Annotated in this window: 413 protein-coding genes, 7 tRNA genes and 23 pseudogenes (2 of these 443 only partly in view); 249 read left to right on the plus strand and 194 right to left on the minus strand. The window is 61.5% G+C overall.

Features of this window, described 5'->3' with window-relative positions; genetic code table 11:
- The 4 genes in view from ACMHLQ_RS18680 to ACMHLQ_RS18695 are tightly spaced (at most 42 nt apart) and all read left to right on the plus strand, a layout consistent with a single transcriptional unit that may run on beyond the window.
- Positions 1 to 1,453, plus strand: the 3' portion of a protein-coding gene (locus ACMHLQ_RS18680; protein WP_415402196.1) for a putative baseplate assembly protein. 1,244 nt of this gene lie to the left of the window's left edge; the window shows 1,453 of its 2,697 coding nt (coding positions 1,245–2,697); the start codon falls outside the window, past its left edge; it ends in the stop codon at positions 1,451 to 1,453.
- Positions 1,450 to 3,534, plus strand: a complete 2,085-nt coding sequence (locus ACMHLQ_RS18685) for a hypothetical protein (protein WP_415402197.1) — start codon at positions 1,450 to 1,452, stop codon at positions 3,532 to 3,534. Before ACMHLQ_RS18680 ends, ACMHLQ_RS18685 begins: the two co-directional genes overlap by 4 nt.
- A gap of 42 nt (positions 3,535 to 3,576) precedes the next feature.
- Positions 3,577 to 6,918, plus strand: coding sequence for a DUF6519 domain-containing protein (locus tag ACMHLQ_RS18690; RefSeq protein ID WP_415402198.1), 3,342 nt, complete (start codon positions 3,577 to 3,579; stop codon positions 6,916 to 6,918).
- Between the two features lie 19 nt (positions 6,919 to 6,937).
- Complete coding sequence (locus ACMHLQ_RS18695; RefSeq protein ID WP_415402199.1) at positions 6,938 to 7,327, plus strand: hypothetical protein; 390 nt, start codon at positions 6,938 to 6,940, stop codon at positions 7,325 to 7,327.
- A gap of 4 nt (positions 7,328 to 7,331) precedes the next feature.
- Here ACMHLQ_RS18695 and ACMHLQ_RS18700 read toward each other — a convergent pair whose 3' ends face one another.
- The gene (locus ACMHLQ_RS18700) at positions 7,332 to 8,297 is read right to left on the minus strand and encodes a LacI family DNA-binding transcriptional regulator (RefSeq protein WP_415402200.1); all 966 of its coding nucleotides are present in this window, start codon (positions 8,295 to 8,297) and stop codon (positions 7,332 to 7,334) included.
- A gap of 183 nt (positions 8,298 to 8,480) precedes the next feature.
- On the opposite strand from ACMHLQ_RS18700, the gene ACMHLQ_RS18705 reads away from it, so the two are divergent.
- From ACMHLQ_RS18705 to ACMHLQ_RS18715, 3 genes are read left to right on the plus strand one after another with little or no spacing between them, the layout of a single operon-like run.
- A complete protein-coding gene (locus ACMHLQ_RS18705) occupies positions 8,481 to 10,007 on the plus strand; it encodes a sugar ABC transporter ATP-binding protein (RefSeq protein ID WP_415402201.1) in 1,527 nt (508 codons plus the stop codon).
- Positions 9,994 to 11,016 (plus strand): ABC transporter permease, encoded by a 1,023-nt coding sequence (locus ACMHLQ_RS18710; RefSeq protein ID WP_415402202.1) that lies wholly within the window; start codon positions 9,994 to 9,996, stop codon positions 11,014 to 11,016. The genes ACMHLQ_RS18705 and ACMHLQ_RS18710 overlap by 14 nt, the downstream gene beginning before the upstream one ends.
- Positions 11,017 to 11,044: 28 nt before the next feature.
- Positions 11,045 to 12,088: a substrate-binding domain-containing protein gene (locus ACMHLQ_RS18715; RefSeq protein WP_415402203.1), complete on the plus strand. Its 1,044-nt coding sequence runs from the start codon at positions 11,045 to 11,047 to the stop codon at positions 12,086 to 12,088.
- Positions 12,089 to 12,147: 59 nt separating this feature from the next.
- Here the strand turns inward: ACMHLQ_RS18715 and ACMHLQ_RS18720 are convergent.
- The 19 genes and pseudogenes from ACMHLQ_RS18720 to ACMHLQ_RS18810 all read right to left on the minus strand — a co-directional run bounded on the left by ACMHLQ_RS18720 (position 12,148) and on the right by ACMHLQ_RS18810 (position 32,835).
- Positions 12,148 to 13,271, minus strand: a pseudogene (locus tag ACMHLQ_RS18720) (Gfo/Idh/MocA family protein).
- A 1-nt stretch (position 13,272) separates the two neighbouring features.
- The gene (locus ACMHLQ_RS18725) at positions 13,273 to 14,328 is read right to left on the minus strand and encodes a sugar phosphate isomerase/epimerase family protein (protein WP_415402204.1); all 1,056 of its coding nucleotides are present in this window, start codon (positions 14,326 to 14,328) and stop codon (positions 13,273 to 13,275) included.
- 27 nt (positions 14,329 to 14,355) lie between these two features.
- Positions 14,356 to 15,264 (minus strand): substrate-binding domain-containing protein, encoded by a 909-nt coding sequence (locus ACMHLQ_RS18730; RefSeq protein ID WP_415405318.1) that lies wholly within the window; start codon positions 15,262 to 15,264, stop codon positions 14,356 to 14,358.
- 36 nt (positions 15,265 to 15,300) lie between these two features.
- A pseudogene (locus tag ACMHLQ_RS18735) lies at positions 15,301 to 15,372 on the minus strand (LacI family DNA-binding transcriptional regulator); the annotation flags it as partial.
- A gap of 52 nt (positions 15,373 to 15,424) precedes the next feature.
- Positions 15,425 to 17,050, minus strand: a complete 1,626-nt coding sequence (locus ACMHLQ_RS18740; protein ID WP_415402205.1) for a dihydroxyacetone kinase subunit DhaK — start codon at positions 17,048 to 17,050, stop codon at positions 15,425 to 15,427.
- 13 nt (positions 17,051 to 17,063) lie between these two features.
- Positions 17,064 to 18,059: an ABC transporter ATP-binding protein gene (locus tag ACMHLQ_RS18745; RefSeq protein ID WP_415402206.1), complete on the minus strand. Its 996-nt coding sequence runs from the start codon at positions 18,057 to 18,059 to the stop codon at positions 17,064 to 17,066.
- Positions 18,052 to 19,149: an ABC transporter ATP-binding protein gene (locus ACMHLQ_RS18750; RefSeq protein ID WP_415402207.1), complete on the minus strand. Its 1,098-nt coding sequence runs from the start codon at positions 19,147 to 19,149 to the stop codon at positions 18,052 to 18,054. Before ACMHLQ_RS18750 ends, ACMHLQ_RS18745 begins: the two co-directional genes overlap by 8 nt.
- A 2-nt stretch (positions 19,150 to 19,151) precedes the next feature.
- Positions 19,152 to 19,340, minus strand: coding sequence for a hypothetical protein (locus tag ACMHLQ_RS18755; RefSeq protein WP_415402208.1), 189 nt, complete (start codon positions 19,338 to 19,340; stop codon positions 19,152 to 19,154).
- Positions 19,337 to 20,274 (minus strand): annotated as a pseudogene (locus tag ACMHLQ_RS18760) (carbohydrate ABC transporter permease). Before ACMHLQ_RS18760 ends, ACMHLQ_RS18755 begins: the two are co-directional and overlap by 4 nt.
- The gene (locus tag ACMHLQ_RS18765) at positions 20,271 to 21,215 is read right to left on the minus strand and encodes a carbohydrate ABC transporter permease (protein ID WP_415402209.1); all 945 of its coding nucleotides are present in this window, start codon (positions 21,213 to 21,215) and stop codon (positions 20,271 to 20,273) included. Before ACMHLQ_RS18765 ends, ACMHLQ_RS18760 begins: the two are co-directional and overlap by 4 nt.
- A 96-nt stretch (positions 21,216 to 21,311) precedes the next feature.
- Complete coding sequence (locus tag ACMHLQ_RS18770; protein ID WP_415402210.1) at positions 21,312 to 22,631, minus strand: ABC transporter substrate-binding protein; 1,320 nt, start codon at positions 22,629 to 22,631, stop codon at positions 21,312 to 21,314.
- A gap of 184 nt (positions 22,632 to 22,815) precedes the next feature.
- Positions 22,816 to 24,402, minus strand: a complete 1,587-nt coding sequence (locus ACMHLQ_RS18775; RefSeq protein WP_415402211.1) for a glycoside hydrolase family 43 protein — start codon at positions 24,400 to 24,402, stop codon at positions 22,816 to 22,818.
- Positions 24,399 to 25,523: a Gfo/Idh/MocA family protein gene (locus ACMHLQ_RS18780; protein WP_415402212.1), complete on the minus strand. Its 1,125-nt coding sequence runs from the start codon at positions 25,521 to 25,523 to the stop codon at positions 24,399 to 24,401. The genes ACMHLQ_RS18775 and ACMHLQ_RS18780 overlap by 4 nt, the downstream gene beginning before the upstream one ends.
- A gap of 13 nt (positions 25,524 to 25,536) precedes the next feature.
- Entirely contained in the window at positions 25,537 to 26,292 is a 756-nt protein-coding gene (locus ACMHLQ_RS18785) for a sugar phosphate isomerase/epimerase family protein (RefSeq protein WP_415402213.1), read from the minus strand.
- Positions 26,289 to 28,685, minus strand: coding sequence for a glycosyl hydrolase 2 galactose-binding domain-containing protein (locus tag ACMHLQ_RS18790; protein WP_415402214.1), 2,397 nt, complete (start codon positions 28,683 to 28,685; stop codon positions 26,289 to 26,291). The genes ACMHLQ_RS18785 and ACMHLQ_RS18790 overlap by 4 nt, the downstream gene beginning before the upstream one ends.
- Before the next feature lie 4 nt (positions 28,686 to 28,689).
- Complete coding sequence (locus tag ACMHLQ_RS18795; RefSeq protein WP_415402215.1) at positions 28,690 to 29,763, minus strand: ABC transporter ATP-binding protein; 1,074 nt, start codon at positions 29,761 to 29,763, stop codon at positions 28,690 to 28,692.
- Between the two features lie 3 nt (positions 29,764 to 29,766).
- Positions 29,767 to 30,657, minus strand: coding sequence for a carbohydrate ABC transporter permease (locus tag ACMHLQ_RS18800; RefSeq protein ID WP_415402216.1), 891 nt, complete (start codon positions 30,655 to 30,657; stop codon positions 29,767 to 29,769).
- On the minus strand, positions 30,650 to 31,552 hold the full coding sequence (locus ACMHLQ_RS18805) for a carbohydrate ABC transporter permease (RefSeq protein ID WP_415402217.1): 903 nt from the start codon (positions 31,550 to 31,552) through the stop codon (positions 30,650 to 30,652). The genes ACMHLQ_RS18800 and ACMHLQ_RS18805 overlap by 8 nt, the downstream gene beginning before the upstream one ends.
- A gap of 53 nt (positions 31,553 to 31,605) precedes the next feature.
- On the minus strand, positions 31,606 to 32,835 hold the full coding sequence (locus ACMHLQ_RS18810; protein WP_415402218.1) for an ABC transporter substrate-binding protein: 1,230 nt from the start codon (positions 32,833 to 32,835) through the stop codon (positions 31,606 to 31,608).
- 188 nt (positions 32,836 to 33,023) lie between these two features.
- Here ACMHLQ_RS18810 and ACMHLQ_RS18815 point away from each other — a divergent pair, with 188 nt between their 5' ends.
- The gene (locus ACMHLQ_RS18815; protein ID WP_415402219.1) at positions 33,024 to 34,070 is read left to right on the plus strand and encodes a LacI family transcriptional regulator; all 1,047 of its coding nucleotides are present in this window, start codon (positions 33,024 to 33,026) and stop codon (positions 34,068 to 34,070) included.
- A 3-nt stretch (positions 34,071 to 34,073) separates the two neighbouring features.
- Here ACMHLQ_RS18815 and ACMHLQ_RS18820 read toward each other — a convergent pair.
- The 7 genes and pseudogenes from ACMHLQ_RS18820 to ACMHLQ_RS18850 form a co-directional block, all read right to left on the minus strand.
- Positions 34,074 to 35,551 (minus strand): annotated as a pseudogene (locus ACMHLQ_RS18820) (mannitol dehydrogenase family protein).
- Positions 35,552 to 35,580: 29 nt separating this feature from the next.
- Positions 35,581 to 36,353, minus strand: a pseudogene (locus tag ACMHLQ_RS18825) (L-iditol 2-dehydrogenase).
- The gene (locus ACMHLQ_RS18830) at positions 36,350 to 37,354 is read right to left on the minus strand and encodes an ABC transporter ATP-binding protein (protein WP_415402220.1); all 1,005 of its coding nucleotides are present in this window, start codon (positions 37,352 to 37,354) and stop codon (positions 36,350 to 36,352) included. The pseudogene ACMHLQ_RS18825 and the gene ACMHLQ_RS18830 overlap by 4 nt, the downstream one beginning before the upstream one ends.
- Before the next feature lie 11 nt (positions 37,355 to 37,365).
- Positions 37,366 to 38,196: a carbohydrate ABC transporter permease gene (locus ACMHLQ_RS18835; RefSeq protein WP_415402221.1), complete on the minus strand. Its 831-nt coding sequence runs from the start codon at positions 38,194 to 38,196 to the stop codon at positions 37,366 to 37,368.
- Positions 38,197 to 38,208: 12 nt separating this feature from the next.
- Positions 38,209 to 39,114 (minus strand): carbohydrate ABC transporter permease, encoded by a 906-nt coding sequence (locus ACMHLQ_RS18840; RefSeq protein WP_415402222.1) that lies wholly within the window; start codon positions 39,112 to 39,114, stop codon positions 38,209 to 38,211.
- Between the two features lie 120 nt (positions 39,115 to 39,234).
- Positions 39,235 to 40,551 (minus strand): ABC transporter substrate-binding protein, encoded by a 1,317-nt coding sequence (locus ACMHLQ_RS18845; RefSeq protein ID WP_415402223.1) that lies wholly within the window; start codon positions 40,549 to 40,551, stop codon positions 39,235 to 39,237.
- A 116-nt stretch (positions 40,552 to 40,667) separates the two neighbouring features.
- Positions 40,668 to 41,699 (minus strand): LacI family DNA-binding transcriptional regulator, encoded by a 1,032-nt coding sequence (locus ACMHLQ_RS18850; RefSeq protein WP_415402224.1) that lies wholly within the window; start codon positions 41,697 to 41,699, stop codon positions 40,668 to 40,670.
- Positions 41,700 to 41,931: 232 nt separating this feature from the next.
- On the opposite strand from ACMHLQ_RS18850, the gene ACMHLQ_RS18855 reads away from it, so the two are divergent.
- Both ACMHLQ_RS18855 and ACMHLQ_RS18860 read left to right on the plus strand, forming a co-directional pair.
- Complete coding sequence (locus ACMHLQ_RS18855) at positions 41,932 to 43,419, plus strand: aldehyde dehydrogenase family protein (RefSeq protein WP_415402225.1); 1,488 nt, start codon at positions 41,932 to 41,934, stop codon at positions 43,417 to 43,419.
- Positions 43,416 to 44,657: a Tm-1-like ATP-binding domain-containing protein gene (locus ACMHLQ_RS18860; RefSeq protein WP_415402226.1), complete on the plus strand. Its 1,242-nt coding sequence runs from the start codon at positions 43,416 to 43,418 to the stop codon at positions 44,655 to 44,657. Before ACMHLQ_RS18855 ends, ACMHLQ_RS18860 begins: the two co-directional genes overlap by 4 nt.
- Here the strand turns inward: ACMHLQ_RS18860 and ACMHLQ_RS18865 are convergent.
- Positions 44,641 to 46,266, minus strand: a complete 1,626-nt coding sequence (locus ACMHLQ_RS18865) for an alkaline phosphatase family protein (protein WP_415402227.1) — start codon at positions 46,264 to 46,266, stop codon at positions 44,641 to 44,643. The two genes, ACMHLQ_RS18860 and ACMHLQ_RS18865, sit on opposite strands and share 17 nt — an antisense overlap.
- A 344-nt stretch (positions 46,267 to 46,610) precedes the next feature.
- Between ACMHLQ_RS18865 and ACMHLQ_RS18870 the strand changes: the two genes are divergently transcribed.
- The 8 genes from ACMHLQ_RS18870 (at position 46,611) to ACMHLQ_RS18905 (ending at position 52,507) form a co-directional block, all read left to right on the plus strand.
- A complete protein-coding gene (locus ACMHLQ_RS18870) occupies positions 46,611 to 47,549 on the plus strand; it encodes a sugar ABC transporter substrate-binding protein (protein WP_415402228.1) in 939 nt (312 codons plus the stop codon).
- A gap of 92 nt (positions 47,550 to 47,641) precedes the next feature.
- Complete coding sequence (locus ACMHLQ_RS18875; protein WP_415402229.1) at positions 47,642 to 48,715, plus strand: ABC transporter permease; 1,074 nt, start codon at positions 47,642 to 47,644, stop codon at positions 48,713 to 48,715.
- Between the two features lie 10 nt (positions 48,716 to 48,725).
- Positions 48,726 to 49,499, plus strand: coding sequence for an ATP-binding cassette domain-containing protein (locus ACMHLQ_RS18880; protein ID WP_415402230.1), 774 nt, complete (start codon positions 48,726 to 48,728; stop codon positions 49,497 to 49,499).
- A 6-nt stretch (positions 49,500 to 49,505) separates the two neighbouring features.
- On the plus strand, positions 49,506 to 49,709 hold the full coding sequence (locus tag ACMHLQ_RS18885) for a hypothetical protein (protein ID WP_415402231.1): 204 nt from the start codon (positions 49,506 to 49,508) through the stop codon (positions 49,707 to 49,709).
- A gap of 3 nt (positions 49,710 to 49,712) precedes the next feature.
- A complete protein-coding gene (locus ACMHLQ_RS18890) occupies positions 49,713 to 50,714 on the plus strand; it encodes a LacI family DNA-binding transcriptional regulator (protein WP_415402232.1) in 1,002 nt (333 codons plus the stop codon).
- 151 nt (positions 50,715 to 50,865) lie between these two features.
- Positions 50,866 to 51,768, plus strand: coding sequence for a LysR family transcriptional regulator (locus ACMHLQ_RS18895; protein ID WP_415402233.1), 903 nt, complete (start codon positions 50,866 to 50,868; stop codon positions 51,766 to 51,768).
- Positions 51,765 to 52,301: a sulfite exporter TauE/SafE family protein gene (locus ACMHLQ_RS18900; RefSeq protein ID WP_415402234.1), complete on the plus strand. Its 537-nt coding sequence runs from the start codon at positions 51,765 to 51,767 to the stop codon at positions 52,299 to 52,301. The genes ACMHLQ_RS18895 and ACMHLQ_RS18900 overlap by 4 nt, the downstream gene beginning before the upstream one ends.
- On the plus strand, positions 52,295 to 52,507 hold the full coding sequence (locus ACMHLQ_RS18905; protein WP_415402235.1) for a hypothetical protein: 213 nt from the start codon (positions 52,295 to 52,297) through the stop codon (positions 52,505 to 52,507). The genes ACMHLQ_RS18900 and ACMHLQ_RS18905 overlap by 7 nt, the downstream gene beginning before the upstream one ends.
- A gap of 7 nt (positions 52,508 to 52,514) precedes the next feature.
- Here ACMHLQ_RS18905 and ACMHLQ_RS18910 read toward each other — a convergent pair whose 3' ends face one another.
- The 8 genes and pseudogenes from ACMHLQ_RS18910 to ACMHLQ_RS18945 form a co-directional block, all read right to left on the minus strand.
- Positions 52,515 to 53,261 (minus strand): sulfite exporter TauE/SafE family protein, encoded by a 747-nt coding sequence (locus ACMHLQ_RS18910; RefSeq protein WP_415402236.1) that lies wholly within the window; start codon positions 53,259 to 53,261, stop codon positions 52,515 to 52,517.
- A 7-nt stretch (positions 53,262 to 53,268) separates the two neighbouring features.
- The gene (locus ACMHLQ_RS18915) at positions 53,269 to 53,934 is read right to left on the minus strand and encodes a fumarate hydratase C-terminal domain-containing protein (RefSeq protein ID WP_415402237.1); all 666 of its coding nucleotides are present in this window, start codon (positions 53,932 to 53,934) and stop codon (positions 53,269 to 53,271) included.
- Positions 53,931 to 54,886 (minus strand): annotated as a pseudogene (locus ACMHLQ_RS18920) (fumarate hydratase). The gene ACMHLQ_RS18915 and the pseudogene ACMHLQ_RS18920 overlap by 4 nt, the downstream one beginning before the upstream one ends.
- Positions 54,887 to 54,889: 3 nt before the next feature.
- A complete protein-coding gene (locus tag ACMHLQ_RS18925; RefSeq protein WP_415402238.1) occupies positions 54,890 to 55,396 on the minus strand; it encodes a hypothetical protein in 507 nt (168 codons plus the stop codon).
- Positions 55,397 to 55,400: 4 nt separating this feature from the next.
- The gene (locus ACMHLQ_RS18930) at positions 55,401 to 57,158 is read right to left on the minus strand and encodes an L-aspartate oxidase (RefSeq protein WP_415402239.1); all 1,758 of its coding nucleotides are present in this window, start codon (positions 57,156 to 57,158) and stop codon (positions 55,401 to 55,403) included.
- A 2-nt stretch (positions 57,159 to 57,160) separates the two neighbouring features.
- Entirely contained in the window at positions 57,161 to 57,514 is a 354-nt protein-coding gene (sdhC, locus tag ACMHLQ_RS18935) for a succinate dehydrogenase, cytochrome b556 subunit (RefSeq protein ID WP_415402240.1), read from the minus strand.
- Positions 57,511 to 57,843 carry a succinate dehydrogenase gene (locus ACMHLQ_RS18940; RefSeq protein ID WP_415402241.1) on the minus strand — a complete coding sequence of 111 codons (333 nt, stop codon included), beginning with the start codon at positions 57,841 to 57,843 and terminating at the stop codon, positions 57,511 to 57,513. Before ACMHLQ_RS18940 ends, sdhC begins: the two co-directional genes overlap by 4 nt.
- On the minus strand, positions 57,843 to 58,556 hold the full coding sequence (locus ACMHLQ_RS18945; protein WP_415402242.1) for a succinate dehydrogenase/fumarate reductase iron-sulfur subunit: 714 nt from the start codon (positions 58,554 to 58,556) through the stop codon (positions 57,843 to 57,845). The genes ACMHLQ_RS18940 and ACMHLQ_RS18945 overlap by 1 nt, the downstream gene beginning before the upstream one ends.
- Positions 58,557 to 58,689: 133 nt before the next feature.
- Between ACMHLQ_RS18945 and ACMHLQ_RS18950 the strand changes: the two genes are divergently transcribed.
- Positions 58,690 to 59,532 (plus strand): nitroreductase family protein, encoded by an 843-nt coding sequence (locus ACMHLQ_RS18950; protein ID WP_415402243.1) that lies wholly within the window; start codon positions 58,690 to 58,692, stop codon positions 59,530 to 59,532.
- A gap of 27 nt (positions 59,533 to 59,559) precedes the next feature.
- On the opposite strand, the gene ACMHLQ_RS18955 is transcribed toward ACMHLQ_RS18950, so the two are convergent.
- From ACMHLQ_RS18955 to ACMHLQ_RS18990, 8 genes are all read right to left on the minus strand, one after another.
- Positions 59,560 to 60,855 carry a sulfatase-like hydrolase/transferase gene (locus tag ACMHLQ_RS18955; protein WP_415402244.1) on the minus strand — a complete coding sequence of 432 codons (1,296 nt, stop codon included), beginning with the start codon at positions 60,853 to 60,855 and terminating at the stop codon, positions 59,560 to 59,562.
- Positions 60,761 to 61,495 (minus strand): DedA family protein, encoded by a 735-nt coding sequence (locus ACMHLQ_RS18960; protein WP_415402245.1) that lies wholly within the window; start codon positions 61,493 to 61,495, stop codon positions 60,761 to 60,763. The genes ACMHLQ_RS18955 and ACMHLQ_RS18960 overlap by 95 nt, the downstream gene beginning before the upstream one ends.
- Complete coding sequence (locus ACMHLQ_RS18965) at positions 61,492 to 61,845, minus strand: hypothetical protein (RefSeq protein WP_415402246.1); 354 nt, start codon at positions 61,843 to 61,845, stop codon at positions 61,492 to 61,494. The genes ACMHLQ_RS18960 and ACMHLQ_RS18965 overlap by 4 nt, the downstream gene beginning before the upstream one ends.
- Positions 61,838 to 62,362 carry a ricin-type beta-trefoil lectin domain protein gene (locus tag ACMHLQ_RS18970; RefSeq protein WP_415402247.1) on the minus strand — a complete coding sequence of 175 codons (525 nt, stop codon included), beginning with the start codon at positions 62,360 to 62,362 and terminating at the stop codon, positions 61,838 to 61,840. The genes ACMHLQ_RS18965 and ACMHLQ_RS18970 overlap by 8 nt, the downstream gene beginning before the upstream one ends.
- Before the next feature lie 123 nt (positions 62,363 to 62,485).
- Positions 62,486 to 62,689, minus strand: coding sequence for a hypothetical protein (locus ACMHLQ_RS18975; protein ID WP_415402248.1), 204 nt, complete (start codon positions 62,687 to 62,689; stop codon positions 62,486 to 62,488).
- A 123-nt stretch (positions 62,690 to 62,812) separates the two neighbouring features.
- Entirely contained in the window at positions 62,813 to 63,967 is a 1,155-nt protein-coding gene (locus tag ACMHLQ_RS18980; RefSeq protein WP_415402249.1) for a Gfo/Idh/MocA family protein, read from the minus strand.
- A 4-nt stretch (positions 63,968 to 63,971) separates the two neighbouring features.
- Complete coding sequence (locus ACMHLQ_RS18985; RefSeq protein ID WP_415402250.1) at positions 63,972 to 64,868, minus strand: TIM barrel protein; 897 nt, start codon at positions 64,866 to 64,868, stop codon at positions 63,972 to 63,974.
- Between the two features lie 12 nt (positions 64,869 to 64,880).
- Positions 64,881 to 65,984, minus strand: coding sequence for a Gfo/Idh/MocA family protein (locus tag ACMHLQ_RS18990; RefSeq protein WP_415402251.1), 1,104 nt, complete (start codon positions 65,982 to 65,984; stop codon positions 64,881 to 64,883).
- A 119-nt stretch (positions 65,985 to 66,103) separates the two neighbouring features.
- Between ACMHLQ_RS18990 and iolD the strand changes: the two genes are divergently transcribed.
- From iolD to iolG, 6 genes are read left to right on the plus strand one after another with little or no spacing between them, the layout of a single operon-like run.
- Entirely contained in the window at positions 66,104 to 67,972 is a 1,869-nt protein-coding gene (iolD, locus tag ACMHLQ_RS18995) for a 3D-(3,5/4)-trihydroxycyclohexane-1,2-dione acylhydrolase (decyclizing) (protein WP_415402252.1), read from the plus strand.
- A gap of 3 nt (positions 67,973 to 67,975) precedes the next feature.
- A complete protein-coding gene (locus tag ACMHLQ_RS19000; RefSeq protein WP_415402253.1) occupies positions 67,976 to 68,821 on the plus strand; it encodes a phytanoyl-CoA dioxygenase family protein in 846 nt (281 codons plus the stop codon).
- A complete protein-coding gene (iolC, locus tag ACMHLQ_RS19005) occupies positions 68,818 to 69,798 on the plus strand; it encodes a 5-dehydro-2-deoxygluconokinase (protein WP_415402254.1) in 981 nt (326 codons plus the stop codon). The genes ACMHLQ_RS19000 and iolC overlap by 4 nt, the downstream gene beginning before the upstream one ends.
- Positions 69,799 to 69,813: 15 nt before the next feature.
- Positions 69,814 to 70,656 (plus strand): 5-deoxy-glucuronate isomerase, encoded by an 843-nt coding sequence (locus ACMHLQ_RS19010; protein WP_415402255.1) that lies wholly within the window; start codon positions 69,814 to 69,816, stop codon positions 70,654 to 70,656.
- Positions 70,653 to 71,480: a class II fructose-bisphosphate aldolase gene (locus ACMHLQ_RS19015; protein ID WP_415402256.1), complete on the plus strand. Its 828-nt coding sequence runs from the start codon at positions 70,653 to 70,655 to the stop codon at positions 71,478 to 71,480. Before ACMHLQ_RS19010 ends, ACMHLQ_RS19015 begins: the two co-directional genes overlap by 4 nt.
- Positions 71,481 to 71,484: 4 nt before the next feature.
- Entirely contained in the window at positions 71,485 to 72,480 is a 996-nt protein-coding gene (iolG, locus tag ACMHLQ_RS19020; protein WP_415402257.1) for an inositol 2-dehydrogenase, read from the plus strand.
- A gap of 3 nt (positions 72,481 to 72,483) precedes the next feature.
- On the opposite strand, the pseudogene ACMHLQ_RS19025 reads toward iolG, so the two are convergent.
- Positions 72,484 to 73,731, minus strand: a pseudogene (locus ACMHLQ_RS19025) (radical SAM protein); the annotation flags it as partial.
- A gap of 163 nt (positions 73,732 to 73,894) precedes the next feature.
- Between ACMHLQ_RS19025 and fnrL the strand changes: the two are divergent.
- From fnrL to ACMHLQ_RS19110, 17 genes are all read left to right on the plus strand, one after another.
- Positions 73,895 to 74,635: a transcriptional regulator FnrL gene (gene fnrL / locus ACMHLQ_RS19030; RefSeq protein WP_415402258.1), complete on the plus strand. Its 741-nt coding sequence runs from the start codon at positions 73,895 to 73,897 to the stop codon at positions 74,633 to 74,635.
- A gap of 84 nt (positions 74,636 to 74,719) precedes the next feature.
- Positions 74,720 to 75,127 (plus strand): universal stress protein, encoded by a 408-nt coding sequence (locus tag ACMHLQ_RS19035; RefSeq protein WP_415402259.1) that lies wholly within the window; start codon positions 74,720 to 74,722, stop codon positions 75,125 to 75,127.
- A 111-nt stretch (positions 75,128 to 75,238) separates the two neighbouring features.
- Positions 75,239 to 76,864 (plus strand): cytochrome-c oxidase, cbb3-type subunit I, encoded by a 1,626-nt coding sequence (gene ccoN, locus ACMHLQ_RS19040; RefSeq protein ID WP_415402260.1) that lies wholly within the window; start codon positions 75,239 to 75,241, stop codon positions 76,862 to 76,864.
- A gap of 13 nt (positions 76,865 to 76,877) precedes the next feature.
- On the plus strand, positions 76,878 to 77,609 hold the full coding sequence (gene ccoO, locus ACMHLQ_RS19045; protein WP_415402261.1) for a cytochrome-c oxidase, cbb3-type subunit II: 732 nt from the start codon (positions 76,878 to 76,880) through the stop codon (positions 77,607 to 77,609).
- A gap of 13 nt (positions 77,610 to 77,622) precedes the next feature.
- Positions 77,623 to 77,814: a cbb3-type cytochrome c oxidase subunit 3 gene (locus ACMHLQ_RS19050; protein WP_415402262.1), complete on the plus strand. Its 192-nt coding sequence runs from the start codon at positions 77,623 to 77,625 to the stop codon at positions 77,812 to 77,814.
- Positions 77,814 to 78,680 carry a cytochrome-c oxidase, cbb3-type subunit III gene (gene ccoP / locus ACMHLQ_RS19055; protein WP_415402263.1) on the plus strand — a complete coding sequence of 289 codons (867 nt, stop codon included), beginning with the start codon at positions 77,814 to 77,816 and terminating at the stop codon, positions 78,678 to 78,680. The genes ACMHLQ_RS19050 and ccoP overlap by 1 nt, the downstream gene beginning before the upstream one ends.
- Before the next feature lie 186 nt (positions 78,681 to 78,866).
- Positions 78,867 to 80,300 (plus strand): cytochrome c oxidase accessory protein CcoG, encoded by a 1,434-nt coding sequence (ccoG, locus tag ACMHLQ_RS19060; protein ID WP_415402264.1) that lies wholly within the window; start codon positions 78,867 to 78,869, stop codon positions 80,298 to 80,300.
- Positions 80,301 to 80,302: 2 nt separating this feature from the next.
- The gene (locus ACMHLQ_RS19065) at positions 80,303 to 80,761 is read left to right on the plus strand and encodes a FixH family protein (RefSeq protein ID WP_415402265.1); all 459 of its coding nucleotides are present in this window, start codon (positions 80,303 to 80,305) and stop codon (positions 80,759 to 80,761) included.
- A complete protein-coding gene (locus ACMHLQ_RS19070) occupies positions 80,758 to 82,881 on the plus strand; it encodes a heavy metal translocating P-type ATPase (protein WP_415402266.1) in 2,124 nt (707 codons plus the stop codon). The genes ACMHLQ_RS19065 and ACMHLQ_RS19070 overlap by 4 nt, the downstream gene beginning before the upstream one ends.
- A 4-nt stretch (positions 82,882 to 82,885) precedes the next feature.
- Positions 82,886 to 83,041, plus strand: coding sequence for a cbb3-type cytochrome oxidase assembly protein CcoS (ccoS, locus tag ACMHLQ_RS19075; protein ID WP_415402267.1), 156 nt, complete (start codon positions 82,886 to 82,888; stop codon positions 83,039 to 83,041).
- Positions 83,042 to 83,173: 132 nt separating this feature from the next.
- Complete coding sequence (locus tag ACMHLQ_RS19080) at positions 83,174 to 83,554, plus strand: VOC family protein (RefSeq protein WP_415402268.1); 381 nt, start codon at positions 83,174 to 83,176, stop codon at positions 83,552 to 83,554.
- 194 nt (positions 83,555 to 83,748) lie between these two features.
- The gene (locus ACMHLQ_RS19085) at positions 83,749 to 84,708 is read left to right on the plus strand and encodes an extracellular solute-binding protein (RefSeq protein WP_415405319.1); all 960 of its coding nucleotides are present in this window, start codon (positions 83,749 to 83,751) and stop codon (positions 84,706 to 84,708) included.
- Positions 84,709 to 84,807: 99 nt separating this feature from the next.
- Positions 84,808 to 84,881, plus strand: a tRNA-Gly gene (locus ACMHLQ_RS19090).
- A 96-nt stretch (positions 84,882 to 84,977) separates the two neighbouring features.
- Complete coding sequence (locus ACMHLQ_RS19095) at positions 84,978 to 86,789, plus strand: ABC transporter transmembrane domain-containing protein (RefSeq protein ID WP_415402269.1); 1,812 nt, start codon at positions 84,978 to 84,980, stop codon at positions 86,787 to 86,789.
- A 68-nt stretch (positions 86,790 to 86,857) separates the two neighbouring features.
- Positions 86,858 to 87,286, plus strand: coding sequence for a peptidoglycan-binding protein LysM (gene lysM, locus ACMHLQ_RS19100; RefSeq protein ID WP_415402270.1), 429 nt, complete (start codon positions 86,858 to 86,860; stop codon positions 87,284 to 87,286).
- 194 nt (positions 87,287 to 87,480) lie between these two features.
- Positions 87,481 to 89,379, plus strand: coding sequence for an acyl-CoA synthetase (locus ACMHLQ_RS19105; RefSeq protein ID WP_415402271.1), 1,899 nt, complete (start codon positions 87,481 to 87,483; stop codon positions 89,377 to 89,379).
- A gap of 320 nt (positions 89,380 to 89,699) precedes the next feature.
- Entirely contained in the window at positions 89,700 to 90,173 is a 474-nt protein-coding gene (locus ACMHLQ_RS19110) for a twin-arginine translocation signal domain-containing protein (RefSeq protein ID WP_415402272.1), read from the plus strand.
- A gap of 18 nt (positions 90,174 to 90,191) precedes the next feature.
- Here ACMHLQ_RS19110 and ACMHLQ_RS19115 read toward each other — a convergent pair whose 3' ends face one another.
- The 8 genes and pseudogenes from ACMHLQ_RS19115 to ACMHLQ_RS19150 all read right to left on the minus strand — a co-directional run bounded on the left by ACMHLQ_RS19115 (position 90,192) and on the right by ACMHLQ_RS19150 (position 99,333).
- Entirely contained in the window at positions 90,192 to 90,479 is a 288-nt protein-coding gene (locus ACMHLQ_RS19115) for a hypothetical protein (RefSeq protein WP_415402273.1), read from the minus strand.
- 114 nt (positions 90,480 to 90,593) lie between these two features.
- Entirely contained in the window at positions 90,594 to 92,228 is a 1,635-nt protein-coding gene (locus tag ACMHLQ_RS19120; RefSeq protein WP_415402274.1) for an ABC transporter ATP-binding protein, read from the minus strand.
- Between the two features lie 69 nt (positions 92,229 to 92,297).
- Positions 92,298 to 93,115 (minus strand): annotated as a pseudogene (locus tag ACMHLQ_RS19125) (ABC transporter permease).
- A gap of 19 nt (positions 93,116 to 93,134) precedes the next feature.
- The gene (locus ACMHLQ_RS19130) at positions 93,135 to 93,554 is read right to left on the minus strand and encodes a hypothetical protein (protein ID WP_415402275.1); all 420 of its coding nucleotides are present in this window, start codon (positions 93,552 to 93,554) and stop codon (positions 93,135 to 93,137) included.
- Positions 93,551 to 94,507, minus strand: a complete 957-nt coding sequence (locus ACMHLQ_RS19135) for an ABC transporter permease (RefSeq protein WP_415402276.1) — start codon at positions 94,505 to 94,507, stop codon at positions 93,551 to 93,553. The genes ACMHLQ_RS19130 and ACMHLQ_RS19135 overlap by 4 nt, the downstream gene beginning before the upstream one ends.
- A gap of 9 nt (positions 94,508 to 94,516) precedes the next feature.
- On the minus strand, positions 94,517 to 96,109 hold the full coding sequence (locus ACMHLQ_RS19140) for an ABC transporter substrate-binding protein (protein ID WP_415402277.1): 1,593 nt from the start codon (positions 96,107 to 96,109) through the stop codon (positions 94,517 to 94,519).
- 126 nt (positions 96,110 to 96,235) lie between these two features.
- Positions 96,236 to 98,188, minus strand: a complete 1,953-nt coding sequence (locus tag ACMHLQ_RS19145) for a CocE/NonD family hydrolase (protein ID WP_415402278.1) — start codon at positions 98,186 to 98,188, stop codon at positions 96,236 to 96,238.
- A gap of 44 nt (positions 98,189 to 98,232) precedes the next feature.
- Entirely contained in the window at positions 98,233 to 99,333 is a 1,101-nt protein-coding gene (locus ACMHLQ_RS19150; RefSeq protein ID WP_415402279.1) for a DUF4147 domain-containing protein, read from the minus strand.
- A 224-nt stretch (positions 99,334 to 99,557) separates the two neighbouring features.
- On the opposite strand from ACMHLQ_RS19150, the gene ACMHLQ_RS19155 reads away from it, so the two are divergent.
- The 5 genes from ACMHLQ_RS19155 to ACMHLQ_RS19175 all read left to right on the plus strand — a co-directional run bounded on the left by ACMHLQ_RS19155 (position 99,558) and on the right by ACMHLQ_RS19175 (position 108,501).
- Positions 99,558 to 100,457, plus strand: coding sequence for a BapA prefix-like domain-containing protein (locus ACMHLQ_RS19155; protein ID WP_415402280.1), 900 nt, complete (start codon positions 99,558 to 99,560; stop codon positions 100,455 to 100,457).
- Complete coding sequence (locus tag ACMHLQ_RS19160; RefSeq protein WP_415405320.1) at positions 100,373 to 103,606, plus strand: beta strand repeat-containing protein; 3,234 nt, start codon at positions 100,373 to 100,375, stop codon at positions 103,604 to 103,606. Before ACMHLQ_RS19155 ends, ACMHLQ_RS19160 begins: the two co-directional genes overlap by 85 nt.
- 124 nt (positions 103,607 to 103,730) lie before the next feature.
- Positions 103,731 to 105,083: a TolC family protein gene (locus ACMHLQ_RS19165; protein ID WP_415402281.1), complete on the plus strand. Its 1,353-nt coding sequence runs from the start codon at positions 103,731 to 103,733 to the stop codon at positions 105,081 to 105,083.
- The gene (locus ACMHLQ_RS19170) at positions 105,080 to 107,323 is read left to right on the plus strand and encodes an ATP-binding cassette domain-containing protein (protein WP_415402282.1); all 2,244 of its coding nucleotides are present in this window, start codon (positions 105,080 to 105,082) and stop codon (positions 107,321 to 107,323) included. The genes ACMHLQ_RS19165 and ACMHLQ_RS19170 overlap by 4 nt, the downstream gene beginning before the upstream one ends.
- Positions 107,320 to 108,501, plus strand: coding sequence for an HlyD family type I secretion periplasmic adaptor subunit (locus tag ACMHLQ_RS19175; protein ID WP_415402283.1), 1,182 nt, complete (start codon positions 107,320 to 107,322; stop codon positions 108,499 to 108,501). Before ACMHLQ_RS19170 ends, ACMHLQ_RS19175 begins: the two co-directional genes overlap by 4 nt.
- A 73-nt stretch (positions 108,502 to 108,574) precedes the next feature.
- On the opposite strand, the gene dtd is transcribed toward ACMHLQ_RS19175, so the two are convergent.
- The 8 genes from dtd to ACMHLQ_RS19215 all read right to left on the minus strand — a co-directional run bounded on the left by dtd (position 108,575) and on the right by ACMHLQ_RS19215 (position 115,941).
- Positions 108,575 to 109,021: a D-aminoacyl-tRNA deacylase gene (dtd, locus tag ACMHLQ_RS19180; RefSeq protein ID WP_415402284.1), complete on the minus strand. Its 447-nt coding sequence runs from the start codon at positions 109,019 to 109,021 to the stop codon at positions 108,575 to 108,577.
- A complete protein-coding gene (locus ACMHLQ_RS19185) occupies positions 109,018 to 109,692 on the minus strand; it encodes a nitroreductase (RefSeq protein WP_415402285.1) in 675 nt (224 codons plus the stop codon). The genes dtd and ACMHLQ_RS19185 overlap by 4 nt, the downstream gene beginning before the upstream one ends.
- A complete protein-coding gene (locus ACMHLQ_RS19190; protein WP_415402286.1) occupies positions 109,689 to 110,810 on the minus strand; it encodes a primosomal protein N' (replication factor Y) - superfamily II helicase in 1,122 nt (373 codons plus the stop codon). Before ACMHLQ_RS19190 ends, ACMHLQ_RS19185 begins: the two co-directional genes overlap by 4 nt.
- A complete protein-coding gene (locus ACMHLQ_RS19195; RefSeq protein WP_415402287.1) occupies positions 110,807 to 111,226 on the minus strand; it encodes a hypothetical protein in 420 nt (139 codons plus the stop codon). The genes ACMHLQ_RS19190 and ACMHLQ_RS19195 overlap by 4 nt, the downstream gene beginning before the upstream one ends.
- A 9-nt stretch (positions 111,227 to 111,235) precedes the next feature.
- Entirely contained in the window at positions 111,236 to 111,763 is a 528-nt protein-coding gene (locus ACMHLQ_RS19200) for a cytochrome b/b6 domain-containing protein (protein WP_415402288.1), read from the minus strand.
- Between the two features lie 132 nt (positions 111,764 to 111,895).
- On the minus strand, positions 111,896 to 113,884 hold the full coding sequence (locus ACMHLQ_RS19205; protein WP_415402289.1) for an ABC transporter permease: 1,989 nt from the start codon (positions 113,882 to 113,884) through the stop codon (positions 111,896 to 111,898).
- Positions 113,884 to 114,900 (minus strand): quaternary amine ABC transporter ATP-binding protein, encoded by a 1,017-nt coding sequence (locus ACMHLQ_RS19210; RefSeq protein WP_415402290.1) that lies wholly within the window; start codon positions 114,898 to 114,900, stop codon positions 113,884 to 113,886. Before ACMHLQ_RS19210 ends, ACMHLQ_RS19205 begins: the two co-directional genes overlap by 1 nt.
- A 99-nt stretch (positions 114,901 to 114,999) precedes the next feature.
- Positions 115,000 to 115,941, minus strand: coding sequence for an ABC transporter substrate-binding protein (locus ACMHLQ_RS19215; protein WP_415402291.1), 942 nt, complete (start codon positions 115,939 to 115,941; stop codon positions 115,000 to 115,002).
- A 285-nt stretch (positions 115,942 to 116,226) separates the two neighbouring features.
- Between ACMHLQ_RS19215 and ACMHLQ_RS19220 the strand changes: the two genes are divergently transcribed.
- Genes ACMHLQ_RS19220 through ACMHLQ_RS19235 form a run of 4 tightly spaced genes read left to right on the plus strand, consistent with a single transcriptional unit; the run spans position 116,227 to position 121,307 of the window.
- Entirely contained in the window at positions 116,227 to 117,477 is a 1,251-nt protein-coding gene (locus tag ACMHLQ_RS19220) for a sarcosine oxidase subunit beta family protein (protein ID WP_415402292.1), read from the plus strand.
- A 60-nt stretch (positions 117,478 to 117,537) separates the two neighbouring features.
- Positions 117,538 to 117,840, plus strand: a complete 303-nt coding sequence (locus ACMHLQ_RS19225; protein ID WP_415402293.1) for a sarcosine oxidase subunit delta — start codon at positions 117,538 to 117,540, stop codon at positions 117,838 to 117,840.
- Positions 117,803 to 120,748 (plus strand): sarcosine oxidase subunit alpha family protein, encoded by a 2,946-nt coding sequence (locus ACMHLQ_RS19230; RefSeq protein ID WP_415402294.1) that lies wholly within the window; start codon positions 117,803 to 117,805, stop codon positions 120,746 to 120,748. Before ACMHLQ_RS19225 ends, ACMHLQ_RS19230 begins: the two co-directional genes overlap by 38 nt.
- A complete protein-coding gene (locus ACMHLQ_RS19235; RefSeq protein WP_415402295.1) occupies positions 120,741 to 121,307 on the plus strand; it encodes a sarcosine oxidase subunit gamma in 567 nt (188 codons plus the stop codon). The genes ACMHLQ_RS19230 and ACMHLQ_RS19235 overlap by 8 nt, the downstream gene beginning before the upstream one ends.
- Here the strand turns inward: ACMHLQ_RS19235 and ACMHLQ_RS19240 are convergent.
- On the minus strand, positions 121,304 to 122,284 hold the full coding sequence (locus ACMHLQ_RS19240) for a GlxA family transcriptional regulator (protein WP_415402296.1): 981 nt from the start codon (positions 122,282 to 122,284) through the stop codon (positions 121,304 to 121,306). The genes ACMHLQ_RS19235 and ACMHLQ_RS19240 overlap by 4 nt on opposite strands.
- 144 nt (positions 122,285 to 122,428) lie before the next feature.
- Here ACMHLQ_RS19240 and ACMHLQ_RS19245 point away from each other — a divergent pair, with 144 nt between their 5' ends.
- On the plus strand, positions 122,429 to 123,058 hold the full coding sequence (locus ACMHLQ_RS19245; protein WP_415402297.1) for a helix-turn-helix domain-containing protein: 630 nt from the start codon (positions 122,429 to 122,431) through the stop codon (positions 123,056 to 123,058).
- Positions 123,059 to 123,061: 3 nt separating this feature from the next.
- Here ACMHLQ_RS19245 and ACMHLQ_RS19250 read toward each other — a convergent pair whose 3' ends face one another.
- The 6 genes from ACMHLQ_RS19250 to ACMHLQ_RS19275 form a co-directional block, all read right to left on the minus strand.
- On the minus strand, positions 123,062 to 124,129 hold the full coding sequence (locus tag ACMHLQ_RS19250) for a heme-dependent oxidative N-demethylase family protein (protein ID WP_415402298.1): 1,068 nt from the start codon (positions 124,127 to 124,129) through the stop codon (positions 123,062 to 123,064).
- Positions 124,126 to 125,109 (minus strand): PDR/VanB family oxidoreductase, encoded by a 984-nt coding sequence (locus ACMHLQ_RS19255; RefSeq protein WP_415402299.1) that lies wholly within the window; start codon positions 125,107 to 125,109, stop codon positions 124,126 to 124,128. Before ACMHLQ_RS19255 ends, ACMHLQ_RS19250 begins: the two co-directional genes overlap by 4 nt.
- Complete coding sequence (dmmA, locus tag ACMHLQ_RS19260) at positions 125,106 to 125,702, minus strand: dimethylamine monooxygenase subunit DmmA (RefSeq protein WP_415402300.1); 597 nt, start codon at positions 125,700 to 125,702, stop codon at positions 125,106 to 125,108. The genes ACMHLQ_RS19255 and dmmA overlap by 4 nt, the downstream gene beginning before the upstream one ends.
- 57 nt (positions 125,703 to 125,759) lie before the next feature.
- Positions 125,760 to 126,911 (minus strand): aminomethyltransferase family protein, encoded by a 1,152-nt coding sequence (locus tag ACMHLQ_RS19265; RefSeq protein WP_415402301.1) that lies wholly within the window; start codon positions 126,909 to 126,911, stop codon positions 125,760 to 125,762.
- A gap of 155 nt (positions 126,912 to 127,066) precedes the next feature.
- Positions 127,067 to 127,240 carry a hypothetical protein gene (locus ACMHLQ_RS19270; RefSeq protein WP_415402302.1) on the minus strand — a complete coding sequence of 58 codons (174 nt, stop codon included), beginning with the start codon at positions 127,238 to 127,240 and terminating at the stop codon, positions 127,067 to 127,069.
- A gap of 21 nt (positions 127,241 to 127,261) precedes the next feature.
- Entirely contained in the window at positions 127,262 to 128,554 is a 1,293-nt protein-coding gene (locus ACMHLQ_RS19275; RefSeq protein ID WP_415402303.1) for an ammonium transporter, read from the minus strand.
- On the opposite strand from ACMHLQ_RS19275, the gene ACMHLQ_RS19280 reads away from it, so the two are divergent.
- The 5 genes from ACMHLQ_RS19280 to glnT all read left to right on the plus strand — a co-directional run bounded on the left by ACMHLQ_RS19280 (position 128,540) and on the right by glnT (position 133,262).
- The gene (locus tag ACMHLQ_RS19280; protein WP_415402304.1) at positions 128,540 to 128,815 is read left to right on the plus strand and encodes a hypothetical protein; all 276 of its coding nucleotides are present in this window, start codon (positions 128,540 to 128,542) and stop codon (positions 128,813 to 128,815) included. The genes ACMHLQ_RS19275 and ACMHLQ_RS19280 overlap by 15 nt on opposite strands.
- Positions 128,816 to 128,868: 53 nt before the next feature.
- On the plus strand, positions 128,869 to 129,798 hold the full coding sequence (locus ACMHLQ_RS19285; protein WP_415402305.1) for a class II glutamine amidotransferase: 930 nt from the start codon (positions 128,869 to 128,871) through the stop codon (positions 129,796 to 129,798).
- Complete coding sequence (locus ACMHLQ_RS19290) at positions 129,799 to 130,476, plus strand: protein GlxC (RefSeq protein ID WP_415402306.1); 678 nt, start codon at positions 129,799 to 129,801, stop codon at positions 130,474 to 130,476.
- 10 nt (positions 130,477 to 130,486) lie between these two features.
- A complete protein-coding gene (locus ACMHLQ_RS19295; RefSeq protein WP_415402307.1) occupies positions 130,487 to 131,857 on the plus strand; it encodes an FMN-binding glutamate synthase family protein in 1,371 nt (456 codons plus the stop codon).
- A 70-nt stretch (positions 131,858 to 131,927) separates the two neighbouring features.
- Positions 131,928 to 133,262, plus strand: coding sequence for a type III glutamate--ammonia ligase (gene glnT, locus ACMHLQ_RS19300; RefSeq protein WP_415402308.1), 1,335 nt, complete (start codon positions 131,928 to 131,930; stop codon positions 133,260 to 133,262).
- 161 nt (positions 133,263 to 133,423) lie between these two features.
- On the opposite strand, the gene ACMHLQ_RS19305 is transcribed toward glnT, so the two are convergent.
- Positions 133,424 to 133,816, minus strand: coding sequence for a hypothetical protein (locus ACMHLQ_RS19305; protein WP_415402309.1), 393 nt, complete (start codon positions 133,814 to 133,816; stop codon positions 133,424 to 133,426).
- A gap of 238 nt (positions 133,817 to 134,054) precedes the next feature.
- Here ACMHLQ_RS19305 and ACMHLQ_RS19310 point away from each other — a divergent pair, with 238 nt between their 5' ends.
- Positions 134,055 to 135,278 (plus strand): MFS transporter, encoded by a 1,224-nt coding sequence (locus tag ACMHLQ_RS19310; protein ID WP_415402310.1) that lies wholly within the window; start codon positions 134,055 to 134,057, stop codon positions 135,276 to 135,278.
- 234 nt (positions 135,279 to 135,512) lie between these two features.
- Complete coding sequence (locus ACMHLQ_RS19315; RefSeq protein ID WP_415402311.1) at positions 135,513 to 136,847, plus strand: NAD(P)-binding domain-containing protein; 1,335 nt, start codon at positions 135,513 to 135,515, stop codon at positions 136,845 to 136,847.
- On the opposite strand, the gene ACMHLQ_RS19320 is transcribed toward ACMHLQ_RS19315, so the two are convergent.
- Genes ACMHLQ_RS19320 through ACMHLQ_RS19330 form a run of 3 tightly spaced genes read right to left on the minus strand, consistent with a single transcriptional unit; the run spans position 136,844 to position 139,991 of the window.
- Entirely contained in the window at positions 136,844 to 137,251 is a 408-nt protein-coding gene (locus tag ACMHLQ_RS19320; RefSeq protein WP_415402312.1) for a hypothetical protein, read from the minus strand. The two genes, ACMHLQ_RS19315 and ACMHLQ_RS19320, sit on opposite strands and share 4 nt — an antisense overlap.
- Complete coding sequence (locus tag ACMHLQ_RS19325; protein ID WP_415402313.1) at positions 137,248 to 137,625, minus strand: hypothetical protein; 378 nt, start codon at positions 137,623 to 137,625, stop codon at positions 137,248 to 137,250. The genes ACMHLQ_RS19320 and ACMHLQ_RS19325 overlap by 4 nt, the downstream gene beginning before the upstream one ends.
- The gene (locus tag ACMHLQ_RS19330; RefSeq protein ID WP_415402314.1) at positions 137,622 to 139,991 is read right to left on the minus strand and encodes a DUF1989 domain-containing protein; all 2,370 of its coding nucleotides are present in this window, start codon (positions 139,989 to 139,991) and stop codon (positions 137,622 to 137,624) included. Before ACMHLQ_RS19330 ends, ACMHLQ_RS19325 begins: the two co-directional genes overlap by 4 nt.
- Before the next feature lie 136 nt (positions 139,992 to 140,127).
- On the opposite strand from ACMHLQ_RS19330, the gene ACMHLQ_RS19335 reads away from it, so the two are divergent.
- The gene (locus ACMHLQ_RS19335; RefSeq protein WP_415402315.1) at positions 140,128 to 140,967 is read left to right on the plus strand and encodes an EamA family transporter; all 840 of its coding nucleotides are present in this window, start codon (positions 140,128 to 140,130) and stop codon (positions 140,965 to 140,967) included.
- On the opposite strand, the gene ACMHLQ_RS19340 is transcribed toward ACMHLQ_RS19335, so the two are convergent.
- Positions 140,964 to 141,980, minus strand: a complete 1,017-nt coding sequence (locus tag ACMHLQ_RS19340) for a GlxA family transcriptional regulator (protein ID WP_415402316.1) — start codon at positions 141,978 to 141,980, stop codon at positions 140,964 to 140,966. The two genes, ACMHLQ_RS19335 and ACMHLQ_RS19340, sit on opposite strands and share 4 nt — an antisense overlap.
- Before the next feature lie 274 nt (positions 141,981 to 142,254).
- Here ACMHLQ_RS19340 and ACMHLQ_RS19345 point away from each other — a divergent pair, with 274 nt between their 5' ends.
- Positions 142,255 to 143,625, plus strand: coding sequence for a GntP family permease (locus ACMHLQ_RS19345; protein WP_415402317.1), 1,371 nt, complete (start codon positions 142,255 to 142,257; stop codon positions 143,623 to 143,625).
- Positions 143,626 to 143,676: 51 nt separating this feature from the next.
- Here the strand turns inward: ACMHLQ_RS19345 and ACMHLQ_RS19350 are convergent.
- Positions 143,677 to 143,750: transfer RNA gene (locus ACMHLQ_RS19350), tRNA-Cys, on the minus strand.
- Between the two features lie 154 nt (positions 143,751 to 143,904).
- Here ACMHLQ_RS19350 and ACMHLQ_RS19355 point away from each other — a divergent pair.
- The 4 genes from ACMHLQ_RS19355 to ACMHLQ_RS19370 all read left to right on the plus strand — a co-directional run bounded on the left by ACMHLQ_RS19355 (position 143,905) and on the right by ACMHLQ_RS19370 (position 147,684).
- Positions 143,905 to 144,558 carry a protein-L-isoaspartate O-methyltransferase family protein gene (locus ACMHLQ_RS19355; RefSeq protein WP_415402318.1) on the plus strand — a complete coding sequence of 218 codons (654 nt, stop codon included), beginning with the start codon at positions 143,905 to 143,907 and terminating at the stop codon, positions 144,556 to 144,558.
- Between the two features lie 53 nt (positions 144,559 to 144,611).
- Complete coding sequence (locus ACMHLQ_RS19360; protein WP_415402319.1) at positions 144,612 to 146,036, plus strand: TolC family outer membrane protein; 1,425 nt, start codon at positions 144,612 to 144,614, stop codon at positions 146,034 to 146,036.
- 74 nt (positions 146,037 to 146,110) lie between these two features.
- Complete coding sequence (locus ACMHLQ_RS19365) at positions 146,111 to 147,064, plus strand: hypothetical protein (RefSeq protein ID WP_415402320.1); 954 nt, start codon at positions 146,111 to 146,113, stop codon at positions 147,062 to 147,064.
- A 41-nt stretch (positions 147,065 to 147,105) separates the two neighbouring features.
- Positions 147,106 to 147,684 (plus strand): cobalamin biosynthesis protein CobQ, encoded by a 579-nt coding sequence (locus tag ACMHLQ_RS19370; protein ID WP_415402321.1) that lies wholly within the window; start codon positions 147,106 to 147,108, stop codon positions 147,682 to 147,684.
- A 60-nt stretch (positions 147,685 to 147,744) separates the two neighbouring features.
- On the opposite strand, the gene ACMHLQ_RS19375 is transcribed toward ACMHLQ_RS19370, so the two are convergent.
- The gene (locus ACMHLQ_RS19375) at positions 147,745 to 148,065 is read right to left on the minus strand and encodes a DUF6280 family protein (RefSeq protein ID WP_089420757.1); all 321 of its coding nucleotides are present in this window, start codon (positions 148,063 to 148,065) and stop codon (positions 147,745 to 147,747) included.
- 220 nt (positions 148,066 to 148,285) lie between these two features.
- Between ACMHLQ_RS19375 and efp the strand changes: the two are divergent.
- Positions 148,286 to 148,848: pseudogene (gene efp, locus ACMHLQ_RS19380) on the plus strand (elongation factor P).
- A 24-nt stretch (positions 148,849 to 148,872) separates the two neighbouring features.
- Here efp and ACMHLQ_RS19385 read toward each other — a convergent pair.
- Positions 148,873 to 149,619, minus strand: coding sequence for a YgfZ/GcvT domain-containing protein (locus ACMHLQ_RS19385; protein WP_415402322.1), 747 nt, complete (start codon positions 149,617 to 149,619; stop codon positions 148,873 to 148,875).
- A gap of 68 nt (positions 149,620 to 149,687) precedes the next feature.
- Between ACMHLQ_RS19385 and ACMHLQ_RS19390 the strand changes: the two are divergent.
- Positions 149,688 to 150,354, plus strand: a pseudogene (locus ACMHLQ_RS19390) (TIGR04283 family arsenosugar biosynthesis glycosyltransferase).
- A 14-nt stretch (positions 150,355 to 150,368) separates the two neighbouring features.
- On the opposite strand, the gene ACMHLQ_RS19395 reads toward ACMHLQ_RS19390, so the two are convergent.
- On the minus strand, positions 150,369 to 152,213 hold the full coding sequence (locus ACMHLQ_RS19395) for an ABC transporter ATP-binding protein (RefSeq protein ID WP_415402323.1): 1,845 nt from the start codon (positions 152,211 to 152,213) through the stop codon (positions 150,369 to 150,371).
- A gap of 208 nt (positions 152,214 to 152,421) precedes the next feature.
- Between ACMHLQ_RS19395 and ACMHLQ_RS19400 the strand changes: the two genes are divergently transcribed.
- Positions 152,422 to 153,630: a pyridoxal-phosphate-dependent aminotransferase family protein gene (locus tag ACMHLQ_RS19400; RefSeq protein WP_415402324.1), complete on the plus strand. Its 1,209-nt coding sequence runs from the start codon at positions 152,422 to 152,424 to the stop codon at positions 153,628 to 153,630.
- Here ACMHLQ_RS19400 and ACMHLQ_RS19405 read toward each other — a convergent pair.
- Positions 153,627 to 153,845, minus strand: a complete 219-nt coding sequence (locus ACMHLQ_RS19405) for a hypothetical protein (RefSeq protein WP_415402325.1) — start codon at positions 153,843 to 153,845, stop codon at positions 153,627 to 153,629. The genes ACMHLQ_RS19400 and ACMHLQ_RS19405 overlap by 4 nt on opposite strands.
- Positions 153,846 to 153,900: 55 nt before the next feature.
- Positions 153,901 to 155,005 (minus strand): annotated as a pseudogene (locus tag ACMHLQ_RS19410) (pyridoxal phosphate-dependent aminotransferase).
- Positions 155,006 to 155,103: 98 nt separating this feature from the next.
- Here ACMHLQ_RS19410 and ACMHLQ_RS19415 point away from each other — a divergent pair.
- Positions 155,104 to 155,271 (plus strand): Tat pathway signal protein, encoded by a 168-nt coding sequence (locus ACMHLQ_RS19415; RefSeq protein ID WP_415402326.1) that lies wholly within the window; start codon positions 155,104 to 155,106, stop codon positions 155,269 to 155,271.
- Between the two features lie 60 nt (positions 155,272 to 155,331).
- Positions 155,332 to 156,129 (plus strand): crotonase/enoyl-CoA hydratase family protein, encoded by a 798-nt coding sequence (locus tag ACMHLQ_RS19420; RefSeq protein WP_415402327.1) that lies wholly within the window; start codon positions 155,332 to 155,334, stop codon positions 156,127 to 156,129.
- Between the two features lie 98 nt (positions 156,130 to 156,227).
- Here ACMHLQ_RS19420 and ACMHLQ_RS19425 read toward each other — a convergent pair whose 3' ends face one another.
- Both ACMHLQ_RS19425 and ACMHLQ_RS19430 read right to left on the minus strand, forming a co-directional pair.
- Positions 156,228 to 158,789 (minus strand): valine--tRNA ligase, encoded by a 2,562-nt coding sequence (locus tag ACMHLQ_RS19425; protein ID WP_415402328.1) that lies wholly within the window; start codon positions 158,787 to 158,789, stop codon positions 156,228 to 156,230.
- On the minus strand, positions 158,771 to 159,304 hold the full coding sequence (locus ACMHLQ_RS19430; protein ID WP_415402329.1) for a class I tRNA ligase family protein: 534 nt from the start codon (positions 159,302 to 159,304) through the stop codon (positions 158,771 to 158,773). The genes ACMHLQ_RS19425 and ACMHLQ_RS19430 overlap by 19 nt, the downstream gene beginning before the upstream one ends.
- A gap of 101 nt (positions 159,305 to 159,405) precedes the next feature.
- Between ACMHLQ_RS19430 and ACMHLQ_RS19435 the strand changes: the two genes are divergently transcribed.
- The 3 genes from ACMHLQ_RS19435 to ACMHLQ_RS19445 all read left to right on the plus strand — a co-directional run bounded on the left by ACMHLQ_RS19435 (position 159,406) and on the right by ACMHLQ_RS19445 (position 163,623).
- The gene (locus ACMHLQ_RS19435; protein ID WP_415402330.1) at positions 159,406 to 160,176 is read left to right on the plus strand and encodes a DUF3592 domain-containing protein; all 771 of its coding nucleotides are present in this window, start codon (positions 159,406 to 159,408) and stop codon (positions 160,174 to 160,176) included.
- An 80-nt stretch (positions 160,177 to 160,256) separates the two neighbouring features.
- A complete protein-coding gene (locus ACMHLQ_RS19440) occupies positions 160,257 to 162,554 on the plus strand; it encodes a xanthine dehydrogenase family protein molybdopterin-binding subunit (RefSeq protein WP_415402331.1) in 2,298 nt (765 codons plus the stop codon).
- On the plus strand, positions 162,532 to 163,623 hold the full coding sequence (locus ACMHLQ_RS19445) for a DUF2235 domain-containing protein (protein WP_415402332.1): 1,092 nt from the start codon (positions 162,532 to 162,534) through the stop codon (positions 163,621 to 163,623). Before ACMHLQ_RS19440 ends, ACMHLQ_RS19445 begins: the two co-directional genes overlap by 23 nt.
- Before the next feature lie 6 nt (positions 163,624 to 163,629).
- On the opposite strand, the gene ACMHLQ_RS19450 is transcribed toward ACMHLQ_RS19445, so the two are convergent.
- Positions 163,630 to 164,112 (minus strand): PaaI family thioesterase, encoded by a 483-nt coding sequence (locus ACMHLQ_RS19450; RefSeq protein WP_415402333.1) that lies wholly within the window; start codon positions 164,110 to 164,112, stop codon positions 163,630 to 163,632.
- Between the two features lie 65 nt (positions 164,113 to 164,177).
- Positions 164,178 to 165,035, minus strand: a complete 858-nt coding sequence (locus ACMHLQ_RS19455; RefSeq protein ID WP_415402334.1) for a methylenetetrahydrofolate reductase — start codon at positions 165,033 to 165,035, stop codon at positions 164,178 to 164,180.
- A 90-nt stretch (positions 165,036 to 165,125) separates the two neighbouring features.
- Between ACMHLQ_RS19455 and ACMHLQ_RS19460 the strand changes: the two genes are divergently transcribed.
- On the plus strand, positions 165,126 to 166,031 hold the full coding sequence (locus ACMHLQ_RS19460; protein ID WP_415402335.1) for a LysR family transcriptional regulator: 906 nt from the start codon (positions 165,126 to 165,128) through the stop codon (positions 166,029 to 166,031).
- A 56-nt stretch (positions 166,032 to 166,087) separates the two neighbouring features.
- Here the strand turns inward: ACMHLQ_RS19460 and ACMHLQ_RS19465 are convergent, their stop codons facing one another.
- Positions 166,088 to 167,125 carry an NADP-dependent oxidoreductase gene (locus ACMHLQ_RS19465; RefSeq protein WP_415402336.1) on the minus strand — a complete coding sequence of 346 codons (1,038 nt, stop codon included), beginning with the start codon at positions 167,123 to 167,125 and terminating at the stop codon, positions 166,088 to 166,090.
- Positions 167,126 to 167,226: 101 nt separating this feature from the next.
- Here ACMHLQ_RS19465 and ACMHLQ_RS19470 point away from each other — a divergent pair, with 101 nt between their 5' ends.
- Positions 167,227 to 168,012 carry an inositol monophosphatase family protein gene (locus tag ACMHLQ_RS19470; RefSeq protein ID WP_415402337.1) on the plus strand — a complete coding sequence of 262 codons (786 nt, stop codon included), beginning with the start codon at positions 167,227 to 167,229 and terminating at the stop codon, positions 168,010 to 168,012.
- Here the strand turns inward: ACMHLQ_RS19470 and ACMHLQ_RS19475 are convergent.
- The 3 genes from ACMHLQ_RS19475 to putA all read right to left on the minus strand — a co-directional run bounded on the left by ACMHLQ_RS19475 (position 168,009) and on the right by putA (position 172,658).
- Positions 168,009 to 168,371, minus strand: a complete 363-nt coding sequence (locus ACMHLQ_RS19475; protein WP_415402338.1) for a GFA family protein — start codon at positions 168,369 to 168,371, stop codon at positions 168,009 to 168,011. The two genes, ACMHLQ_RS19470 and ACMHLQ_RS19475, sit on opposite strands and share 4 nt — an antisense overlap.
- A complete protein-coding gene (locus ACMHLQ_RS19480; RefSeq protein ID WP_415402339.1) occupies positions 168,368 to 169,102 on the minus strand; it encodes a rhomboid family intramembrane serine protease in 735 nt (244 codons plus the stop codon). Before ACMHLQ_RS19480 ends, ACMHLQ_RS19475 begins: the two co-directional genes overlap by 4 nt.
- A gap of 145 nt (positions 169,103 to 169,247) precedes the next feature.
- Positions 169,248 to 172,658, minus strand: coding sequence for a bifunctional proline dehydrogenase/L-glutamate gamma-semialdehyde dehydrogenase PutA (gene putA / locus ACMHLQ_RS19485; RefSeq protein WP_415402340.1), 3,411 nt, complete (start codon positions 172,656 to 172,658; stop codon positions 169,248 to 169,250).
- Positions 172,659 to 172,740: 82 nt separating this feature from the next.
- On the opposite strand from putA, the gene ACMHLQ_RS19490 reads away from it, so the two are divergent.
- The 4 genes from ACMHLQ_RS19490 to ACMHLQ_RS19505 all read left to right on the plus strand — a co-directional run bounded on the left by ACMHLQ_RS19490 (position 172,741) and on the right by ACMHLQ_RS19505 (position 176,727).
- Positions 172,741 to 173,241, plus strand: coding sequence for an Lrp/AsnC family transcriptional regulator (locus ACMHLQ_RS19490; RefSeq protein WP_415402341.1), 501 nt, complete (start codon positions 172,741 to 172,743; stop codon positions 173,239 to 173,241).
- A 57-nt stretch (positions 173,242 to 173,298) separates the two neighbouring features.
- Positions 173,299 to 173,853 (plus strand): tetratricopeptide repeat protein, encoded by a 555-nt coding sequence (locus ACMHLQ_RS19495; protein WP_415402342.1) that lies wholly within the window; start codon positions 173,299 to 173,301, stop codon positions 173,851 to 173,853.
- 45 nt (positions 173,854 to 173,898) lie between these two features.
- Positions 173,899 to 173,984, plus strand: a tRNA-Leu gene (locus ACMHLQ_RS19500).
- Positions 173,985 to 174,153: 169 nt separating this feature from the next.
- Positions 174,154 to 176,727 (plus strand): methyl-accepting chemotaxis protein, encoded by a 2,574-nt coding sequence (locus ACMHLQ_RS19505; protein ID WP_415402343.1) that lies wholly within the window; start codon positions 174,154 to 174,156, stop codon positions 176,725 to 176,727.
- A gap of 85 nt (positions 176,728 to 176,812) precedes the next feature.
- Here the strand turns inward: ACMHLQ_RS19505 and metG are convergent, their stop codons facing one another.
- From metG to ACMHLQ_RS19525, 4 genes and pseudogenes are all read right to left on the minus strand, one after another.
- Entirely contained in the window at positions 176,813 to 178,525 is a 1,713-nt protein-coding gene (metG, locus tag ACMHLQ_RS19510; RefSeq protein WP_415402344.1) for a methionine--tRNA ligase, read from the minus strand.
- A gap of 73 nt (positions 178,526 to 178,598) precedes the next feature.
- Positions 178,599 to 179,823, minus strand: a pseudogene (locus ACMHLQ_RS19515) (MFS transporter).
- A gap of 66 nt (positions 179,824 to 179,889) precedes the next feature.
- Positions 179,890 to 180,489, minus strand: a complete 600-nt coding sequence (locus ACMHLQ_RS19520; RefSeq protein WP_415402345.1) for a YceI family protein — start codon at positions 180,487 to 180,489, stop codon at positions 179,890 to 179,892.
- A 75-nt stretch (positions 180,490 to 180,564) separates the two neighbouring features.
- Positions 180,565 to 181,221 carry an ImuA family protein gene (locus ACMHLQ_RS19525; RefSeq protein WP_415402346.1) on the minus strand — a complete coding sequence of 219 codons (657 nt, stop codon included), beginning with the start codon at positions 181,219 to 181,221 and terminating at the stop codon, positions 180,565 to 180,567.
- Positions 181,222 to 181,331: 110 nt separating this feature from the next.
- On the opposite strand from ACMHLQ_RS19525, the gene ACMHLQ_RS19530 reads away from it, so the two are divergent.
- Entirely contained in the window at positions 181,332 to 182,375 is a 1,044-nt protein-coding gene (locus ACMHLQ_RS19530) for an aldo/keto reductase (RefSeq protein WP_415402347.1), read from the plus strand.
- A gap of 154 nt (positions 182,376 to 182,529) precedes the next feature.
- Here ACMHLQ_RS19530 and ACMHLQ_RS19535 read toward each other — a convergent pair whose 3' ends face one another.
- Positions 182,530 to 183,471, minus strand: coding sequence for a GlxA family transcriptional regulator (locus tag ACMHLQ_RS19535; RefSeq protein ID WP_415402348.1), 942 nt, complete (start codon positions 183,469 to 183,471; stop codon positions 182,530 to 182,532).
- A gap of 70 nt (positions 183,472 to 183,541) precedes the next feature.
- On the opposite strand from ACMHLQ_RS19535, the gene ACMHLQ_RS19540 reads away from it, so the two are divergent.
- Genes ACMHLQ_RS19540 through ACMHLQ_RS19555 form a run of 4 tightly spaced genes read left to right on the plus strand, consistent with a single transcriptional unit; the run spans position 183,542 to position 187,189 of the window.
- Positions 183,542 to 184,456 carry a 3-keto-5-aminohexanoate cleavage protein gene (locus ACMHLQ_RS19540; RefSeq protein WP_415402349.1) on the plus strand — a complete coding sequence of 305 codons (915 nt, stop codon included), beginning with the start codon at positions 183,542 to 183,544 and terminating at the stop codon, positions 184,454 to 184,456.
- A 23-nt stretch (positions 184,457 to 184,479) separates the two neighbouring features.
- Positions 184,480 to 184,980, plus strand: coding sequence for a hypothetical protein (locus ACMHLQ_RS19545; protein WP_415402350.1), 501 nt, complete (start codon positions 184,480 to 184,482; stop codon positions 184,978 to 184,980).
- Positions 184,977 to 186,446 (plus strand): carnitine 3-dehydrogenase, encoded by a 1,470-nt coding sequence (locus tag ACMHLQ_RS19550; RefSeq protein WP_415402351.1) that lies wholly within the window; start codon positions 184,977 to 184,979, stop codon positions 186,444 to 186,446. The genes ACMHLQ_RS19545 and ACMHLQ_RS19550 overlap by 4 nt, the downstream gene beginning before the upstream one ends.
- On the plus strand, positions 186,443 to 187,189 hold the full coding sequence (locus ACMHLQ_RS19555; protein ID WP_415402352.1) for an SDR family oxidoreductase: 747 nt from the start codon (positions 186,443 to 186,445) through the stop codon (positions 187,187 to 187,189). The genes ACMHLQ_RS19550 and ACMHLQ_RS19555 overlap by 4 nt, the downstream gene beginning before the upstream one ends.
- A gap of 58 nt (positions 187,190 to 187,247) precedes the next feature.
- Here ACMHLQ_RS19555 and ACMHLQ_RS19560 read toward each other — a convergent pair whose 3' ends face one another.
- Positions 187,248 to 188,108: a helix-turn-helix domain-containing protein gene (locus ACMHLQ_RS19560; protein ID WP_415402353.1), complete on the minus strand. Its 861-nt coding sequence runs from the start codon at positions 188,106 to 188,108 to the stop codon at positions 187,248 to 187,250.
- A gap of 113 nt (positions 188,109 to 188,221) precedes the next feature.
- On the opposite strand from ACMHLQ_RS19560, the gene ACMHLQ_RS19565 reads away from it, so the two are divergent.
- Together ACMHLQ_RS19565 and ACMHLQ_RS19570 are read left to right on the plus strand one after the other, a co-directional pair.
- A complete protein-coding gene (locus ACMHLQ_RS19565; RefSeq protein WP_415402354.1) occupies positions 188,222 to 189,151 on the plus strand; it encodes a fatty acid desaturase in 930 nt (309 codons plus the stop codon).
- Between the two features lie 16 nt (positions 189,152 to 189,167).
- Positions 189,168 to 190,070, plus strand: a complete 903-nt coding sequence (locus tag ACMHLQ_RS19570) for an EamA family transporter (protein ID WP_415402355.1) — start codon at positions 189,168 to 189,170, stop codon at positions 190,068 to 190,070.
- Here ACMHLQ_RS19570 and ACMHLQ_RS19575 read toward each other — a convergent pair.
- Positions 190,067 to 190,762, minus strand: coding sequence for an NUDIX hydrolase (locus ACMHLQ_RS19575; protein WP_415402356.1), 696 nt, complete (start codon positions 190,760 to 190,762; stop codon positions 190,067 to 190,069). The two genes, ACMHLQ_RS19570 and ACMHLQ_RS19575, sit on opposite strands and share 4 nt — an antisense overlap.
- Positions 190,763 to 190,811: 49 nt before the next feature.
- Positions 190,812 to 191,207, minus strand: a complete 396-nt coding sequence (locus ACMHLQ_RS19580) for a DUF983 domain-containing protein (protein WP_415402357.1) — start codon at positions 191,205 to 191,207, stop codon at positions 190,812 to 190,814.
- 198 nt (positions 191,208 to 191,405) lie between these two features.
- Between ACMHLQ_RS19580 and ACMHLQ_RS19585 the strand changes: the two genes are divergently transcribed.
- The 5 genes from ACMHLQ_RS19585 to ACMHLQ_RS19605 are packed head-to-tail and all read left to right on the plus strand — an operon-like array spanning position 191,406 to position 193,394.
- Positions 191,406 to 191,858, plus strand: a complete 453-nt coding sequence (locus tag ACMHLQ_RS19585) for an EF-hand domain-containing protein (protein ID WP_415402358.1) — start codon at positions 191,406 to 191,408, stop codon at positions 191,856 to 191,858.
- A gap of 57 nt (positions 191,859 to 191,915) precedes the next feature.
- On the plus strand, positions 191,916 to 192,503 hold the full coding sequence (locus tag ACMHLQ_RS19590; protein WP_415402359.1) for an RNA polymerase sigma factor: 588 nt from the start codon (positions 191,916 to 191,918) through the stop codon (positions 192,501 to 192,503).
- Between the two features lie 5 nt (positions 192,504 to 192,508).
- Positions 192,509 to 192,664: a hypothetical protein gene (locus tag ACMHLQ_RS19595; RefSeq protein ID WP_415402360.1), complete on the plus strand. Its 156-nt coding sequence runs from the start codon at positions 192,509 to 192,511 to the stop codon at positions 192,662 to 192,664.
- An 11-nt stretch (positions 192,665 to 192,675) separates the two neighbouring features.
- Entirely contained in the window at positions 192,676 to 192,882 is a 207-nt protein-coding gene (locus ACMHLQ_RS19600) for a hypothetical protein (protein ID WP_415402361.1), read from the plus strand.
- Between the two features lie 2 nt (positions 192,883 to 192,884).
- The gene (locus ACMHLQ_RS19605) at positions 192,885 to 193,394 is read left to right on the plus strand and encodes a periplasmic heavy metal sensor (protein ID WP_415402362.1); all 510 of its coding nucleotides are present in this window, start codon (positions 192,885 to 192,887) and stop codon (positions 193,392 to 193,394) included.
- Here the strand turns inward: ACMHLQ_RS19605 and ACMHLQ_RS19610 are convergent.
- A complete protein-coding gene (locus tag ACMHLQ_RS19610) occupies positions 193,391 to 194,788 on the minus strand; it encodes a diguanylate cyclase (RefSeq protein WP_415402363.1) in 1,398 nt (465 codons plus the stop codon). The two genes, ACMHLQ_RS19605 and ACMHLQ_RS19610, sit on opposite strands and share 4 nt — an antisense overlap.
- A gap of 95 nt (positions 194,789 to 194,883) precedes the next feature.
- On the opposite strand from ACMHLQ_RS19610, the gene ACMHLQ_RS19615 reads away from it, so the two are divergent.
- The 11 genes from ACMHLQ_RS19615 to ACMHLQ_RS19665 all read left to right on the plus strand — a co-directional run bounded on the left by ACMHLQ_RS19615 (position 194,884) and on the right by ACMHLQ_RS19665 (position 206,225).
- Positions 194,884 to 195,168: a DUF3572 domain-containing protein gene (locus tag ACMHLQ_RS19615; protein WP_415402364.1), complete on the plus strand. Its 285-nt coding sequence runs from the start codon at positions 194,884 to 194,886 to the stop codon at positions 195,166 to 195,168.
- Positions 195,165 to 195,884, plus strand: a complete 720-nt coding sequence (locus ACMHLQ_RS19620; RefSeq protein WP_415405321.1) for an HAD family hydrolase — start codon at positions 195,165 to 195,167, stop codon at positions 195,882 to 195,884. The genes ACMHLQ_RS19615 and ACMHLQ_RS19620 overlap by 4 nt, the downstream gene beginning before the upstream one ends.
- Positions 195,885 to 195,990: 106 nt before the next feature.
- Complete coding sequence (locus tag ACMHLQ_RS19625) at positions 195,991 to 197,553, plus strand: trimethylamine methyltransferase family protein (protein WP_415402365.1); 1,563 nt, start codon at positions 195,991 to 195,993, stop codon at positions 197,551 to 197,553.
- Positions 197,554 to 197,650: 97 nt separating this feature from the next.
- Positions 197,651 to 198,238: a heme NO-binding domain-containing protein gene (locus ACMHLQ_RS19630; protein ID WP_415402366.1), complete on the plus strand. Its 588-nt coding sequence runs from the start codon at positions 197,651 to 197,653 to the stop codon at positions 198,236 to 198,238.
- Positions 198,239 to 198,252: 14 nt separating this feature from the next.
- Positions 198,253 to 199,272: a diguanylate cyclase domain-containing protein gene (locus ACMHLQ_RS19635; protein ID WP_415402367.1), complete on the plus strand. Its 1,020-nt coding sequence runs from the start codon at positions 198,253 to 198,255 to the stop codon at positions 199,270 to 199,272.
- A gap of 398 nt (positions 199,273 to 199,670) precedes the next feature.
- Positions 199,671 to 199,832 carry a light-harvesting antenna LH1, beta subunit gene (gene pufB, locus ACMHLQ_RS19640; protein WP_415402368.1) on the plus strand — a complete coding sequence of 54 codons (162 nt, stop codon included), beginning with the start codon at positions 199,671 to 199,673 and terminating at the stop codon, positions 199,830 to 199,832.
- Positions 199,833 to 199,844: 12 nt separating this feature from the next.
- Positions 199,845 to 200,195 (plus strand): light-harvesting protein, encoded by a 351-nt coding sequence (locus ACMHLQ_RS19645; protein ID WP_415402369.1) that lies wholly within the window; start codon positions 199,845 to 199,847, stop codon positions 200,193 to 200,195.
- 100 nt (positions 200,196 to 200,295) lie between these two features.
- The gene (locus ACMHLQ_RS19650) at positions 200,296 to 201,720 is read left to right on the plus strand and encodes a PucC family protein (RefSeq protein WP_415402370.1); all 1,425 of its coding nucleotides are present in this window, start codon (positions 200,296 to 200,298) and stop codon (positions 201,718 to 201,720) included.
- A 268-nt stretch (positions 201,721 to 201,988) separates the two neighbouring features.
- Positions 201,989 to 204,028: a hypothetical protein gene (locus ACMHLQ_RS19655; RefSeq protein ID WP_415402371.1), complete on the plus strand. Its 2,040-nt coding sequence runs from the start codon at positions 201,989 to 201,991 to the stop codon at positions 204,026 to 204,028.
- Entirely contained in the window at positions 204,025 to 205,101 is a 1,077-nt protein-coding gene (locus tag ACMHLQ_RS19660) for a hypothetical protein (protein WP_415402372.1), read from the plus strand. Before ACMHLQ_RS19655 ends, ACMHLQ_RS19660 begins: the two co-directional genes overlap by 4 nt.
- A gap of 182 nt (positions 205,102 to 205,283) precedes the next feature.
- Entirely contained in the window at positions 205,284 to 206,225 is a 942-nt protein-coding gene (locus tag ACMHLQ_RS19665) for a metallophosphoesterase (protein WP_415402373.1), read from the plus strand.
- A 64-nt stretch (positions 206,226 to 206,289) separates the two neighbouring features.
- Here ACMHLQ_RS19665 and ACMHLQ_RS19670 read toward each other — a convergent pair.
- The 5 genes from ACMHLQ_RS19670 to ACMHLQ_RS19690 all read right to left on the minus strand — a co-directional run bounded on the left by ACMHLQ_RS19670 (position 206,290) and on the right by ACMHLQ_RS19690 (position 210,957).
- Positions 206,290 to 206,364: transfer RNA gene (locus tag ACMHLQ_RS19670), tRNA-Glu, on the minus strand.
- A gap of 80 nt (positions 206,365 to 206,444) precedes the next feature.
- The gene (gene recJ / locus ACMHLQ_RS19675) at positions 206,445 to 208,184 is read right to left on the minus strand and encodes a single-stranded-DNA-specific exonuclease RecJ (RefSeq protein WP_415402374.1); all 1,740 of its coding nucleotides are present in this window, start codon (positions 208,182 to 208,184) and stop codon (positions 206,445 to 206,447) included.
- A 107-nt stretch (positions 208,185 to 208,291) separates the two neighbouring features.
- The gene (gene glpX, locus ACMHLQ_RS19680; protein WP_415402375.1) at positions 208,292 to 209,260 is read right to left on the minus strand and encodes a class II fructose-bisphosphatase; all 969 of its coding nucleotides are present in this window, start codon (positions 209,258 to 209,260) and stop codon (positions 208,292 to 208,294) included.
- Positions 209,261 to 209,294: 34 nt separating this feature from the next.
- Positions 209,295 to 210,581: a homoserine dehydrogenase gene (locus ACMHLQ_RS19685; protein ID WP_415402376.1), complete on the minus strand. Its 1,287-nt coding sequence runs from the start codon at positions 210,579 to 210,581 to the stop codon at positions 209,295 to 209,297.
- Between the two features lie 127 nt (positions 210,582 to 210,708).
- On the minus strand, positions 210,709 to 210,957 hold the full coding sequence (locus tag ACMHLQ_RS19690; RefSeq protein ID WP_415402377.1) for a hypothetical protein: 249 nt from the start codon (positions 210,955 to 210,957) through the stop codon (positions 210,709 to 210,711).
- Between the two features lie 144 nt (positions 210,958 to 211,101).
- Between ACMHLQ_RS19690 and ACMHLQ_RS19695 the strand changes: the two genes are divergently transcribed.
- On the plus strand, positions 211,102 to 211,701 hold the full coding sequence (locus ACMHLQ_RS19695; RefSeq protein ID WP_415402378.1) for a TetR/AcrR family transcriptional regulator: 600 nt from the start codon (positions 211,102 to 211,104) through the stop codon (positions 211,699 to 211,701).
- A 36-nt stretch (positions 211,702 to 211,737) separates the two neighbouring features.
- On the opposite strand, the gene ACMHLQ_RS19700 is transcribed toward ACMHLQ_RS19695, so the two are convergent.
- The 7 genes from ACMHLQ_RS19700 to ACMHLQ_RS19730 all read right to left on the minus strand — a co-directional run bounded on the left by ACMHLQ_RS19700 (position 211,738) and on the right by ACMHLQ_RS19730 (position 216,901).
- On the minus strand, positions 211,738 to 212,649 hold the full coding sequence (locus ACMHLQ_RS19700; RefSeq protein ID WP_415402379.1) for a pirin family protein: 912 nt from the start codon (positions 212,647 to 212,649) through the stop codon (positions 211,738 to 211,740).
- Between the two features lie 542 nt (positions 212,650 to 213,191).
- Positions 213,192 to 213,620, minus strand: coding sequence for a hypothetical protein (locus ACMHLQ_RS19705; RefSeq protein WP_415402380.1), 429 nt, complete (start codon positions 213,618 to 213,620; stop codon positions 213,192 to 213,194).
- Positions 213,620 to 214,039 carry an SRPBCC family protein gene (locus ACMHLQ_RS19710; protein WP_415402381.1) on the minus strand — a complete coding sequence of 140 codons (420 nt, stop codon included), beginning with the start codon at positions 214,037 to 214,039 and terminating at the stop codon, positions 213,620 to 213,622. Before ACMHLQ_RS19710 ends, ACMHLQ_RS19705 begins: the two co-directional genes overlap by 1 nt.
- On the minus strand, positions 214,036 to 214,356 hold the full coding sequence (locus tag ACMHLQ_RS19715) for an ArsR/SmtB family transcription factor (RefSeq protein ID WP_415402382.1): 321 nt from the start codon (positions 214,354 to 214,356) through the stop codon (positions 214,036 to 214,038). The genes ACMHLQ_RS19710 and ACMHLQ_RS19715 overlap by 4 nt, the downstream gene beginning before the upstream one ends.
- Complete coding sequence (locus tag ACMHLQ_RS19720) at positions 214,353 to 214,763, minus strand: cupin domain-containing protein (protein WP_415402383.1); 411 nt, start codon at positions 214,761 to 214,763, stop codon at positions 214,353 to 214,355. The genes ACMHLQ_RS19715 and ACMHLQ_RS19720 overlap by 4 nt, the downstream gene beginning before the upstream one ends.
- A 102-nt stretch (positions 214,764 to 214,865) precedes the next feature.
- Positions 214,866 to 215,621: a hypothetical protein gene (locus tag ACMHLQ_RS19725; protein ID WP_415402384.1), complete on the minus strand. Its 756-nt coding sequence runs from the start codon at positions 215,619 to 215,621 to the stop codon at positions 214,866 to 214,868.
- Positions 215,618 to 216,901, minus strand: coding sequence for a hypothetical protein (locus ACMHLQ_RS19730; RefSeq protein WP_415402385.1), 1,284 nt, complete (start codon positions 216,899 to 216,901; stop codon positions 215,618 to 215,620). Before ACMHLQ_RS19730 ends, ACMHLQ_RS19725 begins: the two co-directional genes overlap by 4 nt.
- Before the next feature lie 104 nt (positions 216,902 to 217,005).
- On the opposite strand from ACMHLQ_RS19730, the gene ACMHLQ_RS19735 reads away from it, so the two are divergent.
- Positions 217,006 to 217,464, plus strand: a complete 459-nt coding sequence (locus ACMHLQ_RS19735) for an MmcB family DNA repair protein (protein WP_415402386.1) — start codon at positions 217,006 to 217,008, stop codon at positions 217,462 to 217,464.
- Positions 217,465 to 217,486: 22 nt separating this feature from the next.
- On the opposite strand, the gene ACMHLQ_RS19740 is transcribed toward ACMHLQ_RS19735, so the two are convergent.
- On the minus strand, positions 217,487 to 217,675 hold the full coding sequence (locus tag ACMHLQ_RS19740) for a DUF6324 family protein (RefSeq protein WP_415402387.1): 189 nt from the start codon (positions 217,673 to 217,675) through the stop codon (positions 217,487 to 217,489).
- Between the two features lie 81 nt (positions 217,676 to 217,756).
- Here ACMHLQ_RS19740 and ACMHLQ_RS19745 point away from each other — a divergent pair, with 81 nt between their 5' ends.
- Together ACMHLQ_RS19745 and ACMHLQ_RS19750 are read left to right on the plus strand one after the other, a co-directional pair.
- The gene (locus ACMHLQ_RS19745) at positions 217,757 to 218,239 is read left to right on the plus strand and encodes a GNAT family N-acetyltransferase (RefSeq protein ID WP_415402388.1); all 483 of its coding nucleotides are present in this window, start codon (positions 217,757 to 217,759) and stop codon (positions 218,237 to 218,239) included.
- Positions 218,240 to 218,283: 44 nt separating this feature from the next.
- Positions 218,284 to 218,360 (plus strand) — tRNA-His (locus tag ACMHLQ_RS19750).
- A gap of 85 nt (positions 218,361 to 218,445) precedes the next feature.
- On the opposite strand, the gene ACMHLQ_RS19755 is transcribed toward ACMHLQ_RS19750, so the two are convergent.
- Positions 218,446 to 218,763 carry a DUF6476 family protein gene (locus ACMHLQ_RS19755; RefSeq protein WP_415402389.1) on the minus strand — a complete coding sequence of 106 codons (318 nt, stop codon included), beginning with the start codon at positions 218,761 to 218,763 and terminating at the stop codon, positions 218,446 to 218,448.
- On the opposite strand from ACMHLQ_RS19755, the gene ACMHLQ_RS19760 reads away from it, so the two are divergent.
- From ACMHLQ_RS19760 to ACMHLQ_RS19775, 4 genes are all read left to right on the plus strand, one after another.
- Entirely contained in the window at positions 218,735 to 219,757 is a 1,023-nt protein-coding gene (locus ACMHLQ_RS19760; RefSeq protein WP_415402390.1) for an RluA family pseudouridine synthase, read from the plus strand. The genes ACMHLQ_RS19755 and ACMHLQ_RS19760 overlap by 29 nt on opposite strands.
- 222 nt (positions 219,758 to 219,979) lie before the next feature.
- Positions 219,980 to 220,876 carry an RNA polymerase sigma factor RpoH gene (rpoH, locus tag ACMHLQ_RS19765; protein ID WP_415402391.1) on the plus strand — a complete coding sequence of 299 codons (897 nt, stop codon included), beginning with the start codon at positions 219,980 to 219,982 and terminating at the stop codon, positions 220,874 to 220,876.
- 204 nt (positions 220,877 to 221,080) lie between these two features.
- The gene (locus ACMHLQ_RS19770) at positions 221,081 to 222,076 is read left to right on the plus strand and encodes a Gfo/Idh/MocA family protein (RefSeq protein WP_415402392.1); all 996 of its coding nucleotides are present in this window, start codon (positions 221,081 to 221,083) and stop codon (positions 222,074 to 222,076) included.
- A gap of 6 nt (positions 222,077 to 222,082) precedes the next feature.
- The gene (locus tag ACMHLQ_RS19775; RefSeq protein WP_415402393.1) at positions 222,083 to 222,352 is read left to right on the plus strand and encodes a DksA/TraR family C4-type zinc finger protein; all 270 of its coding nucleotides are present in this window, start codon (positions 222,083 to 222,085) and stop codon (positions 222,350 to 222,352) included.
- 34 nt (positions 222,353 to 222,386) lie between these two features.
- On the opposite strand, the gene ACMHLQ_RS19780 is transcribed toward ACMHLQ_RS19775, so the two are convergent.
- Complete coding sequence (locus tag ACMHLQ_RS19780) at positions 222,387 to 222,824, minus strand: winged helix-turn-helix transcriptional regulator (protein WP_415402394.1); 438 nt, start codon at positions 222,822 to 222,824, stop codon at positions 222,387 to 222,389.
- Positions 222,825 to 222,916: 92 nt separating this feature from the next.
- On the opposite strand from ACMHLQ_RS19780, the gene ACMHLQ_RS19785 reads away from it, so the two are divergent.
- Positions 222,917 to 223,267: a VOC family protein gene (locus ACMHLQ_RS19785; RefSeq protein ID WP_415402395.1), complete on the plus strand. Its 351-nt coding sequence runs from the start codon at positions 222,917 to 222,919 to the stop codon at positions 223,265 to 223,267.
- Positions 223,268 to 223,275: 8 nt separating this feature from the next.
- Positions 223,276 to 223,671 carry a hypothetical protein gene (locus ACMHLQ_RS19790; RefSeq protein WP_415402396.1) on the plus strand — a complete coding sequence of 132 codons (396 nt, stop codon included), beginning with the start codon at positions 223,276 to 223,278 and terminating at the stop codon, positions 223,669 to 223,671.
- A 64-nt stretch (positions 223,672 to 223,735) separates the two neighbouring features.
- Here ACMHLQ_RS19790 and ACMHLQ_RS19795 read toward each other — a convergent pair whose 3' ends face one another.
- From ACMHLQ_RS19795 to ACMHLQ_RS19820, 6 genes are all read right to left on the minus strand, one after another.
- Positions 223,736 to 225,556 carry a M3 family oligoendopeptidase gene (locus ACMHLQ_RS19795; RefSeq protein WP_415402397.1) on the minus strand — a complete coding sequence of 607 codons (1,821 nt, stop codon included), beginning with the start codon at positions 225,554 to 225,556 and terminating at the stop codon, positions 223,736 to 223,738.
- 151 nt (positions 225,557 to 225,707) lie between these two features.
- Positions 225,708 to 226,517, minus strand: coding sequence for an amidohydrolase family protein (locus ACMHLQ_RS19800; protein WP_415405322.1), 810 nt, complete (start codon positions 226,515 to 226,517; stop codon positions 225,708 to 225,710).
- Between the two features lie 39 nt (positions 226,518 to 226,556).
- Positions 226,557 to 228,149, minus strand: coding sequence for an ATP-dependent DNA ligase (locus ACMHLQ_RS19805; RefSeq protein WP_415402398.1), 1,593 nt, complete (start codon positions 228,147 to 228,149; stop codon positions 226,557 to 226,559).
- Positions 228,146 to 229,144 (minus strand): ligase-associated DNA damage response exonuclease, encoded by a 999-nt coding sequence (locus tag ACMHLQ_RS19810; protein ID WP_415402399.1) that lies wholly within the window; start codon positions 229,142 to 229,144, stop codon positions 228,146 to 228,148. The genes ACMHLQ_RS19805 and ACMHLQ_RS19810 overlap by 4 nt, the downstream gene beginning before the upstream one ends.
- 50 nt (positions 229,145 to 229,194) lie before the next feature.
- The gene (locus ACMHLQ_RS19815) at positions 229,195 to 230,136 is read right to left on the minus strand and encodes an alpha/beta fold hydrolase (RefSeq protein ID WP_415402400.1); all 942 of its coding nucleotides are present in this window, start codon (positions 230,134 to 230,136) and stop codon (positions 229,195 to 229,197) included.
- Complete coding sequence (locus ACMHLQ_RS19820) at positions 230,136 to 230,426, minus strand: SCP2 sterol-binding domain-containing protein (RefSeq protein WP_415402401.1); 291 nt, start codon at positions 230,424 to 230,426, stop codon at positions 230,136 to 230,138. The genes ACMHLQ_RS19815 and ACMHLQ_RS19820 overlap by 1 nt, the downstream gene beginning before the upstream one ends.
- 74 nt (positions 230,427 to 230,500) lie before the next feature.
- Here ACMHLQ_RS19820 and ACMHLQ_RS19825 point away from each other — a divergent pair, with 74 nt between their 5' ends.
- The 5 genes and pseudogenes from ACMHLQ_RS19825 (at position 230,501) to ACMHLQ_RS19845 (ending at position 235,570) form a co-directional block, all read left to right on the plus strand.
- Positions 230,501 to 231,058 carry a tetratricopeptide repeat protein gene (locus tag ACMHLQ_RS19825; RefSeq protein ID WP_415402402.1) on the plus strand — a complete coding sequence of 186 codons (558 nt, stop codon included), beginning with the start codon at positions 230,501 to 230,503 and terminating at the stop codon, positions 231,056 to 231,058.
- Between the two features lie 19 nt (positions 231,059 to 231,077).
- Positions 231,078 to 233,981 (plus strand): annotated as a pseudogene (locus ACMHLQ_RS19830) (helicase-related protein).
- Complete coding sequence (locus ACMHLQ_RS19835) at positions 233,982 to 234,368, plus strand: RNA-binding S4 domain-containing protein (protein WP_415402403.1); 387 nt, start codon at positions 233,982 to 233,984, stop codon at positions 234,366 to 234,368.
- Between the two features lie 52 nt (positions 234,369 to 234,420).
- Positions 234,421 to 234,756 (plus strand): ferredoxin FdxA, encoded by a 336-nt coding sequence (fdxA, locus tag ACMHLQ_RS19840; protein ID WP_339952852.1) that lies wholly within the window; start codon positions 234,421 to 234,423, stop codon positions 234,754 to 234,756.
- A 301-nt stretch (positions 234,757 to 235,057) separates the two neighbouring features.
- Entirely contained in the window at positions 235,058 to 235,570 is a 513-nt protein-coding gene (locus tag ACMHLQ_RS19845) for a CarD family transcriptional regulator (RefSeq protein WP_415402404.1), read from the plus strand.
- Between the two features lie 54 nt (positions 235,571 to 235,624).
- Here the strand turns inward: ACMHLQ_RS19845 and ACMHLQ_RS19850 are convergent, their stop codons facing one another.
- Together ACMHLQ_RS19850 and ACMHLQ_RS19855 are read right to left on the minus strand one after the other, a co-directional pair.
- Positions 235,625 to 235,798 (minus strand): adenosylcobinamide-GDP ribazoletransferase, encoded by a 174-nt coding sequence (locus ACMHLQ_RS19850; protein WP_415402405.1) that lies wholly within the window; start codon positions 235,796 to 235,798, stop codon positions 235,625 to 235,627.
- A gap of 17 nt (positions 235,799 to 235,815) precedes the next feature.
- Positions 235,816 to 236,385 (minus strand): adenosylcobinamide-GDP ribazoletransferase, encoded by a 570-nt coding sequence (locus ACMHLQ_RS19855; RefSeq protein WP_415402406.1) that lies wholly within the window; start codon positions 236,383 to 236,385, stop codon positions 235,816 to 235,818.
- A gap of 70 nt (positions 236,386 to 236,455) precedes the next feature.
- On the opposite strand from ACMHLQ_RS19855, the gene cobT (ACMHLQ_RS19860) reads away from it, so the two are divergent.
- Entirely contained in the window at positions 236,456 to 237,463 is a 1,008-nt protein-coding gene (gene cobT / locus ACMHLQ_RS19860; RefSeq protein WP_415402407.1) for a nicotinate-nucleotide--dimethylbenzimidazole phosphoribosyltransferase, read from the plus strand.
- Between the two features lie 69 nt (positions 237,464 to 237,532).
- On the opposite strand, the gene ACMHLQ_RS19865 is transcribed toward cobT (ACMHLQ_RS19860), so the two are convergent.
- Both ACMHLQ_RS19865 and ACMHLQ_RS19870 read right to left on the minus strand, forming a co-directional pair.
- On the minus strand, positions 237,533 to 239,413 hold the full coding sequence (locus ACMHLQ_RS19865) for a cation:proton antiporter (protein WP_415402408.1): 1,881 nt from the start codon (positions 239,411 to 239,413) through the stop codon (positions 237,533 to 237,535).
- A gap of 102 nt (positions 239,414 to 239,515) precedes the next feature.
- A complete protein-coding gene (locus ACMHLQ_RS19870) occupies positions 239,516 to 239,971 on the minus strand; it encodes an Lrp/AsnC family transcriptional regulator (protein ID WP_415402409.1) in 456 nt (151 codons plus the stop codon).
- 136 nt (positions 239,972 to 240,107) lie between these two features.
- Here ACMHLQ_RS19870 and hppD point away from each other — a divergent pair, with 136 nt between their 5' ends.
- On the plus strand, positions 240,108 to 241,202 hold the full coding sequence (gene hppD, locus ACMHLQ_RS19875; protein ID WP_415402410.1) for a 4-hydroxyphenylpyruvate dioxygenase: 1,095 nt from the start codon (positions 240,108 to 240,110) through the stop codon (positions 241,200 to 241,202).
- A 50-nt stretch (positions 241,203 to 241,252) separates the two neighbouring features.
- On the opposite strand, the gene ACMHLQ_RS19880 is transcribed toward hppD, so the two are convergent.
- Positions 241,253 to 243,766, minus strand: a complete 2,514-nt coding sequence (locus tag ACMHLQ_RS19880; protein ID WP_415402411.1) for a hypothetical protein — start codon at positions 243,764 to 243,766, stop codon at positions 241,253 to 241,255.
- A 241-nt stretch (positions 243,767 to 244,007) separates the two neighbouring features.
- On the opposite strand from ACMHLQ_RS19880, the gene ACMHLQ_RS19885 reads away from it, so the two are divergent.
- Positions 244,008 to 244,685, plus strand: a complete 678-nt coding sequence (locus ACMHLQ_RS19885; protein ID WP_415402412.1) for an SIMPL domain-containing protein — start codon at positions 244,008 to 244,010, stop codon at positions 244,683 to 244,685.
- Positions 244,686 to 244,728: 43 nt separating this feature from the next.
- On the opposite strand, the gene ACMHLQ_RS19890 is transcribed toward ACMHLQ_RS19885, so the two are convergent.
- Entirely contained in the window at positions 244,729 to 246,021 is a 1,293-nt protein-coding gene (locus ACMHLQ_RS19890) for an O-acetylhomoserine aminocarboxypropyltransferase/cysteine synthase family protein (protein WP_415402413.1), read from the minus strand.
- Positions 246,022 to 246,188: 167 nt separating this feature from the next.
- Here ACMHLQ_RS19890 and ACMHLQ_RS19895 point away from each other — a divergent pair, with 167 nt between their 5' ends.
- On the plus strand, positions 246,189 to 246,779 hold the full coding sequence (locus ACMHLQ_RS19895; RefSeq protein WP_415402414.1) for a hypothetical protein: 591 nt from the start codon (positions 246,189 to 246,191) through the stop codon (positions 246,777 to 246,779).
- A 25-nt stretch (positions 246,780 to 246,804) separates the two neighbouring features.
- Here ACMHLQ_RS19895 and ACMHLQ_RS19900 read toward each other — a convergent pair whose 3' ends face one another.
- The 6 genes from ACMHLQ_RS19900 to ACMHLQ_RS19925 form a co-directional block, all read right to left on the minus strand.
- Complete coding sequence (locus ACMHLQ_RS19900; protein WP_415402415.1) at positions 246,805 to 247,233, minus strand: hypothetical protein; 429 nt, start codon at positions 247,231 to 247,233, stop codon at positions 246,805 to 246,807.
- A 126-nt stretch (positions 247,234 to 247,359) separates the two neighbouring features.
- Positions 247,360 to 248,370, minus strand: a complete 1,011-nt coding sequence (locus ACMHLQ_RS19905) for a hypothetical protein (RefSeq protein WP_415402416.1) — start codon at positions 248,368 to 248,370, stop codon at positions 247,360 to 247,362.
- A 79-nt stretch (positions 248,371 to 248,449) separates the two neighbouring features.
- Positions 248,450 to 248,713, minus strand: coding sequence for a hypothetical protein (locus ACMHLQ_RS19910; RefSeq protein WP_415402417.1), 264 nt, complete (start codon positions 248,711 to 248,713; stop codon positions 248,450 to 248,452).
- Positions 248,710 to 249,465 carry a hypothetical protein gene (locus ACMHLQ_RS19915; protein WP_415402418.1) on the minus strand — a complete coding sequence of 252 codons (756 nt, stop codon included), beginning with the start codon at positions 249,463 to 249,465 and terminating at the stop codon, positions 248,710 to 248,712. Before ACMHLQ_RS19915 ends, ACMHLQ_RS19910 begins: the two co-directional genes overlap by 4 nt.
- A complete protein-coding gene (locus ACMHLQ_RS19920; protein WP_415402419.1) occupies positions 249,462 to 250,541 on the minus strand; it encodes a Rieske 2Fe-2S domain-containing protein in 1,080 nt (359 codons plus the stop codon). The genes ACMHLQ_RS19915 and ACMHLQ_RS19920 overlap by 4 nt, the downstream gene beginning before the upstream one ends.
- Positions 250,538 to 250,909, minus strand: coding sequence for a hypothetical protein (locus tag ACMHLQ_RS19925; protein WP_415402420.1), 372 nt, complete (start codon positions 250,907 to 250,909; stop codon positions 250,538 to 250,540). Before ACMHLQ_RS19925 ends, ACMHLQ_RS19920 begins: the two co-directional genes overlap by 4 nt.
- 246 nt (positions 250,910 to 251,155) lie before the next feature.
- Between ACMHLQ_RS19925 and ACMHLQ_RS19930 the strand changes: the two genes are divergently transcribed.
- The 6 genes from ACMHLQ_RS19930 (at position 251,156) to ACMHLQ_RS19955 (ending at position 258,636) form a co-directional block, all read left to right on the plus strand.
- Complete coding sequence (locus tag ACMHLQ_RS19930) at positions 251,156 to 252,121, plus strand: glycine betaine ABC transporter substrate-binding protein (protein WP_415402421.1); 966 nt, start codon at positions 251,156 to 251,158, stop codon at positions 252,119 to 252,121.
- A gap of 83 nt (positions 252,122 to 252,204) precedes the next feature.
- Complete coding sequence (locus tag ACMHLQ_RS19935; protein WP_415402422.1) at positions 252,205 to 253,236, plus strand: ABC transporter permease; 1,032 nt, start codon at positions 252,205 to 252,207, stop codon at positions 253,234 to 253,236.
- A gap of 11 nt (positions 253,237 to 253,247) precedes the next feature.
- Positions 253,248 to 254,288 (plus strand): betaine/proline/choline family ABC transporter ATP-binding protein, encoded by a 1,041-nt coding sequence (locus ACMHLQ_RS19940; RefSeq protein WP_415402423.1) that lies wholly within the window; start codon positions 253,248 to 253,250, stop codon positions 254,286 to 254,288.
- Between the two features lie 361 nt (positions 254,289 to 254,649).
- Positions 254,650 to 254,946, plus strand: coding sequence for a hypothetical protein (locus ACMHLQ_RS19945; protein ID WP_415402424.1), 297 nt, complete (start codon positions 254,650 to 254,652; stop codon positions 254,944 to 254,946).
- Positions 254,943 to 257,753: an AAA family ATPase gene (locus ACMHLQ_RS19950; protein WP_415402425.1), complete on the plus strand. Its 2,811-nt coding sequence runs from the start codon at positions 254,943 to 254,945 to the stop codon at positions 257,751 to 257,753. The genes ACMHLQ_RS19945 and ACMHLQ_RS19950 overlap by 4 nt, the downstream gene beginning before the upstream one ends.
- A gap of 136 nt (positions 257,754 to 257,889) precedes the next feature.
- Positions 257,890 to 258,636 (plus strand): hypothetical protein, encoded by a 747-nt coding sequence (locus ACMHLQ_RS19955; protein ID WP_415402426.1) that lies wholly within the window; start codon positions 257,890 to 257,892, stop codon positions 258,634 to 258,636.
- A gap of 5 nt (positions 258,637 to 258,641) precedes the next feature.
- Here ACMHLQ_RS19955 and ACMHLQ_RS19960 read toward each other — a convergent pair whose 3' ends face one another.
- Positions 258,642 to 258,989 carry a hypothetical protein gene (locus ACMHLQ_RS19960; protein ID WP_415402427.1) on the minus strand — a complete coding sequence of 116 codons (348 nt, stop codon included), beginning with the start codon at positions 258,987 to 258,989 and terminating at the stop codon, positions 258,642 to 258,644.
- Between the two features lie 152 nt (positions 258,990 to 259,141).
- Here ACMHLQ_RS19960 and ACMHLQ_RS19965 point away from each other — a divergent pair, with 152 nt between their 5' ends.
- The 3 genes from ACMHLQ_RS19965 to ACMHLQ_RS19975 all read left to right on the plus strand — a co-directional run bounded on the left by ACMHLQ_RS19965 (position 259,142) and on the right by ACMHLQ_RS19975 (position 263,703).
- Positions 259,142 to 259,744, plus strand: coding sequence for a recombinase family protein (locus tag ACMHLQ_RS19965; RefSeq protein WP_415402428.1), 603 nt, complete (start codon positions 259,142 to 259,144; stop codon positions 259,742 to 259,744).
- A 449-nt stretch (positions 259,745 to 260,193) separates the two neighbouring features.
- On the plus strand, positions 260,194 to 263,193 hold the full coding sequence (locus ACMHLQ_RS19970; protein ID WP_415402429.1) for an ATP-binding protein: 3,000 nt from the start codon (positions 260,194 to 260,196) through the stop codon (positions 263,191 to 263,193).
- 87 nt (positions 263,194 to 263,280) lie between these two features.
- On the plus strand, positions 263,281 to 263,703 hold the full coding sequence (locus ACMHLQ_RS19975) for a hypothetical protein (protein WP_415402430.1): 423 nt from the start codon (positions 263,281 to 263,283) through the stop codon (positions 263,701 to 263,703).
- A gap of 248 nt (positions 263,704 to 263,951) precedes the next feature.
- On the opposite strand, the gene ACMHLQ_RS19980 is transcribed toward ACMHLQ_RS19975, so the two are convergent.
- Entirely contained in the window at positions 263,952 to 264,566 is a 615-nt protein-coding gene (locus ACMHLQ_RS19980; protein WP_415402431.1) for a hypothetical protein, read from the minus strand.
- A gap of 18 nt (positions 264,567 to 264,584) precedes the next feature.
- Positions 264,585 to 265,022: a hypothetical protein gene (locus ACMHLQ_RS19985; RefSeq protein ID WP_415402432.1), complete on the minus strand. Its 438-nt coding sequence runs from the start codon at positions 265,020 to 265,022 to the stop codon at positions 264,585 to 264,587.
- Between the two features lie 77 nt (positions 265,023 to 265,099).
- On the opposite strand from ACMHLQ_RS19985, the gene ACMHLQ_RS19990 reads away from it, so the two are divergent.
- Positions 265,100 to 265,366 (plus strand): hypothetical protein, encoded by a 267-nt coding sequence (locus tag ACMHLQ_RS19990; protein ID WP_415402433.1) that lies wholly within the window; start codon positions 265,100 to 265,102, stop codon positions 265,364 to 265,366.
- An 8-nt stretch (positions 265,367 to 265,374) separates the two neighbouring features.
- Here the strand turns inward: ACMHLQ_RS19990 and ACMHLQ_RS19995 are convergent, their stop codons facing one another.
- The 7 genes from ACMHLQ_RS19995 to ACMHLQ_RS20025 form a co-directional block, all read right to left on the minus strand.
- Complete coding sequence (locus tag ACMHLQ_RS19995; RefSeq protein ID WP_415402434.1) at positions 265,375 to 265,617, minus strand: hypothetical protein; 243 nt, start codon at positions 265,615 to 265,617, stop codon at positions 265,375 to 265,377.
- Positions 265,614 to 266,900 (minus strand): type IV secretory system conjugative DNA transfer family protein, encoded by a 1,287-nt coding sequence (locus ACMHLQ_RS20000; RefSeq protein WP_415402435.1) that lies wholly within the window; start codon positions 266,898 to 266,900, stop codon positions 265,614 to 265,616. The genes ACMHLQ_RS19995 and ACMHLQ_RS20000 overlap by 4 nt, the downstream gene beginning before the upstream one ends.
- A 119-nt stretch (positions 266,901 to 267,019) precedes the next feature.
- A complete protein-coding gene (locus ACMHLQ_RS20005; RefSeq protein ID WP_415402436.1) occupies positions 267,020 to 267,325 on the minus strand; it encodes a hypothetical protein in 306 nt (101 codons plus the stop codon).
- Between the two features lie 108 nt (positions 267,326 to 267,433).
- Positions 267,434 to 268,711 carry a hypothetical protein gene (locus ACMHLQ_RS20010; protein WP_415402437.1) on the minus strand — a complete coding sequence of 426 codons (1,278 nt, stop codon included), beginning with the start codon at positions 268,709 to 268,711 and terminating at the stop codon, positions 267,434 to 267,436.
- Between the two features lie 17 nt (positions 268,712 to 268,728).
- Positions 268,729 to 269,757 (minus strand): hypothetical protein, encoded by a 1,029-nt coding sequence (locus tag ACMHLQ_RS20015; RefSeq protein WP_415402438.1) that lies wholly within the window; start codon positions 269,755 to 269,757, stop codon positions 268,729 to 268,731.
- 108 nt (positions 269,758 to 269,865) lie between these two features.
- Positions 269,866 to 270,306 carry a hypothetical protein gene (locus ACMHLQ_RS20020; RefSeq protein WP_415402439.1) on the minus strand — a complete coding sequence of 147 codons (441 nt, stop codon included), beginning with the start codon at positions 270,304 to 270,306 and terminating at the stop codon, positions 269,866 to 269,868.
- On the minus strand, positions 270,303 to 270,758 hold the full coding sequence (locus ACMHLQ_RS20025) for a hypothetical protein (protein ID WP_415402440.1): 456 nt from the start codon (positions 270,756 to 270,758) through the stop codon (positions 270,303 to 270,305). The genes ACMHLQ_RS20020 and ACMHLQ_RS20025 overlap by 4 nt, the downstream gene beginning before the upstream one ends.
- Before the next feature lie 499 nt (positions 270,759 to 271,257).
- On the opposite strand from ACMHLQ_RS20025, the gene ACMHLQ_RS20030 reads away from it, so the two are divergent.
- The 5 genes and pseudogenes from ACMHLQ_RS20030 to ACMHLQ_RS20050 all read left to right on the plus strand — a co-directional run bounded on the left by ACMHLQ_RS20030 (position 271,258) and on the right by ACMHLQ_RS20050 (position 278,291).
- Entirely contained in the window at positions 271,258 to 271,503 is a 246-nt protein-coding gene (locus ACMHLQ_RS20030) for a hypothetical protein (protein ID WP_415402441.1), read from the plus strand.
- 42 nt (positions 271,504 to 271,545) lie between these two features.
- The gene (locus tag ACMHLQ_RS20035) at positions 271,546 to 274,386 is read left to right on the plus strand and encodes a tetratricopeptide repeat protein (protein ID WP_415402442.1); all 2,841 of its coding nucleotides are present in this window, start codon (positions 271,546 to 271,548) and stop codon (positions 274,384 to 274,386) included.
- A 375-nt stretch (positions 274,387 to 274,761) separates the two neighbouring features.
- A pseudogene (locus tag ACMHLQ_RS20040) lies at positions 274,762 to 275,888 on the plus strand (IS3 family transposase).
- 289 nt (positions 275,889 to 276,177) lie between these two features.
- A complete protein-coding gene (locus ACMHLQ_RS20045; protein ID WP_415402443.1) occupies positions 276,178 to 277,362 on the plus strand; it encodes an esterase/lipase family protein in 1,185 nt (394 codons plus the stop codon).
- Positions 277,363 to 277,364: 2 nt separating this feature from the next.
- Complete coding sequence (locus tag ACMHLQ_RS20050; protein WP_415402444.1) at positions 277,365 to 278,291, plus strand: hypothetical protein; 927 nt, start codon at positions 277,365 to 277,367, stop codon at positions 278,289 to 278,291.
- 1,400 nt (positions 278,292 to 279,691) lie between these two features.
- Here ACMHLQ_RS20050 and ACMHLQ_RS20055 read toward each other — a convergent pair.
- From ACMHLQ_RS20055 to ACMHLQ_RS20065, 3 genes are all read right to left on the minus strand, one after another.
- Positions 279,692 to 280,426, minus strand: a complete 735-nt coding sequence (locus ACMHLQ_RS20055; RefSeq protein WP_415402445.1) for a hypothetical protein — start codon at positions 280,424 to 280,426, stop codon at positions 279,692 to 279,694.
- A 456-nt stretch (positions 280,427 to 280,882) separates the two neighbouring features.
- Positions 280,883 to 282,058, minus strand: coding sequence for a hypothetical protein (locus ACMHLQ_RS20060; protein WP_415402446.1), 1,176 nt, complete (start codon positions 282,056 to 282,058; stop codon positions 280,883 to 280,885).
- Positions 282,055 to 283,059 (minus strand): hypothetical protein, encoded by a 1,005-nt coding sequence (locus tag ACMHLQ_RS20065; RefSeq protein WP_415402447.1) that lies wholly within the window; start codon positions 283,057 to 283,059, stop codon positions 282,055 to 282,057. The genes ACMHLQ_RS20060 and ACMHLQ_RS20065 overlap by 4 nt, the downstream gene beginning before the upstream one ends.
- Positions 283,060 to 283,504: 445 nt before the next feature.
- On the opposite strand from ACMHLQ_RS20065, the pseudogene ACMHLQ_RS20070 reads away from it, so the two are divergent.
- A pseudogene (locus ACMHLQ_RS20070) lies at positions 283,505 to 284,523 on the plus strand (IS110 family transposase).
- A gap of 991 nt (positions 284,524 to 285,514) precedes the next feature.
- Here the strand turns inward: ACMHLQ_RS20070 and ACMHLQ_RS20075 are convergent.
- Both ACMHLQ_RS20075 and ACMHLQ_RS20080 read right to left on the minus strand, forming a co-directional pair.
- Positions 285,515 to 287,380, minus strand: a complete 1,866-nt coding sequence (locus ACMHLQ_RS20075; protein ID WP_415402448.1) for a cell wall hydrolase — start codon at positions 287,378 to 287,380, stop codon at positions 285,515 to 285,517.
- Positions 287,381 to 287,392: 12 nt separating this feature from the next.
- Positions 287,393 to 288,613, minus strand: a complete 1,221-nt coding sequence (locus ACMHLQ_RS20080; protein WP_415402449.1) for a hypothetical protein — start codon at positions 288,611 to 288,613, stop codon at positions 287,393 to 287,395.
- 630 nt (positions 288,614 to 289,243) lie between these two features.
- Between ACMHLQ_RS20080 and ACMHLQ_RS20085 the strand changes: the two are divergent.
- Both ACMHLQ_RS20085 and ACMHLQ_RS20090 read left to right on the plus strand, forming a co-directional pair.
- Positions 289,244 to 290,217 (plus strand): annotated as a pseudogene (locus ACMHLQ_RS20085) (hypothetical protein).
- Positions 290,218 to 290,333: 116 nt separating this feature from the next.
- Entirely contained in the window at positions 290,334 to 291,167 is an 834-nt protein-coding gene (locus ACMHLQ_RS20090) for a ComEC/Rec2 family competence protein (RefSeq protein ID WP_415402450.1), read from the plus strand.
- Positions 291,168 to 291,187: 20 nt separating this feature from the next.
- On the opposite strand, the gene ACMHLQ_RS20095 is transcribed toward ACMHLQ_RS20090, so the two are convergent.
- Entirely contained in the window at positions 291,188 to 292,405 is a 1,218-nt protein-coding gene (locus ACMHLQ_RS20095) for a patatin-like phospholipase family protein (RefSeq protein ID WP_415402451.1), read from the minus strand.
- Positions 292,406 to 292,602: 197 nt separating this feature from the next.
- Here ACMHLQ_RS20095 and ACMHLQ_RS20100 point away from each other — a divergent pair, with 197 nt between their 5' ends.
- Positions 292,603 to 292,863 carry a hypothetical protein gene (locus ACMHLQ_RS20100; RefSeq protein WP_415402452.1) on the plus strand — a complete coding sequence of 87 codons (261 nt, stop codon included), beginning with the start codon at positions 292,603 to 292,605 and terminating at the stop codon, positions 292,861 to 292,863.
- A 60-nt stretch (positions 292,864 to 292,923) separates the two neighbouring features.
- Here the strand turns inward: ACMHLQ_RS20100 and ACMHLQ_RS20105 are convergent, their stop codons facing one another.
- Positions 292,924 to 293,244, minus strand: a complete 321-nt coding sequence (locus tag ACMHLQ_RS20105) for an H-NS family nucleoid-associated regulatory protein (protein WP_415402453.1) — start codon at positions 293,242 to 293,244, stop codon at positions 292,924 to 292,926.
- A 445-nt stretch (positions 293,245 to 293,689) separates the two neighbouring features.
- Between ACMHLQ_RS20105 and ACMHLQ_RS20110 the strand changes: the two genes are divergently transcribed.
- The 3 genes and pseudogenes from ACMHLQ_RS20110 to ACMHLQ_RS20120 form a co-directional block, all read left to right on the plus strand.
- On the plus strand, positions 293,690 to 294,196 hold the full coding sequence (locus ACMHLQ_RS20110) for an antirestriction protein ArdA (protein WP_415402454.1): 507 nt from the start codon (positions 293,690 to 293,692) through the stop codon (positions 294,194 to 294,196).
- A gap of 80 nt (positions 294,197 to 294,276) precedes the next feature.
- On the plus strand, positions 294,277 to 295,986 hold the full coding sequence (locus ACMHLQ_RS20115; protein ID WP_415402455.1) for a ParB/RepB/Spo0J family partition protein: 1,710 nt from the start codon (positions 294,277 to 294,279) through the stop codon (positions 295,984 to 295,986).
- Between the two features lie 563 nt (positions 295,987 to 296,549).
- Positions 296,550 to 297,530: pseudogene (locus ACMHLQ_RS20120) on the plus strand (recombinase family protein); the annotation flags it as partial.
- A gap of 541 nt (positions 297,531 to 298,071) precedes the next feature.
- On the opposite strand, the gene ACMHLQ_RS20125 reads toward ACMHLQ_RS20120, so the two are convergent.
- A tRNA-Tyr gene (locus ACMHLQ_RS20125) sits at positions 298,072 to 298,155 on the minus strand.
- Between the two features lie 118 nt (positions 298,156 to 298,273).
- On the opposite strand from ACMHLQ_RS20125, the gene rlmB reads away from it, so the two are divergent.
- The 3 genes from rlmB to ACMHLQ_RS20140 all read left to right on the plus strand — a co-directional run bounded on the left by rlmB (position 298,274) and on the right by ACMHLQ_RS20140 (position 300,058).
- Positions 298,274 to 299,050 carry a 23S rRNA (guanosine(2251)-2'-O)-methyltransferase RlmB gene (gene rlmB, locus ACMHLQ_RS20130; RefSeq protein WP_415402456.1) on the plus strand — a complete coding sequence of 259 codons (777 nt, stop codon included), beginning with the start codon at positions 298,274 to 298,276 and terminating at the stop codon, positions 299,048 to 299,050.
- Positions 299,028 to 299,351, plus strand: a complete 324-nt coding sequence (locus ACMHLQ_RS20135; protein WP_415402457.1) for a hypothetical protein — start codon at positions 299,028 to 299,030, stop codon at positions 299,349 to 299,351. The genes rlmB and ACMHLQ_RS20135 overlap by 23 nt, the downstream gene beginning before the upstream one ends.
- A 233-nt stretch (positions 299,352 to 299,584) precedes the next feature.
- Positions 299,585 to 300,058 (plus strand): CoA-binding protein, encoded by a 474-nt coding sequence (locus ACMHLQ_RS20140; RefSeq protein WP_415402458.1) that lies wholly within the window; start codon positions 299,585 to 299,587, stop codon positions 300,056 to 300,058.
- Here ACMHLQ_RS20140 and ACMHLQ_RS20145 read toward each other — a convergent pair.
- Together ACMHLQ_RS20145 and ACMHLQ_RS20150 are read right to left on the minus strand one after the other, a co-directional pair.
- Entirely contained in the window at positions 300,055 to 300,486 is a 432-nt protein-coding gene (locus tag ACMHLQ_RS20145; protein WP_415402459.1) for a DUF2147 domain-containing protein, read from the minus strand. The genes ACMHLQ_RS20140 and ACMHLQ_RS20145 overlap by 4 nt on opposite strands.
- Positions 300,487 to 300,653: 167 nt before the next feature.
- Positions 300,654 to 301,031 (minus strand): DUF2147 domain-containing protein, encoded by a 378-nt coding sequence (locus ACMHLQ_RS20150; RefSeq protein ID WP_415402460.1) that lies wholly within the window; start codon positions 301,029 to 301,031, stop codon positions 300,654 to 300,656.
- A 133-nt stretch (positions 301,032 to 301,164) separates the two neighbouring features.
- Here ACMHLQ_RS20150 and hisA point away from each other — a divergent pair, with 133 nt between their 5' ends.
- Positions 301,165 to 301,884 carry a 1-(5-phosphoribosyl)-5-[(5-phosphoribosylamino)methylideneamino]imidazole-4-carboxamide isomerase gene (gene hisA, locus ACMHLQ_RS20155; RefSeq protein WP_415402461.1) on the plus strand — a complete coding sequence of 240 codons (720 nt, stop codon included), beginning with the start codon at positions 301,165 to 301,167 and terminating at the stop codon, positions 301,882 to 301,884.
- Between the two features lie 32 nt (positions 301,885 to 301,916).
- Here the strand turns inward: hisA and ACMHLQ_RS20160 are convergent, their stop codons facing one another.
- Positions 301,917 to 302,369 (minus strand): DUF302 domain-containing protein, encoded by a 453-nt coding sequence (locus tag ACMHLQ_RS20160; RefSeq protein ID WP_415402462.1) that lies wholly within the window; start codon positions 302,367 to 302,369, stop codon positions 301,917 to 301,919.
- Positions 302,370 to 302,556: 187 nt separating this feature from the next.
- On the opposite strand from ACMHLQ_RS20160, the gene hisF reads away from it, so the two are divergent.
- Both hisF and ACMHLQ_RS20170 read left to right on the plus strand, forming a co-directional pair.
- Positions 302,557 to 303,318 carry an imidazole glycerol phosphate synthase subunit HisF gene (gene hisF / locus ACMHLQ_RS20165; protein ID WP_415402463.1) on the plus strand — a complete coding sequence of 254 codons (762 nt, stop codon included), beginning with the start codon at positions 302,557 to 302,559 and terminating at the stop codon, positions 303,316 to 303,318.
- Positions 303,315 to 303,623 (plus strand): phosphoribosyl-ATP diphosphatase, encoded by a 309-nt coding sequence (locus tag ACMHLQ_RS20170; RefSeq protein ID WP_415402464.1) that lies wholly within the window; start codon positions 303,315 to 303,317, stop codon positions 303,621 to 303,623. The genes hisF and ACMHLQ_RS20170 overlap by 4 nt, the downstream gene beginning before the upstream one ends.
- A 163-nt stretch (positions 303,624 to 303,786) precedes the next feature.
- Here the strand turns inward: ACMHLQ_RS20170 and hisH are convergent, their stop codons facing one another.
- Positions 303,787 to 304,428 carry an imidazole glycerol phosphate synthase subunit HisH gene (hisH, locus tag ACMHLQ_RS20175; RefSeq protein ID WP_415402465.1) on the minus strand — a complete coding sequence of 214 codons (642 nt, stop codon included), beginning with the start codon at positions 304,426 to 304,428 and terminating at the stop codon, positions 303,787 to 303,789.
- On the minus strand, positions 304,425 to 305,012 hold the full coding sequence (gene hisB, locus ACMHLQ_RS20180; RefSeq protein ID WP_415402466.1) for an imidazoleglycerol-phosphate dehydratase HisB: 588 nt from the start codon (positions 305,010 to 305,012) through the stop codon (positions 304,425 to 304,427). The genes hisH and hisB overlap by 4 nt, the downstream gene beginning before the upstream one ends.
- Positions 305,013 to 305,153: 141 nt before the next feature.
- On the opposite strand from hisB, the gene ACMHLQ_RS20185 reads away from it, so the two are divergent.
- Positions 305,154 to 305,393: an Lrp/AsnC ligand binding domain-containing protein gene (locus tag ACMHLQ_RS20185; RefSeq protein WP_415402467.1), complete on the plus strand. Its 240-nt coding sequence runs from the start codon at positions 305,154 to 305,156 to the stop codon at positions 305,391 to 305,393.
- A gap of 57 nt (positions 305,394 to 305,450) precedes the next feature.
- On the opposite strand, the gene ACMHLQ_RS20190 is transcribed toward ACMHLQ_RS20185, so the two are convergent.
- Complete coding sequence (locus tag ACMHLQ_RS20190; RefSeq protein ID WP_415402468.1) at positions 305,451 to 306,176, minus strand: porin; 726 nt, start codon at positions 306,174 to 306,176, stop codon at positions 305,451 to 305,453.
- A gap of 223 nt (positions 306,177 to 306,399) precedes the next feature.
- Positions 306,400 to 306,474 (minus strand) — tRNA-Gly (locus ACMHLQ_RS20195).
- 244 nt (positions 306,475 to 306,718) lie between these two features.
- On the opposite strand from ACMHLQ_RS20195, the gene ACMHLQ_RS20200 reads away from it, so the two are divergent.
- Both ACMHLQ_RS20200 and ACMHLQ_RS20205 read left to right on the plus strand, forming a co-directional pair.
- The gene (locus tag ACMHLQ_RS20200; RefSeq protein WP_415402469.1) at positions 306,719 to 307,024 is read left to right on the plus strand and encodes a hypothetical protein; all 306 of its coding nucleotides are present in this window, start codon (positions 306,719 to 306,721) and stop codon (positions 307,022 to 307,024) included.
- On the plus strand, positions 307,021 to 307,911 hold the full coding sequence (locus tag ACMHLQ_RS20205) for a YHYH protein (protein WP_415402470.1): 891 nt from the start codon (positions 307,021 to 307,023) through the stop codon (positions 307,909 to 307,911). Before ACMHLQ_RS20200 ends, ACMHLQ_RS20205 begins: the two co-directional genes overlap by 4 nt.
- On the opposite strand, the gene ACMHLQ_RS20210 is transcribed toward ACMHLQ_RS20205, so the two are convergent.
- The 6 genes from ACMHLQ_RS20210 to ACMHLQ_RS20235 all read right to left on the minus strand — a co-directional run bounded on the left by ACMHLQ_RS20210 (position 307,908) and on the right by ACMHLQ_RS20235 (position 315,063).
- Complete coding sequence (locus ACMHLQ_RS20210) at positions 307,908 to 308,288, minus strand: VOC family protein (RefSeq protein WP_415402471.1); 381 nt, start codon at positions 308,286 to 308,288, stop codon at positions 307,908 to 307,910. The genes ACMHLQ_RS20205 and ACMHLQ_RS20210 overlap by 4 nt on opposite strands.
- Before the next feature lie 31 nt (positions 308,289 to 308,319).
- Positions 308,320 to 308,847: an MFS transporter gene (locus tag ACMHLQ_RS20215; RefSeq protein WP_415402472.1), complete on the minus strand. Its 528-nt coding sequence runs from the start codon at positions 308,845 to 308,847 to the stop codon at positions 308,320 to 308,322.
- A 5-nt stretch (positions 308,848 to 308,852) separates the two neighbouring features.
- Positions 308,853 to 309,467: an MFS transporter gene (locus ACMHLQ_RS20220; RefSeq protein ID WP_415402473.1), complete on the minus strand. Its 615-nt coding sequence runs from the start codon at positions 309,465 to 309,467 to the stop codon at positions 308,853 to 308,855.
- 110 nt (positions 309,468 to 309,577) lie between these two features.
- The gene (locus ACMHLQ_RS20225) at positions 309,578 to 310,261 is read right to left on the minus strand and encodes a phosphotransferase (protein ID WP_415402474.1); all 684 of its coding nucleotides are present in this window, start codon (positions 310,259 to 310,261) and stop codon (positions 309,578 to 309,580) included.
- A complete protein-coding gene (locus ACMHLQ_RS20230) occupies positions 310,258 to 313,704 on the minus strand; it encodes a pyruvate carboxylase (protein WP_415402475.1) in 3,447 nt (1,148 codons plus the stop codon). Before ACMHLQ_RS20230 ends, ACMHLQ_RS20225 begins: the two co-directional genes overlap by 4 nt.
- Before the next feature lie 219 nt (positions 313,705 to 313,923).
- Entirely contained in the window at positions 313,924 to 315,063 is a 1,140-nt protein-coding gene (locus ACMHLQ_RS20235) for an alpha-hydroxy acid oxidase (RefSeq protein WP_415402476.1), read from the minus strand.
- Positions 315,064 to 315,207: 144 nt separating this feature from the next.
- On the opposite strand from ACMHLQ_RS20235, the gene ACMHLQ_RS20240 reads away from it, so the two are divergent.
- From ACMHLQ_RS20240 to ACMHLQ_RS20250, 3 genes are all read left to right on the plus strand, one after another.
- Positions 315,208 to 315,693, plus strand: coding sequence for a hypothetical protein (locus tag ACMHLQ_RS20240; protein WP_415402477.1), 486 nt, complete (start codon positions 315,208 to 315,210; stop codon positions 315,691 to 315,693).
- Between the two features lie 87 nt (positions 315,694 to 315,780).
- Complete coding sequence (locus ACMHLQ_RS20245) at positions 315,781 to 318,204, plus strand: ATP-dependent helicase (protein ID WP_415402478.1); 2,424 nt, start codon at positions 315,781 to 315,783, stop codon at positions 318,202 to 318,204.
- Between the two features lie 17 nt (positions 318,205 to 318,221).
- Complete coding sequence (locus tag ACMHLQ_RS20250; RefSeq protein ID WP_415402479.1) at positions 318,222 to 318,521, plus strand: hypothetical protein; 300 nt, start codon at positions 318,222 to 318,224, stop codon at positions 318,519 to 318,521.
- A gap of 610 nt (positions 318,522 to 319,131) precedes the next feature.
- On the opposite strand, the gene ACMHLQ_RS20255 is transcribed toward ACMHLQ_RS20250, so the two are convergent.
- Positions 319,132 to 319,464 (minus strand): DUF1127 domain-containing protein, encoded by a 333-nt coding sequence (locus tag ACMHLQ_RS20255; protein WP_415402480.1) that lies wholly within the window; start codon positions 319,462 to 319,464, stop codon positions 319,132 to 319,134.
- A 127-nt stretch (positions 319,465 to 319,591) separates the two neighbouring features.
- Between ACMHLQ_RS20255 and ACMHLQ_RS20260 the strand changes: the two are divergent.
- A pseudogene (locus ACMHLQ_RS20260) lies at positions 319,592 to 320,663 on the plus strand (P-loop NTPase).
- Here the strand turns inward: ACMHLQ_RS20260 and ACMHLQ_RS20265 are convergent.
- Entirely contained in the window at positions 320,660 to 321,421 is a 762-nt protein-coding gene (locus tag ACMHLQ_RS20265; RefSeq protein ID WP_415402481.1) for a hypothetical protein, read from the minus strand. The pseudogene ACMHLQ_RS20260 and the gene ACMHLQ_RS20265 sit on opposite strands and share 4 nt — an antisense overlap.
- A 724-nt stretch (positions 321,422 to 322,145) precedes the next feature.
- Between ACMHLQ_RS20265 and mraZ the strand changes: the two genes are divergently transcribed.
- The 8 genes and pseudogenes from mraZ (at position 322,146) to murD (ending at position 331,256) form a co-directional block, all read left to right on the plus strand.
- The gene (mraZ, locus tag ACMHLQ_RS20270) at positions 322,146 to 322,637 is read left to right on the plus strand and encodes a division/cell wall cluster transcriptional repressor MraZ (protein ID WP_415402482.1); all 492 of its coding nucleotides are present in this window, start codon (positions 322,146 to 322,148) and stop codon (positions 322,635 to 322,637) included.
- Between the two features lie 2 nt (positions 322,638 to 322,639).
- Positions 322,640 to 323,605 (plus strand): 16S rRNA (cytosine(1402)-N(4))-methyltransferase RsmH, encoded by a 966-nt coding sequence (gene rsmH, locus ACMHLQ_RS20275; protein ID WP_415402483.1) that lies wholly within the window; start codon positions 322,640 to 322,642, stop codon positions 323,603 to 323,605.
- Entirely contained in the window at positions 323,605 to 323,952 is a 348-nt protein-coding gene (locus ACMHLQ_RS20280; protein WP_415402484.1) for a cell division protein FtsL, read from the plus strand. The genes rsmH and ACMHLQ_RS20280 overlap by 1 nt, the downstream gene beginning before the upstream one ends.
- Positions 323,949 to 325,735 (plus strand): annotated as a pseudogene (locus tag ACMHLQ_RS20285) (peptidoglycan D,D-transpeptidase FtsI family protein). Before ACMHLQ_RS20280 ends, ACMHLQ_RS20285 begins: the two are co-directional and overlap by 4 nt.
- Before the next feature lie 15 nt (positions 325,736 to 325,750).
- Entirely contained in the window at positions 325,751 to 327,226 is a 1,476-nt protein-coding gene (locus ACMHLQ_RS20290) for a UDP-N-acetylmuramoyl-L-alanyl-D-glutamate--2,6-diaminopimelate ligase (protein ID WP_415402485.1), read from the plus strand.
- Entirely contained in the window at positions 327,223 to 328,671 is a 1,449-nt protein-coding gene (locus ACMHLQ_RS20295; protein WP_415402486.1) for a UDP-N-acetylmuramoyl-tripeptide--D-alanyl-D-alanine ligase, read from the plus strand. The genes ACMHLQ_RS20290 and ACMHLQ_RS20295 overlap by 4 nt, the downstream gene beginning before the upstream one ends.
- An 11-nt stretch (positions 328,672 to 328,682) precedes the next feature.
- A complete protein-coding gene (gene mraY, locus ACMHLQ_RS20300) occupies positions 328,683 to 329,765 on the plus strand; it encodes a phospho-N-acetylmuramoyl-pentapeptide-transferase (RefSeq protein WP_415402487.1) in 1,083 nt (360 codons plus the stop codon).
- Between the two features lie 97 nt (positions 329,766 to 329,862).
- Positions 329,863 to 331,256: pseudogene (murD, locus tag ACMHLQ_RS20305) on the plus strand (UDP-N-acetylmuramoyl-L-alanine--D-glutamate ligase).
- Between the two features lie 238 nt (positions 331,257 to 331,494).
- Here murD and ACMHLQ_RS20310 read toward each other — a convergent pair.
- Complete coding sequence (locus ACMHLQ_RS20310; protein WP_415402488.1) at positions 331,495 to 332,661, minus strand: NAD(P)/FAD-dependent oxidoreductase; 1,167 nt, start codon at positions 332,659 to 332,661, stop codon at positions 331,495 to 331,497.
- 104 nt (positions 332,662 to 332,765) lie between these two features.
- Here ACMHLQ_RS20310 and ACMHLQ_RS20315 point away from each other — a divergent pair, with 104 nt between their 5' ends.
- The 16 genes and pseudogenes from ACMHLQ_RS20315 to ACMHLQ_RS20390 all read left to right on the plus strand — a co-directional run bounded on the left by ACMHLQ_RS20315 (position 332,766) and on the right by ACMHLQ_RS20390 (position 349,683).
- A complete protein-coding gene (locus ACMHLQ_RS20315) occupies positions 332,766 to 333,293 on the plus strand; it encodes a redoxin domain-containing protein (RefSeq protein ID WP_415402489.1) in 528 nt (175 codons plus the stop codon).
- A 122-nt stretch (positions 333,294 to 333,415) separates the two neighbouring features.
- Entirely contained in the window at positions 333,416 to 334,582 is a 1,167-nt protein-coding gene (gene ftsW / locus ACMHLQ_RS20320; protein ID WP_415402490.1) for a putative lipid II flippase FtsW, read from the plus strand.
- The gene (locus tag ACMHLQ_RS20325; protein WP_415402491.1) at positions 334,579 to 335,676 is read left to right on the plus strand and encodes a UDP-N-acetylglucosamine--N-acetylmuramyl-(pentapeptide) pyrophosphoryl-undecaprenol N-acetylglucosamine transferase; all 1,098 of its coding nucleotides are present in this window, start codon (positions 334,579 to 334,581) and stop codon (positions 335,674 to 335,676) included. The genes ftsW and ACMHLQ_RS20325 overlap by 4 nt, the downstream gene beginning before the upstream one ends.
- Positions 335,673 to 337,070, plus strand: a pseudogene (gene murC, locus ACMHLQ_RS20330) (UDP-N-acetylmuramate--L-alanine ligase); the annotation flags it as partial. The gene ACMHLQ_RS20325 and the pseudogene murC, both read left to right, overlap by 4 nt.
- A gap of 284 nt (positions 337,071 to 337,354) precedes the next feature.
- Positions 337,355 to 337,618 carry a DUF2484 family protein gene (locus ACMHLQ_RS20335; RefSeq protein WP_415402492.1) on the plus strand — a complete coding sequence of 88 codons (264 nt, stop codon included), beginning with the start codon at positions 337,355 to 337,357 and terminating at the stop codon, positions 337,616 to 337,618.
- Positions 337,615 to 337,863, plus strand: coding sequence for a DUF2484 family protein (locus ACMHLQ_RS20340; RefSeq protein WP_415402493.1), 249 nt, complete (start codon positions 337,615 to 337,617; stop codon positions 337,861 to 337,863). The genes ACMHLQ_RS20335 and ACMHLQ_RS20340 overlap by 4 nt, the downstream gene beginning before the upstream one ends.
- A complete protein-coding gene (locus ACMHLQ_RS20345; RefSeq protein ID WP_415402494.1) occupies positions 337,863 to 338,129 on the plus strand; it encodes a hypothetical protein in 267 nt (88 codons plus the stop codon). The genes ACMHLQ_RS20340 and ACMHLQ_RS20345 overlap by 1 nt, the downstream gene beginning before the upstream one ends.
- Positions 338,130 to 338,160: 31 nt before the next feature.
- Positions 338,161 to 339,087 carry a UDP-N-acetylmuramate dehydrogenase gene (gene murB, locus ACMHLQ_RS20350; RefSeq protein ID WP_415402495.1) on the plus strand — a complete coding sequence of 309 codons (927 nt, stop codon included), beginning with the start codon at positions 338,161 to 338,163 and terminating at the stop codon, positions 339,085 to 339,087.
- Between the two features lie 95 nt (positions 339,088 to 339,182).
- Positions 339,183 to 340,105: pseudogene (locus tag ACMHLQ_RS20355) on the plus strand (D-alanine--D-alanine ligase).
- A complete protein-coding gene (locus tag ACMHLQ_RS20360) occupies positions 340,093 to 340,968 on the plus strand; it encodes a cell division protein FtsQ/DivIB (protein WP_415402496.1) in 876 nt (291 codons plus the stop codon). The pseudogene ACMHLQ_RS20355 and the gene ACMHLQ_RS20360 overlap by 13 nt, the downstream one beginning before the upstream one ends.
- 5 nt (positions 340,969 to 340,973) lie before the next feature.
- Positions 340,974 to 342,308: a cell division protein FtsA gene (gene ftsA / locus ACMHLQ_RS20365; RefSeq protein ID WP_415402497.1), complete on the plus strand. Its 1,335-nt coding sequence runs from the start codon at positions 340,974 to 340,976 to the stop codon at positions 342,306 to 342,308.
- Between the two features lie 175 nt (positions 342,309 to 342,483).
- Complete coding sequence (gene ftsZ / locus ACMHLQ_RS20370) at positions 342,484 to 344,115, plus strand: cell division protein FtsZ (protein ID WP_415402498.1); 1,632 nt, start codon at positions 342,484 to 342,486, stop codon at positions 344,113 to 344,115.
- A 197-nt stretch (positions 344,116 to 344,312) separates the two neighbouring features.
- Entirely contained in the window at positions 344,313 to 345,236 is a 924-nt protein-coding gene (gene lpxC, locus ACMHLQ_RS20375) for a UDP-3-O-acyl-N-acetylglucosamine deacetylase (protein ID WP_415402499.1), read from the plus strand.
- 101 nt (positions 345,237 to 345,337) lie between these two features.
- Complete coding sequence (locus ACMHLQ_RS20380; protein ID WP_415402500.1) at positions 345,338 to 346,204, plus strand: outer membrane protein assembly factor BamD; 867 nt, start codon at positions 345,338 to 345,340, stop codon at positions 346,202 to 346,204.
- 39 nt (positions 346,205 to 346,243) lie between these two features.
- On the plus strand, positions 346,244 to 347,893 hold the full coding sequence (recN, locus tag ACMHLQ_RS20385) for a DNA repair protein RecN (protein ID WP_415402501.1): 1,650 nt from the start codon (positions 346,244 to 346,246) through the stop codon (positions 347,891 to 347,893).
- A 101-nt stretch (positions 347,894 to 347,994) separates the two neighbouring features.
- On the plus strand, positions 347,995 to 349,683 hold the full coding sequence (locus ACMHLQ_RS20390; RefSeq protein ID WP_415402502.1) for a chloride channel protein: 1,689 nt from the start codon (positions 347,995 to 347,997) through the stop codon (positions 349,681 to 349,683).
- A gap of 57 nt (positions 349,684 to 349,740) precedes the next feature.
- Here the strand turns inward: ACMHLQ_RS20390 and ACMHLQ_RS20395 are convergent, their stop codons facing one another.
- From ACMHLQ_RS20395 to cobS, 5 genes are all read right to left on the minus strand, one after another.
- A complete protein-coding gene (locus ACMHLQ_RS20395) occupies positions 349,741 to 350,085 on the minus strand; it encodes a DUF427 domain-containing protein (protein ID WP_415402503.1) in 345 nt (114 codons plus the stop codon).
- 73 nt (positions 350,086 to 350,158) lie between these two features.
- Entirely contained in the window at positions 350,159 to 351,949 is a 1,791-nt protein-coding gene (locus ACMHLQ_RS20400) for an aminopeptidase P family protein (RefSeq protein ID WP_415402504.1), read from the minus strand.
- Between the two features lie 45 nt (positions 351,950 to 351,994).
- Positions 351,995 to 353,872: a cobaltochelatase subunit CobT gene (cobT, locus tag ACMHLQ_RS20405; protein WP_415402505.1), complete on the minus strand. Its 1,878-nt coding sequence runs from the start codon at positions 353,870 to 353,872 to the stop codon at positions 351,995 to 351,997.
- Positions 353,869 to 354,570 carry an aspartate/glutamate racemase family protein gene (locus tag ACMHLQ_RS20410; RefSeq protein ID WP_415402506.1) on the minus strand — a complete coding sequence of 234 codons (702 nt, stop codon included), beginning with the start codon at positions 354,568 to 354,570 and terminating at the stop codon, positions 353,869 to 353,871. The genes cobT (ACMHLQ_RS20405) and ACMHLQ_RS20410 overlap by 4 nt, the downstream gene beginning before the upstream one ends.
- 14 nt (positions 354,571 to 354,584) lie before the next feature.
- Positions 354,585 to 355,571: a cobaltochelatase subunit CobS gene (gene cobS / locus ACMHLQ_RS20415; protein WP_415405323.1), complete on the minus strand. Its 987-nt coding sequence runs from the start codon at positions 355,569 to 355,571 to the stop codon at positions 354,585 to 354,587.
- Positions 355,572 to 355,775: 204 nt separating this feature from the next.
- Between cobS and ACMHLQ_RS20420 the strand changes: the two genes are divergently transcribed.
- Entirely contained in the window at positions 355,776 to 356,243 is a 468-nt protein-coding gene (locus ACMHLQ_RS20420; RefSeq protein WP_415402507.1) for a hypothetical protein, read from the plus strand.
- Here ACMHLQ_RS20420 and ACMHLQ_RS20425 read toward each other — a convergent pair.
- Positions 356,236 to 356,862 carry a J domain-containing protein gene (locus ACMHLQ_RS20425; protein ID WP_415402508.1) on the minus strand — a complete coding sequence of 209 codons (627 nt, stop codon included), beginning with the start codon at positions 356,860 to 356,862 and terminating at the stop codon, positions 356,236 to 356,238. The two genes, ACMHLQ_RS20420 and ACMHLQ_RS20425, sit on opposite strands and share 8 nt — an antisense overlap.
- A gap of 75 nt (positions 356,863 to 356,937) precedes the next feature.
- Here ACMHLQ_RS20425 and ACMHLQ_RS20430 point away from each other — a divergent pair, with 75 nt between their 5' ends.
- Positions 356,938 to 357,195, plus strand: coding sequence for a BolA family protein (locus ACMHLQ_RS20430; protein WP_415402509.1), 258 nt, complete (start codon positions 356,938 to 356,940; stop codon positions 357,193 to 357,195).
- On the opposite strand, the gene ACMHLQ_RS20435 is transcribed toward ACMHLQ_RS20430, so the two are convergent.
- Together ACMHLQ_RS20435 and ACMHLQ_RS20440 are read right to left on the minus strand one after the other, a co-directional pair.
- Positions 357,192 to 357,716, minus strand: coding sequence for a DUF4177 domain-containing protein (locus ACMHLQ_RS20435; RefSeq protein ID WP_415402510.1), 525 nt, complete (start codon positions 357,714 to 357,716; stop codon positions 357,192 to 357,194). The genes ACMHLQ_RS20430 and ACMHLQ_RS20435 overlap by 4 nt on opposite strands.
- A 119-nt stretch (positions 357,717 to 357,835) precedes the next feature.
- Positions 357,836 to 358,309, minus strand: a complete 474-nt coding sequence (locus ACMHLQ_RS20440) for a thioesterase family protein (RefSeq protein ID WP_415402511.1) — start codon at positions 358,307 to 358,309, stop codon at positions 357,836 to 357,838.
- Positions 358,310 to 358,508: 199 nt separating this feature from the next.
- On the opposite strand from ACMHLQ_RS20440, the gene ACMHLQ_RS20445 reads away from it, so the two are divergent.
- Positions 358,509 to 359,633 (plus strand): class I SAM-dependent methyltransferase, encoded by a 1,125-nt coding sequence (locus tag ACMHLQ_RS20445; RefSeq protein ID WP_415402512.1) that lies wholly within the window; start codon positions 358,509 to 358,511, stop codon positions 359,631 to 359,633.
- A 12-nt stretch (positions 359,634 to 359,645) separates the two neighbouring features.
- Here the strand turns inward: ACMHLQ_RS20445 and gatB are convergent, their stop codons facing one another.
- Complete coding sequence (gene gatB, locus ACMHLQ_RS20450) at positions 359,646 to 361,169, minus strand: Asp-tRNA(Asn)/Glu-tRNA(Gln) amidotransferase subunit GatB (protein ID WP_415402513.1); 1,524 nt, start codon at positions 361,167 to 361,169, stop codon at positions 359,646 to 359,648.
- Positions 361,170 to 361,287: 118 nt separating this feature from the next.
- On the opposite strand from gatB, the gene ACMHLQ_RS20455 reads away from it, so the two are divergent.
- The 3 genes from ACMHLQ_RS20455 to ACMHLQ_RS20465 all read left to right on the plus strand — a co-directional run bounded on the left by ACMHLQ_RS20455 (position 361,288) and on the right by ACMHLQ_RS20465 (position 362,594).
- Positions 361,288 to 361,770 carry a hypothetical protein gene (locus ACMHLQ_RS20455; protein ID WP_415402514.1) on the plus strand — a complete coding sequence of 161 codons (483 nt, stop codon included), beginning with the start codon at positions 361,288 to 361,290 and terminating at the stop codon, positions 361,768 to 361,770.
- 149 nt (positions 361,771 to 361,919) lie between these two features.
- Entirely contained in the window at positions 361,920 to 362,201 is a 282-nt protein-coding gene (locus ACMHLQ_RS20460; RefSeq protein ID WP_415402515.1) for a hypothetical protein, read from the plus strand.
- Between the two features lie 144 nt (positions 362,202 to 362,345).
- A complete protein-coding gene (locus ACMHLQ_RS20465; protein ID WP_415402516.1) occupies positions 362,346 to 362,594 on the plus strand; it encodes a hypothetical protein in 249 nt (82 codons plus the stop codon).
- A gap of 7 nt (positions 362,595 to 362,601) precedes the next feature.
- On the opposite strand, the gene ACMHLQ_RS20470 is transcribed toward ACMHLQ_RS20465, so the two are convergent.
- The gene (locus tag ACMHLQ_RS20470; protein ID WP_415402517.1) at positions 362,602 to 364,164 is read right to left on the minus strand and encodes a peroxidase family protein; all 1,563 of its coding nucleotides are present in this window, start codon (positions 364,162 to 364,164) and stop codon (positions 362,602 to 362,604) included.
- A 117-nt stretch (positions 364,165 to 364,281) separates the two neighbouring features.
- Entirely contained in the window at positions 364,282 to 365,577 is a 1,296-nt protein-coding gene (locus tag ACMHLQ_RS20475; RefSeq protein ID WP_415402518.1) for a hypothetical protein, read from the minus strand.
- 233 nt (positions 365,578 to 365,810) lie between these two features.
- Here ACMHLQ_RS20475 and ACMHLQ_RS20480 point away from each other — a divergent pair, with 233 nt between their 5' ends.
- Positions 365,811 to 366,512, plus strand: a complete 702-nt coding sequence (locus tag ACMHLQ_RS20480; protein WP_415402519.1) for a transglycosylase SLT domain-containing protein — start codon at positions 365,811 to 365,813, stop codon at positions 366,510 to 366,512.
- Here the strand turns inward: ACMHLQ_RS20480 and ACMHLQ_RS20485 are convergent.
- The 5 genes from ACMHLQ_RS20485 to pepN are packed head-to-tail and all read right to left on the minus strand — an operon-like array spanning position 366,509 to position 371,674.
- Positions 366,509 to 367,396, minus strand: a complete 888-nt coding sequence (locus tag ACMHLQ_RS20485; RefSeq protein ID WP_415402520.1) for an alpha/beta fold hydrolase — start codon at positions 367,394 to 367,396, stop codon at positions 366,509 to 366,511. The two genes, ACMHLQ_RS20480 and ACMHLQ_RS20485, sit on opposite strands and share 4 nt — an antisense overlap.
- Positions 367,393 to 367,824, minus strand: a complete 432-nt coding sequence (locus ACMHLQ_RS20490) for a hypothetical protein (protein WP_415402521.1) — start codon at positions 367,822 to 367,824, stop codon at positions 367,393 to 367,395. The genes ACMHLQ_RS20485 and ACMHLQ_RS20490 overlap by 4 nt, the downstream gene beginning before the upstream one ends.
- A gap of 6 nt (positions 367,825 to 367,830) precedes the next feature.
- On the minus strand, positions 367,831 to 368,574 hold the full coding sequence (locus tag ACMHLQ_RS20495) for an SDR family oxidoreductase (RefSeq protein ID WP_415402522.1): 744 nt from the start codon (positions 368,572 to 368,574) through the stop codon (positions 367,831 to 367,833).
- A 19-nt stretch (positions 368,575 to 368,593) separates the two neighbouring features.
- Positions 368,594 to 369,109 carry a DUF1993 family protein gene (locus tag ACMHLQ_RS20500; protein ID WP_415402523.1) on the minus strand — a complete coding sequence of 172 codons (516 nt, stop codon included), beginning with the start codon at positions 369,107 to 369,109 and terminating at the stop codon, positions 368,594 to 368,596.
- A 21-nt stretch (positions 369,110 to 369,130) separates the two neighbouring features.
- Positions 369,131 to 371,674: an aminopeptidase N gene (gene pepN / locus ACMHLQ_RS20505; RefSeq protein WP_415402524.1), complete on the minus strand. Its 2,544-nt coding sequence runs from the start codon at positions 371,672 to 371,674 to the stop codon at positions 369,131 to 369,133.
- A gap of 131 nt (positions 371,675 to 371,805) precedes the next feature.
- Here pepN and ACMHLQ_RS20510 point away from each other — a divergent pair, with 131 nt between their 5' ends.
- From ACMHLQ_RS20510 to ACMHLQ_RS20540, 7 genes are all read left to right on the plus strand, one after another.
- Entirely contained in the window at positions 371,806 to 373,359 is a 1,554-nt protein-coding gene (locus ACMHLQ_RS20510) for an FAD-binding domain-containing protein (RefSeq protein WP_415402525.1), read from the plus strand.
- Positions 373,359 to 373,508 (plus strand): DUF2256 domain-containing protein, encoded by a 150-nt coding sequence (locus ACMHLQ_RS20515; RefSeq protein ID WP_415402526.1) that lies wholly within the window; start codon positions 373,359 to 373,361, stop codon positions 373,506 to 373,508. Before ACMHLQ_RS20510 ends, ACMHLQ_RS20515 begins: the two co-directional genes overlap by 1 nt.
- 73 nt (positions 373,509 to 373,581) lie before the next feature.
- Positions 373,582 to 374,457, plus strand: coding sequence for a sulfotransferase domain-containing protein (locus ACMHLQ_RS20520; RefSeq protein WP_415402527.1), 876 nt, complete (start codon positions 373,582 to 373,584; stop codon positions 374,455 to 374,457).
- Between the two features lie 123 nt (positions 374,458 to 374,580).
- Entirely contained in the window at positions 374,581 to 376,734 is a 2,154-nt protein-coding gene (locus tag ACMHLQ_RS20525) for a malate synthase G (RefSeq protein ID WP_415402528.1), read from the plus strand.
- A 113-nt stretch (positions 376,735 to 376,847) separates the two neighbouring features.
- Positions 376,848 to 377,273, plus strand: a complete 426-nt coding sequence (locus tag ACMHLQ_RS20530) for a GlcG/HbpS family heme-binding protein (RefSeq protein ID WP_415402529.1) — start codon at positions 376,848 to 376,850, stop codon at positions 377,271 to 377,273.
- Between the two features lie 109 nt (positions 377,274 to 377,382).
- A complete protein-coding gene (locus ACMHLQ_RS20535; protein WP_415402530.1) occupies positions 377,383 to 378,162 on the plus strand; it encodes a gamma-glutamyl-gamma-aminobutyrate hydrolase family protein in 780 nt (259 codons plus the stop codon).
- A 46-nt stretch (positions 378,163 to 378,208) separates the two neighbouring features.
- Positions 378,209 to 378,775 carry an REP-associated tyrosine transposase gene (locus ACMHLQ_RS20540; RefSeq protein ID WP_415402531.1) on the plus strand — a complete coding sequence of 189 codons (567 nt, stop codon included), beginning with the start codon at positions 378,209 to 378,211 and terminating at the stop codon, positions 378,773 to 378,775.
- A gap of 76 nt (positions 378,776 to 378,851) precedes the next feature.
- Here ACMHLQ_RS20540 and ACMHLQ_RS20545 read toward each other — a convergent pair whose 3' ends face one another.
- The gene (locus tag ACMHLQ_RS20545) at positions 378,852 to 379,649 is read right to left on the minus strand and encodes an SDR family NAD(P)-dependent oxidoreductase (RefSeq protein ID WP_415402532.1); all 798 of its coding nucleotides are present in this window, start codon (positions 379,647 to 379,649) and stop codon (positions 378,852 to 378,854) included.
- Between the two features lie 127 nt (positions 379,650 to 379,776).
- Between ACMHLQ_RS20545 and ACMHLQ_RS20550 the strand changes: the two genes are divergently transcribed.
- The 5 genes from ACMHLQ_RS20550 (at position 379,777) to ACMHLQ_RS20570 (ending at position 385,850) form a co-directional block, all read left to right on the plus strand.
- Positions 379,777 to 380,229: a methyltransferase family protein gene (locus tag ACMHLQ_RS20550; protein WP_415402533.1), complete on the plus strand. Its 453-nt coding sequence runs from the start codon at positions 379,777 to 379,779 to the stop codon at positions 380,227 to 380,229.
- A 145-nt stretch (positions 380,230 to 380,374) separates the two neighbouring features.
- Positions 380,375 to 381,949, plus strand: coding sequence for a Re/Si-specific NAD(P)(+) transhydrogenase subunit alpha (locus tag ACMHLQ_RS20555; protein WP_415402534.1), 1,575 nt, complete (start codon positions 380,375 to 380,377; stop codon positions 381,947 to 381,949).
- 13 nt (positions 381,950 to 381,962) lie between these two features.
- Complete coding sequence (locus ACMHLQ_RS20560) at positions 381,963 to 383,459, plus strand: NAD(P)(+) transhydrogenase (Re/Si-specific) subunit beta (RefSeq protein WP_415402535.1); 1,497 nt, start codon at positions 381,963 to 381,965, stop codon at positions 383,457 to 383,459.
- Between the two features lie 129 nt (positions 383,460 to 383,588).
- Complete coding sequence (locus tag ACMHLQ_RS20565; protein ID WP_415402536.1) at positions 383,589 to 384,455, plus strand: hypothetical protein; 867 nt, start codon at positions 383,589 to 383,591, stop codon at positions 384,453 to 384,455.
- A 111-nt stretch (positions 384,456 to 384,566) separates the two neighbouring features.
- Positions 384,567 to 385,850: a DUF3422 family protein gene (locus ACMHLQ_RS20570; RefSeq protein WP_415402537.1), complete on the plus strand. Its 1,284-nt coding sequence runs from the start codon at positions 384,567 to 384,569 to the stop codon at positions 385,848 to 385,850.
- A gap of 102 nt (positions 385,851 to 385,952) precedes the next feature.
- Here the strand turns inward: ACMHLQ_RS20570 and ACMHLQ_RS20575 are convergent, their stop codons facing one another.
- The 3 genes from ACMHLQ_RS20575 to ACMHLQ_RS20585 all read right to left on the minus strand — a co-directional run bounded on the left by ACMHLQ_RS20575 (position 385,953) and on the right by ACMHLQ_RS20585 (position 389,771).
- A complete protein-coding gene (locus tag ACMHLQ_RS20575) occupies positions 385,953 to 386,927 on the minus strand; it encodes an ABC transporter permease (RefSeq protein ID WP_415402538.1) in 975 nt (324 codons plus the stop codon).
- Positions 386,920 to 387,927: an ABC transporter permease gene (locus tag ACMHLQ_RS20580; protein WP_415402539.1), complete on the minus strand. Its 1,008-nt coding sequence runs from the start codon at positions 387,925 to 387,927 to the stop codon at positions 386,920 to 386,922. Before ACMHLQ_RS20580 ends, ACMHLQ_RS20575 begins: the two co-directional genes overlap by 8 nt.
- 140 nt (positions 387,928 to 388,067) lie before the next feature.
- Complete coding sequence (locus ACMHLQ_RS20585; protein WP_415402540.1) at positions 388,068 to 389,771, minus strand: peptide ABC transporter substrate-binding protein; 1,704 nt, start codon at positions 389,769 to 389,771, stop codon at positions 388,068 to 388,070.
- A 295-nt stretch (positions 389,772 to 390,066) separates the two neighbouring features.
- Between ACMHLQ_RS20585 and ACMHLQ_RS20590 the strand changes: the two genes are divergently transcribed.
- The 5 genes from ACMHLQ_RS20590 to ACMHLQ_RS20610 all read left to right on the plus strand — a co-directional run bounded on the left by ACMHLQ_RS20590 (position 390,067) and on the right by ACMHLQ_RS20610 (position 396,888).
- The gene (locus ACMHLQ_RS20590; RefSeq protein WP_415402541.1) at positions 390,067 to 391,899 is read left to right on the plus strand and encodes an ABC transporter ATP-binding protein; all 1,833 of its coding nucleotides are present in this window, start codon (positions 390,067 to 390,069) and stop codon (positions 391,897 to 391,899) included.
- Position 391,900: 1 nt separating this feature from the next.
- Entirely contained in the window at positions 391,901 to 393,061 is a 1,161-nt protein-coding gene (argE, locus tag ACMHLQ_RS20595) for an acetylornithine deacetylase (RefSeq protein ID WP_415402542.1), read from the plus strand.
- 81 nt (positions 393,062 to 393,142) lie between these two features.
- Positions 393,143 to 394,486 (plus strand): NAD(P)/FAD-dependent oxidoreductase, encoded by a 1,344-nt coding sequence (locus tag ACMHLQ_RS20600; protein WP_415402543.1) that lies wholly within the window; start codon positions 393,143 to 393,145, stop codon positions 394,484 to 394,486.
- A 47-nt stretch (positions 394,487 to 394,533) separates the two neighbouring features.
- The gene (locus tag ACMHLQ_RS20605; protein WP_415402544.1) at positions 394,534 to 395,700 is read left to right on the plus strand and encodes a M20 aminoacylase family protein; all 1,167 of its coding nucleotides are present in this window, start codon (positions 394,534 to 394,536) and stop codon (positions 395,698 to 395,700) included.
- A 21-nt stretch (positions 395,701 to 395,721) separates the two neighbouring features.
- Positions 395,722 to 396,888, plus strand: a complete 1,167-nt coding sequence (locus ACMHLQ_RS20610) for a M20 aminoacylase family protein (RefSeq protein ID WP_415402545.1) — start codon at positions 395,722 to 395,724, stop codon at positions 396,886 to 396,888.
- A 7-nt stretch (positions 396,889 to 396,895) separates the two neighbouring features.
- Here ACMHLQ_RS20610 and ACMHLQ_RS20615 read toward each other — a convergent pair whose 3' ends face one another.
- From ACMHLQ_RS20615 to moaA, 3 genes are read right to left on the minus strand one after another with little or no spacing between them, the layout of a single operon-like run.
- Positions 396,896 to 397,945 (minus strand): glycosyltransferase family 4 protein, encoded by a 1,050-nt coding sequence (locus tag ACMHLQ_RS20615; RefSeq protein WP_415402546.1) that lies wholly within the window; start codon positions 397,943 to 397,945, stop codon positions 396,896 to 396,898.
- Positions 397,938 to 399,233: a 3-deoxy-D-manno-octulosonic acid transferase gene (locus tag ACMHLQ_RS20620; RefSeq protein WP_415402547.1), complete on the minus strand. Its 1,296-nt coding sequence runs from the start codon at positions 399,231 to 399,233 to the stop codon at positions 397,938 to 397,940. The genes ACMHLQ_RS20615 and ACMHLQ_RS20620 overlap by 8 nt, the downstream gene beginning before the upstream one ends.
- Positions 399,234 to 399,238: 5 nt before the next feature.
- A complete protein-coding gene (gene moaA / locus ACMHLQ_RS20625; protein ID WP_415402548.1) occupies positions 399,239 to 400,246 on the minus strand; it encodes a GTP 3',8-cyclase MoaA in 1,008 nt (335 codons plus the stop codon).
- A 250-nt stretch (positions 400,247 to 400,496) separates the two neighbouring features.
- Between moaA and ACMHLQ_RS20630 the strand changes: the two genes are divergently transcribed.
- Entirely contained in the window at positions 400,497 to 400,754 is a 258-nt protein-coding gene (locus ACMHLQ_RS20630; protein WP_415402549.1) for a hypothetical protein, read from the plus strand.
- Positions 400,755 to 400,763: 9 nt separating this feature from the next.
- Here the strand turns inward: ACMHLQ_RS20630 and ACMHLQ_RS20635 are convergent, their stop codons facing one another.
- From ACMHLQ_RS20635 to glmU, 3 genes are read right to left on the minus strand one after another with little or no spacing between them, the layout of a single operon-like run.
- A complete protein-coding gene (locus ACMHLQ_RS20635) occupies positions 400,764 to 401,447 on the minus strand; it encodes a DNA alkylation repair protein (protein ID WP_415402550.1) in 684 nt (227 codons plus the stop codon).
- Positions 401,444 to 403,264: a glutamine--fructose-6-phosphate transaminase (isomerizing) gene (gene glmS / locus ACMHLQ_RS20640; protein WP_415402551.1), complete on the minus strand. Its 1,821-nt coding sequence runs from the start codon at positions 403,262 to 403,264 to the stop codon at positions 401,444 to 401,446. Before glmS ends, ACMHLQ_RS20635 begins: the two co-directional genes overlap by 4 nt.
- 2 nt (positions 403,265 to 403,266) lie before the next feature.
- Complete coding sequence (gene glmU / locus ACMHLQ_RS20645) at positions 403,267 to 404,622, minus strand: bifunctional UDP-N-acetylglucosamine diphosphorylase/glucosamine-1-phosphate N-acetyltransferase GlmU (protein ID WP_415402552.1); 1,356 nt, start codon at positions 404,620 to 404,622, stop codon at positions 403,267 to 403,269.
- A 129-nt stretch (positions 404,623 to 404,751) separates the two neighbouring features.
- Here glmU and ACMHLQ_RS20650 point away from each other — a divergent pair, with 129 nt between their 5' ends.
- The 6 genes from ACMHLQ_RS20650 (at position 404,752) to ACMHLQ_RS20675 (ending at position 410,542) form a co-directional block, all read left to right on the plus strand.
- Positions 404,752 to 405,414: an HAD-IIIA family hydrolase gene (locus ACMHLQ_RS20650; RefSeq protein WP_415402553.1), complete on the plus strand. Its 663-nt coding sequence runs from the start codon at positions 404,752 to 404,754 to the stop codon at positions 405,412 to 405,414.
- Between the two features lie 82 nt (positions 405,415 to 405,496).
- Complete coding sequence (locus ACMHLQ_RS20655) at positions 405,497 to 406,696, plus strand: DegT/DnrJ/EryC1/StrS family aminotransferase (protein WP_415402554.1); 1,200 nt, start codon at positions 405,497 to 405,499, stop codon at positions 406,694 to 406,696.
- A gap of 133 nt (positions 406,697 to 406,829) precedes the next feature.
- On the plus strand, positions 406,830 to 407,552 hold the full coding sequence (locus ACMHLQ_RS20660) for an EF-hand domain-containing protein (RefSeq protein WP_415402555.1): 723 nt from the start codon (positions 406,830 to 406,832) through the stop codon (positions 407,550 to 407,552).
- A gap of 91 nt (positions 407,553 to 407,643) precedes the next feature.
- On the plus strand, positions 407,644 to 408,807 hold the full coding sequence (locus ACMHLQ_RS20665; protein WP_415402556.1) for an isovaleryl-CoA dehydrogenase: 1,164 nt from the start codon (positions 407,644 to 407,646) through the stop codon (positions 408,805 to 408,807).
- A complete protein-coding gene (locus tag ACMHLQ_RS20670) occupies positions 408,807 to 409,079 on the plus strand; it encodes a hypothetical protein (RefSeq protein ID WP_415402557.1) in 273 nt (90 codons plus the stop codon). Before ACMHLQ_RS20665 ends, ACMHLQ_RS20670 begins: the two co-directional genes overlap by 1 nt.
- The gene (locus tag ACMHLQ_RS20675) at positions 409,076 to 410,542 is read left to right on the plus strand and encodes an AMP-binding protein (protein WP_415402558.1); all 1,467 of its coding nucleotides are present in this window, start codon (positions 409,076 to 409,078) and stop codon (positions 410,540 to 410,542) included. Before ACMHLQ_RS20670 ends, ACMHLQ_RS20675 begins: the two co-directional genes overlap by 4 nt.
- A 14-nt stretch (positions 410,543 to 410,556) precedes the next feature.
- Here ACMHLQ_RS20675 and ACMHLQ_RS20680 read toward each other — a convergent pair whose 3' ends face one another.
- Positions 410,557 to 411,162: an OmpW/AlkL family protein gene (locus ACMHLQ_RS20680; RefSeq protein ID WP_415402560.1), complete on the minus strand. Its 606-nt coding sequence runs from the start codon at positions 411,160 to 411,162 to the stop codon at positions 410,557 to 410,559.
- A gap of 137 nt (positions 411,163 to 411,299) precedes the next feature.
- Between ACMHLQ_RS20680 and ACMHLQ_RS20685 the strand changes: the two genes are divergently transcribed.
- From ACMHLQ_RS20685 to ACMHLQ_RS20705, 5 genes are read left to right on the plus strand one after another with little or no spacing between them, the layout of a single operon-like run.
- On the plus strand, positions 411,300 to 412,904 hold the full coding sequence (locus tag ACMHLQ_RS20685; RefSeq protein ID WP_415402561.1) for a carboxyl transferase domain-containing protein: 1,605 nt from the start codon (positions 411,300 to 411,302) through the stop codon (positions 412,902 to 412,904).
- 49 nt (positions 412,905 to 412,953) lie between these two features.
- The gene (locus ACMHLQ_RS20690; protein ID WP_415402562.1) at positions 412,954 to 414,888 is read left to right on the plus strand and encodes an acetyl/propionyl/methylcrotonyl-CoA carboxylase subunit alpha; all 1,935 of its coding nucleotides are present in this window, start codon (positions 412,954 to 412,956) and stop codon (positions 414,886 to 414,888) included.
- Entirely contained in the window at positions 414,885 to 415,550 is a 666-nt protein-coding gene (locus ACMHLQ_RS20695) for a glutathione S-transferase family protein (RefSeq protein ID WP_415402563.1), read from the plus strand. The genes ACMHLQ_RS20690 and ACMHLQ_RS20695 overlap by 4 nt, the downstream gene beginning before the upstream one ends.
- Positions 415,551 to 416,402: a hydroxymethylglutaryl-CoA lyase gene (locus tag ACMHLQ_RS20700; protein WP_415402564.1), complete on the plus strand. Its 852-nt coding sequence runs from the start codon at positions 415,551 to 415,553 to the stop codon at positions 416,400 to 416,402. It begins immediately after the preceding gene.
- Between the two features lie 42 nt (positions 416,403 to 416,444).
- Entirely contained in the window at positions 416,445 to 417,230 is a 786-nt protein-coding gene (locus ACMHLQ_RS20705; protein ID WP_415402565.1) for a crotonase/enoyl-CoA hydratase family protein, read from the plus strand.
- On the opposite strand, the gene ACMHLQ_RS20710 is transcribed toward ACMHLQ_RS20705, so the two are convergent.
- Positions 417,227 to 418,111: a LysR family transcriptional regulator gene (locus ACMHLQ_RS20710; protein ID WP_415402566.1), complete on the minus strand. Its 885-nt coding sequence runs from the start codon at positions 418,109 to 418,111 to the stop codon at positions 417,227 to 417,229. The genes ACMHLQ_RS20705 and ACMHLQ_RS20710 overlap by 4 nt on opposite strands.
- A gap of 110 nt (positions 418,112 to 418,221) precedes the next feature.
- Between ACMHLQ_RS20710 and ACMHLQ_RS20715 the strand changes: the two genes are divergently transcribed.
- The 33 genes and pseudogenes from ACMHLQ_RS20715 to ACMHLQ_RS20875 all read left to right on the plus strand — a co-directional run bounded on the left by ACMHLQ_RS20715 (position 418,222) and on the right by ACMHLQ_RS20875 (position 444,252).
- Positions 418,222 to 418,503 carry a DUF1330 domain-containing protein gene (locus ACMHLQ_RS20715; protein ID WP_415402567.1) on the plus strand — a complete coding sequence of 94 codons (282 nt, stop codon included), beginning with the start codon at positions 418,222 to 418,224 and terminating at the stop codon, positions 418,501 to 418,503.
- Positions 418,504 to 418,716: 213 nt separating this feature from the next.
- Positions 418,717 to 419,496 carry a GAF domain-containing protein gene (locus tag ACMHLQ_RS20720; RefSeq protein ID WP_415402568.1) on the plus strand — a complete coding sequence of 260 codons (780 nt, stop codon included), beginning with the start codon at positions 418,717 to 418,719 and terminating at the stop codon, positions 419,494 to 419,496.
- A 151-nt stretch (positions 419,497 to 419,647) separates the two neighbouring features.
- Positions 419,648 to 420,013 (plus strand): NADH-quinone oxidoreductase subunit A, encoded by a 366-nt coding sequence (locus ACMHLQ_RS20725; protein ID WP_299549776.1) that lies wholly within the window; start codon positions 419,648 to 419,650, stop codon positions 420,011 to 420,013.
- The gene (locus tag ACMHLQ_RS20730) at positions 420,004 to 420,549 is read left to right on the plus strand and encodes a NuoB/complex I 20 kDa subunit family protein (protein ID WP_415402569.1); all 546 of its coding nucleotides are present in this window, start codon (positions 420,004 to 420,006) and stop codon (positions 420,547 to 420,549) included. Before ACMHLQ_RS20725 ends, ACMHLQ_RS20730 begins: the two co-directional genes overlap by 10 nt.
- A 9-nt stretch (positions 420,550 to 420,558) precedes the next feature.
- Complete coding sequence (locus ACMHLQ_RS20735) at positions 420,559 to 421,170, plus strand: NADH-quinone oxidoreductase subunit C (protein ID WP_415402570.1); 612 nt, start codon at positions 420,559 to 420,561, stop codon at positions 421,168 to 421,170.
- 97 nt (positions 421,171 to 421,267) lie between these two features.
- On the plus strand, positions 421,268 to 421,435 hold the full coding sequence (locus tag ACMHLQ_RS20740) for a hypothetical protein (protein WP_415402571.1): 168 nt from the start codon (positions 421,268 to 421,270) through the stop codon (positions 421,433 to 421,435).
- Positions 421,436 to 421,437: 2 nt separating this feature from the next.
- The gene (locus tag ACMHLQ_RS20745; RefSeq protein ID WP_415402572.1) at positions 421,438 to 422,331 is read left to right on the plus strand and encodes a sulfotransferase; all 894 of its coding nucleotides are present in this window, start codon (positions 421,438 to 421,440) and stop codon (positions 422,329 to 422,331) included.
- The gene (locus ACMHLQ_RS20750) at positions 422,331 to 423,545 is read left to right on the plus strand and encodes an NADH-quinone oxidoreductase subunit D (protein WP_415405324.1); all 1,215 of its coding nucleotides are present in this window, start codon (positions 422,331 to 422,333) and stop codon (positions 423,543 to 423,545) included. Before ACMHLQ_RS20745 ends, ACMHLQ_RS20750 begins: the two co-directional genes overlap by 1 nt.
- 75 nt (positions 423,546 to 423,620) lie before the next feature.
- Positions 423,621 to 424,781, plus strand: a complete 1,161-nt coding sequence (locus tag ACMHLQ_RS20755) for an NADH-quinone oxidoreductase subunit E (protein ID WP_415402573.1) — start codon at positions 423,621 to 423,623, stop codon at positions 424,779 to 424,781.
- A gap of 30 nt (positions 424,782 to 424,811) precedes the next feature.
- Positions 424,812 to 425,609: an endonuclease gene (locus ACMHLQ_RS20760; protein WP_415402574.1), complete on the plus strand. Its 798-nt coding sequence runs from the start codon at positions 424,812 to 424,814 to the stop codon at positions 425,607 to 425,609.
- Positions 425,610 to 425,612: 3 nt separating this feature from the next.
- Positions 425,613 to 425,831, plus strand: a complete 219-nt coding sequence (locus ACMHLQ_RS20765) for a DUF5337 family protein (RefSeq protein WP_415402575.1) — start codon at positions 425,613 to 425,615, stop codon at positions 425,829 to 425,831.
- Positions 425,832 to 425,868: 37 nt separating this feature from the next.
- Entirely contained in the window at positions 425,869 to 427,146 is a 1,278-nt protein-coding gene (nuoF, locus tag ACMHLQ_RS20770; RefSeq protein WP_415402576.1) for an NADH-quinone oxidoreductase subunit NuoF, read from the plus strand.
- Positions 427,147 to 427,151: 5 nt separating this feature from the next.
- Entirely contained in the window at positions 427,152 to 427,580 is a 429-nt protein-coding gene (locus ACMHLQ_RS20775; protein ID WP_415402577.1) for a DUF5333 family protein, read from the plus strand.
- Positions 427,581 to 427,585: 5 nt separating this feature from the next.
- Entirely contained in the window at positions 427,586 to 428,056 is a 471-nt protein-coding gene (locus ACMHLQ_RS20780; RefSeq protein WP_415402578.1) for a DUF3291 domain-containing protein, read from the plus strand.
- The gene (locus tag ACMHLQ_RS20785) at positions 428,056 to 428,430 is read left to right on the plus strand and encodes a hypothetical protein (RefSeq protein WP_415402579.1); all 375 of its coding nucleotides are present in this window, start codon (positions 428,056 to 428,058) and stop codon (positions 428,428 to 428,430) included. The genes ACMHLQ_RS20780 and ACMHLQ_RS20785 overlap by 1 nt, the downstream gene beginning before the upstream one ends.
- Before the next feature lie 122 nt (positions 428,431 to 428,552).
- Positions 428,553 to 428,951, plus strand: coding sequence for a DUF5333 domain-containing protein (locus ACMHLQ_RS20790; RefSeq protein ID WP_415402580.1), 399 nt, complete (start codon positions 428,553 to 428,555; stop codon positions 428,949 to 428,951).
- A gap of 3 nt (positions 428,952 to 428,954) precedes the next feature.
- A complete protein-coding gene (nuoG, locus tag ACMHLQ_RS20795; RefSeq protein WP_415402581.1) occupies positions 428,955 to 430,973 on the plus strand; it encodes an NADH-quinone oxidoreductase subunit NuoG in 2,019 nt (672 codons plus the stop codon).
- Between the two features lie 23 nt (positions 430,974 to 430,996).
- Positions 430,997 to 431,350: a hypothetical protein gene (locus tag ACMHLQ_RS20800; RefSeq protein WP_415402582.1), complete on the plus strand. Its 354-nt coding sequence runs from the start codon at positions 430,997 to 430,999 to the stop codon at positions 431,348 to 431,350.
- Positions 431,351 to 431,356: 6 nt separating this feature from the next.
- Complete coding sequence (nuoH, locus tag ACMHLQ_RS20805) at positions 431,357 to 432,394, plus strand: NADH-quinone oxidoreductase subunit NuoH (RefSeq protein ID WP_415402583.1); 1,038 nt, start codon at positions 431,357 to 431,359, stop codon at positions 432,392 to 432,394.
- A 3-nt stretch (positions 432,395 to 432,397) separates the two neighbouring features.
- The gene (locus tag ACMHLQ_RS20810; protein ID WP_415402584.1) at positions 432,398 to 432,595 is read left to right on the plus strand and encodes a hypothetical protein; all 198 of its coding nucleotides are present in this window, start codon (positions 432,398 to 432,400) and stop codon (positions 432,593 to 432,595) included.
- A 2-nt stretch (positions 432,596 to 432,597) separates the two neighbouring features.
- A complete protein-coding gene (gene nuoI, locus ACMHLQ_RS20815; RefSeq protein ID WP_415402585.1) occupies positions 432,598 to 433,092 on the plus strand; it encodes an NADH-quinone oxidoreductase subunit NuoI in 495 nt (164 codons plus the stop codon).
- A complete protein-coding gene (locus ACMHLQ_RS20820; protein ID WP_415402586.1) occupies positions 433,089 to 433,475 on the plus strand; it encodes a carboxymuconolactone decarboxylase family protein in 387 nt (128 codons plus the stop codon). Before nuoI ends, ACMHLQ_RS20820 begins: the two co-directional genes overlap by 4 nt.
- Positions 433,468 to 433,869 (plus strand): carboxymuconolactone decarboxylase family protein, encoded by a 402-nt coding sequence (locus ACMHLQ_RS20825; RefSeq protein WP_415402587.1) that lies wholly within the window; start codon positions 433,468 to 433,470, stop codon positions 433,867 to 433,869. The genes ACMHLQ_RS20820 and ACMHLQ_RS20825 overlap by 8 nt, the downstream gene beginning before the upstream one ends.
- Positions 433,866 to 434,468, plus strand: coding sequence for an NADH-quinone oxidoreductase subunit J (locus ACMHLQ_RS20830; RefSeq protein WP_415402588.1), 603 nt, complete (start codon positions 433,866 to 433,868; stop codon positions 434,466 to 434,468). Before ACMHLQ_RS20825 ends, ACMHLQ_RS20830 begins: the two co-directional genes overlap by 4 nt.
- Positions 434,469 to 434,470: 2 nt before the next feature.
- Positions 434,471 to 434,953 (plus strand): hypothetical protein, encoded by a 483-nt coding sequence (locus tag ACMHLQ_RS20835; RefSeq protein WP_415402589.1) that lies wholly within the window; start codon positions 434,471 to 434,473, stop codon positions 434,951 to 434,953.
- Positions 434,950 to 435,438, plus strand: a complete 489-nt coding sequence (locus ACMHLQ_RS20840) for a hypothetical protein (RefSeq protein ID WP_415402590.1) — start codon at positions 434,950 to 434,952, stop codon at positions 435,436 to 435,438. Before ACMHLQ_RS20835 ends, ACMHLQ_RS20840 begins: the two co-directional genes overlap by 4 nt.
- Positions 435,438 to 435,743: an NADH-quinone oxidoreductase subunit NuoK gene (gene nuoK, locus ACMHLQ_RS20845; protein ID WP_008553673.1), complete on the plus strand. Its 306-nt coding sequence runs from the start codon at positions 435,438 to 435,440 to the stop codon at positions 435,741 to 435,743. The genes ACMHLQ_RS20840 and nuoK overlap by 1 nt, the downstream gene beginning before the upstream one ends.
- A gap of 121 nt (positions 435,744 to 435,864) precedes the next feature.
- Positions 435,865 to 437,964, plus strand: coding sequence for an NADH-quinone oxidoreductase subunit L (gene nuoL, locus ACMHLQ_RS20850; RefSeq protein ID WP_415402591.1), 2,100 nt, complete (start codon positions 435,865 to 435,867; stop codon positions 437,962 to 437,964).
- A complete protein-coding gene (locus ACMHLQ_RS20855) occupies positions 437,964 to 439,505 on the plus strand; it encodes an NADH-quinone oxidoreductase subunit M (RefSeq protein WP_415402592.1) in 1,542 nt (513 codons plus the stop codon). The genes nuoL and ACMHLQ_RS20855 overlap by 1 nt, the downstream gene beginning before the upstream one ends.
- Positions 439,506 to 439,553: 48 nt before the next feature.
- Entirely contained in the window at positions 439,554 to 440,990 is a 1,437-nt protein-coding gene (nuoN, locus tag ACMHLQ_RS20860; protein WP_415402593.1) for an NADH-quinone oxidoreductase subunit NuoN, read from the plus strand.
- A 53-nt stretch (positions 440,991 to 441,043) separates the two neighbouring features.
- Entirely contained in the window at positions 441,044 to 441,793 is a 750-nt protein-coding gene (locus tag ACMHLQ_RS20865; RefSeq protein ID WP_415402594.1) for a biotin--[acetyl-CoA-carboxylase] ligase, read from the plus strand.
- A gap of 12 nt (positions 441,794 to 441,805) precedes the next feature.
- A complete protein-coding gene (locus ACMHLQ_RS20870) occupies positions 441,806 to 442,579 on the plus strand; it encodes a type III pantothenate kinase (RefSeq protein WP_415402595.1) in 774 nt (257 codons plus the stop codon).
- A gap of 4 nt (positions 442,580 to 442,583) precedes the next feature.
- Positions 442,584 to 444,252 (plus strand): annotated as a pseudogene (locus ACMHLQ_RS20875) (ribonuclease J).
- A 50-nt stretch (positions 444,253 to 444,302) separates the two neighbouring features.
- Here ACMHLQ_RS20875 and ACMHLQ_RS20880 read toward each other — a convergent pair.
- The 3 genes from ACMHLQ_RS20880 to ACMHLQ_RS20890 form a co-directional block, all read right to left on the minus strand.
- Positions 444,303 to 445,739: a DEAD/DEAH box helicase gene (locus tag ACMHLQ_RS20880; protein WP_415402596.1), complete on the minus strand. Its 1,437-nt coding sequence runs from the start codon at positions 445,737 to 445,739 to the stop codon at positions 444,303 to 444,305.
- Positions 445,740 to 445,863: 124 nt separating this feature from the next.
- Complete coding sequence (locus ACMHLQ_RS20885; RefSeq protein ID WP_415402597.1) at positions 445,864 to 446,799, minus strand: glycosyltransferase family 2 protein; 936 nt, start codon at positions 446,797 to 446,799, stop codon at positions 445,864 to 445,866.
- 3 nt (positions 446,800 to 446,802) lie between these two features.
- Positions 446,803 to 447,730, minus strand: partial view of a glycosyltransferase family 2 protein gene (locus ACMHLQ_RS20890; RefSeq protein WP_415402598.1) — the 3' portion only. Its footprint extends 23 nt past the window's final position; the window shows 928 of its 951 coding nt (coding positions 24–951); its start codon lies off the right edge, out of view; it ends in the stop codon at positions 446,803 to 446,805.

Raw genomic sequence — 447,730 nt, forward strand, 5'->3', positions numbered from 1 at the left:
CGACGCGGTGGACGAGGTGTCCTTGTCCGAATTTGCGATCACTGGCAAATCGTCTCGGCTGACGCTGAATACATCCTCCGGCTTCGGCTCGTTCTCGACCCGCGGCACAACGATCTTTGCGGGGTCCGAATGGATCGACTTGCCGCGCATGCCGCGCCGCGATGCGATCCGGGCAGGCGATACGCAAATCGCGCTCGACACCTGGGCGCCGGGCCTGCAGGGCGGTCAGCAACTGTTCATGACGGGCACCTATGCAGACGGGCTGACAGCGCCGGTCACCCGGCTGGTAGAAATTGCAGAGGTCGAGCATCAACTGTTCGCAGGCGGCAGCACACGGATCACGTTGAGCGCGCAACTCGTCGATGATTTCGACCGCAATGCACTGCGCATCAATGCCAATGTGGCGCGCGCCAATCACGGTGAGACGACCGAGGAGGTGTTGGGCGGCGGTGATCCTGCGTCTGCATTCCAGACCTTCACGCTCAACCAGAAACCACTGACCCATGTCACGGCGCCCGTGGCCGGTGGTGCAAAGCCCGAACTCACCTTGCGCGTGGACGGCGTTCAATGGGCGCAGGTCGACAACTTTCTCGATCCTGAACCGGCCTTGCGTGGCTACACCCTGACATTTGATCCCGATGGGGCGGCGACGGTTGGTTTCGGCAACCCGGATTTCGCGGCCACTCCCGCGACTGGGCGCGAGAACATCTCGGTCTCCTATCGGACGGGGTTGGGTTTGCAGGGGCGGGTCAAGGCCGATCAGCTCAACATCCTGATGAGCCGCCCATTGGGGCTTGAAGCGGTGACAAACCCACTGCCTGCCGAAGGGGGCGCGGACGCCGAACCGCTTGAGGCCTTGCGCAGCAATGTGCCGCTCAGTTGCCGGACGCTGGACCGGGTTGTGTCGCTGATCGACTTTGCCGATTTCAGCCGTGCCTATGCTGGCATCGCCAAATCATCTGCTGAATGGGCCAAGTTCCCCGGTGCGGCCAAGCCAGGTGTCGTGGTGACCGTGGCGGGCGAAGCGGCGGCAGAGGTGCCCGCCGATAGCACGCTTTACAAGAACCTGCGCGATGCGCTGACAGGGAACGGGCTGCCCTTTACTCGCTTTAAACTGCGCAGCTATCGCCCGCGCTATTTCCGGATCGCTGCCAAGGTCAAACCGCATCCCGACTACATCGCCGACGACGTGATCGCAGCGGTCGAGGCCGCGCTGCGCCGCGACTACTCGTTTGAGGCGCGGGAGTTCGCAAGTTCGGTCTTTGCCTCGGAACTGATCACCACGATGCAGAATGTGGATGGTGTCGAGGCGGTGACGCTCGACCGGCTATACCGCTTTGGCTTTCCCAAACGGCGCGAGGCGCTGACGGCCGAACGGGCCAGCGCAACCCAGGGGGCCGAGTTGCTGATGCTGCACCCCGAGCCGCTGGACTATCTGGAGGTGCTGTCATGAACCAGTCGAGCCCTACTGGAACCTGGCTTTACGATAGCCTGCCCGAGGTCTACCGCGTCCGCGATGCGCGCGAAGGCTACCCGCTGCGCGACGTGTTGCACGTACTGGGTGAACAAGGCGACACGCTGTTTGAAGAGGCCGAACGGCTGTATGACAACCAGTTCATCGAAACCTGCGAAGAGTGGCTGGTGCCTTACATCGGTGCGCTGGTTGGTTACCGCCCCGTGCACGACATCGGGCCCGTCAGCCAGCGCGCACTTGTGGGGCGTTGGATCGCGCTGATCCGTTCCAAGGGAACAGCCGCCACGCTGGAAGAGGTGGCGCGCGGCGCGACCGGCTGGCCTGCAAAGGTAATCGAGTATTTCCAACTTCTGGCGCATCCTCAATTCATGAACCACATCCGCCCGGGCGTAGATGGTGCGCTGAACATGCGCAATGTTGGCCGGTTGGAGGCGCTGGGCTCGGCCTTCGAAAGCGCCCATTACACGGTCGATGTGGGTCGGATTGCCGTAGGTGAGGGACGCCACAACATCCAGAATGCGGGCCTTGCCCTGTGGCGGTTGCGCGCGGATCTGTGGCCGCGCCACACCGCGTTCGCCGTCGGCCCGCGCCGCTTTGCGATCCACACGCTGGGGCTGGACACGCAGTTGTTCAATCCGCCGGTGACTGAACTTGGCGTGGCGTCGCTGGCCGCACCCGTCAACCTGCCGATCCCTCTGGAACGCCGGTTCCTTGCCGATCGTTTGGCAGATTACTACCCGCGTGCGTTCCGCATCTGGGTGGACGGGATCGAAGTTCTGCCGGCTGAGCTGACGGTGTGCAATCTGTCGGATGACGGGCCCGGGTGGGCGCATGCGCCTGCAACGCAAGTCGCCATTGATCCGGTGCTGGGTCGGATCGCGACGCCTGCTGATCAGGACCCGCCGGAAACCGTCGAGGTGCAGTTCTACACCGCCCTCATGGCGGACATCGGGGGCGGTGCCTATGAGCGGCTCGCGGGGTTTGCCACGGCATTGGCCCCCGTCTTCACCGTCAACATCGCGGGCGATCTGCAAACCGAGATCGACAATGCGGCCACCGGCGGCGCGGTCGAGATCACGGACAGCGAAACATATTCGGGCGCCTTCAGCATTGACGCTGACCCGGATCAGCGTCTGGAACTGCGCGCGGCAAACGGGCAGCGCCCAACGCTGGACCTGAGTGCGGACATCGGGATCACGGGCGCGGCTGAAAGCGAGATCAGCCTTGATGGACTGCTGATGGGCGGAGGGGCGATTGTGGTGCCCGACACCGGCACGAACGAGCTGCGTCGCCTGACCTTGCGCCATGTCACGCTGGTGCCGGGCATCAGCGCGCAACCCGATGGCACGCCTGACCAACCCACAGCGCCGTCGCTGGTGATCGAAGCGCCGAACGTGATCGTGGATATCCAACACTCGATCCTCGGGGGCATTCGCTGCCACCCAAGCACGGTGATCGAGGTGTCGGATTCGGTGATCGACGCGACCGCGCGCAGCAACGTGGCCCTGTCTGCCTTGGACGATGCCAGTCCGGCAGCACGGGTGACGCTGACGGAAACGACAGTGATCGGCAAGATCAGTGCGCGGGTCATGACGCTGGTGTCCAACTCCATTCTGGACGCGGCCCTGGCCCCCGGCGACACGTGGGAGATCGCGGTTGCGGCGCTTGACACGCAAACGGGCTGTGCGCGGTTCAGCTACATCCCGCCCGGATCGAAAGTGCCGCGACGCTATCGCTGCCAGCCCAGTTTCGAGTTGGCGCGCGCACTGGCGGCGGCAGAAGAAGACAACCCGATGCTGTCGCCCCTGCAACGCCAAGCCATCACACGGCGGGTCACCATGCGACTGGTGCCCGGCTTTACCCAGCGGCGCTTTGGCCGCGCGGCTTACATGCAGCTGCTGACCTCGGCGCCGGTCGAAATCCGCACTGGCGCGGATGACGAAAGCGAAATGGGCGTGTGGCATCAGGTGTTTCAGCCGCAGCGCGAAAGCAACCTGCGCCTGCGGATCGACGAATTTTTACCAAGCGGCATGGAGGCCGGATTTTTCTACGAAACGTGACCACGCAGTGCGGGGGCACGCGCCTCGACGGGAGGAAAGACCATGACGATCGATATCAGCCGAAAATCATTTGATCACAGGCGCAATACGGCCTGGACCACGACCATGCAGGGCCGCGTCGCCACGGACGCCCCGATCAACGAGGACCGCCAGTTGCGCGACCGTCGGGTGCGCGCGCTGTCGGTCGATCTGATCGGGCGCTGCGGATACCCGACTGCCCTACCGACATCCTTTGAAATCACGGTCGCGGGTGGAGCGATGTTCATCGGGCCGGGGCGGTACTATGTCGATGGGCACCTGGCCGAGAACTTTGGCGTAGGCGCGCAGTTTTTTGATGATGTGCTGTCCGAGGTGCGCTTTGCCGACCCGATCCCCTTTGCCGATCAACCCTACCTGCCGGGCGATCCGCCCCCTGCGCCCGCCGATGGGCGTTACCTTGTCTATCTCGACACGTGGCAGCGCGATGTCACGTTCCTGCAGGACGAGACGATCCTGGACCCGGCCGTGCAGGTCGACACCTTTGCGCGCAGGCAATCGGTATGGCAGGTCAAGGCCTTTGGGCCGCTGTCCGATGGGGTGGATTGCGAAACGCCCGATGACGAGATCGCGGGCTGGCCCACCGTCATCGCGCCATCAGGCGGGCGGCTGACCACGCGGGCTGACCCGGCGCAAGCGCCGCTTGATCCCTGCCTGTTGCCACCGGGCGCCGATTACCGCGGGATTGACAACCGCACCTACATCTACTGCCTGCACGACTTTGCCCAGGACGGCACGCCGTTGATGAAATTCTCGCGCAGTCACGGCGTGATCGCGACCACAATCCTGTCCCAGCCGCAGGGCGATGTGCTGGATGTGGTCGAAGTGGCCAAGGACGATTTTCTGCGTTTTAACCCCGGCGACTGGGTCGAGATCACGGATGAGGCGCGCATGCTGGCCGAAACCCCCGGCGTCATGGCGCGGGTGCTGGCGGTCGATGACCCCGGCAACTCCATCACGCTCGAGGACCCGCTGCCCGCCGGTACATTGCGTCTGGATGGGCCCGGCCCGGACACGGACCAGGCCTTTCACCCCATCATCCGGCGGTGGGACCAAAGCGGGCAGATCGTGGATCACGATGGCAACCTGATTGTCGATCTGGACCTTCCGGGTGCAAACGGGCTGATCCCTGTGCCTGCCGACGGCACCTTCATCGCGTTGGAAGACGGGGTCGAGGCGGCCCTTGATACCGCGCCCAGCGGCGAGGCGCTGCGCATCAACGATTGCTGGACCTTCATCGCGCGCTATGCGGACAATTCGGTGGAGGAACTCGACTTTGCCCCGCCGCATGACACGCATCACCACACCTGCCGCCTCGCCTTGGTCGAGGCTGCGGGCGGTGTGTGGGTTGAGCCTGTTCTGTCCGATTGCCGTGACCCGATCGAGCCCGAAGCGGTCGGTTGCTGCACCGTGGTGGTGCAACCGGGCGAGGACATTCAGGCGGCCATCGACAGCTTGCCCGATGACGTTGGCGGATGTGTGTGCCTGAAACCGGGGGTGCATCAGGTCACGGATGCGCTGCGGATCGAGACGCCCAACATCGTGCTACACGGCGAATGCCGGGGTGTAACCGTGCGCCGCGCGGATGACGGACCGGTGTTGCGGGTCGTGGGTACGGCGGATGTCGATGTTCATACCATCCGTTTCGGGCACCGCGCCGCTCAAACATCAGGCGGTGGGATTGTCGAGATCCTCGGATCGACCGGAGTCTCTGTCCACGAGTGCGAAATGACGGCGGTGCGCGGCACGCTGACCTCCGGCATTCTGATTGCGGATGGCAGCAATGTCAGTTTGGGCAACAATCGGTTCGAGGAGCTGATCATCGGGATCACCATGCCGTTCCGCTGCGACAACATCAGGATCACGGGCAATACGCTCGCCCTGGGCAGCACGGATTTTGTTGGTCAGATCGGGATCACAGCGCGCGGCGCGCTTGGGCCCATCCATGTCGAAGGCAACCAGATCAACAACGCCCTGACAGGTGTCAGTCTGAACGACGACCCAACGGGCGCGTCGCGCGCGTCGCTGGCGACGGGCAGCAATGTGATCGGCAACCATATCACGATGGCCCTGCAATCCGTGGAGTCGGGCGCCCCAACCACGTTCTTCGGGATCGACAGCGCCGCAGGTGACACACAGATCAGCGGCAACAGGATCTACATGGCGGGCGGCGGGCGTGCTGCCATCCGCTACAGCGGAGTGGGCGGCAAGATCACGGAAAACCTGATCGAGGTGAACCTGAACGACGACGATGAAGGGGAAAACAGCGGCATCTTTGTGGGCAGTGACCCGAATACGACCCACCTGACCCGCCAGATCACGGTGACCGGCAACAGCATGCGCGATGTAACCGCCGGGATCATCGTGCGCGAGGCATCCGACACGCTGATCGCAGGCAACGAGGTGGATGCAGGCATTGGAGAGGCGATCCTGCCGGGCATCTTCCTTGACGGCGTGATCGCACCGCGCGTGACGGATAACAGCATCCGAGACGCAGGCGGCGGGGTCTTTGCCACGGGGGGGCGTTTGCTGCAACTGACGGGCAACGTGATCCTGGACAGCCTTTACGGTGTCGCCGTGTTTGTCGAAATCCAACCCACCGTGGCGATAAATTCGATCACGAATGTCGCGGGTTTCGGCATCATCGCGGCGCTGACCGTGGCACAGACTAGTGTTGTCGAAAATCACATCAGCAATGCGGGCTGGACGGGCAATCTGCCCTTTGCCATCGGCGCGCTTCTGGTGCTGGGCGAATGGCATGTCGAGGCCAACGAGGTGATCAACACCGGTGCCCCCATCGACGGTGCAACCAACCCGAACCCAGTTGCCGGGATCATCGGATCACTGGTGCTGGAGGCTCGGATCGATGCCAACACGGTCACCTATTCCAGCCCCGACCTTTTGCCTGATGGGCGCGAAGACCGCGCCCTGCTGATCCAGGGGCTGTTGGACCTACTGGTCATTCAAGGCAACACGTCCCGCCGCCTTGGCTTTCCCTGCCAGATCACAAACAACAAGTTTGTCGGCAAAGGATTGTCCGCCCTGGTCGAAATGCGCGAGACGCAGTTGAACGACCTGATAATCCTCCGGTTCGAACGGGTGTTCTTCAACCACAACTACTGCCTGCATGCCGGGCCAGGCATTGAATCCGGTGGCAACGCCTCTGTCATCCTCGAAGGGTTTGCGGGGGTCGTGATGGGCAATCAGATCAAGACCGACAATGGCAATATGGCCTCTGTCAACATGAGCAACATGGCGGGCACCATGGTTGGCAACATCACCACATCCGGGTTCACCCAAGACCCGAACTTCCCGGTGCCGGAATCCGATTTCAACCGGCAGATTTGAGATAGGAAAGGACGAATAGATGAGCGTTACCAAGCTGATACGCGACAGAACCGCGATCCTGAGCGAGTTGGACAAGCGGTTCAAGGACACCCCCACAGCTGCCGGGTTTCAAAAGCAGATTGATGGGGTGAACGACCAGCAAGAGGCGCGGATCGAGGCGCGGATTGCCGGGCTGGAAACCGAGAAGGCGACCGCCGTGGCGCGCTATGACGCCGCGATCAAGACGGAACGCGAGGCGCTGGCGGAGATCAAGAAGCGGCGGATCAACCCCGGTGGCAATCCCACACCCAAGGCCCCCGTCAAACCGACGCGGGGCGGCGGTGCCGTCAAGGTCGAAAAGAAGGTGACGCCGGCGAAGAAAACCCAAACCGCGCGCAAGAAACCCGGCGGCTCGGCACCGAAATCCTGATCCGCTAGCGCGCTTCGGAACGGCGCACTGTTGAGCCGGGGATCAGGCGAAACCCGATATCGCGGCACATCGGTCCCGGCTCGTCCGACAGACGCGCCAGCATCATCTCGGCTGCCGTCTGCCCCAGTTTGAGGTGCGGGACATGCATCGACGTCAAGCGTTTGGTCATGACAGATGCGATGGGCAGATCGCCCCAACCCGCAATGCCGATATCGTCGGGCACGCGCATACCCTTGGCCGTGCAATACTGCAGTCCGCCAAAGGCCATGGCGTCGTTCTGATAGAACACGCATTCCAGCGACCGCCCCGATGCCAGCAGCTGTTCAGTCCCGTAATAGCCCGGATAGTAGGTGGCCGTGTCGTTGAGGCAGAGCTGTTTGACCACATCGCCGCCACCGCCCTCAACCGCCTTGCAGAACCCATCAAGGCGCGTGGTCGCGGCATTGGCCGTGTTATGCGATGTGCCGACATAGCCGATGTGGCGATAGCCGCACCCGATCAGGTAGCGCCCCATGTCAAACCCGCTGTCGAAATGGTTGATCCCGACGCTCATGTCCAGCGGGCTCGAATTCAAATCCCACAACTCGACAATCGGGATCGCGGCCTTTTTCAGCATTTCGGTGGCGCGCTGTGAATGGTAGCGCCCGGTCAGGATCAGGCCCGCAGGTTGCCAGGACAGGACCGTGCGGATCCAATCCTCTTCGGCCTGTAACGTGTGTTGGGTCAGGCCAAGCACGGATTGATGCCCGAACGAGCCCAGCTTGCGGTCGATGCCCTCAAGCACCTGGGCAAAGACCTCATTGCCCAGATCGGGGATCGACACGCCCACAAAGGTCGAGCTTTTGTCGCCCGCAAACACGGTTGCCAGTCGATTCGGCAGATACCCCAGCGTATCGACTTTCTCCATCACGCGGGCGCGCGTGTTCTCTGAATAACCGCCTTCACCGCGCAGAACCCGGCTGGCGGTCATTTTTGACACGCCTGCGGCCCGGGCCACTTCGGTCAGGCTTACCTTGTTGTTTTTGTTTGCTTTATCGCTCAAAATTGACCAACTACGTTACGGGTAACTTAGCGCTTGACAGGCGCGCCTCTTGGGACAAGCATTAGCGTAACGTTACGGGTAACTCAATACCCGGACGAGGGAGGAAGTGCGATGCAGAACCTGCAATCAGGTCTGTTTTTCGACGGTATAGACAAGCATTTCGGCGGCACTTACGCGTTGAAAGACGTGTCATTGACCGTTGGGCGGGGTGAGATCGTCGCACTTCTGGGCGAGAACGGGGCTGGCAAGTCGACGCTGATCAAGGTTCTGGGCGGCATTCACCAGCCCGATGCGGGCCGCGTCATGATCGATGGCGACCCGTATCAGCATCGCCCCGCCGGATTTGGCGAACGGCAGAAGGTGGCGTTCATCCACCAGGACCTGGGCCTGATCGAATGGATGACAGTCGCAGAAAACATCGCACTTGCCTTGGGCTTTTCACGCAAGAACGGGTTGATCCGCTGGGGTGATGTCGAACTGTTTGCCGCGCAGGCGCTTGAGAAAGTGGATTGCGAGTTTGACCCGACGACTCGTGTGGAAAACCTGACGCGCACCGAAAAGTCTCTGGTGGCGATTGCCCGTGCCCTTGCGGTGGACAGCGAGTTTCTTGTGCTGGACGAACCCACCGCGTCGCTGCCTGCGGATGAGGTTGAACGTCTGTTCGCCGCGATCCGACCGCTGCGGGATCGGGGCGTCGGGATGATCTATGTGAGCCATCGCTTGGACGAGATTTTCCAGATCGCGGATCGCGTTGCCGTGCTGCGCGATGGTGAGATGGTCGGTATGCGCAGCATCGAACACACTACCCCCGAAGAGCTGGTGCAAAAGATCGTCGGCCGCAAAACCCGCGAGACGATCAAAAGCGGTGCAGAGCCGGGTACAGAGATTTTGCACCTGTCGAACTTTCAGGTTGGCACCGTGGGGCCTTTGGATTTCTCCCTCAAGGCGAACGAGATCGTCGGCTTTGTCGGCCTGCGTGGGGCAGGTCACGAGGTTATCTCGCGCGCGCTGTTCGGGTTGGAACCGTTCAGCGGCGCCGTGACACTTGATGGCAATACGCCTGACCTTGCTACGCCCATGCGCGCCCTGGCCGATGGCATTGGACTGGTGGCCAAGGACCGCACCGAAGAGTCGGTCGCGATGAGCCTGAGCATTCGTGAAAACACCTTCCTCAACCCCGAAGGGATCGGGCGCAAGCTGCTTAACCTTCTGTCTCCCCGCACCGAGGCCCAGCAGGCCGCGATGATCGGGGCGGAGCTGGGGCTGTCCCCGAACGACCCGAGCCTTGCCATCGAGGCCTTGTCTGGCGGCAACCAGCAAAAGGTCGTCATCGGCCGCTGGCTCGCCACCAAGCGCAAGCTGCTGTTGTGCGAGGACCCGACGGCAGGCGTGGATGTTGGGGCCAAGTCGGAAATCTACGCATTGCTGAACCGCGCGCTGGCCGAAGGTGTCGGCATCCTCATCATCTCAACCGATTTCGAAGAGATCGCCACCATCTGCCACCGTGCCATCGTGTTCAGCCAGGGCGCGATCGTGGACGAGCTGAGCGGGACACGGTTGAGCACGGAAAACCTTATTCAGTCAGCCTCGGCTGGGAATATCACCAAAGGAAAGGACGCGGCTGATGCAATCGCTTGAAAGCAGCGCGCTTGAGCCCACCAAGGCAGACCTCAAGGGCGTGCCATTCGGCAAACGGGTGATGCGGTTCTTGCCCGTCTACGGCCTTGTCATCCTGACGGTTTTTCTGATCGGACTGTTTTCGGTTTTGCTGCCAAACACCTTCCCGACCATGTTGAACCTGCGTTCAATCGTGAGTGACAAGGCCATCATTGCGCTGTTGTCGCTGGGGGCGATGATCCCCATGGCGGCGGGCCGCATCGATCTGACGGTCGGCTACGGCATCGTGTTGTGGCACATCCTGGCGATCAGTTTGCAGACCATGCTGGGGCTGCCCTGGCCGCTGGCTGTGGCGATCGTCTTGTTGTTGGGCGCGATCACCGGGTTTCTGAACGGATTGCTGGTCGAGATCGCCAAGATCGACAGCTTTATCGCGACGCTGGGCACCGGCACTGTCCTTTATGCGCTGGCGTTGTGGCACACCGGCGGGCGGCAGATGGTTGGCTTGTTGCCAGACGGGTTTTATGCGCTCAACAACACGTTCATCTTCGGCCTGCCGATCACGGGCTACTACCTGATCGCGATCACGGTCGTGATGTGGATCGTCCTCGAATACACGCCCATCGGCCGCTACCTCTACGCCATTGGTGCCAACCAGCGCGCGGCCCAGTTGAACGGCATCCCGACGCGGAAATATGTGATCGGCGCGTTCGTGGCGAGCGGCACGATGACGGCCCTCGCCGGGGTCTTGTTGGCGGCCAAGCTGCGGATCGGACAGGCCAGTGTGGGGCTTGAATTCCTGCTGCCCGCTCTCGTCGGGGCTTTCCTCGGCTCCACCACGATCAAACCGGGCCGCGTCAATGTCTGGGGCACCGTCGTGGGTGTCGCAATCCTGGCCGTGGGCATTTCCGGCATCCAGCAATTTGGCGGATCGTTCTGGGTCGAGCCGTTGTTCAACGGTGTGACCCTGCTGATCGCCATCGGCATCGCGGGCTACGCGCAACGCAGAAAAGGCGCGGAAAAGCGCTAAAAGATCAAATTTGCAATGGGAGGATACTATGCAAAAGAGAACATTCATGGGCGGATTGCTCGCCACCACGATGCTGGCCGGAATGCCGGTCTTGGCCGAAACCGCATGGGACGGACCGACAACAGGGCCAGCCGCGGCAGAGGGCAAGTCCATTGTTGTCGTCGCGGGCGATCTGAAGAATGGCGGCATTCTGGGCGTGACGAATGGCGTGGAAGAGGCCGCAGGCACCATCGGCTGGGACGTGCGTGTGCTGGATGGCGCAGGATCAATCCAGGGCCGTACGGCAGCGATTGGTCAGGCGCTGGCGCTGAAGGCTGATGGCATCATCATCAACGGCTTTGACGCTGTGGAACAGCAGGCCGCGCTTGAGGGTGTCGCATCGGCCAACATCCCGATGGTCGCTTGGCATTCCGGCCCCAAGATCGGGTGCGACGCGCCCGGCGGCATCTTTGCCAACGTGTCTACGGATGCGATGACCGTGTCCGAAGTCGCCGCAGAATGGGCGATTGAGGATGGGGGCACCGATGCAGGCGTCGTGATCTTCACCGACTCGACCTACCAGATCGCCATCGACAAGGCCGACCGGCTGAAAGAGACGGTCGAGGCCGCGGGCGGCACTGTTCTGGAATATGTTGACACGCCAATTGCGGACACGTCGACACGGATGGGGCCGCTGACCACGAGCCTGTTGCAGAAATACGGTGACAGCTGGACCCACGCGCTGGCGATCAACGATCTTTATTTCGACTTCATGGGGCCGTCGCTGGCGGCTGCCGGTCTGTCGCCCGACAAGGGGCCGCAAGCGGGCTCGGCTGGCGATGGGTCCGAGGCGGCGTTCCAGCGCATCCGTTCGGGTGGCTATCAGGCGATCACGGTGGCCGAGCCGCTGAACCTGCAAGGCTGGCAGTTGGTGGATGAGCTGAACCGCGCCATTCAGGGCGAGGCCTGTTCCGGCTACGTCACCTCGCCTGCGCTGGTGACGCCCGAAGGGCTGGCCAAGATGAGCGACAGCAACGCCTTTGATCCCGACACGCCCTACCGCGCGGCCTATTCGGCGATCTGGGGCAAGTAAGTTTCTCCCCGACAGGGGGCCTTGGCGCTTTGCCTTGGCCCTCTGTCACTTCTGCAATGCTAAAGCGTGATCCACGCCGCATTCCGCGCTGATGAGCGCACACAGGCATCCACAAATTGTACGCCGCGTACACCGTCCTCGATAGAGGGGTAGGTGACACCGTCTGGCATCGGCGCGCCAGAGCGGTGGGCTTCAATTGCGGTTGCGGCCTCGCTGTAGATATTGGCGAAGCCTTCCAGATACCCCTCGGGGTGGCCGGGGGGATCCGGCTCATCCGTGCGGCGGCATCACCTGCACCTGCACCGTTGCGGGTGATCAGGCGCTTGGGCTCACCAAAGGGCGTGTGCCAGAGGTAGTTTGGGTCCTCCTGTGCCCATTCGAGGCCGCCGGTTTCGCCATACACCCGAATGCGCAGTGCATTTTCGTTGCCCGGGGCCACTTGGCTGCACCACAGCATGCCCTTTGCCCCGCCCTTGAACCGCAGCATGACGTGGCCGTTGTCATCCACCTGACGGCCCGGGACAAAGGCGTCGAGATCCGCCGCCAGCGCCTCGACCCGCAGGCCGGTGATGAAGCAGGCGAGGTTGTGGGCATGGGTGCCGATATCGCCGGTTGACCCGCCCGCGCCGGAACGTTTCGGGTCAGTGCGCCACTCGGCCTGTTTGAAGTCCTGTTCAACCGTCAGCCAGTCTTGCGGATACTCGACCTGCACCACGCGGACCTTGCCGATATCACCATTTGCCACCATCTCGCGCGCTTGGCGCACCATGGGATAGCCGGTGTAGTTGTGGGTCAGCACGAACAGCGCGTCCGACTTTTCGACTGCCTTGGCGAGTTTTTTGGCATCGGCCAGCGTGGATGTCAGCGGCTTGTCACAGATCACGTGAATGCCGCGTTTCAGGAACTCGTTCGCGGCGGCGTAGTGCATGTGGTTGGGGGTCACGATGCTGACCGCCTCGATCCCGTCCTTGAGGCGCGCCTCGCGGATCGCCATCGCCTTGAAGTCGTCATAGATGCGCGGCAACCCCAGCGCCTCGCCCGAGGCGCGCGATTTTTCGGGGGTCGAGGACAGCGCCCCGGCGACCAGTTCGAACCGGTCGTCGATGCGCGATGCGATGCGGTGGACCCCGCCGATAAAGGCGTCATTGCCACCGCCCACCATGCCCAGTTTGATACGTGCCATATCAGTCGATCCCCAGCATTTTACGGTTGGCCGCCTCATCCGTGCCGCCATCGGCAAAGTCGTCGAAGGCGCGTTCGGTCACGCGGATGATGTGGTCGTTGACAAAGGCCGCACCCTCGCGCGCGCCGTCTTCGGGGTGCTTGAGGCAGCATTCCCATTCGACCACGGCCCAGCCATCAAAGTCATTGGCGGCCATTTTGGAAAAGATGGCCGCGAAGTCCACCTGACCATCGCCCAAGCTGCGGAAGCGACCCGCGCGATCGACCCAGGATTGGTAGCCGGAATAGACACCCTGACGGCCTGTCGGATTGAACTCGGCATCCTTGACGTGGAACATCCTGATCCGATCCTTGTAGATGTCGATATTGTCCAGATAATCAAGGCATTGCAGCACGTAGTGGCTGGGATCGTAAAGCATGTTGCAGCGCGCGTGATTGCCGGTGCGCTCGAGGAACATCTCGAATGTGACGCCGTCGTGCAGATCTTCGCCGGGGTGGATTTCGTAGCAGATATCCACGCCATTGTCCTCGGCGTGGTTCAGGATCGGCAGCCAGCGCTTTGCCAATTCGTCAAAGGCGGTTTCGACCAGCCCGGCGGGGCGTTGCGGCCAGGGGTAGATATAGGGCCAGGCCAGCGCGCCCGAGAATGTGGCATGTGCACCGATGCCCATATTGGCCGAGGCCGAGATCGCCTTTTTCACCTGATCCACGGCCCAGGCCTGCCGCGCGCTTGGGTTGCCGCGCACCTCGGGGGCCGCAAAGCCGTCAAACGCCTCGTCATAGGCGGGGTGGACGGCGACAAGCTGGCCTTGCAGGTGGGTGGAAAGCTCGGTCACCTCTACTCCGTTTTCTTCCGCCTGACCCTTGAACGTATCGCAGTAATCCTTGCTGCTTGCCGCGGCATCGAGGTCGATCAGCCGCCCATCCCAGCTGGGCACCTGCACACCCTTGTAGCCGCAATCGGCAGCCCATTTGGTGATGCTGTCCCACGAGTTGAAGGGCGCCTCGTCGCCCGCGAATTGCGCCAGAAACAGCGCCGGGCCTTTGATGGTTTTCATATCTGATCCTCCCAAGTTCAGCCGCCCCTAAGGCGGCATGTTTTCCTTTAGATATACGTCGATGCGGATGCGTTCCTGTGCGGCGTGGATCGGCATCCGGTCGCGCGTGGCGCGCATGATGCGCACGGCACTGCGCACCAGATGGCCAGTGTCCTGACTGATGACCGCATCGAACACACCATTGCTGAGCGCGCCGCGCGACAGTTGTGTCAACTCGTGCGCAACAACGATCGGGCGGGGCGTGACAGGATGTGCGGTGAAGAAACGCAACAGACCCTCGTTGCCAGCGGCCGAGGAATAGATACCAATCACGCCGGAATTGTCCGCTAGTGCACCGGGCAGCAGGCGTGCAATCAGGTCCGGGTCATCCCGACCCTCAAGAGAGGCAAGCACGTCGAGATGCGGGAAATCGCGGGCCATCACCTCGTCAAAGCCCAGACGGCGTTCGAGATGATCGCGCGCCAGCATGGAGCCGGTGAGCACGAGGATCTTGCCGCGTTGCGGTCCGATGAACTTGCCCAAAAGCTGCGCAGCGGTGCGCCCGGCTGCAATATTGTCAACGCCGACATAGTGATCGCGATCCGAACTGGGGATATCCGCGACCAGCGATACAACGGTCACCCCATGCTCTTTCAGATGGGCGATGCTGTCGCGCACGGAGGGTGTTTCCGGCCCGAAGATGGCCACGCCGTCCACCTTGCTGGCATCAATGGCGGCAATCGCCTCGGCCAGGGCGACGGGGTCGAAGGCCGCGACGCGCACGAACGACAGTTGCGTGCGTTCATGGCGGATGCTGCGCGCCAGTTGTTCGATCTGCGCCTCGATCGAGGACAGGAATTCATTGCTGTTGGACGGCAGGATAAAGACAAAGTTATAGACACGGCCACGCGCCAGATTTGCGGCAGCGGCGTCGCGGACATAGCCCAGCTCGGCGATGGCCTTGTTGACCTTTTTGACCGTCGTTTCGCGTACTCCCGGACGTGCGTTCAGAACCCGGTCAACCGTCGCAAGGCTGACTTCGGCGACACGGGCAATGTCGTTGATCGTGGGGTTCGAAAGGGGGTATGTCCTTGTTTCATCGCGTCCTTATGCGTGTTCACATCGCCTTGGCCAACCCTTCAAAGAGACGTGCGACCGCCTCTGCGCCGGGGTCGTTGTGACCGATCAGATTTTCGGATGGGACGTAGGAGGCGCGCCCGGCCTTGGCGCGGCCCATGGCGGCCGTTTCGGTGGCGCCTGCGCGTGCAGCTTGGGCCGCGTGCGCGATGCCGTCGGGAAGCGCCCTGAGTGCCGGATCAAGCGCGTCGATCATGGTGCGGTCCCCCTTGACGGCGCCGCCCACCTGGCTGATCCGGTCAAGGCCCGCGAGCAACGCCTTGGTCGTCGGCTTGCCGCTGGCGCAAGCATCCCCGGTCGCCCCGAAAAAGATCGCAAGGATGACGCCGGACGATCCGCCCATTGTCTGGCTGAGTTCGTTGCCGATCGCGCGGAAGAGTTGCGTTGGATCGGCCAGTGGCAGGGTGTCGAGCGCGCCCTTGAGCGCGCGGGCCGCGGTGGCCAGAGTGCTGCCCGTGTCGCCGTCACCGGACTTGGCATCAAGCTCGTTCAGATCATGCTCGGCCCCGATCAGCAGATCACAGCATTGCACCAGCAACGCGCGCGTCTCGGGCTTTTGCGATGGCACGGGTTTGATCGGGCTGAGGCCGTCGGGCAGGGGGGTCACTTGCACGGGCGCGATTGCCTTCATCCCCGGCCATGCCGGCAGATCGACAGGGCGCGCGAGATGCGCATTCGTCGCGTCATCCACCGGCAGGATCGAAACGGAAAAACCGTGCATGTCCAGCGACGTCATCAGCGGCGCAGGGCCAATGATGTGCTTGATGTTGCGCGCTTTTTCGGACGTGGCGAGTTCGTGGGCCAGCACGCTCATCTCCAGCGGTGTGGTCGAGCCGAGGTTGTTCAGGATCGCCACATGGGGGCCATCCCCGATCTTGGGCGCGAGTTTTTCCAGCACCAGATCCATCGCGTTCTTGGCGTCCTTGAAGGCAACTTGCTGCACGCCCGCCTCGCCGTGGATACCCAGGCCCAGTTCGGCCATACCGGTCGCGATCCGGTCCTCCTTGGCCGATCCCGGCACGGTGCAGGTGTCGAGCGACTTGCCGATCGACGCCATGTTGGTGATCGCCGTTTGCGCGGCTTGGGTCACCGTGTCTAGGTCGGCACCGTCTTCGGCCAGCGACCCTGCGATCTTGTGCACGAAAAGGGTGCCAGCGACGCCGCGCGCTTGGGGCAGGTTGGGCAGGGCAATGTCATCATCAACAACCACCATCGCGACGTTCAGTCCAAAAGCACGCGCGCGTTCTGCTGCAAGGCCGTAGTTCAGCCGGTCGCCGGTGTAGTTCTTGACGATCAGCAGGCAGCCTGCCGGGCCTGTCACGGCGAGGATACCCGCCAGGACCGCATCAACGGAGGGGGAGGCAAAGACCTCTCCGCACACTGCTGCCGTCAGCATGCCCGCGCCCACAAAACCGGCATGAGCAGGTTCGTGCCCCGACCCGCCGCCCGAGATCAGGGCAACCTTGGACTTGTCCCAGTCGGCGCGGCAAACGACCTTGATATGCGGATAGCCGTCCAGCCGCATCAACCCGCCACCGGAGGTTTCGAGCAGCCCGTCGATGGCGTCGGTGACAAGCGCCTCTTTGGTGTTGATGAATTGGGTCATGGGCGTCTCCCTTCTAGCGGATGCGGTTGCCGTGCGCGTCAAAGCAAAGCGGGTTCTTGGGGGCGATCTTGAGCATCGTGCCGGGGGCATAGTCGACTGTCGGATCGGCGATGGTGGTGATGGGGTGACCCTTGAGCGTCAGGTGCAGGCGGTTCTGATCGCCCAGATGTTCGACGCGCTGCACTTCGGCCTCTTGCCCATCGCCCTGAGTGATATGTTCGGGGCGCAGACCGATTTGGGTGGTGCCGGGGGGCATGCCGCCAAAGATGTCCGCAGGCAGCACGTTGATGCGGGGCAGACCCAGGCGGGACGCAACATAAAGGGAGTTCGGGTTCTCGTAGATCTCGCGCGGGGTGCCGAACTGGACGAGCCGCCCCTCGTTCAACACGCCCACATGGGTGGCCATGGTCATCGCCTCGATCTGGTCATGCGTGACGTAGAGAAGGGTCGCACCGAGGCTGGCGTGGATGCGTTTCAACTCGACCCGCAGGTCGGTGCGCAGCTTGGCATCGAGCGAACTAAGGGGTTCGTCCATAAGGTAAATTGACGGATCGCGGACCAGTGCGCGGCCAATGGACACCCGCTGCATCTCGCCCCCCGACAGGGCCGTGGCCTTGTTGTCGAGCTTGTGGCTGATCTGGAGCACCTCGGCCACTTCGGCGACCTTGCGGGTGATTTCGGCGGGGGGTGTGTTGAGGATCGGGGATTTCAGCGGAAACGCCAGATTGTCCCGCACCGTGAGGTGGGGGTAGAGCGAGTATTGCTGAAACACCATCGCGACATCGCGCTGGGCCGGTGTTTCCTGCGCCACGTTGCGCCCGTCAATCCAGACTTCGCCCGCATCCGCCTTTTCCAACCCTGAAATCAGGCGCAGCGTCGTCGTTTTGCCTGCCCCCGTTGGCCCCAGCAGGACGACAAAGGCGCCGTCGGGGATGGTCATCGAGATGTCTTCGACCCCGATTTCCTGACCAAAGGATTTACTCAAGTTCTTCAGAACGACTTCAGCCATGGGACAGCACCTCGTTGTTCAGTTCCGAGCGCAGGGCCTGGCCGTTGGATGTGTCAAAGAGTGTGATTTTGGGAGCCTTGAAGGACAGCCCGACCTTTTCGCCGACCTTGGCGACTTGGGTGCTGTCGATGCGCGCCTTGGCCTCGCCATTGGGGGTGTCAAGCGTGATGATCTGCGTGGTGCCAAGGTATTCGGTGGCCAGCACCTCGCCGCGATAGTCGCCCGCATCCGACAGCGATATGTGTTCGGGACGCACGCCAAAGACGAGCTCGCCCGAGGCACCCTGCATCTGGCGCGGGATGCCGTGGGATTGGCCGCCAAGGTCCACGGATGTCGCGCCTTCGCCAACTTTCCCGTTGAAATTCAGGAAGTTCATAGAGGGCGAGCCGATGAAGTCTGCCACGAACATGGTCGCGGGTTTGTCATAGATTTCCTGCGGCGTGCCGAACTGTTCGACCACGGCGTTGTTCATCACGACAATCTTGTCGCCCATCTGCATCGCCTCGAGCTGGTCGTGGGTCACATAGACGGTTGTAGCCCCCATACGGTCATGGAGCGCGCGCAGTTCCTCGGACATATGTTCGCGGAATTCGGCGTCCAAAGCCCCGAGTGGTTCGTCCATCATGAAGGCTTTGGGGTCGCGCACGATGGCGCGGCCCAGGGCGACGCGCTGGCGATCACCGCCCGACAGGCCTCCGACGGGCTTGTTCAGGATATCGGTGATGCCAAGGATGCCTGCGACCTCTTCCACCTTGGTCCTGACATCGCGCCGCGCCATGCCTTGCGAGACCAGCGGATAGCTGAGGTTCTTGCGCACGTTCATATGCGGGTAGAGGGCGAACATCTGGAAAACAAACGCAATATCACGCTCGGACGGAGGGCGCTGGCTGATCTCCTCGCCGTCAAGGTAAATCTCGCCACTCGTGGGTAATTCCAGCCCTGCGATCATGCGCAAGGTCGTGGTCTTGCCGCAGCCCGAGGGGCCGAGCAGCATGAAAAACTCGCCGTCCTCGATGGTGAAGCTGCTTTCCTTCACGGCCGTGAAGTCCCCGAATTCCTTGCGGATGTTTTTGATCTGGATCTGCGCCATGCTCAGTCCTTGAAATGCGAAACGATGATGAACATGACCGTCCCGACAAGGGTCGTGACGAAGGAGTAAGTGTAGGCCCAGAGGACAAAGGGTTGCATCAGCATGAAGACACCGAGGCCGATCAGGATGGTGGCCAGCATTTCCCAGGGGCCGCGTTTAAGCGCCAGAAGACCAGAGATGAAGTTGCTCATTTGCGCACCGCTCCGAATGTGATCCCGCGCAGCAGGTGTTTGCGCAGCAGGATGGTGAAGATCATGACCGGCAGCAGGAAGATCGTGGCACCCGCCGCGACCGCTGGCCAGTCGAGCCCGCCGACGCCGATGATGGTCGGGATGAAGGGGGTGCAGTTTGCGCTGTGCCGGAAGTCAGCAGGACGGCAAAGGCGTATTCGTTCCAGGCGAAGATCAGGCAGAAGATGGCAGTAGAGGCGATGCCGGTGGCGGCCTGTGGCAAGACCACTTTGTAAAAGGCCTGAAACCGGGTGTAGCCGTCGATCAGCGCCGCCTCTTCGTACTCGCGCGGGATTTCGTCGATGAAGCCCTTGAGCAACCACACGGCGAGCGAGATGTTCACGGCTGTATAGAGCAGGATCATCCCCAGATGCGTGTCGGACAGCCCGAGTTGCCGGTACATCAGGAAGATGGGGATGGCGACGGCGATGGGGGGCATCATCCTCGTACTGAGGATGAAGAACAGCAGGTCATCGGCCAGCGGGATCTTGAACCGACTGAAGGCATAGGCGGCGAGTGTGCCGAGTACTATGGACAGGAATGTCGAGCCAAAGCCGATGATCACCGAGTTCAGGAACCGTTCTCCGAATTTCGAGGGGCCCGCGATGACCATGTCGTATTCGCGCACGATTTCCTCGTACCAGGTCTGTGGCGGGTTCGCGGCGAGGAATTCCTCGGTCTGGCGCGTGCGGGTGGTGAACAGGTTCACGTACCCTTCCAGCGTGGGGTCAAAGATCACCTTGGGCGGATAGCTGATCGCGTCGGCGGGGGATTTGAACCCAGTCATCATGATCCACGCCAGCGGCAGCATGGTGATAAGCGCGTAGACGATGACCAACGTGCCCGCAGCCCATTTGGTGCGCTTGGTCGGTTCGGTGACGGAAAAACTGCTCATCTTTCTTTAACCTTGTTCAGGGCTTTGACGTAGATGCTGGCGAGGCCGAACACAGTGACAAAGAGGATGATCGCGTAGGCGCTGGCATAGCCTGTGCGCCACTTCTCGAAAGCCTCGCGTTTGAGGTTGATAGAGGTGAGTTCGGTTGTAGACCCCGGGCCTCCGCCAGTGAGCTGGACCACGAGATCGAACATTTTGAAGTTCTCGATCCCCCGGAACAATACGGCGAGCATCAGGAAGGGCAGGACCATGGGAATGGTGATGGTGAAGAACTGGCGTAGCTTAGAGGCGCGGTCGACCTCTGCCGCCTCGTAGATGTAGTCGGGGATTGATCGTAGCCCCGCCAGACAGATCAGCATGACGAACGGCGTCCACATCCACGTGTCCACGATGACGATGGACCAGGGGGCGAGTTGGACCGAGCCGAGCATTTCGAAGCTGGAGGGGTCCTTGCCGGTGAAGAAGGCGACGATGTAGTTGAAGAGCCCGATTTGCGGCTGGTAGAGGAATTTCCAGAAGTTTCCGACCACGGCAGGCGACAGCATCATCGGCAACACGATGATCGTGGTCCAGAGATCGTTCCCTTTGAATTTTTTGTTGATGAGGTAGGCGAGGGTAAAGCCGATCAGCACCTGGAAGAAGATCGTCCAGAACAGGAAATGCGCTGTGGCCTGCATGTTTAGCCAGATGTCGCTGTCAGTCAGGATGCGTTCGTAGTTGCGGGTGCCGATCCACTCGACCTCGCGGTTACGGTTGGCCTTGAAGTTGGTGAAGGACAGCCGGATCGTCCAGATCAGCGGAAAGATGTTGATCGCCAGCAGCAAAAAGATCGTCGGCCCGACAAAGATCCACGCGATGGCGCGGTCACTGAGGCCCTTGATCTTGCGTGCAACGCGCGGCGGGGTGGCGTTGGCGGCGCGTGTGGCGGGAGTGTCGGTCATCGGGCACATCTCTCCTGGTGGGTGGCCAAATGGCTCACCCCACGTGGTGCTTGGGCAAAGGGGGTAGGGTGGGCAATCTGCCCACCCTGATTGGGTTTAGAGCTTGCCTTCGTCTTCGAAGACTTCTGTCCAGTCCTCGACCAGTTTGTCGAGCGCTTCTTGTGCTGTGCCCTGATCGGCCACGATGTAGTCATGTAGCCGTTTTTGCATGGCCAGCAGCAGTTCGGCATAGGCCGGTTCCTGCCAGAAGTCCTGGACCGAGCCCATGGCCTCGAGGAAGTCCCCGGCGAAGGGGGCGCTGTCGACGAAACCGGGGTCGTTCAGGACCGAGTTGTGGGCCGAATAGCCGCCCAGCGACCACCATTTGGCCTGTACATCGGGGTTGGCGAACCACTTGATGTACTCAAGGGCGGCGTCCTGCTTGTCAGAATAGGCGACAACCGAGATGCCCTGACCGCCCAGCGTGGAGCCGGCCTGGTTCTGGGGCGGGTTCACGAAGAAGTCGATCTTGTCCCCGCCGGTGTTTGGGTCGGCATAGAGGCCGGGGAAGAACGCAAACCAGTTCATCGCCATGGCGACCTGACCGGATTTGAAGGCGTCCAGCGACTCACCCATGTAGGAGTTGGTGTAGCCGGGCGGTGTCGCGGTTTCATAGAACTCTTTATAGAATTCAAGTGCTTCGACCGCTTCCGCCGAGTTCACAGCGCCGTCCATGTCGTAAGAGCCGGGCGTGTTCTCGTATTTGAAACCCCATGGATAGAGCGCGGATGTCACGCCCATCGTGATCCCTTCGGACCCACGCTCGGTAAAGATCGAGGCGCCATAGACGGTCTGGCCATCAATCTCACGACCCTGGAAGAATTGTGCGATTTGCAGCATCTCGCGCTGGCTTTGCGGTTCGCGCAGGTCTTCGCCTGTGGCTTCCTTGTAAGCGGCCTGGATGTCTTCGCGGCCGAACCAGTCCTTGCGGTAGAACCAGCCGTTGGCGTCGCCCATGGCGGGCAGGGCGTAGTAGTTCGGCGTGCCCTTGGGCCACGTGGAATAGGCATAAACAGTGGCGTCCGCAAAGTCGGACATCGAGATACCTTCGGCGTCAAAGAAGTCGTTCAGCTTGACGTAGTGGCCGTTTTCAGCGCCGCCGCCGATCCATTGGCTGTCGCCGATCAACAGGTCGCAAAGCTTGCCGCCCGAGTTCAGTTCGTTCAGCATGCGGTCAGCGAAATTGGGCCACGGGATGAACTCGAAGCTCATGTTGTGGCCGGATTGTTCTTCGAATTCCTTGGAAAGTTCGACCAGTGCGTTTGCGGGGTCCCAGGCGGCCCAGCACAGGGTCAGGTCATCGGCCTGTGCGGTGCTGGCCATGGACGCGGCCACAAGGCTGAGCGCACTGACGGATGCCAGTTTAAAGGTCTTCATGGATATTCCTCCCAGTTATAAATCGGCTTTTTGCGTGTGTCGCCGAATCGTCGATCAGACATCTCAACGCTATTTGAGGTACGCACCTCACGTCCACAGATTTTTGAGGTGCGTACCTCAAAAAGCCTCTCTAATCATTGTAAGCATATGAAGTTAAACGTTTCTTTTTTCGTTGGTTGTGTATTCAAGATGGATCGGGGTGATAGGCGAATTGCGTGAATGTGGCCTCAGCAGCCTGGCCTGACGTGTCAAAGGCGACCATTCCCACAAATGCGCCGGTGAAACTGGCATGCTCTCCGCGCCCGCCTTCATCCGAGATGACAGAGGCATCGAGCGGCGGTCCGATGGAGGTCCAATCGCCTTGACCTTGCCGCCAAAAGAACTGCTGTGTGGCGCAACTGACCACAACGCGCAGATCAACTGGCCCATCCGGCAGCGCGACAGGATCGCAAGGAAAGCTGAGCGCGCCATCGGGCCAGTCACCAAGGCAGGACATGAGCGAGAGTGCGCGCCCTAGGGCAGGGTCATGCGTGACCATCAGCGCGTGGAACTTGTGCCGGTTGTAGTAGGTCGTGAGCCCTGCGGCCTGCTGGTAGGTGTCAGGAGTGAAGGTCAGCGTCGTGTCGGCTGTATAGGCAAAATCCTCTTGCCGCCGTGCCACAAGCGCCTGTTCGAACCAGCTGCCGATGCTTTCGCGCCCGATGAGGGTGAGGCCGGTAGACGTGCTGCGGAAGATGCGCGCATGGTCGGGCGTGCGTAGCCATTGGAAGTCATCTGGCAAGGTGCCTGTGGTCAGATCATAGGTGACCGATTGGCGCGGGGTGGCGACGACATCGGCGGGCACGTCAATGCGCGGCACTTGGCTGCCGCTTTCCAGCATGGGCCAGTCGTCTTGCCAGATGATCCGCTCGATCCCCGTCTCCCGGCCCATCGGGCAGAACCGATCCGGCATGGGGCGTCCCATCAGGAAGGTGTGAAAGCCCTCGCCTTCGGGCGTTTCCACATATTGGCCGTGCCCTGTGCGTTGGATCGGGTGGTCTGGCGCGCTTGTGCACGTCATCAGATGCTCGCCCGGCTGTACCGTATACGGTCCCCAGATGTCGCGCGACCGGGCGGTCGTCACGGCGTGGTCATACCCGGTGCCACCCTCGGCCGTGGTCAGGTAGTACCAGCCATTGCGTTTGAAAATATGCGGCGCTTCGGTCAGCCCGCGCGCGGTACCGTCAAAGATGTTCTTGATCGGGCCAGTCAGTCCGGCCTCGGGCGTCCATTCCTGCAACAGGATACCGTCAAACGAGGCGTGCGCGGGGTTGCCGCCCGTGCCCGTGCCCCGGTGGTTCCAGCGCATGTTCATGAAGTATTTCGTGCCGTCCTCATCATGGAACAGCGACGGGTCGAAGCCGGAAGAGTTCACGTAGATCGGATCGGACCATGGGCCGTCGATTGTGGGTGCCGTGACGATATAGTTATGCGCGTCCTTGAACGCACCATCCAGCCGTTTGACATCTGTATAAACCAGCCAAAAGAGGCCGTCGGTATGGCTGAGGCAGGGCGCCCAGATGCCGCAACTGTCTGGATTTCCACGCATATCCAGTTGCGCCGCCCGTGTCAGGGGGCGGCACGCCAGCGTCCAGTTGGCAAGGTCGCGTGAGTGGTGGATCTGGACGCCGGGGTACCATTCGAAAGTCGATGTGGCGATGTAGTAATCCGCGCCCACCCGGCAGATCGACGGGTCGGGGTTGAAGCCGGGCAGGATCGGATTGCGGATCATTTGAGCAGGTCTGCCGCCAGGTCCGCGGGCAGGGGCGCGGGACGCTCGCAAGTGGTGGAGAGCGTGATGACCTCGCCCTGTTCCCCCGCCTTGAGCACACTGGTCATCACGTCCACCGCGTGTATGGCGAGTTCGAGCGCGCAGCGATGCGGGCGTCCTTCGTTCATGGCGATGGCCATTTCGGCCAGACCGGCAGTGCGGTAATTCGCCTTGGCTTCGCCGTGATTGTCCTGATTGGGGATGCCAAGCGGGTGGCTGTCCGTGTCGAGCGTGCGCGTCTCGCCCTCTGCATTGGTGATTTCGACCGTGCCCGAAAACCAGTTGGGGTCAGGCAGAAACATGGTGCCATCTGCACCGTAAAGCTCCATATGCCCGTGGCGGTGCGCCCAGACATCCCAGGACGTCGACAGCGTGATCGTGGCCCCGGAATGGAAGTCGAGCAGGGCGTGGATGTTGGTAGGCGTCTTGACCGGGATCACCTCGCCCTTGCGCGGCTCGGACAGGATGGTGCGGGTGTCGGAGGCCATGGAGGTGAGCGCGCTGACCCGCTTCACCGGCCCCAGCAGTTGGATCAGGTTGGTCACGTAATACGGCCCGATGTCGAGCATCGGCCCCGCGCCCGGCAGGAAAAAGAAGTCGGGATTGGGGTGCCAATGCTCCATCCCGTGGGACATGACGTGGGCGGTGCCTGCGATGACCTTGCCGATTTGCCCGGCGTCAATGGCAGCGCGCGCGGCCTGATGGGCACCGCCGAGGAAGGTATCGGGGGCCGAACCGATGCGCAGGTTGTTCTCGGCCGCCAGTGCGCGCAGTTCCTCGCCCTGTTCCAGCGTCAGCACGATGGGCTTTTCCGTATAGGCGTGTTTGCCTGCCCGCAGGATGTCACGGGTGACGCTGAAATGCGCATCGGGAATGGTGAGGTTCACGATGATGTCGATGTCGTCCGCGCTCAGCAGCCCCTCGACCGTTTCGGCGCGCACGTTGAATTCCTGGGCCCGGGCCTTGGCCGATTCCGCGTTCATGTCCGCGACCGCGCGCACCTCGAGCCCCTTGAACAGCGGGGCGAGCCGGAGATAGGCGGCCGAGATGTTGCCGCAACCGATGATGCCTATGCCTTGCATGTCTTCAGTCCTTTCAGAAGGATTTGGCTGCGGCCAGCGCGCGGGACGCAAAGCGGTGGTGATCGCTGGGGTTGTCGTGTTCCATGATGAAATAGGTGGTGCCGGCGGCCTTGAGTGCCGCGAACAGCGCAGGCCAGTCCATCGTGCCATGGCCGACATCGGCCCAGCCGTCCTCATCCGTGTTTACCCCTGCGGGCGCGATGTCCTTGAGGTGCGCGCACAGGATCCGGGAGCCGTATCTGGCAATTGTCGTCATGGGGTCGACATCCGCGCGCACCGCCCATGCGACATCGAACTCGAAATCAACGCCCGCCGCGTTGTCGAGGATTACGTCCATCGGGATCGTTCCGTCGGGCAGTGCGCGGTATTCAAAGTCGTGGTTGTGATAGCCAAGGCCCAGGCCAGCCTCGGCCAGCGGTTTGGCAACCTCGGCCAGACCTGCGCCATAGGCGGCCCATCCGGCGGCGTCTGTTGGCCGGTCGTCGGGCATGATGAAGGGGACAATCGCCGTTTTCATGCCCAAACGCTTTGCAATCGTGATCACCCGGTCGGGGTCGTTCCGGCACATGTCGAGCGCGACGTGGCACGTGGGCATGGTAAGCCCGGTGCTCGCCAGGCCGGAGTCGAGCGCGTCAATCGCGTCCGGGTCGTTTAGCAATGCGCCGTAGCCTTCGACCTGTGCATAGCCAAGATCGGCCAGCATTTTCAGGGTATCGCCAAGGGGCGGGAACATGCGGGAGCTGTAGAGCTGGTAGGAGAAGGCAGTCATGGCAGGGCCTTTCGGTTGTCATAGGTGGCGGAGTGGAGATCGCGGAGGGTGAAGGCGGGCGTGATGCCCGGTGTTTTCGGTATGAATTGGAGCGTGACCGGGTGGCCCGGCAAGACTGCGATGGCGTTGGTGCTGAAGCGGCCCGGTTGGTCCGCCTCGACCGTGGCGAATAGGGCAAGGGCCTGCGCGGTGAGCGTGATGTCCCAGCCGGCTTCGGTCTGCGTTACGTTACTGGTCAAGTTGGGCGCTTGCAGATCGTAGGCCTTGTAGGGGCGCGGTGCAAAGTGGTCCTGGATCGTGGGGCCGCCCGGTGCGGTCCAGTCAAAGAGCAGGATTTCGTGCTCCTCCACAGTGACGGTCAAAACCGGCGTGGCCGCGTCTGGTGTCACGGATACGGTCTGGGTTGCCAGCGTGCGGGTGTTGCCCGCCATATCGACGGCTGTCGCCGTGACGGTCAACTGCGTTTCCTTGTCTGTGTCATTGATCGCCCGCAATTCGATCCCATCTGCAACCGGCACCGCGCTCACATGCAGCGGCGCGTAAAAAGTGCGGGCCATGTGGTGCAGTAGTTTCCAGCCCCCACCATGGTCGAGCGATGACCACGAACAGACGGGCCATGTGTCGTTGAGCTGCCAGTAAAGGGTGCCCATGCAATGGGGTTTCAGGCTGCGCCACTGGGTCACGGCCGTCTTGATGGCGAGGCCCTGTTGCACCTGCGAGAGGTAGACGAAATTCTCGAAATCCACCGGAAAGCGGAAATAGCGGAACATGGTTTCCGCGATGCGGGCATTGCCGCCTGCGTTCTTCTGGTGGCTCTCCATCACGGGGGAGGCAATGTTGAAATCGGCCGGGTCGGCAAAGCGCCGGATGACGTCCATGGATGGGTAGGATTGAAACCCGAACTCAGAGCAGAAGCGGGGCGAGACATCACGGTAATGGTCGAAATCGCGGCCCTCGTGCCAGACTGACCAGAAGTGCATGTCGCCCGCGCTGTCGTCGTGCCACGCATCGCCAAAGCTCATGGGGCCCGGCGAGGGGCTGGAGGGCCACCAGATCGCGGCAGGTGCCGTGGCCTTAAGCGCCGTTTCGATGGTGCAGTTCAGCCGGTCATAGGCGACAAGGTAGCGGTCGCGGTTGGTGCGGCTTTCCTCGTACCAGGTGAGCGCGCCCAAGAGTTCATTGTCGCCGCACCACAGCGCGATACAGGCGCGGTGGTTGAGGCGGGCGACCTGTTCGCGCACCTCTGCGTCGATGTCGGCGAGGCAGTCTTCGGTCGCGGGGTAGAGGTGGCAGGCGAACATGAAGTCTTGCCAGACCAACAGACCAAGTTCATCGCAGAGATCATAGAACCAGTCCGGCTCGTACCGCCCGCCGCCCCAGACGCGGATCATGTTCATATTGGCATCCACCGCCGATTGCAGAAGATCACGGCACAGTTCAGGTGTTATGTTGGAGGCCAGCGCGTCAGCGGGAATCCAGTTGGCCCCTTTCATGAAGGTGGCGCGCCCGTTCACATGGATAGCAAAGCCGGTGCCGACCTCGTCCTTGGTGTTGATCAGGTCGATCTGGCGCAGGCCGATCCGCCGTGTTTCCGTGGCCTCGCCAAGTGTAGCGGTGAGGGTGTGGAGCGTTTGCGCGCCGAGGCCGACAGGCCACCAAAGATCAGGGTCTTGCACGGTCAGCGTCACGCTTGCGCTGCCGTTGGTCACAGTGGCTTGCGCGCATTCCCCTGAAAGAGTGATGGTCACCGTTTCGCCATCGGGCGCACCCTCGCAATGGGCGGTGACAGTCACATCTGCGCGGCCCGGGCTGTGCATCTGGGACACAATCAGATCGGCAATGCGCGGACTGGTCTGTTCCAGCCGGATGGCACCGTAGAGCCCGAAAGGGGCCAGCGCGATGTTCCAGTCCCAACCGAAGTCGCATTCGGGTTTGCGCAGCATGTTGCCATGCGGGATGGGGCAGTTGTCAGCCTGGAACGGCACTGGGAAGGGTTGCGCGGCAGCCCGCGCCGCCGCCTCGCGCGGGGCCGAGCGGAAGTGGATCGAAATGACGTTTCGGCCCTGGCGCAAAGCTGCTGAGACATCGACGCGGTGATCACGGAACATGCTGTCGGCGTGCAGGACGGATTGCCCGTTGATCGAGATATCGGCGACCGTGTCCAGCATCGACACCACAAGGGTGAGGTCGGTCTGATCGACCTCGAATTCGCGGGTCATCAACCAGTCACGCTCGGCGATCCAGCGCAGGTCATATTCATTGCGCCCCGCATAGGGGTCGGGAATGAGATCGGCAGCCAACAGCGCACTTATCCCGTCTCCGGGCACGGAGATGGGGGCAGCAAATTGCCCCGTCTCATCTGCGAGGTGCCATTGGCCTGCGAGGTCGTACATGAGGTCAGAGCCTGAGTTCGGTGGCTTTGTCGAAAAGAGAGGCGCGCGCGGGGTCAAACCCGATCAGGATGCGGCTGCCCGATTGAACAGCGGCCTGCCCATCCATACGGATGCGCACAGGTTGCCCGGCGAGTGAGGTCCACGCCAGCGTGTCCGAGCCCATGGGCTCGACGATCTCGATCTCGACCGTTTGAGTAAAGGGCAGGCCCTGTGCCGCCTCGCCCGACAGGATGTGTTCGGGTCGGATGCCCAACCATGCCGGGCCGCTAGAGGTGTCGGATTGAAAGTCGTATCCGGCAAGCGGGAACTCGGTGTCGCCTGCGGCAAAGGTCTGCCCGTCGATCATCCCTTCGAAAAAGTTGATTTCCGGGCTGCCGATGAAACCGGCCACGTATTTGTTGCGGGGACGGTTGTAGATTTCGGTGGGCGTGTCGAGTTGCTGGATGATCCCGCCCTTCATGATCGCGATGCGGTCGGCGAGCGTCATCGCCTCGACCTGATCGTGGGTCACGTAGATCATCGTGTTCTTGAGGTTGTGGTGCAGGCGCTTGATCTCGACCCGCAGATCGGCGCGCAGCTTGGCGTCGAGGTTCGACAGCGGTTCGTCGAACAGGAACACGTCCACATCGCGCACCAGCGCGCGCCCGATGGCGACGCGCTGGCGCTGCCCGCCGGAGAGGGCGGCGGGTTTGCGGTTGAGCAGTGGCTCGATCTGAAGAACCTCGGCGGCGCGGGCGACCCGCTTGGCGATCTCGTCCTTGGCCATGCGCGCGTTCTTGAGCCCGAAGGACAGGTTTCCCGCCACCGTCATCTGCGGGTAGAGCGCGTAGGACTGGAACACCATTCCGATACCGCGTTCGGACGGTTCCGCCCATGTCACGTTCTGGTCGTTGATGTGGATTTCACCATCCGTCACATCCAAAAGACCCGCGATGCAGTTGAGCAATGTGGACTTTCCACAGCCGGACGCGCCCAGCAGCACGAGGAACTCGCCCTCGGGGATGTCGATGTTGAGGTTGTCGAGCACGGTGAGCGCGCCGAATTTGAGTGTGAGGTCTTTGACAAGTACGGAAGTCATGGATCAGCCTTTTACTGCCCCGGCGGCGATGCCGCGGACAAAGAGTTTGCCGGAAACGAAATAGATGACGAGGGGCACAAGGCCGGTGAGCAGGGTCGCGGCCATGTTGACGTTGTATTCCTTGACCCCCTGGACCGAGTTCACGATGTTGTTGAGTTGCACTGTCATCGGGTAGATTTCAGGACGGGTGTAGATCACGCCGAACAGGAAATCGTTCCAGATTCCAGTAACTTGAAGGATCATCGCCACCACGAAGATAGGCAGGGACATCGGCAGCATGATGCGGAAATAGATGCCCCAGAAGCCTGCGCCATCGACGCGGGCGGCCTTGAACAGCTCTTCGGGGATCGCGGTGAAGTAGTTGCGAAAGAGCAGCGTGAGGATGGGCATGCCGAAGACGGTGTGCACGAGGACAAGACCCCAGAGCGAGCCATAAAGCCCCATTTCCCGCAGGATGATCACGATTGGGTAGAGCATGACCTGATAGGGGATGAAGGCGCCCAGGATCAGGATGGTAAAGAACACATCCGCCCCCTTGAACCGCCAGTTGGCGAGCGCATAGCCGTTGATCGAGGCGATGATGATCGACAGGAACACGGACGGGATCAGGATCTGCACCGAGTTCCAGAAACCACGGCTCAGCCCGTCGCAGTTGATGCCAGTGCAGGCTTCGGACCAGGCCTTGACCCACGGCTGGAAGGTGATTTCGACCGGGGGCGAGAACACGTTGCCGAGCCGGATTTCCGGCATCCCCTTGAGCGAGGTGACCACCATCACGTAAAGGGGCAGGGCGTAGTAGAGCGCCACGACGATCAGCGTGCCATAGAGCATGATGTTGCCGCGGGAAAAACGGTTGCGGGGTTTGGGGCCGCGTTGGATGACAGTATCAGCCACGTTTCTTGCCTCCGAATTCGAGGTAGGCCCACGGGATCAGGATGATGATCACGCTGATCAGCATCATGGTCGAAGCGGCAAAGCCCTGGGCGAGGTTTTGGGAGGCGAACATCTTGTCATAGACGTATTTTGCGGGCACTTCGGACGCGATGCCAGGGCCGCCAGAGGTCTGGGCGACGACGAGGTCATAGACCTTGACGATGCCAGAGGCGATCAGGACCAGTGCGGTGATGAAGACGGGGCGCATCATCGGGATAATGACCACGACATAGGTTTTCCATGTGGGGATGCCGTCGACGCGGGACGCCTTCCAGATGTCCTCGTCAATGCCTCGCAGACCGGCCAGCATGATGACCATGATCAGGCCAGAGCCTTGCCAGATGCCAGCGATCAGGATGCCGAAGATGACGATTTGCGGATTGTAGAGCGGATCGAAGGTAAAGCTGGTCCAGCCCCAATCGCGCACCACTTGCTGAACGCCGAAGTCGGGGTTCAGGATCCACTGCCACACAAGGCCCGTCACGATGAAGGACAGGGCAAACGGGTAAAGCAGGATCGTGCGAAAGGTGTTTTCAAACCGCACCTTGCGGTCGAGCAGGGCGGCGAGGGTAAAGCCGATCACCAGCGTGAGGATCATGGAGCAAATACCGTACCACGCGAGGTTCTCGATCGAGACCAGCCAGCGGCGCGTGCCCCAGAGCCGATCGTATTGATCAAAACCGACGAAGTTGAGCCGGGGCAGCAGCTTGGAATCGGTAAACGAGTATACGACTGTCCAGACGGTGCAGCCGATAAAGACAACAAGTGCCGTGACGACCATCGGGATGGATGCGATTTTGGCGTTGAGATTGCGCAGCAGGCGCACGGGGCGCTTGCCCGCGGATCGAGTGTTCATGGATCTGCCTCCCAAAGATGCCAGCCCCGGAAGGTCCGGGGCTGGCTGTCGGCTTAGTCAGCCTCAGCGATGATCGCGGCATAGGCCGCTTGCGCATCTGCGGCTGAGTAGGAGGGGTCGTTCCAGAATTCGACCATCAGGTCTTCGATCTGGCCTTGGGTGTCAGCGGACAGCACTTCGTCACCGCTGACCATGACATTGCCGTCGGCGAGGATTTTGAGGCCCTTCTGCATGCAGTCATTGGCCGAGCTGAGGTCGATGTCACCGCGCACAGGCAGAGAGCCCTTCTTGAGGTTGAAGGCGACTTGCACTTCCTGGCTGATCATCAGCTTGGCCAACTCTTTTTGTGCGGCCGTGATGTCAGGGTCGTCATTCTTGGGGAAGTAAAACGCGTCGCCACCGGTCGAAATCACTTCGTTCACACCGAGGCCGGGCAGGCACTCATATTCGTTGCCGGCAGTCTGGCCGGCGATCTGGAACTCGCCCTGGGCCCAGTCACCCATGATCTGGCCACCTGCTTCGCCGGTGATGACCATGTTTGTGGCCTGGTTCCAGTCCTGAACCCGTGACTTCGACGCCATTTCGCGGGCGACCACGGCGGCTTCGAACACTTTGGCCATTTCCGGGCCTGCGGCGGCTTCGGCATCCTTGTCGACGTTGATCTTGTTCCACAGGTCTTGCCCGCCGATTGCGATGGCGATCACACCGAAGGCACCATTGGATTGCCAGGGCTGCTGACCCATGGCGAGCGGCACCTTGCCTGCCGCTTCGAGCGCGGGGGCGGCGGCCACGAATTCATCCCAGTTGGTGGGGGTGTCGACGCCTGCGTCTGCAAATGCCTTGTTCGACAGCCAGATCCACTGCCACGAGTGGATGTTGACGGGCACGCAGTAAATCTTGCCGTCCAGCGTGCAAGCATCCAGCAGCGATGTGGGGTTCACGACATTGGCCCAGTCGCCTTCGGTCGCGATGTCGGTGAGGTCAAGCATCAGGCCTGCCTCGACCAGTTCTTCGGCCTGACGTCCGTGGTTGAGCTGTGTTGCGCCCATGGGGTCACCGCCCAGGATGCGCGAGATGATGATGGGGCGCGCCGTACCGCCGGATCCGGCGATGGCGCCATCGACCCAGGTGTTGCCCGTGGCATCGAATGCCTTGGCAAATTCGGAGACGGCAGCGGCTTCGCCACCGGATGTCCACCAGTGCGTGACCTCCAGTTCGGTCGCGCTGACTGCGGTCGCGCTTAGGAACGCGGCTGTGGCCATGAGTTTGGTTGTGAGCTTCATTTTGAGTCCTCCCTGACTTCTAAATCGTTATAGAAATTGCTACAACGATTTAGATTTACCGATCAAGGTGGAATTTGATCACGTCTCGAATTAATTAGGGGGGACGATGCAACATCCTGATTCCGTTGGTGTTCTGATCCGGCCCGAATCCTGCGCGCACCGCAGCATTGAGCGTGAAAGAGGCCAGCATGACCAAATCTGAGACACCGGATTCGCCAAAACCGATGATACTCAAACCCGGTGAGCGCCCGACGCTCAAGACAATTGCGCGCCTGTCCGGGCTGGCGGTGCCGACTGTGTCGCGCGCCCTTGCGGATGCGCCGGACATTCGCAAGGGCACCAAGGAACGTATCCGCGAAATCGCTAATCAGATCGGGTATCGCCCCAACCGGGCGGGGGTGCGCCTGCGTACGGGGCGCACGAATGTCATCTCGCTCGTGATGTCGACCGAGCATGACATGATGAACCACACGGCGCGCCTTATCTCGTCCGTGACGTCAGCGCTGCGGGGCACGCCCTATCACATGATCATCACGCCCTATTTCCCGGACGAGGATCCGATGGTGCCGATCCGCTACATTGTCGAGACGGGATCGGCGGATGGTCTGATCATCAACCAGATCGAACCCGAAGACCCCCGCGTGCGCTACCTGATGGAACACAAGTTTCCCTTTGTGACGCATGGGCGGACCAACATGTGCGACCAGCACGCCTATTTCGACTATGACAATACGGCCTTTGGCACATTGGCCGTGCGGGCCTTGGCGAGGCGGGGGCGCAAGCGGATCGCGATGCTGGCCCCGCCGATCAGCCAGACCTATGCCCAAAGCATGATCGCGGGCGCAAAGGCGGCGGCGGCTGAACTTGGTGTGTCATTCACCACGATTGCGGGGGCGGATGCCCATTGCGACAACCCCGTGATCGAAGAGGCAATTGTCCCGATCTATCGCCGTCCTGAGCCGCCCGATGGATTGATTGCCACCAGCATCGGCGGCTGTGTGACGATGATCTCGGCAGTCGAGGAGTTGGGACTGACCCTTGGCCAGGACTTTGACATGGTCGCCAAGGAGGCGATCACGTTCCTGCGTCGTTTCCGGTCGGGCATCATGGTCGTCAATGAAGATATTGATCTGGCCGGTACGTTTCTGGCCCGCGCGCTCATGCACCGGATCAGCAGCCCGGATGAGCCGCCCATGCAGCAACTGGATGTGCCGAATCCCGACGCGACGCTCTAGCGCTCAACGGGGGTAGTTGCCCTTAATGTAGCCTGTAAGCGCCGCTTCGGTGCCGTCCACCCAGATCATCCCAAGCCAGGCCGTGAAGCTGGCGGTAAATGCCGCATTGTCCGACAGGTGGCTGTAATACTGGTTCTGATCCAGCCAGGCCTGGGGCGTGGTGCGCGCGGCGAGTGCAGCCGTGTTGAGGGTACCCCAGTGGGGGTCGTTGGCGGCGATGTCCGATCCATCCTCACGCGTTCCCGCACACATGCGCGCCCACAGCGCCTCGACCAGGCTAAGGCCCTGAATACTGCCACCGGCGGCCAGCGCCTCTTGCAGGATGGGCAAGACAAATCCGGTGTGGCGCGACGATCCGTCAAAGGCGACGCGCCGTGTGGTATCGCGGATGGTGGGGTTGGCAAAACGCCGTTCGATCAGATCGATATAGGCGGCGGGTGTGATACCCGGCACAGCATCGACATAGGGCGCGATTTCCTCGGTCTCCACCTTGCGGAAGAAGCCTGCGATGGTCGGGTGTGCCATACAGTCAGCGATTGTGGCGGCGCCCAGCAATTCGCCCGCATTGGCCAACACCTGGTGACCCGCGTTCAGCATGCGGATTTTCATGGCTTCAAAAGCATGCACATTGTCCGTAAACGTCGCGCCGGCCACGTCCCAGTTGGGGCGACCCGCGCAGAACGCGTCTTCGATCACCCATTGGCGATAGTTTTCATGGGTCACGGGCGCTGCGTCATTGACGCCTTGCTGCACGGCCAGTGCAATTTCGTTTGGGCCAGTGGCAGGCACGATGCAATCGACCATTGAGTTGGGGAAGGCGCCGTGGTTGTCGATCCAGTCCGCCAAGTCCGGGTCGGACAGGCGGGCCAGTGACACGACGGTCTGGCGCAGGATGGCCCCGTTGCCTTGCAGGTTGTCGCAGCTTTGCCCGGTGAAAGGCCCAATGCCAGCCGCGCGCCGCGCCTTGAGTGCTGCGACCATCGCCCCAAAGGCGGTGATCGGCGCATCCGGCGTTTGCGCATCATGCTGAATGTCGGGATGGTCGGTGTCGAGGCCGCCCGTGGTCGGGTGGATGTAGTACCCCCCTCGGTCACCGTCAGCGCCACGATGCGGATCTCGGGGCGCGACATGGCCGCGATCAAGGCACCGTTGTCCGGCTCGACCGGCAAAAAGTCGATCATGGAGCCGACGATTTCCGTGGCTGTCCCCGCGGGGTCAAGCTCGATCAGGGTGGTCAGGCAGTCCTGCGCCAACAGCTTGTCGCGCATCATCGCATCATTGGGGCGCACGCCGGCGCCGATGATGGCCCAATCCTGGGCCTGACCGGCCTGCATCAAGCGGTGCAGATACCACGCCTGATGGGCACGGTGAAAGTTGCCCACACCTATGTGGACAATGCCAGGGGTGAGCGCGCCGCGGTCATATTGCGGGCGCGCAACATTTGCAGGCATCTGCGAAAGCGTCTGATTGCTCAATTCCATTGTTGCCACCCGTTCAACACCATCTGCCATCAACTCATCCACTGTCCGCCATCCACGTTGTAACACTGGGCTACGATGTACGCGGCGTCGTCGCTTGCCAGGAACACGGCCATGCCGGTCAGATCCTCAGCCATGCCCATACGCCCATACGGCACCGCAGCGCCAACTTCTTTTTCTTCTGGCCAGGTGCCTTGCCTTCGTATTTGGCAAAGAAAGCATCGACACCGTCCCAGTGTTCTCCGTCCACCACGCCGGGCGCGATGGCGTTCACGTTGATCCCATGCTGGATCAGGTTCAGGCCCGCCGATTGGGTCAAGCTGATAATCGCGGCCTTGGAGGCGCAATAGACAGCCACCAATGGCTCTCCGCGTCGTCCCGCCTGGCTTGCCATGTTGATGATCCGGCCCTTGATGCCGCGCGCGATCATGTGCCGTGCAACGGCCTGAAGCGTGAACAGGGGGCCTGCCACGTTGATATCGAACACGCGCGCAAAATCTGCGCGCTCGATCTCGACAATCGGCGCTGCCGAAAAGATCGCGGCGTTGTTGATCAGGATGTCGATCTGGCCAAGCGCATCCACGGTCGCTGCAACAGCTGTGTCGATACTAGCCTGGTCCGTGACATCCAGTTCAATGGCGACGGCGGCCGGTCCGATATCGACGGCGGCCTTGCGGGCACGGTCGATGTCGATGTCCGCAATCGCCACGCGTGCGCCTTCACGCACGTAAGCCCGGGCAAACGCCAAACCGATGCCGCGCGCGGCACCGGTGATTAACGCTGTTTTGCCCTCAAGGCGTTTCATTCAATTCGCAGTCCCTTGTCGTCGAAGCGGTGCATGACATCGCTGCGCGGTGTGAGGAACACCTTGTCGCCATGCTTCAGGCTGACTTCTCCATCTGCACGGACAGTGATCATGTCGCCAAGGCCCGTGTCATGGATGTGCAGGAACGTGTCAGAGCCGAGATGCTCGGACACGCCGACCACACCGCTCCACGTGCCTTCTGTGGTAGAGATGTCGATATGCTCAGGGCGCACGCCGATGGTATGGGCGTTGTGCTTGGCCGCTTCGGGCCCTTCGATAAGGTTCATCTTGGGCGAGCCGATGAAACCGGCGACAAACACGTTGCGCGGGCGCTTGTAGAGCTCGAGCGGGCTGCCGACCTGTTCAATGTATCCGGCGCGCAGCACAACGATCTTGTCGGCCATTGTCATGGCTTCGACCTGGTCGTGTGTGACGTAGATCATCGTCGTGGCCAGACGTTTGTGCAACTCGCTGATCTCGAGGCGCATACCGACCCGCAGGGCGGCATCCAGGTTCGAGAGCGGCTCGTCGAACAGGAAGGCCGCAGGCTCGCGCACAATGGCGCGTCCGATGGCGACCCGCTGGCGTTGACCGCCCGACAATTGGCCGGGACGGCGATCGAGGTAGTCGGTGAGGTTCAGCGCCTTGGCCGCAGCCTCGATCCGGCGGTTCTGTTCCTCGGGGGCAATCTTGGCCATCCGCATCGGGAACGCGATGTTCTTGCGCACCGTCATGTGCGGATAGAGCGCGTAGGATTGGAACACCATCGCCAGACCGCGCTTGGCGGGGGGCAGGGCGGAGGCGTCGTTGCCATCGATGTCGATCTGACCCGACGAGATGTCCTCGAGCCCGGCGATCAGCCGCAGGAGGGTCGACTTGCCGCAGCCGGATGGGCCGACAAAAACCGTGAACTCTCCGTCTTGGATGGTGAGGTCAAGCGGTGGGATCACCTGGACGTCACCGAAGCTTTTGGTGACCTGTGAAAGTGTAATCTGTCCCATGGTCGTATTCCTTATTTCACCGCGCCGAACGTCAGGCCGCGTACAAGTTGTTTCTGGCTGAACCAGCCAAGGATCAGGATGGGTGCGATGGCCATTGTCGAGGCCGCGCTGAGCTTGGCGTAGAACAGGCCTTCGGGGCTGGAATAGCTGGCAATGAAGGCCGTCAATGGTGCCGCGTTGGCTGCTGTCAGGTTGAGGGTCCAGAACGCCTCGTTCCAGGCGAGGATCACATTCAGCAGAATGGTCGAGGCGATGCCGGGGATGGCCATGGGCGTCAGCACATAGAGGATTTCCTCTTTCAGTGTGGCGCCGTCCATCCGAGCGGCCTCGAGGATCTCGCCGGGAATTTCCTTGAAGTAGGTGTAGAGCATCCAGACGATGATCGGCAGGTTGATCAGCATCAGCACGATGGTCAGGCCCAGGCGGGTGTCCAGAATGCCGAGCTCCACGAAGATCAGGTAGATGGGGTACAGAACGCCCACCGCCGGCAACATCTTGGTCGACAACATCCACAGAAGGATGTCTTTGGTCCGCTTGGAGGGCACAAAGGCCATGGACCACGCCGCAGGCACCGCGATGATGATCCCCAGCAGCGTCGAGCCGCCCGCGATGATCACCGAGTTCCACAGGAAGCGCATGTAGTTCGAGCGCTCCTGCACGACGGCGTAGTTTTCCAAGGTCCAGTCAAAGCCCAGAAAGATAGGTGGGCTGGCGATGGCCTGGGCTTCGGTCTTGAAGCTGGTCAGGATGGTCCACAGGATCGGAAAGAAGATCAGCAGACCGATGGCCCATGCAAAAGCGGTGTTGATCGCTTTGCGTTGAGGGGTGATAGCGCGTGCCATATCGTCTCTCCCTTATGCGTCGAGGTTTTTGCCGACGATGCGCATCAGGAAGATGGCAACGATGTTGGCAAGGATGATGGCATAGACACCGCCGGCAGACCCAAGGCCCACGTTCTGGCTTTCCAGCACGCGCTGGAAGATCAGGTAGGACAGTGTCCGGGTGCCGAAGGCGCCGCCGGTGGTCACGAAGATTTCGGCGAACACGGCCAGCAAGAAGATCGTCTGGATCAGCACCACGATGGTGATGGCCCGGCTGAGATGCGGCATGATGATGAACCAGAAGCGCTTGATCAGCGGGGCGCCGTCCATTTCAGCGGCTTCGAGCTGCTCGCTGTCCAGCGATTGCACGGCCGTGAGCAGGATGAGCGTCGCAAAGGGCAGCCACTGCCAGCTGACGATCATGATGATCGAGGGCATCGAGGCCGAGGACAGCCACGATATCGGTTCCGCTCCGAAGAACTTCCACAGATGGGCGAACAGGCCGTTCACGGGGTCCATGAACATGTTCTTCCACACCAGGGCCGACACCGTCGGCATGACGAAGAAGGGGGCGATGACGAGGATACGGACAATGCCTTGGCCCCACATCGGCTGGTCCAGCAGCATGGCGAGCAAGATGCCCAGAACCACGGTGACGACCAGAACGCTGCCCACGATGATGAGGGTGGTAAGGACCGCGGGCCAGAATGCACTGGAGCTGACAAAGCGGGTGAAGTTGTCGAACCCGACCCAGTCGAGGCTGGGGAAGAAGGTGAACCAGTCCCAACCGCTTTCAATCGAGTCACCGCGCAGGGGGAGGAATTTTTTAAACGAGAAGGTCAGCGTGAGGGTCAGAGGGATCAGCATCCAGCCAAGCAGCAGAATGACTGCGGGTGCCATCATAATGCGGGCGGCGGAGCGTGAAGCTTTGGTGGCCATTGGATACACCTCTCCTGTTGATGGACGAGCGCCATCTTTGGAAAATTACGTCGTGAGTGGATAGGTCGTCTAGGGGTGGAGGGGCGACCGGGTCGACCGCCCCTCTCAAGAGCGAAGCGCTTAGCGGTAGCCAGCGGCTTCCATAGCTTCGTTCGTCAGGGCCTGGGCTTTTGCCAGTGCTTCCTCGACGGTTTGTTGGCCTGCATAGACTGCCGAGAACTCCTGGCTCACTTCTGTCGCGATACCTGCGAACTCCGGGATCGCCGCGAACTGGACACCCACGTAGGGGCTTGGTTCGACAGTGGAGTTGTTGGGATCAGCCGACAGGATCGAGTCCAGTGTCATCTGAGCGAATGGAACCTCTTGGTAGTTGGGGTTCTCATAGAGCGATGTGCGCGCGCCCGGAGGGACGTTTGCCCAACCTTCGTTCGCAGCAACCAGTTCGATGTAGTCGGTCGATGTGGCCCACTCGATGAACTCTTTTGCCGCTGCTTCTTTCTGAGTACCGGCAGGAATGCCAAGTGCCCATGCCCACAGCCAGTTGGAGCGCTTGCCCAGGCCGTTGTCGGGCGCCAGAGCAAAGCCGACGCTGTCAGCAACGGTCGAGTCGTTGGGGTTGGTCACGAAGGACGCCGCCACCGTGGCGTCGATCCACATGCCGCACTTGCCTTGCTGGAACAGCGACAGGTTTTCGTTGAAACCGTTTGTCGCGTATCCGGGAGGGCCCGATTCCGTCATCAGGTCGACGTAGAAGTTCAGGGTGTCGGCCCAAGGCTGCGTGTCGAACTGTGCGTTCCAGTCCATGTCGAACCAACGTGCACCGAACGAGTTGGACATCGCGGTGATGAATGCACCACCTTCACCCCAACCGGCCTTGCCGCGCAGGCAGATACCGTTGATTTCGTTTTCACGGTCGGTCATGGCCGCCGCGGCTTCCTTGATGAACGTCCATGTTGGCGCGGTGGGCATTTCCAGACCGGCCGCTTCCATCAGGTCCGTGCGATACATGATCATCGAAGATTCGCCGTAGAACGGTGCCGCATAGAGAGTGCCGTCATGCGACAGACCACCGGCCATGGCAGGCAGGATGTCGTCAGCGTCATAGCCTTCGGACAGGTCGTTCAGCGGAACCAGCCAGCCGTTGGCACCCCAGATGGGTGTCTCGTACATGCCGATTGTCATGATGTCGAACGCGCCACCCTTGGTGGTGATGTCCGTTGTCACACGCTGGCGCAGCACGTTTTCTTCCAGAGTGACCCACTCGACAGTGTGACCTGTCTTTTCAGTGAAATCATCTGTCAGACCCTGCATGCGGATCATGTCACCGTTGTTCACGGTGGCGATGGTGAGTGTGGTTGCGTGGCCGTCGGCCAGTGCAGCGCCTGCTGTTACCAGCGTAAGCGCGGTTGCCGCACGAAGTGCGTTTTTCAGGTACATCCGATTCCTCCCTAAGTTGGATGTTGTGCCTCTACGTTAGGCGGCAATCTGCACTTGCGTCAAATTATTTTTTACGCGCGTAAAGATTTGTAAATAGTTTAAATGAAATCAGGCTATTACGCGGAGCCACGCATGATCAATTTGCCGTCAAACAGTGTGGTGTCGCGTATTTCTGCACGTGCTTCCGATTCGATCAGGTCGAAAAGCGTCTCGGCGCTGCGCTTGGCGATGGATGTATAGTCCTGCGAAACAGTCGTAAGCGTAGGGCAGGTGAAGCGTGAAAACGGGTGGTCGTCGTGTCCGGCAATCCGCATGGCGCAATTTGCCCCCGTGCCCACCTGCACACCACGTTCGAAGGCCGCTGACAACACACCGATGGCCAGGCGGTCGTTCGAACACAGTACGGTGTTGGTCTGCAGTGTCTTCGCATCCATCATCTGGCTGGCGCCTCGAAACCCGATCTCTTCAAAATCCCAGCCGGTGCCGTCGACTTGTACGAGGTGGGGGGTATGGCCCAACCGGTCCATCACATTCAGATACGCATGGCGCCGCTTGAACGCGTTGGGGTTGGTGGGCGCTTTCATCTCGAAAAACGCGGGCGGCTCGCCTGTGCGGCACAGGTAATCTACGATCAACGCGATGCTTTGGTCGTTATTGGACCCGACAAAGGCTTCGCCGGCTGCGGAGATGTTGCTGTCGAACAGGACCGAAGGCACATCCTCGCAAAACGCCTCGATCGCATTGTGATCCGAGGCGCGCCCCAAGGGCGCGAGCAAGGCGCCCGCCGGTTTGATGGAGCGCAGGCTGTCCAGGTTGTCGATTTCCAGCTGCGGATCGCCCTGAGAGCTGAGCAGGATGGGCCGAAACCCGGCTGCGTTGATCAGGTTTTCGATGTTGCGCGCAATCTCGGCAAAGAACGGGTCAGCAAGGTAGGGCACCACGACGCCGATATTCTTGGTCAGCCGTCGGTTCTGGTTGATGGCGTAGATATTGGGGCGATAGCCGTACTGCTCAATCGCGGCTTCGATTCTGTCGCGTGTGGACTGCCGCACGCTCTTTGGATCGTTGAAGTATTTGGACACGGTCGGGCGCGAAATGCCGCTGACGGTCGCAAATTCCTCCATATTCCTGATCTTGCGTTCGCCCACTGCGCCGCTCCGAGTTGTTGACCAACGCGTGACCCGGGGCCGCAGATACGCTGCGCGGGGCATCGCTGTTTCGGGCACGTTAAGCAAAAAAGTTTGCGCGCGCAAACTTTGCGATTCCGGTGCAGATCGCGTGTACTGGGAGCCAGCGTTGACAGATCGGTGGCGCTACGCTCAGAATAATGCACCAATGGTTCACATAATGAACCGACTATAGATTTACCGAGGGATGCCCATGATTGACCAGACCCGTATCGATCAGTTGCGTATGGCCCCGGTTTTACCCGGCTCCCACATCATAGACGGCAAGGCTGTGGCCTCCGCCTCTGGCGCAACGCTGGACGTTGTGTCGCCCATTGACGGCACCGTGTTGACGCATATCGCGGCAGGCGATGCAGAGGATATCGATCGCGCCGTGCGCGCCGCACGTGCGGCATTTGAGGATGGGCGCTGGTCCGGCCTTGCACCAGTTGCGCGGGGCCGCATCCTGCAACGCATCGCCGAAGCCATCGAAGCCGAGGCAGACACGCTGGCCGTTCTCGGCGTGCGCGACAACGGCACCGAAATCTCGATGGCGATCAAGGCAGAACCGGGCAGTGCAGCAGCCACATTCCGTTACTACGGCGAGTTGTGCGGCAAAGAGTATGGGCAGGTGGCACCATCCGCCCCGGGAACGCTGGGTTTGGTGCACCACGAACCGGTCGGCGTGGTGGGCGCAATCGTGCCGTGGAATTTCCCCATGATGATCGGCGCGTGGAAGATCGCCGCGGCGCTGGCGGTAGGAAACACGGTCGTGCTGAAACCGGCCGAGGTGGCCTCGCTCGCCCTTTTGCGCCTCGTCGAGATTTGCCATGAGGCTGGACTGCCCGACGGTGTGCTTAATGTCGTGACCGGGACGGGCGCAGAGGCGGGCGCGGCGCTGGGCCGCCATATGGATGTGGATGTGCTGGCCTTTACGGGGTCGGGCGCTGTGGGCCGCAAACTGCTGGAGTACGCGGCACAGTCCAACCTCAAGCGTGTCTACCTTGAACTTGGGGGCAAGTCGCCCGCCGTGGTCTTTGCCGACGCGGGCAATCTGGACAAGGTGGCGGCCGTCATTGCCGGTGGCATCTACCGGGATAGCGGACAGGTCTGTATCGCCGCCTCGCGCCTGTTGGTCGAACGCGCGATCCACGCGGAATTCGTGGAACGGGTCATGGCTCATGCCTCCAAGATGCGCGTAGGTGACCCGCTGGACTTGCGCACAAATGCAGGTGCCATCGCGTCCGAGGCACAGATGACCAGCATCCTTGCTGCGTGTGAACAGGCCAAAGGCGATGGGGCCGACCTGCGTATGGGCGGCGCGCGCATGGCCGCCGAAACGGGCGGCTACTACATCGGCCCGACACTGTTCGACAATGCCCCGCAAACCAGCGCGCTGGTGCAAAATGAAGTCTTCGGCCCGGTGCTGTCCGTGCAACCGTTTGACAGCGAGGGTGAGGCGGTGGCGATCGCCAACGGCACCTCTTACGGGCTTGCGGCGGGCGTCTTTACCCGAGACATCAGCCGCGCGCATCGCATGGTCGCGCGTCTGCGCGCCGGGGTTGTCCATGTAAACACCTATGGTGGCGCGGATGTGTCAGTGCCCCTGGGCGGGCATGGCCAGTCGGGCAACGGGCATGATAAATCCCCCCATGCGCTCGACAAGTTCCGCAACCTCAAAACCGCGTGGATCCAGCTATGAGCCAGTCCAAGACCATCCTCGTGATCGGCACCTACGACACCAAGGACGAAGAGCTGCACTATGTCGCCAACTGCATCCGGGGGCAGGGCGGCGCGGTGCTGAGCATGGATGTGAGCGTGCTGGGCGAACCCTCGAGGCCAACTGACATCTCCAAGCACCAAGTGGCTGAGGCTGGCGGCTCCAGCATTCAGGCAGCCATCGACAGCGAGGACGAAAACACCGCCATGCAGATCATGGCGCGGGGGGCGGCGCTGCTGTGTACGCAACTGCACGCAACGGGGCAGATCGACGGAATGATCGCGCTGGGCGGCACCATGGGCACGGATCTGGCGCTGGATTGCGCACAGGCCCTGCCGATGGGCGTGCCGAAATACGTGGTGTCGACGGTGTCCTTCTCTCCGATCATCCCGACGGACCGCTTGTCGCCCGACATTCAGATGATCCTGTGGGCCGGTGGGCTCTATGGCCTGAATGCGGTCTGCAAGTCATCGCTCAGCCAGGCGGCGGGGGCCGTGCTGGGGGCTGCACGCGCAGTCGAACCGCCGCGTGCGACACGGCCCGTCATCGGCATGACAAGCCTTGGCTCGTCCTGCCTGTCCTATATGAAACGCCTGCGCGATCCGCTGCATGCGCGCGGCTTTGACGTCGCCGTGTTTCATGCCACCGGCATGGGCGGCATGGCGTTCGAGGCGCTGGCGCGGCAGGGATACTTTACCGCCGTGATGGATTTCGCCCTGCCCGAAGTCGCGAACCTGATGGTGGGGTCGGTGGTCAATTCCGGCCCCGACAGGCTGACCGGGGCAGGGGACATGGGCGTTCCACAGATCGTGGCACCGGGCTGCGCCGACCTGATCGACTTTGCCGGCTGGCAGGATGTCCCCGAAGCCTATGGCGACCGCCCCTTTCATGCGCATAACCGTCTGATCAAATCCTCGGGCCTCAGCCCGACGGAACGGCGCGCGTTGGTGCGCGACATCGCGGCGCGCCTTGATACGGCCAAGGGGCCGGTGCACGTGTTGATGCCGATGCAGGGGGTCGAGGAATGGGATCGGGAGGGCGGTGCCACCCACGACCCCGAAGGACTTGCCGCGATGTGTGACGAGATGGCCCGCGAAATCGTGCCGCGCCATGACCTCACCATGCTGGCCTGTCACATCAACGATCAGGGCTTTGCCGATGCCGCGCTGGCCGTGCTCGATGGGTGGATAGCAGACGGAACCGTCAGGGTTTCATCGTAAAGGGTTCGCCGTAGATCGCCTCGTAATCCGCCTCGTCCCAGACGCCGATCAGAATGCCGGGAGGTTCCTTTCCGGTCATGTTCTCGATCTGCCCAGGGGTCAGGGTGATGCGGCTGTGATGGCGACGAGTCCAGTCAAAAATGGCCTCGTGCATACGTATACGTACGGCGTCAAGATCTTCACCCTCTGCACCGCCCAGATCCACCAATTCCTTCGGGTCGTTTTCCAGATCGAACAACATCGGCCGAAACCCCTCGGCATGGACATATTTCCAACGTGCGTCCCGGATCATGATCAGACGCGCATCGGCCTGGTCATTGCCGATGATCTGGCGGGCTTCACGGGTGGAATAGTCGAACTCGGAAATCGCATACTCGCGCCATGCCTCGCCCGTTCCGTGCAGCAGCGGATCAAGGGTGCGTCCCTCCAGGATATGTGGCTTGGGCGCGCCACCGAAGTAGTTGAGGAAGGTGGGCGCCAGATCAATCGCCTCGACCAGCGCGTCACTGGCGGTGCCGCGTGTGGCATCCGCTTCGGGGCGCGGATCGTAGAGGATCAGTGGCACCTTGACCGAAGGGTCGTGAAACAGATCTTTCTCACCCATCCAGTGATCGCCCAGATAGTCGCCGTGGTCCGAGGTGAAGGCGATCATGGTGCTCTCCATCAGCCCGCGATCTTCGAGGAAGTCGAAGAGCACGCCCATCTGGTCATCGATCTGCTTGATCAAGCCCATGTAGGCGGGGATCACTGCCTCGCGCACCTCGTCGCGCGCAAAAGTGCGACAGATGCGGCTGTTGATGTAGGCGTTGTAGACGGGGTGATCGCTGTCTTTTTCTGCTTCGGATCGGACCGGGTCGATCACGTGTTCCGGCCCGTACATGGAGGCGTAGGGTTCGGGCACGATATAGGGCCAATGCGGCTTGATCAGGCTGAGATGGCAGAGCCATGGGGCGTCCCCCGCTTGGTCGATGAAGTCCATGGCGCGCCTTGTCATGTAAGGCGTTTCCGAATGCTCTTCGGGAATGTCGGCAGGCATGCAGGAGTACTTCAGCAACCAGCCAGAGCGGCGGTCGCCGTTTTCATCCAGCGCGGCATTGGCGCGGCTGTTCCAAGGGTTTTCGGCGTTAATGCCCTGTTCGCGCAGGTAGTCGTTGTAGCGGTTCGGCCCGCCATAGCCGCTGTCGGGGTGCAGCCCGTCGTCGCGTTCAAACGGGTCGAACCCGCATTCGGCGATGCGTACCCCGATCTCGCTGTCGGGTTGGATGCCCAGCCAGTCCATGCCGGCGGTGTCAGGCACCATATGCGTCTTGCCGACAAGGGCGGGCAACACACCGATCTCGCGCAGATGGTCGCCCAATGTCGGCTCGCCCACCCGCAAGGGAAAACCGTTCCAGGTCGCACCGTGGCTGTGGCAATACCGTCCCGTATAGGCGCTCATCCGGCTGGGGCCGCAAAACGGCGACTGCACATAAGCGTTGTCAAACCGCACCCCGCGGGCCGCCAGACGGTCCAGATTTGGTGTGTGCAGGTGGGGATGGCCGTAGCATGACAGGTAGTCCCAGCGCAGTTGGTCGGCCATGATCCACAACACGTTAAGGGGTTTTGTCATCCTTGCAATCCATGGCTTGGGGCGCCGTCTGCACAGCGCTGAGTTGCGTTTTGAACATGTAAGCAGGCGCGCGCCCGAACCGTCCAGCGCTGATTGATTTGGAACCCACCATGCGGTGCAAGCGGGCCAACGCTGCGCTGGTTTGGCCGTGGCGGCGCGACACTGCGTGGGAAAAGCCACGAAAAAGCCCGTGTGAAATTTTGAATGCAACCGGTTGCAAAAAACCGCGACTCGCATATCATCGCCCCCGATGCTGGCCGAGTCTCTGTGGTGTTCTCTCAGGATTTGGCGGGTGGCCCGGTAGAAAAAGGGCGTGGTCCGGGCACGCATTTAGGGAGGAAACCATGAAAAAGATACTTGTAGCGGGCCTGCTCGCAACTCTGATGGGCGGCACCGCCATGGCGCAGCAAATCGGCGTGTCGGTTGCACGTTTTGACGACAACGGCTTGACCGTGATGCGCAATGGCATGACCGCGCATGAGGAAACACTGGACGGCGTCAGCCTTCAGATCGAAGACGCGACAGATGATGTGGCCAAGCAGCTTGACCAGATCAACAACTTCATCGCATCCGGCGTTGATGCGATCATCGTCAATGCGGTCGACACCAACGCAACCGAAGCGATGAGCAACGCGGCCGCATCCGCAGGCGTACCGCTGGTCTATGTGAACCGTCAGCCGATCAACATGGATACGCTGCCTGATGGGCAGGCCTTCGTTGCATCCAACGAGATCGAATCCGGCACGCTGGCCGCCTTCCGCATGTGTCAGGACCTGCGCGCCCAGGGCAAATCCGGCGGTGCCAAGGCCTATATGCTGATGGGGCAGCTGTCGAACCAGGCGGCTGTGCAGCGTTCCAAGGACTTCCATGACGTGATCGGCATGGACATGTGCAACTTTATCGAGCTGATCGACGAGCAGACAGCCAACTGGTCGCGCGACGAAGCCCAAGACCTCATGACCAACTGGATTTCCTCCGGTGAGCCATTCGATGCCGTGTTCGGCAACAACGACGAAATGGCGATTGGTGCGATCCAGGCGATGAAGGCCGCGGGCATCTCGATGGACGACGTTGTTGTCGGCGGCGTTGACGCCACATCCGACGCTCTGGTCGCCATGCAGGCGGGCGAGATGGACGTGACCGTGTTCCAGGACCTCGCGGGTCAGGGTGCGGGCTCCATCGACACGGCACTGGCGCTGATCGCGGGCGAAGAAGTCGACAAGACCGTCTTCATCCCCTTCAAGCTGGTGACGCCCGAAAACATCGGCGACTTCCTGCAATAAGCGGCTGACGTCACACGATATCGTGGGGCGGCCACACGCGGTGGCCCCACATCCCTTTACACCCAAGAAAAACCCAAAGGGGGATCTGGCAGATGTCAGACACGAGCCACGGGACAGGCGGCCTGACTTTTGACAAGTCCAAACGACAATGGCCGAACGAGCTGAACGTTTTTGGCGCGCTCATCCTGATCATCGTCATCTTCGAAATTCTCGGTGCGATCTTTGTCGGGCAAAGCCTGCTGTTTGACTCGCGCGACCGCTTCGACAGTATCTTCAACGAACAGCGCCTGCGCATCATCATCATCCAGGTGGCCATCGTGGGCATCATCGCCCTTGGCGTGACGCAGGTGATCATCACGGCGGGCATCGACCTGTCCTCTGGGTCCGTCCTTGGTGCGACGGCCATGATCGCGATGAGTTTCGCGCAAGTTAGCGAAGTCAACGGCGGTCCGAACCCCAAGGCAATCTTTGGCCCTGCTTTCCTCGATCTACCGGTGATCGTGCCGGTGATGGTCGGGTTGGGATGCGGGATACTCGCAGGCGTGGTGAACGGCATACTCGTCGCCTATTCCCGCATCCCGCCCTTCATCGCGACGCTGGGCATGATGCTGTTTGCGCGCGGCGTGGCGCAGTGGTGGTCCTCGGGCAACCCGGTGTCCTTCCCGACCGAAGCCTATGCCAAGATCGGGGCTGGCATGATGCCGGTCATCATCTTCCTGTCATTGGCGGTCGTGTTCCATTTCATCATGAACTTCACCGTCTATGGCAAACACACCTATGCTATCGGTTCGAACGAGGCGGCGGCCCGGATGTCGGGCATCAACGTGCCGCGCCACCTGGTGCTAGTCTATGCCATCGCGGGCATGCTCGCGGGCCTGTCCGCGGTGATCCTGACCTCCAAGAACCTCACCGCGCAATCGGGCATGGGCCTGTCTTACGAACTCGACGCCATCGCCATGGCGGTGATCGGGGGCGTGTCGCTGTTCGGCGGGCGCGGGTCAATCATTGGCACGGTCATTGGGGCTCTGATCATCGGGGTCATCACCTCGGGTTTCACCTTCCTGCGCTTAGGCGCGTTCTATCAGGAGATGGTGCTGGGGATGATCATCGTTGGCGCGGTTGCGTTGGACCAGTGGCAACAAAAACGTGCCGCGGCGCGGGCATAAGGGGACGGACATGACGGATATCATTCTCGAAACCAAGGGTCTGACCAAACACTACGGCGGCGTGCACGCCTTGGAAGAGGCGAACTTCGTCCTCGAAAAAGGTGAGCACGTGGCGATCATGGGCGACAACGGGGCGGGCAAATCCACCTTTGTGCGCCAGATCACCGGGGTGGAACAACGCACGCGCGGCACAGTCGTCTTTGACGGGGACGAGGTCAGCTTTGGCGGGCCGCTCGAGGCGCGCGAGGCGGGCATTGAAACCGTGTTCCAGACACTCGCCTTGGCCGATGATCTGAACGTGCCTGACAACCTGTTCCTGGGGCGCGAAAAGACAGTGTGGAACTTCCTCGGGCCGTTTCGCCGCCTGAACTACAAGGCGATGCGCGAGGACACGATGGCGGGGCTGGTCAAGACCGGGGTGAAGATCCCCAACATCCGCAACACCATCGCCAACATGTCGGGCGGTCAGCGCCAATGCGTCGCCATTGCGCGCACGGCGACCTTTGCCAGCAAACTGACCATCATGGACGAACCGACGGCGGCGCTGGGCGTTCAGGAAACCGCACAGGTCGAAAACATCATCCGCACCTTGAAAGAGCAAGGCGAAAGCCTGATCCTCGTCAGTCACAACATGCGGCAGGTGTTTGACCTGGTGGACCGGATCGTGGTTTTCCGCCGGGGGCGCATTTGCGCAAACCTGAGGAAAGAGGACACAGATGGGCAAGACGTTGTGGCCTATATCACAGGGGCCAAGACCCAAGAGGGTTATGAAGACGCGGCGTGAGGTCTCATGCGTCCGCTGATCAACTTTGACCACGCGTTTTTCGCAATCCCATGGCGGCGGCATCTGACCGTCGCCATTTGCGTGCTTTGGGGCCTGTTCGAGTTGTGGACGGGCGCCGTGCTGTGGGCTGTCGTGTTCCTTGGCGTGGCGGGGTTGGCCCAGTGGCGTTTCGGCCAGATCGACTGGTCCAAATATGATGGCGGGCACTAGGCCATGGCCGTAACCCTCAAGGATGTGGCGCAGCGGGCGGGCGTATCCCGCTCTGCCGTGTCGCGCTGTTTCACGCCAGGTGCCTCGATCAGCGGCAAGACCCGCGAAAAGGTGGAAAAGGCAGCGACCGAGTTAGGCTACAGCCCCAACGCGCTCGCCTCATCCCTGACGACCGGGCGGACCAAGCTGGTGGGCGTTGTGTCCAACAACTTCCACAACCCGATCTTCCTCGAGGTCTTCGACCTTGTGACTCGCGAGTTGCAGAAACGGGGTCTGCGCCCCTTGCTGGTGAACCTGTCGGACGAGGTGGATCCGTCGCAATCCATGCGCATGTTGCAGCAGTATTCGGTTGATGCGGTGATCGTCGCCTCGTCCACACTGCCGGTCAGCTTTGCCGAGAGTTTCCACGAGGCGGGCATGCGTGTCGTGCATTCCTTTGGACGGTTGACCGACAATCCGCTGGTCAATGTGCTGGGCATCGACAACTGCGAGGCGGGGCGGATCGCGGCGCGCGAATTGCTGAAACGCGGCTATCGCCGTGTCGGGTTTCTGGCCGGCCCGCTCAGCGCGACATCGACGCGCGACCGGCACACCGGCTTTGTCGAGGAACTGGGGCGGCATCCTGATGTGTCCTTGTCCGTGTCCTATGCCAAGGCCTATTCCTTTGACGCAGGGCGGGACGAGATGACCCGCCTGCTGGCCATGGGACCGGCAGAGGCGTATTTTTGCGGCGATGACGTGCTGTCCATCGGGGCCCTGTCAGCGATCCGGGATGCGGGGCTGTCGGTGCCGGAAGATGTGGGAATCCTCGGCCTCAACAACATGGAAATGGCCGGGTGGGAGCTCATCAATCTGACCACCATTCACAACCCGATCGACGAGATCGTGCGCACATCGGTCGATCTGGTCGAGGCGATGCTGGACGGCGAAGAGACGGTCGCGCAGTCGCTGAGTTTCGATTGCCATGTGGTCGAACGGGGCACGTTGCGCGCTGTCAAAGGGTGACTCGTCAAATCATGGCTCAGTCTGTCTCGCAATCGGTGCGGTCAATTCTGACGTGGTCAAGCTGCCCAATTCTGATGTAAGTCAGGCTTAATGAAAGCAGGCTTTCAGTGCTGCTATTGACACAAAACCTTTCTGCTCGGCAAAGGGCAAAATGACCATTCGCAGGCTTCGTACATTGGTGGCAATCGCCGAAACCAAAACGTTCAGCGCGGCGGCCGAGGTTGTCCATGTCACCCATGCCGCCGTCAGCCAGCAAATGCAGACGCTCGAGGCGGACCTCGGGATCGAGTTGTTCAACCGCAGCACCAGAACACCGCAGCTTACGCCCGCTGCCCGCCGGATCGTCGAAAAGGCCCGGACCCTGATAGCGGACTATGACAACCTGGTCCCGTCGGTTGTAAATGACGAGGGATTGCGGGGTGTGATCGCCCTCGGCGTGTTGCGCACCACCCTGACCGGGCTTGCACCTCAGGCCATGGCCGCAATGAAGGCCAAGTATCCTGACATCGGCTTTCACATACGGCCGGGGCTGACGACCACACTGCTGGCCGAGGTCGAGCGCGGAAATCTGGATGCCGCGATCACGTCCAAGCCGCATCTCATGCCTGCGGGCCTTGTGTTTCGCGAACTGGCGGATGAGCCGATGCAGCTTATTGCGGCAATCGAAGAAGCAGGAGACGACCCAATCGCGCTGTTGAACACGCGCCCCTTCATCCGATTTGACCGCACCGCCGTCGTCGGTGCGTTGATTGACAACTGGATTTTGTCGAAACGTATTCGGGTGTCGGAAACGATGGAACTGGACAGCCCCGAAGCTATTGCAAGCATGGTGAATGCCAATCTCGGCGTGTCGATTGTCCCCGATCTTGCGGTCAAGCCGCAGGATGCCATCCCGGTGAAACAATTCGACCTTGGGCCCGACGCGCCCCACCGGACGCTGGGTCTGGTGCATCAGGAAAACCACATCAAACAGCAGGCCGTGGACGAGTTGTATCAGGCCCTGGCGCAGGTCATCCAAACCGCGTCCCTTGGCAAGGCACTGGCCAGCGAATGAGCGTTGAGTTTTACGTCTATCTTGCGCTCGGCGCTCTGGCGGGTGGGTTCATAAACGGTCTTTCGGGCACGGGCACCGCCCTTTTTGCCTTGGGCTTTTACCTCGTCGTTCTGGACCCGATCAGGGCGGTGGCCATCGTGGCGTTCATGTCTGTTTTGGCGGGGCTTCAGGGGCTGTGGATCGTGCGGGCAGAGATCAGGGCACAGCCCAAGCGCCTCTTTCGGTTTCTCATCCCCGGCCTCATCGGCGTGCCCGTCGGCCTTGCCCTGCTTGAAAAGATCGACTCGGGCACGCTGCGGGTCACGGTTGCGACCCTGCTGATTGTCTACGGTGGGTATTTCGGCTTTCGTGCGGCGCTGCCCGCCTTTTCACGGCCTACGCCCGTTATCGACGGGGCGGTCGGCTTTCTGGGGGGCGTGTTAGGGGGGCTGCTGGCGTGTCCGGGGCGCTGCCGTCCATGTGGCTGTCCATACGCCCATGGACCAAGTCCGAGACACGGGCGGTGCTGCAACCCTTCAACATGGTCATGCTGACGACCACCGTGACGTTGCTGTTTTTCCGGGGCGCCTATGATCAGACCGCGCTGACAGCGCTGGCCCTGACCATCCCCTGTGGTTTGTGCGCGGCTCAGGTGGGCATTGCCGTTTTTCGCAGGCTGAGCGACACGGGCTTTCGCCGTATGCTGATCTTGCTGACGCTGGCGATGGGTCTGGGTGTGCTCATCAGCGAAGTCGCATAAGCGCGCCTCACCCCAGAAGCGTCCCCAACAGCAGGTTTACTCCCAAGATCGAAAACGCGCCCAAGAAGTACTTTTTGAACTGCTCGGGGTCTGTTCGATGGCGCAAACGCTCGCCCACTGAGAACCCGACAAGGGCGGGGAGCAGCAAAAATGTTGAGAACGCCAGATCCGAGCCCGAACTGTGCCCCACGGCGATGAACATCACGAAAATGGAGACGCTGCCGGCTGTAATCAGAAACCCGAGCGCTTGCACAAAAGCGTCGCGGTGGAGGCGGAGCCCGGTCAAATACATCGCCAAGGGCGGTGCCCAGGCAGCGGTCAATCCGCCGACCAGTCCGGCGACCACGGCACTGATCCCTTCAAACAGGCGCACCCGGTGCGGCGGGATCAGGGGCACCATGTTGCGCCAGCTGAAGAAGCAGAATGCGAGTACGAAAGCGCCGAGAACAGCGCGTAGAAACTGGTCCGGTGCCGACTGGCTGAACCAAACGGTCGCGGCCACAAACAGGATCAGGATGATGGCATAGCGCCAATGCTGTTTGACGCACCCGGCCATGTCTGGTCCGCGCCAGAATTGCCAAACATTGCTGAGCAGCATCGGTATCACCACCAGCGTCACAGCGGACCGCGCATCAAGCTGGAGTGTCAGTAGGGCGATGGCGACGGTGGGCATCCCCAAGCCAATGAACCCTTTGACTGTCCCTGCCAGCAGCAGAACAGCGCTCGCGAACGCAATCAGGGACAGGTCGGGCATGGATACCTTAGATCACTTCGTCCTTGCGGTCGTCGCTTTCGCCATAGCGCTTGAGGACGGCCGGTTTCGTGCCCTCGTATACACGCGCGACGTTCTCTGCAATCTTGGCGTTTTCCCGTTCGAACAGGCAGTCGCCGTTGAGGTCGGATGCCACAATGAACGGCCCCATGCGGTTGCATTTGATAACCCACATCGCTTGCGCGAGGCCCAGTTCCTCGTTCCAGTGCACCGCCTCGACGTTTTCGACCCCCCGGCCCAGAAGGGCACCTGTGCCGTAGCCCACGGTGGACAGGTAGACCGCGCCGTTGGGCACAAAGTAATCCTTGTAATCCTTCGAGGTCATGCCCCCTTTGCCGACGATCAGTTTGGCACCCGTCTTGGCCATCCACTCCGGCAACCATTTGGCAAACCGGAACGAGGCCGTGGCGGTGACCGCGCCCATATCAAACGACCCATCCGGGTTGATCCGCGCCGCAGGAGAACAGTGGAAATTGGCCGCCGACTGGCTGGGCAGCTCCATCGGGATATTCGCCTTGTCCTCCAGTGCGCGCATGTAGACGCCCTCGCGCGCTGTGTACATCACCCCGTCAAGGTAGACGACATCGCCAAGCCGCAAGTCGGCGATGGCCTCGGGCGTGGGCGTGGTGGACAATCGGATTTCACGCGGGCTCATTCTGCGGCCTCCCGGACGGGGTCCCAGTCGATGGTTTCGCGGCGTTGGTAGTCGGTGAACCAATCCGGGTCAGTGCGATGCTCCACCCGCCCATCGGCATGGATGCGCGCCACCGCGCGGCGCGAGGACAGGCAGAAGGCGTGGACCGACATGGGCATTCCGCCGGTGTGACAATACCCGACCTCGATATTGCAATCGATTACCATGTTCTTGCCGACAAACCCCATCGCGCCCATGCCGATGGAGTTGCCCAGCTCTTTGAATTCATCCTCCATTTCGGCGATGCGCGGGTCGGAGTTGCGGCTGCCCACAATGCGCAGGGTCGAGGCGCGCTTGCCCAGTGTCATGCAGATATCCTTGGACCCGCCCAGGCCGATGCCGATGATGGCGGGCTGGCACGCCAGGCCGCGCTTGCCAAAGGCCATGAGGCTGTCGAGGTAGAACCGCTTGATCCCCTGGATGCCGTCGCTTGGGAACAGCATCCGGTAGTCGGTGCCGAACAGCCCCCCTTGTGCACGGTGATCAGGTCGATCCATGCGCCTTCCGGCTCGAACCCGTATTCGATCTCGGGCGCGCCGATACCGACATTGTTGTTGTGGTCGGTGCGCCAGAGTGGGTGCACCCGGTTGGGGCGCAAGGGCACGCCGTTGGTGGCGTTGGCCGTGGCGCGGCGCAGGGCGGCCTCGAGCGCGATCATGCCGCCTTCGACGTTTGCATCGTTGCCCATCTTCACAAACCAGCGCGGCACGCCCGTGTCGCCGCACATGGCGCGGCGGTCTTCCTTGGCGGCCTCGTAGTTGTCCAGCATGGCCTTGAGAACAAAGGAAGACAGGTCGCCATCCTCGGTTTTCGCGGCGTGTTGCAGTCCGTCGAGGTAGTCCTGCGGGATTTCGATGGCCGCCTTGTCCATGAGGACCTCGGCGGTGGATTGGATGAGGGAGATGGGGATCATTTGCTAACCTGCTGCTGCATCAATTTTGTCGAGTTCTTGAGCCCACCACTCTAAAGCATCACCATAGATGTCCCTGACATCATCACCTTCTCGAAATCCGTCCAGAGCGGGCCTGTAGATATTTTCATCCAAGAAAACAGCATCGGATATCTCCAGCGGCTCCCCGGTCACGACATTTCTAAGATTCAGCCGATATGCGATACCAACTTCGTCATTTGAGTGGAGATTGAAACGATACTCCTTTAGAATATTGTTACGCTCGGCGACAATAAACTCCCAAAAAATAGCGTGCTTTTCTCTATCAGCTTTCCAGCTCTCATACGCAGATTTTACTGCAGTTTTGTACTTGGGATTTTTTCCATCCACTTTCTCGAGAACGTGTCCGATCGTTCTGAGGAGTGCGACAGCACCAGCCCAATGGACTCTCCAGCGCTCAAGGTCTTTCTCTTCTTCAAGCAGCGTATAGGCGACTAAACAATCCTTGAGCACTTCTGAAGATGCGTAAGTCATTTACTCATTGCGCCGCTACCAGTGTTTCGGGCGCACCCTCCGGCAGGATCGTTTCGCCGGGACGGACGATGGTAAACTGCACGGGTTCGCGGGTGACGTTGACCTCTTCGCTTTCGAGGGTCGCGACTGTGAAATCGCTGTTCTCTAGCCCGCCATCGTCCGGGAAATCCTCGCGGTAATGCGCCCCGCGGGAGTTTTCGCGGGCGATACCTGCCTTGGTGATCACCTCGGAGATGTCGCAGAGCGAGCGCAGGTTCAGCCAGTCGTGCCAAGTGAGGTTGAAGGCGAGGTTGCTGTCATCCAGGCCGATATCCATCAGGGCATCGGATACCTGCGCAGTCCCGTCCAGCCCGCGTTTCATTCCCGCCTCGGTCCGCATCACGCCGACCTCTTCCCACATGAGGTCCTGTAGTTGCTTGCGCAAAGGCAGGATCAGGCCGGGTGCGCGAGTCAGCGGATGGGTGGCGCGTTCGAACTCGGCGGCCAGCGCGTCCTCGTCGGGATCACGCAGGGTCATATGCGCCACATCACGCCCCATCGTGTCGCCCGCGATGCCGCCATAGACGGTCGAGTTGGCGACCCCGTTGCCGCCCAGCCGGTTCGAGCCGTGCGCACCGCCTGCGTCCTCGCCCGCCACATAGAGCCCTTCCATTGCCGTGCGCGTATCCACATCCACGACTACCCCGCCCATGAAATAGTGGGCCGTCGGTACCACCTCGACCTTGCCCGCGGCCAGATCGAAACCGCTGTCGGCGCAGCGTTTCACCATGCCTTTAAACTTCTCGGCAACCCACTCGGGGCCGAGATGGGACATCGAGATGAACACACCCTCCTGATCCGGATTGTTGTTCTTGCGCATCTCGGCATAGATGCCGCGGCTGACCACGTCGCGGGTGGCGCGCTCGCCCTTGCCGTCATAGTCGAACATGAACCGCTGGCCCGCGTGGTTGATCAACTGCCCGCCTGCCCCGCGCAACCCTTCCTCGAGCACCGTGCCAGTCATGCGGGTGTGATCCCCGGCCAAGAGCCCGGTGGGGTGGAACTGCACCATCTCCATATCGCGCAAGGGCAATCCGGCCCGCAAAGCCATGGCGAGGCCGTCCATCGTCTTGTCACCGCTGGGCGTGTGGTACTTGTACATGGTCGGCCCGCCACCTGTGGCCATCAGCACGGTCTTGGCCCGCACGAGACGGAAGCGCCCCGAGCGCATGTCGATCATCAGAACCCCGGCCAGCGCACTGCGATCCTTCGTCGGGATCAGGCCCACGGCGCGGTGTTCCTGCAACTTCTCGACGCCGCTCGCCAGCACCTTTTCCATCAGCCGGTTGATGATCTCGATGCCAGTCAGGTCACCTTTATGAACGGTCCGGTCGGCGGTCTGGCCCGCAAACGCCTTTTGGTGCAGCGACCCGTCCGGGTTGCGGTCAAAGAAGCACCCAACTTCGTTCTCCAACTCACGGATGCGCACCACGGCCTGTTCGCACAGTCGCCACGCCATATCCTGATTGGGCAGCCACTTACCGCCCTGGATGGTGTCCATAAAGTGCCGCTCGACCGTGTCGCCACCGCCAAGCGCCACATTGTATCCTCCCTGCACCATGCGCGTGCAGCCGCATTTGCCGATCAGCCCCTTGACGGCGATGGTGATCCTTGTGCCCTCAGGTGCCGTTTGCTGGGCGTGCAAGGCGGCGAACAGGCCTGCGCCCCCGGTCCCGAGGATCAGGATGTCCGTGTCGTGGCGTTCGATATCGCTGAGTTTCATGGTCACACCGCCTGCATGAGAAAAAGCGTGGCAATCAGGAAGGACACCGCTGTCGCGGCTGCCGCGAGCGTCTTTTGCGACGGGCTCCATGGCAGCCACTCCATCGCCATAAGGCGCAGGCCCCCGAACATGTGGACGCAGAGGAGGAAGACCAGCCCGAATTCGGCCAGTTTGACGATCCCGATGTCGGTAAAGGCAAGGACGCCATCCAGCCGTTCCGGGCGGGTGAGCGCAAGCGACAGGACCCAGAAATGGACAGGCAGGAACAACGCCAGCCCAAGCCCCGAAAGCCGGTGCAGGATGTAGGAGTGCCACAGCGGGTGCGCACGCGAGGTGATGCCACGCGCCATTGTCATGCGAAGGTCACCGCCCAGACGGCCCGTGCCCCCAGGGCAAAGAGGCCAACGCCGACGGCCCACATCGCGACCTCCAGTGCTGACCCTTTCAACCCGCCCCATTCATGCGCAACAGCGCGCAGGCCGATGGCGCCGTGGATGGACACGGCCAGGACGAACAGACCGTAGAACAGGAACCACGCAATCGACCCTTGGGTGCGGCCCAGGATTTCGGCCGCACTCAGCCCGCCCTGCACCGCATAGATCATGACCGCCAGATGCCCGAGCACCAATGGCGCCATCAGCAGGGCGGTGATCCGTTGCAACATGTACAGGCGCAGGTTCAGCATCAGCGACCCCTCCGGAAAAAGGACTTGGCCGTTTCGCGTTTCAGACCGGCAATGGCGGACATCGGGTCGAGGTCATTGGGGCAATAGGTGGTGCAAGAACCCATCGAATGGCAGTTATGACAGCCACCACTTCCCGAAACGGCGTCGAGGATGGCGACGCGCCCTTCGTCCTTTGCGTCATTCAGCAGGGTCCATGCGCGTTGCAGCGCAGCCGGACCAAGGTAGTCGGAGTTGCCCGCGACGGTGCCACAGGCCGCATAGCACACCGAACAATTGATGCATTCGATCCCGGCATTGGCCTCGACCCGCGCGGGGGTAGCGTCGTCCACGGGCGCAATCGGATCATCCCGGGTCAATGCACCGTGATGCACAGCTTCGGCCGCGATCCACTTGTCAAAGAACGGGTCCATATCGACGGCCAGATCCTTGATGACGGGCAGATTGCGTAGCGGGCCGATGGATACCGCGTTGCCTTCCAGCACTTTGGAGATGTGCGTGCGGCACGTCCACCGCGGCACCCCGTTGACCATCATCGCGCAACTGCCGCACATCCCCACGCGGCAGGCAAAGCGGTAGCTCAACGTCGGGTCGGCATGCTGCTGCACCCACGACACGACATCCAGAACCGTCTGGTTTTCATAGGCCGGCACGTCGAAAACGCGCTGAGCCTCATCTGTGCGTTCGATTGTGACTTTGAGGGTCTCTTCGGTCATGACAGGTGATATCGTCCAAGGCGCCGCGCATGTTGCGTTGCACCATAGTTGATAGCGTACCTTAATGAACGCGAATAATTCTTTCGGGTTTTGTTAGCGTTACTTGCAGAATGCCCCGCGCGGAAAGGCAGACATGACCAAAGAGCCTCACTCAGACCTGCAGCGGGTTTTGGCGGCCCGCTACAGTGATGCGCCCGGACTGGACGCAACGCTGCCCGATACAGACGTCCTGCAGTCCATGGCAGCGCGCGGGTCGTGTCGCGCGTTCCTCGACAAACCCGTGCCACCTGCGTGGGTGGACATGCTTTGTGCCGTTGCGCTTGCCTCGCCCACCAAGAGTGATTTGCAACAGCGCGATATCGTTTTGCTGCGTGCGCCCGAGGTGCGGCAGGGTCTTGTCGACCTGGTTTCGGGTCAGGCCTGGGTCGCGGATGCGCCGATGATTGCAGTCTTTTGTGGCAACAACCGCCGCCAACGGATGCTGCATAAATGGCACGATGTTCCGTTTGCGAACGACCACCTTGACGCGTTTTTTAACGCAACTGGCGACGCTGCCATCGCCCTCGGTGCCTTTGTCACCGCTGCGGAGGCGCTGGGCCTCGGGTGCTGTCCAATCAGTGCGGTGCGCAATGAGGCGGCGGCCGTCTCGGAACTGTTGAACTTGCCGGACCACGTGTTTCCCTTCGCGGGTCTCGCATTTGGACTCCCGGCACAGGCCCCGGAGATATCGAAACGTCTGCCCTTGCGCACCACCTGCCACATAGATCGATTCCAGGATGATAGAGTTCAGGAAGAGGTCGAAACCTATGATGCCGGGCGCGCCGCAACGCAGCCATATAGCACACAGCGCTTCCCAGAGGTGTTCGGGCAAAGCGATGCCTATGCGTGGTCCGAAGACAAGGTAAGGCAGTACAGCCAGCCCGAGCGGGACAATTTTGGCGCCCATATCCGATCCCGTGGTTTCAACCTCGATTGATCGAAATCGTTACGGGGCGGTCACTTGCTAGTCATTGCCCGCCACAAGATCTGCGCGTTGTGACGCCAGACCTTCCGCGATGGCGAGGATCGCATCAGTGGGTTGCGTCTGCAAAAGATCCGTCAGCTCAAACGGATCATCGACCACATTGTACAGCTCTTGGGGTGCCCCATCCGGCGCGACCAACTTGTACGCCCCTTCGCGGATCGCCCAGCCATAGATGCCACCACCGCGCGTCTGGCGCTCAGTGAAGTGTTCGATATAGGCGACGTTCCGTGCGCCCGGTTCACCTGCGAGGATCGGGCTGAAGTCGATGGAGTCCGGCGTCGTCACGGACGCCCCGGCCAGTGCGGCAATCGTGGCATGAAGGTCGGTCGTGTTCACGAAATCCCGGGTGCGCGCGGCCTCGATACCCGGGCCACTGACGATCAGTGGAACGCGTGTGCCGCTGTCGTAAATCGTGCCCTTCGCACCGTGATCCGAGTAAAGCGTGCGTGTGACCTGGTTGGGTGTGCCATTGTCTCCTACGAACATCACGATGGTATTGTCGCGCTCCTGCGGGCTCATCGAGGACAAAAGCCGCCCGATCTCGGTATCCAGCGCCTCCAGCATGGCCTGATAGTAGGGCAGTGGGTTGGCATCGATAGATGCTGCATCGCCGGGCAGGTCGTCATAGCTGTGCAGGTCGTCGGGCGGCAAGTGAAACGGCGCATGCGGCGCAGTGTAGGCCAGCCAAAGGAACCAGGGTTGGTTCTGGGCGTCGATCCAGTCGATCGCCCGGTCCGTAAAGACGGTGGTGGCATAACCGTCGATCTGGACTTCGGCGCCGTCCTCTATGGCGGTCCAGTTGAAATAGTCCCGAACGCCCCCCGTATAGAGGCCGAAATAATCCGACACACCCATGTCAGCGGGGGCATCATAGCCTAGTGCCCGGCTCGACAGGTGCCATTTGCCAATGACGTTGGATGCGTAGCCCGCCGGGGTCAGCGCATCAAAGATCGTGGGCGTATCGACAGAGAGTTGATTGCTCCCTTCAGGATCGACTGGTGCACCGACACCTGTGCGAAACCCGTAAAGCCCGCTCATGATGGTTGCGCGCGTGGGCGAGCATGTGGGCGCCGCGTAAGCATTGTCAAAGACCACGCCCGTGTCGCACATGGCCTGCAGGTTGGGCATGGGGGCTTGCTGATCGCCAAGATAGTAGCAGAGTGATGCATCGATCCCCATGTCATCCGCGATGATCAGCAGGATGTTGGGTGCAGCCATTGCGGCGCATGGGGCCAAAACCAGTGCAAAGACAGACGCGATGTGGCGGAGTTTCATGGGCTTTCCTTTCAGCGCGGGCCGGAGATGCGGGTCGGACTGCCTGGGCGCGCAGGCGGCCCCAGCGGTTCCGCAGCACGATCAGGGTGCCGACAGCGACCCCAAAGGCAACAGCACTGCCGATGATATTGCTGATCAGGGTTGCGGCCTGTTCCAGTTGAGAGGCAAAAATGTATCCCGACCCGACATAGGCGCAGGTCCAGACCGCCGCGCTGGGCACGGCGACCAGCGTGAAACGGGCCCATGGCAGCCCACCGGCACCGCACAGGTAGGTGACATAAGGGCAGGTCGGGCTGAAAATCGTGTGGCTCAGGAAGACGGCGGCAGCCCCATGACGCTGCAACAATGCTTCGCTGCGCTGAATGATGGGTCCAACACGCGCAGCCCTGGACAGGCGATGCATTGGTTCGCGCCCAACGCGCCACGCGATGAGAAACGCCGCCTGATCGGCGATGATGAATGCCAACAGGACAGTGATCAGCACCATGTTCAGCGACACGTCACCGACAGCGGCAAAGCTGCCAGAGGCCAGGGTGAGAACAGAGGCTGGCACGGGCACCGCAAGACAGGCCAGTGCCACGACACAGAAGACAACAATCAGGCCGTAATCGGGGATCAGGGTGAGGATCGCGTCGGTCACGGTTGCGTCTCGCGGTAGGTTTCGGCCGCGCTGCGCACACGCGCTGTCAGTTGTTCCATGGACAGGTCCTGCCGTTCTGCGATCTGGCGCAGTCGGATGCCTCTGTCCGCGTCTGGATCGAAATCAAGAAGGCCAAACACCAGTGGACGCGGCAGATCATAAGTCATCACCACGTATCTCGGCGTCATCCACGGTTGCAGCTCGACATCCACAGGGCCGTGGTTGTCAAAGTACAGAATGTCGACGATCACCTGAAAGCCGAAGTAAGTGGCCACAGCGATGGCGCTCACAAGCACCGCGAGCGGCAGCACATTCTCTCGTGCGAAACCGATGACGCTGCGCTCAACCATCAAGGACCGTCCAGCGCCTGAGGATCGGGTCGGTGTCATCGCAAGGCGCCATCAACAACGTGCGGGACATGAAGGGCCCGGCCTGACGGCTTTGCGCCGCGACAGTCACGCATTGTGCAAGATCATCAGCGGGAGAGATCGCCTCGGTCGCAGGATCATAGCCGAAACGCTGGTGGAGGGTGTCCTGTGCGCATGTGGCAAGGGCAAAGACCGGGTAGGCTTCGGGCACATACTCCATGCAGTAACCTGCGAACGCGACAGAGCGGATCTGGCCCGTGTCCGTATCGAGAGAGAACTGCACATCGCCGCCTTGCGGCTTGCAGGAATGCGCCTGCAGGTTTTCGGCAAACCCACGGCCCTGAGTGTCGATGCACCAGCCCAGCCTGTCGACCTCATCCAGGTTGTCGCTGAGGTAGATGACGGGCGCGGGTGTTTGCAGATCAGGCGGTTCGGCCAGAACGGGCGATGCGATCAGGGCGAGGGTGGTCAGAGATAGGGTAAAGGGATGGTGTGTCATGGCTGTTGCTCCGTTTGGCGGCGACGACAACTGTAAGGGACGCCTGTGTTTCTGAGCGATATCCGTAGCGCGCGACGTCGCCAGAGGCACGGGCCTGTGTTTGCAGTCCTCGCCACTTTACCTTCACCCCACAACGCTTGGCACCACAGTCTGGAAACAGAACAGGTCCACGTTTTTGCAAGCAACCAGCCCAACCTTGTGGGACAGGAACATCAGGGGCGTTTGTCCGTCGATGGCCAGTGTTCGGGATGTCAGGATGACGGCCAGGCACGCCGCTGAAAAGACGACCAGCGCCATCGGGGGAAGCAGTCTGTTCTTGGTGAGCATGTGATCCTCCGCGCCTGACGTTCCTTATACGACTGGGCAGAGGTGTTCCGTCGCGGCGAACCTGGATTGGCTGCGCACGCGGCTCGTCATCAGGCTTGGCAGGGCCGCAGGCGGCCCCGCATTCTAGCGGAACATGGGTGGGCGCGCATCCAGCCACGCGCCATCTTGCTTGCCGCTCTCAGCCACCGCAAAGACCGCAGCCATGGACCGCAACCCGTCCTCTGCCCTGGGGTATAGGTTGGCCGCCGGGTCCATCAGCCGCCCGTCCTTGCGCGCGCTGATCGCTTCGGCGAGGTCGGTGTAGATGTTGGCAAAGGCCAGCGGCATCCCCTCGGCATGGCCGATGGTGACGCGGGTGGTACGGTCGGCCTCGGGCGACAGGTTCGCCTCGCCCCGCTCGATCACCTGCAGGCGCTCGTTCAGCGGCATGTAATAGAGCTGGTTGGGCTGTTCCTGAGACCACCGCAACCCGCCGGTTTCACCAAAGACTTGGATACCCAACCCATGCTGGCGCCCGATGGCAACAGATGAGGTCCAGAGCCGCCCAACCGCGCCCCCATCCATCCGGAAATTCACCATCGCGTCGTCTTCGAGCGTGCGCACATCAATGCACGACACGGTGTCGGCGGACAGCTTTTCAACCTCTTGGCCCGTGACAAAGGACGCCATGTGCAGCGCGTGGATACCGCAATCGGCAAACTGCGCCGACACGCCCGCCTGTGCGGGGTCATAGCGCCAGCGGACCCTCGGGTTATCCGCGTCTGTCGCGTCCGCGTGATGGCCATGCGCAAACTCTGCCACGACAAGCCGCACCTTGCCGATATCGCCGCGCGCCACCATCGCCCGCATGTGGCGCACCAGCGAATAGCCGGAATAGCCGTAGTTCACCGCGCAGATATTGCCGGTCTTCTGCGCGATCTCGACGATTTCCTGGCCTTCCTCGACCGTCATGGTCATCGGCTTTTCACACAGCACGTGAAAGCCGCCCTCAAGAAAGGCCTTGGTGATCTCAAAGTGGGTCGCGTTGGGCGTGGCGACGGTGACCAGATCAATCCGGTCGTCGCGCTTTTGCTCGCCTTCCAGCATATCCTGCCACGAGCCATAGGCGCGATCCCCCAACCCCAGGCGCTGACCATAGTCGCGCCCTTCGTCGGGGCGGTGATCCAGCGCACCGGCTGAAAACTCGAACAATCCGTCCAGACCCGCGCCAAGGCGGTGGGCTGGCCCGATCTGGCTGCCTTCACCGCCGCCGATCATTCCCCATTGCAGCTTTGCCATTGTATCAGGCCCCCTCAAAACCGATGGATTGCAGATAGGCGCGGTTCAGTTTCGCATCGTCGATGGGCGAGGTGTCGCCCGCCGGGTCGCAATCCTGCTCAACCGTGCACCAGCCCTCAAACCCGGCGTCCAGCAGCACCTGCCGCACAGCGGGGAAATCGACATCGCCATCGCCCAGATTGCAAAAGATTCCGTCGCCGCAGGCGGTGTAGAAGTCGGTGCGATTGGCCACGACCTGCGCCTTCACCTTGGGGTCGATATCCTTGAAATGCATGTAGCTGATGCGCCCGATATGGCGCTGCATGAAGGCCACGGGGTCAAAGCCCGCATAGGAATGGTGGCCCGTGTCAAAGCAGATTTTCAGGATGCTCTCATCGACCTCGTCCAGCAGACGCTCCAACTCCGGTTCGAAATCCATGAAGCCCGCGGCGTGGGCATGAATACCGACGGTCAGGCCGTATTCTTCGGCACCCATGCGCGCCACATCCGCGATGCGGTCGCGAAAGGCGGACCATTCGGCACCGTCCATCTGCTCGGCTTCCTCCGCGCGGCCAGCTGTTGGGGCGCGCCGCTCCGAGATGGAATCAATCAGCACCAGATGCTCCGCGCCATGCGCTTGCAGCGCCTTGCAGGTGCGCACGCTGGCATCCATCACCTCGTCCCACTTGGTCGCATCGTGGAAGGGGCGGAACACCACGCCGCCGACCAGCTCCTGGCCGAACTCTTCCAGCGCGTCACCCAAGCGGGCAGGGTCCTCGGGCATGAAGCCGATGGGCCCCAGCTCGATCCCCGCATATCCCGCATCCGCGTTTTCCTGCAGCACCTTGCGCCAGGCCGGGTTGCGCGGATCATCCGCAAATTCCACGCCCCAGCTACAGGGGGCATTGCCGATCTTGATCATGTCTTGAACCTTTCAGAAATCCGCCACGTTGACCCATGCCTCGGCGCGCGAGGACGCAAGGGCCGCAGCCACAACTTGATTGACGCGCAGACCTTCTTCGAACGTGGGCCAAACGGGTTCGCCCGTGTGGATCGCGGTCAGAAAGTCCTTGGCCTCGATGATGATCTGGTCCTGATATCCGGTGCCGTGCCCCGGCCCCTGGCAGAAGGGCAGGTAGTCGGGATGGGCCGGGCCGGTCAGGATCTTGCGAAACCCGCGCTCGGCCTCGGGCCCTTCGGCGGTGTAGAGCCAGAGCGCATTCTGATCCTCGCCGTCAAAGCGGATCGCGCCGCCCGTTCCGTAGATGTCATAGGCATAGCCCATCTTGCGCCCTGTCGCGACGCGGCTGATGAACAGGCTGCCGTTGATGCCCGAAGCAAAGCGGAGCGTCAGATAGGCCTGATCGTCATTCGTGACCTCAACGCCGCCGCGTTCCGCATGCACGGTTTCCACGCGTGCAAACAGTGCCTCGATCGGCCCCATGAGCGCTTGCGCGCAGTTGATGGGGTGGGGGGCCAGGTCGCCCATGCACCCGTTGGCGTCTCCTTGGGCGCGCCATGTACCCGGATCGTTCGGATCGGCAAAGAAATCCTCGGTCATCTCGCCCCGAAAGGATGTGACCTGCCCGATGCGCCCCTCGGTCACCAGCTTGCGGGCGTATTGGGTCGCCGGGGTCTTGGCATAGTTGAAGCCGACCATGTTGGCGACGCCCGCTGTCTTGGCGGCGGCGACCATCTCGCGCGCGTGATCCGGGGTTTCGGCCAGCGGTTTTTCGCACAGCACCGGCTTGCCCGCAGCGAACGCAGCCAGTGCAATGTCGCGGTGCGTGTCCTGGGGCGAGGCGATGACGATGGCCTCGACCTTGGGGTCGGCCACCAGCACCCGCCAATCATCGGTTGCGCGTGCAAATCCATAAGTTGCGCGGTAGCGTTCCGCCGACTCCTGTGTCGTTGCGCACACCATCTCGAGACGGGGCCGCAAGGCGGTATCAAAGATCGCAGCTACGCTTCCAAACGCTACCGCATGGGCCTTGCCCATATAGCCACCGCCGACAATGCCAATTCCGATTTCGGACATCGGCGACCCTCCCTGAAAAAGTATTTGCAACCGGTTGCAAGGTTGGTATCGTCATTGCAACCAGACGGTCAATACAGAATCGTCGTCAAAGCAGATTGCACGTCTTCGGGAGGAATAATATGGCGGGCTCAGACACCGTGCGCCTGACGACAGCGCAGGCCATCATACGTTATCTCTCTGCGCAGTTCATCGAAGTCGACGGACAGGAATGGCGCCTGTGCGGCGGCGGTTTCGGCATCTTCGGGCACGGCAATGTGACCTGCCTGGGCGAGGCGCTTTATGATCACAAGGACGTCCTGCCGCTTTACCGTGGGCAGAACGAACAAAGCATGGGCTTCGCCGCCGCGGGCTATGCCAAACAGTGGCTGCGCCAGCGCTTCATGTTCTGTACCGCGTCTGCCGGGCCGGGCACCGCCAACCTGCTGACGGCCTCCGCACTTGCCCATGCGAACCGTCTGCCCATGCTGATGCTGTGTGGCGACACGTTCATCACCCGTCTGCCGGATCCGGTCTTGCAACAGCTCGAACATTTCGGTGATCCAACACTCGGCGTGAATGACGCGTTCAAACCGGTAACGCGCTATTGGGATCGCATCACGCATCCCGCGCAGATCATCCAGTCGCTGCCCAACGCAATTGCCACCATGCTGGACCCGGCCGATTGCGGCCCCGCCTTTCTAGGGCTGCCTCAGGATGTGCAGGGCTGGGCCTATGATTATCCCCTCGCCATGTTCGAAAAGACGGTGCACCGCATCCGTCGCCAGACCCCGGACACGCGCGAAGTGGCCGAGGCCGCTGCAGCGCTGAGGGCAGCCAAACGCCCGATGATCATCGCCGGCGGCGGCGTGCAATATTCGGGCGCGGTGGCGGAACTGACGGCCTTTGCCGAGGCGCACGCCATCCCGGTGGTCGAAACCATCGCTGGGCGTGCCAATATGCTGGACACCCATCCGCTCAACATCGGGCCCATCGGCGTGACCGGGTCGGACAGCGCCAACGCGATAGCGGAACAGGCGGACGTGATCCTGTCAGTGGGATGCCGTTTGCAGGATTTCACCACCGGATCGTGGACAGCCTTTGCGCAGGACGCGCAGATCATTGGCCTCAACGCCGGGCGCCATGATGCGGGCAAGCATCGGTCCCTGCCCGTGGTCGGGGATGCCAAGCTGGGGCTGACCGCACTGGCGGCTGAGATGGGAAGCCATACGGCACCGTCCGCCTGGGTCGATCTGGCCAAGTCCGAACGCGCCAAGTGGAACACATACGTGGCGGACAACGTCGCACCGGGCAACCGCCCGAACTCCTACGCCCAAGCCATTGGTGCCGTGAATGCACTGTGTGATGCGCGCGACCGGGTCGTGGCGGCTGCGGGTGGTCTGCCTGCCGAGGTGACGGCCAATTGGCGCACGCTTGATATCGGGACAGTAGACGTCGAATTCGGCTTTTCCTGCATGGGCTACGAGATCGCAGGAGCGTGGGGTGCCCGCATCGCGCAATCCGAGCGTGAGCCGGAACAGGACACAATCACCTTCTGCGGCGACGGGTCTTACCTGATGCTCAACTCCGACATCTACTCCTCCGTGCTGAGCCAGAAAAAGCTGATCGTCCTCCTGCTCGACAATGGCGGCTTTGCCGTCATCAACAAGTTGCAGAACAACACCGGCAACGAGAGCTTCAACAACCTGTTGGCCGACGCACCCACCATACCGCAGGCCTTCGCCGTGGATTTCGAGGCGCATGCCGCCAGCATGGGCGCGACGGCTGAAACCGTGCAGAACCCGGCCGAACTGGGCGAAGCGTTCAAGCGCGCCAAGGCCAGCGACAAGACTTATGTGATCTGCATGAAGGTTGACGCCTACGAGGGCTGGACCACCGAAGGCCACACCTGGTGGGAGGTTGGCACGCCGCATGTCACCGACAATCCGAAAGTGGCCGAGGCGCATGCCGACTGGGAATCCACCCGACCCAAACAGCGCAAAGGGGTCTGAGCAATGCGCACGTTCACCGCCGACACCGCCGACCCCGTCACCATCTGCGACGAGTTGCTGAATGGCCTCGGCGCGGTGCGTATCACCGGGCTGTTCACACCTGACCAGATCGTGGATGCGCGGCGGATCATTATGGCCCATTCGAACGGAGAGGGTGACAAGGTCACCCATTTTCAGGGCGCGGCGATGGAAGACGGGCGGGCAAACCTGCAACGACGGGTGTGGAATCTGCTGGCCAAGGGTGATGTGTTCTCCGACATGGCCACACATCCCGTGATCATGGCCGTGCTCAGCCGCTGGCTCGGGTCCGAGTTCATCATGGGCTCGATCGCCGCCAACCGCATCCTGCCCGGCGGGCCGGGGCAAGAGCCGCATATCGACTTTCCCTATTGGGATTTCCACGCGCCGGACACGCACCCGATGGGTCTGAACGCCAGCTTTCCCATGAATGCACAGGTGACCGTGGCTCTTGACCCCTTCACCGAAGGTAGCGGGGCCACCGCCTATCTGCCGGGCACGCAAAAGGACATGCGCTATCCCACGTCCGAGGATCACGACCACTTCTACGCCAACTGCGCCCGCATGACGGGGGAACCCGGAGACACCGTGATCTTCTTTGGCGCGGCCTGGCACTGCGCGATGCCCAACAACGCCGATCACGACCGCAATGCGGTGCTGATCAACTACATCCCAAAATTCGTCAAACCGCTCGAGGATATGTCCGGTGCACTGCCGCAATCCTTCCTCGATGCGGCCAGCCCCGAGATGCGCCAGCTTCTGGGCTTCAACTACCGCTATCCGGAGGTTCTGGACGAGGCGGACGCCGTGAACGCAGAGGGCATCACATGAGCGCACTTCTGGACGGCATAAAGGCCAATGACTTTGTCATCGTGGGGCGTGCAGGGATTGATTTCTTCACCGATGTGGGCGTGCGGGCCGAGGATGCCGAGCGTCTGACAGTCGACCTTGGGGGGTCAGCGGCCAATATCGGGGCGGGCATCTGCAAACTGGGGGGCAAGGCGGCGCTGGTCACCTCCGTGTCCGATGACTCGGTTGGCAGCTACTGTACCAACCGGTTGCAGCACTACGGCGTAGACACCACTCACGTGAGCAGGGTCGGGGGCGAATACCGCAACTCGCTCGCTTTTTACGAAAGCGTGCTCGACGGGCACCGCAATGTCATCTACCGCAACGGGGCCGCGGATTTTCAGATGACGTCTCAGGATGTTGAGGCGGTGGATTACGCCAAATACGGTGCGTTGATCACTGCAGGCACGGTGTTTGCCGCCGAACCCTCGCGCAGCGCCACATTCCGCGCGTTCGAATTGGCCAAGGCGGCGGGACTGCCCATCATCTTCGATGTCGACTACCGCCCCTATTCCTGGCCCTCGCCCGAGGTTGCCGCCGATGTGCTCAGCCGCGCGGCAGAGGCCTCAGACATGATCGTCGGCAATGACGAGGAATTCGGGTTCATGGCAGGCGGCATGGACAAGGGACAGGCCAAGGCCCGCGCACTGTCCGAAACAACCGCAGACATCGTGATCTACAAGATGGGCGAAAACGGGGCCGTGACTTATGCCGGGGGGCAAGAGATCGCGACGGGCATTTACCCCGTCACAGCCGTCAAACCCAATGGGGCCGGGGATGCATTCATGGCAGGGCTGATGACCGGGCTTGCCGATGGGCACGACCTGCGCGCCGCCATCCTGCGCGGCTCGGCTTGCGCGTCCATCACCGTCTCGCAACCGGGCTGCGCGCCTGCGATGCCCACGCCCGACCTGCTGGACGATTTCCTGACAAACCATCCCGGTCCCACCAACGCATAAAGAAGGAGGCCGCACATGCATATTGCGCCTTACGACAACCAGAACAAACCGATCGTGGATGTGGATGACGCGACTGTCCCGCTCAACTACTTCAACATCGTGAAACTGAAAAAAGGGCAGGCCTTCGAATATGCCGTGCCTGGGTTTGAGACCTGCATCGTGCCAGCCACCGGCAGCGTCGATGTGAATGTCGAGGGGTTCAAGGCCGACGGGATCGGCGGACGCGGCGTCGATGTGTGGGACGGCGAGCCCGAGGGCGTCTATGTGCCCACGGCGGCCAAGGCCGAAATGGTCTGCACCTCTGACGAGGCCGAAGTATTCGTGGCCGGGGCCAAATTTGACAAGGTGCTCGACGCCTTTGCCGTACGCTCGGACGAGTTGGACCTCGTGCAATACGGATCGGACGACACGAAAACGCATCGCAAGATCAAGCACATCCTGGGCACCAAGTATCACGGCAAGGTCGGGCGCCTGCTTGTGTCTGAACTGTTCACCGTGGGGCAGGGCGGCTGGTCGGGCTTTCCCAGCCACAAGCATGACACTGACCGCCTGCCGGACGAGACGCGGCACGACGAGACCTATAATTTCCGCTTCCGCCCCAATCACGGCTCGGGCGTGCAGATGTTGCAGCGCGAGGATGGCAAGGCAGGCGATGCCTATCATATCGTCGATGGCTCCACGATCTGCCTCGACAACGGCTATCACCCCTGCGCGGTGCTGCCGGGCTACGAGATGTATTATTTCACCATCCTCGGTGGCCTCAGCCAGCGCAGCCTGGTGCAGTACTTCCAGCCTTCGCATGCCTACCAGATCGAAACGATCCCCGGCATCAAAGACATGATCGCCAAGTTCAAATGACGCTTGCAACACTGTCAGACGTTCTGATCCCGGCCAAGGCTGACGGGTATGCCGTGGCCGGTCTGGTTACGCTGGGGTGGGAAGACATGCGCGCCTATGTGGCCGCTGCCGAGGCCGAAGGCTGCCCCGTGATCCTGCAGGCCGGGCCATCCTGTCGCGCGCACACGCCGCTGCCGGTATTGGGCAAAATGTTTCGGCATCTGGCGGAAGAGGCCTCGGTGCCGGTCGTCGCGCACCTCGATCACGGGTACACGTTCGAAGAGTGCAAGGAGGCGCTGGAGAGCGGCTTTACCTCGCTCATGTTCGACGGCTCGCGCAAGCCCTTGCAGCAGAACATCGACGAAACGGCGGCGATTGCCGAGATGGCGCACAAGGCGGGCATTTCCTGCGAGGGCGAGATCGGTTTTGTCGGCTATGACAATGGCGAAGCCTCTGCCGGAACGGACCCTGAGGAGGCCGCGCAGTTCGCGCGCGAGACTGGTGTGGATGCCATGGCCATCTCGGTCGGGAACGTGCATTTGCAGACCGACCAATCGGGCGGGCTGGACGAAGACCGTATTGCTGCCATTCAGGCCGTCACCGATGTGGCGCTGGTGATCCACGGCGGGTCTGGCGTACCTGCCGCGCAACGGCGCGCGCTGGCGACGGGTACCAACATCTGCAAATTTAACATCGGGACTGAGCTGCGGCAAGCCTTTGGCCATGCCCTGCGCAGCGCGGTCAATAGCGACCCCGACCGGTTCGATCGGGTGCAGATCCTGAAAGACACCCATGATCCGGTTGTTGCGGCAACGCAGGACGTACTCAAGACAATGAGGGGCTAAGCCTATGATCAACATTGCACTTCTGGGCTGTGGTCGCATCGGGCAGGTCCATGCCCGCAGTCTGTTCGGGATCGAAGGCGCCCAAGTCGCTGCTGTCGCCGATGCGGCGCCTGCGGCCGCAGAGGCCTTGGCCAAACGCGCCGGTACAAAGGTGATGGATGTGGACACGATCCTTGCCTCACCCGACATCGACGCTGTGGTGATCGGCACGCCCACCACCACGCATTACGACCTGATCCACGCCGCTGCGCGCGCGGGCAAGGCGATCTTTTGCGAAAAGCCCATCGATTTGTCCTCTGACCGCATCCGGGACTGTCTGGCTGTTGTGGCCGAGCATGACGTGCCCTTTTTTATCGCCTTCAACCGCCGGTTCGATCCGAATTTTCGCACTCTGAAAGCGCAGATTGATGCGCAAGCGGTCGGCGCGGTCGAGATGGTGACGATCCTGTCGCGCGACCCGTCCCCGCCGCCCATCGATTACATCAAGACGTCCGGCGGGCTGTTTCGCGACATGATGATCCATGATCTGGATATGGCGCGGTTCCTGCTGGGCGAAGACCCGGTCGAGGTTTTCGCCCACGCCTCATGCCTTGTTGATCCGGCCATCGGTGCGGCGGGAGATGTGGACACGGCCATGGTGTCGCTGCGCACGAGGTTGGGCAAGTTGTGCCAGATTTCCTGCTCGCGCCGCGCGACCTATGGCTATGACCAGCGGATCGAGGTGCATGGCAGCGCGGGCATGTTGCGCGCCGACAATGTGCTGACCTCGACGGTCGAAGTGTCAAACGCCGACGGATTTTGTCGCGCGCCGACCGAGCCGTTTTTCCTGGAACGCTACGCTGCCGCCTACACGGCCGAGATGGAACATTTTGTCGAGGTGCTGACTGCAGGCACGTCGCCCAACCCAAGCGGGATCGACGGGTTCAAGGCGCAGGTGATGGCGGATGCGGCGCAGGCCTCATATGAGAGTGGATCGCCGCAAGCGCTGGTGTTTGACTAGGGCTCAGATCGCTGCGCTATAGGTCCGTTCGGCTGTGGTGGGTTCCTCGGGTGTGACCAGTTGGACGGCGATCAGCCTTACCAGCGGGTGTGCCCAGCGGTCGATGGCCAGCGTTGTGCCATCCCAGCTGACCGCCCCGTCAAACTGCGTCGCGATGCGATCAATGCTGTTTCGGATTTCTACGTCTGCCTTTTGGGCGGGTGACAGGACCGCAGCGTGATAACACATCAATTGTTCGACCAGATCGGCCTTGAGCCTGTCTTGGGCGCTGAGCTGATAGCCGCGCCAGAGTGCGGGCCGACCCTGATCCACCTGTTCGGCATACTTGCCGGTGACGGGAATGTTCTGCGCAAACCCCTGCGGATAGGTCGAGATCGCAGAGGCGCCAAGGCCCACCAGCCACGGGGCTCGGTCATCGGTGTAACCCTGGAAGGATCGCTTGAGACGCTTGTCATAGAACGCCTGTGCCAGTGCATCATCGGGCCGGGCAAAGTGATCGATCCCGATCTGGACGTACCCCTGGCCCAACAGGGTCAGGCGCGCCTGTTCGAACAGGGCGAGCCGTGCCTGCGGTTTCGGCAGGGCCTCGGTCGGGATCAGGGATTGGCGCTTGGACATCCACGGCACATGCGCATAGCCAAACAGCGCAATGCGGCCCGGGTTCATTTCGAGCGCGGCATCCAGCGTCGCAGCCAGCGTTTGCGGTGTTTGAAAGGGCAGGCCGTACAGCAGATCGAAGTTCAGCGCATCCACACCCAGCCCGCGCAGATCGTCCACGACCGATTGCGTCAGTGCCTGTGATTGTTCGCGCCCGATGGCGGCTTGCACCTGCGGGTCGAAGTCCTGAATGCCGAGGCTGGCCCGTGACAGGCCATGCTCTTTCAGAACGGCAAGGCGGGCTGGCCCGACATCCGTGGGATCAACCTCGACCGAGAATTCCTCGAGCGCATCAAGGCCCCAGATGTCGTGCAAACCACTGAGCAATCTGTCCAGCAAGTCCGGTGACAGGATCGTCGGTGTCCCCCCGCCCAGGTGTAACCGCTTGGGTGCGACACCGTTGATGAAACCGGCGCGCACATCGCGCGCCTCGGCCAAAACCCTGTCGACATAGGGCGCGAGCGGTGCGTCGCTGCGCGTTCCTTGCGTGCGGCACGCGCAGAACCAGCAGAGTCTGCGGCAAAAGGGAATGTGGACATAGAGCGAAATCTCTGCATCCTTTGGAGCAGTATATTGCCACGTACGCACGTGCTTCGCATCGACCTCCTCGCTGAACCAATTCGCGGGGGGTAGCTTGTGAAACGCGGCACCCGGGCGTCAAACAGTCCAAAGCGGGATAGGTCGGATATATGTTTCATGTCGTAAGTCTGTCCCGCGTCATGTCGGGCTGCATTGACCCAGATCAAAGGGGACGGGGATGAGGGAAAACCTTGCCGTGTCGCCGGAGTGTTCCAATTGCCCCATCCGTCACCGGGCCGTGTGCGCGCGCTGTGACGAAGACGAGTTGGCGGAACTGAACAGGATCAAGTTCTACAAGTCCTATTCCGCGGGCCAGACCATCGCGATGCGCGGCGACGCGCTGGATGTGGTGGCCTCGGTCGTGGCAGGAACGGCCACGCTCGAGCGCGCAATCGAGGATGGGCGCACGCAGATGGTGGGCCTTTTGCTGCCATCGGACTTTATTGGCCGACCCGGGCGCGGGACGTTGCAATATGATGTGACGGCTGTTTCGGATGTGACCTTGTGCTGTTTCCAGCGCAAACCGTTCGAGGCGCTGTTGATCGAGATCCCGCATATCCAGGAACGCCTGCTCGAGATGGCGCTGGACGAATTGGACGCGGCACGCGACTGGATGCTGTTGCTGGGTCGCAAGACGGCGCGTGAAAAGATCGCCAGCCTGCTGATGCTGATCGCCAAGCGGACGATGAACCCGGATGGCAAGGTCCTCGGGGATACCTCGCGTATCGAATTGCCGATCAGCCGCGAGACGATGGCCAACTTTCTGGGCCTGACCATAGAAACGGTCAGCCGCCAGTTCACCGGATTGCGCAAGGACGGTGTGATCGAACTGGATGGCAACCGCACCGTGCGCATCCCCGATCTTGAGGCTTTGCTGATGGAAACGGGCGATGACAGCGATGGCGGCCCGCTGATCTGACCGACAAGGCGTCTTGATCCAGGTCAACGCTCACCCGTGCGCGTTGGGCTATCCCCCGTAGCTGCATGCGAACGGAGGCAAGACATGTATACTAATATTTTGATCCCCATTTCTTTTGACGAAGAAAGAGACGTGGCCGGTGCCATTGAAATCGCCAAGCGCATTTCGGGCCCGGACGCCAGCATCACCCTGTTGCACGTGCTGGAACCGCTGCCGGTTTATGCGGCGGAATACGTGCCCGGCGACATGTTGCAGGCGACCCGTGAAAAGGTCCGCACGCGTCTGGAGAACGTAAGGGCGCAGGTGCCCAATGGCCGCATGGCGCTGATTGATGGACCCACCGGGCGCTCCATCACCGACTGGGCGTCCCAGAACGAGGCCGACTGTATCGTGATTGCATCCCACCGCCCTGTTTTTTCGGACATTTTGCTGGGCTCTACGGCAGCGTGGGTTGTGCGCCATGCCCAATGTTCGGTGCATGTGATCCGCTAACGTCGCGCGCTTGATCCAGATCAACGCGGCCAGGCGGCCAAGTCCCTATGACCCAAAATGCGAACAGGTGTGCCGCCCCTCGAGGCGGCGCAAAACTGCAAAGGATGCACTATGTGGGACTATATTAAACTCATCTCCTTTGGTCTGATCGCTCTCGTCGCCGCAATTGCTGCGGATTGGGGGCACGATCTGGCCTATCAGTTACATGCCGCGCTGATCATGTTGGTCGCGGCGGGCATGTTCATTTGGCAATTGCGCAACATGGATACGGCCACGGGCGAGGTGGATACCTCGGGCTATATGGACGGAGTGATCCGGGCCGGGGTCATTGCGACCGGGTTCTGGGGCGTCATCGGCTTTCTCGTCGGCGTCTTCATCGCGTTTCAGCTGGCCTTTCCGGCGCTGAATTTCGATTGGGGCCAGCCCTTTACCAATTTTGGACGCTTGCGCCCGCTGCACACCAGCGCGGTGATTTTCGCATTCGGGGGCAACGCCCTCATCATGTCGTCCTTCTACATCGTGCAACGCACCTGTGGCACCCGTCTTTGGGGCGGCAACACGGCGTGGTTCGTGTTCTGGGGCTATCAGCTGTTCATCGTGCTGGCCGCCACGGGCTATCTGCTGGGGGCCACGCAATCCAAGGAGTATGCAGAACCCGAATGGTACGTCGATATCTGGCTGACCGTCGTCTGGGTCGCGTTCCTTGCCGTCTACATGGGCACCATTTTCAAGCGGCAGGAAAAGCATATCTATGTCGCCAACTGGTTCCTGCTGAGCTTCATCATCACCGTGGCGATGCTGCACATCGTCAACAACCTGAGCATTCCCGTGTCCTTGCTGGGGTCCAAATCCGTGCAGGTCTTTTCCGGCGTGCAGGATGCGATGACCCAGTGGTGGTATGGCCACAACGCCGTGGGCTTCTTCCTCACCGCCGGGTTCCTGGGCATGATGTATTACTTTGTGCCCAAGCAGGCGGGCCGCCCCGTCTACAGCTACAAGCTGTCGATCATCCACTTCTGGGCGCTGATCTTTCTCTACATCTGGGCCGGTCCGCACCACCTGCATTACACTGCGCTGCCGGATTGGGCCTCGACCCTTGGCATGGTGTTCTCGATCATCCTGTGGATGCCGAGCTGGGGTGGCATGATCAACGGTCTGATGACGCTGCAAGGCGCCTGGGACAAGCTGCGTACCGATCCCATCATCCGGATGATGGTGATCAGCCTCGCCTTCTACGGCATGTCCACCTTTGAAGGGCCGATGATGTCGATCCGGGCGGTCAACTCGCTGTCGCACTACACCGACTGGACCATCGGGCACGTGCATTCCGGCGCGCTGGGCTGGAACGGCATGATCACCTTTGGTGCGCTCTACTTCCTGACGCCGCGCCTGTGGGGCCGCAAGCAGATGTATTCCATGTCGGCCATCGACTGGCACTTCTGGCTCGCGACCATCGGTATCGTCCTCTACGCGGCATCCATGTGGGTAACCGGCATCATGGAGGGCCTGATGTGGCGCGAAGTCGATGCCCAAGGGTTCCTCGTGAACTCGTTCGCCGACACCGTGAGCGCCAAGTTCCCGATGTACGTGGTGCGTGGTCTGGGCGGAGTTCTCTACCTGACCGGTGCCTGCATCATGGTGTGGAACATGTGGATGACCATCCGGGGCGGCTCGCCCGTCCAGGTGGCCCCACCTGCGGCACCTGTTGCTGCGGCACAACCTGCACAAGCTGCTTGAAGGAGATCGACCAATGAAAGCAGGATTTCTTCAGCGGCACCAAGTGCTGGAACGCAGCCCGACACTTTTGTTCGTGTTCTCGCTGCTCACTGTCTCCGTCGGCGGCATCGTCGAGATCGCACCGCTCTTCTACCTCGAAAACACGATCGAGGAAGTGGACGGGATGCGCCCCTACAGCCCGCTGGAGCTGGCGGGTCGCGACATCTACATCCGCGAGGGGTGCTATGTCTGTCACAGCCAGATGATCCGCCCCATGCGGGACGAGGTCGAGCGCTATGGCCACTACTCACTGGCGGCGGAGTCCAAATACGACCACCCGCACCAGTGGGGGTCCAAGCGGACGGGGCCTGACCTGGCCCGCGTCGGCGGGCGGTATTCGGATGCCTGGCATGTGGATCACCTGAACGACCCGCAATCGGTGGTGCCGGAATCGATCATGCCCAAATACGCCTTTCTCGGGCGCACGGTGATTGATGGCGAACATATCGAGGATCTGTTGCGCACGCACCGGATCGTCGGTGTGCCCTACACCGAGGACATGATCGAACAGGCGGTCTTTGACTTCCGCGCGCAGGCCGATCCGGATTCGGATTGGGACGCGACGGTCGAGCGCTATCCCGGTGCGGTCGTGTCCAACTTTGACGGACAGCCCGAACTGACCGAGATGGATGCGCTGATCGCGTATTTGCAGATGCTGGGCACGCTGGTCGATTTCTCGACCTTCACCCCAGATGCAAGCCGATAGGAGGGAACGGACAATGGAAACCTATACTTTCCTGCGCGAACTGGCCGACAGCTGGGTCCTTCTGGCGATGGTGATCTTTTACATCATCGCGTGCCTCTGGTCCTTCCGACCCGGTGCCCAAAGCGCCAATGACGAGGCCGCTGGCATTCCCTTTCGCAACGATGGCGATGCGCCTGCACAATCCCAAGAACTGGAGGCCGAGTGATGGCTGACACACCAAAAAAAGACGACGTCACAGGCATCGATACCACCGGCCACGACTGGGACGGCATCACCGAGTTGAACAACCCCCTGCCGCGGTGGTGGCTGTGGTGTTTCTACGGCACCATCGTCTGGGGGATCGCCTATACGATCGCGTTCCCGGCCTGGCCACTGATCAACTCGGCCACATCCGGGGTGCTGGGCTATTCGACCCGCGCCGAGGTGGCCGAACAGATCGCCGTGGTCGAGGCGCAGAATGCCGAAGTGTCGGCGCGTCTGGCCTCGGCTGACCTTGCGACTTTGGCGCCGGACGATCCTGCACATCGCTACGGCGTGGCTGGTGGAGCCTCCGTGTTCCTCGCGCATTGCTCACAATGCCACGGCTCGGGTGCGGCGGGAGCCGTGGGCTATCCCAACCTGCTGGATGATGACTGGCTGTGGGGCGGCGACCTCGATTCCATCGAATACACCGTGCGCCACGGCATCCGGAACGAGGCGGATCCCGATGCGCGCTGGTCCGAGATGCCTGCCTTTGGTGAGATTTTCGAGGACGAGGAGATTGCAGCGACGGTGGAATACGTCCTGTCTATCTCGGGTCAGGACCATGATGCCACCCTCGCCGAACAGGGCGCCGTGCTGTTCGAGGAACAGTGCACGGCCTGTCATGGAGATGCAGGCGAAGGCATCCGCGATCTGGGCGCGCCGCAACTGTCCGATGCGATCTGGCTCTACGGAGGGGACCGCGAGACGTTGACGCAGACCATCACCTATTCCCGCTTCGGGGTGATGCCCCCGTGGGGCCAACGGCTCGACGAAGCAGAGATCAAGGCCGTGACCTTGTATCTCCACCAGCTTGGCGGCGGCGAATAAGCCACCCGCCAGCGGCCTGCGCGTTAGAACCTTCGCGGTTCACCCGGGAGGGGGCGCGCGGCCACCCCGGCCCTTGTCCTGTTCGTACCTAGCGGGGGCCGGGGCTTTCCCATGGGCGCTTGATCCAAATCAAGGCGCCCGATCCTGACAGTCTGCATTGTCATCCCACGAACAGGACAATCGAATATGACACAACAACCGGACACCCCGCCCGCCCTTTATGTTGCGCGCGAACCGATCTTTCCCCGGCGTGTGAAGGGCACCTATCGCACGCTCAAATGGTGGATCATGGCCGTGACGCTGGCCATCTACTACCTCACGCCCTTCATCCGCTGGGATCGTGGCCCGAACCTGCCCGATCAGGCGGTGCTGATCGACCTGGCTGGCCGCCGGTTCTACTTTTTCTGGATCGAGATCTGGCCGCACGAGTTCTACTTCGTCGCCGGACTGCTGATCATGGCGGGGCTGGGCCTGTTTCTATTCACCTCTGCGCTTGGCCGCGTCTGGTGCGGCTATACCTGCCCACAAACGGTCTGGACCGACTTGTTCATACTGGTCGAACGCTGGATCGAAGGCGATCGCAACGCCCGCGTGCGCCTGTGGAATGCCGACTGGTCGCTGCACAAGCTGCGCCTCCGGGTGACCAAGTGGATCGTGTGGTTTCTGATCGCACTTGCGACAGGGGGCGCGTGGGTGTTCTACTTTGCCGATGCGCCGACGCTGGCGCGTGATCTGGCCACATTCAGTGCGCCGCTTGTCGCCTACACCACCATCCTGATCCTGACCGCGACCACCTTCATCTTTGGCGGTTTCATGCGCGAACAGGTCTGCAACTACATGTGCCCCTGGCCGCGCATCCAGGCGGCGATGATGGACAACAACACGCTGACCGTGGCCTATCGCCACTGGCGGGGCGAGCCGCGGGGCAAGCACCGCAAGGCCGAAGGGGCGGACGAGTTGGGCGACTGCATCGACTGCATGGCCTGCGTGAACGTGTGCCCGGCTGGCATCGACATCCGCGACGGCCAGCAGATGGAGTGCATCACCTGTGCGCTTTGCATTGATGCCTGCGACGATGTGATGGAACGGATCGGCAAGCCGCGCGGCCTGATCGACTATCTCGCCCTCGCCGATGAAGAACGTGAGACGGCAGGCGAACCGCCGCGCCCGATCTGGCAGCACGTTCTGCGCCCGCGCACGATCCTTTACACCGCGATGTGGTCGCTGATCGGGGTTGCGCTGGTCTACGCGCTGTTCATCCGTTCGGACATCGACCTGACGGTCGAACCGGTGCGCAATCCGCAATTCGTTACCATGTCCGACGGATCGGTGCGCAACACCTACACCGTGCGCATCCGCAACCTCACGGCAGAGGATCGCACGTTCCGCGTCATGCTGACGTCCGAAGACATCCTGCGCATCGGCGTGGAAACCGACGGGCCACATGATGGGCACGTAACGGTTCCGGCCAACGAAACCCTCGCCGCGCGCGTCTATGTCACCGCGCGACCGCAGGATCCGGCGGCCAGCAGCGAAACAACCGATCTGCGTCTGTGGGTCGAAGACGTCGAAACCGATGACCGGGCCGGAGTGGCCACAATCTTTAACGGGAAGGGATGACCATGGTTCTCAAACAACTCACTGGCTGGCACGTGCTTGGCATTTTCGGCAGCGCCTTTGCGATCATCATCAGCGTCAACCTGACATTGGCCTTCAAGGCCGTGTCGACCTTTCCCGGGCTGGAGACCCGCAATTCCTACGTGGTCAGCCAGAAATTCGATGCCGACCGCGCCGCGCAGCTGGCCCTGGGCTGGGATGTGCGGGCAGAGATCGAGGGCAGTGAACTGCACCTGTTCATCGACGATGCCATCGGCCCTGTCGTGCCGCGCATCACCTCGGCCACGCTTGGGCGCGCCACACATGTGGGTGATGACGTGACGCCGGTGTTCACACATGACGGCACCGGATTTGTCGCACAGGTGCCCGCACTCTCGCCCGGCAACTGGAACCTGCGCCTGACGGCGGATGCGGCGGATGGCACGGCCTTTCGCCAGCGGATCGTGCTGCGGGTCGCGCCATGACCATAACCAGCTGTCCGGGCTGCGTGGCGGCTGGCCCTATTGCCGAACAGACAGCGGCCCGATCCGGGCTGCCCACGCACGAGCTGATCCTGCCCACCATCCATTGTTCCAGCTGCATCCGCTCGGTCGAGCAGCTGTTGAATGCCCGCGATGACATCGCATCGGCGCGTGTGAACCTCAGCCGCAAGCGCGTCGCGATCAGTGCGGTGCCTGGCACCGATCCCGCCCCGTGGATCACGGCGCTGACCGCCATCGGCTTCGAGGCGCACGAGGCGCGGGATGCAGGCGCCACATCCGAGGATGACGGTCTGATCCTGCGCCTTGGCGTGGCCGGTTTTGCGATGATGAATGTCATGCTGCTGTCTGTCGCCGTGTGGTCCGGTGCGACGGACACGACACGCGATTTCCTGCACTGGATCGCAGCCACCATTGCCTTGCCTGCCGCCATCTACAGCGCGCAACCGTTCTTTCGCTCGGCCCTTGGCGCACTGCGTGCCCGCAGGCTGAACATGGACGTACCGATTGCGTTGGCCATTGTGCTGGCCTGTGGCCTGTCGCTCTATGAGACGATGTTGGGCGGCGAACACGCCTATTTTGATGCCGCCCTGTCGCTGACCTTCTTCCTGTTGGGCGGGCGTGTGCTGGAAACTCGGATGCGGCGCGCGGCCCGTTCTGCCGCCGCCGACCTCGCCGCGCTGGAGCCGAACCGCGTGACGCGGATCGAGGGCGATCTGCGCGTCAGTTGCCCGGTGGACGAAGTGGCCGAGGGCGACACGCTGTGGCTTGCCGCTGGCAGCCGGGTGCCCGTGGACGGCGTGTTGTGTGCAGACACAGCGCGCGTGGATCGCAGTGCGCTGACGGGGGAAAGCGACGCGATTACGGTAGAGCAGGGCGCAAACCTGACCGCGGGTGAAGTTCTGCTGACCGGTCCCGTCACCATACGTACAACGGTCGCGGCCACGGGATCGACCCTGCGCCGCCTTGTCCAACTCGCCTCGGTCGCGGAAGGGGCGCGCAGCCGATACACCAGCCTCGCCAACCGCGCGGCGGGGGTCTATGCGCCGCTGGTTCATGGCCTGTCGTTTGTGGCATTCATCGCATGGTCGGCGGCAACGGGTGACTACTATCATGCGCTGACAATCGCGATCGCGACCTTGATCATCACGTGCCCCTGTGCCCTCGGGCTGGCCGTGCCTGCGGTGGCCACAGTGGCCACGGGGCGGCTGTTCCGCATGGGGGTGTTGGTCAAATCCGAAACCGCGCTTGAAAGGCTGGCCGAGGTCGACACCGTCGTGTTCGACAAGACCGGTACGCTGACGGACAGCGCGCTGGTGCCGGGCGACGACCTGCCGCGCGACCGCCGCACTGTGCTCAAGGCGCTGGCCGAGGCGTCCAACCACCCGCTCAGCCGGAGCGTGCTGCCAAGGCTCAGCGATGTGCCCTCCGCACCGCTCAGCGATCTGCGCGAACATCGCGGCAAGGGCGTGACCGGACTGTGGGGCAACGTCCCCGTCGCGCTGGGTGATGCGGGCTGGATCGGGCAGGGCGAGGGCACCGTGCTAAAGGTCGACGATGACGTGTTCCCGCTGGACCGCCGCGAACAGGCGGTGCCAGAGGCGGGCGCGGCGGTCGAGGCACTGCGCGCAATGGGCCTTGATGTGCACATGCTGACCGGGGACAACGCGCACAATGCCGCGCGCATGGCCGAGACCCTGAAACTGGATCAGGTCCATGCCGGGGTGGGCCCCGAGGACAAACAGACCCTGATCACCGATTTGCAGGCAAACGGGCGCAAGGTGGTCATGATCGGCGATGGCCTGAACGACACGCTGGCCCTGACCCAAGCCTGGGCCTCCATCGCGCCGGGCACCGCGCTTGAGGCGAGCCAGAACGCTGCCGACGTGGTGTTGCTGGGCCAGAAGCTGTCAGGCATCCCGGCGGTGCTGCGGATCGCGCGCAGCGCCCGGCGCCGCATTCTCGAGAACTTTGGCCTTGCGGCATGCTACAATGCCGTGGCGATCCCGCTGGCCTTGATGGGCTATGCCACGCCGCTGATGGCGGCACTGGCCATGTCCACAAGTTCGATCACTGTCACCCTCAACGCGCTAAGGACCCGGTAGAGTCATGAATATCCTTGTCATTCTTGTTCCCTGTTCGCTGATCCTCGGTCTTGGCGCGCTTGTCGCCTTTGTCTGGACCTTGCGCCATGACCAGTATTCCGACCCCGAGGGCGATGCCGAACGCATCCTGCTGGATGAGGATGATGTGCCGCGCAGGTGAGCGGCCCAATTCGGCACGGATCTCAATTCTCATGGCTGCCGTGCTCTTGGGCATGTGGCGGCCTTGCATGTATTTGACGCCATGCGCGGTGCCTGTGATGATGGGCAAGGGCGCTGGACAGAAGGCAAAGATATGCAGATTCAGAAACTTGATCACGTGAACCTGCGCACGACGCAGCTGGACGCCATGATCGACTGGTACACGGATCGGCTGGGGCTGCGGGTCGGCTACCGGCCCGATTTTCCCTTTCCGGGCGCGTGGCTTTATGCGGGTGATACGGTTGTCATCCATCTGGTCGGCATCGACGGTCCCCCCGCCGTGGGTTCGGAAACCGCCCTGAAGCTTGAGCATTTTGCGATGACAGCCACAGGAGCCGCCGCGTTCGAGGACCGTTTGCGCGCGCGCGACGAAGACTTCCGCAAGTCCGAGATTGCAGCCATCGAAATGGTCGCCTTCAACATCTGGGACCCGGATGGCAATCACATCCACGTCGATTTCTCGACGCAGGAGTAAGCCCGCAAAAGGATTAGCCACCGGACCCGTATATTCAAATTGATTATCCGGCTGCGCTTGTGTCTCGCACTGAATTGGTGTCTGGCTTGCCGCAATGACCAAACAGATCAGGAGCCGTCATGTCCCGTTCTATCGCCCATCTGAGCGCCGTCGCTATCGCAACAGCAACAGCCGTGTTCGGACCCGCTGCTGTCATGGCAGAGGGCGAGTTGAACCTCTATTCCTCGCGTCACTATGATACGGACGAACGGCTTTATTCGGATTTCACCGATGCCACGGGCATCACCATCAACCGCATCGAGGGCAAGGCGGATGAGCTGATCACCCGGATGCAGGCGGAGGGGCCCAATTCACCGGCGGATGTGTTGTTGACGGTGGACACCTCCCGGCTGGCCCGCGCCAAGGATGCGAATGTCTTGCAGCCCATCGACAGCACCGTGCTCGAGGTCCGCATCCCGTCCTACCTGCAGGACAATCAGAACCAGTGGTTTGGCTTTAGCCAACGCGCGCGGATCATCTTTTATGACAAGGTGGACGTGAGCGACCCGCCGCAATCCTATTTCGATCTCGCTCATCCCGATTATGCGGGCATGATCTGTCACCGCTCGTCCACCAATGTCTATTCCCAAACGCTCCTGGCGGCGATGATCGAAAACCATGGGGAAGAGGCCGCGACCAAGTGGGCCCAAGGGGTGGTGGGCAACTTTGCCCGCGACCCGCAAGGCGGGGATACCGACCAGTTGCGCGGGCTGGTTTCGGGCGAATGCGACATCGCGATCTCCAACACCTACTATTATGCACGCGCCATCCGTCGCGACGTCGATGGCCTGTCCGAAGAGGCGCGCGAGAACATCGGCTGGGTGTTTCCCGGCCAGAACGAAGAGGGCGCGCATATGAACCTGTCAGGCGGCGGTGTCGCGGCCTTTGCGCCCAACTATGACAATGCGGTGCTGTTCCTGGAATATCTCGCCAGCGATCAGGCGCAGCAGTATTTCTCGGCCGGGAATGATGAATACCCCGCCGTTCCCGGTGTCGCGCTCAGCCCGTCTGTTGCGGCTCTGGGGATGTTCAAACCGGATGATGTGGATCTGAGCACGGTCGCGCGGAACGTGCCAAAGGCGCAGAAAATCTTTGACGACGTGGGTTGGAAATAGCCTGTTTTGCGACAGGCGCCCCTGCCCAGTTTTCGGCGACGCAACGCCGGTCGCATTCTTGACCTCGCTGCGCGCCTGCACTAAGCATCGCGGCACTGCGCGGGCGTTGTGTAGTGGTAAGACCTTAGCCTTCCAAGCTAATGACGCGGGTTCGATTCCCGCCGCCCGCTCCAAATCCTTCCGAGTTGATCGCCTGCGCGCCCCTGTCCACTTGACGTGACAGAGGGGATGCGGCCATGTGCGGTGCACGAGCACGGCCGGGAGACCGCATGACTGATCAGACGACCACCCATCTGCCACCGAATGCCGGTGCGCAAGAGCGTGAGAAATCAAAGCAATTGGGCGCCTTGCGCGCGCTTCTGCCGTTCTTGTTGCCGTATTGGAAACTGATGACAGCCGCGATTGCGGCGCTTGTGGCCACGGCCATCATCTCGTTGACCTTGCCGCTGGCCGTGCGCCGTGTGGTGGACAATTTTCGCACCGATGATGCCGCCATTCTCGACCTCTACTTCCTCGCTGCCATGGGGATTGCCGCGCTTCTCGCCATCGGCACCGGCCTGCGCTATGCGCTGGTCACCCGGCTTGGCGAGCGGGTCGTGGCCGACATCCGCAAGGCGGTGTTCAACCGCGTGATCGGCATGTCGCCCAGCTTTTACGAGAACATCATGACCGGCGAGGTCCTGAGCCGGATCACGACCGACACGACCCTGATCCTGAGCGTTGTGGGGTCGAGCGTGTCGATTGCGCTGCGCAACGTGCTAATCTTTACCGGCGGTCTGGTGCTGATGCTGCTGACCTCGGCCAAGTTGACCGGGCTTGTGCTGCTTATCGTACCGGCTGTTGTTGTCCCCATTCTCGTCCTTGGGCGCAAGCTGCGCGTGCTGAGCCGCGAGAACCAGGACTGGATCGCCGCCTCTTCGGGCCGTGCCTCTGAGCAATTGAGCGCCGTGCAGACGGTGCAGGCCTTTACCCACGAAGTGGCCAGCCGCGCGATGTTTTCCGATGTGACCGAGGCAAGCTATGGTTCGGCCAAGCGGCGCATCACCACCCGTGCGGCCATGACCGTTATCGTCATTTTCCTCGTTTTTTCGGGTATTGTGGGCGTTCTGTGGATCGGGGCCAATGATGTGCGCGCAGGCCTCATGTCGCCGGGTGCGCTGATCCAGTTTGTCATCTATGCGGTGATGGTGGCGGGGGCGGTGGCCGCCTTGTCCGAAATCATCGGTGAGTTGCAGCGCGCGGCAGGCGCGACCGAACGGCTGGTCGAATTGCTGAACACACGCGACGAAGTGCAAGACGTTGCCGCACCCCTCGCACTGCCCACGCCCGTCGAGGGGCGGATCGGGTTCGAGAACGTGCGCTTTGCCTACCCGGCGCGCCCGAATGCGAACGCGCTCGACGGTGTCACGCTCGATATCCAACCCGGTGAGACGGTCGCGTTTGTCGGCCCGTCCGGCGCGGGCAAGACGACGATCATCCAGATGCTCTTGCGCTTTTACGACCCGCAAGAGGGGGTGATCCGCCTCGATGGTGTCGATGTGGCGCAGATGGAGCGCGAAGCCTTCCGCCAGCACATTGCCTTGGTGCCGCAGGACCCGATGATCTTTGCAGCCTCGGCGGGCGAAAACATCGCCTTTGGACGCCCCGGGGCCAGCCGGGAAGATATCGAGGCCGCAGCCAAAACCGCCGCCGCGCATGACTTCATCTCGGGCCTGCCGGATGGATATGACAGCCCGCTGGGTGAGCGCGGTGTGATGCTATCGGGCGGCCAGAAGCAGCGGATTGCCATCGCGCGCGCGATCCTGCGCGATGCACCTGTGCTGTTGCTGGACGAAGCGACCAGCGCACTGGATGCCGAAAGCGAGCGCGCGGTGCAAATGGCCGTCGACAGCCTGTCCCAGGGGCGCACCACACTGATCGTCGCGCATCGCCTAGCGACCGTCAAAAAGGCGGATCGCATCGTTGTTCTGGATCAGGGCAGGGTGGTCGCCCAGGGTCCACATGATCAATTAGTAGCCGAAGGAGGGCTTTATGCCCGTTTGGCGCGCTTGCAGTTCACTGATGGCATAGCAGCCGAGTAATTCCCCTTCTGACTGTTACAATTGCGTGGTTTGACCGCCTAGCGACAGGTGATGTGTGAGGGACGATTATGGGTGTGTGGAGCTTTGTGAAACGCAAGGGCAAGACGCTGTTTGATGGCGAAGAGGCTGCGGACGTGCACAGCGATGTGTTGCGGGAAGAGGTTGCCAATCTGGGGCTGGATGCCAGCGGCCTTCAGATCAGTGTCCAAGGGGACATCGTCAAAGTGTCAGGCGCGGCGGTCAATCAGGAAACGAAGGAAAAGGTGATCCTTGCCGTGGGCAACGTTGTCGGCGTCGCCGTGGTCGAGGACGATGTGCCCAGCGACACCGACCCCGTCTTTTGCACCGTGGTGCCTGGCGATACCCTTTGGGGCATCGCGGCGTCTGCCCTGGGGGATGGCGCCCGCTGCACGGACATCTTTGAGGCGAACAAACCCATGCTGTCGCACCCCGACAAGATCTATGCCGGGCAGGTGCTGCGGATACCGCAGGATTGACCCGAAATCGTCGAAACGCAGGTGTAGGGCGGCGGGCCAGACCATTTTACCTTAGGTCACATGTACTGACGCCGCGTCCGAACTGGCCCAGCCCCTTGCCATCCTTGAACATTGCGGCAATCCACCGCATCTTGAGCGGTGAGGGACAATAGGCGCCGCGACAAGAAAACAAGGGCGCATCAGGGAGGATAGCCATGCCATTTGCAGGGATCGCAGACCGCGACGCAATTCAGGACGAAATGCCGTGGGAAGAGCGTGATGTCGCCAAGACCCTTTATGGCATGTTGAGCGATACGGCGGGGAAATTCCCCAGCCACAACGCCATCAGCTACCAGATATTCTCTGACCCCAAGGCCAAGGCCGAGACGCTGAACTGGTCCGCGCTCAAGGACCGGACAACCCAGTGCGCCAACATGTTTCGTGCCATGGGGATCGGGCCGACGGATGTTGTGGCCTATGTGCTGCCCAACGCGACCGAGACGGTGATCACCCTGCTGGGTGGCGCGGTTGCCGGTATCGTCAATCCGATCAACCCGCTGCTTGATGCCGAACAGATCGGGGCCATTCTGCGCGAAACCAATGCCAAGGTTGTGGTGACCCTGCGCGCCTTTCCCAAGACGGATGTGGCCGAGAAAACCGCCAAGGCCGTTGCCCTGGCCCCCAACGTCAAGAACGTGCTCGAGATCGATCTGCTGACGCATGTGTCGGGCCTCAAGTCCTTCATCATTCCGCTGATCCGTCCCAAGATGGAAAAGGCCCCCGGCGTCACCTATGCCGACTTCAACGCCGAGGTCGCCAAGCACCCCAAGACCCTGCAATTCGAAGATGTGCAGGAAGACCGCGTGGCCGCCTACTTCCACACGGGCGGCACCACCGGCATGCCCAAGGTCGCGCAGCACAAGTATTCCGGCATGGTCTATAACGGCTGGACCGCGCACCGCCTTCTGTACACCGAGCAGGACACGCTGATGTGCCCGCTGCCGCTGTTCCATGTCTTTGCCTGCCAACCCATCCTGATGGGCGCCATCGCGTCTGGCGCGCATGTGGTGTTCCCGACCCCGCAGGGCTATCGCGGTGACGGCGTGTTCGACAACTTCTGGAAACTGGTAGAGCGTTGGAAAGTCACGTTTATTATCACCGTGCCCACGGCGATCTCGGCCAAGATGCAGCGCCCCATTGATGCGGATGTGAGCACGGTCAAGACGGCCTTTTCGGGCTCCGCCCCGCTGCCGCAGGAACTGTTCAAGCGCTTTGAAAAGGCGACAGGCGTGACCCTGGTCGAGGGCTACGGCATGACCGAGGCGACCTGCCTTGTGTCGTGCAACCCCACGGACGGAGAGAAGAAGATCGGATCGGTCGGCATCGGTTTTCCCTATACCGACATCAAGATCTACAAGAACACACCCGACGGCGCGATCGAGGCGGGCGTGGACGAGATCGGCGAGATCTGCGTGAGCAATCCGGGCGTTTTCGCGGGCAACACCTATACCGAGGCGGACAAGAACAAGGACCTGTTCTATCACGACACGTTCCTGCGCACCGGCGATCTGGGCCGCTTTGACAGCGACGGATATCTGTGGATCACGGGCCGCGCCAAGGACCTGATCATTCGCGGTGGTCACAACATCGATCCCGCCGAGATCGAAGAGGCGCTGCTGGGCCACGAGGCTGTCGCCTTTGCCGGGGCCATTGGCCAGCCGGACGAACATGCGGGCGAGGTGCCTTGCGCCTATGTCGAACTGGTGGCGGGTGCGTCGGTGACACCGGACGAGCTGATGGCGTTCTGCAAAGAGCACGTGCACGAACGTGCGGCCCAGCCCAAGCACATGACCATCATGGACGAGTTGCCCAAGACGGCTGTGGGCAAAGTCTTCAAACCCGATCTGCGCAAAGAGGCGATCACGCGCATCTACAATGCGGCCCTGGAAAAGGCCGGGCTGGAGGCGCGCGTCGTGTCCGTCATCGACGACAAGAAGCGCGGGCTGGTGGCACAGGTGGCTGCCGGTGGCGCGAGCGAGACGGCGATCCAGACCGTGCTGGGCGATTACGTCCGGCCCTGGGAAATGGCGTCGGAGGCCATCGCGGCCGAGTGATCCTTAACCGACCGTGCGCTGTGGGTTGACAGCGACAGGCGCGCCGAAACGTACAGTTTGGCGCGCCTTTTGTACGTTTTGTCCCCAGCAAATCAGGGCCTTTTCGGCCCGTTTTGCGGATACTGCGCAGTTGGGGCCCGAAACTGTACGTTTTGGCCTGCGGGCAGGCATTAACGGTTTGTGCACATTCGGGCACGCGTTAACGATTTCCTTGCGCCCTTTACCATCCCTTAACGTTTCGGCCTGTTCCATGACGTGATCGTGAGGTGTCTGCCCCGGTTTCATCGCTAGAGTTGCGCGAAACGCAAGCGGAGACGGATATGCCCAAGTCACGAAAGAAAGCACGCGGCGCGACGCAACCCTCGGCCACGCCCGAGACCGTATCGCGCCGGTCATTTCTGGGCAAAGGGGCCGCGGCGACCGCCGTGCTGGCAGGCGGGGGTGTCTGGGCGGTCAGTTCGTTTCGCAGCTATGCCGCTGAACATGATCTGACCCGCGTGGGGCAGGGCAGCGTCACCATCGTGCAGATCCACGACCCGCAATGCCCGACCTGCACCGCCTTGCAGAAACAGACCCGCGCGGCGCTGCGCGACTTTGACGATTGCGGGCTGACCTATCTTGTGGCCGATATCAAGACGCCTGAGGGGGCAGCCTTTGCCCGCAAGTACCGGGTGCCGCATGTGACGCTGCTGCTGTTTGACGGCGCGGGTGAATTGCACCGCACCGTGCAGGGCCTGCAACAAAGCGCGCTGCTGGCCGAAGTCTTTGCCGCGCACAAGGCCGCTGTTGCCTGACGACACCGGCGGGGTGCGTCAGCGCCGGGGCGGCGCCATGGCATTGCGCAGGTCATCGTCCGTCAGGTTTGGATTGGCAGCCTTGAAGCAATTGACCATGGCGGCGCGTTCGCTCTCCGAAGGCCGCTGACCGGGCGTCGGATTTGCGGGCAGACAGCCGCGTGCCTGGTCTTCGGTGATGCCGAGATCTGAGGCCAGTTTGGCAGGGTCGGGTGGGCCACCCTGGCCCCCGCCCTGCGCGTCGGCCAGTGTGGGCAGGCATATCGCGGCCACGATTGTCAGAGATTTCAGGGACCCAAAAGCCATATCAGCCTCCATCTGTTGTGATCTGGAGGTGATACGGGGCGGCGGCATTGTTCTGTCGCCGCCCGTTTGGCTGTCGGCGGTCTGTCGCGCACCGCCCTTCGTTGTTGCGCGGGCCTAGTTCCCGGCGCTTTCCATCTTGCGGTTGGCAATGACCTCTTCCAGCCAGCCCAGCTTCATCTCGGGGACCGAGCTGAGCAGCAGGTCGGTGTAGTCGTCAAAGGGCGGTGTGAGCACTTCGGACTTGGTGCCGTAGCGCTGCACGCGGCCCTGGTACATCACCGCGATGCTGTCGGCGATGGCGCGCACCGTGGCCAGATCGTGCGTGATGAACAGGTAGGCGACATCCTCGATCTTTTGCAGGTTCAGGAGCAGCTTGAGGATACCGTCGGCCACAAGCGGGTCGAGCGCCGAGGTGACCTCGTCACAGATGATCAGTTTGGGCTTGGCCGCGAGCGCGCGTGCAATGCACACCCGTTGTTTCTGTCCGCCGGAGAGTTCCGCCGGATAGCGATCCTGAAAGCCCTTGCCCAGTTCGATTTCGTCCAGCAATTCCTGGATGCGCTTCTGCTTTTCCGCGCCCTTGAGCCCGAAGTAGAATTCGAGCGGGCGCCCGATGATCGTGCCCACGGTCTGGCGCGGGTTCATGGCGGTGTCGGCCATCTGGTAGATCATCTGCAATTCGCGCAGGTCTTCGATGCTGCGGCTGGGCTGGTCGGGCGTGAGGGTGCGGCCCGCAAATGTGATTTTCCCGTCGCGCGGCGGCAGAAGGCCGGTGATCACGCGGGCGAGGGTCGATTTGCCGGAGCCGGATTCGCCCACCACGGCCAGCGTCTGGCCCGGGCTGAGATCGACCGAGACGTCGTGCAACACGTCGAAATTGGTGCCTTTGTAGCGCGCCGTGATGTTTTCGACCCGCAGCACCGGTTCTGTAGGCTGCTTTTCCTCGTGCGTGATCGAGCGGACCGAGACGAGGGCTTGGGTGTACTCTTCCTTCGGTGCGTTGATGATCTGGTCGGTGGTGCCGTATTCGACCATCTTGCCCATCCGCAGCACCATGATGTGGTCGCTGACCTGGGCCACCACGGCGAGGTCGTGGGTGATGTAGAGCGCGGCGACACCGGTGTCGCGGATTGCGTCCTTGATCGCCTTGAGCACGTCGATCTGCGTTGTCACATCCAGCGCGGTCGTGGGTTCGTCGAACACCACGAGGTCGGGTTCGGGGCAGAGTGCGAGTGCGGTCATGCAGCGTTGCAACTGCCCGCCAGAGACCTGGTGGGGGTAGCGGCTGCCGATATTGTCCGGGTCGGGCAGGCCGAGCTTGGCGAACAACGCGCGCGCGCGTTTTTCCGCGTCCGATTTGCTGAACTTGCCTTGCAGCACGGCCGCTTCGATCACCTGCTCCATGATCCGCTTGGCCGGGTTGAAGGAGGCGGCGGCGGATTGCGAGACGTAAGTGACCTCGGCGCCGCGCAGGCGGCGGATGTCGCCGGGTTTGGATTGCAAAACGTCACGGCCATTGACCATGACGGAGCCGCCTGTCAGTTGCACGCCGCCCCGACCATAGGCCATGGAGGCGAGCCCGATGGTGGATTTGCCCGCGCCGGATTCGCCGATCAGGCCGAGGACCTTGCCTGCCTCAACGTCGAAATCCACGCCGTGCACGATTTCGATATCGTGGGGTTTCTCGCCGGGCGGATAGACGGTTGCGCCGATTTTCAGGCCGCGGACTTGGAGAAGAGGTGTGGTCATTGTGGCAATCCCCGGGGGCGCTGCCCCCGGACCCCCGGAGTTTTCTTGGCAAGATGAAGGAGGATCGGGTCATCCGCGGCCCCCTTTCAGCGAGGTGGTGCGGTTCAGGATCCAGTCGGCGATCAGGTTCACGCTGATGGCCAGCGTGGCGATGGCGACCGCCGGGTAGAGGGCGGCGCCGATGCCGAAGTTGATCCCTTCCTTGTTCTCTTTCACGATGCCGCCCCAGTCGGCCAGGGGGGCTGCACGCCGATCCCGAGGAAGGAGAGGGTCGAGATGAAGAGGACCATGAAGATGAAGCGCAGGCCCATTTCCGCCACGAGCGGCGAGAGTGCGTTGGGCAGGATTTCCCGGAAGATGATCCAGCCGAGTTTTTCACCCCTGAGCCGCGCCGCCTCGACGTAGTCCATGACGGAGATGTCCACGGCCACGGCGCGGGCGAGGCGGTAGACCCGGGTGCTGTCCAGGAGCCCCATGATCACGATCAGGGTGAGCACCGTGGCCTCGATGCTCGACAGGATGACGAGGGCGAGGATCAGTGAGGGGATGGACATGAAGAGGTCGACAAGCCGGCTCATCACCTGGTCGATCCAGCCGCCCGACACGGCGGCGATGAAGCCGAGGACCGAACCTGTGGTGAAGCTGAGGATGGTGGCGGCGGTGGCGATGAAGATGGTGGTTTGCCCGCCATAGATCATGCGGGTGAGCAGATCGCGCCCGATCTGGTCGGTGCCGAGCCAATGGGCGGCCGAGGACGGCTCCCACACATCGCCCACGGTTTCGGCCATGCCGTAGGGGGCGATGAGGCCTGCGAAGATGGCAGCGACGAAATAGGTGCCGGTGATGACGAGGCCGATGCCTGCGGAGAGGGGGATATTTTTTAGCATAGTTTTTTTCGATCAAACATCACTTGTTGCCCATTGATGGGTAGTGTTGGCTGAAGACAAGTCCGACCGTGCCGTTTACGGAGGCCCAGATCATGCGCTCCATCTTTTGGGCAACGCTGAGATACGGTGTGGACTTGCGCGCTGAGAAGATTTCGCAGGTTTTGTCGATGCAAAATGCCTTCAATGCGTCAGCGTGGGGGCCGTAAATGATAGGGGAAAGAAAGTGCCGCTGGTTGCTTGGGGTGTAAAACCAGCCGTCAGCTTTTTGGGTGGCGATCTGAAAGCCTTTGCTCTCAAGCTTGGTTAGGAGCGCGTTCGTGTCTTTGCCGGTGTATTTGGTCTCTGCATTGTTCACAGCAGAGTGGTTGTACCAAAACACGAACGCCGCAATGGGCAAAACTAGGATCGAACCAACGATGTAGCCAGCGACCCGCATCATTTTGGGTGCCTCAGTCTCGGATTGGCGAGGATCGACACCACGTCCGCCACGATGTTCAGGATGATGTAGACGGCGGCGAAGATCACGCCGCAGGCCAGCACCACGGGCACGTCGCGTTTCACGACCGCGTCCACGAGGTATTGCCCCATGCCGGGATAGGCGAACACCACCTCGACCACGACGACGCCCACGACGAGGTAGGCGAGGTTGATCATCACCACGTTCACGATGGGGGCGATGGCGTTGGGAAAGGCGTGTTTGCGGATCACGGTGAAGGTCGTGAGGCCCTTGAGTTCAGCCGTTTCGATATAGGCCGATTGCATCACGTTCAGGATGGCCGCGCGCGTCATGCGCATCATGTGGGCCAGCACCACCAGCGTCAGCACGGCCACGGGCAGCGAGATCGCGTGCAGCTGATCGAGCAGCGGCATACCCGGAGAAACGGAGGCGAAAGAGGGTGCCCAGAACAGTTTCACCGCGAAGAAGAACACGAGGATATAGGCGATCATGAATTCGGGCAGCGAGATCGAGGCGAGCGTGATGCCCGAGATCAGCTTGTCCGGCCAGCGGTTCTGATAGCGCACGGCGATCAGCCCGAGCAGGATGGCCAGCGGCACCGAGATGATGGCGGCCCAGAAGGCAAGGAACAGTGTGGCGCTCATCCGGCGGGCGATCTGTTCACCGATGGGCAGCTTGTTGGTCAGGGCATTGCCCATGTCGCCGGTCATGATGCCGCCCAGCCACTCGAAGTAGCGGGTCAGGGCAGGCCGGTCGAGGCCCATTTCCGCGCGCAGGTTGGCGAGGCTTTCGGGCGTGGCGGATTGGCCGAGAATGGCTTGGGCTGCATCGCCGGGCAGGACTTCGGTCAGGCCAAAGATGAGGGCGGAGGCAGCAAGGAGAAGGAGGGCTCCCAGCGCGAGGCGCTGGGAAACCAGTATTGCAATAGGGTGCATCTGACCGTCTTACGCTTTCCAGGTCTTCTTGAACGCGTACCAGTTCATTTGCGGGCCGTTGGGATCGCTTTCCCAGCCCTGCACCTTGGTCGACACCGCATCGACGAAATCGTTGAACATGGGCACCATCAGGCCGCCCTCTTCGTTCAGCATGCGGCCCATCTTGGAGTAGATCTCCTTGCGCTTGGCTTCGTCCAGTTCGGCGCGCGCCGCCAGCAGCATCTCGTCGAATTCCGGGCGCTTCCAGCGCGTGTCGTTCCAGTCTGCGGTGGACAGATAGGCCGTGGTGTACATCTGGTCCTGCACAGGGCGACCGCCCCAGTAGGAGCAGCAGAACGGCTGCACGTTCCAGACTTCGGACCAGTAGCCATCATTGGGCTCACGCTTGATTTCCAGCGGGATACCTGCGGCCTGGGCCGATTGCTGGAACAGGGCGGCGGCATCGACCGCGCCGGGGAAGGCACCGTCAGCCGTGCGCAGGATGATGGGCGAGCCATCATGGCCGGACTTCTTGTAGTGCTCGGCCGCTTTTTCCAGATCAAAGGTGCGCTGCGGGATCGTGTCGTCAAACAGCGGGTAGGCTGCGTTGATCGGCATGTCGTTCCCGATGGAGCCGTAGCCTTGCAGGATCTTTTCGACCATTTCCTCGCGGTTGAGGGCGTGTTTCAGGGCCAGGCGCAGCTCGTTCTCGTCAAAGGGCGCTGTGTCGATATGCATGATGAACACGTAGTGGCCGCGACCGGCGGTCGAGAGCACGTCGACGGTGGGCGCGCGGTCCAGCAGCTTGGCGATCTTGGGCTCGACCCGGTTGATCGTGTCGACCTGACCCGATTGCAGGGCCGCGGTGCGGGCTGTGGCGTCGTTCAGCACGATGACTTCGACCGTGTCGTAGTGGGCCGTGACCGTCTGGTCGCCGCCCCAGTAATCGTCACGGCGCTTGCCGACCATGCGCACGCCGGGCTCGTCGCTTTCCAGCGTGTAGGCACCCGTGCCGATCGCCGCTGCGGGGTCGTCGAAGCCGCCGTTTGGCTGGATCATCAGGTGGTAGTCGGCCATCAGATAGGGCAGGTCGGCGTTGCCGACGGCCAGCGTCACTTCGAACACGTCACCATCGGTGCGCATGCTTTCGATGCCCTGCACGATGCCGAGCGCGCCGGACTTGGACTCTTCATTCGAGTGGCGCGCCATGGTCTGCATGATGTCTTCGGTGGTGACTGGCTGGCCGTTCGAGAACGTGATGCCCTGGCGCAGCTTGAAGCGCCATGTCTTGGCATCTGCCGAGCCTTCCCAGCTTTCTGCGACCAGACCGGTGAGAGAGCCATCGGCTTCGACCTCGACCAGGCCTTCGCCCCAGAGCTGGCCACCCGCGATTGGCACATCGGAGGCCCATGTGGCGGGGTCCTGGCTGTTGGTGGATTCACCGCCCTGCACACCCATCTTGAAGGTGCCGCCCGCGACGGGTGCCGCCTTGGCTGTGCCTGCCAGCATCGAGGTGGCCACCGCTGCGGTCACGCCCAGTGCGGCGGCTTTGGTCATGAATTCACGACGTGTGAGTGTCCCGGCCGCAACGCGTGCGGACAGGTGTTCAAGTTCTTTCGACATCAGTAACTCCCGTTGGTTTCCCTGCGTCTTCGCGCAGATTTTGGCTACTTGCGCGAGGGTAAGCATTTGCTGTGAGGCCGCAAGGGTTAATGGCAGATTATGACAGGAGGGTGTGATTGGGCAGGTTCAAAGCCCGTTTCTGGCGATTCTATCGGTGATTTTGCGTGCGTGCACGGCTGTGTCGTTTTCGAAGGCTTCGATCTGTGCGCGCAGATGAAAATGCGTGGCGTCCGACCACATTTCGCAGCGTGTTTCGGTGCGCAGGCGGATATCGCCGCGCGCGATCTCGTCCGTCCAGTGGCATTCGGCGCGTGCGGACAGGGGGTCATCGGGGTGAATGGACCAGCGTTCGCGCGCGATGGAGCCGTTGATCAGGCCATGGTCCAGATCGCGCACCTTGCCAAAGTCATCCTCGATCACAAGCGAGACGATCCCGGTGGTCATGTCGGTTTCCTGGCGGCGGATGTGGGCCTCGGGGCGCAATGCCTCGGTCTGCCATGGATCGGCGGCGTCGGGCGGCGGGAAGGTCCAGCCGTCGCTGTGGCTGAGCACCTCCGCCTGCAAGGCGCCGGAATACAGCGTCAGTTCCACAGGTTCGGGCGTGGGCCAGATCAGCGGCCAATAGGCGGTCGAGATCGACACGCGCAGGCGGTGCCCGGCGGGCACGCTATAGGCGATGTGATCGAGCGCCAGCGTCACGCTTTCGCGCTGACCGGGGACAAGGGGGCGGCCCAGGCAGGTGGCAAGGTTGAGCACGCCATAGGTGATCCGCGTTGCCGCGCCATCGGGGTGGACGTGGTTCAGGCGCACCGCAATTTGCGCAACCGGCCTGTCCGCGCTGAGGTCGAGGGTGATCGTGGGTGCGCCGACAATGGCCGTCTCTTGCGCCAGCGGGGCGCTGTCGAAGGTCGCGCTGAGCGCATCATCACGGCGCTGGTCGCCCGGCAGTTCGGGGCCAAGCCATATGGCGCAATATTCGCCCGCATCCGCACCGGTCGTCTGGGGCGAGGCCACGGTGCGGTGCAGCGTGCCTAGGCTGTCCTGAAGCCCTGTATCGGTCAGATACCAGTGCTGCGGTTGCGTTTCAGGGTCGGCGAGCCAGCGCCCGGGCCGCTCGGAGTACCACGCGGCGGGGCGCACACCGTCCATCAGGTAAGGGCGGTAATCCGGGTCGTCCTCGACCCCGGTGTCGACGCCCTTGAGCCAGCGGTCCCACCAGCGCAGTGCCTCTTGCAGGAAGCCGATGCGGGGTTCGGGCACGGCGAAATGCGGGTACTTGTGCACCCATGGCCCGATGATGCCCTTTGATCCGGGGATGTTTGCAACGATCTGGGGCACCGCTTTCTTGTAGGCATCCCCCCAGCCGCCCACGGCCAGCACCTTGGCCGTGATCGTGTCATAGCTTTCGCAGACCGAGCCGTGTTGCCAGTACGCATCGCGCGTCTGGTGGCGCAGCCATGTGCTGGGCAGGAAGGGTTCGTTCTCGAGCCGGTCGAGCCACATCTCGCGCCAGTCGGGCCGCAGGGCGGGGTCGGGCGCGCGGGAGGAATAGCTCCACATCGTGGCGCCCCAGCCGAGGTTTTCGTTCAGCAGGCAGCCGCCCTTGTAGTGGATGTCATCCGCAAAGCGGTCCACGGTCGAGCAGAGCGTGATGATCGCCTTGAGCGGTTCCGGCGCCATCGCGGCCACTTGCAACGCATTAAAGCCCCCCCAACTGATCCCCATCATGCCAACATTGCCGTTGCACCAGGGCTGCGCGGCGGCCCATGTGATGACCTCGACCGCGTCGTCGAGTTCCTGCTGGGTGTATTCATCCTCCATCAGCCCATGGCTGTCGCCATTGCCGCGCATGTCGACACGCAGGCAGGCATAGCCGCGCTGGGCAAAGTAGGGATGGGTCAGCGCGTCGCGCGCGCAGGTGCCGTCGCGTTTGCGATAGGGCAGGTGTTCGAGGATCAGGGGAACGGGATCGTCGCCTGCATCCACGGGCCGCCACAGCCGCGCAGACAGCCGGGTGCCATCGGACAGGGTGATGCCAAGGTCTGGCTGCTCTTCGATCTCGCGCAAGGTGTTTTCCATGCACGCACGCTCGGTCTGCGCCGTTGCGCTGTCAAGCGGCTGCGTCAGGCTTTGTGCGCGATCAGGATGTCCATGACATTCGTGCCCGTCGGTCCGGTCTTGACCAATGCGCCTCGGGCTTCGAGCCAGGGATAGGCATCCGCGCGCAACAGGGCGTCTGCGCCGCTGTCGTCCCAGGTGCTGCCGTCGATCAGCGCACCGGCGGCGTCGGTCGGCCCGTCCGTGCCATCCGTGCCCGCAACCAGAATGCGCAGGCCGTCGGTGCCCGCAATCTCGCGCGCGAGCCCCAGGGCCAGGGCCATGTTGCGTCCGCCGCGCCCCGGAGTGTTTGGCAGGTGAACGACGGGTTCTCCGCCGAGGATGTGCAGGCCCGGTGCCGCCCTTTTGAGCATGTCGGCAATGCGCGGGGCCAGAACTTCCACATCATCATAGAGCGTTTCGCTGTTGGTCTGGACGGGGACGGGGCTGGCCGCTGCGATGGCGGCGCGGGCGATGGCGTTGCTGGCAATGATCTTTGCCGCGAAGTCAAAGTCGCGCTGGGCCGGCGCATCACCGATACCCGATCCGATTGTGGCCAGCCCGTCACCTTCCACATCCGACAGGGCGTAGGTGGTGACCCGCGCGCCCTTGAACCCGGCCAGGAGCTTGCCCCCCTTGATCCGCGACAGGGCCGTGCGATGCGCATTCATGTCGCCAATCGGCGCACCCGAGGCGAGCAGGGCGTTTGTTTCGCGCTTGAGATCGTCCAGCGTCATGTCATCGCCCAAAAGTTCAGCAAGCGATGATGCCCCACCCGACACAAGCATCAAGAGATGCGTGCCCGGATCACAGTCTGCGACGGCCTGGTGCAAGGCGCGCCCGGCCTCAAGGGATGCGGTATCGGGCACGGGATGCGCCGCCTCGATCACTTGGGCATGGGAAGGTGCGTCCGATCCGTGCCCGTATTTTGTCACCACAAGGCAGGGCACATCCGGCCATGCGGCAGCGGCTGGTGCGGCCATGGCGGCGGCGGCCTTGCCTACGGCGATGATACGGTCGGGTCTGGATATCGGCATTTTGGCGAGGGCAGACGCCACCGCACTGTCGCCCCGCACCGCATCAACCCCAGATTGCCAAAGGGTCAGTAAATCCGGCCCATGCCCCATCGCTTCACTCCTTTGCACCTGCCGAAACTGAGTCCGAATCAACACAATATCTACCCTTGAATGCAGGAAATTGTGATGTCTCACCAAAAAGACTCTAGCCCTTGATTCGGCTTTGGCGTATTAATGCCAGCACAAAGAGTTGTCAGCACGGCAAAAAAACAGTCGGCGACGGGTAAAACAAAGGGACCGCAATTAATGCGGCCTGAGGCGAGAGTGGTGGTATTATGAAGGCGATTGATTTCGTCGTCCGCGATGGTGCGGGCGCATTGCAGCGTGGGGTCATTTCACAGGATGGAAACACCTCGGTCGCGCTGACAAACGGGCAAGAAATTTCATTAAATCTGCGTCAGGCCGACATGGCCGGACAGCAACGCAGCGGCGATGATCTGATCATCACGCTGGTCGATGGGCGCACTGTGACCCTCGAGAATTACTTCAACGATGTGGGCGAGGCCAACCGGCTGTTCATCTCGGCAGATGGCTATCTGAACGAGGTTGCCTTTGTCGAAACAACCGATGGCGAATTGTTCGCGCAGTTCGGGCCGACCGAACAGTGGGGCAAGTGGAGCCCGTCGGATGACCTGATCTATCTCGGGCGTACCGAAGTTGCCAATGTGGGCGTTGTCGATGACGAAGAGGTGTCGATGCTCGGCGCCGCCCTGCTGGGCGGCAGTGGCCTGGTTGGCGGCGGTGCGGCGGCCCTGTTGGGTGGCGCGGCCCTGATCGGAACCGGTGGCGGCGGCGGTGGCGGTGGCGGCACCCCCGGCGAGCCTGGCTATACCCCCGCAACGCCGACGGTCGACAATGTCGGCACCTCGACGGATGTTGGCGGTGACGACACAAGCACGCACACTTTCACCGTGTCCGGCACGGGCGAGCCCGGCGATACGGTCGAAGTGAACGCAGGCGGCGTGATCCTGACGACCACGATTGACGAAAACGGCATCTGGTCGGTCGAGTTTGCGGGCGCAAACTTTCCCCGGACGGCACCGTCGTGCCCGAGGTTATCTTTACCCATCAGGGTGGCGGCACGACCACGATCGACGGCCCCACCTTTGTCATTGATACGGTTGGCCCCGATGTCGACTTTACCACCGGTGTGGACAGTGTCGGGCACGTTGTGAACGGCACCGAATTGTCGGGCGGCGTGACGCTGACCGGCACGGGCGAGCCTGGTGCGATGCTTGAGATCACCATTGACGGTGTCACACGCGCGACGACAGTCGATGCTTCTGGCGCGTGGTCCGCGACCTGGCAGGCCGGCACGCTGACCGAGGGCGAGTATTCGACCGGCGTGACCATCGTGGCCACGGATTCCTTTGGCAACACCACCACTGTCACCGACACGGTTGTCATCGACACCGTGGCCGAGGTGACAATCGACGCCAATATCGAAGGCGACGGCATCATCAACGCGGCCGAAGCGGCAAGCGGCGTGACCCTCACAGGCATGGCGCAACCCGGATCGAGCGTCGAGGTCACCTTCAACGGCATCACCCGCGCGGCGACCGTCGCTGCCGATGGCAGCTGGAGCGTGGATTACGCCGCCTCCGAAGTGCCGACGGGCGAGATGGAAGAGACCATCACAGCCGTTGCTACCGACGCCGCAGGCAACACCGCAACCGCGACCGGCACCGTGACAATCGACACGGTGGCCGAGGTCACCATCGAAACCAGCACTGTCGAAGGTGACGGCACGATCAACGCGGTCGAGGCCGCTGACGGCGTCACACTGACGGGCACCGCGCAGGCGGGTTCGACCGTGGACGTCACGTTCAACGGCGTCACGCGCGCCGCGACCGTGGATGCCAGTGGCAACTGGACTGTCGACTACACCGCCGCCGAAATCCCCAGCGGCGAGACCGATGTGACGGTCACCGCCGTGGCAACGGATGCAACCGGCAACAGCTCGACCGCGACGGGCACCATCCGCGTGGACACCGTGACGAACGTGTCGATCGACGATGGCAGCATCGAGGGTGACGGCACCATCAACGCCGCCGAAGCGGCTGACGGCGTGACTCTGACAGGCTCCGCACAGGCGGGATCGACCGTGGACGTCACATTCAACGGCATCACCCGCGCGGCAACCGTGGATGCCAATGGCAACTGGTCCGTGGCCTATGCTGCGTCCGAAGTGCCCACGGGCGAGACCCAGGCCGCCATCACCGCCGTTTCGACGGATGCTGCTGGCAACACGGCCACCGCCACAGGCAGCGTGGCCATCGACACCATCACCGATGTGTCCGTGGAAACCAGCACGGTTGAGGGTGACGGCACGATCAACTTTGCCGAAGCGGCAGATGGCGTGACCCTGACAGGCACGGCCCAAGCCGGATCGAGCGTCGAGGTCACGTTCAATGGCGTGACACGCAGCGCGACTGTCGATGCGGCAGGCAACTGGTCCGCAGGTTTCCTCGCCTCGGAAATCCCGAGCGGCGAAACCCAGGCCTCGGTCACGGCCGTGGCAACGGATGCTGCGGGCAACACGGCCACAGCCACAGGCACGGTCGATGTGGACACGCTGGTCAACGCGCTCAGCTATACCTCCACCGCGGGCGGTGCCGACGGCATCATCAACGCAGCCGAAGCGCAGAACGGGCTGGTCGTGACCGGCATCACCGAGCCGGGATCGACCCTTATCGTGACGCTTGGCGGTGCAACCTCGACAGCCGTGGTGGCTGCGGACGGGACGTGGACGGCGACATTCTCGAGCGGCGACATCCCGCAAGGCACCTACACCACGCAGATGACGGCCACCGCGACAGACGCGGCGGGCAACACGCGCGACGTCAGCCAGACTGTCAACGTGGACACGCAGGCGGGCATCCTGACCATCAATGGCCCCGTCGAAACCGATGACATCATCAACGAGGTCGAGGCCAGCGACGGTGTTGTCCTGTCGGGCAACGCCGATCCCGGCGCCCTTGTGAGCGTCACGATGGAGGGGGTCACCCACCAGGTCGTGGCCAACTCGGCCGGTGTCTGGCAGGCGTTCTACAGCGCGGCGGAAATCACGCCGGGCACTTATGATGCCCAGATCACGGCGACAACCACGGATGCCGCAGGCAACGTGGCCACCGTGACCGACACGGTGCATGTGGACACGCGCGTCGACAACCTGTCGGTGGCCGCGGATGCCATCGAAGGGGACAACATCATCTCGGAGGCCGAGCGGGCAGACGGCGTGGTGGTGACGGGCACAACCGAAGTGGGTTCGACCGTCATGGTCACCATGGGCGGCGTGAGTGTGCAGGCCATCGTGGATGCAAACGGCAACTGGCAGGCACCCTTCGCCGCCAGCCAGATCCCCCAGGGCGAATACACCACCGATGTCAGCGTCACGGCGACCGACCGGGCGGGCAACGTGGCAACTGTTACGGACACCGTGCGGGTGGATACGCTGGTCAACCAGCTGGACATCCAGGACACCGTGACGGCAGACGATATCATCAGCGGCCCCGAGGCGCGCGAAGGTATCTCGCTGGGTGGTCAGGTGGAACCCGGCTCGACCGTCATGGTCGATTTCAACGGCACTGTCCTTGCGGCCGTGGTGGATGCGGGCGGCAACTGGTCGCTGGACATTCCCCCCTCGGCCATCCCGGGCGGGACATATGATGCGGCCATCACCGTGATGGCAACGGATGCGGTGGGCAACACCGACACCCTGAGCGACACGCTGCGCATCGACACCGACGCCCCCGATGGCCCGGTCATTGCCAGCTATACGCGCGATGGCGACGGTATCCGCGGCATCTCGACCGAGCAGAGCGATGGCGATCTGACCGTCTCGCAAGTCAACAGCGACGGGACCGTCACCGAGGTGCTGGCCACCCAGGTCGATATCGACGTGCTGGGCGAGACGAACTTCCAGTTCCAGACCGATGTGCCGGATGGGTCGCACCTGGTGGTGAATTCGACCGATGCGGCGGGCAACACCAGCGGCACCTACGTGGTGCTGGATGATGAAAGCGCCAACTCGACTGTGAACCTCGCCAACCCGACGCTGGGCGACTACCAGATCGAGGCGGTGGACCTGCAATTCGCGGAAGAGGCCAATCTGACCATCACCGAGGCGCAGTTGCTCAACCTGTCTGACAGCACCAACTCGCTGACGATCCACGGTGGCAGCGACGACCGCGTGACCATCGGCGGGGCGACCCGGACCGGATCGACCACGATTGATGGCCAGACCTACGACGTCTACTCGCTGGGCTCCGAAGGCACTGTCATTCTGGACGATGACATCACCGTCAACACGGCGATTGGCTGATAGAAAACTGAACTTTCACTGGGCAAGACCAACAACAAAAACAAGATCGAGCACTCCAGCAAGACAAGAGGCGCGGACCGACACGTCGCAACCGCGCCCACCTCCACAACGATAAAAACCCGAAATGGGACGGACTATGGGGCAAGGTGGTATCAAGGTTGCGGCGCTGTTTGCCGCTGTCGCGCTGAGCGCGGGATGTATGAGCGACATGGGCGATGTGCCTTTCGTGTCGCGCATGAATACAAGTGACAATAGCACGGTGACGGCGCCGCAAAGCAGCGCGGCACTGCGCCAGACACCGACACAGAATGACGAGACCCTCAACGCCGACAGTGTGGTGATCCAGGGGCTGTTGGCGCGCAAATCCGTACTGCCTGCGGGCAGTGCCTATGCGCGGGTCACAACGGCTGTATTGGCCGCCAATTCGCGCGCTGCCGAAACCGAGTTGCGCGCCGCGCGCCTGCGCGCCCAGGCTGCATCGAAAAACTGGCTGCCGACGATTGGCCCCCGTATCTCTTTGAATTCGCTGGGGGATATCATCACGCAGATCGTCGTGGATCAGGTGATCTTTGACAATGGCCGCAAGAAGGGCGAGCGCGCCTTTGCCAAGGCGGATGTCGAAGTGGCCGCTGTTGCGCTGGCCGAAGACACCAATGACCGCGTGGCCACGGGCCTCGATCTGTACCTGTCGGGGGCCGAAGGGCGCGAGTCTGCCGCCCTGCACCGCGCGACCCTGCGCGAGATGGAGCATTTCGAGTACATCATGTCTGAACGCGTGCGGGGCGGTGTCTCGGACATGTCCGACCTGAACGTGATCCGCCAGAAACTGTCGGAAATCCGCGCCGCGATCACGGCAAGCGAGGAAGCATCGGCCACAGCCGTTGCCGAGTTGAACGCGATGTCGATCCAGCCTTTGAACGACGTGCGGGGATTGGAAACGCTGGCCATCAGCGCCTCTGCCGCGCAACCGCTGGCCGTGACCCGCGCCGAGGCGGAAAAGCAGCGCAGCATCGCGCAGGCCCAGATCGACCGCGCCAACCAGTTGCCCGGCATCAGCGCACAGGCGACCGTGGGCGAGAACAGCGGCGCAGGCATCACTGCGGGCGGCACGGGCATCGGGCTTGGCACCGGCGCGCGCCTGCGTTCGATCGAGGCCGCCAAGGAGGCCGCAGGCCGTGTGGTGTCGCAAGCCAACGAGGATTCAAACCGGACCTTGCGCAAGCTGGAAGGGCAGGTCGCCGCGACGGCCCGTCAGGCGGGCGAGGCGCGTGGGCTGACCGCGCAGGCCAAGGCCAACCTGGATCTGTTCCAGGAACAATACGAAGCGGGGCGCCGTCAGGTGATGGATGTCGTGGGTGTGTACGAGACGTTTGCTGCCCGGCAAGCCTCTGAAATCACGTTGAAATACGAGGCCTTGCGCTTGCAGGTCGAACTGGCCCGCGTGCAGGGCGTGTTGGCGGATGGAGAAGAGATTTGACCGAACGGCGGCCCTTTACCCTGACCATCACCAACGGCAATCGTGCGCAGATCAAGGCCGCGCCGACCAAGGAGACGCCCAAGGCCGACAACGCGAACCTGTTTGACGACCGCTTGCGCGCGCGGGCGGACCTGTCGGTCGCCTATGCGGGCATTCTGGGGGTGAATACCGCGCGCTCTGACGTGTTTGACGCGCTGCGCCTGTCGACGTCCAAGGGTGCAAGCGATGCGGTCGAGGCTGCGGCCATCGCCAAGGGGCTGGAGGCTGCGGGCCTGATCGCCCAGGTGCGCACCATCGAGGCGCTGACGAGCGATCAGTGGCCCGCGCTGGCCTACATGACCAGCGGACAGGTTGTGCTGGTGCTGGGACAGGCGCGCGGCGATCTGATCGTTTATGACAAGACATGCCCCGACAACCGCGCCCATGTGCCGGTCTCGGAATTCGCGCCCTTCTTTGCTGGCCTTGTCGTGCGTGCCGAGGCGCCGCTGGCCCGCGTGGCTGAGACCCACAAGACCGAAAGCAAACCGGCCCATTGGTTCTGGGGTGAGTTCCAGCGGTTTCGCACGTCTCTGGCCGAGATTGCGCTGGGGTCGTTCGTGGCCAACCTGCTGGCGGTGGCCGTGGCGCTGTTTTCCTTGCAGGTCTATGACCGGGTAATCCCGCATCAATCCGAGGCGACGCTGTGGGTGCTGGCGGCGGGGGCCTGTCTGGCCCTGCTGCTGGAGGCGTTCATCAAGATCGCCCGCTCGCGTCTGATGGACGGGGCCGGGCGGCAGATCGAGTTGTCGGTGCTGACCCTGCTGATGCAGCGCGTGATCGGCATGCGCAGTGATTTGCGCGGCCAGTCGCCGTCGATGACCTTTAGTGCGATGCGCGAGTTCGGGTCGGTGCGCGAGTTCTTTACCGCCTCGACCATCGGCACGATTGCCGACATCCCGTTCATCTTTGTCTTTCTGCTGCTGGTGGCGTCCATCGCCGGGCCGGTGGTCTGGGTGCTGATCCTGGGCGGTATCCTGATGGTGGTGCCCGGATTCTTCATGCAAAAGAAGATGTTGCGCCTGACACAAGAGACGCAAGGCGCTTCGGCCAAATCCTCGCGCCTGCTGCACGAGGCGATTTTCGAGCGTGACACGGTCAAGACGCAGCGCGCCGAGGACCGCGTTATGCGTCTGTGGCAAGAGCTGACCACGCTGAGCGCCATGAAGTCGTCCGAGCAGCGCCGTCTCGCCTCGGTCCTGACGTTCTGGAGCCAGGGCATGCAGCAGATGACCTATGTGGCGGCGGTGATCGCGGGCACCTATCTGGTCTTTGCCGGGCAGTTCACTGTTGGCTCGATCATCGCGGTAGGTATTCTGACGTCGCGCACGCTGGCACCGCTGACGCAACTGGCGGGCACGATGGCGCGCTGGGGCAATGTGAAGGCGGCCCTTGATGGGCTGGATGCCATTGCAGATGCACCGCAAGACACGGACGAGGCCCGTACCTATCTGCGCCGCGACGCGCTGAAGGGGCATTTCGAGCTGCGCGAGGTGCAGTTCCAATACGAGGAAGACGGCGCGCCGACGCTGGATATTCCCGGTGTGCAGATCATGCCGGGCCAGCGTGTGGCCGTGCTGGGATCGAACGGCGCGGGCAAGTCCTCACTCCTGAAAATCCTGTCGGGCCTTTATGCGCCGACCAAGGGCCGTGTGCTGATTGACGGCACCGACATGAGCCAGATCGAGCCGCGTGATTTGCGCCGCCTGATCGGCTATCTGGGGCAGGATGTACGCCTGTTTTCGGGCACGTTGCGCGACAACCTGAACCTGACGCTGCTGGAGCGCGATGATGATCGCCTTTACCAAGCGCTGGATTTTGCGGGGCTTGGGCCGTTTGTGAAAGGGCACCACAAGGGCCTTGATCTCGACATCCTCGATGGCGGGCAGGGCCTGTCCATCGGGCAGCGCCAGTCGATTGGCTGGGCGCGGCTGTGGTTGCAGGACCCGGCGGTCTGCTTGCTGGACGAACCTACTGCGGCGCTGGATCAGACGTTGGAAAGCACATTGGTCAGCCGTCTTGAGACGTGGATGGAGGATCGCACCGCGATCATCGCCACCCACCGCGTGCCGATCCTGTCGCTGACCAACCGCACGCTGATCCTGCAGAATGGCCGCATGACCGTGGACGGCCCGCGCGATCAGGTGCTGGCCCATATCGGCAAGACCGGCGCGCCCGTGCCATTGAAAGGCAAGATCGCATGAGTGTGGCCCCCACGAACCTTGGTGCGCAGCTGGAAAGCGAGATGCGCGGCCCGTCCCTTGTCATCTGGCTGTGCGGCGGGGCGGTTCTGGTCTTTGTGCTTTGGGCGGCCTTTGCCTGGGTGGACGAGATCGTGCGCGGCTCGGGCGAGATGATTTCATCCTCGCGCCCCCAGATCATTCAGAACCTCGAAGGGGGCATTCTGGCGGAGCTGGCCGTGGCCGAGGGCGATGTGGTTGAGGCCGGTGATGTGCTGGCGCGGCTGCAATCGACGCAGTTCCAGAGCCAGGCGGATGATTTGCAGGATCAGATCACTGCATTGGCGGTGCGCCAGTTGCGTCTTGAGGCGGAACTGGCGGGCCAGTTTGATTTTGCAGTGCCCGGTGGGCTTGAGACCCGGATGCCGGGCCTTGTGGCCAGTGAACGCGCGCTGTTGATGGCGCGCCAGACAGATTTCCTGAGCCGCCGTGAGGGTGCGCAGCGGGTGCTGGATCAGGCCGCCAAGGAACGGGCGCTGCTGGAGGATCTGCTGGAGCGCAAGATCGTCGCGCTGATCGAGGTGACCCGCGCGCGCAAGGCCCATGCGGATGCGCGCATCAAGCTGGACGAGATCATGACGCAGACCGAGTTGGAACGGGCGCAGGCCTATTCCGACACGCTGAAAGAGCTGGGCACGCTGCGCCAGACCTACAAATCGGCGCAGGACCAGTTGAACCGGACCGTGCTGGTCAGCCCGATGCGGGGCATCGTCAACAATCTGAGCGTGACCACTATCGGTGGCGTCGTGCGCCCGGGCGAAGAGATTTTGCAGATCATTCCGCTGGATGAAGAGCTGTTCGTGGAGGCGCGCGTTGCCCCCAAGGACATTGCGGGGGTGCGCGCGGGGCAGGATGCGTCGATCAAGCTGAGCGCTTATGACTACACGATCTATGGCTCGCTCAAGGGGGAGGTCAAACTGATCTCGGCCGACACGTTCAAGGACGAGCGCAAGCCCGATGGCGACCCGCATTACAAGGTGACCCTGAGTGTGGATCGCACGGGCCTGACGGATCGTCAGCGCAGTATCTCGATCCGGCCGGGCATGCAGGCCGAGGTCGAATTGCACACCGGGTCCAAGACCGTGCTGCAATACCTGATGAAGCCCCTTTACAAGTCGCGGGAAGCGTTCCGCGAGCCTTAGGCGTCGGCGCGCGGCTCTGTTTGCTGACGCAAAGGTTGCTGACGCAAAGGCGCCCGCCCGCCGACCCCGGCAGTCAGGGCGCGTCGGTGTCCAGCCAGATCGTGACGGGGCCGTCATTGGTCAGGCTGACGGACATGTCTGCTCCGAATTGGCCCGTTTCGGTCGGTATACCCAAATCCCGCAGATCATCGCTGAATTGCAGGTAAAGCTGTTCGGCCATGTCCGGGCTGGCGGCGCCGGAAAAGCCGGGGCGATTGCCGCGTGATGTGTCTGCGGCCAGGGTGAACTGGCTGACCACCAGCGCGCTGCCTTCGGTTTGCAAGATCGACAGGTTCATCTTGCCAGCCGCGTCCTTGAACAGGCGCAGTTTGGAAATCTTGGTGGCGAGTGCGCGGGCGGTGCCTGCATCATCGCCGGGCATGGCGCAGACGAGGATCAAGAGGCCGGGGCCGCATTGGCCCACCGTCTCACCCTCCACCGTGACTGTGGCCGTGCTCACCCGTTGCAACAGCGCCCTCATGCGTCGCGCCACTCGATGATGTCACCCGGGTCGGCGCGTTCTGTGCGGAAACTGTTGGCGGGGTGGTTGGGGTCGGCGTGCCCGAAGGAGATGGCACAGAGGATCATGCGATCCTCGGCAATGTCGAAATGCTGGCGCACGAAGGGGGCCTGTGCGGCGACCGCCGCCTGCGGGATCGTGGCAACGCCAAGGGTCTGGGCGGCTAGGCAAAAGGCGGTGACAAAGCCGCCCGTGTCCATCGCCCCGTAGGGGCCAAGGACGGAGGGTGCGGTGACAATGGCGACATGGGGTGCGCCGAACAGCCGGTAGTTTTCCATCATTTGCGCGGCAGAGGCGGTGCGATCCCCTTTCTCGACGCCCACGGCATCATAAAGCTGAAAGCCACAGGCGCGCCGCCGTTCTCCGTAGATGCCGGGGTATCCTTCGGGCCAGGGCAGGTCGGGGGCGGGGGCCGTGGTGCTGGCCGCAGCATAAAGGGCGTCGCGGAACGTATCCGTTGCCGCGCCGGTGGTGACGATCAGCTGCCAGGGTTGCGCATTGCACCAGCTTGGTGTGTGGCGGGCGGCCTGCACGATCTGTGATATCGTGTCCTTGGGCAGCGGGTCAGGCAGGAAGGCGCGGCAGGAAAAGCGGGCCTGAAGCGTGGCCAGAAGACTGTCATAGGCCGTCATGACTGTGTCGCCACCACGAAGCCGACGGCGGCGGCGATGATCAGGCCGACGATGATTGCAATCGCGATCTTGGCCGTGGACCAGGGGCGTTCGCCCTGCACACGACCGGTGCGGCCGTTGACGACAAAGCGGTAGGTCTTGCCCCGGTACTTGTAGGCAGCGAGCCACACGGGCAGCAGGACATGTTTGAAGGTGATCGCCCCCAGCTTGGTGTCGACCGAGTGGATGCGCTGGCGATCCCCGCCGATGTCGAACTTGATATCGCGGGTGATGATGCGGTCCATGTGGGCGCGCGCCTCTTCAAAGCCCTCTTCGAGCGCGACGCTGTAGCCTTCGGCACGAAACCCGGCGAGGAATTCGGGCGCATATGGCTCGAGCGCGCTGAGATCCCAGGGTTCCAGCGCGTCGGTGAACCGTTTGGGCAGGGATTTGGACGCCAGCACGAGCACATCGTCAAAGAAGCGGGCGACCTTGCCCCGCGCGCGCTGCCAGCGGACCTTGGCCACCTGCACCTGTTCGCGTTTGCCATCACGCATCACGGTGCGGGTTTCGTAATAGACGGTGCCCCGCTCGCCCGTATAGGCGCTGCGGGTGTCCGCATCGAACGTCCAGTAGGGCACATAGATGCCCTGCATGCTGCGCCCTTTGCGGGCATAGTCCTGCAGACCGTTGGGCGCGAACCAGAGCCGCCCCAGCCAGTTAGTCATCTCGGCGCGCGCCTGCGGTTCGCTGAGCGCAAAGGGCAGGACGCCGCGCGGCTTGATATGGCGGTGGGCGCCTGTGTCCGTGACGACCGGCGTGGCGCAGAACGGGCATTCGGTGGCGTGCAGATCGGCGTCGAATTCGACCTCAGCCGCGCAATTGGGGCATTTGGAAACGCGCGTTTCCTCGATTTCGGCGGCGGGCAGCTCGGCATTGAGCGCGCTGCGGTAGTCCAGTTCAGAGATCGGGGCGAGTGTCGGCCTTTCGGCGCCCTCGATGGTGCTGGTATTGCCGCAGTGATCGCAGGACAGCGTGCCCGTGCCCGGTTCGAAACGAAAATCGGCACCGCAATTGTCGCAGGGAAAGCGGTGGTCGGCCACGGTGCGTGTGCCGCTGAGGTCTGGCAGGTCTGTCATAGCATTCCATGCATCGATTTGGGCGTGATCCGACGCAGGGCCCCGTCACCCAGAGCCGTGTGCCGCCACAAATGGAAGATGCCGTGCAAAGCTGATGCAGACAACAGGTAGAAATAAAGATCGCGCAAAGGTGGTCCGGTCCATGCCCCGCCAAACTGCACCCATAGGGTCAGACCCGCAGTGCAGCCCAGGGCCAGATACATCGCACGGCTGAGCCAGGGATGCGCGCGGCGCAGGGCGCTTTCCAGCTTGGGGCCGGGTCCGTTCATCAGCTCGCCCACGAGGGCGAGGGCGCACATGAAGAGCCCGCTTACCCCGAAGGCGATGGCAAGCGCGGGCAGGGGGCCGCCCGCCATCAGCAGCACCAGCAAGACAAAGCTGAGCCAGTGAAGGGTGATGGTGGCGGTGCGGCGCATGTGGCTTTCTCAGAGGTGGCGGTGCAGACGTTTGGGGGCCATGATCCGCAAAGCGTTGTCTTTGATGATGTAATGCCTCCACAGGTGGAAGGCCACATGCAAGACCAGCACGACCAGCAGCCCATCAAAGGCGATCTCGTGCAGCCCTTCGAAAAACGACTGCAACCCCTTGGTGCCGATCCCGGGAAAGAAGGGGATGACGCCAAACAGATGGATCGCGTAAGGCGCGGCAAAGCCTGCAAGCGCGCCCGACAGCACCACGCCAGGCAGGCCCCAGGTCAACGCCTTGTGCTTGAGGCCGTGGGCATGGCGCGCCCATATGGGCAGTTTCGGACCCGCGCGGCTGGCCAGCCCCTTGCGCATGTACATGGCGAACCATGCGCCCGACAGCAGGGCCAGTATCGTGCCCATGCCTGCGTGCGTGGCCAGGGCCGCGCCGCCAAGGCGGGCCACGTCTTCCGGCTCGACCAGCCAGAACCAGAGGATAAGTGCGAAGCTGAGCCAGTGCAGCCATTTCAGTGTCGTGCGGCGTGTCATATGCATCCCTTTGTTGATGTGGGGAAGCTATGAGGGGTTGGGTGGCCGTGCCATAATCCTTCGGCCTATGGCGATGTTCCGGCTTGAAAAAATGCGCTGCTGCGCCCGCACGCGCCGGACGCGCGAACAGGATCAGTCGGGCAACCCAAGCGCCTTTTTCTGATCCGCCGCCCAGGTCATGATCGTCAGATCAAAGGTCAGCGCCATCAGCGACACGCAAATCCCAAGCACGAAATTCTTGCCCAGATCGGTGCCCGCAAGGGTGCGCTGCAATTCCTGCCCCAGGTCCTGCGTGCCGATGAAGGCCGCAATGATGACCATGAAAAAGGCGAACATGATCGCCTGGTTGAACCCCACGGCCATCGTGGGCAGGGCGAGCGGCAGTTGCACCTTGACCAGTTTTTGCATCCGCGTGGCCCCGGCCATGTCCGCCGCCTCGGTCATCTCGGGGGGTACGGTGCGCAAACCTTCGATCGTGTAGCGGGTCAGCGGCACCATCGCAAAGATCAGGATCGACATGACCACGGATGTCGCGGTGATGCCGAACAGCATGATCGCCGGGATCAGGTAGATAAAGCTGGGAAAGGTCTGGGCCGTGTCGCAGGCCAGCAGCACGCGCTGCGACCACTTTTCCGACCGCGCCGCAGCGATGCCCAGCGGCACACCGATCAACAGCGCCAGGGTGACGGCAGAGATGACGGAGTAGAGCGTGATCACCGACCGGTCCCACCACCCCGACAGCGCCACGAGCCCAAAGAAGATGGCGGCATAGATTGCAGGCCGCTTGCCGCCCAGGGCCAGCGCAAACGCCACCACCAACAGGATGAAGGCAGGCGTCGGGATCGACAGCAGGAAATCGCGGAACGGGTTCAGGATCCAGACATTCAGCACATAGCGGATGGCTTGGGTGGTGTTCTGCACCGGTTCAAGCGCGAGGAAGCCCTTGATCAGGGTGTCGATCTCCTTGCCCTGGCTGAAATTCTGCTTGCGCCCGATTTCCGAGAAAACCTCGATAAACTGGGCGGCGATGCAGAAGAACACGAACACGCCGATGCCGGACAGTAGCATGACATGCCTGCGCCACCACGCCGTGCCACGCTCGAAATGTTCGGGTTGCTTGACCACCCAGGCCTTGGACATGCGGTCCAGCGTGACGGCCAGCAAGACGATGGTGACACCGATCTCGAACGAGCGGCCAAGTTTGAAACTGCCCATCATGGCCAGCAGTTTCGCCCCCAGCCCCGGCATCCCGATGAACGCGGTCAGAACCACCATGGCCAGACAGAGCATGATGACCTGATTGACCCCCACAAGGATTTCGGTCCGGGCCGAGGGCAGGTAGACATGGCGCAACAACTGCCACTTGGTGCAGCCGCTCATATTGCCCGCCTCGACCACTTCTGACGGTACTTTTTGCAAACCCAGCGTCGTCATCAGGATCATCGGCGGAATGGCGTAGATCGTGGTGGCCACGGCGCCGGCGGTCGGCCCCACCTTGAAGAAGATCACGGCCGGCAGAAGGTAGGTAAAGAACGGCAGCGTTTGCAGCACCGACAGGATCGGTTTGATCGCGCGGTTCACGGCCGCGTATTTCCACGCAAGGATACCCAGCCCCAGACCGATGAAGAACGCCAGCGGTGCAGCAACCATCAGCACCGACATGGTTTCCATCGCGATTTTCCACTGGCCGATCAGCGCGGTCCAGATGAAGGTGCCCGCGCCCAAGAGGGCCATGCGCCAGCCGCCAAGGTAATAGCCGATCACCGCCGCAACGCCCGCCACCGCCGTCCACGGGATCGGCCCCAGGAAGGGCCAGCGCCGTTTGCCGAACATCAGGTTGGCCGTGACATCGAGCAGCCATTCCAGCCCTTCGGTCAGCGTGCGGGTCAGGGTCAGCAGGCCCAGATCGTCCTTGACGAAGTTGAAGATGACGTCGAGCCATGCAGCAAATGGCGGGATCAACCCCTCGGGAATGCGGTGCAGCGCGTCGGGCAGCAACCCGCCATAGCGCAACGCCATCAAGACCAGCGCGAGCGCCAGAATGACCCACGCCCAGCGGCCCCGCGACCATTGCGCGATGCCGGGCGTGTCGGTTTTCAGGGGGCTGGCAACATCGGCCATCAACTGGCCTCCAGCAGGATTTCCAGCGCGGCGGCGCGGTCCATGCCGCCGATCACCTTGCCATCTGTCGCAACCGGGATGACGGCACGCGTGTCATGCACCAGCATGCGGGCGAGGTCCTGTACGGAGGCTTTGGCATCGACCGGATCACCTTCCCCGGCGGTGCCTGCACGGGCCAGCACACCGGCATGGACGACGCGGGCCTTGTCGATCTCTTCGGTGAACTTGCGCACATATTCGGTGGCCGGGTTCAGCACGATCTGATCGGGCGTGTCGCATTGTTCGACAGCGCCGTCTTTCATGATCGCGATCCGGTCGGCCAGGCGCAGGGCCTCGTCAAAGTCGTGGGTGATAAAGACGATGGTTTTGCCAAGCATCCCCTGAAGGCGCAGGAATTCGTCCTGCATCTCGCGGCGGATCAGCGGGTCGAGGGCTGAGAACGGCTCGTCCAGGAACCAGATATCGGGTTCGATGGCGAGGCTGCGGGCGATGCCCACGCGCTGCTGCTGACCACCGGAGAGTTCGCGCGGGAAATACTCTTCGCGCCCCTCAAGGCCGACCAGCTTGACCACCTCAAGCGCGCGTTCGCGCCGCGTGTGCTTGTCCTGTCCGCGCATCTCGAGGGGGAAGGCCACGTTTTCCAGAACGGTGCGATGCGGCAGCAGGCCAAAGGACTGGAACACCATGCCCATCTTGTTGCGGCGCAGCTCGATCAGCTCTTTTTCGGACAGGGACATGAGGTCCTGCCCCTCGACGGTGATCGACCCGCCGGTGATGTCGTGCAGGCGCGAAAAGCAGCGCACAAGCGTGGATTTGCCCGAGCCGGACAAGCCCATGATCACCAGCATCTCGCCACGGGTGACGTCGATGGACACGTCCTTGACCCCCGCGATGTACCCATCTGCCCGGATGTCATCGAAACTGTGCCCGGCAGGCATTGATTTGAGGTATTTCTGCGGATCAGAGCCAAAGATTTTCCAGGCGTTCTTGCAGGAAATCACGGTGTCGGCAGTCATGCTGTGCTCTCTCCTCACCGAATGAGCCTTCGGTGTTTAAAACGCCCGCCCGGAGTGTAACCCCGGGCGGGCGAAAGTCTTCAACAGATTTGGACGACCTTACGAGGTCCAGCCCTGCCAGATGTCCGGGTTCGCTTCCAGCCATTCGGCGGCGGCCTCTTCGGGCTCCATCTCTTCGACATCAACCAGCCGGGCCATTTCAGCGATCTGCGGGTTGGTGAACGAGATTTTGGTCAGCACGTCATAGGCACCGGGCCATTTGTCCTTCATGCCATCCCAGGCGGCTTTCTTGAGGTAGCCGTCGGCAGGGTTGCCGCAGTCATAAAGCGCGTCCTTGTTCGGGCCCACGGCCGGGTCCTTGTCGCAGCCATCTACCCATTCGGGGAACTCGACGAACTCACCGGGCCAGACGGCTTCGGCAAAGTTGGGTGTCCAGTTAAACAAGACAACCGGTGTCTTGTTGGCCTCGGCGGCTCCGATCTCGGCCCAGAGGGCGGCGGCGGAACCGGCGTTCACGACGACAAAATCCATGCCGAGCGCTTCGACACGTTCCTGACCATGCTTGAGCCAGTCCACCGGGCCGTCCAGATAGCGGCCCTTGTCCCCGGTTTCAGCCGTCGCGAACAGGGCGGCACAGTCGTTCAGCGCCTCCCAGCTGGGCAGGCCCGGGCAGGCGTCCTTGGTCCACATCGGGTACCACCAGTCCTCGCGCGTGACGGCATCGTGGTCGCCCGCATCATGCAGACCGCCCTTTTCCAGTGCTGCGCGGAAGGATGCGCCAAACGCGCCTTCCCACACTTCCAGTTCCAGCGTCACGTCACCCAGGCGGACCGATTCATAGACGGCCTGGCTGTCGGTGGTGACGAATTCGACATTGTTGCCCATCGACTCAAAGATCTGGCCGACCACGTGGCTCATCACGATCTGCGACGACCAGTTGTGGATGGGGATCACGATCGGATCGCTGCTGTCTTCGGCCAAAAGCGTCATTGGCGCAAAGGCCAACACGCCTGCCGTCAACGCAGTTGTAAACTTGTTCATTGGTAGTCTCCCTAGAGGTTCGCGGCTGTTTCGCCGCTTGATCATCACGCATGGCTTTTGTGCAAATTCCCAAAAATCGAATCTCGGATTTGCGCCATTTCCTGGTGGTCATCAGTCTTGCATTATTTTCCTGTCAATCAAGTTTTTTTCTTTAAGAGTTCGGTTCGGGGTGTCAAACATTCCGTGATTTCGGTGCCGGATGTCCGATTTGAAAGGTTGCGCGTCGGGTCTTGATGTAAATTTCCGAACGAAAACGGGCTAAGCACGAGCAGGAGGTCCGATTCCATGCGATATTCCGGGTTCAAGGTGATAAAAGAGGCGCTGACCGGCCACAAAGGCTGGGCGCCCGCATGGCGTGATCCTGATCCCAAGCCGCATTACGACATCGTCATCATCGGCGGTGGCGGGCATGGGCTGGCCACGGCGCACTACCTCGCCTCGGTCTATGACCAGCACCGCGTGGCGGTCATCGAAAAGGGGTGGATCGGCGGCGGCAATGTCGGGCGCAACACCACGATCATCCGCTCGAACTACCTGCTCGATGGCAACGAACCTTTCTATGAATTCTCGCTGAAACTCTGGGAGGGGCTGGAGCAGGACCTGAACTACAACGCCATGGTGTCCCAGCGCGGGATCATGAACCTGATCCACTCGGATGCGCAGCGCGACGCCTTTATCCGGCGCGGCAATGCGATGATCCTGAACGGGGCGGACGCGGAATACCTCGATCTTGCACAGATCAAAAAGGAATACCCGTTCCTCAATTTCGACGACGCGCGGTTCCCCATCAAGGGCGGGCTGGCACAGCGGCGCGGCGGCACCGTGCGCCATGATGCGGTGGCCTGGGGCTATGCCCGTGCCGCAGACAGCCGGGGCGTCGACATCATCCAGAACTGCGAAGTCACCGGGTTTCGCATTGAAAACGGCACATGCCTCGGGGTCGAAACGTCCCGTGGCTTCATCGGCGCGGGCCGGGTCGGTTGCGCGGTCGCGGGCAATTCCAGCCGCCTGATGGCCAAGGCGGACATGCGCCTTCCGATCGAAAGCCACGTACTTCAGGCCTTTGTGTCCGAAGGTCTGAAACCTGTCCTGCCCGGCGTCATCACCTTCGGCGCCGGCCATTTCTATGTCTCGCAATCGGACAAGGGCGGGCTGGTCTTTGGCGGCGACATCGACGGCTACAATTCCTACGCCCAACGCGGCAACCTGCCGGTGGTCGAGGACGTGTGCGAGGGCGGCATGGCCATCATGCCGATGATCGGACGCGCGCGGCTTTTGCGCATGTGGGGCGGCATCATGGACATGAGCATGGACGGCTCGCCCATCATCGACCGCACCCATATCGACGGGCTCTATTTCAACGGCGGCTGGTGCTACGGCGGGTTCAAAGCGACGCCTGCCTCCGGCTACGCCTTTGCCCACCTGCTGGCGCGGGATGAACCGCACGAAACGGCCACCGCCTATCGCTTCGACCGCTTCCGCACCGGCCACATGATCGACGAGAAGGGGATGGGCAACCAGCCCAATCTGCACTGATCCCATGCTTCATTGTTCCAAAAATATGCACGGCGCACCGCGCGCAAAAAGGGGCCGCACATGATCATCAACCACCCCCTGCTTGGCCCCCGCGACAGCGCCGAATTCGTCTATCTGGGCGCGGCAGAACTGATGAACCGCCCCGATCCCGACACCGCGACTGCAGACGACTGGCACGACTATGCCTATCTGCGCGACAACCCCGCAGGGCCGCATCGCGAGCTGTGGTTTCACGAGGGCGGGGACCGGTCGATCCTGATCGTCACGCGCGACACCACCACGCACGAAATTTCGTCGGTGGAACTCGCGCGCGGGGAGGATCCAAATGACCCAGGCAAACCGGCTCGACGGCGGTCAGATTGATCGCAACACGACGCTCAGCTTTACCTTTGACGGCAAGTCATATGCAGGCCATCCGGGCGACACGCTCGCCTCGGCGCTGCTGGCCAACAACGTCCGCCTGATGGGACGTTCGTTCAAGTACCACCGCCCGCGCGGCCCTCTGACCGCCGGGTCAGAGGAACCCAACGCCATCGTGGAGTTGCGCAACGGCGCGCGGCAGGAGCCCAACACGCGCGCCACCACGGCAGAACTGTTTGAGGGGCTCGCGGCAAAATCGCAAAACCGCTGGCCCAGCCTCGCCTTCGACGCGATGGCGATCAATGACCGCTTCTCGAACTTTCTGACCGCAGGGTTTTACTACAAGACCTTCATGTGGCCCGCCGCGTTCTGGGAAAAGCTGTATGAGCCGATCATCCGCAAGGCCGCCGGTCTCGGCTCTCTCTCGATGCAGGCCGACCCCGATGACTATGACAAGGGGTTCCGCCACTGCGATCTGCTGATCATCGGCGCGGGGCCTGCGGGCCTGAGTGCTGCGCTGACTGCGGGTCGTGCGGGCAAGCACGTGATCCTCGCGGACGAGGATTTCCGCATGGGTGGACGGCTGAACGGCGAAACCTTCACCATCGCCGATATGGCCGGGCCCGATTGGGCCGCGCAGACAGTCGCCGAACTGAGCGCGCTGCCCAATGTCCGCCTGATGCCCCGCACCACGGTCATCGGCGCCTTCGATCACGGCATTTATGGCGCGGTCGAGCGGATCAGCGACCACCTCGCCACACCGCCCGAGGGCAAGCCCCGCCAGATCCTCTGGCGCATCTACGCCCCGCAAACCCTGCTCTGCGCGGGTGCCACAGAACGTCCCATCGCGTTCGAGAACAACGACCGCCCCGGCATCATGCTGGCGGCGTCCTTGCGCGCCTATGCCAACCGCTGGGCGGCCACGCCTGCGCAGCGTGTCGCGATCTTTACCAACAATGACGATGGCCACCGCACGGCGCAGGACCTGCACGCCAAGGGGGTCAAGATCGCCGCCGTCATCGACACCCGCCCGGACGCGCAGCGCAGCCACGACTATGAGGTTTTGCAAGGCGCGCAGGTGGCCGACACCAAGGGGCGTTTGGGTCTCACCTTTGTCGAGGTGACCCTTGCGGACGGCAGCAACCGCACCATCGAATGTGGTGCATTGGGCGTGTCGGGTGGCTGGAATCCCAACGTACATCTGACCTGCCACCAGCGGGGTCGGCCCACATGGGACGACACCCTCGCCGCCTTTGTCCCCGGAGGCGCGCTGCCCCCCGGCATGACAGTGGCGGGGGCCGCAAACGGCGCGTTCTCGACCCACGGCGCGCTGGCATCGGGCAGGGACGCGGCGCGCAAGGCGCTGGGCCTTAAGGGCCGCGCACCGGCTGTCCCCGAGGCCGAAGACGCCCCCGTCACCCAGACCCCGTTCTGGTGTGTGCAGGGCTGTTCGCGCGCCTGGCTCGACCAGCAGAACGACGTCACGGTCAAGGACGTGAAACTGAGCCATCAGGAAGGCTTCCGCTCGGTCGAGCACCTCAAGCGGTACACCACGCTGGGCATGGCCACCGATCAGGGCAAGACGTCCAACATGGGTGGCCTCGCCATCATGGCCGAACTTGCGGGCAAGTCGATCCCGGAGGTCGGCACCACCATCTTCCGCCCGCCCTATACCCCCACCGCCATCGGTGCGTTGGCAGGCCGGATGCGGGGCAAGGAGTTTCACCCGACCCGCCTGACGCCATCGCACTTCTGGGCCAAGGAACGCGGCGCGGTCTTTGTCGAGGTCGGCAACTGGCTGCGCGCGCAGTGGTTCCCGCTGCCCGGTGAAACCCACTGGCGGCAATCGGTTGACCGCGAGGTCACCGCCACCCGCGCGTCCGTCGGTGTGTGCGACTGCACCACGCTGGGCAAGATCGACGTGCAGGGCAGCGATGCGGCCATCTTCCTGAACAAGATCTACTGCAACGGTTTCGCCAAACTGGCCGTGGGCAAGACCCGCTATGGCCTGATGCTGCGCGAGGACGGGATCGCCATGGATGACGGCACCGCCGCGCGACTGGCCGAGGATCAGTTTGTCGTCACCACAACCACGGCCAATGCGGCACGCGTCTATCAGCACATGGAATTCGTGCGTCAATGCCTGATGCCTGACGCGGATGTGCAACTGATCTCGACCACCGAGGCCTGGGCGCAATACGCCGTCGCGGGGCCCAATTCGCGCCGCCTGCTGCAAAAGATCGTGGACGCTGATCACGACATCTCGAACGAAGGGTTCCCCTTCATGGCCTGCGCCAACATCACCGTGTGCGGCGGCCTGCGCGCGCGTCTCTTCCGCATCTCGTTCTCGGGTGAGTTGGCGTTCGAGATCGCCGTGCCATCCCGCTACGGCGACGCACTGATGCGCAGGTTGATGGCCGAGGGCGAAGAATTCGACGTCACGCCATACGGCACCGAGGCGCTGGGGGTCATGCGCATCGAAAAGGGGCACGCGGCGGGCAATGAGCTGAACGGCACCACAACCGCGCTGAACCTCGGGATGGGCCGCATGGTGTCCAAGGCCAAGGACAGCATCGGCGCCAAACTGTCCGAACGGCCCGGCCTGAACGCGGCGGATGCGCTGATGCAAGTCGGCCTGCGACCCGTAAACGCAGAGGACAAGATCACCGCAGGCGGGCACCTGATGGATGCCACGGGGCCGGTCGATGCCAAGCACGACCAGGGCTATGTCACCTCCGCCGCCTACTCGCTCACACTGGGCAGCATGATCGGGCTGGGGTTCCTCAAGGACGGGGGCAACCGGATGGGCGAAACCCTGCGCCTCGTCTCGCCCGTGACCGATCTGACCGTCGCGGTCGAGGTTGTTTCTGCCCATTTCGTCGACCCCGAAGGAGAACGTGTGCGTGCATGACCTGACCCCCATCACCGCCCTTGGTGGCACCAGCCCGCGCATCGACACGGTTGGGGATGTGTCCCTGACCGAAGTGCCTGATGTCGCGCTCGCCTCTGTCGCGGCGCGCAGCGGGCAAGAGGGCGCGTGCAACGCCAAACTGAAAACGCTTCTGGGCGCAGATGCGCCGGGGCCGGGCAAAGCCGCGCAGACCCATCCACTCGCCGCTGTCTGGATGGGGCCGGAGCAGTGGATGCTGCTGGCCGACGTCTCCACGCACGAGGAGATCGCGGCCGAGGTCAAATCGCATCTGGGCGATACCGCGTCCGTCACCGAACAGACGGACGCATGGGCGTGTTTCGACCTGACCGGGCCACGCACAGATGCGGTGCTGGAATTGCTGTGCAACATCAACCTGACGGCGTTCGACACCGGGGATGCCACGCGGACCTCCATCCATCACCTTGGCTGTTTCGTGATCTGCACGCAGGCCGGTCAGACGGTCCGCATCCTTGGCCCCCGCGCCTCTGCCGGTTCCCTGCATCACGCGATCACTACGGCCATGGCCGCCGCGCTTTAGGCCGGGGGCAGGGGCACGTTGCCCTGCACGCGGAACGAATTGATGCGGCGGCGGTCCTCTTGCGGGCTGACGCCAAAGGCGGCGCGATAATGGGTCATCAACGGCGTGGCAGAGGTGTAGCCGACCGCCTGCGCAATGCTCAGCACCGTGTCCTTGGAATAGAGCACCAATTGCCGCGCGGCCTTCATCCGCATGTCGCGGTAGTAATGCGTGGGGCTTTGCCCCGTCGCCTTCTTGAAGGCGCGTTCGATCTGGCGCGGTGTGACGTGCAGCGATGTGGCCACATCGGCCACTGAAATCGGGTCTTCGATATGCGCGGCAAACAGCGCGGCGGCGCGCGCCACGAGGTCCGGCAGATCAGGCGCAGCGCTGGGGCGCATGGGCACGCGCTGCTGCACCCCTTCGCCGCGCACGGTGGCATGCTGGAACCAGCAGGCGACCTCATGGGCGATGTCAGCACCCAGCCGATCCTCGATCAGGCGCAGGGCGAGGTCAAAGGCCGAGGCCGCCCCCGACACCGTATACCTGCGGCGGTCCATGGTGATGACGTCATCCGTCATCTCGATCTCGGGAAAGGCGCTGCGAAACGCGGCCTCGTAACACCAATGGACCGAACATTTGTGCCCGGCGACCACGCCGGACCGGGCGAGGGGGAACACACCGCCACTGATCGCGCCTAGGATGGCGCCATGACGATCCAGGCGGCGCAACGCGCCATTGCCCAGTTTCGGGTCTTGAAAGGTGCTGGCGGGCGCGCCCAACAGGAACAGGACGTCACAGTCCACCACATCGGCCAGGGCCATGTCCGGCTCGAAGGCGACGCGGGCGCTCGACAGGGTGCGCGCGCCGGTTTCGGACACCAGATGCCAGTCGAACACCTGCGCCTCCGCGATCTCGTTGGCGGCGCGCAGCGGTTCGATCACCGATGTCAGGCAGGCCATGGGAAAGCCCGGAAAGATCAGAAAGCCAACGTGCATGATTTCACTCGTGTTCAACTTTTGTGTTATCAAGGGAATAATTTATCCTATGGTGGAACAATGAAGCCCAAGAAGCGAATTGTCTCCGGACCCGGGGCTGCATAGAAAGCGGACATTGTGAACATAGAAAAGATAGATGCCGACGTGGCCAGCAAACTTACCCAGGATCCGCATAGAACACGCGATGGCGAGCGCGAGAAAGTGCTGGAAGTGGCCATTGGCCGGGAAGTGCGCGCCTTTCGCCGCCAGCAGGAAATCACGGTGGCCGAACTGGCCCAGATCACGGGGCTGTCCATCGGGATGCTGTCCAAGATCGAGAATGGCAATACGTCCCCGTCCCTGACCACATTGCAGCTTCTGGCCAATGCGCTGTCCGTGCCATTGACCAGCTTCTTTCGCCGGTTCGAGGAAAGCCGCCAGGCCGTGCACACCAAGTCGGGCGAGGGTGTGTCGATCGACCGCGAGGGCACGCGCGCGCATCATCAATACAACCTTCTGGGCCATATCGGTTCAAACGCCTCGGGCGTCATTGTCGAGCCATATCTGATCACCCTGACTGCCAAATCCGATGTGTTCCCGACCTTCCAGCATGGCGGTATCGAGACGATCTACATGCTTGAGGGAGAAGTGGACTATCGGCACGGGGATGACGTGTTCCCGCTCAAACCCGGCGACACGCTGTTTTTCGATGCCGACGCGCCACACGGGCCGGAAAAGCTGGTGTCGCTGCCGGCCCGCTATCTGTCGATCATCAGCTATCCGCAAAACACCTGAGGGCTATTTGGCCAGGGGCGGCTCGGTCTCTGCATCCGGGAAAACGCCAGGAGAGGTGGGCAGCCCATCGTCGAATTGCGACAGGTAGTCGAGCATCATGGGCCGGTTGTCGATGAACCCCTTGTAGGTGGCCAGTTCCACCGGCAGATCGCGCACAACGCGGTGCAGGCGGCGGCCCCATTTCGGCATCGTCATCAGGTCCTGGAAACTGCACAGGTAGCAGCGGATCGGGAACACCAGCCCATTCGAGCGGGGCAGGCGGAAGAATGTCTGCAATTCGACCCGCAGATGCTGTTTCGCGCCGATGTTCTCGGGTGTCAGCGTGGTCTTCTGGATGCCCCATTTGTGGTAGTTCTCGGGGGAGGTGTCGAGCAGCGGATTGACTGTCATTGTCCAGTTGAGCCGCCGCGCGGGCGCCCCTTGCTGGATGTTCAGCAGGAATTTCAGAGCGCGAACAAAGATGCCCTTTTCATGGGCCAGCGGCACCGGCGCGTGCCATTCGAAAAAGTTCATGCCGATGTCGAAATCAAGGCTCCAGTCGGCTTGGGTCGTCACCATGCCAGCGTCCATCCACAGGTTGTTATCCCGTTGATCCAAAACGCAGAAATCGCCCTGGGTCTGGCGCGTGATGTATTCCATCGGGCCATAGGGCAGGGTGGTGTCGTCGAGAAAGGTGAAGGTGTCGTCGATCCCCAGCGGCTTGTTGATCCAGCGCCATGTGTTGCCGTCGCGGTGCAATTCGAACAGATCCGGGTAGTCCTCGGATTTGGAGACCATGATCAGTTCCAGCAGGTCCCACCCCGCCAGCGTCATGTGCGGCAGGGACTGGCAGCGCAGCGGATCGTCCGCCAGCACCATCGCGCGGTCCCGCATTTCGCTGACATAGTGTTCGTCCACATCGAACCGCTTTTCATAGACCGACCCCTCGGGCCCGCCCCGGTGCTGTTCCATGTTGACGGCGTACATGTAGCTGTCTTCGTGGAACGGAAACGGGAACCGTTTGATCGCCCAGTCGGAGTTGTGGAACGAATAGTCGTCGCGAAAGGTCTCGTCGTTGAATTGAATGGTCATCGCTCAAGCTCCAATGTCCCGATAAAGCGGCTGACGCAGGGCATGATTTTCTTGCCTGCCGCGTGCTGATCGTCTTCCAGCCAGTGATCGCGGTGGATGAATTCTCCGTCCGCGCGCGCCACGTCCGTCTCGCATTGCCCGCACGACCCGCCCCGGCACAGGAACGGGGCCTCGACCCCGGCGCGTTCGATGGCTTCCAGCAGGCTTTCGTGTTCGCCCACGGTGATCGTCTTGTCGGATTTGCACAGGCGCACCTCGAAGGGCACGCCGGGGGCGGGGGCCAGGAATTCCTCGGAATGGACATGGGCGTCTGGCCACCCGGCGGCCGAGGCCGTGGCATGGACCCAGTTGATCATGCCCTTGGGACCACAGACATAAGCGTGCGTGCCCAGCGGTTGGCCGTCCAGCAGGTGTTCCAAATCAATCGCCTGGTTCTGATCGTCGTAATAGACATGCACCTTGTTGGGGTGCTTGTAGGTCAACTGATCCACATAGGTCCCAAGCGCTTCGGTCCGGCAGCCATAGTGCAATTCCCACGCGCCGCCCATGCGTTCAAGCTGTGCAATCATGGACATGAAGGGCGTGATGCCGATGCCCCCGGCAAAGAACAGATGTTTGCGTGCCCGCAGATCGAGCGAGAACAGGTTCACCGGATAGGTGATCGTCATCTCGTCCCCAACGGACACATTGCGGTGCATGAACAGCGACCCGCCACGCCCTTCGTCATCACGGCGCACCGAAATGGCATAGGTGGACAGGTCAGCCGGGTCCGACATCAGCGAATAGGGGTTCAGGCGGGCACGATCCCCGTCCTGCATGGTCACAACCGTATGCGCGCCGCCGGAAAACGGCGGGAACTGCACCCCGTCACGGCGCTGGAATTCGAACCGGGTGACAAGGTCGTTCAAAGGGACAACCGCCGACACGACCACGTCGATCTTCTCGGCGCCGGGCTTGGCTTTTTGCGGGGCGGCACTCATTCGTAAATCCCCTTGGGTGCGGGCACGTTGCCCGGATCCTCGGCGTCTATGCACACGCCCTGATAGGCGGCCAGACGGCGCGAATAGTGATCGCGCACAAACAGGTTCAGCCCGCAATGGCTGCACACGAACGGGTCGGTTTCCACGTCCTCGGTGATGCCCTTGCAATGCACGCATTGCATCCGGCGCGCGACCGATCCGCGATGTTCGGTCTGGATGGCGGTGTGCGGAATGCCCGCCATCATCGCCTCGTTCTGGGCTTGGCCCATCAACCCCTCGGTCCCGGTCAGGTAGACCTGCAAGCCCATATGCGCGTCCTGCAACACCCGGCGGATGCGCTGCACGGAGGCGGCATAGCTCGGCCCCTCATAGAACTGCGCGGGGTTCAGGGCGCGCAACTGGTCGGTAAAACCGGCACCACGCGGGATGTAGATGATGTGTGTCTGCGCCATCAGATCGGGCGTCGCGATCCCGAGGATCGCCTCGGCCCCTTCGGCATCCGCAATCATCAGATGCGCCTTGCCCGGACGCGCCTCAAGCGTGCCATAGACTGGCCTGCTCTTGATCGACGGGGGAAATTCGAATTTCGACATACCTGTCCTCGTCACGTGAAAAGGGCGCCGGTTTCTATCCCAGCGCCCTTTGAAAAATCAGCCCTTTGCAGTGCGGATCGACTTGTCCTTGTCATAGAACGGCATCTCTTCCGCCGTCGCGGCCAGTTCGGTGCCATCAGGCTGCACCACGGTCAGTTTCGTACCGGGGCTCGCGACTGATGGATCAAGCCGCGCGATGGCGACGGAATAGCCGTTCAGGTCCGACGACAGGCCATAGGTGATCACACCCACATCCTTGCCATCGTGGTGCACGCGGGCAAACATCTCCATCTGGTCCATGGCGTCGCCTTCCAGCTTCACGCCGTAAATCTTGAACCGCTCCTTGCCCTTCATGGCATAGTGGTTTTCCGAGCCGATGAACCCTTCCTTGCCGGGGGACACGGTGAAATCGAGGCCCAGTTCCCACAGGCTGTCACCCGCAGGCGAGCCATCCGCGAAGGGGAAGGTTTCGGAGTTGTCGCCGGGATAAAACAGCAGATACGACTCAATCCGCAGCATATCGAGGGTGCTGAACTGCGTCGGGCGCACGTCGTCGCCACCGGCTGCCAGCACGTTGTCCCAGATATGCACCGCATCCTTGGCGCGGCAGAAAATCTCGTATCCCCGCTCGCCGGTGTAGCCGGTGCGCGAGATCATCACGTCGCGACCATAAAGGCGCGTCTGTATGATGCCGAAATAGGCCAGATCGCGAATGGCTGGGATGTCCTTGGCCAGGATGTCGACGGCCTTGGGGCCTTGCAGCGACATGTCGTGCAGATCATCATCCATGATGACGGAACAGTTCTTGGCCGCAGCCACGGTGGTCAACTGCTCCATCCCGATGCCGGTGCCGTGCACCACCAGCCAGGAATTGACGGCGATATGGTAGATCACGCAGTCGTCCACGAACAGCCCGCGATCATCCAGCATACAGGCGTAAACGGCGCGGCCGGGTGCGATCTTTTCCACGTTGCGCGTGGTCACGCGGTCGATGACGTAAGCGGCGTCTTCACCTACCACATGCACCTTTTTCAGGCCCGACACATCCATCAGGCCCGCCTTGGTGCGGATCGCCTCGTAATCGGCTTTGGCGCGCTCGGGCGTGTTGTCGTAGAACCACGCGGTTCCCATGCCATTCCAGTCTTCCAGCTCACCGCCGATCTCGGCGTGGCGTCCCGCAAGGGCGGATGTTCTCCATAGAATGGCCATGTGGTGTTCCCTGTTCGTTATGAGTCTTGTTGATGGGTATTGAGCCTCAGCCCATGTTAAAAAGCAAGAATGCGGTGCAACTTTTTTTCCTGTTGGGCAAGTTTCGCATGCAAAAGGGGCGACCGCTGGCCGCCCCCTTCCGCACGTCTTGCGACTTACTTTTCGTATTGCTTGGTCTTGGCGCTTTCGGTCTTTTGTCCGAACAGCAGCACTGCCACGCAGATCACCATCGCGATCAGGGTGTAGAGGCCCGGCATGGCAGACCCCCAGCCCATGAACATTGCCCCGTCGACAACCGACCAGCTTGCTTCGTCATATGGAAAACCCATGATTTCGTCCTTTCTGTTCGATTACTCGCCCGGCGCCAGGTTGACGCCCGGTGCGGGGATGCCTTCGGGGTAGCCCTCGGCAGGGACCTTGACCATGTCCATGCCTGCGATTTCCGCCCCTTCGGGGATGCGCAACATGCCCATCATCTTGAGGACAAAGGACACCGCGTATCCGGGCACAAAGCCGAGGAGGAAGAAGACAACCGCCCCCACGATCTGACCCATCAGGCTGATCGTCGGCACCTCGCCCGCCGCGCCCTGCAAGGCGGGAAAGCCTGCGCCGAACACACCCAGCAGAACCACGCCATAAAGGCCGATCGTGCCGTGCACGGTCACCGCGCCCACCGCATCGTCGATGCCGCGCTTTTCCAGCCATGTTGCGCAAGGTTTCAGGATCACACCGGCCGAGAAGGCGATGATGAAGGCCAGCGCAGGGAAGTAGATGTCGAGGCCGGACGCGGTCGAGATGATGCCCGCAAGTGCGCCCGACATCATCCAGAACGGATCACGTGTCAGGACCCATGCGCCGATGATGCCACCCGCAACCGCCATCAGGATGTTGAAGGACAACGCCGACAACGTGATGGGTGTGCCGTAGATGGTCGAGGGCTTGTCCGCAAACCAGCTCCACGCCTCTCCGGGCACGATCACACACGCCATGAGGAAGCCCCAGAAGCCCACGATGATCAGCATCAGGCCGGTCACCGTCAGCGGCATGTTGTGCCCTGCGATGTGGTTGGCGCTGCCGTCGGCGTTGAACTTGCCAATGCGCGGTCCAAGGTTGATCAGAACGCCAAGGGCAAAGAACCCGGCCACTGCGTGGACAAGGCCCGCCGCACCAAAGTCATGCACGCCCCATTGCGTGACCAACCAGCCATCTGCGTGCCAGCCCCATGCGGCGGCCACAACCCACGCGAATGAGCCGAGGACCACAGCGAGGATGACAAAGCCGACGGTCTGGATGCGCTCGATCACGGCACCTGACATGATGGATGCGGTTGTCGCGGCAAACAGCGCAAAGGCGCCAAAGAACACGCCGGATGCCTGATCCGCGATGTTCGGGCCCATGTACTGCGCGCTTTCACCCCAACCCCATGCAATGGCGTTGGCATATTCCACACCCGAGATGCCCGCAGGCCCCGGTGCACCCGGCAGACCCGTGGGGAAGCCCCAATAGACCCACCAGCCAAAGAAGTAGAACGTGGGGATCATGAAGGCGAAGGCCAGGATGTTCTTGACCCCCGAACTCAGCACGTTCTTGAGGCGCGAGGCCCCCATCTCATAGGCCAGGAACCCCGCGTGGATGATGATCATCAGCGGGATGGTCAGGTAATAAAACGTCTCCGCAAACATGGTATTGGTCGTACCACTCTTGCTCTGCAGCGCGGCAATCTGGGCCGTCAATTCTGCGATTTGCTCTTCCACGATGAACCCCCGTGTTGGACTGTTGGCTTTGTGCGCCGTCGTATGCACTGCGCGACGCTGGCCAAAGTGAACCACGACAGATTTCCTCTGGCGACTCTTTTTTTAACTGAAGTGAAAAATAGTTTCCCATTGGTTGAGCATCTGATGTAACGATGCTAGCGTTCGAGTCGAACGACAGATCACTTTTTGGGAGGGCCTTCGCCATGTGCGGGATTGTCGGACTTTTTCTGAAAGACGCCTCACTTGAGCCGCAGCTTGGCGACATGTTGACCGACATGCTGATCACCATGACGGACCGCGGGCCCGACAGTGCGGGCATCGCGATTTATGGTGGCGAAACAACGGGTAACGCAAAGCTGACCGTGCAATCGAACACGCCCGACGCCGACTTTGACAAGCTCGACAATGACCTGCGCAAGCGGATCAAGGGCAAGGTGGCGATGGACGTCAAGGACACGCATGCGGTGCTGTCGATACAGGCCGACCAGGTGGCTGCGGCCCGCGAAATCCTCACCGAAATCCGCCCCAATCTGCGGGTGATGAGCCACGGTTCGACCCTTGAAATCTACAAGGAAGTCGGATTGCCCAAAGATGTGGCAAACCGCTTCGATATCCGGCAAATGTCCGGAACGCACGGGATCGGGCACACACGCATGGCGACTGAGTCGGCGGTGACGACCATGGGCGCACACCCGTTCAACACCGGCATCGATCAGTGCCTCGTGCACAATGGCTCGCTTTCCAACCACAACTCGCTGCGCCGCAAACTGCGCCGTCTTGGCGTGCATATCGAAACCGAGAATGACACCGAAGTGGGGGCCGCCTATCTCACCTGGAAGATGCAGACCGGATCGACTCTGGGCGAGGCGCTGACCTCAAGCCTTGATGACCTCGACGGCTTCTTTACCTTTGTCGTGGGCACCAAGGACGGGTTTGGCGTCGTGCGCGACCCCATCGCGTGCAAACCCGCCGTGATGGCCGAAACCGATCAATACGTGGCCTTTGGCTCGGAATACCGCGCGCTGGTGAACCTGCCGGGCATCGAAGGGGCCAGGGTTTGGGAACCCGAGCCCGCAACCGTCTATTTCTGGTCGCACAACGCGGCCCCAACCGCGCAAGAGAAAGCGGCGTAAATGCAAACATTCGACTTGGAAGCGCAGGGCCTCCGTGCGCTCAACTCCACCTTGCATGCGCAGGCGGACAACACCAACCAGACACATTGGGAAATCGTGAACCCCAAGGGCAGCCATGCGATTGCCGTGGGTCTCGACGCGCCGATCGAGGTGAATATCAAGGGCTCGACGGGCTATTACTGCGCCGGAATGAACAAGCAGGCGACCGTGCATGTGCACGGTTCTGTCGGGCCGGGTACGGCGGAAAACATGATGTCGGGCCTGGTCGTGGTCGAAGGGGATGCCTCGCAATATGCGGGCGCCACGGGCCATGGCGGCACGCTGGTGATCAAGGGCAATGCCTCGTCGCGCTGCGGTATCTCGATGAAGGGCATCGACATCATCGTGCACGGCAATATCGGGCACATGTCAGCCTTTATGGCGCAATCGGGCAATCTGGTGGTCTGCGGGGATGCAGGCGAGGCGCTGGGCGATTCACTTTACGAGGCGCGTCTATTTGTGCGCGGTTCGGTGAAATCGCTCGGTGCCGACTGCATCGAGAAAGAGATGCGGCCCGAACACATCGCCATTCTGGAAGAGTTGCTGGAACGCGGGCAATGCGATGCCAAGGCGTCCGAATTCAAACGCTATGGATCGGCCCGCAAACTCTATAACTTCAACATCGACAACGCGTATTGAGGGCCGGACGATGAAAGACGATTCCAACGGCGCTCCGCGCAAACCTGACGATAATGACGCTCCGCGCACGATGCCGATCCAGTCTGCCACATTCTCCAACCCGGTGAATGCGGAAATCCGGCGCGCTGCGGCCACCGGCATCTATGACATCCGGGGCGGCGGGGCCAAGCGCAAGCTGCCCCATTTCGACGACCTGTTGTTTCTGGGCGCGTCCATCTCGCGCTACCCGCTCGAAGGCTATCGCGAGAAATGCGAAACATCCGTGACGCTCGGCACCCGCTTTGCCAAAAACCCGATCCAGCTTGATATTCCCGTGACCATCGCGGGCATGTCCTTTGGCGCGCTGTCCGGCGGGGCCAAGGAGGCATTGGGGCGCGGGGCCACGATGGCGGGTACGTCAACCACCACCGGCGATGGCGGCATGACCGAGGAAGAGCGCGGCCATTCCAACAAGCTGGTCTATCAATACCTGCCCTCACGCTATGGCATGAACCCGGACGATCTGCGCCGCGCCGATGCGATTGAAATCGTGGTGGGGCAAGGGGCCAAGCCCGGTGGGGGCGGCATGCTTCTGGGGCAGAAGATTTCCGATCGCGTGGCCGAAATGCGCAACCTGCCCAAAGGGATCGACCAGCGGTCTGCCTGTCGGCACCCGGATTGGACCGGCCCCGATGACCTTGAAATCAAGATCCTCGAGCTGCGCGAGATCACCAATTGGGAAAAGCCGATCTATATCAAGGTCGGCGGCGCGCGTCCCTATTTCGACACTACCCTCGCCGTCAAGGCAGGCGCGGACGTTGTCGTGCTGGACGGGATGCAGGGCGGCACGGCGGCCACGCAGGACGTGTTCATCGAACATGTGGGCCAGCCCATCCTTGCCTGTATCCGCGAGGCGGTGCGCGCATTGCAAGACCTCGACATGCACCGCGAGGTGCAGTTGGTCGTGTCGGGCGGTATCCGCACGGGTGCGGATGTAGCCAAGGCGATGGCCCTTGGCGCGGACGCTGTTGCCATCGGTACTGCAGCACTGATCGCCTTGGGTGACAATGACCCGAAATGGGAGGCCGAGTACAACGCACTCGGCACCACCGCAGGGGCCTATGACGATTGGCACGAAGGGCAGGACCCCGCAGGGATCACCACGCAGGACCCCGAGTTGATGGCCCGTTTCGATCCCATCGAAGGGGGGCGGCGGCTCAACAACTATCTCAAGGTCATGACGCTTGAGGCGCAGACCATTGCGCGCGCCTGCGGCAAGAACCACCTGCATAATCTTGAGCCCGAAGACCTCTGCGCCCTGACGCTAGAGGCAGCGGCGATGGCCAAAATTCCGCTTGCGGGCACCGACTGGTATCCCGGCAAGCCCGGGACCTCTTATTAACCTCTCAAGACAGGGCGCGGCCATCACGGCACGCGCCCTCACCACATAAAAGACCAACAGGAACAGACAGATGACCACCGATCTTGCCAAGTTCGCCGCCGACAATGGCGTGAAATACTTCATGATTTCCTTCACCGACCTCTTTGGCGGCCAGCGGGCCAAGCTGGTGCCGGCCCAGGCCATCGCGGACATGCAGGAAGACGGCGCAGGCTTTGCCGGTTTCGCCACTTGGCTCGACATGACGCCCGCGCATCCAGACATGCTGGCGGTGCCTGATCCTTCGTCCGTGATTCAACTGCCCTGGAAGCCAGAGGTTGCGTGGGTCGCAGGCAATTGCGTGATGGAAGACGAGGATGTCGCCCAAGCGCCGCGCAACGTGCTGCGCCGCTTGATCGACGAGGCCGCCGCCGAAGGGCTGCACGTCAAGACCGGGATCGAAGCTGAATACTTCCTGATGACACCGGACGGTCAGCAGATCAGCGACGAATACGATACGGCGGCCAAGCCCTGCTATGATCAGCAGGCGGTCATGCGCCGCTATGACGTTGTGCGCGAGATTTGCGACTACATGCTCGATCTGGGCTGGGGTCCGTATCAGAACGACCACGAGGACGCGAATGGTCAATTCGAGATGAACTGGGAGTTCGATGACGCCCTGCGCACCGCCGACAAGCATTCCTTCTTCAAGTTCATGACCAAGAGTGTGGCCGAGAAACACGGCTTCCGCGCCACCTTCATGCCCAAGCCGGTTGAAGGTCTGACAGGCAACGGCTGTCACGCCCACATATCTGTCTGGGACGCGCCCGGTGCGGATGCCAAGACCAACGTCTTCGCGATGGAGCCAAATGACAGCTCGCAAACCGCAGAACTGGGCCTGTCCGAAAAGGGCCGCCATTTCCTGGGCGGGATCATGAAGCACGCGAGTGCGCTGGCAGCCATCACCAACCCGACCGTCAACAGCTACAAACGCATCAACGCGCCCCGCACGATGTCGGGGGCCACTTGGGCCCCCAACACGGTCACATGGACCGGCAACAACCGCACGCACATGGTCCGCGTCCCGGGCCCCGGTCGGTTCGAACTGCGCCTGCCCGACGGGGCGACGAACCCCTACCTGTTGCAGGCGGTCATCATTGCGGCGGGTCTGGACGGCATCCGCACCCAGGCCGATCCGGGCAAGCGGCATGACATCGACATGTACGCAGACGGGCACAAGGTGCGCGGTGCGCCCAAGCTGCCGCTGAACATGCTGGATGCCTTGCGTGAATACGACAAGGACAAGGGGCTGAAGGCGGCGATGGGCGAGGAATTCTCGGCCTCCTACATCAAGATGAAAACGCAGGAGTGGAACGACTTTACCGCGCATTTCTCGCAGTGGGAAAAGGACAATACGCTCGATATCTGAGGTGTGTCCCCGCGGGGACAGGCTGTTCGGTGAGGCAGGGAAATCTCAACCTTTTTGAGATCGCGGCGCGGGGTCAATCACTTGGCCCCGCGTTCGCACGCGAGAGGGTGCATTAACCGTATGTCGGGCACGCTGACGCAGAAGGCGGACGGGCGCGAAATCTAGCGCAGCCAGCCGACCCGCGCGGCGATTGTCGAATACCAGAACAGCGCCCCACCGACCATCAGAGCGAGGAAGGTGCTGGGGGTCAGGCCGACCACCAGAACGGTCTGGATCATGGTGAGCACAATGGCGATCAGCGACACCAGAAGAACGGGCGCCGCCATGCGTGCGCGCAGCAGCAACAGGATGCAGCCCACGGCCCCGCCGAACACCGCCACCGCAAAGGCGAGCGTTGCCCAAAGCGGACGAGTTGCGATGATCAACTGATAGAGTTCCGGCATCTGGGCCACAGCCTCGGCGTTCATCTGGGTGATGAAATTGAGGCACCCCATGAGGTTCCACACGACGCCAAGCCCCGCGATGATCCAAAAACTGAAATGTGGTTTAGTCATGATCCGTTCCTATCCCGTTTTGCAGCAATTATCTGCCCAAAACAAACATGACGATGTGAAACGACAGATAGCATTGAAAGTCAGGTCCTGAACGGGCGCGAAATCGGGGACATTGGCAAAACTGATGTTTTTGCTGATTGCGGCACATGCCGGGATCAGAGCCCGGACCCTACAAATGCCGCGGCGCGCTTCAATGTCTGCTCTGGTGATGAATACGCCTGACACCGCGCTACAATTCATGGAACCAGACCAATTCAAAGGCCCGCATTTCTTGTCCGCGAGTTCCATCCTCAAAAACCGCAATTTCGCGGGCCTGCTTCTTGCCAACACGATCCTTGGTGCGGCGTTTCCCGTTCAGTTGATCCTGGGAGGTCTTGCCGGACTGATGTTGGCGCCAAGCCCGGCGTTAGCGACATTGCCGTCATCGGTCCAGACCATGGCGGGATTGGTTGCGGCGGCACCTTTTTCGCTCTTGATGGGGCGCATGGGTCGGCGGGCAGGCTTTGCCTTTGGGGCGGTCTTGACGCTACTCGGCGCGGTCCTGGCCACCCAGGCGTTGATCTCGCAAAGCTTCGCGCTGCTCTGTGCGGCACATTTCCTGATGGGAGCAGGCTGGGCTTCGTTTCAATACTTTCGCTTCGCTGCCGGCGAGGTTGTCGAGCCGAACTGGCGACCCGTCGCCATCTCTCTGATGCTCAGCTCTCTGCTGGTTGCGGCGATTGTCGGGCCACAAGTGTTCATCATGGCGCAGAACGCTCTTGCACCCATCCCGTTCGCAGGCGCTTACGCGGCGACCGGGATGATTGCCATCCTTGGCCTCGTTTCTCTTGCGACGCTCCGGATGCCTCGACCTGAAAGAGACGCAACAATGACGCCGACGGGGAGGTTCGCCGGTCTTGCTGCGCTCCGGCGTCCAGCGATCAGACAGGCGGTCTGCATCGCTGCACTCTCACAGGGGGTCATGGTGTTCCTGATGATCCCGACGCCGATTGCGATGGTCGGCTGCGGGTTCAGCGAGGCGACTGCCAGCGATGTCGTGCGCTGGCACATCGTGGCGATGTTTGCCCCCAGCTTCTTCACCGGTTTTCTGATCAAGCGGTTTGGCGCGCAACCTATTGCCGTCACCGGACTTGTCATCGTTGGCATTGCGGCGGTTGCGGCTGCGCTTGGCCTGTCGGCCATGCACTTTTATGGATCACTTATCGTTCTCGGCGTGGGGTGGAACTTTGGTTTCATCGGGGGCACGACCATGCTGGATGCCGCTGTGTCGGAGGAAGAGAAGGCGTCTGTCCAGGGTGTCAACGACACGATCATTGCGCTTGTGTCGACGGTCTGCGCCTTTGCTGCGGGGTTTGTGGTTTCGGGCCTCGGATGGACGGTGCTGGCCATGATGTCCGGTGGAGTTGTCCTGCTGGCCCTTGTCGCAGTGATGTCTGGCCACGTCAGATTGGCAAGAAACTGAGAAGACGGCGGTTGATGTGTCCGAAAGGCTTGGTGTTCGGGTCGACACTGCGCGGCACAGCTTCTTGATGGGATGTGTGAAATCCGCCGCGTCGAGTCCGTGATGGGCGACATTTCTCTCAGCACACCTCCCAAAAAACCGCCAGATCAATTTTACTGCTGTTCAAAATAGTTGACTTACAGGGATGATGTCGCTCGAATTGAACCAACGCCACATGCTTAGGAGAGTCGCACCATGCCCAAACGTATCGCCATCATCGGGGCAGGCCCGTCGGGCCTTGCGCAGCTGCGCGCCTTTCAGTCGGCCAAGCAGAACGGAGAGGAGATTCCCGAGATCGTGTGCTTTGAAAAGCAGTCGAATTGGGGCGGGTTGTGGAACTACACCTGGCGCACGGGCGTGGATCAGTATGGCGAACCAGTGCATGGGTCGATGTACCGGTACTTGTGGTCGAACGGGCCCAAGGAAGGGTTGGAGTTCGCCGACTATTCGTTCGAGGAGCATTTCGGCAAGCAGATCGCCTCTTACCCGCCGCGTGCGGTGCTGTTTGACTACATTCAGGGCCGCGTCGAAAAGGCGGGCGTGCGCGACTGGATTCGGTTTGAAACTGCAGTGCGCCGGGTCGAGTTTGAGGGCGGCACGTTCAGCGTGACCGTCAAGGATCTGCCGAATGATCGCGAATACACGGAAGACTTTGATCACGTGATCTGCGCCTCGGGCCACTTTTCGACGCCGAATGTGCCGGAGTTTCCGGGGTTTGAGAGCTTCAAGGGCCGTGTGTTGCACGCCCATGATTTCCGCGACGCGCTGGAGTTCAAGGATCAGGACATTCTGATTGTCGGCACCAGCTATTCCGCCGAAGACATCGGTTCGCAATGCTGGAAATACGGGGCCAAATCCATCACCGTGTCACATCGCACGGCGGCGATGGGATATGACTGGCCCGACAACTGGGCGGAGGTGCCGCTGCTCACGCATGTGGACGGCAAGACGGCACATTTCAAGGATGGCACCAGCCGCGACGTGGATGCGGTGATCTTGTGCACGGGCTATCAGCACCACTTCCCCTTCATGGCCGAGGATCTGTGCCTGAAGACGGCGAACCGGTTGGCCACTGCCGACCTCTACAAGGGGGTCGCGTGGGTGCATAATCCGGCACTGTTCTATCTGGGCATGCAGGACCAGTGGTTCACCTTCAACATGTTCGACGCGCAGGCCTGGTGGGTGCGGGATGCGATCATGGGCAAGATTGCGATGCCGTCAAAGACCGAGATGGAGGCCGATGTGGTCGACCGTGTGGCGCGCGAGGATGCGGGCGCGGATGACTATGACGCGATCTGGTATCAGGGCGACTACATCAAGGAGTTGATTGCCGAGACGGACTATCCGTCCTTCGATGTGGAAGGGGCCTGCAAGGCGTTCAAGGCGTGGAAGGGCCACAAGAAGCAGGGGATCATGACCTTCCGCGACAATGGCTATGCATCCGTCATTACCGGGACCATGGCGCCCAAGCACCATACACCGTGGGTGGATGCGCTAGATGACAGCCTAGAGGTCTATTTGCAGAACTAGGGATTTGGGGCGACGCGCAGGAAGATGAATGTCTGTTGCAGCGCGCCCTTGTCCTTGATCGAAATGCTGACCTGCGCGGTATCCGTGTGGAAGGTGCGCAGGTCGTAGCTGTCGGGGTGGTTCACGCCTTGATCGGTCAGGCCGTCTGTGTTCAGGCACCCCGTCGTGGCATCAATCAACGCGGTGAACGTGTCCGTTGCTGCGGGTGCGCGGTAGTCGAAAGGCCAGCGGCAGTTGAGCGCGCGCGCACCGGTCAGATCGAGCGATGTGGTGCACATGCCGGGCGTGCCGGAGGGCAACGTGATTTCGGTCGTCGTGCCTTGGGTCAGTGCCGTCAGGTCAGCGCAGTACGTGTCTGCATGGGCGGCAGTGGCGCAGAGAGCGAGGACCAAGTAGCGGATCATGGGGCCACCAATCGTTCGCCTTCGACCAGTGTGAAGGGGGTTGGCGGGGTTTTCTTGCTGACCCAATAGAAGGTGCCCGCCCATTCCATGACGAACCATCCTTCCCAGTCGGCATCGCGCGGCCAGATGCTTTGGTATTCGTCCTTGTCGGCGTCGACGCGCCATTCGCCCCGCGTTGATCGGGCGCCGGACTGTGCGTAGATCGTGGTGCCATCGGGGTCGAAGTACTGCCGATACGCCTGACCTTCCCACTTGCCGATGGCGGTGTTGCCCGACAAAAGCGCGTCGATCTCGTGCGCCTTGAGTTTTACCGATTGGGCGTGTGCGGGCAGGGCGAGGGTCAGCAGCGCAATGAGGAAAGCGCGGCGTATCATGAGCGGGGCCGTTCCTTTTTCGGGTCGTAATGGGCGAAGGGGACGATTTCGGCTGGCAGTCGTTTCTGGTGGCCGTCGAGTTTGCCGATTTCGACTTGGGTGCCTGTGTCTGCGTGCGCCACGTCGATGCGGGCGAGCGCGATGTTCTTGTCGAGCAGCGGCGAGCGCATGGAGGACGTGACCTCGCCCACTTGGGCGCGCCCGATATGGATGCAATCGCCGTGATCGACTTGCACGTTGCTGTCGATGTCGAGGCCGACGAGTTTGCGGCTGGGATGTTCCTTGCGCCGGATCAGGGCGTCGCGGCCGATGAAGTCGTCGGGTTTGGATTTGAGCGGGACGGTGAAGCCGATCCCAGCCTCGAACGGGTCGGTCTGGTCGGAGAAATCGTAGCTTGCAAAGATCAGCCCCGCCTCGATCCGCACCATATCCAGCGCCTCAAGCCCCATGGGGCGCAACCCGTGATCCTGTCCCGCCTCCCAGATCGCGTCGAAAATCTCGGGGGCGTGTTTGGGGTGGCACATGACCTCGTAGCCCAATTCGCCCGTATAGCCGGTGCGCGAGATGACGAAGGGCGTGCCGCTTTCGGTGTTGAGGCGCGCGGGCGTGAAGCGGAACCAGCCGAGTTGGTCGAACTCGGGGTTGTGTGGGGCGGTCCAGACGATCTTGCGCAAGAGATCGCGGCTTTCCGGGCCCTGGACGGCGACGTTGTGGAGCTGGTCGGTGGAGGAGCGGACCAGCACTTTCAGCCCCAGTTTCTCCGCCTGTTCGCGCAGCCATTCGCCGCCATAGTCGTTGCCACCGATCCAGCGGAAGTTGTCCTTGCCCAGCCTGAACACGGTGCCATCGTCGATCATGCCGCCGTGTTCATAGCACATCGCGGTGTAGACAACGCCGCCCACGGCGAGCGTTTTCATGTTGCGGGTGAAGACGTATTGGCAGAGCGCCTCGGCATCTGGACCAGTGATTTCGAACTTGCGGAGCGGGGAGAGGTCCATGATCACCGCCTTTTGGCGACAGGCCCAGTATTCCTCGATCGGGCCAGCCTCGGCAAAGCAGTTGGCCAGCCAGTAGCCGTTGTATTCGACAAAGTTGCGGGTGTGCTTGGCGAATTGATCGTGGAAGGCGGTTTGTTTGGTCATTTTTGGGTCCGCATCAGGGGTGGGCCGGTAGGCAACGCTGCGTTGGAAGGTTTCGCGCCCGCTATAGGTGCGCACGTGGATGTCGGTGGGGTTCCAGCCGTTGGCCGCCGTTGTGTCGTCGGGGCAGGCGGAGGAGACGCAGACGATGTCCGTCAGCGCCCGCAGCAGCACGTAGTCGCCGGGGCGCGACCAGGGTTCGTCGGAATACATCACCCCGTGTTCGTCGAGAAAGGTGTTGAAGAAGAAGTTGATCGCCATCCAGCCGGGGCGGCCCGTGACATTGAACTCGGACAGTGCGGAGTTGAAGTTTTCCGAGCAGTTGGCGTGGCCGGGATAGCCGATGTCGTCGTAGTACTTGGCCGAGCAGGCGAGGGCAAAGGCGTCATGGCGCCCGCAGGTGTCCTGCACCACTTCGACCAGCGGCAGCATTTCCTGATCGTAGTATTTCGCGTGCAGTCCGGGCATCGGGTAGGCGTGGCCCATGAGGGTACGGGTGGTCGTCACATCCAGCGCATGCTCGATCCCCTTGTCGAGCTTGCGGGCGGAGAAGCATTCGAAATCCGTGCACTGGCGGCCATCGACATCGATGATCTGGATGTAATCGCCCGCTTTGACAAAGAACGCCTCGGCCGTTTGCGTGTGCACGCGGATGTCGGCCAGTGGATCGGCCAGCGGGTCCGGCAGTTCGAATTTGACGTGGCTTTTGATCGTGGCCCGTTTGATCATCACGGTCAGGGGCGTGACGGTATCCTGCGCCTCGGCGTCCATGGCCCCGCCGGGGGCGGCGATGATCAGCGTGCCGTCGCGGGTGACGCGCATCGCCTCTTCGGCCTTGGCGCTTGTGTCGGTGCTGAACAGGCGCACCGCACGTGCTGTGGCCAAGTCGATCTTGCGCGCGTCCAATCCCATGCAAAGACCGCGCAAGCTGTGATCGGTGCCTGCAAGCAGGGCACGCAGACCATCGGCGGTTGCATCCGCGACGCGATCCAGGATGCTGTCGGCGACGCGGCCCTGATCATCCGCGCTGACAAGCTCGCAAACCTGACCGCCCTCGTCATTGATGACCGTCACATAATCCCCGGCCTCGACGGGGATCAACACGGCACCGCCGCCCTGCACCACATAGCGTTCGGTGCCCGGCGGCATGGAGAACTGCGCAGGCTGGATGATCTGGCTGGGGCGCGGCGGGCCGGGCTTTACTTTGGGATAGGGGTCGTCAAGCATTGTCGCCTCCCACGCCGCGCGAATTTGCACTAGCGGAATAAATATTTAACTGTGAGAATACTCATGCAGCGTTGCTGCTGCAAGTAAAGGGGCATCGCCACATGAGAAAATCGTATCACACGGCGGCGGCCCCTGCATGGGCGCGCTGACGCTGGGGCTGATCGCCGCCTTTTGCTGGGGGGTGCATGACACGTTGGTGCGCTACATTTCGCAACGGGTCGGGGTGTTCCCCTCGCTGTTTCCGGTTCTGGTGACGGGCTGTGTGATGACGGCGGTGCTGGCGGTCGGCCTCGACACCGGCAGCATAACCTCAGAGGCGGGTTGGTTTGCGATCCTGTCGGGGATCGTGTTCGGGGTGACGGGCCTGTCCTTTTACAAGGCGCTGGCGATTGGGCCTGTCCGCGTGGTTGCGCCGGTTGTCGCCAGCTTTCCCATCCTGTCGGTGGGCTGGGCCGTGCTGAACGGGCAGGCGGTGACGGGCTGGCAGTGGCTGGCCGTGCTGGTGATCGTCGCGGGCTGCGGCTTTGTCGCGGTCACCTCGGCAGAGGATGAGACCACGGGGCCAAAGGCCTCGGCTATCATCTGGTCGGTGTTGGCCGCTGTCGGCTTTGCCGCGTCCTTTGCGCTGGGACAGCTGTCGATTGCCCATGGCACCGAGATGATGGCCATTGCCATGGCGCGCATCGGGGCGGTGGCTGTTGTGGCCCTTCTGGCGCTGGTGTTGCGCCAATCGGTGATCCCGGTGCGTGGCGCGTTGCCGGTGCTGATGGTCATGGGCGTGCTCGATGCAATCGCGATCGGGGCGGTGATGCTGGCGGGCAGCTTTGCCTATCCGGCCTTTGCGTCGGTCGCGGCGTCCACCTTTGGGGTGCTGACCATCATTCTGGCAGCCGTGTTCCTGCGCGAGGCGGTGGCGCGCATCCAATGGGCCGGGATCCTCGTCGTCTTTGCCGCGATTGGCTATCTCGCGCTTTAGCGGCCCGCATAGGTCAGAAGCTGCACGTTCTTGCGTTCGCGCATCTTGGACGGGGTGACGCCATATTCGCCTTTGACCGCCTTGGTCATCGTGGTGCAGGAGCCAAAGCCCGTCGCCACCGCAATGTCGATCATGGGCAGCAGCGATTCCTCGATCATCGCGCGGGCACGTTTGACGCGCAGGCGTTTGTAGAACCGTGCGGGCGTGTCGTTGAACACCTTGCGGAACACGCGTTCGAGGTGGCGGGTCGACACGCCGACGCGGGCGGTGATGTCTTCCATCGACAAGGGCTCGTTCACCGTATCTTCCATCAGGCGGATCACCTCGGTGAGGCGGGCGTCAAACAGCCCTTCGTTGTCGGCGATGCATTTGGGCTGTTCCGCATCGCTTTTGCGGATCGTTTGCAGCAGCAGGTGATTGCCCAGTTCGGCCACTTGCGGGCTGGTAAGGTGGGGCGCGATCAGCCCGACCATGAGGTCCAGCGTCGATCCTGCACCGGCGGCGGTGATGATGCCGTCGGAGTTTTCGCTGAGATGCGTGGTGAGGTGCGGATGATAGCCGGTTTCGACCAGCGGGGTCACATCGCGCCAATGGGTCGTGACGCGCCCGGGCGGTGCCTTTGTCGCCTTGATGTAGCCGGTGGCCGCATCCGACAGCAGCACCACGCTGCGCGCCTTGCGCTGCATGGCGCGGGCGCGGGGCAGCCAGGTCGTGTTGCCGGCGTTCCTGCCCCCCACAACAATCATCATGTCGGCCAGCCTGTGATCGCCAATTGACGGTTCGCCCCGCACCAGCGCGCCCTGATCCGAGGCCACGAAACCGGGGGCATCGGTGCTGAACCGCCATTTGAACGCCTCGCGCCGCAGCAGCGTGTTGGCGGTGGCCAGCACATGGGTGACGGATGTCATTTCGAGGCCGCTGAAGCCTTTGCTGACGTAGATCTCGACCGTCTGGGTGCGGCTGTGGCCGCTGACGGACGCCGCGACGTCAAATCTGTTGTCCTGTTTGCCCATCTCAGCCTGTCCGGTCTGCGGTGATGTCGCGGCGGGGTGCCGTGGTGCGCAACAGGCTTTGCCTGCCTGCGCCGGTTTGGCGGTGGGTTTGAACGCTGTTTGTCACGCTATGTCCAAGTTCGGTTCGCGGGGTCCATGCGAACGTTGCAGAGTATTTCCCTTTGTGCAACTTTTTTCACTTTCAGTGCTGGCATTGCCGGGCCTGCGCGCGGAATGCTGCGCTGCGGCAGAATGCGCGGCTCTCAACCTGTGCCGTGGCTCATATGGTTTGGCCATGATGGTCTTGCTCACACTCGTTCTGCCTTTGCTGCTGTTGATCTGGTCGGTCTATCGGGGCTGGCCGATCCTGTTGGCGGCGCCTGTCATGGCCCTGTTGGCGGCCGGTTTGTCGGCAGAGCCGTTGATGGCCACGCTGACGCAGCGGTTCATGCCTGCGGCGGGCGGATTTGTCGTTGCATTCATGCCCTTGTTCGTTCTTGGCGCGGTCTTTGGCAAGCTGATGGAGGCGTCAGGCTCGGCCATGGCAATTGCTCGCTCCATCGTCGCCCGCCTGGGGCCTGCGCAGGCCGTGCCTGCCGTCGTGGCGTCTTGTGCGGTACTGACCTATGGCGGCGTGTCGCTGTTTGTTGTGGCCTTTGCGGTCTATCCGCTGGCCACTGCGCTGTTTCGACAGGCGGGCGTGTCGCACCGGTTGATCCCTGCGGCCATCGCGCTGGGCTCCTTTACCTTCACCATGAGCGCGCTGCCCGGATCGCCCGCAATCCAGAATGCGATTCCGATGCCCTATTTTGGCACAACCGCCTTTGCCGCGCCGGGGTTGGGCGTGATCGCGGGGGCGATCATGGCGGTGGGCGGTCTGTTCTACCTTCGCGTTGCAGCACGTTCCGGGCGTGAGCCGGGGCCCGAGACGACGCCCGCAACAGTTGTCCCAGCTGCGACGCATTTGCCGCCGCTTTGGGCCACGATCCTGCCTATACTCATGGTGTTTGCGGTGAACTGGGCGCTGTCCCGCATCATCCTGCCGCGCGTCGATCTGGCCTATCTGAGCGCGCCCGCATGGGGCAGTGCGACGCCCACGCAGGTCATCGGGGTATGGGCATTGATCGGCGCGCTGGCGCTGGCCAATGTGGTGTTGCTTGGGCTGACCTGGCGCAGGCTGGACACTCCGCAAAAGGTCCTGAGCGCAGGATCCGAAGCGGCGTTGCTGCCGCTGTTCAACACTGCCGCCCTAGTGGGGTTCGGCGCCGTCATCGCCGGGTTGTCCGCCTTTGACGTGCTCAGCGCCGCGACGCAGGACATGCCCGGCGGCGTGCTGACAAGCCTTGCCGCATCCGCCACCTTGCTTGCCGGGCTGACGGGGTCGGCCTCGGGCGGCATGTCAATCGCCCTCGACACACTGGGGGCGGAATACCTGGCCGCAGCAATCGCAGAGGGAGTGGACCCGGCAGCACTGCACCGGATCGTCGCGCTCGCAACCGGAGGTCTGGATGCATTGCCCCATAACGGCGCGGTCGTGACCTTGCTGGGCATCGCCGGACTGACGCACCGAGAAGCCTACGGCCCCATTTTCGTCGTTGCCGTAGTGATCCCCTTGGCCGCCCTGCTGGCCGCATTGGTGCTGGCGACGCATTTCGGCACGTTTTGAAGTAGGGCAGGACGCGAGGCTGTGCGGCTTGAACAACGCATTGGGAAAAGGTGGAGGCGAGTACCGGAATCGAACCGGTGTACACGGATTTGCAATCCGCTGCGTCACCACTCCGCCAACTCGCCAGCCATGGTGCGAGGCAGGCGATAGACCATTCGCTGGAGGCGCGCAAGGGCAGGGGGCGTGCAAATCGGGAATAGGCGCGTGTAGCGCGTTGCTCAGGGCCGTGGGATGTGGCACATCTAGGACCAGGATTCTGAACGAACGAGTTTAGCAGTGATGACTGACTTCGCCGCCCGCCGCACAATGATGGTCGATACACAGGTTCGCCCGTCCGATGTGACCAAATTTCCGATCATCGATGCGATGCTTTCCGTCAAGCGGGAGGACTTTGTCCCGTCCGCGCAGCGCGAAGCGGCCTATATGGGCGAGAACCTCGAGCTTGGAGGCGGGCGCGTGCTGCTCGAGCCGCGTACATTGGCCAAGATCCTCGATGCGCTCAGCATTGACCAGAACGAGCTGGTGCTGGATGTGGGCGCGGCCTTGGGTTACTCGGCGGCTGTCATCGCCCATATGGCCGAGGCTGTGGTTGCACTGGAAGAAGACGAGGACATGGCCCGCGAGGCGCAGGATGCGCTTATGTCCGCGGGCATCGACAATGTGATCACCCATGTCGGTCCGTTGCATGCAGGCGCGGCCGAACACGGCCCCTATGACGTGATCGTCGTCGAAGGCGGTGTGGCGCAGGTGCCGGATGCCTTGCTGGACCAACTCAAGGATGGTGGGCGGATTGCCTGCCTCTTCATGGACGGTGCATTGGGCGAGGTCCGCATCGGGTTCAAACTGGATGGGCGCGTATCCTGGAGGCGCGCATTCAATGCGGGCGCCCCGGTTATTGCAGGGTTCGAAAAACACGACGTATTTCAATTGTGACATCACCAAGTGCCAACAGGCGACAGGCACAGAGCAGGCAGGGGGCGCAAGACATGAGCAAATCAGACTGGAGCCGCGTTTGGCGGCACACGGCAGCGGTTTCTGCCGTCGTGTCCGTTCTGGGCGCGACGCAGAGTGCAGCGGATACCTTGGCGGATGCCCTGGTCGGTGCCTACGGCCACAGTGGCATTCTGGTGCAGAACCGAGCCCTGTTGCGTGCAGCGGACGAGGATGTTGCGATTTCGCTGGCATCGCTGCGCCCGATCATTTCCTGGACCGGGGATGTGACGCGCCAGTTTGGCGATTCAACGTCCGAATCTTCCGGCACTGTCGACGTCGATGTGGGTGAGACGACGGCAAGCATCGGCCTGTCCGCCACCTTGCAGCTGTTTGATGGCGGTGCGGATGCTGCGCGTGTCGAGGCCAACAAGGAAACCGTGCTGGCCACGCGTGCCGCACTGTTGTCCATTGAACAAAGCATTCTGCTGCGTGCGGCCGTCGCCTTTTTCAACGTCGGTCGCCAGCAGGAATTCGTGACGCTGCGCCAGAACAACCTGCGCCTGTTGCAGGAAGAACTGCGCGCCGCACAGGACCGGTTTGAAGTTGGCGAAGTAACCCGCACCGATGTGGCCCTGGCCGAAGCGGCTGTGGCCGAGGCGCGCAGCAACCTTGCATCATCGCAACGTGATCTGATCCAGGCGCAGGCCGAGTATGCCAATGCCACGGGCCGGCAGCCCGGGCGTCTGTCTGGCTTGCCCAGCCTGCCCAGCACAACGACCGACATCAGGAATGCCCAAGCCGTTGCCGTGCGCAATCATCCCGATCTGGATGAAGCGCGTCACCAGATCAAGGCGAACGAGCTTTTGGCGACGGCGGCCTTCAAGGACATGATGCCGACCATTTCGCTTTCGGGTTCTCTGAACGTGACCAGGACCCACAACAGCGACGATGCAACAGATATCGGCAGTGTTGGCGTGAACCTGTCGGGCCCGATCTACCAGGGTGGTCAGTTGTCCGCCCTCGAACGACGCGCCTTGGCGGTGCGGGATGCATCGCGTGGCAACTTGCACAATGTGCGCCACAACGTGCAACAGGACGTGGTGGACGCCATTTCCGACCTTGTTGCGGCCCGGGCAAGCCTGTCCGCCTCCGAACGTCAGATCCGCGCCGCGCGGGTGGCGTTCCAGGGTGTGCGCGAAGAGGCGACGCTGGGTGCCCGGACCACATTGGACGTGCTGGATGCCGAGCAGGACCTGCTTGATGCGGAAACCAATCGCATCTCGGCGCAGGCCGATCAGTACATCGCCGCCTATTCGGTCTTGGAATCGATGGGGCTTTTGACGGCGCAGGGCCTGAAACTGCCGGTGCAGGTTTATGACCCCGCTGCCTATTACAATCTGGTCAAGGACGGCCCGGCCAAGCAATCCAGGCAGGGCCGCCAACTGGACAACGTGATCCGGGCGCTGCAGATCGATTAAGGTTTTCAGCATAGTATTGTGCGACTCTCATGCGCGGGGTAGACTGCGCAGTGAGGCTGAGAGTGGTATAAAAAATGTCTGATCCGATGACCAACACCGAGGTGGAGGATGTTTTGGCATCCATTCGCCGCTTGGTGTCCGACGACAAGCGTCCTGAATCCGAACCGGCGCAGGCGGCTGCAACCGACAGGCTGGTGCTGACTCCGTCGCTGCGTGTGATGGACGATGATGGCGATGAGGCACCCTCTGACACCGTGACGGATGAGGACCACAGCGCCGAGGCGGTGGATGCCGACGGGCCGGAGGACGCAGGTGAGGCGGTTTCCGATGACACGGACATCAGCGATGAAGCGGAGGTCGAGACCGATATCGTGCAGATGTCGATCCATGACGCGTTTGCTGCCGAGATCGAAGACGAGCAAGCCGAAGCGGAGCCTGAAAGCGCTGTAGAGGATGCGGTGATCCTTGAGGATAACGTGATTGAGCACGAAGACTCTGCGGAACTGGAAGAGTCTGTTGATTACGACGACGACGCGGATATCGAGATGTCCGAGGGCGATGATGCCGAGGATGTTGAGCACTCAAATGCGGATGAAAACGCGCATGTCGAAGAGGCCGAGGACACAGGCCCGGACAGCGCTGAGCCTGAACAAACGCTGAGCGACAAGATCGCCGCGCTCGAAACCCTGATCGGCGGGCGCGATGAGGAATTTGAACCCGACGATCCGGGCACGGATGAATATGCCGGGACTGAACCGCCGGCCATGTCGTGGGAAGATGCGGATGAGGCGCCCGCTTACGGCGCATTTGTACATGCGCAAGCCACCCCGGACGAGGACAAGGAAAGCCAGGCGCAGATATTCTCTTCAGACGAGGATGTGCTGGACGAGGATGCCTTGCGCGAACTGGTCAGCGACATCGTGCGCGAAGAGTTGCAGGGCGCCCTGGGCGAACGCATTACGCGCAATGTGCGCAAATTGGTGCGGCGTGAAATCCACCGGGCCCTGGCCGCGCAAGAGCTTGAGTAGCGGCATAGGCTGGTGGGGGAATACACCCTGACGACGGCTGCATGAACACGCCTGCACATCTGCTGATTGGTGCGGCGTGTTTCGGTCGACCGGGCCACACACACATCCTGATCGCAGCCTTTGCCGGGGCATTGCTGCCTGACCTGTCGCTTTATGTCATGGCGGGGACAGCGCTGTTTGTGTTGGGGATCTCTCCGCAGCGGGTGTTCAACGAGCTTTACTTCTCGGATGCGTGGCAGACGGTGTTTGCCATAGACAATTCGTTCCTGCTGTGGGGGCTGCTGTTTGCGCTGGCCCTGTGGCGGGCGGCCCCTTGGGCGATTGCCCTGACCGGGGCGGCGCTGCTGCATCTGTGCCTGGATTTTCCGCTGCACCATGATGACGGGCGCCCGCATTTCTGGCCGGTCTCGGCTTGGGTGTTTGAAAGCCCGTTCAGCTATTGGGATCGCGCCCATGGGGCGATGTGGATTGCACCGCTGGAAGGGGCATTGGCACTGGGGGCTGTGGTCGTCCTGTGGCTGCGCAAGGTGCCGATCTGGGCGCTGATTGCGTCGGGCTGCCTGCTGGCGGCAGAGGTGTGGATCGTGCGCCAGTGGCTGTTCTTTTTCATCGACAGTTAGCACAAAAGAAAACGCGCCCGGCAGAGGGGCGCGTTTTCCTTAGCAGCGTATGCAGAGGGATCAGGCGGCTTCGGCCTGTTGTGCCGCATTGCGGCGCTCGGATTCTTCGCGGCTGAGGGCAACAGATGTGCGCACGCCTTTTCCGACAAATTCCATCAGGCCAGACACGACCCGTTCGTTGGGGTCGATACCCGCACAGCTCAGCACTTCGCGCCCGTCGCGCGAACGTGCCCAGCGAGCGATCTGCTCGGGCCCATTGCCATACTTCTTGTCATCGGCGATTGCATCGTCGAGGGCAGCCAGTACGACGGCTGCGAATAGTTTACGTGCACGATTGCCTTGTTCGTTATTAAAGGCAGTGCCGTCAACGAAATCTTTCATTCGTCGTCCTTCCTTTTATTCTTGCTCTTGTGTTTTCGGCGTGACGCTCGTTATGGCCTATCTGCGTCGATTCGGATACCCCGTTTTTGCATAGCACTGTTGCAAATTTTGCATATCTCTCTGCGGGTGCAGCACAGGATTTGGTTGTCTTGCCGGTTGCTCATCCCCGAGATATAGGGGGCATCAACTTTTCATCAACCTTTTGCCATGGTTTTGCCACATGCCTAAAATCAACGGAAACGAAATACGCCCCGGAAATGTGCTGGAGCACAATGACGGGTTATGGGCGGCTGTGAAGGTCGATCATGTCAAACCCGGCAAGGGCGGCGCCTTTGCCCAGGTCGAGCTGCGCAACCTGCGCAACGGGTCCAAGCTGAACGAACGCTTTCGCAGCGCCGACAAGGTCGAGCGTGTGCGCCTTGAGCAGAAGGATCAGCAGTTCCTGTACGAAAACGACGGCATGCTGGTGTTCATGGACACCGACACATACGAACAGATTGAATTGCCTGCGGAAATCCTCGGCGACCGCCGCCCGTTCCTGCAGGATGGCATGACCATCGTTGTCGAGTTCTACGAGGCCGAGGCGCTGAATGCCACGCTGCCCCAGAAGGTTGTCTGCAAGATCGTGGAGACCGAGCCCGTGGTCAAAGGCCAGACGGCGGCCAACTCGTTCAAGCCTGCGATCCTCGACAACGGGATCAAGGTGATGGTCCCCCCTTCGTCGGTCAGGACGAGGATATCGTCGTGAACACCGAAACGATGGATTACTCCGAACGCGCCTGACACGTGCGGTGGCCGGACACTGTGTCAGTTTCCGGCTTGCCGCCACGTCACCTCGGCATCGCCCGCCTGCATCGGCCCGTTTGCGCGGTCAAAGCGCAGATAGGCGATGGCCGCGTCGCCTGCGCGGCTCAGCAACGTGCCAGCCGGTTTGCCATCCGCCTTGATCTCGGTGCCCGGTGCGGCATCGCCTGAAACCGCGACCTGTGCCAAACCTTTGCGCAATGTCGTCTTGTGTTTCATCCGCGCGGTCACTTCCTGCCCGACATAACAGCCCTTGCGGAAATCGACGCCGTTCAGCGCCTCGAATCCCACTTCGAGGATGAAGGTGTCGGGGGTCAGTTCCACACCCGTTTCCGGGATCATGTGTGTGACGCGCAGGGCTGTCCAATCTACATCATCCCCTGTTTGCGCAGTCTCGCGATAGGCGCGCCAGCCGAGCGCTGCGTGCCGCGGGTCAGAAAACCCGTCGGTAGGCACATCCCCCAGCCCGCGATGCATGTGCAGGCCGCTGTCTGTGAGGTCCACGTTTGCGCGCAACTTGTACATGGACAGGCGTTGGCGCAGCGCACCGGCCTGCGCGCTGTCTGCATCCAGCAGGATGTCGTCCCCATCCGCTGCCAGAAAGAAGTCGGCCAGATACTTGCCCTGGGGGGTCAGCAGCGCGGCATAGACCAGACCCGCATCAACGCGATCCACATCATTGGTCACCAGACCTTGCAGGAAACTGCGTGTATCGGGCCCCGACACACGAAAGATATGGCGTTCTGACATCCAAAGTTCCTTTTCCACTCGGCTCTTTGCATATAACACCCATTTGCACCTTCAAAAGGGGGCTTAACGTGCCTGCGCCAGTGTCCGTCATCATCCCAACGCTCAATGCGGCGTCTGCGTTGCCTGCCTGTTTGGGCGCGCTGATGGAAGGTGTGGATGCGGCCCTGATCGCCGAGCTGATCGTCAGCGACGGCGGGTCGAGCGATGAGACTTTGCGCCTTGCGGATGCGTGGGGGGCCAATGTGTTGACCGGCCCGGCATCGCGTGGGGGGCAATTGCGGCGTGGTTGCGCGGCTGCGCGGGGCGAGTGGTTCCTGATCTTGCATGCCGACACGATGCTGGAACCGGGTTGGAGTGCAGCCGTGATCCCCCATCTCTCCGAGGCGCGCGCCGGGTACTTTCGCCTGCGCTTTGACAAGGGGGGCGCCGGTGGCCGCTTGGGCCAACCTGCGTGCGCGCCTGTTCGGCCTGCCTTACGGCGATCAGGGGTTGCTGATCCGGCGCACACTCTATGACCGGGTGGGGGGCTATCCCGATATGCCGCTGATGGAGGATGTGGCCCTTGCGCGCGCCTTGCGCGGTCAGCTGACCGCATTGGATGCAGTGGCGGTCACCAGCGCGGACAAGTATCGCCGCCAAGGGTGGCTGCGCCGGGGCGCGCGCAACTTGTGGACCCTTGCGCGATACTTTGGCGGGACGGATGTGAACGTGTTGGCGCGCCAGTACCGGCGTTAGGCACGTTTGCCCGTTTAGCCCAGAAGGCGCATGCGCAGACGGCCCAACAGACCGGGCGTTTGCGGGGTATCGCCATCATCGACGCTGCCAAGGGACTGGGCCAGGGATCTGTCGATCACGGTTTTGCCGTCCTTGAATTGCAGCCGGTAGAGATCGGCATAGATGCCGCCGCGGTTCAGCAGTTCCTCGTGGGTGCCTGCATCTTTGACTTCGCCCTGATCCATCACGATGATCTGGTCTGCGTTGCGGATCGTGGACAGGCGGTGCGCAATCACGAGGGTGGTGCGCCCTGCCGAAAGACGCTCCAGCGCGTCCTGCACGACTTTCTCCGATTGCGCGTCGAGGGCCGAGGTCGCCTCGTCCAGCAGCAACACGGGTGTGTTGCGCAAAAGGGCGCGCGCGATCACGACGCGCTGGCGCTGGCCACCGGACAGGGCAGAGCCGCGCGGGCCCACGTGGCTGTCGATGCCGTCGGGCAGGGCCGCGACAAAGTCGCTGACATGGGCCGCATCCAGCACCTCTTGCAGCCGCTCTTCGCTCACATCCGTGCGCCCGAGCAGGATGTTCTCGCGCACCGTTTCATCGAACAGCAGCGCCTCCTGGGTCACGACCGAATAGAGGCTGCGCAACTGATCCAGGTCCATCTGAGTGGTTGGAACGCCGCCCACATAGACCGTGCCGCTTTGCGGGTCGAGCAGTCGGGTCAACAGGTTGAAGATGGTGGATTTGCCGGCACCGGATGCGCCGACAAGGGCGGTGGTCTGCCCGGGCTTGGCCAGCAACGACACGCCCCTGAGGACGTGGGTGTCGCCATAGGACAGGTGCACATCCTCCATCCGGATCTCGGGCAATTCGGTTGTGGCGGGGACGGGGTTGGGCGGTGATGTGAGGGCAAGCGGGGCGTCAATCAGCTCTTTCACCCGCTCGATCGAGGCGGCAGCCGTCTGCCACAGCCCGGCAATGCCGCCCAGACGGCGCATCGGATCAAAGGCAAAGCCCATCGCGGTGAAAAAGGTCATGAACTGGCCGATGGTCTTGTCGCCCGAGATGATCTCGGACCCGCCATAGAGGATGACGGCCATGAAGCCGAGGCCAGAGATGATGTCGATCATGGCCGGGATCGCGGCACCGCCGAATGCGGTCCGCAGCTCGGCCCGATTGAAGCGGCTGGTGAGCGAGCGGTATTGCGACGCCTGATAGCGCTCGAGCGCGTTCAGCTTGACCTGCACGATGCCGTGAAACACCTCGTCCAGACGGGTGGAAAGGCTCGCGCTCAGATCGCGGGAAGTGCGCGATTGCTCACGCACATAGTTTTGCGCCATCGCCGCGGGCAGGACCAGCACGGGAATGCCGATACAGGCCAGCAGGGCCCAGACGGGATCGACGCTGATGGCCACGCCCAACAGCACGAGCAACCCCAGGAAATCGCGCCCGGCGCCGGTGATGATGGCCCGCCACACGACCGCGACGGCCCCCACATCGCCTTGCACCCGCTGAATCAGAAAGCCGGGCGGGTGCACCTGGTGAAAGGCGCCGTCCTGCAACATGATCCGGTCCAGCAGGTCAAATCGCAGATCAGCCGTTGTCTTGAGCGCGACGCGGGTCAGGATCAGCTTTTGGATCACCGAGGACGTGGCGCGGACCACGAAGATGCCGATCACGAACGCGCCCACCCAGAACAGCATGTCGCCTTCGCCCGCCACGAACACACTGTCGAACATCGGCTGCATGAGATAGCTGAGCGCCCCCAGCATCGATCCTTCGATCAACATGAAGAACACGGCGACCGACATAAGCCCGGTGTGTTTCTTGAGATATCCGTGCCAAAGCCAGCGCAGAAGAGGTCCTGAGGCGGACATGGGCTGTTCAGGCGTTTCAGGAGTTGTCACGTGTGGCATCCAAGCGGCGTCTCTGCCGCGCTCCGATCAGGTCCGTTGGTCGCAACCTCTATCGCGGGCGCTCAGCCGGGGCAAGTATGGGGCGGGCCTCTGCACCGATTGACGCGGCGCTGCGGCACGCTAGAGTCGCGCCAGACGTGCATGTGCACGAGACATCCCGGAGAGCCAGATGCCCGCCACCCCGATTGCCCGAAACGGGCGCGAATACCTTGCCATTCCAGGCCCTTCGGTGATCCCTGATGCGGTGTTGCAGGCGATGCACCGCGCCGCCCCGAACATCTATGCCGGCGCGTTGGTGGATATTGCGGCCAGTCTGGTGCCGGACCTGCGGCGCGTGGCCCGCACGGACGGTGATGTGGCCATGTATATCGGCAACGGCCATGCCGCGTGGGAGGCGGCGTTGGCGAACACGATCGCGCCGGGCGACACGGTGCTGGTGCCCGCCACGGGGCGTTTTGGCCACGGCTGGGGCGATATGGCCGAGGGTCTCGGGGCAAAGGTCGATATCCTCGATTTCGGCAAGCGCGCCCCCATGGACATGGAGCGGATCGCAGAAACGTTGCGCGCCGACAAAGGCCACCGGATCAAGGCGGTGCTGGCCGTGCATGTGGATACGTCGACCTCGGTGCGCAATGACATTGCGGCCCTGCGCGCGGTGATGGACGAGGTTGGTCATCCGGCCCTGTTGATGGCCGATTGCATTGCTTCACTTGGCTGCGACGTCTTTGAAATGGATGCCTGGGGTGTCGATGTGATGGTTGCGGGCTGCCAGAAGGGGCTGATGGTGCCGCCCGGCATGGCCTTTGTCTTTTTCAACGCCAAGGCCCAAGGTGCGCGCGCCGCGATGCCCCGCGTCAGCCGCTATTGGGATTGGCAGCCGCGCGCGAACCCGGACGAGTTTTTCATGTATTGGAACGGCACCGCGCCGACGCACCATCTATATGGTCTGCGCACCGCGCTCGACATGCTGCACGGCGAGGGGATCGAGGCTGTCTGGCGCCGTCACGGGCTGTTGGCCCGCGCCATCTGGGCGGCGTGCGAGACTTGGCGGCAGACAGGACCGCTGGAGTTGAACGTGACGGACGCTGCGCATCGCAGCACTGCCGTGACCGCGCTGCGCCTCGGCGCACCCCATGGCACGGCCTTGCGCGACTGGGTGGAACAGCACCTGGGCCTGACGCTTGGCATTGGTCTGGGCATGGCGCCACCGGGCGATCCGGCCTGGCACGGGTTCTTCCGTCTGGGCCATATGGGCCATGTCAACGGGCACATGATCATGGGGCTTCTTGGCGGGATCGAGGCGGGGCTGACCGCGCTGGATATCCCGCACGGGTCCGGCGCGCTGGAGGCTGCGGCCGGTGAGATCGCAGCGGGTTAGAACGACTTGCCCCGTCGGATCGAGGCTGCCTGACGCTGGGCGGCCCAGGCCTTGCCGCGTTCGATCAGGTGGTTGACGCCAAGACCCAGCAACACGGCGGCAATCAGGCCCCAGATGGCCCAGATTGCTACCAATACCCACGTGATGTTCACGCCGAACATGACGATACAGGCGCTTGTGTAATTGGGTGCGCGACCCGTGTGGTGATCGTCCATGACATCCCCGATCTTACCGCGTCTCGGGTCGAGTATAATGCGCCGCGCGGCGCTGTCAGCCCCCTTGCGCCTCTGCCAGCGCCAGCGGCAGGGCGGCGCCAAAGGCGTCGAGATCGGCGGGCGTGCCGCAACTGACCCGGATGCAGCGGTTTTGCGGCGCAGCAAAGGGCATGCGCACAAAGATGCCGCGCGCGATCAGCCCGTCGAGCACGGCCTTGGCAAAAGCGCCGTCGCGCCCGCAGTCGATGGCCACGAAATTGGCAGCAGAGGGCAGGGCCGTCAGGCCATTCTCCGTCGCGATCCGGGCGATCCGGGCGCGGGCACCCGCGATCTGGCCGAGCACATGGGCGAGGTGGTCGTGATCGGCGAGCGCCGACAGCGCCCCGGCTTGGGCCGCGCGATTCATGCCGAAATGGTTGCGCACCTTGTTGAACGCGTCGATCAGCGGCGCCGCCCCAAGCGCATAACCCACCCGCGCACCGGCCATGCCATAGGCCTTTGAAAAGGTGCGCATGCGGATCACGCGAGGATCATCTGGCGCAATGTTAGGCGCCGTGCCTGCGGGGGCGCAGTCGATATAGGCCTCATCCAGAACCAGCAATGTGGCTTCGGGCAGATCGTCGAGCGCGCGCAGCAGTGTCACCCCGTCATGCCATGTGCCCATCGGGTTGTCGGGGTTGGAGAGGTAGACAAGTTTTGCACCCACCTCTCGCGCCTTGGCGAACAGTGCACCGGGGTCTTCGTGATCGTCGCGGTAGGGCACCTTGTGCAAGGTGCCGCCAAAGCCTGCCACGTGGTAGTTGAAGGTGGGGGTAGGCGCCGTCGGACGTCACCACGTGATCGCCGGGGCCGACAAACAGCCGCACGAGGTATCCCAGAAGTCCGTCGATCCCTTCGCCCACCATGATGTGGTCGGGCGTTGTGCCGAGATGTGTGGCGAGCGCGGCGCGCAGGTCGTGGTTTTCGGGGTCGCCGTATTTCCAGTGATCGGCCTCGGCCATGGCCTTGATCGCCTGTGGTGAGGGGCCATAGACGCTTTCATTGGCGCCGATACGGGCCTGAAAGGTTTGGCCCATCTGGGGTTCCTGCGCCTCGGGGCCGACGAAGGGCACGGTCGAGGGCAGGCTGGCGGCGAGCGGGGTCAGGCGGAAATCTGTCATGGGCGAGGGGTAGCGCGCCCTGTGCGGCGGGGCAAGGATTTGGCGTTTTGCCTGTGCGCTCCTATATTGAGAATCGTTCGCAACTAGAGGGGCGCGAGATGGCAAAGATGACGAGACGCGGGTTTCTGGCAACGGCTGCCGCCGCGGGGGCGGTGCGCGCGGTGCCGGGTGCGGCGCTGCGATCGGGTAGCGGACGACGCATCCTGACGCTTGTCTATGACAAGGGTCTCGGGATGATGCGCGCCGTCGAACGCGTGGTGCCCTGACGTTTTGCTGGCATGGCGGGGCGCGATGCGCTTGGGTGGGGCAAAGAGGAGATTTGCCCCATGTCCGACAGCCCCCGTGTCACCGTCACCTATGAAAACCACATCGCTCATGTGCGCCTGACCCGCGCCGACAAGATGAACGCCGTCGATCAGGCGATGATCGATGCGGTGATTGCGGCAGGCAATGAAGTGGCCGCGTCGGATGCGCGCGTCTGCGTGATCTCGGGCGAGGGCAAGGGATTTTGCGCGGGCATTGATGTCAGCGGCCTCAGCGCCATGATTGGCAAGGATCCGGGTGACTTGCTGATGCCGCGCACCCATGGCGAGGGCACCACCAACCAGTGGCAGGAGGTTGCGATGGTTTGGACCCGCGTGCCCGTGCCGGTGATCGTGGCCATTCATGGGGTGTGCTTCGGGGCCGGGCTGCAACTGGCGCTGGGGGGCGACATCCGTATTGCCGCGCCGGATGCGCAACTGGCGGTAATGGAGATGAAGTGGGGCATTGTGCCGGATATGGGCGGCATGGTGCTGCTGCCCCGTCTCGTGCGCAGTGACGTATTGCGCAAGCTCACCTATACCGCGACGCCCGTTTCTGCCGAGAAGGCAGAGGCTTGGGGGCTGGTGACGGAACTGGCGGAGGACCCGCTTGCCGCAGCGATGGATCTGGCAGGGGAGTTGGCTTTGAAATCGCCTTCGGCCCTGCGCGCGGCCAAGGCGTTGGTGGGCTATGCAGAGACGCATGCGCCCGACGACGTGTTGCTGGAGGAGAGCCGGGTGCAGGCGGCGTTGATCGGCAAGCCGCACCAGATGGAGGTTATCGCGGCCACGTTTCAGAAGCGGCCGCCGAATTTCGGGTGAGAGACGTCTGATCAAATAGCCGCGCTAAGGCGCGACACTTTTTGTTTGATTGGGGCGCTGCCCCAAACCCCGGAGTTTATCTGGCAAGATGAAGGGGATCAGAGCTCCTTGAGGCGGGTGAGGGCCTCTTGCAGCTTGCTTTCTTCCTCTTCGCGCAAAGCGAGGTTGGCCTTGGTTTCTTCGACCACTTCGGGCGGTGCGCTTGCGGCAAATTTGGGGTTCTTGAGCCGTCCGCGCAGGCCGCCAAGTTCCTTGGCAAGTTTACCGAGGGTCTTTTCTAGCCGCGCGATTTCTTCGCCCACGTCGATGACGTCTGCCAGCGGCAGGCCGAAGCTACCGCCCGAGACAGCGAGAGCGACGGTGCCTTTGGGGAAGTCGTCGGTTTCCGTCAGGCTTTCGAGGCGGGCAAAGCGGTGGATGAGCGCCTTGTTGCGGTCATAGGCCGCTTTGGCCTGTGCTTCGAACCCTTTGACCACGCACGGCACGTAGGCACCCGCAGGCACGTGCATCTGGGCGCGGGCGGAGCGGATGGCTTCGATCAACCTGATCACCCAGTTGAGTTCGGCGTCGGCCTCTGCATCCACCAGATCGCTGGTGTAGGTGGGCCAGTCGGCGTGGATCAGTTGCTTGGGCCTTGCTTTTTGCCCCCACAGCTCTTCGGTGATGAAGGGCATGATCGGGTGCAGCAGGATCAGGCATTGATCGAGCGCCCAGGCATAGGTGGCCCTGGTTTCCGCGATTTCGTCCTCGGTCCCTTCGTCGAAGATGGGTTTGGTGAATTCCAGGTACCAGTCGCAGAACGTGTTCCAGGTGAAGGCGTAGAGTGCGCTTGCCGCGTCGTTGAAGCGGTAGTCGGTGAGGGCCTGATCGACTGTCTCCCGCGTCTTGGCGATCTCGCCTTTGATCCAGCGGTTGAGCGGGTGTTTGGTGTCGGGGACTGTATCCTCATGGGGCAGATCGAACACGCCGCGCATGTCGCCGTAGCTGGTGGCGTTCCAAAGCTTGGTGCCGAAGTTGCGGTAGCCTGCGATGCGCTGGGTGTCGAGTTTGAGTGTGCCACCGAGCGAGGCCATGGCAGCCGAGGCAAAGCGCAGCGCGTCGGCGCCGTATTCGTCGATCAGGTCGAGCGGGTCGACGACGTTGCCGGTCGACTTGCTCATCTTCTTGCCCTTGGCGTCGCGCACGAGCCCGTGGAGGTAGACGGTGTCGAAGGGTTTTTCGCCCGTGACGGCGTATTGCATCATCATCATGCGGGCGACCCAGAAGAACAGGATGTCCTGCCCGGTGATGAGGTCGGAGGTGGGGAAGTATTTTTGCAGTTCGTCCGTGTCCGCGGGCCAGCCTAGGGTGCCTATGGGCCAGAGGCCGGAGGAGAACCATGTGTCTAGGACGTCGGGGTCGCGGTAGAGGTATACAGGATCGACTTCGACTGCTTTTTCTAAGCCCAGCCACTGGCCGATTTCATTATCTGGTTCAATCGTTGCAGTAGGGTCTTCGTAGCCTATCGCTGCGTCCCGGTTCTTAACTTCGCCAGCCACAACTAACGACGGCTTGTAACCATCATAGTATTTCTGCGCCTGCTGCCACGCTTCTTTGAAAGTCGCTCCGCAAAAGGCAATGGGCTCGTCCCAGTTTTCCCAAGGTTGGCCGTTCGTTCGTATGCTTGGTCCATACCAAACCGGGATCTGGTGGCCCCACCACAGTTGGCGCGAGATGCACCAGGGCTCGATGTTTTCGAGCCAGTGGTAATAGACCTTTTCCCCGCTCTCGGGCAGGATTTTGACGTCGCCGTTGCGCACTGCATCCAGCGCGGGGCCGACGATCTTGTCGGTGTCCACGAACCATTGGTCGGTGAGCAGGGGTTCGATGACCACTTTGGAGCGGTCGCCGAAGGGCTGCATGATGGGTTTGTTTTCGACGTAAGGGCGGGTTTCGGTGACGTCATTGCCGTCCGCGTCCGTTGTCGTCACGGTCTCCATGACCGCGTTGCCCTCGGCCGTGATGTCGGCGACGACAGCCTTGCGCGCGTCCTCACGTGTCATGCCGCGATACTCATCCGGCACAAGGTTCATCGCGGCAATCATTGCCTCGTCAAACTGCTGTTCTCCCTTGGCGATGGCTTGGGCTGCGGCGGCCTCTTCTGCGTAGGGTTTGCCGTCGGCGCGCATGTTCGCCTTTGTGTCCATCAGGTTATACATCGGGATGCCGCCGCGTTTGGCCACCTGATAGTCGTTGAAGTCGTGCGCGCCCGTGATCTTGACCGCGCCCGAGCCGAAGTCGGGGTCGGGGTATTCGTCGGTGATGATGGGGATCAGGCGACGGTGCTCTTTTGGCCCGGCGGGAATTTCGCAAAGTTTTCCGACGATTGGCGCATACCGTTCATCGGATGGGTGAACCGCAACGGCCCCATCACCCAGCATGGTTTCGGGCCGCGTCGTGGCGATGGAGATATAGTCGCGGGTTTCGCGCAGCGTTTCATTTCCGTCGGCGTCTTTCTCGACATATTCATAGGTGGCACCGCCCGCGAGCGGGTACTTGAAATGCCACATGTGTCCCGCAACTTCGGTGTTCTCGACCTCGAGATCAGAGATCGCCGTTTCGAAATGCGGGTCCCAATTGACCAGACGCTTGCCGCGATAGATCAGGCCCTGGTTGTACATCTCGACGAACACCTTGATGACGGCGTCGTGGAAGTTCCCTTCCTCCCCGCGGGCGCGCCGGGGGCGCCGGACATGGTGAACGCCTCGCGCGACCAGTCGCAGGAGGCGCCCAGCCGTTTGAGCTGGCCCTTGATCGTGCCGCCACTCTCGGCCTTCCACTCCCAGATCTTCTTGACGAACTCCTCGCGTGACATGTCGGTGCGGCGCATGTTGCTGTCTTGGGCCAGTTGGCGTTCGACCACCATTTGCGTGGCGATGCCTGCATGGTCCGTGCCGGGCTGCCAGAGCGTGTCGAACCCGCGCATGCGGTGCCAGCGCACCAGCACGTCCTGCAACGTGTTGTTGAACGCGTGGCCCATGTGCAGGACGCCGGTGACATTGGGGGGCGGGATCATGACGCTATAGGTGGCCGCGTCGGTGCGCGCGTTGGCGCCCGCGGCGAAACAGCCCTGTTCCTCCCACTTCGTGTAAATGCGGGCCTCGACCTCGGATGCGTTGAATTTACCCAGTGCCATGATGCGTGGCCCCCTTTGTGCGTTGGGGCGTGAGATAGCCGCGAGGGACGGTGAAGGGAAGGGGGTTTTGGTGGGTCGGGGGCTAGGGTAGCTTTGCAGGCATGAAAGACTTTACCGACGGGCCTGCGCCCGGCTTTTTCCGGCTGTGGTGGCGCAAGGGTGCCGCGTTTGCGCTTATCCTTGCCGTGGCCACGGGCATAAGTACTTTTGGCAGCTATCAGAGCCTGAAGCTTGGGCTGGCCTTTGATGCCCGGGGTGTTGAGGGCATTGCAACCGCAACTGACCGTCGCAAACAAACTGTGCGCCGCAATGACAGTACGGAAACCGATTACTACGTGACCTTTGACTACGACGTGCAGGGCACGGTTGTCTCTGTCGAGCGGAAGGTGAGCCGGAGCCTTTACCGCGCCCTGACGCCGGGGGCGACGCGCGCCATCCGCTATTTGCCGGAAAACCCGCGCCGGATGGAGCATACGATCGGCACGACGTGGGAAGATGGGCAGGTGATGCGCTGGCTGGCGCTTGTCTTTGGGCTTGCCTGTTTGGGCGCGTTCTGGTGGACGGCCCGTCCTGCCATCGAGGCGATCCGCGCCCGACAGTACGGCCGCGCCGAATGGGCGAAGGTCTTGTATGTGGATGAGCGCAAGCAGCGCACGAAAAAAGGCACATCCACCAGCTATGTGTTGGTTTGGCGGGACGAACGGGGTGTGCAGGGGGAAAGCCTGCCCTCTGGCTCGAACACGCGTTACTTCAGATACGGCCCGACATCTGACATCGAGGTCTATCGCGACAGCCGGGGCAAAACCTGGTGGGTCGGAGACGTCGGCCCCCGTGCCTCGACACCGACGGTGCCGTCCGTAGGTAAATCCTAGTCGTTTCCGGCTCTGGACACTGCCTCGCCATCCGCTAGGTTCGCCCTTGATCACTGCCCCTCCAGCCATAGGAGTTCCCCATGGAAAAGTTCGGAAAAAGCCAACCTGTCACACGTCGCGAGGACGTGCGGTTTTTGACTGGAGAGGGGCGCTATGTGGATGACATTGCGCCCGATGGCGCATTGCAGACATTCGTGTTCCGCTCGCCCGTGGCCCATGCCGTTATCACCGAACTGGACGTGACGGATGCGCGCGAGGCCGATGGTGTCCATGCCGTTTACACGTTGGCCGATCTGGAGGCTGCGGGCATGGCTGTCGGCATGCGCGGGGCCACGATGAAGAACCGTGACGGCTCGCAAGGCGCCGCACCCGAGCGTCCCATTCTGGCGCGGGATCGGCTGCGCTTCGTGGGCGAACCCGTGGCCGTCATCGTCGCCGACACCATGGCGCAGGCGCGCGATGCGGCCGAGATGATTGTGCTCGACTACGACGACCTGCCCGCCAAGATGGATATGGATGCGGGCGGAGAGACCCTGCACCCCGAAGCGCCCGACAATGTGGCCTATGATTGGGAGATGGGCGATGCGGCGGCCTGTGACGCCGTGTTCGACAAAGCCGCCCGGGTGGTGAGCCTGGATGTGGGCGACAACCGCATCATCGTGAACTCGATGGAGCCGCGCGGCTGTTATGCAGAGATGGAGGGCGACCGCTTTCACGTCGCCATCAACGGGCAGGGCGTGTGGGGGCCCAAAGAGCAACTGGCAGAGGCGCTGAACGTCGAAGCAGAGATGATCCGCGTGACCAACCCCGACACCGGCGGCGGCTTTGGCATGAAGGGGATGATGTACCCCGAATACTTCGTGCTGGCCCACGCGGCGCGCGATCTGAGCCGGCCCGTGCGCTGGATGTCGGAACGCACCGAGGCGATGCTGAGCGACAATGCGGGGCGCGATCTGACCTCGCTGACGGAACTTGCCTTTGACGAAGGCAACCGCATCATTGGCTACCGTGTGCTGACCAAGGCCAACATGGGGGCCTACAACTCGCAATTCGCGCAAGCGATCCAGACACAACTGTTTTCCCGTGTCTTGATGGGCGTTTACGACGTGCAGACGACCTATCTGCGCTCGATCGGCTATTACACCAACACCACGCAGGTCGATGCCTATCGCGGCGCGGGACGGCCCGAGGCGATCTATATCCTCGAACGCGCCATGGACCGTGCTGCGCGCGAGTTGGGGGTTGATCCGCTGGAGCTGCGCCGCATCAATTTTATCAAGCCGCACCAGTTCCCCTATGCCACCACCGTAGGCGAGACCTATGATGTGGGGGATTTCGACAAGGTGTTGAGCAGGGCCGAAGCCGAGGCTGATCTGGCCGGTTTTGCTGCGCGCAAGGCGGCGGATGCGGAGCGTGGCCTGCTGCGCGGTCTGGGCCTGTGTTACTATATCGAAAGCATTTTGGGCGACCCTACCGAAAGCACCAAGGTTGAGTTTACCGATGAGGGGCGCGTGAACATCTATGTCGGCACACAAAGCAACGGGCAGGGGCACGAAACCGTCTATGCCCAGTTCCTGAGCGATCAGACCGGCGTACCGGTCGACATGATCGACGTGGTGCAGGGCGACAGCGACCGTATCAAGGTAGGCGGCGGCACGGGCGGCTCGCGCTCGGTCACGGTGCAGAACAATGCGACGCTCTATACGGTCGAGGCCATGACGGAGGTGTTTACCGCATTCCTGAGCGAGGAAATGGGAGTGCCAGCCGCCGAAATCACCTTTGATGATGAGCGGTTTCGTGCAGAGGGGTCGAACATGACCCCGACCATGCTGGAAGTTGCCGAGATGGCCCGAGACAAGGGCCGGGACGATCTGATGGTGCATGAACGTCGCGTCCAGCTGGAAGCGCGCAGCTTTCCCAACGGGTGCCATGTTTCAGAAATCGTGATCGATCCTGATACCGGCGTGACGACTGTGGATCGCTACACCGTCGTGGACGATTTTGGTAATCTTATCAATCCTATGCTGGCCGAAGGTCAAGTGCACGGCGGCGTCGTTCAGGGCATCGGCCAGGCGCTGACAGAGCATGTGCAGTTCGATGAGGATGGCCAATTGCTCACGGCAACGTTCATGGACTACGCCTTGCCCCGGGCGGATGACGTTCCCATGATTGGGTTCACGTCTGAACCGGTGCCGTCTACGGCGAATATCATGGGCATGAAGGGTTGCGGCGAGGCTGGAACAGTCGGGGCGTTGGCAGCGGTGGCCAATGCGGTGCAAGATGCGTTGTGGGACCACGGCGTGCGCCAGGCGGACATGCCATTTACACCGGTGAAGGTTTGGGAATTGCTGAGGAATGATCCTATCGCGGCTGAATAAATCCATCGCGCACTGGCTGCAAAGCCGGTTCGGGAAAGGATTGCCGGAGGTTCAGCCTCCGGCCCGCGGCAGTACGATCCATGTCATCATCATCGACGGCACGATGTCGACGCTCGAGCCTGGCGAAGAGACCAATGCAGGTCTGACCGCCAAGCTGCTAGGCGAAATGGGCAGCGAAGTATCGCTTTATTACGAACCGGGCCTGCAGTGGTCCGAGTGGCGGCGGGCAGGCGACGTGATCTTTGGCCGGGGGATCAATCGCCAGATTCGGCGCGCCTATGGCTACCTTGCCTCGCGCTATCGGCCCGGCGACCGGATTTTCCTGTTTGGCTATTCGCGTGGGGCCTATGCAGTGCGCTCATTGGCGGGGATCATCGACCGGGTGGGGCTGCTCAAGGCCGAGGCCGCGACCGAGCGCAATATCCGCGATGCCTATCGCCATTACGAATGCACGCCTGACAGCGACGCCGCCACGATCTTTGCCCGCAACAACTGCCACGAGACCGTCGAGATCGAGATGATCGGGGCCTGGGACACGGTAAAATCGCTGGGGCTGAACATGCCCTATCTGTGGCGCCTGAGCGCGCCGCGCCATGCCTTTCACAACCACCACTTGGGCAAGTCGGTCAAGCGCGGCTTTCACGCGCTGGCCCGCAACGAGACGCGGGTCGCCTATGCGCCGGTGATGTGGGATTCGACGCAGGACTGGGACGGGCATTTGGTGCAGATGTGGTTTCGCGGCACCCACGGTGATGTGGGCGGACATCTGACGGGCTACACGGCGGCGCGCCCCTTGGCCAATATCCCGCTGGTCTGGATGCTGGAACAGGCAGAGGGCTGCGACCTGCCCCTTCCCGACGGGTGGGCGGACCGGTTTGAACAGGATGCCCAAGCGCCTTCGGTGGGCACGTTCCGGGGCCTGGGGCGCTGGTTCATCACCCGCAAGCCCCGTGCCGTTGGTCTTGACCCGTCCGAGCGTGTGCACCCGTCGGTCGCGCAATCCCCGGCCCCGCGCAGTTGGGGCGAATGGGTATCAGATATGCGCGGCACCGGGGCGGATGCCCACTAGCCCATGTTAGCGGATTTTCATGATGATGCAGGTGGTCGAGCCCGTGGCATAGAGCTTGCCATCTTCGACACCACGGATTTCGCCGCTGGCGACGCCCGTGCTGCGACCTGCGTGATCGATTTTGCCGGTGCAGTCGATCTCCATCCCCAGCGGGATGCCCCGGGTGATGTTGATCTTGTATTCCAGCGTTGTGTAGACCGATCCGGCGGGCACTTTTGTCATCACGGCGCATGCCATCGCGCTGTCGAGCAGGGTGCCGTACCAGCCGCCATGCACCGTGCCCATCGGGTTCGTAACATTGAATTCGGGTGCGCCGCGAAAGGTGACCAGCCCGTCCGCAACCGCGTGCAGGGTATAGCCCATGGTGCGTGCAATCGGCGGGCCGGGCAGGGTGCCGTTCAGCATCCCGGTCATGAAGTCGAGCCCGGACATGGACAACAGCGCGTCCTGATCCAGCAGGTCGGCGGGGGTTTGGGCGATGTTCGGCATGGGCGTCCTCGGGCATCAATGATACTGGGACGTTAGGGCAATTGGACTGATCGGTCTAGTGCCGTTTAGGCGACATTGCGGATCGAGGGTGTGGGCACAAGGCCAAGCGCGCGGCAGACCTTGAGGGTGAGGTCGGGGCGGTTGAGCGTGTAAAAGTGCAGCGCATCGACCCCTTCGCTGATCAGTGTATCGCACAGATCTGCGCAATGGGTGAGCGCAAAGAGGTCGCCGCGCCCGTCGCGGTTGGCCCGCTCGAAGTCGTTGGCGATAGAGGCGCGGACCGGTGTGCCGCATCTGTTGGCAAAGGATTTCGCGCGTTTCCAGTTTGATACGGGCAGGATTCCGGGCGTGATGGGGGCAGAAATCCCCGCATCGGCGCAGGCATCGCGGAAACGCAGGAAGCTGTCGGCCTCAAAGAAGAACTGCGTGATCGCCTCGGCCGCGCCTGCGTCGATCTTGGCCTTGAGCCAGTCGATATTCTGCTGAGTCGAAGCCGCGTCGGGGTGGCTGTCGGGGTAGGCGCCGACGCGGATGGTGAAGGTCCCGGTCTCGGCAAGCGCGGCGATCAGATCGACGCTGTTGGCGAACCCGTCCGGGTGGGGGGCAAAGGTGCCGCCATCGGGTGCATCGCCGCGCAGAGCAACGATATCCTTGATGCCCGCATCTGCATAAGCCCGTGCCGTTTGCAGCACGTCCGAGCGGCTTTGTCCGGTGCAGGTCAGGTGTGCGGCGACCGTGAGGCCGGAGGTCTTGCGCAGGGTCTGCGCCGCCTCTTGTGTGAGCGACTGGGTCGAGCCGCCCGCACCGTAGGTGACCGACACAAACCGCGGTGCGAGCGGCGTGAGCGCCTGCACCGTGTCCCAGAGGTGGAAGGAGGCATCGAGGGACTTGGGCGGGAAGGTCTCGAACGAGAGGGCGGTCATGTGGGGCGGCTCCTATGGGGTTGCGGGCAGTATGGCTTGCGCGGTATCTTGAGGCAAATTCATAACCTTCAAGATAAACATGAGGTGTGTATGCATATCGAGTTCCGCCACCTGCGGACCATCAAGGCCATCCACGAGGCGGGTGGGCTGGCGAAGGCGGCCGATCAGCTGCACATCACCCAGTCTGCGCTAAGCCATCAGGTGAAGGGGCTGGAGGAGCAGGCAGGGGTCGAGCTGTTCGTGCGCCGCTCCAAACCGCTGAAACTGTCGGCGGCGGGGCTGCGCCTGTTGCGGCTGGCCGAGCAGGTCTTGCCCCAGGTCGAGGCGATGCAGGCCGAGTTTACGGGTCTGCGCGACGGATCGACAGGGCGGCTGCATATCGCAATCGAGTGTCATGCCTGTTTCGAGTGGCTGTTTCCGGTACTCGAGATGTTTCGCCGCAGCTGGCCGGATGTGGATGTGGACATTCGCCCCGGTCTTGCCTTTGACGCGCTGCCCGCGCTGATGAAGGAAGAGGTCGATCTGGTCGTGTCCTCGGACCCGGAGGAGTTGCCAGGGGTCGAGTTTGTCGAACTCTTTGATTACGCGCCTGTTTTCGTTGCCGCCTCGACCCACCCGCTGGCGCAGAAGGAATACATTGATGCGTCGGATTTTCGCGGTGAGACGCTGATCACCTATCCGGTGGAGCGCGCGCGGCTGGATGTGTTTAGCCAGTTGTTGATCCCAGAAAAGGTGGAGCCCGCATCGGTGCGTCAGGCGGAGTTGACGGCGGTGATTCTGTTGCTGGTCGCCTCGAACCGGGGTGTGTCGGTGCTGCCCGATTGGGTGGTGCGCGAGGTGAAGTATTCAAGCGACTATGTCACCCGGCCCCTGACCCGGGATGGGATCACCCGCCGCCTTTATGCGGCGGTGCGCAGTGAGGATCGCGATAAGCCCTATATGGAAAAGCTGATCGAATTGGCACGCGTCGAGGCGCGCAAGTTGCAGGCGGCGTGAGGGCGGCGGGCGGCTCTGTTTGCATACGCAAAGGCGCCCGCCCACCGACCCTTGGGTCAGATCAGTTTGACCAGCTGTTTGCCCCGGTTCTTGCCTTCGAGCAGGCCCATGAAGGCAGCGGGGGCGTTTTCGAGGCCGTCTGCGATATCCTCGAGCATCTTGATCTCGCCACTTGCGACTTTGGGCGCGACTTCGCCGAGGAAGGTGGGCAGCCGATCCCAGTGGTTCGAGATGATGAACCCGTTCACGCTGAGGAAATTGACCAGGATGGGCCGCCACAGCGCTGCCGCTGACATCGGTGTGTCGGCCCCGGCACCCAGACCGCCTGCGTTGTACCACGAGATCATGCCGCAGACGGGGATGCGCCCGTGTGGGTTCATGAGTGGCATCACTGCTTCGAGCACCTTGCCGCCGACATTTTCGAAGTAGATGTCGATGCCTTTTGGCGCGGCCTCTTTCAATGCGGCGCGCAAGCTGCGTGCATCGGCATAGGCGCGGTGGTCGAGGCAGGCGTCAAAGCCGAACGTGTCGGTGGCCAGCGCGCATTTGTCAGGCCCGCCCGCGATGCCCACCGTGCGCAAGCCCAGCGATTTGGCGAGTTGCCCGACCATGGAGCCGACCGGCCCGGTGGCGGCGGCGACCACAAGTGTTTCGCCCTTTTGCGGGCGACCGTATTCCATCAGCCCGTGCCAGCCGGTGAACCCGGGCATGCCCAGCACGCCTAGGGCCGCCGTGATGGGCCCGAGCGTGGGGTCGAGTTTGCGCATCATCGCCCCGTTCTGCACCGCGTGGGTGGCCCAGCCGAACATGCCGAACGCCATGTCGCCGGGCGCAAAACTGGGGTGGTTCGAGGCGATCACCTCGCCTACGCCGCCACCTTCCATGGTGCCGCCCAGGGGCACAGGCGCGGCGTAGGATTTGGCATCATCCATGCGTCCGCGCATGTAAGGGTCCAGCGACATGTAGTGGACCCGCACCAGCACTTCGTTTTCGCCGGGCTCCGGGATGGGTGCGGTTTCAAGCGCGAAATTGTCCGGCGTCGGCGCGCCGGTGGGGCGGCTGGCGAGGGTGATGTGCTGCATTTGGTCGGGCATCGGTGGCTCCTGTCGTGGTGGTGAGAGGGTCCCCCCTTGGCAAGGGCGGGCAGGCGGCGTATAGCGCGGCTTTCGACCATCATCCCCTTCGGAGCGATCCCATGCAAGGCAGCGCAAATCTCAACATCATGATGAAGGCCGCGCGCAAGGCAGGCCGGTCGCTGGTCAAGGACTTTCGCGAGGTGGAAAACCTGCAGGTGTCGACCAAGGGGGCGGGTGATTTCGTCTCCAAGGCCGACATTGCCGCCGAAGAGATCATTCGCGACGAATTGCGCACCGCGCGCCCGACCTATGGCTGGCTGGCCGAGGAGGGCGGGGCCGCCGATGGCGAGGATCCGACCCGTCGCTGGATCGTGGACCCGCTGGATGGCACGACGAACTTTCTGCATGGCTTGCCCCACTGGGCTGTGTCCATTGCTCTTGAGCACAAGGGGCAGGTTGTGGCCGGTGTGGTGTATGATCCTGCCAAGGACGAGATGTTTTTTGCCGAGAAGGGCAATGGCGCGTTCATGAATGACCAGCGTCTGCGTGTGTCGGGCCGTCACAAGATGATCGAGGGGCTGTTTTCCACCGGTCTGCCCTTTGGAGGTCGCTCTGATCTGCCCGAGACGTTGAAAGAGCTGGCGCGTCTGATGCCCGTCTGTTCCGGTGTGCGCCGTTTTGGTGCGGCGGCACTGGATTTGGCCTATGTGGCGGCGGGCCGCTACGATGGCTACTGGGAGCGTCGTTTGAACGCCTGGGACATCGCCGCTGGCCTGCTTATCGTCCGCGAGGCGGGTGGTCTGGTCGAGCCGTTGACCCCAGGCAACGACATCCTGGAAGATGGCGAGATCATCTGCGCCAATGAGCCGATGTTCCCGCAACTGGCCAAGATCATCCGCACCTAATCGCTTCGATCGGAGGGGTGGTTGATGCCATCCGTCCACGGGATCGGTTCGTGCCGCGCGGGGTTGACCCCTTCGAGCGTGCCCATGTTGACGCCGATATCGTTGGGCGCGGCGCGCCGGTTGTGGAACATGTATATCCCGCAGATCTTGCAGAAATGGTGCCGTGCTGTGCCCGTGCCCCATTGATAGAGTGTCAGCGCGTCCGCGCCTTGGATGATTTTCACACCGTCCCTGGGTGCGCTGACTGCCGGCGCGGCGCGGCGTGCGCAGAACGAACAATCACAGCGCGAGGCGGTGTTCAGCCCGTCGGTGAGCGTCACCTCGAGCACGACGGCCCCGCAATGGCAGCTTGCTTTCATCGGCGCACCTTTGGGATGTTCGAGCGGGCATAGACCGCTTCGGGGTGGGGTGGATGCCCATCAGTGCGCCGCCAAAAGGCAGGACCGCCCAGCCGCAGCCAGAGTGGGAAGGTGAACAGGAGACCGGCGGCAAAGCCCCCGGCATGGGCCCAATAGGCGACACCGCCCGCTTGCGGGTCGCTGCCGATGCCGCCGATGAACTGCATGCCGAACCACACGGCCAGCATGATCCACGCGGGGATGGGAAAGACGCGGAAGATGATGATCAGGATCAGCAGGATGTCGACGCGCGCCTTTGGGTAGAGCAGCAGGTAGGCCCCCATCACCCCTGCGATGGCACCCGAGGCCCCGACCGTGGGCACCGGCGAGTAGGGAGCCGAGATCACGTGGATCAACCCGGCGGCAAGGCCCGTCGCAAGGTAAAAGAGCAGGTAGGGTATGTGCCCCATCTCGTCTTCGACATTGTCGCCGAAGATGTAGAGAAACAGCATGTTCCCGGCCAGATGCATCCAGCCGCCGTGCAGGAACATGGAGGTGAACAGCGTGGACAGCCCGTCGCCGGTCACGATCCGGGCAGGGATGGCGGCAAAGTCGAAGAAGAATGCGTTGAGTGCGCGATCATCCTGAAACAGGCCCACATAGCTGAGGAAGATCGCGATATTGGCCGCGATCAGCAGGTAGGTGACGTAGGGCGTGCGCCCCGAGGGGTTGTGATCGCGGATCGGAAACATGGCGCCACAGTTGGGCTAGGTTGCGGTGTGGTCAAGGGGGCGTGCGGAAACCGACACGGTTTCCGGCTGTTTTCCAGCGCGGAAAACGGCGCGCGTGGCCCGCGATGCGAGTCAAAAACACGTCGCTTTCATTTTCAAAACGGTGTCAGCTGGCGGCACCCAAGAGCGCTGCGTTGCCGCCCGAGGCGGTGGTATCGACGCAGACGTGATGTTCGACGGTTGCGTGGGCGCGGTCGGGCTGGCCGGTGACCAGTGGAATGATGGGCCCTGCGCGTTGCGATAATGCACGCTCGAATGCGCGCGCCGTCTCTGCATCGCCCCACCACAACACACCGCCATAGGCAGGCCCGTGGCGCAGGGCGTCCGCGTCAGGCAAGCCTTTGGCCTGCACCGCTTGTCCGCCCAATGCCGTGATGGCAGCGGCCTGTTCCGCCGCCGTTTGTGCCCCCGGCCCTGCGCACAGGATTGCCGGGCGTGCGGCATGGCTGAGCACGTTGGATTCGCCCGTTGGTCCGGGCAGCGGGGTTCCAGGGTTCAGCGACGTGGATGCATCGGGCAGGGCAGGCAGTGCTGCGGGTGTGGTCCATGCTTCATCGCTTTGAACCGGTGGTGCTGCGCGGAACCGCAACAGGTAGTCCGGGCCGCCCGCCTTGGGGCCGGTGCCCGACAGGCCAAGGCCCCCGAATGGTTGGCTGCCGACGATAGCCCCGATCTGGTTGCGGTTGACATAGACATTGCCCGCCTTGATCCGGTCGGAAACGTGCTGCACCCGATCATCGATGCGCGTGTGCAGGCCGAATGTCAGCCCGTAGCCTGTGGCATTGATGTCGTCGATGACCCGGTCCAGGTCCTGCGACTTGAACGTCGCGATGTGCAGAACGGGGCCAAAAATCTCGCGTTTCATATCCGCGATGCCGTCCACCCTGATCAGCGTGGGCGCAACAAATGTGCCATGCTCGGGCGTGTTCAACTGGTGCAGCACCCGGCCTGTATCGCGGGCCGCTGCGATGTGCGCGTCGATGCCTGCACGGGCCTCGGCGTCGATGACGGGGCCCACATCGGTGCACAGCGCCCAGGGTACTCCGACGCTCAGCGCGTCCATTGCACCTATCAGCATGTCGGTAAATGCAGGCGCGATATCGTGTTGGACATAGAGACAGCGCAGCGCGGAACAGCGTTGGCCTGCAGATTGGAAGGCGCTTTCGATCACGCTGCGCACGGCCTGTTCGGGCAGGGCTGTGCTGTCCACAATCATCGCGTTCAGCCCACCTGTTTCCGCGATCAGCGGTGTGCCCGGTCGGGCGTGTTCAGCGAGGCTGGCGCGGATGCGCAGGGCCGTTTCGGTCGATCCGGTGAATGCGACGCCATTCGTGCGCCCGTCTGCGGTCAAGGCCGCACCGATCTGGCCGTCACCCGGCAGCAGTTGCAGCACCTCGCGCGGCACGCCCGCCTCGTGCAGCAGTGAGACAGCGCGATGTGCGATCAGCGGGGTTTGTTCGGCGGGTTTGGCAAGCACTGCGTTGCCTGCGGCGAGGGCGGCCGCAATCTGACCCGAGAAGATGGCGAGGGGGAAGTTCCACGGCGAGATGCATACAAATGTGCCTGCGGGGGCCGCTTCGCCCGCTTGCGTGGCGTAGTAGCGCAGGAAATCGACCGCCTCGCGCAGTTCGGCGACCGCATCAAGTTGTGTCTTGCCTGCTTCGCGCGCCAACAGGGCAAAGAGTTCGCCGTAATGCGCCTCGTAAAGGTCAGCAGCGGCGGTGAGAATACGGTGCCGTTCGGATAGGCTTGCATCCCATATGCGCGCATCTGTATAGGCCTGGGTCACGCTGTCCGTCGTGGCCGGTGTGACAGTGCCGACCTGATCATCGGGGTCAGCGGGGTTCGTGATAGTTTGCGGCGCGTCAGTGATGGGCGTTACGGTCAGGGGTGCAGCGTGCCATTGATACGTGGCATAAGGTGCGCGCGCCTCTTCGATCCGGGCCAGCGTCGGTGTGTGGGTCAGGTCGAACCCGGCGGAGTTCACCCTTTCGGGAGCAAAAAGGTCGGGGCCTTGAGGGATGGTGATGCTGGTGTCTGCCAGTGTCTCGAACGGGTCGGCGGCAACAACTTCGGGCGGGACGTCTTCATCCACGATCTGGTTCACAAAACTGGAATTTGCCCCGTTTTCCAACAACCTGCGTACGAGGTAGGCCAAGAGGTCGCGATGCGCGCCGACGGGCGCATAGATGCGGCAGAGCGTGCGATACTCGCGCAGAACGATGCCATGCAAGGCCTCGCCCATGCCGTGCAGGCGTTGGAACTCGTAGGGCTGCCCATCGGCCATGTGCAGGATTGCGGCGACCGTGTGGGCGTTGTGCGTGGCGAATTGCGGATAGATGCGGTCTGTCAGCCCCAGCAGCTTGCGCGCATTGGCGATGTAGGAAACGTCGGTGGCGGATTTGCGCGTGAACACGGGGAAACCCGCGATCCCTTCGACCTGGGCGCGCTTGATCTCGGTGTCCCAATAGGCGCCCTTGACCAGCCGCACCATGATGCGCCGGTCGTGACGTGTGGCCATGTCGTAGACCGCGTCGATCACCGTGCCTGCACGCGGCCCATAGGCCTGCACGACGATGCCGAACCCATCCCATCCGGCCAGCGCATCATCGCCCAGCACGGCGTCAATAACTTCGAGCGAGAGGGAAAGCCGGTCTGCTTCCTCGGCGTCGATGTTGAGGCCCATGCCCGCGGATTTGGCCAACAGAGCCAATGAGCGCAGGCGGGGAACAAGATCGCGCAGCACCTGCACCTCTTGCGCGCGCTCATAGCGGGGATGCAGGGCGGAGAGTTTGACCGAGATACCGGGGTTTTCGCGGATATCGTCGCTGGTGCAGGCCCGTGCGATGCCCGAAATCGCGCGCGAATAGCTGAGGTGGTAGCGCCGCGCATCTGCATCCGTCAGCGCAGCCTCTCCCAGCATGTCGTAGGAATAGGTGTAGCCCTTGGCCTCCATCCCGGCCGCGCGGTCCATGGCGGCGTCAATGTCTTCGCCCAGCACGAATTGGCGGCCCATTTCCTTCATCGCCCGGCTGACGGCGGTGCGGATCACCGGCTCGCCCAACCGTTTGATCGCGCCGCGCAGGTGGCCGATGGGTCCGGGCTGATCGTCATCGAGCACCCGGCCCGTCAGCATCAGGGCCCAGGTCGAGGCATTCACGAGGCTCGAGGTCGAATGGCCCAGGTGCTTGCCCCAGTTCGATGGCGCGATCTTGTCCTCGATCAGCGCGTCGATCGTGTCGGCGTCGGGCACGCGTAAAAGCGCTTCGGCCAGGCACATCAGCGCGATGCCTTCCTCTGTAGACAGCCCGTATTCAGCGAGGAAAACCTCCATCAGCCCCGGCGCCGCCTGGGTGCGTATCGCGGTGACCAGGGCTGCGGCGCGTGTGCAGATGGCGGCGCGGTCCTCTGCGCTCAGATCGGCTGTTTTCGCCAGGGCATGCAGCACAGCCTCGGGGTCGCCATACATGCCGCTGTCGATGTGCATAGCCAGATCAGAGCCAATGTCGCGTGCCATTTCAGGTTCCCTTTGCATTTTGTTCAGTATATCAACCTTATGGCAGTGAATTTCGTTGAATTTTAAGGGTAAGGCAGGTCAAATGAGCAATATTTCGGCGCAGCAAAGATCACATCGCCTTGAAGGATTGGACCGGCTGGATCAATCGATTCTCACTGCCCTTGCCGAAGACGGGCGGATGAGTATCACGGATCTTGCGGCGCGGATCGGACTGTCGAAATCGCCCACGCAGGCACGTTTGCGACGGCTCGAGAAGTCAGGCGTGATCATGGGCTATCGTGCGCTGCTTGACCCGATCTCGCTTGGCCTCGATCACGTGGCCTTTGTCGAGGTGCGCCTGAGTGACACGCGCGAGGCCGCACTCAGGGCGTTCAACGCAGCCATCCAGCAGGTGCCGGAGATTGAACAAGCCCATATGATTGCAGGGAATTTCGACTACCTTCTCAAGATCAGAACCCGCAACATGGCGCAGTACCGCGCCTTTCTTGGCGACGTGATTTCGACATTGCCGCATGTGGCTGCAACCTCGACTTTCGTTGCGATGGAGGCGGTCAAAGAGGTGATGCTGCCGGGGGTCGACTGAGGAGTGTTGGCCCAGATGTGACTTGACCTGCGCCGCTTGTGCGACATCCTTTGTGCCATGAAACACCTTGTGCTCCTTGCCGTTCTCGCTGGCCCTGTGTGGGCGGAAACCTGTCCGACTGTATCAGACACCAGCGCGGAAATGGCTGCATTGCGCGAAGCCATCCGGGCGGCCCCGGATGAACGCAGCGCTCAGCCGATATCGGGCGAGATGTGGGAGATTTGGTTGCGCGCGCCCGATGCTGCGGCACAGGAGGTGCTGGATACCGGTCTGCGCCAGCGCAACAATTTCAACTTTGCAGGTGCTTTCGATGCGTTTGACAGGTTGATTGCATACTGTCCGGACTATGCCGAAGGGTACAATCAGCGCGCCTTTACCCACTTTCTGCGTGAGGATTTTCCCGCCGCTCTGGCCGATCTGGATATCGCGCTGCGCCTGTCACCGGACCACGTAGGCGCGCAATCGGGTCGTGCCCTGACGCTGATGAACATGGGGCGCAGGGACGCTGCGCGCGCCCAGCTTCTGGCCGCGCTCGAGAACAATCCGTGGCTGTCAGAGCGCGCGCTGCTGGCGGATGGTGCCGCATTGGGACCGCAGGGCGAGGATATCTGAACGCGGGCTTGAGATGCCCTGCGCGATTGCCTAACAAGGCCGGGTGCGGGCGTGATGGAATGGTAGACATATCGGACTTAAAATCCGAAGGGCTTACGCCCGTGTGGGTTCGAGTCCCACCGCCCGTACCACTCTCAGACAGTTAGCCCACTGCAAACGCAGCGGTTGTTTTGCGCGACGTGAACGCCTTGGCAAATCCCGGATGCCGTTAATGGAGAAGTAAGAGAGCTGCCTTAGGAGGTGTGAGAGCGCGTCGCTTGGTTCGACTTGCGACTTGTATCCATCAACAAGGGATTTCTCATGCGGTTACTCAGTGCCTTGACCTCGCCACGGCTCAGGCTCAACAGCCTTTTGATGAAGTCCGCCCTCGTCACGGCAGTGATGACGACCTTGGTACTGACAGTCCAGACCGCCTTTGATCACCGTGAAAAACGGGCGCTGATTGCGCAGCAGACCCTGACCAGATCGACGGATGTGACTGGCTGGTTGGCTGCGCAGGTGAGTGAGTTGATCGCGCAGAACGACAACGCTGCCGTGCAGAAGCTGTCAGCGGATGTCATCGCAGCGATCGAGCCTGAGGGGCGTGGGGCGTTTGTTGTTGATCGCGACATGGCGGTCTTGTTTGCCAGCGACGGGCTGGACGCCGAGTTGGTCGATATGTCGGCACTGGCCGAACGCGCCATTGTCACAGGCGATACCGCGTTTTCGGAGGATGGGCTCGCGATTGCCTCTCCTGTGATTTCAACTGCGAATGGCCCTGTCTCGGGTGCCGTTGTCACGAGGTGGAGCAATGAGGCGGTCATGGCGACCGTTCTGGCCAAGGAACGCCTGTCATACATGCTGGCGGTCATGATGTTCGTGGTAACGATGGCGTTGGTGTTGACCTATGTGTGGCTCGAATTGTCGCGGCCCACCAAGCGTTTGGGGCGGGCCATGCACAAGATGGCCCTGCACAAGTATGATATCGACATCCCCTATGTGCAGCGCAGGGATGAAATTGGGGACATCGCGCGCAAGCTGGACGAATTCCGCATTGCATTGTCCAAAGCCAAGGCGGCACAGCGAGAAAGTGCATTCAAAAGCGCCGCGTTTGAAAGCAGTGCAACCCCGATCTTGATGGTGGATGAGTCGCAAAAGGTGATTTTTGCCAACGCTGCATGCGAGGCATTGCTGGATGATTTGATGCCCGATCTGAAAGAGGTGTGGCCCGAAGCGGCACAAGGGGCCTGGGTCGGGGCCAATCTGGGCGCCTTGCCAGCCGCCGCTGATCTGCTGACCGCAACGCGCCAAGGTGGCGATGATGCGGCGGCTGCTTCCTCCTACATGCGAATCGGGCACCGTCACATCCGGCTCGAAGCGAATTTGGCGCGGGATCACAAGAACCACGTTATTGGCGCGGTCATCGAAGTCAGCGACAGAACAGTTTCGAAACGCAACGCTGCGGTTCTGCAAGGCATCGATGACACGCAGTTACGGCTGGAATTTGATTCGCAGGGCAATTGTTCCTCCATCAATCATGTCGCGGCCGGTTTGTTGGGATATGGCGATGCAACATGCTCAGGGGTTTCTCTTGCGGACCTGCTCTGCGCGGAACAATCCGATGGCTCCTTGCCGACTGAGCTTGCCCAGGCGGCGCTGTCCGGTGCGCCCGTCCACGGCAAGATCGATCTGGTGACACGGGATGGCGCGCCACTGGTTGTTGATGGCGGTTTTGTCACCATTTGCGCCAGTGACGGAACGGTCGAGCGCACCATTCTGATCGGTCTGGACGTGACAGGCGCAGAACAGAGCATACGTGCCGCGCGGGATGAGCAGAGCCGCGTGGGTGCGGAGCAGGCAGCCGTTGTCGCGGCGCTGGGGTCTGCATTGCAACGCTTGGCAGAAGGTGACCTGACATCGGAACTGTCCGGAGATTTCCCGCCCGAGTACCAGGAATTGCGCGCGAACTTCAATCATGCCGTGTCGGCCCTCAGGGACGCCATAGGCGCGGTCATCCAGAATGTGGCGTCCATCCATTCGGAGACTTCGGAGATCACCAGCGCTGCCGACGATCTGTCGCGCCGCACCGAACGGCAGGCCGCGACGCTGGAAGAAACTGCGGCGGCGCTGGACGAACTGACATCGTCGGTGCGTTCTGCGGCGGAAGGTGCGGATGCGGCAAGCAAAATGTCGGCGGATGCGCAATCAAACGCAGAACAAGGCGGGGCTGTGGCGGCCAAGGCCGTCTCGGCCATGGGCAATATCAAGACATCGTCACAAGAGATTTCGAAGATTACCTCGGTGATCGATGACATCGCATTTCAAACCAACCTTCTGGCATTGAATGCCGGCGTTGAGGCGGCGCGCGCAGGTGAGGCAGGGCGCGGCTTTGCCGTGGTGGCCACAGAAGTACGCGCCTTGGCGCAACGCTCTTCTGACGCGGCGCGCGAGATCAACACATTGATCTCGACAAGTGCCGAACAGGTTGAACAGGGCGTTGACCTGGTGGATCGCACGGGCACTGCCTTGTCTGCCATCGTTACGTCTGTGGCAGAGATTTCGGACCGTGTTGCCGAGATTGCCAGTTCGGCGCGGCAGCAATCATCCGGACTGAATGAAATCAATGTCGCGGTCAACGAACTGGATCATGTGACCCAACAAAACGCGGCCATGTTCGAGGAAACGACGGCGGCCAGCCATGCGCTGACATCCGAAGCGGATGCGCTGTCGGCTGCGGTGGCGAAGTTTCAACTGGGCAAACAGGGAGTGCCCGTTCGCAACACGGAGTCGTCAGTGCCACGCGCGGACAAACAAGCATTGGCAACCTTTGGAAATGCCGCGTTGGACATCGATATTGACACATCCACCCTTCAGACGGGATGGGAGGAGTTTTGAGCCACCCACTGAGCCGTTTGACATACCCCTGCTCGGTGCAGCGGTAAAACTATGCGACTACTGCGCCTAAAGGCTTGTGTTTCCTTCAGGTGCGGACCCCGGCGAACCGCTCTTGCCAGTCTTCGCGCGCCTCATCCGTGATCTTTGAAAACAGGTTATCAGGTACGCTAAAGGCATGGCCCGGCGCCAGTGTTGCAAGGGCAAAGGCGGCATCAACGGGCCAGTCGGCGGCGTCGAGATGCAAAGCCTGCAGCATTCGGTTTGCAGCCTCTGGAATGAAAGGGGCCGACAAAACTGCATAGAGACGGATCAGGTTGAGGCCCATGCGGATTTGCATGGCGGCCTGCGCCTCGTCCGTCTTGATTGTCGCCCATGGTGCCGCAGCTTGCAGGTATTCGTTGCCCGCCACCCAGATTGCCCGCAACTCTTGCGCGGACTTGCGCACTTCCATGGCCTCCATCATTGCAGCGTAACGTACAATCCGAGCGTCCAGATCCGCGATCAGCGCCTCTTCCTGCGGACCATAATCGGCCCCCTCCGGCACGGCCTCGCCGAACTTCGAGCGGCAGAACTTGGTCACACGGCTGACGAAATTGCCCAGCACGTCGGCGAGGTCCTTGTTCACACCTTGCTGAAACAGCTCCCATGTGAATTCGGAATCGGACGTTTCAGGGCAATTCGACAAAAGCCACCAGCGCCAATAGTCGGCGGGCAGGATCTCAAGCGCCTGGTCCATGAACACGCCGCGCCCCTGGCTGGTCGAGAATTGGCCGCCATCATAGTTCAGATAGTTGAACGACTTGAGGTGATCGACCATCTTCCAAGGCTCACCCGAGCCGAGGATCGTCGCCGGGAAACTGAGCGTGTGGAAGGGCACGTTGTCCTTGCCCATGAACTGGGTGTAGCGCACGTCGTCCGCCCCCTTGTCCGTGCGCCACCAGCGTTCCCAATCCGCACCACCATTGGCCTGTGCCCACTCGCTGGCACAGGCGATGTATTCGATGGGCGCGTCGAACCAGACGTAGAACACCTTGCACTCCATCCCCGGCCATTCGGCGTCGCCGCGTCGCACGGGAATGCCCCAGTCGAGGTCGCGCGTGATGCCACGATCTTGCAACCCGTCGCCATCATGCAGCCACTTCTTGGCAATCGAGGTGGTCAGGACGGGCCAGTCGGTCTTGCTGTCGATCCACGCGTCCAGGTCATCTTTCAATGCCGACTGACGCAGGTAGAGATGTTTGGTCTCGCGCACTTCCAGATCGCTCGAGCCGGAAATGGCGGAGCGTGGATTGATCAGGTCCACCGGATCCAACTGCTTGGTGCAGTTTTCACACTGATCGCCCCGGGCTTTTTCGTAGCCGCAATTGGGGCAGGTTCCTTCGATATAGCGGTCGGGCAGATAGCGGCCATCAGCGTTGGAATAGACCTGTTTTTCAGACACTTCGCGGATCAGCCCGGCATCAGCAAGCCGCCCGGCAAAGTGTTGCGTCAACGCGTGGTTCTGTGGCGATGAGGAGCGCCCGAAATGATCGAAGGACAGGCCGAACCCTTTGGCGATATCGGCCTGAATGCCATGCATTTCCGCGCAGTATTCGGCCACCGGTTTGCCCGCCTTGGCCGCAGCCAATTCGGCCGGCGTGCCGTGTTCGTCCGTGGCGCACAGGAACAGCACCTCGTTGCCGCGCGCGCGTTGGTAGCGGGCGTAAAGGTCGGCGGGCAACTGGCTGCCGATGAGGTTGCCAAGGTGCTTGATCCCATTGATGTAGGGAATGGCGGAGGTGATCAGGTGACGCTGCATGACGGGGGCCTTTGATGGGTGCGGCCCCTTTAGCAGCGCGGCGGCGCAGGGAAAAGGCCCGTGTGGTCCAGGTCTAGTCGCGCTCGCGGCTGCGCCCGGTCAAACGTCCGATCAGGAACGAGGTGCGCGGCGCGTAGATGTAGCGTGTGCGCTCGGTCGGGACAGCACGGGCGCGCATCCGGGCGAGGCCAAAGAGGATCAGCGCAGCGTGACCGACAGCGATCATCACGAACAGGGTGGGCGGGCCATAGGCCTCGATCAGGGCCGAGGCGGTGAAGGGCGCCGCAATGGCACCGAGGGCGAAATAGAACATGAGCGCGGCAGACAGTTCGACCCGCTCGGAGGCATCGGCAAAGTCATGGGCGTGGGCGGCGGCCACCGAGTAGATCGGGAAGGTCGTCAGCCCGAACAACCCGGCTGTCAGCATGATCCCGGCCGTGCCAAGGCCCGCAGACAGGGCCGTGATCGCACAACTGGCCATGGCTGCGACAGACAGCCAGATCAGCACCTTGCGGCGGTCGTATTTGTCGGCAAGCCAGCCCATCGGGTATTGGGCAAGCGCCCCGCCGAGGACGAAAGAGGCGAGGAACCAGGCGATTTGCTGCGTGCTCAACCCGACCTCTTGCCCGTAGATCGGGCCGACCATGCGGAAGGATGCGCTGGACAGTGCCGCCACCAGCACACCCGCTGCGGCGAGGGGCGAGCGGTCAAAGGCGAGGCGGGGGCGCAGGCGCGGTGCGGAGGGTGTTTCGGGCTGCTTGATCTTGGTCAATGTCAAGGGCAGCAGGGCGGCGCAGCACACGATGGCGAGGATGTTGTAGCTGACATAGCTGGCCGGTTCGAGCACGCTGATGACCAATTGTGCAGCCAGCGACGCGCCCATGTCCATCACCCGGTAAACGCCCATGGTGCGCCCGCGCGTTTCGTTGGTGACTTTGGCCTGCAACCAAGCCTCGATCACCGTGTAGCAGCCCGCCACGCACATGCCGGATGCAACGCGCATCACTGCCCACGCGACAGGGTCCACGATCAGCATATGTGCGAGAAGCCCGATGGCGCCTGCGGCGAGTGAAGGCGGCAAAGGCACGCGAGTGGCCGACGCTACCCATGAGGCGCGGCGCCCACCAGCAGCCGATGAAAAACCCAAGGAAGTGGGCCGAGCCGAGCATCCCGATCTCTTGCCGGGAAAAGTCGAGCGCGAGGCCCGAAAGCGCATCAAGCGGCCCGAGCGATCCAGAGCTGAGTTGCAACAGGATGACCGACAGGAAGAGGGCGGCGAAGGAAATGATCATGCGCATAGCACGGCCACACTGTCTGATCCGCGAGGTCACCCCAAGCAGTTAATCGACGATCAGGCGTCGTTTTCAGGCAGTGGCCGAGATTTCTGCGGCGATGTCGATGTCGACGCGGTTGTTGACGAGATCGCCGTAGCCGACCGCGCCGTAATCGGTGCGGTTGACCGTGCCGCGCAATGTGACGTTGAGTGTGCGAAAATCGCCTGTGTCGCTGCCTTTGCGACGGTACAGGGCGGCGTCAAAGCGCACGGGCCGGGTAACGCCGCGCAATGTCAGCTCTCCTTCGATTGCGGCACCGTCAGAGATGCGCCCGCCGGGCCCGAGGATCACCCGGGTCGATTTGAACCGGGCGAGGGGAAAGTCGGCGGCGTTGAGCACACTGGCCGATTTCAGCGCCTCGGTGGCAAAGATCAGACCGGTGCGCGCCCGGCGCACATTGGCAGTGACGTTTGCGGTGGAGGCCGCGAGATTGCCCGGGTCGATGGTCAGGTCGGCGCGGTCGATGGGCACGGTGCCTTTGACCGGCGCGCCGTTCAGTTGGAACGTGTAGGTGATAGTGGCCCCGGTCCCGCTGAGGCGGTAGGGTTGCGGTGCAGCCAGGCTGCCGGTGGAGAGGGCGGGTGTGGCCAAGGTGGCAAGGCCAAGGGCCAGGAGGTGTCGGCGGTGCATATGCGTGTCCTTGCGTCGCGGATTGATACAAGGGTAACACGCAACCCTTGAAAATCATTCAATGTCGCTGCGGGTTCACGCAGCCTTGATGGATCCGGAGATGCAGGGCAGGGGCTGGCCGGGATGGCGTTCGACCCGCCAGGCCTGTTCGGGGGCGGTGCGCGCGCGCAGCCGGGTCAGCGCCCATGCGCCGGGGGAGCCCTTGTGATCAGGTGCCAGATGCCAGCGGCTTTCGACCCCTTGTGCGCCGCCCATGCCCGGGGTCAGCAAGAGGCCCAGCGGGGCGGTGCGCTGGACCTTGCCGCCGGTTTCTGCGGCAAGGTGCATGCGCCGCACCGGGGTCAGGGCGGGCAGGCCGGGCAGGTCGGCCACGGCCAGCGCCACGGTGCCGCTGCGCAAGACTTCCTCCATGCTCCACAGCACATCCTCGGCCCGTTTGGGCTGCACGAGGATCAGGCGCGCCGGATCGACAAAGGGCATCATTCCGCAGGGGTTCAGCCGGTCCGCGCCCCAATCGGGGGCGATCCAGATCACCGGCCCCGCGGTCTGGGCCGCCAGCCACAGGGCAAAGCGGTGGCGCGCGGGCCCGCACGCCTCGTGTACCCGGCCGAGGGCCAGGCCATGGCCCAGCCCGTGCTGTCCTGCCTCTGGCAAGAGGGGCAGGCAGGGTGCGGCGCGGGCAGGTGCGCGTGGATGCAGGGTGTGCAGGGCAGGCATTGTACGACTATACATGTTCGTATTTTGTTCTCAAGCTGTGTCTTGCGGGTACAGATTGAAAATTCGCTTGTTCCCGGATGCAGTGTCGCTAGGGTTCCTGCGACTTTGAACGGGAAGGGCAGAACATGGAACGACGCAAACTGGGTCGAACGGATATCGACGTTTCGCCGCTTTGCCTTGGCTCGATGACATGGGGCACCCAGAACTCTGCCGAAGAGGGGCATGCGCAGATAGGTCGTGCGCTGGATGCGGGTATCAACTTTGTCGACACGGCCGAAATGTACCCGGTCAATCCCGTCAGCGCCGAGACCATCGGCCGAACCGAGCGGATTATCGGGCTGTGGCACGAACGGGGTGGCACACGCGCCGACATGGTGCTGGCGACCAAGCATTCGGGCGAGGGCATGGGATATGTGCGCGACGGTGCGCCGATCACAAGCGAGACCATTCCGCAGGCGATCGAGGGATCGCTGCGGCGCCTTCAGACCGACTATATCGATCTCTACCAGTTTCACTGGCCCAATCGCGGCAGCTACATGTTTCGCAAGAACTGGACCTATGATCCGACGGGATCGGACCCCGCCGACATCCGCCAGAACATGGACGATTGCCTTGGCGCCCTGCAGGCCGAGGTGGATCGCGGCACGATCCGCGCCTTTGGCCTGTCCAACGAGAGTGCGTGGGGCACGTGCCAATGGCTGGCAGCCGCCGAGCGTACGGGCGGGCCGCGCGTGGCGTCCATGCAGAACGAATATTCGCTGCTGTGCCGCATGTATGACACCGACATGTCCGAGACGAGCATTCACGAGGATGTGGGCCTGTTGGCCTTTTCCCCGCTGGCCGCGGGTCTGTTGACCGGCAAGTATCAGGGTGGCGCAGTGCCTGAAGGGTCGCGCATGTCGCTGAATTCGGACCTTGGCGGGCGCAAGACCGACCGTGCCTTTGACGCTGTGGATGCCTATATGGCGGTGGCGGGGCGGCACGGGCTGGAGCCCACGCAGATGGCATTGGCCTGGTGCATGACGCGACCCTTCATGACGTCGGTCATATTCGGGTCCACCACGATGGATCAGCTGGAGATCGCGCTGGGGGCTGCCGATCTGACCTTGAGCCAGGAGGTGCTGGACGATCTGGACGCGGTACATCGCGACCATCCGATGCCGTATTGATCTGGCCGTATTGATCTGCATGTGCGCCTGTGGCGCGCACGACTCCCGGTGACCCCCATCCTGGCCTTCCCCTCGGGGGAAGGAAGCGAGGTGGCGGGCCGACCCAGATAGATTTGTGCATTTGCTTGTTTCTGACCGGCCCTCCGGGGGCGGTTTATCTTGCGAAATGAAGCTGTCGGCGTGTTTGGGTCGGCGGGTGTCCGTACTTGAGCGTATAGGTTCGGGTGAGGTTGGCGGGGGAGGAGAAGCCGGTTGCCAGGGCGATGTCCTGCATTGACTGGTTTGTCTGTGTGATCAGCCTGTGTGCTTCGTTCAGGCGAAGGGTGAGGTAGTGGGCCTTGGCCGTGATGCCCATGGTTTTGCGGAAATGCAGTTGCAGGCTGCGCGGACTAAGGTCGAGCCGGGCCGCGATCTCGGGCAGGGGCAGAGGGGCGTCCAGATGCGCCTCCATCACCTTGTGCGCGCGGGCGGTGATGGCGCTGTGCGGTATTGCTGGCGGGTGCCGCATTTGCGGATCGGACGGGGCGGGCTGGCTGGTGTGGATGAAGCTGGCGGCCACTTGTGCGGCGAGCTTGGCGCCCTGTTGGGTCTCGATCAGGTGCAGCATCATGTCGAGGGCCGGGGCGGCGCCGCCGCTGGTCCAGCGCTGGTCTGATACGACGTAGCGGGCGTTGACCGTGTCGACTTCGGGGAATGCATCGCCGAATTTTTCCAGGTCTTCCCAGTGTGTTGTGGCGCGGTGCCCATCCAGAAGCCCCGATTGCGCCACAAGCCAGGGACCGCCGTCGATGGCCAGCACGGGACTGCCCGTTTTGGCGAGGCGCCGCAGGCTCGACATCAGGTGTGGGGTCGCTTGTGCCTGGAGCGAGAACCCGGCCACCACGATCAGCACATCGCAGGAGGCAAGGCGGTGGATGGGGGCCGCCGGTACGGTGAGGCCGCTGGTCAAGGTGACGTCACGCGTTTCGGGTGTCACGAACTCCCAGTCGAACACGGTGCGTCCGGCGTGCCGGTTGGCGGCGCGCAGCGGATCGACGGCGGCGGCGAGGGATAGGGTATTCGTTTCTTGCAGCACAAGAATTGCGGTTTTTGTCATGATCTTTCGTTTTCTGACAAGTCTTGTCCTTATTCATCGGCAAACTGCGTAAAACGCAAGGAGGATGCCCATGCCGCTGACCATGAACCGCGAGGTTTTTATCACTTGTGCCGTGACTGGATCAGGCGCGACTCAGGATCGCAGCCCCCATGTGCCGCGCAGTCCTGAAGAGATTGCAAACAGTGCAATCGCGGCTGCCAAGGCGGGGGCGGCCATCGTCCATTGCCATGTCCGCGATCCCGAAACCGGTGCGCCCAGCCGGAACCTTGCGCATTATCGGGAAGTCACGGACCGTGTACGTGACAGTGACACGGATGTTGTGCTGAACCTGACCGCCGGGATGGGTGGCGACATGGTCTTTGGCCCGGTCGAGAACCCGATGGCATTGAGCCAGGAGGGAACGGACATGATCGGAGCGTCCGAGCGCGTCGCACACGTGGCCGAGTGCCTGCCGGAAATCTGCACGCTCGATTGCGGCACGATGAACTTTGCTGAGGCCGATTACGTGATGACCAACACGCCCGGCATGCTGGTGGCGATGGGCCGGATGATGACCGAACTGGGGGTAAAGCCCGAGATCGAGGCCTTTGATACCGGGCATTTGTGGTACGCAAAACAACTGGTTAAGGATGGTGTGCTGGATGCGCCCGCGCTTGTGCAGCTGTGCATGGGTGTGCCCTGGGGCGCGCCGGATGACCTCAATACCTTCATGGCCATGGTCAATAATGTACCGGATGACTGGACCTTTTCCGCCTTCGCGCTGGGCCGTAACCAGATGGCTTATGTGGCCGCAGCGGTGTTGGCAGGTGGCAATGTGCGGGTCGGTCTTGAAGACAATCTGTGGCTGGGCAAGGGCGAGTTGGCGCAGAACTGGCAGCTCGTCGAGCGCGCGGGGTCCATCATCGAAAACATAGGCGCGCGGGTGATTGGCCCGGCCGAGGTACGTGAGAAACTGGGCCTCGTAAAGCGGGCGCCGAAAGGGTGACCCGAAGCTTGAGCGTCGGTCGCATGCTGCGTTGTCTTTTCACGCACCTCTTGTTGGCCGTGTGCTTGCTGGGGTGTGGGCAGGAGGCCGCGCTCGACGATACCCGTCTGCTGCGCAATCCAACGGTGCCCATCGGGGCGATCACACGGTTTGAGGCTGCGCGCTTTGATGGCCGCTGGAACGTGCGCCAGAGCGGCGGCGGGGCGTGGGATATGCGTGCCTTCGAGGTGGCAGGGGAAAGTACCGCGTGGCGGGAGCAGTCGGGCAGCGCTGCGCGCACGGGCACCATTGTGCAACGTGGTCCGGGCATTTTGCGCATCGTCTACGAGGGCGGCGATTTGCGCGATCTGTGGGTGGTGTGGATCGACCCGGATCATCAGACAGCGGCGCTGGGCGATCCTGAGGGTCGGTTTGGCTTTGTCGTGACCCGCGCGGGCACGGCACGGGCCGACCAGATCACGGCGGCGCGGCAGGTGCTGGATTTTAACGGATACCGGACGGAGACTTGGAGGGACGTGCCATGAAGGCAGCGATCATTGGCGGCGGTGTGATTGGCGGCGGATGGGCCGCGCGGTTCCTGCTGAACGGGTGGGATGTGCGGGTGTTTGACCTGGACCCTGACGCCGAGACCAAGCTGGCGCCGGTGCTGGCGCAGGCGCGCCGGGCCTTGCCAAGCATGACGGATGTGGCCTTGCCTGACGAGGGGCGCATCAGTTTCCACAGTGATCTGGCCGAGGTGGTCGGGGATGTGGACTGGATTCAAGAGAGCGTTCCGGAGCGGTTGGACATCAAGCACAAGGTGCTGGCCGAGGTGCAGGCGACCTGCCCGGCGGGGGCGGTGATTGGCTCGTCCACATCTGGCTTCAAACCGTCCGAGTTGCAGGAGGGCGCGGCGCGCCCTGAACAGATCTTGGTCTGCCATCCGTTCAACCCGGTCTACCTGATGCCGCTGGTCGAGGTGGTGCCGTCGCCTGCCACCGATCCGGCGCTGGTGGAGAAGGCAGAAAGCATCCTGCGCTCGCTTGGGCACTATCCGCTGCGTGTGCGCAAGGAGATTGATGCGCATATTGCGGATCGCTTCCTTGAGGCCGTCTGGCGCGAAGCACTGTGGTTGGTCAAGGATGGTGTGGCCACCACCGAAGAGATCGACGAGGCGATCCGCATGGGCTTCGGCATTCGCTGGGCGCAGATGGGATTGTTTGATACCTACCGCACGGCCGGGGGCGAGGCGGGGATGCGGCACTTCATGGCGCAGTTTGGGCCCGCGTTGCAGTGGCCCTGGACCAAGTTGATGGATGTCCCCGAATTCACGGACGAATTGGTCGATTTGATCGCGGGGCAATCGGATGCGCAGTCGGGGCATATGAGCATTGCCGAGATGTTGCGGGCCCGCGATGACAACCTTGTGGGCATGATGCGCGCGCTGAAGGCCAATGATTGGGGCGCGGGCGCGGTGATGAATGCGCATGAGGCGTCCTTGCGCGCGGGCACGGTGCTGGGGGCGCATGTGGAGGATTTTGAGGATGTCTCGGCCCCGTTGCTGACGGTGCGCCGGGCGGTACCGCTGGACTGGACAGACTACAACGGCCACATGAACGAGGCGCGGTATTTGCAGGCCTTTGGCGATGCAACGGATCGGTTCATGGAGATGATCGGTTGTGACGCAGATTACATCGCAACCGGCGGCAGCTATTTTACCGCCGAGACGCATATTCGTCATGTGGATGAGGTACGCGCAGGCGCTGTGATCGAAGTGCGGACTCAGGTGCTGGCAGGGGCAGGCAAGAAGCTGCATCTGTGGCACGAGATGGTCGAGGGCGACCGGGTGTTGGCGACGGGCGAGCATTTCCTGCTGCATGTGAGTTTGGAGACGCGGCGGCCGTCCGAGCCTGCGGAAGCTGTACTTGTTGCCTTGGCCCGGGTGGCGCAGGCGCATGGCGCCTTGCCCGTGCCCGAGGGGGCAGGGCGCAGCGTGGGTCAGCGGCCTTGAGCCGGGTTCTGATCACAGCGGGCGCGTCGGGGATCGGGTTGGCGATGGGCCAGGCCTTTGACGCGGCCGGGTACGAGGTTTGGGTGACGGATGTGGATGCCGATGCCTTGGCCGCCGTGCCGGATGGCTGGGTTGCGCGGCGCTGTGATGCGGCGGATGAAGCAGGCGTTGCCGAGGTGATGGCAGAGGCAGGCACGCTGGATGTCTTGTGCGCCAATGCCGGTATCGCGGGTCCGACGGCGCAGGTAGAAGATGTTGCGCTGGGAGATTGGCGGACATGTGTGTCGGTGAACCTCGAGGGTGCGTTTCTGGCCGTGAAACATGGCTTGCCCGCGATGAAGGCGGCGGGGCGGGGATCGGTCATATTCACGTCGTCTACGGCCGGGATTTTTGGCTATCCCAACCGCGCGCCCTACGCGGCAGCAAAGTGGGCGGTCATCGGATTGATGAAGACGGTTGCGATGGAGGCAGGACCCTTTGGGGTGCGTGCCAATGCGATTTGCCCAGGTGCCGTTGAAGGGTCGCGCATGGAGGGTGTGTTGGCGCGTGAGGCATCCGCAAAGGGGATGACGCGCGACCAGGTCTATGACGGCTACGCTGCGGGCACGTCGATGCGTTTCTTTGTTGAGGCGGCGGATATTGCGGATATGGCGGTGTTCTTGGGCTCGGACGCGGCACGGCGGGTGTCGGGGCAGGTGATTGCGGTCGATGGGCATACCGAGAACCCGGACCCAAAACTGTGAGGTCGGTGCGCGGCTCTGTTTGCTGACGCAAAGGCGCCCGCCCACCGACCCCGGCGCCCTATCGGATCAGGCGGCGCAGGCTATCCACGTGGTCGGGGATGTCGCGCGCGGTGAAGGCGGCCTGACGCACCAGATCATCGAAATGCAGACTGAGGGTTTCGATGCGTTCGCGGTCGCGGAAGGCCATGTAGTGCCCGCCTGTATAGAGCACGGCCAGCAGCGGGCCGAATATGGTGATCGGGGCGGAGTAGAGCTTGCGCTGGTCAAACAGATAGAGCCGCATGCGGGGATAGAGCTGCGTGGTCAGCGTGTGGAGCTGGTCGAGCTGTTCGCGCCGGGTGTCGGCTGGCAGCCCCTCGTAATACCCCGTGCCAGCGGCAAAGCTGTGCACCTCGAACAGCGGCATGGCGATTTCGTAATCGGATTGCGCGGCGCGCATCCAGTTTAACCGGTCACGTGAGGCGTTAATAGCTTGGGTCGTGGTGCGCCCCAGATGCGGTCCATATTCCCATTCCAGCATGCTCTGGGTCTTGAGCATATCGGGCAGGCCCGCAGGGACGTGACGGATCTTGTAGCCTGCCGCCTCCTGGTGCCAGCCAAAGATGCGCTCGTCGATCAGCGCGCGGGGCGCTTGGGTGAGGGTCAGGGCGGCGGCAGTGAGCGTTGCTGCACTTTCGGGCCGTTCGGAGAGGCCCAGCAGCCAATCGGCAGAGACGCCGAGCGCCTGGGCGCAGGCCCCCACCACCTGGGCGCCGGGCAGGCGCGCGCCGTCGCTGGCGAGCGCCTGGCTGATGGTCGATCGGTCAGTGCCGATCTGGCGGGCTAGGCCGCTTTGCGTCATGTCGCGGTCCTGCATGGCGCGCAGCAGGCGATGGCGAAACCGTTCGGCGCGCTGCCGTTTGTCGAGAATGTCACTCATATGCTAGATTTTGTCACAGATTGCTGGGTTTGTTAACTACATTCAGAATTCGCAGCGGGTGCATCGCCGCGTAGGTTGGTTGCAAATCAACAAGAAAATGGTGCGCTTTTTCAATGACATCCCCGACATCGACACGCCGCTTGCCCAAGGACCGCCCCTTTGTGATTGAATGGATCACGCTGGGCCTGTTCGTGGGTTGCATGGCGCTGTGGATCGTGGGGTTGTTCGTGCTGCCCGGCTGGTCGATGGGCGGGGCTGTGGCTGTTGTGGCCCTTGCGCTGGTCCTGCACGCCTCTTTGACCCATGAAGTGCTGCATGGCCATCCGTTCCCGTCGCGGCTGGCCAGTGAGGCGCTTGTGGTGGTCAATCCGGGGCTGTTCATCCCTTACGTGCGCTTTCGCGACACCCATCTGGCGCATCACCAGGATGCCAATCTGACCGACCCTTATGACGATCCTGAATCCAACTATCTTGACCCTGAGGTCTGGGCGCGGTTGCCGCAAGCGATGCGCGGCGTCTTGCAGGTGAACAACACGCTGGCGGGGCGGATGCTGGTTGGTCCGCTGGTGGCGCAGGTGGTGTTCATGCGCGAGGATTGGCGCGCGATCCTGACGAGCGACCGGCAAGTGTTGAAGGCCTGGGTGATCCATGTGCCCGGGGTCATGCTGGTGTTGGGGCTGGTGGCCGCTGCGCCCTTGCCTCTGTGGCTGTACCTATTGGCCTGCTACACGGCGCTTTCGGTGCTGAAAATCCGCACCTTCCTTGAGCATCAGGCACATGAGAAAGCGCGTGGCCGCACGGTAATCGTCGAGGATCGCGGCCCACTTGCTTTTCTGTTTCTGAACAATAACTTCCACGTGGTGCACCATATGCACCCAAGGGTGCCGTGGTATCGATTGCCCGCCCTTTATCGGGCCAATGCGGCGCGCTATCTCGCCTGCAATGACGGGTATCGCTACCGCTCTTACGCACAGGTCTTTGCGGCCCATTTCTGGCGTGCAAAGGATCCGGTGCCTCATCCGCTCTGGCCCTCGGATCGCTGATCGTCGATAGAGGGCCATGACCCTCTGGATCCCCATCACGCTTGCGGCCGCTTTCTTTCAGACGCTGCGGTTCATGCTGCAACGTCAATTGTCGCTCGGCACTCTGAGTGCGGGTGGCGCGACGCTGGCGCGGTTTCTCTACTCCGCACCCTTGGTGGCGGTGCTGATCGTGATCTACATGGGGGCGACGGGGCAGGGCTGGCCGCGTTTTGGTGCGTCGTTCTGGGTCTATGGCGCGTTGGGCGGTGTGGCGCAGATACTGGCCACCGTGGCCACGGTGCGCCTCTTTCAGGCCCGCAATTTCGCGGTGGGCATCACGTTCAAGAAGACGGAGGTGATGCAGGCCGTTCTGGTCGGCTGGGTTCTGTTGGGCGACAGTGTGAGCGGTTGGGGGTTTGCTGCGATCGGTCTGGGGCTGGTGGGGGTGCTGTTGTTGTCAGTGCCGCCGGAACTGGTGCGCTTTGGCTGGCGTGACATGGCGAACCGGTCTGCGGGCCTTGGACTGGCTGCGGGGCTGCTCTTTGCCGTCTCTGGGGTGAGTTATCGGGGGGCGTCCCTCAGCCTCGGTCTTGAGGATCCGTTTGCGCGCGCCGGGCTGACGCTGGCAGCGGTCACGGCGATGCAGACAGTTGCAATGCTTGTGTGGCTGCGCCTGCGCGATCCGGGGCAGGTGAGCGCGGTCTGGGGTGCGCGCCGTGTCGCCGTCTGGGTCGGGTTGATGTCGATGGCCGGGTCGTTTTGCTGGTTCACGGCCTTCACTCTGCAGAATGCGGCTTATGTGAACGCGGTCGGGCAGGTCGAGTTGATCTTTTCCGCGCTGGCCTCGGTCATCATCTTTCGCGAGAAAGTATCAGGGCGGGAATGGGTGGGCATGACCATCCTGCTGGGTTCGATCCTGATGCTGATCCTCGCGATCTAGTCCACCATCGGTGTGCCGCGCAGGCGCAGGAACAGGCTTTCTTCGTCATTGTTCTTGAAATAGGGCACGCTTGTGGGCGGCGTCCGGTCAGCGACGCGCACGGCGATTTCGCTCAGCACCACTTCGGTTATGAAGGGCATGTCGAAGGTGCGCACAGCGTCCAGTGCCACCCATTGCAAATGCGACAACTCATCCGAGGCGGCGCTGAAATCGTCCGGGTCCGAGGCGAGGTCGTCCGCATCAATCAGGAAGAACCGTGCATCAAAGCGGCGCGGGCGGCCCGGAGGGGTCAGGGCGCGGAAGACGAATTGCAGCGGTGCAGCGTGGGGCAGGTGGCCCGTGGCGGCAAAGCCGTGCCAGTCGGCGTGCGGTGCACTCCATTGTCCGGGCGTGCCGAGCACCTGGCCCGTTTCCTCGAACAATTCGCGAATGGCTGCGGCGGCGAGGGCCGGTGCGAGGCCGGGTGCGCTGTCATCCTCCAGCCGCGCATCATTCGGCGCAGACAGCGTCGTGGCCAGGGGGACGGCGTGATCGGCGGCGTCTACCGCGCCGCCGGGAAAGACGAACTTGTTGGGCATGAACACGGCCTTTGCGCCGCGCTGCCCCATCAGGATGCGCGGCGCGGTCAACCGGTCACGCAGCACGATGACTGTCGCCGCGTTGCGCACTTGTGTCTTGTCGATATCGCTCATGCCCAGCCTCGCATTGTGTCCGGATCAGCGGGGCCTGTGCGGATGGGGATCAGCCCGCCTGGGCAAACCCGCCCATGGCGCGCGCCCACTGAAACCCCACGATGGCCCCCTTGAGCCTTGGCAGAAGGTAAAGCGACAAGCCCACGCAGCCAACCGCAAAGATGGTGAACAGCACCAGCGGTTCAGGGCGCCATGTCACGAACACCACATGCAGCAGCGGCGCCATCAGGTGCCCGACCAGCAGGATGGTGAGGTAGGCCGGCCCGTCATCGGCCCGGTGATGCGAGTAGTCGAGCTTGCACACCGGGCAGGTGGCCGCGACCTTCAAATACCCTTTGAGCAGCCGGCCCTGACCACAGCGCGGGCACTTGCTGCGCCATCCGCGCCACAGGGCGGGGCGGACGGGGCGATGGGTATCGCGCGCATGTGTGGGGGTGCGGTTCATGGGCTCGGCTCTTGATCGGAATGCCACAGTCATGCGCCTGCGCCGCGTGAAACGGAATGGCGCATACTGTCCTTGCGTCGCGATGTCGCGCGTGCCACGGCAGAAAACTTTTTTCGACGGAAACGCGACGGGGGGCCGTTTGATGGACATGGAGCGCAGGAAAACAAAGCGCTCTGAGGCAAAAAACTGGAGTAACACATGCAACGTAGTACCTTTATCGCAGCAGTCGCTGCCGCCGCAATCGGTCTGACCACAGTTGCCGCAATGGCAAACAACCGTGGCCCCGACTTTTCCACATTGGATACGGATGGCAATGGCGAAGTCACCCTGAACGAATTGCAGAACGCTGGCGCCGCCCGCTTTGCAAATGCGGATACGGATGGTGACGGGTTCCTGACCGAGGCAGAACTGGTTGCCGCCGCGCAGGGCAACGCGCAGGACCGCGCCGCCCGCATGATCGAGCGCATGGACGCGGATGAAGACGGCAAGCTGTCGCAAGAAGAAGTGCAAGAGCGCCGTCGTGGCGATCCGGCCCGTTTCTTTGACCGCATGGATGCGGACAACAGCGGCGGCATCTCGGAAGAAGAGTTCGAGGAAGCGCGGGCCAACATGCGCGAACGGCACGGTGGCAAGCGCAAAGGCAAGAACTGAGCCACCCCGCGCCCTGCCTCTTGCATAAAGGGGCAGGGCAAGGATAGCCCGGACGACATGACGATGCCGCTTGATACGGATCCGCAGACGGACGACGCCGCGCTTTTGGCGCGCTATGCGCGTGGGGACGCGGCGGCGGCACGGACATTGACCGTGCGGTTGGTGCCCCGTGTGCAGGCCCAGGCCATGCGGATGTTGGGGGATGTGGCCGAGGCCGAAGATGTGGCACAAGAGGCCATGTTACGGTTGTGGCGCATTGCACCCGACTGGCGCGAGGGCGAGGCCCAGGTGACCACGTGGCTGTATCGCGTGGTCGCCAATCTGTGCACGGACCGTTTGCGCAAACGGCCCCGGTCGCGCGTGCCCCTCGAAGATGTGGCCGAGCCCGAGGACCCGACCCCGTCGGTCGAGGCGCAGATGCAGACGGATGCCCGCCGTGACGCGGTGCGCCGTGCGCTGGCCGATCTGCCCGAGCGTCAGCGCCTTGCGGTCATGATGCGCCATTTCGAAGGGGCCGCGAACCCCGAGATCGCTGCGCGTCTTGGCATCAGCACCGAAGCGGTGGAAAGCCTGACGGCGCGGGGCAAACGCGCGCTGGCACAAGCACTGAAAGGGCAGGTTGCTGCCCTTGGATACGAAGGATGACACTGATGACCCAGCCCCCGAACCGCCCCGAGCATGAAGATGCGTGGATCGAGCGTGCCCTGGATGACCTGGCCGCGACGCCGGTGCCGGACGCCTCGGGCGATCTGATGGCGCGGGTTCTGGGCGATGCCGAGGCCCTGATGCCGCCCCCGGTGGCTTAGTTGCTGCGCGCGTGCCCCTGTGGCGTCAGGTTGTGCAGGGATTGGGCGGCTGGACGGCCGTGGGTGGCCTGGTTGCTGCGGCAGCCACCGGGTTTGTCGTGGGTCTGGGCGGTTTTGATACCACGGGCACGGATGCGATCTGGTCCTTGGGATATGGTACGTTTTATCAGGGCGAAGGTGCGCTTGACGCCTTTGGTTGGGATTTCGAGGAGGGCTGAGCATGGCTGAAGACCGGAAAACGCCACGCTGTCCGCTGTGGGTCAAGATTGTGCTGGCGCTGTCGCTGGCGGTGAACCTGGCCATTGCGGGCCTTGTGGCCGGTGCTGTGTTGCGCGGTGGCCCCATGGGGGGTAACGGCCCGGCCATGGGCTATGCGATGCCGTATGTGATTGCCCTGCCACGTGAGGACCGGCGCGGGGTGTTCGACACGGTGCGCCGCGACGAGAGCCTGCCCAACAGGCGGGCGCGCCGCGCCGATTACGAAGCGATGATCGCGGCATTGCAGGCTGACCCGTTTGATGCGGCAGCCATTCAGGACATTTTGCGCCGTCAGGCCGATGGCGTCAGCCGTGTGCAGGCCGTGGCGCAAGCCGCCTGGCTGGAAACGGTAGCGGCCATGTCACCGGAAGAGCGTACAGATTACACCCTGCGCATCCAAGAGGTGTTGAAGCGTGGCGGCAAGGGGAAAGACAAAGGCAAGGGCAAGGATGGCGGCGCCCCGAAACCCTAGGCCGCAGGACGGCTGAGGGTCACCCGGTCGCGCCCTTCCGTCTTGGCCCCGTAAAGCGCCTTGTCTGCACGGTCGAGCAGTGCCTCTGGGCTCATCGCCAGCGTGGTCGATGCACCATTGGGCAGATCACAGACAGTCATCCCGATGGAAATCGTGGCCGAGATGGGGCTTGTGGCGCCGGGCACGTCGAAGGCTGTTCCCCGGATCATGCGGCACAGGCGCTGAGCGGCGTGTTTGGCGCTTTGCAGGCCGGCGCCAGGCAGGACGATCAGAAACTCTTCGCCCCCGATCCGCGCGACCAGATCAACCGCCCGCAGGTTTTCCCGCAACCGGCGCGCGGTCTCGACCAGAACTGCGTCGCCCGCTGCGTGACCATGCGTGTCGTTGATCTGCTTGAAGTGATCCATATCCGCGACCATCACGGCAAAGGGCTTGCCAGCCCGCGTGGCCCGCTCTGCGATCCGCGACAGGTGCGGGATGGCATATCGGCGGTTGTGCAGGCCAGTCAGCGGGTCGATCACCGCAGCCTCGATGCCTGAACGCACGGTGTCTCGCAGCGTGTCCGACAGCCGTTTGCGCGACAACAGCGCCTCAAGCCGCAGGGCCACCTCGGCCGGATCGCTGTCAAAGGTCATCACGTCATTGGCGCCCATATCCAGCAATTGCGCCCCGAGTTTGGGGTCGCGATCGACCTGCACCACGAGGATGGCGCTGTGCCGTGTGGCGGCATTGCTTCGGATCGTGGCGAGCAGCGCGAACATATCGCCGCTTTTGCCCGGCTCGATCACGAGGACAAAGCCGTCCGCCATGTCCCCGTCATCATCGCCGTCCACGGCCAGACCGGGTGTGCAGGGCGTCAGCGCCGCGCGGGTGCTGGAGCAGAGTTTGGGGCGCCACGCCGCCAGGATGTCGAGATCATGCGCGACAATGCGCACCTTTTGGCGGGGGCCGAACTGGGCACTTGGTTCGGCAAAGCCGAGCGCGCGCGAGGTGCCGTCGCGCAGCTTCCACTCACTGGCCGAGGCAAAGGCCCGGATCACGCTGCGTGCCCGCGCCAGAAGAAAGCTGTCGTCGACCGGTTTTTCCAGCACATCCTCGACCCCAGCGGCCAACAGGCGCATGCGGCTTTCGGCGGTGTTGGATGCGCTGAGCACGATCACGGGGATTTTCGTGTCGAGCCCGGCCTTGCGCAAGCGTGCCAGCAGACGCAGTGGCCCGCCGTCGGGCAGGCTGTCGGCACAGAGGATCAAATCCGGCACCGATTGGCCCACGGCACGCATCGCAGCCGCAATGCTGTCGGCCTGCGTCATGTCATAGTGGCTGGCTGCCAGCTTGACGCGCAAAACGATGCGGTTTGTCGCAATGGGATCAATGACCAGAATGTTGCCGTGCATTGTACCCTTCCAATTCGTCACAATTACCGTGCATTCGTTTTTTGTTTGTTTAGGTTAACAAAGCGTTTCCAAATGACCGGAAGGGTGGAGTTGTTATGAGCATGTCGCAAGAATCCGCCGAAGTGGTCGGTCTCAAAGCGCTTGGGTGGATGGCTGGCAACGAAGAGTTGCTGCCGGTGTTCCTCGGCGCGACGGGCGCGAACGAGGCGGATGTGCGTGCTGGCGCGTCCGATCCGGCCTTTCTGGGCGCGCTCCTTGACTTCATCATCATGGACGACGCGTGGGTGCAGGGGTTTTGCGATGCCGCAGGCTTGCCCTACGATCAACCGATGCAGGCCCGCATGGCGCTGCCCGGCGGGGGAGAGATGCATTGGACCTGAACGCGACCCCGGTGCGCGGCATCATCTTTGACAAGGATGGCACGCTGTTTGACTTCTCCACCACGTGGGAGGCGTGGGCCGCCGCGTTCCTGATGCGTGCGGCCGGGCAGGAGATGGCGCGCGCGGTCGAGATCGGGCACGCGATTGGCTTTGACCTTGAGCGTCGCAGCTTTGAGGCGGGCAGCGTCGTGGTTGCGGGCACCCCGGCCGAGATTGCCGAAGCCCTGGCACCTCACTTTCCCGACACGACACATGATGCGCTGCTGGACATGCTCAACAGCGAGGCCGAAACCGCCCCGCAGGCCGAGGCGGTCGCCCTGGCACCGTTTCTGGACGGGCTGCGTGCGCGGGGGATCGCGCTGGGTGTGGCCACAAATGATGCAGAGGCGCCAGCGCGGGCCCATCTGGATGCGGCTGGTGTCACCGGGCAGTTCGACTTTATCGCGGGGTTCGACAGCGGTTATGGTGGCAAGCCTGCGCCCGGCCAGCTCCTTGGGTTTTGCGCCGCCACGGGCCTGCCTGCCGAAACCGTTGTCATGGTGGGCGACAGCCTGCATGACCTCAAGGCCGGGCGCGCCGCAGGGATGCGCACCTTGGGCGTGTTGACCGGGCTGGCCGCGGCACAGGATCTTGATCCGTTTGCCGACGCCGTCTTTCCCGACATCGGCCATATCACGGCGTGGCTGGATCAGATCGCCGCTTTCGATCCGGCTTAAACGCCCCTTCGCACATGGAAAACGACACATGCCGTCGCAAACGGCAATGTTGCCGCGCGCCCGCTGCGCTGTTCTGGGCAGCACGAACAGGGCGGAGGGGTGTCCCATGGTGGAAGTAGCACAAAAACGCAGGACGCGCGGCGGCGGACGGGCCGGGGCGGCTGCGCGGCGCGGCTGCGCGGTGATCGAACAGATGCCATGGAACCCGCCGGTGATCATCGACCCTCCGGTCGAGCCGCTGCGCCCCGAAGGCGTCGAGGCCATTCACGACGGCGCCATGCGCATTCTCGAAGAGATCGGCGTGCAGTTCCTGAACGAAGAAGCGCTTGGCATTCTGCGCGAGGCCGGGTGCAGGATCGACGGCGACATCGTGCGGATGGACCGTGAATGGGTGATGGAAATGGTGGGCAAGGCCCCCGCTGAATTCACGCTGACGCCCCGCAACCCGGATCGAAAGATCACCATCGGTGGGCGGCACCTGACCTTTGGCAATGTGTCCTCGCCCCCCAACTACTGGGATATGGAGATTGGCACCAAAGTGCCGGGCACCCGGGACATGTGCGCGAACCTGCTGAAGCTGACCCAGTATTTCAACTGTATCCATTTCGCGGGTGGCTATCCGGTGGAACCTGTCGATATCCATGCCAGCATCCGCCACCTCGATGTGGTCTATGACAAGCTGACACTGACCGACAAGGTCATGCACGCCTATTCGCTGGGCAAGGAGCGGGTCGAGGACGTGATGGAGATGGTGCGCATCGCCTCGGGCCTGAGCGACGCGGAGTTCGAAGAAACGCCGCGCATGTACACCAATATCAACTCGACCTCGCCGTTGAAACACGACCATCCGATGATCGATGGCTGCCTGCGCATGGTGCGGCGGGGGCAGGCGGTGGTTGTGACGCCCTTTACACTGGCAGGGGCCATGGCGCCCGTCACGCTTGCCGGGGCCGTGGCGCAGTCCATTGCCGAAGCGCTGTGCGCGATCGCGCTGTTTCAATATGTGCGCCCTGGTGCGCCCTGCGCCATCGGCACGTTCACCTCGAATGTGGATATGAAAACGGGCGCACCTGCCTTTGGCACACCTGAGTACATGCGTGCGACCCAGATCACAGGGCAGCTCGCGCGCTACTATAAACTGCCCATGCGTTCTTCTGGGGTATGTGCGGCAAATGTACCGGATGGGCAGGCGATGTGGGAGACCTCCAACAGCCTGTGGGCAGCGGTGCAGTCGGGGACGAACATGGTCTACCACGCGGCTGGCTGGCTGGAAGGCGGGCTGATCGCGTCGCCCGAGAAGTTCATCATGGATTGCGAGATATTGCAGCAAATTCAGCGCTATATGGACCCGTCAATTACAGGCACCGGCCCCGATGAAATCGCTTTGGACGCGATCCGGGCCGTGGGGAACGAGGGACATTTCTTTGGTATTCAGCACACGCAAGATCGCTATACGACCGCGTTTTATCAGCCCTTTCTGAGCGACTGGAAAAATTACGAGGGTTGGGAGGCGGCCGGGGGCATCTGGACGCCCGAGCGCGCGCACCAGATGTTCAAGAACATCATCGCAAACTTCGAAGCACCTCCGATGGATGTGGCCGTGCGCGAAGAGCTCGCGGCATTCGTCGCGCGGCGCAAGGCCGAAGGGGGCGCTCCGACGGATTTCTGAGCCGTTTTGAGCCGTCGAAATCGCTCAAATTTGATTTGTTATCGGATTGTTTAGGGCTGCGCGTGCAAAGTCCGCCCGTGGATTTGGGATAACCGTCATGCATGGGCTGATAAACCGCGCGATACAGTGTTTTGTGACCGACAGCTACGGCTTGGACAAGTGGGTTGAGGCGACGCGCGTTGCCGATCTGTCTTTTGTCGAGTTCGAGGCGATGCTGACCTATGACGACGACATCACGCCCGCATTGCTGGATGCGGTCAGCCAGGTGTTGGGACGTCCGCGCAACGAGGTGATGGAGGATATCGGCACCTATCTGGTGTCCCATCCCAATGTCGAGGCGCTGCGCAGGCTGCTGCGCTTTGGGGGCGTAAACTTTGCCGAATTCCTGCATTCGCTGGACGATTTGCCGGATCGCGCGCGGCTGGCCGTGTCGGATTTGAACCTGCCCCGCATCGAGTTGCGTGATCATTCTCCCACCCACTTCAGCCTGATTTGCGAAAGCCCGATCGAGGGCTATGGCCATGTCATGATGGGTGTTTTGCGCGCGATGGCGGATGATTACGGGGTCTTGGCGCTGCTGGATCACACAGGCTCCGGCAAGGGGATAGAGACGATTTCCATCACCCTGATTGAAACGGAATTTGCGGAAGGCCGGGTGTTCGACCTGGGCGCGCGTGCAGGATGAGTGAGGGTGCGCATATGAACGAAGCCTTGGATGTGCTGTGCCCGATGCACGTGATTCTGTCCGAGACGGGGCATGTGCTGCATGCCGGCCCGACGGTGCAGAAACTACGCCCGGACAACCCGTTCGAGGGGCGCAGATTCCTCGAGATTTTCGATCTCAAGCGCCCGCGGGCCATTACAAACATGGACACGCTGCGTGCGACTGCCGGGACCAAGCTGCACCTGCAATTGCGCGATGCCCCGCAGACCGAGATCAAGGGCATTCTCGTGCCGGGGGCCAAGCCGGGGCAGAGCATTGTCAATCTGTCCTTTGGCATTTCGGTGGTGGATGCGGTGGCCGATTATGCGCTCACCAGCGCGGATTTCGCGGCCACCGACCTGACAATCGAGATGCTCTATCTGGTCGAGGCCAAGTCGGCGGCCATGGATGCGTCGCGCAAGCTGAACCTGCGCCTGCAGGGTGCGATGATCGCGGCCGAGGAACAGGCCTTTACCGACACGCTGACCGGCCTCAAGAATCGCCGCGCGATGGATCACGTGCTGGCGCGTCATATCGAATGGGATACGCGGTTTGGTCTGATGCAGGTCGATCTGGACTGGTTCAAGGCGGTGAATGACACGCTCGGCCACGCCGCCGGTGATCATGTCCTGCAAACCGTCGCCCGTGTCATGGTCGAGGAAACACGCGATACGGATACGGTGGCCCGGGTCGGTGGGGACGAATTTGTCATCATCCTGCCTTATGCCAACGGGACAGTCGCGTTGGAAAACATCGGTACGCGGATCATCGAACGATTGACCAAGCCGATCCCGTTCCAGGGCGAGATGTGTCACATCTCTGCCAGTATCGGCACCACGATCTTCGAACCCGGGTCCGAGCAGACCATGGCGCAGATCCTGGATGATGCCGATGTCGCGCTCTATGCCTCCAAACACGGGGGGCGTGGGCAGCAGACCATCTATTCCGAACAGTTGCGCGCGCAGGCCGATAACCTTTCACCGCCCACTGGTCGGGCAGAAGTCAACAGCGCGTAACGCTTTTTGAGCTCTCCAAACCGTGGTTTAGGCCTATGCCTCAAACCGGATCGAGTCGCCGCAACCGACTATCAATGGATAGAGACCACTCCGGACCCCGCAAAATCACCGGTTTTGAGAGGCAATGGGCCGACTTGGCTGGCGCAGTTTTGCCCCCGATGACGCGCTCTGACGGCCTCCGATGCCGCTCCTGAAAGGTGTACGTTGAGCCGTAACAATTTGTTTAGCCATCAAAAAAGCCGAAGATTAGATATGAAACAGGCAGTGTCGTTTGTTAATTACACTTGAATATGTCAGCTTTGAGTGACACAGTGAGAATTACAGTGTGCGTTTATAGACGGCTTGGCCAAGGCAAATGATGGCGCAAGCTTTCGATTCCGGCTTTGAATCACGGAGGAATGAACGTGGCGGATAGCGAAGACAAAGTTTGGCCAACCGGCCTGACACTAGAAGAGGCAGAGGAGGTGCATAGCTACCTCATCGATGGCACGCGCGTATTCGGCGCCATCGCATTGCTGGCTCACATCCTGGTCGCTGTGACGACCCCCTGGCTCGGATAAGGGAGGCACACAATGAACAACGCAAAAATGTGGTTGGTCGTAAGCCCAACAGTTGGTGTTCCCTTGTTTCTGGGTGCGGTCGCCGTCGGCTCCTTTGCCGTGCACGTCGCCGTTCTGAGCAACACGACATGGGTGTCGGATTTCCTGTCCGGCAATGAACTGGGCTCGGGCGAAGAGACGGCTGCAGCCACCATGCTGCCCGCGACCGAAGCGGATGTTGCCAAGGCATCCTATGTTCTACCCGGTGTTGACGGGTCTCGCGAGGTGACGATCACACTGTCTGATGGCACAACGGTCAAGGCGGTCCTGCAACCATCCGAGTTGCATGCGAACGCGCAAGGCCATGCGGTCATAACGCAATAACCTATTCAGCCCGCAGACTGGCATCTGCGGGCTGAATGTTTTTCAAGGTCACGATGTCCGCGCTGGCGCGGCTTTGGCCGCACTATGGTTGATCCGGAAGATGTTCGACTATCGCGCCTTCGCAACTCGGAAACTGGCCGCCCTCGGTCCGAAATACCTGCCGTTTGCCGATGTCGCCAGCCCCGAGATGCCGCTGTCGCGTCTGTTGCGGCTTTCCCTGTTTCAAGTCACCGTTGGTATGGCGCTGGTCCTGTTAGTCGGCACCCTGAACCGGGTGATGATCGTCGAATTGACTGTGCCCGCGTCGCTGGTGGCCGTCATGCTGGCCCTGCCATTGCTCTTTGCCCCGTTTCGCACGTTGATCGGTTTCAAATCCGATGTGCATGTGTCAGCACTTGGCTTGCGTCGCGTTCCCTACATCTGGAAAGGCACGCTGCTGCAATTCGGCGGCTTTGCGATCATGCCGTTCGCCCTGTTGGTCCTGTCAGGCTACGGCGAGGCGGTCGATGCGCCGCGCTGGATCGGTTACAGTTCGGCCGCGCTGTCGTTCCTGCTGGTCGGGGCGGGGGTACATATGGTGCAGACCGTGGGCCTGGCGCTGGCCACTGATCTCGTGCCGCAAGAGGACCAGCCCAAGGTCGTTGGCCTGATGTACGTGATGTTGCTGGTCGGGATGGTCGCCAGCGCACTCGTCTTTGGCGCGCTATTGGAAAACTACACGCCCGGGCGCCTGATACAGGTGATCCAGGGGGCGGCTGTTGTCACCGTGGTGCTGAACATGGCCGCAATGTGGAAACAGGAGGCACGCAGCCGTGTCCGCGCCCAAGCGATGAAAGCGGCCCCGCATGTCGCGTTTTCCGAGGCCTGGGCGTCGATGATGCAAAGCCCGGGCATCCTGCGCCTGTTGGTCGTGATCGCGCTTGGCACATTCGGGTTCGGCATGGCGGATGTGCTGCTGGAACCTTACGGCGGGCAGGCCCTGGGCCTGTCTGTGGCCAGCACGACCAAGTTGACGGCCCTTCTGGCCACGGGCACGCTGATCGGCTTTGGCATTGCGTCGCGCGGCTTGGCCCAAGGCGGCGCCCCCAATCACTACGCATTGATCGGCGCCGTGATCGGCATTCCCGGCTTCATTGCGATCATCCTGTCCGCGCAAGGCGCAGGATTGCCCTTGTTCCTGGGTGGCACGCTGGCCACGGGCCTTGGCGCGGGCCTGTTTGGACATGCCACGTTGACGGGTGTGATCCGCAGCGCGCCGGCAGACCGCATCGGCCTTGCCCTTGGGGCCTGGGGCGCGGTGCAGGCGACGGCCGCCGGGATCGGGGTGGCACTGGCGGGCATCACCCGCGATGTGATCCTTGGCTGGCAGGGACAGACGGGGACCACTGCGCAATTGCCATACGCAATCGTCTTCATGATCGAGGTTGCGTTCCTGATCCTTGCGATTGCCGTGTTGTTGCCTGCGATCAGACAGCGCGTGAAATCCAGCCGCGGTCAGAACATCTACGCCCCCGCCGAGCGATAGACGCCTGCGTTCGGTCCCGCGACGGGGTCAGGATTTGCATACCACAACGTTGCGTTGAAAATTCGCGCCAAGGGTGTTATGTTACCGTTTATTCAAATTAAAAGCAGGTTGTCGATATGACACAGATTTATACTGCGTTCGTTTTTTCAGTTCTCATGTTTGGAACTGGGTCGATGTTTCCGGCCGATCAGGTGCCGCCACATGCGGGCCCGTGCAATCCCGAGGTAAGCAAGTGCCTCTGATCCGGGGCCACGCTTAACAACCTCACATGAATACGCTGATCTACGCGGGTGTCGTCATCGCGGGTGCGGTCACGTTGTTGATTGAGGCGTACCGCAACTACAACTCGTCGCTGACGTCCATTCCTTTCAAGGAACATCCCATCCTCCAGAACGTGGAGGTGGCCAAGCTGTGTACGCCGCGTGAAAAGAACATCGGCTTCATGTTCTACTCGCTGCTGTATCTCGTCACCTACATCGTGGTTCTGTCCTCGACCGAGATTTACGAGCTGGTCGCACAAGCCGCGGCATCGAATTCCGAAATTGGCCCGACAGACGACATCATTGGTTCGTCGCAAGATCCGCTGAACCTGCTGAGCGGGCAGTATGGCAAACCGATCTTCATCTCGGCCGCCATTATTTCGATCTTCTCCATCGGGGCGCTGCGCCCAGTTGAAAGCACGATGCGCTCGCTTGCGCATCGTCTCGCCGGCGTGCCGCGCGGTGTTTACGCAGTGATCGAGGAACTGCACGCCATCCCGTTCGAAACCTTCGACGTGGAGTGCCAGGTGCCCATGTCCGACATGTTTCACAAGAACGGGGAAAAGGCGTTCGCGGCCAGTTATGACAAAAGCCAGATTCCGTCGATCCTGAGCTCTCTGCGCACGGTCGACTACCTTGCGCCCGCCATCACGGGCAAACAGCGCATCCAGCACTTTCCCTTCAGCCAGTTGTCAACGATGAGCGAACTGTCGACCCGATTGGAACTCGATGTCGAAAACCTCAAGGACCTGCTGAAAGTGCCGCTGCCGGACGATGCGGCCGAACGCAAAAAGGTGTTCGAGACGGCCAATGGCGTGGCCAATGACACCATCGCCCTTTTTGCCGTGCATTTCCTGCGCAACAACCGTGCGATCAAGAATTACGGTGAAAAAAGCGCAATCGCCAAGATCAACGAGCGGATCAAGCGGACCTACAGGGTCGAGCTGAATTCGTTCGCGATGGGTCTGTTGTTTTCCCTTCTGGCCATTCCCGCATCCTATTTCGTCATTCTGGCGTGGAACGTGTCGGCCAGCCCGATCTCTCCTGCGTCGATCCAGGCGACGGTGAAATCCAGCCTGTCGCTCAATCACGGGCAGGGCGAATACGCGCTGCGCTGTGGGATCAGCGGGCCCACAGACAAGCGTGTCTATGATCCCTATGATCCGGATCAATGGGCCGCCGACCCCAGCATCGTGGTGCCCGAGGATGTCGTGCTGACCACGACGGCCCGCTATGATCCGCGCAAAGGTCTGGAAGACGGCGCCAGCGAGGATGCACCGGAGGGCAAGCAAAGCGTCGAAGACAGCAAGCAAGCCGCGCTCGACAAGGCCGAGCGTGCCAATGCGCGCAAATGTACGCGGCTGTGGGAAAACGCGATCAAGACGGCATCGGCAGGGCGGCGGCAAGCGATCCTTGACCAGGCGTTCTGGTGGACGGCCGCGATTTTCCTGTCGACCGCTCTTGCGGCCATCACCGCCATTTTCGGGCGCGAAGTGCGCAAAGAGGATAACTCTTGGCCCGAGTGGGAGCTGCGCCGCATCCCCTTCCTGCGTCTGTTTTCCATGGCCGTCATCCCCGCGATCATGGCCGTTCTGGGGGTTGTCCTTGGCTCGTTTGTCGAATTCTGGGTCAAGACCGGGTTTGATGCGACGGAAAACCAGATCCAGTTTTTCCTCAACAGCAAGTGGGCGTTTTTCGCCATGCATGCAGGGCTTGGGTTCATCGTGGCCATTGCCGTTCTGGTGCTGACCGATCAGCATGATCATCTGCGCGCGGTCTATACGATCCCGATTGGCGCCTTGTTTGCGGTGCTGTCGCTGGGTTGGTACTATCTGACCATCGTGGCGAGTTATCCGCCCAATTTCGTGCGCGCCACGCCGACCGGGTTCCCGTTCAACTTTGAAATGCGCGAGGCGTTGGTCTACGGCGCGCATCCGTTCCTGTTCATCATATTTTTCGCCATTTTCCTTGAGGTGACCGAGGAAAGCCTGGCCGAGAAACGGCACCGCCGCCGCGTCTTTGGCCGCACGTCAAAGGCCCAGCCATGAAACAGATCCTCGCCAGTCTCGCGCTTTTGGCAGCCACATGTGGGCCCGCGGTGACCCAAGAGGCGCTGCCCTCAGCGGCTTTGGAGACGCAAGCCGCCCCGAAACTGCGGATTGGCGTACGATCCTATGCCCGTCCGTTTTCCTACAAGTCGACGAAAGTGCCGGAAAACATTTCGATTTCGACAGGTGCCGGTCCGATCCGCGCGGCGGGCTTTGACGGCTACCTCGTCTATATCTGCGACGAGGTACTCAAGCAGATGCTGATCGACCAGCAGGACGCGCCGCGTTTCGTGTCCTCTCAGATCGAGGTCAAGGATGTCGATGCGCTGATGGCAGCCAAGCGAGAGGCCTTTCCTGACACGCAGTTCGAATTCGACCGTCTGGGCCTGCTCGGCCCCGAGATCGACATCCTATGCGACCCCGCCTCGATCAGTGCAGAGCGGGTGAAACGGTTTGCCGTCTCACCGCCGCTCTTTATCGCGGGCATCGGCTATCTGACCCTCAAAGGGGCCATTCCGCCGCAAGTCGCGTGCCGCCGCGACAGCGCGTTGATCGGGTTTGTGGGGGCCACCAATGCGGCCAGCCAGGGCATCCGCACCATCGTCAATGCCGGGGAATGGCGGAATGTGAAATCCGAAATCACGGCGGCGTTGCGGGATTCCGGCTCTGGCGAAAGCAGTTGCAAACCCCCTGGCGGTATCGACGGGCAGGGCGGTATTTTCTGGGCTGGCAACAACCACGAAGAGGTCGCGCGCCGCTTTTGCAGTGGTGAGATCAGTTACTATGTCGGTGATCTCGAAATCATCACCGAACATGCAAATGCCATTCCGGGATGCGATTTCACCAGCGGCGCCAAAAGCTTTACCACGGACCGCTATGCGATCTTTTCCAAGCTGGATTACCGGGAAGACCCGGAAAAGGCCCTGTTGATCGGACGGTTTTACGAGGTGCTGAGCCGCGAGATCGCGACATCCGCTTCGCTGCTTGACCGGGCCTTTATCGCAACCTTTGGCGAGACGCGCCGCAGCCAGAAGCTGGAGCTGTTTTTCTGGTCGATGCGCGGTCAACCCTGAGGTATAGTACGAAGAGTGCAGGCCACGACAGGTAACTTCTGGCGCAGGCTCGCACCTCATTCTCCCATCGAAACTGTTGATGACAAACGATTTTGACGCCGATAGCGTTCAAAAGGACTTGGATTTGTTCAGATCGGCACGGGGGCTGAGCCAAACCAGTAACGACCCAAGGACGCCCGCATATGGCATTTGATATCATCCCGGACATTCACGGCCAGTCGGCCAAACTCGACAGCGCGCTTGCAGGCTTGGGCTGGCGGCGGGGCACGGCGGGGTGGACACATCCGGATGCGGATCGCCGCATCGTCTTTCTGGGGGATTTCATCGACCGCGGGCCGGACAACCGCGCCGTTATCAAGACGGTTCGTGAACTCGTCGATGCTGGCAAAGCCAAGGCGATCATGGGCAATCACGAACTCAACGCCCTGCATTTCCACATGATGCACCCTGATGATGGCCAGCCGCTGCGCGCGCATTCGCCCAAGAACATTCAACAACACCAGTCATTTCTGGACGAGTTCCCGCTTGGGGATCCGCAGACGCGCGACGTGTTGGACTGGATGCGCAGTTTGCCCCTGTTCCTGGAGGAGGACGAGTTTCGCGCCGTGCACGCCTGCTGGAGCGATCCGCTGATAGATCGGTTGAAGGCGCTGACCGGGAACGGCGTGTTGAGCGAGGAACAGTTGGTCGCCGCTTCCAGTCGCAATGCGCCCGGCGAGGTGTACGGCCTGGTCGAACAGATCACCAAGGGGCCAGAGCACCAACTGCCTGCGGGGTGGCGCTACACCGACAAGAACGGGACAGAGCGGGATCACGTGCGCCTGCAATGGTGGAGTGCGACAGCCCGCACCTGGCGTGACATTGCGATCTCGGTGCCGTCCGTGACGGACCTGCCGGACGAGGCTTTGCCCGAAACAGTCGCGACGCAGACCTATCCCACCACCGCGCAGCCGGTGTTCTTTGGGCACTATTGGCTTAGCGGGGACCCTGTCATTCAGGCCCGCAACGCCCTGTGCCTCGACTATTCTGCGGGCAAGGATGGGCCGCTGGTGTCATATGATTTGTCCGACCCGACAGCAGCGCTGTCGACGGACAACATCCGGGTGCATGCGGTAACACGTTGAAGCGCAGGTCGACAGCGACCTATCTCGGCGAGACGCTCAGAACACTGTGGGGGGAGAAGCCACTTGGCATCCCGTAGGGGAATCGAACCCCTCTTTCCAGGTTGAAAACCTGGCGTCCTAACCGATAGACGAACGGGACACAGAGTGTGAAGGCGGAGATAGGCAATTCCGCTGAGGCGCGCAACCCAAAAAATTCGCATTTTGCGAAGTTCTGTGGCCTTACGCAGGCGCTGCATCGTCAAGCCGCATCTGCACCGATTGACGCCCCCGGAACGTGTTGATTTCAAGCCGCCCGGCAAGGTGAAATGGCGCCCCGCCATGGTTTTCCAGCGCCGGGCCAAGGGGGCCGTCATAGGCCCCGAAGGCAATCGCGTCGAGCCGCGCACCTCCGGTTTCGCCAAAGGTCAATTTCAGGTGAGTCTCACCCACGCGGCGTGCCTGCAGGATGCGCATCGCCGAAAACGCATAGCGGGGTGCGGGCGCCCCGGCCCCGAACGGGCCAGCCGCATCAATCTGGTCCAGCAACTCGATCGTGGCGGCGGCGGGCATCAGGCTGCCGTCAAGGCGCAGGTCAGCCGGGCCCAGCGTGTCTGCGCCCTGACGGGCCAGCAACTCCCCCAGCCGCGCCATGGCGGCCTCGATCTTATCCTCGGCCACGGTGAGGCCTGCGGCCATCTTGTGCCCGCCCCCCTTGATCAACAGCCCCTCGGCGGCCAGCCGCTGGATCGGCGCGCCAAGGTCGATGCCCGAGACGGAGCGGCCAGAACCCTTGCCGATCCCGTCCTCTACCCCGATCACGATAGAGGGGCGGTTGGTCGCTTCCTTGAGCCGCGAGGCGACGATGCCGACAACGCCCGGATGCCAGCCCGGCCCGGCGGCCCAGGCCAGGGGGCCGTCTGACCCGCGCGCCTCGCTTTGCGTGATGGCTTCGGCGCGCACCGTCGCCTCGATATCGCGCCGTTCGGCGTTGAGCGTGTTCAGCCGTTCGGCAAGGGCCGCCGCCTCATGCGGATCGGTGGTGCTAAGCAGGCGCGCGCCAAGGTCGGCCTGCCCGATGCGCCCGCCCGCATTGATGCGCGGCCCCAACAGGTAGCCAAGGTGATAGGGCGTCGGGGCAGTGTCCATACCAGCCACGTCCGACAGTGCCACAAGGCCCGCGCGATCCCGCCGGGCCATCACCTTGAGGCCCTGGCGCACAAAGGCGCGATTGACACCTGTCAGCGGGGCCACGTCAGCGACGGTGGCAAGGCCCACAAGGTCCAGCATGGCCATCAGGTCCGGCCCCTGGGTGCCTGCGGCGCGCATTTGCCGCCCGGCCTCGACCAGCACCAGAAACACGACAGCAGCCGCGCAGAGATGGGCGAGCGCGCCGTCTTCATCCTGCCGGTTGGGGTTCACCACGGCGTGCGCGTCGGGCAGCGTCTCGCCCCCCAAGTGGTGGTCGAGCACGATCACATCCGCGCCCTTGGCCGCCGTGATGGGCCCGTGTGAGAGGGTGCCGCAATCCACGCAGATGATCAGGCTGTGCCGCGCTGCCAGATCGGCCATGGCCGCATCGTTGGGGCCATAGCCCTCGTCGATCCGGTCAGGCACATAGAGCGTGGCGTCATGCCCCATCTTGCGCAGCCACGTCAGCAGCAGCGCGGCAGAGCTGCCCCCATCCACGTCATAATCCGCGAAAACGGCAATCCGCTCGCGCCCTTGCAGGGCTGCGAGAATGCGTGCGGCGGCTTGCTCTGTGTCCTTGATGCTGCGCGGGTCGGGCATCAGGTCGCGCAAGGTGGGCGCAAGGTACGCCTCGGCGGCCTGCGCATCGACACCCATGCGGGCGAGGATCTGGCAGACAGGGCGGGGCAGGGCGGTTTGCTGGGCCATCGCCTCGGCCGCGCGGGCCACGTCTGCGCCGGGGCCGACCCAGCGGCGCCCGGTCAGCGACTGTTCCACATCCAGAAACGCCACGCGGTCAGTTTCCTTTCACCAAATGCGCGCGCGCCTTACGCAGGGCACGCCATTTCTGACAGTCCTCTCCCGCGCGCGATTTGGCAAGGCAGGGGCGCTGCGCGCGATCAGACGGTGTGGGAGGGTGTGCGATAGCTCATCCGGCGGACCGACCCGGTTTTGGAGCGCATCAGCAACGTCTCGCAGGTTAGCCAGCCGGGTTCGCGGTGAACGGCCTGCAACAGCGAGCCATCGGTGACGCCGGTCGCGGCAAAGATCACGTCTTGGGTCACCATGTCATCGCGCCGGTAGATGCGGTTCAGGTCCGTGATCCCGGCCTTGGCCGCGCGGCCCTTTTCGTCGTCGTTGCGGAACAGAAGGCGGCCATAGATCTGGCCACCCATGCACTTCAGCGCGGCGGCGGCCAGCACGCCCTCGGGTGCGCCCCCTTCGCCCATGTACATGTCGATGCCTGTCGAGGGGTCGGCGCAGTGCATGACACCCGCCACATCCCCGTCCGTGATCAGCCGGATCGAGGCACCCGTGGCGCGCACGGCGGCGATCATTTCTGCATGGCGGGGGCGTTCCAGGATGCAGACGGTGATGTCGGCGGTTTCGCAGCCCTTGGCAGCGGCCAGCGCGGCGACGCGCGCACCGTGATCCATGTCGAGGGTGACGGTGTCGGGCGCATAGCCCGGGCCGATGGCCAGCTTGTCCATGTAGACGTCGGGTGCGTGCAGCATCGAACCGCGCGGGCCCATGGCGATCACGGTCAATGCGTTGGGCATGTCCTTGGCCGTCAGCGTGGTCCCTTCCAGCGGGTCCAGCGCGATGTCCACGCCGGGGCCGTTGCCGGTGCCGACCTCTTCACCGATGTAGAGCATGGGCGCTTCGTCCCGCTCGCCTTCGCCGATCACCACCACGCCCGCGATGTCGAGCATGTTGAGCTGAACGCGCATGGCATTCACGGCCGCTTGGTCAGCCGCCTTTTCATCGCCGTGACCGACAAGGCGGGCAGAGGCGAGCGCGGCCGCCTCGGACACGCGGGCCAGGCCCAATGACAGCAAGCGGTCCTGGAATTGTGCGGTGTCGGTCATGGGTGAAATCCTTTTGGTTTTGAAAAACGAGGGGTCAGACGGATTCGATGCGCAACACGACCGGGTCAGAGGCGAGCACCTGCGTGGTCTGCATCGCAGTCAGCGCCGCATCGACAGCGGCGCGCGTGCATTTGTGGGTCACGATCAGAACGGGGGCCGTGGTGTCGCTGTGCCCATATTGGCGCATTCGGTCGATGCTGACGCCTGCGTCGCCCAGCACGGTTGCGATCTTGGCCAGTGCGCCGGGTTTGTCGACCAGCGCCATGCGCAGGTAGTAGGGGGCAGGCAGTTCCGATGCGGCGCGTGGTGCGATCTGCAAGCCGCTGGCGGGCTGGCCAAAGACCGGCAGGCGTGATCCGCGCGCGATGTCACAGACGTCACCCATGACGGCAGAGGCGGTGGGCCCTTCGCCCGCGCCGGGGCCGCGCAGCACGATCTGTTCGACTGAGTCGCCCTCGATGGCGACCATGTTGGTGCCGCCCTGCAATTGGCCAAGCGGAGAGCTGTCGGGCACAAGGCAGGGCATCATGCGCTGTTCCAGACCGCGGCCCGTGCGCTGTGCCACGCCCAAGAGCTTGATCTTGTAACCCATATCGGCGGCGTGGTGGATGTCGTCGATGCTGACGCGCTCGATCCCTTCCAGCTCGATCCCGTCGAAATCGACCCGAGTGCCGAAGGCGATGGAGGAGAGGATTGCGAGCTTGTGCGCGGCGTCAATCCCGCCCACGTCAAGCTGGGGGTCGGCCTCGAGGTAACCAAGGCCATCGGCCTCGGCAAAGACCTCTTCATAAGTCAGTCCGGCGCTTTCCATGCGGGTCAGGATGTAGTTGCAGGACCCGTTCATGACGCCGACGATGCGCTTGATCTCGTTGCCTGCCAGCCCTTCGGTCAGGGCCTTGATCACGGGGATGCCACCGGCCACGGCCGCTTCGTAGCGCAGGGACACGCCTGCGGCCTCGGCGGCTTCGGCTAGGGCCTGACCGTGGATGGCGAGCATCGCCTTGTTGGCGGTGATCACGTCCTTGCCTGCCGCAATGGCCGCCTCGACAGAGGCTTTGGCGGGGCCATCGGTGCCACCCATCAATTCGACGTAAACGTCCACATCATCGCGGGTGGCGAGTGCGACGGGGTCGTCCTCCCATGCATAGCTGGTGAGCGCGACGCCGCGATCCTTGTCTCGGCTGCGGGCGCTGACGGCAGTGATCTGGATGTCGCGGCCCGTGCGCGCACCGAGCAGGGCAGCGTGCTGGCGCACGATCTTGACGACGCCGACACCAACAGTGCCCAGACCTGCAATGCCGAGGCGCAAGGGAGCATTCATGTCGGTATCCTTCAACTCAAGCCGTCACCCGAACGGGTGTGTTGCAGGCGATGTAACGAGTTCCGCGCGGGGGTGCAATTGCTGGCGCGTGCCCATGCTGACGGGATGGCGGGCTGCGCCCATTCCTTCAGCGGACACCCGCGCTGAGCCGGGCGCGGGTCGCGGCATCCACGATGGGCCGCCGCTGAAGCGCACGGCCCCGGGCGCGCAGGGCGGCCACGCGCGCCTCGAGCGTTTGCGTGGTATCGGCGGGATCAGCGACAATCGGCTCGCTTTCGGCCAGCAACTGTTCGATGGGGACAAGGGGGGGATAGTCGGCATTCGCAACATCCGGGTCGACCACGCTGTCCAGCTCGGGGAACTGGCTGCATGCCATCACTGCAAGACAAAGAAGTAGTGAGGCAGCGCGCATTGCGGGCAGACTCCGCTTGGGGGTAAGTGTTGCATCGGTGATGCACCATGCCATGGGCTGGTGCAAGCAAACCTTGGTTTTGAACATGTGTTCAGTTAAATCCGGACCATGGCGCGTACGACAGGTTCCCATTCTGACATCACTGGCCCGCGGGTCCGCGACGCGGCGCTGCGCCTGTTTGCGCGCCACGGATTTGCCGCCGTATCCATGCGCCAGATCGCGACCGAGGTGGGGGTGCAGGCGGGCGCGCTTTACAATTACACGCCTGACAAACAAACGCTTTTGTTCGAGCTGATGCGCGCGCATATGGTCGAGTTGCTGGAGGCGGTGCATGATGATGTGGGTGCATCTGCCCTGGAGCGTCTGGCGCATTTCGTGCGCTTTCACATCGCCTTTCACCACGAACGCCCCGATGCCGTGTTCATCGCCTATATGGAATTGCGCAATCTGGAGCCTCAGAACTTTGCCGAGATCGAAGCGCTGCGCAGCCGGTATGAGGCCGTGCTCGAGGATATCCTGCGGGCCGGAGCGGAGAGTGGCACGTTTGATGTTGCCGACAGCAAGATTGCGACCTTGGCTGTGATTGCCATGCTGACGGGGGTGAACACGTGGTTCCGCACCGGCGGCCGGTTGAGCCTGACGGCGGTGCAGGACCAGTATTGGGACATGGTGCGCAGGATGGTCGGGGCGGCGGGTGGCTCTGTTTGACCTGACGGTCAAAGGCGCCCACCCACCGACCCTGGATCAGTGCGCAGGTTTGATGAAGGTGCCGTTTTGCAAGTCGCGCATCGCTTGCTGCAACTCGGCCTGGGTGTTCATCACGATCGGGCCGTGCCAGGCCACGGGTTCGTCGATGGGCGCGCCCGAGATCAGCAGGAAACGCACCCCCTCGGGCCCGGCCTGAACCGTGACTTCGTCACCAGTTCCGAACCGGATCAGGGTGCGGTCGCCGGAGAGGTCGCGAATGTTAAGCTCTTGTCCTGCAATCTCTTTTTCCAGCAGCACGCCCGACGGGTCGGACGCGTCGGCAAAGGCGCCTGCGCCCTCGAACACATAGGCAAAGGCGCGCCGGTAGGTGTCGATCCGGAAGGTCTTGCGGATGCCTGCGGGCACGGTGATGTCGAGATATTGCGGATCGGCGGCGATGCCGTCGACGGGGCCTTTCTTGCCCCAGAACTCACCTGTGATCACGCGCACCTTTGTGCCGTCATCATCCGTCACTTCGGGGATGTCAGACCCAGTGATGTCCTGATAGCGCGGGGCGGTCATTTTCTGGTCCGAAGGCAGGTTGCCCCAGAGCTGGAAGCCGTGCATCTGACCGCGTGCATTTCCATGCGGCATTTCCTGGTGCAGGATGCCCGACCCGGCCGTCATCCATTGCACCGAGCCTGCGCCCAGCGTGCCGGAATTGCCCAAAGAGTCGCTGTGTTCCACGGTGCCTTCCAGCACGTAAGTGATTGTTTCTATTCCGCGATGTGGGTGCCAGGGGAAGCCTTTTTCAAAGTGTTCGGGCACGTCGTTGCGGAAGTCGTCAAACAGCAGGAACGGGTCCAGTTCGGTCGGGTCCTGAAATCCGAAAGCGCGGTGCAGGTGCACGCCTGCGCCCTCCATCGTGGGCACGGCGCGGCGGGTTTCGAGTGTGGGTCTGAGGGACATGGTTGCCTCCTTATCATCCAAGTGTTGGAACAAAGATAGGCGTGCTCCAGCGCGCTGCAATCGGCAGAATTGCGCGGCATCTGTGCGCGGATGAAGGGGTGTGGCGGGAACCACCCAGACCGTGCAGTTCTCTCATTCCCGAGGACCTGTATGTACAGGTGGGTGCCAGGTAACCGGACCAGGATCCGGACAGAGCCAGCGCCCTCGGAATTGCTTAAGGCCACCGGAATGCAACCGTCCACGAGAGGGGCAGAACCCGCCACCCGGCAACATAGGGTGGCGGGGGGTGTGCCGCAAGGGACGGATGGCGCACGGTCTGTTAACGGTGGCTTTGGCGGGTGGTTTGAGCGGCGTCTGGGGCGCGTTGATCGGCAGATTGAGCAGATTGCGGGTGAAACTGTACAATTTCAGGCACGGGTTTTGGCCGGTTTTGTCCGGGATTTTGCCAATCTGTGCAGTTTCCGGGCCAAACTGTACGTTTTGCTGATCTATCCCCGAAATCGCGCAAAAAATGTGTTAACGCAGGACGTTATGCCGCAGCCTCAGGTGGTGTTGGGCTGTGCTGCGCCGCCGTTCAGGTGATCGCGCAGGCTGACCTCAAAGAAATGCTCCCAGCCGCGCCTGCAGATGTCGAAACAGGGCAAGGTGGGTGTGAGCCCCTTGTGGGTGAGGGTGACCGTGCTGCCGGTTTCGGTTTGCGCGATGTCCCAGATCAGCTGCGTGCCGACCCATTCGGCGGCATCCTCTACATCCTCCATGATCATGTGGGCGTCGGTGCAGGTCCAGATACGGTGATGGGCCGTGTCCTGCGCATCAAAGGCAAAGGTGGCGTGGCTGTTGTTGAACCGTGTGGTGAAGCCGCTGGCCGACCGCTCGATCCGGGTGGACCACCACTGTTCCAGATCGCCCGCGATGGCCTGCGCCGCCCGTTCGGGCGACGCTGACGTGGTGATGGAGGCGGAGTAGTCCATTACGCGTCCCCGTGAATGTGGGTGCGCATCTGCATGAGGTGATCGTCCCAGCCCTTGTCGAGCGAGAGTGTCAGGCCAAAGGCCTCGGCACCCTGGGGCAGGCCCTCGTGTTCCAGCGACAGTTGGGTGCCGCCGGGCACATCCTGCAACGTCCATTTGACGGTGCTGACCGCGTCGCCCATCGGGCCGACGGTGAAGGTGTATTCGAGGTAGTCGGGCGCGCGCGCCGTCTTTACCTCGCCCCAGATCAACAGATCGCCGCTGGTCGTGCCGAACATCTCGAGCTTTTCGCCTTGGGCCATGGGCACCTTTGGCGCGTGGAACCACTTGGCCAGGTGTTTGGGCTGGGTGAGGTAATCCCACACCATCTGGCGCGGTGCCTTGAGGTAGATCGTCTTGGTGATGGTCGTGTCGGTCATTGGATGTCCTTTTCAATGGCAGTCTTGAGGGCGGCGAGGCGGTCGTCCCAGAAGTGGTCGAAGACTTCGAACCAGGAGAGCACGGGGGCGAGGCCCGCGGGGTTGATCTGGTTGACCCGTTCGCGGCCGCGCGGCTCGACCGTGATGAGGCCGCCGTCGCTGAGCACGGTCAGGTGCTTTTTCACTGCTGCGCGCGTGATGTCGAAACGGTCGGCCACCTGGGCGATGGTCATTTCCTCGTGGCTGAGCATGCGCAGGATGTTGCGCCGCGTGGGGTCGGCGAGAGCGCGGAACGCGTGTTGGGTGCGATCGCTCATGGCGTCACCGGAACAAAGTCGAATGCGCCGTCCTGATAGAGCATCGTCACGCAGGGCGTGTCCGAGACGCAGGTGGAAATGTGGGGCAGGTCGGCGGGCACCTGGTAGTAGCCACCGGGCCCGATGATCGTGCCTGCGTCCTCGCCCAGGGCGGTGTGGGTCATTTCGCCTTCGATCATCACGCCGTACATCGCGGCGGATTTGACATGGGGCGGGCTGGCTGTGCCTGCGGGCAGGCGCACCATGGCGAAATAGGCCTCGCTCCAGCGGTCGCCGGACAGGGGGGCAAATGCGACCCCTTCGGCCGTGGTTTCCCAGTCGAGCGTGTCGGTGGGGGCCAATGTGATCGTGGGGTCGGCAAGCGCTGGTGTAGAGGCCAGCAGCAGGGCAAGGGCGGTGCGTGTCATGGGGTGGCTCCGATATGTGATACCGTTTGGTTTCATTAATATGTGAAACCTTATGGTATCATGTCAAGCCGTATTGTTTATGGGTGAGGTGCGCCGCGTAACCTATTCAGAAGCCGATGTAAAACCGTATTCTTCAAGTTCTTCCGGCAGCAGCACATAGATCTGATCCGGTGGCGTGGACAGTGCGTGCTGCATCACCAGCGGGTCGATTCCCATCTCGTCCAGGTAGGTCATGACCTCGCCCTGGCCGCGCTGGATATCCTCGACCGCGAAGGCGGCGGGCAGGAAGGTGTTTTCGCCGAAATAGTGTTGGTGGACGCCGACAGAGGCGTCCGGGTCGATGTCGCGGCTTGCCCCTGCCGCCAGCAGGTAGGGGCAGGCGGAATAACAGAATTCGCCCGACAACATCTGTGTGGTGATACCTTGGGCGCGGATGTGACGCCCGAGTGCGAGCGCATCCTGCACCGAACCGCCGGGCGACTGCAGGATCAGGGTTTCGGGAGCCGGGTCGGCCTGATCCATCAGGTCCGCCAACCGTTCGGCGTCGCCTGCGCGAATGCCCCCTTCGAGCCGGTAGGTGCTGGCATCTGTTTGCGTCAGGACCAGCCGGTCGGGCAATTCGCCGGGGTCGCGGGCTGGCTGCACCACGGGGCGGTCGCGGTCGGGGCGAAAGGTGCGGCGCTGATCGCCCGGGCGCACGGGTTCTGTCAGGCGCGGGGCGTCCGGGCCAAAGCTGGGCAGGCGCAGGCCTTGCATGTCGCCAAGGATCAGCAAGCCGCCGATCCCCAGTTGGAAGATCAGCACGCCCATGAGGATGCGCGCGACAGGGCCGCGACGCGGGGTCGGCGTCTCGCTCATTCAGCGGCCTGTTTGGGCGTTGGCAGCGGTTTGGGGGCGGTGAGCGCGTCATGGTCCTGCATGGCGGTTTCCACGTCCTTGACGGCGGCAAGGGCGGCGCGCAGCTCGGCCAGGGTCAACGTGTCTTCGACCGCTGCGCCTTCGCGCCCGCCCCGGATGGCCGATTGCGTGATGGCGAGGATGAAGACGAGGACGGCAGGCAGCAGATCAATCGCGATGGCGCCCGCCCAGGACGGGACAAAGTTGCGCGCATAAAGGATCACGGCATCGGCGGAGGAAATGGGCGTGTAGGTCACGTCGAGCGCCGGTTGCAGGGCCTGCACGTCTTGCGCGGCGCGTTCGAGCGTGGCGGCGCGCTGTTGCAGCACCTCGAGCACGGAGGTGATGGTGGCGGCCTGGTCGACGCGCCCGGCCTCGGTCTGGCTGTCGAGTTCCGGCAGCACGACAGAGGCGGCGAGGTCTTGTGCCGCCCGCTCGACAAGGGGGGCGACGGAGAGTTGCCGGATCTGGGTGATCAGACCGGCCAGCCGCACGGCCTGTTCGGAAAATTCGACGCTGCGCGCCTCGACCGGGCCGGGTTCGACCGTGAGCGCGCGCATGCGGCTGAGGATGGCGTTGCCCTCGGCGAACGCGGCCTCGACCAGCGGGGTCTGGGTGCTGATCTGACCCTCGAGGCCCGAGAGTTCTGCCGCCTTTTGGCGCAGCACGCGAAAGACGGCGCCGCGCCCGGCAAGGCCCGAGAGAGCGCCTGCGGCCTCTTGTTCGGAGAGATCCTCGAACGACTGGCGCACGCGGGCCACGTCGCGTTCCAGCGACTGACCCGTGAGGGCAACCTCATGCGCGCGTTCGAGGCTGTTCTGATAGTCCTGCACCGTCTTGGCAAGGTGCTGTTCGACGGCGGCCGATCCGGCCAGCGCGGCGGCGTTGAGCCAGGAGGACATCGCAACGATGGCCAGCGATCCGGCCCCCATGGCCATGATCAGCCCGATCCGCGCCTGCGCCGAGCGCACCGCCGGAAACAGGCGCATCATGTAGGACCAGAAGACAAAGATGCCGACAGACACGGCCACCGAGTACGCAATCGCGGCAAAGACAGACATCGCCCCGTTTTCATCGAGCAGGGAGGACACGCCGAGATAGGTGTAGATGCCCGACGCCGTGGCCAGAACCCCCAAGGCGGTGCCCGAAAACGTATCGAGCCAGCCCAGATGCCCCTCAAGCTCGCGGGCGTAGCGCACACCGCGGGCTTGCGCGTCGCTCAGGCGGGTGTCGTTGGTCATGTCGGTCCCCCGTTTGGATGGCGTTAACCTATGCGCGCAGGCCTATAACGCCAAGGGGCGCGGGGGGCTTGCGTTTGTTCATCTTTTGTTCATATTCTGCACTCATGCAAACCGCACCTGATCCGACCACGCTGATGCCCGGCCAATTGCTGGCGCGCGGTGTGGCGCGCCACCTCGCGAGTCTCGGCATGGTCACGGTCGAGGAACTGGTGCCGACGCGCGGGCTGCGCGTGGATGTGATGGCGCTGAGCCCGAAGGGCGAGATTTGGGTGATCGAGTGCAAGTCGAGCCGCGCGGATTTCATGTCGGACGGTAAGTGGGCGGGCTACCTTGAGTGGTGCGACCGGTTTTTCTGGGCGGTGGATGGCGATTTTCCCGTCGATCTGCTGCCCGAGGACAGCGGGTTGATCATTGCGGATGCCTATGACGCCGAGATCATCCGCATGGGCCCCGAGGACAAGCTGGCCCCGGCCCGGCGCAAGGTGATGGTGCAGACCTTTGCCACCCACGCGGCGCGCCGCTTGCATTGCTTGCGCGATCCGGGTGCCGGGCTGGGCTGGTAGGCCGAGATATCTGCGGTCTGACCTAGCGTTTCATCGCGCCTGCGGCTTTGGCGGCAGCGCGGATTTCATCGGCAATTTCCTCGGCCTCTTCGGGGTCGAAATCCATAGGGATTTCAACGCCTTTGGCTTCGATGTAGATGCGGACCATGCCCTGATCGGTGGGTCCGATCTGGAGGTTGGCTTCGATGTCGCGTTCGCTGTTGATACCCATGGGTCGCCTCCGGCTGCGTTGCGCAGTCTGCTAGCCGCTGCGGGCTTGAAAGGCAAGGCAAAGGGCTGCAAGGTGAGTGCCATGGACACTGTGAGCCTGCGCCAATTCCGCCCCGAAGACACCGATTGGCTGGTTGAACAGCACGGTGTTCAATACGCACGCGACGAAGGGTTTGACGATACGTTCGGCCCGCTGGTGCGCGATATTCTCGAGGCATTCAACGCCGATCATGATCCGGCCTGCGAGCGGGGCTGGATTGCGGAGCGGGCGGGGCAGCGGCTGGGCTCGATCTTTTGTGTTCGGCTGGACGAGAGCACGGCCAAGTTGCGCCTTTTCCTGTTGGTGCCGGAGGCGCGGGGGCAGGGTGCGGGGCGCATGCTGCTGGAGCGATGCATGGGATTTGCGCGGGATGCGGGCTATGTCGGCATGCAGCTGTGGACCCATGAAAGCCACCGCGCGGCCTGTGCCCTTTATGCGCGCACCGGTTGGACCCTGACGGCGTATGAGCCAGTGCATTCCTTTGGGCAGGATTTGGTGGAGCAGACCTGGGTTTATCGGTTCTGACGGTCTTGCAATCGGCGCACGTGGAGAGTATTTGCATCGCCAGTGCCGCCTTAGCTCAGTAGGTTAGAGCGCCTGATTGTGGATCAGGAGGTCCCCCGTTCGAGCCGGGGAGGTGGTACCACCCTTCATCATGGATGTGTTTTGGATGGCCGGCGCGTGCACTGTTTTGCGCCTGACCGGCGCAAAAGGCGCCCACCCGCCGACCCTTAGTCCAGCGTAATCGTTTGCCGCAGCGTGCCTGTGACCTGATCAAAGATCAGGATTTCGTCGTTTTCCGTGACGACACCGAACCAGTCGGACCCGATGGTAAAGGCGGTCGCCGTCGCCCCATCGGGCAGCGTGACCTGTTCGGGCAGGGGCAGCGGAGCCGGGTCCCCATTCAGGCGGATGACAAGCAGGGCGATCACCGTTAGAACGCCGAAAATCATGATGGCGGTCAACACCGTCACCAACCGGCGCAGGAACCGCAGGTTTGCCGGTTCGATAGGGGTGTCTATGTCGTCCAACCGTTTGTCCTTTGTCATTGGCGCCGCGCCGCCGTCCCGTCTTGATAAGGCGATCGCGCGGGACGTGCCAGAGGGCGCGGCGCTGTCGCGCACCCGCCTGGCCCGTCTGATTGCGGATGGTGCCGTGTCGGTGGACGGTGTTGTGGCGACCGATCCCAAGGCCAAGGTGCAGACCGGCGCGGTGATCGAGGTTGCGGTGGCCGAGGCCGAAGAGAGCCATATCCTGCCCGAAGACATCCCGCTGGACGTGGTGTTCGAGGACGCCGATCTGATCGTGGTCAACAAGCCTGCGGACATGGTGGTGCATCCCGCACCCGGATCGCCCTCGGGCACGTTGGTGAATGCGCTGATGCATCATTGCGGTGACGACCTGTCGGGTGTGGGGGGCATGAAGCGCCCCGGTATCGTGCATCGCATCGACAAGGACACCAGCGGTTTGCTGGTCGTGGCCAAGTCGGACGTCGCCCACCATGGGCTGGCCGCACAGTTTGCTGCCCACACGGTCGAGCGGTATTACCGCGCGCTGGTTTACGGCGTGCCCGATGCCAACGATCCGCGCCTGCGGGGCGTGAAGGGGACGAATTTCGAGCCGGGCAATGTGCTCAAGCTGACGACGCAGTTGGCGCGCCACAAGACCGACCGGCAGCGTCAGGCGGTGCTGTTTCACGGCGGGCGGCATGCGGTGACGCGCGCACGGGTCGTGGCGCGTTATGGCACGCCTGCGGTGTTGGCGCAGGTGGAATGCTGGCTGGAAACCGGGCGCACGCATCAGATTCGCGTGCATATGGCCCATGCGGGCCACGGGTTGGTGGGCGATCCGACCTATGGCGGGCGGCGCAAACTGGCGCGCGGTGCGCTGAGCGATGCGGCGGCTGCGGCGGTTGCAGGCTTTGATCGGCAGGCGCTTCATGCCGCCGTGTTGGGGTTTCAGCACCCTGTGACCGGCGAAAACATGCGCTTCGAGGCGCCGCTACCGGCGGATTTTGAAACACTTTTGGCTGTTTTGGGCTGATTTTCCCGGCTGCGCACGGTCGATTTGCCAATCTTTCACCGTCTCTTGAAACGAACAGCACATGCGCGTGAGTTCACAGTCTTGGGACTGCACATTCCTCGCCCCGCATGTCAAATTACACCCCGCGACGACACCAACCTCTTGAAGGAAGGCGATCGCCGTCCCATATGGAATGTTAAGCCTTTAAACATATAGAGTTTGAAGGGATCAAGGAGGGACATCATGGCCAATTACGCAAATCTGCCCGCACCCACACCGGAAGGCGGTCTGAACCGCTATATGCAGGAAATCCGCAAGTTCCCGCTGCTTGAGCCGGAACAGGAATACATGCTGGCCAAGCGCTGGGTCGAAGAGCAGGACACCGAAGCCGCGCACCAGATGGTCACCAGCCACCTGCGTCTGGCGGCCAAGATCGCCATGGGCTATCGCGGCTATGGGCTGCCCCAGGCCGAAGTGATTTCCGAGGCCAATGTGGGCCTGATGCAGGCCGTCAAACGGTTTGACCCGGAAAAGGGCTTCCGCCTCGCCACCTATGCGATGTGGTGGATTCGCGCCTCGATCCAGGAATATATCCTGCGTTCGTGGAGCCTGGTGAAACTGGGTACGACGTCCGCTCAGAAAAAGCTGTTTTTCAACCTGCGTAAGGCCAAGAACAAGATTGGTGCGCTGGAAGAGGGCGATCTGCGCCCGGAAAACGTGGCCCGTATCGCGACCGATCTGGGTGTGACCGAGGCCGAAGTCGTGTCGATGAACCGCCGCCTGTCGGGGGGCGATGCGTCGCTGAACGCGACCGTCGGGTCCGAAGGCGAAGGGACCATGCAGTGGCAAGACTGGCTTGAGGACGAGGATGCCGACCAGGCAGCAGATTACGAGGCGCGCGACGAGTTGGAAGTGCGCCGCGAGATGCTGTCGGAGGCGCTAGATGTGCTGAACGAGCGGGAAAAGGACATCCTGACCCAGCGCCGTCTAGCCGATCAGGTTGTCACGCTCGAGGATTTGTCGGCGCAATACGGTGTCAGCCGCGAGCGTATCCGCCAGATCGAGGTGCGCGCCTTTGAAAAGCTGCAAAAGAAGATGCGCGAGATTGCGAAAGCCAAGGGGCTGATGGCCACGGCCTGAGCTTGAAGCGCGAACATCACGAAAGCCCTGCTGTTTCGGCGGGGCTTTTTCATGTCCGCAAGTGACGTCAGGCGCGGTGTGGCAAAGGTGCTGACGGCAGATGACGCAGAATCTGCACCCTCTAAGTGACCGGCCGCAGACCTGCGCTTGTGGCCTGCTCAGGGCGCGCTATGGTAGCGCAAACGACAATGTGGGAGACGTGCAATGGCGGAACCGATGCGATGGGGTGTTCTGGGGGCCAGTGCATTTGCGCGGGCGGATATGGCGCCGGCCATTCATGCGGCCAAGGGCGCGGTGCTGGCAGCACTTGCCACCTCCAACCCGGCCAAGGCCGAGCCCTTTGCCGCCTTTGCGCCGGGCCTGAAGGTACATGACAGCTATGACGACCTGCTGGCCGATCCGGAGATTGACGCGGTCTATATCCCGCTGCCCAATCACCTGCATTTGGAATGGTCGCTCAAGGCCCTGGCGGCGGGCAAGCACGTGCTGTGCGAAAAGCCGATGGCGATGGCCGCAAGTGAGTATGCCCAATTGATCGAGGCGCGCACCGCCTCGGGGTGTTTCGCGACCGAAGCCTACATGATCGTCCACCACCCGCAGTGGCAACGCGCCAAGGCCCTGTATGAGGAGGGGGCAATTGGCCAACTTCTCCATGTCGAGGGATTGTTCGGCTATGACAATTCGGGCGATCCGGGCAATGTGCGCAACAAGCCGGACACGGGCGGGGGCGGCATTCCGGATATCGGGGTCTATACCTATGGCGCGACGCGCTGGCTGACGGGGCAGGAGCCTGTTGCGATCACCCATGCCGATGTCGATTTCGAAAACGGGGTTGATGTGCTGGCCCGCGTCTCGGCTTGCTTCCCGTCTTTCTCGGCGCATTGGGTCAATTCGATGCGGATGCATCCGGTGCAAGAGATGACATTTGTCGGCTCGGACGGCGTTTTGAAACTGACCGCCCCGTTCAACCCGGCGCGGTTCGCCACGGCGCGGCTTGAGTTGCACAGCAACGTGCATGGTCGCAACATGGGCGGCGCGAGTGTGACCGAAGAGCGGTTTCCCGGGGTGGATCACTATGTGTTGCAGGTCGAGGCCTTTGTCGCGCATGTGCAGGACGGCGCGCCCTATCCCTGGACGCTTGAGGATGCGCGCGGCACCCAAGAGGTGATCGACGCGGTGTTTGCAAAAGCAGCGGAGTAGCAGGCCATGGCAGGTGGATGGGCAAAGGACGGGGCGGTGTCAGACCAGATCGAGGCGTCGATTTCGGATGAACTGGCCCGGATGAAAGCACGGCGCGCGCCCGTGGGCGACAGCCTGACCCATTGCGCCGAATGCGAAGAGCCGATCCCCGAGGCCCGCCGCGCCGCCCTGCCTGGTGTCAAACTGTGTATTGACTGTGTGGAAGAGCGCGATGCCGCCTTCAAGACCCGCGGCGGGATCAATCGGCGGGGGTCCAAGGACAGTCAGTTGAAGTAAAGCCCGCTCGAACGGCGCCGGTCGCTGCGATGTGTCAGTCGACCTCGCCCAGAATACTGGCATCCACCCGGTCGATTTCAGCCTCGTACCACGCAATCGTGCCCTGCGGGTCGCGCGCGTAGGCGGCGGCAAAGGACGGTGGAGCCTCGGTCCTTTCATCATAGATCGTGGACCACACCATCATGCTGATCAGGGCGGGCAGGACATCCCGCGCCTTGCGTGTCGGGAAATAGCAGACTCTGCTGGCCTTGCGGGGATCGACCTGCCTGTCCAGCATCGCAGCAGCCTCGAGCCGCGACAAACGGTTCGCGAGGATATTCGTGGAAATCCCTTCGGGCGAGGCGAGGAAGTCGCTGTAGGTGCGTTTTCCGTGCAGCAGCACGTCTCTGAGGATCAGGAAACACCATTTGTCGCCGAACATGCCAGCGGCATAGCGGGTCGGACATCCATGCCATTCAAGGGTCTTGGTCATGCGCGAAACATAGGGTGCGGATGTTTGCCTTGCAATATGCAAGCAAAATCCGTAAGCAATATCCACTTGCAAAATAAAAGAGGAATCAGCACATGCCTTCTCCCTTCGTTTGGTTCGACAATGTCGGTGCACAGCGCTCTGCGACCACCGACTTTCTGCACAATGCTTTTGGCTGGGCGCCCCAGGACATCGGGCCGCTGACATTCCTGACGGCGGACGGGCAGGACAGGCCGTTTGCCGGGACAACCGACGCGATGGACGGTGTTGCGGGCTGGGTGCCATATCTTGAGGTCGAGGACCTGGCAGAGGCTGTTGCGAATGCGCGCGCGCATGGCGCGGACGTCATAGCGGAGAACCTGAAAGGGCCTGCTGGCGATGCCAGCTTTGTTCGTGATCCGGGCGGCGCGCCACTGGCCTTGTGGAAGCGCGCGGCTGGCATGTAGGGCCCGACATGTTGAAACGCTTGATCTCTGCGCTGTCCTACGTTGTCATCGTGTTTCCACTGGCCTTCCTGTGGCATCTCGGCCCGTTGAAGGACATGTATGCCGCATTCGGATACTTTTCCGGCGCGCCGAACATTGCCGCAGGGTTTGCATCCATCGTGATCCAGGGGGTGGCCCTTTCGGTGATCTACCCACTGTTTCACACGGGCGCGGCCGGGTTCGCCCGCGCCTTTCAGTTTGCGGGCCTCATGGGCCTGTTTTTCTGGACATCCCATGTTCTGGCGTTGGTCGCCAAGCAGAACGTGCCGGGCGCGGCTGCGTTCATCGCGCTGGAAACAGTGTACCTGGCGGTGCAGTTCGGCCTGTTCGCAGTGGCGCTGGGGCTGATCTATCGCCGCGCATAGCTGAGGCGCGCGCCTCAAGCGGTGCAGTCGCCGCTTGAGGCTGTCTTGCAAAGACAGGCGGGCCTCAGCCCTCCATCGCCTCCAGTTCGTCGATGAAGCCGGAAATCATGCTCAGCCCCTTGTCCCAGAACTTGGGATCCGAGGCATCGAGGCCGAAGGGCGCCAACAGCTCTTTGTGGTGCTTGGACCCACCGGCCTTGAGCATGTCGAAATACTTGTCCTCGAACCCGTCTGCCCCGTCGGCATAGACCGAGTAAAGCGCGTTCACGAGGCCGTCGCCAAAGGCATAGGCGTAAACGTAGAACGGCGAGTGGACGAAATGCGGGATGTAGGCCCAGAATGTCTCATATCCGTCCATGAATTCGAAGGCCGGGCCGAGGGATTCGGCCTGCACCGACATCCACAGTGCGTTGATGTCTTCGGGCGTCAGCTCTCCGCCCCGGCGCGCCTCGTGCAGTTTGCACTCAAAATCATAAAAGGCGATCTGACGCACGACCGTGTTGATCATATCCTCGACCTTGCCCGCCAGCATGACCTTGCGCTGGGCCGGGTTCTCGGCCCCGTCCAGCATCTTGCGGAAGGTCAGCATCTCGCCGAACACGGAGGCTGTTTCGGCCAGCGTGAGCGGGGTTGAGGACAGCATCTCGCCCTGACCGGCGGCCAGCAACTGGTGCACGCCGTGGCCGAGTTCGTGGGCCAGCGTCATCACATCGCGCGGTTTGCCGAGGTAGTTCAGCATCACGTATGGGTGCACGTCCGTCACCGTGGGATGGGCGAAGGCGCCCGGCGCCTTGCCCGGCTTCACGCCTGCATCGATCCAGCCGCGTTTGAAGAACGGCTGCGCCAGTTCGCCCATTCGGGGATCAAAGGCGTTGTAGGCGTCCATCACCGTCTTTTCGGCCTCGTGCCAATTGACGATACGCGGGTCTTCCATGGGCAAGGGCGCGTTGCGGTCCCAGACCTGCATCTTTTCCAGCCCCAGCCATTTGCGCTTGAGCTCGTAATAGCGGTGGCTGAGTTTGGGATAGGCGGCAACCACGGCATTGCGCAGCGCCTCGACCACCTCGGGTTCGACCTGGTTGGACAGGTGGCGTCCGGTCTGGGCCGTGGGCATGCCGCGCCAGCGGTCGATGATTTCCTTTTCCTTGCTCTGGGTGTTGTGCACACGGGCGAAGGTTTTGATGTTGCTGGAAAACACCTCGGCCAACTCGCGGGCCGCCGTCTCGCGCTTTTTCCGGTCGGGGTCGGTCAGCAGGTTCAGCGTGCCTTCGATGTTCAGCGGCTCGCCGTCGATCTGGAATTCGAGGCCTGCAATTGTCTCGTCAAACAACCGCTCCCACGCGTCGCCGACAACGCCGAGATCGTGCAGGAATTTCTCCAACTCGTCGCTCAACTGGTAGGGCTTCATCGCGCGGATGCGGTCGAACACGGGCTTGTAGCGCGCCAGATCGGCATTGGCGTCCATCGCGTTGCCAAGATGGTCATCCTCCAGCCGGTTCAGTTCGAGCGTGAAGAACACCAGCGGCGTGGTGAAGTTGGTGATCTTTTCCTGGCAATCGGACATGAACTTGGCCCGGTCCGCATCCGTGGTCAGCTGGTAATAGCGCAGCCCCGCAAAGGACATGACGCGCCCTGCGACCTGGTTGATGCGTTCCTGGCGTTGGATGCAGTCCAGCAGGCCCTTGGGGTCAAGCGTGTCCAGCTTGCCCTCGTAATCGGTCGCAAAGCTGGTGCAGGCCTGTTCCAGCCAGTCCAGATCGCGTTTGAGTTCTGGCGCGTCCTCGCCCGTGTAGAGGTCATCGAGATTCCATTCCGGCAGGTCGCCCAGTGGCTCTCCCTGGGCGGAGGCGTTGGCGTCGCGGACGGGGAAGGGCAGTTGGAACATGGATCACCTTTTGAATGCGTTGAGGCCATAGGTATGGGGCTGTGCGGGTGGGGGCAAGAGGGGCGATGCCGGTGCCCGGCGGCGATGTGTGGGAGGGCCAGCTCTCCAGACCCCACCCAGACCTCCAGCGGTATTTCCGGTCAGAAGAAGATCAGGGATCAAACAGGCGGTTGGGCGTGTCGACATGGATCTTTTGCCGTTCTTCGGGGCTGGTGAGCGATGACAGCTGGTCGGCCAGTGCGGCCGCGCGGGGCATCTGCGCGCCGTTCAGCATGATGTGCGGCCAGTCCGAGCCCCACAGGCAGTGATCGGAATTGGCATCGATCAAACCGCGCATCAGCGGCGCCACCCGAGCGATGTCGTCGCTCAGCCGGTAGGGGGCGGACAGTTTGATGTGGATATGCCCCTCTGCCAGCAGGGCGCAGAGCGTGTCGATGGCGGGCGTGTCCGTGGCAAGGTCGGTGGGCCAGCCGCAATGGTCGATCACCAGCGGCACGGGCAGGGCGCGGATATCGGCGGCAAGGCCTTCGATATGCCTGTCTGCATGCAGCAGCATCTGGATATGCATGCCGTGATCCGCGAGCGCGGGTGCCATCGCCTTGGCCCCGTCCCAAGTGAGGACACCGCCGTGCACATAGTTGAGCCGGACCGCCACGACGTTGTTGTCGGCGAAGTGTTTGACCGCCGCCGCATCGGCCCCATCGGGCAGGAGCCCGACCCCTTTGAACCCTGCCCCCATGGCCTGCACCGCCTCAAGCGTCACGGAATTGTCGGTGCCATAGAGGATCGAGTGCACGATCAGCCCCTTGCTGCACCCCAGCGCATCAAGATGCGCGCGGTAGAGCGCGAGCCAATCGTCGAAATCGTGCCCTGGCGCGGGGTTTTCCGCGCGGGTGGGCGACAGCGGGTGCTGCGGGCCGCCCAGCAGATGGACATGTGCGTCCCATGCGCCTGACGGCAGGGCCTCGGCGGGTGCAGTGGCGGGAAAGGGGGCTGGGCACTATCCATAGATCGCAAGCATCTCGTTCAAATCCTCAAGGCTGTTGGCCTCTTGCACCGGCTTGTCCTGCCGCCAGCGGGCCATCCGGGGAAAGCGCAAGGCGACCCCGGATTTGTGTCGGGGCGAGGCCTGAATGCCCTCGAACGCGATTTCGAACACGTGTTCGGGGGTCACCTGCCGCACCGGGCCAAAACGTTGCAGCGTGTTCTTTTTGACCCAGGCGGTGATCTGGCGGAATTCGGCATCCGTAAGGCCCGAATAGGCCTTGGTAAACGGCACAAGGTCATTGCCGTTCCACACCGCAAAGGTGAAGTCGGTGAACAGGTTGGCGCGTCGTCCGTGGCCGGATTGGGCATAGATCATCACGGCATCAATGGTCAGCGGGTCCAGCTTCCATTTCCACCAGCCCCCCTTCTTGCGCCCGGTGAGGTATGGGCTGGCGCGCCGTTTCAGCATCAGCCCCTCGGCCTGGCTGTCGCGGGCACCGGATCGCAGCGTGCCAAGCATGTCCCAACTGTCGAAAGGCACTGTTGGGGACAGTTTCACAGGGGCGTCTGTGGGCAGGGTTTTACAGAGTTCTTCAAGGGTTGCGCGCCGTTTCTCAAGCGGTTCTTGCCGGATATCAACCCCGTCCGATTCGAGCAGATCGTAGGCGTAAAGGATCACCGGCGCTTCGCTCAACAGCTTTTTGGGCACCGTCTTGCGCCCGATCCGCTTTTGCAGGGCGTTGAAGTTTTGCGGGGCGTCGTCGCCCCAGACCAGCAGCTCTCCGTCCAGCACCGTGCCATCGGGGATGAAGTCGCGCGCGCGGGCGAGTTCGGGAAAGCGGTCGGTCATTAACTCTTCGCCGCGCGACCAGACATAGTGCGCGCCGCCCCGGACAATCAGTTGCCCGCGGATGCCATCCCACTTCCACTCCGCTTGCCAATCCTTTGGATTATCGAGGTTTTCCGGATCTCCTTCGAGTGCGTAGGCCAGGTAGAAAGGATAGGGCCGCGCGGCGTTTGCCTCCGGATCGTCGTCTTCGATCAGCGCGGTCCAGGTGGTTGTCGCGGGGTCCCAGTCGCCCATCAGGCGGTGCGCCATCTCGGCCTCGTCCCGCCCGGTGGCGCGGGCCAGCGCGCGGGTCATCAGCTTTTGCGAGATGCCGATGCGAAACCCGCCCGTCAGCAGCTTGTTGAACAGGAAGCGCTGCGTGGGGTCGAGCGTGTTCCACGCCGCGAGCACGGCGTCCTTGCGCACGGATTCTTCCACATCAGAGAGGCCGCGCAACATGTTGATCCAATGCGACAAACCGTGATCCGATGTGCTGGCGGGCGGGGGAAGGACCAGGGCAATGGTCTCGGCCAGATCGCCGACGATCGGATAGGCTTCCTCGAACAGCCACAGGGGGATGTCGGCCAGTTCGGCGGCCCATTCACGCAGGCGCGTGGTGGTCACGGCCCGCTTGGGGCGGCGGCCCGAAAACAGGGCGATGGTCCAGATGCGGTCGGTTTCCGGGGCCGCTTCGAAATAGGCGGACAGGGCTGCGACCTTGGCCGTGGTCTTGGTCGACTGGTCGATGGCGGTGAACAGGGCGGCAAAGTCCTTCATGCCGCGTCCTCCGCCTCGTCCCCGCCAAATTCGGTTGGAACCACCTGCGCGGACCAGCCGGATTCGTTCAGGTAACGCGCAAAGATGTCCGTGTAACCATGCGTGACGTATATGTTTTCAGCGCCTGTGGCCTTGATTGCATCCAGCAGGCCGGTCCAGTCCGCGTGATCCGATATGACAAAGCCACGGTCGCCCGCACGGCGCCGCCGGATGCCGCGCACCGCCATCCAGCCGCTGGCAAAGGCGGTTTCCTGCGCCCCGAACTTGCGTGCCCAGGCGGAGCCGAGGGCGGAGGGCGGCGCCAGCACCAGCGCACCGGGGTGATCCTTGGGCACGAGGTCGGGCCCGGCCAATACCGTGTCGGGCAGCGCGATGCCTTGCGCGCGGATCACGGCATTGGTGTTCTCGACGGCGGTGTGGGTCAGGATGGGGCCAATATCGGGGTTCAGCATCGACAACAGGCGCTGCGCCTTGCCCAAGGCATAGGCCCCCAGAAACGCGGTCTTGCCCGCGGCCGCGCAGCCCGCCCACCAGGCGTTGATCTGTTCGGCCACAACGGCCTGATCCTGCCAGCGAAAGACGGGGAGACCAAAGGTGCTTTCGGTGATGAAGTGGTGGCATTTGACCGGCTCGAACGGGGTCGACAGCCCGTCATCGACCACCTTGTAGTCACCGGATGCGACCCAGACCTCGCCTGCGACCTCGACCCTGATCTGGGCCGAGCCGGGGACATGGCCCGCCGGGTGAAAGGACACGCGCGCGCCCCCGATCTGGCGGGTCTCGCCATAGGCGATGGTGTCCAGTGCAATGTCGCCCAGCCGGTGGCGGATCACGGGGGCCGCCATGTCGGTGGCGAGATACGCGCCCATGCCGGGGCGCGCGTGATCGGCGTGGCCGTGGGTGATCAGGGCGCGGGCCACAGGCCGCCAGGGGTCGATATAGAAATCGCCTGCGGGGCAATAAATGCCGGATGGGGTAAAGGTCAGCGCGCTCATGCAGGCGAACCTAGCATGCGGGCGCGATGATGCCAGAGAGTGTGTGCGCCTCAGGCGGCTGCGGCAAAGCCCTGGGCGATGGTGTCAAAGATGTCGGCGCGGGTCGTCTCGCCCTCCATCAGCACCTCATGCTCGCCGCCCTGCATCAGGTGCAGGGTGCCGTTTTGCCAGCTTTCCATGCGGCTTTCGATCCGACCGATATGCACGATGCGCTCGTTCGTGCCCAGAAACGTCTCGCACGGGACTGCGGGCGCAGGCATGCGCGCCAGGGCCAGCGTTTCGTCCAGCGCCTCGCGCAGCCAGACAAAGCTGGGGCCACCAAGCGCCAGTTCTGGATGCGCATTCAACTGCTTGCGCATCATGTCGTACATGTCGAAGTCCGAGGTCAGCAGATTGTCTTCGAACGGGGCGGTCAGCACATAGGAATCAAGGATTGTGCCGGGGGGCAGGCGGTGCCCCTGGCCGAGGGCAGGCATGACACGCCCCAAGGCCCACGCAACCGGGCGCAGATGCGGCGAGATGCGGATGCCCCACATCGGGCCGGTAAAGGCCGCCGCGGCCACATCCAGACCCTCATAGAGCGATCGCAGACCGATACAGCCGCCCATGGAATGGGCCAGCAGGTAGTAGGGCTGGGGCAGGTTCAGTTCGCGGGCGGCCTCAAGCGTGGCGGCGACATCCAGTTGATAGTCGGCAAAGATGTCCACATGGCCGATGCGCGCATCATCCAGCAGACGGTCGGCCAGCCCCTGACCGCGCCAGTCCACCACGAGGCTTGCATAGCCGCGCGCGGCCAGATCGGCCGCAGCAGGCGCATATTTCTCGATGTATTCGGTGCGCCCCGGGAACAGCAGGACCGTGCCCTTGGTGGCGCCCGGTTCGAACACGCCAAGGCGTATCCGCACGCCGTCTGAAGCGTTGGTCCAATAGGCTGCCCCGTCCAGTGAAACGGGGCTCACATCGGTAAAGAGAGGGGCAGCCGTCAGGGTCATCAGGCCAGAACGGATGCCAGTTTCATTGCCATGCCCATGTCGCCATCGACCTTGAGCTTGCCCGTCATGAAGGCCGATGTCGGGTTCGTCTCGCCCGACAGGATCGCCTTGAACGTGTCGACATCTGCCGACAGGGTCACATCCGCACCCTCATCCGCAGCGCGCGCGCCGGTGGAATCCATCATCACGGCACCTTCGCCTTCGATGTCGAATTTGGCAGTGCCGGAAAAATCAGCGCCAGCCAGCTTTTCGTTCAGCACGGCAACGGCTTCGTTCACGGTGTCACTCATCTTTGATGCCCTTTTTGGTCTGTGGCTTGGCCGAATATCTAGAATTTGCGGCTCGGCCTGTTACATTGACAAGTATGGGCACTCGTATCCGCAAACTCTACCCTGTCGTCACGGCACTTTTACTGACAGTAGGGAATTCCTTACCTGGACATGCACAATCCTCGGTCGAGGACATGTTGGGCGCATTGCGCAGCGCCGAAGCGGCAGAGGCCGCGCGTCTGACGCGCGAGATCGAGCGGCAGTGGTCGCAATCGGGCTCTACATCCCTTGATATGTTGCTGCGCCGGGGCCGCGAGGCGATGGAGCAGGAGCAGGTGGATGTCGCGATCGAGCATCTGACGGCCGTCACCGACCACGCCCCCGACTTTGCCGAAGGCTGGCATGCGCGTGCGACCGCCTATTACATGAAGGGCCTTTATGGCCCTGCGCTGGATGATTTGCAGCGCGCCCTGATTCTAAACCCCGACAATTACAACGCCATCTTTGGTCTCGGTGTCATGTTGCAGGAATTCGGCGACTTTATCCGGGCCCGCAAGGCGTTTGCGCAAGTCCTCGACTTGCATCCCAACCACGAAAACGCCACCAAGGCGCTGGAGCAGCTGAAAGCCAAGGGCATCGGCCGCGAGCTCTGAGTAATCCGGGGGATAGCCCATGTCGGGCGACGCGCGGGTGGTGGCCGTTCTCGGCCCCACCAACACAGGCAAAACCACCTACGCAATAGAACGTATGCTGGGCCACCGCACAGGGGTGATCGGCCTGCCGCTGCGCCTGCTGGCGCGCGAGGTCTATGACCGCATCGTCGCCTTGCGCGGCCCGTCGGTCGTGGCCCTTGTCACCGGCGAAGAACGGATCGTGCCGCCGCGCACGCAGTACTGGGTCTGCACGGTCGAGGCGATGCCCGAAGGCATGGGCGTCGATTTCCTAGCCGTGGACGAAATCCAGCTCTGCGCCGACCCCGAGCGGGGCCATGTGTTCACCGACCGCCTGCTGCGTGCCCGTGGCCTGCACGAAACGCTGTTTCTGGGGGCCGACACGATGCGCGGCCCTATCGGGGCGCTGGTGCCCGAGGCCACCTATATGCGCCGCGAGCGGATGTCGCAGCTGGTCTATTCGGGTCAGAAGAAGGTGTCGCGCATGCGACCCCGGTCGGCCATCGTCGGTTTTTCCGTCGACAACGTCTATGCCATTGCCGAACTGATCCGCCGACAAAAGGGCGGGGCGGCGGTGGTCATGGGCGCGCTGTCCCCACGCACCCGCAACGCGCAGGTGGACATGTACCAGAACGGCGAGGTTGATTTCCTTGTTGCGACGGATGCCATCGGCATGGGCCTGAACCTCGATATCGACCATGTCGCGTTTTCATCGCTGTCCAAGTTCGACGGGCGGCGGATGCGCCCGCTGGCCCCCAACGAACTGGCGCAGATCGCAGGGCGCGCGGGTCGGGGGCAAAAGGACGGGACCTTTGGTGTGACGGGGGACGTGCGTCCGCTGGAGGACGGTGTGGCGCAGGCGATCATGGATCACCGCTTTACCCCGCTGTCCAAGTTGCAATGGCGCAATCACGCGCTGCAATTCGGCACCATCGACGCCCTTGTGCGCAGCCTCGAGGCGCCGCCCGATCATGAGGTGCTGGTCAAGGCGCGCGAGGCGGACGACCTGCAAGCGCTCAAATCCCTCGCCGAAAGTGCCGAGGTTACGGCGCGCTGTACCAATGCGCCCTCGGTGCGCCTGCTGTGGGACGTCTGCCGCGTGCCCGATTTCCGAGGCATCAGCCATCAGGAACATTCCAGCCTTCTGGACGTTATCTTTCGATATCTGCACGAACGCGGCTCGATCCCCAACGACTGGATGGGCCGTCAGATCAAGCGGATCGACAGACAGGACGGCGATATCGACGCCATCAGCAAACGGTTGGCGTTTATCCGCACATGGACCTATGTCGCACAGCGCAAGGGCTGGGTGGATGACGAAAGCCATTGGCGCGGCGAGACCCGCCATGTAGAAGACCGCTTGTCAGACGCGTTACACGCGAAACTGACGCAAAGATTTGTAGACCGGCGCACATCCGTGTTGTTGCGCCGGCTAGGCCAGAAGGAGGCCATGGTGGCCGAAGTAAATGACGCAGGTGAAGTGACTGTCGAAGGCGAGTTCGTCGGCAAGTTGGACGGGTTCCGGTTCTCTCAGGACAAGGGGGCAGGGGCGGCCGAGGCCAAGACGATCAAGACGGCCGCGCTGCAGGCGCTCGCGCCGCATTTCCACCTGCGCGCGGATCGGTTCTATAACGCGCCTGACACCGAGATTGATTTTACCGAACAGGGGGGCCTCATGTGGGGCGCCTCTGCCGTTGGCAAGCTGGTGGCGGGGCAGGATCCGCTGAAACCGGGTGTCGATGTGTTCGTGGACGATGTGGCTGGCCCCGAGGTTGCGCAGAAAGTGCAGCGCCGCTTGCAGCATTTCATCGACCGCAAGGTCGCCGCCCTGTTCGAGCCGCTGGTCGCGATGCAGCGGGACGAGGCGCTGAGCGGTCTGGCCAAGGGCTTTGCCTTTCAGATGGTCGAGGCGATGGGCGTGCTGCCGCGCGCCTCGGTTGCTGATGATGTCAAGGCGCTGGATCAGGACGCGCGCGGTGCGCTGCGCAAGCACGGCATCCGGTTCGGCCAGTTCACCATCTTTATGCCGCTCCTGCTGAAACCCGCGCCGACACGGTTGCGCCTCGTGCTGTGGTCGCTGTCCAAAGGGTTGGCCGAATTCCCCGAATCCCCGCCCCCGGCCTCGTGACCATCCCGGCCATGACGGGTGGCCCCGATGGGGCGGACACCATGTCCGGTTACCGCAACGCAGGCGAACGGGCGATCCGCATCGACATGCTGGAACGTCTGGCCGACATGCTGCGGGCCGAGGATCTCGCGCGGCGGGTTCGAGGCCAAGGCCGATATGCTGTCGATCACGGGCATGACGCTGGAACAGTTTGCCGGGCTGATGGAAGGGCTTGGCTACAAGGCCGAAAAGGGCGAGCGCGAGAAGGTCAAGGCAACGGATGCGGTGGTGACGACGGATGCCACTGCGGATGCGACCGACACGCCCGTGATGGATGCCGCGCAGGCCGAGGTGCCGACGGCTGCAACGGAAACGCCCGCTGCGGCAGACGTTCCGGCAGGGACCGAGGACATCGCGGATGCAGGCCAGGCGCCTGTCATCGCCGAAGCGGCAGAGACGCCGGAGGTGGCCGCCGCCATCCCCGAAACCAGCGATGCCGAAACAGAAACCGGCACCGCCCCGGACGACGCCGTCGCAGGCCCGGAAACCGAAGTCTTCTACACCTTCACATGGGGGCGCAGCGCCAACACGCGGCGTCCACAGCAGGGTGGCAAACCCCGTGGCAAACAGGGCGCGCCGGGTGGCAAACCCAAGGGCAAGGGCAAAGGCCCGCGCCGTGACGGCGGCGGCGGCAACAAGTCCCAGAACTTCTCGGCCCGCCCGCCCAAGAAGGAAAAGGCCATCGACCCCGACAACCCCTTTGCTGCAGCCCTCATGGGGTTGAAGGACAGCAAATAAGTGGCGGAGGACGCGGGCAAACTGCGGCTCGACAAGTGGCTGTGGTTTGCGCGCTTTTTCAAGACACGGTCGCTTGCCGCGACACGGGTTGCGGCCGGGGATGTCCGGGTGAACGGCGAACGGGTGACCAAGCGGGCCACGACCATCAGCGCAGGTGATGTGCTGACCTTTTCACAAGGGCGTGTGGTGCGCATTGTCGAGGTGGTTGCCGTGGGCACACGGCGCGGTCCGGCCCCCGAGGCGCAGGCACTTTATACCGATATGTCCCCGCCACCGCCGCCAAAAGAAACGCCCGTTCCGGATAATCCGAAGTTTGAAGGAAAAGGACGTCCCACCAAACGAGACAGGCGGCAGGGCGATCTTTCCCGCGCCCGCCATCTTGAATGATACGTCACACTCATTTACCTAAACCGCTGAACCTGAGCACACGAGCGCCCGCATGACCTACATCGTCAACGATTCCTGCATCGCCTGCAAATACACCGACTGCGTCGAAGTCTGTCCAGTGGACTGCTTTTACGAAGGCGAAAACATGCTGGTGATCCATCCTGACGAGTGTATCGACTGCGGCGTGTGCGAACCCGAGTGCCCCGCCGATGCCATCCGCCCCGATACCGAGCCGGACATGGAAAAATGGGTGGAGTTCAATCGGAAGTATTCCGAGATGTGGCCCGTCATCATCACCAAGAAAGACCCGCTGCCCACGGCAGAGGAGATGGATGGCAAAGAGGGCAAGATGGAGCTGTTCTCGGAAGCGCCCGGCGAGGGCGGCTGAGAAGCGAATCGCTTTTTGACGCTGCAACGCGGCGTTCGGGGGGCGATAAATCGAGACGTAATGGCTTGATAATTCACGGGGATTCGAAAGTTTCCCTTAGGTCAGCTTTCGAATCCCGGTTTTTTGTGATATGTTGATGAAACAACTGACATACGGATGCTGACCCGTCCCGCCTCTGCACTTGGCGGGCACCTGAAATCTTTGACACCAACCGCAGCTAGACGTGGCATCGCGTGCCCCGCCTGATGCGGTTTTGACTGTCAAATAGGCTGGCACGCGGCGTGTCTCATGAGGATCAAGAATGACAAAATCAAAGAAACTCGACTTTCGCCCCAACGAATTTGTGGTCTACCCCGCGCATGGCGTGGGCCAGATCATCTCGATCGAGAGCCAGGAAGTGGCCGGAATTTCGCTGGAGCTGTTCGTGATCTCGTTCGAAAAGGACAAGATGACGCTGCGCGTGCCCACCAACAAGGCCACCGATATTGGCATGCGCGCCCTGTCGAGCCCCGATGTGATTGCCCATGCGATGAAGACGCTCAAGGGCAAGGCCAAGGTCAAACGCGCGATGTGGTCGCGCCGGGCGCAGGAATACGAGCAGAAGATCAACTCGGGCGACCTGATCGCCATCGCCGAAGTGGTGCGCGATCTGCACCGCACAGACGATCAGCGCGAGCAGAGCTATTCGGAGCGTCAGCTGTATGAAGCGGCCCTTGAGCGTCTGACGCGCGAAGTGGCCGCCGTATCCGGCGGTGACGAGATCGCAGCGGCCAAGGAAGTGGGCGACGTGCTGACAAGCCGCGTTGCTGCGTAAAGCTGAAAGCGTAAGCTGTTGAAATCAGACGTGTCCCTGCGGGGGCACGTTTTTTTATTGCGCGGCGACGAGTGTCAGCAGCACCGCGATTTCCGTGGTGATCTGCACCGTCCCCAGGATGTCCCCAGTCTGCCCGCCGATCTTGGCCCGGGCCAGTGCGCCCACAGCCAGTGCCATGCCAGCGGCGACAAGCACCGCGACCAGCCCCGCCCCACCCGCACACAGCACGGCGAGGATCGTCGCGATCAGCCCCCCGCCACGACGCTGCCCACCGCAGGTGCGCCGACGCTGTGGGACAGGCCGGACATGCGTGCATGGGGCAGGGCCAGCATCAGCGGTGGCATCATCGCCCGCGACACCACGGCGGCGGTGATCAATCCGGTCCACGTGACCTCGGTCAGTCCCAGCCAGCGCAGTCCCATCACCACGATCAGCGCAAGCACGCCGTAAGCGCCCATCCGGCTGTCCTTCATGATCTCGAGGCGTCGGTCCCTGTCGTGGCCGCCCCAGAGCCCGTCGGCGGTGTCGGCCAACCCGTCTTCGTGCATGGCGCCGGTGAGCAGGACCAGAGTGGCGAGGCTGAGGCCCGCAACGATCATGGCGGGCAGTCCCAGCGCTGTTGCGACGGCGGCAATCCCGCACGCGATCAGCCCAACGACCAGACCGACCAGCGGGTAGGCCCAGACCGCGCGCGCGCCATGGGCAAAGGCGTGATCGGGCAGGGCGGGCAGGGGCAGGCGTGTCAGCAGCACAAGTGCTGCGGGAACGTCCCACAGGCGGGTGCGCAGACCCATGTCGGTTTCATTCTGTCCCATGTCCGGTCCTGACTTGCGGCTGAATTCGCAATGGGTAAAGAGCGTGTAAGCAACAGGCAAGGGGAACGCTATGAGCTTTGGGACATTGGATGCGCTGCGCGCGCTTATGGCGGAGATGCCCGGCCCTGACACCGCAGCGGCAGAGGGAGCGGCGGCGCGCAACGCGCAATTGACCAAGCCGCCCGGCGCGCTGGGCCGTCTGGAAGATCTGGCGCAGTGGTATGCAAGCTGGTGCGGCGATGCGCGCCCATCTCTGGAGGCCCCGCAGGTGATTGTCTTTGCGGGCAATCACGGGGTCGCGGCGCGTGGCGTGTCGGCCTTTCCCCCCGAAGTGACTGTGCAGATGGTGGCCAATTTCGAACATGGTGGTGCGGCGATCAACCAATTGGCCAAGGCCTTTGGCGCACGCATGGATGTTGTGGCGTTGGACCTTGAGACGCCGACGGCTGATTTTACTGCGGGCCCGGCCATGACGGAGGCCGAGGTGGTTGCCGCGCTGCGCGCCGGATGGGACGCTGTGGACGATGAGGCCGATCTGCTGGTGGTCGGCGAGATGGGGATTGGCAACACCACTTCGGCGGCGGCCATTGCGGCGCGTCTGTTTGGCGGGGACGCGGCAGACTGGACCGGGCGAGGCACGGGCGTCGAGGGCGCGGCCCTTGCCCTAAAGACGGACGTTGTTGCGGAGGGGCTGGCCCGTCATGCGGATGCGGGCGACGGGCTGGACGTGTTGATGCGTCTGGGCGGGCGCGAGTTGGCGGGCATGGCCGGGGCCATTGCGCGGGCGCGGTCCTTGCGCATACCGGTGCTCATGGATGGGTTCATCTGTACGGCCGCTGCTGCCTGTCTTGAGAAGACCCGAAGCGGGGCGCTGGATCATGTTCTGGCCGGGCATCAGAGCGCGGAAGGGGCCCATGGGCGGATGCTGGAGGCCCTTGGGAAAGAGCCGCTGTTGTCCCTTGGGCTGCGTCTGGGCGAGGGGTCTGGGGCGGCGCTGGCGATTGGCGTGCTGAAAGGGGCCATTGCCTGCCATTCCGGCATGGCGACCTTTGCCGAGGCCGGGGTGGCTGACGGCTGAGTTTTGAAACTGGACCGGTGGCTGGTCTGTTTTGCGCGCTGCGCAAAAGGCGCCCACCCACCGACCCACTTACGCCCGCTTGGGTTCGTCCTGACGCGCTGAGAGCGACGCTTCGAGTTCTTTTTCCAGGGCTTTGGCGCGGGCCACATAGGCGTCATTCTTGGAGGCGGGCACGTTCGGGTCCCAGACCTCGGCCAGTTGGCGCACGGCGTCGCGGTCATGGGAGTAGAACACGCGCTCGGCCTCGGCCGCTTCGTATTCGCTGAGGCCCAGGTTTTCGAGGGCGTAGCGCCCGGCGCGCAGCGAGCTGTCGAACATCTCCCGCACGATGTCATCGGCCCCGGCCTGGTAGAGCCGGTAGGTGTGCACCCGGTCATAGGCGCGTGCGATGATGTGCAGATCGGGGCGGGTTTTTCGGGCATAGGCCACGAGCCGCGTCGCGGTTTCCGGATCATCCAGCGCGACAACCAGCACCCGGGCTGTTTCCAGCCCGGCGGCGTGCAGGATATCGGGGCGGCTGGGATCGCCCAAAAACCCCTTGAACCCAAAGCGGCGCATCAGGGCGATGGTTTCCATGTCGTGATCCAGCACCACGGTGTTGAAGCCCGAGCCCTGCAACAGCCGGTTCACGATCTGTCCGAACCGGCCAATTCCGGCAATGATCACCGGGCCTTCGTCATCGATGTCGTCGGCCTCGACCTCGCCCACGGTTTCGGTCATGCGCCGGTTGATCATCTCGTAGACGATGAACAGAAGCGGCGTGATCAGCATGGTCAGCGCGATGACCAGCAGCAGCGTTTCGGCCACGCTGGTCGGGATCACGCCCTGACCCGTCGAAAAGGCGAGAAGCACGAAGCCGAACTCGCCCGCCTGCGCGAGGCCCAGCGTGAACAGCCAGCGGTCGCGCCCCCGGATATTGAAGGCGCGCGCAAGGCCATAAAGCACCAGACCCTTGATCGCGATCAGCAGGACAGCCATCGAGATCAGGGCGGGCCAGCCCTCGAACAGCAGCGTGAAGTTGATGCCCGCGCCGACCGTGATGAAGAACAGGCCCAAAAGCAGCCCCTTGAACGGTTGCAGGTCGGATTCCAACTCGTGCCGGAATTCGGAACTGGCCAGCACCACGCCGGCAAGGAAGGCGCCAAGGGCGGGCGACAGGCCCACAAGCATCATCAGGAATGAGATCGACACCACGATCAGCAGGGCGAGGGCGGTATACATCTCGGGCAGGTGCGCGGCGTGGATAAAGCGGAAGATCGGCCGCGTCAGGAACACACCTGCAAGGATGATTGCCGCCACTGCCCCGATGGTGACGAGGGTCACGCCCCATGCGGGCAGGCCGTCCACAAGGCTCATCCCCGCATGGCCGTAATCGCCCCCGTGCCCGTCGCCCAGTGCGCGCGCGATGGAGCCGTCGGATGAGATTTGCATCGGCAGCGTGACCACCAGCAGCGGCAGGAAGGCTAGGATCGGGATCACCGCGATATCCTGCGTCAGCAGGACGGAGAAGACCGAGCGCCCGCCGCTGGTCTGCATCAGCCCCTTTTCCGTCAGGGTTTGCAGCACGATTGCGGTGGAGGACAGCGCAAGCGTGAGGCCGATGGCAAGCGCCACGCCCCAGGGCTGGCCATAGGCCATGGCCACGCCCATCAGCGCAAGGGCCGAGAGCACCACCTGCAAGCCGCCAAGGCCCAGAAGCTTGGTCCGCATGTCCCAAAGCGCGCGCGGTTCCAGTTCCAGCCCGATCAGGAACAGCATCATCACCACGCCAAATTCGGCAAAGTGCTGGAGGTCTTCGGTTTCGGCCCCGACAAAGCCCAGCACGGGCCCGATCAGGATACCGGCGGCGAGGTAGCCGAGGACGGAGCCCAGCCCCAGACGGGCCGCGATGGGCACCGCAATGACGGCGGCGGCCAGGTAAATCGACGCCTGGTAAAGGAAACTTTCCATGTCACTCTCCGCTCTTGCGCCCGTATGGACCCGGTTTAATCACCCGAATGCGTCGTTGCCGTGATGTTGGCCCATCCGGGTGGGGCCTTCAACCTGGTGCGTTCAGGTCGGCAGCGGGCCGTCCCGTTTCAACTGGTCCATGACGATCTGGCTTTGCACGCGCGCAACCGCAGGGTGGGGCAGCAGCACGTCATGGATCAAGCGGTTCAATGCGCTTAGGTCCGTGCAATACACGCGCAGCAGGTAATCCGCATCCCCTGTCATGGTCCATGCACTGGTAATTTCGGGCTGGGTGTCGAGCAGGCGGGCAAAGCTGCTGGAGTGTTCAGGCCCGTGTGTGCCCAGATGCACCTGGACAAAGCCCTGTACACTCAGCCCCAGCCGGTTGGCGTTGAGCCGTGCGACGTAACCTTCGATATAGCCGTCCGCCTCGAGCCTTTGGCGCCGCCGCCCGACCTGGCTGGCGGAGAGGTGCAACATCTCGCTCAACTCTTGTGCCGAGAGGTGGGCGTTCTTTTGCAGGGCGGCCAGCAGGCGGGTGTCGATGGAATCAAGCATGTGCGTTCAGTTGTGCATGAATTGCCTCATCTATGCGGGATTGCCGCGTGATTTGGAAGGGATGTGGCGCGTTTCGCGCGCACACCGCATGTGCATCGCCCTATTTTTGCACAAACCCCCGCACAGGAGACGTAAAATGGGCCCTTTCCCGCATGACGCCCCGAAATCGCAGATCACCGATGCCAATCCGATGGGCACGGACGGGTTCGAGTTTGTCGAATTTGCCCATCCCGACCCGCAAGAGCTGCGCGATCTGTTTGCCCGTATGGGGTATCGCCGTGTTGCGCGTCACAGGCGCATGGACATCGAGCTGTGGCAGCAGGGCGACATCACCTATGTGCTGAACGCCGAGACGGACAGTTTTGCCGCCCGTTTTGTCGAGGAACACGGGCCCTGCGCGCCGTCGATGGGCTGGCGGGTCGTGGATGCGGACCATGCGTTCCGGCGCGCGGTCGAGCTGGGCGCGAAACCCTATGAGGGGAGCGGCAAGGTGCTGGATGTGCCTGCGATCTACGGCATTGGCGGCAGCCTGATCTATTTCGTGGACCAGTATTACGACACCTCGCCCTATAACGGGGAATACGAGTGGCTGGAGCAGTCCAAGCCCCGCGGCGTGGGGTTCTTTTACCTCGATCACCTGACGCACAATGTGCACAAGGGGAACATGGACACGTGGTTCCGGTTTTACGGCGATCTGTTCAACTTCAAGGAAATCCGCTTTTTCGATATCGAGGGCAAGTTCACCGGTCTGTTGAGCCGCGCGCTGACCTCGCCCTGCGGGCGCATCCGCATTCCGATCAATGAGGATCGGGGGGAGACGGGGCAGATCGTGTCCTACCTCAAGAAGTACAAGGGCGAAGGCATCCAGCACATCGCGGTGGGGTCGGACAACCTTTATGACAGCACCGACATCATTGCCGAAAACGGGCTGAAGTTCATGCCGGGCCCGCCCGAGACCTACTATGCGCTGAGCAAGGAGCGTGTTGTGGGCCATGACGAGCCGCTGGAGCGGATGAAGAAACACGGCATCCTGATTGATGGCGAGGGCGTTGTGGACGGGGGCGAGACGAAGATCCTGTTGCAGATCTTCTCGAAAACCGTGATCGGGCCGATTTTCTTTGAGTTCATCCAGCGCAAGGGCGATGACGGCTTTGGCGAGGGGAACTTCAAGGCGCTGTTCGAAAGCATCGAGCAAGAGCAGATCAACAGCGGTGAGTTGAAGGCGGGCTGAGCGGCCTGTGACAGGCACGAAAACGTGCCGGTGACTGTGCCGGTCCCTGTCTAGCTTTTGGGCATCTTCAACACGACGTTGCGGCTGCCTTTTTGGTAGCGCAATTCGGCATCGCCGATTGCGGAGATGCGTCCGCCATCAAAACGATCCCCCACTTTGACCTTCTGGTAGCGCCCATTTGACAGGCGCACCAGCGCGCGCCGGTCAGACGGTGTGCCATAGACCCCGATCAGGTTCACGCGGCTGAGGTTGATGGCGTTGCGCACTGTTGCCTCGCGCGTGACAGAAGCCGTGGAGGGTATCGCGGGCGTGACGGTGCGCGGTGCGACAGCGGCGGTGCGCACGGTGGCCGATGGGGCGCTGTTACGCTCGGCACGGGCAACGATCCGTTTGAAGTTGCGCGGGCGGTCCTGCGGGCGCAGCGTGGTCATCGCCGCGAGCACCTGGACGGGTTCCGGCGTTTCGGCGGCTTCGTTCGTTTCGGTTTCGATCTCTTGCGGTGCTTGCGGGCGCAACCGTGGCCGCAGGGCGGCGAGTTCGATGCGCGACAGGCCCCCCAACGTTGCACGCTCGTTCTGTTCGACAAGGTCGCTGGGGCGCGGTTGCGGTCGCACGCGGGCCAGCAACGGGGGCACCACGGGTTCGTTTTCGAAGCGCACCGGTGTCGCGGGCGGGATCGCCGGGGGTTGGCCGAGGAAGACGGTGAACCCATCCGGGCTGAGCGCGCCTTCGGCTGTCGGGATGATGCGCCCCTGGGCGTCGCGCGCGAAATTCGTGCCCGGTGCCGAGGGTGAGGCCAGCGCCGCCATTTGCTTGTCCGTCTGGAACGAGGCGGCCGAGGGCAGTGCGACCGCGTCAAGCGCGGGGCTGACTGAATCGATGCCCGTGACATAGAGGTCTTCGATATCGATCAGCCCTGTGGGCTGGGGGACTTCGGGTGCCTTGGGCCAGATGCCCGTCACCGCATAGCGCGCCTCGAGCGCGGCGGCGTCCAGTTCCTCTGGCGGCGCTGGTGCGGGCATGGGGTCGCGTAGCGCATCCAGCACGGCGGCGTCCTCGGCGCTGAGCCCTTCTGTCAGGCTGTCATTGAGGGCAGCGACCGCAACACCGTTCTGTTCGGTCTCTTCGGGTGTGGTGGTGACGCCCACATCTTCGGCCAGGGCCGCCTGCGTGTCGTCGGGCAGGGTCGAGGCCAGCGTGCGCTCGCGCCCGGGAAACAGGCTCGACAGTTTGTCATCCAGAAACACCGAGGCCCATGCCGCCACACCGGCCAGGAACACCAGCAGGACCGCCATCAGGATCAGGCCCAGATAGCGGGGCTTGCCGCCGACTGTCGCCTCGCCCCGCGCGCCGAACACGGTCATGCGCTGGGATTCGACGTCCGCATTCGGGCCTTGCGCTGCGGTCCGTGCCGCCAGTTTGGCGCCCGTGCGCCCGGTGTCCTTTGCCTTGCCGGGTTTGCGCCGGGACAGAAAGCCACCGGTGCGTGCCGCCTTGGCCGCTTCGGGCACCGCCACATCGGGCAGGGTTGGCGCAGGCACAGGGCGCAGGCTGTCGGCCACGGCCTTGGGCGGTGTGTTGGGTGTGATTGCCGGGGCAGGGGCCGGGGGTTTGGGCTTCAATGCGGGTGCCGCGCCCTTGGCTGGCGGCTTGCGGGTGACGCCGCCCAACGGTGTGGGTGTCGGCGTCGATGTCGGGTCTTGCCGCCGCCGCGTTGCGAAGCCCAGCAGGGGTGGTGTCGGCTCGGCTTCTTTCTCGGGCGCGGCCTCTGCCTTGTCCTTGGCATCCGCCTCGACCTCGCCGTCCGCTGCGGCCTCACTGGCCGCCACTGGGTCCGGTTTTGCGTCGTCCTCGGCCTTGGGCTCTGGCTTTGCCTCGGGTTCGGCGTTGGCGTCCGGCTTTTCTTCCGGCTCGGTTGCGTCGTCTTTGGTGTCGGAGGCGTCCTGTGTCTCTTTGACCTCGCCTACATCCTCGGCGGGTTCTTCCTTTGCCGGTTCTGCCGTTTCGGGCGTGCTTGCCTCAGCCTCAGCCTCTGCCTCAGCATCTGGCGCGTCGGTTTTCTTCGGCTTTTCCGGCGCTGCATCTTCGGGCACGGGGTCGACGATGACGACGCGCACGCCGTCCGCCTCGACGGTGCGACCCTCGGGGATGATCATCTTGGAATGGGCCGTTGGGCCAAAGAACGGCTCGCCCAGAAACTCGGCGTCCACCGGGGCGGCGACGAAACTGACCGGGTTGAACCGATGTTCGACCGCGAAGGCCTCGGCCTCGGCCAGGGTCTCGCGCGCGACCGCGGCCACGTGGGTCGTGCTGCCATCTGGGGATATGTCAAAGGCGAGGGCATCGACCGGGTAGGGCGTCGCCCCCTCAAGCGCGACAAGCGCTGCCTTTTCGCGGGCGGCGTCATCCACATCGCCCGTCTCGATGCTGAGATAGCGGATCTGGTCGTCGGGAATGATCAGCTTGGTGCGCAGGCGCTTGGTCTTGACCTTCATGCCGGCCTTGCGCAGGCCCGTCAGATCACCTGTCAAATCCGGGCTGGTGACCGGCACTTCGCCGACCAAATGCCATCCCCCGCTGCGCGGTGCAGCAGACGGATCCCGTCAAAGGACAAGGAAAGCGCGAAATTTGGCTTCATACTGGGCCTTTAGCAATTGCGGCTCTCTGATGGAATGCCATCATCGATCGTGAGCAGGATAAAGCAGGACTTTGCCCATGCAAAGCAAAAGCCCGTCATTTGGTTGTCTTGATCGCCGGGCTCGGCGCAGATGAGCGCGAGAATTGGGAACAGATAGGACAAGACCGATGAAATCAGTTGTGATGTGTGTCGCCATCGTGATGGCGTTTGCCACCGCCAGCCTTGCGCAAGAGGCGCCGCGCACGCTGGCCGTCGTGGGCGAGGGGTCGGCGGAGGCCGCGCCGGACATGGCCGTGATCTCGCTGGGGGTGACCCATACGGATGCGTCCGCCAAGGCGGCGATGGACCGGGTCAGCGCCGATGCAAGTGCATTGCTGTCCACGCTGAGCGGTATGGGCGTCGAGCCGCGCGATGTGCAGACCGATCAGTTGAGTATTTCGCCCCTTTGGAACAACGACGAGGGCGCGCGTGACATCACCGGGTTCGTGGCCCGCAATTCGCTGTCGGTGCGCGTGCGCAACATCGGTGCCTTGGGGGCGGTGCTGGATGCGGCGCTGAGCGCGGGGTCGAATGATTTCAACGGCTTGCGCTTTCAGTTGCAGGACAGCACCGACGCCAAGGCGGAGGCGCGCGCCGCTGCGGTTGCTGATGCCATCGCCCGTGCCACGCAGTTGGCAGAGGCCGCGGGTGTTACCCTGGGCCCGATCCAGACCATCACCGAACAGGGCGACAGCGGCATGCGCCCCGAGATGTTCGCGGCCGCCCGCGCCAGTGACATGCCCGTCGCGCCGGGCGAGTTGAGCCTGTCGGCGCGGGTGTCCGTCACCTTTGATCTGATCCCGTGACGGGATCGTCTGGCGCACCTGTGCGGGTGCGCCAGTCTGTGGTCTAGCTGGTCGCCTTGGACAGCGCCTGGTCGAGGTCGGCAATCAGGTCATCCGCATCCTCGGTGCCGATGGAGACCCGCACCACTTCGGGGGCGGCCCCGGCGGCGCGTTGCTGTTCGACCGTCAACTGGCGGTGCGTGGTCGAGGCCGAGTGAATGATGAGCGAGCGGGCATCGCCCAGGTTGGCCACGTGGCTGAAGATTTCGAGTGCATTCACCAGTTTCACGCAGGCGTCATAGCCCCCCTTGACCGCGAAGGTGAACAGACCGCCCGCGCCGCGCGGACAGATCTTGGCCACGCGGTCGAAATAGGGCGAGGATTCCAACCCCGCATAGGTGACGTAATCGATGCGGTCATCCGCCTCGAGCCACTTGGCGATCTTGACCGCGTTTTCCACGTGCCGGTCCATCCGCAGCGACAGCGTTTCGGTCCCCATCAGCGTGTAGTGCGCGGCCTGTGGGTTCATCGTCATGCCCAGATCGCGCAGACCGATGGCGATGCCGTGGAAGGTAAAGGCGAGTGGGCCGAACGTCTCGTGGAACTTCAGCCCGTGATAGGCTTGTTCGGGGGCGGACAGCGACGGGAACTTGTCATTGGCGGACCAGTCGAACTTGCCCGAGTCGACCACGCAGCCGCCCGTGACGGTGCCATTGCCGGTCAGGTATTTGGTGGTCGAGTGCACCACCAGCGTTGCGCCATGTTCGATGGGGCGGCACAGATAGGGCGTGGCCGAGGTGTTGTCGACGATCAGCGGGATTTCGGCGCCATCCGCGATGGCCGCAATCGCGTCCAGATCGGTGATGTAGCCGCCCGGGTTGGCGATGGATTCACAGAAGATCGCGCGGGTGTTGTCGTCGATGGCCGCCTTCACCGCGTCCAGATCGTCGAAGTCGACAAATGTCGCCTCCCACCCGAAGCGCTTGATGGTCTGGCTGAACTGGGTGACCGTGCCGCCGTAAAGACGGGTCGAGACCACCACGTTGAGGCCCGGTGCCATCAGCGGGAACAGCGCCATGATCTGAGCCGCGTGCCCGGACGAACAGCACACACCGCCCACGCCGCCCTCGAGCGTTGCGATGCGCTCCTGCAGTACGGCCACGGTGGGATTGGTCAGGCGCGAATAGATATAGCCGACCTCTTGCAGGTTGAACAAAGCCGCCGCGTGCTCGGCATCGCGGAACACGTAGGCCGTCGATTGATAGATCGGCGTCTGGCGCGCGCCCGTGGCTGGATCAGGCCGGGCGCCCGCGTGAATTTGAAGGGTGTCAAAGCCGTATGTGGGGCCGTCGGTCATGTCATGTGTCCTTTGCCATGGGGGCGGTCAGTCAGCGCTATCGATAGGCAAAGCGGGTCGGGTGGGCAAGGCCGGGCGTCAATTATGCGCCTGCATGTTTGTCAAGTATGTTGACGGATCGCTGTAATCTGCATATATGCGCAAGTATACAGAAAGAGGAGCCAATCATGGCCGACGCAGCAGTACTGACAAAAGACAAGGCACCGGCAAAGCCGGGCAAACGGGCCGCCAAGCTGGAAAAGCTGAAGAAGGCGGAGACGTTCAACTTTGCCATCGACCCGGATGTGCGCGCCTACCTTACCGCCGCCGCGCGTGAACAGGGGCTGGACGTGTCCCACCTGATGCAGAAGATCGTCGAAGGTTACGTGATCGAAACCGCACCCAAGGATCTGGACCTCGCCCAGCGTCTTGCCGCCAAGCGCGCCGTGATCGACCTGGCGCAAAAGACGGCCACCGAGATGGACAAGGATGGCCGTTTTGACGACCACTTTATCCTGAATGTCATCAAGGGCTGCGCCGAGGATACATCATTCGTCACCGCCTATGAGACAGCGACAAAGGCTGGCGATGACAGCACCAAGGCCAAGGTCAAGGCGCGCCGCGCCCGCACCGCCCTGAACCAGCAACTGGGGCGCGTGATCAAACGCACCGTGGGTGCCAAGAGCCTGCGCAAAGAGGGCGGGGGCATTGCCCGCGGATCGGCAACCGACACGCTGATCACCACCTACACGCTGCTGACCAAAGGGGCCGCAGCCTGATACGCATACCGGTGACTGCCTGATCTCAGGCGGTCGCCATCATCGGGAAGTGATCCTGCACCTCGGGGAAGGCGCTGACGGTGTAGTCCACCATTTCGATCTTGGGAAACAGCGACATGCCGTCCTGAAACAGGACATAGCGCACCTGGCTGGTGCGCTTGCACAGGCCGAGCACGTCAAGATGGTCCCATTCCACCCAGACATTCGAATATCCCCGCGACGGCACCCCATGGGCGATGATACGGGGCGTGATCTTGAGAATGCCTGCCTTGCGCACCGCGCTGCGGTAGAGCGTCAGCCCCTCGAGCAAGGTGTCGGCACTGCCGAACACGGCCAACCCGCCATTGGAGTAAAACGGCATCGGGTAAACGAAGTTTTCGGCCACTTCGGCAAGCGGGCCATCTATAAACACGCGCGAAAGGCGCTCCAGAAATGCGGAGACGTTCTTGGACATCGGGTCCACCCATTTTGCAGTGATTGATTGACGTTTACGTAAGCCTTTACGCGCGTAAAGTAAGGGGAAAAGTCGCCGCGTTGGTGTCAAAAATGACATGTTCGACACCTGACGCTACGTCACATCCTAGCGCATCCAGAAGCCGTTGGATTTTATGCGGTTGCGTATGGCCTGTTCGCGGCGGGGCAGGTCATCCTGATCGAACAGCGCACGCACCTTTTCTCCGCGCCCCTGAAACACCATCCGCTTGATCGGATCATAGGATTTCAGCACTTTCTTGATCTTGTTGGGGGCTGCGACCTCTTCCAGCGTGTCGATCACCGCCTCGCTTTCGCGCGCATATAGGAGTGGCAACAGCCGGTAGTGGCAACTGACCGACCCATCGAGCAATCCGTGCGCCGCGCTGTCGCGCCCGCCGCCAAGTGAATGGATCACCAGCGGCAAGGCGACTTGATCCAGCCAGGGATCGAGCGACTGGCACACCAGGGCCGGTGGCGGGGTGTCGCGAATGGCGAGCGCGTATTCCAGGAACCGCGCGCCGAACACATGCGGGCAGGCCCCGAAAAAGTAACCGGCGTTGAAATAGAGGTAGCGCTGCCAATACTCGTCCGGTTCGTTCAGATCGAGGCTGGAATCGAAATCGAGGCCGAACATGTCATAAAGCGATTTCCAGATTTCGGTGTAGCCGGGGCCGTAAAGTTCGATCTGCGGCCACGTGCCCGTCCGCCGCAGTGACGCGCTGGGCCTGTCGAAATCGAACGGAACTGTTGCCAGATCGCCCGTGATCAGCGTGTCGCTGTCAAAGAACACGAACGGTTCGCCCTTGGGCAGGGCGCTCAGCATCTCGATCTTGTTGCCATAGGGGTAGGCTTCGCCAAAGTGGACGCTGTCAAAGGGCAGGATTTCGGCACCGAGGTCGGCGAGGGCTGCGCGCAGGTCTTCGGCCTCGATCCTCGGGTCCTTGCTCCATAACGGGCCGGGCTGGGGTTCGGCCACCAGAATGCTCCCTTTGAAATCGGGGCTTTTGGCGCGCAGCGAGGCCACGAACAGCAGCGCCTCATAGCCGATGCGCCCGTTCTGGCCGACCAGGGCCACGTTGAAGGATGTCGCCGCTGACGCTGAGGATTTGCGTGCCATTTTGCCTGCCATTCGCCCGAGGATGTGCTCTTTTGTTGGCACTATAGGGCGCTTGGCGGGTTGGCAAAAGGCTTGATGCTCACTCGGGTGGCGGGTTCAGCAGATCGTAGAGTTTTTGCAGCAAGGTCAGCACCAAAAATGCGCCGATTGCCCAGATCAGCAGCTCGAACGGGGCGAAATCGGTGCCCCGCAGCCATTGCCCGACCAGCCCGCCCTGCGGGCGCAGCGCCTCGATGCCGAACAAGCCACCGCGTGGCCAGAGCGAGAGATACCAGAACCGCGAGATGTAAAAGAGGATGGCCGCGACCACCGCTGCAAAGACAAGCCAGATGATGCGCTTCATGGCGTCACCTCGATTGTATCCGGGTCGATTTCCCAGACCAGCAGGTCGCCGCGTTTGGTGATCTCGCCCTCGGCCGAGATGAATTGTGCCACGTAATCATAGGCTGCGCGCGGCAGGCGGGTGCCATCGGGGCCGACGACCAGCAGGAACTCTTCGCCCAGAACCGGCTGGGAGGAGACGAAGATCGGCGGCACATCCCCAAGCAGGCACAGGTTTGCACAGGCCTTGTGGGCCAGCCCGCGCCCCGGGCGCATGGCCCCGGCAAGGCACTTGCCGTCGCAAATCTCGCCCGTCAGACGCCAGCGGCCCTGCGGCTCGGCCGCGATCTCGGGCGCTGTGCCTTCGGCGGCCTGCAATCCGTTGCGCCCACCGCGCAGCTGCATCATGTAAAGATCGCCCCGTTCCAGCACAGTGCCCGACACCTGCGCCAGTTGGCCGTTCAACGGCATCGCGCGGCTGTCCACACCGGACTTGCCGCCCGCCGTCATCAGAAAGCTGTCGCCCGGTTTGATGCGATCATTGCCTTGCGTGACGTGGATCACGGGGTAGGGCGTCATCTCGACAACGCCTGTCACCGTCTGGCGGCCATAATCAAAGCGGAAGGCGCCGGGGCCGGGATCGTCTTGCGCGGCCCCCATCAGGAACCCGGCGGTGCCAAGGCCCGCGATCAGCACAACGCAAGCCAGCAGCAGGAACCCACGCAAGGGGCCCGGTGCGGGCAGGTAGCCGACGAAAAACGGTTTCTCGCTCATGGCGTTACTCCTTCCACCGGTGCCTCTGCGGGGACGGGCCGTGCGGGCAGGGGCACGGGATCGACATAGGTGCCGGGCGGATTGGCATCCGGGTGCACCTCGACCATGTCGCCCTCGATCCGCACGCGGTAGGTCGGCACCATTTCGGTGAAGGGCGCGGGCGAGCGGCCCGAGCGCACGTCATATTGAAAGCCGTGCCAGGGGCAGGTCACGAGGCAGTCGATGATCTTGCCCTCGCCCAGGGGCCCGTTCTGGTGGGCGCAAGCATTGGCGATGGCCGACACCTGCCCCTCCATCAGGAACACGGCCACGCGGTCGCCATTGGCCAGCCGCGTGATCTTGGCAAACCCTTCGCGCATCTCGCCCACCGGTGCCACCTCGACCCAGGCGCCGTCCTTGGCTGCTGCCTCGCCCCGCTCGGCCCACCAAGCGGCCAGATGCAACGCGATGACCGCTGCCGCCCCCGCGATGAACAGGAGCGTAAAGACGTGGTTCTGCTGGTCCTGCAAGATCCCCAGCGACACATGCGCCGCGACCGCGAAATAGGCGGCGTAAATCAGGTAGTGCAGGCGTTTCCAGATCGGGGGTGTCAGGAACTTGAGCCAGAAATCATGGGACGTGGCGGCCAGGATCAGCAAGCAGATCAGCGCGAATATCCCAAAGAGTTCAAAGGGAAAGCCCGCGATCTGGCCAAAGCTGGAATTGGCATAAAGCAGACCAACCGTTTTGTCGGAACTGGAGAAAGCAAAGTACCAGTTCAGGATGTAGCCCGCATGGGTCATCGCCACAAAGGTTGTCATCACGCCGAAATGCCGCCGGTTGTACAGCAGCGGCAGGAACCGGCGATCCAGCCGGGCAAGCGGGCCGATGCACAGGATCACTGTGAGCATCATGAACGCACAGGCCCCGAACGCGCGTGCGTTATGGATTTGCGGATTGATCGCGCGTTCGTGGCTCAGCACATCCGGCGTGACATAGAGGAAGACCCAGAGAAAGGCGGCCACGCCGGCCAGCATGACCCCGTCGTAAATCCACTTGTTCCGGTTCCACTGGACCGGGGTGTATTTGACACTCATTGCGACGCCCCTTCACTCAATTGCACGGGTGCGACGTCGCCGGGCCATGTCTGGCGCACGCTCAGGCCCAGTAGAATGACGGCAACGATGCCGATCGCCATCAGGCAAACGGCCAGCCCGTACGAGGCGCGCACCGGGCGATAGCGCGCGGCCCAAGCCGCACGCTCGGTTTCGATCTGCCACCAGCGCCACAGCACAAGCGGCCAGATCAGCAAGACACCGGGGATCAGCAGCGGGCGAAAGATGTAGGCCCCACGCGTGTCTTCATCGATGCGGTCAATGCCGATGGTCAGGAAAACAGCAGCCACGAGGGCCCCGATCAGCCCCCAGACCTGCATGCCCATCACAAGCGCTTGTGCGACGTCCATTGCGCGCCTTTCTGCGTTTTCTCAATAACTTCGCCCGGACCCTAACAACGCTGTTCCACCGGACATAGGCAAAACTTTCCATTTTCGTCAGCCGGGCGAAAATGTGATCAAATCATTGGTACATTCTGCTCAAAATCCAGGGCCGCGGCGCGCGTTTCCGATTTTGGACTGTTACCTTCTTGCAATTTGGGGCTATCACACGGCGTGTTTTCTGCGAAAATTTCGCCAGAACAGGGAGTATAGAAAATGAAGAAACTCGCATTTGCCGCCACCCTCATGATGGGGACGAGCGCGGCCTCGATCGCCGCTGCCGATTGCGGTGAGGTGTCGATCACCGAAATGGATTGGGCGTCGTCTGCCGTTGTGACCTATGTCGCCAAGTTCCTGCTGGAACAGGGATATGGCTGTGCCGTGACCACTGTGCCGACGACAACCGTGCCTGCCATGGCGTCGGTTGCCGAAACGGGCGAGCCGGATATCCTGACCGAGCTGTGGACCAGCTATACCGAGGTTTACGAAGACCTGCGCGCCGAGGGCAAACTGGTCGAACTCAGCAAGGTGCTGTCGGATGGCGGTGTCGAAGCGTGGTGGATCCCCGACTATCTGGCCGCAGCGCATCCCGAACTGAAGACACTGGACGGGATCAAGGCGAACCCGACACTGGTCGGTGGCCGTTTTCACGACTGCCCGTCGGGCTGGGGCTGTGACGTGACCAACCACAACAACTTCAAGGCCGCAGGGCTGGCCGATGCGGGCGTTGAACGCTTCCAGCACGGCTCGGGCGAGACGCTGGCGACCGCCATTGCCGCCGCTTACGAGGCCAAGGAGCCCTGGTTCGGCTACTACTGGGCCCCCACATCCGTGTTGGGCAAGTACCCGATGGTACAGGTGGAAATGCCTGCCTATGACGCCGACACGCACACCTGCAACGGGCTTGAGGATTGCGCCACACCCGGTCTGTCCGCGTACCCTGTATCCAACGTCGTGACGGCGGCCACCCAGGCCTTTGTCGATCGCGAGCCAGAGGCCGCGGCCCTGATGGGCAATCTCACCTTTACCAACGCCCAGATGGGCGAGGTGCTGGCCTGGCAGGAAACCAATCAGGCGTCTTACGAAGAGGCGGCCGTCTACTTCCTGACCACCTACAAGGACACGTGGGGCGGCTGGCTGAACGACGACGCACGCGCCAAGCTGTCGGCGCTGCTTCAGTAACCTGAAACGCCCCTGCGCTGGTTTGCGGCGCGGGGGCACCATAACACAGACCCCCGAACGGGTCGCAAAGAACCGGGACGATCATGGCGCGCTACGATTCACTTTTTGACGGCCTTGGCCTGCGTGACTGGTGCGATGCCGACAAGGCGGACGCGCCCATGTCGATGGCACAGCTGTTGGCGCAGGCGGGTGGCGACGGGGCGGAAGAAGAGGGCGGGTTGCCCTTTCCGTCGCTGGACGAGTTGCACGAAAGCTGTGCCGCCATTGCCCAGACCCGCGATCTGACCGAGGGGCTGGAGGCCGGGTTCCTGTCGATCCGCTCTGAATTGAAATTCGTCCTCGACCCGATCACGCAACCGCTCAGCTGGATGCTGGACGGTGCGCTTTATGTGTTTGAATCCGCGCCGTGGTGGGTGATGATCCCTGCGTTGATCATTTTGGCCTGGGTGGTCAGCCGGTCGCGCACCGTCACCGCGTTTGTCGCCCTTGTTCTGCTGTTTTTCGGCATCATCGACCATTACGAGGTCGCGATGCAGACCCTTGCCATTGTGTTTGTCTGTACGGGGCTATCGGTTGCGCTGGGCGTGCCCATCGGCATCGGCATGTCGAAATCCGACACGGCGCAACGCAGCATCGTGCCCATCCTCGATCTGCTGCAGACCCTGCCGACATTCGTCTACCTGATCCCGTTGATCTTTCTGTTTTCGGTCACGGAATCAAAGCTCTATGGCATTGCCATCATCCTTTACGCGATCGTGCCGGTAATCCGCCTGACCGATCTGGGTATCCGGCTGGTCGACAAGGACGTGATCGAGGCGGCCAATGCCTTTGGCCTCACGGCGTGGCAGAAACTGACGCGGGTGGAACTGCCCCTGGCGCTGCCCAACATCATGGCGGGCGTGAACCAGACCATCATGATGAGCCTTGCGATGGTCGTGATCGCCTCGCTCGTCTCGGCCCCCGGCTTGGGCGTGCTGGTTCTGCGCGGTATCCGCAACCTCGAACTGGGTGTGGGCATCGTTGCGGGCCTTGGCATCGTGCTGCTTGCGGTAATGCTTGATCGTGTATCCAAGGCGGCGCTCAACCGCGTTGACACCCAGCGCAGCACGAAATGAGGGGGCAGGATATGACCGCAAAAGTCTCCATCCGTGGGCTGTACAAGATTTTCGGCCCCAACGACAAAGCGATGGTACCGCATGTTCAGGGCGGCATGGACAAGGCCACGCTGCTGGATCAGCACCAGCACGTGCTGGGCCTGCGCGACATCAATGTGGACATGCAGCCCGGCGAGATCACGGTGATCATGGGCCTGTCCGGGTCGGGCAAATCGACGTTGATCCGCCATCTCAACCGACTGATCGACCCGTCGGCGGGCGAGATCCTGGTGGACGGGCAGGACGTGATGAAGTTGGGGCAGGGCGCCTTGCGCGACTTGCGACAAAAGCAGATGTCGATGGTGTTCCAGAAATTCGCCCTGCTGCCGCACAACACGGTGCTGGAAAACGCCCAATTGCCGCTGAGCGTGCAGGGCGCGGACAAGGCCACCTGCGATGCCGAAGGGCGCAAATGGCTGGCGCGCGTGGGGCTGGAAGGGTTCGAGGATCGCTATCCCTCGCAACTGTCGGGCGGGATGCAGCAACGCGTCGGCATCGCCCGCGCATTGACCGCGAACACCGATATCATGCTGATGGACGAGGCGTTTTCCGCCCTCGACCCGCTGATCCGCACGGATATGCAGAACCTGCTGCTTGAGCTGCAGAAAGAGCTGCAAAAGACCATCATCTTCATCACCCACGATCTGGATGAGGCGCTGAAGCTGGCCGACCACCTTGTGATCCTCAAGGACGGGGCCGTGGTGCAACAGGGCGAGCCACAGAGCATCCTTCTGAACCCGTGCGACCCCTACATCGAGGACTTTGTCAGCGACATCAACCGCGCGCGTGTGCTGCGCGTCCGGTCGGTGATGCAACCGCTCGCGCCCGGCGAATTCGACGGGGATGTGGACGTGGACAGCAACCTTGAGGAGCTGATTGCGCAGTCGGACGGAGACACCGGCCACATTTGCCGTGTGATGGAAAACGGCGAGGCGGTGGGCCAGCTGGATATGAAGGATCTGGTCAAGGCGTTGGTGCCGCGTACATCAGAAACCCGCGACGCGGTGCGGTAGTTGCCGCCATGCGCCGTTGGCGCGTGGGTGTTTTGCGCTTTCCAAACGTCGGAGCAGTGACATGGGAGTAAGTGGTGGAGCATCGCGGAGCGAGTTCGAAACATTGGAATGAGTTTTTCACTGAGCTGGAGCGCTGGGAAGCACTATTGAGAACTTTGCCTGATTTTCCTGTGGATGAGGCGATGCGCGACGCTGATCCGCCCGCCTGACGCCCGCCACCGCATCCACTTTCCAACACAACCAAACCACCCGCCCTCGTTTTCGAGCGGCGGGTTTTTTCATTTTCTGACCCCGAGACGCCATGCCTTCTAAACCTGACCACCGCCTGACGATCCGGTTCACGCCGGAGGAGTATGCGCGGTTGCAGGCCAAGGCGGGTGATCAGGCTTTGAGTGCCTTTGTGCGGACGACTGCTTTGACGGATGTAGCGACGAAGCGTGCCAAGCCACTGCGCCGTCCAAAAGCAGATCAGCGTGTTTTGGCGGCAATCCTCGCGCGACTGTCGGTGCATCCTCTGGTTCAGTCGTTCAAAGACGCAGAACAGGATACTGACAAAGACACCGCCGACGCCGGAACCGCCGAGACCCTGAGCGCTTGTGCTGAGCTGCTACAGGACGTGCGCGCAATGCTGATGCAAGCGCTCAGGAAAGCGCCATGATCCTCAAAGGCAACCAGCGCGGTGGTGGCAGGGCTTTGGCGCTGCACCTGTTGAACACGCAGGACAACGACCACATCACGGTGCACCAGTTGCGCGGGTTTCTGAGCGATGATCTGGCGGGTGCATTTGCCGAGATCGACGCAATCTCCATGGGCACGCGGTGCGTGCAACCTTATTTCAGCGTGTCTGTTAATCCGCCGCCCGAGGGCAGTGCGGAGCTGACCGACAAGGATTTCCGGGCAGCTGCCCACAAAATCGAGCGCGCGCATGGCCTCACGGGCCACCCGCGCGCGATCGTCTTTCATGAGAAAGACGGGCGCAGACATGTGCATATTGTCTGGTCGCGGATCGATGCCCAGACGATGACCGCCAAAAACCTCTCCCATTACAAACGCAAGCTGATGAGCATCAGCCGCGCCCTGTTTTTGGAACATGGGTTTGAACTGCCCAAAGGTTTTGATGACCACCAACACGCTTCGCCAGACCGTGTGTCACTTGCCGAATGGCAAGCTGCCAAACGGCGGGGGCGCAATGCTATCGACCAAAAGCAGTTGATCAAGCAGTGCTGGGACTTAAGTGACAGCAGTGCTGCATTTGAAGCAGCACTGTCTGAACACGGGCTTGCACTGGCGCGCGGTGATCGGCGTAGCCACGTTGTTGTCACCGCCGATGGCCAGATCATTGCGGTGCCTCGTGCCGCGGGTCTCAAAACCAAAGAGGTGCGCTCCAAGCTCGGCGAAGCCGATGATCTGCCCGGTGTTGAGACCGCCCGCGCAAAGCTTGCTCAAAACGCGACAGCGCGGTTTGCGCAGGCTGCACGCGAGGTCCGTGCTGACCTGTCCACGCAACGGCGCGCGCTCGATACGCAGAGTGAGGCGCAAATCAAATCCCACCGCGCAGCACGCAAGGCGCTCAAGGTCGCGCAGACCAAAACCGTGGCAGAAGCCAAGGTGCAGATCATGCAAAGCCGTGGCGGTCTGGCTGGATTGTGGGATCACATCACAAAATCCGGTCAAAGACATAGAGATTTTCGGGCGCTCAAAGCCGGGCTTGACACCGTTCATACCACCGAATGGCATGACCTGCGGCGCAGCCAATTGAGCGAACGCCGCGCACTTGAAGCCAAACGCTCAGCGCTTCGACGCGAGGCTTTTGGTCTTGTGGATGCCTTTCGCGCCGAGCGTGACGCATTGGTCGCGCGGCTGACAGGTGCGGCACCGCCGCTCAAAGGCGGGTTGAAGGATCAGTTTGCAGGCACAACGCCCGCCGATCCAAGACAGACCTTTTTGGCACCTCAAGCCACAGGCCCGGTGACCGATGCCGAGATCAGAGCGGCGCCCGTCCGTCTTTTGGAGCGCCTTGGATACTTCGAGGCGGCCTTCAGCGAGCGCGACATCAGCCGCCCTCTGGCCAAGATATTTTCCGACCCAGTTTCAGCACTGACAGCCAAAAAGGCCGTCCTCTCCGCGCCCGATCTGGTGCGCATTGAAGGAAAGGAACGTCGCTATACAACACGCGATTACGTTCAGGCAGACACGCGTCTGCAATCAACCACCCGCAGCCTTTTGGCGCGCTCCAGCAAAGCGCCAAATCACCGACAAATCGCGCAGGCCCTAACCACCCAGAACCGCGTGCTGGCCCAATTTGGTGCAGCGCTCAGCGATGAACAGCGGGACGCGGTTCACGCCATGACCAATGCGGCGCGCTTGTCGATGGTTGTGGGGCGCGCAGGCACGGGCAAAAGCACAATCCTTGCCGCGGCCAATGACGCTTGGATCAACGCCGGGATTACGGTGCATGGTGCGGCACTGTCAGGCAAAGCCGCCGCAGGATTGCAAGACGCTTCTGGCATTGCCAGCAGGACACTTGCGTCCCTGGAACTCAGTTGGGCCAACGGCAACGCTCCGATCAAACCGGGTGACGTGTTGGTTGTGGATGAGGCTGGCATGGTGGGCACGCGACAACTCGACCGAATTGCCCACAAGATAGATGAGATCGGCGCAAAACTGGTATTGGTCGGTGATCCAGACCAATTGCCCGCGATTGAAGCGGGTGAGCCGTTTCGCGGCCTGATCGCGCGCCACGGTGCGGCGTGGCTGTCTGAGATTCATCGACAGAAAGAGGCATGGCAAAAAGATGCCACAAATGATCTGGCAAAGGGGCGCATTCATGAGGCGGTGGCCAGCTATGCTGCAAAAGGTTGCGTCATGCCAACGCCATCCCGCGACGGCGCCATCGCGCAGCTGACCGAAGACTATTTGGCGGATCGCGCAACAACACCGGAGACCTCGCGCCTGATCCTGGCGCATCGCCGTCGCGATGTGCACGCGCTCAATCAATCGGTACGCGAGACATTGAAGTACGCCGGAGACCTGGATGACGGTGTGTTGCTGAGCACCGACCAAGGCCCGCGTGCATTTGCGCCGCGCGACCGGATGGTTTTTACTGCCAATGATCGTGACATCGGGGTCAAGAACGGGATGATCGGCACGGTGCGCAATGCCAACGCATCCAAGATCACGGTTGATCTCGATGATGGCGGTCGCGTGTCGTTTGACCCGCTTCAATTCCGATCCTTTGATCATGGCTATGCCGTCACGATCCACAAATCCCAGGGCGTGACCGTGGATCAGGCCTATGTGTTGGCGTCGCGCAGCATGGATGATCCTCTGACTTACGTGGCTTTGACACGGCATCGCCGCGACATGCGCCTGTATGTCAGCGAAGAAGATCGTCCCACGTGGCGATCCGCACCGACGCTTCAATCCACACCCAAACAGCGGCCAGGTTTCCAGTTGGGATTGTAACCGCAAATTTGCACGAGTGACCTCATTTGCGGTATACTATTTGGTATGGAATTGAGTGTGTTACGGTATTTTGGTGAAGCTTGGTGGTTGCGGTGCCCAGACCCGCACAGCAGCGTGCGTAGAACGGCAGGTCGCCATGCGTGATTACACCGACGAAGACATCTCCAAACAACTATCTACGGCCAAACGCCAGCGCGACTTCGACGATCTGCAAAATGAGATGAGCGGCGCGGATACAGGCCGCATGCGCAAATTCCTAAGCCCCAATGATGACCGTTCGCCCGATGGCAAACGGCGCAAGGCAGAACGCGAGCGCACCCGCCGCACCCTCGAAGAGTTGATGCGCGACCCGGAATATGCAGCGCTTTACATCGCGTTTGGCGACAGGTTGCGCACTGCCGAGACCGAAGCTGATACTGCGCTTGCAATGATCGAGCGCCAGCTTGAAGCGGCACACCAAATGATTGCTGATCTGGAGACGCGTGCCGCCCGTGATCCAGATGGACGCCCCGTGTTTCAACATGCGGACGGGCGCGTCGTCTACCTAGACGGCTCTGACGTTGATCCCGCGATTGCCGAGGGCATCATATGGCCAGATGATGCGCCAAGCGCCGAAGACTACTTTGCGGCCCAAACCCAAAGAGAGGCTCTGGAAGACAAGCGCGCGGACTGGGGCACTTATCGCAACGATGTATTGGGCGACATGCGCAATCGCTACGACAATGAGGATCCGGCGATGTCTTTGGATGACCTCAGACGCGATCTGGATCGCATTCAACGGCTCAATCCCGCAAACATCTCACTTGAGCAGGACAGCGCATCCATAGATGCGCCTATTGTGGAAACGGCAGCAGCAATCTCAGTTCCGATGGTGCTCAAGTGAGTCTTTCACGGCGCAAATGACCCACATGCGCCTTCCAGAACCAGCATAATCACCGCGCTTGGATGATATTCCGCATTGCGGGCAATCACCGCGCGGATCTCCGCATCCCGCATTGCAGCCACATCCTCACTGGCAGCATACCACGTATCCAGACATTGCCCGGTTGACGGATTGACCCGCGTTGCGATCAGCGACGCCGTCGTCACGGCAATGCCGATGTAATTGTCCTGACCGTCCACGGGCCAGGTCAAAAACTCGGCCCCGGTAAATGTCTCTGCCGCAGATTTCTGTGGACAGAATGCGCTGACCACCGCCAAGCCCATTGCGCCACACCACGTCGCTATGTTGTTCATAATCCATGGTTTTTGTTCAAGTGGTGGCTATACGAGAGTCCGGTAATCCGGTAAAGAAAGAGCTAAGGAATACAAGGGCGCGCCAAACGCATGCGGCCACAGAGCCTGCTCAAAACAGCTTGATCGAAAGGGATGGTTTTCGATCACCCCGCATGCCCAAACCCCGCCGCATCGGCTATATTCGCGTCTCCACCGATAAACAGCATGTCGACCGACAGGTCATGCAGTTGGAGAACAACTGCGATCTTTTGCGCATCGAATACATCTCCGCCGTCGCAACAGAACGCCCTGTGTTCAATGCCTTGCTCGAAGAACTCTGCGCCGGAGATACCTTTGTGGTTGTCGACATTGATCGCGCCTTTCGCAGCGCCATCGACGCCATTCTGACGGCAGAACAGCTGGACGCGCGGGGCGTGCGCTTTGAGATACTGGATTTTCCGCTGAACACGGGCAGTGACGAAGGGGCCTTTGTCTACGGCATCCTCGCATTGGCCGCCCAACTGGAACGCCGGATCATCCGCAGACGTACCATGGAGGGGCTGGAAGCAGCCCGCCGACGCGGTGTCCGCCTTGGCCGTCCAGCACGTCTCACCGACACCACCGTGCGCGGGGCCCACGCGTGGATGGTTGAGGCAGATCTGCCTTGTCGATACGTCGCCGCATTGCTGGGCGTGTCCCGTCTCACGCTACAGCGCGGTTTCCACCGCTTGCAGCTCAACTACCCGATCACACCAAAAGAAAGAGAGGACCCATGAACACCAGTATCTATAGAATGACCCAAGAGGAGGTGTTTCGGTTGCTGGCCGCATATGCTGCCATACGAGACCCTGACATCAGGACAGAGTTCTTGCGAACCGTTGAGGCATGGGCGCAGGACCAGTGGCACTAGTCTGAAAACCGAAAACGGCGTTGTCAGGCTGCTCACTCAACGCACTGCGGTCCTTCATGCCATGCGCAGAGAAGGTCGGGTGAGAGCCCAACCCGGACATAGTTGTTTCATGCTGCGCATGCATGCAGCGTAAGAAATGTTAGTATCGCAACGGAGGTCGTGCAGTCATATGGATCAAAAATCTGTCGTTCATGCTCCGTGAAAGACAGCGCTGCACAAAAAAATTCTTTCCGGAACAGTGCACTTGTTGACATCATCAAGGTAGATTGGAGACAGTAAGAAACCGATTCATTGCATTGAAGACGAAGCCAGAGTTTGTACGCAAAACTATCAATTCCTGTCAAGCTCAAGGAAAAGCTACATGAAGCTGAAGAGGTAGCATTTGCAGCAAAAGGCATTGTGAAAGAATTTGAGAATTGGTTTGGTACCTTCATTCAAACTGATTTCTTCCACGGTTATACTGATCATAGTATATCGCATGTAAACCGTGTGCTCGCCAATGCCGAACTGGTAATTTCGGAAGCCTGCTGGCAGAATACTACCTCGAAAGACATCTGCTGCTTACTGGTTGCAGCACTTCTTCACGACAGTGCAATGCTCTTAAGCAAGGGCTGTTTCGTTACACTTTTAGCTAGCACTGAGCCCGTTGCTTCCAACGAAAACAGCCACGCTAATACCTGGTCTGATCTTTGGAACGACTTTACTTTTGCTTTAAAACATGACCTTTATGCTGGCGCCGATGTTCCCTCGTCATACCGTAGCAGAGTCTCCAGAGATCCAACTGCGCCGGACTTTGAGTGGACAACAGACGATACCGCTGTAGCCGCCGAATTCATACGTCAACATCATCATGAGCTAGCACTGGATTTCGCAAGGCACGGTCTCCCTGGTGAGAACGGGAGAGTGACACTTCGAAAACAAGAAGACTCACTAGTCGACCAGCTTCTAGAGAATGCTGGCATGGTAGCACTGAGTCACGGGTGCCCAATCCGAGAAACCGTTGACAAGTTAGCTTTGTATGATCGAGGTCATGAAAGTTTTGGTGTTCACTTTGCTTTTGTCTGTGCAGTTCTGCGGATCTCAGACTATATGGACATTGGTTACAAGAGAGCGCCGCTATTCTGGCAAAAGCTGAGAAAGATAGATGACCTTGAGGCGGTCGCAGAATGGCAGTTGAACCAAGCTTCAGTGCAATTTCGCCGTAGCGGCAGTGACCCCGAAACAATCGAATTTTTGTTTGCGCCCGCAAGCCCATCTCAACACTATAGATTCGAAAAATTTATTGAAAATTTCCAAAGAGAACTTGACGAAACTTGGGCTGTGCTCGGAGAAACGTATGGCTCTAAAGGGCATCTCAATCAAAGCCAGTTTGCGCTCTCGGGACTTACATTTCGCCGCGCTGTTATGTCAAGCTTGGGGTTCATGCACTCCGGCGGGTTAGCTGCAAAGTTCATAAACCGCCCGGCACAAATCACCGTAGACGATAGTCGCATCGTGCAGTTGCTTGTAAGACCTCTATACCAAGGCAACCAAGTCTTTGGACTGCGAGAATTGATACAAAACTCCGTAGACGCGGTAAACACACGCAGGTCTATTTGCCCGAAATTTGACGAGTCTTGCAAGGGGTCTAGCGTTGATCAACCAGAGGTAAAAGTTACAATTACGGGAGATGCGGACCATAACATAAAAATTCTGGAGGTTCGCGACAATGGCGTTGGTATGAATGAACGTTCGGTTCGGGATTTTTTCTTCAGGGTGGGTTCATCATCGAGATTCTCTGAGGAATGGAAAAAGACATTTAATCCAGGTGAAGGACCTAGCCATCTCGTTAGAACGGGTTACTTTGGGATTGGCATTCTTGCCGCCTTTCTGATCGGGTCAAAGATCACCGTTCGAACACGTCATTTTGAAAGTAATCGTGGCTTGTGTTTTAGCTTTAAGCATGGAGACAAATCCGTTGATCTAAATTACTGCGACGGTCTCGATGTTGGCACAACAGTGACTATCGAAAGGGAGGACAATTCAACACCGACAGAAAGCCTAGACACATTCTTGCTGTCGCCAACCTATTTTGGTGGCTCCCCAGTGGTTGGAATGAAAGCGAAAGTGCATGCTCATGACGAGGATGATGCCGCGGCTCCCTTGTCACATTCATTTTTGTTGCCCAAGCAAAATGAGGAGAACCCTCAGAACTGGGTAAGTGGAAACTGCGAAGGTTTCGGTCGATTTCACGTTGGTAGCCATGGAAACCCGAACCCGATTTCACAGGTGTTTATCAACGGGTTTACAGTTGAAAAAGTTGTCCCGAGTCTCACTTTTCGTAGCAAATTTTATAGTCCGAGAGGTCAGGTCTGCGTGAGCGTCCATGATCCTTGGAGACAAATTAGTTTTGATCTATCGAGGAGCACCGCAACACTTCCAGATCACCTTGTTTCTGAAATCGAAGACTGTGTTTGGAACGCTCGACTAGGTGAGTTTCTTGACGAAGTTCGCTCACCCCCAAAACGATTCAGTCGGCCGCTGAAAGGAGCTCAGTGGAACGAGCAGCTACAAGAAGCGGTCCACGAAACATTTGCATATGATGAACGGGGATTTTGCCCCTTGTGCATCACACCTTTCTTGGGCGAACGCATACTCGAAATCAACCTTCGCGGCCGCGGGGGCAGTGCGGCTACAAAGCGAATTAGAGACCTATCGGCCGCTTACGATCCCATCAGAAAAAACATCAATAATTCGTTAGCTAAGTCAAGATATAAAGGATTATCATATGTGTCGCTCCGCACTACACCAGTTTCTGATTTGACAGTCTTTCAACCCAGCTTCTTGAATAGGTACGTCGAGAGTTTCTTTGCAATGCATCGGTCTTCTGCCAGTATCGACTGGCATTGCACTACGTCACAAGAACCAGCCTCTGCTTGGCGGTGGTTTGATAGGACACACAAGCAAAGCTGGAAAGCCGATAATCAAGGGTCGTCAGGAAACAACCTTAGCGGACTTTTTGGCAATGGAATTGATGTCTATTCAAGCGATCCTGATCTACAGAGTAATGAGACTGTGAGCGCAATGGTTGAATTAATGTCAGTTCCGGAAGTCTCCGGGGTTACTCTTTATAACTTTGGGTCAGATATTCCCCGCGACGACCTGGGCTTATGGCATGCGTGGAATGAATTGTTCGGCTCCAAGTTGATTCCCTTAGACCCAAAAGCCCATACCGCTTTGATGAGTGATTTGCCGGCTGAGTGGAAGTCAAAGTATTTACGAAACATTGGTTTAGTTGATATGCCAAGTCACCGACATGATGATGATGAATACTGAAGATACAAGAACCGCCGATAGGACATTAATTTGGGTTTCTGACGCATTCGTTCGATTTCCAGACGAAGAGGCTCAGGAGGCTGTACTATGACTGAATTGCAAAAGACTAGGCTGGAGTATGTGCATCGAAGAAAAGAGTTCCTCAACCAAAAGACCTTCTACCTATTTGAAAAACTCCAGATCGCAGTATTCGGCTTTGTCTCCTATGTACTAGTTCTTGTTGCAATGTTCCACGATGGTGACCTATCACAAGCATCGCTGCTAAGCTTAACTTTTATCGCTGACATTTTTCTTGCGTTATTTCTAGTTATTTATCTTCTTTTGAGTGTCATAAATATAAGAACTTGGAGGGAATATGATTTGGAAGAGGGTCGACTATTAAACCTCCAAAGTGATATTTCGCCGAAAGATATCTTCAAATGGTTTGAGACGTGGCTCTTAATAATTGCAGTTCTTGAAGTCATTTTGTTCGTTGTGTTAGCGCATGTGTCCATAAGTGCGATTTTCTAGTCTTTCGAAAAAATTAACAATTACAAAAACTAGTCTTTCACCTCTTTACCCTGCGAACTCTAAAGCGATGGCTAATAGCGCCTGCAGATAACTTCGATGGTGACACACGCAGCGCCGTCGTGATCAAAGTGCCGCAACCGCGAACAAATAGTGCGTCAGTGAAGCTTTGAAATCGAATGTCGGAAAAGTCCCGCATAAAGGGCGCCTACTATTGGAGGCGCCCTTCATTAACACCTGACGGATCGGATCTAGCCCAAACGTTGTTGCAGACCCGGCCCCTGAAGCTGTTCCTGCTTGCGCTCCGCAATTTCAGCGGCGCGAACCGGCTTGTGGTATGCCTCTTCGACCTCTTTGCCAGCCTCATAAAGGTCACGCCCATGCTGGGCTTTGAACGCGTCTTTTATCATTGTCTTGGCCCCATTCTGCGTGATGCCAAGGTCTTGTGACAGCGCCACGGCGGCGGCGTCATAGGCCTGATAGAAGGGACGGGTTGCCCCCTCCTGGATCATTGGAAGAATGGCGTTTGCAGCCTCAACAATACGCGCCTGAGATGCCTCGCTCAAACTGTCCTGCGCGTTCAGCAAGGCCTCACGTGTTGCGTTCATCGTCTGGCCATAGCGCCCCTGATAGAGGTCGCGCAAAATGGCCTCTCCGCGCAAAGCGTCGAACTTGTCTGAGCGCGCATACACGTGCGCGTAATCCGTCAGCTTCTCGCGGAAGCTTCCGGAATGATGGATTGCGTTGTGCAGAATGCCAGATATCGCCCAGCCTTCCCGGAACTGCGCCTCCGTCAGACCGCGTCCGTTAAAACTGTCGCGCGCCGCTTGGACATTCTCAGGTGTGGTTTGTGCCGTGTCGTTCATATCGTTTCCTTCCACGTTTCAGGTCCGGGTCGGTCCAGACCTGCTCTGCTCAAAACTTTGCGTCAGCGTGCGCTCTGACACGGGCGCATCCCGGGCGCGTATTTCTGCCGTCAGATCAACAATCTGGTCACTCAAATCCCGCCGGATCGTTTTGATGCGTCTGCTATGATCGTCCTGCACCCGCGCATGTGCCTTGTGCTCCAACATGTCGGCGTCAGACTGTTTGTGCGCCCAGGGCGGCAGCGGTTTATCCAGATGCACGCCATGTTCTTCGCGCAGGATCATTTGTTTGGCCTCGGACATCCGTTGATCAAAATCACGTTTGTACGCAGCTTGTTCCTGCATCAACCGGGCATCGGTCTCTCGGCGCATCGCCATGTATCGGTCCCAATCTTCTGGGGTGCGCAAGGACTTTTGAAGGTGCTCCTCGGTGGCGCTTTCAAAGATGGCGCGCACTGCGTCTGTTGTGGATAAGCTCATGGATTTACTCCGCAAATTTGCGTGCGATGCCTCAGATTTGATATACTGAAGCCATGCGACGGTTTGAGACCTATGAAGATGTGGAAGACTGGCTGGCCCCAATGGGCTACGCCGCCTTTTGGGACGCGATCATCCCAATGGGTCTTTATGACGCCAGCGACCGCGGGCATTGTGATCGCACCTTGGCCACTGGTGTCGCCGACATGGACACGGTAATGACCGTGACCAAAATGTTCGCGCTTGAGGCCTTGGTGCGCCAGTTCGATCTGCCGTTTCGCTGCGATTTGGCGACCGCGCCAGAACTGACCGTCATTGCATAAGAACACCATTATGGCGTCCCCTTCAAAAACCGTACCCACGGGCAGTGCCCGTATTCCGCAGGCAACGTAACGATACCGGAGAGGCCCCACCAATCACAGCTGATGTAGTGGCGCGCTGCCAGCGGGTCATAGACGCGCCCATTGTCGTGGAACGAATAACTGAGCGCCAAATGTGGCGTGCCCCAAATGGAGATGGCCAGCCATAGCCCCAGCGGGACCAGCAGCCAGGCAAAGAGTGCAATAAGTTTCATGATCTGACCTCCGGTGTTTTAAGAGTGATCACAGGATCAGCGGGCAGCGTGCCGCCCTCGAGCGGATTTGGGGCGATAAGCGAGGCAAAAGGGCCAATCTGGTTCTGGGCAATGGTCCGGCAGGTAAAAAAGCCAATGCCCTTGATCCAAACCAACTGCATCTCACGCGGCATCGCCATGAGCTCAGCCGGGCTCAGCCACTTTTGCTTGATCAGGCTGAGGTTTTCCTGCGGCGCGCCGCTTCCGCTCAACGATGTGGACAATGCGTGCTGTTCGCCAATGGCGTCCGAGATGCGCTTGGCCTCTTCAATCGAAGAGAAGCCAAGCCATTGTTTTACAACACTGTTTTCTTCGATTGTACTTGTTTCGTTTTCACCAAACCGTCGAATGATCTCCGATCTGGACTGGGCAATCATGTGGATTTCCGCCCCATAGGCGCGCAGGGTTGTCAGTGATTCTACCAATGATTTCAATGGTGTATTAGTAAATTCGTCACAAACCGCCCGCAAAGCGCCCGCGCCGTTATAAAGCGCGTCGCAGAACGCGAGGATATGGAGCGCGTATAGAACACCCAAGCGATTGATATTGGCTTGCGGACCAATGAGGCAGATAAAGTAACCGTCGCGGATCAGATCTGCATGGGTCATTGTCGCGCCGCGTCCCGCCTCGTGCAGCCGATTGCCGGGCGAGAACAGTTTGAGCGACCTGCGGGCGCTGCCAAGGTGCTGGCCCCAGTTGTCGGTTTTGGACATATGTAGGATGTCCCGCGCCATCGCTTGAATGGCCTCGTCGCCCTCATCCGCCTCAATCTGTGCCAGCGCCAGCAACATCTCCGGATCACTCAGAAGCGCGGACACTGCGCCGGGTGTGGCCGTATCCGCGTCCCGTCGCACAAGTGCGTTGAACGCAAATTCATCCACGTCTTGCGGCATGTCCCGAAAATGCTGGTTTTGATCCGGCCCGGTGGCGGGGTTTTCGATCAACGCGTTTACAATGGTTTCGACCACCAGGCTGAGATCAAGTGGGCTGCGGAGGTACGTATCAACGGCCGCGCCAAAAGGGTTGAGGTTCACGCGCCACTCAGCCAGCTCAGGCCGGACGTTCATATCGTCGATGACCGCGACTTTGACACCCATCTTGACGAGCATGGGCACCAGTTGCGCCGCGATCTCACCGGACTTCGCATCCAGCGCAAGAATGCTGGCGTCATGAACAGTAGACAGCAGTGAATAAATCCACGGAATTGCGCCGCGCGTGGTTTTGCCACCACCCGCAGCGCTCAAGGTCAGCGAATGACCTTTCGGGGCGAGGATGGGACGATCATCCTCGCTGAGGCCAATCAGGCGCAGACCTTCGGTATCCAATGCACCGCGACGGCCCAACACTTTGCCAAAAGGAAAGTTCATTTCATCAAACCCTGCTTCTTGAGGTCCGATGTCTGCGCCATTTCATCTGCTTTGAGATCAGCACCTTTGGCTTTGAAGCGCTTGCGTTTGCCGATCCGAGGGATAAATTTAATCAGATTGAACAACACCTTGACGGTGCAAATCACACCACCCACGACACAGCATGCGGCGATATAACCGAAGAAAAACCATTCCGAGCTGAAACCCTGCCACGTGATGTATGCCAAGCCAAAACCACCGCAAGCCCGCAGCGCATCCGCGTTGATCTGTCCGATCAATTCCCAATCCGTTTTATCTGCCATTTCATTTCCCTTTCTCAAGACAAAAAAGTGCCGCGCGATCGCGCGGCACCTCTCAATCTTGATCCTTTGGAAAGGCCGCCCGGGGCGGTGCCCGGGCGGAACGTGGGCCTATTCCACACCGATCACGCGCAGCGGCTTCATTAGAACCCAGGCATCATTGGGAATGACCTGTTCAACGAGCGCCGTCTCTGCGCCAGCGCCCTTGTTGCCCCGCGCAGCTGGAATGTGGAACGGGGCCGCCCAAACCTGTTCGCCAATGGCGATGCGTAGCTCGCCCGTGACCCCCGACGACACTGTTCCGCCACCATAGAAGTTCAGCGCAATCTGCATGGCGGACAAATCAATAGACCTACCACTCAGAGACACAGTTTCGAACGCCGTACCAGGCCGTACGGTGACGTCTTTGAACAGCCGACCCGCAGGGGTATCGGCATTGCCGTAGTAGATCACTTCAGCGCTTGGGAACGGGCGCACAAACAAGTCAACGTCCACATTCTGGTCCCAGGTTGCGCCTATGGTCACGGCCTGCGCGTTTTGCCAAATCGGCGCAGGTGCAGCTATTTTTTCCGGCGTGGCTTGGTAAAGCGGTGGGACAGAGCCATTGTCGGGCGCAAAGCTCAGCATCTCCAGCTTGTCCGTCGGCACCAGCGGCTCAGCATGGGTGCGCTCAACGCCGTCCTGCCCAACGAGACGATAGAGCGTGGCCAGGTCATCGCCAAAATAGGCTATCTCCGCCCCGTGTGCCTCTGCATTCAACGTCCAGAAACGCTCGACCTGGAATGCGTGTGCGGGCGAGACCGCCCACTCCGCACCGATCAGACCAAAGAACAAGTCCATGCCATCCAGCGTGCCGGACAGGCCAGTCGTGCCATATGGCGACTGCCCAGCAGTCGCCGCGATGTGACCATCGCCCGGAACGCGTGCCCCACGCATCGACACAGACGGCGCGCGCGGATCATCGGCAATGGGCGAGCCGATCACCACCACTGCCGTGTTGGTCTTGGCATAAGACCCGCGCAGCATCCGCAAGAAGCCGGGCAGATCAATCTGCCCGACGCGCCCCGGCACAGGCTCAGCACCATCAACAAAGGGCTTGAGTGCCCCGATCAATGCACGGTTGGCCTGCAGCCGTGTGCGGGGATTGTCGCTGTTCTTGCCAGATGGCACGACAAAGGTTCCCAGCAGCCGCACATGGGCCGCGTCAAAGAACAGGGCTGTCTCGCCCGATTGCAATTGCGTGGCCGCGTGCAGCAGCATTTGCTCGACCTGCGCCTGCACCGCTGCGCGGTCCTGATATGGCGACGGACCAAAGATCAGGTCGCGCGCCGAGGCCGGTATGGCAAGCACAAGGCTCACCAAGACAGCCGTAAAGAATGACATAATCATGAGATATCTCCTGTTTTTCAAAGGATGGGGTCGTTGCGTTCGCCGCGCCGGGCGTCATAGGCCAGCACAGCAAGGTTGATCTGCGCCTCAAGTGACGCGGTGTAGCCCGCAAGCTCGCCTTCGGTGTGACCAAGGGTGTCTTGCAGCTGAGCGATCTTGGCGTCCAAGGCCGCCAGCCGCCGCAGCAGGTCCAGGTACTCGGGGTTTTCGACCCAGTAATTCGGCGCATAGAACGCGGCGAGCTTATCGAGGCGGTGCGCCAAAACACTGCTCACAGTGATCTCTGTCAGCAAGGTCACCACGGTAAACGCCGTGGCCCGCGTGCTTTCCCACCAGCTTTGGTCGTCAAGCAGTCCCGCCGTGACTGACCCCGCATCCAGCCCATGGAACGAGGCCGCATAGAGCAACACCCAAAGCAGGATGCAGAGCACCGCAAGGATGTTCAGCCCATAGCTGAAGGCGCGGCGCAGCCCCTCATGGTGCAGATGCGACCACATGGATTTGACAGCCCAGGCCGACAGTGGCGCCAGTGCCGACATCGTCCAGACCAGCGCGCCCGACTGGAAGATCGGCAGGCCCGTGCCCTCGAGATTGGCTTTTGCCGTCAAAAGCGCCGCGAGGGTGGCGACAACCAACAAGACCGCCAGAATGACAGCCTCAATCCGGTGCCGCCATTGCCAGTCGGCAAAGGGCGTTTCAATCTGCGCGTCCGCGCTGCGGCCATGGTTGGCCTTACTGGCAGGCAGCCATTGCGGTGTTTCCGCAAGCCGCGCGGCGATGATGGCACGCTCGGCAAGTGCGGTGGCCAGCGCCGCCGACACGTCCGCGATCAACCGCTCGAGACGTTTCATTGCCGCGCCGAACTTGGCCATAAACGCCGCTGTGATCAGATCAACCAACTTGCGGCGACCCTCATCCGCATCAAGGATTTTGAGCGCAGAGGCCAAAAGGATCGGCATCAACTGGGTGATCAGGTGTCGGATATGCGTTCCCGCTCCGCGGAACGGATCGCCGAGATCATCTTCCGTTATGTCGTCATTAGACATATCATGTCCTCCATTAAAAAAAGCACCGCGCGATGGCGGGGCTTTTTGGATGGGGCAGTTAAAGATGAGCCAAGGGCGGCTGCCGGGACAGAACCGGGCGGAATTCGCTCAGGTGCTGGCTGGCAGGCCCAGAAGCACCATGCCGAGGATTAATAGGGCAATGGCCAGCGTTTGCCGCAGCGACAGGATCTCGCCAAAGGCTAACCCGACCGCAATCACGGCGAGGAATCCTGCGGCGGAGGTGACTGTGGACAAGACCGCAATGGGGTGTTCCGTTCGCAGCAGCATCAGAAACACAATAGATGTGGAGGACCATGAAAGGGCTCCGACAATCGCGGACACATTTGAGCCAGTGGTCGCCGCGTGTTTCAACAAAGTGACACCGGTGACATTCAAAAGGCCGCTACTTGCGACCAGTACCGCTGTCCAAATCCAACCCGACATTCTGAAACCTCGTAAAAGGAAGATGTCTTTTTGCAAAATCAGAAAAACAACACAGCAAAGGGCGTGATGCGGGCGGAACAAACTGGCTCCGCCCGCAGCCTTCACTTACAGTTCTTGCGGAATTCGATGATCCGCAATGCGACCTCTTCCCAGAAATGGCCCGGGATCAGTCTACGATCTACGCTGCTGGAAGACGGGTTATTGATTTTCTCAAAATGCCGGTTCCAGGTACGGCGTGTATTGCTGCTCCAACTGTCTTCGACACGAATGAGTTCGATACCGTCACCCAAAAGGATGATCTTCCCATCCACAGAATACGCTGTCCGTTCGCCACGATACTCCAGCCGAGCCATGTCGATCGTGGCTGATTGACGTCCCACAGTAGCGATCAATCCGCCGTTAGCGTGCCAATCGTAAACAGTGTTTGTCACTTCATCACGCACTTGATTGGCAGTCGTGCCCAGCAAGCGCGACTTAGCCGCACGTGATGCTTCCTCCTTTGGGCAATGAAGTTGCGACAGACGTGGTCCATAGATTTTAGTGCCGTTGAGCTGCATTTTGAATGCCCTCCAATGCGGCAAGGCGCACGTGTCGTGGATGACCGTGCAGCCTTACTCGAGTTGCTTTGAAGGGTGGCGCCACCCGTGCAGCCAGGCTTTTGGCGTGCACTCCTAGGAAGCCATCAATGCGGGCTTGAGGTCACCGATAGAGCGTGGGTAGTCGAGCGGTAGTTGTGGAGAAAGCCACAGTTCAAGACCTCTAGTGCATTAATAACAATGCTTTTTTTGTAATTTCTCTTTGAGTGTGGTATACTTGAGTGTGACGAGAGTAATAAGTGAGAATTATAGAGTTAAGGTTTCTAGAAACGAAGCAGGGCTCAGAACGTCGGAGGTTTGGAAGCTGAACAACAAACTCCATAGGCTTGATGGCGCCGCCTTGCGAGAGTGGTCACCAGAAACAGGGGAGCTTGTTCAAGAGCAGTTTCACACAAACGGCCGATTACATCGAACTGACGGCCCAGCTTGGCGGTTTGCTCTTCTTGAATATGAAAACTTGATGGAAACACGCTGGTACTTTCACGGGGTGCTTGATCAACCGATTTTGCCTGCAAGAAAGATATTTGATACACAGACTGGTATCGTTGTTTTAGAAGAGCACTATGAAAACGGCCAACTGCACAGAATCGATGGCCCTGCGGTGGTGACTAGGAATCAGACAACTGGCGTCCTAATAAACGAAGACCATTATATTCGCGGGGAGTTCATCCGCACTGACGATTTTATTCGCAAACCTGAGCCTTAGCGCGTAGCCTAGCATCACTATTCGCAAGTATTGGGGACCGCCGTGGCACGTAGTGACTTCCAAAAATTTGAGGACTTGGTCTTCGGTGAGGTTCGGCAAGGCCAGCGATCATCATTCAAGAACTCAACTGCAAAAGATATGCGGAACAAGGTCGCGCGACTGCTTGTAGAAAATGACCTTCAGGGTTTTGCTTTGGAGTGCTCAGATGTCCGAGATGACGCTGAGGACGCACTTAAGAGCTTCTTTGGAAAAGTTATGAGTACAACGGAAGCCGACTTCAGGGGTACATCTGAGTTTGCGCACCGCAATTTGTATCGCAGTTGGGCAGGTGCAGGAGAGAAAGCGAACGCTTCAGCAACCCTGGCGATAGAAAGTTATTTCTATTTGCACTCGTATCGACGGGGACAAGACTTAGCGAACAAAATCGATGTTGCCTTATTTGGCGTGCCGTTTTTTCGCAAGTTTAAGTGTCATCCTCCTGGAGGCTTTGAAGTAGATCAGAGTAACGGAACTGGTGACGTTAGTTGGAAACGCAATTTAAAATTTGCATCTGTCTTTGCCGTATTGTTATTGAGCGTGCTCGGAGGTGTGACTTTTTCTAAACAAAATCAAACGGTTACATCAGATGTTTATCCTTCCAAAAACACAAACTCGCAGAGTGAATTGGACTTGGCATTAGAAAGTCTGCGTTTGGAGAATGGTGAAAGCTACATATCGCATCTCCACGCCTCCAGCGAGCAGGGTAACCCGATCGCTGCCATGGCGTTAGGAATAGAGTACGAACTGGGCACGCGAATGACCAGAAACTCTTCGCTTTCTCAGAAGTATTTCGAACAGGCTTTTCGTTTAGGACTGGAAAAGGACTTGCAGTCTGGCGATCCATTCGCATTGTATTTCAACGGGCTTTACTTGTGGCACAACAAGGAAGGCGAAACCGACCTTATCATTGTAAAAGAGATGTTTGAGCAGGCGAAGGTCAACGGTTATGGCCGCGCGTCTTTGCAAATTGCGGAACTTGCCGTCGATAGCGATGATACTAGCGATGATTGCAGAGGTTTTTCTGAAGCTAAGTATGCTGCAGACGCAGGGCATATAGCCGCCTGGAACAAGATTGCTGATTTCTACTATTTTGGTCTTTGTGTTGACCAAAGTTATGATTTAGCGGCGGATTTGACGCAGAAATCCGCCGAACTAGGACACTTACCATCTCAAGTTAATTCGGGTCATCTGTATAGAGACGGCTTAGGGGTCGATCCAAACGACGTACTAGCTGTCGAATGGTACCGCAAGGCTGCAGAGCAAGGTTATGCAAGAGCGCAGACAGACTTAGGCTGGATGTATGAAGAAGGCAGAGGCGTTGATCCAAACGATGAAACAGCCGTTGCGTGGTACCGTAAGGCTGCAGAGCAAGGCTACGCAAGAGCGCAGACAAACTTAGGCTGGATGTTTCAAAAAGGCAGAGGCGTTGATCCAAGCGATGAAACAGCCGTTGCGTGGTACCGCAAGGCTGCAGAGCAAGGCTACGCAAGAGCGCAGACAAACTTAGGCTGGATGTATGAAGAAGGCAGAGGCGTTGATCAAAGCTATGAAACAGCCGTTGCGTGGTACCGCAAGGCTGCAGAGCAAGGCTACGCAAGAGCGCAGACAAACTTAGGCTGGATGTATGAAGAAGGCAGAGGCGTTGATCAAAGCTATGAAACAGCCGTTGCGTGGTACCGCAAGGCTGCAGAGCAAGGCTTCGCAACAGCGCAGACAAACTTAGGCTGGATGTACGAAAAAGGCAGAGGCGTTGATCCAAGCGATGAAACAGCCGTTGCGTGGTACCGCAAGGCTGCAGAGCAAGGCTTCGCAACAGCGCAAAACGACTTGGGCTGGATGTACGAAAAAGGCAGAGGCGTTGATCCAAGCGATGAAACAGCCGTTGCGTGGTACCGCCAGGCTGCAGAGCAAGGCTTCGCAACAGCGCAGACAAACTTAGGCTGGATGTACGAAAAAGGCAGAGGCGTTGATCAAAGCTATGAAACAGCCGTTGCGTGGTACCGCAAGGCTGCAGAGCAAGGCTACGCAAGAGCGCAGACCAATCTGAGCGTGATGATTTTTCTCCACCGGGCAGACGCGAAAATCAATGAAGACCCAAGGTTGCTGTTGGAAGATGGTGCTGCATCAAATTCGGCTTGGGGCCATACGGCTCTTGGAATAGCCCATGTCTTTGAATGGTTTCCCAAGGCATCACTGGATGAAGGTATTTTGCACTGTCGACTTGGAGCGGAACAGGGAAATCATTGCGGGCAATACTGCCTTGGCGCAGCGTACTTTATTCAAGAAAAAGCCTCAGGGCTTGTACAAAAGGAAGAAGCACAACGGGTTTTGAAGCAGGCCTCGGAAGGCGGGCATGTCTGCTCGACAACGCTTTTAGCAATGGCGATCGTTTTTGGTGACTTTCCGTCCGTAAACCGCATTGACGATGCGGAGTTCTATTTCCGTTTGGCTGCTAACCAAGGTGGCGAGTTTGAAAGCAGAAATCTTGGCCTATTCCTTCATAGATATAGAGACCAGGATCTTACTGGTGGGACCGAAGCCTTCGAATGGTTCAAAAAGTCTGCGCGATTGGGCAACAAAGATGCGGCTTGTGTAGTGGCTCGTTCTTACTTGGAAGAAGCGATGCTAGATCCCTCCCTAACTCTGGATGCAATTGAATTTGTTGAGATTCTTCAGACTGAAAGGGTTCTCACAAGAGATGAAGCAGGCTTGGTTATCAGGGGAGATATACAATTGGCTGAAGATTTGAACCCCAAGGAACTATCCTTGGTGCACGAAGACGAGCGTTTCTTTGCGAGCCTAGGGTCGAGTTCTTCAGATGTAAGGGTGATGGGAAAAGACTGACCAATAAAGTTAATGATGTCTGCACCACTCAGCATTGCCATTGCCACGAGAACTGCGTGAAATCGCGAAGATGCAAGGATGCAAACGAGCACCTTTGGTACTCGCGCAAATGAGCGCCTTTGGCACTCGCGCAAGATGTGTGCTGGCAGACAGCACATCTGTGCAAGGGAGCCCGCTGCGCGCTCCCGTTGCATCCCTCCGGCTACAGACTTGAATGAGAATACGCCAAGTGGCGGACATTGCTCGAGTAGTGCTGCGAATGGCAGCTTCGAGCCTTCTCTGACTGATGCTGCACTATGTTTGAAGGTCAACGGTCGAATGAGCCTACCCAACTGAACTGGTCCACCGCTATGTTTAAGAAACGGAGGACTGAGAATGGCAAACAAGCGACCCAAGCCGGAAGAGATTGTCTCGAAGTTACGGCAGGTTGAAATTCCGATGGGTCAAGGAATGTCCCGTCTTGGTGCGATCAAGCAGATCGGCGTTGTTGAACAGACCTACTACCGCTGGTGCAAGCAGTATGGCGGAATGGGCGTAGATTAATTGAAGGAACTGAAACGGCTGCAGAAGGAAAACGAACAACTGAGAAGAGCTGTATCTGATCTGACTTTGGATAAATTGATCCTTAAGGAAGCAGCTCGGGGAAACTTCTAAGCCCCGTTCGCCGTCGCGCTTGCATTGATCATGTTCGAAGCCAGTTCAAGGTCTCGGACCGCAGGGCCTATCGGGTTCTTGGGCAGCATCGCTCCACTTAAAGACATATCCCGAAAGGGCCTGCAGATGAGGATCGTTTGGTTGCCGATATGATCGAACTGGCCAGACAGTTTGGCCGCTACGGCTATCGTCGGATCGCTGCTTTGCTCAGAGAGGCAGGTTGGTCGGTAAGTGATGGCCGTGTCGAACGGCTCTGGCGGCGAGAGGGGCTGAAGGTTCCAGCAAAACAACCGAAGAAAGGGCCGCTCTGGCTGAATGACGGATCATGTGTCCGGCTGAGGCCTGAGTATCGGAACCATGTCTGGAGCTACGACTTCGTGCACTGCCGGACAGATGACGGAAAGGTCTTCCGAACGCTGAACATCATTGATGAGAACAGCCGGGAATGTCTGGCGATCAAGGTGAAGCGCAAGCTGAACTCCACAGACGTAATTGATATTCTGACAGACCTGTTCATCCTGCGTGGCGCTCCCGCCTTCATCCGCTCGGACAATGGCCCTGAGTTCGTTGCGCAAGCAGTCCGGGACTGGATCGCCGCCGTCGGAGCGAAGACCGCCTACATCGAGCCAGGATCACCCTGGGAGAACGGATATTGCGAAAGCTTCAACGGGCGGATGCGAGATGAACTGCTTAATGGCGAAATCTTCTACAGCCTGCGCGAAGCACAGATCCTGATCGAACAATGGAGAAAGCACTACAACACGAAGAGACCTCACAGTGCATTGGGCTATCGCCCGCCAACCCCGAAAACCATCATCCCGATGGAACACAGGCCAATCATGCACTAACAATCAATTTGGACCAGTCAGATAAGGCTGCTCAGTGGATGATCTGATTGAGGTGGTCGTCTTAAGTTGGATTCAATGCATACGTGCAACACCAAAGCGTATGTCGTCAGGCACGCTTGTTTGAAGAATTCCATTTTAGTTTCAACTGAGTAAACACCAGCTGTAAGAAGAACTTTGGAGGCCCCATGGAAACCCTGCGCCGCAATTTAATTCACAGTTCAACAAAATTGTTCCCCTAGTGGTTCAATGCCTGTACGACTTTCGAAGTTATTGTCGGGCGGGATTTTTTGTGAGTATTGATGATTTCTCGATCGTTGATGTCGGTACTAAGCCAGCCGACGAGAAACATCTGGCAACGGTCATTTTTGTGCATGGCTTCAGAAGCGATGAAACGTCCGCGTGGACGTACGATCCCAGTGACGGAACCACATTTTGGCCGAGCTGGATACAGTTGATTTACCCTGGAATTAGGGTGTTGAATGTAAGCTATCCTACCGCACCGGGGAGGTCCGGTGACTCTGTTTACGACCACGCGAAAACCGTAAGAGGAATTCTGGATTCCGACGGCGCAACCTCAAAGAAACCTGTGGTTTTTGTATGTCACAGTATGGGCGGGCTGATAGTCAAACAGCTAATTGCGACAAATGAACTGTCAGAAGAATTTCAGGCTAATCTAACGGGCGTAGCGTTTTTTGGGACGCCGCACAAAGGATCGGCGATAGCATCCGGCGCGATGAGGTTGCTTACCTCTGCAGTTCTAAGGCCTGAAATCTTGGATATGCATAGGAACAGCTCGTACCTTCACTTTCTTCATCAAGTATACATGGAGAAAAAGAACAGACATAAAAAGGAAAAGAACCAACCTCAGCAGAAAGAAGATCAAACCACACAAACATGGCAACACATTGCGTTCTGCGAGAAAAGGGGTTTGTTTGGGGTTAAAGTTGTGCCTTTGGAGAGCGCAAGACTGGTTCCAGATGGAGAGGACGGCGCGTTCAAGGACGTCGAACTCCCAAGAAATCATGCAGGTATCTGCAAGTTCGAAAGCGCTGAAGATGTTGGCTTCAAAAACTTCATAAATTTCTTAGAACGTGTGTTGGGTCACAAAGATGTGTTGGGTGACGCTGTCACGCAGAACAAAACCAACGCGACGGTTGGTCGAACCGATTCGAAGGCAAGTAATGTGCAGCCGTGGGAAAGGTTTGTGGCGAGCCTCGGTGGTATGCTTGCCGCAAGTACTTTTCTTTTCATCGTTTTTCAAGGTGAATGGCAGGATTTCACCAATCAATTGAAAACAAAATCTGTTGATGTTATGATTTCAGTAACAGTGATGGGCGCACTATCTGCATTGATTTCGCTAGTGTTGGCACGACGTCGGTCTCCTTTGACCAACTTCGCGATAGGCATTGGTGTAGTTTTGTTTTTCAGATTTGCAGGCGACCTATGGAACTTGAGGGACACAATATCATGGTGAGGATGACCAGTTGGTCGTTGGCCGCCGCTGTACTGCTTGCTGGCACGGTAAGCGTCAGTTTACACGCAGATGGCTTAGGTGTAACCATTGTTGACAGTAGCGGTTCATTCGAAAACGCCGAGCATTCTCTAACTGCCGAGTATTTCTCTAGTATCCCTCCAAGAAAGCGCAAGGAGTTCTTGGCTCGTTGGAGAAATATAGATGTGGTTGATCAACAAGCCAAACTTTCGGACTGCTGCTCAAATATTGAGACTGCTGTTTCAAAGAATCCCGATAAAAGTTTCAAAGTTGGCGCTCCTTATTTGATGGAGGAAGTCGGCGAGCCGGGATTTATAGATACTGTTGCAGGTTCTTTTTATTTTCTTGCTTTTCCGTCAGAAGCCGCATCCAGGCGAACGGTTTTCGCTTTTGATATTTCGCGAATTAGCTCCGAAGATTGGGAAACAATCCGAAAGGAAGTTGGACGGCAGGAATCGAGTGATTTTTCCTTTTTGGTTAAAACCGAGAACGGCTACGTCGGTACTCCGGTAAAATGGAATACACTGGCTGCTGATGTGATTGCGGCAACGATAGAAGAACCGGAAAATGATCACAGGTCAGCGCAGCCGTCTGAGATTTTCATTGCGGGAATGGTGGGTGAGACCGTGCACTGGTCGAATGTAGTTATCGGAAGTGCGCATGAAGTCGGCATGGGTATTGCGGATAACGGCAACGCTATAGCTGACGCGATACACCAGCAGAAACCAAATGAAACAAATGCTTTGGTTGCGTTCGCGGAGATTCCACCTACTCTGCAAGGCGTTGAGCCAATCAGGTTGGAGACAAAAAAAGCCGTTTCCGGCATGGTTCTGGGGAGCCAGTATCCGAGCTGGCCCAATGTCGATGTGGTTTCACCTAAATCTGAGGAATCGTCCGCTACCGTAGACTAACTACTTTCCTATCGACCAATTCCTTATTTTCCGAAACAAATCTTGGCCTGCTCTGAAGAGTTTCGCGATAGGCTTGGGTGCATGGCACGACGGGCCTTTCTTTTTTGGGGTGAGCCCCATGAAACCAAGCCGGGGAAAGCTCGGTATCCCATAACCCAATCCAACCAGCCTGAACCCCGTGCACTGCCTGCGGCGGGGAATACGTGGCAGCGTCGTAGGCGGGTTGGACATGCAAATTTTCGGATGCTCACGCAGTAAATGGCCAATCGCGGGTAGTAGGTTGGGGCTCGCTGCTGACATCCGCTACGTCTGGCTCCAAGGTCGCCCCGCAGCCCGTAGCGGTCATTGATCAGCGGTGTTCGGATGACAGCGGCGCGGGACGGAGCTGCCATCGACGAAGCGAAAATGAATGTCGGAAGTAAGCACCTTACGGTGCCGAACTACCAATTTGCCAATCAACAACGTTTTTGGATGCGGTGGTATCAGTTGCGTCCTTGAGAATATCGACCACCCGTAGGTAAAGGCTCTGAACAACAGGTACATAGTCAGAGCGCATGCCTACTGCAAATTCTCTACCGACAGGAAGCCAGAACCGAAAATTGCAGGATCCTTTAGGACCGATTTGCAGGTCGGAGCTTTTCAAGGCAACGCAAGAACCAATGCAAACGCCGCGCCCTCGCTTATCATAAATAGCGTATTCTTGGCGGGGTGCACTTGAGAGCGGCCGGTTGCACTCGGGCGGGGAGAACCAGCGCAAAACTGATGGTGACATCTGATCTTTAGACCGCTGAGCCATTTCTTCTGCCTCCGCATCCGTAGCGCTTCTGAGAGCATAAACGCCTGGCCCCACCAAGACGTCACGTCGACAATTGTAGTTGGCACGGAAGGTCATGCTTGACCGAAAACGGATGCCCCAGCCCCCCTCCGAACGCGCCCGGACCATAAGGCTCCTGACCCGCGTGCACCGTAATCATTGCACGATCATAACGAACCTCTTCGAATGGTTCTGGCCAAAAATCAAGCTCTGGCAACGCAAGGACAAATGTGAAGTTGAGGTTATACGGATAGTCAGGGTTTTCCTCTATTTGTTTCGCTGTGCGGCCCTCGTCTCGGGATTCAGCCCAAAGACCGTCCGGCATTTTTAGAACCCACATTTCATCATCAGCGGTACCACCCGTCCGTCATCACCCGCATTGATCAGTCTGAATTCCTTTTCCCCGTTAGGATGAATGACTGGAAGGAAAGGAACCGATCGCTCCAATGTTCGCGAGCCCGGCCCGTTTGTCACTAAGATCATCAACGCAAAACATCCGACCAAAAAAGCAGATAAAAGGCTCCTACCCATTTGCCCCCTCAATTGCCGCCCCGAACAAACTCTTCGCGCCCTCTTGCAACAACATTTACTTCGAAATTGTCGATGCTGGCTCGTACCAGTATTGACCAAACTCGATGGTTTCTGGAATGCTCTCAATGAGAACGGCCCCTCCCGAACGATGCAGATGGCCACCCACAAGTCGAATAGAGATTTCTTGTGTCAACGAAAATTCAGCCGAACATCCACCGAGCCATCCTCCACATCTGATAAATGTATCCGAGAAAGGCGCCCCGGCGATCGTCGCTAGGCATGCATAAGAGCTATTGCCGGACAGGGTCGGGTTTTTTGGATCAAACATACAGGTGAAGTTTGGACCGCTGGAAACCGCTTGTCCTCTGTCGTTCGCCCCATGAAGCCAATTTGCGAAGTCTCTGCGGTTACGATCTTCGATAGGTGCGACTGACGAGCCTTTGGGAATGGTCGGGCTAATTTTCCCTGCCACGACTTCATGCACGAAGTCTCCGTATGGCTTTTGAATGTATTGAAGCAGAAGGTCACCGTCACGGTAGCTCTTCACGAGGGGGACTGGTTTACCGTCCAGCAGCTGCACCCATCCTTCCAAATCATCAGGGTGAATGCACCAGACACTGTCCCGCCTGGGCTTGTTAGACGGTGTCACCTTGTAAAGGGCCCCGCCGTAACCGAGGACTGAATTGCCCTCATCGTTGGTTATCCATCTTCCCAAATCTACTACATCAAAGTCGGCGGGGCGTTTTTCCTGCCCAGCAAGCGTGTTTCCAACGGAATCCACCCAAGCCAAATTTCAAATGATGAGAAAGAAACTGGCAAAAACAGGATTGTTGGAGAATTTAGATACATTCATTTTGGTCTCGAAAGCGGCTTTGCAAAAGTTTGTTACCTAAGGAACCTGGTCCGAGCGAGTAAAGCGATCCCCTTTGTCATTAATATGGCGGCTTTTAGCAGCGGGGAAATGCAAGAGCTGTCATTCATTCAAAGTACAGCATCGGCCACGCTGGGCTTTCTGCGGATACTGGATACGCTGTAACAACCTTTGTGCCCAAGTCCTCTACCCCAGTGAGGTCGGCCCAGACCGGTCGTTGGCGAATGGTTCAAGAGCTGCGATTGCAGCCTGCATAACCGCCGTTCGCGGCGGTGGCAAAATCTACTACTCATGGGACGCCTGCACCGCGGGACCAAGCTGCCGTTGCACAGGCGCTTCATCAGAATTCAAAAAGGGGAAGGGTCGGCAAGAGCGCTATGAGCCGCATTTTGATAATTTCGTACTGATCGACGACACCAATGTACTTGCTTGCTCGCCCAACGTGTACGCCCCAGAATCTATTCGCCCCACAATACCTTGTACGGCAGCAAAAGCTACACCGCGCACCTCTTCGTCAAAGCCACATAAGTCTACACGATCTATAAAATACAAGACGTTGACCCGGCCTGCAGGCGCGAGAGATACCAGCTTGGTTTCGGTGAGCTGCTCCACTGCCTCCCGCAAGGCTCTTTCATTTTCCAAGTGGCTATCCAACAGCTTTTGTAGAGAAGCTGCCCTGACCGCGCGAATGCCGTTATCCAAGTCACGTACCAGTGCCGCAACATCTTCTGGCAAGTCTACGATTGCCGGTGCAAGTGGCTCAAGAAACGGGTTTGGGTTCATGTCAACACGTAGGCTAGCGTAGTTTTCCGGTATCCAATACTTGTACAGATCTGCGGTACCGCATTCTTCACGCGCGATTAAAGAGATACGGCCTGCGGTGTTTGTATCTAAGCGTCGTTCAATGTCCGCAATCAGGGCAAGTGTCTTCGTTAGGTTTTCAGTGTTTTCAAAATCGATGGACCGAACCGTGTAATCGAGCGTTCTTGCCAAAGCGAGCTGATTTTCTTCGCCAATCCATTGAGCGGCACCCCGTACGACCCCCAGAAGATTAGCCCGCGCATTCACGGAAGTACTATTGTCGTCTTCGATCAACCTAACCGGTGCATGGAGGTAATCCAGCACCACACAAAAAGTGCTGTTATCGACTACACTGGCCAGCAGTCTTGCAGAGTTCAATCGGACCGAGCGATCCCGATTACCTGCACCAATCGCGAGTGTTTCTGCTACTTCTATGTCGTCAATAGCGCGAAATCGAGTAACATATTCGAAGTTACTTTCCACCAACAAAATGGCTGCAGCGGTTAGGGACAAATAAGCTTCGAGCGCTTCTAGAGCTGGCTGTGGGTTTGCTAAGTCAGCTTTATATTTAGGTATTTGCGGAACGATACAGGATAGAGGGTCTACTACCGTATTCAACTCGGACAGGCGTTGCGCCTTTCCTTCAAGGACGGTTGTCGATATCGCCGAGCAGGTTTTCGTTTCAGCATGAATTTCAAATGCTAAGAGCATGTTGACGGTAGCAACGAAGAAAAAACAGATACACTTCATTCGAATATCCCAAGGTTTACATCATTTTGGCCGACCATGCTTACCTGATCGACCGAAAGCGTTCTTTGAACGATCTTGGGTTCAAATTCTATTGTGCTTTTTGCAACATACTCGTCAAAGTCCGCGCCTGCGCGATCGCGCGGTGCCAACCCAACTGTGATTGCAGAAGTCGCCTCTTCAGTAGTAAGGTTTTCCGAACAATCCGGCGTTAAGACAAAGTTGAACGCGTCATCCATCGGAACTTTGGTGCCATCCCGTGCGGAAAATTCTAACCGCAGTGCAAAGAGACATTTTTCGGAATTTGCCTTTTGGGGCAAAAGAACGACGAACTGGTTCTCCATGGACGACGTTAGGACTGGTAAGCCTTCATGATGTGCAGAAATAAAATGCCCGTTTGGGTCAACGGCGATAGTTCGATCTTTGGACTCTATTTCAAACGCGACTTTCAAGTACTTGGTTTGTTGATCGAATGCGCCGCGCATTTCGGTATGTTTTTCAACGATGGCCCAACCAGCCAGAAATGCCAACAGACCGGCACCCCCCGCCATTGAGCCTTGAAACCATCCATTCGTAAGCAAATCGCTGCGCATTGCGCCTGCTGCCTGCGTGCCCGTCCCGTACAAAGTGATCGCAATTCCCAATACAACATAGACAAACGTAAATGCAGTGTGGGAATCGTCTTGTGTATTGTCAGCCCATGCAATGAGGGCAATTCCAACCACCACGAAGAGGAGTCCGGAGGAAAAGAACGCCTGTGCCCAATTGATTAGCCGCTGCAACAGACCGTTGTTTTGTTCCTTTTCGAGTTCGGCCGCGAGTTTTAGGCGTATATCCTGCTCAGTTGCGGCGACCAATTCGAACCACGTCGCGAATTGCGTACGACTAGGCTCTCGCTTGTCCCCATTTAGTCTTTCCAGTGCTTGGCTGCGCGTCACGCCTTCGTCACGCATTAGTGTTTCTGCATCTCGAACAAGTTTATAGTTGGTTGTGTCTGCTTGCATGGGGTCCACCCATTGAAATCTATGAAAGCGGTTCAAATTATTCCTTGTTCTGATTGTGCACATTTATGAACAAAGTGTAAACGTCCACTGTTGACCTGCACGAATGGCTGAGTCTCCTGCTGTAAAGCGGCATCGAATTTTTCGCTCCAGCGGCAACTCTATTCTGCGAGCGGACGTAGCGGGAAATTGCAATGCCTGGGTTGTGATCGTTGAAGTCATCTGATGCAGAGCGGCATCGTTACTGATGTATCAGAGATCAGCCGATCGAGTGGCCCAACAATAGTCGTAGTTTAACAGCGATGAACATGCTTTAGCGAGCCGGTTCGACGTCCGAGTTTCGACCGTTTGACCGGCCCATATCGGATGAGGTGGGTGGCTCCTGCTCCACCGGCATCGAATGTGCCAAAGTGCAGTTGCTATCGACTGCTAGGAAAGGAGCCACCCAATGACAATTAAGACTGTTGGCCTCGATTTGGCCATGGACGTTTTCAAGTTCACTGCGTCTCAGCGACTGCACGCAAGATCATTAACAAGAAGATCAAACGCGCGAAGCTGATGGCCTTCTTCGAGAGCTTGCCGCGCTGTATGGTTGGGATGGAGGCTTGCGGTTCATCCCATCACTGGGGGCGCGAGTTGAAAAAGCTCGGCCATGACGTTCGGCTCATGCCGGCAGCCTATGTCAAACCTTATGTGAAGCGCGGCAAGACGGACGCTGCAGATGCCGAGGCGATCTGCGAAGCAGTACGCCGCCCGACGATGCGCTTCGTTGAAATCAAATTAGAAGATCAACAGGCTGTGCTTGCCATTCATCGTGCGCGGGATCTGGTCGTCCGACAGCGCACCCAGGTCGTGAAAATGATCCGCAGCATCCTTCGTGAGTTCGGTCATGTCCTGCCGACGGGCATCGAAGCGGTGTCCAAGTTCGCACGAGAGCACGGCACCGAAGAGCAGTTGGAAATGCCCGAGATCGCGAACGGCATTCTTGGCGTGATGTGTCATCAGCTGAACGGACTCAATGCGCGGGTTGATGGGCTTACTAAGCTGATCAAACAACACGCATGGCTGGATGCCGATGCACGACGTCTGATGCGCATGCCAAGGATCGGACCAATCACAGCTTCCGCTGTCGTTGCCACCATCGGCGATGCAAAACAGTTCGAGACCGGACGCGACTTGGCGGCGTGGCTGGGCCTGACACCGCTGAACAAATCTAGTGGCGGCAAAGAACGTCTTGGGGGCATTAGTAAGAAAGGCGACCGGTACATCCGAAAGCTGCTGATCGTCGGAATGACCTCGCGCGCGCTCATGGCGAGGAACAAGCCTGAAAAAGCTGACATCTGGACTGCGAAATTACTCGACCAGAAACCCCTCCTGCTAGCTACAGTCGCCATGGCCAACAAATCGGCCCGGATCATCTGGGCGATCCTGACAAAAGGAGAAGAATACCGGCAGCCGATCGCTTGATCCTGCCCAGAAATGCAAGACGCTTGATGTGATGATGCGAAACGAAGTCAATCAAGAGTAAGGACACTCCGACCAATGTCGCGGCCCTTTGAGGTCGTTTAGCCGATAGGACCCTTACTTGCGGAACTCATCATGGCCATTGGCAATCGCCACGCAAATAGGCCGGACACAGGACTGTACTGACAGACCATCGCAATTACAAAAACGCTTGCAATGCAGGAGCAACCCACACATGCCTTTGGGACTGGATGCCCACGCCGCGGCGCGGCTTCACCGAAGCGGTCGTTCGTGCGTCGCGCGGCATTCTCCGACGGCCAAGGCCCGCAGTGCGGGCTTGGACGAAACCGCTCTCGCGGTATGGGCGCTAGTGGCGGGTGATGCGCACTGAACTGTACGATGCCAAAACCGGCGACGAGCACGGCCCATTCCTGCCATTGGCCCTCGGCTCAAGATGCTGCAATCGCTGCCCGCATTGCGGGCGTTGGCGACACCTGCGCGATGTTCATCTAGTTAGAGGGCTGGAGAGCGGGCGAAGCGGACTTTAAAACTCATATGTCCAAGGTCCGCCTTGGTGTTGCTAACTAGCGAAAGAATGTGTTGCTTTCCCTAGCACTGGGGGAAATTTCATGGATTACTCTGCATTTAGAGAAGGCGAACAAGGCGGATGCTCAAAAGCACCCTGTACCAATATTGCGGACTCACCTTTACGGTTTTTTGAATTTGCTCCAGTCGCCTCGGCGGCTGGAGGGCGGGAGCGCGCGTAGCCTAGAACTCATTTGGCTGGCGGGCCACTTGATGCCTGACATCAGCACAATCCCAGACATTTCGAAATGTAGTGGACCTTCAATCCGTAAAGTCTGCCAAGATATTGTTGCCTTGTACCGCGACATCAACTTGCTACATCAAGTATCGGAGGAGACTTGCAAAAAGGAAGCTATACTCTGAATTCAAGATATACCGTGAAGATAGAGGCAAAACGATGCCAGTTTTGTCAGGCGATATCCTTATAAAAGACGTGCTTACCGTCGTCCTTAACTATCTTGGCGGGAATGGCCCAGTCTGGATTGACATCGTGGTTGTGGTAATGCCTTGCGCCCTGCAGCGGCGCCGGAGCATTTGGATCTGCCAGTCTTCTTGTGATCACTTCTTTTGCAAATGCCATCAACCGTTTCAATTCAGGGTCCTCAGCATCCAAATCTTCAATGCTGCGCAGGGATTTCGTGCCTGGGTTCCAACATGAAAACTGTTTGTGTTTGAGGCATACGCCAGCGATGCTGCCGTCCGATCGATACCCTGAAAGAAATCGGTTAAGTACGACCTCAGCGACGTTTGTTGCATGTTCTTTGGTCCCGCCGCGAATTTCGCCCCAAAGCGTCTTGCTAAGTATCTCCAGATCTTTGTCGGTGCTTTGCGTTCTATTTGCGATCACGCGAACAGCAACAATTTCATCTGTGGCAAATTTTGCACTCGTGACACTATCTGACTGGTTGCCGCCACATCCCCAGAAGCTTTGCCCATCATTGTCCCACCGATCAAACAGGGTGACATGACCAATGTGGTTAGACCCTTCACCACCGCTTTTTGTGATAACCGCACCGCGCGGAATAACGGACCCTTGAGTCTTGTCTAAGGACATGTCGCCCCAGTTGCGCCAGCTAGCGGCAGCAGCGGAACTCTTCGGAACCGGAAGATTGGATTCCTTCATGCAATGTGCAACGAATGCACCACACCAATGGGTGAGTTCATTGGTGGTCGGGTCGATCACTACGGCAGGTGTGTAGTCCGTAGCTTCAAAATACTTTATCGCGACTGACTTACCAGGATCTACCTGCTCGGACCAGCCGGCATTCCATTTTGCCAGTTCCGCATCAGCTGTAGCCATCAATGCGTCCCCGTTCATGGCGTTACCCGCGAAGGCTGGCAAATAGGCATCCAACATTTTGCGCGCGAGCTTCAGTGCTGGATCAAGTGCCGTGCGACAGGCTTCCAGAAACTGCGTCACGCTTGTCAACCCGCCGCCGGTCCCGTTCAAGTCTCCGACAAAAGCGGAGCGGTTCTCAAAAAGCTTTTTAAGCTCGGGAGAGTCGTCGCTCCAGCTGTTTGCGTCCCTGATGATCGTGCGGATTTTCTTGTTCAGGTCCGTTTTTGTCCGCTCCATCTCGATCACGGCGGCTGCAGCAACGTCACCGATCAGATGCGCTAAAAAGAGGTCGAGCATACGCGGTACAAACGGCTCGGTCGGTGTGGCCCCGAACGCAACGCCGAGCTGTTTTTGATTGCGGTGCGCAAGCCAATAGGCACAACGCATCTGGGGCAAGACCAATTCGCGCAAAAAGTCACCTGACCAATTTAACCGCTCACCTTCTGCAGCGATAAAGGAGTCCCATTGCGCGGAAGTGACGGCAAAACCGCCATGATAGTCGGGGTTCGGTGCCGTGTCTTTCACGGACAACTCGAGATCATCAACAGGTTCTGCGTTCGGATCAATTTGGTTCTCAACGAAAAAAAGCGCCAGTAAGAACTCTGCTGCGACTTGTTTTTCAGGGGGAATTGTATCATCCAACTCGTTGGCTACCGCCGTAAAGGTGAGCGCGCGGGCAGAGATGATTTGCGGAACATCGGGAATTCTTTCGCCGATAGCCCACGTTTTCATCCAACCTTTATGGAATGCGCCATCCATGTTTTGGCTTTCGTGATTTTCGACAAAGACCCAATCGGTACTTTCCGCTGCGTTAGGCAACTTTTTCACATAGCCGTGAACAAATCCTGTTATGGAGTCTTCCGAAGGCTCATCCATGTATATTTTAACAAGTAGGTTTTTGGGGTTAACAAAATTTATTCTGAATCTATTGGTCATGGGACTCCCCCACTACTGCGTGGTCAATGCATTATAGAGTTGTGGCGTAAGTTGATCGCTATCCGCTGCCAGCCCGTATTTCGGCTCGGCAAGTGAGATTGCTTTACGTGCGTCTGAAAGGGCTTTGCGCACTTCGGGATCGTTCAATGGTTTCCCAAGTAGTGTTCGAGGTATTTTTTCGCCATTTGCCAGTGCGTTAACCACGCCTTTGCCGTCGTTGTCGCTATGGGAAATATTTTCATAGATATTTTTGAATTTGGCAATATCGCAAGGTTTCAGTGCACCATAAATAGCGGTCCACTCATTCGCCGAAATCAACGGATCAGTGTCAAATGTGGTCCGCCGGTCGTGAAGCATAGCTACCGCTCGTTTTGTTTGGGGGCCGACTTTTCCGTCGATAACGTCGCCACAAGAAGCGGCTTGGATCCTTTTGACTTCAGCCTCACTAAAAGGCGCGAAGTCCGCAATGCTGGCCACTGTTGGCAGTTCAGAGGGATTGCGGTTTTCCGGCGTCACTTGAGAAGAGGAAGTGAGCAACGCCGCCGCTGCCGTCGCGTCCCCCTCGATTTCAGGGAGTGTACCACTGGCAGCTCCGCGCGAGAACGTATTTACGTCCGTCAGAATGCTTTGTGGCGTGCAATAGGTGAGGTACCGGCGCAGCGCAAAGATGGCTTCCGGACGGTTGTTATACTTGGCTGTGCGAAATTTCTGACGATGCGTCAGGCGGCGGCGGTTCACGATTTCCTTGATCGTCGAACCTTCGAGCCCCAACAGGATGCTGCTTTGGTAAGATGCGTAAACCTCTTTGGCAAAACCCAAGGCCAAGGCGATGTCAGCCAACGTATCAGCAGAGGCAGAGGACCCTTTGAGTAGGCCGGCGGCGAGAGTCCCAAGTGCGTTTGTCGTACCCTCAAAGAGGATACGCTCGCTGCGTTTAGAATCAATCCAGTTCAGATAAGCATCACACCGATAATCAATGTCATTGTATCCGGTCTGAACCAACAGGTTCCAATTTCCTGGCAAATTCGCACCAGGTGATGGCGCGCACCCCGTGCTTTGAAACCCCGCTTGAACGCACAATGCTCCGAAATACTTCGCCAAGTTGTCGGTGTTGCGATCCGTCAGGTTAGTGTGCAGTGGAATTCCCGCGCCTTGCAGCCGGTATTGATTGTCATAAGTCGAATCGCACGCTGCAAGAAAAATAAATAAATGTACAAGGAAAATGCGTATCATCAGAATGCCCCCCGCAAACCGAATCATATTGATACAGACCCGGATTGTATTTGCAACAAGTATACGAACGGCAGCACACGTCTTGCCCTGTTCTCTGGCGATCCTTGGCACCACAGACGCCAACGGCGTTAACGTTACGCTTCGCTCAACCTGGAGTGGCTGAGTATATTCCAGAAAATTTTTTTATTCGAAAGAGTAGCTTAAACTAGCGGCCTAGCAAGTTTCTGATGGATCGTCTTACACCCGATCATGGTAGGTAACCCAGTTTGGATTATCGTGGTATTTTAACAGGTTGGCATTGGTATAACCATTGTCAATGGTCAGTCAAGTCTCGCGATTTGAACCTTGGCAAAATTCTACCCGCAGCGGTCCATGGGAATGACTGGTTTTCACGCTACACAGCGAGGTTAGAATTTGCTCAGATGTGGCATCTGCGTGTAACGCCCGCTAGGGGCCATCAAGGAAGGCCCATTGCCGCCGTTCAACCTTGGACCTCGGCGGTACAGTCGCAACCTACATAGCGAACATTGGCTGTTTGACCTGTCAACCGAGAGATGATGGCTGTACCACTTCGGTGGTGATATGACTGAACGCACTTGTTGACAGGAGAGCAAACTGATGGCCAGGCGAATGACACCATCCCAGTACAACGCGCTTCTACGCCGAGAGCAGCAAAAGCAAAAAAACGCAATTCGAAAATACAACCAAGAGGTCGATCGTGTTAACAGAGCGAATAAGACTGCTGCCGAAAAGCAAGTGCGAGAGATAAATCGCGAGATTAGCCGTGTTAACCAGAACAACAAGCGTGTGGTGGACGAGCACAATCGAGAAGTGCGGCAATATAATCAAAAGCGACGAGCCGCGATTAGCAAATATAACCAAGCAGTGCAGTCACATAATGCTCAGGTCAAACGTGACCGACAGCAGCGATTGTCGGCGCTTAACGCCATAGTGGCACCGCGATATGCGAACACTAAAGATTCATCACTTCAGCTAAGCAGGCAGTTCGACCAAATCGAACCTGCGGAATTTTCTAGTCAAATTATCCGTGCCGCTGCTGAGCGTGAGAGCAGCAACAGCGTTGCTGTAGCTTTCGCGCTGAATGAAGAAGAAAACTCCTCCGTCGTAGATGATCGCGATACGGGTATTTTGGACTATCTCGGAGATCTATCTGAGGACCTTTGCAGTAGATGGAAAGGAGCCCTATTTGCACTCAATCCTGCTAATACCGACGCGGCTCGCCATTTCTGTACAAGCGTGCGAGAGATTTTTTCGGAGATTCTTGACCGTTGGGCTGAAAATGGGGACGTCATTGCAGCCGATCCTGATTGCGAAAGAACTCCGCAAGGAACCCCTTCGCGGCGCGCAAAGATTCGCTTTCTTCTGAAAAAAGAGGGGCTGATACACCGGAGATGCTTGGTTTTGTCGAAAAGGATATTGACGATATTCTGAAGCTATTTCCAGTATTCAACAAAGCAACCCACGGGGTGGCTGGAACGCTTACCTTCTCTAGCCTTCAAGCATTGAGACAACGAGTCGAGGACGGAATAATGTTTCTGGCCACGATTGCCACAGACGTGGAAAGCGAGAATTATAAGGCGTAGCTGCAGTACGAACACCAGGTCGCGGCATGATTGGGATTGCCACTTTTGTTTGTTACCGAATAAACGATGACGTAGCTTAGGCTGTAGTGTACTTCAAGGAATGGTGAGGGTGACCGATGGGTGGGTTAGATATTCGTGTCTGGGAAGTTGGTGCTGGTTTGTGTATTCGCATTCGCACACCTAGCGGTCAAAACCACATGATCGATGCAGGTAAGTCAGATGACTTTTCTCCTGCAGAACACATTCACAAACTACATTGGCATCAAGGAGATGTCCTCGACTACTTAATCATAAGCCACCAAGATGCTGATCATGTCCGCGATCTTGAGAATGTCGAAAAATTGTTAGGGAAGCCTAGAACTTACCTACGAAACAAAACTGTCCCTGAAAACGAAAAGTACGGCATTTTGCAACGAGCCTATCAGAAGATTCTTAAGAAATTTGATCAGACTTATACGGTTTCAACAAAATGGGAAGACAGCCCATGCAATCCCGATGTCAATGGCGGGGTTCGGATCAAGCATGCCTTTCTTGATTGGTCAGAAGCGGAAACTATCAACAATTCTTCAATTGTAGTTGCATATGAGTATCAGGATGTACTTGTGATATTTCCGGGCGATATTGAGGATTTCGGTTGGAAAAAGCTGATTGCCAAGAACCCAAATCTGTTTAGAGAGCTAATTGGCGATTCCAGTATTACAATACTTGTAGCGCCGCATCACGGACGAAAGAGTGGTTACTCGCAATCGATGGTCGATTACTTTCAACCGGATCTAGTTGTCATCAGTGATGGATACGGAGCGGGCGAAACCGACTCTAGGTTTAGAACTTGCGCGACTGGTTTGTCATTTTCTGGCGAGGTCAAAAAATTTATTACAACGAAAACCAAAGGTAGGAAAAGAATTTCGATTTCTTCTGACGGTGCGCTCCATATTCATGAGATGGATTAAGTTCTCGACTCATTGCTTACCTATTGCTGGAAAATCAGCTCCGGGTTGTGCTGCCGAAGCACAGCAAGTGTCACCTGCTCCCCTCGCTTAGATAATTTTTCGATCCAGTCTTCAGTCATTGGTCCAAAGTTCGTCGGGTAATCGGCGACGTCTTCGCGCCGTATCAGATCAGTTGGTGCGTTGGCCAAACGGTCATCGGCTTGTCCAATATACGGAAGAACGATCGCTTGTAGCTTGCCCGCTTTTTTTAGATCGAAGAGCCGCTTCAGTGCTGCGTTTTGGGAGCGATCGAAGCTTGTGTAAAAGCTAGCGGCCATCCTCGTCGCAAGTGAATTTGTTGGGCGCCCGAATCTCAAGCCATAGCCCGCGCGACATGCAATAACAATATTCGGTTTGGGTATATCGACGCCAATGCTGGGGTTGCGGTCGGGCCAAAGTGGCGAAAGCCCAAGATTATCATACACGCCTCCATCAGTTAGTGTAACCCTGTCACGCCTTGCTGAACCGTCGTTACGATTGAACTCAAACACTTCGTCTAGTGCAGGCAGGAACAATGGGTAAGCTGCAGACGCCGCCACTGCACGTGCAATCTTAATCCGATCGGGATTAACCTTTCCGAATCTCCAGCAACCACTTTCACCTGGCGTAAAGTAAAATGCAGTGCCTGTTCGCAATTCCGTGGCAACAGCGACGAATTTGGGAACGACACCATCGAGATCCTTCATTGCTTTTCGGTTGAATAGGTTTTGGTCAAAGGTTCGTTCCAAAACTGTAGTACGACTCGCGAAACGCCGGGGAGATATAGATTCAGCCGGTCTAATTGAAACGTTCCCAAGAAATTGTGCCCCCAACCTGATAGTCCAGACTATTGGCAACAAACAAAGGTACAACAATCGATAACTTATCAGGATTAAAGTAGACAGAATTGCCTTCAATCCTTCTGAAGTAGTAAACGCTGTAGCAATTGTTTGGCGGGTAAAGCCTTGACTCAGTTGCGCCCTCACATTGGCTTCGAAGCTCGCAAACGATCCTTGATGCGTGACATACATGGCCCCAAGGACACTGCCACCCGAAACACAAGATAGTGTTTCACACCGTTGCAGTATGCCTACTTGATGAAGCGCTCTTAAGCACCCGAGGTGAAAGGCCATAGCGCGCGATCCACCACCTGAAAGTGCGATTGCGATCCGGTTGCCATTATTTTGTTGCTGCACTTTACCCCACAAAACTTGCTGCATCTCGCAATTGGGTATTATCTAGCAAATGTCCTCTTTATTGGATACCGATCTCTTTATTCGCAACCGCAGCGAATGTCTCCATGCCGCACCCAAAGACATACAACCGTATGTTATATTTCATTTTTCTTGCACCAAAGGCTACTTTTGTTCTCTATACGTTCTCATTCGTTCAACGTTTTTGAGTAAGGAGAGTAGTTATGAGTAACGAACAGAGACCAAGCAGCAGACCCGCCACCAATAAGCCGTTCATGTTGGGCTATACCGTTTCCCCGATTGGCGATGGGCAAAAATCCGTCTGGAGCAAAATCGCGGCAGCCTGGGCGCATAAGGATGGAGAAGGCTACGAGGTGCGTATGGACGCATTGCCTGTCGATGGGCGGCTTGTTTTGCGCACAGCCAAAGACGATCAGCAGCCGGACAATGAAGTTGTCGCGCGCTCCATGGATGGTCCGGACTAGAGTTTTGCGTCACTGCGTATGTGGGGAAGAGGCGCGCCGTGAGGTGCGCCTCTTTTTTTGTTACTTGACGATCAACAAGTCTTCGATCGCTATGCCATTCGCCAGCGCGTCTTTCACCCAGTTTGGCTGGCGACCTTTGCCTGTCCAAGTCTGGGCAGGGTTTTCAGGGTGGCAGTATTTGGGGGCTGACTTGGTGCCTTTTGGCTTTGCGCCGCCTGTCAACTCGCTCAAGCTGAATCCCATTTCCACTGCTTTGGCTTCAACAGCTGCCAACGCTTCCTTGCGCTTGCGTGCCTCAAAGCTCTGAATCGCCTTTGCCGCTTTCTTTTGGATGTCCTTCAGCTCGCTCAGCGAAAGCGCGTCCCATTTGATATCTGTCATACTTTGTCCTTTGTCTTGATTGGTCCGCGCTAGTGCAATTGCGGGGATGTCTCAAGGCGATGATAGCATAGAGGGTATTGCTTCCCGCTGTACGGGCGGAAGTTGGCTGATTTGGGTGCCGTATTGGTTTTCGTTGGCGTCGCCCATATGGGCCGGGTGCGCGTGAACGGAACCTGCGCTTTGCTTGTTTCCACCCTTTCGGGCTTTGCCCCCTGACGCATTTATTGCCAGCCTTTGGCTGTCTCATTTCTTTTCTAAAGGGCCTGCGGCCCATCGACTGTCAAGACCAAGCCTTCGGTGCCCGTCAGGGACCGTGGCTCAGGCGTGCCGCCTTGCGCCCGCACCATCCCTGGCGGCCAGCCCTGACAGTTCTCCCCCGCTCATTGCCGCGTGGCTAGTCGGGTTGCATGCGCAACCCGTTTTTCAATTTGGAAAGGACAAGAACATGACCATTCAATTGCACGCACAGCCCTACGATTTGTCGGCAACAGGGTTCTATTTTGACAGTTTTGAAGACTATGCCGAGAAAGCCGCAAAGCTGCGGAACGATTACGGCAACCCTGTCGAAGAGTTCGAGATACAGTTTATTGATGGTGAGGACATTGATTGCGATCTGGCCAAAGCCATCGGGATCAGTCAGGCCAATCTCAAGCAGTTCCTTGAGGCGGTTCAGGATTGGGACGAAGACGACAAAACCCGCGTGATCCTTGCCGTGGGCGAGTGTGGTTATCAGCTCAGCGAAGATACCCAGCCGAGCGAGTTTGACGTCGATATCTATCCCGTCGAAACCATGCGCGAACTGGCGGAACAGTTTGTCGAAGATGGTCTCTTTGGCGACATCCCCGAGCGGCTGCAATTCTACATCGACTATGACGCCATCGCGCGTGATTTGGCTGTCGATTACGCCACCGCCGAAGTCGCAGGACAACACCTGATCTATCGCTGCCATTGAAGGGACTGCAGCCCCAAGCCGTCACATGCGGACGGTTTGAGGGTGCAATTCCGTGCCGATAACTAACAGGAGATCATCCAATGACACTGCAACATATCAATATCGAAGACCTTTCCGTATCCACCCTCAACGTGCGCAAATACGCCGTAAAAGAATGCGCTGATCTGGTCACCAGTATCCGCGTCTTGGGTGTGTTACAGCCCTTGCTCGTGCGTCCCAAAGAGGACGGCTTTGAAGTCATCGCAGGACAACGCCGCTTGAACGCGTGCCGCATCATTGCCGAAGAGGGCGACATCGATCCGCTGCCCTGCCTGATCATGGCAGAAGGGGACGATGCAACTGCCATCGAGGCCTCACTCGCCGAGAACATCGAACGCCTGCCCATGGACGAGGTGGATCAATACAAGGCCTTTGCCAAGCTGATCAAAGAGGGGCGGGAGCCTGCCGACATTGCCAGCACCTTTGGCATCACCGAACGGATGGTCAGCCAACGCCTGGCCTTGGGGCGGCTGTACGCGCCCATCCTGACCGCCTATCGCAAGAACGACATTCACGCCCGCGACATCCGCATTTTGACCATGGCGACGACGAAACAGCAGAAGGCGTGGTGGGCGCTTTTAAAGGACGATACGGCCTATGTCCCAACAGGGCAGCGGCTCAAAGACTGGCTGTTCGGCGGAGCGCATATCCCCGTTGCCAACGCGCTCTTTGACGTGGACGCGGCGGGTCTTGCCATCGTGTCCGATCTGTTCGGCGAAGAGGCCTATTTTGCGGATGCCGAGGCGTTCTGGATCAAACAGGACGAAGCCATCCAGATGATTGCCACAGGGCGTGAAGTGCTGGGCTGGGCGGACACCGTCATCATGGAACGCGGCGCGTATTTTGCCACGTGGGATCACCGCACATGCAGCAAGGCGGATGGCGGACGGGTGTTCATCACCGTGAGCCATCAAGGTGAAGTGACCGAACATGAGGGCTATATCACCAATGCCGAGGCCAAGCGGCGGGAGAAGGCGGCAAGCGCCGAGGCGGGGGACACACCGCCCAAGCCCGAACTGACCAAAGCCGCACAGAACTACGTCGATCTGCACCGCCATGCCGCCGTGCGCAGCGATGTTCTGGATCACAGCGGTATCGCGCTGCGTCTCATTGCGGCACATATGATTGCAGGATCGTCCCTCTGGCAGGTGCAGGCCGACCCGCAAAAGGCGGCAAAGCCGGAGATTGCAGAGAGCCTTGAGCGCAATGCAGGTCATCGCCGGATGGAAGCAGAACGCGCCAACATCACAGCTTTGCTTAGTACGGACGACGACACGGCACTCATGGACACCGCAAATGCGTGGTCACCACGCCCGTGCATCACAAAGGTTTTTGCCACACTGCAAAGCCTGTCTGACGATGAGGTCACCCGCATCCTGACCTTCCTGATGGCAGACAGCTTGTCCGTCCACAGCCCGTTGATCGACGAACTTGGCGAGGTGATGGACAGCGACATGCGTCAGCATTGGTCACCCGAACCCCTGTTCTTCGATCTGGTACGCGACAAGCAGGTACTCAATGAGATGGTGCGGGAATACGCAGGCGAAAGTATCGCTGATCAGAACCTGACTGCAACCGCCAAGACCCAACGCGCCATTCTCAACGCCTGTCTTGACGGGACCCGCGCACCAGAGCGCGAAGATTGGATGCCATATTACATGGCGTTTCCGCAAGGGTCGTATCGGGAGGAAATCGTTGAGCCGGAAGAGGTCATAGAACTGCATGAAGAGGAACAGGTGAAAGCGGCTTAGTGCCAAGCCACTACACCGAACACCTCTGCGGTGTTCGGTGTAAATATATAAAAAGATTGGACAAAAGAAGAGATTTGTGACATGTTTAGGATTGCATTCCTAGAAGTCCGCCCAGAGCACTTCACAGCTATCGAATTTCTGCAAACGCTGCCTCGCGCTTTCGCGCGACCGCGTTTGCAGCGAAATTTAGTTCCCCTGGGTTCTGAGCCGTGCCGAATTGACCCGCAAACCGCCCATGAGAGGCCCGCGCTGCCGCGCGTTTGGGGATGTGTTTTCCTAACCAGTAACTTTGAAACGCGCGCCCCGTCTGGGGCGCGCGGGAAAGTGTGTCTTATGGCCTTTGATGCAACCAAACATCTGCACAAACTCGACCGTCTCGATCTCACTGACGAGAAAAAACTTGAACTTGTCCACACCCTTCGTGCTTGGGCGCAAGCCTTTGCTGACAGCGCCCATGGCGATCTGCCACCCGCTCATGTTCCAACACTGCGTCGGACGTTGGATTCCAAAACTCCTAGCGGGACGATACACTCAACCAACGCCCAATCAGAAAGGAGCACGCCATGACCAATACCGATCTTCAAGTCGCGGTCATCTATTGCCGTGTTTCGAGCCCGTCGCAAGTTGCGAGGGGTCACGGGTTGGAAGGGCAAGAGGCGCGATGCCGTGCCCACGCGGATGCACACAGCTACGTGGTGGAGGCCGTGTTCCCTGATGATGTTTCGGGTGGTGGTGACTTTATGAATCGCCCGGGCATGATGGCGCTGTTGGCATATCTCGATGCCCAGCCGGACAAGGATTACGTCATCATCTTTGATGATTTGAAACGCTTCGCTCGTGATGTCGATTTCCATCGCGCCCTCAGACGGGAGCTTGATGCACGAGGTGCACGCCCAGAATGCCTCAACTTCAAGTTCGATGACTCGCCCGAAGGGGAATTTGTCGAAACTGTAGTCGCCGCAACGGGAGAGCTTGAGCGCAAGCAAAATCGCCGTCAGGTCATTCAAAAGATGAAAGCACGCGCCAAGGCGGGCTATTGGCTCTTTGGCAAGCCTTTTGGTTACCGCTATGAAAACGTGTCCGGCCACGGGAAGATGCTGGTTCGTGACGAGCCTGCGGCTACCGTCATCGGATCTGCACTTGAGCGTTACGCAAGCGGACAATTGTCGACCTATACCGAATTGCAGCGCTACCTGAATGCCAGCCCTGCGATCAAGGGCAAAGGGCGCGATGGTGGCATCAAGATGGACACGGCCAAGGCGTTGCTGACGCGTCCCGTTTATGCGGGATATGTCGATGTCCCGAGTTGGGGGCTACACATGGTGAAAGGCGTGCACGAGCCGCTCATATCTCTTGCTACATATCAGGCTATCCAAAACCGACAAAACGCGCTTCCTGTCGCACCTGTGCGAAAGGACACACAGGCTGATTTCCCTTTGCGTGGGTTTATCGCCTGCGCCGAATGCGGGCATCCGATGACAGCGGCACACTCAAAGGGGCGCTCACGTTACTACCCATATTATTTTTGCCGGCAACCTGGCTGCACTCAGCGTCGAAAAAACATCCGAGGCGAAACGCTTCATCAAGCTTTTGAAGACTTTCTAGCGACACTGCATCCACAAGATCAACTTCTTGGGTTGATGACAGACCTCCTGCGGGAGGCATGGCAAGAACGGGCAGAGCGCGCCAAAGAGGAAGCGAAATCTGCGCAATCGAAACTGGTACAATTGAAGGCTGAGACTGAGAGAACGATCACCAAAGCCATTTCGACAAACAATGCGTTGATGCAGGAACGCTATGAGTCGCGCGTCGCTGAGCTAGAAAACAAGCGCGTGTTGCTGGAAGAGCAAGCTGCCACAAGGGCCGCTCCTACGATTGACCTTGATGGAACAATACGAACCGCGCTGGAGTTTCTATCTAACCCATTGAAATTGTGGAGATCAGAGAGGTCGGAAGACCGGAATTTGACCCTTCGGCTCGTATTTGCAAGCCCTCTCGCGTACTGCCGTAAAAAGGGCATGCGAACCGCAAATTTGACCTTACCCTTCAAAGCCTTAGAGAATTTTTTTGATAAAAATACCAGAATGGTGGGCGACCCTGGAATCGAACCAGGCGTGCGTCTCCGCGAGGGAGTTACAGTCCCCTGCCACACCTTGCGGCCTGTCGCCCACTGCGCCATTAGAGCCCTAAGCCCCTCTGGCGTGAGCGCGTGATTACGCGTCCGCAATTGAAGGGTCAAGGCAGAAAATCAGACCGCGGTGCAGATGCACATCGCAAAGGGGACACAATGAAAAAACCCAAATGGGTCGTCCAGAAGGAACAGGCGAAAAAGGCGGACGCAAACGCGACGGTCTGGCTGTTTGGCCTGCATGCGGTGCGTGACGCGCTGGTGAACCCGGCGCGCGAAAAACTGCGCCTGATCGTGACGCTGAATGCGCAGACGAAACTGGCCGATGCCATTGCCACGGCTGGAATCACAGCGGAAGTGGTGGATGCGCGCAAATTCAACGCCCCCCTCGATCCCGGATCGGTCCACCAAGGTGCAGCGCTTGAGGTCAAACCGCTGGATTGGGGCAGTCTGGCGGATGTCGCCATCGGCGCCGAACACCCCCGCTTGATCCTGCTGGATCGTGTCACCGACCCGCACAATGTGGGGGCGATCCTGCGCTCTGCCGAGGTGCTGGGCGCCTCGGCCGTCATCGGCATGCGCCACCACGCGGCCCCCGAAACGGGGGCGCTGGCCAAGACCGCCTCGGGCGCGCTGGAACGTCAGCCTTATGTGCGCGTGCGCAATCTGGCCGATGCCATCATCGAATTGCAGGGTATGGGCTATCTCGTGCTGGGGCTGGACGGCGAGGCCGAACACACGATCGAGACCGCGCTGGCCGGGCAAAAGGATCGCCCCGTCGCGCTGGTGCTGGGGGCCGAGGGGCCGGGTCTGCGTCAGAAAACCCGCGAAACCTGCGATATGCTGGTCAAAATCGACGCAAGCGGTACATTCGGCTCGCTCAACGTCTCAAATGCCGCCGCAATCGCCTTATATGCGTCCAAGGATCACACATAAGGAGGCGATCATCGCTTACCCCACGAAAATCGCCACCTGCTGTTTTTGCGGCACCCGCGCAGCCCTTGTGCTGAAAGGGCGCGACCGCCATGAACTGGCCTGTTCCAGCTGTGGCGCACCGCTGCACGATCTCAAGATGCTGCCCAAGAGGCCCAAGGGCGAGCGGGAACTGGTCCGCCCCTCGGCGCACCGCGCGCGCAACATGGCCAAACCGGTCAAGAAAAAACAAAAACGCAAAAAATCTCGGTGGGGTGATCTGTTCGAGGACGCGTTTGATATCATTGAGGATATCTTTGACTGACCTCGGCCATCGGCGGGTGGGCGCTGAAAATCGCGCAGCGCGGTTTAATAATTCGTTCACAGATTTGCGAGACGGTCTTTATCAGCGCTCAGATGATCTTATCTGAAGTTGTGAACCGCAGGTTTGGAACTCCTGCAGGTTAATTCACTGTCCCTCGTTCCGTACCTTGCACGCCCCTTTCGCTTTGCGATCGGGGCGTTTTTTTGTCAGCATGGCGCAAAACGGGGGCAGGGATGGACGAAACCTACAGCGATGCGCATCTGCGCGATGTGCTCAAGCAGGCAAAATCGGTTGCCGTGGTGGGGGTGTCGGCCAACCCTGTGCGGCCCAGCTACTTCGTGGCCCGTTATCTTGCGCTCAAGGGGTTCACGGTGATCCCGGTCAACCCGGTCTATGCCGGGGAAACGCTGTTCGGGGCCACAACGCTGGCCAGCTTGTCTGACATCACCACACCCGTTGACATGGTCGATATCTTCCGCCGGTCCGAAGCTGTGCCCGAGATCGTGGACGAGGCGATCGATGCGCTCCCGGCCCTCAAAACCATCTGGATGCAGATCGGGGTGCAACACGATGGTGCCGCGGCTAAGGCGCGGGCCAAAGGCATCACCGTCATCCAGAACCGGTGCCCCAAGATCGAATATCAGCGTCTGTTTGGCGAACTCAGGATGGGCGGGTTCAACACGGGCATCATCTCGTCCAAGCTCTAGTCGACCCGCTGCCAGACCTGGCTTTGACAGACCGGGCCAAGGCAGCCACTGACCGTCATAAGGTCGCCGCTGACCTCCATCTGGGCTGCATATTCACGATTGTGCGCGGGCACATAAGCGCGCCCGCGAAAGGCGTCTCCGTCAGGGGCCATGTTCCAAAAGACCCTTTGGCCCACGGTTGGTGCCGCCACGGGTGTTCCGCTTTGGTCAAAGACACGTGCAATCGTGCCGCAGAAATAAGACCCGCAGGGTTCTGAAACGACATGGGCGACCTGTCCCTTACGGTCCGCAGGCGTCAGCCAGACGCCAACGGGGCTTGCGCCACGCACCTCTGTCGCGGCCAGGGTCAGCGCACTAACGGCTAACGCTGCAAGGCCTGCGCGGGGTAAGGAACCATCCGAAGTCAAAGCGTTGATTGAGACAGACATGATCTACATCACTCCCATCTTGTGTATCGCCGCAGTGTTGCGCGCCCCTTTCGAAGGCGTCATCGGCGCATCCCTTATAGATGTGTCGCCGCAGACAGTTCGGCAAGGGGGCACAAAAAAACCCGCGCCCAAAGGCACGGGTCATAGGCCAAATGGCGCTTGGTCGATCAGTTGATGCGTGTCCAGGTCTGGCCACGGCAGATCGGACCAACGCAGCCCGACACTTTCAACGCATTGCCGTTCAGCGACATCTTGGAGCGATAGGTCTTGTCTGTGTCCGGGGCCCAGATCTTGCCGCCGGAATAGCTGCCGTTGCCCTTGGCCTGCATGTCCCAAATGATGGCCTTGCCCTGGGACGAGGTGTCGTCGCTGTTCACGACCTTGACGATGGTGCCGCAGATATTGGCGCCGCAAGGGGCGATCTTGACATGCAGGTATGCGCCGCTGTCCCCGGTTTCGGTCTTCCAGGTGCCCGTGGCGGGTTCGGCCAGGGCCATACCGGCGCTGGCGACGGCCACACACGCGGCTGCAATCAGGTGTTTCATGGGTGTCTCCTCCGTTATGGCGGTGACCTTGGGGCAGAGGGCGGGCCCAGATCAAGAATGACCTAGGGTCGCGTTGCAAATCGTGACGTAAGGTGCCAAAGGGCACGCGAGCATTCGGAAAGGCCCAGAAACCATGATCCTATACCCGGCAATCGACCTCAAGGATGGGCAGGCCGTGCGCCTTGTGCATGGGGACATGGACCGCGCCACGGTGTTCAATGACGACCCCGCCGCGCAGGCCCGCGCCTTTGTCGAGGCTGGGTGCGAATGGCTCCACCTCGTGGATCTGAACGGGGCATTCGCGGGGGCGCCGGTGAACGCGGCCCCGGTCGAGGCGATCCTCAAGGCCTGCCCTGTGCCTGCCCAACTGGGCGGCGGCATCCGGGACATGGGCACAATCGAGATGTGGTTGGACAAGGGGTTGCAGCGCGTGATCCTCGGCACCGTTGCGGTCGAAAACCCCGATCTGGTGCGTGAGGCTGCGCGTGCCTTTCCCGGCCACGTCGCCGTGGGCATCGACGCACGGGGCGGCAAGGTCGCAACCAAGGGCTGGGCGACAGAGACGGATGTGGACGCCACCGACCTTGCCAAATCCTTCGAAGATGCGGGGGTGGCCGCGATCATCTACACTGATATCAACCGCGACGGCGCCATGGGTGGGCCAAACATCGAGGCGACCCAAGCTCTTGCAAACGCGGTGCAAATCCCGGTCATCGCGTCGGGCGGCGTTTCCTCACTGGGTGATCTTACTGCGCTCAAGGCCACAGGCGTGATCGCGGGCGCCATATCGGGCCGGGCGCTTTATGACGGGGCCATCGACCTCGGCGCGGCGCTCAGCGCACTAAAAGGGTAGGGCGCATACCTCTCGGCACACGCCCCGCCGTTTCACTGTGCCACGGCATCCGTGAACTTACCCAATGCACCCGTCATGGTCTGGATATAAGCGGCATCCTCTGACACCCCGCCCAGGCGGCCCAGCATCTTCGCAGGCTCCTCATAGGCGATCATCACCTTGCCCGTGCCATCCTCGTAAACCAGCACCTTCATCGGCAAAAACAAACCCGACACCGGATCGTCCTGAATGGCGGGTGTGCCCACCTTGGGATTGCCAAAGACCAGCAGTTGCGACGCGCCCACATCCGCACCGATGCTTTGCGCACCCGCCCCGTGGTCCACGCGGGCAAAGATGGTCAGGCCCGCGCCCTCCATCGCTGCCGCCAGGGCATCCACTGTCTCGCCCACACCGGCAGCGGCCTCTTTACGTACAATCCCGTTGTCACCTGCCATCACTGCTCCCGCCATGAACACGCTCATCACCAGAGCCATCAAAATCCGCATCACGCGTCTCCTTCATTTCAATAACGCCAACCTGTCACAGGCAGCGCCAGACGCCATGCACCTTTGCGTGATGGGGGTGCGATGGGCGCAGCTCCGCTTCTTCTGACGAAAAATACCACGGGGTGAGGCCGCAGGCCGAGGGGCAGAGCCCCTTTCCCCGGCCGCCAATCCACGCTACCAGACGCCCATGTTGAAAACCCGCATCATTCCCTGCCTTGATGTCGCCGATGGCCGCGTGGTCAAGGGCGTGAATTTTGTCGATCTCGTAGATGCGGGCGACCCGGTCGCGGCGGCGCAAGCCTATGATGCGGCGGGCGCGGATGAGCTGTGCTTTCTCGACATCCACGCCACCCACGAAAACCGGGGCACCATGTTCGATCTGGTGCAACGCACGGCCGAACAGTGCTTTATCCCCCTCACAGTCGGGGGCGGCGTCCGGACGGTAGCGGATGTGCGGGCGCTGCTGCTGGCGGGCGCGGACAAGGTGTCGTTCAACTCGGCCGCCGTGGCCGACCCGGATGTGCTTAGCCGCGCCGCCGACCAGTTCGGCAGCCAGTGCATCGTCTGCGCGATCGACGCCAAGACGGTCGAACCGGGTCGATGGGAAATCTTCACCCATGGTGGCCGCAAGCCCACCGGCATCGACGCTGTGGAATTCGCGCGCACCGCTGCGGAAAAAGGGGCGGGAGAGATCCTGTTGACGTCCATGGACCGCGATGGGACACGCGCAGGCTTCAACCTGCCGCTGACGCGCGCCATTTCGGATGCTGTACCCATTCCCGTGATCGCAAGCGGCGGTGTGGGCACGCTCGACCACCTGGTCGACGGGGTGACGCAAGGCGGCGCGTCCGCCGTGCTGGCCGCCTCGATCTTTCACTTTGGCGACTACACGATTGCCGAGGCCAAGGCGCACATGGCCGCCGCAGGCATCCCGATGAGGCTGACATGACGCTGGATGATCTCTTTACCACGATTGAGGCCCGCAAGGGCGCAGACCCTGACAGTTCGTGGACGGCGAAGCTGCTGGCCAAGGGGCCGGAGAAGTGCGCGGAAAAGTTCGGGGAAGAGGCTGTCGAGGCGATCATCGAAGCGGTGAAGAACGACAAAGCGGCGCTGACCTCCGAGGCCGCGGATGTGCTGTATCACCTGCTGGTCATGCTCGCGTCGCGCGATGTCGCTCTTGGGGATGTGATGGCAGAACTCGCGCGCCGTCAGGGCACCTCCGGCATCGCCGAAAAGGCGGCACGGCGGTAGGGCGGAGGACACCTCCGCCTTACGTAAGGCGCATCTTGATGCGCCTGTTGCGACACGCCTCGGGGAACTGGCTAGACAGCGTGCAGCGACGGGATGGCGTATCAGGATACGCCTTACACAAGGGCTGCGCCAGGTAAGGCGGAGGTGTCCTCCGCCCCACCTCTCAAGGTGCCCAAGTCAGGAAATTGCGGATCATGCGCAGGCCCACTTCCTGGCTTTTTTCCGGGTGGAACTGCATGCCCAGCATCGTGTCACGCCCGACAACGGCTGTCACGTCACCGGCGTAGTTCACATGCGCAAGGCGCAAGGCCGGGTCGGCCACTTCGAAGTGATAGGAGTGCACGAAATAGGTGTGATCGCCTGTCTGCACGCCGTCAAAGACAGGATGCGCAGCATCCAGCACCAGGTCGTTCCAGCCCATATGCGGAACCTTCAGGGACGGATCGGACGGCGCAATCGGCACCACTTGTCCGCCGACCCAATCGAGGCCCGGCGTGTCGGTGTACTCGCGCCCCCACGTGGCCATCAGCTGCATACCCACGCAGATGCCAAGGAACGGGCGGCCCTTGACTTCGACCGCCTCGACCAACGCGTCATACAGGCCGCCAGTGCCGCGCAGGGCCGCCGCGCAGGCCGGAAAGGCCCCGTCGCCGGGCAACACGATGCGATCCGCACGCGCCACGACGTCGGCATCCGATGTCACAACCACCGTGCCCTCGCCGAGGTCGCGCGCCATACGCTCGAACGCCTTGTGGGCCGAGTGCAGGTTGCCGCTCTCGTAGTCGATCAGAACCGTCAGGCTCATAGGCTGCCCTTGGTCGAGGGGATGGCGTCCGCCACGCGGGCATCGACCTCGAGCGCGATGCGCAGGGCGCGCGCCACTGCCTTGAAGGCGGCTTCGGCGATGTGGTGGCTGTTGAGGCCGTGCAGCATGTCGACATGGAGCGTGATGCCGCCATGGGTGGAGAGTGCCTGAAAGAACTCGCGCACCAGCTCGGTGTCAAAGGTGCCGATCTTGGGCGTGGGCAGATCCACGTTCCACACCAGAAACGGACGCCCGGACAGATCGAGTGCGGCGCGCACCAGCGCGTCATCCATGGGCAAGAGGCATGCGCCATAGCGCTGGATGCCTTTCTTGTCCCCCACAGCGCGGGACAGGGCCTGCCCGATGGCGATACCCACATCTTCGACCGTGTGGTGATCGTCGATATGCAGATCCCCCGTGCAGCGCACCGTCATGTCGATCAGTGCGTGGCGCGCCAGCTGGTCCAGCATGTGATCGAAAAAGCCGACGCCAGTCTGGTTGTCGTAGATACCGGTGCCGTCGAGGTTCAGCTTGACCGAAATGTCGGTCTCGGCCGTGGTGCGGGTCAGGGTGTTGCGGCGCATGGCACGGGCCTCCTTGGGGTGGTGCGTCGCGTCTCTATAGGCGGGCAACCCCGCGCCGCCAAGACCCGGACCTGCGCGCTTGCGCAATGCCCCGTGGACATGTCACTAGAAAGGCACCCCTCGTGAAAGGTGCCTTGCCCCATGTCGACATGTGTCTTTATCCAGATCCGCTGCCGCCCCGGTTCGACCTACAAGGTCGCCGAAGAGATCGCGCTGCGCGAAATCCATTCGGAGCTTTACTCGACTTCGGGCGAATATGATCTGCTGATGAAGCTCTACATTCCCCGTGACGAGGATGTGGGCAAGTACATCAACGACCGCTTGCTTGATATTGACGATATCGAGCGGTCGCTGACGACGATGACGTTCAAGGTGTTTTGATACGGACACGAAAAAGGGCGGCCTGCGCCGCCCTTGTCCCACGTGTTCTGGGTGGCCTCAAAGACCTGGAATGATCCGCAGCAGGCCGCGCTGCTTGAACGTGGCGCCGCGATCGGCCCCAAAGACATACCGCCCGCCGATGCCCACAAAGGCCTCGGATTCGCTGAAACCGGCCGACTCGACCTCGGCCGAGCCCAGTTCGACAAACAGGTTCAGGTTTTCGCCCACATCCTTGTCGAGCGTGATGGTCGTGGTGGACAGGCTGGCCACATCGCTGTCGCCCACATCCTCGTAGTCCAACGACACGCCAAAGCCCGAGCCAAAGCCATAACGCCCGCCCAGACCAAAGGCGGTTTCACTGTCACCTTCGCCGTCAACGCTGCCCACATAGCCCTCGAAATCGAAGGCACCCAATTCAAAGCCCGCTTCGACCCCGAAGAAATCCAGATCGGTGTTTTCGATATCTTCACGGGTGTAGAACGCGCCCAGCGAGGTCGTCTCGTTCACGTGGTAGATACCGTGCAGACCAAAGTTCGTACCGTCCGCATCGGTGACGCCAAAGCTGTTGTGCCCGAGGTCGATCTGCGTGCTGAAGCTGCGGTTGAAACCGATTTCCAACGATCCTTCGATGTTGACGCGATCAAAGTCGGTTTCTTCGGTGAAGGCCGAATACTTCAGTTGAACGGATCCGCCGGTCACTTCGACGGCCTGTGCCGTGGTCGCAAAGCAAAGGGAGGCGCCGACAAGGGCGCAAAGACTGTGTTTCATAATGAACCTGCTCATGGTTTGCCGACCCTTTTCGGGCCATTTATTGTGTGGCAGACACCGCCGCCTGACCCTGACGCTAGGCTGCGTCACATCGTTTGTACATTCACGTTTCAGGGCCGTATTCAACTTGTGGTTTTTGCACCACAAGGCACGGGTCAAGCGCCCTGATCCGTAAAAAGGGGCGCGCACAAAAAAGGCCACCCGAAGGTGGCCTGTTTTTTCCCGATAAAGGGAATGTTGGAGCGGGCGAGGCGATTCGAACGCCCGACCCTAACCTTGGCAAGGTTATGCTCTACCCCTGAGCTACGCCCGCTTCCTTGGGTGAGCCGTGAGATACTTATCCCGGCCCGGCGCTGCAAGAGGAAAAACACCGCCCTGGGAAATATTTTGCCGATGCTTTGACAAAAATCGCCCCGCCGCGCGACGGAACCGCGCAGTGTGTGCGTATGACTTTCATGAACCACCACTCACGATCCCTATTGCGCGCCGTTGGTCTTTTTCTGGGCCTGGCATCCCCGCTTCCCACGGTTGCCCACGACGGCGCGCATACCCCTGACATGTTGGCACGGGTTGAGACGGCCAGCGTGTCAGGGGACCAGGTGGAGGTGGCGTTGACCCTGACCGGCTTGGGTGGGCCACTGGTTCTGAGTGGGGTCGCGGCCGAGGGCGCCACAGTCGCGCCCTTTGACCCCGTCTATGTGAACTTTGCCGAAGACGTGCCCGTGCTGGCCGTGCTGGATTTTGAGGGCGCGGTGCCCGGTGTCTTTACCCTGATCCTCAGTTTCGGGCCCGTGGGGCAGGGGGCGGTTGTCGTGTTCCCTGAACCCGCCCCCGGAACCGCCCAGCAAGGAGTGTCGAGATGATCCTGTCTGTGAGCAACCTCAAGATCGTGGTCCTGATCATTGCCATCACGATTGGCACAGTCTGCAGCAGCGATGCGCAGCCGAGGTTTCGTGTACACAGCGTGACCGAGGCCGACACGGTTTCACTGGTCTCTACCGAACGACAGTATCAGGGCGGTGTGGCGACGATCTCGACGGATGGTGTGACGCGCACGATCATCTCAAACGGTGTGCCGCGCCACGCCGTTGGCGTCTTTCCCAATGCGGGCAATCCCAACACCATATCGGCGCAATCGCATCGGTTCAGCGTCCCTGTGACACCCGAGGTCGGTGCCCCGACGGAACTGCCCCGCGGGGCGTCATTCGGTGTGGCGGTGAACGGTGTCCCGTTCGATCCCGATGCGGCGGAGTTCTGGCAGGGTGATCCGCGCTCTGGCTGGGATTACAATGCGCTTGGCGGGGCGGTGGCGCTGGGGCTTGATGCCAATTACGGCCATGTGCAGCCCACGGGGGCCTATCACTACCATGGCCTGCCGGTCGGTTTGATGCAGCAACTGGGCTGGTCAGCGCAAGCAGCATCCCCCCTGATCGGCTATGCCGCTGACGGCTTTCCCATCTACGCCCTGACGGTGGAAAAAGACGGCGCCGTCGTGCGCATGACGTCGTCCTACCAGTTGAAATCGGGCATGCGCTCTGGCGGGGACGCGCCGGGTGGGGCCTATGACGGCGCGTTCAAGCAGGATTTCCAATACGTGGCGGGTTCGGGCAGCCTTGATGCCTGCAACGGTGCGCAGGTGGTGACGGCTGACTATCCGCAGGGCACCTATGCCTATTTCCTGACCGACACCTACCCCGTTGTGCCGCGCTGTCTGGTCGGCGCGTTGGGCCAGGGGTTCGTCAAGCGCTAGGCGCGCTGGATCAGATCCCAGCGGTTGCCAAAGAGATCTTCGAACACGGCGACCTTGCCATAGACCTCTTCGCGGGGGTCTTCCTGAAAGGTGATGCCGCAGGCGGCGGACAGGCGCGCGTGGTCCCGGTCGAAATCATCCGTTTGCAGGAACAGCCAGACGCGCCCCGCGCCCTGATTGCCGATGGCGGCCTGTTGTGCGGGATTGTCTGCACGGGCAAGGATCATCGCAGGCCCACCGCCGGGCGGGCGCACCTCGACCCAGCGTTTACGGCCCTGGTCGATGTCGGACACCAGATCAAAGCCCATCTGCCCACAATAGAACGCGATGGCGCTGTCATAGTCCGGCACGATCAGAGAGAAGGCGGCGATTTGCATTTCGTGCTGATGCCTCAGGCGGCGACCGGTTTCAAGCGCTTGGCCGGCGCACGGCATAGGCCAGCACGATGATCATGGTCGCAAGTACGGCCAGTGCGCCAAACCCTGTGCGCAGGGTGGTTGCGTCCGCGATGAACCCGATCAACGGCGGCCCCAGCAGCAGGCCGCCATAGCCCAGCGTCGACACGCTCGCGATGGCGGTGCCGGGGGGCAGGTCGGGGTCGTTGGCGGCGCGGGAAAAGGCCAGTGGCATGATCACCGCATAGCCGATGCCCATCAGGCCAAAACCTGTCAGGGTGATCCCGTAGCTGCCGGTGGCGATGGCGCAGACCGCGCCCGTGGTCGCGATGACCCCCGCGATGCGGGCCGTCGGTGTGGGGCCAAAGGCTTGTGTCGCCTGATCGCCCAGCAGACGCGTGATCACCATCGCAATCGAAAAGACCGTGTAGCCAAGGGCGGCATGTGCCGGGGTCACGGCGGTGGTCTCGATCAGCAACAGTGCGCTCCAATCCACCATCGCCCCTTCGCCCATGGAGGTGCAGAAGGCGATCAGGCCCACCGCGATCAGCGGCCCCTCGGGAACGGAAACAGCGGCGTGTTCGAGACCGTGGTTTGGCGGGGCGAGACCCAGCCGATATTGGCCAGGATCAGCGTCGGGACGGCGATCCCCACGCCAAGGGCGATGAAATGGGCGGACGTGCCAATGCCCCAGTGCTCAGCGGCAAAGCCGCTTGCCGCCCCAAGCCCGGCACCAAGACTGAACATCGCGTGAAAGGACGACATGACCGCGCGCTTGATATGCGCCTCGGCCTCGCCTGCCCATGTGTTCATGGCCACATCCATCGCGCCATGTGTGGCACCGAACAGGAACAGCGTCAGGGCAAGTGAGGCCGTGTTGGGGGCCAGCGCGACCAGCGCCAATGCGGCAACATAGGCCACCGCGATGCGCAAGGTAATGTAGGCCGCCCCCAGCCTGTCCGCAAAGCGCCCCGCCAGGGGGAAGGCCGCGATGGCGCCCCCTGCCAGCAACAGCAGGAGCAGGCCCAGATCACCCGCGTCCAGATCGTGACGCTGTGCAATCGCGGGGATGCGCGACGCCCAGATGCCGTAAAGCGCGCCGTTGAGCACGAACATCGCCGAGACCGCCAACCATGTGGCGCGGTTTGAGGGGGCTGTCATTCGGGTATGACCAACTTTTCAAAAAGGGGGCGGTGAGTCGCCCGCAGGGTCACCGTTACGATTGCGTTGAAGGGTGACAAGGGGTTTTCAAATCGCTTTGGCGGGATGTTTCAGTTTGAAAACTGATGTGCGAGCGCGCGGGCGCGTTTAGGCTCGATGTGCCAGCAACAGGCGATTTCCCACGCAAGGGCGGCGCGGGTGGCAGCGGGGTCGGATTTGTCCCATGTCGCGCGGTCAAAGGCCGGGCTGTCGCGCCGCGCCTCGTCCCAGTCGATCAGGATGATGTGCCCATCGGGCCGGGTCAGGATGTTGGCCGGGTTCAGATCCCCGTGCACTGTGGTCTGTGCATCTGGCAGCTTGGCCCAGGCGGTGCGCAGGGCGGCAACCAGGTCGGCTGGCATGGCCGCAAGGTCGACATCACCGCTTGTGTCCGATGTGATCAGGTCCAGCGCGCTGGCGCAGTCCGGGCGCGGCGGCAAGGAGACGGCATCGCGGTGAAATGCGGTGATGCGCGTGGCGATCTGTGCGGGATCGGTGGGGGTGCCGGACAGGTAAGGTTCGCAGGTCCACCCTTCAACACAGAGCGTGCCCGCAGCGCTTTCGACAAGGCGTGGCGCATGCAGGCCGCACGCCTCTGCGCTGTCTTGTGCACGGGTGAGCCAGCGCAAGGCCGCTTCCGTCCGGCGTGTGGATTTGACGACGTGGTTGCCCACGCGCAGCACTCTGTTGCGATGCCCGCCGGGCAGGGGCTGTGCGTCATCGCTCAGCCCCCAAGCCGCCAGCGGCGGTGTCATTCCAGTTCGACGAGCAGATCCTTGGCATCGATCTGGCCACCGGGGCCGACATGCACGGCCTTCACGACGGCGTCACGCTCGGCGTGGATGCCGGTTTCCATCTTCATGGCCTCGATGGTCAGCAGCAGATCGCCTTCGCTCACCTCCTGGCCGACCTGTACACCGACGCTCGCCACGACACCGGGCATGGGGGCGCCAATATGGTTGGCGTTGCCCAGTTCGGCCTTGGGGCGTTGCTGGGTCGTGGATTTGACCATGCGGTTGGGCACGCGGATCACGCGCGGCTGGCCGTTGAGTTCAAAGAACACCTTGGCCTCGCCATCCTCGTTGGTTTCCCCAACGGCTTGCAGGCGGATTTCCAGCGTCTTGCCGGGGTCGATTTCTGCGGTGATCTCTTCGCCCGGTTCCATGCCGTAAAAGAACGTCTTGGTCGGCAGAACGCGGACGGGCCCGTATGTGCGGTGCCGCCCCATGTAGTCGAGGAACACCTTGGGATACATGAGGTACCCGCTCAGGTCCTCGTCATCCACCTCGCGCCCTTCGAGCTGTTGGGTGAGATCAGCGCGCGTCGCCTCGAGGTCGACAGCAGGTACATCCGCACCGGGGCGCTTGGTGTTGGGCTTTTCGCCCTTCAGCGCCTTGGACTGGATCGCGATGGGAAAGCCGCCGGGGGGCTGGCCGAGATTGCCGCGCATCATGTCCACAACCGAGTCGGGGAAGGCGACGTCCTTGTCCGGGTCCTCGACCTCGGCCCGGGTAAGCCCCTGGGACACCATCATCAACGCCATGTCGCCCACGACTTTGGAAGACGGCGTGACCTTCACGATATCGCCGAACATCTGGTTCACATCCGCATAGGTGCGCGCGACCTCGTGCCAGCGTTCCTCGAGGCCCATGGAACGCGCTTGTGCCTTGAGGTTGGTGAACTGCCCGCCGGGCATTTCGTGCAGGTACACCTCTGATGATGGGGCCTGCATGCCCGATTCAAATGCGGCGTAATGGGCGCGCACGGCCTCCCAATAATCCGAGATGTCGCGGATGGCGTCGATGGACAGCCCGGTGTCGCGGTCGGTGTGCTGCAGTGCCTCGACCACCGATCCCAGCGTGGCCTGCGAGGTGTTGCCCGACAGCGCGTCCATGGCGCAGTCGACCGCGTCCACACCGGCCTCGGCGGCGGCGAGGATCGTCGCGCAGGCGATGCCGGCGGTGTCGTGTGTGTGGAAGTGGATCGGCAGACCGACCTCTTGTTTCAGCGCCTTGACCAGGATGCGGGCCGAGGCGGGTTTCAAGAGGCCCGCCATGTCCTTGAGACCCAGCACGTGCGCACCTGCGTCTTTCAGCTGGTTGCCCATGTCGACATAGTATTTCAGGTCATATTTGGCGCGATCCGGATTCAGGATATCCCCGGTGTAGCAAATCGTGCCTTCGCAGATCTTGTTCTGTTCCTGAACCGCGTCCATGGCCACGCGCATGTTTTCAACCCAGTTGAGGCTGTCAAAGACGCGGAAGACGTCGATGCCCGTCTCAGCGGCCACGCGCACGAATTCCTGCACCACGTTGTCGGGATAGTTGGTGTAACCCACACCGTTGGCCCCGCGCAGCAGCATCTGCGTCATGAGGTTCGGCATCCGCTCGCGCAAATCGCGCAGGCGCTGCCAGGGGCATTCCTGCAGGAAGCGGTAGGCGACGTCGAATGTCGCGCCCCCCCAGCATTCCATCGAGAACAGTTGTGGCAGGTTGGCGGCATAGGCCGGGGCCACCTTGATCATGTCGTGGCTGCGCATCCGCGTGGCCAGCAGCGACTGGTGCCCGTCGCGCATGGTGGTGTCGGTGATCAGCAGCTGTTGCTGCGCCTTCATCCAGTCGGCGACAGCCTGCGGGCCCTTTTGTTCCAGCAGGTTGCGGGTGCCCATCTGGTGCGACGGGTCGGCCTGCAAGGCAGGGGGCTTGGGCTGTTTCAGATCGGCGCGTGGGCGCGGACGGTCCTTGACCTCGGGGTGCCCGTTCACCGTGATGTCGGCGATATAGGTCAGCACCTTGGTGCCCCGGTCGCGACGGCGCTTGAAAGTAAAGAGGTCCGGGGTCTCGTCAATGAACTTGGTGTGGTAAGTGTTGTCGAGGAACGTGGGGTGTTTCAGCAGGTTTTCGACAAAGGCGATGTTGGTGCTGACGCCCCGGATGCGGAATTCGCGCAGGGCGCGGTCCATACGGGCGATGGCCATTTCGGGCGTGGGCGCCTTGGCCGTCACCTTGGTCAGCAGAGAGTCGTAGTAGCGCGTGATCACCCCGCCCGCATAGGCGGTGCCGCCATCCAGGCGGATGCCCATGCCTGTCGCCTCGCGATAGGCGGTGATGCGGCCATAATCGGGGATGAAGTTGTTTTGCGGGTCTTCGGTCGTGATCCGAGTTTGCAGCGCGTGGCCTGTCAGCACGACGTCTTTCTGCGTGGCCTTGCCAGTAGCCTCCTGGATCGTCTTGCCCTCGGCAATCAGGATCTGGGCCTGCACGATGTCGATCCCTGTCACCTCTTCAGTGACAGTGTGTTCGACCTGCACGCGCGGGTTCACTTCGATGAAGTAGAACTTGTCGGTTTCCATATCCATCAGGAACTCGACCGTGCCGGCGCATTCGTAATTCACGTGTTTGCAGATCTTGTAGCCCAGGTCGCAAATCTCGGCCCGCTGCTTTTCGCTGAGATAGGGGGCAGGGGCGCGTTCCACCACTTTCTGGTTGCGGCGCTGGACCGAGCAGTCGCGTTCGAACAGGTGATACATGCCGCCATGCTTGTCGCCGAGGATCTGCACCTCGACATGGCGGGCGCGCAGGATCATCTTTTCCAGATACCCTTCGCCATTGCCAAAGGCGGCTTCGGCCTCGCGCCGCCCCTCCAGCACTTTTTCCTCGACCTCGTCCTCGCCCATGATCGGGCGCATGCCGCGCCCGCCGCCGCCCCAGGAGGCCTTGAGCATCAGGGGGTAGCCGACCTCTTTGGCCTCGGCCTTGATCGCCTTCATGTCGTCGCCCAGCACCTCGGTGGCGGGGATGACAGGCACACCGGCCTCGATGGCGACGCGGCGCGCGCTGGCCTTGTCGCCAAGGGCGCGCATGGTTTCGGCGCGCGGGCCAATGAAGGTGATGCCGTTTTTCTCGCAGGCATCGACGAAGTCGGGGTTTTCGGACAACAGGCCATAGCCCGGGTGGATCGCATCCGCACCGCTTTCGCGGGCGACGCGGATCATCTCGTCAATCGAGAGGTACGCAGCGACAGGGCCAAGGTCTTCGCCAATCCGGTAGGCCTCGTCCGCCTTGAACCGGTGCAGGCCCAACTTGTCTTCTTCGGCAAAGACGGCAACCGTCTTTTTGCCCATCTCGTTTGCGGCGCGCATGATGCGGATTGCAATCTCACCCCGGTTTGCGATGAGGATTTTCTTGAAATCGGGCATGTAAGTTCCCCCCGGGGCCGTCCTTTGCAGTTGCAGCATTCCATATGACGTTTACGTGACGCAAACAACACGTAGTTATGGGTAGGTTGCGCAAACACGACACCCGTCCCCCAGGGTGCGGCGTAAGGCGGAGGTGTCCTCCGCCCACGCCCTTGGAGCGTGGCGCATCGGGGTCCGTCTGCCACATGCGTAAGGCGGACGTGTCGTCCGCCTCGCCGCTCACTCTATGCGGAACGGTTTGGGCAGCTCTTTCAGGCTGCGCGCGCCCAGTTGGCCCATATTCGCCTTGAGGTCTTCGCGCAGCAGATGCGCGAGGTGGTCGATGCCTTGCGGGCCCAACGCCGCCAGCGCGTAGTGCCAGGCGCGTCCCATCATCACGAAATCCGCGCCCGAAGCCATGGCGCGGATGATGTCGAGCCCGCCTTCGATGCCGCTGTCAAAGATGATGGGCAGCGTGGTGGCGCGGCGCACGGCTGGCAGCACATCGATGGTGGCGGGTGCGGCGTCAAACTGGCGCCCTGCATGGTTGGAGATCCAGATCGCATCGGCCCCCAGCGTCTGCAACCGTTCCGCATCGGTGCCCCGCATCACCCCTTTGACGATGAACGGTCCATCCCAGGCGTCGCGCAACCACGACACGTAGTCCCAGTCAGGCGACGTGCGCAAAAGGTAGCCCACATGCGCCGTCACCGGCAGGTTCTCGGTGTTTTCTGACGTATAGGCGTCCAGCATCCGCATATGCGGCATGCCCTTGCGCGCCATGCCCATGGCCCATTGGGGGCGCATCGCGACCTGCGCAAGCAGGCGGGGCGTCAGCCGGGGCGGGTTGGTCAGGCCCGAGCGTGTCTGGCGTTCGCGCCGCGAGGCGACGGGCACGTCAACCGTCAGGATCAGCGTCTTGAACCCGGTGTCCCTGGCGCGTTTCAGCATGTCGCGGCGGATGCCCTCATCACGGGGCGGATACATCTGGAACCAGGCGTTTTCGCCGAGATCGCCCTGAATGTCCTCGGGTGCGACGGTGGCGACGGTCGACAGGCTGTAGGGGATGCCCAGGCGCGCGGCCCCTTGGGCGAGGTGACGTTCCGCATCCGGCCACATCAGGCCCGACATGCCCACGGGCGCGATGCCAAAGGGCAGGGGCAGGGATTGGCCCAGCAGGTCGACGGACAGGTCCGCCTCGAATTCGCCGTGCAGGACGGAAGGCATCAAGCCGATCTTGTCCAGGCTGGACCGATTGCGCGCCCGTGTCGCTTCGACCCCGGTGCCGCTGTCGAGATACTCCCACACGAATTTCGGAATACGCGACTGCGCGCGTGTGCGCAGATCGGACAGGGCGGGATAGCGGCTTTCGAGGGTCATCGTCACGTTTGACCAGCGGCGCGGCGCAATGTCCAGCCCGCCATACTTTCACGGCCAAACGCGGCAGAATTTAAATCATATTTTAATCGCAATTGCGGAGAACTGGATTCGTTAGCCAAACTTTCATCACGAGGACTTCTGCACATGCAAGCACTGATCATCGACCGCGAAGCCAAGCGTCTGGACCACAGCCTGATTTCCCTCATGCAGGCCGGGGTACAAGTGACCGGGACGGGCAGCCTTTTGGTTGCGGAAACCTGTATCAAGCACATGGGTGTTGACCTGCTGGTCATTGAAAAGTCGACGATCGGGGATGCGCTGGGCGACACGCTGGGCATGGCCGAGGATCGCAATCCGCATCTGGTCGCGGTACTGCGCACGCCGGACGTGGCGCGCGATCAGGACGAGTTGTCCGGGCACTACGCCTCGCTGCACTGTGTTGTCGGGCAGGACGTGCCCAACGAGGTTGCGGTCAAACTGGGCCTTGCCTCTCTGCGCGCGCGCATCACCCGCACGACACGGCCCGCCAAGGCCACGACGTTCAAGCGCCGCGTGGCGCCCGAATCGCTGACACCCCCACCCGCGGTGCGGTCGCCAGCGCCGGTGCGCAGCTATGCGGACGCCCTATAAACAGGGCCTGTCGCTGCTGCGGTTTCTGGCCTAGAACATAGCAGGAACAGCTTTCGCTTTGCCACGGGCCGCGCTATGGTGCGGCCCATGAGCAGTTTTGACGACCTCGACGCCTTTGAGGGCGCATCCCTGTCGGCGCGCGCCATGGCCGCCCGTCCACAGCCCTATCTGGATGGGCTGAACCCCGCACAACGCGAAGCCGTGGAAAAGCTGGATGGCCCGGTGCTGATGCTGGCCGGTGCCGGAACGGGCAAAACACGCGCGTTGACGGCGCGGATCGTCCACCTGTTGAACACGGGCCGCGCGCGCCCGAACGAGATCCTGGCGGTCACCTTCACCAACAAGGCCGCGCGCGAGATGAAGAACCGCGTCGGCTCCATGCTGGGCGGTCCGATCGAGGGGATGCCGTGGCTGGGCACGTTCCACGCGATCTGCGTCAAGCTGCTGCGCCGCCACGCCGAACTGGTGGGCCTCAAGTCGAATTTCACCATTCTGGACACGGACGACCAGATCCGCCTGATGAAACAGCTGATCCGCGCGGCGGGCATTGACGACAAGCGCTGGCCCGCCCGGCAATTGGCCAACATCATCGACGGCTGGAAGAACCGCGCGCTGACGCCGGACAAGGTGCCGGCTGCCGATGGCGGGGCCTATAATCACAAGGGTGTTGAGCTGTACGCGCAATACCAGGCGCGGCTGAAAGAGCTGAACGCCTGTGATTTCGGCGATCTGCTGCTGCACATGGTCACGATCTTTCAGACCCATGAGGACGTGCTGGCGCAGTATCAGCGTTGGTTCGCCTTTATCCTGGTGGACGAATACCAGGATACCAACGTGGCCCAGTACCTGTGGCTGCGCCTTCTGGCGCAGGGGCACAAGAATATCTGCTGCGTGGGGGATGACGACCAATCGATCTATGGCTGGCGCGGGGCCGAGGTGGGCAACATCCTGCGCTTTGAAAAGGATTTTCCGGGCGCGCATGTGGTCCGGTTGGAGCAGAATTACCGCTCGACCCCGCATATCCTGGCCGCGGCCTCCGGTGTCATTGATGGCAACGAAAACCGTCTGGGCAAGACGTTGTGGACTGACAAGAATGATGGCGAAAAGGTCCGCCTGATCGGCCATTGGGACGGCGAGGAAGAGGCGCGCTGGATCGGGGAAGAGGTCGAGGCGGGCCAGCGTGGCACGCGGGGCATGGACCCTATCTCATTGGATCATATGGCTATTCTCGTGCGCGCCAGCCACCAGATGCGCGCATTCGAGGATCGGTTCCTGACCATCGGTCTGCCTTACCGCGTGATCGGCGGCCCCCGGTTTTATGAGCGGATGGAGATCCGCGATGCCATGGCCTATTTCCGCGTTGTGGTGTCCCCGGATGATGATCTGGCGTTCGAGCGGATCGTGAACACGCCCAAGCGGGGGCTGGGCGACAAGGCCCAGCAGACCATCCAGATCACCGCCCGCGCCAATGGTGTGTCGCTGGTCGAGGGTGCGCGGCTGGCCGTGGATCAGGGCCTGATCAAGGGCAAGGGTGGCACGGAACTGCGCACGCTGGTCGAGGGCATTGCGCGCTGGAATTCGAAACTGCGCGGGCCGCGGATCGAGGTGGCTGAAGACAACGCTGTCCTGGACGACGGCGTGGCGCCGCTGCGCGTCGAATATGGGCCGCCGCCCGTCACCCATGTGGAACTGGCCGAGATCATTCTGGACGAGAGCGGCTATACCGCCCATTGGCAGAACGACAAGACGCCCGAGGCGCCGGGACGGCTGGAGAACCTCAAGGAACTGGTCAAGGCGCTTGAGCAGTTCGAGAACCTGCAAGGATTCCTGGAACACGTGTCGCTGATCATGGACAATGAACAGGACGATGGCGGGGCCAAGGTGTCGATCATGACCCTGCATGCCGCTAAGGGGCTGGAGTTTCCCATGGTGTTCCTGCCGGGTTGGGAAGACGGGTTGTTCCCCTCGCAACGCTCGATGGATGAGAGTGGTATCAAGGGGTTAGAGGAAGAGCGGCGGCTGGCCTATGTCGGCATCACGCGGGCGGAAGAGGTCTGTACCATCTCGTTCGCGGCCAACCGGCGTGTGTTCGGGCAGTGGCAATCCTCGATGCCGTCGCGCTTCATTGATGAGTTGCCCGAAGCGCATGTGGATGTGCTGACCCCGCCGGGCCTTTATGGCGGTGGATATGGGGCGGCGGCGCCAACGATGGAATCCAACCTGCACAAGGCGGCGGCCGAGGCGAACGTCTATAACTCGCCCGGCTGGAAACGGCTGCAGGCGCGTGCGAGCGACCGTCCGATCAGTCAGCCCAAGGAAAGCCGGAATACAGTTATAGATTTGAATGCGGTGTCCAGCTTTACCGTGGGCGAGCGGGTGTTTCATCAGAAGTTCGGCTATGGCGCTGTGGTTGCCATCGAGGGCGACAAGCTGGAGATCGAATTCGAGAAGGCGGGGCTGAAAAAGGTCGTGTCGCGCTTTGTCTCGGGCTGCGACGACATTCCGTTTTAAAGATCGCAATCACGCAGGTGATTGCGATCAGTGGCAAGGACTGCTTTTGCCAAAAAGCTGTCAGCCACCCCGTCGCAAATCTGGGCGCAGCGCTGACAATCACGCAGGTGATTGCGATCAGTGGCAAGGACTGCTTTTGCCAAAAAGCTGTCAGCCACCCCGTCGCAAATCTGGGCGCAGCGCTGACAATCACGCAGGTGATTGCGATCAGTGGCAAGGACTGCTTTTGCCAAAAAGCTGTCAGCCACCCCGTCGAAATTCTGGGTGCAGCGCTGACAATCACGCAGGCTTCGATCTGGAGCGTGCGGTGGGGTTAATCCGGCGTACGGTGCCCTTGGATGGCGTAAACGTGCAGTTTGCACCGGAAACTGTACGTTTTGGATCTGCCAAAACCCGCTGATTTGGGCCGATTTTGAGAGACTGCGCAGTTTGGGCCTGAAACTGTACGTTTTGCTGCGCTGATCGCTGTTCAGATCTTGTTCACTTTTGCCTGTCGTTAAGGTTTGCGCGGGCGCGTTTACTTTTGGGTAGGGTTTGGGTCGGCGCGCGGCTCTGTTTGCTGACGCAAAGGCGCCCGCCCGCCGACCCCGGCAAAAGACCCCGCCAAAGCAAAAAACGGCGACCCTAGGGAGGAAGGGCCGCCGCTCTTGTACCACCGCGCGGGTCAGGGAGGAGACCGCAGCGCGATGTATCTGTGTGCACCTTGAAAGGTGCGGGAAGAAGGTACGGCGACCCCAGGGAGGAGGAGGGGGCCGCCGCTCTTGCAACATCGCGCCAGTCAGGGAGGAGGAGGACCGGATCGCGACGTATTGCGGATGCGCCATGTGGCGCGGTGTAAAAGGTGCGACGACGTTCGGGAGGAGGTGAACGCCGCCGCCAATTACAGATGCCCCAGGGAGGAGGAGAGGAGCACCTGATCTCGTGTTCTTATTGCGCGTGTGCGCCGTAGGCTGCTTCCCAGGCTACGCGCTTGAGTTCGGAGCGATGCATGCCCAGATCAGCCAGATCGCGGTTGGACAGAGCCATCAGCTCTTTCATTGTGGTTGTGTAGACGCGGCGCTGTGCGCGGCGCTCTGCTGTGTCTTCGAGAAAACGCGCAACTGTGCCGAGGATACGTTCGACCAGGTCGCTGCGTCGTGCTACTTCGTTGTAATAGGCCATGTTTTTTTGCCTCATCTGCGTTTCTGTTAGCCCAAACATAAGCCAATGCTGCGTTTGCACAATAGCTACCGCGGCAATGCTGCCATGCAGCATTTGCATAGGCCCAGGGTTGAATTGAGTGGCATGTCGCACAAGGAAACGGCGCTTTGACCGGAATGCGGTACACCCCCTTGCCACGGGCTGAATTTCTGCCAGTTAATGCGGCACCCCAGCGGAGAAAACAGACATGTCACGCACCAAGGACGATATCCTTCAGGCCCTGTCGCGCATCGCCATGCCGGATGGCGGCGACCTGATCAGCCGCGATTTGATTCGTGCGGTGCAAATAAAGGGTGAGGCCGTCCAATTCGTGATCGAGGCGCCCACGCCCGAGCTTGCCGCCCGCATGGAACCTGTGCGCGCAGCGGCCGAAGCGGCGGTGCGCAACCTTGAGGGCGTGTCAGAGGCGCGTGTGGCGCTGACAGCCCATGGCCCGGCCGCAAAACCGGCCGCACCGCCCAGCCTGAAGATCGGCGGCCACCCCAAACCACAGGAGGGGCCGACCAAGCCCACGGGCGTGCAGCGCATTCTGGCCATCGGGTCCGGCAAAGGGGGTGGGCAAATCCACCGTGTCCTCGAACCTGGCCGTGGCGCTGGCCAGGCAGGGGCGCAAGGTCGGTCTGCTGGATGCTGATATATATGGACCGTCCCAGCCCCGCATGATGGGTGTGAACAAGCGCCCCGCTTCGCCCGATGGCAAGACCATCATTCCGCTGCATGCCCACGGCGTCACCCTGATGTCGATTGGGTTCATGATGGAGGAAGGCAAGGCCGTGGTTTGGCGCGGACCCATGCTGATGGGCGCCTTGCAGCAGATGCTGGGCCAGGTCGAGTGGGGCGAGTTGGACGTGCTGATCGTCGATCTGCCGCCGGGGACGGGGGATGTGCAGCTGACCTTGTGTACGAAATCCGAACTGAGCGGGGCGATTGTGGTGTCCACGCCGCAGGACGTGGCGCTGATCGATGCGCGCAAGGCGCTGGACATGTTTGCGACCCTCAAGACGCCCGTGCTGGGGTTGATCGAGAACATGTCGATGTTTGTCTGCCCCGATTGCGGGTCAGAGCATCAGATCTTTGGCCAGGGTGGTGTTGCGGCAGAGGCCGAGAAGATGGGTGTGCCCTTGCTGGGGGCCTTGCCCATTGATCTGGAGACGCGCCTGGCCGGGGATGGCGGCACGCCCGTCGCGGTGGGTGACGGGCCGATGGCGCAGGCCTATGCGCGCATTGCCGAGGGGTTGATCAAGGGCGGGATGGCCTAGATCTCGCGCCCCTCGATTGCGATGCCGTAGAGCGTGGTCAGGATGCTGGCGCTGACCAGTGCGTAGAGCACGGAAATCACGACGGTGACCACGCCCCCGATGATGGATGTCAGCGGCAAAGCCCCCATGACAATGTTCAGGGCAAAGTCCACGATCGCCATCACGATCATCAGCATGAATATAGTGACGACCAAGGGGGCGGTCGCCTGCCAGCTTTCCCTGAACGTCAGGTTGTGGCCGATCGTGCAGGCCGGAAGGATGAGGCTGAGGCGGAAGAAGACCCAGCCCAGAACGGCAAAGAGCGGGATGGCGACCAGCCCTGCAAGTGCGTCGCTGCCCGTCCCGGCCGCGACGAGGCCGACGGGGATGAGAACCGGGATGGCCAGCACCCCAATCAAGATACCCAGCAAGAGGCTGCGCCCCAGATAGCCCAGGACGATACCGGCGCCGGGCGTGAACCCTTCGTCCCGGCGGTCTGCGGGCAGCAGGACAAACCGGTGCCATGCGGCCACCATTGTCAGATAGCCAACGGCCATGAGGAAAAAGGCCAGTATCACCAGCCCGACATTCGATATGTTCGTGACGTCCGTGGAGTCTTGCATGACCAATTGCGTGAACGATCCTGGCGCTGCGATGACAAGCAGTATGACTGATCCGGCAATCAGGGCGATGCCCATATAGGTGGCGCGCAGCGTGGCCGAGAGGTCACGAAACACCATTGATATTGCATGGGTGAAGATACGGAACGCGTCGGACATGGAAAACCCTCTCTTGATCCCGGGTTGGTGCCGTGGACCGTGGCAGCGCGCAAGGGGAAATCATGGGACAGCGGGCGATTGTGGGGCAGGGGCATGGGAAATCATGGTCCTGAGCGCTGTTTTTGACTGTGATTCTGAATCAATTTCCGCTTTTGTTGGGGTATTGGCTTGAGAACAAAGCAAAAACATACGTGAGTTAGCGGGTTCGAGTGCAAGTTTTTTGGGATTTTATGGACGGTTTCTGGAGAGGTGCGCCTTACACTACATATAGTGGTCAGTAGTGTTTGGGTAACATTATCCGCCCTGTATTTGGCCGCACCACCTCTCGAAGGCCTTGTTTTTAAGGCTGTGAAGACGCCGCGTGTCGTGTGCGGCCCTCAAAAAACCATTGCCTCCCATCAATTCCCATGGCATCCCTAATGCATCAGATGAGAACGAGCCAAGGGGCAACAAACGACCCCGAAAAAAACAAAACTCTAGCAGGTTTCATACAGGCACCTCGCTTTCATCAGACCAGAGATCCGGCGCGCGAGCGAGCAGACATCCCCCCAGGTGGCGCGCGCAGCTGGACATCCCGCAAGGCGGGACGAGGGCGGCGGGTTGATCAGTGGCAGCAGATCAACCCGCCGTTTCCATTTTCAACACTGGGGACAGATTTCGGGCGGGGGCGCAAAGACGATTGGGCAGGCGCGCTGTCGCGCGAGTTAGCAAGGGACGGGCCAAGGTGGCACGCAGATTCAGAGGCGAAAGCGACCACAAGGTGGACGCGAAGGGCAGGGTGTCTATCCCGGCCTCGTTTCGCCGTGTGATCGAAGGGTGTGACCCCGACTGGACCGACGGCCTGCCGCCCCGCCTGATCATCGTTTATGGCGGTGAGACGCGCGACTACCTCGAAGGCTTTACCATCGAAGCCATGGACGAGGTGGACGAGAAGATTTCCAAACATCCCCGCGGCTCGGCCAAGCGCAAGGCGATGGAGCGGCTGTACAGTGCGCAGTCCGTCGAGGCGGTGGTGGATGACACGGGCCGCATCGTGCTGCCCGCCAAGCTGCGGGAAAAGATCGGTCTGGATGGCATGGCCCGGTTCGTGTCCTCCGGTGACACGTTCGAGATCTGGCGCCCCGAGACCTATGATGCCAGCATCGCCGCCCTTGATGATGAAGGGTTTGACCCAGACATTGATCCGTCCGTCTATCTGGACGGGGATTTGGACTGATCATGGCGGCTGGGGGGCCACATATTCCGGTACTGATCGATGCGATCCTGTCGCATTGCGCGCCCATCGAGGGCACGTGGCTGGATGGCACCTTTGGCGCAGGCGGTTACACCCGCGCGCTGCTGGAAGGCGGGGCGGAACGTGTGATTGCAGTGGATCGCGACCCGCTGGCCTTTGATCTGGCGGCCGAGTGGGCGGGCGGATATGGCGACCGGCTGGTCATGCAGCATGGCGTGTTTTCCAAGATGGATGAATACGGGCAGGGGCTGGACGGGGTTGTTTTGGATCTTGGCGTCAGCTCCATGCAGCTTGATCTGGCCGAGCGCGGGTTTTCCTTCATGAAGGACGGCCCCCTCGATATGCGGATGAGCCAGGATGGCATGTCTGCCGCTGATATCGTGAACTCGGCGGATGAGGGCGTGCTGGCCGACATCCTGTTTCACTATGGCGAAGAGCGTGCATCGCGCCGCATCGCGCGTGCCATCATCACGGCGCGCCCCATCACCACAACGCTGGAACTGGCAGGCATCGTCGAAAAGTGTCTGCCGCGCGCCAAGCCCGGCCAATCGCATCCCGCAACCCGCAGCTTTCAGGCGCTGCGCATTGCGGTGAACAATGAATATGATGAATTGTACCAAGGGCTTATGGCCGCTGAGCGGGCATTGAAGCCGGGTGGCAAACTGGCCGTCGTGACCTTTCATTCGGTCGAGGACCGCATGGTGAAACGGTTTTTGACCGCGCGGGCGGGCAAACAGGCCAATGCCAACCGCTATGCGCCTGAAACCACGCAGGCCCCCGCTCAATTCACCGTCAAAAGCCGCAAGGCCATCGCACCGGATGCGCAGGAACTGGCTGCAAATCCGCGCAGCCGATCCGCCAAGCTGCGTGTGGCCATCCGCACGGATGCACCCAGCGGCGCGATCGACGCGAAATCCATCGGCATGCCGCAAGTCAAAGGGACCCTCTGATGCGCACTGTCCTTTACATATTGACGACACTGGCCGTGATCGGCCTCGCCTTTTGGGCCTACCGCGAGAATTACGCGACGCAGGATTCGCTGGCCAAGACTGACCAGTTGCACCGCGACATTCGCGCCGCACATTCCCGGCTGGCGGTGCTCAAGGCCGAATGGGCGTACCTGAACCGCCCCGACCGGTTGCGCGACCTGGCCGACATCAACTTTGACCGGCTGGGCCTGTTGCCCTTCCGCCCCGATCAGTTTGGCCGTGTGGACGAGGTGGCCTATCCGGCCCTGCCGCTGCTGCCCATCACAAACGCCATCGAGGTGTCGGGCGAATTGGAGGACGGCGAATGACCCGGACACCCCTGCGCCCCCTGGCCCGTATCCTGCCTGCCCGCGCGGCAGGCGAAAACCCCGATGCAATCGAGCGCGAGAACATCCGCGCGCGCCATGAGGATATGCGCGACCGCATGCGTCAGCGCGCCGAGGGGCGGCTTTTGGTGTTGGGCCTGTTCTTTTTCTGCGCCTTTGTCGTGGTGGGCGTGCGCATGGGCATGCTGGCAACGTCCGAACCGGTCGAGCCGCGCGCCAGTGCGCAAGGGGCCGCCATTTCAGCCGCGCGTGCCGATATCGTGGATCGCAATGGCCACCTGTTGGCGACGAATTTCGAAACCCACGCGCTCTATGCCCAGCCGCCGCAAATGGTGGACCCGGCCGCCGCGGCCAAGGGGTTGGCAGCGGTGTTTCCGGACCTGAAGGAAGAGGACCTGCTGAAGGACTTTACCGGCAAGCGCAAGTTCCTGTGGATCAAGAAGAAAATCAGCCCCGAGCAGATGCAGGCCGTGCACGAGATTGGCGATCCCGGCCTGCTGTTTGGCCCGCGTGACATGCGCCTTTATCCCAATGGTGCGCTGGCGGCGCATGTGCTGGGTGGCGCGTCCTTTGGCGCCGAAGGGGTGAGTGCGGCCGAGGTGATCGGCGTTGCCGGTGTTGAAAAGCAGTTCGATGACTATCTGCGCGACCCGGCCAACGGGCAGAAACCGCTGCAACTGTCGCTGGACCTGACGGTGCAGGCGGCTGCGGAACGGGTGCTTTACGGTGGGATGCGCATTCTGAATGCCAAGGGCGCGACCTCTGTTTTGATGGACGTTCATACAGGCGAGGTGATCTCGGTCGTGAGCCTGCCCGATTTCGATCCCAACAACCGGCCCCGCCCGGCGACCTCGGGGATCAGTCTGACAGCCCGCTGTTCAACCGGTCGGTGCAGGGGGTGTACGAGCTGGGATCGGCGTTCAAGATCTTTACCGCGGCGCAGGCGGTCGATCTGGGCCTTGTGTCGCCCTCGACCATCATCGACACGTCCGGGCCGATGCGCGTGGGCGGCTTTCCCATTGGCGAGTTCCGCAACAAGAATTACGGCAAGCTGAGTGTCAGCGACATCATCGTGGAATCCTCGAACCGTGGCACGGGCCGCATGGCCTTGCAGATCGGGGTGAAGCGCCAGCAGACGTTCCTGAAATCGCTGGGCTTTTTCGACGCGACCCCGTTCGAGATTGTCGAGGCGGCGACGGGCAAGCCCCTGTTGCCCAAGCGCTGGACGGACCTGAGTGCGGTCACCATCAGCTATGGCCATGGGCTGTCGTCCTCGCCCATGCATCTGGCGGCGGGCTATGCCGCGATTGCCAATGGCGGGCGCGCAGTGGCCCCGACCATCCTCAAGCAGCACGGCCCGCGCATGGGGGATCGTGTGATGAGCGAGGGCGCGGCACGGGCGGCCCGCGCCATGCTGCGCAAGGTGGTGACAAGTGGCACGGCGAGCATGGGCGAAGTGCCGGGCTATGCCGTGGGCGGCAAGACCGGGACGGCGGACAAACCCAAGCCGCGCGGCGGTTACTATGACGACAAGGTCATTGCCACCTTTGCCACGCTGTTCCCGGCCCATGATCCGAAATATGTGCTGGTCGTCACCCTGGACGAGCCTGTGGAGACCAGCGGGGACAAGCCCCGCCGCACCGCCGGCTGGACAGCCGTGCCCGTCGCTGCCGAGATGATCGGCCGGATCGCCCCGCTCTTGGGTCTGCGGCCAACCGTTGAACCCGCCACACTCGCTGATATAACGCTGACCAGCAGCAACTGAGCCAAAAGGCCGAACATGGGCGCGCAGGCACGACCACTTTCCACTCTGGGCCTGATGGCGCAGGGCGGCACCAATCCCGATATTACCGGTCTTGCGGTGGACAGCCGCGAGGTGAAAGACGGCTTTCTGTTTGCCGCCATGCCGGGCAGCCGTGTGCATGGGGCCGAGTTCATCGAATATGCCGTGCGCATGGGGGCTGTTGCGGTTCTGACGGATGCCGAAGGGGCCGCGCTGGCCGCCGACTGGCTCAGGGATGTGGCCGTTGTTGTCACCGACACCCCGCGCGAGGCGCTGAGCCGCACCGCCGCCCTTTGGTTCGGCGGCCAGCCCGAGACGATGGTGGCTGTCACCGGGACCAACGGAAAAACCTCTGTTTCGACCTTTGTGCGCCAGATCTGGATCGAGATGGGCCTTCAGGCCGTCAACCTTGGCACCACGGGCGTCGAGGGCGCGTGGTCAGCCCCGCTGGCCCACACCACGCCCGAGCCCATCACGCTGCATCGCACATTGGCGCAGGCCCGCGACAACGGCATCACCCATGCGGCGATGGAGGCATCTTCGCACGGGTTGGATCAGCGTCGGCTGGACGGCGTTGTGCTGCGGGCGGCTGGGTTCACGAACTTTACCCAGGATCATCTGGATTATCACAAGACCTTCGAGGCCTATTTCGACGCCAAGGCGGGCCTGTTTGCCCGGGTGCTGCCCGAGGATGGCGTCGCTGTCATCAACACCGATGACGCGCGCGGCGTGGACATGGCCGCGATTGCGCGCGCACGTGGACAGACGGTGATGAGCGTGGGCCGGGACGGGGGCGATCTGCACCTGTCTGCCCAGCGATTTGATGCGACGGGGCAGGATGTGCGCATGGAGTATGCCGGGCGCGCCTATGCGGCGCGGCTGCCCCTGATTGGCGGGTTTCAGGCGGACAATGTCATGCTGGCGTGCGGTCTGGTCATCGCCTGCGGAGCGGAGCCTGCGCGCGTTTTCGAGACCTTGCCGCATCTCGGCACAGTACGGGGGCGGATGCAACTGGCCGCCACGCGGGAAAACGGCGCGACGGTGTTTGTGGATTACGCCCACACGCCGGGGGCAGTGGCCACGGCCCTTGCGGCCATGCGCCCGCATGTGATGGGCAAGCTGGTGGCCGTTGTGGGCGCAGGCGGGGACCGCGACGTGGGCAAGCGCCCCTTGATGGGGCAGGCGGCGGCGGAGAATGCCGATGTGGTGTTCGTGACCGACGACAATCCGCGCAGCGAGGACCCGGCCCTGATCCGCGCCGCCGTGATGGAAGGCTGCCCCGAGGCGACAGAAGTCGGCGACCGGGCCGAGGCGATCCTGCGCGCCGTCGACGTGCTGGAGCCGGGCGACGCGCTGTTGATCGCGGGCAAGGGGCACGAGGCGGGCCAGATTGTGGGCGACGATGTGCTGCCCTTTGACGATGTGGAACAGGCGAGCGTGGCCGTGGCCGCGCTGGAGGGACGACTGACATGACCTTGTGGAGTGCGGAAGAGGCTGCCCAGGCCACGGGCGGGCGTGCAACCGAAGAGTGGACGGCCACGGGTGTGTCCATTGATACGCGGACGTTGGAGCCTGGCGATCTGTTTGTGGCCCTTAAGGACGTGCGCGACGGCCATGATTTTGTTGCGCAGGCCCTGGAAAAGGGGGCAGCGGCGGCGCTGGTCACCCATGTGCCCGAGGGTGTGGCCGCGGATGCGCCGCTGCTGATTGTGGAGGATGTGCTTGCAGGCCTCGAAGCGCTTGGCGTTGCGGCGCGCGCCCGGTGCGATGCGCGCGTTGTGGCGATCACGGGGTCGGTCGGCAAAACCTCGACCAAGGAAATGCTGCGCGCCATCCTGAGCGATCAGGGGCGCGCACATGCCTCTGTCGCCAGCTATAACAACCATTGGGGGGTGCCGCTGACGCTGGCGCGGATGCCCATGGACACCGAATATGCCGTGATCGAGATCGGGATGAACCACCCCGGTGAAATCGCGCCCTTGGCCAAGATGGCGCGGCCCCATGTGGCGATGATCACCACCGTCGCCGCCGCGCATCTGGAAGCCTTTGACGATATCGCGGGGATTGCGGTGGAAAAGGCCTCGATCATCGACGGCCTTGAATATGGTGGCACGGCCATCCTGAACAACGACTGTTCGACGGCGGCGATCCTTCAGGCCAAGGCCCATGACGCCAAGCGGCGTGACATCGGCTTTGGCGAGCACGGCTTTGATTTCATTCTGAAATCGGTTGATCTGCTGCGCGACACCACAGTGGTGCAGGCCGAGGCGCATGAGATCCCTTTGCTGTTCAAGATCGGGGCGGTGGGCAAGCATTACGCCATGAACGGGCTGGGCGCGCTGGCCGCCGCCGAAGCGCTGGGGGCTGATTTGGCCTTGGCGGCCCAATCGCTGGGACGCTGGTCGCCCTATCAGGGACGCGGCGCGCGCGAGGTCATCGTGCTGGACCCGGTGGACACGCACATGACGCTGGAATTGATCGACGACAGCTACAATGCCAATCCGACCTCGATGGCGGCGGCGCTTGATGTGCTGGCAGCGGCCGAGGTTACGAACGATATCGGGCGGGTCAGCAAGGGGCGGCGGATCGCCTTTGTCGGTGACATGAAGGAATTGGGCGCGGACGGGGCGGTGATGCACGCCGATCTTTGCGATCTGGAGGCGATGGCGAAGATTGATGTCGTGCACTGCATTGGCCCGCTGATGGAGAACCTGCACAGCGCTTTGCCCGCCCAAAAACAGGGGCAATGGACCGACACCGCCGAAGAGATGGCGGCGCTGGTGCCGCGTCGTCTGGACAGCGGTGACGTGGTGCTGGTCAAAGGATCGCTGAGCATGAAACTCGCCCTGATCGTTGACGCCATCCGCAAAATGGGCCATCCGGTGGATATGGGCGCAGACCCACAAGATAATGAGTAGGACAGGCGAGCATGCTCTATTGGTTGACGGAACTTTCGGATGGCGGGGATTTTTTCAACCTCTTCCGCTACATCACCTTCCGCGCCGGGGCGGCCTTTCTGACCGCACTTTTGTTTGGGTTCATCTTTGGCCGTCCGCTGATTGCGGTGCTGCGCAAGCGGCAGGGCAAGGGCCAGCCGATCCGTGATGATGGCCCCGAGGGGCATTTTGCCAAGGCCGGTACGCCGACCATGGGCGGGCTGCTGATCGTCGGGGCGCTGGCCACATCGACCCTGCTTTGGGCGCGGCTCGACAACCCGTTTGTGTGGATCGTGCTGGGGGTTACGCTGGCCTTTGCGCTGATCGGGTTTGCCGATGATTATGCCAAGGTGTCCAAGCAGACGACCGCAGGTGTGCCCGGCAAGGTGCGATTGTTGCTGGGTTTTCTGATCGCGGGCATTGCGGCCTATTTCGCCACGATCAACCACCCGGACATGTTGCAGAACCAGTTGGCGGTGCCGGTGTTCAAGGACGTGCTGATCAACCTCGGCATCCTGTTCATCCCGTTTTCGATCATCGTGATCGTGGGCGCGGCCAATGCGGTGAACCTGACGGACGGGCTTGATGGCCTTGCCATCATGCCGGTGATGATTGCGGGCGGCACGCTGGGTGTCATCGCTTACGCCGTGGGCCGCGTGGATTTCACCGAATATCTCGATGTGCACTATGTGCCGGGCACGGGGGAGTTGCTGATCTTTACCTCTGCCCTGTTTGGCGGCGGCCTTGGGTTCTTGTGGTACAACGCGCCGCCTGCGGCTGTGTTCATGGGCGACACAGGTTCGCTGGCCCTCGGCGGGGCCCTGGGTGCGATTGCGGTTGTGACCAAGCACGAGCTGGTGCTGGCCATTGTCGGCGGTCTCTTCGTGGTCGAGGCGCTGAGCGTCATCATTCAGGTGCTCTATTTCAAACGCACGGGCAAGCGCGTGTTCCTGATGGCCCCGATCCACCATCACTATGAAAAGAAGGGCTGGGCCGAACCCCAGATCGTGATCCGGTTCTGGATCATCTCGCTGATCCTCGCGATGATTGGCCTTGCCACGCTCAAGGTGCGGTGATGGCGCGCGAGACGGTCCTCCTTCTCTGTTCGAAAAAAATCCCGGGGAGCGCGAGGGGCTGGCCCCTCGCTCCGCCGCCCGCCGCAGGCGCAGACGCATGATACCGGTGCAGGGGCTGACAGGGGCGCGGGTTGCGGTTCTGGGTTTGGGCCGTTCGGGCCTGTCTGCCGCGCGCGCGCTTGCAGCCGGTGGCGCGATCCCGATCTGCTGGGACGACAATCCCGAGGCGCGCGAGAGGGCGGACGGCGAAGGGTTTGACTGTCTCGATCTCAAGAAACACGGGGCTTTTGACGACATCGCCCGCCTGATCGTGAGCCCGGGCATTCCGCATCTTTATCCCGCGCCCAACCCCGTGGTGGCCGCAGCCCTGCGCGCAGGCGTGCCAGTCGACAATGACATCGGGTTGTTTTTCCAATCCTTCGCCACGGCGGCCTGGAACGGGTTCGACACGGCCCCGCGCGTCATTGCCGTCACCGGGTCCAACGGCAAATCCACGACCTCGGCGCTGATCCACCACGTGATGGAAGAGGCCGGGCGCCCCTGCCAGTTGGCGGGCAACATAGGGCGCGGCGTGCTGGACATTGATGCGCCCCATGACGGTGAGTTCGTGGTGCTGGAACTGTCGAGTTACCAGACGGATCTGGCGCGCAGCCTGACGCCGGATGTGGCGGTGTTCACCAACCTGTCGCCTGATCATCTGGACCGGCATGCGGGGATGGGGGGTACTTTGCCGCCAAGCGCCGCCTGTTTGCCGAAGGCGGGCCGGACCGGGCCGTGATCGGTGTGGATGAGGACGAGGGGCGCTATCTGGCCGGGCAATTGAGCGAGGGGCCGAGCGATGATCGCGTGATCCGTGTCTCGGTCGAGGCCAAGTTGACCGGTCCGGGCTGGCAGGTCTTTGCGCGCAAGGGGTTTTTGTCGGAGATGCGCAAGGGGCGGCAGGTCGCCTCGATTGACTTGCGCGGTATTGGCGGATTGCCGGGCGCGCACAACCACCAGAACGCCTGTGCGGCCTATGCCGCTGCCCGTGCCGTGGGGATCGCCCCCAAGGTGATCGAGCGCGCGTTCCACAGCTTTGCCGGATTGCCCCATCGCAGCCAGCTGATCGCCGAGGCGCAGGGCGTGCGCTATGTCAACGACAGCAAGGCCACGAATGTGGACAGCGCGGCCAAGGCACTGGCGGCCTTTGACAACATCCTGTGGATTTGCGGGGGGCTGCAAAAGGATGGCGGGTTGGAGGCAGTGAATGCCGCCGCTGGCAAGGTCAAGACGGCTTACGTGATCGGGCGCGAAGCGGCGCAATTCGCGATGCAGCTTGAGGTCGATACGCAAGTTTGTGGCACGATGGCGGATGCTGTCGAGGCGGCAATGGCAGCGGCTGAGGCAGGGGATGTGGTGTTGCTGGCCCCGGCGGCGGCCAGCTTTGATCAATATGACAGTTTCGAGCGGCGCGGCGAGGATTTTGTCGCTGAGGTCACCAAGCGGCTGTGATCCAAAGGAGCGCGCATGCGCGCGCACGACATGTTTTGTTCGGGGTCAGCTTCACGCTCACCAAGACAGATATCTGTCACGCACCCACGCCCGCCTGATCCTGTCCTGACAGCCCTGACCCGTGCCGCCAAGCACAATAGCCGTCTCCCCGCGTGCGGGGCCCCTCGGCGATTGTGCCTGTCTGCACGTCTCCGGACTGTCTGTCCGGTCTCAGGCGAACGCGGCTCCGAGACAGATATCAGCCCCGTAGCGCGCGCGCGGCGGCCATGGCCGAGGACCAGGCCCATTGGAAATTGTAGCCGCCCAGCCAGCCTGTGACGTCCACGGCTTCGCCGATGAAATAGAGGCCGGGGGCGCGCGCTGACATCATGGTTTTCGAGCTGATTTCATCCGTGGCGATGCCGCCCCGGGTGACTTCGGCGGTGCGGTACCCTTCGGTGCCGCCGGGAGTGAGTTGCCAATGCGCAAGATCGTGGGCCAGCGCGTCGATACGGCTGTCGGACAGATCGCCCAGGCGGCCGCTGAGATCGAACTGTGTACTCAGGTGATCCACCAGCCGCGCGGGCAGGTGGCGCGCCAGCTCGGTTGTGAGTGCTTTCTTGCCTTCCGTTTGCCGTTTGTCGCGCAACACGGCCCCCAGATCGGTTTCGGGGTTCAGATGCACAGTCACCGGCTGCCCCGCCTCCCAATAGCTGGAGGCTTGCAGGATTGCAGGGCCTGACAATCCGCGATGGGTGAACAGGATGGCCTCGTCAAAGGCGGGTCCGTTTGCCGTGACCCGCGCCGGGCAGGCCACACCCGAGATGTCGGCAAAACGGCGGTCGGGGAAGGTGAAGGGCACGAGGGCGGGGTCTGTCGCGGTGAGGCGATGGCCAAACTGGCGCGCCACGTCATAGGCGAACCCGGTGGCCCCCATCTTGGGGATGGATTTGCCCCCTGTTGCGATGACGGCGTTGCGGGCCGTGACCTTGCGCTTGCCGTTCAGCGTCATGGTGAACCCATCGATATGCTTTGCAAACTCTGTGACCTCTGTTTGCAAATGCAGCTCCACGCCCGCCGCCTGCATGAGTTGGCGCAGCATCGCGATGATGTCCTTGGCGGACGTGTCGCAAAACAACTGGCCCAGCGTCTTTTCGTGCCAGGGGATGCCGTGTTGATCCACAAGGGCGATGAAATCCCATTGCGTGTAGCGTGCCAGGGCGGATTTGGCGAAATGCGGGTTTTCCGAGATGAACGCATGCGCGTCGCAATACATGTTGGTGAAGTTGCAGCGCCCGCCGCCTGAAATCCGGATCTTTTCCCCTGGCGCCCTGGCGTGATCGACCACCAGCACGCGGCCCCCGGCATGGGCTGCGCACATCATGCCTGCCGCGCCGGCCCCGATGACAATCGTATCAAAATCCATGACGCCCCCGTGCAGGATTGCACAGTTGGGGTCAAGCATTGGGCTTGCGTGCCGTGACCCTCGGGCTAGGCTGAGCCCATCCCGAACCATGCAAAGGCCAGACCATGACCGCATTGCCCGCAGGCACCCCGTTTCCGCAGATGACCCTCGACAAGATAGGGGGCGGCACCCTGACGCTTGGCGCACCGCAAGGCGGGCATGACTGGCAGATCGTGGTGATCTATCGCGGGCTGCACTGCCCCAAATGCAAGGACTACCTCGCCAAGTTGCAGGGCCTGCAGGCGCAGTATCACGCGGCGGGCATCGACGTTGCCGTTGCCTCGGGCGATCCGCTGGACAAGGCGCAGGCCATGTCGGACGAATTTGCGCCGGGACTGCCGATGGGTTTCGGCCTGAGCGTGGCGCAGATGGCGGCCCTCGGGCTTTATATCTCGGACCCGCGCAGCCCGCAGGAGACCGACCGCCCGTTCCCCGAACCCGGTTTCTTTGTGATCAACCCCGATGGCGTGATCCAGATGGTCGATGTGTCGAATGTGCCCTTCATGCGCCCCGACCTCGAAGGGGTGCTGGCCGGTATCCAGTTCCACCGCGAAAACGGCTTTCCCATTCGCGGTACGCACAAAGCCGCCTAAGGGCGCGCGGGGCCCTGATTTACAAGGGCTAGCCCGCGCGAAGTTTTGCCGCTATGCTGCGCTTTGAGTACCTCGGAAAAACCGGGGACCCGAGGCAGTGACAGGCAGCAAGGCGGCAGATCATGACAGAAATGGTCTATGGCGCAGTTCCGGTGCGGGACGGCGAACCCATTCTTCCCAAGTGGTGGCGCACCATCGACAAGTGGTCGCTGAGTTGTGTGCTGATCCTCTTTGCCATCGGGCTGTTGCTGGGGCTGGCCGCCTCGGTGCCGCTGGCGGAAAAGAACGGCTTTCCCCCATTTCATTACGTGACCAAACAGGCCGTGTTCGGTGTGGCCGCGCTGATTGCGATGATCATCACCTCGATGATGTCGCCCCTTGTGGTGCGCCGTCTGGCTGTGCTGGGCTTTCTCGTTGCCTTTGTGGCGCTGGCGTTGCTGCCGTTTTTCGGGACGGATTTCGGCAAGGGTGCGATGCGCTGGTACAGCCTTGGCTTTGCCGCGATCCAGCCGTCTGAATTTCTGAAACCCGGTTTCGTGGTTGCGGCCGCTTGGATGATGGCCGCCAGTCAGGACATCAACGGCCCTCCCGGTAGGGTATGGTCCTTTGCCTTGTGCATCTCGATCGTTTTGATGCTCGCGTTGCAGCCTGACTTTGGTCAGGCGTGCCTTGTGCTGTTTGGCTGGGGTGTGATGTACTTCGTGGCCGGTGCGCCGATGGTGTTGCTGGTCTGCATGGCCGGGCTGGTCGTCTTTGCGGGCACGATTGCCTATTCGAACTCGGAGCACTTTGCCCGTCGCATTGACGGGTTCCTGAGCCCGGATGTCGATCCGCGCACACAGCTTGGCTATGCCACGAACGCGATCCAGGAGGGTGGCTTGTTCGGTGTCGGTGTGGGCGAGGGGCAGGTGAAGTGGTCGCTGCCCGATGCGCACACGGATTTCATCATTGCCGTGGCGGCCGAGGAATATGGCCTGATCCTCGTTTTGTGCATCATCGCGCTTTATACCGGCATCGTGGTGCGGTCGCTTTTACGGCTGGTGCGGGAACGTGATCCGTTCATCCGCCTTGCCGGGACGGGCCTGGCCTGCATGTTCGGTGTGCAGGCGATGATCAACATGGGTGTGGCGGTGCGTCTGTTGCCGGCCAAGGGCATGACCCTGCCGTTTGTGTCCTATGGCGGCAGTTCGGTGATTGCCTCGGGCATTGCCGTGGGCATGTTGCTGGCCTTCACCCGGTCGCGCCCACAGGGCGAGATCGCCGATTTGCTGGGACGAGGGCGCAGATGAGCCAACCGCTTTTGCTCATTGCCGCAGGTGGCACGGGCGGGCACATGTTTCCCGCGCAGGCCCTGGCCGAGGCGATGCTGGCGCGCGGCTGGCGGGTCAAGCTGAGCACGGATGCGCGCGGTGCGCGTTACACGGGCGGCTTTCCCCACACGACCGAGATCGAACAGATATCTTCGGCCACCTTTGCCCGTGGCGGCGTGTTGGCCAAGGCGGCTGTGCCGTTCCGCATCCTGGCCGGGATCACCGCGGCCAAGGTCAAGATGTGGCGCGACCGCCCGACGGTCGTCGTGGGTTTTGGCGGTTACCCGACAATTCCTGCCATGGCGGCCGCCACCATCCTGCGCCTGCCGCGCATGATCCATGAACAAAACGGCGTGTTGGGGCGGGTCAACAACCTGTTGGCCAAACGGGTGAACACCGTGGCTTGCGGGACCTGGCCCACCATCTTGCCCGAAGGGGTGGAGGGTGTGCATGTGGGCAACCCGGTGCGTGGCGCGGTGCTGGAGCGGGCCGGAGCGGCCTATATCCCGCCCGGCGATTATCCGATGGAGCTGCTCGTGATCGGCGGCAGCCAGGGCGCGCGCATCCTGTCCGACGTGATCCCGCCCGCGATTGCGAGCCTGCCGATGGAGCGGTTGCAGAACCTGCGCGTCAGCCATCAGGCGCGCGGCGAGGATGAAGAGCGCGTGCGCACCTACTATGCAGAACACGGGATCAGTGCGGATGTGCAGCCCTTTTTCAACGACGTGCCACGCCGCATGTCCGAGGCGCAGTTGATCATCTCGCGCTCGGGCGCGTCCTCGGTTGCCGATATCTCGGTCATTGGCCGCCCGTCGATCCTGATCCCCTATGCGGCGGCAACAGGCGATCACCAAAGCGCCAATGCGCGCGGGCTGGTGGATGCCGGTGCCGCCATCCTGATCCCCGAAAGCCAGATGTCGGTTGAAACCGTTGCCCAGCAGATCGCAATCGTTCTGGACAATCCCGACGGCGCACATCACATGGCACGGGCCGCGCAGGGGGTGGGCAAGCCCGAAGCGACGGAACACCTTGTCAGCCTCGTAGAAACCCTTGCACAGAAAGGGACCACATGAACGCCGCAACCAAACTGCCCGGAGACGTCGGCCCCATTCATTTCGTCGGGATTGGCGGCATTGGCATGTCGGGCATCGCCGAGGTGCTGTTGAACCATGGCTATGTGGTGCAGGGATCGGACCTGAAACGCTCGCCCATCACGGATCGGCTGGCTGAATTGGGCGCGCATATTTTTGTCGGCCAGCAGGCCCAGAATGTCGAAGACGCCGAAGTTGTCGTCATCTCCTCCGCCATCAAACCGGGCAATGCCGAACTGGACGCCGCACGTGCGCGCGGCCTGCCCATCGTGCGCCGGGCCGAGATGCTGGCCGAGTTGATGCGCCTGCGCTCGAACATCGCGATTGCGGGCACCCATGGCAAGACCACGACCACGACGATGGTCGCCGCCTTGCTGGATGAGGGCAAATTTGACCCGACAGTTGTGAATGGCGGGATCATCCACGCCTATGGCAGCAATGCGCGCAAGGGCGACGGCGAGTGGATGGTGGTCGAGGCGGACGAGAGCGACGGCACCTTCAACCGCCTGCCTGCGACCATCGCCATCGTGACCAATATCGACCCCGAGCATATGGAGCACTGGGGCACCGAAGAGGCGCTGCATCAGGGCTTTTACGACTTTGTGTCCAACATCCCGTTTTACGGTCTGGCTGTGTGCTGCACTGACGATCCGGATGTGCAAAGCCTTGTGGGCAAGATCACCGACCGCCGCGTGGTGACTTACGGGTTCAACGCCCAGGCCGATGTGCGGGCGATGAACCTGACCTATGAAAACGGCGTGGCGCATTTCGACATTGCCTTGCAGGCCGAAGACAAGGTGATCGAAGGTTGCAGCCTGCCCATGCCGGGCGATCACAACGTCTCGAACGCGCTGTCAGCCGTGGCCGTGGCCCGCCATCTGGGCATGAAGGGCGAAGAGATCCGCAAGGCGCTGGCCGAGTTTGGCGGCGTTAACCGGCGCTTTACCCGCGTGGGAGAGATTGAGGGCGTCACGATCATTGACGATTATGGTCACCACCCGGTGGAGATTGCCGCCGTGCTGAAAGCTGCCCGCCAGGCCACATCAGGCCGCGTGATCGCGGTCCATCAGCCGCACCGCTATACGCGGCTGCATCACCATTTCGATGAATTTTGCGCCTGTTTCAACGATGCCGACGTGGTTGGCATCACCGACATTTTTGCCGCCGGGGAAGACCCGATCGAAGGCGCCAGCCGCGATGATCTGGTCGCGGGCTTGATCCGCCATGGCCACCGCCATGCGCGCGCCGTGATGGGCGAAGACGACCTGGAACGCCTTGTGCGCGAACAGGCGCGGCCCGGCGACATGGTTGTGTGCCTTGGGGCCGGGACCATCAGTGCCTGGGCCAACGGCCTGCCGGGCCGTTTGCAAAAGGGGCGGCGTAAGCCCATGCTGGTCGCCCTTGGCATCCTCGCACTGGCGCTTGCCTTTGGGGTGGCGTGGATCAACACGCGTATCGCCGGGCTGATCTGGGTGGCTGCGAACTTTCTTGGCTATCAGTGGATGGTCGAACTGTCCCGCCCGGTGAACCTCGGCGTAGAGAGCGCGGTGGGTCTCAGTACCTTCATGCTCAGCCTGCTGGCGTTCTACCTCGCGGTCATGTCCCTGTCGGGCATCGGTGCTGCCTATTTCGCCAAACGGGCGGCAGGGCGGGCGGCTGCATGACGCTGTTGATCGCCTGTATTGCCTGGGTGTTCGCCGCCACCGCTGTGGCCATGCTGCCCATGCGCCATCAGTACATTCCGGGCATCGCGCTGCTGATTGCGGCGCCTTTGCTGATCCTTTGGATCGGAGTGGCCGTGGCCTGGTGGGCGGGCGTGCTGGCCCTGGCCGCCTTTGTGTCGATGTTCCGCAATCCGCTGCGCTATTTCTGGGCCAAGGCCCGTGGACAAAACCCCCAACTTCCGCCGGAGCTGCGCTCATGACGACCTCGCTTATCCTCGCCTGTTTCTGGGCTGTTATCGCCAATGTGCTGGCCATGATGCCAAGCAAGGACAATCACTGGACCAACGCCTATGTGCTGATCGCCATCGGCATTCCCATCGTGGGCTATGTCACATGGCAGCACGGGCCCGGTGCGGGCCTGTTCGTGATGGTTGCGGGGATGAGCATCCTGCGCTGGCCGGTCATCTACCTGACCCGCTGGATCAAGGACAAGGTGCGCCGATGATGCCCGTTGCGATAGCCGCGCTGCTGATGGGCTGTGCTGCGGGGTACGCAATGGCGCGGGCGCATATGGTGCGTCTGCTCGCGGCGGCTGTGTGCGGGCTGGCGGCCCTGTTCCTGCTGGTCCTGCGCGTGCCCCTCGATGGCCTGCCGGGCGATGGCTATGCCCTGACCATAGTCGCCCTTTTGATGGCGCCGCCCATGGCGGCGGGCCTAATCGGGGGCGCGGTCTTTGCCTGGCTGATGCGCCGCCATGCCAAGGCCACTTGACGTGGCCACCGCTGCGGGCCATTGCGCGCCCATGCAACATGATCTGCCAGATGTACGCGGCACCCTGACCCCGCAAAAGGACCTGTCGTCCCTCACATGGTTGCGGGTGGGTGGCCCTGCGGACTGGCTGTTCCAGCCTGCGGACGTCGAGGACCTGAGCGATTTCCTGCGTGCGCTTGATCCGGGCGTTGCGGTCTTTCCCATGGGCGTCGGCAGCAATCTGATCGTGCGGGATGGGGGGTTGCGTGCCGTGGTGATCCGGCTGGGGCGCGGGTTCAACGGGATCGAGGTTGACGGCACCTGTGTCAGGGCAGGGGCGGCGGCCCTTGATGCCCATGTTGCGCGGCGTGCGGCGGATGCAGGTGTCGATCTGACATTCCTGCGCACCATTCCCGGCTCTGTCGGCGGTGCGGTGCGCATGAATGCTGGCTGCTACGGCAGCTATACTGCGGACGTGTTCGAAAGCGCCGAGGTGGTGCTGCGCACGGGCGAGGTGCGCAGGTTCGACGCGCAATCGCTGAATTTCCGCTATCGCCAGTCCGATCTGCCCGAGGGGGCGGTGCTGACGCGGGTCACCCTGCGCGGGTCGATGGGCGATCCGGCAGAGTTGAACGCGCGCATGCAGGACCAACTGGCCAAGCGCGACGCCACCCAGCCGACCAAGGATCGCAGCGCCGGATCGACATTCCGCAACCCGGCGGGCTTTTCCTCGACCGGGCGGGCCGATGACGTGCACGACCTCAAGGCGTGGAAGGTCATTGACGATGCTGGCATGCGCGGCGCGCGGCGTGGCGGGGCGCAGATGAGCGAGAAACACTCCAATTTCCTGATCAACACAGGGGGCGCCACGGCGGCCGACCTCGAAGGTTTAGGAGAAGACGTGCGAAAAAAGGTTTACGATTCCAGCGGCATCACGCTAGAATGGGAAATCATGCGTGTAGGCGAACCGGACCCATAAAAACCGGAGCTTGCAGGCAGGGCGGGCCGACAAAAACAATACGAAATCGGCAATAACCAACGAGGGTTCGAAAACGGACCCCAGGACGAGAGCACATGGCGGGTCAGTCGAGCAGGACGTCCCCGAAAGTGGTGGTGTTGATGGGTGGCCCCTCGGCTGAACGAGAGGTGTCATTCGCGAGCGGGAAACCCTGCGCAGCTGCCCTGAGGGACATGGGATACAGTGTGATCGAGGTCGATGCCGGCCCCGATCTTGCATCCGTTCTGGACGCCGAAAAACCCGATGCCATCCTGAATTGCCTGCACGGACGGTGGGGCGAGGACGGCTGTGTGCAGGGCCTTTTGGAATGGCTCGGCATCCCCTATTCGCATTCCGGTGTCCTGTCCTCGGCCCTGGCGATGGACAAGCAGCGCACCAAGGATGTCTATCGCGCCGCCGGTTTGCCCGTGGTGGACAGCGTGATCGCGCCTGCCGCAGATGTCCGCGCCGCCCATGTCATGGCGCCCCCCTATGTGGTCAAGCCGAACAACGAAGGATCGAGTGTCGGCGTCTACCTCGTCCACGAAGCGGCCAATGGCCCGCCGAAGCTGGGTGACGAGATGCCCGAAGAGGTCATGGTCGAGGCCTTTGCGCCCGGTCGCGAGTTGACCACAACTGTCATGGGCACCCGCCCCTTGGGGGTGACGGACATCCTGACTGACGGGTGGTACGACTATGATGCGAAATACAAACCCGGCGGATCGCGCCATGTGATCCCGGCCGATGTGCCCACCGAAATCACCGAACTGTGCCTCGACTACGCGGTGCGTGCGCACAACGCACTTGGGTGCAGGGGGTCAGCCGCACCGATTTCCGCTGGGATGAGAGCAAAGGGGCGGCGGGATTGATCCTGCTGGAAACCAACACGCAGCCCGGCATGACGCCCACATCGCTGACGCCCGAGCAGGCGCAGGCGGCGGGCATCTCCTTTGGTGAGTTGTGCGCGTGGATGGTGGAGGATGCATCATGCAACCGGTAAGGCGCGCCCCCAAGGCCGACCCCGCGCCGTCCCGCTGGTCATGGCGGATGCAGCGCCTGATGCTGACGCCGCTGTTTCGGCTGGCCTTGCGCGCCGGGGTGCCATTCTTGCTGACGTTGAGCGTCTCGACCTGGTGGCTGTCCGATCCCGACACCCAAGCTGCCATTCACGAAACGGTCGCAGAGGCGCGCGCCAGCATCGAACAGCGCCCCGAGTTCATGGTGAACCTGATGGCCATCGACGGTGGCGGTGCCGACCTGGCCGATGCGATCCGCAGTGCCGTCCCGCTTGATTTCCCGATCTCGTCCTTCGATCTCGACCCGTCGGCCATCCGCGCCCGCGTTCTGGAAATGCCACCCGTCAAGGAAGCCAGCGTACGCATCCGTCCGGGCGGCGTCTTGCAGGTCGATGTGACGCCCCGCGTGCCGGTTGCGATCTGGCGCCGTCCCGAGGGGCTGATGCTGGTCGATGACAGCGGCGCACAGGTGGGCCTTGTCGCGCGCCGTGGGGTGCGCCCGGATTTGCCGGTTATCGCCGGTGAAGGCGCGCCTGCGCATGTCGAAGAGGCGCTGATGCTGATCCACGCTGGTGCGCCTCTGGGCGAGCGGTTGCGCGGGCTGGTGCGTCTTGGGGATCGCCGCTGGGATGTGGTGCTGGACCGCAATCAACGCATCATGCTGCCTGCGAAGGGCGCTGTGCAGGCGCTTGAACGTGTGATCGCGCTGGACGGTGTAGATGAAGTGCTGAGCCGCGACATTGCCCGCATTGATCTGCGCCTTGCCGAGCGGCCGACCGTCCGCATGAACGCCACGGCGACCGACGAATGGTTGCGCATCAGACAGTTGAATTCCGGGACCGAGTAACAGTGATGACTGACCTTTACGACAACCAACGCAGTATGCGGAACATGCGCAAGATCGCGATGCAGCGGGGTGTCGTCGCCATTCTGGATGTGGGCAGCTCGAAAATCGCCTGCCTTGTGCTGCGCTTTGACGGCACCACCAAGCTGGGAGAGGAGGGCGAGATTGGCTCGCTCGCCGGGCAGTCGGGGTTTCGTGTCATCGGGGCCGCCACCACACGCTCGCGTGGGGTGCGTTTCGGCGAGATCTGCGCGATGCAGGAAACCGAACGGGCCATTCGCACCGCGTTGCAGGCTGCGCAAAAGATGGCCGGTATCCGTGTCGATCACGTGATCGCCTGTTTCTCCGGGGCCGAGCCGCGCAGCTATGGGCTGGACGCGCAGGTCGATCTGGAAGGGCAGGTGGTGTCCGAACAGGATGTCGCCCGGGTGCTGTCGCGCTGCGATGTGCCGGATTATGGCGACAACCGCGAGGTGCTGCACGCACAGCCTGTAAACTTTGCGCTGGATCACCGGTCGGGTCTGTCGGACCCGCGGGGGCAGTTGGGCAATGAACTGGCGGTCGATCTGCATATGCTGACCGTCGATGCCGCTGCCGTGCAGCATCTGGCGCATTGTGTGAAACGCTGTGATCTCGAGCTGGCGGGGATTGCATCCTCGGCCTATGCGTCCGGGATCGCGGCCCTCGTCGAGGACGAGCAGGAGCTGGGTGCGGCTTGCATTGATCTGGGGGGCGGGTCGACCGGCGTGTCGATCTTTATCAAGAAGCACATGATCTATGCCGATGCGGTGCGTATGGGCGGGGATCACGTGACCTCGGACATTTCGATGGGGTTGCAGGTGCCCACAGCCAATGCCGAGCGGATCAAGACATTCTATGGCGGCGTGCATGCCACGGGCATGGATGACCGCGAGATGATCGAGATCGGCGGGGACACGGGCGATTACGAGCACGATCGGCGCACTGCGTCGCGCGCCGAGTTGATCGGCATCATGCGCCCCCGTGTCGAAGAAATCCTGGAAGAAGTACGCGCCCGTTTGGATGCAGCTGGGTTCGACCATCTGCCCAGCCAGCAGATCGTGCTGACCGGCGGCGGCAGCCAGATCCCCGGCCTTGACGGGCTGGCCTCGAAGATTCTGGGCCAGCAGGTGCGTCTGGGGCGCCCCTTGCGCGTGCATGGCCTGCCGCAGGCGGCAACGGGCCCCGGCTTTGCCTCGGCGGTGGGGCTGGCGCTGTTTGCAGCACACCCACAGGACGAATGGTGGGATTTCGACATCCCGCATGATCGCTACCCGGCGCGCTCGCTACGACGCGCTGTCAAATGGTTCCGCGACAACTGGTGATCCCAATATCTGGGGCATCGGCGGATATGCGGTGAAAAATAGCAAGAATTCGCCCATATTTTGCGGTGTTTTTGCGTTTTTTGGGTGACGTTGGGGCCTTTGGACGATAGGATTGACCCGATTTAGGCACAAAAAAACCCGCGAATGCGGCAAACCAGACAGGCGGACCGACCTCATGACCTTGAACCTATCAATGCCCGGAAACGACGAGCTGAAACCACGCATCACCGTCTTTGGCGTTGGTGGCGCAGGTGGCAATGCCGTCAATAATATGATTGAAAAAGAACTGGATGGCGTCGATTTCGTCGTTGCCAACACCGATGCGCAGGCGCTGCAACAGTCCGCCGCCGCCAACCGGGTCCAGCTGGGTATCAAGGTCACCGAAGGCCTTGGCGCGGGTGCCCGCGCCTCTGTCGGCGCTGCCGCGGCCGAAGAATCAATCGAACAGATCGTGGATCACCTTGCTGGCGCGCACATGTGCTTTATCACCGCCGGCATGGGCGGCGGGACCGGTACGGGCGCTGCGCCCATCATCGCCCAAGCCGCCCGCGAATTGGGTGTTCTGACGGTCGGTGTTGTGACCAAGCCCTTCCAGTTCGAAGGTGCCAAGCGGATGAAGCAGGCCGAAGACGGTGTCGACGCCCTGCAAAAGATGGTCGATACGCTGATCATCATCCCCAACCAGAACCTGTTCCGCCTTGCCAACGAAAAGACGACCTTTACCGAGGCGTTCTCGATGGCTGATGACGTGCTGTATCAGGGCGTCAAAGGTGTGACCGACCTGATGGTCCGTCCCGGCCTCATCAACCTCGACTTTGCCGATGTGCGCGCCGTGATGGACGAGATGGGCAAGGCCATGATGGGCACGGGCGAGGCCGATGGCGAAGATCGCGCGATCCAGGCTGCAGAAAAGGCCATCGCCAACCCGCTGCTGGACGAGATTTCGCTGCGCGGTGCCAAGGGTGTGCTGATCAACATCACCGGTGCCCACGACCTGACCCTGTTCGAACTGGACGAGGCGGCCAACCGCATCCGCGAGGAAGTGGACCCGGATGCCAACATTATCGTCGGCTCGACCCTCGACACGGCGATGGAAGGCATGATGCGCGTCAGCGTTGTGGCAACCGGTATCGACGCGACAGACGTGCATTCGGAAATCCCGGTGCCGCGCCGCTCGATGGCAGCGCCGTTGACGCCTGCGGCCACGACCGAGCAACCGGCCCCTGCGCCGCAACCCATGCCCGAACCGGCCCCTGCGCCTGTTGCGGCGGCGGCCGAAGAACCCTCGCTGTTCCAGGACATCGACGCGCAGCAAGCCGCTGCGCAGGACATGGCCGAAGACATCTTTGCCGACGAAACACCGGCAGCGGCACAGGACGATCTGCCGCCCCCGGCATACCAGCCACAGGTCGCAGCGTTCGAGCCGACACCTGAGCCCGAGCTGCCTGCGGCTGAAACCTTTGTCGCGCCACGCGCACCGGCCCCCGGCACACCATCGCCCGAGGCGCTGGCCCGTTTGCGTGCAGCCACGCAAAAGGCCGCACCGGCTGCAGCGCCACAGCCCGCCGCCGAAGCGGGCGCTGGCGGGGCAGGGGAGCGTCCACGTTTTGGCATCAACTCGTTGATCAACCGCATGACCGGCACAGCCGAAGGTGCCCCTGCGGAACGCCCTGCGCGTCAGCAACCTCCGGTTCAGGCCCGCGCGGCCGCACCGGCACCTGCGCCCGCACCGCAACCCACCGAAGCGGTCGACCCCGATCAGGAGCGGATCGAAATTCCGGCCTTCCTGCGGCGCCAGGCGAACTAAATTCTGGTCACAAACAAATTGGAGGGTCGCCAAATGGCGGCCCTTTTTACATTTGAAAACAGTGCCTTGCCAATAGCTGCGCGCGATGCTGCCCAATTGTGTCGGCCATGTTTCAGACGGTTACAAAGATTGAGTTGAGTGTTTCGTGCGCACTCCATAGCTGTTGTCCTGTCACAAAAGCGTCAAAGGTGGGACCAGTGCAAACGACAGTCAAAGGGCCAGTTACATTTACCGGGTGCGGCCTGCACTCCGGCAAGGCTGCGCAATTGACGATCCGCCCGGCCATGGCCGAGCACGGCATCTGGTTCCGTCGCACGGATATCGAAACCGGCGATACGCTGATCCCTGCGCGCTACGATGCGGTGCGTCAGTCCCCCTTGTGTACCACATTGGTCAACACGGCGGGCATTTCTGTCAGCACGGTCGAGCATGTCATGGCCGCGCTGGCCGGGTGCGGCGTTCATAACGCACTGGTCGAAATCGACGGCCCCGAGGTTCCGATCCTTGACGGTTCTGCCGTTCCGTTTGTGCGCGGCATCATGCATCGCGGCCTGCGCCGCCTGCCTGCACGTGTGCGCGCCATCGAAATCCTCAAGCCCGTGACCACGACCCAAGGCGACGCCACCGCGACCCTGGCACCCGCGCAGGTCATGCGCATCGACTTTCACATCGATTTTGCCGATGCCGCCATTGGCCGTCAGTCCAAGTCGCTGAACATGTCCAACGGCAGCTTTGCCCGCGAATTGAGCGATAGCCGCACCTTCTGCCGTCAGGGCGATGTCGAACAGATGCAGGCCAACGGGCTGGCACTGGGCGGTGCGCCGGGCGTGAACGCGGTTGTCTTTGACGGTGACAAGGTGGCCAGCCCCGGTGGTCTGCGCCACGCGGATGAGCCTGTGCGCCACAAGATGCTGGATGCCCTGGGTGATCTCGCCCTCGCCGGTGCGCCCCTGATCGGACACTACACGGGCGTGCGCGCCGGTCACACGCTGACGAACCAGTTGCTGCGCGACGTCTTTGCGACGCCCGGCGCTTACAGGATGGTCACATGCGACTCCGATATGACGGCGCGCCTGCCCGGTGCGGGCCTCGTCTGGGACGAGATTCCGGCCGTTGCCTGAGGCCATGTGAAATCGTCATTTTATCCCCCGTTCTGTTTGTGATAGAGACAGGCAAACAGCCTGAAACAGGCGGTGTTGAGGGTGCTTGGGGGTAGCAAAGCATGATCCGGGGCAAATCCATTTCGCGACTGGCAACAGTCATGACGATGACGGCAGTGTTGGCAGCCTGTGGCGGCAATGGACGGCCGACAACCGGCGGTTTCTTCAACCAGCAGGAAGTCCCGCTTGAGACATTCACCGCCGAACAGATCTTCGGGCGGGGCGAGTTCGAACTGGAAAGCGGCGATCCGACCGAGGCGGCGTTCTATTTTTCGGAAATCGAGCGTCTGTATCCCTATTCCGACTGGGCGCGCCGCGCATTGATCATGCAGGCCTTTTCCCATCACCGGGACAAGGATTACCCCAACAGCCGGTCCGCCGCGCAGCGGTTCATCGACTTTTATCCCGATGATGATGATGCGGCCTATGCGTCCTACCTGTTGGCGCTCAGCTATTATGACCAGATCGACGAAGTGGGCCGGGATCAGGGCCTGACCTTTCAGGCGTTGCAGTCCCTGCGCGAAGTGATCGAGCGCTATCCCGACAGTGAATATGCGAAATCCGCGATCCTGAAATTCGACCTCGCATTTGATCACCTTGCGGGCAAGGAGATGGAGATCGGGCGTTTCTATCTGCGCCGCGACAACTTCGCCGCTGCCATCAACCGTTTCCGCGTTGTGGTCGAGGATTTCCAGACCACCAGCCACACGCCAGAGGCGCTGCACAGGCTGGTCGAATCCTACCTGTCGCTGGGCCTGACGGACGAGGCGCAGACGGCTGGTGCGATCCTCGGCTACAACTTCCAATCGACCGATTGGTACGAGGACAGCTACAAACTGCTGACAGGGCAGGGGCTTGAGCCGCGCCCACGGGGTGACGGCTGGCTGGCACAGATCTATCGCCACATGATCAAGGGCCGTTGGATTTAAACGGGTCGCGGGCGGTGCCCGCTCAACGGACAAACGCTGATGCTGCGCGGGCTTGATATCTCGGACATGCTGATCATCGACCGGTTGGAACTTGCGTTCCAGCCGGGTCTGAACGTTTTGACCGGTGAAACCGGTGCGGGCAAATCCATCCTGCTGGATTCGCTGGGCTTTGTGCTTGGCTGGCGGGGCCGCGCGGAACTGGTGCGCCAGGGCGCGGCACAGGGCGAGGTGACCGCGTGGTTCGATCTGGCCGAGGGGCATGCCGCGCGCGCCGTACTCGAAGAGGCTGGGCTGCCCGTCAGTGACGAGTTGATCCTGCGCCGCGTGAACACGGCGGACGGGCGCAAGACGGCGTGGGTCAATGACAGGCGCTGTTCGGGCGAGGTGCTGCGTGCGCTGAGTGACACGTTGATTGAACTGCACGGCCAGCATGATGATCGTGGACTGCTGAACCCACGTGGGCATCGCGCGATCCTGGATGATTTTGCGGGCGTTGGCCCGGCGCGCGAGCGCACGCGCAGCGCCTGGCGCGATATGGGGCAAGCGCAAAAGGCATTGGCAGCCGCAGAGGCCGCGATGGCCGCCATCCGCGATGAAGAGGAATTTCTGCGCCATGCGGTGGCCGAACTGGATCAACTTTCCCCCGAACCGGGGGAAGAGGCGGCGCTGGATACCAAGCGGCGGATGATGCAGGGCGCCGAGCGCATCCGCGATGACGTGCAACGTGCGCATCAGCTGCTGGGGCATGACGGGGCAGAGGGGGCACTGAGCGATGCGCTGCGCTGGCTTGACGGTGTGGCGGACAAGGCCGAGGGGCAGTTGGACGCGCCCCTGGCTGCATTGGCGCGTGCGATGGTCGAACTGGACGAGGCGGCGGATGGAGTTGTGTCCGCCCTCGACACCCTCACCTTCAACCCGTCAGAGCTGGAAGAGACCGAAGAGCGTCTGTTCGCGATCCGGGCCCTTGCACGCAAACATGATGTGGCCCCGGACGAGTTGGCGGGGTTTGCAGACACGCTGCGCGCCAAACTCGAGGCGCTGGATGCAGGGGATGCGGATTTGGGGCGGTTGCGCAGTGCCCTGAGCCAGGCCGAGGCGACCTATGACACCGCTGCAGACAAGTTGAGCGCGGCGCGGCGCAAGGCGGCCAAGGCGCTCGACACGGCCGTGATGGCCGAGCTTGCCCCGCTCAAGATGGAACGGGCCGTGTTCGCCACACAGATCGAGGCGGGCGAGGCTGGCCCAGAGGGGCGCGATACGGTTGCGTTTTCCGTTGCGACCAATCCCGGCGCGCCTGCGGGTGCGCTGAACAAGATCGCCTCGGGCGGTGAACTCAGCCGGTTCCTGTTGGCGCTGAAAGTGTGCCTGACCCGCGAACAGTCCGGCCTGACCATGATATTCGACGAAATCGACCGTGGTGTGGGCGGGGCAACTGCCGATGCGGTCGGGCGCAGATTGGCGGCGCTGGCCGATGGCGGGCAGGTGCTGGTCGTCACGCACTCGCCCCAGGTGGCGGCCCTTGGGGCGCATCACTGGCGTGTGGAAAAGCAGGTGCGCAAGGGCATGACCACCTCTAATGTCATACCGCTGGGCGCGCCGGACCGGATTGACGAGATCGCGCGCATGCTGGCCGGGGACACCATCACCGATGAAGCACGCGGCGCGGCCCGCGCGCTGCTGAGTGGCTGAGGCCACTTACACGGATTTGCGATGGCTCAGGGCTATCGCTGCGCTGCAACATGGCCTAAGACGGGGCAGCTATTTGCCAATCATGATCCGGTCCGGTTCTCATGTCCGCCCCACACCGCCCCATCATCGCGCACCAGTTTGACCTTGCGGTCAACGCCTGCCGGGATGGGTGGAAAGTGCTGCGCCATCGCGGCCCGAGCCAGGTGCAGTTCTGGTTCATCGCGCTGGCCATCGGAATCGCCGCCGGGTTTGCGGCCCTGTTCTTTCGCAAGGGGATCGAGGCGCTGCAGGCCTGGCTTTATGGCACGGATGACGTGCAGCACCTGCACAGTTTTGTCTCGTCTCTGCCGTGGTACCTGATCCTGGTCATCCCCATCGTGGGTGGCTTGCTGACCGGGCTAATCCTGCACAAGTTCACCCATGACGGCACCGCCCGGTCGGTTGCGGATGTGATCGAAGGGGCGGCCTTGCGCGATGGGCGCGTGGGCACACGGGCCGGTGTGGCCTCGGCCTTTGCCAGTTTCATCACGCTGTCCTCGGGCGGGTCGACGGGCCGGGAGGGGCCGGTGGTGCATATCGCTGCCGTGATCTCGACCAAGGTCTGCCGCTGGATCAAGGCGGATGGCATCACGGGGCGCGATTTGTTGGGCTGCGCGGTGGCTGCGGCTGTTTCTGCCAGTTTCAACGCACCGATCGCCGGGGCGCTGTTCGCGCTGGAGGTCGTGTTGCGCCACTTTGCCGTTCACGCCTTTGCGCCCATCGTGATCGCGAGCGTGGCCGGGACCGTGATCAACCGGCTTGAATTCGGCGGTGTGACGGAATTCATGCTGCCCGAAGAGAATGAGCTGCTGTTCTATCAGGAACTGCCGGCCTTTCTGCTGCTGGGCCTGTTCTGCGGTCTGGTGTCGGTGGTGCTGATGCGCGCAATCTTCTGGACGGACGATGTCGGCAGCGCCTTTCAGGCGCGCACTGGCATGCCACGCTGGTTGCGCCCTGCCGTGGCCGGGGCCTTGCTGGGTGGGATGGCGATCTTTTATCCCCACATCATCGGGGTGGGATATGAAACCACGTCGCTGGCGCTGACCGGGCAGTTGGCGTTGAACGAAGTGCTCGTCTTTGTGGTCATGAAAACAGCCGCTGTGGCGATCACCATGGCGGGGCGTATGGGGGGCGGCGTGTTCTCGCCCTCGCTCATGATCGGGGCACTGTCCGGTCTGGGCTTTGGCCTGGTGGCCACAAGTATTTTCCCGGATGTGTCGGGGTCTGTGACCCTTTATGCGCTGGCGGGCATGGGGGCGGTGGCGGCGGCCGTGTTGGGCGCACCGATTTCAACCACGCTGATCGTGTTCGAGCTGACGGGGGACTGGCAGACGGGTTTGGCGGTGATGGTGGCGGTGTCGATGTCGACGGCGCTGTCCTCGCGCCTCGTGGATCGCAGTTTTTTCCTGACGCAGCTGGAACGAAAGGGCGTGCATCTGGCTGCCGGGCCGCAGGCCTATCTGCTTGCGATGTTCCGGGTCAGCGCGGTCATGCGCAAGCCGGATGATGCGCGTGCGGCGGATGAGGCGCAGTGTTGGGACATGATTGGCGAAGGCATTTATGTGGATGCGGCGGCCACGCTGGAGGTGGCAATGCCGGTCTTTGATCGCACGCAGGTGCGATTCATTCCGGTTGTCACATTGACCGGCGAAAACGCAGCGCCCGAGTTACAGGGCGCGCTGTTTCATGTGGATGCGTTGAAAGCCTACAACCGCGCCCTTGCCGCCACCGCAGCCGAAGAACATAGTTGAGGCCGTCGGGTGCACTGTTTTGCGCTTTGATGCGCAAAAGGCGCCCACCCGCCGACCCTAGATCTGCTCGACCGCAATCGTGTCGCTGACGTAAAAGGCAAGGTGATCCTTGATGCGCGCCACCCCGTCCTTGGGGGTTTCATAGCTCCAGACTGCGTTTTCCAGCGTCTGGCTTTTGGTCACGACAGAGAAGTAGGTGGCATCGCCCTTGTGCGGACAATGCGTTGTCTTGTCCGTGCGGTCCAGAAAGGCCATGGCGATGTCGTCACGCGGGAAATAGACAACCGCGGGATAGCTGCCCTCGCTCAGTTCCAGCGCATTGCTGCTTTCGCCCAGAACGGCACCACCGGCGCGCACGGTCCAGGTGCCGGGTGCTTTGCGGATCGTGATGTGATCGGCCATGGGGGTGCCTCCTTGAAAAGTCTGTACTGTGATGAACGGCATGGGTAACAGATCGGTGACAGCGCCACCAGTGCTAGAGCGGCGCGCAGGCCCCTTGCAACCAGGTCCGCGCTTCATCCGATACGCGGGGGCCGATTTTCTCAAGCGTTTCAGCGTGATAGGCGTTGAGCCAGTCGCGCGACGGTGCATCGAGCATCTCGACCACAATCAGGCGCCGGTCGATGGGCGCAAAGGTGAGCGTGCGCCAGCACAGCATGTCGCGATGCGCATCGCCGCCATCCGGGGCCTCGGCCACTTCGGCCACGATCAGGTTTTCGATGCGGATGCCAAAGGCGCCCTCGCGGTAGTACCCCGGTTCGTTGGACAGGATCATGCCCGCCTGCAACGGCACCGTGCTGGTGCGGGCAAGCCGCTGCGGCCCCTCATGGACAGACAGGTAGGCGCCGACACCATGGCCAAGCCCGTGGTCGAAATCCTGATGCGCATACCACAAGGGGGCCCGCCCGATCGCCTCGATATCGCGGCCTGCCAGTCCGGTGGGCCAGCGCAGGCGTGACATGGCAATCATGCCCATCAGAACCCGCGTAAAGGCGGCGCGCGCCGTGTCGGCCGGTGCGCCAATGGCGATGGTGCGCGTGATGTCGGTGGTGCCGTCGAGGTACTGCCCGCCACTGTCCAGCACGATCAACTGACCGTCCTCCAGCGTGCTATCGGTCTCTTCCGTCACGCGGTAATGCATGATCGCGCCGTTGGGCCCTGTGCCTGCGATGGTCTCGAAACTGATGTCCTGCAGGGCGTTGTCGCGCCGGCGAAAGGTTTCGAGTTGGGTGACGACCTGCGTCTCGCGCAGGCTGCCGGGGGCTTGTGTATCAAGCCAGGCCAGCAGTTCCACGACGGCGGCCCCGTCGCGCAAATGTGCAGCGGCGGTGCCTGCGATTTCGGCCGCGTTCTTGCACGCTTTGGGCAGGGCGCAGGGGTCGTCACCCCATTGCACGCGGTCCCCAATCGTATCGGCTGCGATGACAGGGGCGGTGGTTTTTTCGAGGCGCACAGGCCCGTCAAGGTCCTGCAACCGGTCCAGAAACGCTGCGGGTGGATGACAGGTCACCTCCGCGCCGAGGTGGTCGCGCACCTCGCTCAACTTGGCCGCGTCCATGAACAGGTCCACCGCGCCCGAGGCGTGGAGGATGGCAAAGCCCTGGGCGATGGGATTGCGCGGGATGTCCGCGCCGCGGATGTTCAACAGCCAGCAGAGCGAATCCGGTAAGGTGATGACGGCGCTTTTGGCCCCTGCATCGGCGAGATCCTTGCCCAGACGTGCGCGTTTGTCCGCGTGGCTTTCCCCTGCAAATTCAAGCGGATGTATCTTGGCCAAGGCGGCGGCGGGGGCGGGCTGATCCTCCCAGATGCGATCCACAAGGTTTTGGCATTGGACAAGCGCCACACCGGTTCCGATCAAATCCTTTTCGGCTTGTGCGATCTGCCCGGGGGTGTGGAGCCAGGGATCAAAGCCAACGCGCCCGCCCTTTGGCAACTGCTCTTTCAACCACGCGGCCAGTGACACTTCGGGCCAGGGTACGGGCGTGTAGACATCGGCCACTTGCGCTTTCACTTGCGTGCGATAACGCCCGTCGATGAACACGCCAGCCACATCGCGCAACACGGCGCAAAACCCGGCAGAGCCGGTGAAACCCGTCAACCACGCCAAACGCTCATCCCGAGCCGAAACATATTCACCCTGATGCGCATCCGCGCGGGGCACCAGAAACCCGTCCAGACCAGCGGCGTCGATCTGTGCGCGCAACGCGTCCAAACGCGGCGGACCCTGCTCGGGGCGCGCGGTGACCTCGAAACTCTGGAACATGGCCGTCCCCTTCTCTGTTCTAAAAATCCCCCCGGAGGGTCGATATCAACTTGCGCGCTTCATGCCCATGACGCGCGCCCGTGCCCGTGGATCACTGTCAAACAGCGCGGCCAGTTGTTCGGTCATCGCACCGGCCAGTTGTTCCACATCCGTGATGGTCACGGCGCGGTCATAATAGCGGGTCACGTCATGCCCGATGCCGATGGCCAGCAGTTCGACCACTTTCTTGCGCTCGACCATGGCGATCACGTCGCGCAGGTGTTTTTCCAGGTAATTCGCGGGGTTAACGGACAAAGTTGAATCGTCCACCGGCGCGCCATCGGAAATCACCATCAGGATCTTGCGCGCCTCGGGGCGGGCGACCATGCGGCGATGCGCCCATTCGAGCGCTTCGCCGTCGATGTTTTCCTTGAGCAACCCTTCCTTCATCATCAGGCCCAGATTGGGGCGGGTGCGCCGCCAGGGTGCGTCGGCGGACTTGTAGATGATGTGGCGCAGATCATTGAGACGCCCGGGCTGGGTCGGGCGGCCATCGTTCAGCCACGCTTCGCGCGCCAATCCGCCTTTCCACGCGCGCGTGGTAAAGCCGAGGATTTCGACCTTCACATTGCAGCGCTCGAGCGTGCGGGCCAGAACGTCCGCACAGATGGCGGCGATGGAAATCGGGCGGCCACGCATGGAGCCTGAGTTGTCGAGCAACAGCGTCACGCAGGTGTCGCGGAACTCGGTATCCTTCTCGACCTTGAAGGACAGGGGCGTTGTGGGGTTCGCGACGATCCGCGCGAGACGGCCGGCGTCGAGCGTGCCTTCCTCCAGATCGAACTCCCAACTGCGGTTCTGCTGGGCCTGCAGGCGGCGCTGCAACTTGTTGGCGAGGCGGCTGACCGCGCCTTTCAACGGTTCCAGCTGCTGATCAAGATAGGCGCGCAAACGCTCCAGCTCGACCGGCTCGGCGAGGTCCTCGGCGGAAATCTCTTCATCATGGGTGTCGAGGTAGACTTTGTAGTCGGGATCGGCCTCGGACACGGGCTGGGGGGCAGGGGGTTCGAGCGGGGCCTCGCCATCGGGCATCTCGGCCTCTTCGCCCAGTTCCTGATCGGCCATGTCATCCATGGAGACCTGCGCCTGGCTCGCATCCTGTTGCTCTTCCTGCGAGGATTCGGGGCTGCCTTCGGCTTCTTCGTCGTCCTGATCGTCCTGTCCGGTGCTGTCGGGCTCTTGGTCCTCTTCCTGGCCTTCTTCGGCCTGGTCTTCCTGATCCTCGTCGATCTGATCGGGGTCTTCGCCCAACTGGTCGCCGTAGCCCAAATCGGTGATCACCTGCCGGGCAAACCGGGCAAAGGCGGCCTGATCGTCCAGAATGTCGTCGATGTTGTCGAGCGTGCCGCCCGCCTGATCCTCGATGAACCCGCGCCACAGCTCCATCGCGTTCTGCGCGCCGCCAGGCAAGTCACGGCCCGTGGCGAGGTGGCGTACGAGGTAACCTGCCGCCGCGGCGAGGGGGACGTCGCTGGCCTGTTTGCACTGATCATAGCCGCGGCGCATGGCGTCATGGTTGATCTTGGCGTCGATGTTTCCGGCCGTGCCCGGCATGTCGCGCGCGCCCATGGCCTCGCAGCGCGCCGTTTCCATCGCCTCGTACAGGTCGCGGGCCATTTCGCCCTGGGGCGTATAGCGCGCATGCGTCTGACCGTTGTGATAGCGCCGGTGCAGGGCCAGCGCATCAGCGGTGCCGCGTGCCAGCAACACCTCGTCCCGCGTCATGCGGCGGCTGACCTGGGGTAGACGCATGGAGTCGCCTGACACCCCGGCAGGATCGACCGAATAGCTGACGTTCAACTCGGGATCATGCGCGATGACCTTGGTCGCCTCGGCGAGGGCCTTTTTGAATGCGTCTGCGGGATTGTCGTTTTGAGTGCTCATGCAGTACCGCCTACGGAATGGTCGGACAGGGTGGCGCGCCCGGTTGCAAGGTCAACCAGCACGGCCACATGAATATCAAGCGCGTCGATGACTTCATAGCCCACGTCGCGCCCGTCAAAGGCAAGGTTCAGATCGGTCCCGGCCAGCACAACGGCTTGTGCGCCCGCCTCGATCAGGGTGCGGCCTTTTGCGATGAAGTAATCGCGCTGTGCATCCGTACACGTGCCCGCCAGCGCCATGTCGGTATATGCGGTTCCAACATCATCGATGTCGTGCGGTGCAATGGCTTTGGTCTGTTCAAGCTGGCCATAAAGCTGCGTGCGCATCACGACACCCGTGCCAAGAAGGCCCACCGTCCCAAACCCTTGCGCGGCGAAGAACGCATCCAAGGGGCTTACGGCGCTGACCAATGGCAAGGCGGACAGGGCGACAGTTTCGTCAAAGCAGAAATGCCCACCCAGCGAGGTGATGGCAGCGCAGTCAGCGCCCGCCGCTTTCAGGCGGTCGATGAGGTCCGCATAAATCTGCGCCTGCGCCGTCCGGTCACCGGCCAAGTTGTTGGCGAGCAGGGTCGACGCCTCTGTGTTGACGATGGTCAACTCCAGCGGCGCAGCCAGCGCCCGCATCGCGTCGGTCAAACGCTGGTAGTACGAGATGGTCGCCGCAGGACCGATACCTCCGATCAGGCCGATATGCATCGTGCCTCCATGCCTTAACCCAGGCTCACACTCGCCGCGCTTTCGGGCAGTTCCTCGTCAAACAGGCGCTGGTAGAACTCGGCGACTGTCTGGCGCTCTAGCTCGTCGCACTTGTTCAGGAAGGACAGGCGGAAGGCGTAGCCGACATTGCGGAAAATCTCGGCATTCTGTGCCCATGCGATAACTGTCCGCGGCGACATGACGGTGCTGAGGTCGCCGTTCATGAAGGCCGTGCGCGTCAGGTCTGCAACGGTCACCATCTGTTTGACGGTCTTGCGCCCCTCGGCGGTGTTGTAGTGCGGGTTTTTTGACAGAACGATGGCCGTTTCGGCATCGATGCTGAGGTAGTTGAGCGTCGCCACGAGGCTCCAACGGTCCATCTGACCTTGGTTGATCTGCTGGGTGCCGTGGTAGAGGCCGGTGGTGTCGCCGAGGCCAACCGTGTTGGCGGTCGCAAAGATGCGGAAATAGGGATGCGGTTCGATCACCTGGTTCTGGTCCAGCAGGGTCAGCTTGCCGTCGACTTCCAGCACGCGCTGGATCACGAACATCACGTCGGCGCGCCCCGCATCGTATTCGTCGAACACGATGGCGGTCGGGTTGCGCAAGGCCCAGGGCAGGATACCTTCTTGGAAATCAGTGACTTGCTTGCCGTCCTTCAACTTGATCGCGTCCTTGCCGATCAGGTCGATCCGGGAGATGTGACTGTCGAGGTTGACGCGTACGGCAGGCCAATTGAGGCGCGACGCCACCTGTTCGATGTGGGTCGATTTGCCCGTGCCGTGATAGCCTTGGATCATCACACGGCGGTTGTGGGAAAACCCTGCTAGGATCGCCAGCGTGGTGTCGGGATCGAACTTGTAGGTGCTGTCGAGTTCGGGAACGCGATCCGTGCGGTCGGCAAAGCCCTTGACCACCATGTCCGTATCAATGCCGAAGACTTCGCGCACCGAAATCTCTTCGCTGGGTTTTGCATTGATATCCATCGCGCCGTCGGCCATCTCGACTTTCCCTTCAAAAGCGTAAAGCGCGCCACGAATGGGCGCGCTGATCGTGGTGCAACATAAAGCGGTGAAGGGCAAGGGGAAGGGGAAAGACCACATTCAAAAATGCACGATACGTCCGCTGTTTCTGCGCAAGCGGCACGCGTTATCTGCACAATTCCAAAGGCATCATGGTGCATCGGTCCAGTTCTAGGAAATGCTATGCCAAAAATCATGATGTCCCGCCTGCGCGCCCAAGCCGCAGGCTCGACCGCCCTTGCCGGGTGCCTTGTCGCAGTGATGATGCAGGTCGCGGGGGGCGATCTGGCGCGTCACTTGCCGCCCGCGCCCTTGTTTCAGATCAGTGCCGGATTTGGTGCCGGTGCCGCGGGTGCGTTGCTGGCAGGCGGTTTCGGGCACGGGCGATGGCGTGGCCACCTGCTTGGCGCGCTGTCAGCCGTGCTGGCCACGGTGATCGGGGCAAGCCTGGGTGCCATAATCGCGATGGGCGTCGCTGCGCGCGCGGTGCAGCCACGCGTCATGTTCGATGTTTTGGAAATCGCGCCTGCTCTGGGCCTGATGGCCATCGCAGACGGGGTCGTGACGAGTGTGCCCGTGGCAATCACCTGGGCGTTGTCGCTGGCGGCGGTGCATCTGCTCATGCATCAACGCCGCCAGGCAACTATTTGAAGTTGCGGCTGTCCTTGATCTGGTCCCAGGCCCACACGACTTCTTGCAACTGCTCTTCCTGGCTGCGGTCACCGCCGTTCATGTCTGGGTGCAGCACCTTGATCAGCGCCTTGTAGGCCTTGCGCACATCCGCCTTTGTCGCGTCTGCCTTGGCATCCAGAATCTCGATGGCGCGCTTTTCGGTGGGGGGCAGTTTGCGTGCGGCGGCATTTCCGCCCCGGCCCGGGTTCTGGGTCGCGTTCTTGCCCAGCACCTGGTGGGGGTCCTCGATGCCCAGCCGGGCCCAGGCGCGGGCCTCGGGGTCGGTCATGGGCTTGGTCGCCCGCTCCCACACCTTGTCCTTGGACTGTTGCGCGTTGATCTCGGCCTCGGTCGTGCCGTCAAAGAAGTTCCACTTGAGGTTATACTCGCGCACGTGCTGCTGGCAGAACCAGAAAAAGTCATCCAGAACGTCCGGTGCCTTGGGCGCGCGGAATTTGCCCGCTTCGTTGCAGCCTTCGTGGTCGCAGACCCGTGTCGAGGTCTCGGATGCGCCCGACATCCCCCGACGCCCACGCGGATTTTTCTTTTTGGCCGACGATACGGACATATCAAAACCAAAGGGATCAGATTTGCGCATGGGAACAGTCCTTTTCGACTCGAGGAGACAAGTTTAAACTTCCCAGATCAGGATTGAAGGGGGTCAGAGAAAAAAATGTCAGTCAGGCAGGAAATCGAGGACAAATTGCGCAGCGCCTTTGACGTGCGCGAGATCGTCGTGGTGGATGACAGTGCCAGCCATGCAGGTCATGCAGGTGCCCCGGCTGCGGGGGAAAGCCACTTTAATATCATGCTGCGCAGCGCTGATTTTTCAGGAAAAAATCGCATATCGCGCCATCGCGCCGTTCACGCCGCACTGGGCCAGCCCCTGATCAGCCGTATCCACGCGCTGGCGCTTGACCTTGACGTCTAGGCGCCCGTTTCGTCGGCGTCTTTTTTGCTGCGCTGGCTTGCGAGGCTTTTGAGCGAGGCAGTCATGCCCGCCACTTCGCTGGTTTCCTCGACACCGTTGTCGGGCAGCATTTCCGTGGCACCTTTGCCGGGCTCGAAAACCGCGTCGCTGCCATCGTCCTCGACAGTGGTTTCGGCTGCGATATCGCCTGCGTCTTCGACGGGCGCGTCATCCTGCACGGGTGTCTCATCCACCGTGGTTTCGATTGGGGGCGGCAGCAGTTCGGGTTCGAAATCATCGATCGGATCGACGAGCGCCCGGCGGAACACCATGACATTGCGCCACTCGGTTGTGCTGCCTGTCAGCCCGCTGCGTTCGACCGAGGGCAGAGTTTCCGCGCGTTGAAATTCCCAACCCTCTGCGCCCATGTCATTCATCAATGTCTCGAGCGCGTTGGCAAAGCGACCCTCGGGGCTCTTGATGCCCTTGCCTTTGACGCCCTTCGTGGGGGCAGGTACGACTTTGTATTCCCAACCGGACATGGCAGGCCCTCTTTGCTGACTGTCGCTGGCGTATATCCGCCCCGCGTGGCGGTGAAAAGGGTGATGAAACAGGGCGTCAGCCTGCCTGCACCCGCAACGCGCCAAACCTTTGGCGACGCCTAACGCCGTTTGATCCCGATACTAGCGCCAACACGTTTGGGCCGGGGCAGGCTGGCATGGGCGTCCGCAAGGGCGCTGACCTTGGCAAACACGTCGTCGGGCATGGGCGCCACACGCGGCCCGGACTGATCCACATGCAGCGTCATCGCCTCACCCGTTGCGGCCAGCCAACCGTCCTGATGCCAGATCTCCTGGTAGGAGTGGAACCGCTTGGCATCGAAGTCGACCAGTTGAAACGTGACTGTGACAGGGTCGTTCACATGCAATTCACGCACGTAGCTGAGGTGAAATTCGGCTGTGTAGGTCGTGTTGCCGGTGGCTGCGTGATAGGCCGGTCCGAACCCCATCTGTTCGTAGATTTCGTCGGCGCACAGATCGAACAGCACGTTGTAATAGGCCATGTTCAGATGGCCGTTATAGTCGATCCAGTCCGGTTTGACGGTCATCACGGAGGAACGGAAGGGGGCGGTCACGGGCGTCTCCTGTCTTTGTCTGGTGCAAGGCTAGGGCAGGGGGGCCAGTGGAAAGCGTCTTGCCAGACTTGAACGCAGGCCGACACTCTACATATCAGTCCGGCACGGGAGGGCGCAGACCATAACCGACAAAGACGTTCAGGCCCAATACGAAGCCTTTCCCTATCCTGCGCGCAAACCCACGGATGAGCGCAAGCGCATGGTCACCGGATCGCCGTCACGCCCGGTCGAGATGGATCACTGGCTGTGGGGTGGAGCGCGCGACTGGTCAAAGCCCTTGCGCGCCCTTGTTGCGGGGGGCGGCACCGGTGATGGGTTGATCCAGTTGGCACAATTGCTGAGCGATGCCGGGCGTCCCTACCAGATCACCTATGTCGACGTCTCCGCCGCAGCCCGCCGCATTGCCGAAAAGCGTGCCGCGGTGCGCAAGCTGTCGGGGATCACCTTTGTCACGGGCGATCTGTTCCATGCGGGATCGCATGGCCCGTTTGACTACATCGATTGCTGCGGGGTGCTGCATCATCTCGATGATCCGCAGGCGGGGCTGAACGCGCTGGCAGGCTTCCTCGCCCCGGATGGCGGTATGGGGCTGATGGTCTATGCCCCTTTGGGTCGTGCGGGTGTCTATCCGTTGCAATCGGCGTTCCGCACGCTGTGTGACGGGATGGAGCCGCGCCAAAGGCTGAAACGCGCCAGGGCCATCTTGCGCGCGGTGCCCGATGCGCACCCGTTCAAACGCAATGCGCGGCTTGTGGATCACGAACAGGGGGATGCCGCGTTTTTCGACCTGTTGCTGCACAGCCGGGACAAGCCGATGCGCATCACGGACCTCATGGAGGGGCTGGAGATTGCCGGGCTCGCCTATGCGGGCAGCCCCGAGCCGATGCTGTATGATCCCGCACCCTTGCTGCCGGGCGCGGTGCCGGAGCATCTGGGCCAGGTAGAGGTCATGCAGCTGGCCGAAGACTTGCGCGGCACGTTCAAAGCGCATGTGGTCTATGCCAGGCTGAACGGGCAGGTCGTGGCGCCGCCCAAGGGCCGCCGTGATGCCGTGCCGCATCTGCATGGTGTGGGTGCCGCGCCCCTTGCCGCCCATATCGCCAAAACGGGTCAGCTGATCGTGGATTTGGCGGGAGAGGCCTTTACCCTGGACCTGCCCAGCGATGCATCGGGCCTGATCGCGGCCATAGATGGGCGGCGATCACTGGCAGACATTCAGGCCGCGGCTGGGCAGGACACAGAGGCGTTCAACGCCCATTGGACCCCTGTCGAGGATGCGCTGTGCGGTGCAGGCATGATGCACTATTCGCGACTGATGGCGTAGCCCCAGCCGCGATCACCCGTTCAGTTTCTTGGCCACAATCTCGTTCACGGCCTTGGGGTTGGCCTTGCCGCCCGTTGCCTTCATCACCTGACCGACGAACCAGCCGGCGAGCTTTGGATTCTCGCGCGCGTTTTCGACCTGGGCGGGGTTGGCGGCAATGATCTCGTCCACGGCCGCTTCGATCGCGCCCGTGTCGGTCACCTGTTTCATGCCTTTGGCTTCGACGATCTCAGCCGGATCGCCACCGTCGGTATAGACGATCTCGAACAGGTCCTTGGCGATCTTGCCCGAGATGTCGCCCTTGGCGATCAGGTCCACGATGCCGCCGAGTTGCGCAGGCGAGACGGGGCTGTCGGTGATGTCAGCGTCGTCCTTTTTCAGACGGCCAAACAGCTCGTTGATGACCCAGTTGGCGGCCTGCTTGCCATCACGGCCTGCCGCCACCTCTTCAAAGTAAGCGGCGGTGTCGACCTCGGCCGTCAGGACAGAGGCGTCGTAGTCAGTCAGCCCAAACGCCTCCATGAACCGCGCCTTCTTGGCGTCGGGCAGTTCGGGCAGGGAGGCCTCGATGTCATCCACCCACGCCTGCTCGATCTCCAATGGCAGGAGGTCGGGATCGGGGAAATAGCGATAATCATGCGCCTCTTCCTTGGAGCGCATCGACCGCGTTTCGCCCTTGTCGGGATCATAGAGGCGGGTTTCCTGATCGACCTCACCGCCACCTTCGACGATGGCGATCTGGCGGCGGGCCTCGACCTCGATGGCCTGCTGGATAAAGCGCATGGAGTTCATGTTCTTGATCTCGCAGCGGGTGCCGAGGTGGGAGAAATCCTGTGTTTCCTGATACTTCTCGTATTGACCGGGCAGGCAGATCGACACGTTCACATCTGCGCGCAGGTTGCCGTTCTGCATGTTGCCGTCGCAGGTGCCGAGATAGCGCAGGATTTGGCGCAGCTTGGTGATATAGGCCGCCGCCTCTTCGGGGCCGCGAATGTCGGGGCGGCTCACGATCTCCATCAGCGCCACGCCGGTGCGGTTCAGATCGACAAAGGACATGTTCGGATCCATGTCGTGGATCGACTTGCCCGCGTCCTGCTCCATGTGGATGCGCTCGATCCGCACGAGGCGCTTCTTGCCCAGATCGGGCCCGGGGCCCATTTCGACCAGCACTTCACCCTCGCCCACGATGGGGTGGTACAGCTGGGAAATCTGGTAGCCTTGGGGCAGGTCGGGGTAGAAATAGTTCTTGCGGTCAAAGGCCGAGGTCAGGTTGATCGCGGCCTTGAGGCCCAGCCCGGTGCGAACGGCCTGTTCCACGCAGTATTCGTTGATGACGGGCAGCATGCCGGGCATGGCCGCGTCCACGAAGGCCACGTTGGAATTGGGTTCGTTCCCGAACTGGGTCGAGGCCCCGGAAAACAGCTTGGCGTTGGAGGAAATCTGCGCGTGGACTTCCATCCCGATGACCAGTTCCCAGTCATGTTTCGCCCCGGCGATGGTTTTCACGGTTGGGGTCTCGTAAGTCAGGTCCAGCATGGGTGTTTCCCGTTGATAACAGCGCATCTGCGGGAATAGATCAGGCCACCATGCGCCGCAAGGGGGCGCGACGATTGCACCCCTTGGGGTTGACGCGATTTGTGGCACTGTCGCGACCATGAAGATTGACCAGACAGATGTGCCGCCCGGCACCCTGATCGCCGAATATGCGGCGCGCGCAGGCCACTACGCCGATTGTTTCGAGGCGCCCTGCGCGCATGATGCACGCTTGGCGGATTACATCGCCGCGTTCTACACGCAGCCCCTGTTTCGCGCCGAACGCCTTGTGTTGCGGGTGCTGGCGCGTGCGCCGTCGACGGATGCAGATGTCGCTGCCCTTGCGGCGGATGAGGCAACGCAGTTTGCAGTGTGGCGGGTCGAGGGGCGCACGCCGTCCGAACTGCTGATGGCCGACAAGGGCGGGCGTACCATGTCGTGGTTGGCCCTTGGCGCGGGCGTGGCACGCTTTGGCTCTGTCGTGGTGCCGGTGCCGGGGCGTGGCGGCAAGCCAACGCTGGGGCCTGTGTTCCAGAGCCTCCTTGGTGCGCACAAGGTCTATTCACGCGCTTTGCTGGCAGGGGCCGTGCGGCGATTACCATGACGGGCCCTGAGCATTTGAGGTATCTGTAAGGATACACGTATAGCGCGGGTGCAATTCCCTGCGTTGCCTTGTCGTTTTGTGAAAAGTGACATGCAGGACGCTGAAAGTATGTCATTTTCTGAATTTTCGTTACGCGCCAAGATGCAGCGATGAAGGACGAATTCGATGGTGTGCTGCTGTACCAGAAGTCCGGTTTCGAACCCAAGAACCCGACGCCCAACACGGTCGCCTTTCGCCGGTTCATCAAGGCCGCACCGGTCATTCTGCCGGACGGGCATATCGCGGTGTTCCTGACCAATGGAGATCTGCAGACATCCGGGTTCCTGACCAAGCGTCTACACCGCTTTGAGGGGGAAAAAGTTCCTGGACAAGTTCGAATTCCACAAGGTGGATGTTCTGATGCGCCACACAGGCAAGGCGGCGTTGAGTGATACCAAGGTCATGGGCGCCCCCTGGCCGCTGCACAGTCACCCGTTCTGTTCAGCCCGGAAAACGGGCGGCTGGTCGCCGTTGGCACCACCTCGGTCGAGGAGTGGGACAATGTCGATTTCGGCCAACACTGCCTTTACACGCTCGTGCCGATCCCGTTTTCGGCAGCGCGCGGCATCAGTGACTGGAAATGCTTTGCCTCGACCACCGGCACCGGCAATCTGCAAATGCAGCTTGCGACCCTGCACGAAGAGTTGCGCAACATGCCGGCCTTGAGTCTCGACAGCGATCTGTGGGACGGCATTCGGTGGAGCGACAACATCTACTCCACCCGCATGATCAAGCCGTCCTATGTGGGTCTGTCAGAGGACCCGCGAAACGTATTCACCAGCTAGTGGCGCCTCACTCGGGGACCCAATCGGCGCGTGTCATCGCGATGAATGCATCCCCCGCACCGCCGTCGACATTGCGGTCAACCACATCGCGCAAGGTTTGCGTGCGTTGGATTGCGCGCCAGCCGGGGGCCGAGAATGTGGCCGGTTTGAACACGTGCCGCGACAGGAGCGGGTTTGTCATGGCCTGGCTGAACGCATCCAGCGCCACGAACAACAACACGAGGTTCGGCAGGGGGCTGTTGGGCACCCGGTCTTCGCAAAAGAGGCCCACGTGAAAGTCGACCTCGCGCGGGTGGGTATAGTGCTTGGCCAGCTCTGCTGCGACCTCCGGGTCCGTTGAAATCTTGGTCCAGTCGCTGGGGCGCCGCTGGCCGAGGTAGTCGCAGTAGTCCGAGAAAGAGGCGAGGTGGCAGGCGCGATCCTGTTTGATCGATGCTTCCTCGACACCCAGAAGCGCGTTGGCGGTATTGCGCGGTCCCAATTCGGCGGCCGGGGTGGCGCTGACATTGACAAAGGCCTGCAACAGGCCCTCGCCTGTCAGCAGGGCGTTGTTGCGAAACGTTGTGTGCACGGGGTGCCACGCGCCGCCCCATTTCATCTGATCCGGGATCAGCGCGTGCCAGCGATAAAGCAGGCTGAACTCGGCCGTGATCCAGTTCGGTTTGTTCCAGGTCGCATTCCACGCCACCGCGGGATCGGCACGCAGCATGAAGGGCAGGGGTGAGATGTGGTTGATGTAATCCTCGACCACGATCTTGATGAACAGCACGATCACGGTGTTGCGCGCTGTTTCGAACACGCGCGTGTCGTCCCAATCGGGATGGTCGGCTTCGATCTCGGCGCACAGGCGGTTGTGTTCGCGCAGGAACAGCGTGTTGAGCATTGCGACTTGGGGAACGGAATTCACCCGGTCTCCGCCCACCGCGAACAGCGTGTCGCGCTGGGCGTCGGTGATACCGCTTTGTCCCAGCGGCGTGTCGAGCACAGCAAAGTCCGGATCGACCGCGCCGTCGCGGTAGAGATAGGGGGGATACTCCTCGCCATTGATCTGCTGGCTGCGCAGCCGCCCCCGTTCACCGGGGGTTTCCGATTTCAGGCGCAACGCCTGCGTTTGCGCATAGGTGCGCCCATAGAGGGTGCACATGTCGATCTCATGGTTCGATGTGTTGCGCCGCAGGTGGGTTGCCGGGTCTTCGCCGTCCGGGTGCAGCCCATCCGTTTCGGTGCGCAGGAACCCATCGGTGAGGTATTGCGCAAAGGCAGGAAACAGGCAGGTGGACTTGGGGCAAATCCGCTGCTTGCCATCACGCCGTTCGAACAGGCCCAGCAGATCAGCGACCTCGGGCGGGTTGTCCCGGATTTGCGGAGGCAGGTGTCGCCCGCTCCAGCGCCGGTCGGTCAGCCCGCGCCACGAGACGTAATCATGCACGGTGCTGAGGGGGTGGGGCCGGCTGCGCGCGCGGTTCACGACGCGGTTGATGGCCCAGCGGTTAATGATCTGGGACAGGGGCGGAATGCCTTCGGCAATGGCGAAAAGACGTTTTTGAACGGAATAGGACAACAAGGACATGGCATGGCTCGCAATCAGCTATTGGAAATACCAACAGTCTGCCGCAAGGCGTGCACCTTGGCTATACACAACTCGCAATTGAAATATGGGGGGCGTCTTTGGAAACGGCCCGTGGCCTCAGGCGGTGCGGGTTTCGGCCCCGTTCTCGGTAAAGACGACACGCTTGCCTGCCGCCAGCTCGCGCCGGAACAGGTCTGTCAGATAGCGCAGCGCATCGGCATAGCCCGAGGCCGCGAACCGGTCCGCACAGCGGATACGCAACGCGTTGTCAAACCCGCGCGCAGCGTGGGCCCACAGCATCGGATGTAGCTCGGTCAGGTGATCGCGCACGATCCAGGCGGCGGCGGCGGAAATCTGGTTGCGGATATAGTCGGTCTCGTCATCGCCGGTTTGGGTGGACCCCATCGTATTGGCGCAATAGGCCGCCATCAGGTTGACGGTGTGCTGGTCCCCGGTGTTGCGCAGAATGTCGCGCAACCCGTCGAGGAAGAAATCCAGATCCACACCTGCGCAGGCCTTCGGATCGATAGAGATGGCATCAAACATCATCCACGTATAGGCACCCGCGCCCCAGACATCATAGGTGCGCCCCGCTGCGCGGCGGGCCTCAAGCTCGAGCCGTTCGTAAGAACCGTGCCAGCGTGGCAGCATCTGTACGCCAAAGGTGCGGTAGGCGCGCGCATTCTTGATATCCAGATCGATCCAGCGTTCGAAATTGCGGGTGATCTGGCGCGCGGGGCCGCCGCGTCCAACCGACAAGGCACAGACCGTCGCCGCGAGCAGGGGCGAGTCCAGTGTGTCGGCATCATATTCGGCAACAATATCGGCGGCCCGGTCAAAATGCGCGTGAAGCGCCTCGCGGTTGCGCAAGGGCACTTCGATGTCCCAGCCAGGGCCGCGCCAGGCCCAGCCGATGTCGATATGGGCCAGGGCCACGACCACGGCGATCCTGGGGTCATTGGGATACTCGGCCAACACCTGTTCCAGCGCCTCGATCCCGGCAAGCAGGGGGGCTTTGGGATCGGGTCTGCCGGTCAACAGGGCGTGTTCGGCGGCGCTGACGACATCGGCGCGCGCGCCATATGCCAGCAATTCCGCAACAGGCGTGCCGCCCTGGGTCTTGAGCCGGGCGGCATCGGCCTCGGCAATCTCCTGGCTCAGGCGCGTCCACTCTTCGAGGCGGGCCAGTTTCTGGCCGCGCGCCTGATGTGTGTCGCGTGCGCGTTCTTCTGCTGTGGGATCCGGGCAGGGGATGGTAAGCGCGTTTTCCAGCGCCGAGGCCATCTGCCGTGCCGTTGATCGTGGCGGGCGGGCCGCTTGCAGAACGCCATCATGCGCCATGGTCATCCGGGCGCCTTTCAGCTTGCCCCGAAAGTGCGCCAAGGGCGCCAGAATGCGTTCTGCAAAAGCCATCGTTAAATATCCGTCACCGTGTACAGGCACCAAACTGGACGGGAATTGGGTCACAAAGAGGGCAAAGGGGCGACAAGATCAGGCAACTTACGCGGTGATTTTCCGCAGTTTCGCGCATTGGTTACAACAATGCGCGCCATGGGCGAAGATTGTCTCACGGCGCGCCGCAACGGGCTGAATTCCGCTGCGCCGCGCGCTGGACACCCCGCTGTCTGCTCGAACATAATCTCGCGATGACACCACGTATTTTGCTCACCCTCGGTCTGGCCGCTGTTTTGACCGCGACCACTCCGGCCCTTGCACAGGACGCGGCGGGGCAAGAGGCCCTGGCCCAACAGGCACTGGATACGCCTGCGGATGATTTTGACGGGCTGCGCCCGCCTGCGCGTGATGGCGACGTGCCGCGCACCCGCTGGACCCACCAGCCCGACCACATCCTGTGGAACCGTGCGGCCCTGTCTGCCCTGAAAGATCATGGGCGGCCCTTGGTCGAGATGGTGCCGGACGACATTGCGGATTGGTGTCCGCGATACCCCGGCGCCAGTGACGCGGGGCGCCGCGCCTTTTGGGTCGGGTTCCTGTCGGCGCTGGCCAAACACGAAAGCACCTACAAGCCCCGCGCCGTGGGTGGGGGTGGCAAATGGTATGGCCTGTTGCAAATCCTGCCTGCCACCGCGCGCGGATACGAGTGCACCGTAGGCACGGGTGAGGCGCTCAAGAACGGGGCGGCCAACCTCAGTTGTGCGGTGCGGATCATGGCCGTGACGGTGCCCCGCGACGGCGTGATCTATGGCCGGGGCGGACGCGGGGTGGCTGCGGATTGGGGGCCGATGCGCTCGTCCTCGAAACGGGCGGACATGGCTGGGTGGCTGAGGCGCCAGCCCTATTGCGCGCCGCTGGATGCCACGCGCCCCTTGTCGCGCCCGTCCGACTAGCCCGTGATATCCTGCCCGATCCGATCCCAGATTTCCGGGTAGGTCAGCAACAGCAGGTGCCCATGCCCCGGCACGAGGCGCAGTTCGGCATCCGGCAGGCTGTCGGTGAACCGTCTGGTGATGCGTGGCGGAAACACCGGGTCCACCGCACCGTGGTAATAGGTGAGCCGCGCACCCCTCAGCGCCTCTGGATCGGGGTTTGTCCAGCGCCGCAGGGCGCGGGTGTGTCGCCGCGCAAGACCATTTTCAGGCAGGGTGATGCGATCATCATTGGCTGCAACCAGCGCATCCGCGGCACGCCGCGACGTTGGCGTGGCATCCGCATCCGGCCCATAGGCCAACCGGCGGTAATACTCCAACCACACATCACGGGGGGCGAGGCTGCCTGCGCGCGCTGCCGCCGCCACTGTGCCTGCCGCCCCGCGCACGCCAGCAAGGATCGGCTGCGGCGCGGGCAGGGCAGAGGATATGGCCGTGACGCGCACGTCTGTGCCGGGGCTGGTGCGGCGGATGTCCTTGGCCGCCTCCAGCGCGATCACGGCGCCGGTGGAATGGCCGATCAGGTCGACACGGGCCAGCCCCGCCTCGCGCACGAGGCGAGCAATGCGCGCTGCGGCCCGCGTGATGTCGACCCATTCACCTTCGGGTCGCCCGTCATAGCCGGGCAGCCGGTAGTAGACGATGGCGCGATCCGTCGTCTCGAGCCCGGCGAGCGGGGCAAGCACCCGGATCGAGGTCAGCGCCCCGGGAATGCCGATGACCGCGCTGTCGGCGCGCGCAACCGCGCCCTTGTCATATAACAGCGGGTCGGACGTGTTCTGGTGCGAGGGGACACCGCAGGCCGCCAGCGCACAGAGTGCGAGGATCAGCGCGACCCACCTCATCCCAGCAGGGAAAAATGGTGACGCTCGACCTTGATCCCACGCTCTGCGAGGATCTGTTCGAACGTGTCCGCCTTTGGCGTCGCCTCAAGCGGCAAACGCACCTTGCGCCCGGAGGTCAGAACCGCACTGGCGCGGACCGAAAAGTCGAGCCGCGTATCCAGCCGCATATGGCTGATCCGGTCCCAGGTGATCTCTCCGGATCGTCGCCCGGCAAACCAGCTGAGCCCGTCCTCTGACAGCCCGACGCCCGATCGACGGCCCGCGACCAGATCGTACAGGGCGGGGGCCGTGCAAAACGCAATCAGCGCCATCAGCCACAGCGCTGCATCCAGAAACAGGATGGCTGCCAGAATGGCCCCCCAGACCGCGATCAAAGCGATCAGTGTCTTGCGGTTGCGTCCCGAGGTTTCAAAGCTGTAGGGCGTCATCTGTCCTCAACGGCCACCCGTGACATCCAGCGTGGACCCGGTGACATAGCTTGCCTCATCCGACGCAAGCCACAGGATGGCCCGCGCCACTTCTTCGGCCGACCCTTCACGCCGCATCGGCACCATATGCGCCAGCTTTTGCGCGCGCCCCGGTTGTCCGCCCTTGGCGTGGATTTCGGTGTCGATCAGGCCCGGGCGGATCGACATGACACGGATATTGTCTTGCGCAACCTCGTCCGACAGCCCCTTGGTAAAGGTGTCGATTGCGGCCTTTGAGGCGGCGTAGTCGATATACTGGTTTCCCGACCCCAGGCGCGCAGCGGCAGACGAGATGTTGATGATCGCGCCGCCCTTACCCTGGGCCTGCATGCGGATCACGGCCTCTTTGGCGACCAGCATGGCGCCAATGACGTTCACGTTCATCATGCGGGTCAGGCGCGCGTGGTCGATCTCGGTCAGTTTGGCGGACGTGTCCACGATCCCGGCATTGTTGATCAGCACGTCCAGGCGGCCAAAACTGTCATCGACCACCTTGTAAATGCTGGCAATGTCATCCGGTTCAGCCACATCGCCCTGCGCCAAGACGACCTGCGCGCCAAGCGCTTCGGCGTCGGCCTTTACGGCGGCGGCCCCGTCCGGGTTGCTGCGGTAGTTCAGCACCAGATCGTAGTCGGGGGCGGCAAGGCGGGCACAGGCCGCACCGATCCCGGCAGAGGCACCGGTGATAAGGCAGATGGGGCGTTTGGTCATGGAAATGGCTTTCTTGAGGTTAGTTGATTGGTGTGTCGGACACAAGGGTCGTGCCGGGGGCGTAGCGGTGAAAACCGTCCAGATCGCCCTTGCCCACATTTGCGCCTGCTTTGCGCAGGCTGGCATAGCCCAGGGCGAGATGAAACTGCGCATTCGGCAGCGCATAGAGCAGGGCGTAATCCTGTCCGCTTTGCACCAGTTCCGCCTCTCCGGCGGTGTGGGTGATCTGGCGGGTTGCTGCACCTTCAAACTCAGACGGCTTCACTTCGTCCAGCATGAAGGCCATGTCATGGGCCAGTGCCACGATGGCACCTGGATCGGTGTCAAAGGGCAGATCGGGCACCTCGTCCCCCGTCAGCGGCAAAATGGTGCGGGCCACATATCCCAGCGCACAGCAAAAATGCTCAGCCGCCGAAAAACTGTCCGGCACGAGGCGTGCGCCGAGGGGGCGCGGGTCCGACAGGCAGTCGATCAGGCGCGGCACCGCTAGTGTTACGCGTTTGAGCGGGGGCACGGTGGCTCTATAAAGGTCCATCAGATTGCAAGGCCGCCCATGTCATGCCTCTCGAATGCGCGTAATCATCTCGGTCGTATCGCGGCTCAGGTTGGGGGTGGCGGCGATGCGGTCCAGCTCTTTGCCGATCATCGACTGCCGGATTGCGTCATAGCGCCGCCAGGTCTGGAAGGCGGAACACATCCGCGCTGTCGTCTGCGGGTTCACCGGGTCGAGCGTGATCAGCCAGTCGGCCAGCATGGTGTAGCCCGACCCATCCTTGGCGTGAAAGCCTGCGTGATGACCTGCCAGCGCACCCAGGGTGGCCCGGAACCGGTTGGGGTTCTTCCAGTTGAAGGCGGCGTGGCGGGTCAGCGCCTTGGCCGTGTCGGCGGCATCATCGGGCTTGGCCTCGATCACCTGCAGGCCGAACCACTTGTCCATGACGAGGCGGTCGTCTTTCCACTGCGCCTCGAACTGGGCAAGGGCGGCATCACCGCGCCCGGCGCGGATCAGGTTCGCCAGCGCGCTGAGTTGCTGTGTCATGTTGTCGGCGGTGTCATACTGTACCTGCGCTTGATCACCGCCATCCTGACGGGTGATCAGGGACAACACCGTATTGCCCAAGGCCCGCATCCCCGACTGTGTCGCATCCGGAGCGTAAGGCGCGCTGACCTGTTGGGCCGCGTACAGCGCAGACAGCCCATCGCGCATCCGGTCGGACAGCGCCTGTTTCAATGCATTGACCGCGACCCAGATCGCATCCGGGTCCGGCGTGTGCCCGGAGCGGTGCATTTCCGCCGCCAGTTCCGACTGGCCGGGCAGCCCGGCCATCAACGCGCGGTAGGCCGGATCAAGGCTGTCATCCAGCAGCACCTTTTCGATCCCACTCAACCACGCCTGATCGGGGGCTGCGCCTTTGACAATCGTGGCCATCAGCGAGGCGCGGGCAAGGTTGCGCGCCGCCTCCCACCGGTTGAACGGGTCGGTGTCATGGGCCAGCAGGAACGCGTGATCCGGCGTGTGATCCAGCACGATGGGCGCGGAAAAGCCGCGCAGGATCGACGGCACCGGCTTGGCCGCAAGACCGGGAAAGGAGAACGTCTGGCTGGTCTGTGTCAGCTCCAGCACCTGGGTCGGCATCACCTCGTCCCCGTTTGGGCCGATCAACCCGACGGCCATGGGGATCACCTGCGGCTGGGGGTCTGCCGTCGTGGCCGATGGCGGTGTGGACTGCGTGAAGTTCAGCGCATAGGTGCCGTTTTCAAAACTGTCCGAGACCGCAACGCGCGGCGTGCCCGCCTGCGAATACCAGCGTTTGAACTGCGCCAGATCGCGGCCCGTGGCCTCCGCGAACACGGCCAGCCAATCCTCGATCGTGCAGGCCTGCCCGTCATGGCGGTCGAAATACAGATCCAATGCCTTGGCATAAGCCGCGTCCCCGACAAGTGTCTTGAGCATGCGGATAACCTCCGCGCCCTTCTCGTAGACCGTGGCCGTATAGAAATTGTTGATTTCCTGAAAGCTTTCGGGGCGTACCGGATGCGCGAGGGGCCCCTGATCCTCGGGAAACTGGCGGCCGCGCAGGTCGATGACGTCACTGATCCGCTTGACCGGTTCCGAGCGCATGTCTGCGGTGAACTGGCTGTCGCGGAACACTGTCAGCCCTTCCTTGAGGCACAGCTGGAACCAATCGCGGCAGGTGATGCGGTTGCCCGTCCAGTTGTGGAAATACTCGTGTGCGATAATCGCCTCGATCCGCTCGAAATTGGTGTCGGTCGAGGTTTCGGGGCTGGCCAGCACCGCCGAGGCGTTGAAGATATTGAGCCCCTTATTCTCCATCGCGCCCATGTTGAAGTCGTCCACCGCCACGATGTTGAACACATCAAGATCATAGGCGCGGCCATAGACATCCTCGTCCCACTTCATGGAATCCTTGAGCGCCTGCATCCCGAAGGCGCATTTGCCCTCGTCACCGGGGCGGACATAGAGGGCCAGGTCGACCTTGCGCCCTTCCATCGTCGTGAACGTGTCGCGATGGGCGATCAATTCGCCTGCGACCAGGGCGAATAGATAGGCGGGCTTGGGCCAGGGATCGTGCCATTCCGCCCAGCCTTCGCCCGAGGCGACCGGGTTGCCGTTGCTGAGCAGCGTGGCGTGGGGGCCGTTGATGCGTACCGTGAATGTGCTCATCACGTCGGGGCGGTCGGGATAGTATGTGATCTTGCGAAACCCTTCGGCCTCGCATTGCGTGCAGTACATCCCGTTGGACAGATAGAGGCCCTCGAGTGCCGTATTGGCGGCCGGGTCGATCTGCACCTCCGCCTCCCAGACAAAGGGCATGTTGGGCACGTCGCAGGTCAACCCATCCTCGCTCAGTGTCGGTGTCACCGGCTCGCCATCAATCTTGGCGCTGATCAGCGACAGGTTTTCGCCGTGCAAAAAGAACGTCTTGTCCGTGGCTTGCGGGTTCGGCGCAAAGCGGATGCGCGATGTCACCCGCGTGGCGGACGGGGCCAGATCGAAGGTCAGGTGCACCTCCTGAACGGTGTAGCCGAAGGGTGTGTAATCCTCGAGGTAGATCGTTTGGGGGGACGCATCGCGCATCAGGGGTCAGCCTTGTGTGAGGAAGCCAGTGTTTCCTTGGACGTTAGTGCTGTGTCCCGGGGGCTTCAAGGTGCGCGCCGATGCGGTCGGCGGAGGCTGGCCCTTGGCCGCGCGCGCCCTAGGTGCGGGTCATGACGACTGTTTTGTGGTTCAAACGTGATTTGCGCATCACCGATCACCCTGCGCTGGCCCGTGCGGCGGCGCTGGGCGATGTGATCCCTCTTTATGTGTTCGAGCCGGACTATTGGGCGCAAACAGACGTGTCGGGCCGCCAGTTCGATTTTGTGACGGAAAGCGTGGCTGCCTTGCGCGCCGATCTGCGGGGTATCGGGCTGACGCTGGTCGTGCGGGTCGGGCGTGTGGTGGATGTACTGGAGGATCTGTCGCGCGCGGCCCCTTTCAATCATCTCATCAGCCACGAGGAAACGGGCAGTGCCTGGACTTATGCGCGCGATCGCGATGTGGCGGCGTGGGCGGCAGGCCAGGTCGTGCGGTGGGAGGAGCTTACCCAGTCCGGCGTCATACGGCGCCTCAACGGGCGCGATGGCTGGGCGGCACGGCGCAACGCGTTCCTGCGCCAGCCGCAGGTGGATGTCCCCGAGCGGCTGCATGGACCCATTTTGCCCAGCGACGATGTTCCGCAACTGGTGGCGCGGGATCATTGCCCGCACCGCCAGCGCGGTGGCCGGGCCGAGGCCCTGTCGCTGCTGGGCTCTTTCCTGACCGAGCGGGGCCAGACATATCGCAAGGACATGTCCTCGCCCGTGACCGGTGAATGGTCCTGTTCGCGTCTGTCGCCCTACCTTGCCTTTGGCTGTCTGTCGGGGCGTGAAGCGTCACAAGCCGCGGCCGCCCGCCAGCGCGAGGTCAAGGGCACGCGCGCCGGGTGGGGCGGGTCGCTCAAGTCCTTTCAGGCGCGCCTCGCATGGCGCGACCACTTCATGCAGAAGCTCGAAGATGAACCCGCGCTCGAGCATCACTGTCTGCATTCCGCCTACGAAGACATGCGCCCGCGCAGCCCTGATGCCGCGCGCCTCGCTGCCTGGCAAAGCGGGGAGACGGGCCTGCCCTTTGTCGATGCGTGCATGCGGTATCTGGATGCAACAGGCTGGCTGAATTTCCGCATGCGGTCGATGGTGATGGCGGTAGCGTCCTATCACCTATGGCTCGACTGGCGTGTGACGGGGCTGCACCTGGCCCGACAGTTCACCGATTTCGAGCCCGGTATTCACTGGCCCCAGGCGCAGATGCAGTCGGGCACGACGGGCATGAATACGGTGCGCATCTACAACCCCGTCAAACAGGGCAAGGATCAGGACCCGACGGGCGTGTTCACGCGCCGCTGGTGCCCGGAACTCGCGGATGTGCCGGACGACCTGCTGCAAGAGCCATGGCGCTGGGATGGCGCGGACCGCGTGCTGGGCCGCACATATCCCGCACCCATCGTGGAAGTGGCCGAGGCAGCGCGCACTGCGCGCGCGCGTGTTTGGGCCGTCCGCAAGGGGGATTCCTTCCGCTCCGAAGCGGCGCGCGTGGTGGACAAACACGCGAGCCGCAAGGACCCGCAGGGGCATTTCGTGAACGACCGTGCGCCGAGGGCGCGTAAGGCGGGCGTGTCGCCCGCCTCTGGACGCCGAAAACAGGCTCCGGCCCGTGATAGCCGGCAGATGGGGTTCGATTTCTGATGGGGCGCATGCGCAGAAAATCCGAGTTGCCGCAAAAGATGTGCCCGGTCTGTCAGCGCCCGTTCACCTGGCGCAAGAAATGGGCGAAAGTCTGGGACGAGGTGCGCTATTGTTCTGAACGCTGCCGCAGGACAGGCGTCGCCAAGTAAGGCGGATGGCAATCCGCCGCCTGCGCTGCCCTTAAAGATTGACCGCGCGCTGCACGCAGGCCAGCACTTGGCCATGCTGACCCCGCCACGGCCACGCGCCCGCATCTATCCCGGAAGGAATGTCGATCCGACCCGCTGGGATCGGTTTGTACCGCGGGCGGGCGACGTTGTCGTCTCCACCCCCTCCAAATCGGGCACAACGTGGGTGCAGGGCATTCTGGCGCTCCTGTTCTCGGGCGATGTGAACGTCGATCCGCAATTGTCGACCCGCGCGCCATGGCTCGACATCGCCGAGGAGGACTGGGCAGACGTTGCAGCCGCGCTCGACGCGCAGACCAGCCGTCGCCAGATCAAGACGCACACACCACTGGATGGTGCCCCGTTGTGGCCGGACGTCCGCTACATCTGCGTGTTCCGCCACCCGATCGACGTGCACCTGTCATTCCGCGCACATGTCTACAACATGCGCAAAGAGGTGCTGCGCCACGTCTTTCCCGAAGATGTCCGCGAGGGCTTTCACCTGTTTCTGCAGGGCGATGCGCATACCGGTAGCAATCTTGCGTCGATCCTGGATCACTATCGTGCGGCGCGTGCGCTGGACGAGGCGCCCAATGTCCTGCGGCTGCATTACGCGGACATGTTGCGCGATTTGCCCGGGGCTGTTGCCCGTATTGCGGATCACGCGGGCATCCATCACGAGGCCGCGTTGCTGTCGCACCTGGTCGAGGCCGCCCGATTTAACGCGATGAAAGCCAATGCCGCGCGGTTCGCGGTCGCTGCGGGGCAGGGGTTCTGGCATGACGATGCATGCTTTTTCCACAGTGGGGGGGCGCAGAAATGGCAGGGTGTGCTCGAGGCTGAGGACATCGCCGCCTACGAGGCTCGGATGGCTGGGCTGCTCTCTGCGGAGGCGCGGCATTGGCTGGAATGGGGTGCGGGTGCTGCTTGAAAAGGCGCAGTTCGAGCGATTTTTCAGCTTTGGTAAAATTATCTGACCAAACGTGTTTACGATAGGAAACTTTTTCTCTAAGCCTGCCGTCGAAGTCGAGAATCCAAGCCGGGAGGGCATCAGATGTCGAATTACGTGGAACGGGCCGAACTGAAAGTGGCGGACACGCTGGCGCAGTTCATCGAAGGACAGGCCTTGCCGGGCACAGGCGTCGCCTCGGCCGATTTCTGGGCGGGTTTTTCGGCGCTTGTGCACGATCTGGGGCCCAAGAACCGTGGGCTGCTGTCTGAGCGTATGTCCATTCAGGCCAAGATCGACGACTGGCACATTGCCCATCGCGCAGCGCCCCACGATGCGATCGCCTATCGCGCCTTCCTGGAAGAGATCGGGTATCTCGTGCCCGAAGGCCCGGATTTCGAGATCGAAACCGCCAATGTGGATCCCGAGATTGCCAGCACCCCCGGCGCACAGCTGGTGGTGCCGATCATGAATGCTCGTTTTGCCTTGAACGCTGCCAATGCGCGGTGGGGCAGTCTCTATGATGCGCTCTATGGCACGGATGCCATGGGCGATCTGCCCGGCGGCAAGGGCTATGACCCTGCGCGCGGGGCCCGCGTGATTGCCTGGGCCAAAGCCTTTCTGGACGAGGCGGTGCCGCTGCAAGGTGCCAAGTGGGCCGACGTTGATTCCCTGGGTGTGGACGGCAACGCGCTGGTCCTGAAGGCCGGTGGCACGCCTGTGTCATTGATGGACGAAGGACAATATGTCGGTCACGCCTCCGACGAGGAAAGCAGCAGTTTCCTGTTCAGGAACAATGGGCTGGGCGTCGAAATTCAGGTGAACCCGAACCATCAGATCGGCGCGAGCGATCCGGCCGGGATCGCGACGGTCAACCTGGAGTCCGCCCTGTCCACCATCATGGACTGCGAAGACAGCGTTGCGGCGGTGGATGCCGAGGACAAGGTGCTCGCCTATGGCAACTGGCTCGGCCTGATGAAGGGCGATCTCAGCGAGACTTTCGAAAAGGGCGGCAAGACTGTCACCCGCCGTATGGCAAGCGATCTGACCTATTCCGGGCCGGATGGTGCGCCCGTGACCGTCAAGGGCCGCAGCCTGATGCTGGTGCGCAATGTGGGCCATCTGATGACCAACCCGGCCATTCTCGACCGCGATGGCCTTGAGATTGGCGAGGGATTGATGGATGCGATGGTCACCACTCTCATTACCATGCATGATCTCGCCAAGACGGACGGCTTGCGCAACTCGGTCACCGGATCGGTCTACGTGGTAAAACCCAAGATGCACGGCCCGGTCGAGGTTGCCTTTGCCGACGAGATCTTCACGCGGGTCGAAAAAGTGCTGGGCCTGCCTGCGAACACGGTCAAGCTGGGCATCATGGACGAAGAGCGCCGGACCTCGGCCAATCTCAAGGAGTGCATTCGCGCGGCCAAATCGCGCGTGGCCTTTATCAACACCGGTTTCCTGGATCGCACCGGCGATGAAATCCATACCTCGATGGAGGCGGGTCCGATGGTGCCCAAGGGCGAGATGAAGGGGGCGGCATGGATCGCCTCCTACGAAGATCGCAATGTCGACATCGGCCTGGCCTGCGGGCTGAAGGGGCGCGCGCAGATTGGCAAGGGAATGTGGGCCATGCCTGACCTCATGGCTGACATGCTCGAGGCCAAGATTGGTCACCCGCAATCAGGCGCGACCTGTGCCTGGGTGCCGTCCCCCACTGCCGCCACGCTGCACGCGACGCATTATCACAAGGTCGATGTGCTGGCCCGTCAGGATGCGCTGAAAGCAGGTGGCGCGCGCGGCACGCTTGAGGATTTGCTGACCGTGCCGGTGGCCGCGGGCCGCAATTTCTCGGACGCCGAGATCGCACGGGAGCTGGAAAACAACGCCCAGGGCATTCTGGGTTACGTGGTGCGCTGGGTCGATCAGGGTGTTGGCTGTTCCAAGGTGCCTGACATCAGCGATGTGGCCCTGATGGAAGACCGCGCAACCTGTCGCATTTCGGCGCAGGCCATGGCGAACTGGTTGCACCACGGGGTGGTGAGCGAGGATCAGGTGATGGCGGCGCTGAAGAAGATGGCCGCAGTGGTGGACCGCCAGAACGCAGGCGATGCGGCCTACATCCCCATGGCCCCCGGCTTTGACGGGATCGCGTTCCAGGCGGCGTGTGATCTGGTGCTCAAGGGTCGTGTGCAGCCGTCAGGTTATACCGAGCCTGTGCTGCATGCCCGCCGTTTGGAGTTCAAGGCCGCCTGACAGGCGATTGGCCCGCGTGGCACGGGGGCTGTCTGCCCCCGGACCCACGATGGTATTTTCAGTCAGAAGAAACAGGCGTTCATCGACTTGAGCCTGTGCAAAAGGAGAAAGACATGACCATTTCACTGCGCAAGGCGCGCACGATCATTCGCAAGGCGCTGGAAAAGGGCCGGGAGATGGAGTTGAAGCCACTGTCCGTCGTGGTTCTGGATGCGGGCGGTCACGTGCAGGCGTTCGAGCGGGAAGATGGCGCAGCGCCGGGTCGCTTCGCGGTTGCCCATGGCAAGGCCTACGGTGCGGTGATGCTGGGTATGGCGGGCACCGCGCAGATGGCGCGCGCCGAGGCGCAGGCCTATTTCATGGGCGCGGTGAACGGTCTGTTTGGCGGGCAGGTCGTGCCCGTGCCGGGTGGTGTGCTGCTGCGCGACAAGAAGGGCGCCGTGATCGGCGCCGTCGGTGTCACGGGCGATACGTCCGACAACGATGCGATCGCGGCCGTGGCCGGGATCGAGGCGGCCTCCCTTGTGGCTGAAATTTAAGCGCTGACGACTTTGCGGCTTTGCGCACAGTTGTCTGCGCGCGCGCTGCTCTATTCTTGGGGGCGGGTGCCGTCTATATCTCGGTGGTACGACATCAGACGAGGATTCCATGGCCCGCCCCATTATCGGTATCATTTCCAACCACCACGTCATCAATGACGAATACGAGGTGCAGGCCGCTGGCCTGATCAACATCTCGGCAGTGGCAGATGTGGCCGAGGGCTTGCCCCTTTTGGTGCCCGCAGAGCCTGACAAGGTGCGGTTGGAAGACCTGCTGGAACATTGCGCGGGCTTTGTCTTTACCGGCGGGCGCGCCAATGTGCACCCGGAAGAATATGGCGAAGAACCCACGGACGCCCATGGTGCCTTTGATCGCAAGCGCGACGCGGTCACCTTGCCCCTGATCCGGGCACTGGTAGAACGCGGCCAGCCCCTGTTGGGTATTTGTCGCGGCTTTCAGGAGGTCAACGTGGCGATGGGTGGCTCGCTCTATCCCGAAATTCGCGATTTGCCCGGACGTGACAACCACCGCATGCCCCCCGATGGTACGTTGGAGGAAAAGTTCGCGCTGCGCCACGACGTGACCTTCAGCGACGGCGGTGTGTTCCACCAGTTGATGGGCACGCGCTCGGTTCCGACCAATACGTTGCACGGGCAGGGCATCAAGAAAGCAGGGCCGCGTGTGGTGGTGGACGGCCACGCACCCGATGGCACGCCCGAGGCTGTTTATATCGAAGGGGCGCCCGGCTTTACGCTTTCGGTGCAGTGGCATCCCGAGTGGAACGCGAGCGCCGATCCAGTATCTCGCCCGCTGTTTGAAGCCTTTGGCGCAGCTTGCGCCGACTGGGCAGATGGGCGGCGCGCCCGACCAATGCTGCGCACAGCCTGAGCCACGCTTAAACAGGTGTTAACCAAAACGCGCATAGCGTTTGGGGATGCCAAGCTATATCCGCACACGCCGCCCCGGGGGCACCTATTTCTTCACCGCGCGCACGGCGCGCCGCGGCTCGGACATTCTGGTGCAAGAAATCGACGCCTTGCGCAATGCGGTGCGCCTGACGCGCGCTCGCTATCCGTTCGAGATTGATGAGATCGTCGTGTTGGGCGACGTGATCCACACGCTATGGACCTTGCCCGAGGGGGACAGCGACTATTCCGTGCGCTGGCGGATGCTGAAAAGCCTGTTCTCGCGGGCCTGCCCAGCGCCGGAGATGGGGCAGAGTATGAAACTGCGTCCCGGTGAAAAGGGGATCTGGCAACGTCGATTCTGGGAACATGCGATCCGGAATGCAGACGATCTGGCAGCGCACCGCCGCATGATCTTTTCTGCGCCGGTGCAGGCCGGTTTGGTGCGCAGGCCGACAGATTGGCCGCATTCCTCGATCCACAGGGCAGTGGTGCGCGGCACCTACGATCCGAATGTGCCGGTGGGCGACGCTTTCACTCCGGCGGTGGGGCGCACGACACGTGCGCCTTACGGGGTCGCAACATCTGCCATGTAAGGCGGAGCTGTGCTCCGCCCCTGCTACGGTTGCCAGCGCAACACGGGCCCGTTGGTAAGGCGGATCTTGATCCGCCTTACGCTGTCTGACCGCCCGCGATTTGAATGCACTGCCCGTTGATGCTGCCCGATCCCGGGCCGACGAGCCAAAGCGCGGCGGCTGCGACTTCTTCAACGTCGATCAGGCGCTTGTGCCGGTTCGCATCGATCATCACCTGCCGTGCGTCTTGCGCGCTCATCCCGGTCCGCTGTGCAATTGCGGCCTCGTTCCGGGTCACAATCGGGGTGTCCACATATCCGGGGCAGAGCGCGTTGAAGGTAAATGGCTGGCCCATGTAATCTTCGGAAAGTGACCGTATCAGCCCGATCAACCCGTGTTTCGAGGCTGCATAGGCCGCAGCCCCCGGCAGCCCGCGCAGACCGGCAATCGAGGATACGGCGATCACGCGCCCCCAATCGGTGCCACGCATGCCGGGCAGGCATTCACGGATGGTCAGGAACGCGCCATCGAGATTGGTGGACATCGTGTCGCGCCAAAATGCCATGTCGGTCTTGTGCAGCGCGCGCCCCTCGGCGACCCCCGCGTTGGGAACGCAAATCTGCACCGGGCCACGGGCCGCGACCGCATCCGCGATCACGCCGCACACCGATGCCTCATCCCTCACATCCATGGCCGCGCCGAACAGTCCGTCCCCTGCGACTTCGTCCAGCACCTGCTGTCGGCGGCCTGTGATCGTGACAAGCGCGCCCTGTTCGGCCAAAGCCCGGGCAATGGCGAGCCCGATGCCTGTGCCGCCACCTGTGACCAGCGCATGTTTTCCTGCGAGTGTGCTTTGTTGTTCCAAGTCTAGCCCTCCGGTGCTGCCGTGTTGCATCTTGCGCCCGCATCGCCCAAGGAACAACCACGTTGACGCCCTGCGCGCGGCACGCTGACGCGCTGCGGCGTCACATCGTTGACAGGATGACCATGCTGGTCGCACCATGGCCGGACAGGACAAATTTATGAAAAATGTACTCGATATTCCGCCCGTCTGGTTGGTCGTCGCCCTTTTTCTGGCGTGGTGCCAGGGCCGCTTTTTTCCGCTGGGGATGAGTGTGGATGGCCCTGTGACCCAGGCGATGGCGGGTTTGTTCATCGGGGCAGGGGTGATCCTGATCGGCGCGGCCGCGCTGGAGTTTCGCCGCCACCGGACCACGATCATTCCCCATCAGACACCTGCGCATCTGGTCACAACCGGCGTATTCGCGCGCAGCCGAAATCCGATCTATCTGGGCGATGCCCTGTTGCTGACCGGCTTCATCTTGCGCTTTGACGCGGTGCCGTCGCTCGTGCTGGTGCCGATATTCGTCTGGTGGATCGAACGGCACTTCATCGTGCCCGAAGAAGACCGGATGCGGCGCGAATTTCGTGCCGAATTTGCCCGCTACGAATTAAAAGTGCGCCGGTGGGTTTGAATCTTTCCACTTCTTTCGCGGTTGACGTGGGTGCGGTTCTTGTAACTCGGGACCGGGGACGTTAGTGGACACCGGTGCGCGGCGCGCCATATTTCCAGATCGCCGCGCCTTAAACGTCTGCAGTAAGCATGGGGGACTGCTCCGCATGAAGATCGGAACACCAAAAGAAACATTTGCCGGTGAGCGCCGGGTCGCGATGACCCCGGACAGCGCCACGGCCCTTCAAAAGCTGGGGCATGACTGTGTCGTGGAAACGGGCGCAGGTCTGGAAGCCGGTTTTGCGGATGCAGACTACAAGGCCGCTGGCGTCGAGGTGGTCAAGACCGCTGCGGCCCTTTGGAAGGCGGCCGATGTGGTCGCCAAGGTGCGCGCACCCGACGCGACCGAGATGAAGCGCCTGCGCGAAGGGCAGACGCTGATTTCCTTCTTCAGCCCCGTCGCGGACGAGGACAAGATGCAGGCCGCCGCCAAGAAGGGCGCGACGGTCATTGCGATGGAGATGATCCCGCGCATCAGCCGCGCCCAGAAGATGGACGCGCTGAGCTCGATGGCCAACATCGCGGGATACCGCGCCGTGATCGAGGCAGGCAACAACTTTGGCCGCTTCTTTACCGGTCAGATCACAGCCGCGGGCAAGGTGCCCCCGGCCAAGGTGCTGGTTGTGGGTGCGGGGGTGGCCGGATTGGCCGCCATCGGCACATCGACCAGCCTGGGTGCGATTACATATGCCTTTGACGTGCGCCCCGAAGTGGCCGAGCAGGTCGAGAGCATGGGGGCCGAGTTCGTCTACCTCGATTTCGAGGAAGAGCAGACAGACGGGGCGGCCACGGGTGGATATGCCTCCGTGTCCTCGCCTGAGTTCCGCGAGGCGCAACTGGCCAAGTTCCGCGAGTTGGCACCCGAAGTCGACATCGTGATCACCACGGCCCTGATCCCCAACCGCGAAGCACCCGAGTTGTGGACCGAGGACATGGTTGCGGCAATGAAACCCGGTTCCGTCATCGTGGACCTTGCGGCCGAAAAGGGCGGCAACTGCAAGCTGACCGTGATGGACGAAAAGATCGTCACAGACAACGGGGTGACCATCATCGGCTACACCGACTTCCCCAGCCGGATGTCGACGCAGGCCTCGAGCCTCTATGCCACCAACATCCGCCACCTGATGACGGACCTGACGCCGGAAAAAGACGGCGTGATCAATCACGACATGGAAGATGACGTTATCCGGGGTGCCACCATCGCGCACGCTCAGGAGGTCACGTTCCCGCCGCCACCACCCAAGGTGGCCGCCATTGCGGCAGCCCCGAAGAAAGAAGCGCCCAAGGAGCTGACGGCAGAGGAAAAGCGCGCACAGGAAGTTGCGGAGTTCAAGAAGCAGACCCAGACGCAAGTGGGCCTTTTGGCGCTTGGTGCGGTGCTGGTTCTGGCGGTCGGCCTCGTCGCGCCTGCCTCGTTCATGCAGCACTTTATCGTCTTCATTCTGTCCGTCTTTATCGGTTTCCAGGTGATCTGGGGTGTGGCGCACAGCCTGCACACGCCGCTGATGGCGGTGACGAATGCGATTTCGTCGATCATCATTCTGGGTGCACTGATCCAGGTCGGATCGTCCTCGCTGCTGATCACGCTGCTCGCAGCGCTTGGTATCTTCATGGCCGCCGTGAACATCTTCGGCGGTTTCCTCGTGACACGGCGCATGCTCGCCATGTTCCAGAAATCGTAAGGGAGCCGGTCACATGGAATTCGGATTTACGATTGCGGCCTATGCTGTGGCCGCCGTTCTTTTCATCTTGTCCCTTGGGGGCTTGAGCGGGCAGGAAAGCGCGAAACGCGCGGTGTGGTATGGCATTGCCGGTATGGCGATTGCCGTCATCGCTACGCTGACAGGACCGGGGCAGGGCCTTTGGCTGGCCTCGCTCGTCTTGATCGCGGGCGGTGCTGCCGTCGGCTATCAACTGGCGACCAAGGTGCAGATGACGCAGATGCCCGAACTGGTGGCGATCATGCACTCGCTGGTTGGTCTGGCGGCTGTGTTCGTGGGCTTTAACGCGGACATCATGATCAACAACATCGACGGTATCTACGCCGCCAACGATCTGGTCATGGGCGCGGTGGGTGCGGATGGCTACACAGCCATCGGCCTGCCCAAAGAGGTGCATGACGGTCTGTCCTCCTTCGGGCAGTTGATTGCCAAGAAATCCTCGGTCGAGATCACCATTCTGAAGGTCGAACTGGTGCTGGGCATCTGGATCGGTGCGGTCACCTTTACCGGTTCGATCATCGCCTATGGCAAGTTGGCCGGGCGCGTGGATTCTGCGGCCAAGAAGCTGCCGGGGGGACACCTGCTGAACGCGGGGGCCGCGGCCCTGTCGGTGTTGTTCGCGATCCTCTACTTTGGCGGTTCGGGCAGCTTCATGCTGGTTCTGCTGACCATATTGGCGCTGTTCATCGGCTATCACCTGATCATGGGCATTGGCGGCGCGGACATGCCCGTCGTTGTATCCATGCTCAACAGCTACTCCGGCTGGGCGGCGGCGGCCATCGGCTTCAGCCTTGGCAACGATCTGCTGATCGTGGTCGGCGCGCTAGTGGGTTCGTCCGGTGCGATCTTGTCCTACATCATGTGTAAGGCGATGAACCGGTCCTTCGTGTCCGTGATCCTGGGCGGCTTTGGCGGCCCTGCGGGTGAGCAGATGGCCGTGGAAGGCGAACAGATCGCGATCGAGGCGGACGGCGTTGCCACGGCCCTGAACGAGGCCGACAGCATCGTCATCATCCCCGGGTATGGCATGGCCGTGGCGCAAGCCCAGCAGGGCGTGGCCGAGTTGACGCGCAAGCTGCGCGCAGCCGGAAAGACCGTGCGGTTCGCGATTCACCCGGTTGCGGGACGTCTGCCCGGGCACATGAACGTGCTCTTGGCCGAGGCCAAGGTGCCCTATGACATCGTGCTTGAGATGGACGAGATCAACGATGACTTCCCGGACACGGATGTGGCCATCGTCATCGGATCGAACGACATCGTGAACCCGGCGGCCCAGGACGATCCAAACAGCCCCATCGCCGGTATGCCGGTGCTGGAATGCTGGAAGGCCAAGCAGGTGTTCGTGTCCAAGCGCGGGCAGGGCACGGGCTATTCCGGCATCGAGAACCCGCTGTTCTTCAAGGACAACACGCGCATGTTCTATGGCGATGCCAAGGCGTCCATCGACAAGCTGTTGCCGATGATCGACTGACGCGCGTCGACGGAACGAAAATTGGGGGCGTGCCTGTCGGGTGCGCCCCTTTTTCATGCGCGCCTGCGTGGCCTGACACGGTGCGGGAATCGCGCTAGGGTCGCAGCGCTTGTGGTTGATGAGGCGGGCATGGCCGTGACCCTTTTGAAATCCATATTGGAGGCCTCGGCCAAGTCCGGGCGACAGGGTTTCATCCGCAACATGCCGCGCCACTGCGCGGTGTTCATGCCACGCTCGTCCAAGCTGATGGTCACCTTCGATCACTTCGGTTCCGTCAATTCGGAACCGCCGCGCATGCCCTGGGGGCACAAGCTGGCCGAGGAAATGGGCTGGTCGCATCTGGGCAACATGACCAAGCAAAACGACTGGTTTCGCCACAAGGACATGTTCGCGCTTTACCGCGAATTGCGGCAGGGCAAGTTCTTTGCGGATTTTGAAGAGGTGGTGTTTTACGGCGCGTCCATGGGCGGCTATGCGGCATGCGCCTTTTCCATCGTGCATCCCGGCGCACGCGTGGTGGCGATTTCACCGCAAACGACCTTGCGCCAGTCACTTGTCCCGTTCGAAACGCGATTTCCCGGCGGGCGCAAGCTGGGCCAATGGTCGGGCCCGTGGGTCGATGCGGCCCAGACCATAAAGCGCGCGGCCAGCGTGAAGTTGATTTATGACCCTTGGTGGGGGGCGGATGCGGCCCACGCCGCGCGTATGACCGGCCGCAGGGTCATGCACTATCACACGCCATTCATGCGCCACCGTGTGCCGCAGCATTTCAAGGCGATGGGGCTGATGTCGACGGTGGCAAGCCGGGCGATCAAGGGTGGTTTGAACCCGGTGAAGTTTCGCAGGCTCTTGCGTAAACGCCATCGCGATCCGGGATATGTGCGCGCCCTTCTGGAACTGGCACAGGCCAAGGGGCACGGCGCACTGGTGGCGCGTGTTCTGGATCGTGCCGATCTGCCCCTGTCGGCACAGGCGCGGGCGGCGTTGGCGGCCTGAGGCTGCGCTGCATACCATTGCATTCCGTTAACGCATTGAAAATCTTGAAAAAAGAGTTTTGATTTGCACCGGTTTCGGATTATCTGACGACAAAGAACATTCGGAGCACTCATGGCCCCCATCGAAGATCACCCGCTGCGCTACAGGCTGGCCAACGAGTTGCATGCGCGCCCGTTTCCGTCGATGCGGGCGCCATGTGCGGCGGCCTATGTCGCGTTCAAGCAGCCCGAGATGGCGGCCAACCGGGACCGCGCGGCGGATGTTTTGCACCTTCAGCAGTTGCTTGACCGCCACGGCGCGCCCCATCCTCAACCCGGGGCCACGCACTATTATGGCCAGATCGGGCGGCACTGGCTGAAATGGGAACAGCACACCGAATTCGTGACCTACACCATCTTTTCCGAAGGGGTGGAGGACCGCCCCTTTGATCCGCGCGCCTTTGATCCCTTTCCGCAGGACTGGATGGAACAGGCACCCGGCCAGCGCGTTACCTCGATCCTGATCCGCGTGGAACAGCGCAAGTCGCCCGAACAGATGCGTGAACGGCTAAGCGAGTGGTTCGTGCCCGAAAGCCTCGCCGTGAGCACGGTGCTTGAAGATGCGGCCATCATGGCGGGGGATTTCCGCATTGATCAGAATGGGCACATGAGATTTGCCGTCTTCGCCTCGGAAGGCACCGGGCAGCGGCGCATGGGCCGCATCGTACAGCGCCTGTGCGAGATCGAGACCTACAAGTCCATGTCCATGCTGGGCTTTGCCCGCGTGCGGGGGATGGGCGCGCAACTGGGCGCGCTGGACACACGGCTGACCGAACTGGTGGAAAGCATGTCCACCGAAGGATCAAAGGCCGAAGAAACCTTGCAGGCCCTGCTGGCGATTTCGGCCGAGCTGGAGACGCTGTCGGCACAATCCTCGTTCCGGTTTGGCGCGACCTGGGCCTATGAGGCCATCGTGAACGAGCGTATCGCGGCGCTGCGCGAAGACCGATACGAGGGCCGGCAAACGTTCCGCGAATTCATGATCCGCCGCTACCAGCCCGCGATGCGCACCGTGCGTTCGGCCCAGGAGCGGTTGGATGCGATGTCGGCCCGCGGCGTGCGTGCCGCGAACTTGCTGCGGACACGGGTGGATGTGGAACGCTCGGCCCAGAACCAGGCCCTGCTGGAAAGCATGGACAAACGCTCCGATCTCCAGCTTCGTCTGCAGCGCACTGTCGAGGGGCTTTCGGTGGTGGCGATCAGCTATTATGCGGTGTCGCTGGCGGGGTACCTTCTGTACCCGTTGGAAGCGCCCACAGGTCTGTCAAAGAACATGCTGACGGCCATCGTCACGCTGCCTGTCGTGTTCCTGGTATGGGGCCTCGTGCGCCAGTTGCGCCGGTCGGTCGAGAAATAGGGGCGGTGACATGTAAGGCGCAGGTGTCCTGCGCCTTTTGTTCTGAACGTTTCAGCGGTGTTGCAAAGATTTGGTAAGGCGGACGTGTCGTCCGCCCCCTGTTCAGCGTCCGCGAATGCGCGGATCAAGCGCGTCGCGCAAGCCATCGCCAAGGTAGTTCACCCCAAGCACGGTCAGCGAGATCAGGATACCGGGCAGGATCACCCGTTCGGGATACTGTTCCATCCGTTGTACAGAGTCCGCCAGCAACTTGCCCCATGTCGGAAAGTCGGACGGGAAGCCGACCCCGAGGAAGGACAGCGCACTTTCGGTGATGATCGCCGTGGCCAGTCCCAGCGTGGCAGAGACCATGATGGGAGAGATCACGTTTGGCAGCAGGTGACGCGTGATGATCGAACGTGAGGTGGTGCCGATGCTACGCGCCGCCAGGATGAACTCACGTTCCTTCAGCGCCAGAATGTCGCCGCGCACGATGCGCGCGGTTTGCATCCAGGACGTCAGGCCAATGACGCCCACGATCAGGATGAACATGCCCCCTTCGGGTCCGAAGTTTGCGCGCAATGGTTCGCGGAACAGGGTGACGGCCACCAGCAGCAGGGGCAGGATAGGCAGTGACAGCACAAGGTCGGTAAAACGCATCAGCCAGAAATCGGCCTTTTTGAAATAGCCCGACACGACGCCCACGGCCGTGCCGATGACCAGCGCCAGCACCATGGCGGCCCAGCCCACGGCCATTGAGGCGCGTCCGCCCGCGATCAGGCTGGCGAGGATGTCGCGGCCCAGGTTGTCGGTGCCAAGGGGGCGGAACCATCCGACCTTGGCCGTACTGTCCCAGAGGGCGACATAGATCGGCCGCATGTCCTTGTTGCGGATGTCGAGCTTTTGCGGATCGACCGTCCAGATGTAGGGGCCCAGGATCACGGCCAGGGTGATGAACACCAGGAACCCGCCGCCGAACAGCGCGCCCTTGTGGTGCTTGAACTGGTCCCAGACGTCCTTCCACTGGCTGCGCGGGGCCTTGGGCGGTTCCTTGTCCTGGAGCGCGGCGTAGGGGTCTGTAGAGGCGGAATCAGTCATAGCGGATCCTCGGGTCGAGCACGCCGTAGAGCACGTCAGCGATGAGGTTGAAGAGCACGATCAGGATCGCGAAGATAAAGGTCAGTGTCATCACCATGGGGATGTCATTGGCAAAGAGCGCGGTCAGCAGCAACTGCCCGATCCCGTTCACCTTGAACACATTCTCCGTGATGATGGCCCCGCCAAAGATGGCGGGCACGCCGAGAGCAATGACCGTGATCACTGGGATCATCGAGTTGCGCAGCACGTGGACCATGACGACCGCACCTTCGCGCAGACCTTTGGCACGGGCCGTGCGCACGTAGTCCTGGCTGAGGTTGTCGAGCATGGAGGAGCGCATGTAGCGGCTAAGCTGGGCGGTGGTTTGCAGTGCCAGCACCATCACGGGCATGATCATCTGCATGAACTGCACTTTGAAACTGGCCCAGTCCGTGACCACGTGTGTGGTGTTATAGATCGAGGGGAACCAGCCCAACTGGACCGAGAACACCACGATCAGCAGGGGGCCGGTGAAGAAGGGCGGGATCGAAAAGCCGATCATGGTGATGAACGTGCCGGACTGGTCGAAGACCGAATACTGGCGATAGGCCGAATAGATGCCGATGGGCAGGGCAATCAGGATACCGACCACATAGGACAGGCCGACAACCCACAGGGTCTGCGGGATGCGCTGGACCACGATGTCCATGACGGGGCTGCGGGTCTGCCAGGAGATCACGCGCAGCTTGCCTTCGGAAAACGAGGTGCCGAACCAGTGATCGAACAGCACCTGCGGTTCGATCCAGAAGAATTGCACGATCCATTTCCAGTACTGGACGTGGATGGGTTGGCCGAGGCCAAGCGCTTCGCGCATTTTCTCTTTGACCTCCGGGGGGACGGTCAGGGGCACCTGCGCCATGGGATCACCCGGCGCGAGTTGCAGCAGCAGAAAAATGACGAGGCTGATGAACAAAAGCGTCGGGATCGACAGGATCAACCGGCGGATTGTGAAGGTCAGCATGAGTGGGCCAGTCCTTTTGCGGAGGTCTTGTTTTTTGGCTGTTGGAGGCGGACGACACGTCCGCCTTACGAAAGTATGGAGAGGGGGGCGGTCAGCGCAGGCCGACCGCCCTGAAAGGCGGAGTTAACTCCGCCTTACGATCACTTGATACGGTACCAATCGGCCGCGTTCCAGATTTCGCTGTCCCAGACGTTCAGGATCACGCCACCCAGGGAGTTCGCGTGCGCCGACACCCGACCACGGTGCACAAGCGGCACGATGGTGAATGTGTCTTTGGTCAGCATGTTGTTCATCTTGATCGCGATTTCCGCACGTTTTTCGATCTCGCCGGTGCGGGCAAGTTCGTCGATCAGTGCGTCATATTCGGGATCGCAGAAACGGTTGATGTTTTCACCCTGCCACTGGCTGGCAGGCTTGGGTTCACCGCCGCAACGGTAGGCCGCCAGGTACTGCTGGGGGTCGGTGCCGTTGAAGGTGTTGGCGTACATTTCCACGTCCGCATAGAACTTCTGGAACGTGTCGGGCGAGCCTGGGTCACCACCGAAGAAGACGGAGGCATCGAGGTTGCGCAGCTCGGTTTCAACGCCGATCTCGCTCCACCACTGCTTGATCAGCGCCTGGAAGTCCTGACGGACGGCGTTGGTCGAGGTCTGGTAGAGGATGCTGAGTTCGACGCCATCCTTGTCGCGGATGCCGTTGCCGTTGCTGTCGACCCAACCGGCCTCGTCCAGCAGCGCCTTGGCGCCTTCGATATCCTGTGTGGCGCAGTGCATGTCGCCCGAGGCGAACATTTCCGGCGCAGGCACGAGGTCGCAGGTGACTTTACCCGCTTTGCCATAGCCGACTTCGACCAGCAGGGGGCGGTCAATGGCCATCGACAGCGCCTTGCGCACGTTGATGTCGCTCAGGAAGGGGTGGGGATGCGCGACGGTCGACCGCTCGCCCTCAGGCAGGCTGGGCGAGGGATCGGTCATGTTCATCTCGATCCGTTCCACCAGCGGGCCGAAGCCTGCGATGGCCTTGCCCTTGCCAGCCGATTCCATGCGCGCGATCACGTCGGGCGCCAACTGGAGGTTCCAAGCATAGTCGAATTCACCGGTTTCAAGAACCGAACGGCCCGCCGCGGCTGCATCGCCGCCGCCCTTGAACGTCACCTTGGCAAAGGCAGGTTTGGCCGGATCGCGGTAGTTCTGGTTGGCCGAGAACTGGATCACGTCATTGGGGCGGAAATCGTCCACAACAAACGGGCCGGTGCCGATGGGATTAAAGTTGGCCTCGGTGCATTCGGGGGCCTTGGCGCCAAGACAGTCGGCAAACTGAGCCGCCTGGATGATGGGCGATTGGCCGCCCACGAATGGGCCGTAGGGGTTGGGTTTGGGCTGGTTGAACGTCACTTTGACGGTCATGTCGTCCAGCGCCTCGACGTTTTCGACGCCGTCAAAGAAGGCCGCCTGAGCACAGCCGCCTTCGGGATGCATGCAGTAATCTGCGGTAAACTTCACATCTGCCGATGTCACGGGCGTGCCGTCGGACCACACCATCCCGTCGGCGATTTTCCATGTGATCGTTGTCAGGTCTTCGCTCACACCGCCGTTTTCCACGGTCGGGATCTCGGCAGCCAGGAAGGGGACCATAATGCCCACTTCGTTGTAGCGCGCGAGGGGTTCAACCACGAGGCTGGCCGATTCCACATCCTTGGTCCCGCCCGAGAGGTAGGGGTTCAGAATGGACGGGGCCTGCCAATAGATAATGCTGACTTCGCCGTCTGCTCCGCGCTCGGCAAAAGCAGCCGGCGCAAGCGCGGCAGTCGCCACAGCACCCATAAGAAGGGATTTCAGTGTCATGTCATACTCCTTGTTGGATGGCGGGTGTGCCCGCGCATCAATCGCGCACCACGTTAGCCGCGGTGCTTTCTTGTCCTCGGGGGCAATGACGCAGCAAACGATGTAACCCACGGTTTCGCCGCGATTTTTACTCTTGGCCCCCCAAGCGCACGCCAATATCGAAACAGACTTTGGCGAAAATGCAAGCGTTGCGTGCGGTCAATCGCGAAAATCTCACGCTTAGGTTTGACAGTGCCGAAGGCTTCGCCCACTCTTTGAGACAACTGGGTCAAAAAGGCTCAAAACGGGGGTAAACATGCTCGATCATTCCGGCGCCACGCCAATTGCCGACATTCAGGGGCTGCGGGTTGAATTCCAGACCAAGGATGGTCCGGTTGTCGGTGTCGAGGACGTGTCTTTTGTCGTCAATCCGGGCGAAACCGTTTGTATCGTTGGGGAATCCGGGTCGGGCAAGTCGGTATCATCCCTGTCATTGATGCGGCTGGTAGAGTTCGGGGGCGGTGAAATCGCGGGCGGGCGCCTGATGTTCAACCGCAAGGATGCCGATCCTGTCGATCTGGCCGCGACCGATCAGGAGCTGATGCGCACGATCCGCGGCAACGAAATCGGGATGATCTTTCAAGAACCGATGACCGCCCTGAACCCTGTGTTCACCGTGGGCCGCCAACTGACCGAGGGGTTGCGCCTGCACAAGGGCCTGAGCAAGGCCAAGGCCGAAGAACGCGCTCTCAACCTCATGCAGCAGGTGCGCATTCCAGAACCCGAGCGGCGGCTCAAGCAATATCCGCACGAGTTGTCCGGCGGTATGCGCCAGCGGGTCGTGATCGCCATGGCTTTGGCCTGCGAGCCGCGCCTGCTTATCGCGGATGAGCCGACAACCGCGCTGGATGTGACCATCCAAGCCGAAATCCTTGCCCTCATGGACCGCCTCAAGCGCGAGACGGGAACGGCGGTGATGTTCATCACCCATGACATGGCCGTGGTCGCCCAGATGGCAGACCGCGTGGTCGTGATGTTCCGCGGCAACAAGGTCGAGGAAGGTCCGGTCGCCGAGATTTTCGAGAACCCGCAGCATCCCTACACCAAGGCGTTGCTGGCGGCTGTGCCCAAGCTGGGCGAGATGAGCGGCAAGCGCTATCCCGAGCCGATGAAGCTGATGGGCCGTGATCAGGACGAGATCAAACCGATCGCCGGCACCGAAGAGCCGCTGTTGGAGGTCAAGGGCCTGACCACGCGCTTTCCCGTGCGGGGCGGGTTCTTTCGCCGCCTCGTTGCGAATGTGCATGCGGTCGAGGATGTGTCCTTTACCATCAACAAGGGCCAGACACTCAGCCTTGTGGGCGAGTCGGGCTGCGGCAAGTCATCGGCAGGCCGTTCGATCCTGCGTCTGGTCGAACCCATGGCGGGCGAAATCAGGCTGGATGGCAAAGACATCATGGCCCTGAACGAGCGCGATTTGCGCACGGCGCGCATCGACATGCAGATGATCTTTCAGGATCCGTTTGCCTCGCTCAATCCGCAGATGCAGTTGGCCGATCAGGTGGCCGAGCCGATGCACAACTTTGGCATGTTCAAGGGCGAAGAGGGCACCAAGCGGGTCGAGATGCTGTTTGACCGGGTCGAGTTGCCGCGCAGTTTCATGCGCCGCTTTCCGCACGAACTCTCGGGCGGGCAGCGCCAGCGCGTCGCCATCGCGCGCGCCCTTGCGCTGAACCCCAAGCTGATCATCGCGGACGAGGCCGTGTCGGCACTGGACGTGTCGGTGCAGGCGCAGGTGTTGAACCTTATGATGGAATTGCAGGCGGATATGGGCCTTTCTTTCCTCTTCATCAGTCACGACATGGCCGTGGTCGAGCGTGTGAGCCACCATGTGGGCGTGATGTATCTGGGCCGCATCGTCGAGATGGGGCCGCGTGCCCGCGTCTTCGAGAACCCGCAGCACCCATACACGCAGGCGCTGATGAAGGCGGTGCCGATTGCCGACCCGCGCCAGCGCAAGGCCGAGAAGGATCTGAATTTCAAACCGATCCCGTCGCCGATCCATCCGGTCGACTACGATCCTGCACCTTCTGAATATGATGAGGTTGAGACGGGGCATTTCGTGCTCACCACCGACAGCGGCTACTGAAATGCCCACCCGCCTGACCCCGCTGGAGTTGATGACCAAGCTCATCAGCTTTCCCACTGTGAGCCGAGACACCAACCTGCCGCTGGTGGATTGGGTCGAGGACTACCTCGACAGCCATGGCATCACCGTGCACCGCTACTATCACCGCGATCAGCCCAAGGCGGCGCTGTTCGCCCATGTGGGCCCCGAGATCGATGGGGCGGTCGTGTTGTCGGGGCACACGGACGTGGTGCCGGTCGACGGCCAGCCCTGGGATACGGACCCGTTTGTCGTGACCGAGAAGGACGGCAAGTATTTCGGGCGCGGCACCTGTGATATGAAGGGCTATGACGCGCTCGCGCTTTGGGCGCTGATCGAGGCGCATCACGCCGGGGTGTCCACACCCATGCAGGTGGCACTGAGTTTTGACGAAGAGATTGGATGCCTTGGTGCGCCGCCCATGATCGCGGCGATGCAAGGCGTGGTGCCCAAGGGTGGCCCGGTGATTGTGGGTGAGCCATCGATGATGAAGGCGGTCACGGGGCACAAGGGCGGGCAGGGCTTTGACACGCATGTGATCGGGTTCGAGGTGCATTCATCGCTGTTGCCGCAAGGCGTGAGCGCGATCCTGGAAGGCGCAAAGATCATCGACTTTGCCAATCACCGCAATGCAGAGAACATGGCCGCCACGCCCTCTGCGCTGGCCGCGATGTTCGATCCGCCCTTTACCACATGGCATGTGGGGCAGGTGTCGGGCGGCACAGCCCACAACATCACGGCCAAGGATTGCAAATTCTCGATGGATTTCCGTGCGGTGCCCGGTGACGATGTGGTCGCGCTGAAAGAGGCATATTTGGCCCATGTGGCCGAGATCGAGCGGGGGATGCAGGCCATTCACCCGGACACGCGGGTCGACATAGAAACCCGGTTCGATGTGCCTCCGCTACAGCCCGAAGAGGGTGGGGCGGCAGAAGCCCTGGTGCGTGCACTTACGGGTGACAACGGCACGCATGTGGTCAGCTACGGCACCGAGGCTGGGCAGTTTCAGGCGGCGGGGTACTCTGCCGTCGTGTGTGGGCCGGGTGACATCGCGCAGGCCCATCAGCCCAATGAGTTCATCACCGTTGCGCAGTTCGAAGCGGGCCATGCGTTCATGCGCGATCTTGTGGCGCGTCTGGTGTGACGGCTGGCCGGGACTGTTTTGGCCGATGGCCAAAATGCGCCCACCCGCCGACCCAGTGGCGCTGAGCGGAAAGGGAGTGCTGTGACGTTTCCCATTCATGCAGAAAGCCCGGTGACCTGGCCAGGTCCGCATCCCGCAGAGGCGGATGTGGTCGTGATCGGCGGTGGCGTGATCGGTGTGTGCACCGCCCTTTATCTCGCGCGGGGCGGGCACCGGGTGGTGCTGCTCGAAAAGGGCCGCATTGCGGGCGAGCAATCCAGCCGCAATTGGGGCTGGATTCGTCAGCAGGGGCGTGATCCGGACGAGTTGCCGATCATGATCGAGGCCAATCGGTTGTGGAGTGAGTTGGCGCAGGACACGAATGTCGATTTCGGCCTGACGACCGGCGGCGTCACCTATCTGGCCGAGACGGACAAGGCGATGGAAAGCTATGGCGCCTGGTTGCCCCATGCGCAGGCGCATGGTGTTGACAGCCGACTGCTTAGCGGTGCGGAGACGGCTGCGCTGATCCCCGGCATGGCGCGCAGCTACAAGGGGGCGCTGTATACCGCGTCGGACATGCGGGCGGAACCTTGGGTGGCGGTGCCCGCTCTGGCCGGGATCGCAGCGCGCGCCGGTGTGCAGATCGCGGAGAACTGTGCCGTGCGTGCCCTCGACATCGCGGGTGGTCGGGTGGCAGGCGTAGTGACGGAGCAGGGTCGCATCGCTGCGCCCGAAGTGGTGCTGGCAGGTGGCGCCTGGTCTGCCTTGTTCCTGCGCCGCCACGGCATTGCCTTGCCGCAATTATCAGTGCGCGCGACGGTGGCCGCAACAGCACCCTTGCCCATGGTCTATCCGGGTGGCGGCGCGGATGATCGCATTGCCTTTCGTCCCCGCGCCGATGGTGGATACTCTTTGGCTGCTGGCGGATTTCATGAGCTGTTTGTGGGGCCTGATGCCTTTCGGGCGCTGCCCAAGTACCTCGCCCAACTCAAGGCCGACCCGTTTGGCACGCGGTTTCTGCCGTCCGCACCACGCGGGTTTCCTGATGCCTGGGGCACGCCGCGCCAATGGGCCGAAAACGCAGCAAGCCCGTTTGAGCGGATGCGTGTGTTGAACCCTGCACCCAACGCGCGCAAGGTCGCCGCACTGACGCGTGACTTTGCGGCGCTCTTTCCAGATATTGGCAAGGTCGAGATCAAAACTGCCTGGGCAGGCATGATCGACACGATGCCCGATGTGGTGCCATTAGTGGACCGGGTGGCCGCCTTGCCCGGGCTGACAGTGGGCACGGGGATGAGCGGGCACGGCTTTGGCATCGGCCCGGGCATGGGGCGAGTGCTTGCGGCTCTGGTCACTGGCGACGCGGTAGGCCATGATCTGACCAGATTCCGGATGGGCCGGTTCTCGGATGGCAGTGCGATCCGGATTGGCCCCTCGGTCTGACGCGCTATCTCATCGCACAGAGCAGAGTTTCAAAAAGAGGACGCAAGATGCCGATCAAGAACAGACTGGCCGAGACGCATGCCGAGATCACGGGCTGGCGGCATCACATCCACGCCCATCCCGAACTCGGGTTTGAAGAGCACGAAACATCGGCCTTTGTTGCGGGCAAGCTGCGCGACGTCGGTGTGGACGAGATGGTGACCGGTGTGGCGCAAACCGGGATCGTTGCGGTGATCAAGGGGCGTACGGACACCAAGGGGCGCGTGATTGGCCTGCGCGCGGATATGGATGCGCTGCCCATCCTCGAGGCGAGCGGTGTGGATTTCGTATCGCAAAACCCAGGTGTCATGCATGCCTGCGGCCATGATGGGCACACGTCGATCCTGTTGGGGGCTGCGCAATACCTTGCGGAGACGCGCAATTTCGATGGCACGGTCGTGCTGCTGTTCCAACCTGCCGAAGAGGGCGGCGGCGGGGGCCGCGAGATGGTCAACGAGGGCGTGATGGACCGCTGGGGCGTGCAGGAGGTTTATGGCCTGCACAACATGCCCGGCCTGCCCACCGGGCAATTCGCGATCCGCACCGGTCCGCTGTTGGCCTCGGCTGACGAGTTCGAGGTACATGTGACGGGCAAGGGCGGGCATGCGGCGGCCCCGCACGAGGCGCTTGATCCCAATGTGACGGCGGCCCACATCATCCTTGGCCTGCAAAGCATCGCCAGCCGCAATGTCGACCCGCTGCAGTCGGCCGTTGTGTCAGTCTGCGCGCTGCATTCGGATGTGGACACGCACAACGTCATTCCACAAACGACGCGGATGACAGGCACCGTCCGCGCGCTGGATGCAGAGGTGCGCGAGATGGCAGAGGGGCGGGTGCATACCATCGCGCGTGCCACGGCTGAGGCCTATGGGTGCCATGCCGAGGTCACCTATACCCGTGGCTATCCCGTAACGATCAATCACCCCGATCACACCGACTATGCTGCGGCAGCGGCGCGCGCGGTTGCGGGAGACGTCATCACCGACACTCCGCCCATCATGGCAGCCGAAGACTTCTCCTATATGCTGGAGGCGCGGCCCGGCGCCTACATCATGCTGGGCAATGGCGACAATGGCACGTTGCACCACCCGGAATACCGCTTTGACGACGATGCGATCCCGGCCGGGTGCAGCTGGTTTGTCGAGCTTGTCGAACAACGCATGCCCGCGCAGTAAACGCCTCAGAAAGGACACCCCATGCCGATCAAGAACCGCTTTGCCGAGATGCATGACGATATCACCGCCTGGCGGCGTGACATCCATCAGCACCCCGAGATCCTCTTTGAGACCCACCGCACCAGCGCGCTGGTGGCGGACAAGTTGCGCGCCTTTGGCTGCGAAGAGGTTGTCGAAGGGATCGGGCGCACCGGCGTTGTCGGCGTGATCAAGGGCAAGGCGGGGACATCCGGCAAGGTGATCGGGCTGCGCGCGGATATGGATGCGCTGCCGATCCATGAACAAACCGGTGTCGAATACGCGTCGAAAACCGCGAATGCGATGCATGCCTGCGGGCATGACGGGCACACGGCCATGTTGCTGGGGGCGGCGCAATACCTTGCCGAGACGCGCAATTTCGACGGCACGGTCGTGGTGATCTTTCAGCCTGCCGAAGAGGGCGGCGGTGGGGGCCGCGAGATGTGCAATGACGGGATGATGGAGCGGTGGGGCATCGACGAAGTCTATGGCATGCACAACTGGCCCGGTCGCCCGGTGGGTGAATTTGCCATCCGTCCGGGGCCATTCTTTGCCGCGACCGATCTGCTCGAGATCGAGTTCGAGGGCCTGGGCGGTCATGCGGCCAAGCCACAAGAGACGGTTGATACGACCTTGATGGCCTCGCATGCGGTCACTGCACTGCAATCCATCGTCAGCCGGAACGCGGATCCGATTGACCGGATCGTGGTGTCCATCACCTCGTTCGAGACGTCTTCCAAGGCCTTCAACGTGATCCCTCAAAAGGTGTCGATCATGGGCACTGTGCGCACCATGTCGCCCGAGATGCGTGATCTGGCCGAAAAGCGCGTGACCGAGATTTGCGAGGGCATCGCAGGCACATTTGGCGGCGTGGCGCGCGTCGACTACCAGCGCAATTACCCGGTGATGGTGAACCACGACGCGCAAACCGAATTCGCAGCCCAGGTCGCGCGCTCAGTATCGGGGCAATGTGATGAGGCGCCGTTGGTGATGGGGGGCGAGGATTTCGCCTTTATGCTCGAAGAGCGGCCGGGCGCCTACATTCTGGTCGGTAATGGCGACACGGCCATGGTCCATCACCCTGAATACAACTTCAATGACGAGGCGATTCCGGCGGGCTGTTCCTGGTGGGCCGAGATTGTGGAGCAACGCCTGCCACTGGCGGGCTGAGCGCGGCTCAGGCCTTTAATAGCTGGCGGTAGATCGCGATGATCGCGTCTGCCTCTTGTTGCAGCTGAAAGTGGTCAAGCATGTGCTGGCGCGCATTCCTTGACCACGCGGCCAGCTTGACCGGGCTGGACAGCAGTGCGTTTGCGGCGCTGTGCATCTGGTCGATATCCCCTGCGTCGATCAGGGTACCCGTCTTGCCATCCTCGATCAGTTCCTCGAACGCGCCGACGCGGGTTGCGATGGCGGGCGCACCGCAGGCCATCGCCTCGAGCGGGGTCAGCCCAAAACCTTCCCACCGTTGCGGGGCGATGTAGATGTCGAGCGCCTGGTAGAATTTCGGTGTTTCCCAAACGGGCACTTCGGGCAGGAACAACAAACGGTCCGAAAGGCCAGCGGCCTGCACCCGCGCCTTGAGGTCATCCAAAAACGCCTGATCCTTGTCCACCGCGCGCCCCATGACAATGGCGCTGGCGTTCGGGTGCTCAGGAAGCAAACGGATCATTGCATCGACAAAGACGTCCGTGCCCTTTTGCGCACGGATGCGCCCGAAACAGCCCATCAGGGGCCCATCCGGCAGGCTCAGTTCAGCGCGCAGGGCCGCCCTGTCAGGGTGGGGCGCAAAGGAGTCAGTGTCGATCCCATGGTGGATGACAGTCGCGGGGCGTTCGAGATAGGCGGCTGTCTTGGCAGAGGTCGCGATCACCGCGTCCATACGTTTGATCAGCGCCTTGGTCAGACCCGTATGATGGCGCTGGCTGGCCGAGGTGAACAGCAATTTCACCTGCTTGCGCAGCAGGTGTTTGAGGGCGAGGCCCGCGATCATCTCGACATTGCGCCGGGCGTGCCAGACACGCTGCCCGTGAGGGCCACGCCGGGGCATGGTCAGCAGACGTGTCCAACTGACATTGGGCACATGGTCGGGCATTTCGGGCGCACAAGCAGTGATCGCGACGCTGCGCGCCTGCAAGGGCACCAGCCGGATCACGGTAGAGGTCACCCCCGACAAACGGCGTTTGAAATTCGGGGCAATGACATCGATGTCGGCGAGATCAGGCATGTGACCCCATAGCGTGCGCATCCGCCATTGAGAAGAGTTGCGCGGCCAACTCTGCCAGAACGGTGTCGCCGGACTGCGCAAGGGGGCGCGCATTGGCCGCCAGTTGCGCCGCCCGGCTGGGATGGGTCAGCAAGTCGTGAACTGCGCTGCCGAGCGTTGCCGCATCCGCGACTTCAACACTTGCGTCTTTCATCGCAAAGGCGGCGTAGGTCTCGGCAAAATTGCGGTAATTAGGCCCGTGCAGGATCGCCGTGTGGGCCGCGGCGGGTTCGAAGGGCGTGTGGCCACCGACATCCGTGAACGACCCACCCAGAAAGACGATAGGGCTGAGGGAATACCACAGATCGGTCTCGCCCATCGTGTCGGCCAGGTAGACTTGCGCGCCGTCCCCAAAGTTGCCGCCTGTGCTGCGCCGGGCGACACTGAGGTCGGCAGAGGCGACAAGGTCCATGACCTCTGGCGCACGTTCAGGATGGCGCGGGACCAGGATCAGGCACAAGGAAGGGTGCGTGGCCAACAGCGACTTATGGGCCTCTAGCACCATCTCCTCTTCGCCCGGATGGGTCGAGGCGGCGACCCAGATGGACCGCCCGTTCAGGGCCGCGTGCCCCTTTGCAACCGTGGCCGCGTCCACCCTGGGCGGCCCCACCAGCGATTTGAGATTTGCACCTTGCTGGGCAAAGTTGAGGCCCATGGCCCGCAGGTGATCGCGGCTGCGTCCATCCTGGCAATGCGCCATGCGGATGCCGCGCAGGACGTAGCCCGCAGTGCTTGGAAACCGCTTCCAGCCTTGCGCGCTCTTGTCGGACAGGCGCGCATTGAGCAGGGCCACCGGAATGTCGGCAGTTGCGCAGGTGTCCAGCAGGTTCGGCCACAATTCGGATTCCACAAGCACGCAAAGGTCTGGCCGCCAGTGCCGCAAGAAACGGCGCAAGGGGCCGGTGCCATCCAGTGGGCTGAACTGATGGATTGCTCCACCGGGCAGGCGATCCGCGACCGCCTGCGCAGACGTTGCCGTGCCGGATGTGAGCAAAAGGCGCGTGTCCGGGTGGTCTTGTGCCATGCGGGCCATCAGGGGCAGGACCGACTTTGCCTCGCCCACACTTGCGCCGTGAAACCAGATCAGCGGGCCATAGCTGCGCTCGGCGGTGGCGTGGCCCAGCCGTTCGTGGGCGCGATCAATGCTGATACCGCCCGCGCGCAGCTTGTTCACGGCACGACGGGCCGCAAAGGGCAGGGCAAGCGCCGCACCGGCCTTGTAGAGGTAAAACAGGGCCGTGGGCCGCATGTGGCTTAACCGCCTGTATGGCTCATGTGTCTGGGCATCTGGCCGTCGAGCCGCTGGCGGGAATAGTCAAAGTCATGCCCTTTGGGTTTGAGCGTGATCGCGGCGCGAATGGCCTCTTCCAGCGGTGCGTTGGTATCCGGATGGGCGCGCAAGGGGGCGCGCAAATCCGCCATGTCCTCCTGCCCGAGGCACAGATAAATCTCGCCCGTGCAGGTCAGGCGCACCCGGTTGCAGCTTTCGCAGAAATTGTGGCTGAGCGGGGTGATGAACCCGATCTTCTGGCCCGTCTCCTCAAGCCGGATATAGCGCGCGGGCCCGCCGGTGCGTTCAGCCAGATCGGTGATGGTGTAGGATTGCGCATAGCGGGCACGCACATCCTTGAGCGACCAGTATTGCCCCAGACGATCCTCGTTGCCGATATCGCCCATCGGCATGACTTCGATCCAGGTCAGGTCCATCGCGCGGTCCGCGCACCATTTGGTGATGGTCTCCAGCTCTTCCTCGTTGAAGTCCTTGAGGGCCACGGCATTGATCTTGACCTTGAGGCCTGCATCCAGCGCGGCATCCACCCCGCGCAGCACCTGCGGCAAGCGGCCCCAGCGGGTGATGTCGGCGAACTTGGCCTCATCCAGCGTGTCGAGCGAGATGTTCACGCGGCGCACGCCAGCGGCATAGAGGTCCTTGGCAAAGCGCTCCAACTGGCTGCCATTGGTGGTCAGCGTCAATTCCTTGAGCGTGCCTGCGTCCAGATGACGGCCCATCGCGTTGAAGAATGTCATGATGTCCCGGCGTACCAGCGGTTCGCCGCCCGTGATCCGCAGTTTTTGCACGCCCAGCCCGATAAAGGTCGAACACATGCGGTCCAGTTCTTCGAGGGTCAGCAACTCTTTCTTCGGCAGAAAGGTCATGTTCTCGGACATGCAATAGACGCAGCGAAAATCGCAGCGGTCTGTGACGGACACACGCAAATAGGTGATGGCGCGCTGAAACGGGTCTATGAGTGGAGCATCCATGCTTAAATTGGTAGGTGTCCGGGCGCTTGGCTGCAAGGGGCATTGCACACCAAATTGAGCAAGCTATGGTGCGCCCATGCGATTGGCATTGATCAGTTTGATATGTTTGGCCGGCTGCGGGCTGTTGCCCGCCCAAGACCCACAGGCGCCTGTGCGGGGAGAGGGAAGTGCAGGTGCAGATGCACCAGTGCGTCCACAGCCCAGACCGGCAGATCCCGCGCCGGGCATACCTGAGACGGGTGGGCCGGAAGTGTCGATTGGCACCTTGGGGCGCACGGTGGCCTCCCTTGGCAATGCCGCTGAACCAGGGCTCTGGCTCAAGACACCACTGGTCAGTGCCGAACAGTCCGGGCAGGTCTACTACCCCGAAACAGGCAAGACCGTGGCCGTCACCCTGATCCCGATTGATGGGCCCGCCTCGGCAGGCAGCCGTCTGTCGCTGGCTGCGATGCAAGCGCTGGGTGCGCCGCTGACGGGTCTGCCTGAGGTGGATGTTCTTTCGGGCTGATGCGGGCGCTTAGCTGTTGCGCAGGTGTTTCGAGGCTTCCTTGACAGCAAAGGGTTTCATCTGCGCACCATGTGCCTCAAGGAAGGCGCGCGCGCGGTCTGCGTCATGTTTGCTGAGGTCACGGATCCACCAGGCCACGGCCTTTTGAATGAACCACTGGTGATCGCGGACATATGTCGCCGCCCAGCCCAGCACACGGTCGCGCGCTGCCAGTTCGTGGGGCTTCGGGAAATTCTGTTTGGTCCAGGGCAGCGTGATGACAAGGGCCGCGCGGCGCGTCCACATGTGATCTGACTGCGTCCATGCCTCGACCTCATCCAGACGGGCGGGGTCGGCCACCAGCCGCTTTTGACCCGCCATGCAGGCGTGATCCGCTATCGCCCAGCTGTCAAAGTCCGGCACCCACGAGGCGATCAGCCGCCACGCCCCTTCATCGGGGCGAATGCGGGCCTGCGTCAGCAGTTTGGCGGCAGCAAGGCGCGCCTCGAACACATCTGTGGCCCACAGATCGGCGGCAAGGGAAACGCGGGTATCGACATCCAGAGTTTGTCGCCACGTCTTGGTCAGATCGTTCAGGATTGGGTTGGGCACGCCCAGATGGGTCCGCTTGGACTTGTGATACGCGCGCGCACCTTCGGCACGTTCCGGGTCACCGTGTTCGGAAATCTGGGCAAGGGCGTCTTGCGCGTTCACTCCACCGTCACCGATTTCGCAAGGTTGCGGGGTTGGTCCACATCCGTGCCCTTGGCGACAGCTGTGTGATAGGCAAGCAGTTGGGCTGGGACGGCATAAAGGATCGGGGCCACGATGTCCGGGCAATCAGGCATTGCGATCTTTGACCACACGCCTTCGCCGGCTTCCGCAATTCCGGCGGCATTCGATACCAGAACCACCTTGCCTTTGCGCGCCATGACCTCTTGCATGTTCGAAACGGTCTTGTCGAACAGCGGATCGCGGGGCGCCATCACCACAACGGGCACGTTCTTGTCGATCAGCGCGATGGGGCCGTGCTTGAGCTCGCCAGATGCATAAGCTTCGGCATGTATATAGCTGATTTCTTTCAGTTTAAGCGCACCTTCGTGGGCCAGAGGATACATGATTCCACGCCCCAGGAACAGGATGTCGCGGGCCTCGGCCAGTTTGCGTGCGGTGGTCTTCATCGCATCGCTTTGTTCCAGCCCGAGGTTGATCAGGGCCGGAATGCCGCGCAGGGCCGAGATGTGATCGGCCAGATCCGCATCGCTCAACGTGCCGCGCTCTTGTGCCGCCTTCAGCACCAACATCAAGAGGACCGTCAACTGGCAGGTAAACGCCTTGGTCGACGCCACGCCGACTTCGACCCCCGCATGGATCGGCAGGGCAAGGTTGCTTTCACGTGCGATGGAGCTCTCGGGGACGTTGATGATCGACACGATCTTGTCTGCCTTGCCTTCGCAATAGCGCAGCGCGGCAAGCGTGTCGGCCGTCTCGCCCGACTGGCTGACAAACAGAGCGAGGGTGCGCGCAGGCACCGGCGGCTCGCGGTAGCGGAATTCAGAGGCAACATCGACCTCGACGGGCAAGCGGGCGATCTGCTCAAACCAATACTTGGCCGTGAGACAGGCGTAGTAGGCCGTGCCACACGCGACCATGGTCAGGCGGTCAATCTTGGTAAAATCAATGCCCGGATCGGGCAGGGAAATCTGGCCATCCGTGCCGAGGTAATTGGCCAGGGTGTTGCTGAGAACGGTGGGTTGCTCGGCGATTTCCTTGGCCATGAAGTGTTTGTGACCCGCCTTGTCGACGCGCGCGGCATCAATCTGGATCTGGCGCACTTGCCGGTTGGCCAGGGTGCCGTGCGCATCCCGGATTTCAACGCCGTCGCGGGTGACGACAGCGCGGTCGCCTTCTTCAAGATAGGTGATGCGATCGGTCAGCGGTGCCAGGGCAATGGCGTCCGAACCGACAAACATCTCACCATCCCCGTGACCAATGGCCAGCGGCGACCCTTTGCGCGCGGCCACGATCAGATCGTCCTGCCCATCGAACAGAAAGGCGAGGGCGAAGGCACCTTGCAACCGGTCCAGTGTCTGGAACGCGGCCTGTGCGGCATCCATACCCTGCGCCATGTGATGTTCGGTCAGAAGGGCGACAGTCTCGGTATCCGTTTCGGTCTGGAAATTGATCCCAGCCTCGGCGAGTTCAGCGCGCAATTCGCGAAAGTTCTCTATGATGCCGTTGTGCACAACCGCCACGCGGCCCGCCTTGTGGGGGTGTGCGTTGCCTTCGGTGGGTGCACCATGCGTGGCCCAGCGGGTGTGCCCGATGCCTGCCTTGCCGGCTAGCGGTTGGTGCACCAGCTTGTCGCTGAGGTTCGCGAGCTTGCCGACGGCGCGGCGACGATCCAGCACCCCGCCATTCACCGTCGCGATCCCGGCGCTGTCATAGCCGCGATACTCCAGCCGTTTCAGCGCCTCGACGAGGATCGGAGCGACCTCGTGATTACCCAGTACACCAACAATTCCACACATTTTTAGCTGCCTCTGCTCTGTCTGGCCTTTTTGGCCTTTAACATTTCGAACAATTTGCGGGCCATGCCCGGTTTTTCGACTTGTGGGGCACGGGCAAGGGCCAGCGCGCCGTCTTCGACGTCGGATGTGATGACAGAGCCCGAGCCTGTCATGGCCTCGTCCCCAATCGTGACGGGCGCAACCAGCATCGTGTTTGACCCGATAAAGGCCCGCGCGCCGATGTCCGTGTGATGTTTCATCACGCCATCGTAGTTGCAGGTGATCGTGCCTGCGCCGATATTTGCCGCCTCTCCGACGGTGGCATCGCCGATGTAGCTGAGGTGGTTGACCTTGGCACCGCGGGCAAGCTCTGCATTTTTGATTTCGACAAAGTTGCCGATGCGCACGTTTTCGGCCAGTTCCGCACCGGGGCGCAGTCGGGCATAGGGGCCCACGATGGCCCCGCGCGACACGTGGCATCCTTCAAGATGCGAAAAGGCGCGGATCGTTGCACCGGATTCGACTGTGACGTCGGGGCCGAACACCACGTTCGGTTCGATCAGCGCATCGCGCCCCACAACGGTGTCAAAAGACACATAGACCGTGTCTGGGGCAGCAAGGGTTACGCCGTCTTCAAGCATCGCAGACCGCGCGCGAGTCTGAAAGATGGCGTCGGCATTGGCCAGATCGGTGCGCGAATCCACGCCCAGCGTTTCGGCCTCGTCACATTTTATGGCCGTCACCGTCAGCCCGCGCTGATTTGCCAGTTCGACCACCTCTGTAAGATAGTACTCGCCGGATGCATTGTCGTTGCTGAGATCAGAAATCAGACCAAACAGCGTTTCTGCGTCACAGGCCAGCAAGCCACTGTTCGTAAAGCGGATTTGGCGTTGTTCTTCGGTTGCGTCCTTGTATTCCACGATACGCTCAAGGCGGCTTCCATCCATAACGAGGCGTCCGTACCGTGGCTGGAGTTCGGCCAGATCAAAGCCGAGAACGATGACATCATGGGTTTTGCGTGCCTCGATCATGCGTTCCAGTGTCTCGGGCTGCAAAAACGGCGTGTCGCCAAACAGCACCGCGATGTCGCCCGAAAACCCGGCAAGCGCGTCGCGGGCCTGATCCACGGCGTGACCTGTGCCAAGCTGTTCTTCCTGCATCACCACTTCGGCGCCTTCGTCATAGGCGTGGGCCGCCGCGCGTACCTGATCGGCACCGTGTCCCGCCACAATGATCGTGCGCGCCGGCGACAATGCAGCCCCGGTTTGCATGGCGTGGTGCAGCAATGGTGCACCTGCGATGGGGTGGAGGACCTTGGGGAGGTCCGAATTCATCCGTGTGCCCTTGCCCGCGGCCAGGATGATCAATGCAAGGTTCATACCAAATCTCTTTGTCTTTTTGTTCCGCCCTGTTTATCCGCTGGACGCGCACACGCAAGCGGGCGGCCCATCAAACAAAATTTCGCCTTGCAACAGGGCTCGGCGGGCTTCCGCCAAAAGGGGACAGGCATGACGGCAGTGATTTTCGATCTCGACGGCACTTTGGCGGACACCAGCGGTGATCTTTTGGCGGCGGCCAATCACTGCTTTCGCGACATGGGGTTGGGGGATGTTCTGGGCCCGGCGGACGCAGGCGTTGCCTTGCGCGGCGGGCGCATGATGCTGCGCACCGGGCTGACACGTGCCGGGCAGATGGAGGAGGCGACGATTGATCGCTACTATCCCGTCCTGCTCGACGCCTATAGCGCCGCGATCAGCGTGCACACCCAGCTTTACCCTGGCGTGATGGACGCGATTGAGACCCTCAAGGTGCAAGGTCACGCGGTTGGCATCTGTACCAACAAACCCGAAGGGCTGGCCGAACAGTTGATGCGTGATCTGGGTGTGCGACCGGCCTTTGGCAGCCTTGTCGGTGCTGACACGCTGTCCGTGCGCAAACCCGACCCTGAGCCGCTGTTCGAGGCCACGCGCCGCCTTGGCGTTGATCCAAGGGCATGTGTCCTGGTGGGCGACAGCGATACCGACCGCAACACTGCCAAGGCCGCCGGGGTCCCGTCGATCCTCGTCACATTCGGCCCTTCGGGCGAGGACATGGCCGCGCTGGACCCTGACGCCTTGCTGGATGATTTTTCGGCCCTGCCTGCGGTCGTTGCCGCGCTTTTGCCGCGCTGATCCGGTTCATCGCCGATTTCAGGAGATGAAATTGCCGCCACGTGCCTTGACGCGTGGCGGCAGCGACCCCAGAACTTGTCACATGACAGAGCGTTTTACCGGCAGTTTCACCCAACAAGAATCCATTCCAGAAGCGGGCATCGAGGCGGCCGTCGCCGTCATGCGACATGGCCGTTTGCACCGCTACAACACGGCGCCCGGCGAGGTGGCCGAGACAGCGCTGCTTGAGCAGGAGTTTGCGGCCCTTGTGGGTGCGCAATACTGCCTTGCCGTCGCCTCAGGTGGTTATGCCATGGCCACGGCGCTGCGCGCAGTCGGGGTAGGGCCGGGCGACAAGGTGTTGTCCAACGCCTTTACCCTTGCGCCTGTTCCGGGCGCGATTGCGGCGGTGGGCGGTGTGCCTGTGTTCGTTGGCGTCACCGAAAGCCTCACGATTGATCTGGACGATCTCGAGGCGAAGCTGGGCGAGGCCCGCGTGCTGCTCCTGAGCCATATGCGCGGGCACATTTGCGACATGGATCGTCTGATGGCGATGTGTGACGCGGCGGATGTGGTGGTGATCGAGGATTGCGCCCACACGATGGGCGGTGCGTGGAATGGCGTCCCATCCGGGCGGCACGGCACCTTTGGGTGCTATTCCTGCCAGACCTACAAACACGTCAATTCGGGCGAGGGCGGATTCATTGTAACCGACGATCCGCATCTGGCGGCCAAGGCGGTGATGCTGTCGGGCAGCTACATGCTCTTTGAACGCCACTTGGCCTCGCCTCCGAAAGAGGCCTTTGACGATCTGAAATACACCACGCCCAATATCTCGGGCCGAATGGACAATTTGCGCGCCGCGATCCTGCGCCCGCAGGTGGCTGACCTTGCCACGCAATGCGCCCGCTGGAACGCGCGCTACCATGCACTTGAAAACGGCTTGCGGGATACGCCCGGCCTGACGGTGATCGAGCGCCCGGCGGAAGAAAGCATCGTAGGTTCGTCCATCCAGTTCCTCCTGCTCGACTGGGCTGCGTCGGCGGTGCGCGAGGTCATCGCGCGCTGTGCCGCACGCGGGGTCGAACTCAAATGGTTCGGCGCGCCCGAGCCTGTGGCCTTTACCAGCCGCTATGACAGTTGGCGCTATGCGCCGTCCAAACCCATGGCGGCGAGCGATCGCATTCTGGCGGGAATCGTCGATATGCGTGTCCCGCTAACCTTCAGCCTCGAGGATTGCGCGCTGATCGCACGTATCATCCGCGACGAGGTCAGCCGGATCCACAACCGCATGTCGGCCTGATCACGGGCGATCCCTTGCGCAAAACGCGTGTCCGGACACGAAATTGCGTGTGTCCGGACCAGTCGGTGCTAGCATTCGCGTGACCACATGTCGCTTTTGACACGCAGCACGACATCACAAGACATCATCGACCATGCCTCAAGAAAAGAAATCCGAAACACTCGAAATTCGGGTGAGCCTGAGTGAGAAGTCCGCCTTTGCTGCCCGTGCGGCGGCGCGCGGAGAATCGATGAGTTCAGCCTTGCGTCGATTGATTGCCGAAGATGGCGTGCCTCAACGTGTCACCAAGGAGGCCCCCATGTGGACCAGATTCATCTTTGCAGGCGCGCCAGTCGCCATCACCGTATTGGCCCTTGTGTCCGTGTCATTGGCCGGTGCCGAGGCGGAAACGGATTTCAAAGGCAACTTTCGCGCCATCGACATCAACACGGATGGCATGATCGACCGCACCGAACTGATCGCCAACATGATACAGCGCATCGCCGCGGCTGAAGTACCGCCCGCCTGCGCGGGAACCCAGTGGGAGGAAAGGTGGTCGGCCACCCCTGAAAGACTGGCCGATGACCATATGGAATTCTACGACGCCAATGGCGACGGGGTGGCGACGCTCAAAGAGTACGTGGCCTCGTTTGAACGCAAACGCGCCAGCGATTTCGTTGAGGCGGATACCGACAACAGCGGCTTTGTCACCGCCGAAGAGTTGGTGGCGGCCTACCGCGCGGACGAGGTCAAGGTCAGCGCCGACTGCCGTGCGGCTATCGGTATGCAAAGCGCCGCGATGGTGCCCGAGATCATGGCGTTGCTGGATGCCGACGGCGATGGCCGGGTCAGCCTGCGTGAATTCGTCGATCACTAGGCGAACGCTCGTGTTGAACCACTAGGCTGGACAGGCCAGACCCTCCTCGCTATTAATGAACGCATGTTCAATAAAGGCGGGGAGGCCTTTGATGTTCACCCATTCCATGACCTTCGATCTGGGCGAGGATGTGAATGCGCTGCGCGACATGGTGCATCGCTGGGCGCAAGACCGGGTCAAGCCCATGGCGGCCGAGATTGATCAGTCCAACGCCTTTCCGCCCGAGTTGTGGCCCGAGATGGGCGAGTTGGGCCTGCTGGGCATCACGGTGGATGAAGAGAATGGCGGCGCGAACATGGGTTATGTCGCCCACACGGTCGCAGTCGAGGAATTGGCGCGGGCCAGCGCGTCCGTCTCGCTCAGCTATGGCGCGCATTCCAACCTGTGCGTCAACCAGATCAAGCTGAACGGCACGACGGAACAAAAGGCCAAATACCTGCCGGGGCTGGTCAGCGGCGAACATGTCGGCGCACTGGCCATGTCAGAGGCAAGCGCCGGGTCCGACGTCGTATCCATGCGCCTGAACGCGGAAAAGCGGAACGACCGCTACATCCTGAATGGAACAAAGTACTGGATCACCAACGCGCCGGACGCGGACACGCTGGTCGTTTACGCCAAGACGGACCCGGATGCTGGCCACAAGGGCATCACGGCGTTCCTGATTGAACGGTCCATGGTCGGGTTTTCGACATCGCCCCATTTCGACAAGCTGGGCATGCGCGGCTCCAACACCGGCGAGCTGATCTTTGAAGATGTCGAAGTGCCGTTTGACAACGTTCTGGGAGAGGAGGGGCGCGGCGTTGCCGTCCTCATGTCCGGTCTCGATTACGAGCGGGTCGTGCTGGCGGGCATCGGCCTGGGCATCATGGCCGCCTGCATGGACGAGGTGATGCCCTATGTGTCCGAGCGGCGCCAGTTCGGCCAGCCCATCGGGTCGTTTCAGCTGATGCAGGGCAAGATTGCGGATATGTATACGGCCATGAATTCGGCGCGGGCCTATGTGTACGAGGTGGCCAAGGCCTGTGACCGGGGCACCGTGACCCGTCAGGACGCTGCGGCCTGCTGCCTTTACGCATCCGAAGCGGCAATGAGCCAGGCGCATCAGGCCGTGCAGGCCCTTGGCGGTGCCGGGTTCCTCAACGATGCCCCCGTCGCGCGTATCTTCCGAGACGCCAAGCTGATGGAGATCGGGGCGGGCACGTCGGAAATCCGGCGCATGCTGGTGGGCCGCGAGCTGGTCACGGCGATGGGGTGATGCCACGCTCTGTCCTCATTACGACCTCTGTTCTGGTGGTTCTGGCTGCCCTTGGCGGCTTTTGGCTTGGGCAGCGGCAGGTGAGCCTTGATACGACGGACATCATCAATGCAGTGGCAGCGCGGCACGTGCAGGAACACGGCGGCGCGCCATCCGACTGCCTTGGCTGGCAGGGCGAAGGGGCCGTGGTGTTTCGCGTGAAATGCGGCGATGTGGTCTATCACGTCGACCGCCTTGGTCGTGTGACCCGTGCTGCGGAGGACGGCATATGAACATGGCCGCACAGTGCCTTGCCCATCCGCCGGATCAGGTGGCGATCATCGACCTCACCGGCGTCACGCGCCGCGACGTGTCCTATGGCGCCCTTGCCGAGATGGCCGATGGTCTGGCGCGCACACTCCTGACACGCACAGCACCGGGGGATCGCGTGGGTGTGTTGCTGTCACAATCACCATGGTGCGCGGCTGCACATCTTGCGATCTGGAAAATCGGCGCGATTTCAGTGCCTTTGTTCAAACTGTTCAAGCAGGATGCATTGGCGTCACGCGTGGGCGATGCCGGTGTGTCGCTGGTGATTACTGATGCAGAAGGCGCCGATCTGGTGGGCGATTTGTCCCCGGTTCTGCTGGCTGCAACAGCGGGCATTGACGGGGGTCCGGTGGCGTTTTCCGACGCGGGCAAGGCCACACCCGCTGTCCTGATCTACACGTCAGGGACAACGGGCACACCAAAGGGCGCGTTACACGGCCACGGCGTCCTGGACGGGCACCTGCCCGGTGTGTGCCTCAGCCATGACGATCTGGGCGCGCCGGGGGACTGCCTGTGGACACCGGCGGATTGGGCCTGGATCGGCGGATTGTTCGATGTGTTGATGCCAGGGTTGGCGCTGGGTGTACCTGTGGTCGCTGCGCGGACGGCGAAGTTTTCTGTGACAGACTGCCTAAGGATCATCGACGAAGCCTCTGTTAAAAATGTGTTTTTCCCTCCCACGGCTTTGCGGATGCTCAAATCGTCAGACGCACGGATTTCAGGCTTGCGGTCGGTCGCAAGTGGGGGCGAACCCTTGGGGGCCGAGATGCTGGCCTGGGGCCAGAAGGCGCTGGGTGTCACCATCAACGAGTTTTATGGACAGACCGAATGCAACATGATCGTGTCGAGCTGTGCCAAGCGTTTTCCTGCGCGGCCCGGTTTCATGGGGCGTCCGGTTCCCGGCTTTGATGTGGACGTGATCGACGGGGCCGGGAACAGAACCAGCGGGGAAGGTGACATTGCCGTGCAAAAAGGTGCCCCGTCCATGATGCTGGAATACTGGAACAGACCAAAAGAAACGGCGCAGAAGTTTCTGGGGGATTGGATGCTGACGGGCGACAAGGGCGTGCGCGACGGGCCAGAGATCCGCTTTGTCGGGCGCGACGACGATATCATCACGTCGTCGGGCTACCGCATTGGCCCCGCCGAAATCGAAGATTGTTTGCTGACCCACCCGGATGTCGCAACTGTGGGTGTGGTCGGCAAGCCGGACCCGCTGCGCACCGAAATCGTGAAGGCCTATGTCGTCCTCAAGGCAGGGCGCGAGATACCGGCAGAAGAGTTATGCGACTTCGTTAAGGAACGTCTTGCAACCTATTCATACCCAAGGGAAATCGAGTTTGTGGATGCCTTGCCCATGACAGTCACGGGCAAGGTGATCCGCAAGCAATTGAAAGCGCGGGCCGCACAGGAGGTTTCCCCATGACGCCCGCGCCCGCCTCAGAACTTCACCACGTAAGCAAAGTTCAGAACCACCGGGTCAATCTCGGCTTCGCCGATGGACGCGCCGTTCAGGGTCGCATCGGAGTCGATGTCGATCCAGCGGATATTGGCCCGCACCGCGCTGCGCTCGTTCACCGCAAAGTCGAGACCCGCCTGCACCGACACACCCCAGCTGTCATCCAGTTCAAGCACGCCAAGGGGCGACTCCTCCTCGAAGAAGGTGGTGTAGTTGATGCCGACGCCGAGATACGGCTTGACCTTGCCCGCAGTCGGGAAGTGGTAGTTCAGCGACAGGGTGGGCGGCAGGTGTTTGACACTGCCCGCAAAGCCACGGCCTGCAAGGTCGATGTCATGTTCAAACGGGGTCGCCGCCAACAATTCGATCCCGAGGTTGTCGCGGATGAAGTATTCGGCGGTGATGGTGAAGCTTTCGTCATCACCGATATCCGCTTCACGCCCGGCCAGGGTGCCATTGCCGGATTTGGGCATCACGCTGCCCACACCGAACCCCAGCGTCCAGTCGCCTTGCGATTGGGCAAACGCTCCGCCCGCCAAAGTGGTTGCGATAACGCACGCGGTAACAAGCGAAAAGGTCCGGGTCATGTCAGGCTCCTGTCTGAGTGTTTGTATGCCCCCATTTTCGCGCAAACGCCGGTGGACGGAGATGATCCAGATCAATCCGAACGCATGCTGTGCTGCGGCATTTTGACTGTTCCACAGAATTTGAAGGATGCCGCGCCATGCGACTGACATCATCGGCCCTGACAGGCTCCGAAACCTTTCAAAACAACCGCGCCGCCCATCTGGCCAGCCTTGCGGATGTGCAGGCTGCGGCCCAAGCTGCGGCACAGGGCGGGGGCGAGAAATCGCGTGCCCGCCATCTCAGCCGGGGCAAGATGCTGCCGCGCGAACGGGTTGCGAACCTGCTTGATCCCGGCTCTGCCTTTCTCGAGGTCGGGGCGACGGCGGCGCATGGTCTATATGGCGGCGCAGCCCCTTGCGCAGGGGTGATTGCGGGGATCGGGCAGGTGATGGGCCGGGAGGTGATGGTCATCTGTAACGATGCCACGGTAAAGGGCGGCACCTACTACCCCATGACCGTCAAAAAGCACCTGCGCGCCCAAGAGATTGCCGAACAGAACCACCTGCCATGCATCTATCTTGTCGACAGCGGCGGGGCGAACCTGCCCAACCAGGACGAGGTGTTCCCGGATCGTGATCACTTTGGCCGGATTTTTTTCAACCAGGCGCAAATGTCGGCCAAGGGCATTCCGCAGATTGCCGTGGTGATGGGGTCATGCACCGCCGGGGGCGCCTATGTGCCCGCCATGTCCGACGTCACCATCATCGTGAAAGAGCAGGGGACGATCTTTCTTGCCGGTCCGCCCTTGGTCAAGGCGGCCACAGGTGAAGTGGTCAGCGCCGAAGATCTGGGCGGGGGCGATGTTCATACCCGGTTGAGCGGCGTGGCGGACTATCTGGCCGAGGATGACGCCCACGCCCTCGCCTTGACGCGCCGCGCCGTTGAACATCTGAACCGGGCAAAACCGACAACCGTGCAGTGGCAAAGCGCAGAAGAACCCGCCTATGACCCCGACGAAATCCTGGGCGTCGTGCCTGCCGATCTGCGCACGCCTTATGACATCCATGAGGTGATCGCGCGGATCGTGGATGGCTCGCGCTTTGATGCGTTCAAGGCGCGCTTTGGCGAAACGCTGGTCTGTGGGTTTGCGCATATCAAGGGCTGCCCGGTGGGTATCATCGCCAACAACGGGGTGCTGTTTTCCGAATCCGCCCAAAAGGGCGCGCATTTTGTCGAACTGTGTTCGCAACGCCGTATCCCGCTGGTTTTCCTGCAAAATATCACCGGGTTCATGGTGGGCCAGAAATACGAGAACGAAGGCATTGCACGGCACGGGGCCAAGATGGTGACGGCGGTGGCGACCACTTCGGTGCCCAAGATCACCATGCTGGTCGGTGGATCCTTTGGCGCGGGCAATTACGGAATGGCCGGGCGTGCCTATTCCCCGCGGTTCCTTTGGAGTTGGCCGAATTCCCGCATCTCGGTCATGGGCGGTGCGCAGGCGGCGGGCGTGCTGGCCACCGTCAAACGCGACGCGATCGAGCGGGGTGGGGAGACTTGGTCAGCCGAGGAAGAGGCGGCGTTCAAACAGCCCACAATTGATATGTTCGAGGAACAGTCGCACCCGCTCTTTGCCTCGGCGCGGCTTTGGGATGACGGGATCATCGACCCGCGCAAGGCCCGCGACGTGCTCTTCCTCAGCCTCAGTGCCGCATTGAATGCCCCGATTGAGGAAACACGCTTTGGCGTGTTCCGGATGTGATGAGGGGGCAAGCAGATGTCTATGAACGTGCAAGATTTGGAAATGGCCGATGTTTGACACAATCCTCATCGCCAACCGGGGCGAAATCGCCTGCCGTGTCATGGAGACTGCCCAGTCCATGGGGGTACGTTGCGTTGCGGTCTATTCGGACGCCGATGCCCAATCGAAACACGTCGCGATGGCCGACCGAGCCGTGCATATCGGCGGCAGTGCGCCCGCCGACAGCTACCTGCGGGGCGACGCGATCATTCAGGCGGCGTTGGACACAGGCGCGCAGGCGATCCATCCCGGCTATGGCTTTCTGTCCGAAAACCCGGATTTCGTGGACGCGGTTGTGCAGGCCGGTCTGACGTTTATCGGCCCAAGCGCCGACGCGATCCGGGCGATGGGCCTGAAGGACGCGGCCAAGGCGTTGATGGTTGAGGCTGGTGTGCCCGTCGTGCCCGGTTATCACGGCAGCGATCAGGACGACGCCTTGCTGGCAGACGAGGCGGGCAAAATCGGCTACCCTGTTCTGATCAAGGCCGTCGCGGGTGGCGGGGGCAAGGGTATGCGGCTGGTGGAACAACCTGACGGTTTTCCTGACGCACTGGCCAGTGCGCGCAGCGAGGCGCAAACCGCCTTTGGCAATCCGGACGTGCTCATCGAGAAGTTCGTCACGCAGCCGCGCCATATCGAGGTGCAGGTGTTTGGCGATGGCACCCGCGCGGTGCATCTGTTCGAACGCGACTGTTCGCTGCAGCGCCGCCATCAGAAGGTTATCGAAGAGGCACCGGCGCCCGGCATGACGCCGGAGTTGCGGGCCGCGATGGGGCAGGCGGCGGTCAAGGCTGCCGAGGCGATTGGATATAAAGGGGCCGGAACGGTCGAATTCATTGTCGACGGATCAGGGCCGCTGCGCGCGGATGGCTTCTTTTTCATGGAGATGAATACGCGCTTGCAGGTGGAACACCCGGTGACCGAGGCCATCACCGGTGTCGATCTGGTGGCGTGGCAATTGCGCGTGGCTGCGGGTGAGGGATTGCCCGCCGCACAGGATGACCTTGCCATTCACGGGCATGCGTTCGAGGCGCGGTTATACGCCGAGGACGTGCCAGCCGGGTTTCTGCCCGCCACGGGCACGTTGACCCATCTGGCCTTCCCACCCGGCGCGCGTGCAGACAGCGGTGTGCGGACGGGGGATGAGATCAGCCCGTTCTACGACCCCATGATCGCCAAGGTGATCGTGCATGCGGACACACGTGCCGTTGCCCTGAAACGGCTTGGGCAGGCGCTGGCAGGCACAGAAGTGGCCGGAACCGTCACGAACCTTGCCTTTCTTGGTGCCCTGGCCGGTCACGCAGGCTTTGGACGCGGAGAGGTTGATACCGGCCTGATTGCCCGGGATATCGACGCACTGACTGCGCAACCCACGCCTCAGCCGCGCCACGCTGTTGCAGCGGCGATGGCTGTGTCTGGGCTGACCACTCCTGCGCCCATGGCCGGGTTCAGCCTGTGGCAGCCCTTGCGCCGTGCCGTGTCGCTTGCGCTCGGGGACAGCCCGCTTGATCTGCATGTCGAAGTGATCAGCGAAACAGAACAGCATTGGGAACTGGATGGGATCACCATCCAGGCGCATCTGACACAAGGGGCATGGGTGATCGACGGCCATCCGGCACCGTCCGTCAGCATCACCAACGGTGTCGCCACCGTGTTTGACGGCTACGGCATCGCATATCAGGTGCGCGACCTGCTGGACGTGGCCGCAAGTGCCACGGGCAACGGCAATGTGATCGAGGCGCCCATGCCCGGACTGGTCAAGGCCGTGTTTGTGGAGCCCGGTGCGCAGGTCGCAAAAGGCGACCGCCTCGCCGTGCTGGAAGCGATGAAGATGGAACACGCCCTTCTGGCCGCGCGCGACGGGGTGGTGGCCGAAGTGCTGGCAGGCCCGGGCGATCAGGTCACGGCAGGGGCGGCGCTGGTCCGGTTGGAGGATGACACATGATCACCCTGCATCACTGCCCGCAATCGCGTTCGATGCGCACGCTGTGGTTGCTTGGCGAATTGGGGATCGAACATCGCGTGATCGTGCATCCGTTCGACAAATCTTTGCGCAAACCCGCCTTTCTTGCCGTCAGCCCGGCGGGACGCGTCCCGGCCCTGGAAATCGACGGCACCTGCATGACCGAGACGGGGGCGATCACCGAATACCTGTGTGAACGGTTCAGCCCGGACAAGATGGGCCGCCGTCCGGGCCACGGCGAACGCAAGGACTGGCTGGTCTGGGTCCACTTTGCCGAGACCATCAGCCAGCACGCCGCCGCACTGACGCAGCAGCACGTTGTCCTCTACGAAGATCACATGCGCAGCCCCATCGTGATGAAGCTGGAAGCCGCGCGCCTCGGCAAATGCTATGATGCGATCGAGGGCCATTTGTCGGCTGGAGGCCATGACGGGGATTACCTTTTGGCGTCAGGATTTTCCGCGGCGGATGTCAGTGTGGGGCAGGCGGTCTATATGGCGCGCCACTTTGCGCCGTTGGATCATCATCCGGCGACAGCCCGGTGGTATGCCCGCATCACGGAACGCGCGGCCTTTCTGGCCAGTCAGCCGGCTGAAGGTGACAGTCTGTATGATCAAGAGTTTTATCCGGCTTGGGAGGGTTAGATGGCAGGTACAGTTGAAATCTACGAGGTGGGTCCGCGCGACGGCCTGCAGAACGAGCCGGGCGAGATTTCGGTGGCCGATAAGATCGCCCTTGTCGACAAGTTGAGTGCGGCCGGGCTGCGACGGATAGAGTGCGCCAGTTTTGTCAGCCCGAAATGGGTGCCGCAAATGGCCGGCAGCGCCGAAGTGTTGGCCGGGATCGCCCGCGCGCCCGGTGTGCGATACGCCGCACTCACGCCCAACATGCGTGGGTTCGAAGATGCGCGCGCCGCCGGTGCGGATGAGGTCGCCGTGTTCGGATCGGCCAGCGAAGGGTTCTCGCGCGCCAATATCAATGCCTCTATTGACGAGGCACTTGAGCGGTTCGTGCCGGTCATCGAGGCCGCGCGCATCATCGACCTGCCGGTGCGTGGCTATGTGTCTTGCGTGGTGGAATGCCCCTATGACGGCATGGTCGATCCAGGCGCTGTTGCGCGTGTGGCCGACCGGCTCTTTGCGATGGGGTGTTACGAGGTCAGTCTGGGCGACACGCTGGGGCGCGGCACGCCTGATGCGATTGCACGGATGTTGTTGGCGGTGCGTGACGTGGTGCCGGTGGGCCGCTTGGCGGGCCACTATCACGACACGGCGGGCCGCGCGATTGACAACATCGATGCGTCGCTGAGCTTGGGCATGCGGGTGTTTGACGGGGCCGTGGGTGGTCTCGGCGGGTGTCCCTTTGCGCCGGGTGCAGCCGGGAATGTGGCGACCGAAGCCGTCGCCGCGCATTTGGCCCGTTTGGGTTATGAGACCGGGCTGGACATCGACATTCTGAACGAGGCGGCTGCGATGGCGCAGGCGCTGCGCGGCTGATGTCTGTGGTCCGCCCTTTTGAAGCAGGAAGGAATACGTGTCGTGACTGAGGCGATCACCCTTGATGTGGACGACCGCGGTGTCGCCACGCTGACGCTGAACCGATCCGATAAGCACAACGCGCTCAGCGCGGTGATGCTCGCGGAACTGACGCAGGCGGCGGCGGATCTGGGGGCGGATGACGCTGTGCGCGTCGTCGTGCTGACCGGGGCTGGCAAGAGCTTTTGTGCGGGCGGCGATCTGGACTGGATGCGCGCGCAGATGGCTGCCGACCCGCAGACGCGGGCACGGGAAGCTGGCAAGCTTGCCCACATGTTGCAGGCCCTGAACACGCTGCCCAAGCCCTTGATCGGGGCTCTGCAGGGCAACGCGTTCGGGGGCGGGGTCGGCATGGCCTCTGTCTGTGACGTGGCCATTGGTGTGGATCATCTCAAGATGGGGCTGACCGAGACGCGGCTGGGCATCATTCCGGCAACGATCGGCCCCTATGTTCTGGCCCGCATGGGCGAGGGGTGTGCGCGGCGCGTGTTCATGTCTGCCCGCCTGTTCGGCGCTGCCGAAGCAGTCGAATTGGGCCTCTTGGCCCGCGCTGTGCCCGCATCTGACCTGGGCGATGCGGTCGAGGCCGAAGTTGTGCCCTATCTGTCCTGCGCCCCCGGTGCTGTGGCTGCGGCCAAGTCTCTGGCCCGTGATCTCGGCCCTCGCATTGATGAGGCGACCATTTCGATGACCATCGACGCCCTGAAATCCCGGTGGGAGACGGAGGAAGCGGCCGAAGGCATTGGCGCCTTTTTTGACAAGCGCAAGGCTGCGTGGATGCCGGACTAGCCGCCCGCGAAATCTGCCCGCTTGGCGCGCAACGCGCCCGAGACAAAGCTGGTAAAGGCCGCAATCCGGGGCACGGCGCGCATATCTGCATGGGTCAGAACCCAGACCGGCGGATAGGGAAACAGCGGGATGCCCGGCAGTCGTGCCAGATCGGGGTCGCTGTCCCCCAGAAAACAGGGCATGCGTGTTGCCCCCAGACCTGCGCGCACGGCACCCAGCATCCCCGCCATATCATCCATGTGCATGGCGATGCGCAGGTTGGGATAGGCTTGCATCACCGCGCTGTTGGGCGCTTCCCAATGCAGGAAACGCAACCAGTCGAGCCGCTTGTCCGGGTCTGCGTCGAGCCGTTCCAGATACGCTTTGCTGGCATAGACGGTCGATCGTTGCTCGGCGACCTGCCGCCCGACCAGATCGGGGTCGGGTGTGTCCGAAATGCGAATGGCAACGTCCGCTTCGCGGTGGGCGAGGTTGAGGGGCGCATTGGCCCCCAGAACAGTCAGTTCCACCTCCGGGTAAGCCTGCGCAAAGGCCCCAAGCACAGGGGCAATCGCGCATTGGATCAGCAGGGGCGGGGCGGTCACGGTCAGCGGGCCGTTGATTGTTGCATCTCGCGCCGCGATGGCCCGGGTCAGGGTCGCGCCATGGCTTTCGAAGGTCTCGGCCGTGTGCGCAGCATCCGTGCCGGCCTGGGTGGGAACATAGCCTGTTGGCCTGCGATCAAAGAGCGGGGTGCCAAGCGCGGCTTCGGCGGCGGCGATGCGCCGTGCGACTGTGGCGTGGTTTACGCCCAATGCGCGCGCAGCACCGCTTAGCCCTCCGTGCCGGACAGTTTCGAGGACAAATCGCAGATCCCCCCAATCCATGTCTCGTGTCGCCATTGTACTGCCTTCCTGATCGTTTTTGCACAGGTGGGTTCGTTATATCGTCAATTTTCGATCAGGACAGCCAACGCTAACCTGCTGAGATTGCAAGACTGAAAGGACAGCCTATGACCACGCACGCCGTTGTGACGATGCGCATTACCAACCCCGACAGCCTGAACCAGTATCGCGAGCAGGCGGGTGCCGCATTGGCCCGCCATGGAGGAGAGGTGGTGCATGCCTCGCCTGATCTCAAGGTGTTGGAAGGTAATCCAATTCTTCCGGATGCCATCGCCATTGTCCGCTTTCCCGATCGGGCCGCCGCAGAGGCGTGGATGTCCGACCCCGACCTGGCCGATGTACACGCGCTGCGGCGCGGCAGCGGCAGTACCGAGATCATTTTGATGTAAGGTTGGGGCAGGGTGACCTGCGTCGTTTGCAACACAGACGCGCCGGGATGTCCCGGCGCGTTTTTTTGGATGCAGTTCGATTTTAAAGGCCTTTGGGTAATTAAGTTTTGAAATGCAGGCCATTTGAGTTATTTTTGCAAAAGTGCTGAGGATCACTCAACCAACACTCTGCCGGTTCGCACCCTGACACAATGATAGGCCACTGCCCCTTACATGACCCATCATTCCCTTGATTTCAGCAATCTGGCCGAATTTGATGCCTTGGCGCAGTCCATTGCGGCCAAGCTCAATTGCCGTACCTGCCTGATCAGTGTGGTGCATGAGGATGCCCTTTACGCGCTTGGTCATTCGGGCACGGATAGTGAAAAGGCGCAGCGGGCCATTCTGATGCGTGACACCGTGTGCGCGCGCACGATGGAGAGGGGCACACCGTTGCGCGTCTGCGATATCGCGGCCGATCCGGCCCTGCGCACAATTTCGACCGTGGCTGCGTTTGACATCGGGGCCTATCTGGGTGTGCCGCTGCGCCTGGAAGGCGGGGCGATTGTCGGTGCGATTTGCGCGCTGTCGACCTCACCGCGGATTTGGCAAGATGCAGAACTGGCGTTTCTGTCCGCCGTCGCCGAGCTCGCCGAAAGCCAGATCGAGCGGCACGTGCTGCGGTATGAACAAAAGGCGCTCAGCGCGGCGCTGGCCGAAAACGATGCCATTCTGACCACTTTGTCAGAAACACGGGGCAAGGCGCTGACCGTGCACAATGCCCAAGGTGAACTGGTGTTCGCCAATTCCGCTTTGCGCACGGATTTGCACCTGACCTATCAGGAATTGCTGGTGTTGCCGCGTGCCGCGCAACGGTTGGTGGCGCAAGGGGCCACTACAGGCGCAATCGAAGTTGATCTGCCGGGGCGACCCCTAAATGCGCTGCATGTCGAGGTTTCAGCCGAGAAAAACGGCCTGACACTTGCCGAATGGCGCCGCGACGCGCCAAAATAGCGTCCTGATGCGTCGAAATCACCCGGCGATTTCCGTCACTTCCCTCCGGGCCTTTATTGACCCTGCCGAAAGGCGCGCGTAAACCCGGATGCAGTCAACCTTGCCACTTGACCTGGCGCACCGGACGCTGTGCGCAGAAAAGGAGCCAAACGTGGAAGAGATGTTGCGGGAGTATCTCCCCATTCTCGTGTTTCTGGCCGTTGCCATTGGCCTCGGTCTTGTTTTGATACTTGCGGCGGTCGTGCTTGCGGTACGCAACCCGGACCCGGAAAAAGTGTCGGCTTATGAATGCGGGTTCAACGCGTTCGACGATGCCCGGATGAAATTCGATGTCCGGTTCTACCTGGTGTCGATCCTGTTCATCATTTTCGACCTCGAAATCGCCTTTCTCTTTCCCTGGGCCGTGGCCTTCAAGGATGTGAGCATGGTCGGGTTTTGGTCGATGATGGTGTTCCTCGGAGTCCTGACCATCGGCTTTGCCTATGAATGGAAGAAGGGGGCGCTGGAATGGCAGTAACCGACACAGGCTCGCTTGGCCCCGCCTATGCCGGTGGCGACAAGGAACACGGGACGCAAGCCCTGAACGCGGAGTTGCAGGACAAGGGATTCCTGCTGACCTCGACCGATGACATCATCAACTGGGCTCGCACGGGCAGCTTGCACTGGATGACCTTTGGTCTCGCCTGTTGTGCGGTCGAGATGATGCACACCTCGATGCCGCGCTATGACCTTGAACGGTTCGGGACAGCACCGCGCGCGTCCCCGCGCCAGTCCGACCTGATGATCGTGGCCGGGACGCTGACGAACAAGATGGCGCCTGCGCTGCGCAAGGTCTACGACCAGATGCCCGAGCCGCGCTACGTGATCTCGATGGGGTCCTGCGCCAATGGGGGCGGGTACTATCACTACAGCTATTCCGTGGTGCGCGGCTGTGACCGCATCGTGCCGGTCGACGTCTACGTGCCCGGGTGCCCGCCCACGGCTGAGGCGCTGCTTTATGGCATCATGCAGTTGCAGCGCAAAATGCGCCGCACCGGCACAATCGTACGTTAAGAGGACGGCATGAGCGAAGCCCTGAACGAACTTGGCGCATATATCGAAGCCAAGCGGCCCGATTGTGTGCTGGCATGGGACGTCACCCATGGTGAGTTGAACATTGATGTGGCCCCGGCCAACATCACCGGCTTTACCGAGTTTCTGACCAGCGATGCGACCTGCCGGTTTTCATCGCTGGTGGACATCACGGCCGTGGACTATCCGGGCCGCTCCAAGCGGTTCGACGTGGTCTACCACTTTCTGTCGATGTACCAGAACCACCGCATCCGCCTGCGCCTGTCGATCCGCGACGACCAGATGGTGCCCTCGATCACCGACATTCACCCCTCGGCCAACTGGTTCGAACGTGAAGTGTTCGACATGTTCGGCATCCTGTTCTCGGGCCATCCGGACCTGCGCCGCATCCTCACCGATTACGGCTTTCGCGGCTATCCGCTGCGCAAGGATTTCCCGACCACGGGTTACACCGAAGTCCGCTATGACGAGGTGGAAAAACGTGTGGTCTACGAACCCGTCAGCCTTGTGCAGGAATACCGCCAGTTCGATTTCATGAGCCCGTGGGAAGGTGCCGAATACATCCTGCCGGGGGACGAGAAAAAGGACGAGGGCGCGGCATGACGACATTCACCCGTGCAGTGTTGCTTGGCCTTACCGGACCGTTCGCGGTGCTGGTCCCGGGCTTTTTCAGCAAAAGAGAGAGGGCGGACCGGTGGACATGCTGATCTGGCTTGTCATTGCTGCGCTGACCATCATTCCGATGTTCAAGCTGCTTCCGCACTTCGGGATCAACGCCTATTGGGCGTTTGTCTGCATTCTGCCCATCGGCACGATTGCTCTGTTGTGGTTCATGGCGCTGAAACTCCAGGAACTGGAGAAACGCTGAGCATGGCGGCGTTTCTATATTGCATCGGTGCAGCCAAGGCAGGCACCACATGGCTGGCGCGGGCCCTGCGCCAGCATGATCAGGCGGTGTTGCCGCCGATCAAGGAAACGCATTATTTCGACAGCCTGCAAAATGACACGGCCACATGGGCGGTGGATCAGATTATCCGCGTGCGCGGCGAAATGCGGGCAGAGATGTCAACGCAGACAGATGCCAAACTGCGCAAGCGTGCGCAGCGGAGCGTACAGGAAATCGACCGCTGGCTGGGCCTGATCGGCTCGCAACGTCGCAATGACGCCCTATATCAAAACCTGATGCGGCGTCCGGTTGGCCCCGAGCACAAGGTCGTGGCGGATGTCACACCGGCCTATGCCCTGCTGAAACCGGCAGTGTTCAAGCGGATGGCTGCACTGAATGACGGTGACACACGGTTCCTAATGATCCTGCGCGATCCGATTGATCGTCTGTGGTCCAACATCTCGATGACCGTTGCCCGCCGCGAGGCGCTGGGCGTCAATGCCTCGACCGTCCGCGCAAGTCTGATGGACGAGGTGCTGACGGGCGAGGACAATCCGGAACGCGCCCGGTCCGACTATGCGGGCACGCTGTCCCGGCTGGAGCAGGCGGTGCCGGCACCGCAACGCATGGTGCTGTTCTTTGAAGACCTGTTTCGTGCCGAGACTTTGGCGCGGCTGTCCGACTTCCTCGGCCTCGACGCCCCACTGTCCGGCCCCGAGGAACGGGTGAACGCAGGAACAGGTGCCCAGATCACGACGCAAGAGCGCGCGCAGCTCGCGACGCTCTTGCGGCCACAATACGAAGACGTAAAAGCGCGGCTTGGGGCCATCCCCCAACGCTGGCACGACAACCTCGCACAAAGCATGGTGACAACATGATGGACGGCTCGAAATTCGACGACGCTTTGACCGGCGAACAGAAGATCCGCAATTTCAACATCAACTTCGGCCCGCAACACCCTGCGGCACACGGCGTTTTGCGTCTGGTGCTCGAATTGGACGGCGAAGTGGTTGAACGCTGCGATCCGCATATCGGCCTGCTGCACCGTGGCACTGAAAAGCTGATGGAAAGCCGGACCTACCTGCAAAACCTGCCCTACTTTGACAGGCTCGACTATGTGGCGCCGATGAACCAGGAACATGCCTGGTGCTTGGCTATTGAAAAGTTGACGGGCGTTGAAGTGCCCCGCCGTGCCTCGCTGATCCGGGTGCTGTTCTGCGAGATTGGCCGTGTTCTGAACCACCTGCTCAACATCACCACGCAAGCGCTCGACGTCGGCGCGTTGACCCCACCGCTCTGGGGCTTTGAAGAGCGTGAGCAGTTGATGATCTTTTACGAACGGGCTTGCGGTGCGCGCTTGCACGCAGCCTATTTCCGTCCCGGTGGCGTCCATCAGGATCTGCCGCCCGAGCTTTTGGACGATATCGAAGAGTGGGCGCACAAGTTCATGTCCGGCTTCATGGTCGATATCGACGGGCTGTTGACCGAAAACCGTATCTTCAAACAGCGCAACGCCAATATCGGCATCGTGACCGAAGAGGACATCCTGAATTACGGATTCTCCGGCGTCATGGTGCGCGGATCGGGCCTGGCCTGGGATTTGCGCCGCTCGCAGCCTTACGAGTGCTATGACGAGTTCGATTTCCAGATCCCGGTGGGCAAGAATGGCGACTGCTATGACCGCTACCTGTGCCGCATGGAAGAGATGCGGCAATCGGTCGGCATCATCAAACAGGCCATCGGCAAGCTGCGCGATTGCCCGGGCGACATCCTGGCGCGTGGCAAGATCACACCGCCCTCGCGCACCGACATGAAAACGTCGATGGAGTCGCTGATCCACCACTTCAAACTCTACACCGAAGGGTTCCACGTGCCCGAGGGCGAGGTGTATTGCGCCGTCGAAGCCCCCAAGGGCGAGTTCGGCGTGTACCTTGTCGCGGACGGGACCAACAAACCCTACCGCGCCAAGCTGCGCGCACCGGGGTTCCTGCACCTGCAGGCGATGGACTACATCTCGAAAGGGCACCAATTGGCCGACGTCGCCGCGATCATTGGCACGATGGACGTGGTGTTCGGGGAAATCGACCGCTGATCCGCTTTCACTTTGCCAAATAAACTCCCGCCGGAGGCTCCCATGGTCTCCACCCACACCAAGGGAAAGACCTAAATGCTCCGCCGCCTACACTCAGAACAACCCGACAGCTTTGCCTTCACGCCCGCCAACCAGGCCTGGGCCGAGGCGCAGATCACCAAGTATCCCGAAGGCCGTCAGGCCAGCGCCATCATCCCGTTGCTCTGGCGCGCGCAAGAGCAGGAAGGGTGGTTGACCCGCCCCGCGATCGAGCACGTGTCCGACATGCTGGGCATGGCTTACATCCGGGGGCTCGAGGTTGCGTCGTTCTACTTTATGTTCCAGCTGCAGCCCGTTGGATCTGTGGCACATATTCAGGTCTGCGGGACAACGTCCTGCATGATCTGCGGGGCCGAAGACCTTGTGGCCGTATGCAAGGACAAGATCGCGCCCAAGGCGCACCAGCTTTCTGCCGATGGCAAGTTCTCGTGGGAAGAGGTTGAGTGCCTCGGGTCCTGCGCCAACGCACCAATGGCCCAGATCGGCAAGGACTATTACGAGGACCTGACCGCTGCGCGCATGGGCGAGATCATCGACGAACTCGCCGCCGGTAACGTCCCAACGCCCGGCCCCCAGAACGGGCGCTACGCCGCCGAACCCTTGGCCGGTCTGACCAGCCTCAAGAATTTTGACAGCGGCCACACCAAGTACAACGCTTCGGTTCAACTGGCGACTGACATTGGCGACACGGTCAAGCGGATCGACGGGACCGAAGTGCCGCTGATCACGCCGTGGCAGGGCAAGGCGGCCAATGCATCCGCCAAACCAAAGGCCAGCAAGGCGAAGACGCCCAAATCCGAAGCGGCGACGTCCGTTCCAAAGGCCCGCAAGCCCGAGAATACGGCCAAGCCGAAAACCCCGCCCGCCAAGGCGGCAAAGGCAGAGACATCGGACGCAGATGCCGGGACCAAGCCCGCAACCCTGACCGCTGCGCGCGGCGGGACAGCGGACGATCTGAAGATGATCAAAGGTGTCGGGCCCAAGCTCGAGAGCCTGCTGCATTCCCTGGGCTTTTACCATTTCGACCAGATCGCGGCATGGAAAGCCGACGAAGTCGCCTGGGTCGATCAGAACCTTCAGGGCTTCAAAGGGCGCGTGAGCCGTGACAATTGGGTCACGCAGGCCAAGGCACTGGCCAGCGGGTCCGAGACAGAATTCTCCCAACGTGCAAAAAAAGACGGTATCTATAAAGAGTAAAGCGAACCTCAGAATGGGAGAGGGATAAAAATGAACAACAAACAGGGAAACATCAGCTGTGCACTCGGCTGTTGGCTGGTGGCAGCGCTTGGGGGGCTGCTGGCGGCGGTGCTGTTGTGGGTGATCGGCGGTTGGTCGTTCATGCAGGGCGCGTTTGCGGGGATCGTTGTGGCCGTGGTTGCCGGTCTGTTGCTCAGCTGGATCATGTGCAAACCGCTGCCCGCCATAGGCGAAGCGACCGTTGGTGCGAAAGACGAGGATGCTGCGGCCAAGCCGACAGCGCCACCCGCCAAGGCCGAAGAACCTGCGCCACAGGCGGCTGCAGCCGCTGCGCCTGCCGCATCGGCGGCCAGCAAGCCAGAGATCAAACCCTCTGCACCGCTCGCGGGTCAGGAAGAGTTGGCCGCGCGCAAAGGGGAATGGAAATACGAGGGTGACGCACCTGCCGAGGCAAAGAAGAAGCCTGCGGCAAAGGCCAAGGCCAAACCAAAAGCCAAGGCGGCCCCAAAAGCAGAGGCCACCGCCGAAGCAGCAGGGCCCGGCAAGAAGCCGGAGACACTGTCCGCGGCGCGCGATGGCGGTCCCGACAACCTCAAGCAGATCAAGGGCGTTGGCCCGAAACTCGAAGCGCTGTTGCACTCGATGGGCTTTTACCACTTCGATCAGGTCGCCTCGTGGGGCGCGGACGAGGTGGCTTGGGTCGATCAGAACCTCGAAGGGTTCAAGGGCCGGGTGACCCGCGATGAATGGGTCAGCCAGGCCAAGATCCTCGCCGAAGGCGGCACGACCGAATTTTCGAGCAAAGTGAAGAAAGGTGGCGTTTACTAACGCATGTCCGATCAGCTTGATCCAAAATTGGCCCGTCAGGGCCGGATTGCGGCCCTCGTCATCGCGGGGGCCGCTTTGCTGTCTATATTTGCGCCCGTGATTGTGGGCGTGCTGGGTCTGCCTGCGCGGTTTGAGGTGCTTTTGCTGCTTTTCGCGCTGGCTGCGTTCATTTGGGCACTGGTGGTGGCCATCAGGATTTGGCAAAACAGCCGCGACACGTGAACGGCCCATGCGCGGGGCCGCTACAAAGGATGTGACTATGCTCGCTGACAAGGATCGTATCTTTACCAACCTCTACGGGATGCACGACCGCACGCTCAAGGGTGCGCAGTCACGCGGCCACTGGGACGGCACGGACAAGCTGATCCAGAAGGGGCGCGACTGGGTTGTGCAGGAGATGAAGGATTCCGGCCTGCGCGGTCGCGGCGGTGCGGGCTTTCCCACCGGCCTCAAATGGTCCTTCATGCCCAAGGAAAGCGATGGACGTCCGGCCTATCTGGTTGTGAATGCTGATGAATCCGAGCCGGGCACCTGCAAGGACCGCGAGATCATGCGCCATGATCCGCACACCCTGATCGAAGGGTGCCTGATCGCGTCCTTCGCAATGAATGCGCATGCCTGCTACATCTACATCCGCGGCGAATACATCCGCGAGAAGGAAGCGCTGCAAGCCGCCATTGACGAGGCCTATGACGCCGGTCTGGTCGGCCCAAACGCCGCCGGCTCGGGCTGGGATTTCGACATTTATCTGCACCACGGGGCAGGGGCCTATATCTGCGGCGAAGAAACCGCGCTGCTCGAGTCGCTTGAGGGCAAGAAGGGCATGCCACGCATGAAGCCGCCATTCCCCGCCGGTGCGGGCCTCTATGGTTGCCCGACCACGGTGAACAACGTCGAATCCATCGCGGTGGTGCCGACGATCCTGCGCCGGGGCGCGTCCTGGTTCTCTGGCTTTGGCCGTCCGAACAATGCAGGTACCAAGCTGTTCGCCATTTCGGGCCACGTGAATAACCCGTGCGTGGTCGAGGAGGCGATGAGCATCTCTTTCGAAGAGCTGATCGACAAGCATTGCGGCGGCATTCGCGGCGGTTGGGACAACCTCAAGGCCGTGATCCCCGGTGGGTCCTCTGTGCCTTGTGTGCGCGGTGAGAACATGCGCGATGCGATCATGGATTTTGATGCGCTCAAGGAAAAGGGGTCGTCCCTTGGCACCGCCGCTGTGATCGTGATGGATCAGAGCACCGATATCATCAAGGCGATCTGGCGCTTGTCGAAGTTCTACAAGCACGAAAGCTGTGGTCAGTGCACGCCCTGCCGTGAAGGCACCGGCTGGATGATGCGCGTGATGGATCGTCTGGTGCGCGGCGAGGCGGAGGTTGAGGAAATCGACATGCTGCTTGACGTGACCAAACAGGTTGAAGGGCACACGATCTGTGCTCTTGGTGACGCGGCGGCCTGGCCGATCCAGGGGCTGATCAAGAATTTCCGCGATGAGATCGAAGATCGGATCGCAGGCAAACGGATCGCGGCGGAGTGACTGGAGTGAAACTGGCAAATCAGTTTTTTGTCGCCGGTTTGGTTCTACTTGCAGGTTGCTCGGAACCTACCGGGCAATCGTCAACTTCATCGACAGTTGACCCTGTAGTACTTGAGCAACTTTATCTGAAGGCTCAACCTTTTTCATATGCCTCCGAAGTAGCCAAGAGATGCCGAACCATCGAATTGGACCCCGAAGAAAGTGTTCGTCTAAAAAACGAGTTCGCGAAACTGCAACGCGAGCTAGCGGTATCGGAAAATGCTGCGGTACGTGCACTAAAGAACAATTACAAGCAACGCACTCAAGATGATCTCTTTGCCTTTATCGAAGAAAATCAAATAGTTGTCGCAGACCAGAATTCGTGGTGCGCGGCTGGCCGCAGGATGATCGCACAGAACGACCAATATGGCGTGTTCCTTCGCAATCGTGGATAACTCGTGTGCCTCTCGCTGAGTTCAACATAGGCACCCTGAAATACGACTGGGAAGATCCGCGGGTCGCGGACTTCCTCAACAACCTTGATCGTGTCTATGACATTGCGCGGCGCAGCCCCGGCTATGTCTGGCATATGGAAAACGAGGATATGGAGACCGCGCAGCTGGATGCAGGTGGTCCGCTGGGCGGCAATCCCCGCACAGCCTCTACGCTTTCGGTCTGGCAGGACGTCGACAGCTTTCGCCACTTTGTGTTCCAGACCGTGCACAAACAGTTCTATGACCGAAAGGCCGAGTGGTACGATCTGGAGAGCCAAGGCACGCGCCTCGTGATGTGGTGGGTGCCAGAGGGGCACATCCCCACGATCACAGAGGCGATGGAACGCTTTCATCATCTTGAAAAGCATGGCAATAGTGATCACGCCTTTGGCTGGAGCCATTTGAAGGATGCGCACCAGCGTTCGGAGACAACATGATGACCAAGACCAAATCCCTGACCCTGACCGATCTGCGCCCGGCCTTGCTGACCGGTGCGTTGTTGATCGCGGTTCTGGCCCTGTCGGCCTGTGCCGAACGCCGCGCCGACCGGATCGCGTTTGACGGGGTGTTCTTCCGCTCGACCGCCAGCAAGGTCGAAAAGGACCGCAGCGAATTTGAAATCGGCGTCAGCCCGGTCTCGGCCTCACTTGAAGGGGCGCGCGAGGCGGGGCGGTACGAGGCCACGCGCTATTGTATCGACAACTTCGGCACCTCCGACATCAACTGGGTCGAAGGCCCCGATGCCGAGGACGGCACTTTGCGGATTTCCGGTGACAAGCTGGTGTTACGCGGCGCCTGCATCGACATTTGACTTTGACGCGCGCAGATGGCGACATTTTGCGCGCTAACGGGTTGTGTAGCCCCGTGTTATTGCATAGCACGAACCTGCTTTCCCATCTTGCGTCGATGTGACGTGACAAGTGGAGAGAAACGATGCGCGCAATGACCATGGCCCTGATCCTTAGCCTGACTGCCGGAGCCTTACCGGCCAAACCGCATCTGCGGGATGTGCCTGAAATTGATGGTACAATTCTGGCTGTCGGTATCGCTGACGAAATTCGCAAGAACTGCCCGGATATTTCGGCCCGCATGCTGCAAGCCTACCTGGTTGTGAACAGCCTCAAGTCGCGGGCGCGTGATTTGGGCTATTCAGATGCCGAGATTGATGCCTACCGTAAATCCGACGCGGAAAAGGCACGTCTCAAGGGCGCGCGGCAAGCCTATCTGTCGAGCCGTGGCGTCAGTGCAGGACAGCCTGCCAGCTACTGCGCCCTCGGGCGTGCAGAGATTGAAAAAGGCGGCCAGATCGGCGCCCTATTGAGGATGAACTGACGTATGAGCAACCTCCGCAAGATCATCATCGACGGTAACGAGGTCGAGGTCGACGGGGCCATGACCCTGATCCAGGCCTGTGAAGAGGCTGGGATCGAAATCCCGCGCTTCTGTTATCACGAGCGTCTGTCGATCGCGGGGAATTGCCGGATGTGTCTGGTCGAGGTTGTCGGCGGCCCGCCCAAACCCGCCGCGTCCTGCGCCATGCAGGTCAAGGATTTGCGCCCCGGCCCCGAGGGCCAGCCGCCTGTGGTCAAGACAAACTCGCCCATGGTCAAGAAGGCCCGCGAGGGCGTCATGGAGTTCCTGCTGATCAACCACCCCCTCGATTGCCCGATCTGCGATCAGGGCGGCGAATGCGATTTGCAGGATCAGGCGATGGCGTATGGCGTGGATTTCTCCCGCTTCCGCGAGCCCAAGCGGGCGGTGGACGATCTGGACCTTGGTCCGCTGGTCGAGACTCACATGACCCGCTGTATCTCCTGCACCCGCTGCGTGCGTTTCACCACCGAGGTGGCGGGCATCGCGCAGATGGGGCAGACGGGCCGCGGCGAGGATAGCGAGATCACGTCTTACCTCGGCGAAACGCTGGATTCGAACCTGCAGGGCAACATCATCGATCTGTGCCCCGTGGGCGCGCTGGTGTCCAAGCCCTATGCCTTCACCGCCCGTCCTTGGGAACTGACCAAGACTGAAAGCATCGATGTGATGGACGCCCTTGGTTCCTCCATCCGCGTGGACACGAAGGGGCGCGAAGTTATGCGGTTCTTGCCGCTGAACCACGACGGCACGAATGAGGAGTGGATTTCCGACAAGACCCGTTTTGTCTGGGACGGCCTGCGCCGCCAACGTCTGGACAAGCCCTATATCCGCGAAAACGGCAAGCTGCGCCCCGCGACCTGGCCCGAAGCACTGGGCAAAGCGGCCGAGGCGATCAAGGGCGCATCCAACCTTGCCGGCCTTGTGGGTGACCTGGCCCCGGTCGAGGCCGCCTATGCGCTGAAAGATCTCGTCGAGGGGCAGGGCGGTATCGTCGAGTGCCGTACCGATGGCGCCAAACTGCCCAGCGGCAACCGGGCCGCTTATGTCGGCACAGCCTGCATTGAAGATATCGAAGACGCCGAAGCGATCATGTTGATCGGGTCCAATCCCCGCCTTGAAGCGCCCGTGCTCAATGCCCGCATCCGCAAGGCGTGGACGCGTGGCGCGAATGTCGGCGTGATCGGTGAGGCTGTGGACCTGACCTATGACTACAACCACATCGGCACGGGCACCGACACGATCACCGAACTGCTGGGCCGCGATCATTCGGCCGTCGCGGAAAAGCCATCGCTGATCATCGTGGGGCAGGGGGCATTGACGCGCGGCGACGGTGCTGCGGTGCTGGCGGCGGCGCAAGCGCTTGCCGAAAGCACGAAGTCGGGGCTGCTGATCCTGCACACCGCCGCTTCGCGTGTGGGTGCGATGGATGTGGGGGCGACAAACCCCGACGCCATGGCCGCGGTCGACAAGGCGGACGTGATCTACAACCTCGGCGCGGACGAGATCGAAATCGCCGACGGTGCCTTTGTGATCTACCAGGGCAGCCACGGGGATCGCGGTGCGCACCGCGCCGACGTGATCCTGCCGGGTGCGGCCTATACCGAAGAGGGCGGCCTGTTCGTGAACACCGAAGGACGGCCGCAACTGGCCGCACGCGCCAGCTTTGCCCCCGGCGAGGCCAAGGAAAACTGGGCCATCCTGCGCGCCCTGTCGGGCGAGATGGGTGCCGCGCTGCCCTATGACAGCCTCGCTGCATTGCGTCAGGCCATCGTCAAGGCACACCCGCATCTCGGCGACATCGACGTTGTGGCCGAAAACAGCGGCGATACGCTGGAACAGGGCAAGATGGAGGGCGGCACGCTGACCTCGACCATCACCGATTTCTACCTGACCAACCCGATCGCGCGGGCCAGCCAGTTGATGGCCGAACTCAGCGCGAACGCAAAGGCACGCAAAACGGAAGCCATGGCCGCCGAATGAAGGCTGCGTGGTTCATAACCTGCATGCCTTTGGCCGCCTGTGATACCGTGCCGACGGCCGAGCAGTTCATCCCGGACTATCGCGGGGTGGAAACGACCTTGCTGGCCGACGATCTGGTGCAGTTCAATGTGTCGATGACAAACGCGCTGAGCGCGCAGGATGTCAGCAACTATGCCGAATGCGCCGCCGCCGGATACACTTTGATCCGGGGCTGGGGATTTGCGCGTCATTTGCGCACAAATGTTGACGAAGAGGCTGGCGTGTGGACGGCGGATGCTGTTTACACCATCTCGCCAGCTCTGCCGCGAGGGATCAAGACAATCGACGCAGAAGTCGTGTCTGCATCCTGTGCGGAGAAGGGAATACCGACGGTGTGAGGACTGATGGCTGATTTCTTTACCACTCCGGGCGGCATCGCCGTCCTTATCCTGGCCCAGGTGCTTGCTGTCGTGGCGTTCGTCATGATTTCGCTGCTGTTTCTGGTCTATGGCGACCGCAAGATCTGGGCGGCTGTCCAGATGCGGCGCGGACCCAACGTTGTGGGGGTCTATGGCCTGCTGCAAACCGTGGCGGACGCCCTGAAATACGTGGTCAAAGAGGTCGTTGTGCCTGCGGGCGCCGACAAGACCCTGTTCATGCTCGCCCCGTTGACCAGCTTCGTGCTGGCCATGGTCGCCTGGGCCGTGATCCCGTTCAACGAAGGCTGGGTGCTATCTGATATCAACGTCGCCATCCTTTATGTCTTCGCCATCTCCTCGCTCGAGGTTTATGGTGTGATCATCGGTGGATGGGCCTCGAACTCGAAGTACCCGTTTCTTGGGTCGCTGCGCTCGGCCGCACAGATGATCTCTTACGAGGTCAGCATCGGCCTCATCATCATCGGTGTGATCCTGTCCACAGGATCGCTCAACTTCGGCTCGATTGTCACTGCGCAAGACACGTCCTACGGCTTCTTTGGTTGGTACTGGTTGCCGCACCTGCCCATGGTGTTCCTGTTCTTTATTAGCGCACTGGCTGAAACGAACCGCCCGCCCTTCGATCTGCCCGAGGCGGAATCGGAACTGGTTGCGGGGTATCAGGTCGAATACTCGTCGACACCCTTCCTGCTGTTCATGGCGGGCGAGTACATCGCTATCTTCCTGATGTGCGCGCTGATGTCGCTGCTGTTCTTTGGCGGCTGGCTGTCGCCGATCCCCGGCCTGCCGGATGGCGTGCTGTGGATGGTGGGCAAGATGGCGTTCTTCTTCTTCCTGTTTGCGATGATCAAGGCGATCACGCCCCGCTACCGCTATGACCAGCTGATGCGGATCGGTTGGAAAGTCTTCCTTCCGTTCTCGCTGTTCTGGGTCGTCTTTGTCGCCTTCGCAGCCAAGTTCGAATGGTTCTGGGGCATCTATGCCCGCTGGCCCATGGGAGGCTGATGAATGAGCGCACTCGCCAATGCCATCCAGACCACATCGCGCCATGATCTCGAGGATCTGACGGCCTTTGTGGTGGCTGAATGCGAGATGTGTACTCAGGATGCGGACGGCAAGATGATTGATATCGAGAACGCAAATGTAATCGCGGCCCTCAAGGCCTGGGCCTACATGCACCTCAACGATGGATCGCAGGGGGAATAACGATGACACAGATGGACTACGGACGCGCCGCCAAATACTTCCTGTTGCAGGATTTCTGGGTCGGCATGCGCCTTGGCCTGAAATACTTTTTTGCGCCCAAGGCAACGGTAAACTACCCGCACGAAAAGGGGCCCTTGTCCCCACGTTTCCGTGGCGAACACGCGCTGCGCCGCTATCCCAATGGGGAAGAGCGTTGCATCGCATGCAAGCTGTGCGAAGCGATCTGCCCCGCGCAGGCCATCACCATTGATGCCGAACCGCGCGAAGACGGCAGCCGCCGCACCACGCGCTATGACATCGACATGACCAAGTGCATCTATTGCGGGTTCTGCCAGGAGGCATGCCCGGTGGATGCCATTGTCGAGGGTCCAAATTTCGAATTCAGCACCGAGACGCGGGAAGAGCTGTACTACGACAAGGACAAGCTTCTGGCCAACGGCGAACGCTGGGAAGCCGAGATTGCGCGCAACCTCGAACTGGATGCGCCCTACAGATGAGCCTAGACGAGCCCATATATGCACGCGGCAAAGAGCTGTCAGAGCAGGTGAACCCCGGCATGGAGGAGGCGCTTGCAGCCCGCTATGACGCGCTGGTGCCGGGCCTATCCCGCATGGTGGTCGAAGTGCCTTATGGCACGTTCTATGCGCGCGGCGTTGTGGATGAAAAGACACGGTTGCTGGCCACGGTGGCTGCGCTGACAGCGCAGGGCGGTCAGACCAAGCCGCAACTCAAGGTCAATATTGCCAGTGCGCGCGCCGTCGGTGCCAGCCGCGAGGAAGTCTGCGAGATCATCTACCAGATGACCCTCTATGGCGGCTTTCCGGCGATGATCAACGGGCTGAACGCAGCCATCGAAGTGTTCGAGGCCGAAGATGACTGAGACCCCGAACCCCTTTGCCGCGATGATGGCGCAGGTGCAGGAGATGACAAAGTCGTTTCCCCAGATGAGCGCGTTTGACCCCAAGGCGATGGAGGCGATGTGGCCCACCATGCCCAAAGAGGTGATGGAGACATGGTTTGGCAACGCGCTCAATGAAAACGGGCTGGATGCCAAGACGCGGCTGCTGATCACCCTAGCGGGCCTGACCATGCAGGGTGCGCAGGCCGACACCGCCGTGCGCCAGACCGTACGCCACGCGCGCGAGGCCGGGGCGACCGACCAACAGATTTCCGAGACCCTGGGCATGATGGCGATGTTCGCCGGTGTGCCCGCCATGACCCGCGCCATGGAACTGGCGCAAGAGGTCATGGGCGACGACGAGGACAAGACATGAGCGTATTTGCCTTTTACCTCTTTGCGATCTGCGTGATCGCGGGCGGCCTCTTTACCGTGATCAGCCGGAACCCGGTCCATTCGGTGCTGTGGCTGATCCTGGCCTTCCTGTCCTCGGCCGGTCTGTTCGTGCTGCTGGGGGCCGAGTTCGTGGCGATGCTGCTGATCATCGTCTATGTGGGTGCGGTTGCGGTGTTGTTCCTGTTCGTCGTGATGATGCTGGACGTCGATTTTGCCGAGCTCAAGGCCGAGATGGCCAAGTACATGCCGCTCGCACTGCTGATTGCCCTCGTGATCCTGATGCAGTTCGTGCTGGCCTTTGGCGCATGGGAAAGCAACGCCGCCGCCGAAGGGCTGCGTGCGCAGGTAACCCCTGTCGATCGCCACAATACCGAGGCTTTGGGCCTGATCCTCTATGACCAGTACTTCCTGTTGTTCCAGCTGTCGGGTCTGATCCTGCTGGTCGCCATGGTTGGCGCCATCGTGCTCACACTGCGCCACCGCGAAGACGTCAAGCGCCAGAACGTGCTGGAGCAAATGTACCGCGACCCGGCCACCGCGATGGAGCTGAAAGACGTCAAACCGGGGCAGGGGCTGTAAGCTTGATCCAGCGGTGCGCATATCTGACGGCAGCGATTGCGCTGATCGGGGGTGAGGCTTTGGCCTTGTCCCTGACAGATTGTGATCGCACCACGCATATCTCTCATGGTGGCGAAACGGCGCATATGGACCTGGGCGAAGGCCGCGTGATGTGGCGCGACTGGTGGAGCCAGGAGGGGACGGCGACGTCCTTTTCTGTGGTCGACTGCGCGCCCGGCATGGCGCTTACCTTTCGCACGGCCGAGGACAACATGGGCACCCGCCTGCCGTTTGACCGGACCGACAAGGCGCTGGCCGTGATCGACCATCACGAGAGCGGCGCGCGCGCCTTCGCCACGTTCGAGAGAATGGCAGCGGACCTCGACGGCATCGCACGCGACATCGACATCATCACACTGGATGCAGAGCCCTGTGCCTGCGCCGCGCTCTACCCCGATGCCCGGGGTAACAAGACAGAATTCATCGCGAAGAAAGTGGCGCAATGAGATTTGTTCTATCCACTGCGATGTTGCTTTCCGTACTTTTCACAAGTGCTACAAACGCCACGGACTTCGACGTCTGCCATGAGGCAGAAGAAACATCGAGCACGATCACGCGAGACCATGCGGATCTGGGTGGCGGGGTAGTGACCTATGTTACTGGAAGTTTTGGATGGGGTATCGGCGCGAGCACTCTCACCGTAGAAGCCTGCGCCAATGGGGACACGGTGCACGCGACGTACCGCTTGGACCAAATAGACACTGTGACCGGAAAACAGGTCCGAGCGTTCGATGTCAGCGAGGCGTTTGATGCAGTTTGGAACGAAGCTGTCACAAGTGATGCGAACGTCACTTTTGAAATGCTTGAAACTCGTTTTTCGGGAGTCGGTGCCGAAGTGACGCGCTCTGTGAACGAATGGGAAAGCTGTGCGTGCCATCTCGCGTACCCTACGCTGCGCGGCACAAAAGAAGAATTTGATCGGATAAGATGATGATAGGACTTGAGCATTACCTGACCGTCGCGGCGACACTGTTCGTCATCGGCATCTTCGGGCTTTTCCTGAACCGCAAGAACGTGATCATCCTGCTGATGAGCATCGAATTGATGCTGCTCGCGGTGAACATCAATCTTGTGGCGTTCTCGTCCTTCCTCGGCGATCTGGTGGGGCAGGTGTTTACGCTGTTCGTCCTCACTGTCGCCGCTGCCGAGGCCGCGATTGGCCTTGCCATCCTTGTTTGTTTCTTCCGCAACCGCGGGACCATCGCCGTCGAAGACGTCAACGTGATGAAGGGCTGACAAGATGAGCCTCGCAATGTGGATCGCGATTTTAGTTTCCGGTGTCGGGGGCGCGGCGGCAGTGCTGTATTTCGCCTGGCCTGACGTGGCCGGCACAGAAGAAGACAAGGGTTAGCGCACAATGGAAACCATCATCCTCTTTGCCCCGCTGGTTGGCGCGCTCTTGTGTGGGTTCGGCTGGCGCATCTTTGGCGAGACGGCCGCGCAGTGGATCGCCACGGGCCTCTTGTTCCTGAGCGCAATCCTGTCCTGGATCGTCTTCATTACGTTCGATGGCACAACCGAAAGCATTCAGATCCTGCGCTGGATCGAGTCCGGCAGCCTGAGCACCGATTGGGCCATCCGCATGGACCGCCTGACGGCGATCATGCTGATCGTGATCACCACCGTCTCCAGCCTCGTGCACCTCTACAGCTTTGGCTACATGGCGCATGATCCGCAGTGGAAAGACGGCGAAAGCTACAAGCCGCGCTTTTTTGCCTACCTGTCCTTCTTTACCTTTGCGATGTTGATGCTGGTGACAGCCGACAACCTCGTGCAGATGTTCTTTGGCTGGGAAGGCGTGGGCGTCGCCTCCTACCTGCTGATCGGGTTCTACTATCGCAAACCCTCTGCCAATGCCGCGGCGATCAAGGCCTTCGTGGTCAACCGTGTGGGTGATTTCGGCTTTGCCCTTGGTATCTTTGGCCTCTTCTTCCTTGTCGATTCAATCAAGTTCGACGACGTGTTCGCGGCCGCACCGACGCTGGCTGAGACACAACTGACCTTCCTGTGGACCGAGTGGAACGCGGCCAACCTGATCGCATTCCTGCTGTTCGTTGGCGCGATGGGCAAATCGGCGCAACTGTTCCTGCACACATGGCTGCCAGACGCGATGGAAGGCCCGACGCCGGTGTCGGCCCTGATCCACGCCGCGACCATGGTGACGGCGGGTGTGTTCCTTGTCTGCCGCATGTCGCCGGTGATGGAATTCGCACCCGAGGCGATGGCTTTCGTCACATTCCTGGGGGCTGCCACGGCCTTCTTTGCAGCGACCGTGGGGCTGGTGCAGACCGACATCAAGCGCGTGATCGCCTATTCGACCTGTTCGCAGCTGGGCTACATGTTCGTCGCCGCAGGTGTCGGCATGTACTCGGCGGCCATGTTCCACCTGCTCACGCACGCCTTTTTCAAGGCGATGCTGTTCCTTGGTGCCGGGTCAGTCATCCATGCGATGCACCACGAGCAGGACATGATGAACTATGGCGGCTTGCGTAAAAAGATCCCCTATACCTTTGCGGCCATGATGATCGGCACGCTGGCCATCACCGGTGTCGGTATTCCCGTCTGGATCTTCACACTCGGAGACATCCCCATCGGCTTTGCGGGTTTCCAATCCAAGGACGCGATTGTGGAAAGCGCCTTTGCTGCGGGCACGGGCTTCAGCTTCTGGGCGCTGGTCATCGCAGCCCTGTTCACCAGCTTCTATTCGTGGCGCCTGATGTTCCTCACCTTCTACGGCGAGGCGCGGGGTGACAAACATGCCCATGATCACGCCCATGAAAGCCCCAAGACGATGCTGGTGCCACTGGCCGTGTTGGCCATCGGTGCCGTGTTGGCAGGCATGGTGTTCTACAAACCCTTCTTTGGGCACGTCGATCAGGTCGCCAAATTCTACGGCATTCCCTATGCCGAAGAAGGCGAGGACCACGCCGTAATTGTGACACCGCGCGACAAGGCCGCCACCAAGAAAGACGGCGAACACCACTATGTCTTTGCGGGCAAACCGGGTGAGGGTGCCCTCTATATCGGCGAGGACAACACCGTTCTTGATGACGCGCACAAGGTGCCGTACTGGGTGAAAACCTCGCCCTTTGCGGCGATGCTGATCGGGTTCCTGTTCGCCTATTGGTTCTACATCAAGAACCCGGAGCTGCCCAAGCGTCTGGCCGAGAACCAGCGCCCGCTCTACCTGTTCCTCAAGAACAAGTGGTATTTTGACGAGCTCTACGCCTTCATCTTCATCCAGCCCGCGCTGTGGATCGGCAAACAGCTGTGGAAGAAGGGCGATGGCGACGTCATCGACGGGACAATCAATGGCGTGTCCATGGGCATCGTGCCCTTCATCACACGCCTCGCGGGCCGTGCGCAGTCCGGCTACATCTTTACCTATGCCTTCGCCATGGTGATCGGGATTGCGGTCCTCGTCACCTGGATGACGCTCAGCGGAGGAGCGAACTGATGGACAACCTTCTTTCCATCGTCACCTTCATGCCTGCGTTGGCGGCCCTGATCCTGGCCGTGTTCCTGCGCGGCGAAGACGAGGCAGCGCAGCGCAATGCCAAATGGGTGGCGCTGGCCACCACCGGCATCACCTTTGTGGCGTCCCTGTTCATCCTGTTCGAGTTTGACCCCAACGACACCGGCTTCCAGTTCGTGGAAGAGGGCGAGTGGATCATGGGCCTCAGCTACAAGATGGGGGTGGACGGTATCTCGGTGCTGTTCGTGATGCTGACCACCTTCATCATGCCGCTGGTCATTGCCGCGTCCTGGTCTGTGACGGACCGCGTCAAGGAATACATGATCGCCTTCCTGCTGCTGGAAACGCTGATGCTCGGCGTGTTCATGGCGCTGGATCTGGTGCTGTTCTACCTGTTCTTCGAGGCTGGGCTGATCCCGATGTTCCTCATTATCGGCATCTGGGGCGGTGCGAACCGCATCTATGCGAGCTTCAAGTTCTTCCTCTACACCTTCCTCGGCTCGGTCCTGATGCTGGTGGCAATGGTCGGCATGTATGCCGATGCGGGCACCACGGATATCGAGGCGCTGCTAAACCACAATTTCGCGACCGAAACGTTCAGCCTGCTGGGCATGCAGGTCATTGGCGGGATGCAGACCATCCTGTTCCTCGCCTTCTTTGCCAGCTTTGCCGTCAAAATGCCGATGTGGCCTGTGCACACGTGGCTGCCTGACGCGCACGTGCAGGCCCCGACGGCAGGTTCTGTCGTGCTGGCGGCCATCCTGCTGAAGCTGGGCGGCTATGGGTTCATCCGCTTTTCCATCGGCATGTTCCCTGTCGGGTCTGACGTGATGGCGCCGCTGGTGCTGTGGATGTCGGCCATTGCCATTGTCTACACCTCGCTTGTGGCGCTGGTGCAGGAAGACATGAAAAAGCTGATCGCCTATTCCTCGGTCGCCCACATGGGCTTTGTGACCATGGGCATCTTTGCGGCGAACCAGCAAGGGCTGGACGGGGCAATCTTCCAGATGCTGAGCCACGGCTTCATCTCCGGCGCGCTGTTCTTGTGTGTCGGCGTGATCTATGACCGGATGCACACGCGCGAGATCGACGCCTATGGCGGCCTCGTGAACCGGATGCCGGCCTATGCGCTGATCTTCATGCTGTTCACCATGGCAAATGTGGGCCTGCCAGGTACCTCGGGCTTTGTCGGTGAATTCCTGACGCTGATGGCAGTGTTCCAGGTCAACACCTGGGTGGCTGCAGTTGCGACCACCGGTGTGATCTTCTCTGCCGCCTATGCGCTCTGGCTCTATCGCCGGGTGGTGATGGGTGATCTGATCAAGGAAAGCCTGAAATCCATCACGGATATGAGCAGCCGCGAACGCGCGATCTTTGCGCCGCTGGTGGTTATGACGATCCTGCTGGGGGTTTATCCGGCGCTGATCCTCGACATCATCGGGCCGTCTGTGGCCGCCCTTGTGACCCAATACGACACGGCACTGGCCGCGGCCGAGGCCGCGACGCAGTTTGCCGAGAATTAAGGAACGGAGGATTTATGTCCTACCGCTTCGCTACTTGAGGACGACGATATGTCTGCTGATCTGACCATTATCCTGCCCGAAATCCTGCTGGCCGTGTTCGCCATGCTGGGCCTCGTCGGCGCGGTCTATACTTCCAAGGATGGGCTGGCCTCGCCGCTGCTCTGGGCCACGGCAGCGGTGTTCCTGGCTGTTGCCGCGTGGATCGGCGTGACGGGCGAGGGCACCAACATCGCCTTCAACGGCATGTTCGTCGATGACGGGTTTTCCCGCTTTGCCAAGGTCACGATCCTGATTTCTGCGGCTGCCGTGCTGCTGATGAGCGAAGGATACATGTCGGCCAAAGGCCTGTTGCGCTTTGAATACCCGATGCTAGTCGCGCTGGCTGCTGTGGGCATGATGATGATGGTGTCCGCAGGCGACCTGATGGCGCTCTACATGGGCCTCGAGTTGCAATCGCTCGCGCTCTACGTCGTGGCTTCCCTGCGCCGCGACAGTGTAAAATCGACCGAGGCGGGCCTAAAGTATTTTGTGCTCGGCGCGCTGTCTTCCGGCCTGCTGCTTTACGGTGCTTCGCTGGTCTATGGCTATGCGGGCACCACGCTGTTCTCGGGCATCGTACAGGTTGCGCAGGATGATGTGTCCATTGGCCTGCTCTTTGGTCTTGTCTTCCTGATGGCAGGCTTTGCCTTCAAGGTCTCTGCCGTGCCGTTCCACATGTGGACACCGGACGTCTACGAAGGCTCGCCCACACCGGTCACAGCCTTCTTTGCCACCGCCCCCAAGGTCGCGGCGATGGCGCTATTTGCCCGCGTGATGCACGACGCCTTTGGCGGCGCGGTGGCGGACTGGCAGCAGATCATGGCGCTGCTGTCGGTGCTGTCCATGTTCCTCGGCGCCTTTGCCGCGATCGGGCAGACCAACATCAAACGTCTGATGGCATTCTCGTCCATCGCCCATATGGGCTATGCGCTGATGGGGCTGGCCGCGGGCACCGTGCTGGGTGTGCAGGCGATGCTGGTCTACATGGCGATCTATGTGACGATGAACGTGGGCACTTTCGCCTTTATCCTGATGATGGAAAAAGACGGGCAGCCCGTCGTCGAGATTTCGGCGCTGAACATGTATGCCAAACGGGAACCGGGCAAGGCGCTGGCGATGCTGATCCTGCTCTTCTCTCTTGCGGGTGTGCCGCCCATGCTGGGCTTTTTCGGCAAGTTCTACGTGCTGCGCGCCGCTTACGAGGGCGGCTTGGCCTGGCTGGCGATTGCCGGTGTGATCGCTTCGGTCATCGGGGCCTATTACTACCTGCGCATCGTCTTCTTCATGTATTTCGGCGAAGCGTCCGAAGACCGCCTGAACGGGGGCAAGTCTCCGGTTCTGTGGGCGATGTTGATGGGCTCGGCCTTTGTCATGATCTTCGGCATCATCAACATGTTTGGTGTCGATGGCGCGGCAGCAGCCGCAGCGGCGACATTGGTGAACTGAGCGGGCGTGGCCGAGCAACCTGTTGAGGTGGACGGTTTGAAAGCGCAGGCGACATGACCGTCTGGCCAACGGGCTATGGGCGGCGCGTGCTTGAAACCGTCGATTCCACCCTGAGCGAAGCGGCGCGGATCGCGCCGGGATTGGCGGGGCCCGAGTGGATCCTCGCCTTGTCCCAAACCGCAGCACGCGGACGACGCGGGCGCGCTTGGGAAATGCCAAAGGGCAACTTTGCTGGCACACTGGTGATGCCCATGGGCGAGGCGCCCGGACAGGCGGCCCTGCGATCTTTCGTCATCTCGCTGGCCCTGCGTGACGCCTTTGTCGCCGCAACGGGGCGCGAGGATGCCTTTGCGCTCAAATGGCCTAACGATGTCTTGCTGCGCGGCGGCAAGGTCGCAGGAATATTGCTGGAAAGCATCGGGGCAGGGGCGCAGGTCAGCCATCTGGCCATCGGGGTCGGTGTGAACCTCGCCGCCGCACCGGGCGCGGATCAGGTCGAGGCAGGGGCGCTGCGCCCTGCCGCGTTGAAATCCGAACTCGGCGTGGTGATCACACCCGAGGATTTCCTGGATCTGCTGGCCGCAGCATATGCCCGGCATGAGGATCAGTTTCGCACCTACGGCTTTGCCCCGATCCGCACTGCTTGGCTGGCCCATGCCGCGCGGCTGGGCGAAACCATCACCGCCCGCACCACCCGCGATACCCATGTCGGCACCTTCAGGGATGTGGACGGCGATGGGCAACTTGTTCTAGAGACCGCCAAGGGCCGGATCACCATCCCGGCCGGAGACGTCTATTTCTGAAGGGGGCGACCCATGCTCTTGGCCATCGATTGCGGCAACACCAACACCGTGTTTTCCATTTGGGACGGCGAGGCATTCATCGGTACCTGGCGCACCTCGACCGAGTGGCAGCGCACGGCGGACCAGTACTATGTCTGGCTGTCCACGCTGATGAAATTCCAGAACATTGACGTCACGATCACCGACATGATCATCTCGTCCACCGTGCCGCGTGTGGTGTTCAACCTGCGTGTGCTGGCGGATCGCTATTTCAACACACGCCCCATCGTGGTGGGCAAGCCCGATTGCCTGCTGCCCGTGGGCGTGCGGGTGGATGAGGGGACACAAGTTGGCCCCGACCGCCTTGTAAACACGGTGGCGGGTCACGATCTATACGGCGGTGATCTGATCATGGTGGATTTCGGCACCGCCACCACCTTTGATGTGGTCGACACCGATGGCGCCTATGTGGGTGGTGTGATCGCCCCGGGCGTGAACCTCAGCCTCGAGGCGCTGCACAGTGCCGCCGCCGCCCTGCCGCATGTGGACATCACCAAACCGCAGGCCGTTGTGGGCACCAATACGGTGGCCTGCATGCAGTCTGGCGTGTTTTGGGGTTACGTCGGATTGGTGCGTGAGATATGTGCCCGAATTAAGGCGGAGCGCGCCCGCGACATGCGCGTCATTTCAACCGGGGGGCTGGCACCGCTGTTTCAGCAGTCCGAAGCCCTCTTTGACGATTATCAAGACGATTTGACGATGCATGGCCTGACGGTCATCCATCGCTATAACAAGGAAAATAACTGACAAAATGAGCAGTGAACGTTTGATCTACCTGCCCCTTGGGGGGCGGGCGAAATTGGCATGAATGCCTATGTGTACGGCTATGGCAAACCCGATCAGGAACGCCTGATCGTGGTCGACCTTGGCGTGACCTTTCCCGATATGGACAGCAGCCCCGGCGTGGATCTGATCCTGCCCGACATCACCTGGCTGGCCGAGCGCAAGGACCGCATCGACGGCATCTTTGTCACCCACGCGCACGAAGACCATGTGGGCGCCATCGCCCACACCTATGAACAGTTGCGCGCCCCGATCTATGCGCGCCCCTTCACCGCCAATATCGCGCGCCGCAAGATGGGCGAGCATGGGCACGATGAAGAGGCTGTGCGCATCGTGGCCGGATGGCCCGATCAGGTGCAGGCGGGGCCGTTCAAGGTTGGCTTTCTGCCCATGTCCCACTCGATCCCCGAAAGTGCGGCGCTGATCATCGACAGCCCCGAGGGCCGTCTGATCCACTCCGGTGACTTCAAACTGGATGAAACGCCGGTTGTGGGCGAACCCTTTGATCCCGACCTCTGGGCTGAGGTCAGCAAGGACGGGGTCAAAGCGCTGATCTGTGACAGCACCAACATCTTTTCCCCCACCCGGGCCGATCCGAAGAAAGCGTAGGCCCCGAGATCGAAAAGCTGGTGCGCGGTCATACGGACGGGATCGTGGTTGCGACCACCTTCGCCTCCAACGTGGCGCGGGTCAAAACGCTGGCAGAGGCGGGTGCGCGGGCAGGGCGCTCTATCGTGCTGCTGGGCCGGGCCATGCGCCGCATGATCGAGGCGTCGATTGAAACCGGCGTTCTCAAGGACTTCCCGAGCGTGGTCAGCCCCGAAGACGCCCGCAACATACCCCGTGAAAACCTGATGCTGCTGGTGACGGGATCGCAGGGCGAACGGCGTGCCGCCTCGGCACAACTGGCCAATGGCAAGTATATGGGGCTGGAGCTGAAAGAGGGCGACCTGTTCCTGTTCTCCTCCAAAACCATCCCCGGGAATGAGCGCGGCGTGATCCGTATCATGAACCAGCTGAGCGAGAAGGGCGTGGATGTGGTCGATGATTCCTCTGGCCTTTATCACGTGTCTGGCCACGCGAACCGGCCTGATCTGGAACGCTTGCAGGACATCGTGAACCCGCAAATCGTGGTGCCCATGCACGGCGAACACCGGCACCTGCGCGAGCATGTGAAACTGACCGAGGGCAAGGGGCGTCGCGGCGTTCTGGCCGTGAACGGGATGATGATCGATCTGTCGGGCAATGCGCCCAAGGTGGCCGAATACATCGAAACCGGGCGGACCTACCTTGATGGTTCGGTGCAGATCGGGGCGCTGGACGGCGTTGTGCGCGATCGGATCCGCATGGCGCTGAACGGGCATGTGCTGGTGACGCTGATCCTGGATGAAGAGGACGAGCCCCTGGGCGAGCCATGGTGCGAGACCATGGGCCTGCCGGAAACGGGCCGTTCGCGTGCCGCGCTGGTCGAGGTGTTGGAAGAGGACCTGAGCCAGTTCCTGGGCCGGGCCGATGCCAAGACGCTGCGCGACGATGACAGCCTGACTGAGGCTTTGCGGCGCATCGTGCGCAAGTCCGGACAGGACGAGATCGGGAAAAAGCCGGAAGTCACGGTGGTGATCAGCCGAATGCACTGACAAAAAAGGCGGGCACAAAGGCCCGCCTTTTTCTTTTTATGCGTAGGGGTTTAGCCCGCGCGGCGTTCCTCGAAACTCAGTTCGATAAAGCTGGGGGTGTGATCGCCCAGGCCCACGACCTTGTTGCCACCGCGATCATCGCTGCGGCTGCGCGAGGAAGACGAAGACCGGCTCCGGCTCGAACTCGTCGACTTGGTGCTTGCGGGTTTTGGCTCGGGGGCGGTTTCCACGGGTGTGTCTGCCGGCGCTGCCTCTGCCTTTTTCGCCGTCGTCGATTTGCGCGGGGCGCGTGTCGATTTCGGCTTTTCCTCTGCCTCTGCCTCGGCTGGCGTGGACGATTTCAGCGGGTTGTCGATCCGGGGGATTTCCTTCTGGATCAGCTTTTCGATGGCGTCGAAGTTCTTTTCGTCGCGCGGCACACAGATCATCATGGCCTTGCCTTCACGGCCCGCACGGCCCGTGCGCCCGATGCGGTGCACGTAGTCTTCGGCATGGCTGGGCACGTCGAAGTTGAACACGTGGCTGACCGAGGGCACATCCAGCCCGCGCGCGGCCACATCGGAGGCGACGAGGAAGCGCAGTTCGCCATTGCGGAACCCTTCAAGCGTGCGGGTCCGTTGCGACTGGTCCAGATCACCGTGGATTGGGGCGGCGTCATATTTGTATTTCTTCAAGGACTTGGCGACGATATCCACATCCGTCTTGCGGTTGCAGAAGATGATCGCGTTGGTGCACTTTTCGCCCTCGGCGTCGATCAGCATCCGCAGCACCTTGCGCTTTTCGGATGCCTCGCGGTCTTTGCGCGATCCCTTGAACATGACCACGGCCTGCTCGATCGTCTCGGAAGCAGTGGCCTGACGGGCGACCTCTATCCGCTCGGGGTTGGACAGGAAGGTGTTGGTGATCCGCTCGATCTCTGGCGCCATTGTGGCGGAGAAGAACAGCGTTTGCCGGGTGAAGGGTGTGAGGCCGAAAATGCGTTCGATGTCAGGGATAAAGCCCATGTCGAGCATGCGGTCAGCCTCGTCCACGACCATGACCTTCACGTCATTCAGGATCAGCTTGCCACGTTCGAAATGGTCCAGCAGTCGACCCGGTGTGGCGATCAGAACGTCCACACCCTTGTCGATCAGGATGTCCTGTTCCTTGAAGCTCACCCCACCGATCAGCAGCGCCTTGGTCAGCTTGACGTGCTTGGCATAGGTGTCGAAATTCTCGGCCACCTGGGCGGCCAATTCGCGCGTGGGGCACAGCACCAGGCTGCGCGGCATGCGCGCACGGGCGCGGCCACGGGCGAGCTGGGTGATCAGGGGCAGGGTAAAGCTGGCGGTTTTGCCGGTGCCGGTCTGGGCGATGCCCAGCACGTCGCGCCCTTCGAGCGCGGGGGGAATCGCACCTGCCTGAATGGGGGTCGGGCTTTCATAGCCGGCCTCTTCAATGGCTTTCAGCACCTTTGGATTCAGGTTCAGATCAGAGAATTTTGTCATGTATGTCCGTAAGTTGCGGACACTGACTTGGCCCGCGGCGTATCGTGCTGTCGGCCCGCATGGCCCAAGAGGGGGCGCCTCGCCCCGACATGCTGCGCGTCCATAGCAAAGGTGCCGCGTGGCGTCAAACAGGGGCGTCGGGGAAGTGTCGCGCCAAAGCCGCATCCAGACCCAGATCGATGGTGCGCAAAAGACCATGCGCATTCAGCCGTGCGCGCAAGTCCGGGCTGTCGCCGATCACCTCGTCGTAAAAGGCGCGCAAGCCATCCTCGCCCTGATCGGCCTCGAGCCAGCGGAACAGATCATGGAGCGACATGCCGCCATGTTCGGGCTTGATCGCGGCCTTCAATTCGGCCCGGTACGAGCCTTGCGCGACGCGGTAAGCATAGGCTGCGCGCCAGCCGTCCCAGGATTTCGCATGGGCATGGGCGAGATCGATTTGCACCAGTTCGGCGGCATCGGGCAGCATTTCCTCGGCCTGGTAGGCGTTGTGGATGCGGATGTACATGTCGTCCAAGCCTGTGCGGACAAACAGTTTTCCCGCTACGTGGCTCAGGAACCCGCCCTTCAGGTGTTGCCCGAAGGTGGGGTAGATGTCGTTGACAATGGCGCGGCGTGCACCGTTGGCGGGGATGAAGGCCTTGAAGGCCGTTGCACTGCCGCCCAGCAGCTCCATGGGCCGGACGCGAGCGGAGGTCACATCGTCGGTAAGGCGGCCAAGTACGTCCGATACGGGGCTTTGCGGCACAAGGAATTCGTCCACATCCATGTGGATCAGCCAGTCGACTTCGGCGCGGCGATTATAGGCATGGGTCGCATTCAGGGTCTGGCGCACCTGATGTTTCGCGGGGCGTTTGCCCACCAGCCGTTTCCAATGGGCCGTGTCGCAGACCTGCACCCGCACCTTGGGATGGGCCTTGAGCGGGGCGTAGGCGTCCGGATTGTCATCGTCGAGATAGATGTAGAGCCGGTGCGCGCCCAGTTCGAGATGGTAGGCGGCAAAGCGCAGGATCTCGGGCGCGGGCGCGAGGATGGTGGCGGTCAGACCCCATGTGGTCAAGGTTCAGCCCTCCAGCTTGCCGAACAGCCGCGCAACCTTGGCATCAAGGTCCAGATGGGCTGTGATCAGCATGTCATGGGCCGCGAGGAGGTCAAGCCGTTCGGGGCTGGCCACGCACATTTCCGTATGGAAGGCACGCAGGGCGTTCGGGTCGGGGTCGTCCATCAGCACGCGGATCAAATGGCCCAAAGGGTTCAGGGTGCCCTGGCGGTCATGATAGCTGCCCATTTCGAGGCGGTAAGCCATATGCTTTTGAAACGTCTCGAAATCCGGCGCATGTGCGTGGCCCAGTTCCAGCCCTTGCACCGTCGCGCCACCGCGCACGATTTTGCCCTGATGGCGCAGCGCGTGGATTCCAAGGCGGATGTTGTGCAGACCTGTGCGGGCGATGATCTTGGGGCTGCGGGTGCTGATGAAGCCACCTGGCACGTGCTCACCAAAGGTCGGGTAGATGGCCCGCTTGACCGCCCCCGAAGCAGGACGTTTGAAGTAGTGAGGATCGCCGGGGCTGTCCATCATCTCGCAGGGATAGATCGTCACGTGGGTGGCGTGCGGATCGATGGCGGCGAGCAGATCTGGCATGGGGGCGGGCGGCATCAGGTACTCGTCCACGTCAATATGGGCGAGCCAATTGAGCTGCGTCATCTTGTAGGCGCGTGTGGCGTTGAAGGCCTGGCGCATCTGGTGCGTCTCGCGCGCGCGGTTCGGTTTGCCCTGCCAGTAGGCGTCGTCGCATTGGGTGAAGCGGACGCGCGGGTGGGCGAGCCTGTCGGCCAATGCCGCGTCGGGCTGGTCAAGGTGGACGTGGATGCGGTGCACGCCCAGGTCGAGGTGATGGGCGAGGAAACGGGCGAGTTGACGCAGCGGTGCCTTGACCGTAGTGACAATGCCCCACCGCAGGTTTTTTGGATTTTTTTCAACCGGTTGCGGG

Origin of the sequence: Tateyamaria algicola (assembly GCF_047715485.1) — a bacterium.
Classification (GTDB): domain Bacteria; phylum Pseudomonadota; class Alphaproteobacteria; order Rhodobacterales; family Rhodobacteraceae; genus Tateyamaria.

What these genes read in the sequence shown, in the direction of transcription:
- ACMHLQ_RS18685 (WP_415402197.1), top strand. Translation starts at nt 1,450, where the DNA reads ATGAACCAGTCGAGCCCTACTGGAACCTGGCTTTACGATAGCCTGCCC.
- ACMHLQ_RS18690 (WP_415402198.1), top strand. Translation starts at nt 3,577, where the DNA reads ATGACGATCGATATCAGCCGAAAATCATTTGATCACAGGCGCAATACG.
- ACMHLQ_RS18695 (WP_415402199.1), top strand. Translation starts at nt 6,938, where the DNA reads ATGAGCGTTACCAAGCTGATACGCGACAGAACCGCGATCCTGAGCGAG.
- ACMHLQ_RS18700 (WP_415402200.1), bottom strand. Translation starts at nt 8,297, where the DNA reads ATGACCGCCAGCCGGGTTCTGCGCGGTGAAGGCGGTTATTCAGAGAAC.
- ACMHLQ_RS18705 (WP_415402201.1), top strand. Translation starts at nt 8,481, where the DNA reads ATGCAGAACCTGCAATCAGGTCTGTTTTTCGACGGTATAGACAAGCAT.
- ACMHLQ_RS18710 (WP_415402202.1), top strand. Translation starts at nt 9,994, where the DNA reads ATGCAATCGCTTGAAAGCAGCGCGCTTGAGCCCACCAAGGCAGACCTC.
- ACMHLQ_RS18715 (WP_415402203.1), top strand. Translation starts at nt 11,045, where the DNA reads ATGCAAAAGAGAACATTCATGGGCGGATTGCTCGCCACCACGATGCTG.
- ACMHLQ_RS18725 (WP_415402204.1), bottom strand. Translation starts at nt 14,328, where the DNA reads ATGAAAACCATCAAAGGCCCGGCGCTGTTTCTGGCGCAATTCGCGGGC.
- ACMHLQ_RS18740 (WP_415402205.1), bottom strand. Translation starts at nt 17,050, where the DNA reads ATGACCCAATTCATCAACACCAAAGAGGCGCTTGTCACCGACGCCATC.
- ACMHLQ_RS18745 (WP_415402206.1), bottom strand. Translation starts at nt 18,059, where the DNA reads ATGGCTGAAGTCGTTCTGAAGAACTTGAGTAAATCCTTTGGTCAGGAA.
- ACMHLQ_RS18750 (WP_415402207.1), bottom strand. Translation starts at nt 19,149, where the DNA reads ATGGCGCAGATCCAGATCAAAAACATCCGCAAGGAATTCGGGGACTTC.
- ACMHLQ_RS18755 (WP_415402208.1), bottom strand. Translation starts at nt 19,340, where the DNA reads ATGAGCAACTTCATCTCTGGTCTTCTGGCGCTTAAACGCGGCCCCTGG.
- ACMHLQ_RS18765 (WP_415402209.1), bottom strand. Translation starts at nt 21,215, where the DNA reads ATGACCGACACTCCCGCCACACGCGCCGCCAACGCCACCCCGCCGCGC.
- ACMHLQ_RS18770 (WP_415402210.1), bottom strand. Translation starts at nt 22,631, where the DNA reads ATGAAGACCTTTAAACTGGCATCCGTCAGTGCGCTCAGCCTTGTGGCC.
- ACMHLQ_RS18775 (WP_415402211.1), bottom strand. Translation starts at nt 24,402, where the DNA reads ATGATCCGCAATCCGATCCTGCCCGGCTTCAACCCCGACCCGTCGATC.
- ACMHLQ_RS18780 (WP_415402212.1), bottom strand. Translation starts at nt 25,523, where the DNA reads ATGCAAGGCATAGGCATCATCGGTTGCGGCAACATCTCGGCCGCCTAT.
- ACMHLQ_RS18785 (WP_415402213.1), bottom strand. Translation starts at nt 26,292, where the DNA reads ATGACTGCCTTCTCCTACCAGCTCTACAGCTCCCGCATGTTCCCGCCC.
- ACMHLQ_RS18790 (WP_415402214.1), bottom strand. Translation starts at nt 28,685, where the DNA reads ATGTACGACCTCGCAGGCCAATGGCACCTCGCAGATGAGACGGGGCAA.
- ACMHLQ_RS18795 (WP_415402215.1), bottom strand. Translation starts at nt 29,763, where the DNA reads ATGACTTCCGTACTTGTCAAAGACCTCACACTCAAATTCGGCGCGCTC.
- ACMHLQ_RS18805 (WP_415402217.1), bottom strand. Translation starts at nt 31,552, where the DNA reads ATGAACACTCGATCCGCGGGCAAGCGCCCCGTGCGCCTGCTGCGCAAT.
- ACMHLQ_RS18810 (WP_415402218.1), bottom strand. Translation starts at nt 32,835, where the DNA reads ATGAAGCTCACAACCAAACTCATGGCCACAGCCGCGTTCCTAAGCGCG.
- ACMHLQ_RS18815 (WP_415402219.1), top strand. Translation starts at nt 33,024, where the DNA reads ATGACCAAATCTGAGACACCGGATTCGCCAAAACCGATGATACTCAAA.
- ACMHLQ_RS18830 (WP_415402220.1), bottom strand. Translation starts at nt 37,354, where the DNA reads ATGGGACAGATTACACTTTCACAGGTCACCAAAAGCTTCGGTGACGTC.
- ACMHLQ_RS18835 (WP_415402221.1), bottom strand. Translation starts at nt 38,196, where the DNA reads ATGGCACGCGCTATCACCCCTCAACGCAAAGCGATCAACACCGCTTTT.
- ACMHLQ_RS18840 (WP_415402222.1), bottom strand. Translation starts at nt 39,114, where the DNA reads ATGGCCACCAAAGCTTCACGCTCCGCCGCCCGCATTATGATGGCACCC.
- ACMHLQ_RS18845 (WP_415402223.1), bottom strand. Translation starts at nt 40,551, where the DNA reads ATGTACCTGAAAAACGCACTTCGTGCGGCAACCGCGCTTACGCTGGTA.
- ACMHLQ_RS18855 (WP_415402225.1), top strand. Translation starts at nt 41,932, where the DNA reads ATGATTGACCAGACCCGTATCGATCAGTTGCGTATGGCCCCGGTTTTA.
- ACMHLQ_RS18860 (WP_415402226.1), top strand. Translation starts at nt 43,416, where the DNA reads ATGAGCCAGTCCAAGACCATCCTCGTGATCGGCACCTACGACACCAAG.
- ACMHLQ_RS18865 (WP_415402227.1), bottom strand. Translation starts at nt 46,266, where the DNA reads ATGACAAAACCCCTTAACGTGTTGTGGATCATGGCCGACCAACTGCGC.
- ACMHLQ_RS18870 (WP_415402228.1), top strand. Translation starts at nt 46,611, where the DNA reads ATGAAAAAGATACTTGTAGCGGGCCTGCTCGCAACTCTGATGGGCGGC.
- ACMHLQ_RS18875 (WP_415402229.1), top strand. Translation starts at nt 47,642, where the DNA reads ATGTCAGACACGAGCCACGGGACAGGCGGCCTGACTTTTGACAAGTCC.
- ACMHLQ_RS18880 (WP_415402230.1), top strand. Translation starts at nt 48,726, where the DNA reads ATGACGGATATCATTCTCGAAACCAAGGGTCTGACCAAACACTACGGC.
- ACMHLQ_RS18885 (WP_415402231.1), top strand. Translation starts at nt 49,506, where the DNA reads ATGCGTCCGCTGATCAACTTTGACCACGCGTTTTTCGCAATCCCATGG.
- ACMHLQ_RS18890 (WP_415402232.1), top strand. Translation starts at nt 49,713, where the DNA reads ATGGCCGTAACCCTCAAGGATGTGGCGCAGCGGGCGGGCGTATCCCGC.
- ACMHLQ_RS18895 (WP_415402233.1), top strand. Translation starts at nt 50,866, where the DNA reads ATGACCATTCGCAGGCTTCGTACATTGGTGGCAATCGCCGAAACCAAA.
- ACMHLQ_RS18900 (WP_415402234.1), top strand. Translation starts at nt 51,765, where the DNA reads ATGAGCGTTGAGTTTTACGTCTATCTTGCGCTCGGCGCTCTGGCGGGT.
- ACMHLQ_RS18905 (WP_415402235.1), top strand. Translation starts at nt 52,295, where the DNA reads ATGCTGACGACCACCGTGACGTTGCTGTTTTTCCGGGGCGCCTATGAT.
- ACMHLQ_RS18910 (WP_415402236.1), bottom strand. Translation starts at nt 53,261, where the DNA reads ATGCCCGACCTGTCCCTGATTGCGTTCGCGAGCGCTGTTCTGCTGCTG.
- ACMHLQ_RS18915 (WP_415402237.1), bottom strand. Translation starts at nt 53,934, where the DNA reads ATGAGCCCGCGTGAAATCCGATTGTCCACCACGCCCACGCCCGAGGCC.
- ACMHLQ_RS18925 (WP_415402238.1), bottom strand. Translation starts at nt 55,396, where the DNA reads ATGACTTACGCATCTTCAGAAGTGCTCAAGGATTGTTTAGTCGCCTAT.
- ACMHLQ_RS18930 (WP_415402239.1), bottom strand. Translation starts at nt 57,158, where the DNA reads ATGAAACTCAGCGATATCGAACGCCACGACACGGACATCCTGATCCTC.
- sdhC (WP_415402240.1), bottom strand. Translation starts at nt 57,514, where the DNA reads ATGACAATGGCGCGTGGCATCACCTCGCGTGCGCACCCGCTGTGGCAC.
- ACMHLQ_RS18940 (WP_415402241.1), bottom strand. Translation starts at nt 57,843, where the DNA reads ATGCTGAACCTGCGCCTGTACATGTTGCAACGGATCACCGCCCTGCTG.
- ACMHLQ_RS18945 (WP_415402242.1), bottom strand. Translation starts at nt 58,556, where the DNA reads ATGACCGAAGAGACCCTCAAAGTCACAATCGAACGCACAGATGAGGCT.
- ACMHLQ_RS18950 (WP_415402243.1), top strand. Translation starts at nt 58,690, where the DNA reads ATGACCAAAGAGCCTCACTCAGACCTGCAGCGGGTTTTGGCGGCCCGC.
- ACMHLQ_RS18955 (WP_415402244.1), bottom strand. Translation starts at nt 60,855, where the DNA reads ATGAAACTCCGCCACATCGCGTCTGTCTTTGCACTGGTTTTGGCCCCA.
- ACMHLQ_RS18965 (WP_415402246.1), bottom strand. Translation starts at nt 61,845, where the DNA reads ATGGTTGAGCGCAGCGTCATCGGTTTCGCACGAGAGAATGTGCTGCCG.
- ACMHLQ_RS18970 (WP_415402247.1), bottom strand. Translation starts at nt 62,362, where the DNA reads ATGACACACCATCCCTTTACCCTATCTCTGACCACCCTCGCCCTGATC.
- ACMHLQ_RS18975 (WP_415402248.1), bottom strand. Translation starts at nt 62,689, where the DNA reads ATGCTCACCAAGAACAGACTGCTTCCCCCGATGGCGCTGGTCGTCTTT.
- ACMHLQ_RS18980 (WP_415402249.1), bottom strand. Translation starts at nt 63,967, where the DNA reads ATGGCAAAGCTGCAATGGGGAATGATCGGCGGCGGTGAAGGCAGCCAG.
- ACMHLQ_RS18985 (WP_415402250.1), bottom strand. Translation starts at nt 64,868, where the DNA reads ATGATCAAGATCGGCAATGCCCCCTGTAGCTGGGGCGTGGAATTTGCG.
- ACMHLQ_RS18990 (WP_415402251.1), bottom strand. Translation starts at nt 65,984, where the DNA reads ATGTCCGAAATCGGAATTGGCATTGTCGGCGGTGGCTATATGGGCAAG.
- iolD (WP_415402252.1), top strand. Translation starts at nt 66,104, where the DNA reads ATGGCGGGCTCAGACACCGTGCGCCTGACGACAGCGCAGGCCATCATA.
- ACMHLQ_RS19000 (WP_415402253.1), top strand. Translation starts at nt 67,976, where the DNA reads ATGCGCACGTTCACCGCCGACACCGCCGACCCCGTCACCATCTGCGAC.
- iolC (WP_415402254.1), top strand. Translation starts at nt 68,818, where the DNA reads ATGAGCGCACTTCTGGACGGCATAAAGGCCAATGACTTTGTCATCGTG.
- ACMHLQ_RS19010 (WP_415402255.1), top strand. Translation starts at nt 69,814, where the DNA reads ATGCATATTGCGCCTTACGACAACCAGAACAAACCGATCGTGGATGTG.
- ACMHLQ_RS19015 (WP_415402256.1), top strand. Translation starts at nt 70,653, where the DNA reads ATGACGCTTGCAACACTGTCAGACGTTCTGATCCCGGCCAAGGCTGAC.
- iolG (WP_415402257.1), top strand. Translation starts at nt 71,485, where the DNA reads ATGATCAACATTGCACTTCTGGGCTGTGGTCGCATCGGGCAGGTCCAT.
- fnrL (WP_415402258.1), top strand. Translation starts at nt 73,895, where the DNA reads ATGAGGGAAAACCTTGCCGTGTCGCCGGAGTGTTCCAATTGCCCCATC.
- ACMHLQ_RS19035 (WP_415402259.1), top strand. Translation starts at nt 74,720, where the DNA reads ATGTATACTAATATTTTGATCCCCATTTCTTTTGACGAAGAAAGAGAC.
- ccoN (WP_415402260.1), top strand. Translation starts at nt 75,239, where the DNA reads ATGTGGGACTATATTAAACTCATCTCCTTTGGTCTGATCGCTCTCGTC.
- ccoO (WP_415402261.1), top strand. Translation starts at nt 76,878, where the DNA reads ATGAAAGCAGGATTTCTTCAGCGGCACCAAGTGCTGGAACGCAGCCCG.
- ACMHLQ_RS19050 (WP_415402262.1), top strand. Translation starts at nt 77,623, where the DNA reads ATGGAAACCTATACTTTCCTGCGCGAACTGGCCGACAGCTGGGTCCTT.
- ccoP (WP_415402263.1), top strand. Translation starts at nt 77,814, where the DNA reads ATGGCTGACACACCAAAAAAAGACGACGTCACAGGCATCGATACCACC.
- ccoG (WP_415402264.1), top strand. Translation starts at nt 78,867, where the DNA reads ATGACACAACAACCGGACACCCCGCCCGCCCTTTATGTTGCGCGCGAA.
- ACMHLQ_RS19065 (WP_415402265.1), top strand. Translation starts at nt 80,303, where the DNA reads ATGGTTCTCAAACAACTCACTGGCTGGCACGTGCTTGGCATTTTCGGC.
- ACMHLQ_RS19070 (WP_415402266.1), top strand. Translation starts at nt 80,758, where the DNA reads ATGACCATAACCAGCTGTCCGGGCTGCGTGGCGGCTGGCCCTATTGCC.
- ccoS (WP_415402267.1), top strand. Translation starts at nt 82,886, where the DNA reads ATGAATATCCTTGTCATTCTTGTTCCCTGTTCGCTGATCCTCGGTCTT.
- ACMHLQ_RS19080 (WP_415402268.1), top strand. Translation starts at nt 83,174, where the DNA reads ATGCAGATTCAGAAACTTGATCACGTGAACCTGCGCACGACGCAGCTG.
- ACMHLQ_RS19085 (WP_415405319.1), top strand. Translation starts at nt 83,749, where the DNA reads ATGGCAGAGGGCGAGTTGAACCTCTATTCCTCGCGTCACTATGATACG.
- ACMHLQ_RS19095 (WP_415402269.1), top strand. Translation starts at nt 84,978, where the DNA reads ATGACTGATCAGACGACCACCCATCTGCCACCGAATGCCGGTGCGCAA.
- lysM (WP_415402270.1), top strand. Translation starts at nt 86,858, where the DNA reads ATGGGTGTGTGGAGCTTTGTGAAACGCAAGGGCAAGACGCTGTTTGAT.
- ACMHLQ_RS19105 (WP_415402271.1), top strand. Translation starts at nt 87,481, where the DNA reads ATGCCATTTGCAGGGATCGCAGACCGCGACGCAATTCAGGACGAAATG.
- ACMHLQ_RS19110 (WP_415402272.1), top strand. Translation starts at nt 89,700, where the DNA reads ATGCCCAAGTCACGAAAGAAAGCACGCGGCGCGACGCAACCCTCGGCC.
- ACMHLQ_RS19115 (WP_415402273.1), bottom strand. Translation starts at nt 90,479, where the DNA reads ATGGCTTTTGGGTCCCTGAAATCTCTGACAATCGTGGCCGCGATATGC.
- ACMHLQ_RS19120 (WP_415402274.1), bottom strand. Translation starts at nt 92,228, where the DNA reads ATGACCACACCTCTTCTCCAAGTCCGCGGCCTGAAAATCGGCGCAACC.
- ACMHLQ_RS19130 (WP_415402275.1), bottom strand. Translation starts at nt 93,554, where the DNA reads ATGATGCGGGTCGCTGGCTACATCGTTGGTTCGATCCTAGTTTTGCCC.
- ACMHLQ_RS19135 (WP_415402276.1), bottom strand. Translation starts at nt 94,507, where the DNA reads ATGCACCCTATTGCAATACTGGTTTCCCAGCGCCTCGCGCTGGGAGCC.
- ACMHLQ_RS19140 (WP_415402277.1), bottom strand. Translation starts at nt 96,109, where the DNA reads ATGTCGAAAGAACTTGAACACCTGTCCGCACGCGTTGCGGCCGGGACA.
- ACMHLQ_RS19145 (WP_415402278.1), bottom strand. Translation starts at nt 98,188, where the DNA reads ATGGAAAACACCTTGCGCGAGATCGAAGAGCAGCCAGACCTTGGCATC.
- ACMHLQ_RS19150 (WP_415402279.1), bottom strand. Translation starts at nt 99,333, where the DNA reads ATGGGGCATGGGCCGGATTTACTGACCCTTTGGCAATCTGGGGTTGAT.
- ACMHLQ_RS19155 (WP_415402280.1), top strand. Translation starts at nt 99,558, where the DNA reads ATGAAGGCGATTGATTTCGTCGTCCGCGATGGTGCGGGCGCATTGCAG.
- ACMHLQ_RS19165 (WP_415402281.1), top strand. Translation starts at nt 103,731, where the DNA reads ATGGGACGGACTATGGGGCAAGGTGGTATCAAGGTTGCGGCGCTGTTT.
- ACMHLQ_RS19175 (WP_415402283.1), top strand. Translation starts at nt 107,320, where the DNA reads ATGAGTGTGGCCCCCACGAACCTTGGTGCGCAGCTGGAAAGCGAGATG.
- dtd (WP_415402284.1), bottom strand. Translation starts at nt 109,021, where the DNA reads ATGAGGGCGCTGTTGCAACGGGTGAGCACGGCCACAGTCACGGTGGAG.
- ACMHLQ_RS19185 (WP_415402285.1), bottom strand. Translation starts at nt 109,692, where the DNA reads ATGACGGCCTATGACAGTCTTCTGGCCACGCTTCAGGCCCGCTTTTCC.
- ACMHLQ_RS19190 (WP_415402286.1), bottom strand. Translation starts at nt 110,810, where the DNA reads ATGACAGACCTGCCAGACCTCAGCGGCACACGCACCGTGGCCGACCAC.
- ACMHLQ_RS19195 (WP_415402287.1), bottom strand. Translation starts at nt 111,226, where the DNA reads ATGCGCCGCACCGCCACCATCACCCTTCACTGGCTCAGCTTTGTCTTG.
- ACMHLQ_RS19200 (WP_415402288.1), bottom strand. Translation starts at nt 111,763, where the DNA reads ATGACACGCCGCACGACACTGAAATGGCTGCACTGGCTCAGCTTCGCA.
- ACMHLQ_RS19205 (WP_415402289.1), bottom strand. Translation starts at nt 113,884, where the DNA reads ATGGCCGATGTTGCCAGCCCCCTGAAAACCGACACGCCCGGCATCGCG.
- ACMHLQ_RS19210 (WP_415402290.1), bottom strand. Translation starts at nt 114,900, where the DNA reads ATGACTGCCGACACCGTGATTTCCTGCAAGAACGCCTGGAAAATCTTT.
- ACMHLQ_RS19215 (WP_415402291.1), bottom strand. Translation starts at nt 115,941, where the DNA reads ATGAACAAGTTTACAACTGCGTTGACGGCAGGCGTGTTGGCCTTTGCG.
- ACMHLQ_RS19220 (WP_415402292.1), top strand. Translation starts at nt 116,227, where the DNA reads ATGCGATATTCCGGGTTCAAGGTGATAAAAGAGGCGCTGACCGGCCAC.
- ACMHLQ_RS19225 (WP_415402293.1), top strand. Translation starts at nt 117,538, where the DNA reads ATGATCATCAACCACCCCCTGCTTGGCCCCCGCGACAGCGCCGAATTC.
- ACMHLQ_RS19230 (WP_415402294.1), top strand. Translation starts at nt 117,803, where the DNA reads ATGACCCAGGCAAACCGGCTCGACGGCGGTCAGATTGATCGCAACACG.
- ACMHLQ_RS19240 (WP_415402296.1), bottom strand. Translation starts at nt 122,284, where the DNA reads ATGCACGTTGGCTTTCTGATCTTTCCGGGCTTTCCCATGGCCTGCCTG.
- ACMHLQ_RS19250 (WP_415402298.1), bottom strand. Translation starts at nt 124,129, where the DNA reads ATGACCATTCAATTCAACGACGAGACCTTTCGCGACGACTATTCGTTC.
- ACMHLQ_RS19255 (WP_415402299.1), bottom strand. Translation starts at nt 125,109, where the DNA reads ATGAGTGCCGCCCCGCAAAAAGCCAAGCCCGGCGCCGAGAAGATCGAC.
- dmmA (WP_415402300.1), bottom strand. Translation starts at nt 125,702, where the DNA reads ATGTCGAAATTCGAATTTCCCCCGTCGATCAAGAGCAGGCCAGTCTAT.
- ACMHLQ_RS19265 (WP_415402301.1), bottom strand. Translation starts at nt 126,911, where the DNA reads ATGGCCATTCTATGGAGAACATCCGCCCTTGCGGGACGCCACGCCGAG.
- ACMHLQ_RS19270 (WP_415402302.1), bottom strand. Translation starts at nt 127,240, where the DNA reads ATGGGTTTTCCATATGACGAAGCAAGCTGGTCGGTTGTCGACGGGGCA.
- ACMHLQ_RS19275 (WP_415402303.1), bottom strand. Translation starts at nt 128,554, where the DNA reads ATGATCATCATCCACGCGGGGTTCCTGGCCTATGAGATGGGGGCCTCG.
- ACMHLQ_RS19285 (WP_415402305.1), top strand. Translation starts at nt 128,869, where the DNA reads ATGTGCGGGATTGTCGGACTTTTTCTGAAAGACGCCTCACTTGAGCCG.
- ACMHLQ_RS19290 (WP_415402306.1), top strand. Translation starts at nt 129,799, where the DNA reads ATGCAAACATTCGACTTGGAAGCGCAGGGCCTCCGTGCGCTCAACTCC.
- ACMHLQ_RS19295 (WP_415402307.1), top strand. Translation starts at nt 130,487, where the DNA reads ATGAAAGACGATTCCAACGGCGCTCCGCGCAAACCTGACGATAATGAC.
- glnT (WP_415402308.1), top strand. Translation starts at nt 131,928, where the DNA reads ATGACCACCGATCTTGCCAAGTTCGCCGCCGACAATGGCGTGAAATAC.
- ACMHLQ_RS19305 (WP_415402309.1), bottom strand. Translation starts at nt 133,816, where the DNA reads ATGACTAAACCACATTTCAGTTTTTGGATCATCGCGGGGCTTGGCGTC.
- ACMHLQ_RS19310 (WP_415402310.1), top strand. Translation starts at nt 134,055, where the DNA reads ATGGAACCAGACCAATTCAAAGGCCCGCATTTCTTGTCCGCGAGTTCC.
- ACMHLQ_RS19315 (WP_415402311.1), top strand. Translation starts at nt 135,513, where the DNA reads ATGCCCAAACGTATCGCCATCATCGGGGCAGGCCCGTCGGGCCTTGCG.
- ACMHLQ_RS19320 (WP_415402312.1), bottom strand. Translation starts at nt 137,251, where the DNA reads ATGATCCGCTACTTGGTCCTCGCTCTCTGCGCCACTGCCGCCCATGCA.
- ACMHLQ_RS19325 (WP_415402313.1), bottom strand. Translation starts at nt 137,625, where the DNA reads ATGATACGCCGCGCTTTCCTCATTGCGCTGCTGACCCTCGCCCTGCCC.
- ACMHLQ_RS19330 (WP_415402314.1), bottom strand. Translation starts at nt 139,991, where the DNA reads ATGCTTGACGACCCCTATCCCAAAGTAAAGCCCGGCCCGCCGCGCCCC.
- ACMHLQ_RS19335 (WP_415402315.1), top strand. Translation starts at nt 140,128, where the DNA reads ATGGGCGCGCTGACGCTGGGGCTGATCGCCGCCTTTTGCTGGGGGGTG.
- ACMHLQ_RS19340 (WP_415402316.1), bottom strand. Translation starts at nt 141,980, where the DNA reads ATGGGCAAACAGGACAACAGATTTGACGTCGCGGCGTCCGTCAGCGGC.
- ACMHLQ_RS19345 (WP_415402317.1), top strand. Translation starts at nt 142,255, where the DNA reads ATGATGGTCTTGCTCACACTCGTTCTGCCTTTGCTGCTGTTGATCTGG.
- ACMHLQ_RS19355 (WP_415402318.1), top strand. Translation starts at nt 143,905, where the DNA reads ATGACTGACTTCGCCGCCCGCCGCACAATGATGGTCGATACACAGGTT.
- ACMHLQ_RS19360 (WP_415402319.1), top strand. Translation starts at nt 144,612, where the DNA reads ATGAGCAAATCAGACTGGAGCCGCGTTTGGCGGCACACGGCAGCGGTT.
- ACMHLQ_RS19365 (WP_415402320.1), top strand. Translation starts at nt 146,111, where the DNA reads ATGTCTGATCCGATGACCAACACCGAGGTGGAGGATGTTTTGGCATCC.
- ACMHLQ_RS19370 (WP_415402321.1), top strand. Translation starts at nt 147,106, where the DNA reads ATGAACACGCCTGCACATCTGCTGATTGGTGCGGCGTGTTTCGGTCGA.
- ACMHLQ_RS19375 (WP_089420757.1), bottom strand. Translation starts at nt 148,065, where the DNA reads ATGAAAGATTTCGTTGACGGCACTGCCTTTAATAACGAACAAGGCAAT.
- ACMHLQ_RS19385 (WP_415402322.1), bottom strand. Translation starts at nt 149,619, where the DNA reads ATGTCAGAACGCCATATCTTTCGTGTGTCGGGGCCCGATACACGCAGT.
- ACMHLQ_RS19395 (WP_415402323.1), bottom strand. Translation starts at nt 152,213, where the DNA reads ATGTCCGCCTCAGGACCTCTTCTGCGCTGGCTTTGGCACGGATATCTC.
- ACMHLQ_RS19400 (WP_415402324.1), top strand. Translation starts at nt 152,422, where the DNA reads ATGCCCGCCACCCCGATTGCCCGAAACGGGCGCGAATACCTTGCCATT.
- ACMHLQ_RS19405 (WP_415402325.1), bottom strand. Translation starts at nt 153,845, where the DNA reads ATGGACGATCACCACACGGGTCGCGCACCCAATTACACAAGCGCCTGT.
- ACMHLQ_RS19415 (WP_415402326.1), top strand. Translation starts at nt 155,104, where the DNA reads ATGGCAAAGATGACGAGACGCGGGTTTCTGGCAACGGCTGCCGCCGCG.
- ACMHLQ_RS19420 (WP_415402327.1), top strand. Translation starts at nt 155,332, where the DNA reads ATGTCCGACAGCCCCCGTGTCACCGTCACCTATGAAAACCACATCGCT.
- ACMHLQ_RS19425 (WP_415402328.1), bottom strand. Translation starts at nt 158,789, where the DNA reads ATGTACAACCAGGGCCTGATCTATCGCGGCAAGCGTCTGGTCAATTGG.
- ACMHLQ_RS19430 (WP_415402329.1), bottom strand. Translation starts at nt 159,304, where the DNA reads ATGGCACTGGGTAAATTCAACGCATCCGAGGTCGAGGCCCGCATTTAC.
- ACMHLQ_RS19435 (WP_415402330.1), top strand. Translation starts at nt 159,406, where the DNA reads ATGAAAGACTTTACCGACGGGCCTGCGCCCGGCTTTTTCCGGCTGTGG.
- ACMHLQ_RS19440 (WP_415402331.1), top strand. Translation starts at nt 160,257, where the DNA reads ATGGAAAAGTTCGGAAAAAGCCAACCTGTCACACGTCGCGAGGACGTG.
- ACMHLQ_RS19445 (WP_415402332.1), top strand. Translation starts at nt 162,532, where the DNA reads ATGATCCTATCGCGGCTGAATAAATCCATCGCGCACTGGCTGCAAAGC.
- ACMHLQ_RS19450 (WP_415402333.1), bottom strand. Translation starts at nt 164,112, where the DNA reads ATGCCGAACATCGCCCAAACCCCCGCCGACCTGCTGGATCAGGACGCG.
- ACMHLQ_RS19455 (WP_415402334.1), bottom strand. Translation starts at nt 165,035, where the DNA reads ATGACCGCCCTCTCGTTCGAGACCTTCCCGCCCAAGTCCCTCGATGCC.
- ACMHLQ_RS19460 (WP_415402335.1), top strand. Translation starts at nt 165,126, where the DNA reads ATGCATATCGAGTTCCGCCACCTGCGGACCATCAAGGCCATCCACGAG.
- ACMHLQ_RS19465 (WP_415402336.1), bottom strand. Translation starts at nt 167,125, where the DNA reads ATGCCCGACCAAATGCAGCACATCACCCTCGCCAGCCGCCCCACCGGC.
- ACMHLQ_RS19470 (WP_415402337.1), top strand. Translation starts at nt 167,227, where the DNA reads ATGCAAGGCAGCGCAAATCTCAACATCATGATGAAGGCCGCGCGCAAG.
- ACMHLQ_RS19475 (WP_415402338.1), bottom strand. Translation starts at nt 168,371, where the DNA reads ATGAAAGCAAGCTGCCATTGCGGGGCCGTCGTGCTCGAGGTGACGCTC.
- ACMHLQ_RS19480 (WP_415402339.1), bottom strand. Translation starts at nt 169,102, where the DNA reads ATGTTTCCGATCCGCGATCACAACCCCTCGGGGCGCACGCCCTACGTC.
- putA (WP_415402340.1), bottom strand. Translation starts at nt 172,658, where the DNA reads ATGGCACGCGACATTGGCTCTGATCTGGCTATGCACATCGACAGCGGC.
- ACMHLQ_RS19490 (WP_415402341.1), top strand. Translation starts at nt 172,741, where the DNA reads ATGAGCAATATTTCGGCGCAGCAAAGATCACATCGCCTTGAAGGATTG.
- ACMHLQ_RS19495 (WP_415402342.1), top strand. Translation starts at nt 173,299, where the DNA reads ATGAAACACCTTGTGCTCCTTGCCGTTCTCGCTGGCCCTGTGTGGGCG.
- ACMHLQ_RS19505 (WP_415402343.1), top strand. Translation starts at nt 174,154, where the DNA reads ATGCGGTTACTCAGTGCCTTGACCTCGCCACGGCTCAGGCTCAACAGC.
- metG (WP_415402344.1), bottom strand. Translation starts at nt 178,525, where the DNA reads ATGCAGCGTCACCTGATCACCTCCGCCATTCCCTACATCAATGGGATC.
- ACMHLQ_RS19520 (WP_415402345.1), bottom strand. Translation starts at nt 180,489, where the DNA reads ATGCACCGCCGACACCTCCTGGCCCTTGGCCTTGCCACCTTGGCCACA.
- ACMHLQ_RS19525 (WP_415402346.1), bottom strand. Translation starts at nt 181,221, where the DNA reads ATGTATAGTCGTACAATGCCTGCCCTGCACACCCTGCATCCACGCGCA.
- ACMHLQ_RS19530 (WP_415402347.1), top strand. Translation starts at nt 181,332, where the DNA reads ATGGAACGACGCAAACTGGGTCGAACGGATATCGACGTTTCGCCGCTT.
- ACMHLQ_RS19535 (WP_415402348.1), bottom strand. Translation starts at nt 183,471, where the DNA reads ATGACAAAAACCGCAATTCTTGTGCTGCAAGAAACGAATACCCTATCC.
- ACMHLQ_RS19540 (WP_415402349.1), top strand. Translation starts at nt 183,542, where the DNA reads ATGCCGCTGACCATGAACCGCGAGGTTTTTATCACTTGTGCCGTGACT.
- ACMHLQ_RS19545 (WP_415402350.1), top strand. Translation starts at nt 184,480, where the DNA reads ATGCTGCGTTGTCTTTTCACGCACCTCTTGTTGGCCGTGTGCTTGCTG.
- ACMHLQ_RS19550 (WP_415402351.1), top strand. Translation starts at nt 184,977, where the DNA reads ATGAAGGCAGCGATCATTGGCGGCGGTGTGATTGGCGGCGGATGGGCC.
- ACMHLQ_RS19560 (WP_415402353.1), bottom strand. Translation starts at nt 188,108, where the DNA reads ATGAGTGACATTCTCGACAAACGGCAGCGCGCCGAACGGTTTCGCCAT.
- ACMHLQ_RS19565 (WP_415402354.1), top strand. Translation starts at nt 188,222, where the DNA reads ATGACATCCCCGACATCGACACGCCGCTTGCCCAAGGACCGCCCCTTT.
- ACMHLQ_RS19570 (WP_415402355.1), top strand. Translation starts at nt 189,168, where the DNA reads ATGACCCTCTGGATCCCCATCACGCTTGCGGCCGCTTTCTTTCAGACG.
- ACMHLQ_RS19575 (WP_415402356.1), bottom strand. Translation starts at nt 190,762, where the DNA reads ATGAGCGATATCGACAAGACACAAGTGCGCAACGCGGCGACAGTCATC.
- ACMHLQ_RS19580 (WP_415402357.1), bottom strand. Translation starts at nt 191,207, where the DNA reads ATGAACCGCACCCCCACACATGCGCGCGATACCCATCGCCCCGTCCGC.
- ACMHLQ_RS19585 (WP_415402358.1), top strand. Translation starts at nt 191,406, where the DNA reads ATGCAACGTAGTACCTTTATCGCAGCAGTCGCTGCCGCCGCAATCGGT.
- ACMHLQ_RS19590 (WP_415402359.1), top strand. Translation starts at nt 191,916, where the DNA reads ATGACGATGCCGCTTGATACGGATCCGCAGACGGACGACGCCGCGCTT.
- ACMHLQ_RS19595 (WP_415402360.1), top strand. Translation starts at nt 192,509, where the DNA reads ATGACCCAGCCCCCGAACCGCCCCGAGCATGAAGATGCGTGGATCGAG.
- ACMHLQ_RS19605 (WP_415402362.1), top strand. Translation starts at nt 192,885, where the DNA reads ATGGCTGAAGACCGGAAAACGCCACGCTGTCCGCTGTGGGTCAAGATT.
- ACMHLQ_RS19610 (WP_415402363.1), bottom strand. Translation starts at nt 194,788, where the DNA reads ATGCACGGCAACATTCTGGTCATTGATCCCATTGCGACAAACCGCATC.
- ACMHLQ_RS19615 (WP_415402364.1), top strand. Translation starts at nt 194,884, where the DNA reads ATGAGCATGTCGCAAGAATCCGCCGAAGTGGTCGGTCTCAAAGCGCTT.
- ACMHLQ_RS19625 (WP_415402365.1), top strand. Translation starts at nt 195,991, where the DNA reads ATGGTGGAAGTAGCACAAAAACGCAGGACGCGCGGCGGCGGACGGGCC.
- ACMHLQ_RS19630 (WP_415402366.1), top strand. Translation starts at nt 197,651, where the DNA reads ATGCATGGGCTGATAAACCGCGCGATACAGTGTTTTGTGACCGACAGC.
- ACMHLQ_RS19635 (WP_415402367.1), top strand. Translation starts at nt 198,253, where the DNA reads ATGAACGAAGCCTTGGATGTGCTGTGCCCGATGCACGTGATTCTGTCC.
- pufB (WP_415402368.1), top strand. Translation starts at nt 199,671, where the DNA reads ATGAACGTGGCGGATAGCGAAGACAAAGTTTGGCCAACCGGCCTGACA.
- ACMHLQ_RS19645 (WP_415402369.1), top strand. Translation starts at nt 199,845, where the DNA reads ATGAACAACGCAAAAATGTGGTTGGTCGTAAGCCCAACAGTTGGTGTT.
- ACMHLQ_RS19650 (WP_415402370.1), top strand. Translation starts at nt 200,296, where the DNA reads ATGTTCGACTATCGCGCCTTCGCAACTCGGAAACTGGCCGCCCTCGGT.
- ACMHLQ_RS19655 (WP_415402371.1), top strand. Translation starts at nt 201,989, where the DNA reads ATGAATACGCTGATCTACGCGGGTGTCGTCATCGCGGGTGCGGTCACG.
- ACMHLQ_RS19660 (WP_415402372.1), top strand. Translation starts at nt 204,025, where the DNA reads ATGAAACAGATCCTCGCCAGTCTCGCGCTTTTGGCAGCCACATGTGGG.
- ACMHLQ_RS19665 (WP_415402373.1), top strand. Translation starts at nt 205,284, where the DNA reads ATGGCATTTGATATCATCCCGGACATTCACGGCCAGTCGGCCAAACTC.
- glpX (WP_415402375.1), bottom strand. Translation starts at nt 209,260, where the DNA reads ATGACCGACACCGCACAATTCCAGGACCGCTTGCTGTCATTGGGCCTG.
- ACMHLQ_RS19685 (WP_415402376.1), bottom strand. Translation starts at nt 210,581, where the DNA reads ATGAATGCTCCCTTGCGCCTCGGCATTGCAGGTCTGGGCACTGTTGGT.
- ACMHLQ_RS19690 (WP_415402377.1), bottom strand. Translation starts at nt 210,957, where the DNA reads ATGGCATGCAGCCAGTTCCCCGAGCTGGACAGCGTGGTCGACCCGGAT.
- ACMHLQ_RS19695 (WP_415402378.1), top strand. Translation starts at nt 211,102, where the DNA reads ATGGCGCGTACGACAGGTTCCCATTCTGACATCACTGGCCCGCGGGTC.
- ACMHLQ_RS19700 (WP_415402379.1), bottom strand. Translation starts at nt 212,649, where the DNA reads ATGTCCCTCAGACCCACACTCGAAACCCGCCGCGCCGTGCCCACGATG.
- ACMHLQ_RS19705 (WP_415402380.1), bottom strand. Translation starts at nt 213,620, where the DNA reads ATGGACTACTCCGCCTCCATCACCACGTCAGCGTCGCCCGAACGGGCG.
- ACMHLQ_RS19710 (WP_415402381.1), bottom strand. Translation starts at nt 214,039, where the DNA reads ATGACCGACACGACCATCACCAAGACGATCTACCTCAAGGCACCGCGC.
- ACMHLQ_RS19715 (WP_415402382.1), bottom strand. Translation starts at nt 214,356, where the DNA reads ATGAGCGATCGCACCCAACACGCGTTCCGCGCTCTCGCCGACCCCACG.
- ACMHLQ_RS19720 (WP_415402383.1), bottom strand. Translation starts at nt 214,763, where the DNA reads ATGACACGCACCGCCCTTGCCCTGCTGCTGGCCTCTACACCAGCGCTT.
- ACMHLQ_RS19725 (WP_415402384.1), bottom strand. Translation starts at nt 215,621, where the DNA reads ATGAGCGAGACGCCGACCCCGCGTCGCGGCCCTGTCGCGCGCATCCTC.
- ACMHLQ_RS19730 (WP_415402385.1), bottom strand. Translation starts at nt 216,901, where the DNA reads ATGACCAACGACACCCGCCTGAGCGACGCGCAAGCCCGCGGTGTGCGC.
- ACMHLQ_RS19735 (WP_415402386.1), top strand. Translation starts at nt 217,006, where the DNA reads ATGCAAACCGCACCTGATCCGACCACGCTGATGCCCGGCCAATTGCTG.
- ACMHLQ_RS19740 (WP_415402387.1), bottom strand. Translation starts at nt 217,675, where the DNA reads ATGGGTATCAACAGCGAACGCGACATCGAAGCCAACCTCCAGATCGGA.
- ACMHLQ_RS19745 (WP_415402388.1), top strand. Translation starts at nt 217,757, where the DNA reads ATGGACACTGTGAGCCTGCGCCAATTCCGCCCCGAAGACACCGATTGG.
- ACMHLQ_RS19760 (WP_415402390.1), top strand. Translation starts at nt 218,735, where the DNA reads ATGTCGTCCAACCGTTTGTCCTTTGTCATTGGCGCCGCGCCGCCGTCC.
- ACMHLQ_RS19755 (WP_415402389.1), bottom strand. Translation starts at nt 218,763, where the DNA reads ATGACAAAGGACAAACGGTTGGACGACATAGACACCCCTATCGAACCG.
- rpoH (WP_415402391.1), top strand. Translation starts at nt 219,980, where the DNA reads ATGGCCAATTACGCAAATCTGCCCGCACCCACACCGGAAGGCGGTCTG.
- ACMHLQ_RS19770 (WP_415402392.1), top strand. Translation starts at nt 221,081, where the DNA reads ATGGCGGAACCGATGCGATGGGGTGTTCTGGGGGCCAGTGCATTTGCG.
- ACMHLQ_RS19775 (WP_415402393.1), top strand. Translation starts at nt 222,083, where the DNA reads ATGGCAGGTGGATGGGCAAAGGACGGGGCGGTGTCAGACCAGATCGAG.
- ACMHLQ_RS19780 (WP_415402394.1), bottom strand. Translation starts at nt 222,824, where the DNA reads ATGACCAAGACCCTTGAATGGCATGGATGTCCGACCCGCTATGCCGCT.
- ACMHLQ_RS19785 (WP_415402395.1), top strand. Translation starts at nt 222,917, where the DNA reads ATGCCTTCTCCCTTCGTTTGGTTCGACAATGTCGGTGCACAGCGCTCT.
- ACMHLQ_RS19790 (WP_415402396.1), top strand. Translation starts at nt 223,276, where the DNA reads ATGTTGAAACGCTTGATCTCTGCGCTGTCCTACGTTGTCATCGTGTTT.
- ACMHLQ_RS19795 (WP_415402397.1), bottom strand. Translation starts at nt 225,556, where the DNA reads ATGTTCCAACTGCCCTTCCCCGTCCGCGACGCCAACGCCTCCGCCCAG.
- ACMHLQ_RS19805 (WP_415402398.1), bottom strand. Translation starts at nt 228,149, where the DNA reads ATGAAGGACTTTGCCGCCCTGTTCACCGCCATCGACCAGTCGACCAAG.
- ACMHLQ_RS19810 (WP_415402399.1), bottom strand. Translation starts at nt 229,144, where the DNA reads ATGAGCGCGCTGACCTTTACCCCATCCGGCATTTATTGCCCCGCAGGC.
- ACMHLQ_RS19815 (WP_415402400.1), bottom strand. Translation starts at nt 230,136, where the DNA reads ATGACCCTGACGGCTGCCCCTCTCTTTACCGATGTGAGCCCCGTTTCA.
- ACMHLQ_RS19820 (WP_415402401.1), bottom strand. Translation starts at nt 230,426, where the DNA reads ATGAGTGACACCGTGAACGAAGCCGTTGCCGTGCTGAACGAAAAGCTG.
- ACMHLQ_RS19825 (WP_415402402.1), top strand. Translation starts at nt 230,501, where the DNA reads ATGGGCACTCGTATCCGCAAACTCTACCCTGTCGTCACGGCACTTTTA.
- fdxA (WP_339952852.1), top strand. Translation starts at nt 234,421, where the DNA reads ATGACCTACATCGTCAACGATTCCTGCATCGCCTGCAAATACACCGAC.
- ACMHLQ_RS19845 (WP_415402404.1), top strand. Translation starts at nt 235,058, where the DNA reads ATGACAAAATCAAAGAAACTCGACTTTCGCCCCAACGAATTTGTGGTC.
- ACMHLQ_RS19855 (WP_415402406.1), bottom strand. Translation starts at nt 236,385, where the DNA reads ATGGGACAGAATGAAACCGACATGGGTCTGCGCACCCGCCTGTGGGAC.
- cobT (WP_415402407.1), top strand. Translation starts at nt 236,456, where the DNA reads ATGAGCTTTGGGACATTGGATGCGCTGCGCGCGCTTATGGCGGAGATG.
- ACMHLQ_RS19865 (WP_415402408.1), bottom strand. Translation starts at nt 239,413, where the DNA reads ATGGAAAGTTTCCTTTACCAGGCGTCGATTTACCTGGCCGCCGCCGTC.
- ACMHLQ_RS19870 (WP_415402409.1), bottom strand. Translation starts at nt 239,971, where the DNA reads ATGCTTGATTCCATCGACACCCGCCTGCTGGCCGCCCTGCAAAAGAAC.
- hppD (WP_415402410.1), top strand. Translation starts at nt 240,108, where the DNA reads ATGGGCCCTTTCCCGCATGACGCCCCGAAATCGCAGATCACCGATGCC.
- ACMHLQ_RS19885 (WP_415402412.1), top strand. Translation starts at nt 244,008, where the DNA reads ATGAAATCAGTTGTGATGTGTGTCGCCATCGTGATGGCGTTTGCCACC.
- ACMHLQ_RS19890 (WP_415402413.1), bottom strand. Translation starts at nt 246,021, where the DNA reads ATGACCGACGGCCCCACATACGGCTTTGACACCCTTCAAATTCACGCG.
- ACMHLQ_RS19895 (WP_415402414.1), top strand. Translation starts at nt 246,189, where the DNA reads ATGGCCGACGCAGCAGTACTGACAAAAGACAAGGCACCGGCAAAGCCG.
- ACMHLQ_RS19900 (WP_415402415.1), bottom strand. Translation starts at nt 247,233, where the DNA reads ATGTCCAAGAACGTCTCCGCATTTCTGGAGCGCCTTTCGCGCGTGTTT.
- ACMHLQ_RS19905 (WP_415402416.1), bottom strand. Translation starts at nt 248,370, where the DNA reads ATGGCACGCAAATCCTCAGCGTCAGCGGCGACATCCTTCAACGTGGCC.
- ACMHLQ_RS19910 (WP_415402417.1), bottom strand. Translation starts at nt 248,713, where the DNA reads ATGAAGCGCATCATCTGGCTTGTCTTTGCAGCGGTGGTCGCGGCCATC.
- ACMHLQ_RS19915 (WP_415402418.1), bottom strand. Translation starts at nt 249,465, where the DNA reads ATGAGCGAGAAACCGTTTTTCGTCGGCTACCTGCCCGCACCGGGCCCC.
- ACMHLQ_RS19920 (WP_415402419.1), bottom strand. Translation starts at nt 250,541, where the DNA reads ATGAGTGTCAAATACACCCCGGTCCAGTGGAACCGGAACAAGTGGATT.
- ACMHLQ_RS19925 (WP_415402420.1), bottom strand. Translation starts at nt 250,909, where the DNA reads ATGGACGTCGCACAAGCGCTTGTGATGGGCATGCAGGTCTGGGGGCTG.
- ACMHLQ_RS19930 (WP_415402421.1), top strand. Translation starts at nt 251,156, where the DNA reads ATGAAGAAACTCGCATTTGCCGCCACCCTCATGATGGGGACGAGCGCG.
- ACMHLQ_RS19935 (WP_415402422.1), top strand. Translation starts at nt 252,205, where the DNA reads ATGGCGCGCTACGATTCACTTTTTGACGGCCTTGGCCTGCGTGACTGG.
- ACMHLQ_RS19940 (WP_415402423.1), top strand. Translation starts at nt 253,248, where the DNA reads ATGACCGCAAAAGTCTCCATCCGTGGGCTGTACAAGATTTTCGGCCCC.
- ACMHLQ_RS19950 (WP_415402425.1), top strand. Translation starts at nt 254,943, where the DNA reads ATGATCCTCAAAGGCAACCAGCGCGGTGGTGGCAGGGCTTTGGCGCTG.
- ACMHLQ_RS19955 (WP_415402426.1), top strand. Translation starts at nt 257,890, where the DNA reads ATGCGTGATTACACCGACGAAGACATCTCCAAACAACTATCTACGGCC.
- ACMHLQ_RS19960 (WP_415402427.1), bottom strand. Translation starts at nt 258,989, where the DNA reads ATGAACAACATAGCGACGTGGTGTGGCGCAATGGGCTTGGCGGTGGTC.
- ACMHLQ_RS19965 (WP_415402428.1), top strand. Translation starts at nt 259,142, where the DNA reads ATGCCCAAACCCCGCCGCATCGGCTATATTCGCGTCTCCACCGATAAA.
- ACMHLQ_RS19975 (WP_415402430.1), top strand. Translation starts at nt 263,281, where the DNA reads ATGACTGAATTGCAAAAGACTAGGCTGGAGTATGTGCATCGAAGAAAA.
- ACMHLQ_RS19980 (WP_415402431.1), bottom strand. Translation starts at nt 264,566, where the DNA reads ATGAACGACACGGCACAAACCACACCTGAGAATGTCCAAGCGGCGCGC.
- ACMHLQ_RS19990 (WP_415402433.1), top strand. Translation starts at nt 265,100, where the DNA reads ATGCGACGGTTTGAGACCTATGAAGATGTGGAAGACTGGCTGGCCCCA.
- ACMHLQ_RS19995 (WP_415402434.1), bottom strand. Translation starts at nt 265,617, where the DNA reads ATGAAACTTATTGCACTCTTTGCCTGGCTGCTGGTCCCGCTGGGGCTA.
- ACMHLQ_RS20005 (WP_415402436.1), bottom strand. Translation starts at nt 267,325, where the DNA reads ATGGCAGATAAAACGGATTGGGAATTGATCGGACAGATCAACGCGGAT.
- ACMHLQ_RS20010 (WP_415402437.1), bottom strand. Translation starts at nt 268,711, where the DNA reads ATGATTATGTCATTCTTTACGGCTGTCTTGGTGAGCCTTGTGCTTGCC.
- ACMHLQ_RS20015 (WP_415402438.1), bottom strand. Translation starts at nt 269,757, where the DNA reads ATGTCTAATGACGACATAACGGAAGATGATCTCGGCGATCCGTTCCGC.
- ACMHLQ_RS20025 (WP_415402440.1), bottom strand. Translation starts at nt 270,758, where the DNA reads ATGCAGCTCAACGGCACTAAAATCTATGGACCACGTCTGTCGCAACTT.
- ACMHLQ_RS20030 (WP_415402441.1), top strand. Translation starts at nt 271,258, where the DNA reads ATGGAAACACGCTGGTACTTTCACGGGGTGCTTGATCAACCGATTTTG.
- ACMHLQ_RS20050 (WP_415402444.1), top strand. Translation starts at nt 277,365, where the DNA reads ATGACCAGTTGGTCGTTGGCCGCCGCTGTACTGCTTGCTGGCACGGTA.
- ACMHLQ_RS20060 (WP_415402446.1), bottom strand. Translation starts at nt 282,058, where the DNA reads ATGAAGTGTATCTGTTTTTTCTTCGTTGCTACCGTCAACATGCTCTTA.
- ACMHLQ_RS20065 (WP_415402447.1), bottom strand. Translation starts at nt 283,059, where the DNA reads ATGCAAGCAGACACAACCAACTATAAACTTGTTCGAGATGCAGAAACA.
- ACMHLQ_RS20075 (WP_415402448.1), bottom strand. Translation starts at nt 287,380, where the DNA reads ATGACCAATAGATTCAGAATAAATTTTGTTAACCCCAAAAACCTACTT.
- ACMHLQ_RS20080 (WP_415402449.1), bottom strand. Translation starts at nt 288,613, where the DNA reads ATGATACGCATTTTCCTTGTACATTTATTTATTTTTCTTGCAGCGTGC.
- ACMHLQ_RS20090 (WP_415402450.1), top strand. Translation starts at nt 290,334, where the DNA reads ATGGGTGGGTTAGATATTCGTGTCTGGGAAGTTGGTGCTGGTTTGTGT.
- ACMHLQ_RS20095 (WP_415402451.1), bottom strand. Translation starts at nt 292,405, where the DNA reads ATGCAGCAAGTTTTGTGGGGTAAAGTGCAGCAACAAAATAATGGCAAC.
- ACMHLQ_RS20100 (WP_415402452.1), top strand. Translation starts at nt 292,603, where the DNA reads ATGAGTAACGAACAGAGACCAAGCAGCAGACCCGCCACCAATAAGCCG.
- ACMHLQ_RS20105 (WP_415402453.1), bottom strand. Translation starts at nt 293,244, where the DNA reads ATGACAGATATCAAATGGGACGCGCTTTCGCTGAGCGAGCTGAAGGAC.
- ACMHLQ_RS20110 (WP_415402454.1), top strand. Translation starts at nt 293,690, where the DNA reads ATGACCATTCAATTGCACGCACAGCCCTACGATTTGTCGGCAACAGGG.
- ACMHLQ_RS20115 (WP_415402455.1), top strand. Translation starts at nt 294,277, where the DNA reads ATGACACTGCAACATATCAATATCGAAGACCTTTCCGTATCCACCCTC.
- rlmB (WP_415402456.1), top strand. Translation starts at nt 298,274, where the DNA reads ATGAAAAAACCCAAATGGGTCGTCCAGAAGGAACAGGCGAAAAAGGCG.
- ACMHLQ_RS20135 (WP_415402457.1), top strand. Translation starts at nt 299,028, where the DNA reads ATGCGTCCAAGGATCACACATAAGGAGGCGATCATCGCTTACCCCACG.
- ACMHLQ_RS20140 (WP_415402458.1), top strand. Translation starts at nt 299,585, where the DNA reads ATGGACGAAACCTACAGCGATGCGCATCTGCGCGATGTGCTCAAGCAG.
- ACMHLQ_RS20145 (WP_415402459.1), bottom strand. Translation starts at nt 300,486, where the DNA reads ATGTCTGTCTCAATCAACGCTTTGACTTCGGATGGTTCCTTACCCCGC.
- ACMHLQ_RS20150 (WP_415402460.1), bottom strand. Translation starts at nt 301,031, where the DNA reads ATGAAACACCTGATTGCAGCCGCGTGTGTGGCCGTCGCCAGCGCCGGT.
- hisA (WP_415402461.1), top strand. Translation starts at nt 301,165, where the DNA reads ATGATCCTATACCCGGCAATCGACCTCAAGGATGGGCAGGCCGTGCGC.
- ACMHLQ_RS20160 (WP_415402462.1), bottom strand. Translation starts at nt 302,369, where the DNA reads ATGCGGATTTTGATGGCTCTGGTGATGAGCGTGTTCATGGCGGGAGCA.
- hisF (WP_415402463.1), top strand. Translation starts at nt 302,557, where the DNA reads ATGTTGAAAACCCGCATCATTCCCTGCCTTGATGTCGCCGATGGCCGC.
- ACMHLQ_RS20170 (WP_415402464.1), top strand. Translation starts at nt 303,315, where the DNA reads ATGACGCTGGATGATCTCTTTACCACGATTGAGGCCCGCAAGGGCGCA.
- hisH (WP_415402465.1), bottom strand. Translation starts at nt 304,428, where the DNA reads ATGAGCCTGACGGTTCTGATCGACTACGAGAGCGGCAACCTGCACTCG.
- hisB (WP_415402466.1), bottom strand. Translation starts at nt 305,012, where the DNA reads ATGCGCCGCAACACCCTGACCCGCACCACGGCCGAGACCGACATTTCG.
- ACMHLQ_RS20185 (WP_415402467.1), top strand. Translation starts at nt 305,154, where the DNA reads ATGTCGACATGTGTCTTTATCCAGATCCGCTGCCGCCCCGGTTCGACC.
- ACMHLQ_RS20190 (WP_415402468.1), bottom strand. Translation starts at nt 306,176, where the DNA reads ATGAGCAGGTTCATTATGAAACACAGTCTTTGCGCCCTTGTCGGCGCC.
- ACMHLQ_RS20200 (WP_415402469.1), top strand. Translation starts at nt 306,719, where the DNA reads ATGTTGGCACGGGTTGAGACGGCCAGCGTGTCAGGGGACCAGGTGGAG.
- ACMHLQ_RS20205 (WP_415402470.1), top strand. Translation starts at nt 307,021, where the DNA reads ATGATCCTGTCTGTGAGCAACCTCAAGATCGTGGTCCTGATCATTGCC.
- ACMHLQ_RS20210 (WP_415402471.1), bottom strand. Translation starts at nt 308,288, where the DNA reads ATGCAAATCGCCGCCTTCTCTCTGATCGTGCCGGACTATGACAGCGCC.
- ACMHLQ_RS20220 (WP_415402473.1), bottom strand. Translation starts at nt 309,467, where the DNA reads ATGACAGCCCCCTCAAACCGCGCCACATGGTTGGCGGTCTCGGCGATG.
- ACMHLQ_RS20225 (WP_415402474.1), bottom strand. Translation starts at nt 310,261, where the DNA reads ATGACACCGCCGCTGGCGGCTTGGGGGCTGAGCGATGACGCACAGCCC.
- ACMHLQ_RS20230 (WP_415402475.1), bottom strand. Translation starts at nt 313,704, where the DNA reads ATGCCCGATTTCAAGAAAATCCTCATCGCAAACCGGGGTGAGATTGCA.
- ACMHLQ_RS20235 (WP_415402476.1), bottom strand. Translation starts at nt 315,063, where the DNA reads ATGACCCTCGAAAGCCGCTATCCCGCCCTGTCCGATCTGCGCACACGC.
- ACMHLQ_RS20240 (WP_415402477.1), top strand. Translation starts at nt 315,208, where the DNA reads ATGCAAGCACTGATCATCGACCGCGAAGCCAAGCGTCTGGACCACAGC.
- ACMHLQ_RS20245 (WP_415402478.1), top strand. Translation starts at nt 315,781, where the DNA reads ATGAGCAGTTTTGACGACCTCGACGCCTTTGAGGGCGCATCCCTGTCG.
- ACMHLQ_RS20255 (WP_415402480.1), bottom strand. Translation starts at nt 319,464, where the DNA reads ATGCAAATGCTGCATGGCAGCATTGCCGCGGTAGCTATTGTGCAAACG.
- ACMHLQ_RS20265 (WP_415402481.1), bottom strand. Translation starts at nt 321,421, where the DNA reads ATGTCCGACGCGTTCCGTATCTTCACCCATGCAATATCAATGGTGTTT.
- rsmH (WP_415402483.1), top strand. Translation starts at nt 322,640, where the DNA reads ATGGCGGCTGGGGGGCCACATATTCCGGTACTGATCGATGCGATCCTG.
- ACMHLQ_RS20280 (WP_415402484.1), top strand. Translation starts at nt 323,605, where the DNA reads ATGCGCACTGTCCTTTACATATTGACGACACTGGCCGTGATCGGCCTC.
- ACMHLQ_RS20290 (WP_415402485.1), top strand. Translation starts at nt 325,751, where the DNA reads ATGGGCGCGCAGGCACGACCACTTTCCACTCTGGGCCTGATGGCGCAG.
- ACMHLQ_RS20295 (WP_415402486.1), top strand. Translation starts at nt 327,223, where the DNA reads ATGACCTTGTGGAGTGCGGAAGAGGCTGCCCAGGCCACGGGCGGGCGT.
- mraY (WP_415402487.1), top strand. Translation starts at nt 328,683, where the DNA reads ATGCTCTATTGGTTGACGGAACTTTCGGATGGCGGGGATTTTTTCAAC.
- ACMHLQ_RS20310 (WP_415402488.1), bottom strand. Translation starts at nt 332,661, where the DNA reads ATGGATTTTGATACGATTGTCATCGGGGCCGGCGCGGCAGGCATGATG.
- ACMHLQ_RS20315 (WP_415402489.1), top strand. Translation starts at nt 332,766, where the DNA reads ATGACCGCATTGCCCGCAGGCACCCCGTTTCCGCAGATGACCCTCGAC.
- ftsW (WP_415402490.1), top strand. Translation starts at nt 333,416, where the DNA reads ATGACAGAAATGGTCTATGGCGCAGTTCCGGTGCGGGACGGCGAACCC.
- ACMHLQ_RS20325 (WP_415402491.1), top strand. Translation starts at nt 334,579, where the DNA reads ATGAGCCAACCGCTTTTGCTCATTGCCGCAGGTGGCACGGGCGGGCAC.
- ACMHLQ_RS20335 (WP_415402492.1), top strand. Translation starts at nt 337,355, where the DNA reads ATGACGCTGTTGATCGCCTGTATTGCCTGGGTGTTCGCCGCCACCGCT.
- ACMHLQ_RS20340 (WP_415402493.1), top strand. Translation starts at nt 337,615, where the DNA reads ATGACGACCTCGCTTATCCTCGCCTGTTTCTGGGCTGTTATCGCCAAT.
- ACMHLQ_RS20345 (WP_415402494.1), top strand. Translation starts at nt 337,863, where the DNA reads ATGCCCGTTGCGATAGCCGCGCTGCTGATGGGCTGTGCTGCGGGGTAC.
- murB (WP_415402495.1), top strand. Translation starts at nt 338,161, where the DNA reads ATGCAACATGATCTGCCAGATGTACGCGGCACCCTGACCCCGCAAAAG.
- ACMHLQ_RS20360 (WP_415402496.1), top strand. Translation starts at nt 340,093, where the DNA reads ATGCAACCGGTAAGGCGCGCCCCCAAGGCCGACCCCGCGCCGTCCCGC.
- ftsA (WP_415402497.1), top strand. Translation starts at nt 340,974, where the DNA reads ATGACTGACCTTTACGACAACCAACGCAGTATGCGGAACATGCGCAAG.
- ftsZ (WP_415402498.1), top strand. Translation starts at nt 342,484, where the DNA reads ATGACCTTGAACCTATCAATGCCCGGAAACGACGAGCTGAAACCACGC.
- ACMHLQ_RS20380 (WP_415402500.1), top strand. Translation starts at nt 345,338, where the DNA reads ATGATCCGGGGCAAATCCATTTCGCGACTGGCAACAGTCATGACGATG.
- recN (WP_415402501.1), top strand. Translation starts at nt 346,244, where the DNA reads ATGCTGCGCGGGCTTGATATCTCGGACATGCTGATCATCGACCGGTTG.
- ACMHLQ_RS20390 (WP_415402502.1), top strand. Translation starts at nt 347,995, where the DNA reads ATGTCCGCCCCACACCGCCCCATCATCGCGCACCAGTTTGACCTTGCG.
- ACMHLQ_RS20395 (WP_415402503.1), bottom strand. Translation starts at nt 350,085, where the DNA reads ATGGCCGATCACATCACGATCCGCAAAGCACCCGGCACCTGGACCGTG.
- ACMHLQ_RS20400 (WP_415402504.1), bottom strand. Translation starts at nt 351,949, where the DNA reads ATGTTCCAGAGTTTCGAGGTCACCGCGCGCCCCGAGCAGGGTCCGCCG.
- cobT (WP_415402505.1), bottom strand. Translation starts at nt 353,872, where the DNA reads ATGAGCACTCAAAACGACAATCCCGCAGACGCATTCAAAAAGGCCCTC.
- ACMHLQ_RS20410 (WP_415402506.1), bottom strand. Translation starts at nt 354,570, where the DNA reads ATGCATATCGGCCTGATCGGAGGTATCGGTCCTGCGGCGACCATCTCG.
- cobS (WP_415405323.1), bottom strand. Translation starts at nt 355,571, where the DNA reads ATGGCCGACGGCGCGATGGATATCAATGCAAAACCCAGCGAAGAGATT.
- ACMHLQ_RS20420 (WP_415402507.1), top strand. Translation starts at nt 355,776, where the DNA reads ATGCCAAAAATCATGATGTCCCGCCTGCGCGCCCAAGCCGCAGGCTCG.
- ACMHLQ_RS20425 (WP_415402508.1), bottom strand. Translation starts at nt 356,862, where the DNA reads ATGCGCAAATCTGATCCCTTTGGTTTTGATATGTCCGTATCGTCGGCC.
- ACMHLQ_RS20430 (WP_415402509.1), top strand. Translation starts at nt 356,938, where the DNA reads ATGTCAGTCAGGCAGGAAATCGAGGACAAATTGCGCAGCGCCTTTGAC.
- ACMHLQ_RS20435 (WP_415402510.1), bottom strand. Translation starts at nt 357,716, where the DNA reads ATGTCCGGTTGGGAATACAAAGTCGTACCTGCCCCCACGAAGGGCGTC.
- ACMHLQ_RS20445 (WP_415402512.1), top strand. Translation starts at nt 358,509, where the DNA reads ATGGTCACCGGATCGCCGTCACGCCCGGTCGAGATGGATCACTGGCTG.
- gatB (WP_415402513.1), bottom strand. Translation starts at nt 361,169, where the DNA reads ATGCTGGACCTGACTTACGAGACCCCAACCGTGAAAACCATCGCCGGG.
- ACMHLQ_RS20455 (WP_415402514.1), top strand. Translation starts at nt 361,288, where the DNA reads ATGAAGATTGACCAGACAGATGTGCCGCCCGGCACCCTGATCGCCGAA.
- ACMHLQ_RS20460 (WP_415402515.1), top strand. Translation starts at nt 361,920, where the DNA reads ATGAAGGACGAATTCGATGGTGTGCTGCTGTACCAGAAGTCCGGTTTC.
- ACMHLQ_RS20470 (WP_415402517.1), bottom strand. Translation starts at nt 364,164, where the DNA reads ATGTCCTTGTTGTCCTATTCCGTTCAAAAACGTCTTTTCGCCATTGCC.
- ACMHLQ_RS20475 (WP_415402518.1), bottom strand. Translation starts at nt 365,577, where the DNA reads ATGGCTTTTGCAGAACGCATTCTGGCGCCCTTGGCGCACTTTCGGGGC.
- ACMHLQ_RS20480 (WP_415402519.1), top strand. Translation starts at nt 365,811, where the DNA reads ATGACACCACGTATTTTGCTCACCCTCGGTCTGGCCGCTGTTTTGACC.
- ACMHLQ_RS20485 (WP_415402520.1), bottom strand. Translation starts at nt 367,396, where the DNA reads ATGAGGTGGGTCGCGCTGATCCTCGCACTCTGTGCGCTGGCGGCCTGC.
- ACMHLQ_RS20490 (WP_415402521.1), bottom strand. Translation starts at nt 367,824, where the DNA reads ATGACGCCCTACAGCTTTGAAACCTCGGGACGCAACCGCAAGACACTG.
- ACMHLQ_RS20495 (WP_415402522.1), bottom strand. Translation starts at nt 368,574, where the DNA reads ATGACCAAACGCCCCATCTGCCTTATCACCGGTGCCTCTGCCGGGATC.
- ACMHLQ_RS20500 (WP_415402523.1), bottom strand. Translation starts at nt 369,109, where the DNA reads ATGGACCTTTATAGAGCCACCGTGCCCCCGCTCAAACGCGTAACACTA.
- pepN (WP_415402524.1), bottom strand. Translation starts at nt 371,674, where the DNA reads ATGCGCGATGCGTCCCCCCAAACGATCTACCTCGAGGATTACACACCC.
- ACMHLQ_RS20510 (WP_415402525.1), top strand. Translation starts at nt 371,806, where the DNA reads ATGACGACTGTTTTGTGGTTCAAACGTGATTTGCGCATCACCGATCAC.
- ACMHLQ_RS20515 (WP_415402526.1), top strand. Translation starts at nt 373,359, where the DNA reads ATGGGGCGCATGCGCAGAAAATCCGAGTTGCCGCAAAAGATGTGCCCG.
- ACMHLQ_RS20520 (WP_415402527.1), top strand. Translation starts at nt 373,582, where the DNA reads ATGCTGACCCCGCCACGGCCACGCGCCCGCATCTATCCCGGAAGGAAT.
- ACMHLQ_RS20525 (WP_415402528.1), top strand. Translation starts at nt 374,581, where the DNA reads ATGTCGAATTACGTGGAACGGGCCGAACTGAAAGTGGCGGACACGCTG.
- ACMHLQ_RS20530 (WP_415402529.1), top strand. Translation starts at nt 376,848, where the DNA reads ATGACCATTTCACTGCGCAAGGCGCGCACGATCATTCGCAAGGCGCTG.
- ACMHLQ_RS20535 (WP_415402530.1), top strand. Translation starts at nt 377,383, where the DNA reads ATGGCCCGCCCCATTATCGGTATCATTTCCAACCACCACGTCATCAAT.
- ACMHLQ_RS20540 (WP_415402531.1), top strand. Translation starts at nt 378,209, where the DNA reads ATGCCAAGCTATATCCGCACACGCCGCCCCGGGGGCACCTATTTCTTC.
- ACMHLQ_RS20545 (WP_415402532.1), bottom strand. Translation starts at nt 379,649, where the DNA reads ATGCAACACGGCAGCACCGGAGGGCTAGACTTGGAACAACAAAGCACA.
- ACMHLQ_RS20550 (WP_415402533.1), top strand. Translation starts at nt 379,777, where the DNA reads ATGAAAAATGTACTCGATATTCCGCCCGTCTGGTTGGTCGTCGCCCTT.
- ACMHLQ_RS20555 (WP_415402534.1), top strand. Translation starts at nt 380,375, where the DNA reads ATGAAGATCGGAACACCAAAAGAAACATTTGCCGGTGAGCGCCGGGTC.
- ACMHLQ_RS20560 (WP_415402535.1), top strand. Translation starts at nt 381,963, where the DNA reads ATGGAATTCGGATTTACGATTGCGGCCTATGCTGTGGCCGCCGTTCTT.
- ACMHLQ_RS20565 (WP_415402536.1), top strand. Translation starts at nt 383,589, where the DNA reads ATGGCCGTGACCCTTTTGAAATCCATATTGGAGGCCTCGGCCAAGTCC.
- ACMHLQ_RS20570 (WP_415402537.1), top strand. Translation starts at nt 384,567, where the DNA reads ATGGCCCCCATCGAAGATCACCCGCTGCGCTACAGGCTGGCCAACGAG.
- ACMHLQ_RS20575 (WP_415402538.1), bottom strand. Translation starts at nt 386,927, where the DNA reads ATGACTGATTCCGCCTCTACAGACCCCTACGCCGCGCTCCAGGACAAG.
- ACMHLQ_RS20580 (WP_415402539.1), bottom strand. Translation starts at nt 387,927, where the DNA reads ATGCTGACCTTCACAATCCGCCGGTTGATCCTGTCGATCCCGACGCTT.
- ACMHLQ_RS20585 (WP_415402540.1), bottom strand. Translation starts at nt 389,771, where the DNA reads ATGACACTGAAATCCCTTCTTATGGGTGCTGTGGCGACTGCCGCGCTT.
- ACMHLQ_RS20590 (WP_415402541.1), top strand. Translation starts at nt 390,067, where the DNA reads ATGCTCGATCATTCCGGCGCCACGCCAATTGCCGACATTCAGGGGCTG.
- argE (WP_415402542.1), top strand. Translation starts at nt 391,901, where the DNA reads ATGCCCACCCGCCTGACCCCGCTGGAGTTGATGACCAAGCTCATCAGC.
- ACMHLQ_RS20605 (WP_415402544.1), top strand. Translation starts at nt 394,534, where the DNA reads ATGCCGATCAAGAACAGACTGGCCGAGACGCATGCCGAGATCACGGGC.
- ACMHLQ_RS20610 (WP_415402545.1), top strand. Translation starts at nt 395,722, where the DNA reads ATGCCGATCAAGAACCGCTTTGCCGAGATGCATGACGATATCACCGCC.
- ACMHLQ_RS20615 (WP_415402546.1), bottom strand. Translation starts at nt 397,945, where the DNA reads ATGCCTGATCTCGCCGACATCGATGTCATTGCCCCGAATTTCAAACGC.
- ACMHLQ_RS20620 (WP_415402547.1), bottom strand. Translation starts at nt 399,233, where the DNA reads ATGCGGCCCACGGCCCTGTTTTACCTCTACAAGGCCGGTGCGGCGCTT.
- moaA (WP_415402548.1), bottom strand. Translation starts at nt 400,246, where the DNA reads ATGGATGCTCCACTCATAGACCCGTTTCAGCGCGCCATCACCTATTTG.
- glmS (WP_415402551.1), bottom strand. Translation starts at nt 403,264, where the DNA reads ATGTGTGGAATTGTTGGTGTACTGGGTAATCACGAGGTCGCTCCGATC.
- glmU (WP_415402552.1), bottom strand. Translation starts at nt 404,622, where the DNA reads ATGAACCTTGCATTGATCATCCTGGCCGCGGGCAAGGGCACACGGATG.
- ACMHLQ_RS20650 (WP_415402553.1), top strand. Translation starts at nt 404,752, where the DNA reads ATGACGGCAGTGATTTTCGATCTCGACGGCACTTTGGCGGACACCAGC.
- ACMHLQ_RS20655 (WP_415402554.1), top strand. Translation starts at nt 405,497, where the DNA reads ATGACAGAGCGTTTTACCGGCAGTTTCACCCAACAAGAATCCATTCCA.
- ACMHLQ_RS20660 (WP_415402555.1), top strand. Translation starts at nt 406,830, where the DNA reads ATGCCTCAAGAAAAGAAATCCGAAACACTCGAAATTCGGGTGAGCCTG.
- ACMHLQ_RS20665 (WP_415402556.1), top strand. Translation starts at nt 407,644, where the DNA reads ATGTTCACCCATTCCATGACCTTCGATCTGGGCGAGGATGTGAATGCG.
- ACMHLQ_RS20670 (WP_415402557.1), top strand. Translation starts at nt 408,807, where the DNA reads ATGCCACGCTCTGTCCTCATTACGACCTCTGTTCTGGTGGTTCTGGCT.
- ACMHLQ_RS20675 (WP_415402558.1), top strand. Translation starts at nt 409,076, where the DNA reads ATGAACATGGCCGCACAGTGCCTTGCCCATCCGCCGGATCAGGTGGCG.
- ACMHLQ_RS20680 (WP_415402560.1), bottom strand. Translation starts at nt 411,162, where the DNA reads ATGACCCGGACCTTTTCGCTTGTTACCGCGTGCGTTATCGCAACCACT.
- ACMHLQ_RS20685 (WP_415402561.1), top strand. Translation starts at nt 411,300, where the DNA reads ATGCGACTGACATCATCGGCCCTGACAGGCTCCGAAACCTTTCAAAAC.
- ACMHLQ_RS20690 (WP_415402562.1), top strand. Translation starts at nt 412,954, where the DNA reads ATGTTTGACACAATCCTCATCGCCAACCGGGGCGAAATCGCCTGCCGT.
- ACMHLQ_RS20695 (WP_415402563.1), top strand. Translation starts at nt 414,885, where the DNA reads ATGATCACCCTGCATCACTGCCCGCAATCGCGTTCGATGCGCACGCTG.
- ACMHLQ_RS20700 (WP_415402564.1), top strand. Translation starts at nt 415,551, where the DNA reads ATGGCAGGTACAGTTGAAATCTACGAGGTGGGTCCGCGCGACGGCCTG.
- ACMHLQ_RS20710 (WP_415402566.1), bottom strand. Translation starts at nt 418,111, where the DNA reads ATGGCGACACGAGACATGGATTGGGGGGATCTGCGATTTGTCCTCGAA.
- ACMHLQ_RS20715 (WP_415402567.1), top strand. Translation starts at nt 418,222, where the DNA reads ATGACCACGCACGCCGTTGTGACGATGCGCATTACCAACCCCGACAGC.
- ACMHLQ_RS20720 (WP_415402568.1), top strand. Translation starts at nt 418,717, where the DNA reads ATGACCCATCATTCCCTTGATTTCAGCAATCTGGCCGAATTTGATGCC.
- ACMHLQ_RS20730 (WP_415402569.1), top strand. Translation starts at nt 420,004, where the DNA reads ATGGCAGTAACCGACACAGGCTCGCTTGGCCCCGCCTATGCCGGTGGC.
- ACMHLQ_RS20735 (WP_415402570.1), top strand. Translation starts at nt 420,559, where the DNA reads ATGAGCGAAGCCCTGAACGAACTTGGCGCATATATCGAAGCCAAGCGG.
- ACMHLQ_RS20740 (WP_415402571.1), top strand. Translation starts at nt 421,268, where the DNA reads ATGCTGATCTGGCTTGTCATTGCTGCGCTGACCATCATTCCGATGTTC.
- ACMHLQ_RS20745 (WP_415402572.1), top strand. Translation starts at nt 421,438, where the DNA reads ATGGCGGCGTTTCTATATTGCATCGGTGCAGCCAAGGCAGGCACCACA.
- ACMHLQ_RS20750 (WP_415405324.1), top strand. Translation starts at nt 422,331, where the DNA reads ATGGACGGCTCGAAATTCGACGACGCTTTGACCGGCGAACAGAAGATC.
- ACMHLQ_RS20755 (WP_415402573.1), top strand. Translation starts at nt 423,621, where the DNA reads ATGCTCCGCCGCCTACACTCAGAACAACCCGACAGCTTTGCCTTCACG.
- ACMHLQ_RS20760 (WP_415402574.1), top strand. Translation starts at nt 424,812, where the DNA reads ATGAACAACAAACAGGGAAACATCAGCTGTGCACTCGGCTGTTGGCTG.
- ACMHLQ_RS20765 (WP_415402575.1), top strand. Translation starts at nt 425,613, where the DNA reads ATGTCCGATCAGCTTGATCCAAAATTGGCCCGTCAGGGCCGGATTGCG.
- nuoF (WP_415402576.1), top strand. Translation starts at nt 425,869, where the DNA reads ATGCTCGCTGACAAGGATCGTATCTTTACCAACCTCTACGGGATGCAC.
- ACMHLQ_RS20785 (WP_415402579.1), top strand. Translation starts at nt 428,056, where the DNA reads ATGACCAAGACCAAATCCCTGACCCTGACCGATCTGCGCCCGGCCTTG.
- ACMHLQ_RS20790 (WP_415402580.1), top strand. Translation starts at nt 428,553, where the DNA reads ATGCGCGCAATGACCATGGCCCTGATCCTTAGCCTGACTGCCGGAGCC.
- nuoG (WP_415402581.1), top strand. Translation starts at nt 428,955, where the DNA reads ATGAGCAACCTCCGCAAGATCATCATCGACGGTAACGAGGTCGAGGTC.
- ACMHLQ_RS20800 (WP_415402582.1), top strand. Translation starts at nt 430,997, where the DNA reads ATGCCTTTGGCCGCCTGTGATACCGTGCCGACGGCCGAGCAGTTCATC.
- nuoH (WP_415402583.1), top strand. Translation starts at nt 431,357, where the DNA reads ATGGCTGATTTCTTTACCACTCCGGGCGGCATCGCCGTCCTTATCCTG.
- ACMHLQ_RS20810 (WP_415402584.1), top strand. Translation starts at nt 432,398, where the DNA reads ATGAGCGCACTCGCCAATGCCATCCAGACCACATCGCGCCATGATCTC.
- nuoI (WP_415402585.1), top strand. Translation starts at nt 432,598, where the DNA reads ATGACACAGATGGACTACGGACGCGCCGCCAAATACTTCCTGTTGCAG.
- ACMHLQ_RS20820 (WP_415402586.1), top strand. Translation starts at nt 433,089, where the DNA reads ATGAGCCTAGACGAGCCCATATATGCACGCGGCAAAGAGCTGTCAGAG.
- ACMHLQ_RS20825 (WP_415402587.1), top strand. Translation starts at nt 433,468, where the DNA reads ATGACTGAGACCCCGAACCCCTTTGCCGCGATGATGGCGCAGGTGCAG.
- ACMHLQ_RS20830 (WP_415402588.1), top strand. Translation starts at nt 433,866, where the DNA reads ATGAGCGTATTTGCCTTTTACCTCTTTGCGATCTGCGTGATCGCGGGC.
- ACMHLQ_RS20840 (WP_415402590.1), top strand. Translation starts at nt 434,950, where the DNA reads ATGAGATTTGTTCTATCCACTGCGATGTTGCTTTCCGTACTTTTCACA.
- nuoK (WP_008553673.1), top strand. Translation starts at nt 435,438, where the DNA reads ATGATAGGACTTGAGCATTACCTGACCGTCGCGGCGACACTGTTCGTC.
- nuoL (WP_415402591.1), top strand. Translation starts at nt 435,865, where the DNA reads ATGGAAACCATCATCCTCTTTGCCCCGCTGGTTGGCGCGCTCTTGTGT.
- ACMHLQ_RS20855 (WP_415402592.1), top strand. Translation starts at nt 437,964, where the DNA reads ATGGACAACCTTCTTTCCATCGTCACCTTCATGCCTGCGTTGGCGGCC.
- nuoN (WP_415402593.1), top strand. Translation starts at nt 439,554, where the DNA reads ATGTCTGCTGATCTGACCATTATCCTGCCCGAAATCCTGCTGGCCGTG.
- ACMHLQ_RS20865 (WP_415402594.1), top strand. Translation starts at nt 441,044, where the DNA reads ATGACCGTCTGGCCAACGGGCTATGGGCGGCGCGTGCTTGAAACCGTC.
- ACMHLQ_RS20870 (WP_415402595.1), top strand. Translation starts at nt 441,806, where the DNA reads ATGCTCTTGGCCATCGATTGCGGCAACACCAACACCGTGTTTTCCATT.
- ACMHLQ_RS20880 (WP_415402596.1), bottom strand. Translation starts at nt 445,739, where the DNA reads ATGACAAAATTCTCTGATCTGAACCTGAATCCAAAGGTGCTGAAAGCC.